This window comes from Novosphingobium sp. TK71 (assembly GCF_055361505.1).
Genome location: NZ_CM143962.1, coordinates 2744803 through 3190125 on the forward strand (window position 1 = coordinate 2744803; position 445323 = coordinate 3190125).

438 protein-coding genes and 6 tRNA genes (2 of these 444 cut by a window edge) are annotated in these 445323 nt (G+C 65.5%); 228 read left to right on the forward strand and 216 right to left on the reverse strand.

What is annotated here, in order from left to right:
- A protein-coding gene (locus ACXJ16_RS12830) for a cisplatin damage response ATP-dependent DNA ligase (RefSeq protein ID WP_324697517.1) crosses the window boundary here: on the forward strand, positions 1 to 165 show its final stretch. 1440 nt of this gene lie to the left of the window's left edge; 165 of the gene's 1605 nt are visible here — the last part of the coding sequence; the start codon falls outside the window, past its left edge; the stop codon is at positions 163 to 165.
- A 113-nt stretch (positions 166 to 278) separates the two neighbouring features.
- Positions 279 to 635, forward strand: a complete 357-nt coding sequence (locus ACXJ16_RS12835) for a group II truncated hemoglobin (RefSeq protein WP_324699098.1) — start codon at positions 279 to 281, stop codon at positions 633 to 635.
- A 56-nt stretch (positions 636 to 691) separates the two neighbouring features.
- On the opposite strand, the gene ACXJ16_RS12840 is transcribed toward ACXJ16_RS12835, so the two are convergent.
- The 5 genes from ACXJ16_RS12840 to ACXJ16_RS12860 all read right to left on the reverse strand — a co-directional run bounded on the left by ACXJ16_RS12840 (position 692) and on the right by ACXJ16_RS12860 (position 4823).
- Positions 692 to 973 (reverse strand): DUF167 domain-containing protein, encoded by a 282-nt coding sequence (locus ACXJ16_RS12840; RefSeq protein WP_463920781.1) that lies wholly within the window; start codon positions 971 to 973, stop codon positions 692 to 694.
- Complete coding sequence (locus ACXJ16_RS12845; protein WP_324697513.1) at positions 973 to 1536, reverse strand: gamma carbonic anhydrase family protein; 564 nt, start codon at positions 1534 to 1536, stop codon at positions 973 to 975. Before ACXJ16_RS12845 ends, ACXJ16_RS12840 begins: the two co-directional genes overlap by 1 nt.
- A gap of 25 nt (positions 1537 to 1561) precedes the next feature.
- Complete coding sequence (locus ACXJ16_RS12850) at positions 1562 to 2137, reverse strand: GNAT family N-acetyltransferase (protein WP_463920782.1); 576 nt, start codon at positions 2135 to 2137, stop codon at positions 1562 to 1564.
- A gap of 4 nt (positions 2138 to 2141) precedes the next feature.
- On the reverse strand, positions 2142 to 3137 hold the full coding sequence (gene hemB, locus ACXJ16_RS12855) for a porphobilinogen synthase (RefSeq protein ID WP_463920783.1): 996 nt from the start codon (positions 3135 to 3137) through the stop codon (positions 2142 to 2144).
- A gap of 87 nt (positions 3138 to 3224) precedes the next feature.
- Positions 3225 to 4823: a peptidoglycan DD-metalloendopeptidase family protein gene (locus ACXJ16_RS12860; protein WP_463920784.1), complete on the reverse strand. Its 1599-nt coding sequence runs from the start codon at positions 4821 to 4823 to the stop codon at positions 3225 to 3227.
- Between the two features lie 209 nt (positions 4824 to 5032).
- On the opposite strand from ACXJ16_RS12860, the gene ACXJ16_RS12865 reads away from it, so the two are divergent.
- From ACXJ16_RS12865 to ACXJ16_RS12885, 5 genes are all read left to right on the forward strand, one after another.
- A complete protein-coding gene (locus ACXJ16_RS12865; RefSeq protein ID WP_463920785.1) occupies positions 5033 to 7630 on the forward strand; it encodes a helicase-related protein in 2598 nt (865 codons plus the stop codon).
- Positions 7631 to 7651: 21 nt separating this feature from the next.
- Entirely contained in the window at positions 7652 to 7948 is a 297-nt protein-coding gene (locus ACXJ16_RS12870; RefSeq protein ID WP_054442041.1) for an RNA-binding S4 domain-containing protein, read from the forward strand.
- Between the two features lie 15 nt (positions 7949 to 7963).
- A complete protein-coding gene (gene fdxA, locus ACXJ16_RS12875) occupies positions 7964 to 8302 on the forward strand; it encodes a ferredoxin FdxA (protein WP_054442042.1) in 339 nt (112 codons plus the stop codon).
- Positions 8303 to 8645: 343 nt separating this feature from the next.
- Entirely contained in the window at positions 8646 to 9179 is a 534-nt protein-coding gene (locus tag ACXJ16_RS12880) for a CarD family transcriptional regulator (protein ID WP_054442043.1), read from the forward strand.
- Positions 9180 to 9331: 152 nt separating this feature from the next.
- Positions 9332 to 9658, forward strand: coding sequence for a DUF6726 family protein (locus ACXJ16_RS12885; RefSeq protein WP_054442044.1), 327 nt, complete (start codon positions 9332 to 9334; stop codon positions 9656 to 9658).
- Between the two features lie 6 nt (positions 9659 to 9664).
- On the opposite strand, the gene ACXJ16_RS12890 is transcribed toward ACXJ16_RS12885, so the two are convergent.
- Positions 9665 to 10612: an L-threonylcarbamoyladenylate synthase gene (locus tag ACXJ16_RS12890; RefSeq protein WP_185998330.1), complete on the reverse strand. Its 948-nt coding sequence runs from the start codon at positions 10610 to 10612 to the stop codon at positions 9665 to 9667.
- 64 nt (positions 10613 to 10676) lie between these two features.
- On the opposite strand from ACXJ16_RS12890, the gene ACXJ16_RS12895 reads away from it, so the two are divergent.
- Together ACXJ16_RS12895 and ACXJ16_RS12900 are read left to right on the forward strand one after the other, a co-directional pair.
- A complete protein-coding gene (locus tag ACXJ16_RS12895; protein WP_324697500.1) occupies positions 10677 to 12425 on the forward strand; it encodes an acyl-CoA dehydrogenase family protein in 1749 nt (582 codons plus the stop codon).
- Positions 12422 to 13249, forward strand: coding sequence for a DUF815 domain-containing protein (locus ACXJ16_RS12900; protein WP_054442046.1), 828 nt, complete (start codon positions 12422 to 12424; stop codon positions 13247 to 13249). Before ACXJ16_RS12895 ends, ACXJ16_RS12900 begins: the two co-directional genes overlap by 4 nt.
- Positions 13250 to 13347: 98 nt before the next feature.
- Here ACXJ16_RS12900 and ACXJ16_RS12905 read toward each other — a convergent pair whose 3' ends face one another.
- The gene (locus ACXJ16_RS12905; RefSeq protein ID WP_463920786.1) at positions 13348 to 14835 is read right to left on the reverse strand and encodes a PQQ-dependent sugar dehydrogenase; all 1488 of its coding nucleotides are present in this window, start codon (positions 14833 to 14835) and stop codon (positions 13348 to 13350) included.
- 61 nt (positions 14836 to 14896) lie between these two features.
- On the opposite strand from ACXJ16_RS12905, the gene ACXJ16_RS12910 reads away from it, so the two are divergent.
- Both ACXJ16_RS12910 and ACXJ16_RS12915 read left to right on the forward strand, forming a co-directional pair.
- A complete protein-coding gene (locus ACXJ16_RS12910; protein ID WP_054442047.1) occupies positions 14897 to 15379 on the forward strand; it encodes a GAF domain-containing protein in 483 nt (160 codons plus the stop codon).
- A gap of 123 nt (positions 15380 to 15502) precedes the next feature.
- Positions 15503 to 16165 (forward strand): glycine zipper 2TM domain-containing protein, encoded by a 663-nt coding sequence (locus ACXJ16_RS12915; protein ID WP_463920787.1) that lies wholly within the window; start codon positions 15503 to 15505, stop codon positions 16163 to 16165.
- Between the two features lie 70 nt (positions 16166 to 16235).
- Here the strand turns inward: ACXJ16_RS12915 and ACXJ16_RS12920 are convergent, their stop codons facing one another.
- The 6 genes from ACXJ16_RS12920 to ACXJ16_RS12945 all read right to left on the reverse strand — a co-directional run bounded on the left by ACXJ16_RS12920 (position 16236) and on the right by ACXJ16_RS12945 (position 22132).
- Positions 16236 to 17219 carry a ParB/RepB/Spo0J family partition protein gene (locus ACXJ16_RS12920; protein WP_324697494.1) on the reverse strand — a complete coding sequence of 328 codons (984 nt, stop codon included), beginning with the start codon at positions 17217 to 17219 and terminating at the stop codon, positions 16236 to 16238.
- Positions 17216 to 17992: a ParA family protein gene (locus ACXJ16_RS12925; RefSeq protein WP_054442050.1), complete on the reverse strand. Its 777-nt coding sequence runs from the start codon at positions 17990 to 17992 to the stop codon at positions 17216 to 17218. Before ACXJ16_RS12925 ends, ACXJ16_RS12920 begins: the two co-directional genes overlap by 4 nt.
- Positions 17989 to 18627 (reverse strand): 16S rRNA (guanine(527)-N(7))-methyltransferase RsmG, encoded by a 639-nt coding sequence (gene rsmG, locus ACXJ16_RS12930; RefSeq protein ID WP_324697492.1) that lies wholly within the window; start codon positions 18625 to 18627, stop codon positions 17989 to 17991. The genes ACXJ16_RS12925 and rsmG overlap by 4 nt, the downstream gene beginning before the upstream one ends.
- Positions 18624 to 20471 (reverse strand): tRNA uridine-5-carboxymethylaminomethyl(34) synthesis enzyme MnmG, encoded by a 1848-nt coding sequence (gene mnmG, locus ACXJ16_RS12935; RefSeq protein WP_463920789.1) that lies wholly within the window; start codon positions 20469 to 20471, stop codon positions 18624 to 18626. The genes rsmG and mnmG overlap by 4 nt, the downstream gene beginning before the upstream one ends.
- Before the next feature lie 67 nt (positions 20472 to 20538).
- Positions 20539 to 21816 carry a tRNA uridine-5-carboxymethylaminomethyl(34) synthesis GTPase MnmE gene (gene mnmE, locus ACXJ16_RS12940; protein WP_463920790.1) on the reverse strand — a complete coding sequence of 426 codons (1278 nt, stop codon included), beginning with the start codon at positions 21814 to 21816 and terminating at the stop codon, positions 20539 to 20541.
- A gap of 55 nt (positions 21817 to 21871) precedes the next feature.
- Positions 21872 to 22132 (reverse strand): DUF6489 family protein, encoded by a 261-nt coding sequence (locus ACXJ16_RS12945; protein ID WP_054442054.1) that lies wholly within the window; start codon positions 22130 to 22132, stop codon positions 21872 to 21874.
- A gap of 137 nt (positions 22133 to 22269) precedes the next feature.
- On the opposite strand from ACXJ16_RS12945, the gene ACXJ16_RS12950 reads away from it, so the two are divergent.
- Genes ACXJ16_RS12950 through ACXJ16_RS12960 form a run of 3 tightly spaced genes read left to right on the forward strand, consistent with a single transcriptional unit; the run spans position 22270 to position 25550 of the window.
- On the forward strand, positions 22270 to 22965 hold the full coding sequence (locus ACXJ16_RS12950; protein WP_463920791.1) for a dienelactone hydrolase family protein: 696 nt from the start codon (positions 22270 to 22272) through the stop codon (positions 22963 to 22965).
- Between the two features lie 4 nt (positions 22966 to 22969).
- Complete coding sequence (locus tag ACXJ16_RS12955; RefSeq protein WP_463920793.1) at positions 22970 to 24556, forward strand: FMN-binding glutamate synthase family protein; 1587 nt, start codon at positions 22970 to 22972, stop codon at positions 24554 to 24556.
- Positions 24557 to 24581: 25 nt separating this feature from the next.
- Positions 24582 to 25550: a quinone oxidoreductase family protein gene (locus ACXJ16_RS12960; RefSeq protein ID WP_463920794.1), complete on the forward strand. Its 969-nt coding sequence runs from the start codon at positions 24582 to 24584 to the stop codon at positions 25548 to 25550.
- A gap of 87 nt (positions 25551 to 25637) precedes the next feature.
- Here the strand turns inward: ACXJ16_RS12960 and ACXJ16_RS12965 are convergent, their stop codons facing one another.
- From ACXJ16_RS12965 to hemE, 4 genes are all read right to left on the reverse strand, one after another.
- A complete protein-coding gene (locus ACXJ16_RS12965) occupies positions 25638 to 26315 on the reverse strand; it encodes a TerC family protein (protein ID WP_132468695.1) in 678 nt (225 codons plus the stop codon).
- A 51-nt stretch (positions 26316 to 26366) separates the two neighbouring features.
- Positions 26367 to 27623 carry a transcription termination factor Rho gene (gene rho / locus ACXJ16_RS12970; protein ID WP_054442058.1) on the reverse strand — a complete coding sequence of 419 codons (1257 nt, stop codon included), beginning with the start codon at positions 27621 to 27623 and terminating at the stop codon, positions 26367 to 26369.
- A 237-nt stretch (positions 27624 to 27860) separates the two neighbouring features.
- The gene (locus tag ACXJ16_RS12975; protein WP_324697479.1) at positions 27861 to 28304 is read right to left on the reverse strand and encodes a CopD family protein; all 444 of its coding nucleotides are present in this window, start codon (positions 28302 to 28304) and stop codon (positions 27861 to 27863) included.
- 110 nt (positions 28305 to 28414) lie between these two features.
- Positions 28415 to 29440, reverse strand: a complete 1026-nt coding sequence (gene hemE, locus ACXJ16_RS12980) for a uroporphyrinogen decarboxylase (RefSeq protein ID WP_324697477.1) — start codon at positions 29438 to 29440, stop codon at positions 28415 to 28417.
- A 357-nt stretch (positions 29441 to 29797) separates the two neighbouring features.
- Here hemE and ACXJ16_RS12985 point away from each other — a divergent pair, with 357 nt between their 5' ends.
- From ACXJ16_RS12985 to ACXJ16_RS13030, 10 genes are all read left to right on the forward strand, one after another.
- The gene (locus tag ACXJ16_RS12985; RefSeq protein ID WP_054442061.1) at positions 29798 to 30643 is read left to right on the forward strand and encodes a pyruvate, water dikinase regulatory protein; all 846 of its coding nucleotides are present in this window, start codon (positions 29798 to 29800) and stop codon (positions 30641 to 30643) included.
- Positions 30644 to 30675: 32 nt separating this feature from the next.
- The gene (locus ACXJ16_RS12990) at positions 30676 to 31260 is read left to right on the forward strand and encodes a Maf family protein (RefSeq protein WP_463920795.1); all 585 of its coding nucleotides are present in this window, start codon (positions 30676 to 30678) and stop codon (positions 31258 to 31260) included.
- Positions 31257 to 32114, forward strand: coding sequence for a shikimate dehydrogenase family protein (locus ACXJ16_RS12995; protein WP_463920796.1), 858 nt, complete (start codon positions 31257 to 31259; stop codon positions 32112 to 32114). The genes ACXJ16_RS12990 and ACXJ16_RS12995 overlap by 4 nt, the downstream gene beginning before the upstream one ends.
- Positions 32111 to 32704, forward strand: coding sequence for a dephospho-CoA kinase (gene coaE / locus ACXJ16_RS13000; protein ID WP_463920797.1), 594 nt, complete (start codon positions 32111 to 32113; stop codon positions 32702 to 32704). Before ACXJ16_RS12995 ends, coaE begins: the two co-directional genes overlap by 4 nt.
- 50 nt (positions 32705 to 32754) lie before the next feature.
- On the forward strand, positions 32755 to 33438 hold the full coding sequence (gene dnaQ / locus ACXJ16_RS13005) for a DNA polymerase III subunit epsilon (RefSeq protein WP_185998342.1): 684 nt from the start codon (positions 32755 to 32757) through the stop codon (positions 33436 to 33438).
- Positions 33439 to 33463: 25 nt separating this feature from the next.
- Positions 33464 to 34033, forward strand: a complete 570-nt coding sequence (hpf, locus tag ACXJ16_RS13010) for a ribosome hibernation-promoting factor, HPF/YfiA family (protein WP_054442065.1) — start codon at positions 33464 to 33466, stop codon at positions 34031 to 34033.
- Between the two features lie 128 nt (positions 34034 to 34161).
- Positions 34162 to 34623, forward strand: coding sequence for a PTS sugar transporter subunit IIA (locus tag ACXJ16_RS13015; protein ID WP_185998343.1), 462 nt, complete (start codon positions 34162 to 34164; stop codon positions 34621 to 34623).
- Positions 34613 to 35098, forward strand: coding sequence for a PaaI family thioesterase (locus tag ACXJ16_RS13020; protein WP_054442067.1), 486 nt, complete (start codon positions 34613 to 34615; stop codon positions 35096 to 35098). The genes ACXJ16_RS13015 and ACXJ16_RS13020 overlap by 11 nt, the downstream gene beginning before the upstream one ends.
- Before the next feature lie 3 nt (positions 35099 to 35101).
- Positions 35102 to 35434: a DUF1491 family protein gene (locus ACXJ16_RS13025; RefSeq protein ID WP_463920798.1), complete on the forward strand. Its 333-nt coding sequence runs from the start codon at positions 35102 to 35104 to the stop codon at positions 35432 to 35434.
- A gap of 243 nt (positions 35435 to 35677) precedes the next feature.
- The gene (locus tag ACXJ16_RS13030; RefSeq protein ID WP_420719856.1) at positions 35678 to 36283 is read left to right on the forward strand and encodes a cell wall hydrolase; all 606 of its coding nucleotides are present in this window, start codon (positions 35678 to 35680) and stop codon (positions 36281 to 36283) included.
- 122 nt (positions 36284 to 36405) lie between these two features.
- On the opposite strand, the gene xth is transcribed toward ACXJ16_RS13030, so the two are convergent.
- The 3 genes from xth to ACXJ16_RS13045 all read right to left on the reverse strand — a co-directional run bounded on the left by xth (position 36406) and on the right by ACXJ16_RS13045 (position 38019).
- On the reverse strand, positions 36406 to 37182 hold the full coding sequence (gene xth, locus ACXJ16_RS13035; RefSeq protein ID WP_443478032.1) for an exodeoxyribonuclease III: 777 nt from the start codon (positions 37180 to 37182) through the stop codon (positions 36406 to 36408).
- A complete protein-coding gene (gene erpA, locus ACXJ16_RS13040; RefSeq protein WP_185998346.1) occupies positions 37179 to 37511 on the reverse strand; it encodes an iron-sulfur cluster insertion protein ErpA in 333 nt (110 codons plus the stop codon). Before erpA ends, xth begins: the two co-directional genes overlap by 4 nt.
- 82 nt (positions 37512 to 37593) lie before the next feature.
- Entirely contained in the window at positions 37594 to 38019 is a 426-nt protein-coding gene (locus ACXJ16_RS13045) for a CBS domain-containing protein (RefSeq protein ID WP_185998347.1), read from the reverse strand.
- 183 nt (positions 38020 to 38202) lie between these two features.
- Here ACXJ16_RS13045 and ACXJ16_RS13050 point away from each other — a divergent pair, with 183 nt between their 5' ends.
- Positions 38203 to 38496, forward strand: a complete 294-nt coding sequence (locus ACXJ16_RS13050) for a hypothetical protein (RefSeq protein WP_324697456.1) — start codon at positions 38203 to 38205, stop codon at positions 38494 to 38496.
- A gap of 24 nt (positions 38497 to 38520) precedes the next feature.
- Here ACXJ16_RS13050 and ACXJ16_RS13055 read toward each other — a convergent pair whose 3' ends face one another.
- The 5 genes from ACXJ16_RS13055 to ACXJ16_RS13075 form a co-directional block, all read right to left on the reverse strand.
- Entirely contained in the window at positions 38521 to 38895 is a 375-nt protein-coding gene (locus tag ACXJ16_RS13055) for a (2Fe-2S) ferredoxin domain-containing protein (protein WP_132468626.1), read from the reverse strand.
- A complete protein-coding gene (locus tag ACXJ16_RS13060; RefSeq protein ID WP_185998348.1) occupies positions 38892 to 39323 on the reverse strand; it encodes an acyl-CoA thioesterase in 432 nt (143 codons plus the stop codon). The genes ACXJ16_RS13055 and ACXJ16_RS13060 overlap by 4 nt, the downstream gene beginning before the upstream one ends.
- Positions 39324 to 39369: 46 nt before the next feature.
- Positions 39370 to 39822 carry a DUF2497 domain-containing protein gene (locus ACXJ16_RS13065; RefSeq protein ID WP_054442073.1) on the reverse strand — a complete coding sequence of 151 codons (453 nt, stop codon included), beginning with the start codon at positions 39820 to 39822 and terminating at the stop codon, positions 39370 to 39372.
- Positions 39823 to 39894: 72 nt separating this feature from the next.
- Positions 39895 to 41349 carry a TolC family outer membrane protein gene (locus tag ACXJ16_RS13070; protein WP_292635274.1) on the reverse strand — a complete coding sequence of 485 codons (1455 nt, stop codon included), beginning with the start codon at positions 41347 to 41349 and terminating at the stop codon, positions 39895 to 39897.
- A gap of 2 nt (positions 41350 to 41351) precedes the next feature.
- Positions 41352 to 41945: a protein-L-isoaspartate O-methyltransferase family protein gene (locus ACXJ16_RS13075; RefSeq protein WP_463920800.1), complete on the reverse strand. Its 594-nt coding sequence runs from the start codon at positions 41943 to 41945 to the stop codon at positions 41352 to 41354.
- A gap of 286 nt (positions 41946 to 42231) precedes the next feature.
- Here ACXJ16_RS13075 and ACXJ16_RS13080 point away from each other — a divergent pair, with 286 nt between their 5' ends.
- From ACXJ16_RS13080 to ACXJ16_RS13090, 3 genes are all read left to right on the forward strand, one after another.
- The gene (locus ACXJ16_RS13080; protein ID WP_185998350.1) at positions 42232 to 43755 is read left to right on the forward strand and encodes a fumarate hydratase; all 1524 of its coding nucleotides are present in this window, start codon (positions 42232 to 42234) and stop codon (positions 43753 to 43755) included.
- A gap of 126 nt (positions 43756 to 43881) precedes the next feature.
- A complete protein-coding gene (locus ACXJ16_RS13085; RefSeq protein ID WP_054442076.1) occupies positions 43882 to 45174 on the forward strand; it encodes a sensor histidine kinase in 1293 nt (430 codons plus the stop codon).
- Positions 45167 to 45922, forward strand: a complete 756-nt coding sequence (locus ACXJ16_RS13090) for a LytR/AlgR family response regulator transcription factor (RefSeq protein WP_054442077.1) — start codon at positions 45167 to 45169, stop codon at positions 45920 to 45922. The genes ACXJ16_RS13085 and ACXJ16_RS13090 overlap by 8 nt, the downstream gene beginning before the upstream one ends.
- 60 nt (positions 45923 to 45982) lie before the next feature.
- Here the strand turns inward: ACXJ16_RS13090 and ACXJ16_RS13095 are convergent, their stop codons facing one another.
- Entirely contained in the window at positions 45983 to 46312 is a 330-nt protein-coding gene (locus ACXJ16_RS13095) for a UrcA family protein (protein ID WP_165913177.1), read from the reverse strand.
- Between the two features lie 154 nt (positions 46313 to 46466).
- Here ACXJ16_RS13095 and ACXJ16_RS13100 point away from each other — a divergent pair, with 154 nt between their 5' ends.
- The 3 genes from ACXJ16_RS13100 to ACXJ16_RS13110 are packed head-to-tail and all read left to right on the forward strand — an operon-like array spanning position 46467 to position 48637.
- On the forward strand, positions 46467 to 46862 hold the full coding sequence (locus tag ACXJ16_RS13100) for a hypothetical protein (RefSeq protein WP_324697444.1): 396 nt from the start codon (positions 46467 to 46469) through the stop codon (positions 46860 to 46862).
- A 37-nt stretch (positions 46863 to 46899) separates the two neighbouring features.
- On the forward strand, positions 46900 to 47769 hold the full coding sequence (locus ACXJ16_RS13105) for a diacylglycerol/lipid kinase family protein (RefSeq protein ID WP_463920801.1): 870 nt from the start codon (positions 46900 to 46902) through the stop codon (positions 47767 to 47769).
- The gene (locus tag ACXJ16_RS13110; protein WP_463920802.1) at positions 47759 to 48637 is read left to right on the forward strand and encodes a metallophosphoesterase family protein; all 879 of its coding nucleotides are present in this window, start codon (positions 47759 to 47761) and stop codon (positions 48635 to 48637) included. Before ACXJ16_RS13105 ends, ACXJ16_RS13110 begins: the two co-directional genes overlap by 11 nt.
- A gap of 115 nt (positions 48638 to 48752) precedes the next feature.
- Here the strand turns inward: ACXJ16_RS13110 and ACXJ16_RS13115 are convergent, their stop codons facing one another.
- The 7 genes from ACXJ16_RS13115 to ACXJ16_RS13145 form a co-directional block, all read right to left on the reverse strand.
- Entirely contained in the window at positions 48753 to 49466 is a 714-nt protein-coding gene (locus ACXJ16_RS13115; RefSeq protein WP_185998354.1) for a GIN domain-containing protein, read from the reverse strand.
- 26 nt (positions 49467 to 49492) lie between these two features.
- Positions 49493 to 50059, reverse strand: coding sequence for a DUF1700 domain-containing protein (locus tag ACXJ16_RS13120; RefSeq protein ID WP_463920803.1), 567 nt, complete (start codon positions 50057 to 50059; stop codon positions 49493 to 49495).
- Positions 50049 to 50408 (reverse strand): PadR family transcriptional regulator, encoded by a 360-nt coding sequence (locus ACXJ16_RS13125; protein WP_054442083.1) that lies wholly within the window; start codon positions 50406 to 50408, stop codon positions 50049 to 50051. Before ACXJ16_RS13125 ends, ACXJ16_RS13120 begins: the two co-directional genes overlap by 11 nt.
- Positions 50409 to 50684: 276 nt before the next feature.
- A complete protein-coding gene (rpsI, locus tag ACXJ16_RS13130; RefSeq protein WP_132468630.1) occupies positions 50685 to 51209 on the reverse strand; it encodes a 30S ribosomal protein S9 in 525 nt (174 codons plus the stop codon).
- Positions 51209 to 51688 (reverse strand): 50S ribosomal protein L13, encoded by a 480-nt coding sequence (gene rplM, locus ACXJ16_RS13135; protein ID WP_054442085.1) that lies wholly within the window; start codon positions 51686 to 51688, stop codon positions 51209 to 51211. Before rplM ends, rpsI begins: the two co-directional genes overlap by 1 nt.
- Positions 51689 to 51833: 145 nt before the next feature.
- Positions 51834 to 52172 carry a divalent-cation tolerance protein CutA gene (cutA, locus tag ACXJ16_RS13140; protein WP_463920804.1) on the reverse strand — a complete coding sequence of 113 codons (339 nt, stop codon included), beginning with the start codon at positions 52170 to 52172 and terminating at the stop codon, positions 51834 to 51836.
- Entirely contained in the window at positions 52169 to 53257 is a 1089-nt protein-coding gene (locus ACXJ16_RS13145) for a COX15/CtaA family protein (RefSeq protein WP_463920805.1), read from the reverse strand. Before ACXJ16_RS13145 ends, cutA begins: the two co-directional genes overlap by 4 nt.
- A 112-nt stretch (positions 53258 to 53369) precedes the next feature.
- On the opposite strand from ACXJ16_RS13145, the gene ACXJ16_RS13150 reads away from it, so the two are divergent.
- The 9 genes from ACXJ16_RS13150 to ACXJ16_RS13190 all read left to right on the forward strand — a co-directional run bounded on the left by ACXJ16_RS13150 (position 53370) and on the right by ACXJ16_RS13190 (position 60250).
- Positions 53370 to 53741: a MerC domain-containing protein gene (locus ACXJ16_RS13150; RefSeq protein WP_463920806.1), complete on the forward strand. Its 372-nt coding sequence runs from the start codon at positions 53370 to 53372 to the stop codon at positions 53739 to 53741.
- 60 nt (positions 53742 to 53801) lie between these two features.
- Positions 53802 to 54014, forward strand: coding sequence for a sulfur carrier protein ThiS (thiS, locus tag ACXJ16_RS13155; protein WP_054442089.1), 213 nt, complete (start codon positions 53802 to 53804; stop codon positions 54012 to 54014).
- A gap of 53 nt (positions 54015 to 54067) precedes the next feature.
- Positions 54068 to 54865 (forward strand): bifunctional sulfur carrier protein/thiazole synthase protein, encoded by a 798-nt coding sequence (locus tag ACXJ16_RS13160; protein WP_463920807.1) that lies wholly within the window; start codon positions 54068 to 54070, stop codon positions 54863 to 54865.
- Between the two features lie 224 nt (positions 54866 to 55089).
- The gene (locus tag ACXJ16_RS13165) at positions 55090 to 55617 is read left to right on the forward strand and encodes a hypothetical protein (protein WP_054442265.1); all 528 of its coding nucleotides are present in this window, start codon (positions 55090 to 55092) and stop codon (positions 55615 to 55617) included.
- Positions 55618 to 55716: 99 nt separating this feature from the next.
- Positions 55717 to 56964 (forward strand): murein hydrolase activator EnvC family protein, encoded by a 1248-nt coding sequence (locus ACXJ16_RS13170; RefSeq protein WP_292635292.1) that lies wholly within the window; start codon positions 55717 to 55719, stop codon positions 56962 to 56964.
- Between the two features lie 161 nt (positions 56965 to 57125).
- Positions 57126 to 58520: a S41 family peptidase gene (locus tag ACXJ16_RS13175; protein ID WP_324697428.1), complete on the forward strand. Its 1395-nt coding sequence runs from the start codon at positions 57126 to 57128 to the stop codon at positions 58518 to 58520.
- 10 nt (positions 58521 to 58530) lie between these two features.
- Positions 58531 to 59019: a disulfide bond formation protein B gene (locus ACXJ16_RS13180; protein WP_463920808.1), complete on the forward strand. Its 489-nt coding sequence runs from the start codon at positions 58531 to 58533 to the stop codon at positions 59017 to 59019.
- Positions 59016 to 59531, forward strand: coding sequence for a demethoxyubiquinone hydroxylase family protein (locus tag ACXJ16_RS13185; protein WP_054442093.1), 516 nt, complete (start codon positions 59016 to 59018; stop codon positions 59529 to 59531). Before ACXJ16_RS13180 ends, ACXJ16_RS13185 begins: the two co-directional genes overlap by 4 nt.
- Positions 59532 to 59647: 116 nt before the next feature.
- Positions 59648 to 60250: a hypothetical protein gene (locus tag ACXJ16_RS13190; protein ID WP_132468631.1), complete on the forward strand. Its 603-nt coding sequence runs from the start codon at positions 59648 to 59650 to the stop codon at positions 60248 to 60250.
- A gap of 77 nt (positions 60251 to 60327) precedes the next feature.
- Here the strand turns inward: ACXJ16_RS13190 and fabI are convergent, their stop codons facing one another.
- The 3 genes from fabI to ACXJ16_RS13205 all read right to left on the reverse strand — a co-directional run bounded on the left by fabI (position 60328) and on the right by ACXJ16_RS13205 (position 63227).
- Positions 60328 to 61131: an enoyl-ACP reductase FabI gene (fabI, locus tag ACXJ16_RS13195; RefSeq protein WP_324697422.1), complete on the reverse strand. Its 804-nt coding sequence runs from the start codon at positions 61129 to 61131 to the stop codon at positions 60328 to 60330.
- Positions 61128 to 62147: a YihY/virulence factor BrkB family protein gene (locus ACXJ16_RS13200; protein ID WP_054442094.1), complete on the reverse strand. Its 1020-nt coding sequence runs from the start codon at positions 62145 to 62147 to the stop codon at positions 61128 to 61130. Before ACXJ16_RS13200 ends, fabI begins: the two co-directional genes overlap by 4 nt.
- 111 nt (positions 62148 to 62258) lie before the next feature.
- Positions 62259 to 63227 (reverse strand): DnaJ C-terminal domain-containing protein, encoded by a 969-nt coding sequence (locus ACXJ16_RS13205; protein ID WP_054442095.1) that lies wholly within the window; start codon positions 63225 to 63227, stop codon positions 62259 to 62261.
- Between the two features lie 218 nt (positions 63228 to 63445).
- On the opposite strand from ACXJ16_RS13205, the gene pdxH reads away from it, so the two are divergent.
- Positions 63446 to 64057 (forward strand): pyridoxamine 5'-phosphate oxidase, encoded by a 612-nt coding sequence (gene pdxH, locus ACXJ16_RS13210; protein ID WP_324697418.1) that lies wholly within the window; start codon positions 63446 to 63448, stop codon positions 64055 to 64057.
- 19 nt (positions 64058 to 64076) lie between these two features.
- Positions 64077 to 65015 (forward strand): cation diffusion facilitator family transporter, encoded by a 939-nt coding sequence (locus ACXJ16_RS13215; protein ID WP_463920809.1) that lies wholly within the window; start codon positions 64077 to 64079, stop codon positions 65013 to 65015.
- A 13-nt stretch (positions 65016 to 65028) separates the two neighbouring features.
- On the opposite strand, the gene ACXJ16_RS13220 is transcribed toward ACXJ16_RS13215, so the two are convergent.
- A complete protein-coding gene (locus tag ACXJ16_RS13220) occupies positions 65029 to 66210 on the reverse strand; it encodes a serine hydrolase domain-containing protein (RefSeq protein WP_054442097.1) in 1182 nt (393 codons plus the stop codon).
- A gap of 56 nt (positions 66211 to 66266) precedes the next feature.
- On the opposite strand from ACXJ16_RS13220, the gene ACXJ16_RS13225 reads away from it, so the two are divergent.
- Entirely contained in the window at positions 66267 to 66629 is a 363-nt protein-coding gene (locus ACXJ16_RS13225) for a hypothetical protein (RefSeq protein WP_463920810.1), read from the forward strand.
- A 1-nt stretch (position 66630) separates the two neighbouring features.
- Here ACXJ16_RS13225 and mnmA read toward each other — a convergent pair whose 3' ends face one another.
- The gene (mnmA, locus tag ACXJ16_RS13230) at positions 66631 to 67806 is read right to left on the reverse strand and encodes a tRNA 2-thiouridine(34) synthase MnmA (protein WP_463920811.1); all 1176 of its coding nucleotides are present in this window, start codon (positions 67804 to 67806) and stop codon (positions 66631 to 66633) included.
- A 174-nt stretch (positions 67807 to 67980) separates the two neighbouring features.
- Between mnmA and ACXJ16_RS13235 the strand changes: the two genes are divergently transcribed.
- From ACXJ16_RS13235 to ACXJ16_RS13260, 6 genes are all read left to right on the forward strand, one after another.
- Complete coding sequence (locus ACXJ16_RS13235) at positions 67981 to 68325, forward strand: hypothetical protein (RefSeq protein ID WP_463920812.1); 345 nt, start codon at positions 67981 to 67983, stop codon at positions 68323 to 68325.
- A gap of 2 nt (positions 68326 to 68327) precedes the next feature.
- Positions 68328 to 68627: a CtrA inhibitor SciP gene (gene sciP / locus ACXJ16_RS13240; RefSeq protein ID WP_054442268.1), complete on the forward strand. Its 300-nt coding sequence runs from the start codon at positions 68328 to 68330 to the stop codon at positions 68625 to 68627.
- 366 nt (positions 68628 to 68993) lie between these two features.
- Positions 68994 to 70193 carry an efflux RND transporter periplasmic adaptor subunit gene (locus ACXJ16_RS13245; protein ID WP_132468637.1) on the forward strand — a complete coding sequence of 400 codons (1200 nt, stop codon included), beginning with the start codon at positions 68994 to 68996 and terminating at the stop codon, positions 70191 to 70193.
- A gap of 14 nt (positions 70194 to 70207) precedes the next feature.
- Positions 70208 to 73651: an efflux RND transporter permease subunit gene (locus ACXJ16_RS13250; protein ID WP_463920813.1), complete on the forward strand. Its 3444-nt coding sequence runs from the start codon at positions 70208 to 70210 to the stop codon at positions 73649 to 73651.
- 101 nt (positions 73652 to 73752) lie between these two features.
- The gene (locus tag ACXJ16_RS13255; protein ID WP_324699097.1) at positions 73753 to 74973 is read left to right on the forward strand and encodes a DUF445 domain-containing protein; all 1221 of its coding nucleotides are present in this window, start codon (positions 73753 to 73755) and stop codon (positions 74971 to 74973) included.
- Complete coding sequence (locus ACXJ16_RS13260; protein WP_231636291.1) at positions 74970 to 75521, forward strand: GNAT family N-acetyltransferase; 552 nt, start codon at positions 74970 to 74972, stop codon at positions 75519 to 75521. Before ACXJ16_RS13255 ends, ACXJ16_RS13260 begins: the two co-directional genes overlap by 4 nt.
- A gap of 24 nt (positions 75522 to 75545) precedes the next feature.
- Here the strand turns inward: ACXJ16_RS13260 and ACXJ16_RS13265 are convergent, their stop codons facing one another.
- The 4 genes from ACXJ16_RS13265 to sucC all read right to left on the reverse strand — a co-directional run bounded on the left by ACXJ16_RS13265 (position 75546) and on the right by sucC (position 79706).
- Positions 75546 to 76235, reverse strand: coding sequence for an energy transducer TonB (locus ACXJ16_RS13265; RefSeq protein ID WP_324697407.1), 690 nt, complete (start codon positions 76233 to 76235; stop codon positions 75546 to 75548).
- Between the two features lie 255 nt (positions 76236 to 76490).
- Positions 76491 to 77420, reverse strand: coding sequence for an electron transfer flavoprotein subunit alpha/FixB family protein (locus ACXJ16_RS13270; protein WP_132468640.1), 930 nt, complete (start codon positions 77418 to 77420; stop codon positions 76491 to 76493).
- Between the two features lie 28 nt (positions 77421 to 77448).
- Complete coding sequence (locus ACXJ16_RS13275) at positions 77449 to 78195, reverse strand: electron transfer flavoprotein subunit beta/FixA family protein (RefSeq protein WP_054442101.1); 747 nt, start codon at positions 78193 to 78195, stop codon at positions 77449 to 77451.
- A gap of 311 nt (positions 78196 to 78506) precedes the next feature.
- Positions 78507 to 79706, reverse strand: a complete 1200-nt coding sequence (sucC, locus tag ACXJ16_RS13280) for an ADP-forming succinate--CoA ligase subunit beta (RefSeq protein WP_054442102.1) — start codon at positions 79704 to 79706, stop codon at positions 78507 to 78509.
- 165 nt (positions 79707 to 79871) lie between these two features.
- On the opposite strand from sucC, the gene ACXJ16_RS13285 reads away from it, so the two are divergent.
- The 10 genes from ACXJ16_RS13285 (at position 79872) to ACXJ16_RS13330 (ending at position 90852) form a co-directional block, all read left to right on the forward strand.
- Positions 79872 to 80666, forward strand: a complete 795-nt coding sequence (locus ACXJ16_RS13285; protein WP_463920814.1) for a 3'(2'),5'-bisphosphate nucleotidase CysQ — start codon at positions 79872 to 79874, stop codon at positions 80664 to 80666.
- 274 nt (positions 80667 to 80940) lie between these two features.
- Positions 80941 to 82440, forward strand: coding sequence for a DEAD/DEAH box helicase (locus ACXJ16_RS13290; protein ID WP_463920815.1), 1500 nt, complete (start codon positions 80941 to 80943; stop codon positions 82438 to 82440).
- Positions 82441 to 82561: 121 nt separating this feature from the next.
- Entirely contained in the window at positions 82562 to 83296 is a 735-nt protein-coding gene (locus tag ACXJ16_RS13295) for a sterol desaturase family protein (protein ID WP_185998367.1), read from the forward strand.
- Positions 83263 to 83712, forward strand: a complete 450-nt coding sequence (locus tag ACXJ16_RS13300) for a DUF2141 domain-containing protein (RefSeq protein WP_369818363.1) — start codon at positions 83263 to 83265, stop codon at positions 83710 to 83712. Before ACXJ16_RS13295 ends, ACXJ16_RS13300 begins: the two co-directional genes overlap by 34 nt.
- Before the next feature lie 81 nt (positions 83713 to 83793).
- The gene (locus ACXJ16_RS13305) at positions 83794 to 85083 is read left to right on the forward strand and encodes an MFS transporter (protein ID WP_463920816.1); all 1290 of its coding nucleotides are present in this window, start codon (positions 83794 to 83796) and stop codon (positions 85081 to 85083) included.
- Between the two features lie 86 nt (positions 85084 to 85169).
- On the forward strand, positions 85170 to 86573 hold the full coding sequence (locus tag ACXJ16_RS13310) for a PAS domain-containing protein (protein ID WP_454796397.1): 1404 nt from the start codon (positions 85170 to 85172) through the stop codon (positions 86571 to 86573).
- Positions 86574 to 86682: 109 nt separating this feature from the next.
- Complete coding sequence (locus ACXJ16_RS13315) at positions 86683 to 88044, forward strand: M48 family metalloprotease (RefSeq protein ID WP_185998370.1); 1362 nt, start codon at positions 86683 to 86685, stop codon at positions 88042 to 88044.
- Positions 88045 to 88081: 37 nt separating this feature from the next.
- Complete coding sequence (locus tag ACXJ16_RS13320; RefSeq protein WP_054442108.1) at positions 88082 to 88780, forward strand: DsbA family protein; 699 nt, start codon at positions 88082 to 88084, stop codon at positions 88778 to 88780.
- Between the two features lie 64 nt (positions 88781 to 88844).
- Positions 88845 to 90008: a sensor histidine kinase gene (locus ACXJ16_RS13325; protein WP_054442109.1), complete on the forward strand. Its 1164-nt coding sequence runs from the start codon at positions 88845 to 88847 to the stop codon at positions 90006 to 90008.
- Positions 90009 to 90054: 46 nt separating this feature from the next.
- The gene (locus ACXJ16_RS13330; protein WP_054442110.1) at positions 90055 to 90852 is read left to right on the forward strand and encodes a LytR/AlgR family response regulator transcription factor; all 798 of its coding nucleotides are present in this window, start codon (positions 90055 to 90057) and stop codon (positions 90850 to 90852) included.
- A 55-nt stretch (positions 90853 to 90907) separates the two neighbouring features.
- Here the strand turns inward: ACXJ16_RS13330 and ACXJ16_RS13335 are convergent, their stop codons facing one another.
- Complete coding sequence (locus ACXJ16_RS13335; RefSeq protein ID WP_054442111.1) at positions 90908 to 91408, reverse strand: MmcB family DNA repair protein; 501 nt, start codon at positions 91406 to 91408, stop codon at positions 90908 to 90910.
- A gap of 158 nt (positions 91409 to 91566) precedes the next feature.
- Between ACXJ16_RS13335 and ACXJ16_RS13340 the strand changes: the two genes are divergently transcribed.
- Positions 91567 to 91643 (forward strand) — tRNA-Arg (locus ACXJ16_RS13340).
- A 17-nt stretch (positions 91644 to 91660) separates the two neighbouring features.
- On the opposite strand, the gene ACXJ16_RS13345 is transcribed toward ACXJ16_RS13340, so the two are convergent.
- From ACXJ16_RS13345 to ACXJ16_RS13355, 3 genes are read right to left on the reverse strand one after another with little or no spacing between them, the layout of a single operon-like run.
- On the reverse strand, positions 91661 to 94918 hold the full coding sequence (locus tag ACXJ16_RS13345) for an error-prone DNA polymerase (RefSeq protein ID WP_463920817.1): 3258 nt from the start codon (positions 94916 to 94918) through the stop codon (positions 91661 to 91663).
- Positions 94915 to 96417 carry a Y-family DNA polymerase gene (locus tag ACXJ16_RS13350; protein ID WP_324697392.1) on the reverse strand — a complete coding sequence of 501 codons (1503 nt, stop codon included), beginning with the start codon at positions 96415 to 96417 and terminating at the stop codon, positions 94915 to 94917. The genes ACXJ16_RS13345 and ACXJ16_RS13350 overlap by 4 nt, the downstream gene beginning before the upstream one ends.
- The gene (locus tag ACXJ16_RS13355) at positions 96335 to 97105 is read right to left on the reverse strand and encodes an ImuA family protein (protein ID WP_324697390.1); all 771 of its coding nucleotides are present in this window, start codon (positions 97103 to 97105) and stop codon (positions 96335 to 96337) included. The genes ACXJ16_RS13350 and ACXJ16_RS13355 overlap by 83 nt, the downstream gene beginning before the upstream one ends.
- Before the next feature lie 163 nt (positions 97106 to 97268).
- Between ACXJ16_RS13355 and ACXJ16_RS13360 the strand changes: the two genes are divergently transcribed.
- Positions 97269 to 98363: a TauD/TfdA family dioxygenase gene (locus ACXJ16_RS13360; protein WP_324697388.1), complete on the forward strand. Its 1095-nt coding sequence runs from the start codon at positions 97269 to 97271 to the stop codon at positions 98361 to 98363.
- 40 nt (positions 98364 to 98403) lie between these two features.
- On the opposite strand, the gene ACXJ16_RS13365 is transcribed toward ACXJ16_RS13360, so the two are convergent.
- Together ACXJ16_RS13365 and ACXJ16_RS13370 are read right to left on the reverse strand one after the other, a co-directional pair.
- Positions 98404 to 99078 (reverse strand): isochorismatase family protein, encoded by a 675-nt coding sequence (locus ACXJ16_RS13365; protein ID WP_463920819.1) that lies wholly within the window; start codon positions 99076 to 99078, stop codon positions 98404 to 98406.
- Positions 99078 to 99908, reverse strand: coding sequence for an oxidoreductase (locus ACXJ16_RS13370; RefSeq protein WP_054442123.1), 831 nt, complete (start codon positions 99906 to 99908; stop codon positions 99078 to 99080). The genes ACXJ16_RS13365 and ACXJ16_RS13370 overlap by 1 nt, the downstream gene beginning before the upstream one ends.
- A gap of 232 nt (positions 99909 to 100140) precedes the next feature.
- On the opposite strand from ACXJ16_RS13370, the gene ACXJ16_RS13375 reads away from it, so the two are divergent.
- The 6 genes from ACXJ16_RS13375 to ACXJ16_RS13400 all read left to right on the forward strand — a co-directional run bounded on the left by ACXJ16_RS13375 (position 100141) and on the right by ACXJ16_RS13400 (position 108128).
- Positions 100141 to 101097: a ribokinase gene (locus ACXJ16_RS13375; RefSeq protein ID WP_463920820.1), complete on the forward strand. Its 957-nt coding sequence runs from the start codon at positions 100141 to 100143 to the stop codon at positions 101095 to 101097.
- A gap of 66 nt (positions 101098 to 101163) precedes the next feature.
- Positions 101164 to 102288: an LLM class flavin-dependent oxidoreductase gene (locus ACXJ16_RS13380; protein ID WP_054442125.1), complete on the forward strand. Its 1125-nt coding sequence runs from the start codon at positions 101164 to 101166 to the stop codon at positions 102286 to 102288.
- A 4-nt stretch (positions 102289 to 102292) separates the two neighbouring features.
- Complete coding sequence (locus tag ACXJ16_RS13385; protein WP_054442126.1) at positions 102293 to 102961, forward strand: cysteine hydrolase family protein; 669 nt, start codon at positions 102293 to 102295, stop codon at positions 102959 to 102961.
- 38 nt (positions 102962 to 102999) lie between these two features.
- Positions 103000 to 104241: an MFS transporter gene (locus ACXJ16_RS13390; protein WP_463920821.1), complete on the forward strand. Its 1242-nt coding sequence runs from the start codon at positions 103000 to 103002 to the stop codon at positions 104239 to 104241.
- 29 nt (positions 104242 to 104270) lie between these two features.
- Positions 104271 to 105656, forward strand: a complete 1386-nt coding sequence (locus tag ACXJ16_RS13395) for a zinc-binding metallopeptidase family protein (protein ID WP_324699096.1) — start codon at positions 104271 to 104273, stop codon at positions 105654 to 105656.
- Between the two features lie 123 nt (positions 105657 to 105779).
- Positions 105780 to 108128, forward strand: coding sequence for an acetamidase/formamidase family protein (locus ACXJ16_RS13400; protein ID WP_132468643.1), 2349 nt, complete (start codon positions 105780 to 105782; stop codon positions 108126 to 108128).
- A gap of 10 nt (positions 108129 to 108138) precedes the next feature.
- Here ACXJ16_RS13400 and ACXJ16_RS13405 read toward each other — a convergent pair whose 3' ends face one another.
- From ACXJ16_RS13405 to ACXJ16_RS13420, 4 genes are all read right to left on the reverse strand, one after another.
- Complete coding sequence (locus tag ACXJ16_RS13405) at positions 108139 to 108564, reverse strand: 23S rRNA (pseudouridine(1915)-N(3))-methyltransferase RlmH (protein ID WP_054442127.1); 426 nt, start codon at positions 108562 to 108564, stop codon at positions 108139 to 108141.
- A 160-nt stretch (positions 108565 to 108724) separates the two neighbouring features.
- Positions 108725 to 109072 (reverse strand): ribosome silencing factor, encoded by a 348-nt coding sequence (gene rsfS, locus ACXJ16_RS13410; protein WP_054442128.1) that lies wholly within the window; start codon positions 109070 to 109072, stop codon positions 108725 to 108727.
- Positions 109073 to 109237: 165 nt separating this feature from the next.
- Positions 109238 to 109987 (reverse strand): nicotinate-nucleotide adenylyltransferase, encoded by a 750-nt coding sequence (locus tag ACXJ16_RS13415; RefSeq protein WP_324697377.1) that lies wholly within the window; start codon positions 109985 to 109987, stop codon positions 109238 to 109240.
- Positions 109951 to 111252: a glutamate-5-semialdehyde dehydrogenase gene (locus ACXJ16_RS13420; protein ID WP_324699095.1), complete on the reverse strand. Its 1302-nt coding sequence runs from the start codon at positions 111250 to 111252 to the stop codon at positions 109951 to 109953. The genes ACXJ16_RS13415 and ACXJ16_RS13420 overlap by 37 nt, the downstream gene beginning before the upstream one ends.
- 291 nt (positions 111253 to 111543) lie before the next feature.
- Between ACXJ16_RS13420 and ACXJ16_RS13425 the strand changes: the two genes are divergently transcribed.
- Together ACXJ16_RS13425 and ACXJ16_RS13430 are read left to right on the forward strand one after the other, a co-directional pair.
- Complete coding sequence (locus ACXJ16_RS13425; RefSeq protein ID WP_463920822.1) at positions 111544 to 112686, forward strand: M23 family metallopeptidase; 1143 nt, start codon at positions 111544 to 111546, stop codon at positions 112684 to 112686.
- A 4-nt stretch (positions 112687 to 112690) separates the two neighbouring features.
- Complete coding sequence (locus ACXJ16_RS13430; protein WP_054442274.1) at positions 112691 to 113110, forward strand: bactofilin family protein; 420 nt, start codon at positions 112691 to 112693, stop codon at positions 113108 to 113110.
- Positions 113111 to 113211: 101 nt separating this feature from the next.
- On the opposite strand, the gene ACXJ16_RS13435 is transcribed toward ACXJ16_RS13430, so the two are convergent.
- Genes ACXJ16_RS13435 through ACXJ16_RS13475 form a run of 9 tightly spaced genes read right to left on the reverse strand, consistent with a single transcriptional unit; the run spans position 113212 to position 119776 of the window.
- The gene (locus tag ACXJ16_RS13435) at positions 113212 to 113598 is read right to left on the reverse strand and encodes a HesB/IscA family protein (RefSeq protein ID WP_324697372.1); all 387 of its coding nucleotides are present in this window, start codon (positions 113596 to 113598) and stop codon (positions 113212 to 113214) included.
- Positions 113595 to 114095 carry a GNAT family N-acetyltransferase gene (locus tag ACXJ16_RS13440; protein ID WP_463920823.1) on the reverse strand — a complete coding sequence of 167 codons (501 nt, stop codon included), beginning with the start codon at positions 114093 to 114095 and terminating at the stop codon, positions 113595 to 113597. Before ACXJ16_RS13440 ends, ACXJ16_RS13435 begins: the two co-directional genes overlap by 4 nt.
- On the reverse strand, positions 114095 to 114568 hold the full coding sequence (locus ACXJ16_RS13445; RefSeq protein WP_054442134.1) for an SUF system Fe-S cluster assembly protein: 474 nt from the start codon (positions 114566 to 114568) through the stop codon (positions 114095 to 114097). Before ACXJ16_RS13445 ends, ACXJ16_RS13440 begins: the two co-directional genes overlap by 1 nt.
- On the reverse strand, positions 114565 to 115764 hold the full coding sequence (locus ACXJ16_RS13450; protein ID WP_463920824.1) for an aminotransferase class V-fold PLP-dependent enzyme: 1200 nt from the start codon (positions 115762 to 115764) through the stop codon (positions 114565 to 114567). The genes ACXJ16_RS13445 and ACXJ16_RS13450 overlap by 4 nt, the downstream gene beginning before the upstream one ends.
- Positions 115761 to 116498 carry a SufD family Fe-S cluster assembly protein gene (locus ACXJ16_RS13455; protein WP_463920825.1) on the reverse strand — a complete coding sequence of 246 codons (738 nt, stop codon included), beginning with the start codon at positions 116496 to 116498 and terminating at the stop codon, positions 115761 to 115763. Before ACXJ16_RS13455 ends, ACXJ16_RS13450 begins: the two co-directional genes overlap by 4 nt.
- Positions 116495 to 117250 (reverse strand): Fe-S cluster assembly ATPase SufC, encoded by a 756-nt coding sequence (sufC, locus tag ACXJ16_RS13460; RefSeq protein WP_054442275.1) that lies wholly within the window; start codon positions 117248 to 117250, stop codon positions 116495 to 116497. Before sufC ends, ACXJ16_RS13455 begins: the two co-directional genes overlap by 4 nt.
- Positions 117251 to 117252: 2 nt before the next feature.
- Positions 117253 to 117747 carry an endonuclease domain-containing protein gene (locus ACXJ16_RS13465; protein ID WP_054442137.1) on the reverse strand — a complete coding sequence of 165 codons (495 nt, stop codon included), beginning with the start codon at positions 117745 to 117747 and terminating at the stop codon, positions 117253 to 117255.
- A 52-nt stretch (positions 117748 to 117799) separates the two neighbouring features.
- Entirely contained in the window at positions 117800 to 119338 is a 1539-nt protein-coding gene (gene sufB / locus ACXJ16_RS13470) for a Fe-S cluster assembly protein SufB (RefSeq protein ID WP_221937034.1), read from the reverse strand.
- A complete protein-coding gene (locus ACXJ16_RS13475) occupies positions 119339 to 119776 on the reverse strand; it encodes an SUF system Fe-S cluster assembly regulator (protein WP_054442139.1) in 438 nt (145 codons plus the stop codon).
- A gap of 414 nt (positions 119777 to 120190) precedes the next feature.
- On the opposite strand from ACXJ16_RS13475, the gene ACXJ16_RS13480 reads away from it, so the two are divergent.
- Both ACXJ16_RS13480 and ACXJ16_RS13485 read left to right on the forward strand, forming a co-directional pair.
- On the forward strand, positions 120191 to 121234 hold the full coding sequence (locus ACXJ16_RS13480) for a quinone-dependent dihydroorotate dehydrogenase (protein ID WP_054442140.1): 1044 nt from the start codon (positions 120191 to 120193) through the stop codon (positions 121232 to 121234).
- A 137-nt stretch (positions 121235 to 121371) separates the two neighbouring features.
- Positions 121372 to 123177, forward strand: a complete 1806-nt coding sequence (locus tag ACXJ16_RS13485) for an AMP-dependent synthetase/ligase (RefSeq protein WP_324697361.1) — start codon at positions 121372 to 121374, stop codon at positions 123175 to 123177.
- Positions 123178 to 123186: 9 nt separating this feature from the next.
- On the opposite strand, the gene ACXJ16_RS13490 is transcribed toward ACXJ16_RS13485, so the two are convergent.
- Positions 123187 to 124296, reverse strand: a complete 1110-nt coding sequence (locus ACXJ16_RS13490; protein ID WP_463920826.1) for a calcium:cation antiporter — start codon at positions 124294 to 124296, stop codon at positions 123187 to 123189.
- A gap of 181 nt (positions 124297 to 124477) precedes the next feature.
- Complete coding sequence (locus ACXJ16_RS13495) at positions 124478 to 125236, reverse strand: phosphocholine cytidylyltransferase family protein (RefSeq protein ID WP_054442143.1); 759 nt, start codon at positions 125234 to 125236, stop codon at positions 124478 to 124480.
- Positions 125237 to 125414: 178 nt separating this feature from the next.
- Between ACXJ16_RS13495 and ACXJ16_RS13500 the strand changes: the two genes are divergently transcribed.
- From ACXJ16_RS13500 to ACXJ16_RS13520, 5 genes are all read left to right on the forward strand, one after another.
- Complete coding sequence (locus ACXJ16_RS13500) at positions 125415 to 126794, forward strand: lipopolysaccharide biosynthesis protein (protein ID WP_054442144.1); 1380 nt, start codon at positions 125415 to 125417, stop codon at positions 126792 to 126794.
- Between the two features lie 37 nt (positions 126795 to 126831).
- Positions 126832 to 128049: a M20 metallopeptidase family protein gene (locus tag ACXJ16_RS13505; RefSeq protein ID WP_463920827.1), complete on the forward strand. Its 1218-nt coding sequence runs from the start codon at positions 126832 to 126834 to the stop codon at positions 128047 to 128049.
- A 92-nt stretch (positions 128050 to 128141) separates the two neighbouring features.
- Positions 128142 to 129083, forward strand: a complete 942-nt coding sequence (locus ACXJ16_RS13510) for a DUF7064 domain-containing protein (RefSeq protein WP_324697356.1) — start codon at positions 128142 to 128144, stop codon at positions 129081 to 129083.
- The gene (locus ACXJ16_RS13515; protein WP_054442147.1) at positions 129080 to 129766 is read left to right on the forward strand and encodes a phosphotransferase-like protein; all 687 of its coding nucleotides are present in this window, start codon (positions 129080 to 129082) and stop codon (positions 129764 to 129766) included. Before ACXJ16_RS13510 ends, ACXJ16_RS13515 begins: the two co-directional genes overlap by 4 nt.
- Positions 129767 to 129817: 51 nt before the next feature.
- Positions 129818 to 133414, forward strand: a complete 3597-nt coding sequence (locus ACXJ16_RS13520; RefSeq protein ID WP_463920828.1) for a hydantoinase B/oxoprolinase family protein — start codon at positions 129818 to 129820, stop codon at positions 133412 to 133414.
- Between the two features lie 38 nt (positions 133415 to 133452).
- On the opposite strand, the gene ACXJ16_RS13525 is transcribed toward ACXJ16_RS13520, so the two are convergent.
- Positions 133453 to 133749, reverse strand: a complete 297-nt coding sequence (locus ACXJ16_RS13525; RefSeq protein WP_420719855.1) for a GNAT family N-acetyltransferase — start codon at positions 133747 to 133749, stop codon at positions 133453 to 133455.
- 56 nt (positions 133750 to 133805) lie between these two features.
- Here ACXJ16_RS13525 and ACXJ16_RS13530 point away from each other — a divergent pair, with 56 nt between their 5' ends.
- Together ACXJ16_RS13530 and ACXJ16_RS13535 are read left to right on the forward strand one after the other, a co-directional pair.
- Positions 133806 to 134801, forward strand: coding sequence for a threonine aldolase family protein (locus ACXJ16_RS13530; RefSeq protein WP_324697350.1), 996 nt, complete (start codon positions 133806 to 133808; stop codon positions 134799 to 134801).
- A complete protein-coding gene (locus ACXJ16_RS13535) occupies positions 134798 to 135718 on the forward strand; it encodes a DMT family transporter (protein WP_324697348.1) in 921 nt (306 codons plus the stop codon). The genes ACXJ16_RS13530 and ACXJ16_RS13535 overlap by 4 nt, the downstream gene beginning before the upstream one ends.
- Here ACXJ16_RS13535 and ACXJ16_RS13540 read toward each other — a convergent pair.
- Positions 135628 to 136476, reverse strand: coding sequence for a Rossmann-fold NAD(P)-binding domain-containing protein (locus tag ACXJ16_RS13540; protein ID WP_185998912.1), 849 nt, complete (start codon positions 136474 to 136476; stop codon positions 135628 to 135630). The two genes, ACXJ16_RS13535 and ACXJ16_RS13540, sit on opposite strands and share 91 nt — an antisense overlap.
- A gap of 89 nt (positions 136477 to 136565) precedes the next feature.
- Here ACXJ16_RS13540 and pepN point away from each other — a divergent pair, with 89 nt between their 5' ends.
- The 9 genes from pepN to ACXJ16_RS13585 all read left to right on the forward strand — a co-directional run bounded on the left by pepN (position 136566) and on the right by ACXJ16_RS13585 (position 145286).
- The gene (pepN, locus tag ACXJ16_RS13545) at positions 136566 to 139220 is read left to right on the forward strand and encodes an aminopeptidase N (RefSeq protein WP_324697346.1); all 2655 of its coding nucleotides are present in this window, start codon (positions 136566 to 136568) and stop codon (positions 139218 to 139220) included.
- Between the two features lies 1 nt (position 139221).
- Complete coding sequence (gene pgeF, locus ACXJ16_RS13550; protein ID WP_324699093.1) at positions 139222 to 139992, forward strand: peptidoglycan editing factor PgeF; 771 nt, start codon at positions 139222 to 139224, stop codon at positions 139990 to 139992.
- A gap of 259 nt (positions 139993 to 140251) precedes the next feature.
- Positions 140252 to 140785 (forward strand): ubiquinol-cytochrome c reductase iron-sulfur subunit, encoded by a 534-nt coding sequence (petA, locus tag ACXJ16_RS13555; protein WP_054442150.1) that lies wholly within the window; start codon positions 140252 to 140254, stop codon positions 140783 to 140785.
- 23 nt (positions 140786 to 140808) lie between these two features.
- Positions 140809 to 142113, forward strand: coding sequence for a cytochrome b (locus ACXJ16_RS13560; RefSeq protein ID WP_132468644.1), 1305 nt, complete (start codon positions 140809 to 140811; stop codon positions 142111 to 142113).
- Between the two features lie 27 nt (positions 142114 to 142140).
- A complete protein-coding gene (locus ACXJ16_RS13565) occupies positions 142141 to 142953 on the forward strand; it encodes a cytochrome c1 (protein ID WP_054442151.1) in 813 nt (270 codons plus the stop codon).
- A gap of 92 nt (positions 142954 to 143045) precedes the next feature.
- Complete coding sequence (locus tag ACXJ16_RS13570) at positions 143046 to 143582, forward strand: adenine phosphoribosyltransferase (protein ID WP_324697343.1); 537 nt, start codon at positions 143046 to 143048, stop codon at positions 143580 to 143582.
- Between the two features lie 105 nt (positions 143583 to 143687).
- Positions 143688 to 143761: transfer RNA gene (locus ACXJ16_RS13575), tRNA-Gly, on the forward strand.
- Between the two features lie 510 nt (positions 143762 to 144271).
- Complete coding sequence (locus ACXJ16_RS13580) at positions 144272 to 144913, forward strand: peroxiredoxin (RefSeq protein WP_420719854.1); 642 nt, start codon at positions 144272 to 144274, stop codon at positions 144911 to 144913.
- Between the two features lies 1 nt (position 144914).
- On the forward strand, positions 144915 to 145286 hold the full coding sequence (locus ACXJ16_RS13585) for an ArsR/SmtB family transcription factor (protein ID WP_185998390.1): 372 nt from the start codon (positions 144915 to 144917) through the stop codon (positions 145284 to 145286).
- 4 nt (positions 145287 to 145290) lie between these two features.
- Here the strand turns inward: ACXJ16_RS13585 and ACXJ16_RS13590 are convergent, their stop codons facing one another.
- Positions 145291 to 146895 carry an amino acid ABC transporter ATP-binding/permease protein gene (locus ACXJ16_RS13590; protein ID WP_463920829.1) on the reverse strand — a complete coding sequence of 535 codons (1605 nt, stop codon included), beginning with the start codon at positions 146893 to 146895 and terminating at the stop codon, positions 145291 to 145293.
- Positions 146892 to 148439, reverse strand: a complete 1548-nt coding sequence (locus ACXJ16_RS13595; RefSeq protein WP_292635385.1) for an ABC transporter ATP-binding protein/permease — start codon at positions 148437 to 148439, stop codon at positions 146892 to 146894. The genes ACXJ16_RS13590 and ACXJ16_RS13595 overlap by 4 nt, the downstream gene beginning before the upstream one ends.
- 130 nt (positions 148440 to 148569) lie before the next feature.
- On the opposite strand from ACXJ16_RS13595, the gene ACXJ16_RS13600 reads away from it, so the two are divergent.
- The 3 genes from ACXJ16_RS13600 to cydX are packed head-to-tail and all read left to right on the forward strand — an operon-like array spanning position 148570 to position 151442.
- Positions 148570 to 150153 (forward strand): cytochrome ubiquinol oxidase subunit I, encoded by a 1584-nt coding sequence (locus ACXJ16_RS13600; RefSeq protein ID WP_324699091.1) that lies wholly within the window; start codon positions 148570 to 148572, stop codon positions 150151 to 150153.
- Between the two features lie 13 nt (positions 150154 to 150166).
- The gene (cydB, locus tag ACXJ16_RS13605; protein ID WP_054442156.1) at positions 150167 to 151315 is read left to right on the forward strand and encodes a cytochrome d ubiquinol oxidase subunit II; all 1149 of its coding nucleotides are present in this window, start codon (positions 150167 to 150169) and stop codon (positions 151313 to 151315) included.
- A gap of 10 nt (positions 151316 to 151325) precedes the next feature.
- Positions 151326 to 151442: a cytochrome bd-I oxidase subunit CydX gene (gene cydX / locus ACXJ16_RS13610; RefSeq protein ID WP_082370625.1), complete on the forward strand. Its 117-nt coding sequence runs from the start codon at positions 151326 to 151328 to the stop codon at positions 151440 to 151442.
- A 48-nt stretch (positions 151443 to 151490) separates the two neighbouring features.
- On the opposite strand, the gene ACXJ16_RS13615 is transcribed toward cydX, so the two are convergent.
- The 8 genes from ACXJ16_RS13615 to panC all read right to left on the reverse strand — a co-directional run bounded on the left by ACXJ16_RS13615 (position 151491) and on the right by panC (position 160333).
- Positions 151491 to 152870 (reverse strand): PepSY-associated TM helix domain-containing protein, encoded by a 1380-nt coding sequence (locus tag ACXJ16_RS13615; RefSeq protein WP_324697335.1) that lies wholly within the window; start codon positions 152868 to 152870, stop codon positions 151491 to 151493.
- Positions 152867 to 155158 (reverse strand): TonB-dependent receptor, encoded by a 2292-nt coding sequence (locus ACXJ16_RS13620; protein WP_463920831.1) that lies wholly within the window; start codon positions 155156 to 155158, stop codon positions 152867 to 152869. The genes ACXJ16_RS13615 and ACXJ16_RS13620 overlap by 4 nt, the downstream gene beginning before the upstream one ends.
- A 132-nt stretch (positions 155159 to 155290) precedes the next feature.
- On the reverse strand, positions 155291 to 155662 hold the full coding sequence (locus tag ACXJ16_RS13625) for a hypothetical protein (RefSeq protein WP_463920832.1): 372 nt from the start codon (positions 155660 to 155662) through the stop codon (positions 155291 to 155293).
- A gap of 127 nt (positions 155663 to 155789) precedes the next feature.
- Positions 155790 to 156383 (reverse strand): hypothetical protein, encoded by a 594-nt coding sequence (locus ACXJ16_RS13630; RefSeq protein ID WP_463920833.1) that lies wholly within the window; start codon positions 156381 to 156383, stop codon positions 155790 to 155792.
- 10 nt (positions 156384 to 156393) lie between these two features.
- The gene (locus ACXJ16_RS13635; RefSeq protein WP_463920834.1) at positions 156394 to 157761 is read right to left on the reverse strand and encodes a sensor histidine kinase; all 1368 of its coding nucleotides are present in this window, start codon (positions 157759 to 157761) and stop codon (positions 156394 to 156396) included.
- A gap of 7 nt (positions 157762 to 157768) precedes the next feature.
- Complete coding sequence (locus ACXJ16_RS13640) at positions 157769 to 158455, reverse strand: response regulator transcription factor (protein WP_454796370.1); 687 nt, start codon at positions 158453 to 158455, stop codon at positions 157769 to 157771.
- Between the two features lie 80 nt (positions 158456 to 158535).
- The gene (locus tag ACXJ16_RS13645) at positions 158536 to 159306 is read right to left on the reverse strand and encodes a CsgG/HfaB family protein (RefSeq protein ID WP_054442159.1); all 771 of its coding nucleotides are present in this window, start codon (positions 159304 to 159306) and stop codon (positions 158536 to 158538) included.
- A 145-nt stretch (positions 159307 to 159451) separates the two neighbouring features.
- Positions 159452 to 160333, reverse strand: a complete 882-nt coding sequence (panC, locus tag ACXJ16_RS13650) for a pantoate--beta-alanine ligase (RefSeq protein ID WP_454796369.1) — start codon at positions 160331 to 160333, stop codon at positions 159452 to 159454.
- A gap of 164 nt (positions 160334 to 160497) precedes the next feature.
- Here panC and ACXJ16_RS13655 point away from each other — a divergent pair, with 164 nt between their 5' ends.
- The 3 genes from ACXJ16_RS13655 to pgmG are packed head-to-tail and all read left to right on the forward strand — an operon-like array spanning position 160498 to position 163003.
- Positions 160498 to 161310, forward strand: a complete 813-nt coding sequence (locus ACXJ16_RS13655) for a division plane positioning ATPase MipZ (protein ID WP_082370626.1) — start codon at positions 160498 to 160500, stop codon at positions 161308 to 161310.
- Positions 161307 to 161603, forward strand: a complete 297-nt coding sequence (locus tag ACXJ16_RS13660; RefSeq protein WP_054442162.1) for a J domain-containing protein — start codon at positions 161307 to 161309, stop codon at positions 161601 to 161603. The genes ACXJ16_RS13655 and ACXJ16_RS13660 overlap by 4 nt, the downstream gene beginning before the upstream one ends.
- A 2-nt stretch (positions 161604 to 161605) precedes the next feature.
- Entirely contained in the window at positions 161606 to 163003 is a 1398-nt protein-coding gene (gene pgmG / locus ACXJ16_RS13665) for a phosphoglucomutase/phosphomannomutase PgmG (RefSeq protein ID WP_463920835.1), read from the forward strand.
- Here the strand turns inward: pgmG and ACXJ16_RS13670 are convergent.
- Positions 163000 to 164271, reverse strand: a complete 1272-nt coding sequence (locus ACXJ16_RS13670; protein WP_324697318.1) for an MgtC/SapB family protein — start codon at positions 164269 to 164271, stop codon at positions 163000 to 163002. The two genes, pgmG and ACXJ16_RS13670, sit on opposite strands and share 4 nt — an antisense overlap.
- Positions 164272 to 164438: 167 nt before the next feature.
- Between ACXJ16_RS13670 and ACXJ16_RS13675 the strand changes: the two genes are divergently transcribed.
- On the forward strand, positions 164439 to 166913 hold the full coding sequence (locus tag ACXJ16_RS13675) for a ligase-associated DNA damage response DEXH box helicase (protein WP_443478023.1): 2475 nt from the start codon (positions 164439 to 164441) through the stop codon (positions 166911 to 166913).
- A 93-nt stretch (positions 166914 to 167006) separates the two neighbouring features.
- On the opposite strand, the gene ACXJ16_RS13680 is transcribed toward ACXJ16_RS13675, so the two are convergent.
- From ACXJ16_RS13680 to ACXJ16_RS13695, 4 genes are all read right to left on the reverse strand, one after another.
- Positions 167007 to 167441: an ExbD/TolR family protein gene (locus ACXJ16_RS13680; protein ID WP_054442164.1), complete on the reverse strand. Its 435-nt coding sequence runs from the start codon at positions 167439 to 167441 to the stop codon at positions 167007 to 167009.
- 29 nt (positions 167442 to 167470) lie between these two features.
- Positions 167471 to 168004 carry an ExbD/TolR family protein gene (locus tag ACXJ16_RS13685; RefSeq protein ID WP_185998401.1) on the reverse strand — a complete coding sequence of 178 codons (534 nt, stop codon included), beginning with the start codon at positions 168002 to 168004 and terminating at the stop codon, positions 167471 to 167473.
- Positions 168005 to 168117: 113 nt separating this feature from the next.
- Positions 168118 to 168891 (reverse strand): MotA/TolQ/ExbB proton channel family protein, encoded by a 774-nt coding sequence (locus ACXJ16_RS13690; RefSeq protein ID WP_185998402.1) that lies wholly within the window; start codon positions 168889 to 168891, stop codon positions 168118 to 168120.
- Between the two features lie 68 nt (positions 168892 to 168959).
- Positions 168960 to 169634: a TonB family protein gene (locus tag ACXJ16_RS13695; protein ID WP_054442167.1), complete on the reverse strand. Its 675-nt coding sequence runs from the start codon at positions 169632 to 169634 to the stop codon at positions 168960 to 168962.
- 357 nt (positions 169635 to 169991) lie between these two features.
- Between ACXJ16_RS13695 and ACXJ16_RS13700 the strand changes: the two genes are divergently transcribed.
- Together ACXJ16_RS13700 and ACXJ16_RS13705 are read left to right on the forward strand one after the other, a co-directional pair.
- A complete protein-coding gene (locus ACXJ16_RS13700) occupies positions 169992 to 170855 on the forward strand; it encodes a hypothetical protein (protein ID WP_454796365.1) in 864 nt (287 codons plus the stop codon).
- Positions 170856 to 170949: 94 nt separating this feature from the next.
- Positions 170950 to 172257: a homoserine dehydrogenase gene (locus ACXJ16_RS13705; protein ID WP_463920837.1), complete on the forward strand. Its 1308-nt coding sequence runs from the start codon at positions 170950 to 170952 to the stop codon at positions 172255 to 172257.
- A gap of 73 nt (positions 172258 to 172330) precedes the next feature.
- On the opposite strand, the gene ACXJ16_RS13710 is transcribed toward ACXJ16_RS13705, so the two are convergent.
- Complete coding sequence (locus ACXJ16_RS13710; RefSeq protein ID WP_243692584.1) at positions 172331 to 172795, reverse strand: hypothetical protein; 465 nt, start codon at positions 172793 to 172795, stop codon at positions 172331 to 172333.
- Between the two features lie 99 nt (positions 172796 to 172894).
- Here ACXJ16_RS13710 and glpX point away from each other — a divergent pair, with 99 nt between their 5' ends.
- Both glpX and ACXJ16_RS13720 read left to right on the forward strand, forming a co-directional pair.
- Positions 172895 to 173878 (forward strand): class II fructose-bisphosphatase, encoded by a 984-nt coding sequence (gene glpX / locus ACXJ16_RS13715; RefSeq protein ID WP_054442289.1) that lies wholly within the window; start codon positions 172895 to 172897, stop codon positions 173876 to 173878.
- Between the two features lie 198 nt (positions 173879 to 174076).
- On the forward strand, positions 174077 to 175012 hold the full coding sequence (locus ACXJ16_RS13720) for a ribose-phosphate pyrophosphokinase (RefSeq protein WP_054442168.1): 936 nt from the start codon (positions 174077 to 174079) through the stop codon (positions 175010 to 175012).
- A 95-nt stretch (positions 175013 to 175107) separates the two neighbouring features.
- Here ACXJ16_RS13720 and ACXJ16_RS13725 read toward each other — a convergent pair whose 3' ends face one another.
- Positions 175108 to 176052, reverse strand: a complete 945-nt coding sequence (locus tag ACXJ16_RS13725) for a helix-turn-helix domain-containing protein (RefSeq protein ID WP_463920839.1) — start codon at positions 176050 to 176052, stop codon at positions 175108 to 175110.
- A 173-nt stretch (positions 176053 to 176225) separates the two neighbouring features.
- Here ACXJ16_RS13725 and hisN point away from each other — a divergent pair, with 173 nt between their 5' ends.
- The 14 genes from hisN (at position 176226) to ACXJ16_RS13795 (ending at position 189608) form a co-directional block, all read left to right on the forward strand.
- On the forward strand, positions 176226 to 177008 hold the full coding sequence (gene hisN / locus ACXJ16_RS13730) for a histidinol-phosphatase (RefSeq protein WP_054442170.1): 783 nt from the start codon (positions 176226 to 176228) through the stop codon (positions 177006 to 177008).
- 23 nt (positions 177009 to 177031) lie between these two features.
- On the forward strand, positions 177032 to 177451 hold the full coding sequence (locus ACXJ16_RS13735; protein WP_463921796.1) for a gamma-glutamylcyclotransferase family protein: 420 nt from the start codon (positions 177032 to 177034) through the stop codon (positions 177449 to 177451).
- 161 nt (positions 177452 to 177612) lie between these two features.
- Positions 177613 to 177816, forward strand: a complete 204-nt coding sequence (gene rpmI, locus ACXJ16_RS13740; RefSeq protein ID WP_021232722.1) for a 50S ribosomal protein L35 — start codon at positions 177613 to 177615, stop codon at positions 177814 to 177816.
- 13 nt (positions 177817 to 177829) lie between these two features.
- Positions 177830 to 178189, forward strand: coding sequence for a 50S ribosomal protein L20 (gene rplT, locus ACXJ16_RS13745; protein WP_054442172.1), 360 nt, complete (start codon positions 177830 to 177832; stop codon positions 178187 to 178189).
- Between the two features lie 213 nt (positions 178190 to 178402).
- Complete coding sequence (locus tag ACXJ16_RS13750) at positions 178403 to 179218, forward strand: helix-turn-helix domain-containing protein (protein WP_054442173.1); 816 nt, start codon at positions 178403 to 178405, stop codon at positions 179216 to 179218.
- Between the two features lie 111 nt (positions 179219 to 179329).
- Complete coding sequence (pheS, locus tag ACXJ16_RS13755) at positions 179330 to 180427, forward strand: phenylalanine--tRNA ligase subunit alpha (RefSeq protein WP_185998406.1); 1098 nt, start codon at positions 179330 to 179332, stop codon at positions 180425 to 180427.
- 20 nt (positions 180428 to 180447) lie between these two features.
- Entirely contained in the window at positions 180448 to 182856 is a 2409-nt protein-coding gene (gene pheT, locus ACXJ16_RS13760; protein WP_463920840.1) for a phenylalanine--tRNA ligase subunit beta, read from the forward strand.
- Between the two features lie 61 nt (positions 182857 to 182917).
- The gene (locus ACXJ16_RS13765; RefSeq protein ID WP_463921797.1) at positions 182918 to 183799 is read left to right on the forward strand and encodes an aldose 1-epimerase family protein; all 882 of its coding nucleotides are present in this window, start codon (positions 182918 to 182920) and stop codon (positions 183797 to 183799) included.
- A gap of 16 nt (positions 183800 to 183815) precedes the next feature.
- Positions 183816 to 184565, forward strand: coding sequence for an SDR family NAD(P)-dependent oxidoreductase (locus ACXJ16_RS13770; protein ID WP_463920841.1), 750 nt, complete (start codon positions 183816 to 183818; stop codon positions 184563 to 184565).
- Positions 184566 to 184809: 244 nt separating this feature from the next.
- A complete protein-coding gene (locus ACXJ16_RS13775) occupies positions 184810 to 186345 on the forward strand; it encodes a peptide chain release factor 3 (protein WP_185998410.1) in 1536 nt (511 codons plus the stop codon).
- 127 nt (positions 186346 to 186472) lie between these two features.
- Complete coding sequence (locus ACXJ16_RS13780) at positions 186473 to 187177, forward strand: endonuclease/exonuclease/phosphatase family protein (protein WP_185998411.1); 705 nt, start codon at positions 186473 to 186475, stop codon at positions 187175 to 187177.
- 151 nt (positions 187178 to 187328) lie between these two features.
- Positions 187329 to 187667 carry a P-II family nitrogen regulator gene (locus ACXJ16_RS13785; RefSeq protein ID WP_054442177.1) on the forward strand — a complete coding sequence of 113 codons (339 nt, stop codon included), beginning with the start codon at positions 187329 to 187331 and terminating at the stop codon, positions 187665 to 187667.
- Between the two features lie 29 nt (positions 187668 to 187696).
- On the forward strand, positions 187697 to 189043 hold the full coding sequence (locus ACXJ16_RS13790; RefSeq protein WP_054442178.1) for an ammonium transporter: 1347 nt from the start codon (positions 187697 to 187699) through the stop codon (positions 189041 to 189043).
- 226 nt (positions 189044 to 189269) lie between these two features.
- The gene (locus ACXJ16_RS13795) at positions 189270 to 189608 is read left to right on the forward strand and encodes a P-II family nitrogen regulator (protein WP_054442179.1); all 339 of its coding nucleotides are present in this window, start codon (positions 189270 to 189272) and stop codon (positions 189606 to 189608) included.
- Between the two features lie 21 nt (positions 189609 to 189629).
- Here ACXJ16_RS13795 and ACXJ16_RS13800 read toward each other — a convergent pair whose 3' ends face one another.
- Positions 189630 to 190058 carry a protein tyrosine phosphatase family protein gene (locus tag ACXJ16_RS13800; protein ID WP_185998412.1) on the reverse strand — a complete coding sequence of 143 codons (429 nt, stop codon included), beginning with the start codon at positions 190056 to 190058 and terminating at the stop codon, positions 189630 to 189632.
- Positions 190059 to 190360: 302 nt separating this feature from the next.
- Between ACXJ16_RS13800 and ACXJ16_RS13805 the strand changes: the two genes are divergently transcribed.
- The 6 genes from ACXJ16_RS13805 (at position 190361) to queC (ending at position 195594) form a co-directional block, all read left to right on the forward strand.
- Positions 190361 to 191131, forward strand: coding sequence for a cold-shock protein (locus tag ACXJ16_RS13805; protein WP_132468654.1), 771 nt, complete (start codon positions 190361 to 190363; stop codon positions 191129 to 191131).
- A 147-nt stretch (positions 191132 to 191278) separates the two neighbouring features.
- Positions 191279 to 192469, forward strand: a complete 1191-nt coding sequence (locus tag ACXJ16_RS13810; RefSeq protein ID WP_324697290.1) for an aspartate aminotransferase family protein — start codon at positions 191279 to 191281, stop codon at positions 192467 to 192469.
- A 2-nt stretch (positions 192470 to 192471) separates the two neighbouring features.
- Positions 192472 to 193395 (forward strand): ornithine carbamoyltransferase, encoded by a 924-nt coding sequence (argF, locus tag ACXJ16_RS13815; RefSeq protein ID WP_324697288.1) that lies wholly within the window; start codon positions 192472 to 192474, stop codon positions 193393 to 193395.
- Complete coding sequence (gene hslO / locus ACXJ16_RS13820) at positions 193392 to 194300, forward strand: Hsp33 family molecular chaperone HslO (RefSeq protein WP_324697286.1); 909 nt, start codon at positions 193392 to 193394, stop codon at positions 194298 to 194300. The genes argF and hslO overlap by 4 nt, the downstream gene beginning before the upstream one ends.
- Before the next feature lie 75 nt (positions 194301 to 194375).
- The gene (locus ACXJ16_RS13825) at positions 194376 to 194846 is read left to right on the forward strand and encodes a DUF3617 domain-containing protein (protein ID WP_292635429.1); all 471 of its coding nucleotides are present in this window, start codon (positions 194376 to 194378) and stop codon (positions 194844 to 194846) included.
- A 52-nt stretch (positions 194847 to 194898) separates the two neighbouring features.
- Positions 194899 to 195594 carry a 7-cyano-7-deazaguanine synthase QueC gene (queC, locus tag ACXJ16_RS13830; protein ID WP_054442185.1) on the forward strand — a complete coding sequence of 232 codons (696 nt, stop codon included), beginning with the start codon at positions 194899 to 194901 and terminating at the stop codon, positions 195592 to 195594.
- 169 nt (positions 195595 to 195763) lie between these two features.
- On the opposite strand, the gene ACXJ16_RS13835 is transcribed toward queC, so the two are convergent.
- The 19 genes from ACXJ16_RS13835 to ACXJ16_RS13925 all read right to left on the reverse strand — a co-directional run bounded on the left by ACXJ16_RS13835 (position 195764) and on the right by ACXJ16_RS13925 (position 211031).
- A complete protein-coding gene (locus ACXJ16_RS13835) occupies positions 195764 to 196783 on the reverse strand; it encodes an OmpA family protein (RefSeq protein WP_132468655.1) in 1020 nt (339 codons plus the stop codon).
- Positions 196784 to 196974: 191 nt separating this feature from the next.
- Complete coding sequence (locus tag ACXJ16_RS13840; protein ID WP_324697281.1) at positions 196975 to 197433, reverse strand: DUF2793 domain-containing protein; 459 nt, start codon at positions 197431 to 197433, stop codon at positions 196975 to 196977.
- A 16-nt stretch (positions 197434 to 197449) separates the two neighbouring features.
- Positions 197450 to 199645, reverse strand: a complete 2196-nt coding sequence (locus ACXJ16_RS13845) for a phage tail protein (RefSeq protein WP_463920842.1) — start codon at positions 199643 to 199645, stop codon at positions 197450 to 197452.
- 10 nt (positions 199646 to 199655) lie between these two features.
- The gene (locus tag ACXJ16_RS13850; protein ID WP_185998417.1) at positions 199656 to 200060 is read right to left on the reverse strand and encodes a C40 family peptidase; all 405 of its coding nucleotides are present in this window, start codon (positions 200058 to 200060) and stop codon (positions 199656 to 199658) included.
- Positions 200057 to 200878, reverse strand: coding sequence for a phage/gene transfer agent baseplate hub protein (locus ACXJ16_RS13855; protein WP_463920843.1), 822 nt, complete (start codon positions 200876 to 200878; stop codon positions 200057 to 200059). Before ACXJ16_RS13855 ends, ACXJ16_RS13850 begins: the two co-directional genes overlap by 4 nt.
- Positions 200875 to 203220, reverse strand: coding sequence for a phage distal tail protein, Rcc01695 family (locus ACXJ16_RS13860; protein ID WP_463920844.1), 2346 nt, complete (start codon positions 203218 to 203220; stop codon positions 200875 to 200877). The genes ACXJ16_RS13855 and ACXJ16_RS13860 overlap by 4 nt, the downstream gene beginning before the upstream one ends.
- A gap of 19 nt (positions 203221 to 203239) precedes the next feature.
- Positions 203240 to 203818: a tail tape measure protein gene (locus ACXJ16_RS13865; protein ID WP_185998419.1), complete on the reverse strand. Its 579-nt coding sequence runs from the start codon at positions 203816 to 203818 to the stop codon at positions 203240 to 203242.
- A complete protein-coding gene (locus tag ACXJ16_RS13870; RefSeq protein WP_324697272.1) occupies positions 203808 to 204023 on the reverse strand; it encodes a phage tail assembly chaperone in 216 nt (71 codons plus the stop codon). The genes ACXJ16_RS13865 and ACXJ16_RS13870 overlap by 11 nt, the downstream gene beginning before the upstream one ends.
- Positions 204020 to 204352: a gene transfer agent family protein gene (locus tag ACXJ16_RS13875; protein ID WP_324697270.1), complete on the reverse strand. Its 333-nt coding sequence runs from the start codon at positions 204350 to 204352 to the stop codon at positions 204020 to 204022. The genes ACXJ16_RS13870 and ACXJ16_RS13875 overlap by 4 nt, the downstream gene beginning before the upstream one ends.
- Complete coding sequence (locus tag ACXJ16_RS13880) at positions 204349 to 204756, reverse strand: phage major tail protein, TP901-1 family (RefSeq protein ID WP_054442194.1); 408 nt, start codon at positions 204754 to 204756, stop codon at positions 204349 to 204351. The genes ACXJ16_RS13875 and ACXJ16_RS13880 overlap by 4 nt, the downstream gene beginning before the upstream one ends.
- Positions 204757 to 204782: 26 nt before the next feature.
- A complete protein-coding gene (gp17, locus tag ACXJ16_RS13885; RefSeq protein ID WP_054442195.1) occupies positions 204783 to 205172 on the reverse strand; it encodes a tail completion protein gp17 in 390 nt (129 codons plus the stop codon).
- Between the two features lie 3 nt (positions 205173 to 205175).
- On the reverse strand, positions 205176 to 205355 hold the full coding sequence (locus ACXJ16_RS13890; RefSeq protein WP_185998421.1) for a hypothetical protein: 180 nt from the start codon (positions 205353 to 205355) through the stop codon (positions 205176 to 205178).
- Positions 205352 to 205900: a head-tail connector protein gene (locus ACXJ16_RS13895; RefSeq protein ID WP_054442197.1), complete on the reverse strand. Its 549-nt coding sequence runs from the start codon at positions 205898 to 205900 to the stop codon at positions 205352 to 205354. The genes ACXJ16_RS13890 and ACXJ16_RS13895 overlap by 4 nt, the downstream gene beginning before the upstream one ends.
- Positions 205901 to 206054: 154 nt before the next feature.
- The gene (locus tag ACXJ16_RS13900; protein ID WP_054442198.1) at positions 206055 to 207197 is read right to left on the reverse strand and encodes a phage major capsid protein; all 1143 of its coding nucleotides are present in this window, start codon (positions 207195 to 207197) and stop codon (positions 206055 to 206057) included.
- 65 nt (positions 207198 to 207262) lie between these two features.
- Positions 207263 to 207685, reverse strand: a complete 423-nt coding sequence (locus ACXJ16_RS13905; RefSeq protein ID WP_132468657.1) for an HK97 family phage prohead protease — start codon at positions 207683 to 207685, stop codon at positions 207263 to 207265.
- Complete coding sequence (locus ACXJ16_RS13910; RefSeq protein ID WP_054442199.1) at positions 207682 to 207990, reverse strand: DUF6127 family protein; 309 nt, start codon at positions 207988 to 207990, stop codon at positions 207682 to 207684. The genes ACXJ16_RS13905 and ACXJ16_RS13910 overlap by 4 nt, the downstream gene beginning before the upstream one ends.
- The gene (locus tag ACXJ16_RS13915) at positions 207987 to 209168 is read right to left on the reverse strand and encodes a phage portal protein (protein WP_185998423.1); all 1182 of its coding nucleotides are present in this window, start codon (positions 209166 to 209168) and stop codon (positions 207987 to 207989) included. Before ACXJ16_RS13915 ends, ACXJ16_RS13910 begins: the two co-directional genes overlap by 4 nt.
- A gap of 35 nt (positions 209169 to 209203) precedes the next feature.
- Positions 209204 to 210532, reverse strand: a complete 1329-nt coding sequence (locus ACXJ16_RS13920; RefSeq protein ID WP_463920845.1) for a DNA-packaging protein — start codon at positions 210530 to 210532, stop codon at positions 209204 to 209206.
- The gene (locus tag ACXJ16_RS13925) at positions 210525 to 211031 is read right to left on the reverse strand and encodes a hypothetical protein (protein WP_054442201.1); all 507 of its coding nucleotides are present in this window, start codon (positions 211029 to 211031) and stop codon (positions 210525 to 210527) included. The genes ACXJ16_RS13920 and ACXJ16_RS13925 overlap by 8 nt, the downstream gene beginning before the upstream one ends.
- A gap of 190 nt (positions 211032 to 211221) precedes the next feature.
- Here ACXJ16_RS13925 and ACXJ16_RS13930 point away from each other — a divergent pair, with 190 nt between their 5' ends.
- The 3 genes from ACXJ16_RS13930 (at position 211222) to ACXJ16_RS13940 (ending at position 213115) form a co-directional block, all read left to right on the forward strand.
- A complete protein-coding gene (locus tag ACXJ16_RS13930; RefSeq protein ID WP_185998424.1) occupies positions 211222 to 211860 on the forward strand; it encodes a YqaA family protein in 639 nt (212 codons plus the stop codon).
- A 77-nt stretch (positions 211861 to 211937) separates the two neighbouring features.
- Positions 211938 to 212513: a nuclear transport factor 2 family protein gene (locus ACXJ16_RS13935; RefSeq protein ID WP_324697252.1), complete on the forward strand. Its 576-nt coding sequence runs from the start codon at positions 211938 to 211940 to the stop codon at positions 212511 to 212513.
- Between the two features lie 53 nt (positions 212514 to 212566).
- Positions 212567 to 213115 (forward strand): NADPH-dependent FMN reductase, encoded by a 549-nt coding sequence (locus tag ACXJ16_RS13940; RefSeq protein WP_463920846.1) that lies wholly within the window; start codon positions 212567 to 212569, stop codon positions 213113 to 213115.
- A gap of 48 nt (positions 213116 to 213163) precedes the next feature.
- On the opposite strand, the gene spt is transcribed toward ACXJ16_RS13940, so the two are convergent.
- From spt to ACXJ16_RS13955, 3 genes are all read right to left on the reverse strand, one after another.
- On the reverse strand, positions 213164 to 214399 hold the full coding sequence (gene spt / locus ACXJ16_RS13945; RefSeq protein ID WP_454796345.1) for a serine palmitoyltransferase: 1236 nt from the start codon (positions 214397 to 214399) through the stop codon (positions 213164 to 213166).
- An 11-nt stretch (positions 214400 to 214410) separates the two neighbouring features.
- The gene (locus ACXJ16_RS13950; protein ID WP_054442290.1) at positions 214411 to 214650 is read right to left on the reverse strand and encodes an acyl carrier protein; all 240 of its coding nucleotides are present in this window, start codon (positions 214648 to 214650) and stop codon (positions 214411 to 214413) included.
- Positions 214651 to 214764: 114 nt separating this feature from the next.
- Positions 214765 to 215127, reverse strand: a complete 363-nt coding sequence (locus ACXJ16_RS13955) for a response regulator (protein WP_054442205.1) — start codon at positions 215125 to 215127, stop codon at positions 214765 to 214767.
- A gap of 64 nt (positions 215128 to 215191) precedes the next feature.
- On the opposite strand from ACXJ16_RS13955, the gene ACXJ16_RS13960 reads away from it, so the two are divergent.
- The 5 genes from ACXJ16_RS13960 to ACXJ16_RS13980 are packed head-to-tail and all read left to right on the forward strand — an operon-like array spanning position 215192 to position 218480.
- The gene (locus tag ACXJ16_RS13960; RefSeq protein ID WP_132468661.1) at positions 215192 to 215467 is read left to right on the forward strand and encodes a DUF3572 domain-containing protein; all 276 of its coding nucleotides are present in this window, start codon (positions 215192 to 215194) and stop codon (positions 215465 to 215467) included.
- Positions 215464 to 216129 (forward strand): HAD family hydrolase, encoded by a 666-nt coding sequence (locus tag ACXJ16_RS13965; protein ID WP_132468662.1) that lies wholly within the window; start codon positions 215464 to 215466, stop codon positions 216127 to 216129. Before ACXJ16_RS13960 ends, ACXJ16_RS13965 begins: the two co-directional genes overlap by 4 nt.
- Positions 216130 to 216131: 2 nt before the next feature.
- Positions 216132 to 216596, forward strand: a complete 465-nt coding sequence (locus tag ACXJ16_RS13970) for a RidA family protein (protein ID WP_324697245.1) — start codon at positions 216132 to 216134, stop codon at positions 216594 to 216596.
- Positions 216577 to 217347 carry a glycerophosphodiester phosphodiesterase family protein gene (locus tag ACXJ16_RS13975; RefSeq protein WP_454797791.1) on the forward strand — a complete coding sequence of 257 codons (771 nt, stop codon included), beginning with the start codon at positions 216577 to 216579 and terminating at the stop codon, positions 217345 to 217347. Before ACXJ16_RS13970 ends, ACXJ16_RS13975 begins: the two co-directional genes overlap by 20 nt.
- Positions 217344 to 218480, forward strand: coding sequence for a GNAT family N-acetyltransferase (locus ACXJ16_RS13980; RefSeq protein ID WP_463920847.1), 1137 nt, complete (start codon positions 217344 to 217346; stop codon positions 218478 to 218480). Before ACXJ16_RS13975 ends, ACXJ16_RS13980 begins: the two co-directional genes overlap by 4 nt.
- A gap of 19 nt (positions 218481 to 218499) precedes the next feature.
- On the opposite strand, the gene ACXJ16_RS13985 is transcribed toward ACXJ16_RS13980, so the two are convergent.
- Positions 218500 to 218850, reverse strand: coding sequence for an SEL1-like repeat protein (locus ACXJ16_RS13985; RefSeq protein WP_463920848.1), 351 nt, complete (start codon positions 218848 to 218850; stop codon positions 218500 to 218502).
- A 299-nt stretch (positions 218851 to 219149) separates the two neighbouring features.
- Here ACXJ16_RS13985 and dksA point away from each other — a divergent pair, with 299 nt between their 5' ends.
- Both dksA and ACXJ16_RS13995 read left to right on the forward strand, forming a co-directional pair.
- On the forward strand, positions 219150 to 219608 hold the full coding sequence (dksA, locus tag ACXJ16_RS13990) for an RNA polymerase-binding protein DksA (protein ID WP_054442212.1): 459 nt from the start codon (positions 219150 to 219152) through the stop codon (positions 219606 to 219608).
- Between the two features lie 197 nt (positions 219609 to 219805).
- A complete protein-coding gene (locus tag ACXJ16_RS13995) occupies positions 219806 to 220183 on the forward strand; it encodes a PilZ domain-containing protein (protein ID WP_054442213.1) in 378 nt (125 codons plus the stop codon).
- A 90-nt stretch (positions 220184 to 220273) separates the two neighbouring features.
- Here ACXJ16_RS13995 and ACXJ16_RS14000 read toward each other — a convergent pair whose 3' ends face one another.
- A complete protein-coding gene (locus ACXJ16_RS14000) occupies positions 220274 to 220528 on the reverse strand; it encodes a hypothetical protein (RefSeq protein ID WP_292635452.1) in 255 nt (84 codons plus the stop codon).
- A 25-nt stretch (positions 220529 to 220553) separates the two neighbouring features.
- Between ACXJ16_RS14000 and ACXJ16_RS14005 the strand changes: the two genes are divergently transcribed.
- The 3 genes from ACXJ16_RS14005 to ACXJ16_RS14015 all read left to right on the forward strand — a co-directional run bounded on the left by ACXJ16_RS14005 (position 220554) and on the right by ACXJ16_RS14015 (position 222796).
- Positions 220554 to 222110 carry an ABC transporter substrate-binding protein gene (locus tag ACXJ16_RS14005; RefSeq protein ID WP_463921798.1) on the forward strand — a complete coding sequence of 519 codons (1557 nt, stop codon included), beginning with the start codon at positions 220554 to 220556 and terminating at the stop codon, positions 222108 to 222110.
- Positions 222111 to 222179: 69 nt separating this feature from the next.
- Positions 222180 to 222569, forward strand: coding sequence for a DUF4112 domain-containing protein (locus tag ACXJ16_RS14010; RefSeq protein WP_054442215.1), 390 nt, complete (start codon positions 222180 to 222182; stop codon positions 222567 to 222569).
- Between the two features lie 5 nt (positions 222570 to 222574).
- Positions 222575 to 222796, forward strand: a complete 222-nt coding sequence (locus tag ACXJ16_RS14015; RefSeq protein WP_324697236.1) for a hypothetical protein — start codon at positions 222575 to 222577, stop codon at positions 222794 to 222796.
- A gap of 3 nt (positions 222797 to 222799) precedes the next feature.
- On the opposite strand, the gene arfB is transcribed toward ACXJ16_RS14015, so the two are convergent.
- From arfB to pabB, 4 genes are read right to left on the reverse strand one after another with little or no spacing between them, the layout of a single operon-like run.
- Complete coding sequence (gene arfB / locus ACXJ16_RS14020; protein ID WP_054442216.1) at positions 222800 to 223216, reverse strand: alternative ribosome rescue aminoacyl-tRNA hydrolase ArfB; 417 nt, start codon at positions 223214 to 223216, stop codon at positions 222800 to 222802.
- Positions 223213 to 223869 carry an RluA family pseudouridine synthase gene (locus ACXJ16_RS14025; RefSeq protein WP_054442217.1) on the reverse strand — a complete coding sequence of 219 codons (657 nt, stop codon included), beginning with the start codon at positions 223867 to 223869 and terminating at the stop codon, positions 223213 to 223215. Before ACXJ16_RS14025 ends, arfB begins: the two co-directional genes overlap by 4 nt.
- Before the next feature lies 1 nt (position 223870).
- Complete coding sequence (locus ACXJ16_RS14030) at positions 223871 to 225052, reverse strand: pyridoxal phosphate-dependent aminotransferase (protein WP_463920849.1); 1182 nt, start codon at positions 225050 to 225052, stop codon at positions 223871 to 223873.
- Between the two features lie 13 nt (positions 225053 to 225065).
- On the reverse strand, positions 225066 to 226871 hold the full coding sequence (pabB, locus tag ACXJ16_RS14035; protein ID WP_463920850.1) for an aminodeoxychorismate synthase component I: 1806 nt from the start codon (positions 226869 to 226871) through the stop codon (positions 225066 to 225068).
- Positions 226872 to 226974: 103 nt separating this feature from the next.
- On the opposite strand from pabB, the gene ACXJ16_RS14040 reads away from it, so the two are divergent.
- Both ACXJ16_RS14040 and ACXJ16_RS14045 read left to right on the forward strand, forming a co-directional pair.
- Entirely contained in the window at positions 226975 to 228573 is a 1599-nt protein-coding gene (locus tag ACXJ16_RS14040) for a helicase HerA-like domain-containing protein (RefSeq protein ID WP_324697227.1), read from the forward strand.
- A 4-nt stretch (positions 228574 to 228577) separates the two neighbouring features.
- A complete protein-coding gene (locus tag ACXJ16_RS14045) occupies positions 228578 to 231262 on the forward strand; it encodes a M1 family metallopeptidase (RefSeq protein ID WP_324697225.1) in 2685 nt (894 codons plus the stop codon).
- A 20-nt stretch (positions 231263 to 231282) separates the two neighbouring features.
- Here ACXJ16_RS14045 and ACXJ16_RS14050 read toward each other — a convergent pair whose 3' ends face one another.
- The 5 genes from ACXJ16_RS14050 to ACXJ16_RS14070 form a co-directional block, all read right to left on the reverse strand.
- Positions 231283 to 232731, reverse strand: a complete 1449-nt coding sequence (locus ACXJ16_RS14050) for an ATP-binding protein (RefSeq protein ID WP_463920851.1) — start codon at positions 232729 to 232731, stop codon at positions 231283 to 231285.
- A gap of 13 nt (positions 232732 to 232744) precedes the next feature.
- Entirely contained in the window at positions 232745 to 233479 is a 735-nt protein-coding gene (locus ACXJ16_RS14055; protein WP_324697221.1) for a response regulator, read from the reverse strand.
- A gap of 40 nt (positions 233480 to 233519) precedes the next feature.
- The gene (locus ACXJ16_RS14060; protein WP_324697219.1) at positions 233520 to 234278 is read right to left on the reverse strand and encodes an EF-hand domain-containing protein; all 759 of its coding nucleotides are present in this window, start codon (positions 234276 to 234278) and stop codon (positions 233520 to 233522) included.
- Between the two features lie 189 nt (positions 234279 to 234467).
- Positions 234468 to 234869 carry a cupin domain-containing protein gene (locus ACXJ16_RS14065; protein WP_324697216.1) on the reverse strand — a complete coding sequence of 134 codons (402 nt, stop codon included), beginning with the start codon at positions 234867 to 234869 and terminating at the stop codon, positions 234468 to 234470.
- 111 nt (positions 234870 to 234980) lie between these two features.
- Entirely contained in the window at positions 234981 to 236801 is a 1821-nt protein-coding gene (locus tag ACXJ16_RS14070) for an aminopeptidase P family protein (RefSeq protein ID WP_463920852.1), read from the reverse strand.
- A gap of 42 nt (positions 236802 to 236843) precedes the next feature.
- Here ACXJ16_RS14070 and ACXJ16_RS14075 point away from each other — a divergent pair, with 42 nt between their 5' ends.
- Together ACXJ16_RS14075 and ACXJ16_RS14080 are read left to right on the forward strand one after the other, a co-directional pair.
- Positions 236844 to 238949, forward strand: coding sequence for a S9 family peptidase (locus ACXJ16_RS14075; protein ID WP_463920853.1), 2106 nt, complete (start codon positions 236844 to 236846; stop codon positions 238947 to 238949).
- Positions 238946 to 239350: an acyl-CoA thioesterase gene (locus ACXJ16_RS14080; protein WP_454796335.1), complete on the forward strand. Its 405-nt coding sequence runs from the start codon at positions 238946 to 238948 to the stop codon at positions 239348 to 239350. Before ACXJ16_RS14075 ends, ACXJ16_RS14080 begins: the two co-directional genes overlap by 4 nt.
- Before the next feature lie 56 nt (positions 239351 to 239406).
- On the opposite strand, the gene ald is transcribed toward ACXJ16_RS14080, so the two are convergent.
- Positions 239407 to 240522: an alanine dehydrogenase gene (gene ald, locus ACXJ16_RS14085; RefSeq protein WP_463920854.1), complete on the reverse strand. Its 1116-nt coding sequence runs from the start codon at positions 240520 to 240522 to the stop codon at positions 239407 to 239409.
- Between the two features lie 137 nt (positions 240523 to 240659).
- On the opposite strand from ald, the gene ACXJ16_RS14090 reads away from it, so the two are divergent.
- Positions 240660 to 241115 (forward strand): Lrp/AsnC family transcriptional regulator, encoded by a 456-nt coding sequence (locus ACXJ16_RS14090; RefSeq protein WP_054442223.1) that lies wholly within the window; start codon positions 240660 to 240662, stop codon positions 241113 to 241115.
- Between the two features lie 23 nt (positions 241116 to 241138).
- Here the strand turns inward: ACXJ16_RS14090 and ACXJ16_RS14095 are convergent, their stop codons facing one another.
- The 4 genes from ACXJ16_RS14095 to ACXJ16_RS14110 form a co-directional block, all read right to left on the reverse strand.
- Positions 241139 to 242893 carry a cation:proton antiporter domain-containing protein gene (locus ACXJ16_RS14095; protein WP_054442224.1) on the reverse strand — a complete coding sequence of 585 codons (1755 nt, stop codon included), beginning with the start codon at positions 242891 to 242893 and terminating at the stop codon, positions 241139 to 241141.
- 124 nt (positions 242894 to 243017) lie between these two features.
- Complete coding sequence (locus ACXJ16_RS14100) at positions 243018 to 243461, reverse strand: hypothetical protein (protein WP_463920855.1); 444 nt, start codon at positions 243459 to 243461, stop codon at positions 243018 to 243020.
- 5 nt (positions 243462 to 243466) lie between these two features.
- Positions 243467 to 245851 (reverse strand): FtsK/SpoIIIE family DNA translocase, encoded by a 2385-nt coding sequence (locus ACXJ16_RS14105; protein ID WP_463920856.1) that lies wholly within the window; start codon positions 245849 to 245851, stop codon positions 243467 to 243469.
- A 67-nt stretch (positions 245852 to 245918) separates the two neighbouring features.
- Positions 245919 to 246530, reverse strand: a complete 612-nt coding sequence (locus tag ACXJ16_RS14110) for a thiamine phosphate synthase (RefSeq protein ID WP_463920857.1) — start codon at positions 246528 to 246530, stop codon at positions 245919 to 245921.
- On the opposite strand from ACXJ16_RS14110, the gene ACXJ16_RS14115 reads away from it, so the two are divergent.
- Positions 246529 to 247191, forward strand: a complete 663-nt coding sequence (locus ACXJ16_RS14115) for a YggS family pyridoxal phosphate-dependent enzyme (RefSeq protein ID WP_185998443.1) — start codon at positions 246529 to 246531, stop codon at positions 247189 to 247191. The two genes, ACXJ16_RS14110 and ACXJ16_RS14115, sit on opposite strands and share 2 nt — an antisense overlap.
- Before the next feature lie 68 nt (positions 247192 to 247259).
- Here the strand turns inward: ACXJ16_RS14115 and pyk are convergent, their stop codons facing one another.
- Positions 247260 to 248744: a pyruvate kinase gene (pyk, locus tag ACXJ16_RS14120; protein WP_292635473.1), complete on the reverse strand. Its 1485-nt coding sequence runs from the start codon at positions 248742 to 248744 to the stop codon at positions 247260 to 247262.
- Between the two features lie 79 nt (positions 248745 to 248823).
- Here pyk and ACXJ16_RS14125 point away from each other — a divergent pair, with 79 nt between their 5' ends.
- Positions 248824 to 249135, forward strand: coding sequence for a DUF1244 domain-containing protein (locus ACXJ16_RS14125; RefSeq protein ID WP_185998445.1), 312 nt, complete (start codon positions 248824 to 248826; stop codon positions 249133 to 249135).
- A 64-nt stretch (positions 249136 to 249199) separates the two neighbouring features.
- Here the strand turns inward: ACXJ16_RS14125 and sugE are convergent, their stop codons facing one another.
- Positions 249200 to 249517: a quaternary ammonium compound efflux SMR transporter SugE gene (gene sugE, locus ACXJ16_RS14130; protein ID WP_463921800.1), complete on the reverse strand. Its 318-nt coding sequence runs from the start codon at positions 249515 to 249517 to the stop codon at positions 249200 to 249202.
- A gap of 259 nt (positions 249518 to 249776) precedes the next feature.
- Here sugE and ACXJ16_RS14135 point away from each other — a divergent pair, with 259 nt between their 5' ends.
- The 5 genes from ACXJ16_RS14135 to ACXJ16_RS14155 all read left to right on the forward strand — a co-directional run bounded on the left by ACXJ16_RS14135 (position 249777) and on the right by ACXJ16_RS14155 (position 252503).
- Complete coding sequence (locus ACXJ16_RS14135) at positions 249777 to 250013, forward strand: DUF2312 domain-containing protein (protein ID WP_021232392.1); 237 nt, start codon at positions 249777 to 249779, stop codon at positions 250011 to 250013.
- A 161-nt stretch (positions 250014 to 250174) separates the two neighbouring features.
- Positions 250175 to 250939, forward strand: a complete 765-nt coding sequence (locus tag ACXJ16_RS14140; protein ID WP_132468669.1) for a YebC/PmpR family DNA-binding transcriptional regulator — start codon at positions 250175 to 250177, stop codon at positions 250937 to 250939.
- 29 nt (positions 250940 to 250968) lie between these two features.
- Positions 250969 to 251493: a hypothetical protein gene (locus ACXJ16_RS14145; RefSeq protein ID WP_463920858.1), complete on the forward strand. Its 525-nt coding sequence runs from the start codon at positions 250969 to 250971 to the stop codon at positions 251491 to 251493.
- A gap of 4 nt (positions 251494 to 251497) precedes the next feature.
- On the forward strand, positions 251498 to 251974 hold the full coding sequence (gene ruvC / locus ACXJ16_RS14150) for a crossover junction endodeoxyribonuclease RuvC (RefSeq protein WP_054442230.1): 477 nt from the start codon (positions 251498 to 251500) through the stop codon (positions 251972 to 251974).
- 34 nt (positions 251975 to 252008) lie between these two features.
- Positions 252009 to 252503, forward strand: coding sequence for a nucleoside deaminase (locus ACXJ16_RS14155; protein ID WP_463920859.1), 495 nt, complete (start codon positions 252009 to 252011; stop codon positions 252501 to 252503).
- A 4-nt stretch (positions 252504 to 252507) separates the two neighbouring features.
- Here the strand turns inward: ACXJ16_RS14155 and ACXJ16_RS14160 are convergent, their stop codons facing one another.
- On the reverse strand, positions 252508 to 254010 hold the full coding sequence (locus ACXJ16_RS14160; protein WP_463920860.1) for a glycosyltransferase family protein: 1503 nt from the start codon (positions 254008 to 254010) through the stop codon (positions 252508 to 252510).
- 96 nt (positions 254011 to 254106) lie between these two features.
- Here ACXJ16_RS14160 and ruvA point away from each other — a divergent pair, with 96 nt between their 5' ends.
- From ruvA to ACXJ16_RS14175, 3 genes are all read left to right on the forward strand, one after another.
- Positions 254107 to 254715: a Holliday junction branch migration protein RuvA gene (ruvA, locus tag ACXJ16_RS14165; protein ID WP_463920861.1), complete on the forward strand. Its 609-nt coding sequence runs from the start codon at positions 254107 to 254109 to the stop codon at positions 254713 to 254715.
- 225 nt (positions 254716 to 254940) lie between these two features.
- A complete protein-coding gene (ruvB, locus tag ACXJ16_RS14170) occupies positions 254941 to 255990 on the forward strand; it encodes a Holliday junction branch migration DNA helicase RuvB (RefSeq protein WP_054442234.1) in 1050 nt (349 codons plus the stop codon).
- Between the two features lie 246 nt (positions 255991 to 256236).
- On the forward strand, positions 256237 to 257124 hold the full coding sequence (locus tag ACXJ16_RS14175) for a PEP-CTERM sorting domain-containing protein (RefSeq protein WP_165913178.1): 888 nt from the start codon (positions 256237 to 256239) through the stop codon (positions 257122 to 257124).
- Between the two features lie 153 nt (positions 257125 to 257277).
- On the opposite strand, the gene acnA is transcribed toward ACXJ16_RS14175, so the two are convergent.
- From acnA to ACXJ16_RS14190, 3 genes are all read right to left on the reverse strand, one after another.
- Positions 257278 to 259950 carry an aconitate hydratase AcnA gene (acnA, locus tag ACXJ16_RS14180; protein WP_463920862.1) on the reverse strand — a complete coding sequence of 891 codons (2673 nt, stop codon included), beginning with the start codon at positions 259948 to 259950 and terminating at the stop codon, positions 257278 to 257280.
- A gap of 170 nt (positions 259951 to 260120) precedes the next feature.
- Positions 260121 to 261020, reverse strand: coding sequence for a DMT family transporter (locus ACXJ16_RS14185; protein WP_463920863.1), 900 nt, complete (start codon positions 261018 to 261020; stop codon positions 260121 to 260123).
- A gap of 169 nt (positions 261021 to 261189) precedes the next feature.
- Entirely contained in the window at positions 261190 to 261459 is a 270-nt protein-coding gene (locus ACXJ16_RS14190) for a hypothetical protein (protein WP_243692594.1), read from the reverse strand.
- Positions 261460 to 261466: 7 nt separating this feature from the next.
- Here ACXJ16_RS14190 and ACXJ16_RS14195 point away from each other — a divergent pair, with 7 nt between their 5' ends.
- Both ACXJ16_RS14195 and ACXJ16_RS14200 read left to right on the forward strand, forming a co-directional pair.
- Positions 261467 to 262675 carry a L,D-transpeptidase family protein gene (locus tag ACXJ16_RS14195; RefSeq protein ID WP_420719852.1) on the forward strand — a complete coding sequence of 403 codons (1209 nt, stop codon included), beginning with the start codon at positions 261467 to 261469 and terminating at the stop codon, positions 262673 to 262675.
- A gap of 138 nt (positions 262676 to 262813) precedes the next feature.
- Positions 262814 to 263095 carry a hypothetical protein gene (locus ACXJ16_RS14200; protein ID WP_054442236.1) on the forward strand — a complete coding sequence of 94 codons (282 nt, stop codon included), beginning with the start codon at positions 262814 to 262816 and terminating at the stop codon, positions 263093 to 263095.
- A 67-nt stretch (positions 263096 to 263162) separates the two neighbouring features.
- Here the strand turns inward: ACXJ16_RS14200 and ACXJ16_RS14205 are convergent, their stop codons facing one another.
- Positions 263163 to 263615 (reverse strand): YaiI/YqxD family protein, encoded by a 453-nt coding sequence (locus ACXJ16_RS14205; protein WP_197283158.1) that lies wholly within the window; start codon positions 263613 to 263615, stop codon positions 263163 to 263165.
- A gap of 92 nt (positions 263616 to 263707) precedes the next feature.
- On the opposite strand from ACXJ16_RS14205, the gene ACXJ16_RS14210 reads away from it, so the two are divergent.
- Entirely contained in the window at positions 263708 to 264358 is a 651-nt protein-coding gene (locus tag ACXJ16_RS14210; RefSeq protein ID WP_185998455.1) for a glutathione S-transferase family protein, read from the forward strand.
- Positions 264359 to 264371: 13 nt separating this feature from the next.
- Here ACXJ16_RS14210 and recQ read toward each other — a convergent pair whose 3' ends face one another.
- The gene (gene recQ, locus ACXJ16_RS14215; protein ID WP_420719851.1) at positions 264372 to 266204 is read right to left on the reverse strand and encodes a DNA helicase RecQ; all 1833 of its coding nucleotides are present in this window, start codon (positions 266202 to 266204) and stop codon (positions 264372 to 264374) included.
- Positions 266205 to 266312: 108 nt separating this feature from the next.
- Here recQ and ACXJ16_RS14220 point away from each other — a divergent pair, with 108 nt between their 5' ends.
- Positions 266313 to 267167 (forward strand): SDR family NAD(P)-dependent oxidoreductase, encoded by an 855-nt coding sequence (locus ACXJ16_RS14220; RefSeq protein WP_454796325.1) that lies wholly within the window; start codon positions 266313 to 266315, stop codon positions 267165 to 267167.
- Positions 267168 to 267169: 2 nt separating this feature from the next.
- On the opposite strand, the gene ACXJ16_RS14225 is transcribed toward ACXJ16_RS14220, so the two are convergent.
- The 6 genes from ACXJ16_RS14225 to ACXJ16_RS14250 form a co-directional block, all read right to left on the reverse strand.
- Positions 267170 to 268357 (reverse strand): cation:proton antiporter, encoded by a 1188-nt coding sequence (locus ACXJ16_RS14225; protein WP_054442238.1) that lies wholly within the window; start codon positions 268355 to 268357, stop codon positions 267170 to 267172.
- A 141-nt stretch (positions 268358 to 268498) separates the two neighbouring features.
- Complete coding sequence (gene metH / locus ACXJ16_RS14230; RefSeq protein ID WP_463920864.1) at positions 268499 to 271201, reverse strand: methionine synthase; 2703 nt, start codon at positions 271199 to 271201, stop codon at positions 268499 to 268501.
- 36 nt (positions 271202 to 271237) lie between these two features.
- On the reverse strand, positions 271238 to 271765 hold the full coding sequence (locus ACXJ16_RS14235; protein ID WP_054442239.1) for a GNAT family N-acetyltransferase: 528 nt from the start codon (positions 271763 to 271765) through the stop codon (positions 271238 to 271240).
- 4 nt (positions 271766 to 271769) lie between these two features.
- Positions 271770 to 272816, reverse strand: coding sequence for a homocysteine S-methyltransferase family protein (locus ACXJ16_RS14240; RefSeq protein WP_132468672.1), 1047 nt, complete (start codon positions 272814 to 272816; stop codon positions 271770 to 271772).
- A gap of 97 nt (positions 272817 to 272913) precedes the next feature.
- Positions 272914 to 273816, reverse strand: a complete 903-nt coding sequence (gene metF, locus ACXJ16_RS14245) for a methylenetetrahydrofolate reductase [NAD(P)H] (RefSeq protein WP_324697172.1) — start codon at positions 273814 to 273816, stop codon at positions 272914 to 272916.
- Complete coding sequence (locus ACXJ16_RS14250; protein WP_463920865.1) at positions 273813 to 274835, reverse strand: ArsR/SmtB family transcription factor; 1023 nt, start codon at positions 274833 to 274835, stop codon at positions 273813 to 273815. The genes metF and ACXJ16_RS14250 overlap by 4 nt, the downstream gene beginning before the upstream one ends.
- A gap of 168 nt (positions 274836 to 275003) precedes the next feature.
- Between ACXJ16_RS14250 and ACXJ16_RS14255 the strand changes: the two genes are divergently transcribed.
- Positions 275004 to 275177, forward strand: coding sequence for a hypothetical protein (locus ACXJ16_RS14255; RefSeq protein ID WP_021232409.1), 174 nt, complete (start codon positions 275004 to 275006; stop codon positions 275175 to 275177).
- 187 nt (positions 275178 to 275364) lie between these two features.
- Positions 275365 to 277020 (forward strand): NAD+ synthase, encoded by a 1656-nt coding sequence (locus ACXJ16_RS14260; RefSeq protein ID WP_463920866.1) that lies wholly within the window; start codon positions 275365 to 275367, stop codon positions 277018 to 277020.
- Here the strand turns inward: ACXJ16_RS14260 and ACXJ16_RS14265 are convergent.
- Positions 277017 to 277445, reverse strand: coding sequence for a YbaY family lipoprotein (locus ACXJ16_RS14265; RefSeq protein ID WP_185998465.1), 429 nt, complete (start codon positions 277443 to 277445; stop codon positions 277017 to 277019). The two genes, ACXJ16_RS14260 and ACXJ16_RS14265, sit on opposite strands and share 4 nt — an antisense overlap.
- Positions 277446 to 277554: 109 nt before the next feature.
- On the opposite strand from ACXJ16_RS14265, the gene ACXJ16_RS14270 reads away from it, so the two are divergent.
- Positions 277555 to 278724 (forward strand): benzoate/H(+) symporter BenE family transporter, encoded by a 1170-nt coding sequence (locus ACXJ16_RS14270; RefSeq protein ID WP_463920867.1) that lies wholly within the window; start codon positions 277555 to 277557, stop codon positions 278722 to 278724.
- Positions 278725 to 278756: 32 nt separating this feature from the next.
- Positions 278757 to 280091, forward strand: a complete 1335-nt coding sequence (gene gltX, locus ACXJ16_RS14275; protein WP_324697162.1) for a glutamate--tRNA ligase — start codon at positions 278757 to 278759, stop codon at positions 280089 to 280091.
- A gap of 65 nt (positions 280092 to 280156) precedes the next feature.
- On the opposite strand, the gene ACXJ16_RS14280 is transcribed toward gltX, so the two are convergent.
- From ACXJ16_RS14280 to lgt, 5 genes are all read right to left on the reverse strand, one after another.
- Positions 280157 to 280939, reverse strand: a complete 783-nt coding sequence (locus ACXJ16_RS14280; RefSeq protein ID WP_054442244.1) for a 3-hydroxybutyrate dehydrogenase — start codon at positions 280937 to 280939, stop codon at positions 280157 to 280159.
- Positions 280936 to 282108, reverse strand: coding sequence for a patatin-like phospholipase family protein (locus tag ACXJ16_RS14285; RefSeq protein ID WP_324697158.1), 1173 nt, complete (start codon positions 282106 to 282108; stop codon positions 280936 to 280938). Before ACXJ16_RS14285 ends, ACXJ16_RS14280 begins: the two co-directional genes overlap by 4 nt.
- A gap of 87 nt (positions 282109 to 282195) precedes the next feature.
- Complete coding sequence (locus tag ACXJ16_RS14290; protein WP_082370632.1) at positions 282196 to 282741, reverse strand: DUF2306 domain-containing protein; 546 nt, start codon at positions 282739 to 282741, stop codon at positions 282196 to 282198.
- A 22-nt stretch (positions 282742 to 282763) separates the two neighbouring features.
- Entirely contained in the window at positions 282764 to 283819 is a 1056-nt protein-coding gene (locus ACXJ16_RS14295; RefSeq protein ID WP_324697155.1) for a class I SAM-dependent methyltransferase, read from the reverse strand.
- Between the two features lie 25 nt (positions 283820 to 283844).
- Positions 283845 to 284744, reverse strand: a complete 900-nt coding sequence (gene lgt / locus ACXJ16_RS14300; RefSeq protein WP_324697153.1) for a prolipoprotein diacylglyceryl transferase — start codon at positions 284742 to 284744, stop codon at positions 283845 to 283847.
- Positions 284745 to 284929: 185 nt separating this feature from the next.
- Between lgt and ACXJ16_RS14305 the strand changes: the two genes are divergently transcribed.
- Positions 284930 to 287680: a [protein-PII] uridylyltransferase gene (locus ACXJ16_RS14305; protein ID WP_054442246.1), complete on the forward strand. Its 2751-nt coding sequence runs from the start codon at positions 284930 to 284932 to the stop codon at positions 287678 to 287680.
- Between the two features lie 57 nt (positions 287681 to 287737).
- On the opposite strand, the gene ACXJ16_RS14310 is transcribed toward ACXJ16_RS14305, so the two are convergent.
- The 5 genes from ACXJ16_RS14310 to gyrB form a co-directional block, all read right to left on the reverse strand.
- Positions 287738 to 289510: a bifunctional metallophosphatase/5'-nucleotidase gene (locus ACXJ16_RS14310; RefSeq protein ID WP_463920868.1), complete on the reverse strand. Its 1773-nt coding sequence runs from the start codon at positions 289508 to 289510 to the stop codon at positions 287738 to 287740.
- A 226-nt stretch (positions 289511 to 289736) separates the two neighbouring features.
- Positions 289737 to 290150 (reverse strand): metallopeptidase family protein, encoded by a 414-nt coding sequence (locus tag ACXJ16_RS14315; protein ID WP_054442248.1) that lies wholly within the window; start codon positions 290148 to 290150, stop codon positions 289737 to 289739.
- A 5-nt stretch (positions 290151 to 290155) separates the two neighbouring features.
- Positions 290156 to 292057: a M1 family metallopeptidase gene (locus ACXJ16_RS14320; protein WP_324697146.1), complete on the reverse strand. Its 1902-nt coding sequence runs from the start codon at positions 292055 to 292057 to the stop codon at positions 290156 to 290158.
- A gap of 38 nt (positions 292058 to 292095) precedes the next feature.
- Positions 292096 to 293613, reverse strand: coding sequence for a tetratricopeptide repeat protein (locus tag ACXJ16_RS14325; RefSeq protein ID WP_185998476.1), 1518 nt, complete (start codon positions 293611 to 293613; stop codon positions 292096 to 292098).
- A 133-nt stretch (positions 293614 to 293746) separates the two neighbouring features.
- A complete protein-coding gene (gene gyrB, locus ACXJ16_RS14330; RefSeq protein ID WP_324697142.1) occupies positions 293747 to 296296 on the reverse strand; it encodes a DNA topoisomerase (ATP-hydrolyzing) subunit B in 2550 nt (849 codons plus the stop codon).
- A gap of 557 nt (positions 296297 to 296853) precedes the next feature.
- Between gyrB and guaA the strand changes: the two genes are divergently transcribed.
- Positions 296854 to 298437 carry a glutamine-hydrolyzing GMP synthase gene (guaA, locus tag ACXJ16_RS14335; RefSeq protein WP_054442251.1) on the forward strand — a complete coding sequence of 528 codons (1584 nt, stop codon included), beginning with the start codon at positions 296854 to 296856 and terminating at the stop codon, positions 298435 to 298437.
- A gap of 62 nt (positions 298438 to 298499) precedes the next feature.
- Here the strand turns inward: guaA and ACXJ16_RS14340 are convergent, their stop codons facing one another.
- From ACXJ16_RS14340 to ACXJ16_RS14365, 6 genes are all read right to left on the reverse strand, one after another.
- Positions 298500 to 298991, reverse strand: a complete 492-nt coding sequence (locus tag ACXJ16_RS14340) for a methylated-DNA--[protein]-cysteine S-methyltransferase (protein WP_324697140.1) — start codon at positions 298989 to 298991, stop codon at positions 298500 to 298502.
- 46 nt (positions 298992 to 299037) lie between these two features.
- On the reverse strand, positions 299038 to 299436 hold the full coding sequence (locus ACXJ16_RS14345; protein ID WP_324697138.1) for a DoxX family protein: 399 nt from the start codon (positions 299434 to 299436) through the stop codon (positions 299038 to 299040).
- Positions 299437 to 299530: 94 nt separating this feature from the next.
- Positions 299531 to 299947 carry a hypothetical protein gene (locus ACXJ16_RS14350; RefSeq protein WP_420719850.1) on the reverse strand — a complete coding sequence of 139 codons (417 nt, stop codon included), beginning with the start codon at positions 299945 to 299947 and terminating at the stop codon, positions 299531 to 299533.
- A gap of 130 nt (positions 299948 to 300077) precedes the next feature.
- Positions 300078 to 301499 (reverse strand): metalloprotease TldD, encoded by a 1422-nt coding sequence (gene tldD, locus ACXJ16_RS14355; protein WP_132468676.1) that lies wholly within the window; start codon positions 301497 to 301499, stop codon positions 300078 to 300080.
- A 90-nt stretch (positions 301500 to 301589) separates the two neighbouring features.
- A complete protein-coding gene (locus tag ACXJ16_RS14360; protein ID WP_054442253.1) occupies positions 301590 to 301802 on the reverse strand; it encodes a zinc-finger domain-containing protein in 213 nt (70 codons plus the stop codon).
- 93 nt (positions 301803 to 301895) lie between these two features.
- A complete protein-coding gene (locus ACXJ16_RS14365; protein ID WP_054442254.1) occupies positions 301896 to 302465 on the reverse strand; it encodes an FMN-dependent NADH-azoreductase in 570 nt (189 codons plus the stop codon).
- A 115-nt stretch (positions 302466 to 302580) separates the two neighbouring features.
- Here ACXJ16_RS14365 and ACXJ16_RS14370 point away from each other — a divergent pair, with 115 nt between their 5' ends.
- Positions 302581 to 303018, forward strand: coding sequence for a winged helix-turn-helix transcriptional regulator (locus tag ACXJ16_RS14370; protein ID WP_185998485.1), 438 nt, complete (start codon positions 302581 to 302583; stop codon positions 303016 to 303018).
- A gap of 8 nt (positions 303019 to 303026) precedes the next feature.
- Here the strand turns inward: ACXJ16_RS14370 and ACXJ16_RS14375 are convergent, their stop codons facing one another.
- Positions 303027 to 304298, reverse strand: a complete 1272-nt coding sequence (locus ACXJ16_RS14375; RefSeq protein WP_463920869.1) for a cytochrome P450 — start codon at positions 304296 to 304298, stop codon at positions 303027 to 303029.
- Positions 304299 to 304453: 155 nt separating this feature from the next.
- Here ACXJ16_RS14375 and ACXJ16_RS14380 point away from each other — a divergent pair, with 155 nt between their 5' ends.
- The 3 genes from ACXJ16_RS14380 (at position 304454) to nadB (ending at position 307794) form a co-directional block, all read left to right on the forward strand.
- Complete coding sequence (locus ACXJ16_RS14380) at positions 304454 to 305401, forward strand: ABC transporter ATP-binding protein (protein WP_054442307.1); 948 nt, start codon at positions 304454 to 304456, stop codon at positions 305399 to 305401.
- Positions 305402 to 305409: 8 nt separating this feature from the next.
- Complete coding sequence (locus ACXJ16_RS14385; protein WP_185998488.1) at positions 305410 to 305739, forward strand: DMT family transporter; 330 nt, start codon at positions 305410 to 305412, stop codon at positions 305737 to 305739.
- A gap of 441 nt (positions 305740 to 306180) precedes the next feature.
- Entirely contained in the window at positions 306181 to 307794 is a 1614-nt protein-coding gene (nadB, locus tag ACXJ16_RS14390) for an L-aspartate oxidase (RefSeq protein ID WP_324697129.1), read from the forward strand.
- A 120-nt stretch (positions 307795 to 307914) separates the two neighbouring features.
- Here the strand turns inward: nadB and ACXJ16_RS14395 are convergent, their stop codons facing one another.
- The 9 genes from ACXJ16_RS14395 to hisS all read right to left on the reverse strand — a co-directional run bounded on the left by ACXJ16_RS14395 (position 307915) and on the right by hisS (position 321763).
- Positions 307915 to 310758: a CHAT domain-containing tetratricopeptide repeat protein gene (locus tag ACXJ16_RS14395; protein ID WP_324697127.1), complete on the reverse strand. Its 2844-nt coding sequence runs from the start codon at positions 310756 to 310758 to the stop codon at positions 307915 to 307917.
- Positions 310759 to 310989: 231 nt separating this feature from the next.
- Complete coding sequence (locus ACXJ16_RS14400; RefSeq protein WP_324697125.1) at positions 310990 to 311838, reverse strand: sulfurtransferase; 849 nt, start codon at positions 311836 to 311838, stop codon at positions 310990 to 310992.
- A gap of 112 nt (positions 311839 to 311950) precedes the next feature.
- Positions 311951 to 313810 (reverse strand): oligoendopeptidase F, encoded by a 1860-nt coding sequence (gene pepF, locus ACXJ16_RS14405; RefSeq protein WP_324697123.1) that lies wholly within the window; start codon positions 313808 to 313810, stop codon positions 311951 to 311953.
- 484 nt (positions 313811 to 314294) lie between these two features.
- On the reverse strand, positions 314295 to 315512 hold the full coding sequence (gene metK, locus ACXJ16_RS14410; RefSeq protein ID WP_324697121.1) for a methionine adenosyltransferase: 1218 nt from the start codon (positions 315510 to 315512) through the stop codon (positions 314295 to 314297).
- 41 nt (positions 315513 to 315553) lie between these two features.
- A complete protein-coding gene (lnt, locus tag ACXJ16_RS14415) occupies positions 315554 to 317203 on the reverse strand; it encodes an apolipoprotein N-acyltransferase (protein WP_324697119.1) in 1650 nt (549 codons plus the stop codon).
- Between the two features lie 210 nt (positions 317204 to 317413).
- Positions 317414 to 318352 (reverse strand): DUF4167 domain-containing protein, encoded by a 939-nt coding sequence (locus ACXJ16_RS14420; RefSeq protein ID WP_324697117.1) that lies wholly within the window; start codon positions 318350 to 318352, stop codon positions 317414 to 317416.
- A 237-nt stretch (positions 318353 to 318589) separates the two neighbouring features.
- Entirely contained in the window at positions 318590 to 319432 is an 843-nt protein-coding gene (gene prmC, locus ACXJ16_RS14425; protein WP_324697115.1) for a peptide chain release factor N(5)-glutamine methyltransferase, read from the reverse strand.
- Entirely contained in the window at positions 319425 to 320495 is a 1071-nt protein-coding gene (gene prfA / locus ACXJ16_RS14430) for a peptide chain release factor 1 (protein WP_185998494.1), read from the reverse strand. Before prfA ends, prmC begins: the two co-directional genes overlap by 8 nt.
- Positions 320492 to 321763, reverse strand: a complete 1272-nt coding sequence (gene hisS / locus ACXJ16_RS14435; RefSeq protein WP_054438345.1) for a histidine--tRNA ligase — start codon at positions 321761 to 321763, stop codon at positions 320492 to 320494. The genes prfA and hisS overlap by 4 nt, the downstream gene beginning before the upstream one ends.
- Before the next feature lie 104 nt (positions 321764 to 321867).
- On the opposite strand from hisS, the gene ACXJ16_RS14440 reads away from it, so the two are divergent.
- The 3 genes from ACXJ16_RS14440 to ppa all read left to right on the forward strand — a co-directional run bounded on the left by ACXJ16_RS14440 (position 321868) and on the right by ppa (position 324618).
- Positions 321868 to 323811 (forward strand): M61 family metallopeptidase, encoded by a 1944-nt coding sequence (locus ACXJ16_RS14440; protein ID WP_463920870.1) that lies wholly within the window; start codon positions 321868 to 321870, stop codon positions 323809 to 323811.
- Between the two features lie 58 nt (positions 323812 to 323869).
- Positions 323870 to 323998: a hypothetical protein gene (locus ACXJ16_RS14445; protein ID WP_463920871.1), complete on the forward strand. Its 129-nt coding sequence runs from the start codon at positions 323870 to 323872 to the stop codon at positions 323996 to 323998.
- Positions 323999 to 324069: 71 nt separating this feature from the next.
- Positions 324070 to 324618 carry an inorganic diphosphatase gene (ppa, locus tag ACXJ16_RS14450; RefSeq protein WP_054438342.1) on the forward strand — a complete coding sequence of 183 codons (549 nt, stop codon included), beginning with the start codon at positions 324070 to 324072 and terminating at the stop codon, positions 324616 to 324618.
- Between the two features lie 85 nt (positions 324619 to 324703).
- Here the strand turns inward: ppa and ACXJ16_RS14455 are convergent, their stop codons facing one another.
- Together ACXJ16_RS14455 and ACXJ16_RS14460 are read right to left on the reverse strand one after the other, a co-directional pair.
- Positions 324704 to 325453 carry an SDR family NAD(P)-dependent oxidoreductase gene (locus tag ACXJ16_RS14455; RefSeq protein ID WP_054438339.1) on the reverse strand — a complete coding sequence of 250 codons (750 nt, stop codon included), beginning with the start codon at positions 325451 to 325453 and terminating at the stop codon, positions 324704 to 324706.
- 294 nt (positions 325454 to 325747) lie between these two features.
- Positions 325748 to 327202: an NAD-dependent succinate-semialdehyde dehydrogenase gene (locus tag ACXJ16_RS14460; RefSeq protein ID WP_454797788.1), complete on the reverse strand. Its 1455-nt coding sequence runs from the start codon at positions 327200 to 327202 to the stop codon at positions 325748 to 325750.
- A gap of 265 nt (positions 327203 to 327467) precedes the next feature.
- Here ACXJ16_RS14460 and ACXJ16_RS14465 point away from each other — a divergent pair, with 265 nt between their 5' ends.
- The 7 genes from ACXJ16_RS14465 (at position 327468) to ACXJ16_RS14495 (ending at position 337960) form a co-directional block, all read left to right on the forward strand.
- Positions 327468 to 328898, forward strand: coding sequence for an aldehyde dehydrogenase family protein (locus tag ACXJ16_RS14465; RefSeq protein WP_463920872.1), 1431 nt, complete (start codon positions 327468 to 327470; stop codon positions 328896 to 328898).
- 12 nt (positions 328899 to 328910) lie between these two features.
- Positions 328911 to 329723, forward strand: a complete 813-nt coding sequence (locus tag ACXJ16_RS14470; protein ID WP_463920873.1) for an SDR family NAD(P)-dependent oxidoreductase — start codon at positions 328911 to 328913, stop codon at positions 329721 to 329723.
- Positions 329724 to 329725: 2 nt separating this feature from the next.
- The gene (locus ACXJ16_RS14475; RefSeq protein ID WP_463920874.1) at positions 329726 to 331048 is read left to right on the forward strand and encodes a cytochrome P450; all 1323 of its coding nucleotides are present in this window, start codon (positions 329726 to 329728) and stop codon (positions 331046 to 331048) included.
- Positions 331045 to 332079 (forward strand): NADP-dependent oxidoreductase, encoded by a 1035-nt coding sequence (locus ACXJ16_RS14480; protein WP_463920875.1) that lies wholly within the window; start codon positions 331045 to 331047, stop codon positions 332077 to 332079. The genes ACXJ16_RS14475 and ACXJ16_RS14480 overlap by 4 nt, the downstream gene beginning before the upstream one ends.
- Positions 332080 to 332111: 32 nt before the next feature.
- Entirely contained in the window at positions 332112 to 333158 is a 1047-nt protein-coding gene (locus tag ACXJ16_RS14485; RefSeq protein ID WP_463920876.1) for a DUF2889 domain-containing protein, read from the forward strand.
- 266 nt (positions 333159 to 333424) lie between these two features.
- Positions 333425 to 336868 carry an indolepyruvate ferredoxin oxidoreductase family protein gene (locus ACXJ16_RS14490; protein ID WP_463920877.1) on the forward strand — a complete coding sequence of 1148 codons (3444 nt, stop codon included), beginning with the start codon at positions 333425 to 333427 and terminating at the stop codon, positions 336866 to 336868.
- Positions 336869 to 336958: 90 nt separating this feature from the next.
- Positions 336959 to 337960 (forward strand): LLM class flavin-dependent oxidoreductase, encoded by a 1002-nt coding sequence (locus ACXJ16_RS14495; RefSeq protein ID WP_324697098.1) that lies wholly within the window; start codon positions 336959 to 336961, stop codon positions 337958 to 337960.
- On the opposite strand, the gene ACXJ16_RS14500 is transcribed toward ACXJ16_RS14495, so the two are convergent.
- Positions 337957 to 338811, reverse strand: coding sequence for a LysR family transcriptional regulator (locus tag ACXJ16_RS14500; RefSeq protein ID WP_324699084.1), 855 nt, complete (start codon positions 338809 to 338811; stop codon positions 337957 to 337959). The genes ACXJ16_RS14495 and ACXJ16_RS14500 overlap by 4 nt on opposite strands.
- 123 nt (positions 338812 to 338934) lie before the next feature.
- Here ACXJ16_RS14500 and ACXJ16_RS14505 point away from each other — a divergent pair, with 123 nt between their 5' ends.
- The 4 genes from ACXJ16_RS14505 to ACXJ16_RS14520 are packed head-to-tail and all read left to right on the forward strand — an operon-like array spanning position 338935 to position 343146.
- Positions 338935 to 340536 carry a carboxyl transferase domain-containing protein gene (locus ACXJ16_RS14505; protein ID WP_324697096.1) on the forward strand — a complete coding sequence of 534 codons (1602 nt, stop codon included), beginning with the start codon at positions 338935 to 338937 and terminating at the stop codon, positions 340534 to 340536.
- 5 nt (positions 340537 to 340541) lie between these two features.
- Positions 340542 to 340856 (forward strand): DUF3088 family protein, encoded by a 315-nt coding sequence (locus ACXJ16_RS14510; RefSeq protein ID WP_324697094.1) that lies wholly within the window; start codon positions 340542 to 340544, stop codon positions 340854 to 340856.
- On the forward strand, positions 340853 to 342694 hold the full coding sequence (locus ACXJ16_RS14515; RefSeq protein WP_054438326.1) for an acetyl-CoA carboxylase biotin carboxylase subunit: 1842 nt from the start codon (positions 340853 to 340855) through the stop codon (positions 342692 to 342694). The genes ACXJ16_RS14510 and ACXJ16_RS14515 overlap by 4 nt, the downstream gene beginning before the upstream one ends.
- Positions 342694 to 343146: a MaoC family dehydratase gene (locus ACXJ16_RS14520; RefSeq protein ID WP_324697091.1), complete on the forward strand. Its 453-nt coding sequence runs from the start codon at positions 342694 to 342696 to the stop codon at positions 343144 to 343146. Before ACXJ16_RS14515 ends, ACXJ16_RS14520 begins: the two co-directional genes overlap by 1 nt.
- 65 nt (positions 343147 to 343211) lie before the next feature.
- Here ACXJ16_RS14520 and ACXJ16_RS14525 read toward each other — a convergent pair whose 3' ends face one another.
- A complete protein-coding gene (locus ACXJ16_RS14525; RefSeq protein ID WP_054438322.1) occupies positions 343212 to 344621 on the reverse strand; it encodes a methyl-accepting chemotaxis protein in 1410 nt (469 codons plus the stop codon).
- Between the two features lie 211 nt (positions 344622 to 344832).
- Between ACXJ16_RS14525 and ACXJ16_RS14530 the strand changes: the two genes are divergently transcribed.
- Complete coding sequence (locus ACXJ16_RS14530) at positions 344833 to 345606, forward strand: helix-turn-helix domain-containing protein (protein WP_324697088.1); 774 nt, start codon at positions 344833 to 344835, stop codon at positions 345604 to 345606.
- Between the two features lie 38 nt (positions 345607 to 345644).
- Here ACXJ16_RS14530 and ACXJ16_RS14535 read toward each other — a convergent pair whose 3' ends face one another.
- Positions 345645 to 346436: an IclR family transcriptional regulator gene (locus tag ACXJ16_RS14535; RefSeq protein ID WP_324697086.1), complete on the reverse strand. Its 792-nt coding sequence runs from the start codon at positions 346434 to 346436 to the stop codon at positions 345645 to 345647.
- Between the two features lie 129 nt (positions 346437 to 346565).
- Here ACXJ16_RS14535 and ACXJ16_RS14540 point away from each other — a divergent pair, with 129 nt between their 5' ends.
- The 6 genes from ACXJ16_RS14540 to ACXJ16_RS14565 all read left to right on the forward strand — a co-directional run bounded on the left by ACXJ16_RS14540 (position 346566) and on the right by ACXJ16_RS14565 (position 352979).
- The gene (locus ACXJ16_RS14540; protein ID WP_324697084.1) at positions 346566 to 348143 is read left to right on the forward strand and encodes an acetate--CoA ligase; all 1578 of its coding nucleotides are present in this window, start codon (positions 346566 to 346568) and stop codon (positions 348141 to 348143) included.
- A 31-nt stretch (positions 348144 to 348174) separates the two neighbouring features.
- Positions 348175 to 349311: an FAS1-like dehydratase domain-containing protein gene (locus tag ACXJ16_RS14545; protein WP_132388156.1), complete on the forward strand. Its 1137-nt coding sequence runs from the start codon at positions 348175 to 348177 to the stop codon at positions 349309 to 349311.
- Between the two features lie 109 nt (positions 349312 to 349420).
- Positions 349421 to 350443, forward strand: a complete 1023-nt coding sequence (locus ACXJ16_RS14550) for an alpha/beta hydrolase (protein ID WP_324697080.1) — start codon at positions 349421 to 349423, stop codon at positions 350441 to 350443.
- A complete protein-coding gene (locus ACXJ16_RS14555; RefSeq protein WP_185998508.1) occupies positions 350440 to 351660 on the forward strand; it encodes a CaiB/BaiF CoA transferase family protein in 1221 nt (406 codons plus the stop codon). Before ACXJ16_RS14550 ends, ACXJ16_RS14555 begins: the two co-directional genes overlap by 4 nt.
- Before the next feature lie 50 nt (positions 351661 to 351710).
- The gene (locus ACXJ16_RS14560) at positions 351711 to 352634 is read left to right on the forward strand and encodes an SDR family NAD(P)-dependent oxidoreductase (protein ID WP_185998509.1); all 924 of its coding nucleotides are present in this window, start codon (positions 351711 to 351713) and stop codon (positions 352632 to 352634) included.
- A 42-nt stretch (positions 352635 to 352676) separates the two neighbouring features.
- Positions 352677 to 352979: an excalibur calcium-binding domain-containing protein gene (locus tag ACXJ16_RS14565; protein WP_324697077.1), complete on the forward strand. Its 303-nt coding sequence runs from the start codon at positions 352677 to 352679 to the stop codon at positions 352977 to 352979.
- Between the two features lie 8 nt (positions 352980 to 352987).
- On the opposite strand, the gene ACXJ16_RS14570 is transcribed toward ACXJ16_RS14565, so the two are convergent.
- From ACXJ16_RS14570 to dcd, 4 genes are all read right to left on the reverse strand, one after another.
- Positions 352988 to 353063, reverse strand: a tRNA-Val gene (locus ACXJ16_RS14570).
- Between the two features lie 55 nt (positions 353064 to 353118).
- Positions 353119 to 353628: a nuclear transport factor 2 family protein gene (locus ACXJ16_RS14575; protein ID WP_054438190.1), complete on the reverse strand. Its 510-nt coding sequence runs from the start codon at positions 353626 to 353628 to the stop codon at positions 353119 to 353121.
- Positions 353629 to 353698: 70 nt separating this feature from the next.
- Positions 353699 to 354280: a DoxX family protein gene (locus ACXJ16_RS14580; protein ID WP_054438188.1), complete on the reverse strand. Its 582-nt coding sequence runs from the start codon at positions 354278 to 354280 to the stop codon at positions 353699 to 353701.
- A 73-nt stretch (positions 354281 to 354353) separates the two neighbouring features.
- Positions 354354 to 354908 (reverse strand): dCTP deaminase, encoded by a 555-nt coding sequence (dcd, locus tag ACXJ16_RS14585; RefSeq protein ID WP_054438186.1) that lies wholly within the window; start codon positions 354906 to 354908, stop codon positions 354354 to 354356.
- Positions 354909 to 355027: 119 nt separating this feature from the next.
- Between dcd and wecB the strand changes: the two genes are divergently transcribed.
- Complete coding sequence (gene wecB / locus ACXJ16_RS14590; protein WP_324697074.1) at positions 355028 to 356167, forward strand: non-hydrolyzing UDP-N-acetylglucosamine 2-epimerase; 1140 nt, start codon at positions 355028 to 355030, stop codon at positions 356165 to 356167.
- Entirely contained in the window at positions 356145 to 357446 is a 1302-nt protein-coding gene (gene wecC / locus ACXJ16_RS14595) for a UDP-N-acetyl-D-mannosamine dehydrogenase (protein ID WP_324697072.1), read from the forward strand. Before wecB ends, wecC begins: the two co-directional genes overlap by 23 nt.
- A 94-nt stretch (positions 357447 to 357540) precedes the next feature.
- Here the strand turns inward: wecC and ACXJ16_RS14600 are convergent, their stop codons facing one another.
- The 3 genes from ACXJ16_RS14600 to ACXJ16_RS14610 all read right to left on the reverse strand — a co-directional run bounded on the left by ACXJ16_RS14600 (position 357541) and on the right by ACXJ16_RS14610 (position 360018).
- Positions 357541 to 357771, reverse strand: coding sequence for a hypothetical protein (locus tag ACXJ16_RS14600; protein ID WP_132468691.1), 231 nt, complete (start codon positions 357769 to 357771; stop codon positions 357541 to 357543).
- 283 nt (positions 357772 to 358054) lie between these two features.
- Positions 358055 to 359434: an L-serine ammonia-lyase gene (locus ACXJ16_RS14605; protein ID WP_324697068.1), complete on the reverse strand. Its 1380-nt coding sequence runs from the start codon at positions 359432 to 359434 to the stop codon at positions 358055 to 358057.
- 167 nt (positions 359435 to 359601) lie between these two features.
- Positions 359602 to 360018, reverse strand: a complete 417-nt coding sequence (locus ACXJ16_RS14610; protein ID WP_324697066.1) for a secondary thiamine-phosphate synthase enzyme YjbQ — start codon at positions 360016 to 360018, stop codon at positions 359602 to 359604.
- Between the two features lie 443 nt (positions 360019 to 360461).
- On the opposite strand from ACXJ16_RS14610, the gene accD reads away from it, so the two are divergent.
- From accD to ACXJ16_RS14635, 5 genes are all read left to right on the forward strand, one after another.
- Positions 360462 to 361310 carry an acetyl-CoA carboxylase, carboxyltransferase subunit beta gene (accD, locus tag ACXJ16_RS14615; RefSeq protein WP_463920878.1) on the forward strand — a complete coding sequence of 283 codons (849 nt, stop codon included), beginning with the start codon at positions 360462 to 360464 and terminating at the stop codon, positions 361308 to 361310.
- Positions 361307 to 361753, forward strand: coding sequence for an acetyl-CoA carboxylase biotin carboxyl carrier protein (gene accB, locus ACXJ16_RS14620; protein ID WP_054438177.1), 447 nt, complete (start codon positions 361307 to 361309; stop codon positions 361751 to 361753). Before accD ends, accB begins: the two co-directional genes overlap by 4 nt.
- A 13-nt stretch (positions 361754 to 361766) precedes the next feature.
- Positions 361767 to 363116, forward strand: coding sequence for an acetyl-CoA carboxylase biotin carboxylase subunit (accC, locus tag ACXJ16_RS14625; protein ID WP_054438176.1), 1350 nt, complete (start codon positions 361767 to 361769; stop codon positions 363114 to 363116).
- A 35-nt stretch (positions 363117 to 363151) separates the two neighbouring features.
- A complete protein-coding gene (locus ACXJ16_RS14630) occupies positions 363152 to 364099 on the forward strand; it encodes an acetyl-CoA carboxylase carboxyltransferase subunit alpha (protein ID WP_054438174.1) in 948 nt (315 codons plus the stop codon).
- Positions 364100 to 364239: 140 nt separating this feature from the next.
- Positions 364240 to 364313, forward strand: a tRNA-Gly gene (locus ACXJ16_RS14635).
- A 34-nt stretch (positions 364314 to 364347) separates the two neighbouring features.
- Here the strand turns inward: ACXJ16_RS14635 and ACXJ16_RS14640 are convergent.
- From ACXJ16_RS14640 to ACXJ16_RS14660, 5 genes are all read right to left on the reverse strand, one after another.
- Positions 364348 to 364527 carry a hypothetical protein gene (locus tag ACXJ16_RS14640; protein WP_463920879.1) on the reverse strand — a complete coding sequence of 60 codons (180 nt, stop codon included), beginning with the start codon at positions 364525 to 364527 and terminating at the stop codon, positions 364348 to 364350.
- Between the two features lie 163 nt (positions 364528 to 364690).
- Positions 364691 to 367669 carry a TonB-dependent receptor plug domain-containing protein gene (locus ACXJ16_RS14645; RefSeq protein WP_324697059.1) on the reverse strand — a complete coding sequence of 993 codons (2979 nt, stop codon included), beginning with the start codon at positions 367667 to 367669 and terminating at the stop codon, positions 364691 to 364693.
- 225 nt (positions 367670 to 367894) lie between these two features.
- Positions 367895 to 369316, reverse strand: coding sequence for an aldehyde dehydrogenase family protein (locus tag ACXJ16_RS14650; protein ID WP_324697057.1), 1422 nt, complete (start codon positions 369314 to 369316; stop codon positions 367895 to 367897).
- A gap of 95 nt (positions 369317 to 369411) precedes the next feature.
- Positions 369412 to 371187 carry a thiamine pyrophosphate-binding protein gene (locus ACXJ16_RS14655; protein ID WP_324697055.1) on the reverse strand — a complete coding sequence of 592 codons (1776 nt, stop codon included), beginning with the start codon at positions 371185 to 371187 and terminating at the stop codon, positions 369412 to 369414.
- 141 nt (positions 371188 to 371328) lie between these two features.
- Positions 371329 to 372555, reverse strand: a complete 1227-nt coding sequence (locus ACXJ16_RS14660) for a CaiB/BaiF CoA transferase family protein (RefSeq protein ID WP_054439392.1) — start codon at positions 372553 to 372555, stop codon at positions 371329 to 371331.
- Positions 372556 to 372705: 150 nt separating this feature from the next.
- Between ACXJ16_RS14660 and ACXJ16_RS14665 the strand changes: the two genes are divergently transcribed.
- The 4 genes from ACXJ16_RS14665 (at position 372706) to ACXJ16_RS14680 (ending at position 376920) form a co-directional block, all read left to right on the forward strand.
- A complete protein-coding gene (locus tag ACXJ16_RS14665) occupies positions 372706 to 373872 on the forward strand; it encodes an acyl-CoA dehydrogenase family protein (RefSeq protein WP_132469173.1) in 1167 nt (388 codons plus the stop codon).
- 115 nt (positions 373873 to 373987) lie between these two features.
- Entirely contained in the window at positions 373988 to 374878 is an 891-nt protein-coding gene (locus ACXJ16_RS14670) for an HpcH/HpaI aldolase/citrate lyase family protein (protein WP_324697052.1), read from the forward strand.
- A 1-nt stretch (position 374879) separates the two neighbouring features.
- Positions 374880 to 376151, forward strand: a complete 1272-nt coding sequence (locus tag ACXJ16_RS14675) for an acetyl-CoA hydrolase/transferase family protein (RefSeq protein WP_324697050.1) — start codon at positions 374880 to 374882, stop codon at positions 376149 to 376151.
- 1 nt (position 376152) lies between these two features.
- Positions 376153 to 376920 (forward strand): enoyl-CoA hydratase/isomerase family protein, encoded by a 768-nt coding sequence (locus ACXJ16_RS14680; protein ID WP_054439395.1) that lies wholly within the window; start codon positions 376153 to 376155, stop codon positions 376918 to 376920.
- A gap of 139 nt (positions 376921 to 377059) precedes the next feature.
- Here the strand turns inward: ACXJ16_RS14680 and ACXJ16_RS14685 are convergent, their stop codons facing one another.
- Positions 377060 to 378568, reverse strand: coding sequence for a YifB family Mg chelatase-like AAA ATPase (locus tag ACXJ16_RS14685; protein WP_443478006.1), 1509 nt, complete (start codon positions 378566 to 378568; stop codon positions 377060 to 377062).
- 152 nt (positions 378569 to 378720) lie between these two features.
- On the opposite strand from ACXJ16_RS14685, the gene ACXJ16_RS14690 reads away from it, so the two are divergent.
- Together ACXJ16_RS14690 and ACXJ16_RS14695 are read left to right on the forward strand one after the other, a co-directional pair.
- A complete protein-coding gene (locus ACXJ16_RS14690; RefSeq protein WP_132469171.1) occupies positions 378721 to 379461 on the forward strand; it encodes an alpha/beta hydrolase in 741 nt (246 codons plus the stop codon).
- Positions 379462 to 379633: 172 nt separating this feature from the next.
- Entirely contained in the window at positions 379634 to 380728 is a 1095-nt protein-coding gene (locus ACXJ16_RS14695; RefSeq protein ID WP_463920880.1) for an acyltransferase family protein, read from the forward strand.
- Here the strand turns inward: ACXJ16_RS14695 and ACXJ16_RS14700 are convergent.
- Positions 380725 to 380964, reverse strand: coding sequence for a hypothetical protein (locus ACXJ16_RS14700; protein WP_324697047.1), 240 nt, complete (start codon positions 380962 to 380964; stop codon positions 380725 to 380727). The genes ACXJ16_RS14695 and ACXJ16_RS14700 overlap by 4 nt on opposite strands.
- Before the next feature lie 276 nt (positions 380965 to 381240).
- Here ACXJ16_RS14700 and rpmH point away from each other — a divergent pair, with 276 nt between their 5' ends.
- The 8 genes from rpmH to ACXJ16_RS14740 all read left to right on the forward strand — a co-directional run bounded on the left by rpmH (position 381241) and on the right by ACXJ16_RS14740 (position 387857).
- On the forward strand, positions 381241 to 381375 hold the full coding sequence (gene rpmH, locus ACXJ16_RS14705) for a 50S ribosomal protein L34 (RefSeq protein WP_021233512.1): 135 nt from the start codon (positions 381241 to 381243) through the stop codon (positions 381373 to 381375).
- A gap of 165 nt (positions 381376 to 381540) precedes the next feature.
- Complete coding sequence (rnpA, locus tag ACXJ16_RS14710; RefSeq protein ID WP_054439403.1) at positions 381541 to 381924, forward strand: ribonuclease P protein component; 384 nt, start codon at positions 381541 to 381543, stop codon at positions 381922 to 381924.
- Positions 381921 to 382166: a membrane protein insertion efficiency factor YidD gene (gene yidD, locus ACXJ16_RS14715; RefSeq protein WP_420719849.1), complete on the forward strand. Its 246-nt coding sequence runs from the start codon at positions 381921 to 381923 to the stop codon at positions 382164 to 382166. Before rnpA ends, yidD begins: the two co-directional genes overlap by 4 nt.
- Before the next feature lie 59 nt (positions 382167 to 382225).
- Positions 382226 to 383995 carry a membrane protein insertase YidC gene (yidC, locus tag ACXJ16_RS14720; RefSeq protein ID WP_324697043.1) on the forward strand — a complete coding sequence of 590 codons (1770 nt, stop codon included), beginning with the start codon at positions 382226 to 382228 and terminating at the stop codon, positions 383993 to 383995.
- Positions 383996 to 384003: 8 nt separating this feature from the next.
- Positions 384004 to 384645 (forward strand): ribosome biogenesis GTP-binding protein YihA/YsxC, encoded by a 642-nt coding sequence (gene yihA, locus ACXJ16_RS14725; protein ID WP_054439408.1) that lies wholly within the window; start codon positions 384004 to 384006, stop codon positions 384643 to 384645.
- Between the two features lie 222 nt (positions 384646 to 384867).
- The gene (locus tag ACXJ16_RS14730) at positions 384868 to 386004 is read left to right on the forward strand and encodes a DUF47 family protein (protein ID WP_082370457.1); all 1137 of its coding nucleotides are present in this window, start codon (positions 384868 to 384870) and stop codon (positions 386002 to 386004) included.
- A gap of 16 nt (positions 386005 to 386020) precedes the next feature.
- Entirely contained in the window at positions 386021 to 387022 is a 1002-nt protein-coding gene (locus ACXJ16_RS14735) for an inorganic phosphate transporter (protein WP_054439411.1), read from the forward strand.
- A gap of 172 nt (positions 387023 to 387194) precedes the next feature.
- Complete coding sequence (locus ACXJ16_RS14740; RefSeq protein ID WP_054439413.1) at positions 387195 to 387857, forward strand: glutathione S-transferase family protein; 663 nt, start codon at positions 387195 to 387197, stop codon at positions 387855 to 387857.
- Positions 387858 to 387861: 4 nt separating this feature from the next.
- Here the strand turns inward: ACXJ16_RS14740 and ACXJ16_RS14745 are convergent, their stop codons facing one another.
- Positions 387862 to 388323, reverse strand: a complete 462-nt coding sequence (locus ACXJ16_RS14745; RefSeq protein WP_185998529.1) for a cupin domain-containing protein — start codon at positions 388321 to 388323, stop codon at positions 387862 to 387864.
- 70 nt (positions 388324 to 388393) lie between these two features.
- Between ACXJ16_RS14745 and dapE the strand changes: the two genes are divergently transcribed.
- Both dapE and ACXJ16_RS14755 read left to right on the forward strand, forming a co-directional pair.
- On the forward strand, positions 388394 to 389524 hold the full coding sequence (gene dapE, locus ACXJ16_RS14750; RefSeq protein WP_185998530.1) for a succinyl-diaminopimelate desuccinylase: 1131 nt from the start codon (positions 388394 to 388396) through the stop codon (positions 389522 to 389524).
- A gap of 82 nt (positions 389525 to 389606) precedes the next feature.
- Entirely contained in the window at positions 389607 to 390926 is a 1320-nt protein-coding gene (locus ACXJ16_RS14755) for a dicarboxylate/amino acid:cation symporter (protein WP_185998531.1), read from the forward strand.
- A gap of 116 nt (positions 390927 to 391042) precedes the next feature.
- Here the strand turns inward: ACXJ16_RS14755 and ACXJ16_RS14760 are convergent, their stop codons facing one another.
- From ACXJ16_RS14760 to dapB, 3 genes are read right to left on the reverse strand one after another with little or no spacing between them, the layout of a single operon-like run.
- Entirely contained in the window at positions 391043 to 391444 is a 402-nt protein-coding gene (locus ACXJ16_RS14760; protein WP_463920881.1) for a hypothetical protein, read from the reverse strand.
- A gap of 14 nt (positions 391445 to 391458) precedes the next feature.
- The gene (gene nth / locus ACXJ16_RS14765) at positions 391459 to 392118 is read right to left on the reverse strand and encodes an endonuclease III (protein ID WP_054439419.1); all 660 of its coding nucleotides are present in this window, start codon (positions 392116 to 392118) and stop codon (positions 391459 to 391461) included.
- Complete coding sequence (gene dapB, locus ACXJ16_RS14770; protein WP_324697031.1) at positions 392115 to 392843, reverse strand: 4-hydroxy-tetrahydrodipicolinate reductase; 729 nt, start codon at positions 392841 to 392843, stop codon at positions 392115 to 392117. The genes nth and dapB overlap by 4 nt, the downstream gene beginning before the upstream one ends.
- A 36-nt stretch (positions 392844 to 392879) precedes the next feature.
- On the opposite strand from dapB, the gene ACXJ16_RS14775 reads away from it, so the two are divergent.
- Together ACXJ16_RS14775 and ACXJ16_RS14780 are read left to right on the forward strand one after the other, a co-directional pair.
- Positions 392880 to 393581 (forward strand): NAD-dependent deacylase, encoded by a 702-nt coding sequence (locus ACXJ16_RS14775; protein WP_054439576.1) that lies wholly within the window; start codon positions 392880 to 392882, stop codon positions 393579 to 393581.
- On the forward strand, positions 393578 to 393916 hold the full coding sequence (locus ACXJ16_RS14780) for a GFA family protein (RefSeq protein ID WP_324697029.1): 339 nt from the start codon (positions 393578 to 393580) through the stop codon (positions 393914 to 393916). Before ACXJ16_RS14775 ends, ACXJ16_RS14780 begins: the two co-directional genes overlap by 4 nt.
- On the opposite strand, the gene ACXJ16_RS14785 is transcribed toward ACXJ16_RS14780, so the two are convergent.
- From ACXJ16_RS14785 to mutM, 6 genes are all read right to left on the reverse strand, one after another.
- Positions 393895 to 394680: a HesA/MoeB/ThiF family protein gene (locus ACXJ16_RS14785; RefSeq protein WP_324697027.1), complete on the reverse strand. Its 786-nt coding sequence runs from the start codon at positions 394678 to 394680 to the stop codon at positions 393895 to 393897. The two genes, ACXJ16_RS14780 and ACXJ16_RS14785, sit on opposite strands and share 22 nt — an antisense overlap.
- Entirely contained in the window at positions 394677 to 395099 is a 423-nt protein-coding gene (locus ACXJ16_RS14790; RefSeq protein ID WP_324697025.1) for a DUF983 domain-containing protein, read from the reverse strand. Before ACXJ16_RS14790 ends, ACXJ16_RS14785 begins: the two co-directional genes overlap by 4 nt.
- A gap of 83 nt (positions 395100 to 395182) precedes the next feature.
- Positions 395183 to 396067 (reverse strand): GGDEF domain-containing protein, encoded by an 885-nt coding sequence (locus ACXJ16_RS14795; protein ID WP_292635606.1) that lies wholly within the window; start codon positions 396065 to 396067, stop codon positions 395183 to 395185.
- 252 nt (positions 396068 to 396319) lie between these two features.
- Entirely contained in the window at positions 396320 to 397753 is a 1434-nt protein-coding gene (dnaA, locus tag ACXJ16_RS14800) for a chromosomal replication initiator protein DnaA (RefSeq protein ID WP_054439426.1), read from the reverse strand.
- Between the two features lie 768 nt (positions 397754 to 398521).
- Positions 398522 to 398785 carry a 30S ribosomal protein S20 gene (gene rpsT, locus ACXJ16_RS14805; protein ID WP_054439428.1) on the reverse strand — a complete coding sequence of 88 codons (264 nt, stop codon included), beginning with the start codon at positions 398783 to 398785 and terminating at the stop codon, positions 398522 to 398524.
- A gap of 134 nt (positions 398786 to 398919) precedes the next feature.
- Positions 398920 to 399732, reverse strand: coding sequence for a bifunctional DNA-formamidopyrimidine glycosylase/DNA-(apurinic or apyrimidinic site) lyase (gene mutM / locus ACXJ16_RS14810; RefSeq protein WP_054439579.1), 813 nt, complete (start codon positions 399730 to 399732; stop codon positions 398920 to 398922).
- A 153-nt stretch (positions 399733 to 399885) separates the two neighbouring features.
- Between mutM and ACXJ16_RS14815 the strand changes: the two genes are divergently transcribed.
- The 6 genes from ACXJ16_RS14815 to dut are packed head-to-tail and all read left to right on the forward strand — an operon-like array spanning position 399886 to position 406265.
- On the forward strand, positions 399886 to 400767 hold the full coding sequence (locus tag ACXJ16_RS14815; RefSeq protein WP_463920882.1) for a DMT family transporter: 882 nt from the start codon (positions 399886 to 399888) through the stop codon (positions 400765 to 400767).
- Between the two features lie 50 nt (positions 400768 to 400817).
- The gene (locus tag ACXJ16_RS14820; RefSeq protein ID WP_054439431.1) at positions 400818 to 401549 is read left to right on the forward strand and encodes a class I SAM-dependent methyltransferase; all 732 of its coding nucleotides are present in this window, start codon (positions 400818 to 400820) and stop codon (positions 401547 to 401549) included.
- An 8-nt stretch (positions 401550 to 401557) separates the two neighbouring features.
- Positions 401558 to 403123 carry a 2-polyprenylphenol 6-hydroxylase gene (gene ubiB, locus ACXJ16_RS14825; RefSeq protein WP_054439433.1) on the forward strand — a complete coding sequence of 522 codons (1566 nt, stop codon included), beginning with the start codon at positions 401558 to 401560 and terminating at the stop codon, positions 403121 to 403123.
- Positions 403090 to 404283 (forward strand): hypothetical protein, encoded by a 1194-nt coding sequence (locus ACXJ16_RS14830; RefSeq protein WP_324697013.1) that lies wholly within the window; start codon positions 403090 to 403092, stop codon positions 404281 to 404283. Before ubiB ends, ACXJ16_RS14830 begins: the two co-directional genes overlap by 34 nt.
- A gap of 49 nt (positions 404284 to 404332) precedes the next feature.
- Entirely contained in the window at positions 404333 to 405811 is a 1479-nt protein-coding gene (locus ACXJ16_RS14835) for a bifunctional phosphopantothenoylcysteine decarboxylase/phosphopantothenate synthase (RefSeq protein WP_324697011.1), read from the forward strand.
- Positions 405795 to 406265, forward strand: coding sequence for a dUTP diphosphatase (dut, locus tag ACXJ16_RS14840; protein ID WP_324697009.1), 471 nt, complete (start codon positions 405795 to 405797; stop codon positions 406263 to 406265). The genes ACXJ16_RS14835 and dut overlap by 17 nt, the downstream gene beginning before the upstream one ends.
- Positions 406266 to 406271: 6 nt before the next feature.
- Here dut and ACXJ16_RS14845 read toward each other — a convergent pair whose 3' ends face one another.
- The 3 genes from ACXJ16_RS14845 to ACXJ16_RS14855 form a co-directional block, all read right to left on the reverse strand.
- Positions 406272 to 406448, reverse strand: a complete 177-nt coding sequence (locus tag ACXJ16_RS14845; RefSeq protein WP_463920883.1) for a hypothetical protein — start codon at positions 406446 to 406448, stop codon at positions 406272 to 406274.
- Between the two features lie 7 nt (positions 406449 to 406455).
- Positions 406456 to 406635 (reverse strand): hypothetical protein, encoded by a 180-nt coding sequence (locus ACXJ16_RS14850; protein ID WP_185998543.1) that lies wholly within the window; start codon positions 406633 to 406635, stop codon positions 406456 to 406458.
- A gap of 147 nt (positions 406636 to 406782) precedes the next feature.
- Positions 406783 to 407454: a DUF4136 domain-containing protein gene (locus ACXJ16_RS14855; RefSeq protein WP_185998544.1), complete on the reverse strand. Its 672-nt coding sequence runs from the start codon at positions 407452 to 407454 to the stop codon at positions 406783 to 406785.
- 203 nt (positions 407455 to 407657) lie between these two features.
- Between ACXJ16_RS14855 and ACXJ16_RS14860 the strand changes: the two genes are divergently transcribed.
- Positions 407658 to 408338: an MOSC domain-containing protein gene (locus ACXJ16_RS14860; protein WP_324697004.1), complete on the forward strand. Its 681-nt coding sequence runs from the start codon at positions 407658 to 407660 to the stop codon at positions 408336 to 408338.
- 46 nt (positions 408339 to 408384) lie between these two features.
- On the opposite strand, the gene trpS is transcribed toward ACXJ16_RS14860, so the two are convergent.
- The 3 genes from trpS to secB form a co-directional block, all read right to left on the reverse strand.
- Positions 408385 to 409401, reverse strand: coding sequence for a tryptophan--tRNA ligase (gene trpS, locus ACXJ16_RS14865; protein ID WP_054439443.1), 1017 nt, complete (start codon positions 409399 to 409401; stop codon positions 408385 to 408387).
- 197 nt (positions 409402 to 409598) lie between these two features.
- Positions 409599 to 411170 (reverse strand): murein biosynthesis integral membrane protein MurJ, encoded by a 1572-nt coding sequence (murJ, locus tag ACXJ16_RS14870; protein ID WP_054439445.1) that lies wholly within the window; start codon positions 411168 to 411170, stop codon positions 409599 to 409601.
- 159 nt (positions 411171 to 411329) lie between these two features.
- Positions 411330 to 411842: a protein-export chaperone SecB gene (secB, locus tag ACXJ16_RS14875; protein ID WP_054439447.1), complete on the reverse strand. Its 513-nt coding sequence runs from the start codon at positions 411840 to 411842 to the stop codon at positions 411330 to 411332.
- A 330-nt stretch (positions 411843 to 412172) separates the two neighbouring features.
- On the opposite strand from secB, the gene ACXJ16_RS14880 reads away from it, so the two are divergent.
- From ACXJ16_RS14880 to ACXJ16_RS14890, 3 genes are all read left to right on the forward strand, one after another.
- On the forward strand, positions 412173 to 412871 hold the full coding sequence (locus ACXJ16_RS14880; protein WP_054439449.1) for a Tim44/TimA family putative adaptor protein: 699 nt from the start codon (positions 412173 to 412175) through the stop codon (positions 412869 to 412871).
- Positions 412872 to 413022: 151 nt separating this feature from the next.
- Positions 413023 to 414273 carry a murein transglycosylase A gene (mltA, locus tag ACXJ16_RS14885; protein ID WP_324697001.1) on the forward strand — a complete coding sequence of 417 codons (1251 nt, stop codon included), beginning with the start codon at positions 413023 to 413025 and terminating at the stop codon, positions 414271 to 414273.
- 7 nt (positions 414274 to 414280) lie between these two features.
- Positions 414281 to 414856: a Smr/MutS family protein gene (locus tag ACXJ16_RS14890; protein WP_324696999.1), complete on the forward strand. Its 576-nt coding sequence runs from the start codon at positions 414281 to 414283 to the stop codon at positions 414854 to 414856.
- A 125-nt stretch (positions 414857 to 414981) separates the two neighbouring features.
- Here ACXJ16_RS14890 and ahpF read toward each other — a convergent pair whose 3' ends face one another.
- Entirely contained in the window at positions 414982 to 416571 is a 1590-nt protein-coding gene (gene ahpF / locus ACXJ16_RS14895; protein WP_324696997.1) for an alkyl hydroperoxide reductase subunit F, read from the reverse strand.
- Positions 416572 to 416718: 147 nt separating this feature from the next.
- Positions 416719 to 417285 (reverse strand): alkyl hydroperoxide reductase subunit C, encoded by a 567-nt coding sequence (ahpC, locus tag ACXJ16_RS14900; protein WP_054439453.1) that lies wholly within the window; start codon positions 417283 to 417285, stop codon positions 416719 to 416721.
- A gap of 198 nt (positions 417286 to 417483) precedes the next feature.
- Between ahpC and ACXJ16_RS14905 the strand changes: the two genes are divergently transcribed.
- Both ACXJ16_RS14905 and ACXJ16_RS14910 read left to right on the forward strand, forming a co-directional pair.
- Positions 417484 to 417858, forward strand: coding sequence for a hypothetical protein (locus ACXJ16_RS14905; RefSeq protein WP_185998549.1), 375 nt, complete (start codon positions 417484 to 417486; stop codon positions 417856 to 417858).
- A 215-nt stretch (positions 417859 to 418073) separates the two neighbouring features.
- Positions 418074 to 419669: a sulfatase-like hydrolase/transferase gene (locus ACXJ16_RS14910; protein WP_463920884.1), complete on the forward strand. Its 1596-nt coding sequence runs from the start codon at positions 418074 to 418076 to the stop codon at positions 419667 to 419669.
- A gap of 18 nt (positions 419670 to 419687) precedes the next feature.
- On the opposite strand, the gene aroC is transcribed toward ACXJ16_RS14910, so the two are convergent.
- A complete protein-coding gene (gene aroC / locus ACXJ16_RS14915; RefSeq protein ID WP_054439460.1) occupies positions 419688 to 420755 on the reverse strand; it encodes a chorismate synthase in 1068 nt (355 codons plus the stop codon).
- A 181-nt stretch (positions 420756 to 420936) separates the two neighbouring features.
- Between aroC and ACXJ16_RS14920 the strand changes: the two genes are divergently transcribed.
- From ACXJ16_RS14920 to ACXJ16_RS14935, 4 genes are read left to right on the forward strand one after another with little or no spacing between them, the layout of a single operon-like run.
- The gene (locus ACXJ16_RS14920; RefSeq protein ID WP_054439462.1) at positions 420937 to 421242 is read left to right on the forward strand and encodes an antibiotic biosynthesis monooxygenase family protein; all 306 of its coding nucleotides are present in this window, start codon (positions 420937 to 420939) and stop codon (positions 421240 to 421242) included.
- Positions 421243 to 421246: 4 nt separating this feature from the next.
- Positions 421247 to 421594 carry an ArsC family reductase gene (locus ACXJ16_RS14925; protein WP_324696991.1) on the forward strand — a complete coding sequence of 116 codons (348 nt, stop codon included), beginning with the start codon at positions 421247 to 421249 and terminating at the stop codon, positions 421592 to 421594.
- Positions 421595 to 421641: 47 nt separating this feature from the next.
- Positions 421642 to 422208 carry a nicotinamide riboside transporter PnuC gene (gene pnuC, locus ACXJ16_RS14930; protein WP_054439466.1) on the forward strand — a complete coding sequence of 189 codons (567 nt, stop codon included), beginning with the start codon at positions 421642 to 421644 and terminating at the stop codon, positions 422206 to 422208.
- Entirely contained in the window at positions 422205 to 422720 is a 516-nt protein-coding gene (locus ACXJ16_RS14935; RefSeq protein WP_324696988.1) for an ATP-binding protein, read from the forward strand. Before pnuC ends, ACXJ16_RS14935 begins: the two co-directional genes overlap by 4 nt.
- 37 nt (positions 422721 to 422757) lie before the next feature.
- On the opposite strand, the gene ubiG is transcribed toward ACXJ16_RS14935, so the two are convergent.
- Complete coding sequence (ubiG, locus tag ACXJ16_RS14940) at positions 422758 to 423507, reverse strand: bifunctional 2-polyprenyl-6-hydroxyphenol methylase/3-demethylubiquinol 3-O-methyltransferase UbiG (protein WP_054439467.1); 750 nt, start codon at positions 423505 to 423507, stop codon at positions 422758 to 422760.
- 83 nt (positions 423508 to 423590) lie between these two features.
- On the opposite strand from ubiG, the gene ACXJ16_RS14945 reads away from it, so the two are divergent.
- Positions 423591 to 424850, forward strand: coding sequence for an aspartate kinase (locus ACXJ16_RS14945; RefSeq protein ID WP_054439468.1), 1260 nt, complete (start codon positions 423591 to 423593; stop codon positions 424848 to 424850).
- A gap of 198 nt (positions 424851 to 425048) precedes the next feature.
- On the opposite strand, the gene ACXJ16_RS14950 is transcribed toward ACXJ16_RS14945, so the two are convergent.
- From ACXJ16_RS14950 to ACXJ16_RS14965, 4 genes are all read right to left on the reverse strand, one after another.
- The gene (locus ACXJ16_RS14950) at positions 425049 to 426344 is read right to left on the reverse strand and encodes an acetyl-CoA hydrolase/transferase family protein (RefSeq protein WP_463920885.1); all 1296 of its coding nucleotides are present in this window, start codon (positions 426342 to 426344) and stop codon (positions 425049 to 425051) included.
- Between the two features lie 131 nt (positions 426345 to 426475).
- Positions 426476 to 428701, reverse strand: a complete 2226-nt coding sequence (locus tag ACXJ16_RS14955; RefSeq protein ID WP_463920886.1) for an O-linked N-acetylglucosamine transferase, SPINDLY family protein — start codon at positions 428699 to 428701, stop codon at positions 426476 to 426478.
- 129 nt (positions 428702 to 428830) lie between these two features.
- Positions 428831 to 428905: transfer RNA gene (locus ACXJ16_RS14960), tRNA-Gly, on the reverse strand.
- Positions 428906 to 428951: 46 nt separating this feature from the next.
- Positions 428952 to 429026: transfer RNA gene (locus tag ACXJ16_RS14965), tRNA-Gly, on the reverse strand.
- Positions 429027 to 429250: 224 nt separating this feature from the next.
- Between ACXJ16_RS14965 and ACXJ16_RS14970 the strand changes: the two genes are divergently transcribed.
- Both ACXJ16_RS14970 and ACXJ16_RS14975 read left to right on the forward strand, forming a co-directional pair.
- Positions 429251 to 430153: a tetratricopeptide repeat protein gene (locus ACXJ16_RS14970; protein ID WP_463921802.1), complete on the forward strand. Its 903-nt coding sequence runs from the start codon at positions 429251 to 429253 to the stop codon at positions 430151 to 430153.
- Between the two features lie 2 nt (positions 430154 to 430155).
- On the forward strand, positions 430156 to 430770 hold the full coding sequence (locus tag ACXJ16_RS14975) for an LON peptidase substrate-binding domain-containing protein (RefSeq protein WP_054439473.1): 615 nt from the start codon (positions 430156 to 430158) through the stop codon (positions 430768 to 430770).
- 117 nt (positions 430771 to 430887) lie between these two features.
- Here ACXJ16_RS14975 and ACXJ16_RS14980 read toward each other — a convergent pair whose 3' ends face one another.
- The 5 genes from ACXJ16_RS14980 to ACXJ16_RS15000 all read right to left on the reverse strand — a co-directional run bounded on the left by ACXJ16_RS14980 (position 430888) and on the right by ACXJ16_RS15000 (position 436570).
- Complete coding sequence (locus ACXJ16_RS14980; protein WP_054439475.1) at positions 430888 to 433128, reverse strand: PBP1A family penicillin-binding protein; 2241 nt, start codon at positions 433126 to 433128, stop codon at positions 430888 to 430890.
- A gap of 116 nt (positions 433129 to 433244) precedes the next feature.
- Entirely contained in the window at positions 433245 to 434129 is an 885-nt protein-coding gene (locus ACXJ16_RS14985) for a dienelactone hydrolase family protein (protein ID WP_324696980.1), read from the reverse strand.
- 95 nt (positions 434130 to 434224) lie between these two features.
- Positions 434225 to 434626, reverse strand: coding sequence for a VOC family protein (locus ACXJ16_RS14990; protein ID WP_324696978.1), 402 nt, complete (start codon positions 434624 to 434626; stop codon positions 434225 to 434227).
- 58 nt (positions 434627 to 434684) lie between these two features.
- Positions 434685 to 435539 carry a formyltetrahydrofolate deformylase gene (purU, locus tag ACXJ16_RS14995; protein ID WP_054439481.1) on the reverse strand — a complete coding sequence of 285 codons (855 nt, stop codon included), beginning with the start codon at positions 435537 to 435539 and terminating at the stop codon, positions 434685 to 434687.
- A gap of 11 nt (positions 435540 to 435550) precedes the next feature.
- Positions 435551 to 436570, reverse strand: coding sequence for an NAD(P)H-dependent flavin oxidoreductase (locus ACXJ16_RS15000; protein ID WP_054439482.1), 1020 nt, complete (start codon positions 436568 to 436570; stop codon positions 435551 to 435553).
- Between the two features lie 142 nt (positions 436571 to 436712).
- Here ACXJ16_RS15000 and ACXJ16_RS15005 point away from each other — a divergent pair, with 142 nt between their 5' ends.
- Complete coding sequence (locus ACXJ16_RS15005; RefSeq protein ID WP_054439484.1) at positions 436713 to 437183, forward strand: hypothetical protein; 471 nt, start codon at positions 436713 to 436715, stop codon at positions 437181 to 437183.
- 142 nt (positions 437184 to 437325) lie between these two features.
- Positions 437326 to 438861 carry a catalase gene (locus tag ACXJ16_RS15010; protein WP_054439486.1) on the forward strand — a complete coding sequence of 512 codons (1536 nt, stop codon included), beginning with the start codon at positions 437326 to 437328 and terminating at the stop codon, positions 438859 to 438861.
- Between the two features lie 100 nt (positions 438862 to 438961).
- Here the strand turns inward: ACXJ16_RS15010 and ACXJ16_RS15015 are convergent, their stop codons facing one another.
- The 5 genes from ACXJ16_RS15015 to ACXJ16_RS15035 are packed head-to-tail and all read right to left on the reverse strand — an operon-like array spanning position 438962 to position 443411.
- Complete coding sequence (locus ACXJ16_RS15015) at positions 438962 to 440215, reverse strand: adenosylmethionine--8-amino-7-oxononanoate transaminase (protein WP_463920887.1); 1254 nt, start codon at positions 440213 to 440215, stop codon at positions 438962 to 438964.
- Complete coding sequence (gene bioD / locus ACXJ16_RS15020) at positions 440212 to 440856, reverse strand: dethiobiotin synthase (RefSeq protein ID WP_185998562.1); 645 nt, start codon at positions 440854 to 440856, stop codon at positions 440212 to 440214. The genes ACXJ16_RS15015 and bioD overlap by 4 nt, the downstream gene beginning before the upstream one ends.
- A gap of 7 nt (positions 440857 to 440863) precedes the next feature.
- Positions 440864 to 441604 carry a methyltransferase gene (locus tag ACXJ16_RS15025; protein WP_185998563.1) on the reverse strand — a complete coding sequence of 247 codons (741 nt, stop codon included), beginning with the start codon at positions 441602 to 441604 and terminating at the stop codon, positions 440864 to 440866.
- Positions 441601 to 442221 carry an alpha/beta fold hydrolase gene (locus ACXJ16_RS15030; RefSeq protein WP_463920888.1) on the reverse strand — a complete coding sequence of 207 codons (621 nt, stop codon included), beginning with the start codon at positions 442219 to 442221 and terminating at the stop codon, positions 441601 to 441603. The genes ACXJ16_RS15025 and ACXJ16_RS15030 overlap by 4 nt, the downstream gene beginning before the upstream one ends.
- Positions 442218 to 443411: an aminotransferase class I/II-fold pyridoxal phosphate-dependent enzyme gene (locus tag ACXJ16_RS15035; protein ID WP_463920889.1), complete on the reverse strand. Its 1194-nt coding sequence runs from the start codon at positions 443409 to 443411 to the stop codon at positions 442218 to 442220. Before ACXJ16_RS15035 ends, ACXJ16_RS15030 begins: the two co-directional genes overlap by 4 nt.
- Positions 443412 to 443608: 197 nt before the next feature.
- Here ACXJ16_RS15035 and ACXJ16_RS15040 point away from each other — a divergent pair, with 197 nt between their 5' ends.
- Positions 443609 to 444688: a L,D-transpeptidase family protein gene (locus ACXJ16_RS15040; protein ID WP_463920890.1), complete on the forward strand. Its 1080-nt coding sequence runs from the start codon at positions 443609 to 443611 to the stop codon at positions 444686 to 444688.
- On the opposite strand, the gene ACXJ16_RS15045 is transcribed toward ACXJ16_RS15040, so the two are convergent.
- Positions 444679 to 445323, reverse strand: partial view of an MBL fold metallo-hydrolase gene (locus ACXJ16_RS15045; RefSeq protein ID WP_054439493.1) — the 3' portion only. 390 nt of this gene lie beyond the right edge of the window; only the last 645 of its 1035 coding nucleotides appear in the window; its start codon lies off the right edge, out of view; the stop codon is at positions 444679 to 444681. The two genes, ACXJ16_RS15040 and ACXJ16_RS15045, sit on opposite strands and share 10 nt — an antisense overlap.

Below are 445323 nucleotides of genomic sequence, written 5' to 3' on the forward strand. Positions count from 1 at the left end.
GACAAGTCGCTGGTGCTGGAAGTGGCCTTCGATTCGGTTCATCTCAGCAAGCGGCACAAGTCCGGCCTCGCCATGCGCTTCCCCCGCATTCACCGTATCCGCATGGACAAGCCGGCCCATGAGGCGGACCGGATTGAGACCCTGAAGGCCATGATCCGGGATTGACCGGGATCAAGTTCCACGTGGAACAGATCGGCTAGAGCGGGGATGCTCTCCTTTCCGCGCCCGGAGTTTTGCCCGTGACGACCCAGACCGAAGCCCCCGCTACCCCGCACGACATGATCGGCGGCGCGCCCGTATTCGAGGCAATCGCCAATCGTTTCTACGACCTGATGGAGCAGAACCCGGCCTATGCCGAACTTCGGGCGATGCATGCCGAAGACCTCGAACCGATGCGCCGCTCACTGCCCCGCTTCCTCGCCGGTTGGGCGGGCGGCCCGCGTGACTGGTTCGAGGCCAATCCCGGCAAATGCATGATGAGCCTGCACAAGGACTTTCCCATCGATCGCATGACGGCCGAACAATGGGCGGAAGCGATGGCCCGCGCCATTGCCGAGGTCGCACCCGAACCTGCCAACATCGCGCAGGCCATGACCGATGTGCTGACCCGGATGGCCCGGGGAATGGCGCGATAGACTGCCCGGCTTCGCCGCGCGCCACGGCGATCGGCAGGGCCGCCGCCCTGCCTCCGTCAACGTTCCACGTGGAACTGCTTATCGCGCGAAGTTGCGCCGCGCAACAATTCCAGCCGTGACGGCGCGAGATCCAGGGCAGCGGCCAGCAGTGTGCGCACCGCCTCGTTCGCCTTGCCGTCTTCCGGCTTGGCCCGCACTTTCACCAGAACGCGGCCGTCGACGATCTCCAGCGTTTCCACTTTCGCGCCGGGCGTGACGCGCACTGCCAGCCTTTGTTCGGAATCGATCAGGGCGCGCACGGCCTCTGCCGGCGGCAACATGGCCTTCGGCTTGGCCATCAGCCTTCCAGACCCAGCGCCTCGGCATGGAGACGGCCATTCACGACATAGCCTTTCACACCGGCTTGATTGGCCGCGATGGCATCGTCATCGAGGTCGCGCAGGTACTTCGCCGGTCGCCCCATCCAGAGCTGTCTTGCACCGATGCGCTTGCCGGTAAGCTGCGCACCCGCCGCCAGCATGCCATCGGATTCGATATGGCTGCCGTCCATCACGATCGCGCCGAGGCCGACGAAGGCGCGGTCTTCCAGCGTAGAGCCGTGAATCATCGCCATGTGCCCGATCAGCACGTCTTCCCCGATGAGCGTCGCATAGCCTTCCGGCCGGCTGGGCTTGGGGCTGTCGCAATGAATCACGGTGCCGTCCTGCACATTGGTCCGCGCGCCGATCACGACGCGATTGACGTCGGCGCGGATCACGCAGTTGTACCAGATGCTGACATCCGGCCCGATCTCGACATCGCCGATGATACGGCAGCCGGGGGCGATGAAGGCGCTCGAATGAATCCGGGGCGCCTTGCCGTGGATGGCGGCCACGGTGATATCGGTTCGGTTCTGAATCATCCTGCCCTCTTCCCGCCGCGCCGGTTCAGCGCGGCTGCGCGGCCCATTCCTCGCGCGTGATCGAATAAACGATGGTGTGCCGCAGCGGTGGCTCGAAGCGCAAGTCGTCGTAATCGAGTTCCTGGCGCCGACGCATGCCCAGACGGCGCATGAGCCCCCAGCTCGGCTCGTTCTCGATCACGGTGATGGCGAATATTTCCTCCGCGCCGAACTGCCCGAAGCCGGCATCGAGCGAGGCGCCGGCGGCTTCCTTCGCATAGCCCTTGCCGTGCGAGTCACTGCGCAGCCGCCAGCCGATCTCGAACGCGCCGAGGAACGAAGCCCCCGGCGCGTCGATCTTCTTGAGACCGCAAAAGCCGAGCATCTCCCCGGACAGGTCACCGCCATCGGCCTTCCGCTCGGCGATCCAGAACGTGTGCCCCCAGCTTTCATGGAAGCCGAGCATCCGGGCTTCCGAAGCCGCCAGCCGCTCCGCATCCATCACCCCGCCCAGCCAGCGCATGACCTGCGGGGTATTGGTGACTTCGGCGAAGCGCGCGATGTCGCCCGGTTGCCAGTTTCGCAGCACCAGACGGTCCGTCTCCAGTCGGAACGCCGTCATGACGTCACTTCTGCAGGAGGCGTGCGGCGTGGACGGCGTGATATGTCAGCACGCCCGAAGCACCCGCCCGCTTGAAGGCCAGAAGGGTTTCCAGCACCATCGCATCGCGGTCCGCCGCGCCGGCCGCTACCGCCGCCTCGATCATCGCGTACTCGCCCGAAACCTGATAGGCGAAAACGGGAACCTCGAAGGTTTCCTTCACCCGGCGCAGAATATCGAGATAGGGCAGGCCCGGCTTGACCATGACGCTGTCGGCGCCTTCATCGAGATCCATCTCGACCTCGCGCAGCGCTTCCTCGGCATTGGCCGGGTCCATCTGATAGGTCTTCTTGTCACCCTTGAGCAGGCCGCGCGTGTTCACCGCGTCGCGGAACGGACCGTAGAACGCCGAGGCATATTTCGCGGCGTAGCTCATGATCTGGACGTTGACGAAGCCCTCGTCCTCCAGTGCATCGCGAATGGCGCCGATGCGGCCGTCCATCATGTCGGAGGGGGCGATGATGTCGGCCCCTGCCCGCGCCTGATTCAGCGACTGGCCGACCAGCACTTCCACCGTCTCGTCATTGAGCACATAGCCGTCGTCGTCCACGAGCCCGTCCTGCCCGTGGGTGGTATAGGGATCGAGCGCGACATCGGTCAGCAGGCCGATCCGGTCGCCAAGTTCATCGCGGATGGCGCGCAGCGCGCGGCACATGAGGTTGTCGGGGTTGAGCGCTTCGGCGCCATTATCGCTGCGCCGGTCGGGCTGGGTGTCGGGGAACAGCGCAAGGCAGGGAATACCGAGATCCGCCGCTTCCCTGGCACGCTGGACCATCAGGTCCACCGACCAGCGCGACACGCCCGGCAGCGAGGCGATGGGCTGTTCGACGCCCGAACCCTCGGTCACGAAGACCGGCCAGATCAGGTCGGCAGGGGTCAGCACCGTCTCACGGTGCATGGCGCGGCTCCAGGCCGTGGCGCGCGCGCGGCGCAGGCGGGTGTGGGGATATGCTCCGGTCATGCAGGGTGATTGCCGGAAAAGCGCAGGCGGTTCAATGAGACGGACTGTCCAAGGCATCAACCCAGGTTGTGCGAAACGGCAGCGCCCTTATTCGGCCGGTTTGGGGGCCAGCCGGTCGATCTCGCGCTGCGCTTCGGTCGGGCCGTCGGCAGGGGCGGCGATATCGCCAAGCGCCTCGCCGGGCTGGACGCCGAGCAGCGCGTTCATTCGCCCCTTGAAGGCATCCTTCTCCTTGCCGTCGATCTGCGGTCGCGAAATGAAACGCAGACCCGACGGATTGATCGTCTGCCCCCCGCGATAGGCTTCGAAGTGAAGATGCGGCCCGGTGGAAAGGCCCGTCGAGCCGACATAGCCGATCACCTGCCCGGCCTTGACCCGCGCGCCTCGGGCCACGGCGATACGGCTCATGTGGCCATAGCCGGTATCGAGTCCGCCTCCGTGGCTCAGGCGCACATAATTGCCGTGCCCGCCATGCCGTCCCGCAAAGTTCACCACGCCGTCGGCCACGGCATAGATCGGCGAGCCATAGGCCGCGCCGTAGTCGATCCCGGCGTGCATGCGAACGTAGCCGAGAATTGGATGACGGCGCTTGCCGTAAGGCGAGGTCATGTGCCCGGCGACCGGCATTCCTCCCGGCGCCCCTCGTGCCTGGGTAAGCGCGGATGCGGCAAACATTTCGCCGTCCTTGCCCCAGCGCAGCAATTGCACGCGCGGTTTCCCGCCGTGATCGAGCCCGGCATAGAGCAGTTCTCCCACCTCGCGCTCGCCCTTGGCGGAGCGCTTGTAGGCAACGACGATGTCGAACTGGTCCTGCGCGGCGATGTCGCTTTCCAGGCTCAGATACTTGTCGATGGCGCGCAGGTAGGACTGGATCGCCCCCACCGGCGCGCCTGCATTGCGGGCGGAACGGTAAAGGCTTGAACCCACCGTGCCGCGAATGCGCAGCGGCGTCTCGTCCACGCGGATCGGATGGCGCACCAGCGCAAGGTTGCCGCCGGGACCACGCTCCACCGAAACATCGAGATCGAAGCGGGCGCGGAAATCCATCGAGTCCATCGCCCGAGGAGCGTTCGGTGTCGGGCGGCGACCCATGGTAATGTCGAAACGCGTGCCGGAGGAAAGATCGCCCAACGGCACGGCCTGACTCACGAGCCCCGCAATCTGCGAGACGTCCGTCGCCCCCACGCCAACCCGCTCCAGCATGCGGGCGAAACTGTCCCCCTGCGCCAGCGTCGAGACGATCTGGATCGAGGGACGCTCCGGCACCCCGGCCAGCGGACGCACCAGCGGGCTCGCACCCATGTGGCGGCCGCTGTCGGCACCCAGCGCCAGCGGTGAAATGGTCTGGCTGCGAAATTCGTCGCGGCTGCGATCGGCAATCGGCATCGCGGTGGCCGCTTCCACCGCGGCGAAATCGGGCCACATGGCAATGGCCGCGGCACTGAGGCCCAGCAGCGTGGCAAGCCCCCGGAACCAGCGGCGACTGCCGATGTCGCAGGCCAGGTCCGGCGCGATCTCGGCATCATGGCACCAGCGTTCGATACCCTGCTTCCAGCAGGTCAGGATCGGCGGTTTTCCGGGAATCGAAACGCCGGATGCCGGCGCATGATCGTGCAGCACCTGGTCGTGCGAGAGCGCCGCGACATGCGCCGCGACATCGCCACCCTGATCCTGTGCCCTGAACAAATTGCCACTTCCCGCGTTCACGCCCGAACTTGCGGCGCGTGCTGCAAACGACCTGTCGGCCCCGGCCTGATCCCGCGAACCGGCGGCTCATGGGGCGACCTTCTGCCCCCTCAAGGTTAATCTCCAGCTAACACTGTGGATTTCCACCCCGGTTTTCGATGAGCCGAGACTTGCGGGGGGCTGGAGGCAGTGCCACATTCGGCCTCGCAATGGTTCACGGCCGGCATGTCTCGTCGCGAAACGACGCCCCCTGCGGGGTGAAGGCCGTGCTCGGTCCCACGAATACCGGCAAGACCCACCTCGCCATAGAGCGTCTCTGCGCCCATTCCAGCGGAGCCATCGGCTTCCCGCTCAGATTGCTTGCGCGTGAGGTCTACGACCGGGTCTGCAAGATCAAGGGCGAGCGGAACGTCGCCCTGATCACCGGCGAGGAACGCATCGAACCCAAGGATGCGCGCTACCTTCTCTGTACGGTGGAAGCGATGCCGGTGACGGAGCGCAGCCTCGCCTTCGTGGCCATCGACGAAGCCCAGCTCGGCGCCGACCGCGAGCGCGGCCATGTCTTCACCGACCGCCTGCTTCACGCGCGCGGCCGGGAGGAGACCATGATTCTCGGTTCCTCCACGCTGGAACCGATGGTCAAAGCGCTGGTGCCCGGTGTCGAGGTGATAACCCGGCCGCGTTTCTCCACGCTCTCTCACGCGGGGGCCAGAAAGCTCTCCCGCATCCCGCCGCGCAGCGCCATCGTCGCTTTCTCGGCCGAGCAGGTCTACGCGATTGCGGAAATGCTGCGGCGCTTCCGTGGCGGCGCCGCGGTCGTCATGGGCGCGCTGAGCCCCCAGACGCGCAATGCCCAGGTCGAGCTGTACCAGTCCGGCGAGGTCGATTATCTCGTCGCCACCGACGCTATCGGCATGGGGCTCAACCTCGATGTCGAACATGTCGCCTTTGCCGGTCTCTCGAAGTTCGACGGCCAGCGCCACCGGCGGCTCACCACTTCGGAAATGGCCCAGATCGCCGGACGCGCGGGCCGCCACCAGAAGGACGGCACCTTCGGCACGCTCACCGGCTCCGGCGGGCATGATTCGGAATTCGAACCGGACGAAGTCTACGCGATCGAAGAGCACCGCTTCCCTCCGTTGACCAAGCTGTTCTGGCGCGAGCCGGACCCCCGGTTCGACAGCGTGGCAACCCTGATCGCCGACCTCGAAACGCCGCCCCACCGCGATGGGCTCGTCCTCGCGCCCGAGGCGATTGACCTCGCCGTGCTCAAGCGCCTTGCCGACGAAAATCAGGTTGCAGACAGTGTGCGCGGTCACGCCATGGTGCGCCGCTTCTGGGAAGTCTGCCGCCTGCCCGATTTTCGCCAGCAGGGCGTGGAGACCCATTCCCGATTCGTTGCGCGGCTCTGGCAGGACCTGCGCCACGGCGAACTCGGGGCTGACTATATGGCCCAGCAGATTGCCCGGCTCGACATTACCGGCGGCGACATCGACACCCTACAGGGCCGCATCGCCGCGATCCGCTCCTGGGCCTATATCGCCCAGCGCCCGGACTGGGTTCTCGCCCGTGAGGAAATGGCCGCCCGCGCCCGTGCGGTAGAGGCTCGCCTTTCCGATGCCCTCCATGGCAAACTTACCGAACGATTCATCAACCGCAGGACCGCTGTGCTCATGAAGAAACTCGGCCCCGATGCCGGACTGCTTTCAGTCCGCCTCGAAGACGAGGAAGTGCTGGTCGAAGGCGAGCACATCGGCTCGCTGCACGGCTTTGCCTTCCAGGTCGATCCCGCCGCCCGCCTTTCCGACCGCAAGCTGCTGCTCGCGGCCGCCGAACGGCACCTGCCGGCCCTGCTCCAGTCCCGCGCCGCCGCACTTACCGCCGCGATTCACGAGGGCGTGGCTCCGCTCACCCTCGAAAACGGCAAACTGAGCTGGGAAGGCGAAAAGATCGCCACGCTTTCGGCGGGCCGTTCGCTGCTAGCCCCCCTGCTGATTCCCGACCGCGTGCTCGACACGATCCCCGCCCCTGCCCGCAAGGAACTGGTGGCCGCGCTGGAAGCCTGGCTGGAAGCGGCGCTCGAACCGCTCGCCCCCTTGCGAAAGCTGGATGAGGCAAGCCGGGCCGAGGATGCCGGGCCGGAACTGCGCGCGCTGCTCATCACATTGGTCGATCGCGGCGGCATGATTCCCCGCGAGGGATCGGGCGTAGACCGGGTCGACAAGGCGCGGCGCACGATGCTGGCAAGGCTCGGCGTGCGCGTCGGCGCGCTGGACCTGTTCGTTCCCGCCATGCTGCGCCCCGGACCGATCGCGCTATGGCGCCAGCTCGCAGGGGTCGCCGGAAGCAGCCGTGCCGGGAATCCGCCAGATCCGGCAATGCCGCCCGCCATGGATTCGGCGAAGCGTCACAACACTCCGGGATACCGGGACCTCGGCAAGCAACTCGTGCGCCTCGACATGGCCGAGAAACTGCTGCGCGAGGCACACGAGGCACGGAGCGGCGCGAGCGGCAACGCCAACAGCAACGGCAACAGGGGCCCTTCCCGTTCGTTCTCCCTGGATCCGGCACGTGCGGTGTCGATGGGCCTGACGACCGCCAGTTACGCCCGCCTGCTGCGGATTGGCGGATTTCAGGCGCTGGTGCCGCGTCCACTGGCGGAAGGCGCTTATGGCCCTCCGGCACCGGTGCGCTGGCGCTGGCGTCCGCCGCGGCGTGAAGCCGAGGAAATCCGGCCGGCGCCCCAGCGCAGCGACGGCGCCTTTGCGGCACTTGGCGAGCTTCTTGGTGCGGGCCGGGGCCGATAGCGATAGGGAGGCAGGGCAAGAATGAGGATCGACAAGCTTCTCTGGTTCCTGCGCCTCACCAAAACGCGCCCCCTTGCCCAGGCCATGGCGGAAGACGGCCATATCCGGCTCAACGGCCGCCGCGTCGAACGGGCCCATCAGAAGGTCGGGCCGGGCGATGTGCTCACCGTTCCGACAGCTGGAGGCGTCAGGGTGATAGAAATCCTTTCCCTTCCGGAGCGCCGCGGCCCTGCCCCCGAGGTGCAAGCCTGCTACAGAGTGCTTGACGCGGGGGCCGATGTTCCCATAGCAGCGGCCAACCGAAACGAGGCCTTCTAAGAGGAATACGCAGCCATGACCTATGTCGTCACCGACAATTGCATCCGGTGCAAGTACATGGATTGCGTCGAAGTCTGTCCGGTGGACTGCTTCTACGAAGGCGAGAACATGCTGGTCATCAATCCCAGCGAATGCATCGACTGCGGCGTCTGCGAGCCTGAGTGCCCCGCCGAAGCGATCCTGCCCGATACCGAGAGCGGGCTTGAGCAGTGGCTCGAACTGAACGCCAAGTATTCGGCGGAATGGCCCAACCTCACCACCAAGAAGGACGCGCCGGAAGACGCGGACGAAATGCGCGGCGAGGAAGGAAAGCTCGAAAAATATTTCTCGCCCGAGCCTGGCGAAGGCGACTGATCTTCGACACGGAACCTTGCGCCAGGGAACCGGTTTCCCTAGCGTATTAGGCACTTGGCGGGCCCTCCTGACCCGCATCGGCACACCCTGGGGCGGGCAACGGCTAACCGTTAGCTCGCCTCTGGTAATTTTATCACATCGATGCTATATAATACCCCAACTGCCCGGGCCTTCTGCCCGTTTGGCAGGCATTTTCATTGCGAGGCAGGGTTCGAAAAGCAAACGGCTGGGAGAGTAATCTGACCGGGCGGCGAAGGCGCTTTTGCGTTTTCACAGTCGCATCCACCCGGGTTTCTCTCACCGTAGGTATGGCAACGAACCTCTGCAGGTGAAAGGACGATACATGGCAACCAGGGCCGATGCCTTCGATGTTGGAGATTACGTCGTTTATCCCAAGCACGGCGTAGGCCGTGTGATCGAGTTGCAGAAGCAGGAAATTGCCGGGATGCAGCTCGACCTCTACGTGCTGCGTTTCGAAAAAGAGCGCATGACCCTGCGCGTTCCTGTGAACAAGGTCGAATCGATCGGCATGCGCAAGCTGTCGTCGGACAAGACCCTGCGCGAAGCTCTCGACACGCTCAAGGGCAAGCCCAAGGTAAAGCGCACCATGTGGTCGCGCCGCGCCCAGGAGTATGAAGCCAAGATCAACTCGGGCGATCTCGTTTCGATCGCCGAAGTGACCCGCGACCTGTTCCGTGCCGACGATCAGCCGGAACAGAGCTATTCCGAACGTCAGATCTTCGAAGCGGCTTCGTCGCGTCTGGCCCGCGAACTCGCGGCCATGGAAAAGACCGATGAACCGGCAGCTCTGAAGAAGATCCTCGCGATCCTCAACGAGTATGCGCCGAAGTACTACGAGAGCGCTGAAGCAGTCTGAACAGACGCAGGGCTACTCGCACGCAAAGGGGCCGCTTCCTTCCCGGAAGCGGCCCCTTTCGTTTGCGCTTTGTCGGCATGACGGCCTGCCCGCAATGATGGAGATATCGATGTTCATTGCCGCGACAGTCTTGTCATGAGAGCCTGTCCGCGATGAACCCACGCGCCCTGCCCTTTCTGGCTCCCGCCGCCGCCCTCTTGCTGTCCGGTTGCCTCAGCACCGCAGGCAAGATCGTGACCGCCCCCGTCCGCGTTGCAGGCTCGGCGGTCGACGCCGTGACAACGAGCCAGTCGGAAGCGGATGAGAAACGCGGCCGCCGGATGCGGGAGCAGGAGGAGAAGCTGGGGAAGATGCAGCGGCAGTACCAGAAGCACTTGCGCCAGTGCGATCGGGGAGACCGCCAGGCCTGCAACAAGGCCCGCGATGACTATGCCGAAATGCAGTACCTCATGCCTGGCGCGGTACAGCAGAGGCGCTGAGCCCGATCAGGCGGCTGCCCGGCTCAACCTGTCATTGATTGCTGCCCCGACACCCTCACCGGGAATCGGCGCCACCGCGATGCGGGGCTGATCCGCCGCCGCACCTTCATGCAGGAGCGCATAGAGCCGCGAAGCCGCTTCGATGAGGTCTCCCGAAGGCGACAGGCTTACATCCCCCGCCACTTTGCCGAAGCCGATATGGAATTCGTCCTGCTCCGCCATATCGGCATTCAGCCTGACCGGCTTGCCCGGGGCATAGTGGCTCGCGAGCTGTCCCGGAGCCTCGATGGCCTGTGACGTCACGGCGTCGCTATCGACACCCAGAATCTCGCGGATATGCGCTTCGGGAATCGGTCCCGGCCGAAGCACTTGCCAACGCCCCTCTTCGCGCAGCGCCACGATCGTGGATTCCACGCCCGCTTCGCAGGCACCGCCATCGACAACCGCGTCGACATTTCCGCCAAGCGAGGCCACCACATGCTCCGCACATGTCGGACTCACCCCGCCGCTCCGGTTCGCCGACGGGCCGGCAAGCGCCAGGCCCGATTCCGCGATCACCGCCCGCATCACCGGGTGGGCCGGACAGCGCAAGGCAACGGTCGGCAAGCCCGCGGTGACTGCGGCCGCAACCGGCGCGCCTTCACGCAGCGGCAGTACCATGGTCAGCGCACCCGGCCAGAACGCCCGCGCCAGGCGCAGCGCCCGCTCGTCGAAATCCGCAAGCGCCTGCGCCGATGCAAGGTCGGCGATGTGCACGATCAGGGGATTGAAACTGGGACGGCCCTTGGCGCGGTAGATCGCTGCCACCGATTCATCCCGGTCCGCGCGCGCGGTGAGCCCGTAGACAGTCTCCGTCGGCACTGCCACCAGCCTGCCTTCGCGCAGCAGATGCGCGGCACGCTCTACACCAGCTTGATCTGCCGCCAGCAGTTCGGGTCCGAGGTTGCGCTCCATAGTTCGCCGCTATAGCGCACGACCCGGAAAGCCAAGAAAAACCGCGCAGAGGATGATTGACCAGATGACCTACACGCCCCCCAGCACCGACCAGATCCTGGCGCTGCGCGTCAATGCCGGAATGGAGGAGCTTGCCGCCGCCGAACGCTTCGCCGATGCCAGCCCCGACGTCGTGCAGGCCGTGGTGGAAGGCGCCGGCGCCTTCGCGGCAGGCGAATGGGCTCCGCTCAACCGCAAGGGCGATACGGAGGGCGCTCGGATCGTCGAAGGCAAGGTCGTGCTGCCTGAAGGCTTCATGCAGGCCTATCGCGATTTCGTGGATGCTGGCTGGAATGCGGTTTCGGCGCCCGAAGAGTTCGGCGGACAGGGCCTCCCCCTCTCGCTTGCGGTTGCAGCGCTGGAATGCCTCGGCAGCGCCAACATGGGCTTCTCGCTGCTGCCGATGCTCACGGTAGGCGCGATCGAAGCGCTGATTCACCATGGCAGCGAAGAGCAGCAGCGGCTCTATCTGCCGCGCGTCGTCAGCGGCGAGTGGTCGGGCACGATGAATCTCACGGAACCGCAGGCGGGTTCCGATGTCGGCGCACTGCGCACCACCGCCACGCCGATCGACGATGGCCCCCACGCCGGGAAGTACCGCATCGTCGGCCAGAAGATCTTCATCACCTGGGGCGAACACGAACTGGCCGAAAACATCGTCCATCTCGTTCTTGCCCGCACCCCCGGCGCCCCGGCCGGCTCGCGCGGAATATCGCTCTTCATCGTCCCGAAGTTCCACGTGGAACATGACGGCGCTCTTGGCGCCCGCAACGATCTCAAGGTCGTGAGTCTCGAACACAAGCTGGGCATCCATGCATCGCCCACTTGCGTCATGAGCTATGGCGACAATGGCGAATGCATCGGCGAACTCATCGGTGCGGAGAACGAAGGCCTGCGCTGCATGTTCACGATGATGAACAACGCCCGCATCAATGTCGGCGCGCAAGGCGTCGAGATCGCCGAACGCGCCATGCAGCAGGCCATGGCCTATGCCGGTGAACGGGTGCAGTCAGCCCGCGCCGGTTCGGCAGACAAGACCCCGGTTCCCATTGCCGAGCACCCCGACGTGCGCCGGATGCTCCTGCGCATGCGCGCGCTCACCGAAGGCGGCCGCGCCCTGCTCTATTACGCAACCGGCCAGCTCGACAAGGCAAGCCTCGGCAGTGATCAAGCGCGCCTGCGTGCCGAATTGCTGGTGCCGCTGGTGAAGGCGTGGTGCACCGATATGGGGGTCGAAGTGGCCGGGATCGGCATACAGGTCCATGGCGGCATGGGCTTCATCGAGGAGACCGGCGCCGCCCAGCATTACCGCGATGCCCGCATCGCCCCGATCTATGAAGGTACCAACGGCATTCAGGCCGCCGATCTGGTTACCCGCAAGCTCGGCATGGAGCGCGGCGGCGTGTTCTTCGCGCTGATGGACGACATCCACGCCTATGCCACCGATCACGGCGTGCTGGCACTGCAGGAACTCGCCGAGTCTTGCCGCCAGACTGCCGAACACCTGATCGATCCCGGTAGCCTGGACGATCGACTGGCCGCCAGCGTCCCTTTCCTCAACGCCTGCGCCATTGCCGTTGCAGGATGGCAGCTTCGCCGACAGGCCGATGCCCTCCCCTCCGCAGACGTACCCCTTGCTTTCGCAAAGCGGAAAAAGGTGGTCGCCCGGTACTTTATCGAGCATCTGGTGCCCGAAGCCATGGGTGACCTCGCCCAGGCCCAGAAGGGTGCGAGCCTTCTCTACGAACTGACGAGCGAAGAATTGACAGCATGACCGACCAGATCGAAGTTCTCAGCCGCATCGCCCAGGCCCTCGAACGTCTGGCGCCGCCCCCTGCCGCGCCAGTGGATTGGCTCGCCCATCCCGCCTACGTCTGGACCGGGGCCGAAGCCCGCGGCGTGGCCGAACTTCTCGCGCCGCCGCTGGACCTGCTGCGCGGCATCGATTCCCAGAAAGAACGCGTGGTCGGCAATGTCGAGCGTCTGGCCGCCGGCTATGCCGCTCACGACATGTTGCTCTGGGGCTCGCGCGGGATGGGCAAGTCCGCTGTGATGCGCGCGTCGATCCGGGCGGCCCAGGCCGCCCATCCGGGCCGCATCGCGCTGGTGCAAGTGGCGCAGGAGGCCCTTCACGGCGTGACCACCCTCTTCGCCCTGCTTGGCAAGGTGGATCGCCAGTTCCTCGTCTTCATCGACGATCTCGGATTCGAGGAGAACGACGGCGCTGGACCGCGCCTGCTGCGTTCGTGGCTGGAGGGCGGCGTCGAGGCTCGGCCGAACAACGTGCGCCTTGCCGTAACGGCCAACCGCCGGGCCATCGTCTCCCGCTCGATGTCCGAGCAGGACGATCCGATCAACACCCGCGATGTGGTGGACGACCGGCTTGCCCTTGCCGATCGGTTCGGACTCTCCATCGGCTTCCACAATTGCGACCAGCCTTCCTACCTCGCGATCATCGAAGGCTATACCCGCCAGTTCGGCCTGGCCTTCGACGAGCATGACGCGCTGGAATGGTCGCGCCGCCGGGGCGCTCGTTCGGGCCGCGTGGCCTGGCAGTACGTTACGGAAGTGGCCGGCCGTGCCGGAAAGGTGATCTGACGGAGCGCTTCGCCGAAGCGCCCGCTTTCTCCTCTATTCATTCTTGCAAAAAGGGGGCCTTTCGGCCCCCTTTTCTTGTTCGCGATCTCGAGGCCCGGTCAGGGCAGCAGCTTGTCGGGCTCCTTCTTGAACCCCGCTTCCAGCCCGCCGACGGCGCCCGGAACCGTGGGGTCCTTGATTTCCTCCAGCGGCTTGAGGTGCTCGGTCTCCACAAGCTTGATCGCTTCGGAGGGCTTTGCACCGGGCGACTGCACGCGCCAGATCGTGCCTGCCGTATCGTCGCTCACGAGCAGGCTTCCGGTCTTGTCCCATGCCAGCCAAGTCGGGCGACCATGCGTATGCGAATCGTCCTTGAGGAAGCCGGTAAGCACCGGAACCGGCTTCACGTCCTGCGGATTGCCGTTGGCGTCGAACGGCACGAAGACCACGTCGTAGCCCACGGCAGGGCGGCGATTCCAGGAACCGTGGCGAGCGATGAAGGCCCCGTTCGCGAACCTGGTGCCCATGAGGTTGCCGCCATTGGCAAAGACCATGCCGAGCACGCTGGCATGAGCGCCCATCGCATATTCGGGCTTGCGGGTATATTCGAGCATGTAGGTCTGCATCGGCCACTGGACACGCTCATCGAACGTCGTCTTCCAGTAGACCCAGGGCCAACCATACTGCGCACCCACCGGGACATTGGTGAAATAGTCAGGCACGAGATCCGGGCCGAGCATGTCGCGCTCCTGCACCGTGGCCCACATCTCTCCCGTTGAAGGGTTCCAGCCCAGTCCATTAGGATTGCGCATCCCGGCCGCGAACTGGCGCCGACGGCCGGTATCGATATCGATCTCCCAGATTGCGGCGCGCCCGGTTTCGGCTTCCATGCCGTCATCGGCGATATTGGTTGCAGAACCGACGGTGACATAGAGCTGCTTGCCGTCCTGGCTCAGAAGCAGGTTGCGCATCCAGTGGTTGCCGCCCGCAGGCAGGTCCATCAGCTTGCGAAGGGGCTTTCCGTCGAGCCTGGTGGCGCCGGGCTGGAAGGCGAATTCAAGAACCTGGTCGTGATTGGCGATGTAGAGCCGGCCGTTCTGATAGGCCATCCCGGAAGGCGAATGCATGTCCTGGCTGCGGAAGTCGAAGCGCTGCTCCGCCTTCCCGTCGCCATCGGCATCGCGCAGCAGGACGATCTTGTCAGGCGAAGCCTCACCGGCGCCGACCTTGTTGAACATCCAGCCCATCACCGTGCCGGTCAGCCCCTTGGGCTTGTTGCCGGCAGGCGCATTGGTTTCCGTCACCAGCACGTCGCCATTGGGCAGAGTCAGCATGGTGCGGGCGTGATCGAGCCCTTCGGCGAAGCGTGCCACGGCCAGGCCCTGCCCTGCCTTGGGTGCCTCATTGGCGGCCCAGCCCACGGTTTCGACCAGCTTCACGCTGGGAATCCATTGCGGGTCAGGCTCTACCAGCTTGGGGTCCTTGCCCACCGTGTCACTGAACGGCAGGTCGGACGTGTTGGAGTACTGGGCCCAGGCGATCACCCCGACAATGGCGAGGATGACGACAACGAGGGCTAGGGCGACTTTCGTGAGGATCGAGCGCATGAAGCTGAAATAAGCCGGTGGCGCCTAGGCGGCAACAAGGACTTGGAGTAACGGATGCGTCATGTACGACTTTGCTCCCCGGGGCGACCAGCCCAAGCCCGAACTCTACGCCGATCTCGCCGCCGCCGCCCGCGCGCTTGTCGAAGGCGAGCCTGACGGCATCGCCAACATGGCGAACCTCGCCGCGCTGATCTGGCAGTTTGTGCCCGATCTCAATTGGGCCGGATTCTATCGCAACCTGCAGGACGAACTGGTTCTTGGGCCTTTCGTGGGCAAGCCCGCCTGCATTCGCATTCCGTTTGGCCAGGGCGTCTGCGGCGCAGCTGCCGCAAGCGGCGAGACTCAGGTCGTGCCGGACGTCCACGCCTTTCCCGGCCACATCGCCTGCGACGCCGACAGCCGCTCCGAACTCGTGGTGCCGGTGATCCGCGAAGGACGCGTGATAGCGGTTATCGATCTGGACAGCCCGACCGCCGGCCGCTTCGATGAAGCCGATGCGGCGGGGATGCAGACACTCGCCGGGATCGTCGCCAACGCCATCTGAACATTGCCCTGCCCCGAAACGGGACAGGGAAGACCGATACTTGGTTTTTCGCGCATCGCGATGCTAAATTTTGCGTTAACGGATGGACTTTGATCCTCCGTCGTTCGCGAAAGGGTGCATCCGATGCGTAACACTTTCTGCGCCGCTACCATCGCGGCGCTCAGCCTGCTTGCCTCGCCCGTCTCCGCGCGCGATGCATCCCAGGATCTTCCCCGCTATGTCCCGGTGCCCGCACCTTATGGCAGCGCGCAAGCGCAGCCGGGCTTCGACCCGGCGGCACGGGACGCCTGGCTCGCGGATTGCCGCCAGCGCGTGGGCTCGCGCGATTCGGGTGTTGGCGGCGCACTGATTGGCGGCGCCATCGGCGGATTGGCCGGTAATCGCATCGCCGGGCGGGGCAATCGCGCTGTGGGAACGATCGCCGGAGCCGCAGTGGGGGCCGTGGCCGGTGCCGCGATCGACAAGTCGGAAGATCGCGCCCGTGCCCGCGACGAATGCGAAGCCTATCTCGACGATTATTACGCGCGCTATACACAGAGCGCGGGCACCTATGGCGGCTACGGTGCCGGCTATGCCTATCCCGCGAATGCACCTACCTATGGCTACGCTGCGCAGGGATGCTGCATGAGCCAACCGGTCGCGATGGTTCCCGTCGCGCAGCCGCAATGCACCGAAACCGTTGAATACGTCTACGAGGACGTCCCCGTGCGTCCTGCCCGTCGCACGATCCCTCGCCGCGCCAAAGCAGTGCCTGACAAGCGGGTGAAGATCACGCCGACGAGTTAAGAGAAAGGCGCTGTGCGGGCCTACCCCGCACAGCGCCTTGATACGTTCATGCCTGAAGCGACAGCGTCGCTCAGATAGCGCCGCCGGTGAGGCGCTGGCAGATGAGATCGAGCTGATCCAGCGTGGCGTAACGAATCGTCACCGTGCCGGACTTCGGATCGGCATCGGCATTGATCTTCACCGGCAGCCCCAGGAACTCCTCAAGATGCCCCTGAACAGCTGCGATATCCGCGTCGTCATGTGAACTGCGCGCGGCGCGTGCACGACGCGGCGCAACATCTCCGCGTGCCTTCTTCCGCACCAGCTTCTCGATCTCGCGCACGGACATCTGCTTGGCGATGGCCGATTCGGCGATCTCTTCAGCATCGTCGCAGCCGATCAGCGCGCGGGCATGGCCCATCGACAGATTGCCCTTCTCGACCATCGAGATGACACCGTCCGGCAACGCAAGCAGGCGCTGGAAGTTCGCAACGTGGCTGCGGCTCTTGTCGACCATGCGAGCGATTTCGGCCTGAGTCATACCCTCGAATTCGGCAAGGCGATTGTACGCCCGCGCTTCTTCGATGGGATTGAGATCCTCTCGCTGAAGGTTCTCGATCAGGGCCAGGGCCATGACCTCGCGCTCGGTCAGTTCGCGGACGAGCGCCGGAATCTCGTGAAGCTGCGCCTTCTGGGCGGCACGCCAGCGGCGTTCGCCTGCGACGAGCTGGTACCGGCCGTTGTCCATCGGACGCACGATGATGGGCTGGATCACCCCGCGATGCGCGATCGATGCGGCCAGTTCCTCCAGCGCCTCTTCGTCGAAGATCCGGCGCGGCTGATCGGGGTGCGGCGTGATGTCGGCAATGGCCAGCACGGCAAGGCCCCCTGCCCGTGGCAACGGCGGCCGGCCATCCGCGCTCGGAGAGCCAAGCGGCTCTTCACGGCGCGTTTCACCCAGGAGCGCACCGAGACCGCGTCCCAACCCCTTGGGCTTCTGCTTTGGCGCGGCTGCGGCAGCCACCGGATTGTGGGCGGGGGGTACGCTGATGCGCACGATGGAATCGTCGTTCATGCCGCTTTCCTCTTTTCGGGCAGTCGGGTGATAAGTTCGCGCGCCAGGGCCATGTAGGCTCGGCTACCGGCACAGGCATGATCGTAGATCAATGCCGGAACACCGTGGCTGGGCGCTTCGGAAAGGCGCACGTTACGCGGGATGGTGGTTTCGAAGACAAGCTGCCCAAGGCACGAGCGCACATCCTCCGAAACCTGATCTGTCAGGCGGTTACGGCGATCGAACATGGTCAGCGCAATGCCGATAATACCCAGATCCGGGTTGAAACGCTGCTGAACCCGCTCCACCGTCTGAAGAAGCTGACTGAGCCCTTCAAGGGCAAAAAACTCGCACTGGAGCGGCACCAGCAGGGTATCGGCTGCGGTAAGCGCGTTGAGAGTGAGCAGGCCGAGCGACGGCGGGCAATCGATCAGGCAGACATCGTAGCCAAGGTCGCCTCGCAAGGCGTTCCGCAGGCGATTGGCACGATCGTCCGCGTTCACCAGTTCAACTTCGGCGCCAGAGAGATCGACCGTGGCTGCCAGGAGATCGAGGCCCGGTATCTTGGTCGGCATCACGCAATCCGCCACCCGCACCCGGTCGACCAGAACGTCATAGGAAGTTCGGTCGCGCTCGGAAGCCGATACGCCAATCCCGGTAGAGGCATTGCCCTGCGGATCGAGGTCGATCAGCAGGGTATTCCAACCGGTTGCAGCCAGCGCGGTCGCGACGTTGATCGCGGTAGTGGTCTTCCCGACTCCGCCCTTCTGGTTGGCGATGGCGATACGGATCACTTGGTCATACCCTTCCTGTCAGCCAGGGTGCCGACAATGATGCCTGCCTGCGGGTCCGTCAGGGACTGTTCCACGTGGAACATGTGCCGCCACTTGCGAAGGTCGTCCAATTCTTGCTTTGCCGACCGCCCCTTCGGCAACAGCCAAACCGTGTCGCTTGTGGAAAAACGAGCGGATAATGTCAGAAGCTTTTCCAATGGCGCAAATGCGCGTGCGGAAATGACGCCCACGGGAACGGATTCGACAAGTTCGAGTCGCTGGCCGACCACACGTGCCTTTTCCAGCCCCATCGCGATTCGAGCCCGGTCGAGCCATTCGATTCGCCGATTGCGCGATTCAACCATGACCACTTCGCATTCGGGCCGAAGTGCCGCGATTACCAGTCCGGGGAACCCTGCACCGGTGCCAAGATCCAGCCAAGGCGATGTTCCACGTGGAACATGTGGTAGCAACTGGGCACTGTCCACGATATGGCGCAGCCAGACCTGATCGAGGCTGGCAGCCGATACGAGGTTCTGCTGACGGTTCTCCTCCACCAGCATTGCGACCAGCGTTTCCAGACGCACCCAAGCATCGTCATCACATTCTGGAAGGGCGCGGAGCCAGTCCCTTGCTTCGTCTTCGGTAATTATCACGCCGCCTCCCTGCGGGCATGGACCAGCAACGCTGCCAGCGCTGCCGGAGTGATTCCGGGTATCCGTCCGGCCGCTGCCAGAGTTGCGGGACGCGCCTTCGTCAGCCGTTCAACCATCTCGCGCGAAAGTCCGGCGATCTCGGCGTAAGGGAAATTCTCGGGCAAGGGCAGAGATTCGCTGGCGCGAAGTTCGCGCAACTCACGCTCCTGCCGCTCGAGATAGGGCGCGTAAGCCGCATCCTCCACCATCTCCTCGACCAGATTCTCATCACCCAGCAAGGCCTCGTCGATCCAGGGAGCCAGGCCGTCAAGGTCCACATCGCCGAAGCGCAGCCATTCACGGATCGGCAAGCGGCCGATATCGACGCGGACCGGCAATCCCGCGTTGGCGAGATCGTTGGCGGAAACCGTCGCATCAAAAGCTTCGTCGATGCGCACTCTCGCTTCGAGCCTTGCATCGAACCACGCCTGACGCTCGGCCCCGGCAGCTCCGATCTCGATCGCGAGAGGAGTAAGACGCGTCGTGGCATTATTGGCGCGCAGACGAAGCCGATACTCGGCGCGCGCTGTCAGCATACGATAGGGTTCGCTCACGCCTTGCAGGGTGAGGTCGTCGATCATCACCGCCATGTAGCTGTTCGCACGGTCCAACGCGGGACCATCGCGGCCGAGCACGACCGAAGCGGCGTGCATGCCTGCAACCAGCCCCTGCGCCGCCGCCTCTTCGTAGCCGGTGGTGCCATTGATCTGCCCGGCACAGTAGACTCCGGGGATGTCGCGAATTTCCAGGCTCGTCCGCAAGGCGCGCGGATCGATATGGTCATACTCCACCGCATACCCCGGCACGACCATCTCGACCCGTTCCAGTCCTTCCATCGTGCGCAGCATCTGAAGCTGCACATCGGCAGGCAGCGAGGTGCTTACACCATTGGGATAGACGAGCGGGTTATCGAGCCCTTCCGGCTCAAGAAAGATCTGATGGCCATCCCGATCGGCGAACCGGTGAATCTTGTCCTCGATCGATGGACAATACCGCGGCCCCTGCGCGCCGATGGCACCGGTGAAGAGCGGCGAGCGATGCAGGTTTTCGCGGATGACGTCATGCGTGCGCGGGTTGGTCCGGGTGATCGCGCAGAAAACCTGCGGGACGGTGCGCCCCCGCCCCATCGCCGACATGGTCCAGTCTTCGCCATCGGACGGCTGCTCATCGAGACGAGCCCAGTCGATGGTTCGCCCGTCAAGACGCGGCGGGGTACCCGTCTTCAGACGCGCCATCGGCAGCGCCGCATCCCTGAGCTGCGCCGCCAGCCTCTGCGCGGAGGCCTCTCCGATACGCCCGCCCGTAAGCCGTTCCTCTCCCCGGAAAAGGGTTCCGCCGAGGAACGTGCCGGTGCAAAGAACCACGGCCCGCGCGTCAAGCCGGGTGCCGTCGGCAAGATCGATGCCGACTGCCCTGCCCTGCTCAAGGACCAGAGCGGACGCTTCGCCGGCAACAAGAGTCAGGTCACCCTGCTCCTTCAGAAGCCGGTGAATCGCCGCCCGGAACAGTTTGCGGTCGGCCTGGACGCGCGGCCCTTGAACCGCGCTCCCCTTCGAGCGATTGAGCATCCGGTAATGGATCGCGGCGGCATCGGCAGCGCGCGCAATCAATCCATCGAAGGCATCGACCTCCCGCACGAGATGTCCCTTGCCCAGTCCGCCAATGGCCGGATTGCAGCTCATGGCCCCAACCGCGTCGAGATCAAAGCTCACCAGTGCGACACGCGCACCCATGCGCGCGGCGACAGCAGCCGCCTCGCAGCCGGCATGACCGCCGCCGATCACGATTACGTCGAAAGAATGCATGGCCCACGCGCTTACCCGAAGCGATGACTCCCGTCAAAGCGCCTTGAATGTTTCACGTGGAACATGCTCATTTGCCGATACAGAAACGTCCGAACAAGGCGTCCAGCATGTCCTCAGTCGTCGCCCGGCCGATCAATGCGTCAAAGCTCAATCGGGCCAGCCGCAGTGCCTCAGCCACCAGCAGTGGATCGCTCTCCTGCGCGGCTGCTCCGATTGCCCGTTCGGCTTCAGCCACAAGCGCATACTGCCGCCGGTTGAGTGCGGCTTCACCGGGACGCGGCATCGCCTTCGAGGCCGTTTCGATGAGATCGCGGCGAAGGCCGTCGACCCCCTCCCCCGTGACCGCCGAAACGCGGTGACGGGGCGCCCGCTTCTGTTCCACGTGAAACACGTCAGCACGGGCGGCAATCTCCCAGCATCCTTCCGGACCTTCCTGTTCCGGCCCGAGCCAGAGCACGAGGTCCGCCCGGTCCAGTTCGGCCCGCGCCCGCGAAATACCGATCGCTTCGATCTCGTCTCCGGTCTCATCGCGAAGGCCCGCCGTATCGCCGAAGACGAAAGGAACGCCGCCGAGCGACACAACACGGGTCAACACGTCCCGCGTCGTGCCGGCAAGGGGAGAGGTGATCGCTGCGTCATCCTCGACCAGCGCGTTGAACAGGGTGCTCTTCCCGGCATTCGGCGGCCCGGCAAGAACGACCCGAAAACCTTCCCGCAGCACTTCTGCACGCGGCCGCGAAAGCCAGCCCGCCAGTTCGCCGCGCAACATGGCGAGACCGGCGAGAAAGTCCTGCGGAAGATCGGAAACGTCGTCTTCGTCGCCAAAGTCGAGCACGGCTTCTACCGAAGCAGACGCGCGCAGCACACGCTCACGCCAGGCTTCTACCTGAAGCGAAAATGCCCCTCCCGCCATCGCAAGCGCGCTGCGACGCTGAAGCTCGGTTTCCGCCGAAAGTAGCTCTGCAAGGCCCTCCGCCTCGGCCAGATCGATGCGCCCATTGGCAAAGGCACGGCGCGTAAACTCGCCCGGAACCGCTCGCCGCAAGCCGGGCATGTCGGATAGCGCGGCTTCGACCGCTGCCACCACGGCCCTGCCGCCATGCAGATGAAGTTCGGCAAGGTCTTCGCCGGTAGCCGTGGCCGATCCGGGAAACCACAGTATCAGGGCCTGGTCGAGTATGGTGCCATCGGCACCGCGCAGCCGCCGATAGCTGGCGCGGCGCGGATCGGGCAGCGAGCCAGCCAAAGCGACAAGCGCCGCCCCCGCGTCAAGTCCGCTGATGCGGACTACGCCGATGGCGGCAGGAGGAGAACCGCTGGAAAGCGCGAAAATCGTGTCGGGCATAAAGCCCGCTACCGCAGAGCCGTCCCGAGGTGAACCCCCGGACGACGCCCAGGCTCTAGCTATCCTTCTTCGGCTTGCTGCCGCTCATCGCCATGGCAGCACCGCTTTCAAGGAATTGCTGGAACAGCTTGAGCCCGAACTGTCCCATAGGCGCAACCTGCTTGGTCAGTTCCTGGAGCTGGTCGAAATTGCCCACGCCCTGCATGGCCTTGGCCAGCGCGTCCACATAGACCTCGTTGGCCTTGGTGACGTCGGGTAGACCGAGGAACCGCCGGGCCTCTTCAGGCGAGCATTCGACCTCGACATTGACCTTCATCCCGGCCTCCCTTTTGGAATTTCTGTACCTTGCGTGACACATGGCGATGGCAAAGTCCATCGCTCGTGCCTACCCTCGACCTAAACGCATATCGGGGCCAAAAGGCTTCGAGAGTGCATTTCCCAGGAGAGTCTCCCATGACCAATACAGACATCCCGACGCTCGACGGCGACGGCATGATCCCCGCCTATATCGCTCGCCCCGAAGGCACGCCGCGCGGTGCGATCATCGTCCAGCAGGAAATCTTCGGCGTCGATGCCGGCATCCGCCAGAAGGCGGACAGCTGGGCCGCCAAGGGCTACCTCGCCGTCGCGCCGGACACCTTCTGGCGCCAGAAGCCCGGCATCGAACTGAGCCCCTATGTCGAGGAGGAATTCAACCAGGCCATCGGCCACATGATGGCCCATGACTTCGATCTCGGAATCCGCGACCTTGAGGCGGTGATCCACTGGATCCGCCGCGAGGAAGGCGTGCCGAAGATCGGGCTTGTCGGTTTCTGCATGGGTGGCCGCATTGCCTACATGGTCGCCGCCCGTACCGACATCGATGCCTCGGTCGGCTACTATGGCGTGATGATCGACCAGATGCTGAACGAGAAGCACGCGATCGCCCGTCCGCTCATGCTGCACATCCCCACCGCTGATCACTTCGTGGACGCCGCCGCGCAGAAGGCCATCCACGAAGGGCTGGACGATCATCCGCGCGTCACCCTGTGGGACTACGAAGGCCTGGACCACGGCTTCGCCGCCGAAATCGGCGCCCGCCGCGACGAAGCCGGCGCAGCGCTCGCCGATGGACGAACCGAGGCCTTCTTCGCGGAGCATATCGGTTAAGCCGATGACGGTGGCCCCGCGCTATGCCGTGCCGCTTGCAGTCGTGACTCTCACGGCCCTGAGCTGGCTCGTTCCGTCATGGCGCTGGGCGCTGGTGCTGATGGTGCCGGTCCTGCTGCTGACCCTCTGGGACTTCGTTCAGGACCGCCACGCACTCCGGCGAAACTATCCGCTGATTGCGCGCGTGCGCTGGCTGTTCGAGGACTTACGGCCCTATCTGCGCGCCTATGTCGTCGAGGGAGACCGCGAAGGCCGCCCCTTCACGATCGAGGAGCGCAGCCTTGTCTATGCGCGTGCCAAGGGTGACATATCCTCGCACCCGATGGGCACTGAGCTCGATGTCTATTCCGACGAATACGAATGGCTCGGCCATTCGATCGCACCAAACGAAAAAGCGCCTGAATCATGGCGCGTGAAGATTGGGGGCGATCAGTGCGCGAAGCCTTACGAGAGCGCGCTGCTCAATATCTCGGCCATGAGCTTCGGCTCGCTTTCGGCCAATGCCATCGAAGCGCTCAACAAGGGTGCCGCGCTGGGCGGCTTCGCGCATGACACCGGCGAAGGATCGATCAGCCGCTACCACCGCACTTATGGCGGCGATCTGATCTGGGAACTGGGCAGCGGCTACTTCGGATGCCGTCACAAGGACGGCAGCTTCGATCCGGATCTCTTCGCAGAGCAGGCGCAGAGCGATCAGGTCAAGATGGTCGAGATCAAGCTGAGCCAGGGCGCCAAGCCCGGCCACGGCGGCGTACTGCCCGGCCCCAAGGTCACGCCCGAGATTGCCGAGGCCCGCAAGGTCGAAGTCGGCGAGGACTGCCTGTCGCCCGCGGCCCATTCCGCATTTTCAACGCCCATCGAACTGCTCCAGTGGCTCGAACAGCTGCGCAAACTTTCGGGCGGCAAACCTGCAGGCATGAAGCTCTGTGTCGGCCAACCGCATGAAGTCATGGCGCTGGTCAAGGCCATGCTGGAAACCGGAATCACACCGGACTTCATAGTTGTAGACGGTGCCGAGGGCGGGACCGGCGCCGCGCCGCAGGAACTTACCGACAATGTCGGCATGCCGCTGCGGGAAGGGCTGACGCTGATGCGCAATGCCCTTGTGGGTGCCAACCTGAAGGACAGGATCCGCCTCGGCGCTTCGGGCAAGGTCCATTCCGGTGCCGGCATGGCCCGTGCCTTCGCGCTGGGGGCGGACTGGTGCAATGCCGCCCGCGCCTTCATGTTCTCGCTCGGCTGCGTGCAATCGATGAAATGCCACACCGGCGAATGTCCAACCGGCGTTGCCACCCAGGTCGCCTGGCGCCAGCGCGGACTCGTGGTCGAGGATAAGGCGGAACGCGTCGCCCGGTTCCAGAAGGAAACATTGAAATCCCTCCGCGAGATTGTCGTCGCCATGGGCTATGACAGTCCCTGGGGCCTCAACCAGCACGACATGTACCAGCGGATAGACAGCGCCAAGGCCGGACCACTGGACGAAGTGTACCGTTTCCTGAAACCCGGCGAACTGCTCGCCGACCCCGAATCCACCCCCTACGCCCGCGCCTGGAACGTCGCCCGGGCGGACACGTTCAGACGCGTGTTCTGAACGCAAATTCCAAGGACTTGCCGACATGACCACCGGATACAGGATGATCGCCCGAAGCCATGGCGGCCCCGAAGTGATCGAGCGGGAGGATTTCGAAGTCCCCTGCCCCGGTCCCGGCGAATTGCTGATCGAGACCGAAGCGGTCGGACTCAACTTCATCGACACTTACTACCGCAAGGGACTCTATGCCGACCCGTTGCCGATCAAGCTCGGATCGGAAAGCGTCGGAAGGATCATCGCGCTTGGCACCGACGTGGCCGGCTTTTCGCCGGGTGAGCGTGTCGGCACGACTTATGCCGGCGGGGCCTATGCCACGCACCGCATTGTGAAGGCGGCGCAGGCCATGCCCATCCCCGACACGATCGCTCCGGAGATTGCGGCAGCCGTCATGCTCAAGGGACTCACCGCCTGCTATCTCGCGGAAGAGACATATGCCGCCGGAAAGGGCGATGTCGCTCTGGTGCATTCGGCGGCCGGGGGAGTCGGTTCGCTACTGGTGCCATGGCTGCTGGATAAAGGCGCAACCGTGATCGCCCACTCGGGCAGCGCCGAAAAGGCGGCGCAGGTTCCAGGCGAGCACTCCCTCCATTGCGATTTCAGCGAATTGCCCGAAGCCATCCGCGAGATCACCAGGGGCGAGATGTGCCATGTGGTCTATGACGGCGTCGGCGCGGCATCCTGGTCCGCATCGCTCGCTTCGCTCCGCAAGCGCGGATTCATGGTGACTTACGGAAATGCCTCGGGACCGGTTCCCGCGATTGCGCCGCTGGACCTGATGAAAGCGGGATCGATCTACCTCACCCGCCCGACCCTTGCCGACTACATTGCCACGCCGGAGCAGCTCGCCGTCAGCGCAGGGAAACTGTTCGACCGGATCGCCGCCGGGATTCTCAGGCCCCATATCGGCCAGACCTACCGGTTGGAGGATGCCGCCGAGGCCCACCGCGCGCTGGAGAGCCGGGCTACCACAGGGTCCACGGTGCTGATGCCTTGAACAAATAGGAGAGCCCGTGAGGGGCAATCGTCTCCGGAACATCGATCAAAAAGAAAAGGGCCCGGAAATCCGGGCCCTTTTCATTCGTCAGATCAGCGTGATGATCCCGAGCTGCGGGTCTACCCACCCCTCATAGATCATCTTTGCCGCCACATAGAGGATCACCGCAAGGCCGATCCAGGCTATCCAGCGATAGCGTTCGATGTAGCGCGCAATGAAGTTCGCGGCGACGCCCATGAGGGCCACTGCGAAGACCAGGCCCACGATCAGGATGCCGGGATGATCGCGCGCCGCGCCGGCTACGCCGAGCACGTTGTCGATCGACATCGAGATGTCCGCCACCGCAACCGAGATTGCCGCTCCGGCAAAGCTCTTGGCAGGCTTGAGGCCGGAACTCTCGTCACCCTCTATTTCCGGCGAGCCGGGGGAATGTTCACCGCCGTGAAGCTCGCGGTACATCTTCCACGCGACCCAGAGCAGCAGCAATCCGCCAGCGAAGATCAGCCCGACAAGGCCGAGCAGCCAGGTCACGACAAGCGCGAAACCGATGCGCAGCACCAACGCTGCGATCACGCCGATGGCGATGACCTTCTTGCGCTGGTCGGCGGGAAGCCCCGCTGCCAGTGCGCCGACGACGATGGCATTGTCGCCCGCCAGTACCACGTCGATCATCAGCACCTGAAGGAACGCCGACATGGCTGCCGGCGTCCCAAGGTTCGAGAAATCGTTGACGATGTGCTGCCAGATCTCCGCCGGACCTCCCATCGAGGAGGTAGCGACAAGTGTCTGCAGGATGCTCAAGCCGGGACTCCCTGCTTACTGGTTCATCGTCGAGAAGAAGTCCTCGTTGGTCTTCGAGTCCTTCATCTTGTCGAGCAGGAACTCCATCGCATCGACGGTGCCCATCTGCATGAGAATGCGGCGAAGGACCCACATCTTGGTGAGCTGGTCCTTGGGAACCAGCAGCTCTTCCTTGCGGGTGCCCGACTTGCCGACATCGAGCGCCGGGAAGATGCGCTTGTCCGCCACCTTGCGATCAAGGACGATTTCCGAGTTACCGGTGCCCTTGAACTCTTCGAAGATGACTTCGTCCATGCGGCTGCCGGTGTCGATCAGGGCCGTAGCGATGATCGAGAGCGAACCGCCCTCCTCGATGTTGCGCGCGGCGCCGAAGAAGCGCTTGGGGCGCTGCAGGGCGTTGGCGTCGACACCACCGGTCAGCACCTTGCCCGAGCTGGGCACCACGGTGTTGTAGGCGCGGCCGAGACGGGTGATCGAGTCCAGCAGGATCACGACGTCGCGCTTGTGCTCGACGAGGCGCTTGGCCTTCTCGATCACCATTTCGGCGACCTGGACGTGGCGCTGGGCGGGTTCGTCGAAGGTGGAGGAGATGACCTCGCCCTTCACCGAGCGCTGCATGTCGGTGACTTCTTCCGGGCGCTCGTCGACGAGCAGCACGAGAAGGAAGACTTCCGGATGGTTGTCAGTGATGGCCTTGGCCATGTTCTGCAACAGCACGGTTTTGCCGGTGCGCGGCGGGGCCACGATCAGGGCGCGCTGGCCCTTGCCCTGCGGCGAAATGAGATCGATCACGCGGGCCGACTTGTCCTTGACCGTGGGGTCGAGGCTGTCGAGCTTCAGGCGCTGATCGGGGTAGAGCGGTGTCAGGTTGTCGAAGTTGACGCGGTGGCGCACCACGTCGGGATCGTCGAAGTTGACGCTGATGAGCTTGGTGATGGCGAAGTAACGCTCGCCGTCGCGGGGAGCACGGATCTCGCCTTCGACGGTATCGCCGGTGCGCAGGCCCCATTTACGGACCTGGTTGGGCGAGACGTAGATATCGTCAGGACCGGCAAGATAATTCGCCTCGGGGCTGCGCAGGAAGCCGAAGCCATCGGTGAGAACCTCTATGGTGCCCTGCCCGATGATTTCCTCACCGTCTTCAGCCACTTCCTTGAGGATGGCGAACATGAGGTCCTGGCGGCGCAGCGTCGACGCGCCTTCCACGCCGAGTTCCTCGGCCATTTCGACCAGATCGGCCGACGTTTTCTTCTTGAGTTCTTTAAGGTGCATCTTGTCTGGATTCCGGATGGAAAATGGGTGTCGGCCGGCGGGATCGTTGGGCTTGGGGAAAGCGGATCCGGGCAAGCGAAAGGGCTCGCCGCCCTGTGCCGGAACAAGGCTCAGATAAGCTCTGGGCAGCTTTGGGTCAACGAGTCATCTGCGGGACGGCGTGTGGCCGGGCTGAATCGAGATTCCCGCAGTGCCCGAGCGGCAAGTGATGCTTTTGGACGATGAATCGCCCGATCGTCAGAACGGCTTCACGACCACCAGAATAACGATCACTACTGCTGCAAGTCCGGGAATTTCATTGAGCAGGCGCAGTTTCCGGCCCGTTAGCGGCCGTTCGCCCTTTGCCAGCTTCTTGCCGTAACCGACCAACCACCCATGGTAGCCCGACAGGCCCAGTACGAAGAGCAGCTTGGTATGAAGCCAGCCTTCGCTCCATGCCCCCATCGCAGAGGCGGTAGCGATGCCGAGCACCCATACCAGGACCAGCGACGGGGTGAGGATGATCTTGCGAAGCTTGGATTCGCGATCGATCCAGCGCGCTTCTTCGGCCGAGCCGGGCTCTGATTCCTGATGGTAGACGAAATAGCGCGGCAGCATGAACAGGCCGGCCATCCAGAAGATCACGAAAATGACGTGTCCGGCCTTGAGCCAGAGATAAAGCATAGAAAGCACTTCCTGCATGGGCAGCACGAGTCTCGATGAATCCGGAAGGCGACCTCCTGCACGCTCGCCCGGATTCGGGCAAGCCGATTCCGGGGCGAGTCAGGCGGTTGGTCGTTTTGGCGCGGATTCTACCGCGACCAGGCGCGCACGATGCCTAGCAGTCGCTCGACATTTTCGATCGGCGTGAACTGGCCGATGCCGTGTCCGAGATTGAAGACATGCGGCCGGTCGGCGAAAGCATCGAGCACGCGGTGAGTCTGAATCTCGAGATCGTTCCCACCCGAAAGCAGGAGAAGCGGATCGAGATTCCCTTGCACCGGAAGCCCGGCGGGAAGCTCTCTCGCCGCCCAGACCGGGTCTATCGTTTCATCGATTCCAACCGCGTCGACTCCGGTTTCACGGGCGTATGCCGGTAATTTTTCGCCGGCCCCCTTTGGGAATCCGATGACCGGAGTCTCGGGATGGCGTGCTTTCATCTCGGATACGATCTTCGCATTGGGGGCAATGACCCAACGTTCGAATTGGGCGGGAGAGAGTGATCCGGCCCATGAATCGAAGAGCTGGACGGCTTCCGCTCCGGCTTCGATCTGGCCACTGAGATATTCGACAGTCACCCCCACGATAGCCTGGATGATCGCCTCGAACGCCGCAGGGTCGCGATAGGCCATTGCCCGCGTCTCATGCTGATCCCGGCTGCCTTCGCCTGCGCACATGTAGGTTGCGACAGTCCACGGACTTCCGGCGAAGCCGAGCATGGTCTTGTCGGATTCGAGTCCGGCGCGGACTTTGCGGACGGTTTCGTAGATGGGAGTCAGGCGCTCGGGAACGGCGGTGAGATTCACCAGCGCGTGATCGACCAGGCGTGGAGTCAGCTTTGGGCCTTCACCGGCAAGGAACTGCAGATCCTGTCCCATCGCGTAAGGGACGATGAGGATGTCCGAGAAGAGGATCGCGCCGTCGAATCCGAAGCGGCGGATGGGCTGGAGCGTAATTTCGGCCGCAGCGTCGGTATCATAGACGAGCGCGAGGAATCCGCCCTTTTCGGCGCGAAGGGCGCGGTATTCGGGAAGGTATCTTCCGGCCTGGCGCATCAGCCAGATCGGGCGCTTGCTCGTGTTCGTTCCGCGCAGGTTTTCGAGAAGGAGGCCAGGCATCGAGATTCAGGTCCGATCAAAAAAATAAAGATTCTTAGAAGGATGATGGAGTCTGTTGGTCCTGTGGATATCGGGGACGATTGAATCTTGCCCGAATTATTCCACGGTGAACAGGTTCAAATCTGCGAAGCGACTCTCGATGGAGTCTGAGTCAAAGACTCTTTATCCCTGTTACCCACAGGGTGTGATTTGGATTTGAATCATGTTCGCAAGTCTGCCCGTTGAATCGGTTCAATGGGGAGGAAACCCGGGATCCGAGTTGTCACCAGACCAGTCCCGTGGTTTATGCCCGGACGTATCCACAGGCCCCGGCGCCCTGCCGGCCGCCTTCCGTGAAAGACCCTGGAAAAGCCTCGCATGGCGCGATTTCACCTTCATTTGCTCTCGGATTCCACCGGCGAAACGCTCGAGATGATCGCGAAGGCGGCCCTCGCCCAGTTCGACGATTCAGACGTCCTGCGACATTTCTGGCCGATGGTCCGTTCACAGCAGCACCTCGACAGGATCATGGGCGAGATCGCCGCCAATCCCGGACTCGTCTTCTTCACCCTGGTGAACGAGGAAACGCGGGGAAGGCTGGAAGAACGCTGTCAGATTCTCGGCCTGCCGGCGATTGCCGTGCTGGATGGCGTGACGGATGCGCTGGAAGCCCTGCTCGGCCAGGAAGCCAAGGGGCGGCCCGGCCGCCAGCATCGGCTGGACGATGCCTATTTCGCGCGTGTCGATGCGATTCAGTTCACCATCGCCCATGACGACGGGATCGCCTGGGAGGAATGGGAAGAAGCGGATATCCTGCTGGCGGGCGTATCGCGCACCAGCAAGACGCCCACTTCGATCTATCTTGCCAATCGCGGATACAAGGTCGCCAATATCCCGATCGTGGTCGAAAGTCCGCCGCCTGCGGCCCTGTTCGGGCTCAAGCGGCCGATGGTGGTCGGGCTTACGACCGCGCCCGACCGGCTGATTCAGATCCGTCGCAACCGCCTGCTCTCGCTCAGCCAGTCTCCCGATACCGACTACGTGAAGACCGATAGGGTCGAGGATGAGCTGAAATATGCGCGGCGCATGTTCGCCGACAATTCCTGGCCGGTGATCGACGTGACCCGCCGTTCCATCGAGGAAACGGCGGCGGCGATCATCAATCTCTATAACGAGCGCAGGGCTTCGGGCCTGCAAGGCCCACTTGGCCCCAAGCCCATCTGAATCCGCCGAATCTGAATCTCAGGAAATTGTCGATGATCGTCCTCGCGTCCCAGAGCGCCTCGCGGCGCGCCATGCTTGAAGCCGCCGCCATTCCTTTCCGCGCGCAACCCGCTCACGTCGATGAGCGGGCGCTCGAAGCGGAGCTGTCCGGCGCGGCGCCGGCCGAGATCGCCCTCGCCCTTGCCAAGGCCAAGGCGCTCGCGGTTTCGGCGGGCGCGCCCGGCCAGCTTGTGCTCGGCAGTGATTCCCTCGTCGAATGTGGCGGCCGCCGGTTCGACAAGCCGGAAAGCCGCGAATCTGCGGCGGAGCACCTGCGCTTCTTCTCGGGCAAGATCATGAATCTCCACAGTGCGGCCGCACTCGCGCGTGACGGCGAAGTGATCTGGGCGGAGGATGCGGTTGCTTCGCTGCATGTGGTCGAGATGTCGGAGCCCTTCATCGCCGAATATCTCGATGCCGAATGGCCCGAAGTTGCCGGCTGTGTCGGCGTATTCCGCATCGAGGCGCGCGGCGTGCAGCTTTTCGAAGCGGTCGAGGGGGACTATTTCACCATTCTCGGCATGCCGCTGCTCAAGGTGCAGGCGGCGCTGCGCCGCCTGGGAGAAATCGCGAAATGAGCCTGCCTTATGCCGAAGTGATCGGCGACCCCATTGCCCAGTCGAAGTCGCCGGTGATTCACGGATTCTGGCTCGAAAAGCTGGGAATCGAAGGACGCTACGATCGTCATCGCGTGCCCGCCGACGGGCTCGCCGCCTATCTGGCCGAGCGTCGTCTCGATACCGACTGGCGCGGCTGCAACGTTACCATGCCCCACAAGCTGGCGATTCTGCCGCTGCTGGACCGGCTCGATCCCCTCGCCGCGAAGATCGGCGCGGTGAACACCGTCGTGCGGGAGCAGGACGGGACTCTGACCGGTTACAACACCGATGCTCCGGGCTTCCTCGAGCCCCTGCGGGAGCGTCTCGAAGAAACGCACCTGTTCCGCATGGCGCGGATTCTCGGCACGGGCGGTGCCTCGCGCGCGATCGTCGCGGCGCTGGCGGAAAAGGGATTCGTCATCGTGCTCGCCGGCCGCGATCCGGCCAAGGCGCAGACGATGCTCGACGAACTCACCACGCAGAGCGATCATCACGCCATCGATCTCTCCCACTTCGCCGAACCCACCGATTTTGCCTTTGATGATCGCGAACGGTGTTTCGACGTGATCGTCAACGCCAGCCCGTTGGGCATGACCGGACAGCCGCCGCTCGCCTTCGACCTGTCGCACGCTCCGCCGCGCAGCGTTGCCTACGATATCGTCACCAGCCCCCTCGATACGCCGTTCCTGAAAGCCGCGCGCGAAGCGGGGTTCGATACGGTGGACGGTCTGGCGATGTTGATCGGCCAGGCCGATATCGCCTTCACCCATTTCTTCGGTGAGACACCGCCGCGCGAGCATGATTCCGAATTGCGCGAGCGCCTGCTGGCATGACTCGGATGGTCCTTGGGCTCACCGGGTCGATCGGCATGGGAAAGTCCACGGTGGCGACCATGTTTCGTGAACTGGGAGTGCCGGTCTTCGATGCCGATGCCGCCGTTCACGAGCTTCAGGGGCCGGGCGGCGCGCTCCTGCCCGCGATCGAGGCGGCGTTTCCCGGAACGACCGGCCCCGGCGGGGTGGAGCGGCAGAAGCTTGGCGCTGCCGTTTTCGGAAACAAGGATGCTCTTTCCCGCCTGGAAGGCATCGTCCACCCTGCCGTTGCGGCGATGCGCGAGCAGTTCATGAGCGATCACGGCGCGAGTCCGCTGATCGTCTTCGACATTCCGCTGCTCTACGAAAAAGGCGGCCATCGGGGCCTTGGCGCGGTGGCGGTCGTGTCGGCCCCGGCGGAGACTCAGCGCGAGCGCGTGCTGGCACGGCCGGGCATGACGAAAGACAGGTTCGAGCAGATTCTCGGCCTTCAGGTTCCCGATGCCGAGAAGCGGGCGCGCGCCGACTTTATCATCGATACCGGCACGTCGCTGGCGGAAACCCGCGATCAGGTGGAGCGCATCGTACATGCGTTGACCGAGTCAGAATAATCGCCTTCAGGGCCTTGCGAAGTGGGTCCGGCAGGCAGATATGGAGAGGGATGAGAGAGATCATCTTCGATACCGAAACCACAGGTTTCGACCCCAAGAGCGGGGACCGGATGGTGGAGATCGGCTGCATCGAGATGGTCAACCGGGTGCCTACCGGTCAAAGCTATCACGCCTATTTCAATCCTGAACGCGGCATGCCTGCAGAGGCCGAAGCCGTTCATGGCCTGTCGGACGCTTTCCTGTCCGACAAGCCGCTTTTCGCACAGTGCGCCGAGGAATTCCTCGCTTTCATCGAGGACAGCCCGATGATCGCGCACAATGCCGCGTTCGACTTCAACTTCATCAACGCCGAACTTGCGCTCTGCGGGCATCCCGAGGTGAGCCGCACGCGCATGGTGGATACAGTGGCCCTGGCCAAAGTCCGCCATCCGGGCGCCAAGCTGTCGCTCGATGCGCTTTGCACGCGCTACGGAATTGATCGAAGTCATCGTACCAAGCACGGCGCCTTGCTAGACGCCGAGCTGCTCGCGCAGGTCTATGTCGAGCTTCGTGGCGGTCGCCAGATCGGTCTCGAACTCGTCGCGGAAACCGCCGATATCGTGTCGGAAGCAAGGATTCTTGTTCGCAAGGACCGACCCTTCCGTCAACCGCGGCCCCACGCGGCGACCGAGGAGGAACTCAGCATCCACGCCGAATTCCTGAAGTCGGTCGATGCCCCGCTCTGGGGCGCCTGAATTCACAGCAGAGGAGTAATCGCCCATGGACATCCGCGTTTCCGGCCATCAGGTCGACACCGGTGAAGCCCTGCAGATCCACACCGAGGAGCGATTGACCGCCATCATCGACAAGTATTTCAATCGCGCCTTGTCGTCGCAGGTCACTTTCGGTCGAGCACCTGCCGGATCGTTCCGCTGCGATATCATCATGCATGTGATGCAGAATCTCGTACTCAAGGGCACCGGCCTTGCGCAGGATGCCCACCTCTCCTTCGATCAGGCGGCGGAGAAGATCGACAAGCAGCTTCGTCGCTACAAGCGTCGTCTCAAGGATCGGCACGAGCAGATCGCGCACGCCGTGGCGATCGAGGAAGCGGCCTACACCATCTTCGAAGAGCCTACCGTTGAAGTCGAAGATGATTTCGACGCGGACGCACCCGTGGTGATCGCCGAAACCCGCGTGGACGTTCCCGAAGCTACCGTTTCGGATGCGGTGATGATGCTGGACTTGCGCAATACGACCGCGCTTCTGTTCAAAAACGCTGGCACCGGACGCCATAATATGGTTTACCGCCGCGGCGACGGTTCGATTGGCTGGGTCGAACCGCACTGACGCCGACCGCCACACCGATCCGGCGTCTATACTTCTTATTGAAGAAGAAGGAAGTAACCCCCGGTTTTCCGGGGGTTATGGACGTTTAAGTATTGGCAACCGATTTTGGGCCAGAATCAGAAACGCAGATGAGCAGTCTTTTTACCCTGTTGCCTGACGCAGTCGTCACTTCCAGCGCAGACAGCAAGCAAGTCATTCTCGGCGCGCTCGCCGATCTTTTCGCCGAGGTCTATCACCTCGATCGCGAAACCGTTCTTGCGCGAATCATCGAGCGTGAGGAACTGGGCAGCACCGGCTTCGGTCGTCGTGTCGCCATTCCCCATGCCCGTATTTCGGGCCTCGGCCGTCCTGTTGCCGTGGTGATGCGGCTCGGCGCGCCGGTGGAATTCGATTCCGCCGATGGTGTGCCGGTCGATCTCGTCTTCGGCCTGCTCTCGCCCGAGAATGCCGGTGCCACGCACCTTCATGCCCTCGCCGCGATCTCGCGCATGATGCGTGACGAACGCATGCACGAGGCGCTTATCGACGCACCGGGACCGGAAGCGCTCTACAGCCTGCTCAGCAACGTCATCGACCGCGATGCCGCCTGAGGAATTGGATGCCGGCGCCTCGGACGTGTCCGGCGCCGGTCTTCACTGGCGGGCGCTGGAAGGTCTCTACGCCTCGGCGCCGATCAACAGCATGTTCCGGTCACGTCTGGACGTTCCCGGAGAGGGCCTTGCCCGCATCACGTTTCACGTGGAACCGGACTGCTTCCATGCAGCCGGGGCCGCGCATGGAACGATCTACTTCAAGATGCTGGACGATGCGGCCTTCTACGCTGCCAACACCCTCGTCACGGATCGGTTCCTGCTGACAACGTCCTTCAACCTGCTGCTCAGCAAGCCCATCAAGGGCGGTACCATCGTGGCGGAGGGACGCTGGGTCAGCGGCCGTCGCCGGGTACTGGTGGCGGAATCGCGATTGATCGATGAAGAAGGCGACGAGGTTGGCCGGGGAACCGGTACCTTCATGCGCTCGCGGATCGCGCTTTCGGGGTTGCCCGGCTATTCGGGAACGGCCTGAGCGATGGACGCCCGCCTTCCCGCCCATCTCGAAGTATCGGGCCTCATCCGCAGCGTGGAGGCTGTGGGCGGCTTTGGCATGGTCCTGAGCAAGGGTGAGCGCGACGCCGGGACGATCATGCTCGTCCTGCTCGAGAATGGACGGGACGCGCGGGCTTATGAACGCATGCCGCAACTGGACGGAACCCGCGCCTGGCACTGCACGCGCCGGGAGGATCCCGCCGAAAGACTCGCATTTTCGGAGTATGTCGCGCGCCGCGGAGAGCAGGACCCCGATCTTTGGGTCGTTGAACTGGACGTCGCGAAGCCCGAACGCTTCATCGGGCATGGTGAATAAACTGTGTTGACTTGCAGGCCATGCAAGCTAATTGCCCTTTCGCACACGCGGAAGCGGCTCGGGCAGCATTTCGGCCAGCCCGGCTAGCACGCAGACGGGGAATCGTCGGCAGGTTCGTCTGGAAGTGAACGCCTCTTGAGGCATTCGGTTCCCGCCTGCGTCGGACTGGTTCACCGCCTTTGACTAGATTTGATGCGAAGCAAAGTTCAGTGGGCTAGCGCGGTTGCGCTGGCCGCTACGGTTTTGACAACCCTATTCGGCGCGCAGGGTTCGGGCGCCGCGGCCTTGGCACCGGTTCTGGTCCAGGCTCAATCGAACCTCGACCCGATCTTCGTATCGCAGCCGGTCGTCCAGCCCCTCCCCTCCGCGGAAGGCGCCGATGCCGAAACGGCAAGCGTTGCCGACGAAGACGACACCCAGGATTCGCCCGTCGACGCCGAAACGCTTGCGCAGCTCGTTGCGCAGCAGTCGGTGCCCGGTACGCTGAGCCGCGAGATGCGCTGCCTTGCAAGCGCGATCTATTTCGAAGCGCGCGGTGAAACGCTCGAAGGCCAGCTTGCGGTTGGCCGCGTGATCATCGATCGCTCTGAGTCCGGCCGTTTTCCCGCCAGCTACTGCGGCGTGGTCTATCAGCCTTCGCAGTTCTCCTTCGTGCAGGGCAAGAAGATGCCCAAGGTTCGCGAGAAGTCCTCGGGCTGGCGTGAAGCGGTGGCAGTGGCCAAGATCGCTGTCGAGAAGAGCTGGAAGAGCCCGGTCAGCGGCGCGCTGTTCTTCCACGCGGCCCGTGTCGAGCCGAACTGGCGCCTCACCAAGCTGGCGCGCGTGGACAATCACATCTTCTATCGTTGATCGTCCGGCACGAGGCTCCAGGGCCCCGCAGGCCCTATCGCTGAAATGACGAGGGGAGCGAAACCGGTGCAACAGGCACCGCTTTCGCTCCCCTCGTCGTATCTGGCGGGCCGGCGGGAAGCTCAGTCCCTGAGCTGTACCCATACCGGCGTGTGGTCGCTGGCCTTCTCCCGGCCGCGATAGGCCTTGTCGACACCGCAGGAGACGAGGCGGTCCGCCAGTTCGGGCGAAAGCAGCGCATGGTCGATGCGGAAGCCATGGTCGCGCTGCCAGGCCCCGGCCTGATAGTCCCAGAAGGTCCAGACCCCGCCGCGCGGGTAATGGGTGGCAATGGCATCGGTCCAGCCATCGCCGAGCAGGCGGAAATAGGCATCGCGCGATTCCGGCTGCATCAGGGCATCGGCTGCCATGGCCGGCGGAGACCAGACATCCTGGTCCGTGGGAATTACGTTAAAGTCGCCGGTTACGATTGCCGGGACTTCCTCGGCCCGGATCGCGTCCATGCGGCGGCGCAGGCGCTCCATCCAGCGCAGCTTGTAGTCGAACTTGGGACCGGGCACCGGATTGCCGTTGGGAAGGTAGATGCACACCACCCTGAGGCCGAACACGTCCGCTTCCAGGTAGCGCGAATGCTCGTCCTCGGGCTCTCCCGCCAGGCCGCGCTGCACTTCGACCGGCATTTCGCCATCGGCAAGAATGGCGACGCCGTTGAAACCCTTCTGGCCGTGCCAGATGCCCTTGTAGCCGATCTTCTCGAACTCGGCGATCGGGAAGCCTTCGTCCTGGCTCTTGATCTCCTGAAGGCAGGCGACCGCGGGCCGGGTTTCCTCCAGCCATTCGAGCAGACGGGGCAGGCGCGCCTTGACGCCGTTGATGTTGAACGTGGCGATCTTCTTCATACGGAGAAGCTTGATCCGCATCCGCAGCCTGCGGCGGCATTGGGGTTTTCGACCCGGAATGCCGCGCCGCCAAGCGATTCGACGTAGTCCACCACGCAGCCGCTGACGAGATCCAGACTAACCGAATCCACCAGCAGGCGCACGCCATCGGTCTCGGCCACGGTGTCGTCGGCTTCGGGGGCTTCGGCGAGGCCGAACTTGTATTGGAACCCCGAGCAGCCGCCGCCTTCTACCGAGAGGCGAAGAATCGCCGGCTTGCCTTGCTTTTCGGCAATCGTGGCGACGCGCGAGGCCGCCGAAGGGCTGAGTGTGACGGTTTGCTGATCCATGGCCCGGATGTAGGCCTCCCCGCCCTGCCCGGCAAGGTTCGCGGTACGCCGCGTGAAGGAATCCGGCCTGGCCCGTCAGGGGCTATGCCATCTGGATATAGTCGCGCATGGCCGCGGCTTCGGATTCCACCTTGTCTATCCTGTACTTCACGATGTCGCCGATCGAAACGAAGCCGACCATGCGATCGCCTTCCATCACCGGCAGATGGCGGATGCGGCGCCGGGTCATGAGGGCGAGAGCGGCGAGAGCCGAGCCGGAAGGTTCCACGGTCAAGGGCGGCGTGGTCATGACATCGCCGACCGTCATTTCCAGCATGCGCGGTCCGAATTCCCGCAGGCGGTAGATCACGTCGCGTTCGGAAAAGATGCCGACGAGCTTCTCGCCGTCGAGAATCGGTAGCGCACCTATCCGGCGATCGGCGAGTATTCCCGCCGCCTCACTGACGGTGCATGTCACTTGGCAGGTTAGAACGGTTTCACGGCCTTCGATGATATGCCCGATCGTCATCGTCGCAATCTCCCTTCGTGAATCTGGCCCCTGTTAAGGCGTGAAGCCTCGTTCGGACGAGGTCTTCGCAGGCAGAATAACACAGGCCTTGGCGCTCTGCCACTTCGGCCATGCCCGGGCGGATTCCCGAAAGGGTGCAGACAGGCTCTTGCCCGGTGCGGCCGGAAGCCTCACATGGAGCCGATGATACCCCGCTCGCCTCTCGATGACCCGGAAAAGGCCGCTCATGCCTGGGCGCGCTATCTTCGCATCATGCGCTACATGATGACCGTCACGCTGGCCCTCGTGATCGCCTCGGTCGTCCTGCTCTATCGTTCGAACGGGATGGTTTCGGTCCACTTCTACATCGCCGCCGCGCTCGGCATCGGATTCACGATGCTGCTCGCCTCCGCCTTGATGGGACTGGTTTTCCTGTCGAGCGGGACCGGCCACGACGAGTCTGTCGTTGATCCGCTGGAAGACGATCACACGCCCTGACGGAAAGGGTCAGTCTGCAGGTAGTCAGTCCTGCGGGGGGTGCAGACGGTAGTCTTCCACCGGCCGGCCGCCGATCAGATGCTCCTGTATGATCCGCTCCAGCACCTCTTCCGTGCAGGAGTGATACCAGACTCCGTCGGGCCAGACGACCGACACCGGCCCGGCGAAGCAGATGCGCAGGCAGTCCGCCTTGGTGCGTGCCACCCCTCCCCGCCCGTCGAGACCGAGTTGCTTGAGCCGCTTCTTGAGGTATTTCCAGGCCGCCGCGCCTTTTTCCGGCGAACAGCATTCGCCTTTCTGGGGTTCGGCGCAGATGAAGATGTGGCGCTGGATATCGTTACCGCCCGCCTTGGCGAGGGCTTCGGATGCCTTGGCGATGTCCCCGGCGGAAGTACTCACGCCCGGAACATCCACGGTCCGGCATTTTCCAGATATCCGTCCGTAAGCGGAGCCGGACCTTCCAGGCCGACCATCACGATCACCGTGCGGGCGAAGACGACGGGGCTATCCCCCTGCATCACCACTTGCACGACCTGCTGGCTGGTGCGGCCAAGCTTTTCGATCGCACCGTGGACGGTCACGGCATCGGGATAGTGAGTCTCGCCCAGATAATCGATCGAGATGCTGGCCACCATCGTAGAGAGGCCCGCGAGGTGCTTGTGACCGCCCGCCTCCCGGAAGAACCGCACGCGCGCATCCTCCAGCATGCCGGCCATGGCCACATTGTTGATGTGCATGTTGAGATCGAGGTCGCCGAAGCGCGGTTCGATCCGACAGGAGAATGGGTAACGCGCGGGATCGAGCAGCGCGGGATCGGGTTTTGCCATGGAGCGGAAGGTAGGAAGCCGCGGGCCGATGGTCCAGCCCGAACGCTCAGCCCTTCTTGCCGACGATCCGCGCGATTTCGGCGGCGACGAGGCGTTCGACCATCGGCGGCAGGTTCTTGTCCAACCATTCGGCCAATGCCGGGCGCAGCAGTTCGCGCGTGAGCGATTCCAGCGAAGTCTCTCCCGAACGGACGATCTGCGGGGGTACGCCCGGTTCGGACAGCATGGCAAGCGCGGCCAGCGATTCCCGCATGGAGTTGCGGGCCTGGTCCGGCAGCAGGCCGGGTTCATCCTCGATGCCGGGGGCATCTGCCGCGAGCTGCGCGGTTTCGCCCAGTTCCAGCACATCGTCATCCTCGTCATCGATCATGACGGCAGTGACGCCTTCGTTCGAACGGCGCTGCCGTTCGACTTTGGCGGCCGTGCGATTGTCGCGCGCGATCACCTGCTTGATCGACTGGAGAATCTCCTCGACCGAAGGTTCACCGCTCTGACGCATGACTCTAGCCCCTGTTGATCGCGCGCCCATCGGACGCGGCGAAATCCCGCCTCGATTCGAGGCGGGACATCACTATTCCTGAATGTTCCCATCCTGCACCGGCGTGTCAACGGTGCGGGTGGACTTTGCGACGGGTGCCGGATCGTTGCTCCAATCCAGGAACTTGCCCTTCACCCGGTCATAGTTGAGCTGCGGATCGTAGAGAATCCCGCCATCGAGATTGAGATCGCGGGCCTCGGCCTTGCCCATGGCGGCCAGCAGCGTGAAGCCGGCGACATAGGCATTGCGCCGCGCGGTCACGAGCGTGACCTGTGCGTTCAGGAGCTCCTGCTCGGCATTGAGAATGTCGAGAATCGTACGGTTGCCCACCGAGTTCTCGGCCCGAACGCCCTCGAGGCTGAGCGCGGCCGCATCCACTGCCACTTGCGAGGATCGGATCAGGTCGTTCGACGCGTTCCACGAGGTATAGGCCGAACGGACTTGCGCGATGACGTCACGCTCGGTGGCGATCTCCTGTTCCAGCGTCGCCGAGGCGGTTGCCTGGGCCTGGCGGCGCTGGGCGGCGGGAAGGCCGCCCTGGAAGATCGGGATCGACAGCTGCGCCCCGGCCTGCGCGGATGAATCGCTCTGCGAAATGTTCGCGTTCACAGCGCCGCGCGCCAGCGTGTTGAAGTAATTGTTGTAGGTGCCCTGGCCAAACAGTCGCAAGGTGGGCAGGCGGCTGGCCCCGGCGACGTCAATATCCTTGTCCGCCGCCTTGGTGCGCTCGCGCGCGCCGATCAGGTCGGGGTTGGAATCGAGTGCGATCGCGGCGGCATCGTCGGCCGTGGTGGGCAGGTTGGGCAGCGGCGGCGGGGCTTCCAGCGTTTCGGGTGCCCTGCCGACGAAGCGGATATAAGTCTCCCGCGCGGCGGCGAGGTTCGCTTCGGCGGTGAGCAAGTCGCTCTGGGCGACGGCCAGGCGTGATTGCGACTGGGCAACGTCGGTGCGGGTGAGATCGCCGATCTGGAAGCGATCGCTGGTGGCCTGGAGGTTGGTTTCCAGCACGCTGACGTTCTTGCGGTTGAGACCGACGATCGCCTCGGTGCGGATCACGTCCATGTAGGCGGCGACCACTTGCGAGAAGATCGAGGCTTCCGTCGCGCGCAAGTCCGCCTGTCCGGCCTCGACGCGGATTTTCGCGGCCTTGATGCGGTTCTTCACCGCGCCGCCCGAATAGATCGGCACGCCAAGCTGCCCATCCGCGGTGAATATCTTCGACGGCGCAGTCAGCGAATTTTCGCTCTGCTTCACGTTCCTGACGAACGTTTCCGTCGTGCTGACGCTGGGCAGGCCTGCTGCCCGTGCGATCGGCACGCCCTCGTCGGTCGCGCGCTGCTGGGCGCGCGCCGATTCAAGCGTGGGGTTTGTCTGGTATGCGGCAATGAGCGCGTCGCGCAGGGTGTCGGCCAGCGCAGGCGCGCCCGGCATCGCCAGTATCAGACATCCCCCCACGAGCAGCCCGGCGCGCCTTGCGAACCGGGCCACGTTCAGAAGCTCCAGGGTTTGGGAGCGGCAAACTCCGGCAGGGCCGGGATACCCATTTCGATCAGCGGCAGGAGCGAGACGGCTCCCGCGGTCTTGAGACCGGTGGCGAGGCGAGCGACGCCGCGCACGACGATCCCGGTGACCACGCGGCCGCCTTCGGCAAGCTGGGCCACAACGGCAGCAGGCAGTTCCTCGACGGCACCGTCGATCACCACGAGCGAATAGCCGCCCTCACCCGCCAGACCGGCGACCTCGGCGGGATCGACGACTTCGAGCGAGCCGACCAGCGGGCGCAGCAAAGCGGCGAGATAGCCGTTCACTTCGCCCACCAGCAGGACTTTGTCCTCCTTGGTCGGAGCGGCTTCGGCCAGCATCTTGCCGTGCACGAGCGGAGCGGCCAGGAAGCGGCCGTTCCCGAGCGGGATCGCACGGTCGATATAGGCGGCATCGTGCATGGTGGCGGGAACGAAGTCCTCGCGGGCGATACCTGCCATTGCGTTCAGCACCCAATGTTCGTTGACGCCGCTGGTACGCAGCTGGCTGACGATCATCGCGTGACGTGCTTCGGTGGCGGACCGATCCTCGGTCAGGGTCATTGCGGCCTATTCCTCATGCTGTCGCGGGAAAGGACGGCAGACGCCTGTACCCCCGCAAATACGGACTTTATGCCCGGCCTTCTAGGCGAAGCGGCGATTGAGGCCAAGCGGTTTGAAATACCTTGGTCGATCAATCGTGACGCTTTGACGATACCGTTCCCCGAGACGCAACCACTGGCGCGTGGAACACAAGAATCGACGCGTGAAATGCGCTTTTGCGCAAAATCCAATCCGGGTCTAAGGAGCCGGCAAAATCACGCGATCCGAAAAACGGGAGCATTTTTCCATGACGCAGATGGTGACGATCCGCGAAGACGACCTGATCGACAGTGTCGCCGACGCCCTCCAGTATATCAGCTACTTCCACCCGATGGACTATATCCGCGCGCTGGGCGATGCCTACGAGGCGGAGCAGGGCCCGGCGGCCAAGGACGCCATCGCGCAGATTCTGACCAACAGCCGCATGTGTGCGGAAGGGCATCGCCCGATCTGCCAGGACACCGGAATCGTCAACGTCTTCATCGAATGGGGCCAGAACTGCCGCCTCGAATCCGAGAAGTCGCTGCAGGAAGTGGTCGATGAAGGCGTCCGCCGCGCCTACAACAATGCCGAGAACAAGCTGCGCGCCTCGGTGCTGGCGGACCCCGCCTTCACCCGCCGCAACACCAAGGACAATACGCCTTCGGTGCTCTCGGTCAGCATGGTCCCCGGATCGAAGGTCTCGGTGGACGTCGCGGCCAAGGGCGGCGGCAGCGAGAACAAGTCGAAGTTCAAGATGATGAATCCCAGCGATTCCATCGTCGACTGGGTGATCGAGATGCTGCCGCAGATGGGCGCCGGCTGGTGCCCGCCGGGCATGCTGGGCATCGGCATTGGCGGCACCGCCGAACACTGCGTTAAGCTTGCCAAGCAGAGCCTGATGGAGCCGATCGACATGGCCCAGCTCAAGCAGCGCGGCCCCCGGAACGATATCGAGGCGCTGCGCATCGAGATCTTCGACAAGGTGAACGCCCTTGGCATCGGCGCGCAGGGCCTTGGCGGCCTGGCCACCATCCTTGACGTCAAGATCATGGACTGGCCGTGCCATGCCGCCGGCAAGCCGGTCGCCATGATCCCTAACTGCGCCGCCACCCGTCACGCGCACTTCACGCTGGACGGTTCGGGCCCGACTTTCCTCGAAACGCCCAACCTCGATGAATGGCCGCAGGTGGAATGGGCCCCCGATGCCGGCGCCAAGCGCGTTGACCTCGACACCCTCACCCCCGAGATCGTCCAGAGCTGGAAGCAGGGCGACCGCCTGCTGCTGAACGGCAAGATGCTCACCGGCCGCGACGCCGCGCACAAGCGCATCGCCGACATGCTGGCCAAGGGCGAGGAACTGCCGGTCGATTTCAAGGGCCGCGTGATCTACTACGTCGGCCCGGTCGATCCGGTGCGTGAGGAAGTCGTCGGCCCCGCCGGCCCGACCACCGCCACCCGCATGGACAAGTTCTCGGACACCATGCTCGACCTTGGCCTGCTGGCCAGCATCGGCAAGTCGGAACGCGGCCCCGCTGCCACCGAGTCCATCGCCAAGCACAAGTCGGCCTATCTGATGGCCGTCGGCGGCGCTGCCTACCTCGTCGCCCGCGCGATCAAGGAAGCCAAGGTCGTCGGCTTTGCGGACCTGGGCATGGAGGCGATCTACGAATTCACCGTCAAGGACATGCCGGTGACCGTGGCGGTCGATTCCGAAGGTAAGAACGTCCACCAGCTTGCCCCGCTGGTGTGGAAGGAAAAGATCGCCAGGGAGCATCTGCTTCCGGCGTAAGTTCAGGTCGATCCGGCGGAGCGCTTCGCCGGATCGCCCCTTCCGGTCGGGCCGGTTCGACGAACGTCGGTTCCGCTTCGATCAGGGAACTGGCGCGGACGGGATATTTCGCGCTATCCCTCCGGGATGACGACTGTCGCCAATCAGCCGCGCGTGCCAGCGCGGCTCGTCCTGCTATCGCTTGCCGCCCTCTGGGCCTGTTTCTTCCTCGTCGCCACCCTGCGGGGGGCGGTGGTCGGATACGAACTGGTCTGGCCGATCATCTCCCGGCGCCTGACGATCTGTATCCTTTCCATGCTGCTCATGGCGGCGGTCTGGCCGCTGCTGCAATTGCTGGACCGCAAGTCGGCGGGGATGCGACTGGTCGTGGTGCTGGTGGGGGCTTTGCCGCTGTCGCTGGCGCTGACGCTCATCAACGATGCGATCTTCTCCGACATCGTGACCACCCAGGCTTACGGCAACGAGGAAGAAGCCGCCGCCGTGGCCGCGGGCAAGGTGCGGATCAGCCGCGACGAAGCCGGGAACATCCTTGTCGACCTGCCCAAGTCGGTCATGCCGGACGGCAGCGCGAGCGAGGCCGCGCCTTCGGACGATCCAAGCGGAAACGCCTCGGCGACCACGGACACGCAGACGTCCGATTCCGCGATCACCATTCACACGAACAAGGTGTTCGGGGAAAGCTATGCGCACTGGGCGGCTTTCGCGGACATCACGTTCGGTCGCTATTTCCTCGTCCTCGCCTGGGCGGCGCTCTATTTTGCGCTCGTGAAGGCGGAGGAGGCCCGCGCCGCCGAATGGCGCGAGGGCGAATATCGCCGCGCCGCCGCTGCCGCGGAGCTGCGATCGCTGCGCTACCAGGTGAACCCGCACTTCCTGTTCAACACGCTCAACTCGCTGTCCGCGCTGGTCATGATCGGCCGGCAGGACGATGCCGAGAAGATGATCCAGAACCTTTCGACGTTCTACCGCCGAACCTTGTCCGACGATCCGACCAACGACCTCGCGCTGATCGACGAGATCGAGATGCAGAAGCTCTATTTCGAAATAGAAGCCGTGCGCTTCCCGAATCGCCTGGTCACGACGATTGATGTTGACGATGCCGTTCTCGGTGCGATGGTGCCGGGCATGATCCTCCAGCCGATTGTAGAGAACTCGGTGAAGTACGCCGTCGCTGCTACCCAGCGGCCGGTGACGATCGCCATTCATGCAAGACGGGATGGCGACATGCTGGAAATCGCCGTCAGTGATGACGGTCCGGGCTGCCCGGACAACAGCGGCGGTTTCGGGATCGGCCTCGGCAATGTGCGGGACCGCCTGCGCGCCCGTTATGGCGAGGCTGCCACCATCGAATCCGGCAAGCGCCCAGAGGGCGGCTTCGCCACGACGCTACGCTTGCCCCTGGAGCGCGGTTTTGCCTGAAAACAGTCCTGAAGTTTCAAGCGCCGCGCCGCTGCGCGCGCTGATCGTCGACGATGAACCGCTCGCGGTTGAGCGCATGCAGGTCATCTGCTCCCGGATAGAGGGGGTGTCGGTGATCGGCACGGCGAGCGACGGTCAGGCGGCGCTACGCCTGATCGAGGCACTGACGCCCGATCTCGTCCTGCTGGACCTGACCATGCCCGAGACGGACGGCCTTACCGTCGCGCGTCGGCTTTCCGGCAAGCAAGATGCGCCGGCGGTGATCTTCGTCACCGCGCATGACGAATTCGCGGTGGAGGCGTTCGATCTCGACGCGATCGACTATGTGCTGAAGCCGGTCGCGCCCGATCGGCTGGAGCGCGCCGTTGGGCGGGTCATGTCCAGGCGCGGAACGCAGCGAACCGAGCCGGCCAGCCAGTGGCTCGATGAATTCTGGGTGCCGCATCGCTCGGAACTCGTGCGTGTTCCGGCCGCCGACGTCGAGCGGATCGACGCCGAGCGCGACTACGTGCGCCTTCATGTGCGCGGACAGAGCTACCTGCTGCTCCAGACCATCACCAGCCTTGAGGAGCGGCTCGATCCGGAACACTTCATCCGTATCCATCGCAGCTGCATCCTGCGCCGCGATCATGTGACCGGGCTGCGCCACGAGGGTCTCGGCGTCTGGTCGGTCGAAACGGCGGGCGGCGATGCCCTGCGGATCGGCCGAACCTATTTGCCGACTGTCAAAAAGATGGCGGGCCGCTAGGGCCCGCCAGGTAGCATCCAGATTATTTTTTAGGGACTTCGTGACGCCCTTCGCGCGGTCTTACTGACTGATCGCGAAGTGCTGGGCGGAATTCGATCTGGTGACGGCGCTGGCGACCTGTTCACGCACATTGGCGCGGGCCTGGACGTAGCACTCGGTCGCTTCGGCGCTGCGGATGCGCGTCCCGGTGGCGGTGCGGTTGTAGTCGCAGACTTCGCGAGCGGCGATCTCGATGCGGTGGTCCAGCTTGCGCTGACCTTCCGGGCTGGAGAGATTCAGGTCGCTGTAGTAGACCTTGGTGGTCTTGGCAGCAGCGGGAGTTGCGGTGGCGGCAGCTGCACCCAGAGCCAGGCCAATTGCAGCGGCGGCGATCATGTTGGTCTTGAACATCGTCTCTTCCTCCAAAGGTGAGCCGTATGTTGCGGTTGATCGCTTCCGGCTCTGTGAGTTCCTTGTGCCGCCGAATCGGCACGGCATCACGCGAGGGTCGACTGCTGGCTGTCCAACTTCGACGAAGGGGCGGATCGGGGGATGAACGACGTCCGTGGCCGACGAACGACTTGCCGCTGATTGCCATTCGGCAAACGACAACTGCGAATCACGCAGCCGATTAGATGACTATTCTGGAGCACTGGTCGCAGCAGTACTTTCGATGTACGATTTGTATGTACTTATGGGACTGGCCGTCGTCTTCCTTCTTGGAATTTTCAACTTCGCCGCTCACAAGGCGGTGCTCGAAAGCGGGCACCCGATGCTTTCTCAGATCCCGTGGTTTTTCCGGCCGCTCGGCGGGCGATTGAGCCTGCTGGTGGAATTCGCGATGCTGCTCGGCGCGATGGTCATGGTGGCGGCGGGATCGTCGGGCTGGGCGTGGATCTACCTGCTCTATAGCGGGCTCAACGGTCTTTCTGCCTGGCTAGTCGCCAACCGCCGACTTTAGGCGGGAACCCGTTTCGGCGGCGCCGGTTTCTGGCGACATGGCAAACAGAGATATTCCCGAACCCCGCAAGACCTGGCTGGTGTGCAATGCGGCCAGCGGCAGCAATGACGACGCCTCGGTCGCCGAACTGAAAGAGGCATTGGAGCAGGCCGGTTTTCACGTGGAACGCACGATCCGGTTTCCCGACGAGGATGCCCCGGCCCCTGAAGCGCTAGATGAAGCGGGAGTGACCCTGCTGGTCACTTTCGGCGGAGACGGAACCACCCATTCGGTGGTGGCGCGGGCCGAGGGCTGGAACGGACCGTTGCTCGTGCTGCCGGGAGGAACCATGAATCTCCTGGCGAAGCGCATGCATGGCGATGTTCCGGTGGCGGATATCGTCGGCCGCCTCGAAGGTGCGGATTTGCGCACCCGGCGGCCGACCGTGATCCGCAGCCGTCACGGCATCGGGCTGACGGGGGTACTGGCCGGGCCCGGCACCGTGTGGAACGAAGTGCGCGAAGCCATGCGCGCGGTGAATATCCTCGAATTCATGGCGACGACGCGAGAGGCGATCTCGCAATCGGCCAATGGCCCGAGAGTGTTCTGTGCCCAGGCCGATTGTGGGCGCGAGGACGGCTACGCCGCGATCACCGTCAATCCGCGCGACGACGGTCTTGAAGCGAACGGCTTCTATGCCGAATCGCTGGCCGACTATGCCGGACAGGGAATCGCTCTCCTCAACCGCAATTTCCGCGACGGTCCGCACGATCCGCTCGGAAAGCACGAACGGCTGAAGCTGGTCTGCCCCGAGGGCGAGCCGATGGGGCTGCTGATCGACGGCGAACCTTTCGACGGCGGCACGGAGGAGGAGTTTTACCTCGCGACTTGCGAAGTCGATCTGGTAACGACGCTCGATGCTTCCTGACGATTCACCCCGCAATCCGATCCGCCTCTTCCACCTGAGCGACATTCACTTCGGCCTGGAGGACCAGCGGGCCATAGATTGGGCGAAAGCTTGCATCGCGCGCGAAAATCCGCATGCCGTCGCGATTACCGGCGACCTGACGATGCGCGCGCGCCATCCCGAATTCGAGGCGGCCACGAACTGGATCAAGGGACTGAACGTGCCGGTCACGGTGGAAGTCGGCAATCACGATCTGCCCTATTTCAATCTCTTCGAACGGTTCTTCACGCCTTACAAGCGGTTCCACGCGATTGAGCGGATGGTCGAGGCGCAGCTCGATCTGCCGAATCTGGCGATCGTTCCGCTCAAGACGACGACGCGGGCGCAATGGCAGCGCTTCCCCTGGTCGAACGGCTGCGTCACCGAAAAGGCGCTGGCCGAAACGGTGGCCGCGATCGACGCTCTTCCCGCCGGAACCCGCGTATTGGTGGCGGCGCATCATCCGCTGCCGGAACGGCGCGCCGATGGGAAGCTGCTGACGATCAACGGAACGCATGCGATGGAAGTGCTTGCGGGGCGCAAGGTCATGGCGATCCTGTCCGGCCACATCCATGACGCCTTCGACCTGACCGAAGAGACTCCGGCAGGCCCACTGCGCATGATCGGGGCGGGAACGCTGTCGAAGCGCATCCGCTCGACCCCGCCCAGCTTCAACGAAATCACCATCGACGGGAACGAGATTCGCGTGGTTGCCCGCAACCTTGAGCAAGTGCCCACCCCGGCGATGCAGATCGACGAAGTGCCTGAGAACGCCCTGCCCCCGCGCACTCCGGGTGAGCCGGTGGCGCCGGTCGGTGCCGTTCCGCCCGTCGATCCGCCGGTCCACTGATTCAGGTCGAGACAGCCGGAAACGAGAAATGGCCGCACCGTCGAAACGGTGCGGCCATTTTTTCGTTCAGCCGTCGCGAAAGGGTTCGCGGCGGTCTGGTTCCTGTAGGGAATTCCTACTTGTAGTCGTGATCGACGTTGCCGATGCCGTTGATCCGGGTCTTGAGATTAACCGGCTTGCGAACGAGGCTGACGTTGCCGATGCCGTTGATCTCGACGTCGACATTGCCGGTTGCGCCGATCGTCACATTTCCGGCGCCGTTCACGCGGATGGTGGCGTCCCTGGCTTCGACCTTGCCGAAATCGAGGTTGCCGGCGCCGTCCGTGGTGACGGCGAGCTTGCCGACCTTGCCCGAAGCTTCGAGGCTGAGTGCGCCATTGCCGTTCAGGATCAGGCTGTCCTGATCGAGGCCGGTAAGCGTGACGTCACCCGGCGCGTCGAAATCGAGGCCTTCGATCTCGGGTGCCGTGATCTCCACGCGGAGGCTCTTGCGGCCATGCCAGCTGCCCTTGACGCCCAGGCGGCCATTTTCCCAGGTCAGGCGGTCAACCAGCTTCTGGGGGCCGCTGACGACCATTCCGGCCTTGTCGCCGCGCGTGAAGACGAGCTGCACGGGAACGTCCATGGTCAGGCGTGCGCCGGGCTCGATCTGGAAGTTGCGGGTGATGCGGGGGCTTTCGTCGTCGTCATCATCGCTGAAGGACCAGTTCACGTCGCCCTTGTTGATGTCTTCGCGGAGCTTTTCGCCGCCGACGAGCCATGCCGCGCTGAATGCGACGATCGTAAGGATCAGGCCGCTGGCGAATACGATGAGCAGTTTCCTGAACATCACTGGGTTCCTTTCGTTCGAACTTTTCAGTTTTCGGGATGGATGGCGGGTTCGATCACGCGATAATGCAGGCGGCCGAACCACATGAGGGCATTGATGATCCAGATGCTGACCAGTGTCAGCAGCGCGGCCAGCGCCACGGCGGCGCTCATGGTGCCGAGCCCTGCGAGGATCGCGACCAGGATGCCGCCGGGGAACCCGCTGAACGGCCCGGCGATCAGGATGAAGCCACCGGCGATGAAGATCGCGATGGCGGCCACGAACAGCCCGAACATCACGCCCAGCACGGGCAGGACGATCGGCAGCAGGATCAGGATGTCGATCGTGGCAAGGCCCATGAAGGCAAGGATCGCCCCCCAGGCCGAGGACGGCGAGCGGCCGCTTTCCCAGTTCCGGAAGCCGGCCTCGAAGCGCAGTTCGCGGGCGAGGCGCGCCGGATTGCCAAGAGCCTCGGCGACTTCCTCCTCGCTGCGGCCTTCGGCGACGCCGGCTTCGAAGTGGGCTTCGTAGTCGGCCACGATCTCGGCGATGTCGTCCTGCGGCATGCCCTTGAGGCCGGCCTTCAGGCGCTTGATGAACTCGTTACGCTTCATGGCTCGGTCCTCCTGCTTCCTGGGCCGGTGCGATGTCCTGGATCAGTCCATCGACGGCGACGGTGAAGCCGCGCCATTCCTCGACCTGATCGGCAAGGCGGCTGCGGCCGGTATCGGTGATGCGGTAGTACTTGCGCGGCGGACCCGAGGGCGATTCCTCAAGGTAGGTCGCGACGAGGCCGTCCGACTGCATGCGGCGCATGAGCGGGTAGATCGTGCCTTCCCCCATGTCGACCGCGTCAGCCATGCGGCTGGCGATCTCGTAGGCGTAACTGTCGCCCCGGGAAAGCAGGGCGAGCACGCACAGGCCGAGCACTCCCTTCTTCAACTGGATTTCGATTTCGGACATCGAATCATCTCCTGCGGATGACCAGTGTATATCGCAAGCTATTATGTAACGCAAGGTACCTTGTTGTAGTTGATATAACGCAGGGCAAGGTACCTATCCAATGACAGGTACCTTGCTATCTGCTGACGGTTTGGAGAAGTCCGGCAGCCGCGATTTCGGGCACCGGGAAGCACCCGGCCGAGATGCCTCCTGGCAAACTGGCCGCCTGCCGAAGGCAACAAAAAAGGGCCGCGGTTTCCCGCGACCCTTTTTCGTAAGCCGAAGCTCTCGAGAAGCTTAGCGCTTCGAGAACTGGAAGCTGCGACGTGCCTTGGCACGGCCGTACTTCTTACGCTCGACGACGCGCGGGTCGCGGGTAAGGAAGCCGGCAGCCTTGACGGACGCGCGCAGGGCGGGCTCGTACTTGGAGAGAGCCTGGGCGATACCGTGCTTCACGGCGCCGGCCTGACCCGAGAGACCGCCGCCCTTGACGGTGGCGATCACGTCGTATGCGCCGTCGCGGCCAGCAACCTGGAAGGGCTGGTTGATGACGAGACGCAGGGTCGGACGTGCAAAGTACACTTCCTGGTCGCGGCCGTTGATGATGACCTTGCCGGTGCCGGGCTTCACCCACACGCGGGCCACGGCGTCCTTGCGGCGGCCGGTGGCGTAGGCGCGGCCGTATGCGTCGAGCTGCTGCTCGCGCAGGGGAGCGTTCGACACGACGGGCGTGAAGGTCTCTTCCGACGTTTCAACGGCGGTTGCGACTTCGCCGAGGTCCTTGAGGTCGGACAGGCTCTGAACGGTTTCGGTATCGGACATTACGCGCCCACCTTGTTCTTGCGGTTCATGGAAGCGACGTCGAGCGCTTCGGGCTGGGTACCACCGTGCGGGTGCTCGGTGCCTGCGTAGAGGTGCAGGGCGCGCATCTGGTCGCGGCCGAGCGGACCACGGGGGATCATGCGCTCAACGGCCTTTTCCAGGACACGCTCGGGGAAACGACCGGCGAGAACCTTGTCCGCGGTCACTTCCTTGATGCCGCCGGCATAGCCGGTGTGCTTGTAATAGGTCTTGTCGCCCAGCTTCTTGCCGGTGAACTTCACCTTCTCGGCGTTGATCACGACGACGTGGTCGCCGCAATCGACGTGCGGGGTGAAGCTCGGCTTGTGCTTGCCGCGCAGGAGGTCGGCGATGACGACCGCGAGACGGCCAACCACCAGACCCTCGGCATCGATCAGATGCCACTTCTTTTCCACCTCGGCCGGCTTGATCGACCGGGTGACCTTCGTAAGCGCCTTCATGGCTGGTCTATCCCTAATGTTCAGTTCGCGAGGCCGAATCTTTCGCTTTCACGAATCTCGGGCACCGCGGGAAGGCGGCCAAATCGTCGAAAAGGGCGCGCAAGTCAAGCAGAGCGCGGTTTTCCATAGAGGTAAAATGATACCTCTATGCTTGATGGAGCCCTGTTGCGGCCAACCAGGCCACGGTTCCGGTCGCCGCTGCATCGCACCGCCAGCCCAGCACGGCAGGTTCATCGTAAGGATGGATATCGGCGAGACGCGCCGTTGCTGCATCGAGCAGGCCCACGTTGGTCTTCAGCAGCAGCCCGTGTTCGCGGGCGCTATCCTTCCTGCCGTTCCAGACGAAGATCGAGGTCATGCCCGGCAGCAGGTTCGCACAAGCGGCGAGTCCCTCGTCGAGCAGGATATTTGCTGACGCGAGGGCGCTTTCCTCGTCCGGGAAGGGGCACCAGATGAGGGCGGGAATCGCGGGATCCCCGCTCACATCCCCAGCCCGACCTGATCACGCCGGCCGAGGCAGTGGGCGCCCCAGACCGTGGCGGCGACGAGAAGCGCGCCGCAGAGCTGGTGCGCTACCGCAAGCCAGAGCGCCACGCCCGACCAGACGGTGAAGATGCCCAGCAGTACTTGCGTGCCGAATGCCGAATGCACCGCGATCGAGGCCAGACGCGCATGCCGGGCCTTGAGGCGGCGGCCCATCACGATCAGCGCGGCCACCACGGCCCAGGCCCACCAGCGGTGAACGAAGTGAGTCAGGAACGGGTCATTGACGAGCGCATGAAGCGCGCCGCCCGCCCATTCCACGCCCTCGGGGAAGAACGTGCCCTGCATGAGCGGCCAGGCGTCCATGCTGAACCAGCCCATCCCCGCGACGTAACCGGCACGCAGGCCGGCCACCATCGCGCCCATGAACAGCTGGAAGAACAACATGCACAATGCCAGCGCGCTGAATCGGGTCAGGCGGGCCGGCGCCTGCCCGCGTCGCAACTCGCGAAGGTCGAGCGCGGTCCAGACGAGGCCGCCGAGCGTCGTCAACGCCACCAGCAGGTGCGCGGCGAGGCGGAAGTGGCTCACCCGGTCGGCTGCTTCGGCACTAAGGCCCGAGGAGACCATCCACCAGCCCACCACGCCCTGAAGTCCGCCCAGCGCCAGCAGTGCGACAAGGCGGGTCTTGTAGCCCAGCGGAATCGTCCGCTTGTACCAGAACCATGCCAGCGGCAGCGCGAAGGCCAGCCCGATCACCCGTGCCAGCAAGCGGTGGACCCATTCCCAGAAGTAGATGAACTTGTACTGCGCCAGCGTCATGCCCGCCGGGCCGTTGACGTCGATGTACTGCGGGATCTGCTTGTAGCGGGCGAACTCTGCCTGCCACTGGGCGTCGGTCAGCGGCGGGATCGCGCCGGTGAGCGGTTTCCACTGGGTGATGGAGAGCCCGGACTCGGTCAGCCGGGTAATGCCTCCGACTGCAACGATAAGGACAACCAGCGCGGCTACAAACAGCAGCCAGCGAACCATGGGGGCGATATCGTCGGCTGTACCGAGGATGGGGCGACCGTCAGAGACTCTCATGGCGCAAATCCCTGCGATCTTGCGACGAAATGCGCAAGAGGCGCGTCGACCGAATGTTGCGCGTCAAGGTCGGGACTTGATGAATGTTACAACGTCACATACATGGTCACGCATGCGCACCGCCTTCAACGCGATTCGAAACCGGCTGGACCGGGCAGGCATCGTCCTTAGTGGACTGTGTGCCCTGCACTGCGTTCTGGGTGTGGTTCTCGTGGGATTCCTCGGGCTTGGCGGCGAGGTTCTGCTTTCGCCGGCAGTTCATCGCGTCGGACTGGCGCTGGCGCTGGTCGTCGGTTTGGCTTCGCTGGGATTTGGCGTCATGCGCCATGGCCGCATCGCCCCGCTGGTGATCGGCGGGGTGGGCCTTGCTTTCATGGCCACGGCGATCGCGGTTGGCCACGGGCTTGCTGAATCGATCCTGACGATCATCGGCGTCGCGCTTGTGGCCTTCGCGCACATCCGGAACCTGCACCGCGCACACTGAAAGTGCCGGGACCGGACCCTGGGCACTTTCCAAATCCATTCTCCGCGCTATCTGCGGCCCATGGCTGCAGAACTCTCCCTCACCGTGAACGGCGAACCGCGGCGCGCGGCGCCCGGCTCATCGATTGCCGATCTCGTTGCCGGCATCGGCCTCGATCCGAAGAAGGTCGCTGTCGAGCATAACGGCGAGATCGCCCCGCGCTCGACCCTGGCCGATGTGCTGCTCTCCGATGGCGACGTGCTGGAGATCGTGCACTTCGTCGGCGGCGGCTGAGCAAGCGCAACGGCCCGAATCCTGACATACCGTTCCCCGAAAGGACGAGAACCTTGACCGATACCGTATCTGATTCCTCGACCGCAAATTCCTGGACTGTCGCTGGTCGTACTTTCCGTTCGCGCCTGATCGTGGGCACCGGCAAGTACAAGGATTTCGAACAGAACGCGGCAGCGGTAGAGGCTTCCGGCGCGGAAATCGTTACGGTGGCGGTGCGCCGGGTCAATGTCTCGGACCCCAAGGCGCCGATGCTGACCGACTTCATCGATCCGAAGAAGATCACCTATCTTCCGAACACCGCCGGTTGTTTCACTGCTGACGACGCCATCCGCACCCTGCGGCTGGCGCGCGAGGCGGGCGGCTGGGATCTGGTGAAGCTGGAAGTGCTGGGCGAGGCGCGCACGCTCTACCCCGACATGCGCGAGACGCTGAAGGCTACGGAAATCCTCGCGAAGGAAGGTTTCCTGCCGATGGTCTACTGCGTGGACGATCCGATCGCCGCAAAGCAGCTTGAGGACTGCGGCGCGGTGGCGGTGATGCCGCTCGGTGCACCGATCGGATCGGGTCTGGGCATCCAGAACAAGGTCACGGTCCGCCTGATCGTGGAAGGGGCCAAAGTGCCGGTGCTCGTCGATGCGGGCGTGGGCACGGCCTCGGAAGCCGCCGTGGCGATGGAACTGGGCTGCGACGGCGTGCTGATGAACACCGCCATCGCCGAAGCGCGCGATCCGATCCGCATGGCCCGCGCGATGAAGCTGGCGGTCGAGGCGGGGCGTGATGCCTATCTCGCCGGGCGCATGGCGCAGCGCCGATATGCCGATCCGTCGAGCCCGCTCGCCGGGCTGATCTGAACGGCCTTTCCTCGTGTCCGGCAGTTCGCGAAGGAAGGCCGGACACGAACTGAAAAATACCCGAAAGGGCATCTTTCAAACTGTCCCGAATTGAATCTTGTACGAATCTTACCGCAAATATCGTGTACAAACCTTTGCGCGGTTAAGGCTGTAGCAACCGAAGAGGCCGAAATTGGTTTTTGTGACAGGAAGGATTGTCCTTCCGTGGCACGAGGATCACGATCATGACTCACACGGGCAAGGCCACCATCACGATCGGCGAACTCCGCGAGTTTGCAAGCTTCACGTCCTGCGAGCAGCGCTACATCCGGCGCAGCCTCGACGTGGGCCTCGGTCGGCAGGATGCCCTCGGGCTCTGGGCGCGCGATGCCGCCGAAGCTTCCTCGATCCGCAAGCAGTATGAGGCTTATGCCGATCTCGCGTCGCTGCGCGAAATGCGTCCGGACGAGTTCGGCTTCGACGATATCGAGACTTTCGTGGGCCGGATGGTGCGGATCGCCGCCTTCGACCTGGCGCAGGAGCGCATCGAATCCTTCCCGGCCTTCCGCTTCCTCTATGAGCGGCTGCTGGGCGCCTGGGTTCGCCCCTGGCTTCCGGGCGCGTTCTGCGGGGCCGCCGCGCTTCCCCAGATCAGGCCGGATCGCCGCCGCACGCTGCTCCATTCGATCAGCGAAGCCGCTGCAACCGCGCACGGGTGGTCGGAACGCGAACCCAGCTTCTATCCCGAATGGATCGAGAAGGAAGCCGCCTGAGCCGAACCGCCGCACGAAACTCCAGTGGGGCGTCTCCGTTGCGGGACGCCCGCTTTTCTCCTCTTCCCGCCGGACTCGCGCTGCCCTAATCACTGCGGCGTGAAGCTCTTCCCACGCCCCCTGCCCGTCGTCACCGTCATTGCGCTGGGACTTGGCGTGGCTGTCGTCGCAGGGAATGGCCTTACCCAGACGGGTGCGCTCGCGGTGCTGGACCCGGCGGCAGACGCGACCCAGGCACAGCAGGACATGCTCGCGGCGCGGCGTGAAAGCGATGCCGCCCGCAAGCGCGCCGAAAAGCTTGAGGCAAGGGCCCGCGAAGTCACCGAACAGGCCGAGAAGACCGCGAGAGAGACTGCGGCCGTTGCCGCGCGCATCCAGGAAACGGAGGCCGGGATCGCCGCACAGCAGGCCAAGGTCAGGCTGATCGCCTTGCAGCGCGTAGGGCTGCGGGAGAGGTTGGCGGAGCGGCAGGCCCCCCTCTCGCGCCTGACCGGATCGTTGCAGCGCCTGTCGCGAAGACCGCCGCTTCTCGCGCTCCTGCGGCCGGGATCGGTGCGGGATGCGGTCTATCTCCGGGCGATGCTGGACACGATGCTTCCCCAGGTCGAGCGGCGCACCGCAGGCCTGCGGGCGGAAATCGAGCGCGGCCGCGCACTGGAACAGCAGGCGCTCGCCGCCGGACATGAACTCACCGAAATGGAAGGCGAGATGCGGCAGCGGCGCAAGGCGCTCGCCGTGCTGGAATCGAATCAGCGCCTTGCCGGCAGGCAGGCAAGCGGCATCGCGGCCCGGGAAGGCGAGCGGGCGCTGGCGCTCGCCGAAAAGGCGCGGGATCTTGGCGATCTTGTTGACCGGATGGGCGAACAGGGCGTTCTGCGCGAACAGCTCGCAGCCCTGCCCGGACCGATCATGCGCCCGCCCCGTCCCGAAGAGTCACGCGTGATCGAGGCATCGCAGTTCGTGGCCACGCCCGAGGGTCTGGCCAGCTACATGCTGCCGGTCACGGGACGGCTGGTCACGGGATATGGCGAGGTCCTGCCGGGGCAGGCCCCTTCGCGCGGGCTTTCGCTGGCTCCGCGCGCGAATGCGCAAGTCGTCGCCCCCGCAGCCGGGCGCGTCGCTTTCGCCGGGCCCTATCCCGGCTACGGACGCATCGTCATCATCGAACATGCCGGCGGCTGGACCTCGCTGGTGACGGGTCTGGCCCGGCTCGACGCACAAGTCGGCAGGCAGGTCGTGGCGGGGGCGCCGATCGGCATGACCGGGCCGCGCGATCCACGCGTGATGGTTGAACTGAGGCGGGGCGGAGAGACCGTGAATCCCCTGCAATATATCCGTTCTCTCTGAGAGGCGCTTACCCGTTTGCGCCCCGTTCATCTTCGAAACCCTAAATCCTTCGGAACATGCACCGCACTGCTGGCAATTGTGCCCGTGCCCCGGTAGGATTACAGTCAGAAATCCCCGCCGGTCCCGGCCGGACGTGACGTACGAAAAGGCATTCCAGCCAGATGAAATTCGCTCCCCTGATGCGCGCTGCCCTGCTGGTGTCGGCCGTGGCCGTCCTTCCCGTGGCGACGTCCGGTCTTTCCGCGGTGGACAGCCGCGTGAATCCCGAATTCAGCAAGCTCTTCACCATCTACGAACTGGTGAAGGCGAACTATGTCGACCAGGTGGACGACGACAAGCTGATCAAGGGCGCGATCGACGGGATGCTGGCCAGCCTCGATCCGCATTCCAACTATCTCGACGGTCCCTCGCTCCAGCGGCTGGAGACCATGATCGACGGCAATTACACCGGCCTCGGTCTCTCGGTGGTCGAGGATGACGGCGCCGTGAAGGTCGTTTCTCCGTTCAAGGGCAGCCCCGCGGAAAAGGCCGGCATCAAGGCGGGCGACTACATCACGCATCTCGACGGCGTGCTCTATTACGAGCGCGACCTGGACGAGGCGGTCTCCAAGATGCGCGGCCAGGCCGGCACCTCGATCCGCCTGACGATCTACCGCCCCGGCCGTGACGAACCTTTCGACGTGACGGTAACGCGCGGCGTGATCGAACTGGAACCGGTGACCTGGGAACTGAAGAACGACGTGGGCGTGATCTCGGTGAACGAGTTTTCGCGCGATGTCGGCAACTTCGTGAACAAGGGCATCGCCGACCTGAAGAAACAGGCCGCCACCAAGGGCGTGAAGCTGGACGGGCTCGTACTTGACCTGCGCTCCAACCCGGGTGGCTCGCTTGACGAGGCGGTGGCGCTGTCCGACCTGTTCCTCGACAAGGGCGTGATCGTTTCCCAGCGCGGCCGCATCGCCAGCGAGAACCAGTATTACCGCGCAGAATCGATGTTCAAGGGCGATACCGTGAAAGGCATGCCGATCGTCGTGCTGGTCGATGCCGGTTCGGCTTCGGCTTCCGAAATCGTGGCGGGTGCGCTTCAGGACCAGCACCGCGCCGTCATCATGGGCGAACGCACTTTCGGCAAGGGCTCGGTCCAGTCGTTCATCCAGCTCGACAAGAACAGCGCGGTGAAGCTCACCACGGCACGTTACTTCACGCCTTCGGGACACTCGGTGCAGGAGGGCGGCATCGTTCCCGACATCAAGGTGCCGCAGCTTTCCGATCCCGACGCGCGGGTCCGTGCCGAACGCGCGGTGCGCGAATCCGATCTCCGCGGTCACCTCATCAACGAGGCGGCGATGGGCGACAAGGATCTGGAAACCGACAAGATGGACGATCCGCGTTTCAAGATCTCCGCCGATGAACTGAAGAAGCAGGGAATCGACGATTTCCAGCTCACGTATGCGATCGACACGCTGCGTCGCACCGCCGGAAAGCCCGCGCTGGCACGCTATACGGCGCCCGCCGCAAGCGGGCAGGTCGCGCCCAAGACCGCGCAGAAGGACTGAGGCCGCCGCGATGACCGTTGCCGTTGCCGCACCCTTGCGCGCCGCCCGCGCGCTGGCTTTCGCCATTCCCGTGGTCCTGCTCGGCGGGGCCTATGTCAGCCAGTATGCCTTCGGCCTGCATCCTTGCGAAATGTGCTGGTGGCAGCGCTATCCGCACATGTTCGCGATCGTCTTTGCCGCGCTCGCCTTTTTCTGGCGTCCGGTCCGCCCGCTGGTGGCGGTGGCGGCGCTGGGCGTGCTGGTTTCGGGCCTCATCGGCGGTTTCCATGCTGGAGTCGAATACGGCTGGTGGGAAGGCATGACCGCCTGCACGTCCAGCCCCTTCGCGGCCGGTGTCGACCCGATGGATGCGATCATGAACGCGCCGTTGATCCGCTGTGACGTCGCGCCCTGGACGCTTGGGGGCATTTCGCTCGCCGGATTCAACTTCCTCATCTCCACCCTGGGCGCGCTGGCCGTGTTTGGCCTCGTCGCCCGCAGTCTGAAGGTCCAGCCATGACGTCACCCAAGGCCGCGCGGATGCTGCGCGTCGACCAGGCCGGCGAATATGGGGCGACGCGGATCTATGCGGGCCAGCTTGCGGTGATGGGCGCGCGCGCGCCGCACTCCACCGAGATCGCCGGCATGGCCGAGCAGGAGGCCGAGCATAAGGCGCGCTTCGATGCGATGATCGCGGAACGCGGCGTGCGCCCGACATTGCTTCAGCCGGTATGGTCGGTGGCGGGCTATGCGCTCGGCGCGGCAACGGCGCTGATCGGCCCGAAAGCGGCGATGGCGTGCACCGCCGCGATCGAGACCGAGATCGACCGCCACTACACCGAGCAGCTTGAGGACCTTGGCGATGAGGATCCGGAACTGGGCGAGGCCATCCTCAAGTTCCGCGACGAGGAGCGCGAACACCGCGACGCTGCCCTGGCGGCCGGGGCCGAAGAGGCGCCTGCCTATCCGCTCCTGTTCAACGCAATCCGACTCGGATGCCGCGTGGCTATCAAGCTCTCGGAAAGAATCTGAAATCCGGGCGTTATATTGGCGCCCAAGAGGGGTGCCATGTTACCTTAAGGTACCGTTCAAGGCCGTCAGACCCTATATCGGGTCACGCGACGTTCTCGACCAAGCTGGAGTTTCCCATGACGCGCCTCCTGACCACAGCAGCAGCCATCGCCACGTTCGGGCTTGGGCTGACCCTCGGCGCGCTTCCGGCTGCGGCGCAGGAAGACAGCCTCGGGGCCGGTGACGAGAAGGTCAACCAGCTCATCATCTATGGCGACGATCCTTGCCCGGCCTCGGCCAGCGGCGAAATCACCGTCTGCGCTCGCAAGGCGGAAGCCGAGCGCTATCGTATTCCCGAACCGCTGCGCGGTATCGATTCGCCCAAGTCCGACGCCTGGACCAACAAGGTCCAGGCTTATGAAACAGTGGGCGCTTTCGGCAACATGAGCTGTTCGCCGGTCGGTGCGGGCGGTGCTTCAGGGTGCACCCAGAAGCTGATCGACCGTGCCTATGCCGAAAAGAAGAACGGTTCGGACGTTAAGTTCAGCGAACTGATCCAGGCCGAACGCGAGAAGCGCCTGTCCACCATTGATGCGGATGCCGCCGAGCAGCAGAAGCGGGTCGAGGAAGCCGAGAAGGCCTATTTCGACCAGCGCCAGCGCCAGGAAGCGGAAGAGGATGCCAAGGCCGCCGCCGCCGCTGGGCAGCCCGCTGCTCCGCTGCCCAAGCCCAAGCCGTAAGTTCTTGCCGATACCTCGCGAAAAGGGGCCGGGAATCGCTTCCCGGCCCCTTTTCGTTTGCCTGGCAAAAGCGCCGATCAGCTCAGCGCGATATCCGGTGCGTCTTCCTGCTTCATGCCCACCACGTGGTAGCCCGCGTCGACGTGATGCGTTTCGCCGGTCACGCCTGAGGACAGGTCGGAAAGGAAGTAGAGGCCCGAACCGCCCACATCGTCGATGGTGACGTTGCGGCGCAGCGGCGAGTTCAGTTCGTTCCACTTGAGGATGTAGCGGAAATCGCCGATGCCGCTGGCGGCCAGGGTCTTGATCGGACCGGCCGAGATCGCGTTCACGCGGATGTTCTGCGGGCCGAGATCGTTGGCAAGGTACATGACCGAGGCTTCGAGCGCCGCCTTGGCCACGCCCATCACGTTGTAGTGCGGCACGACCTTTTCGGCGCCGTAATAAGTCAGCGTGAGGATCGAACCGCCTTCGGGCATCATCGGCGCTGCGCGCTTGGTGACGGCGACGAGGCTGTAGGCCGAGATGTTCATCGTCATCAGGAAGTTGTCGAGGCTGGTGTTGACGTACTTGCCGCGCAGCTCGTTCTTGTCCGAGAAGCCGATGGCGTGGACGATGAAGTCGATCGTGGGCCAGCGTTCGGCCAGCGTTTCGAAGGCGGTGTCGAGGGCTGCCATGTCCGAAACGTCGCAATCGATGAGGAAATCGCTGCCCAGGCTTTCCGCCAGCGGCTTCACGCGCTTGGCCAGCGCTTCGCCCTGATAGGAGAAGGCCAGTTCCGCGCCCTGTTCGTGCAGCTTCTTCGCGATGCCCCAGGCCAGGGACTTGTCGTTGGCAAGGCCCATGATCAGGCCGCGTTTACCCTGCATCAGACCGGTCATTCGTGTTCTTCCTGTACTTCGTTGTTCTGTGCAGTCGTGCTGCTTCTCCCGCCTGCGCCGCCGGCGAGCATTTCCTGCTCCTCGGGACTGACGGTGAGGGCGGCATTGAGTTCCGCGCCTGCGACCATCCCTAGTCCGACAAGCCAGAAAAAGAAAAGCGCGATCATCACTCCGGCGAGACTTCCGTACGTCAAATCGTAAGCGATGAAATTGCGCAACACTCTGGGAAGGAGCCAGGCCGTGCCGAACCACCAGCTGGCGACGAGCAGGGCGCCGGGCCATTTCGGGTAACGCCGGGCCTGATATCGCGTGGGAGTCAGCAGGAAAAACAGGACGTAGAGCGATCCGAACAGCGTGATCGCAGTGATCCCGCGCGAAATCGTGATCTGGTAATCGAAGCGTCCGAGCCCCGGAAACAGCGTCAGCAGTACTTCCTCGATCACGGAAATCATCACTTGCGAGGACAGCGAAAGCAGCAGCATCAGCACCGAACCGAAGATCAGCCCGCTCGACGCCAGGCGGTTTCTCCAGAATTTCAGTCCCTTGGTCATGCCGTAGGCACGATGGAGGATATCGCGGATAGTCTCGATCAGGCTGGTCGTGGTCCACAGGCCCAGCGCGCCGCCGATCCACAGCAGCCAGCCGTGGCGTGCGGTTGCGGCATCGCGTGCGACCGGCGCCAGCGCTTCCTCCACGCGCGGGGGAAGGGCGGCGAGCACGGCATTGATCGAGCTTTCGAGTTGTCCCTGCTCCCCCAGCGCCGCGTAGATTGCCGCCAGCGCGATGAAGAAGGGGAACAGCGCGACGATCGACATGTACGCGAAATTGCCCGCGTGAATGAAGCCATCTTCCCAGGTGCCGGCGACAACGCGCGAAATGACGGTGTAGGGCCGGTTGTTGGGCCGGGGGCGCGAAATCCGCTCCTGCATTTCCCGCCAGCGCAAGGCGGCGCGGCGACGCGCCTCGGGCGAGATCGCGGCCGTAGTCGCCAGTTCTGTCGACGGATCGCCTTTCACCCTGCCGACATAGGCGGTCGGGGCCGGATATTCAAATCCGGCAGGGGCTTGGCCAAGGGCGGGGCGGCACAGGGGTGCTCAACCGTCCCGCGCCGCGCCGCCGATGCCGGGTCAGATTCCGAGTTTCGCCCGGACGTCGCGGTTGTCCTTCCAGCCTTCCAGACGCTTGGCCAAGTCGGCGTCGTGTTCGGGAAGGACGATCTGGAGGGTGATGAGCAGATCGCCTCGGCTGCTGTCCTTGCGGGTCATGCCGCGTCCCTTGAGGCGAAGCACCTTGCCGGAACTTGCACCGACCGGAACCGAAAGCATCACCGCGCCGGAGGCAGTGGGCGCCTTGACCTTGCCGCCATTCAGCGCCTCGTCGAGGGTGATCGGCAGATCCACCCGCAAATCGTCGCCATCCTGGCGGAAGAAGGCATGCGGCTGGATGTTCAGGGTGACGATGGCGTCGCCCATGCCCCCGGGGCCGGCTTCGCCCTTCCCGGCAAGGCGCATCTGGGTGCCGTCCTCAAGTCCGGCAGGGAGCTTGAGATCGATGGTCTTGCCATCCGACAGGGTGATGCGCTGCGGTTTCAGCTCTGCTGCGTCGGGCAAAGGCACGGAAAGGCGGTAATTCACGTTGGCGCCGCGCGGTGCCGCACGGCCGCGTCCTCCGCCTCCGCCCATTCCGGCTCCCCCGAAGCCGCCGGGTCCGCGCTGGCCGGAGCCGCCGAAGATGCCGCCGAACAGGTCTTCAAGGTCGATCCCGTCATTGCCGCCGAATCCGCCGCCGAATCCGCGCTGCCCGCCCGGCCCGCCGCCAAAACCGCCGCCGCCGAATCCGCCGCCGCCGCCCATGCCGCCGAAGCCCATCGGGTTGCCGTCCGCGTCGATCTCGCCGCGATCGAACCTGGCCCGCTTGTCCTTGTCGGAAAGCAGGTCGTAAGCCGATGTCACCTCGGAGAAGCGTTCCGAAGCCTTTGGATTGTCCTTGTTGGTATCGGGATGAAGTTCTTTCGCCAGCTTGCGATAGGCGGACTTGATGTCCTTCTCGCTGGCTGTGCGCGATACGCCAAGGGTCGAATAAGGGTCTGCTGCCATGGCATCCTAGCTAGGTGGGGACGAGCCGCACGGCAAGCGGTGCTTTCCTAGATCCGGCCGTGCGTCTATTGCACCGGCCATGTTCTTGCCCATGTCCCTCTGGGCCATCAGGAATTGCCGCAACCGCGGTGCTTTTGTAGGCGCGGGGAGCGGGGGGGAGCCGGAGGGTTATCTTGCCCGCCGGCAAAGACCGCACATAATTTCGTCAGGAAGTGAAGATGGAAGCTGAACAGGCCCGCGAAGTCATTCCCCACGGCGATCCGTTCGCCCTGTTCAAGGCCTGGTACGACGAGGCCCGCGAAGCGGAGCCGAATGATTCAAACGCCATGGCACTGGCCACGGCAACGCCGGACGGGCTGCCTTCGGTCAGGATGGTCCTGCTCAAGGGCTACGGCCCGGACGGCTTCGTGTTCTATACCAATGGACACAGCCGCAAAGGCCAGGAAATAGCCGCCAATCCGCACGTGGCGCTGCTGTTCCACTGGAAGAGCCTGCGCCGCCAGATTCGTATCGAGGGCCGGCTCGAGCCGGTCAGCACGGAAGAGGCCGATGCCTATTTCCACTCGCGCGCCCGCGATTCGCAGCTTGGCGCAGTCGCGTCCGACCAGTCGGCTTCGCTCGATAGCCGCGAAACGTTCCTGGCCCGCTACGAGGAAGTTCGCGCCCGCTTCGGCGATGGCGAGATCGAGCGCCCCGCGCATTGGGGCGGATTCCGCGTGGTTCCCGCTGCGATAGAGTTCTGGCACGACCGTCCCTACCGGCTTCACGAACGCCGCCGTTTCGTGCGGAACGCCGAAGGCGGCTGGGCCAGCACGCTGCTTTATCCCTGAGCCCTGCCGGAGCGTTTCCTTGCATCAACATGCCTCCCTGAACCGCAGCGCCGCCATCGCCAGCATAGGCACGGCGGTGTTCCTGCTCGCGCTCAAGGGCTGGGCGGCATGGTCGACCGGCTCGACGGCGATGCTGGGCAGCCTGGCCGACACCGCGCTGGACCTTGTGGCCAGTATCGCCACCTTGCTCGGCGTCTGGATCGCCTCGCAACCGGCGGACGACAAGCACCGTTTCGGCCATGGCAAGGCGGAGGCGATCGCGGCGATGTTCCAGATCGTGCTGATTTCGATCTCCGCGCTCGCCATCGCCAGCCGCGCCGTCGAGGAGTTTCTGGCAGGGAGCACGGTCGAAAAGGCGGAAGGCGGCATTGTCGTATCCGCGGCCGCCATCGTGTTGACGCTGATGCTGGTGGCCTGGCAGCGCCATGTCATCCGAAAGACCGGCAGCATCGCCATCCAGACCGACAGCGTCCACTATCAGTCGGATCTGATGCTCAACCTTGCTGTGATCGTGGCGCTCGTGCTCGACCATTATGCGGGGCTGAGGGGGGCGGACCCGTTGTTCGGGATCGGCATTGCCGCATGGCTGGGCTGGGGCGCCTGGAGGGCCTCGCAGGACGTGCTGGACCAGTTGATGGACCATGAGTGGCCCGAGGAGAAGAAGGACCGTTTCCTCCAGGTACTTGCCCGCCATCCCGACATCACCGGCGTTCACGACCTGCGCACGCGCACTTCGGGAAACAAGGATTTCGTGCAGTTTCATGTCTGGGTAGACCCGAACATGACCGTTCGCGAGGCGCACCGGGTGATGGACGAACTGGAGCACCGGCTCGCCGTCGAGTTCCCCGGCACGGAAATCCTCATCCATCCCGATCCGGAAGGCCTGGTGGACGAGGCGGGGCAGGCGGGGCTGGACGTATTGCCGCCAATCCGCGTGAACCTCGATCAGTCCTCTTGAGCGCCAAAAGCTTTCAGATGCCGCCGGGGAACATCGCCATCAGCTTGCCCAGCCGGTCGTGCAGGAGGCGTTCCTGCTGCGGGTCGCTCTCGCCCAGGCGGACGATGGTGAGAAGCTGGTCGGGTGATCCGATCACGTATTGGCCATGCTCGCCGACGCAGGCGAAGACATTGGCGGGGGCCATGCCGGGAAACAACACGGCCTCGTCACCGCCGCCGTTCTTGCCGCGCCCCCGGTTGAGCCAGACTCCCGCGCCGTAGCCGGGATTGCGGGGAGAAGGCTCCAGCATGAACTGCACCCAGCGTCGGGGCAGGATCTGGGCGCCCTGGATCGATCCGGTGTGGCGCAGGAATTCGCCGAGCTTGGCCCAGTCGCGGGCATCGGCGTGGATCATGGCCGAACCGATCATCGTTCCGGCGCGGTCGAACCCCGCCATGCCGGAATCCATGCCGAGCGGAAGCAGGACGCGGTTGCGCAAATAGTCGCCCACGGCCCTGCGGCGGCGGTCGGGATTGCGGTCGGGCGAAAGGACGCGCGCCGCAAGGTCGGAGAGAATTACCGGCGTCGCCGCGCTGTTCACGAAGCGCGCGCCGGCAGGGGCCTCCAGCGGCTGGGCCTCGGCGTAGGCGGCCATGTCGTCGCGCCCGTCGAGATAGAGCATCCGCATACGATCGGATTGCCGGGCGAGCCCGGCTTCCGGGTTGCCGTTGGCGGCGGGCGGGCCCGATTCCGAATGGCGCAGGCCCGAGCGCATCTGCAGGAGCTGCTTCAGCGTGATTTCGCCGCGCGGGTCGCCCGGACGCTGCCAGGCGGGAATCGGCGCCGATTCGTTCAGGCGCAGGCGGCCGTCGCTGACGAGCTGCCCGATCATTAGCGCGGTCACGCATTGGCCCATGCCCCAGCCGTGCAGCCGGGTTTCGGGCTTGATCCCAGCACCGTAGCGTTCGGCGATGACCGAGCCGCGCTTCATCACCACCAGCGCATCGGTGCGGCCCACGTCTTCATCGCCGAACAGGCCGTCGATGGCGCGGCCGAGCGATTCGCGGGGGGCACCGCCGTCATCCTTGATCGCGGCTTGCGATTCCGCGCTGGGCGGCGGCGGGCCCTGCTGCGCGTCCTGTCCACAGCCGCTCAGGAGGCCGAGGGCTGGCAGGACGGAGAGGGCAAGGATAAGGGAAGGGCGGCGCACCGGCATGACGCGGGGTGTGATGTGCGAGGCGCGGGAAGATGGCAACAGTGGGGACACACGGGATGGGGGACAGCCGCCGCGGCGAACGACAACCGTCCCGCTGGCTCAGGAACGGCGTGCTGCTTGCCGTGGTCGTACTGGCGATCGTGCTGGGCTTCTCGTGGAAGGGCCTGCGCGAACAGGCGCTGGTCAGCACCGCCTATGGCGCGCGGGTGGCCTGTGCCTGCCGCTTTGTTTCCGAACGCGAACTCAAGACCTGCAAGGGCGATATCGCGGTTGCCGGCCTTGGCCGTACCGCCGGCCTGGTGATGCTGTCCGAGGATACGGAGGCGCACGCCGTAAAGGCCAGCGTTCCGCTGCTGGCCAGCCAGACCGCGACTTTCGCGCCCGATCGCGGCTGCCAGCTCGAACCCTGGGCGAACTGACTCAGCCGTCCAGCGGAATGGCGGCTTCGGTGCCGTCGATCCAGCCGCCGCCGACGACGCGATCTCCCGCGTAGATCACTGCCGCCTGGCCCGGGGCGACGCCGTATTCGGGATTCTCGAAGCGGATTCTCGCCGTCGTTCCGTCGCCAAGCGGCCCTTCGAGCGTGATCGGCACCGGCTTTGCCAGCGAGCGCACCTTGGCGGTCAGCGGCGCGTCCGGGAGCGGGCCGATTCGGTTGGTTTCGGTTATCGTGGCAGCGGCGACGCCCAGCAGGCTGCGCGGGCCGACGAGCACGCGGCGCCCCTCCGCCTCGATCCGCACGACGTAAAGCGGTTCCGGCTGGCCGCCGATCTCGAGGCCGCGGCGCTGGCCGACGGTGTAATGAATGATGCCGCGATGGGTGCCGAGCACGTCGCCGGTAAGGGCGTGAACGATATCGCCCGGCGCCTCGCCCTCGGGGCGGACGGCGCGGACGATCTTCGCATAATCGCCGTCCGGCACGAAGCAGATGTCCTGGCTGTCGGGCTTGTCGGCAACGCGCAGTCCGGCGGCTTCGGCAAGGCGGCGGGTCTCGCTCTTGGGCAGGCCGCCGAGCGGGAAGCGCAGGAAATCGAGCTGCGCTTCAGTGGTGCCGTAAAGGAAGTAGCTCTGGTCGCGCGCGGGATCGAAAGCGCGGTGCAGTTCCGAACCGGCCGGGCCTTCGACGCGGCGCACGTAATGGCCGGTGGCAAGGCAATCCGCGCCGAGATCGCGCGCCATCGTCAGCAGGTCGGTGAACTTGGGCCCCATGTTGCAGCGGATGCAGGGAATGGGGGTCCGGCCTGCCATGTAATCGTCCGCGAAGCGCTCGACCACTTCCTCGCGGAAGGCGCTCTCATGATCGAAGACATAATGGGCGATGCCGAGGCGATCGGCCACGGCGCGGGCATCGCGAATGTCGTCGCCGGCGCAGCAGGCGCCCTTGCGGCCGGTCGCGGCGCCGTAATCGTAAAGCTGGAGCGTGACGCCGATGGTTTCGGCTCCGGTCGCGGCGGCAAGCGCGGCGACGACCGAACTGTCGACGCCGCCGGACATGGCAACGACGATACGGCGCGCGGAAAGCGGCGCGGGCAACTGGAACAGCGCGGCGGGATCGAGGCCGGCCACCAGTCCTTCAAGGTCGGAAAGGGCGGTCATGCGCCGCCCCATACAGGCGAACGCACGGAATTCCTACCTTTGTCGAGAGGTGGGGGCCGTATCTACCCGCAGGGGGCGGTCAAGGCGTGCTTCGCAAGCGCGTTAACAATCGTTAAAAAAGTGTAAACGTCGCCTTTACCGTCCCTTGACCAAGCGGCGCTAAAAGCCTTGTCCATGAACATCGCTTTTGATCATGAAACCTGCAAAGCAGGGCATGCGTCTGGTCGCGACAGCGAAGAGTTCATCTCGGACCTATCGCCGATCGACTGGTTTTCCCTGCGTTCCCGACTGTTTGCGGCGCACGATCTGCGCGCCGCGTGGGCAGAGCCTGATTCCATCAGGCCCGAATCCGTCAGGCTTCACCGCTTTGGCAGTTTCGCCGGCTCGGCCGCATTCGTTATTCATACGTATGAGCCAGTCTCAATACCTGTTAACCCAAATGCTTCAGCCAATCGCAAGCCAGCGGAGGCCAATGTCGCTTCTGTCGCCGGCAATCGAAGCACCGGCGTACGAGGGTGATGATGATCGAGAACCAGAAAATCCGTCCTGCCCAGGTGATCGGGCCGCTCGGCGAGCCGTTGACGCTTGATTCGTTGCCGCCGCCGAACACCACGCGCTGGGTCGTGCGCCGCAAGGCGGAAGTCGTTGCGGCCGTGAACGGCGGCCTGCTGACGATCGACGAAGTCTGCGATCGCTATCAGCTCACGCTGGAAGAATTCGCGGGATGGCAGCGCGCGGTGGACCGTTCTGGAATGCAGGGCCTGCGCGTCACGCGAATCCAGCATTACCGCGATCTTTACGAGCGCCAGCAGAAGTACTGAGCCTCGAAATTGTTGAGGGTCGAAAGACCCGGAAGACGGCGGCGAACCTCGGTTCGGCGCCGTTTCCGTATTTGGCCGGCGAATCCTTGAGGACCCAAGGATTACGCCCCGCCGATTACCTGCGCTCGACGCTTGTCGATCCCCGTCGGCTACAGGCCGACTGCTGATTGCCACTCGCTTGTCGCAGGTATATGTCCGTTCGCAGGAAATTTTGCCGTTGCAGCGGCGCGGACCCGTGTGCCCGCGCCCCGACGGCGGATCGTGCTCCCCGGTGCCGGGCGGGCCCGCGGGTGGTGACGCCTCCGGGATCAGGCAATCGGTTCGGGCATCGGGATTGGGGGCAATCGCAGTTTTTGCGGTGACAAGATGAATTACGACAGCAGGATCGATGTGAGCGAGAACGAAGGTTTCACCGCGCCGGGCAACCCGCTTGAAGGGGATGTCGAACGGGATCGTGCATCCCGCCGATGGCTGTGGATCGCCATAGTGGGCGCCGTCGTGCTCGCGATCGGCATCTGGTTCGCCACGCGCGGCGGAGGTGAAGCCAGCGCCGCCGGCGAAAACGACGTTCAGACCCCCGCCGTAACTGTGGTCGTGCCTGGCCGCGCCTCCGTTGTTGGCGAAATCAGCGCAACCGGTTCGCTGGCGGCACGCCGCCCGATGCCGGTCGGTTCGGTGGGCGAGGGCGGGCAGGTCCGCTCCGTGCTCGTCGAAGCGGGAGACTGGGTGTCGCAGGGGCAGGTGCTGGCCGTGATCGACCGCTCGGTGCAGGCCCAGCAGCAGGCAGGCCAGTCCGCGCAGATCTCCGTCGCAGAAGCAGACGCGCGCCTTGCGCAGGCCAATCTCGACCGTGCGCTCAAACTGGTGGACCGCGGCTTCATCTCCGCTGCCGACGTCGACCGGCTGAAGGCGACGCGTGACGCTGCCGTCGCCCAGGTCAGGGTCGCGCGCGCCACGCTCGGCCAGCTTCAGGCACAGACCGCCCGCCTCAACATCGTTGCTCCGGCGGCCGGCCTCGTGCTCGAACGCAATGTCGAGCTTGGCCAGGTCGTGGGCGGCGGCAGTGCCGTGCTGTTCCGCCTCGCCAAGGGCGGCGAGATGGAACTGCTCGCCCAGCTTAGCGAGGACGATCTCGCCCGGCTGAGCGTCGGCGTGGAAGCCACCGTGACGCCGACCGGCTCGAACCAGAGCTTCACCGGCCAGGTCTGGCAGATCGCCCCGATCATCGATTCCACAAACCGCCAGGGCATCGCCCGTATCGCGCTCGCCTATAATGACGCCCTGCGTCCGGGCGGGTTTGCCAGCGTGGTGATCAACAGCGGCCAGACGGTTGCTCCGGTGCTGCCGGAATCGGCCATCCAGAACGACGACAAGGGCTCGTTCGTCTACGTCGTGGACGCCAAGAACGTGGTGCATCGCCGCGCCGTCCAGACCGGTCTGGTGACGGGCAAGGGCATCGTCGTGAAGTCCGGCATCGACGGTAACGAGAAGATCGTGCTGCGTGCCGGCGGGTTCCTCAACGACGGCGACAAGGTCAAGCCCCAGCTTGCCGCCAAGGCCGATTGATCGGACATAGCGCGATGAGCCTACGCAACATCTCGGCCTGGTCGATCCGCAATCCGATCATTCCGATCGTCTTCTTCATCGGCGTGATGATCGCCGGCGTGGTCTCGTTCATGCGCATGGACGTGAACAACATGCCGGACGTGGAATTCCCGGGCGTTCACGTCATGATCTCGCAGCCGGGCGCCGCCCCGACCGAGATCGAGACGCAGATCACCCAGATCATCGAAGGCGCGGTCCGGTCCGTTCCCGGGATCGAGGAAATCCAGTCTACCGCCTCGGAAGGCACGTCGACCACGCTGGTGTTCTTCACGGTCGGCACCAATCCGGACGTCGCGACGAACCAGGTCAAGAACGCCGTCGATCAGGTGCGCGGGCAGCTGCCGGACGGCATTCTCGAACCGATGGTCACCAAGATCGAGGCCAACGGCGACAATCTGGCCTATTACGCGGTCAGTGCCGACGACATGACGATGGAGCAGCTCAGCTGGTTCGTCGACGATACTATCTCGAAGACCCTGCTCTCGATCGAAGGCCTCGCCTCGGTGGAGCGCAACGGCGGCGTGGACCGTGAAATCCGCGTCGTCGTCGACCCGCAGCGGATGATCGCGCTGGGCCTTACCGCGAACGACATCAACGGCGTGCTGCGGCAGGTCAACACCGACGCTGCCGGCGGCCAGGCGGAAATCGCCGGATCGCGCCAGTCGGTCCGCGTTCTGGGCAATGCGCAGGATGCGTATCAGCTTTCGCAGACCCGCATCAACCTGGGCGGCGGCAGGCAGGTCAAGCTTTCGGATATCGCCAAGGTCTACGACGGCTATTCCGAACAGACCCGCATCGCCAAGCTGCGCGGCCGCGAGGTCGTGACTTTCGGCTTCACGCGGGCTCTCGGGGCTTCGGACGTGGCCGTCTATGACGGCGCCGCCAAGGCGTTGGACAAGATCCGCAAGGAAAACCCCAACATCCACATCACGCGCCTGTTCTCCGACGTGGACTACACGAAGGGACAGTACACCAGCTCGATGGAAGCGCTGGTCGAGGGTGCGGTGCTGGCCATCGTCATCGTCTACCTGTTCCTGCGTGACTGGCGCGCGACGATGATCTCGGCGATCGCGATCCCGCTTTCGGCGATCCCGACGTTCTGGTTCATGGACATGCTCGGCTTCACGCTGAACTTCCTCTCGCTGCTGGCGCTCAGCCTCGTGGCGGGGGTCCTGGTCGATGACGCCATCGTCGAGATCGAGAATATCGTGCGCCACATGCGCATGGGCAAATCGGCCTATCAAGCCTCGATCGATGCGGCAGACGAAATCGGCCTCGCGGTCGTCGCCACCACGTTCTCGATCGTCGCGGTGTTCCTGCCGGTCGGGCTCATGCCGGGCATTCCGGGGCAATTCTTCAAGGCCTTCGGCCTGACGGTCGTTGCGGCGGTGCTGATGAGCCTTGCCGTGGCGCGCCTTATCACGCCGATGGTCGCGGCCTACTTCCTCAAGGCTCACGGCCATGCCGAACACGGCGGCGGCAAGGGCATGGACCTTTATCTCAAGGTTCTGGCCTGGACGCTGGATTCGCGTGAGGCGCTTCGTCTCAAGTCCCGGCTGGTCAAGGCGCCGTCGCGCTGGTGGTATTATCTCATCGCGATGGTGGCGATCCTGCTCATGCTGGGCGGGGGCATCGGTGCGGCCTACATGATCTTCCAGGGCGCGAACTTCGTGCTCGGCAAGATGGGGCTGGGCAAGGCGGCCTTCGTGCTGGCCTCGGTGATCGCACCTCTCGGCATTCCCGTGGCGATCTATGTGCTCGGCAAGGCGCTGCGGTGGCTGGCTCACTTCGCCGGACGCATGGGCACCTGGTACCGTTATTTCTCGGCGCGGATCAGCGCGCGGATGCACGACCACCGGTTCTACGCATTCTGTGCGGGCATATACGCGCTGGTCGTGACGTTCGCGTTGCTGGCGGGGCTGCCCTCGCAGTTCCAGCCCAACACCAACAACGACACCAGCACCGTCAACATCGAGATGGTGCCCGGCACCACCATCGAGCAGACCGTGGTGGTGGCCGACAAGGTCACGCACCTGCTCGAACGGCAGCCTGAAGTGCAGCACATCCTCGAGGCTTCGCGCGAGGGCAGGGGGTCGCTCTACATCGCGCTCAAGCCGGCCGACCAGCGCAAAGCCACGAGCATCGAGTTCGAACGCCGCATGGCGCCCGAACTGCAGAACATCGCTGATGCCCGCGTGACATTTGCCACGCAGTCGGGCGGATTCGGCAGTGGCCGCGATATTTCGGTGATGCTCTCGGGCAGCGATTCGGAACTGCTCAACAAAACGGCGCAGACCCTGGCTGAACAGATGCGTACGATTCCGGGCGTGATTGCACCCCGTATCGCCGCCGACCTGCAGCGACCGGAACTGGTGATCGTGCCGCGCCTCGACCTCGCGGCGCAGCTCGGCGTGACGACGGCGGCGCTCAGCCAGACCATCCGCATCGCCACGCTTGGCGAGATCGACCAGAACGCTGCCAAGTTCTCGCTGAGCGACCGGCAGGTCCCGATCCGGGTCATTCTCGCCCGCGCCTCGCGTCGGGACTATTCCACGATCGAGAATCTTCCCGTGACCACCGCAACCGGCGGCTCGGTGCCGCTCAAGCGCGTGGCCGAGATTCGCTTCGGTGCCGGTCCGACCCAGATCCAGCGCTACAACCAGTCGCGCCGCATCTTCGTCGGCGCCGACCTTGGCGAAGGGCAGGTAAAGGGTCCGATCATGGAGCAGATCCAGAACCTGCCGATCATGAAGAACCTGCCGACCGGCGTGTCGAACGCCCCCGTCGGCGAGGACAAGTGGCAGGCCGAGATGGTCAACAGCTTCGTGATCGCGGTGATCAGCGGTATCTTCCTGGTCTTCGCGGTGCTGGTGCTGCTCTACAAGCGCTTCGTCTCGCCGCTGGTGAACATGGCCTCGCTGCTGCTGGCACCGCTGGGCGGTCTCCTGGCGCTGGTGATCGTCGGCCAGCCGATCTCGATGCCGGTCTACATCGGCATCCTGATGCTGCTGGGCATCGTTGCCAAGAACTCCATCCTGCTGATCGACTTCGCGATCGAGGAAATGGAGAAGGGTGTCGACAAGCTCACGGCCATCATGGACGCCGGGCACAAGCGCGCCCAGCCGATCATCATGACCACCGTGGCCATGACGGCGGGCATGGTGCCGACCGCGATCTCGCTTTCGGGCGATGCGGCATGGCGCGCGCCAATGGGCATCACCGTGATCGGCGGCCTGCTGGTGTCCACCATGCTGACGCTGGTGATCGTGCCGGCTGCCTTCAGCCTGGCTGATGGCTTCGAAAAGCGGGTGGGTCCGTGGCTGCGCCGCAAGCTGCTCACGTTCGAGCCGCATCACGCCCATGAGGATGCCGCCAGCCAGGGTGGAATCGCACTTCCCCAGCCGATCGCGGCCGAATAGCAAGAGCAGGAGGAACATTGCCGGCCCCCAAGCGTAGCATCTCCGTGGCACGGCAAGACTTTTTCCGGCTCGGCCCGGTCGTGAACGACCGGGCCCGGCACATGCGCCTGTTCGCGACGGGGCTGCTGCTGTTCATGGCGGCGGCCTTTATCGTTCTCAAACGGCTGGCGGTGCTGCACCCGGAATGGAGCGGGCCGCTCGGATACGCGATCTCGTTTACCGAAGCGGCCATGGTCGGCGGTCTGGCAGACTGGTTCGCGGTGACCGCGCTGTTCCGCCATCCGCTGGGCCTGCCGATCCCGCACACCGCGATCATTCCCGACAACAAGGACCGTATCGCCGATTCGATGGCGATGTTCCTGAGGGACAATTTCCTCACGCCGCAAGTCGTCGCCCGGCGTCTGAAGGGCTTCAACCTTGCGGCCGCCACCGGGGCGTTCCTTTCCGATCCCGCGCGTGACGAGCAATCCCGCATTCGTGCCGGCGCGGCCAACCTGCTGGCCGACGTGCTCGAATCGCTGGATCCCGAGCAGATGGGCGGCATGGTCAAGACCGGCCTGCGCCGTCAGCTCGAGAAGATCGATGCGGCGCCCCTGCTCGGCCAGATGCTGACCAGTGCGATTGCCGACCGCAGGCACCTGCCGGTGCTCGAAAGCGTGCTGCGCAAGATCGGCGAGGCTATCGAGAGCAACGAGCCGCTGATCCGCGAGATGATCCATCAGCGCGCCAACAGCATCATGCGCTGGACCGGGCTGGACGAGCGGCTGGCAAACGGCGTGCTCGACGGCGCCTACCGGCTGCTGGCCGAAGTGATCGTCCAGCCCGACCATCCCCTACGCGCCAGGATCGACGAGGCGCTCGCCAACCTTGCAGAGGACTTGCGCAGCAAGCCCGAGACGCAGGCGAAGGTGGAGCGCATCAAGAACGAACTGATCGAAAACCCCGCAGTCGCCGCCTGGCTCGACGGCATGTGGGAACGCACCCGCGCGGCCTTGCTCAAGGCCGTGCGCAATCCCGACAAGGCGTTGTCCGGTGCGCTGGGGGAAAGCCTTGCGCAACTGGGTCAGGCACTGGGCGACGACGCGCGGTTGCAGTACATGGTCAATCGTTTCGCGCGCCGCACGCTCGTCGGGATCGTGTCGCGCTATGGGGGGGAAATCGTGAGGCTGGTATCCGAAACCGTCAAGCGCTGGGATGCGCGCACCGTGACGGACCGCATAGAGGGCGCCGTGGGCCGCGACCTTCAGTTCATCCGCATCAACGGCACGCTGGTCGGCGGCCTGTTCGGCGTATGCATCCACGTTGCGGACCAGTTGCTGTGAGCCTTGCCGTGCTGGATGGCCCGCTGCTCGTCACCGAGCGTTTCGAACTCTGGAAGCCGCAGGCAAGCGATCTCGACGATATGGTCCGCCTGCTGGCCGATGAGGAGACGCGGCGGTTCCTCGGCCTTACGCAAGCCGAGAAGAAGGGCGTTTTCGAGCGCCTCCAGCGCAACGGCGGGTCCTGGGCGCTGCACGGCTATGGGACCTTCCCGGTGCGCAGGCGTGGCGGGAATGGCGAGATCGTTGCCAACTGCGGTGTGTTCCATAGCTGGCGGGGCTTTGGAAAAGGCATGGACGATGTACCCGAGGCAGGCTGGATCGTCCGGTACGATCACTGGGGAATCGGCCTGGCAAAGGAGGTCATGCGCGCCGTACTGGATTGGTTCGACGTGACTCACGGACCACGCCGCATTGCCTGCATGATCGAGGAGGGCAATACAGCCTCCGAGCGGGTGGCCGGAGCACTGGGCTTCATTCCTTGCGGAAATCACGACCTCGGCGAAAACGGAGAGACGGTTATCGTTAATCTGTTCGAGCGGGTTTCCTGACCGGGCGGCACGCTTCCAGGATTTTCAGAACAGGGCCGCTCCGGCGAAGTAAGACGCGACCGGAGCGCCCTTGGCATCGTGAGCGGGGATGAAACGACCCCGCAGGACGAACTGGCGGCAGACCTGCTCGCCGAAGCTGTCGGGTCCGATCGCGCGTTGAATATGGCAATCCGTGACCTGGCCCTCGGCATCCACACCGAGACGGAACCGCAGGAAGCCGCCGATACCTTCAGGCACCGTGAATTCCGGATGGTCGCCCTTGCGCATCCAGGCCTTGAAACCGGGCGTGGGTTCGGGGTGGGAGCGTGTACGCTGTTCCCACGGCTTGAAGCCCCATTGGAGTTCGAGATTTTCCGTGCATTGCCGCATGACGCGCATCGCATCGTGGAACCCGCTGACTCCCAGCCTGTACGATATGCGCGAAGGTGCAGTGAAGGTCAGCGTGGAATTCGTGCTGTTTCCACCTTCGGAGATCCCCGGTTCCAGTTCGACTTCGGTGACGAGCAGCATGGATGCCTGATGGGCGCCCGACGCGCTCAGAACTGTAACGCGCCGCGGTTGCGCGCCATTGCCAAGATCGATCCAGCCCTCGGCTTCGGGAAGGTGCCAATCCATTCCCTCACCGGCCAGCGTGATCTGGAAAGGCTCGTCCGGAGCGAATCCCGAGAAGGTGATGACGAGAGAGCGGTTGTCGGCCCCGAAAACGGCGGCCATGTCGCAGGAATCGGCGTCGTAGCGGAAAGTCCATGGACTGCTCCGCGGGAGGTCGATTGCTTGAGCGGCCTGCGCTGGCGAAACCGGCGACAACAACGCGGCGGCAGCAAGCCAACTTGCCCGCCGTTTCGGTACCCATCTCATGCAGAATCCCCCGATGCCCGACCAGGGCGATATAGGGAAACTGTTGCACTTAAACGAAAACCCCGGCCATTATCTGGCCGGGGTTCCGTTGTTTCAGTCCTTCAGCGCCGCTCAGAGCTTGCCGGTAAGCTCCGGCACGGCGGTGAACAGGTCGGCCACCAAGCCGACATCCGCGACCTGGAAGATCGGGGCGTCCTCGTCCTTGTTGATGGCGATGATGGTCTTCGAATCCTTCATGCCCGCAAGGTGCTGGATCGCGCCCGAGATGCCGACCGCGATGTAGACTTCGGGAGCCACGATCTTGCCGGTCTGGCCTACCTGGTAGTCGTTGGGCACATAGCCCGCATCGACCGCCGCGCGCGAGGCGCCGACAGCTGCGCCGAGCTTGTCGGCGAGCGGCAGGATGACCTGTTCGAAGGTTTCCGAATCCTTGAGCGCGCGGCCGCCGGAGACGATCACCTTGGCGCTGGTCAGTTCCGGGCGTTCCGACTTGGCGAGTTCGGCACCCACGAAGCTGGAAAGACCGGCGTCACCGGCACCAGCCACGTCTTCGATGGCGGCCGAACCGCCTTCGGCGGCGGCCTTTTCAAACGCGGTGCCGCGCACGGTGATGACCAGCTTGGCGTCGCTCGATTCGACGGTGGCGATGGCGTTGCCAGCGTAGATCGGACGGGTGAAGGTCTTTTCGCCTTCGACCGAGAGGATGTCCGAAAGCTGCATCACGTCGAGCAGCGCGGCAACGCGCGGGGCGACGTTCTTGCCGGTGGTCGTGGCGGGCACCAGGAACGCATCGTGGTGGCCCATGAGTTCGACGATCAGCGGCGCGAGGTTTTCGGCCAGGGCGTGCTCATAGGCGGCGTTGTCGGCCAGGTGGACCTTGGCGACACCGGCGATCTTCGCGGCCTGTTCGGCAACGGCGCGGCAGCCGGAGCCGGCGACCAGCAGATGGACTTCACCGAGCTTGGCGGCAGCGGTGACGGTATGGAGCGTCGCGTCCTTGACCGACGCGTTGTCGTGTTCGACCCAAACGAGCGTCTTCATCGTTTCAAATCCTTCCCGGGCTGTGCCCTCAGGCGACGCCCAGTTCCTTGAGCTTCGCGACCAGCGCATCGACGTCGGCGACCTTCACGCCCGCCGAGCGGACGGGCGGCTCGGAGACCTTGAGGGTCTTGAGGCGCGGGGTGATGTCGACGCCGTAATCGGCGGCGGTCTTCACATCGAGCTGCTTCTTCTTTGCCTTCATGATGTTGGGCAGCGAAGCATAGCGCGGCTCGTTCAGGCGAAGGTCGGTGGTGACGATCGCGGGAAGCGCGAGCTTGACGGTTTCAAGGCCGCCATCGACTTCGCGGGTCACGGCAACGTGATCGCCCTCGATCTCGACCTTGCTGGCGAAGGTGCCCTGCGGGCGACCCAGCAGCGCGGCGAGCATCTGGCCGGTCTGGTTCGAATCGTCGTCGATCGCCTGCTTGCCGAGGATCACGAGGCCCGGATTCTCTTCGGCGACGATCGCCTTGAGGATCTTGGCGACGGCCAGCGGTTCCACTTCGGCATCGGTTTCGATCAGGATCGCGCGGTCGGCACCCATGGCGAGTGCGGTGCGCAGCGTGTCCTGTGCCTTGGCCGGGCCGACCGAGACAGCGACGATCTCTTCAGCCTTGCCCGCTTCCTTGAGGCGGATGGCTTCCTCGACCGCGATCTCGTCGAACGGGTTCATGCTCATCTTGACGTTGGCAAGGTCAACGCCGGTGCCGTCAGCTTTCACGCGCGGCTTCACGTTATAGTCGATCACCCGCTTTACGGGCACGAGGATCTTCATCTGATCGGGTCCTCTCATTTCAGGCACGGCACTGTTTAGCCGCTCGATTAAATCCACTCAAGGCACGCCTAATAGGCAATTGACGTATACGTCAAGTCCTGCCGGCGGCGAGATGAGCCCTTCGAGGGATCACAATGGGCGCCATATCGCAAATCCGCGAAAAGTGGCATCGCCCCGGCAGAAACGGCGGGCCCAGAATAACTTTGAGTTCGAAAAGGCAGGCTTGGACCCCGGCTTCAAACGCAAACGGCGGGGGCTCGTAAACCCCCGCCGCTGCATTATCCGATATGGGATCGCGTGTGATCCAAGGATCAGGCTGCGTTCTTGACCTCGGCCACGATCTTCTTGGCGGCATCGCCCAGGTCGTTGGCGGGGACGATCGGCAGGCCGGAATTGGCCAGGATGTCCTTGCCCTGCTGGACGTTGGTGCCTTCGAGGCGAACCACGAGCGGAACCGAGAGGTTCACTTCCTTCGCCGCGGCAACGATGCCCTCGGCGATGACGTCGCACTTCATGATGCCGCCGAAGATGTTGACGAGGATGCCCTTCACGTTCGGATCACGCAGGATGATCTTGAACGCCGCGGTCACCTTTTCCTTGTTGGCGCCGCCGCCAACGTCAAGGAAGTTGGCCGGGAACGAACCGTTGAGCTTGATGATGTCCATCGTCGCCATGGCGAGGCCGGCGCCGTTGACCATGCAGCCGATGTCGCCGTCGAGCTTGATGTAGGCCAGGTCGTACTTCGAGGCTTCGACTTCCGCCGGATCTTCCTCGGTCTCGTCGCGCAGGGCCTGCACGTCGGGGTGACGGTAGAGCGCGTTCGAATCGAAGCTCATCTTGGTGTCGAGAACGAGCAGGTTGCCGTCCTTGGTTTCGACGAGCGGGTTGATCTCAAGCATGTCGCAGTCGAGCGCGACGAAGGCTTCGTAAAGCTGCTTGGCGATCTTCTGCGCCTGCTTGTTGAGGTCGCCGGTCAGCTTCAGGGCGAAGGCAACGGCGCGGCCGTGGTGCGGCTGGAAGCCGGCGGCGGTGTCGATGGTGACGGTGGTGATCTTCTCGGGGGTGTTGTGGGCAACATCCTCGATGTCCATCCCGCCTTCGGTCGACACGATCATGGCGACGCGGCTGGTGGCGCGGTCGACGACCATCGACAGGTAGTATTCGCTGGCGATGTCTACGCCGTCGGTCACGTAGAGGCGGTTCACCTGCTTGCCGGCTTCACCGGTCTGCACGGTGACGAGCGTGTTGCCGAGCATTTCCTTGGCGAAAGCTTCGACTTCCTCGACCGACTTGGCAAGGCGCACGCCGCCCTTGGCATCGGCGCCGAGTTCCTTGAACTTGCCCTTGCCGCGTCCGCCGGCATGGATCTGGGCCTTCACGACATAGAGCGGTCCGGGGAGCTGCTTGGCAGCGGCAACCGCTTCCTCGACGGTGAGGGCGGCGATGCCGGCGGGAATGCCGACGCCGTACTTGGCAAGCAGTTCCTTCGCCTGGTATTCGTGAATGTTCATTGCTGAAATCGCTTTCTGCTGGAGTGTCAGAGGAAAGGCGCGGGAGGGCCCCGATTTTTACCGCGCCGCATAAGCACATCCCTGCGCGCTTGAAAAGTCCCGTTCCCTGCGCAATGGGATCACCTGACCCCTCCAGATCGTCCGGATAGCCAGAACGACTCGCGCATGATCGATCGCGACAGACTTGAAGCCATTGTCCGTGAAGCCGGACGTATCGCCATGGCCGGATGGCCGGGGGACGGCCATGTCCTTGAGCACTGGGAAAAAACGCCCGGAAGCCCCGTGAGCGCGGCGGATATCGAGGTCGATTCCTTTCTCAAGCGCGAACTTTCCAGCCTGCTGCCTTCGGCGGGCTGGCTTTCCGAGGAAACTGCCGATTCTCCCGCGCGGCAGGGGCACGAACTGGTCTGGCTGGTCGATCCGATCGACGGAACCCGCGATTTCATCGCCGGCAGGGATGGCTGGGCCATCTCGGTAGCGCTGGTGAACACCCGCCGCCCGTTGCTGGGCCTGCTGTATGCTCCGGCGCGTTGCCGCGATGCGGGCGGCGAATTCTGGTACGGCGAGGCGGGCAAGGGCAGCAGCCGCAACGGCGCGCCGCTGCGCGCCAGCCACCGCGATACACTGGCCGGTGCACGCGTTCCGGCGAAGAAGCTGGCGAGCGAGGATGCCGATCTCACGCTGGTGAGCCAGCCGAACTCGATCGCGCTGCGCATGGCGTTGATCGCGGCGAACGAGGCCGACCTGCTGGCGACCCTGCGCTGGGGTTACGAGTGGGACATCGCCGCTGCCGGATTGATCGCACGCGAGGCAGGCGCCGCCGTGACCGATGCTTTCGGCAAGCCTCTCAATTACAACAAGCACGACCCCCGCGCCTTTGGCGTTCTGGTCAGCTCGCCCGCGATTCACGAGGCCGCGGTGGAACGCCTGGCAGACCGCGCCCGCCGATTCTCGGCCTGAGCCGGCGGGGATTTCCGGCAACGTCTCTGCCGACTTACGCAATTATCTTGCGTTTTATCGAAGTGCACACTAAATGGCCCCCGACGACCGGCGCGTAGGGTACTTCCCTGCCGCAATCCGAGAGCAGCGTGACGTCCCGATGCGGACCGGCCCGGACGAGCGGTTGTCCTTTTGAACAAGCTTCCTTCTTCACGCAGGGTCGCCCGTAACGACACCTTGCTGTGTGCGCGGGCCAAGAACCTTCCGCGTGCCCCGCACCTTGTGAAAGTGACACATGTCCTATTTCTCCGAACTTGGTCTGGCCGAGCCGATTCTCCGTGCGCTCGCGGCCAAGGGCTACACTGATCCCTCGCCGATCCAGCGCCAGTCGATTCCCGCGCTGCTCGAGGGCCGTGACATTCTCGGCATCGCGCAGACCGGTACCGGCAAGACCGCCGCGTTCTCGCTGCCTTCGCTGCACCGCCTCGCCAGCGATCCCAAGCCGCGCCAGAACGCCGGCTGCCGCATGCTGGTGCTTTCGCCGACCCGCGAACTGGCGGCGCAGATCGCCGACAACATGCGCGGCTATGCCAAGTTCCTGAACCTTTCGGTCCAGTGCATCTTCGGCGGCGTGCCCGCCGGCAAGCAGGCCCGTGCGCTTGAGCGCGGCACCGACATCCTCGTTGCCACGCCCGGCCGCCTGCTCGACCTGATCGACAGCCGCGCGCTGACCCTGCGCCATGTCGAGATCTTCGTGCTCGACGAAGCCGACCAGATGATGGACCTCGGCTTCATCGTCCCGCTCAAGCGCGTTGCTGCGCTTCTGCCCAAGCAGCGCCAGAGCCTGTTCTTCTCGGCCACCATGCCGCAGGCGATTGCCGAACTGGGCAAGCAGTTCATCAACAACCCGGTCAAGGTCGAAGTCGCCCCGCAGTCGACCACGGCCGAGCGCGTCGAACAGTACGCCACCTTCATCAACCAGGCCGAGAAGCAGGCGCTGCTTACCCTCAGCCTGCGTGACGGCCTGGCCGAAGACGCCGCCGAAAAGGCGGAACATGGCGCGATCGACCGTGCGCTGGTCTTCACCCGCACCAAGCACGGCGCCGACCGCGTGGTCCGCCACCTTGTCGCCGCCGGCATCCCGGCTGCCGCGATCCATGGCAACAAGAGCCAGGCCCAGCGCACCGCAGCGCTCGGCGGCTTCCGCCAGGGTACGGTGCGCGTCCTCGTCGCCACCGACATCGCCGCACGCGGCATCGATGTCAGCGGCGTCAGCCACGTCTACAACTTCGAGATCCCGAACGTTGCCGAACAGTACGTCCACCGCATCGGCCGCACCGCGCGTGCCGGCGCCGATGGCGTTGCGATCAGCTACGTCGCGCCGGACGAGAAGCCCTATATCCGCGACATCGAGAAGCTGACCCGCGTCAAGCTGGCTGCCCTTGGCCTGCCCGAGGATTTCCAGAAGCAGGCGGCCCGCCTGCCCGCGCCGTCGCGCCAGGCTCCCGCCGCCCCGCAGGGTGCCGGTCGCGGTGGCAACCGCAACGAACGCGGCGGCGATCGCAACCGCAGCCAGCAGCCGCGCCGCGATCGCAGCGATCGTCCGCAGGGCGAGCGTACCGGCGAGCGCCGTGGCGACGACCGTCGCCGGGACGACCGTCCGCGCAGCGATGCCCCGCGCGGCGAACGCCGTGAACATGGCACCGAGGATCAGGGCGAGCGCAAGCGTCGTTTCCGTCCGCGCGGCGCAAAGACTGTCGGCATGCACAAGGGCGCCGTCCGCCGCGCGAGCTGATCGCCGGCCCGGATCGCACCGGATCGTAAGGGAAGGGATGCAGGGGCTCGGGCCTTTCTGCATCCTTTTCTTTTGGGGCTGCCCTAGCCACGGGCCGGGCGCGGGCGCATAAGCCCCGGCCATGCCATCGATTTCCGGTCCCGGCCTCTGGGCGCTCTGCGTTTCAGCCGTCACGATGACGGCGATCGTGGGATTGCGCTATCTCGGGACCTCGGGTCTCTTCGCATGGGTTACCGCGCGGGTGCGCCCGGGCCTCTATCGGGGCATGGACCGCCAGATCAGGGCCGAGATCGGCTGGTCTCTGGCCTCCTCGGCGATTTACGGCATTCCGGCAGGCGTGGTCGCCTGGGGCTGGCAGGCCCATGGCTGGACCCTGATCTACACCGATCCGCTGGCCCGCCCCTTGTGGTGGATGCCGCTTTCGCTGCTGCTCTATCTCTTCCTTCACGACACCTGGTTCTACTGGACCCATCGCTGGATGCACCGGCCGAAGGTGTTCCGGGCGATGCATGCCGTCCATCACGCCAGCAAGCCGCCCACCGCCTGGGCAGCGATGAGCTTTCACCCGCTGGAGGCCGTGACCGGCGCCGTGGTGGTTCCCGCGCTCGTGTTCGTCGTGCCGATCCACGTCGGCATGCTCGCGCTGGTGCTGACGATCATGACGGTGATGGGAATCGCCAATCACATGGGTTGGGAGATGTTCCCCCGCGCCCTCGTCTATTCGCGCATCGGCCACTGGCTGATAACGGCGAGCCATCATCACCGCCATCACGAGCTATACCGATGCAATTACGGCCTCTATTTTCGCTTCTGGGATCATCTGTGCGGAACCGACCGGGGCGTTTCGGCGCCCTGATCCTGCTGCTTTGCGCGCCGCTGGCCGGCGGGGCCGCAGCACCGGGAGTGGATGTGAGCGTGGCGGTCACCGCGCTGCGCTCGCAGAAGGGGCAGGTACTGGCCTGTCTCACCACCAATCCCAAGGCTTTCCCCAATTGCGAGAAGGATCCCGCCGCGCGCAAGCTTACCGTTGCCGTGACGGGGCCGGTCACGCTGGATTTCGGCAGGGTTCCCGAGGGGCGCTATGCCATCTCGCTGATTCATGACGAGAACGGCAATGGCAAGCTCGACACCGCGCTGATGATGCCGCGCGAGGGATTCGGGTTTTCCCGGGATGCGCCGGTGCGGATGGGGCCGCCCAGCTTCGAGAAGGCCGCGTTCGACGTGGGCGGGGCCGACGTCCGCCTCGCGATCAGGATGCGCTATCTCCTGTAGTCTGCATGGATAATTTGCGGCAGCCACAGCGCAGTATTTAAAGCGCTTGCCGCTCCCGATCCTGCCGCTTACCCCGGAGCGGTGAGCAGGGAAGAGGACATCGTCGAGGAGGTGGTTGAAACGGCCACCGCGGACCTGGTTCCGCCGCCCGTACACGGCACGTTCTCGCCGTTCCGGTATCCGGTGTTCCGCGCGATCTGGATCGCCAACCTGTTCTCCAACCTCGGTTCCACCCTGCAAGGCGTGGGCGCGGCCTGGCTGATGACGGAACTGACCCCTTCGCACCAGCTCGTGGCGCTGGTGCAGGCCTCCGCCACGGTGCCGATCATGCTGTTCGGCGTCTTTGCCGGGGCCATCGCCGACAACTTCGATCGCCGCATCGTCATGCTGGCAGCGCAGATCGGCATGCTGGTGGTTTCGGCGGCACTGGCCATCATGGCCTATGCGGGCTGGCTGACCCCGTTCCTGCTGCTTGCCTTCACGCTCAGCGTGGGAACGGGAACCGCGCTCAATTCACCGGCCTGGCAGGCTTCGGTGCGCCAGCAGGTGGATCATGACAAGCTGCCGCAGGCGATCGCGCTGAATTCGATATCGTTCAACATCGCGCGCTCGATCGGCCCTGCGGTGGGCGGCCTGCTGATCTCCCTGTGGAACGTGTCTTTCGCCTTTGCGATCAATGCGGTCAGCTATGTCGGCCTGATCTGCGTGCTGCTCTGGTGGAAGCCGGAAGCCCGCCAGATAAACCGCCGCCCGATCCTGCCCGCAGTGGCCACCGGCCTGCGATTCTGTTTCGGCAACCGGCCGCTACGCCGCCTGCTCATTCGCGGCTTTGCGCTGGGCTTCAGCCTTGCCGCCTACCAGGGGCTGCTGCCCGCCGTCATCAACGATTCGATGCACGGCACCGAGATCGACTTCGGGATCATGCTCGGCCTGTTCGGCATAGGCTCGATCGTAACCGCGCCGTTCATCGGCAAGATTCGCCGGATGCTGGGATTGGAGGGAATTCTGGCCCTCGGATCGGCGATGTTCGTCTTCTCGTTCTCGCTCGTCGCGGTCGCGCATGAACTGATCTACGCGCTCCCGGCCGCTTTCGTGGCGGGCATGGCATGGGTGCTGATCCTGACCACGCTCAACACGGCGGTCCAGCTGCGTTCTCCCGACGATATCCTCGGCCGCTGCCTGTCGATCTACCAGGCGGTGACGTTCGGCGGCATGGCGCTCGGCGCATGGACCTGGGGCGCGCTGGCGGACTGGCGCGACCTTGCCTTCGCGCTGTACGCCGCCTCGATCTTCCTCATCGTTTCTTTCGTGGTGCTGCGCTTCCTGGCCCCGCTGCCCCGGCTCGGCGAAGGTGTCCTGCGTCCGGCCTGATCGCGTAGGGCAACGCGGCCGGGCCTAAACCTTTAATTCACCATGTTGCGCGACAAGCGATGCCGTTGAATGTGCGGGGGCTTTCGATGGATACGTTGCGCGGCCAGTTTTCCGATCCGGACGGGGCGACGACGGGATTCTCCGGCGACGACGACGACGCGCGCGACCGGATCGTTGCGCCGGTCGGCCAGGACGAGCGCCGCATGCAGGTGCGGGCCTACAATTTCTGGGCCAGCCTGCTCGAGGACCGACCGTTCCCCGATATCGCCCAGCTTCATCCCGAAACGCTTCCCGATTTCGGCCCCAACAGCGTCCTGCTCGATTTCTCGGCGGGGATCGAGAATCCGGCGGTGGCCTGGCTCGGCGCCGAACTCGCCGGGGAATGCGGCGCCCTGGGCGCGATTCACCGGCTGGACGACGTGCCGAGTCGGTCGCTGCTGTCGCGCATTACCGATCACTACATGCAGATCCTCGCGAATCAGGCGCCGATCGGGTTCGAGGCCGAATTCGTCAACCAGCGCGGGGCGACGATCCTCTATCGCGGCATCCTGCTGCCCTTTTCGCGCGGGCATGACGCCATCGACTGCATCTACGGCGTCATCAACTGGAAGCAGCTCGCCGACCAGTCGAGCACGGACATGCTGATGCGCGCGGTGGACGAGACGCTGGGCGAACCCGGTGCCGAACTCGGGCCGCTCGACCTGCCGCCGCGCCGGGAAGCGTTGCTGGGGGAATGGGCCGACGGGCCGGTGGAGCAGGTGCTGTCGCTGACGGACCGGCTGCCTCAGGTGGCGTTCGGCGGGGAAGGAATTCTGGAATCGCCGATCACGCTCGGCAGCGGTGTGCTCGATCTGGACCGGTTCGATGCCGATGTGCTCGAACTCACGGCGGATATGGAACTGGCGGACTGGCTGGCTTCCGCGCGCGAACTGGCGCGGGCTGCCATGGGCAGCGAGGATCGTTCGCGGCAGGCGCTTTATGCGGCGCTGGGCAGGGCCTACGATTTTGCGCTGGCCGCTGCCGATGCACCGCAGGACCTTGCCGCGCTTGTCGAGGATGCCGGTCTCAAGGTGCAGGACCGCGCGCCGCTGGTTCCGCTGGTCAAGCTCGTCTTCGGGACGGACTACGACAAGACCCGCCTGACCGAATTTGCCGCCGTGATCGCCCACGGCATGCGGCTCGGCCTCGAATGCGGCAGGCTTGCTGCGCATATCGCCGGGACGGAAGGCGGCATCAAGGCGCTGGTGCGCGACGAGCGCCGCCTTCGCCGCGCGGAGGGGGAGAAGGAGTCTCCGAGCCTTTCCCGGCATGAGCGGCTTGTTCGCGGCCTTCGCGGGCTTTCGCCGCGCGCGGAGGAGGAAATCGGCCGGTCCAGCGAATTCACCGTATTGGTCGCGCGCCGGGACGAGCATGGCGAACTGCGCTTCCTTGGCGAAGTGAGCGATGACGAGGCCCTTCTTCGCCGGGCCGCCCGCCACCTGCTCGGTTGAACGGCGCGCGATCGCGCCTTGCAACGGCGAGGCGCGCCGCTAGGCTGCGGCCAAGCGCGAGACGCGCCGCTTCAGCACCGGTTCAGGCCGCAAAGCCCCAAGAGAGAGCATGCCCTTCGCGCGAATTGCCGCACTCGTCCTGAGTTCCCTGGCGCTGCTCGGCTGGTCCGCCGCGCCGGCAAGCGCACAGTCGATCCTGCGCGACGCGGAAACAGAAGCCCTGCTCAAGGACATGTCGCGACCGCTCATCACCGCGGCGGGGCTCGACCCCGGCCATGTCGATATCGTCCTCGTCAACGATTCCTCGGTGAACGCCTTCGTGGCGGGCGGGCAGGCGGTCTACGTCAACAGCGGGCTCATCAACCAGGCCGATACCGCCGCCGAAGTGCAGGGCGTGATCGCGCACGAACTGGGCCATGTCACCGGCGGCCACGCCGTGCTGAACCAGGGCGCGCAGCCGGCCACCAATATCTCGATTCTCTCGCTCCTGCTGGGCGCGGCGGCCGCGGCCGTGGGCGGCGGCGAAGCGGCGATGGGCGTCATCATGGCGGGCCAGCAGGCGGCCATGGGCAAGTACCTCGCCTATAGCCGCTCGCAGGAAGCCTCGGCGGATGCGGCGGGCGCGCAGTACCTGTCCACGGCGGGCATCAGCGGGCGCGGTTCGGTGGAATTCTTCAAGAAGCTCCAGAACCTCGAGTTCCGCTACGGCTACCGGGCGCAGGACGGTGACGAGTTCTACTCCACGCATCCCCTCACCGGCGACCGCATCCAGACCTTGCAGGACGTCTACGAGAAGGACCCGGCCTGGTCCAAGCCGGACGATGCCAAGCTGCAACAGCGCTTCGTGCGGATGAAGGCCAAGCTGTTCGGCTATCTGGCCGAGCCGCGCGACGTGCTGCGCGTCTATCCCGAGACGGACAATTCGGTGCCCGCGCATTACGCCCGCGCCTATGCCTATCACCGCCAGTCGCAGCTCGATCGCGCCCGCGCCGAAACCGATGCCTTGCTGATGGTCGATCCCGACGATCCCTATTTCCTGGAACTGAAGGGGCAGGTGCTGCTCGAATCGGGCCAGGCGGCGGAGGCGCTGGTGCCGCTGCGCAAGGCGACCGAACTGACCGGCTACCAGCCGCTGATCGCCACGCTGTTCGGCCACGCCCTCATCGCCACCGAAGACCCGGCCCATTTCGCCGAGGCGCAGTCGGTGCTGAAGAACGCGGTGGCGCGCGACCGGGAGAACCCGTTCACATGGTACCAGCTCGGCACCATCTATGCCGCCAACGGCGATATGCCGCGCGCCCGGCTCGCCAGCGCCGAACAGCAATCGCTGACGGGCCAGATGGATGCCGCGCTGATGAATGCGCAGGCGGCCGAAACCGGCCTGCCCACAGGCTCGCCGGACTGGCTGCGCGCGCAGGATATCGAGATGCAGGCGCGCGCCGAACTGGAACGTTCCAGGAAGCGCCGCTAGGGCGGCTGGACACATTACGGGATTCTGGAAAAGACAAATGGGTAGTGGCACGAAATTCGCAGTGATCGCAGGATGCGTCGCTCTGGTCGGCGTGGGCGGTTGGTTCGGCGGCCGCCCGGCGATCGAGAAGATCGTTCACGACTATATCCTCGAACATCCCGAAATCCTGCCGCAGGCGATGGAGAACCTGCAGCGCAAGCAGGCCAGCCAGCAGCTTGCCGGCGTGCGCCAAAACGTGGAGACGCCGTTCCCCGGCGCGGTGCTGGGCAATCCGCAAGGCAAGGTTACGCTGGTGGAATTCACGGACTATGCCTGCGGTTACTGCCGCCGCAGCCTGCCCGACGTGGCCCAGCTCCTGAAGAAGAACCCGGACCTGCGCATCGTCGTGCGCGAACTGCCGATCATCGGGCCGGAAAGTCCGGCCGCCGCGAAGATGGCGCTGGCCGCCGCCGAGCAGGGCAAGTATTCGCAGTTCCACGATGCCATGTTCGCCATGGGGCAGGTCGATGCGCAGAGCATCGAGGCCGCCGCCCGGCAGGCCGGACTCGACCTGGAACGCGCCCGCAAGGTCGCGGCCGGCCCGGCGGTGGAGCAGGAGCTTTCGCGCAACCTCGAAATCGCCAGCCGGCTGGGCTTCAGCGGCACGCCGAGCTGGGTCGCGGGTGAGCGGCTGATTTCCGGCGCGGTCGGCGTGGACCAGCTATCGGATGCGGTGTCCGAAGCACGTGGCGGTTGAGGAAGGAGTCTTTCCGCATTTTCGGCAGTTTCCGCCCGGCACCGATTTCGGCTAGGAAGCGTGCATGAGCGTGCTGCCGATCCAACCGATCCCCTTCTTCGCCAACAAGGACAAGGCCTTCTGGCGTCTCCAGTTCGTCGGGTGGGGTGGCGCCATGCTGCTCCGCACGATGTCCACGATCGCCAATTCCCAGCCTTTGACCTCGCTGGTGCTGGTGCTGATCGCGACGATCACCGGCTTCTCGATCTCGCTGGTGCTGTCGGTGGTCTATCGCACGCTGATAACGCGGCGCGCGCTGGTGACCTGGGGGCTGACCGCGCTGATCCTGCCGTTCGCGGTGGGCCTGCACGCCTTCATCGATGCCTGGGTGATCTCGCTCTACCGAACGGACAGCGATGCGAGCTTCACCCAGTTGTTCCTCGGGGTGTTCTACCTCGACGCGACGCTGCTGGGGGCATGGTCGGCGCTTTACTACGCGATCAATTTCTACCTTCAGGTGGAAGAGCAGAACGACCAGATGATCCGGCTGGAGAACCAGGCAACGCAGGCCCAGCTTGCGATGCTGCGTTACCAGCTCAATCCGCACTTCCTGTTCAACACGCTGAACTCGATTTCCACGCTGGTCCTGCTCAAGCAGACCGAGCCGGCCAATGCCATGCTCAGCCGCCTTTCGTCGTTCCTGCGCTATACCCTGGTGAACAAGCCCTCGGCACGTGTTACCGTGGCAACCGAGGTGGAGACGCTTGAACTCTACCTCGACATCGAACTCATGCGATTCGAGGAACGGCTGCGCACCACCTTCCATATCGATCCGGAAACCGAAACCTGCCTGCTGCCTTCGCTGCTGCTTCAGCCGTTGGTGGAAAATTCGATCAAATATGCCGTGACTCCGCAGGAATCCGGGGCTGAGATTACCATCACCACGCAACTCGTCGGGCCGATGCTTCGCATCACCGTCTCGGACACCGGGCCGGGCTTGCAAAGTCCGACGACGGACAACAGGTTGTCGGGCATGACTTACGATGGAGGGGAGCCGGTCTCCACCGGCGTTGGCCTGGCGAATATTCGCGACCGCCTTTCGCAAGCCTATGGTGAACACCACCGTTTCGAGACGATCGAACCGATCGAGGGCGGCTTCGCGGTGCTCATCGAACTTCCCGCCGAGCGCCAACCCACCCCGGAAGACATGATCGAGCAGCCGCGGCAGCCTGTTTTCGCCGCGCGATGAAACATATTTGGCCCACGTGCGTTAGCCGGGCCGGAGAAAGTAACTGATGACCATTCGCACGATCCTCGTCGACGACGAGAAACTCGCCATCCAGGGCCTTCAGCTTCGTCTGGAGAAGTATCCTGATGTCGAGATCATCGACACCTGCTCGAACGGCCGCGAGGCCATCCGCAAGATCAAGACCGAAAAGCCCGACCTCGTCTTCCTCGACATCCAGATGCCCGGTTTCGACGGGTTCTCGGTGGTGAAGGGGGTCATGGAGATCGAACCGCCGCTGTTCGTCTTCGTCACCGCCTATCAGGAACATGCCGTCCGCGCCTTCGAGGCGAACGCGGTGAACTACCTGATGAAGCCGGTGGACGAGACCAAGCTCGACGATACCCTCGCCCGCGTGCGCCAGCGCCTTGCCGAGAAGCGTTCGTCGGACGAGGCGGAAAAGCTCAAGACGGTGCTGGCCGAAGTGGCGCCCGATGCGATCGATCACATCCCCGAGGAAGCCGATCCCAACGCGGACCGCTACGAGAAGCTCATCAACATCAAGGATCGCGGCCAGATCTTCCGCATCGATGTCGATTCGATCGAGCATATCGAAGCGGCCGGCGATTACATGTGCATCCGCACTGCCGACAATTCGCTGATCCTGCGCGAAACGATGAAGGATCTCGAACGCCGCCTGGACCCGCGCGTGTTCCAGCGCGTTCACCGCTCGACCATCGTCAACCTCAACCAGGTTCGCCAGGTCAAGCCGCACACCAACGGCGAATGCTTCCTCGTGCTCGATTCGGGCGCGCAGGTGAAAGTCAGCCGTTCCTACCGCGACGTCATCGCGCGCTTCGTTCACTGAGCCGGTAGCGCCGCTTTCGAATTCGGGAAATGCGGGGCCGTGAGGCCCTGCATTTTCACGCCGTCTCGTTCCCCCATTTGAGCGTCTGCGGATCACCGAGCGTGACGAGTCGCCGGAGCGATGCGCGCGCGAGCCTCTCCGTCTCCACCTTGCGACGGGCGGCGGCAAGCTGGCGCAGCGGGGCAGGGCGCAGGATTTCCGCGTCATAACCGTCGGCCACGATCACGCCGCATTGCTCCGGCAGAAAAGCCTCGGTTTCCAGCGGCGCACGGTCGATCGAGGGCGGCAGGCCCCAGTAGAAACGGTCGCAATAGTCGAGATAGTCGGTCCACTTCCCGTCGCCGAGCAGGTCGGCGCGGGATACCTTTATCTCGACGATGATGACATGGCCCTTGGCGTCGATCCCCATGAGATCCGCCCGGCGCCCGCAGCGCAGCGGCATTTCCGACAGGCACCAGATATCGTTGCGGGCGAAAAGTCGCCCGATTCCGCGTGCGACGTCGTTGGCAACGAACGAAGTCAGCGGCGGTGCGAGGGGGGAATCAGCGTCGGCCATGCCTTCATCATAAGAACATAGAGGGAACTTTCAAGCGATCCCTGCGGGTATGCGCGGGGCGGAGGGATATCCGTCCCCATGTTTTCCCAAGCCCATGACGATATGGATTGATTTGGCGCTGGTAGTCCTCCGCAGGCTCTGCTAGTCGCCCCAGCACTGCACCCGTAGCTCAGCTGGATAGAGCGCTGCCCTCCGAAGGCAGAGGCCACAGGTTCGAATCCTGTCGGGTGCACCATTTCCTCCATCGACGGTTCAGTGAAAGTCGCGTGATCGCGGCAGGATTCGCACATTGCGCGGATGCTGCGGGCGCACCACCTCATCGGCGCGCGAGAGTGGCGGGTCGGTTTCGTGAACTTCCGACAGCCGGGCCAGTTCCGCGGAGCGATCGTGGATGCGCTGGGCCATGAGGTGGACGACGCCTTCGGGGCTGACCTGGACGATACCCTCCACTACCATGAGCCGCGCGGCCATGACTTCGCGGCGATAGGTTTCGAACAGCCGGGCCCAGATCACCACGTTGGCGATCCCTTCTTCATCCTCCAGCGTGACGAAGATCGCATTGCCCTCTCCAGGACGCTGACGAACCAGCACGACTCCGGCGACTTTGACGTGCTTGCCCTTCTTCTGTGCCAGTTCAGTGCATCTCAGTACGCCTTCTGCCGCGAAGAACGGGCGCAGGAAGCTCATCGGATGGGCCTTCAGCGAGAGGCGCGTCGTCTGGTAGTCGGCCGCGACCTGTTCGGAAAGCGGCATGGCGGGCAGGGCCGCAGGCGGCTCCTCACCCAGTTCGCGGGCGCGGGCGGCGGCGAAAAGCGGCAACTCTCCGGTAGGTGTGCGGCGCGCTTCCCACAGGCCTTCACGCCGGTCCAGACCGATCGATCGCAAGGCATCGGCATCGGCCAGAAGGTTGAGCGCACGCTGGGGCAGGCCGGCACGCCGGGCGAGGTCTTCGAGGTTGGTGTAAGGGCGGTGCGCCTTGATACCGTCGGCCCAATCCTCGCGAAATCCGCTGATCTGGCGCAGGCCCAGCCGCAGCGCGAGTTTGCCTTTCGCATTCCGCTCCAGCGTGCAATCCCATTCGCTGTGGTTCGCATCGACGGGGCGGACTTCCACGCCGTGCTCATGTGCGCAGCGCACGATCTGGGCCGGGGCGTAGAAGCCCATGGGCTGCGAATTGAGCAAGGCTGCGGCGAAAACGGCCGGGTAGTGGTGTTTGATATAGGCCGAGACCCACACCAGCCGCGCGAAGGCGAGGGCATGGCTTTCCGGGAAGCCATAACTGCCGAAACCCTCGATCTGCCTGAAGCAGCGCTCGGCGAAGTCCTGCTGGTATCCGCGTGCGATCATCCCGCCGACCATTTTGCCGCGCAGGGAGTCGATGGTGCCGAGATTGCGGAAAGTCGCCATGGCGCGGCGGAGCTGGTTGGCTTCGGCATCGGAGAAGTTCGCGGCGGTGATGGCCAGCCTCATCGCCTGTTCCTGGAACAGGGGAACGCCCAGTGTCTTGCCTAGCACCTCGTGGAGTTCCCTGGGGTCATGCGGCGGGGCGGGAGAAGGAAATTCCACCTTCTCGATCCCTTGCCTGCGGCGCAGATAGGGATGGACCATGTCCCCCTGAATCGGGCCGGGCCGAACGATGGCGACCTGAATGACCAGATCGTAGAAATTCTCCGGTTTCAGCCGGGGCAACATGTTCATCTGGGCGCGGCTCTCGACCTGGAAGACGCCGATGCTGTCGCCGCGCTGGAGCATCTCGTAGACGGCGCGGACATGGGGTGGGTTGTTCCTCTGGTCTTCCTCGTCACCCGGCACCGAGTTCAGCTGATACTGGCGGCCGATGTGAGTCTCGATCATCGCGAAAGCCTTGCCGATGCAGGTCAGCATGCCGAGCGCCAGGATATCGACCTTCATCAGGCCGAGCGTGTCGATGTCGTCCTTGTCCCATTCTATGAAGGTGCGGTCTTCCATGGCGGCGTTGTGGATCGGCACGGTCTCGTCGAGCCGGTCCTGAGTCAGGACGAAGCCGCCGACATGCTGGGAAAGGTGGCGGGGGAACTCCAGAATCGCTTCGGTGAAGCGATTGACCCTCGCGATCGTCGGGTTGTCGGGGTCGAGTCCGGCTTCGAGGCAGCGGTTCCGATCGTATTTGGCGGCGTAGCTGCCCCAAACGGTGCTGGCGAGACGGGCGGTTACGTCCTCGCTCAGGCCCAGCGCCTTGCCGGTGTCGCGGGCGGCGCTGCGCGAGCGGTAGTGGATCACCGTGGCGGCGATCCCGGCGCGGTCCCGGCCGTAGCGCTTGTAGATGTACTGCATCACCTCTTCACGTCGCTCGTGCTCGAAATCGACGTCGATATCCGGCGGTTCCTTGCGCTCGGTGGAGATGAAGCGGGAGAACAGGAGGCTGTGTTTCACGGGATCGACGGCTGTGACCCCGAGGATGAAGCAGACAGCGGAATTGGCCGCCGAGCCGCGCCCCTGGCAGAGGATGCCCTGCCCTTGCGCCCATTGGACGATATCGTGGACGGTGAGGAAGTAGGCGGCGTACTGCTGCTTCCCGATGATCTCCAGTTCCCCGGCGAGCAGCCCGGTCAGCTTGTCGGGAATGCCTTGCGGATAGAGGTCGCTTGCCCGGCTCCAGACAAGTTCGGTCAGCCAGCCTTGCGCGGTATAGCCATAGGGCACCGGCTCGTGCGGATATTGGTAACGCAAGTCGTCGAGCTTGAACGCGATGCCGTTCATGAAGTCCTGGGTGGCGGCGATCGCTTCGGGGGCGGCGGCGAAGAGGCGTGCCATTTCGGCAGCGGGTTTCAGGTGCCGTTCGGCATTGGCGGCGAGGCGGCGGCCGGCGGCCTGCACCGTGGTTTTCTCGCGGATCGCGGTCATGACGTCGTGGAGGGGGCGGTTCTCTGGCTTGTCGTATTGCGCGTCGTTGATGGCGATCAGCGGCACGCCGGTCATGGCGGCCTGTTCGCGCAGGGCCATTAAGCGGCGGGCGTCGCGGCCCTGCCGCAGCATCGTCGCACCCAGCCACACCTTGCCGGGGGCTGCATCCGAAAGTCGGCGCAGGAGATCGTCTGAGGCGGGCGTGGCGACGATCAGTTGCATGTCCTCCAGAAAGGCGAGCAGGTCGTCGAGGTGCAGTACGCAGTTGCCCTTGGTCGTGCGCAAGTTGCCGGTGGTGAGCAGGCGAGTCAGGCGGCCCCAGCCGTAGCGGGTGGTCGGATAAGCCAGGATTTCGGGCGTGTCGTCGGCAAAGACCAGCCTTGCGCCGACCATGAGGCGGAAATCGGGCAGGGTCTCGCCCTCCGCCTCGGCCTTTTCCGCGAACTTGCGCAGCGCGGCGAGGGCGCGGGCTACGCCGGACACGGTATTACGATCGGCGATGCCGATACCGGGGTGGCCGAGGGCCATGGCCCAGAGCGCCATCTCGCCCGGCGTGCTGGCGCCGCGCAGGAACGAATAGGCCGTCGTCGTGGCGAATTCGACATAAGGCGGCGTGTCCGCACTCATGCGAAGACGCCGTGCAGATACCAGCGGGGATCGGTCTTCTCGCTGCCATAAAGGCCGTGGCGGAACAGCCAGAAGCGGCGGCCGTCCTCGTCCTCTATCCGATAGTAGTCGCGGGTGGGGCCTGTGGCCTCGACCGTCTTCCACCAGGGATAGGCGAGGCGCTCCGGTCCTTCCTGCCGTACGACCCGATGTTGCCGGCCCTGCCAGCCGAACCGGCGCGGGGGGCCGTCGGGCACTTCCGCCAGGACGGTGACAGGCTGGGGCGGGTCGAACAGGAACAGCGGGCGCAGGGGCGGTTCGCCCACTTCCGGCTGGGGCCAGGATTGTGGGGCCGAGGCGGCGGGCACGAGGCGGTCTGCATATTCCGGCAAATGTTCATCGCGCGGGGCGAAGCGGTGAAGGCATTCGGCCCCGAAGCGTACCTGCAAGCGGTCCAGCAAGGGGGCGAGGTCCGGCTTGCCGGAGGTCTCTTCATCCAGCCGAACCTGTCCCTCCGATACGTCTTCATGCAGCGGAACGGAAAGGCGCAGCAGGTCGTAGCCGAATCCCGGATCGAGCGGATCGGCCAGCGATTCGATGCGTTCGCGAAACAGCCGCACGACATCGGCAGGTTCGCGCAGGGGCAAGCCGCTGTCTACCGCCAGCCGGGCGATATGACCGTCGGTGCGAAACAGGGAGACTTCGTAGCGGCGCCCCCCGCGTCCGCGCGCGACGAGCAGATCCCGCGCCTGTCCGGCCAGCCATTCGATCACGCCGAGCAGGGGTTTGACCGTTGCCATCGGTTCGGCGAAACGCTGCTCCACCCAGATCGGGGGCAGGGTGCGGTGCGGGGTGATGCGCCGATCCTGCTCCTCCAGCAGGCGGGCGAGCGCGATCGACATGGCCTTGCCGAACCGGGCGGCGAGAGGCGCGCGGGGGCGGTCCGCGAGTTGTCCGACAGTGCGCAGCCCCGCCCGTCGCAGGGCGAGGTGGGCGTCTTCTCCCAGGGCGAGCGCGCTCACCGGCAGTTCGCGCAAGCTGCTCTTGCCGAAGCGGGCGAGCGCGAGCGCCGCATCCGGGGTTGCGGCTGAGGCGGCCAGTGCGCGCAGACCCAGCCGGGAGAGGCGGGTTACGAGATCGTTCCGCACGCCGGTTTCGTCCATTTCCAGACTGTCGAAGCAGCCGGTGAGGTCTAGCACCATTGCGTCCTCGCCATCGGGGGCGACCATCGGCGTGTAACGCTCGCAGGCCTCGACCACGCGCAGCAGCAGGGCATTGTCCGCTTCGGGGCGATGCTCCAGCGCGACAAGGTCGGGTTCCTGCGCGCGGGCGTCGGCCAGCATCATCCCCGCCGAAAGGCCGAGCGAAAGCGCGGCGGGGGACAGTGCCATGATGCGCTGCGCCCCGCGTTGCTTCGCGATGAGGGCGAAAGCCGCGTCAGGCGGCGCTGCGCCTTCCCGCATCGCCCGTTCGGACGGCAGGAAGGGCAGATAGATCGCCAGATAGCGGCGGGCGGCCAAGTATCGGCGCTCGGCCAGGTATCGGTGCTCGGAAGGTGCCTCGCTCACGATCCCATTCCAGTTGCAGGTTGAGTCCCTCTCGCCCGCCGCGCCGGCGCAGCAGGGTAATGTCGAACACCGGACCTCCCGGTGCATCGGCGGGCAGGGGCACCGAGGGCGCGCTGGCCACTTGCCAGCGGGTATGGGCGGCGCTGGGCGTCGGTTCGGCGCCGCTGCGCACGATCATCACCATGGTGCCGCTCTGTTCCGCCGCCAGCGCGAGACGGCGGGAAGCGGTAAGATCGAAGGTTGGCGCGCGCCCGTCCATCTCCATCACCACCGCTGCCGCGCCGCCGTGCCGCACGCAGTCCACACCCGCGCGCAGCAGGCTCTGGATATCGGGCAGGCGCATCAGCACTATCGCGGCGGGATCGATGCCGAGTTCGGCAAGGCCGGGCGCATAAGGGCGCTGCCGGGATTGCTTGCCCTTTGCCAGACGCAGCCAGATCAGCGGTCCGCTTGGCCTGCATCTCTGGACCGTGCCCTGAACCACGCAAAGCAGGGCCAGGGCGAGTGCGGCGCTGCCGTCCTGAGCGCCGGCGGCGTAGAATTCGTGAACGCCGTCCTGCTGCAAAGGCGCCTCGGGCCAGCCCTCAAGAGAGGGCTGCACGAGGCTCGCGGCACGTTTGAGGCGACTCGAATCGAACATATGTTCATATTATGTTCTATTTCTGTCCTGCGCAATCGAAGTCCGTTCGATCATGGGATGCGCATGGGGAAAAGGTTTCGGGCATCGCTCGCCAAGTCACATTGTGGCATTCCGCCTAGGGTCTCCGGCAATAGCTACAGACCCAGAGAAGGACTCACGAAGCATGGCCAGTTCCGCTCCCGCGCCGCTGGAGGCCGTCCCGCCCGTCACCACTGCTGCCGCATGGCGCGGAGACCGACTGGCCGCTACCGACGAGTGGATCTACATGCTCTCGGACGATCAGGTTGCCGAACTGGAGCAGCTGGGTACCCGCTTCCTGGCCGAGAACCCGGACCTGCGCACCGTCACTGCCGAGGAATATCCGCTGGTCGCCTGCGCCGATGCCGTCGAATCATGGGGCGCGGACGTGGACTATGGGCGCGGTTTCGTGCTGGTCCGGGGCCTGTGCACCCAGCTCTATTCGGATGCCTTGTCTAACGCGATCTACTACGTGCTCGGCCTGCATATGGGCGATCCGATCCGCCAGAACGAGATGGGCGACCTGATCGACCACGTCTACGCCACCAGCGACAAGACCATGGACGATCCCACCGCGCTGTCCTCCAAGGTACGCGACAAGCTGGTCTATCACTCGGACAGCTCGGATATCGTCGCGCTCATGTGCCTGCGTCCGGCCAAGGAGGGTGGGCTTTCCTGCCTCGTTTCCGGTGCCGAAATCTACAACGAGATCCTGCGCCGCCGCCCCGATCTGGCGCCGCTGCTGCTCGAACCCTTCCACTGGGACTGGCGCCGTCAGGACCACAATGCCCCGGCGGATACCTATACCTCGCCGATCGTCAGCCTCGTGGACGGCGTGTTCTCGATGTATGCGGGTTCGCTCTATATCCTCACCGCGCAGGAATACGAAGGCGTGCCCAAGCTGACGCCCGAGCAGATCGAGGTGCTCGAACTCTTCGATACGATCACTTACGAAGAGGGCATGGCGATCGAGATGGATTTCCGCCCCGGCGACATCCAGTGGCTTTCCAACTACGCCGCGCTTCATGCCCGCACCACGTTCTGGGACTGGCCCGAGCCGCAGCGCAAGCGCCATCTCCTGCGCCTCTGGTTGAGCCGCGATGCCGGGCGTCCGGTGGTGGACGGTTTCGGCAAGAACGGTGTCGTCCAGCACCGCGCCGCGCCGCGTGACGGGAAGGAAGAGCATCCCGATGGGCACTTCGACGTGTTCTCCGTCTCGGTGCCGCGCCTGATGAGCTGATGAAGGGAATGCAGGGGGGCAGGCTCCCCCCCTGCACCGCTCAAGAGGGCCGGGGGGCCAGCATTTCCAGCACTTCGTCCGTCGTCTTCACATCGGCGAAGTTCAGCCGCAGATTGAGAAGTGCGGCGTTGTGTTCCTCGTCGCTCACGGCTGCGCAGGCGTCCGCAACGACGATCACTTTCCAGCCTCGCATGTTGGCCTCCCGCGCCGTCGATTCCACGCAGACGTTAGTGAGCGTGCCTGCCAGCACGACGAGTTCCACGTCGCTTACCCGAAGCACCTTCTCCAGCGCGCCCGCCGGGCAGGACATGGCGCCGTAGCGGTACTTGTCGAGCACGAGGTCGTCCTCTCGGCATTCCATGGCCTGATGGATGGCGTGCGACCGCGTGCCTGCGCGCAAGGCTTCCACCGCACGGGCGACCATGGGGTCCGACATGTCGTACTGCCATGCGGGAACCGCGAGGTGCGGCTCGTCGCTGACCGTCTGGCGGGTCCAGATGGCCTGTCCTCCCGCCCGGCGCATGGCTGCTGCCAGCCGATTGATCGGCTCGATCGCCGCGCGGGCGTAGGCGTTGCCGAAGACCTCGCTCTCGGCAACGAAGGCAGCCTGCATGTCGATCACGACCAGCGCACTGCGGGCGGGGAGGATCGTATCGAAGCTGTTGTATCCCGCCCCGCGCGCAACGGCCCATTCGGGAAGCCGCGCCCGGTGCATCAGGCGGGTTCGAACGCAGTGGAAAGCGAAAGCGATTCCCATTCGTCCATCTGCGCGCCCACGAAGGCGATCTGGTCGCGGGCGTAGTGCAGGGCGTCTTCACCAAGGAACAGGTGCAGCGGGGGTTCCGGCGCATCGAGCGCCGCGAGAATCGCTTCGGCTCCGCGCGTGGGATCGCCTTTTTCGCTGCCGGCACCCTCCGTCAGGCTGCGGCGGGCAAAGTGTGCGCCTTCCTCATAGTCCGCGATGTCCTTCGCGGCGACCTTGAGACCCGAGGCGGCGAATCCGGTGCGGAAGCCGCCCGGCGCGACATTGGTGACCCGGATGCCCATCGGTGCCACTTCCTGCGCAAGGGTCTGGCCCACGCATTCGAGGGCATATTTGCTGGCGCCGTAGATGGCCGTGCCCGCCCAGGGGGCATGTCCAGAAACCGAAGTGATGTTGACTACGTGACCGGCGCGTCTCGCCCGCATGGCGGGAAGCACCGCCTGGATCATGCGGATCGCGCCGAACAGGTTGATCTCGAACAGCGCCTTGGCTTCTTCGATGGAGACTTCCTCGATCGCGCCGACCAGACCGTAACCGGCATTGTTGAGCAGGCGGTCGATTCCGCCGGTCAGTTCCTCGGCCCGGGCAACGGCGGACCGGACCGAGGCTTCGTCGGTCAGGTCGACGGTGAGGACATGCGCGCGGCCCGGTGCCAGCGCCTCGAATTCCGGGTCTCCCGCACTTCGGGTCGTGCCGACGACCACGTCCCCGCGTGCGAGCGCGGCACGCGCCACCGCGCGGCCGAGGCCGCCGCCGATGCCCGTGATGAGCCATTTCGTCATCTTCGTTTCCCTTCAGGATTGGCGTAGAACTATCGAAGCAGAAATACCGGCGCCGGTGCGGGCTCGGTCAAGGAGAGAGTAGGAGGAGGGCCGAGCCGCGCTCTTTGCGCTGGAGACCGCAATTGTTGCGGCAGCGCGCACGGCGGCGCCTCGCGCTTGACCTGCCTGTGGGGGCCATGCAGCCCATGACAAAAGCAGGGGCGCGAAACAGGTTGGGCGCCAGACAAGTTAGGTGACAGCTTTGGCAGTTCACATCTTCGGTTCGATCAATCTCGATATCATCACTTCGCTGGAGCATCTTCCCCGGCCCGGCGAGACGGTCATGGCCATGGCCACGGCCAGGCTACCGGGCGGAAAAGGCGCAAACCAGGCCGTTGCGGCGGCAAGGATGGGTGCGGAAACCTACATGGTGGGTGCGGTGGGCGAAGGCGATTCGGGAAGCTGGATGCTCTCGCGCCTCAAGGCGGACGGCATCGACGTCGGCGGCGTTGCCATGTTGCCAGGCGTGGACACCGGCACAGCCTATATCGCCGTGGATTCGGTGGGGGAGAATCAGATCATCGTCGTGCCCGGCGCTAATGCGCGGCTGAGGGACGCCAGACCGGTGAGCGAGGGCGTGTTGCTTGCCCAACTCGAAGTGCCGGTTTCCGCCCTGCTGCCCGTTTTCGCGAAGTCGAAGGCGGTCCGCATCCTCAACGGCGCCCCCGCCGTGCAGGAAGGACGGGCGCTGTTCGAACATGTCGATATCCTGATCGTGAACCAGCACGAGATGGCCGCTTTCCTCGGCCTCGAAAGTGCCCCTGACAATGACGACATGGCCGTGATCGCAGAAACCGCGCGCGGGCTCCTGCGGCGGGAGGACCAGACCGTCATCGTCACTCTGGGGGCGGCGGGCGCGCTGGCGGTGCGGACCGGCTGGCAGCTTCACGTGCCCGCCCTGCCGGTGATCCCGGTGGACACGATCGGCGCAGGGGATTGTTTCTGCGGAGCGCTGGCAGCGCTGCTTGACGAGGGCGTCTCCCTTGAGGAGGCGCTGCCCTATGCCACTGTCGCTGCCGCTCTCTGCACGCTGGGGCAGGGAGCCGCGCCGGCGATGCCGATGCGGGAGGCGGTGGAGGACCTTATCGGCAGGCCGGCAACAGAACATGCGCTGCCAATCAAGAACCGGTCGGCCGCTTCCCTAAGCTGATCGGCGCACAAGCGAGGCAGGCTTCAATGCCCGTCTGGCGGAGACACAGGCCAACAAGAGGATACGATGAACCAGTTTCCCATGACGCCCTTCGGACTTCCTTCGGACAACGGCGGCAAGGACCTCGGCCTGTTCCTGCCGGTCGCCAATGGCGGCTGGATCCTGTCGAAGAACAAGCCCGAACTTGACGGCTCCTATGCCTACAACCGCCAGTGCGCCGTGCTGGCCGAGGCGGCGGGCATGGACTTCATCATGTCGATGTCGAAGTTCCGCGGCTACGGCGGCGAAACCCATCACTGGGATTCCTCGCTCGATCCGATCGTGCTCATGGCCGCGCTCAGCGAAGTGACGAGCAAGACCCGCATCGTCACCACGCTGCATACCCTGCTCCAGAACCCGGCGGTCGCCGCCAAGATGATGGCGACGCTCCAGCAGGTGAGCGGGGGCCGTGCCGGTCTCAATGTCGTCACCGGCTCCTACAAGGGTGAGTTCGCGCAGATGGGCGCCTGGCCCGAGGACGTGAATCACGACCAGCGCTACGATCTCGCCTACGAATGGGTCCGCGCGGTCAAGGCCCTGTGGAGCGAGGATTCGGTCACCATGAAGGGCGACTATTTCACGCTGGAGGACTGCGAATCCTGGCCCAAGCCCGAACAGCGGCCGTTCCTCGTTTGCGCCGGCTCCTCGGAGATCGGCATGCGGCTTACGTCGGAAGAGATGGATGCGATCTTCCTCTCCGGCGGCACCGCGCCGGAACTTGCCAGGAACAGCGACCGGGCCAAGACCATCGCCGCCGAATATGGCCGCAACATCCGTACTTATTCGATGATGACCCTGGTGATCGACGAGAGCGATGCAGCGGCCAAGGCGCGGGCACAGCACTATGCCGATGGTCTCGACGAAGGGGCACTGGCCGGCATGATGCGGGCCTACGGCTTCCTCGATGCCGAGATCGGCAAGGAGAACGACTTCACCCGCAAGGCGCGCAGTTCGTTCATGTCGGCCCAGATCGTCGGCAGCGCCGCGAGCGTGACCGAGCAGCTCGGCGAGCTGCTGGATACTTCAGGCACCGACGGCCTGATGCTGATCTTCGACGATTATCTGAAGGGCCTGCCGGTGTTCGGTGCCGAGATCCTGCCGGTCCTGCGCGAACGTTTCCCCGGCAAGGTCGCCGCATCGGTGGCGTGCTGATCCGATGCCGCTGCGCACCCAGGACCTTCCCCATGTCGAGCCCGCCGGTCTGGCGGCGATGATCGACCCGAAGACGACCGCGCTGGTGGTCGTCGACATCCAGGTCGATTTCGCCGCGCCGCATGGCCTGCTCGGACGATATGGCGTCGATCTCTCGCCGGCCGAGGCGGCGATCGACAACTGCGAGAAGCTGGTGGCGGCGGCGCGGGCGTCCGGGGCCACAGTGGCGCTGATGCGCGTCGTCACCAGCCCCGAGACCGATTCGCGCGCGCTCAAGACGCTGATGGCGCGGCGCGGCCAGCCGGGCGGCGAGGCGATCTGCCGCGTCGAGGATGGCGGTGCCGACTATTACCGCATCTTCCCGGAGCCGGGCGACATCGAGATCGCCAAGCTGCTCTATGACAGTTTCCACGGCACCGACTTCGACGCCCGGCTTCGCGCACGGGGCATCGAGACGCTGGTGATCTGCGGCCTTTCAACCGATTGCTGCGTGGATCAGACCGCGCGCTCGGCCTTCCATCATGATTACGACGTGTTCCTCGTTTCCGATGCCAGCGCCGCTTACGAGCCGGGCCTCCATGAAAGCTCGCTTTCGGCGATGGAGAAGAACTGCGTCCTGCTGACCACCACCGAGGCGGTCGAGCAGGCCTGGCCAAAGGGCGATAACGCCTGAGCCTTCGCGCTCACCATCCCTTTCAGGAGTTGCCGCCGATGACCGTGACCACTCCCCAACGCGGATCGAAGGGCGGCGTGCTGTTCGCCTGCACTCTGGGCAATTCGGTGAGCGTGACGCCGGCGGTCCACGCCGTCTTCGGGCTGTTCCTCGTGCCGCTTTCCGACACGTTCGGCTGGAGCCGGGCGAGCATCTCCGGCGTGCTCGGCATCCTCGCGCTGGTCGGCGCGGTGACCTATCCGCTTATCGGCCGATACGTAGACAAGGGCGGTGCGCGCCAGACCCTGCTGGTGGGGATATTCGGCCTTGCGCTGTCGATCGCGGCGCTGGCGCTCAACAACGGCAGTCTTGTGCAGTTCTACGTTACGTTCACGGTCCTGGCCGCCTTCGGGGCCATGGCTGGAACGCCGATCTTCCAGAAAGTCATCGCGGACTGGTTCAACGAGAATCGCGGCACCGCGCTAGGCATCAGCGCGGGCGGCGGCTGCGGGATCGGCTCGGTAGTGCTGCCGGTCATGGCGGCCGTGCTGGTGCAGACCTGGGGCTGGCGTGCGGGCTATCTCGGTATCAGCGGTTTCATGCTGGTGATCGCGCTGCCGCTGCTGTTCCTGTTGCTGCGCGATCGTGCTGCGGCAAGCGGCGCCGAAGCGGAATCCGCGCGAGAGGGCATGACTCTTGGCGAGGCCGCGCAGACCCCGATGTTCTGGCTGGTCCTCATCGCGCTGGCGGCGGGCGCCGGGGGCACAACGGCGGTATTCAGCCATGTGGTTCCGATCCTTTCCGACCGGGGCTTCTCGGTGGCCACCGGAACGGCAGTGGTCAGCGTCTTCGCACTCGTCACCTCAGGCTGGCAGATCGCCACGGGCCGTATCATGGACAAGATCCAGACGCCGCGCGTGGCCGTGCCGATGTACCTCATGGCAGTGGCCGGACTCGTCCTGCTGGAAACCGCACAGGGCATGCCGCTGCTGATGGTCGGCGGTGCGCTGCTCGGCATCGGGCTCGGCGGCCAGTTCGGAGCCCTGCCCTATTTCATCGCCCGCTATTTCGGCACCAGGCACTTCGGCTCGGTTATCGGCGCCATGTATTCGGCGGTGATCGCCGCGCAGGGGACAACACCGATCCTGCTCGACCTCGTGTTCGATGCGCGCCATTCCTATCGCCCTGCGCTGGTCGGCGTGGGCGGCGCACTGCTGGCCGGCGCGCTGCTGCTTATGCTGCTGCCGCGTTACGGCCGAGAGGCTGAAGTGGCGGAGAACCTCTTCGCCGCCGGTCACTGATTTTTCACGGAGCCCATCCCTTGGCCGACATGCCCGATCCCGTTTCCACCTTCGCCGACCCCGCCAAGGCGCCTTATGCCGTATCGGAGGAAGAGCGCGCCGCCATCGCCGCAGCCATCGACACCGACGAACTGGTGGAGCTCGCCCTGACCCTGGGTAACATTCCCAGCCGCTCGCGCGAGGAACTGGCGGCGGCCGAGTTCGTCCATGGCTGGATGGCGAAGGAGGGCTTCAACCCCCGCAAGGTCGGCGCAACGCCGGAGCGGCCCAATGTGATCGGCGAATACGGCGGGACGGGTCGGGGGGCGAACCTGCTGTTCACCGCACATCTCGATACCGAGAGCCCGAGCGGCATGAGCGAGCACGACAAGTTCCGCTATCGCGATTCCACATTGGCCGATCCCGAATGGACCCAGTGCTGGCTGGACGAGGAAGGCCGTCTGCGCGGCTACCCGATCAGCAACGACCGCGGCCCGATGTCCTGCTTCCTGATCGCCGCCAAGGCGCTGAAGAAGGCAGGCATAGGCCTGTCAGGCAAGACCTGGCTTACCGCATGTCCCGGAGAGATCGGTCCCGAGCCGATCGAGGAATTCGCCGGCATCGGCTGGAACGGCAAGGACATCGGCGCGCATTACCTGTTCCACCACGGCGGTGTCGCGCCGGACTATGCCATCGCGGCGGAGGGCACCGACTTCGGGCTGACCTGGCAGGGCTGCGGCTATGCGCTCTACCGGGTGCGGATTTTCGGGCGGGGCGTGTTCTCGCCGATCCTGGATGCACCCGCCGATCCGCGCCGCCATCCCAATCCGATCTACCGGCTGGGCCCGGTGATAGAGGCCCTGCACGCCTGGGGCCTGAAATTCGAGGCCGATTCTGTCATGGAAACCGCCAGCGGTGCGATCCATCCCAAGGTGCAGATCGCCTCGGTACGCGGGGGCATGCCGATAGACTTCGGCGCCGGAACCGAAGTCTGCGCGCTTTACATCGACGTTTCGCTTAACCCGCGCCAGAAGGCGGCCGATGCCTACCACGGCATCATGGAGGCCATGCGCGGCGTGGACGTGGAAGGCTTCGATGTGGAGCCGATGGTGGTTCGCCATGGTTTCGAGGCGCGTCCTTCAGAAGTCGCCCCGTTGGCGGGCGCTGTCGATGCGGCCACGCGGCTGGCGCGGGGGACGGTGGTGGAGCCTGCCCATCCGGTGTTTTCCAGCATGTGGCGCGATCACAATGTCTTCAATATGCACCGCGTTCCGGCCGTTACCACCGGCATGCCGCGTTGGCGCCCGACGCCGGAAGACATGGCTTCGAGCGCGCTTGTCTACGCATTGACGATGCTTGCCGTCTGCGGCCGGGGCGAGGCGCCGCAGACATGCGCGGGGACCAGCGTGTACGGCAACGAGACGCCTTTCGAATAGGTCGTTCGCACCCTTGCCGACAGTCAATCGGGCCGATAGACCTTCGTCATAAAGGTCGCCAAAGTTAGTTAAACTGGTCGCCCGATCCGGGAAGGGTGCCACCCGCTTCAAGGTGGTTTCCGCTTGCGCATTACGACGAATGTCTACCCCAAGGAGCAGCGGCGCGACGCCTGGCGTTTTGCGCTCAAGCGGCTGTCGATCACGCTCGACGATGCGGATGACGCCACGCTTTACGGCGAGCTTATCCAGTTTCGCGCCAGCACCGGTATCGACTTCATCCGCGTTACCGGCACGCCCCAGTCCTGGACCATCGACTTCCGCGACCAGCCCGCCACGTACTGGCTGGCGATGGTGCTGGATGGCAGCGCTATCGTGCGCGATTCCAGCCAGGAACTGCGACTTTCCGATGGGGAGATGATCTGCGGACGCGGTGACAGCCCGGTCAACCTGACGTTCTCCGGCGATAACCGCAGCCTGATCGTGCAGGTTCCCCACAGCGAACTCAGTGCCCGCCTCAAGACCCCGATCAGCGGCCCGCCCCGCAAGATCGCCACGGAAAGTGGAACCGCACGCGTGTTCTCCGGCATGTTGCGCTCGCTGGCGGATACGATCTCGGACATCACCACCGATCAGGCCCGCCCGGTCGAACTGGCCTTCCCCGAATTCCTCGTCACCAGCCTGCTGGACAACGCGCCGGCCAAGGCGATGGGCGGCGCGGCGGGCATGCGCGCCGCCTTGCTGGAGCGCATCTTCCAGACCATCGAGATTCGCCTGTCCGATCCCGATCTCAGCTATCAGCAGGTCGCCGCCGAGCATGGCATATCGCCGCGTTACCTTCAGAAGCTGTTCGAATCGATCAACGACAGTTTCGGCCATTACGTGAAAGTGCGCCGGCTCGAACGCTGCCGTCTCGACTTGCGCAGCCCGCTGCATGTCCAGAAGTCGATCTCCGACATCCTGTTCGAATGGGGCTTCAACGACAGCGCCTCGTTCAGCCGCGCTTTTCGCGAGCAGTACGGCATATCCCCGCGCGAATATCGCAAGGCGCCGCCGCAGGAACAGGAGGCGGTCGAGCTGCTGCGCCGCGGCCGTCCGGGGCGCAAGGAGCGCGCCAAGCCCGAAGCGGTAGAGGCAGAGGCCGAATCGGAGCTATCGCCTGAAGGGGAGGAGCAGGCCGACCGGCTGGAAGCGCCGATGGGCCCGGCGTTGCTGGGCGATACCGGCATCTCGCGCCACCACCACCTGCCTGCCACGCCCGAAACGATCCACTGGGGCTACCTCAGCAAGGACCTGAAGCCCGCGCTTCACGTCCGTTCGGGGGATTTCGTGACGATCGAGGCCCTGACTCATCACGCCAACGACGATCACGAACGCATGGTCGAAGGCGATACGGGCGTGGAAAGTGTCTACCGCTGGGATGAGACGGGCAAGGCCGTGGAACGGCGCGGAGCGGGGCCGATGGATGCCAGCGCCTTCGGCCGGGGGCCGGGCGAAGGCTTCGGCGTGCATATCTGCACAGGCCCGATCCACATCGAAGGCGCGATGCCGGGCGATCTTGTCGAAGTGCGGATCCTCGATCTCAAGCCCAGGCCAAGCGGAAATCCGCGTTTTGCCGGCAAATGCTTCGGCTCCAATGCGGCTACTTACTGGGGCTTCCACTACAACGATCTGCTGACAGAGCCCAAGATGCGCGAGGTCGTGACGATCTACGAGGTCGAAGCAGCAGGCGGGCGCCTGCCCACGGCGCACGCGGTCTATTCCTATCGCTGGACACCACAGGTCGATCCCTCGGGCGTCACTCATGCACGCTACGACTATCCGGGCGTGCCGGTCGACCCCGACACCATCGAGCGCAATTACGACATCCTGCGCAACGTGGAGATTCCGATCCGTCCGCATTTCGGCGTGATCGCGGTGGCACCGGCCTACAATGGCCTCGTCGATTCGGTTCCGCCTGCCAGTTTCGGCGGCAATCTGGACAATTGGCGCACTGGGCCTGGCGCGCGCGTATTCCTGCCGGTGCAGGTGCCCGGTGCTTTGCTCTCGCTGGGCGATCCCCATGCCTCGCAGGGGGACAGCGAGCTATGCGGCACGGCCATCGAATGCTCGATGACCGGCCTTGTCCAGATCGTCCACCACAAGGCGGCCGGGCTGATGGAGCAGCTCAAGGATGTCGATTATCCGCTGATCGAGACCGAGACCGAATGGGTCATCATGGGCTTCAGTCATCCCAACTACCTGAAGGAGCTGGGCGAGGACGCGCAGAGCGAGGTCTACAAGCAGTCATCGATCGATGCCGCCATGCGCGATGCATTCCGCAAGGCGCGCCGCTTCCTGATGACGGCCAAGCAGCTGACCGAAGACGAGGCGATCTCGCTGCTTTCGGTGGGCGTGGATTTCGGTGTTTCGCAGATCGTGAACGGCAATTACGGCGTCCATGCGGTGATCCGCAAGGCACTGTTCACCAGCTGACGAAAGCGGCTCAGCCCGAGCGGTGGTAGGGGTGGCCTGAAAGGATCGCGGTGGCGCGCCAGAGCTGTTCGGCCAGCATGGCACGGGCCAGCATATGCGGCCAGGTCATCTTGCCGAAGCAGAGAAGATGGTCGGCCTGGGCGCGGGCCGCGTCGCCATGGCCGTCAGCGGCGCCGATGAGAAAACGGCATTCCCGCACGCCCTCGTCGCGCCAGCGGCCGAGCAGGGCTGCGAATTCCTCGGAACTCATGGCCTTGCCGCGTTCGTCGAGCAGCACTTCCCGGAATGGGGTGTGGACCGGAGGCGGCACTTTTCCACCCGTGTCCGGCAGTTCGCTATGCTTGAAGGGCCAGGTGAGGCGCTTGGCATAGCGATCGAGCAGCTCTGCCTCGGGCGAGCGGGCGATCTTGCCGCGGGCGATGATGTGGAGAAGCATGGACGCCCTCTGCAGCCGCCCTGTCAGGGATGGCCAGGTTCTTGGGACCGACGAGACGGCGCAGGGAAGCCGGCGATGCGCCCAGCGCATCCCGGTTCCTGTCAGGGCCCGGCCACGTCCGCGGCCGGGTCATCCTCTCAACCGTGTGCCGGTCGCGGTATCAGGCCGCGCCGGACGGCCCGTCGAAGCCCCACATCCGTTCCAGGTTGTAGAAGCTGCGCACTTCCGGACGGAAGAGGTGGACGATCACGCCGCCTGCATCGACCAGTACCCAGTCTGCCGCCGGCAGGCCTTCGATACGGGAAAGACCGAAGCCGCCATGTTTGAGGCGCTCGGCAAGCTTCTGCGCCATGGCTGCGACCTGGCGGGTCGAACGGCCGGACGCGATCACCATGAATTCGGCGATCGTCGACTTGCCGGCAAGGTCGATGGTCACGATGTCCTGCGCCTGGTCGTCATCCAGGGACTGCAGGACGAGGGCCAATTGCGGATCGTCTGATTCGACCATGGCCGGGGGCGTTGCGCCGGTTGAAGCCGGCTGTATCTGTGCCTGTGGCATCTTAAGTAGGGTCTGCTCCTTTCAGCGACCGACCGGGCAGGGCGAATGTCGTCCTGCCACGTTCGATCTGATCTTTGGAATTCCGGGCATGCGTAGGAGAGGCCTGACGCCTGCTCACGCTGCATCTCCGGGTATCGGGCGGTGCGTTACGTTGTCCCTGCGCGATAGGGTTTCTCTGCACGATCCGGCGCGACTGGAACCGGCCTGCGAAAGCTCCCTTGAAAGCTTGCGGGCCCAGTCCGGATCAGCCTGGCGAATAGCCGTGGCCGACCGCGTATCGGGGTCGAATCGCAATGTCACCAGCGCGGGGGCGCTCCACCTTTCCGGACCACGAAGACTGGACTGGGACCTCCGGAATCTTCCCAACCAGGCCATCGCGGGGCTCGCGAAAGCGTCGGCATCATACCCCGGACGGGCGATAACCGCAATCGGCATGAGTCTGGCGATGCCGCGCCAGTTCTTCCACTGGTGGAACTGGGCCAGATTGTCGGCCCCCATCAGCCACACGAACCGCCGTTTCGGGTAGCGCCGGACCAGCTTTCTGAGCGTATCCACGGTGTAGCGCGTGCCGAGTTCCCGCTCGATCGCGGTCACGCGGATGCGTGAGCGACGGGCCTGACGCCGGGCCGATTCGACCCTGGCGGCAACCGGCGCCATCCCCGCCCGGGGCTTGAGCGGATTGCCGGGCGAGACCATCCACCACACCTCGTCGAGTCCCAGCGCCTCTGCCGCGAAGAGACTGATGCGCCGGTGCCCGCCGTGAGCCGGGTTGAAGCTGCCGCCGAGCAGCCCGGTAACAGGACCGCTACGGATCGTGGTTCTCGCTGTCAGGGTCGTTCCTGCCCGGTGCCGCGCACCAGCCACTTGTAGGTGGTCAACCCTTCCAGCGCGACAGGGCCGCGAGCGTGCAGGCGGCCGGTGGCGATCCCGATTTCCGCGCCAAGGCCGAATTCGCCGCCATCGGCGAACTGGCTGGAGGCGTTGACCATGACGATGGCGCTGTCGACTTCGGCAAGGAAGCGCTCGGCGGCGGCGGGGTCGGCAGCGACGATCGCATCGGTGTGGTGCGATGAATGGATGGCGATATGCTCCATCGCGGCATCGAGTCCGTCTACCACCGCAATCGAGAGCACGGCGTCGAGATATTCGGTGTCCCAGTCCTCGTCGCTGGCGGGCAGAACGCGGGAGTCCAGAGCCTGCGCCCGTGCATCTCCGCGCAGTTCGCAACCGGCATCGGCCAGTGCCTCGACCACCTCGGCGGAGGCCGGGAACTGGGTGTCGAGCAGGAGAGTCTCCATCGAACCGCAGATGCCGGTGCGGCGCAGCTTCGCGTTGACCGCGATTCCACGCGCCATTTCGGGATCGGCGGAAGCATGGACATAAGTGTGGCAGATGCCATCGAGGTGCGCGAGCACAGGAACGCGCGCATCGGCCTGGACGCGCGCCACGAGGCCCTTGCCGCCGCGCGGCACGATCATGTCGATCAGCCCGGCAGCCGTCAGCATGGCGCCGACCACGGCGCGATCCTGCGACGGCACGAGCTGGACGGCAGCGGCGGGAACGCCTGCCTCTTCCAGCCCCGAAGTCATTGCCGCAAGGATCGCACGGTTCGAATGGAGCGCCTCGCTGCCGCCGCGAAGCAGTACCGCATTGCCGGAACGCAGGCAGAGCGCGGCGGCATCCGCGGTGACGTTGGGACGGCTTTCGTAGATGATGCCGATCAGACCGATGGGGATGCGCACGCGCGAGAGCTTGAGGCCGTTGGGCCGCTCGCTTTCGGAAATCACTTCGCCCACGGGATCGGGCAGGCTCGCCACTTGTTCCACGGCATCGGCAATCCCGGCGAGGCGCGCGGGATCCAGCCTCAGCCGATCGAGCATGGCGCCTGTCAGGCCCTTCGCCTCACCGGCTGCGACATCCCGGGCATTGGCGGCGAGGATTGCCGGTTCGGCGGCCCGCAGGGCATTGGCGGCGGCGCGCAGCGCCCCGGCTTTCTGCGCATCCGACAGCTGTGCAAGAACGCGCTGTGCGGCGCGGCCGGCGGCGGCGATACGGGCAACGAGGGCCTCGGGCGTTTCGTCGCCGTTCTCAGGCCGAACGTCGTCGGCAAGGTTCGTCTGCAGGTTCATGGCAAGGGGAACTAGCACCGATGCGCCGACGAGTCACCGATCGGGGCAAGCTGAAAAAGAATGCGGCAAAAACGGGCGCAAGTGCTTTTCAAACCGACGTTTTTCGGCGAATCACCCTTTCATCGCGATGAACCGCTCGTCCTGTTCCTGAAACGGTTCCCTCGATTCATCGCACACAGACTTCGCTTCAGCCGGATTCCGCAAGGGATTACGATCAGTCGATTCGCCTTAGTTCCCCGCTCCTGCTAGCTCGCCGCCGGGGCGAAAAGCCAGAATTTAAGCGGGGTCGTTTTGAAATTCACATCTGCCGGGGCGCTTCGCACGCGCCTCAGGGCGGCATTCCCGGATCGCGAACTCATCATGCGATCGCAGGGGCAGGTCCGCTTCATTCGCATCTCTTCCGGCATGCAGAAGGCCGCCGTCGGCGTTGTCGTCTCGCTGCTCGGTGCGTGGTGCGTTTCGATGGGCGCGGTCGCCTTCTCGCAGTTTTCGGCGACCAGCGAACATGCAGCCCTGGTAAACCGCGAAGCCAAGGTGGCCACCGCCGAAAGCCGCGTCCAGCAGTATCGTGACGATCTGAACGGCACCGTCGCCGATCTCGCCCGCCGCCAGCAGTTCATCGAGAAGATGGTCGATGCCCATATCGGCGAACTGCCGGAAGACCGGCAGGCCGGCGAAACCGTGACCGACAGTTCGGCAGAGGCCGCCGAGACGGTGCGTAAAGTCAGCGCCGCGCTTCCCGAAGCCGGCAGGCTCGCCGGCATCGAGGCGGAACAGCTCGCCTTCGTCGAACGCCTGACCCGCTACGCAGACCGCCGCGCGACCGCTGCTTCGGATGCCATCCGCAAGCTTGGCCTGAATCCCCGCACGATGATTGCCGGCGTCCGCTCCAAGGTTGCCGAAGGCGGCCCGCTCGAACGCCTCGCCACTTCGGCGAACGGCTCGCTCGATCCCCGCTTCCAGCGCCTCGGCCTCAGCCTTGCGCGCATGGATGCGCTGGAAAACGGCCTCGCCTCGATCCCGCAGGTCAGCCCGGCCCACGTCGCCTATGTGTCGTCGAGCTATGGCTACCGTTCAGACCCCTTCACCGGCGGCGCCGCATTCCATGCCGGGCTCGATTTCCCCGGCCCGATGGGCTCCCCGATCTATGCAGCCGCCAAGGGCAAGGTCACCTTCGTGGGCCAGCGCCAGGGCTACGGCAACTGCATCGAAATCAGCCATGGGAATGGCCTGATGACCCGCTACGGCCACCTTTCCGGTTTCGGCGTTCGCGCCGGGCAGGAAGTGGAAGGCGGCGCACGTATCGCCGCAATGGGCAGCACCGGCCGTTCGACCGGCCCGCATCTTCACTTCGAAGTGCGCGTCAATGAGCGTCCGGTCAATCCACGCCCCTTCCTCGAGGCCGCCCGCAATGTTCAGCAAGAAGCCCGATAACATCATGGCCAAGACTTTCACCAGCACCCGCAACGGCTCGGCATCGGGCTTCTCGATGCTCGGGAACGACATCACCCTCACCGGCAATATCGAGGCTTCCGCCGACCTCCACGTCGACGGCCGCGTGATCGGCGACATCTCCTGCAAAGCCCTCATCCAGGGCGAGGATAGCGAGATCGCCGGCGGCATCAGCGCCGAAACGGTCCGCATCGCCGGAACCGTGCGCGGAACCATCGCCGCCCGCGAAGTGGTGATCCTCAAAAGCGCGCAGATCATCGGCGATGTCGCCTATGATGCCCTGACCATCGAACAGGGCGCGCGGCTCGAAGGGCGCCTCAGCCCCAACGGCGGCCAGATGCCGCCTGCCATCGCGCAGCTGCCTAACCGGATCAGCGACGCGGAAGTGATCGTCGCGGCCGAGTAAGTCCGCCGATCTCCGACACGATAACGAAAAAAGGCGTGATCTGGCGGATAATCCGCGAGATCACGCCTTTTTTCATGCCTGCTCGAGCAAACGGGAGCCAGTCAGACGGTAAAGCTTTCCCCGCAGCCGCACGAGCCCTTGGCATTCGGGTTCTCGAATACGAAGCCGGCGGTGAAGTCGTCTTCCTTCCAGTCCATCACGCTGCCGATCAGGTAGAGGACCGAGGCGCCGTCGATGTAGAAGATGCCGCCGGGAGTTTCGATCTTCTCGTCGAAGGGCTTTTCCTCGGCAACGTAGTCAACCGAATAGGCAAGGCCCGAGCAGCCCCGACGCGGCGTCGAAAGGCGTACGCCGATCGTCCCTTCGGGGGCATCGGCCATCAGCTTCGCGATCCGCGCCTCGGCATTGGGCGTGAGGATCACGGCGGCAGGGCGCTGCCGCGCTGTCGCCACAGGCTTCACTGAACTGCTTTCGGTGGTCGTGGTCATAGCTTCTTTTCCCAGAACAGCGCCGTGCCCGCCTGCGGGTCCAGTGCGTAATCGCCGTAGCCGAGCGAGGCATAGAGGCCCTTGGCCGTGCCATTGCCGCTCAACACTTCGAGCGTGATCTTGCAGGCGCCGCGCGCGCGGGCTTCTGCTTCTACCGCCAGCATCAAGGCCCGGCCCACACCCTTGCCGCGAACCTGCGGGCGCACGGCCATATCGTGGATATTCACCAGAGGACGTGCGGCGAAAGTCGAGAATCCGGTGATGCAGTTGGCGAGGCCTACGGCTTCCTCGCCAGCGAAGGCCAGCAGAGAGAAGGCGCCGCCATGAGCGGCAAGGCCGGGGACCAGCCGTTCGCGGACCTCATCGGACAGCGCCTTGCCTCCCCCCATCGGATCGCGCGCATAGCTGTCGAGCAGCGCGACCACGCGCGCGGCATCGGCCGCGTCGGCATAATCGGCAAGACGCACGGTCACGGCAGGAAGGGCAAGTGTCGCCATCAGAGCATGCCGAGTTCGAGCTTTGCCTCGTCGGACATCTTGGCCATGTCCCACGGCGGATCCCAGACAAGATTGACCTCGGCGTCACGAACGCCTGGCACCGCCGCGACGCGCATCTCGACTTCGCCGGGCATCGATTCCGCAACCGGACAGTGCGGCGTGGTCAGCGTCATCGTGACCGCGACCGAAGCCTCGGGCGAGACTTCGACGCCGTAGATCAGGCCGAGGTCGTAGATATTCACCGGGATTTCCGGGTCGAAGATTTCCTTCAGGGCATCGATCACGCCGTCGTAGATCGAGCCTCCGGGCTGGCCGGGGTCGATACCCTGCGGCTTTTCGGCAAGGAAACCGTCCAGATAGTCGCGCCTGCGCTCGACAGGCGCATCGTCGACCCGCGCACGCGGCGCAGGGGCCACCGAATCGACTTCCTCGACGGTGAAGGTGGGGCCAGAGACGGGAGTGTCGTCGTTCATCCGAAAATTCTCCTCGTGCGCTCGATTCCCTTGAGGAGCGCCTCGATATCGCTGTCGTCGCTATAGAGCCCGAAGCTTGCGCGGGCGGTGGCGGGGACGCCGAGCTGATCCATCAGCGGCTGCGCGCAGTGGTGGCCCGCCCGAATTGCTACGTTCTCTTCGTCCAATATGGTGCCGAGGTCGTGCGGATGCACCCCGTCGAGCGCGAAACTGACGATTCCCACCGAATCGGCCGGACCGAACAGGGTCACGTCGTTGCGCTTGCCCAGTTCCTCGCGCAGCTTGCCGGCAAGGTGGCGCTCGTGTGCCTCGGCACGGTCGAGCCCGTAAGCCTGGAGCCAGTCGATGGCGGCCGCCAGTCCGATGGCCTCTACGATCATCGGCGTGCCGGCCTCGAATCGCTGCGGGGCAGGAGCATAAGTGGTCTTCTCGAAGGTGACGCGGTCGATCATCGCGCCGCCGCCCTGCCAGGGCGGCATCGAATCGAGGATTTCCTTGCGAGCCCACAGCGCTCCGATCCCGGTCGGGCCGTAGAGCTTGTGTGCGGAAAACACATAGAAGTCCGCCTGCATGGCCTTCATGTCGAGCGCGATGCGGGGAGCAGCCTGGCAGCCGTCCACCAGCAACTTCGCGCCGATCGCATGCGCCAGTCTGGCGGCCTCGGCCACATCCAGCACCGAACCGAGCACGTTGGAGACATGCGCGAAGGCAACCAGCTTATGGGCCGGGGTGAGAATGCGCGCGGCGGCTTCGAGATCGATCCGGCCATCGGCGGTCAAGGGGCAGACGTCGATCTCGACGCCGATACGATCGCGCAGCATCTGCCACGGGACGATGTTCGAATGGTGCTCCAGCGTGGAAAGCAGGATGCGATCGCCGGCCTTGAGGTTCGCCGATCCCCATGTCTGGGCGACGAGGTTGATCGCCTCGGTCGCGCCGCGCGTGAAGACGATCTCATCCTCGTGCCCGCCCAGGAACGCGGTGACCTTTCGGCGTGCCGCCTCGAAAGCCAGCGTCATCTCCGCCGAACGGGCATAGACTCCGCGGTGGACGGTCGCATAGTCGCGGCCCAGCGCATTCACGGTGGCGTCGATCACCGCCTGCGGCTTCTGTGCGGTCGCCGCAGTGTCGAGATAGTGCCAGTCTCCGGCGAGACCGGGGAACTGGTCCTTGAGGACGAGCACGTCAGCGGTCACAGGATCTGCTCCAGACGGGCGATGGCGGCTTCGCTCAGTTCCGCCTCGCCGGGCGCACCGGTGAAGGCCTCGGCGATGAAGGCCTGGAGCATCAGGCGCTTGGCTTCGGGCGGAGTGAGGCCGCGGCTCATCAGGTAGAACAGGCCGTTGGCGTCGAGTTCGCCGACCGCGCAGCCATGTGCCGCCTTGACGTCGTCGGCGTAGATTTCGAGTTCCGGCCGGGCATTGGCGGTGGCCGTGCGGTCCAGCAGCATGGCGCGCACCGATTGTTCGGCATCAGTGCCGTCTGCCCCGCGTTCGACGGCGATACGGCCGAGATAGGTGCCGACCGAATGACCTGCGAGCGCAGTGCGCACGATCTGGCTGGATGTTGCGTTCAGCCCTGTGTGAGTGACTTCGGTGACGAGCTCCAGCGTCTCGCTGCCGGTGGCGAGCTGCGCCGCGCCCAGCGTGAAGTCCGCACCTTCGGCCAGCCGCACATCTACGGCGATCCGGCCGTAGACGGGACCCGCCGAAAGCACGCGAAGGTCGAATTTCGCGCCTTTGCCCAGCGTGATGACGAGGTGGCGGGCCACCGCTGCTGCGCCGTCCTCGACGATCTGGAGCGAATCTTCGGCATCGTCGGCCACGACGATGTTTTCGCGCGCGATCGGCCAGACATCGGCCAGTGCCGCGATGTCGGAATAGCGGAAGTCTTCGCTCTTCCGCGTGGGGAGAGGCGCCAGTTCGCTCATGCCGCCGTCTCTTGGACCACCGCCTCGTAGCCCTCTTCCTCAAGCCGCAGCGCAAGGTCGGGGCCCCCGGTCTTGACGATCCGGCCGGCTGCAAGGACGTGGACGAAGTCCGGCTTCACATAGTCGAGCAGGCGCTGGTAGTGCGTGATCAGCAGCACGGCCTTGTCGGGCGCGCGCATGATCGAATTGATGCCCTCGCCGCAGATGCGCAGCGCGTCGATGTCGAGGCCGGAGTCGGTCTCGTCGAGGATCGCCAGCTTTGGATCGAGGATGCCCATCTGCACCATCTCGGCGCGCTTCTTCTCGCCGCCGGAAAAACCGACGTTCACCGGGCGCTTCAGCATGTCCATGTCCATGCGCAGCAGGCCCGCCTTCTCTCGTGCGAGCTTCAGGAACTCGCCGCCCGAAAGCGGGGTCTCGTCCCGGCCCTTGCGCTGGGCATTGGCCGCCTCGCGCAGGAACTGGACGAAGGAGACACCGGGAATCTCGACCGGATACTGGAAGCCCAGGAACAGGCCGGCAGCGGCGCGCTCGTGCGGTTCCAGTTCCAGCAGGTCCTGGCCCAGGAAATCGACCGAACCGCCGGTCACTTCATAGCCGGGGCGACCGCCCAGGGTGTAGCCCAGCGTCGACTTGCCCGCGCCGTTGGGCCCCATGATCGCGTGAATCTCGCCGGGGTTGATCGTCAGCGAGAGACCCTTGAGGATCGGCTTGTCGGCGACATTGGCCTGGAGATTTTCGATCTTGAGCATGGTCATCCTTCGGCGCCCTCGTCAAAACGGGGGGAAGCGGTGGTGCCGGCCTTCCTGCGGGCCGAGCGCTTGTCGAAGGGCACGTTGAGTTCGGTATTGATCTCACGCACCACAGTATCGACGTTGCCGAGCACTTCCTCTTCGGAGAAGCGCAGCACGCGAATGCCGACTTCGGTAAGCTTGCGGTCCTGCAACTCGTTGACGTCCGGGTTGGAATCCTCGGCGCTCAGCTGGATCACGATCCAGCGCGAGGGGCAGGCGAAATCGACGATGGCCGAGCCGACCACCGACTGGCGAATGAACTTCACGCCGCCCAGCTTCGAGCCCGAAAGCTCTGCCCACAGCGCCTTCTGCGCTTCGCTGGGGTTGCGGCGCTGGTCCTTGGCGCGTTCCTTCAGCGTTTCGAGGCGGGCGCCGGTAACGTTGAAGCTGGCCTTGGCGTCTGCTTTCGGCGTGGCGGCCGTGCTGATGCCCAGAGTCTTGCGGGCGGTGGTCATGGGAGAGTTCCTTCGAAATTCTTGCGAGAGAGGGATGCGCCGCGGTCGAAAATCAACCCACGCTCCCTTCAAGACTGATACCCAGCAGCTTCTGCGCTTCGACGGCGAACTCCATCGGCAATTGCTGAAGCACTTCCTTGGCGAAACCGTTGACGATCAGCGCTACCGCCTGCTCGGTATCGAGCCCGCGCTGCATGGCGTAGAACAGCTGGTCGTCGCTGATCTTGCTGGTGGTCGCCTCGTGCTCGATCTGGGCGCTGGGGTTGCGCACTTCGATATAGGGCACCGTGTGGGCGCCGCATTCCTTGCCGAGCAGCAGCGAATCGCACTGGGTGAAATTGCGCACGCCGTCCGCATTGGCGGCCACGCGGACAAGGCCGCGATAGGTGTTGTTCGACTTGCCGGCCGAGATGCCCTTGGAAATGATCGTCGAGCGGCTGCCCTTGCCGTTGTGGATCATCTTGGTGCCGGTATCGGCCTGCTGGTAATTGTTGGTGACGGCCACCGAGTAGAACTCGCCCACCGAATCCTCGCCGTTGAGGACGCAGCTGGGATACTTCCAGGTGATCGCCGATCCGGTTTCAACCTGCGTCCACGAGATCTTCGAGCGCGCGCCCTGGCACAGGCCGCGCTTGGTCACGAAGTTGTAGATGCCGCCCTTGCCGTTGGCATCGCCGGGGTACCAGTTCTGCACGGTCGAGTACTTGATCTCGGCGTCTTCCATGGCGACCAGTTCGACCACGGCAGCGTGAAGCTGGTTCTCATCGCGCATCGGCGCGGTGCAGCCTTCGAGGTAGGATACGTAGCTACCCTTTTCGGCGACGATCAGGGTGCGTTCGAACTGGCCGGTATTCTCCGCGTTGATGCGGAAATAGGTCGAAAGCTCCATCGGACAGCGCACGCCCTCCGGGATGTAGACGAAAGTGCCGTCCGAGAAGACCGCGCAATTCAGCGCCGCGAAGTAGTTGTCCTGCACGGGCACGACCTTGCCGAGCCACTTCTTCACCAGTTCCGGGTATTCGCGGATCGCCTCGGAGATCGAGCGGAAGATCACGCCCGCCTGCTCCAGTTCCTTACGGAAGGTCGTTGCGACCGAAACCGAATCGAACACGGCGTCCACGGCCACCTTGCGCGCGCCTTCGACACCGGCGAGCACTTTCTGCTCCTCCAGCGGAATGCCCAGCTTCTCGTAGACCTTGAGAATTTCGGGATCGACCTCGTCGAGGCTCGACAGCGAAGGCTTCTTCTTGGGCGCGGCCCAGTAATAGGCTTCCTGGTAGTCGATCGGCGGTACGTTGAGCTTGGCCCAGTCCGGCGGAGTCATCTCCAGCCACCTGGCATAGGCCTTGAGACGCCATTCCAGCATCCACTCCGGCTCGTCCTTCTTGGCCGAGATGAAGCGGACGGTATCCTCGGACAGGCCCTTGGGGCCGTATTCCTGCTCGATGTCGGCTACCCAGCCGTGTTCGTAATCGGCCACGCGTGCGGCGGCTTCGCGCGCAGCCTGATCGCGCACGTCCGCTTCCCGCACTTCGTCCCCATGGACTTCGCGCACCTCGATGGTGCCCTCGGGGGAGGTTTCGTCAGTCATTTACACTTCCTCGACGAGCTGGGTCAGGACCACTTGCGCCAATGCACCGCGCAATGCCGCATTTACCTGCGGCCAGTGCGGGCGCACGCTGCAGCCGCTTTCCAGCGTACATTCGTGCTTGCCTTGTTCGAGACAGGCGGTGAGCGCGATGGGCCCTTCTACTGCCTCGACGATATCCGCAATCGAAATCGTCCCGGGTGCGCGGGCGAGCTTCAGCCCGCCGCCCACGCCGCGGGTCGATTGCAGCAATCCCGCGGCAGTCAGTTTGCTCACCAGCTTCTGCACCGTCGGAGCGGGCAGGCCGGTGTCTTCCGCAAGCTGCGCGGCCGAGATGCGGCTCATCCGCGAATCTTCCGGGTGATGCGCGCAGGCGCCCGAATGCCGAGTCGCGGCGGACATGATGACGACAGCGTAATCGGCCATGCTGGACAGGCGCATATATGGCGGCTTTCGGGACTCAGCGGTTAAAGTGGATCAATTCTTTCCGATTTGCCACCTAGTGCAGGACCCCTCCCGTTTCAATGGAGTTTCGCACAGGTTTTGTGCGACAAAATCGCCCGCGCTGTTGCAAATCCTTCGCTTTTGGACAGAATCCGCTGCGACGAAGGGGAATACCGAGAAAAAAGGCGGTCCCCGGTCAGGACCGGGAACCGCCGTCAAGGTAATAAAGAACTCGTGCGCATCCCGCTACGAGCCCTTCGGGTCGCGACTCTCCTGTATGCCGCCACCCCGGCGATTTATTGTATAAACGCGACACGCGCGGCCGGAGCGGCGGGGTTCGGGTCGAATTTGCGCGCACGAGTGTGATAAGAAGCGTTTGAGCAACAGGCGCGACGTGTTTATGCGCAAGCCGTGCTCTATTCCCTGATCCGACCCGCCCTGTTCCGGCTCGAAGCCGAATCAGCCCATGGCCTCGCCCTCAAGGCGCTCAAGCTCACGCGGCCGAAGCGCGCGCCCGTGTTTCCGGCCTCGCTGGCCACCGAAGTGGCGGGACTCGCTTTCCCGAACCCCGTCGGCATGGCGGCCGGGTTCGACAAGGACGGCGAAGTGCCTGACGCGCTGCTGGGCCTGGGCTTCGGCTATGCCGAAGTCGGCTCGATCACGCCGCTGCCGCAAGTGGGCAACCCGAAGCCGCGCCTGTTCCGCCTGGTGGAGGATGGCGCCGTCATCAACCGGATGGGTTTCAACAACCATGGCAGCGCAGCGGCACAGGCGCATCTGGGCGCCCGTCTCGGCCGTCCGGGCGTGGTGGGAATCAATATCGGGGCCAACAAGGATTCCAGCGACCGCGTAGCCGATTACGCCAGGATGGCGACGATCATGGCACCGCTCGCGGGCTATCTGGCCGTCAACATTTCCAGCCCGAATACGCCGGGCCTTCGCGCGCTTCAGGACGAATCGGCGCTGACCGGGCTACTGGACGCGGTGATCGAAGCCCGTGACGAGGTTTGCGGCGAAACCAGGCCGCCCATATTCCTGAAGGTCGCACCCGATCTCGAACCGGCGGACATCGACGCGATTGCGCGGATTGCGATCGACAAGCGACTGGGCGCTCTGATCGTGTCCAACACCACGATTTCACGGCCGGCGCTGCGTTCGGTCCATCGCGGCGAATCCGGCGGTCTTTCCGGGGCGCCTGTGCGGGATCTGGCGCATCAGCGCCTGCGCGACTTCCGCAAGGCGACCGGCGGGGCGGTCCCGCTGGTCGGGGTCGGCGGTATCGCCACGGCCGAACATGCCTGGGATCGCATCCGTGCCGGGGCCAGCCTCGTGCAGCTCTACAGCGCCATGGTCTATGAGGGACCGGGAATCGCCAAGACCGTCTGCAAGGGGCTGGAACGGCTGATGAAGCGCGACGGATTCGCCTCCATCGCCGAAGCAGTGGGCACCGAATAGCGCGGCGCCTGGCATGACAAGGTCAAGTCCCGCGCTTGTCGCAACCATCGCGCGCGCCTAGACGTTGGCCAGAACGGATATCCACGCGGACGATCTGCAGGGAAATTTCCGCATGATGAGAGAGGAAAAGGGTCAGCATGGATCTTGGTGACTTCGACAAGTGCACCAACCTGGTATCGCTGTTCCTGAAGCGGGCGGATCGGCTTGGCGATGCGCCGATGCTCTGGGCGAAGCGGGATGGCGCCTGGCATTCCACCAGTTGGGCCGAGGCTGCGCGCAAGGTCTCGCTGATTGCCGCTTCGCTGCGCCGGATGGGCCTGCAGGCGGGAGACCGCGTGCTGATAGTCTCCGAGAACCGGCCGGAATGGTGCCTTGCCGATCTTGCGATCATGGCGGCGGGTTGCGTGACAGTGCCCGCCTACACCACCAACACGACCCGCGATCACATCCATATCCTCGAAAACTCGGGTGCCAGGGCTGCGATCGTTTCCAGTGGAAAGCTGGCAAAGGCCCTGCTGCCGGCGATCGTGCAGACGGACTTGTGCCGCCATGTCATCGGCATGGAGCCGCTGCCGCCGATGCAGGGCGGCGCGTATGACGTGCACGACTGGTCGGAGTTGCTCGAAGGCGATGCCGCGAAGGCACGGTCCGAGGTGGACGAACGGGTCGCCGGCGTTCGCCGCCGCGATCTTGCCTGCATCATCTACACCAGCGGCACGGGCGGCGCCCCGCGCGGCGTGCGGCAGCATCACGGCATGCTCCTCATGAACGTGGCGGGCGCGGCGCAGATCGTCATTGACGATTTCGGCCTCGATCATAGCGAGACCTTCCTCTCTTTCCTCCCGCTCAGCCATGCTTACGAGCATACCGGAGGCCAGTTCCTGCCGATCGCGGTCGGCGGGCAAATCTATTATTCCGAAGGGCTCGACAAGCTCGCGTCCAATATCGAGGAAGTGCGGCCGACGATCATGGTCGTCGTCCCGCGCCTGTTCGAGGTGCTGCGCACGCGAATCATGAAGCAGATCGAAAAGCAGGGCGCGATTCCCGCCCGGCTCATGGAAATGGCGCTCGGCATCGCCGGACGCGAGCAGGCCGGTCGACGCCGCCTTCTGGACTATCCGCTGGACATGCTGATCGAACGGACGCTGCGGCCCAAGGTGCGCGCCAAGTTCGGCGGGCGGATGAAGGCGCTGGTTTCAGGCGGGGCGCCGCTCAACCCCGAAATCGGGGCCTTTTTCGACGCCATGGGCCTGACCCTGCTGCAAGGCTACGGCCAGACAGAGGCCGGACCGATCATCAGTTGCAACCGCCCCGCCGCCGGCATCAAGCACGATACGGTCGGTCCGCCGCTACGCGGGGTGGAAGTGAAGATCGCCGAAGACGGGGAGATTCTCGTACGCGGCGAGCTGGTCATGCAGGGCTATTGGCAGAATGCCGCCGCAACCGAGGCGGTACTGCACGACACCTGGCTGCACACCGGCGACGTCGGCCATATCGACGAGCGCGGGCGCATCATGATTACCGACCGCAAGAAGGACATGATCGTCAACGACAAGGGCGACAATGTCTCGCCCCAGAAGGTCGAATCGATGCTGACGCTCCAGCCCGAGATCGCGCAGGCCATGGTCCATGGCGACCGACGGCCCTATATCGTCGGGCTGGTCGTGCCGGATGCCGACTGGGCTCTGGAATGGGCCAAGGAAAACGGCGAGAAATTCGATTTCAAGGCGCTTCAGGGGCTGCCCGCTTTCCGTGCGGTCATTCGCGGCGCGATCGACCGCGTGAATGCCGATCTTTCCGTCATCGAGAAGGTTCGGCAGTTCACTTTCGCGGACGAACCCTTCTCGATCGAGAACGAGGAAATGACCCCCAGCCTCAAGATTCGGCGCCACAAGCTCAAGGAGCGTTACGGCGAGCGACTGGATGCGCTCTACCGGAGTTGAACCCCGGTTCTACGGAACCAGGGTCGTGAAAAGGTAGGTCGCGAAGATCACCAGATGGACCATACCCTGCACCAGGGTGGTCCGTCCGGTGCTGAGCGTCAACGTGGCGACCAGCAGGGTGAGCGCCAGCAGGACCGTCGACTTGATCGACAGGCCGAGCTCGAGATCCAGCCCCATCCACATCGAGGCGACCGCAACGGCCGGGATGGTGAGACCGATCGTCGCCAGTGCCGAACCGATCGCGAGATTGAGGCTGGTCTGCACCCGGTTGGCACGGGCCGCGCCAAGCGCGGCCAGGCTTTCGGGTGCCAGAACCAGTGCGGCGATGATGATGCCGACCGTGGCATGGGGGGCGCCCATGGCGGCTACTCCGGCCTCGATCGACGGCGAAAGCGCCTTGGCCAGCATGACCACCGCGACAAGCGCAACAAGGAGCATGACGCCCGCAGCCAGGGCCTTGTTCACCGGGACTTTTTCGTGCCCATCGTCGCTTTCCTCGGGATAGAGGAAGTGGTCGCGGTGACGGATCGTCTGGGCGACGACGAAGGTGCCGTAGAGCATCAACGAGACGACGCCGACAAAGATCAGCTGCTTCTCGTTGTAGAACGGGCCGACCTGGCTGGTGGTATAGTTGGGCATCACCAGGGTCAGCACCGAAAGCGTCGCGAGGATGGCGAGGCCGTGGTTCACGCCGGACTGGGTATAGCCCTGTTCATGGTGCCGGCCGCCGCCCAGCAGGAGGCAGACACCGACTATCCCGTTGATCGTTATCATGACGGCGGCGATCACCGTATCGCGTGCCAATGCCTGTGCCCCGTTTCCTTCGCTGAGCATGATCGAGACGATCAGAGAGGTTTCGATTACCGTTACGGCAAAGGCCAGGATCAGCGTGCCGAACGGCTCGCCCACACGGTGCGCGATGGCTTCGGCATGATAGACCGCCGACATGATGGCACCGCCCAGCACGACCGCCAGCGATGCCGCCATCAGCACATTCGAGGGCTTGCCCAGCGCGATGGCCGCAACCGCGAGAAGCGGTACCGCGATCGCCCAGGGAGCCAGCCCGAAACAAGGAAAGGTTGCGGACTTGTTTCCGGCGGCGGGGGAAGGGACATTCATATCGGGCACTATAGGGTAAAAGCGCCGGAGGGCCAGTTACGCTGTCTTGCTGAGGGCTTTTCGGCTCGCCCGTCCCGATTGTCCTGGAGGGCGGGCGCGATGCCGCGCGCCTGTGGGCGACGCGCGCTCGCCCATCAGTCGGAGTTGGCGGACAAAGCATGGCTTTGCCCGCCTTTTTGGGTCATTTCCAGGTATCGGTGAGGCCGGTCGCGATCTCGATGTCGTTGAGGAAATCGACTTCGGCCCAATCCAGGCCCTCGATCGAGACGGTCCCGACCTTTCCGGTGGGGGCAATCGAATCGATGACCTTGAGATACCAGTGCTGGACGCCTTCGGGCGTGCGCATGGCCTGGCGGACGGTTTCGCGGAATAGGTCCGCCCCTTCGCCCCGGAAGGCCAGGAACCCGATCGATTCGGAGTTGGACTGCTGCGCGGTGAGCGTCTTGCCGATGTGGACCAACCGGCCATCGGTCTCGCGCTCCACCTTCATGTCGTCGCTGTCGTAGCCTTCGGCCTTGATGTCCACGGTAACGGTGATGGGCCAAGGATTGCCGTCGGCATCGGCGGCGCCCTGCTGCACCTTTCTGACGATTTCCTCCGACACCAGCGTATCGCCGTTGAGGATCAGGAAGTCTCCACGCATCGCCTCGCGCGCGATCCAGCAGGAGCCGAGATTGTCCGCCACCTTGAAGAATGGGTTGAAGCGGATGTTGATCTCGACTCGCGGGTCGCTGATCGCATTCAGGTGCTCTTCCAGCATGTCGGTCATGAAGCCGGTGACAACGTCGATCCGCTTCACGCCGCCGCGCGCCAGCATCTCGATCTGCCATTCGATCAGCGACTTGCCCGAGAAGTCGATCATGCATTTCGGCCGTTCGGCGGTAAGCGGAAGCAGCCGCGAGCCCTGGCCGGCGCTGAGAAGAATGGCGTGTTCGATCATAGGTTCTACGTTTCGTGCTGGGGGAGGAACCCGGCATCTAGGCATTGCAAGGCAAAAGGAAAAGGTGCGGCACGAACGGGCCGGGACGATCCCCGTGCGGGCCTATTCGTTCAGGCTGGTGACATCCCGGGTCGCGATAGCTTGCAAGTCTCTTCCCCCTCGTTCACATGCTGGCCCAATGTCCGCCAAATTTCACCGCCGCGAGAGCAAATCTCCGCTAGGGCGGATACTCCAGAACACGGCCTGGCTGCTGGGCGGCAAGGGTTTCGGTGCCGTTTGCGGCATCGCCTATCTGGCCATCCAGACACGGTCGCTCGGCCTCAAGGATTTCGGCCACTTTTCGCTGATCTTCGGGACCGCGCAGGCGCTCATCGCGCTTGCCAGTTTCCAGACCTGGCGCGTGGTCGTCCGTTACGGCAGCGAGCATGTCCACCAGAAGGACTGGGGCAAGCTTGGCCGCCTCGGGATGCTTTGCGGCATACTCGATGCTGTCGGCGCGATCATCGGCTGCGGGCTCGCGGCGATCCTGATCTACGGCTTCGCCCATATGCTGGACCTCAACCCGCATTTCATCGACGTGGCCTTCTGGTTCTGCGTGGGGTCGCTCTGGGCGCTGGTTTCGGCGCCCACCGGCATCGTGCGCGCGCTCAACCGGTTCGACATGGCCGTCTATGTGGAGGCCGTGGTTCCCAGCGGACGACTGGCCGCTTCTCTGGTCATATGGCTGACCGGGCCGAGCGTCGGGCGTTTCCTGTTCGCATGGGCTGCGATCGATATCCTGGAAGCCGCGCTCTACTGGGTCATGGCGCGTCGGCTTTGCCCGGAAGCGGTGAACCTGCGGAACCTTCGCAATTGGCGCCAGTCGATTGACGAGAATCCCGGCGTCACGCGGTTCTTCATGCAGACTTACGTGGCCTCCACGCTCGATGCGGCGATGAAGAACGGCCCGCTGCTGATCGTCGGGGCCTGGGTGGGCACCAAGGCGGCAGGCCTTTACCGCCTCGCCTCGCAGCTTTCGCAGGCGCTCAGCAAGCTTTCCTCGCTGCTCACACGGTCGGTCTATGCCGAAGTGGCGCGTGCCCGCGTTTCCTCCGAGGCGGCGGAATTCCGCAAGCTGGCGCTCCAGACCAGCAAGATCGCCGGTCTTGCCGGCATCGTCGTCGTCACTGTGGCGGTGCTGCTGGGCAAGCAGATGCTGGAAGTGATCGGCGGCAACGATTTCGAACAGGGCGCGGCGATCCTCGTGCCGCTGACCCTTGCGGCGAGCTTCGACCTTGCCAGCGTGGCCTTCGAGCCCGTGCTTCACGCCACCGGCCGGGCGCGGCATTCGCTGATCGCACGGCTCATCGCCCTGGTGGCGATGGCGATCGGGCTGGTCATCCTGCTGCCTACCGGTTCCAGCGGCGCGGCATGGGCGGTGGCGCTGGGCGGCGCGGTTTCCTACGTCGCCATGGGGCTTATGGCGTGGCGAACGCTCCAGCAGATCGAGCGTAACGAAATCCGGATCATGCCCGATCCCGAAGGCGATCTTCCGGTCGCGGATTCCAGCGCAGGCTGAGTCTCGACAGGTGAGGGGGGAGAGCTATCATGCCGCCATGCTCTCCCTCTCCCTGACCCAGCAGGCCGAAGGCCTTGCCGATCGCATCGTTGCGCTGCGCCGCGCCGTTCATGCCGAACCCGAGATCGGCCTTCACAATCCAAAGACCCGGGACAAGATCAGGGCGGCCCTGTCCCACCTGCCGCTGGAATGGCGCGAAGGACCATCGACGACCGGCCTCGTCGCAACGCTCAGGGGCGGTGCGGGAGAAGGCGGCTGCGTGTTGCTGCGCGGCGATACCGATGCGCTGCCGATGCCGGAGGAAACCGGCCTGGACTTCGCGTCCACCATTCCCGGGGTGATGCACGCCTGCGGGCATGACACCCACGTCGCCATGCTGGCCGGAGCGGCCGAACTCCTCGCCGCCCGCGCGGAACGGCTGAAAGGCGAGGTCCGCTTCATGTTCCAGCCCGGAGAGGAGGGCTATCATGGTGCCCGCTTCATGCTGGAGGACGGGCTACTGGGCGGCGATGGTTTCGACCGCCCCCTGCCCGATGCCGCCTTTGCGCTGCACATCATGCCCAATGCTCCTCACGGCGTGATCGGCGGCCGCGCGGGGCCGCTCATGGCTGCGGCGGACGAACTGCGCATTGCGGTGACGGGGCGCGGCGGCCACGCCTCGATGCCGCACGATACGCTCGATCCGGTTCCGGTCGCCTGCGAGGTGGTCATGGCGATCCAGACCATGGTCGCGCGCCGTTTCATTGTGTTCGACCCTGTCGTCGTCACCATCGCCAAGGTGGAGGCGGGCAGCGCCCATAATGTCATACCCGACACGGCGCGGCTCACCGGCACGATGCGCACGCTTTCCGCCGCCAACCGCGCCCGCCTGAAGGAGGAACTGCCGCTGCTCGTCGCCGGGATCGCGGGCGCGCATGGTTTCAAGGGTGAGGTGGCGATCCACGAGGGCTTTCCGGTCACGGTCTGCGATGCCCGCGCGGTGGACTTTGGCGAGCGCGTGGCCCGCGACCTTCACGGCGAGGCGGCATTCCAGCGCCTCAAGGACCCGATCATGGGCGCGGAGGACTTCGCCTACGTTCTCGAAAAGGTGCCGGGGGCGATGTTCTTCCTCGGCGTGGCGCAGGAAGGCGCGGACTGGAAGCACTGCTGCGGCATCCATTCCACGAAGATGATGGTCGACGAAAAGGCCTTGCCGCGCGGTGCCGCGTTCCTCGCCGGGCTGGCCGAGGACTGGCTTTCGCGCGGCTTCGGGTAGGCGCGCGCGGCTTGGGGTAGGCGCGATTGCCGCTGCGGTCATTGCCTTGAAGCATCCTCCTTGCTGCCATGGCCGGCAAGGAGAAGGGCTTCATGACCGACCTTGCGTTTGCCGATTTCTTTGCCGCCGAGCGTGATGACAATCCCTACTGGAATGAAAGCGCCTGGTTCTCGGTCACGCTTCCCGAGCGGCGGATTCACGGGCTGATCCAGCACTATTTCCGGCCCAACATGGGCATGCTGAACGGCGGGCCGGTGTTGTGGGACGCCAGCGGGCGGTATCAGTGGAACTGCCTCCATTACGACTGGGCCCATCTCCAGGCGATGCCCGCCACTGCCGCCAAGTTCGACATGGAGGCGCGCAATTCGCTGTCGTGCCGGATGATTGAGCCGCTTTCGCGGTACAAGCTGGACTATGACCGGGATGGCCTGTTCTTCGATCTGACATGGACCGCGATCGGCCCGGTCCATCAACTCAGGACTGGCGAGGCAGGACAGGCGGCAACAGCGAAGTTCCATCTGGAACAGCCCGGCCGCATGACCGGCACCCTGCGCTGCAAGGGAGAGGAGTTCGCGGTAGACTGCCTGTCCCTGCGGGACTGTTCCTACGGTGCGCGCGATTATGAATCGCTGGCCTGCGGGGGCTATTTCTGGGGCATCGCGCAGGATCGCGCCTTCCATGCCATCGTCATGGGTGAGGGCCGCGAGGCACGTTGCATCGGCGGTTTCATCTGGAAGGACGGGGTCTTGTCCAGCCTCGTGTCCGGTCGCCGTGAAGTGCTGGAATGGGGAGAGGACGGCCCGTCCCGCATTCGTTTCGAGGCGAGCGACGCGCTCGGGCGGGAATTGCTGGCCGTGGCGGAAATCGATACCGGCCTGATCTTTACCGGCTATACGGACCATACGGTGGTCTGGTCGCTCATGCGGTCGGATTGGGACGATGTGGAGCTTTGGGGCGACAATCAGGAGTTCTGCCCTGCCGACCGGTTCCGGCGCATCGCCCGCGGCGAAATCGCACCGGGGGCGCCGGCATGAGCCTGGGGCAGATCGTCGTGGTCAATGGCACTTCGGGTTCCGGCAAGTCCACGGCCTGCGAGCTTTTCCAGAAGCGGCAGCAGGACTACTGGTTGCTTTACGGCATCGATCATTTCCTCGCGCAGACGCTTCCCGCGCGGTTCGGGCACCACGGGCCGCTCGCCGCCGAGGGGATCGAGGCGATCCCGCTGGATCCCGCGCGGCCGGAGGGGCCGCTGCGCTGGCGCTTTGCGCCGCGTGCCATGGCCGCCTTCGGCGCTTTTCACGAGTGGATGGCGGCGAGTTCCCGGCAAGGACTGAACGTCATTTTCGACCATCTGCTGATGACCGATCCACCGGTGCTTCAGGATCTCCTGCGGCGGACCGAGGGGCTTCCGGTCCTGCTCGTCACGCTCAAGCCACCGTTCGAAGTGCTGGAACGGCGGGTGGCGGAGCGGGCCATGACCAAGCGGATGCCTACGGACCTGCTGGGCGAGGATGCGGTTGCAAGGATCGTGGACCGCCTCTCCCGCCTGCGGCCGTGGTTCTTCGAGGAAGTCTACCGCAACAGCGAATCCGATCTGGTGATCGATACTTCGGTCCATTCGCCGGATCAGGTTTGCGCCCTTGTCGAGGCGCGGCTTGCCGAAGGGCCGGGCACCGCATTCGACCGGTTGCGCAAGGGGCTGGCCGGGGCGGGATAGTTTCCACCTTTTCCCTTTCCTCCCCGCGTCGTCGCCGTCATGAAGCCCGGCATGACGAACATGTGGCAATTCTGGGTCGATCGCGGCGGCACCTTTACCGACATCGTGGCGCGCGCGCCCGATGGGCGGTTCGAGCGGCTGAAACTGCTTTCCGAAGACCCCGGCCGTTACGACGATGCCGCCGTAGAGGCGATGCGGCGGCTGACCGGAACCGCCGAAGGTGAATTGCCCGAAGCCGAACTGCGCCTTGGCACTACCGTTGCCACTAATGCCCTGCTGGAAGGCAAGGGCGAGCCGGTGCTGCTGGCGATCACGCGGGGCTTCGGCGATGCATTGAAGATCGGGACCCAGGAAAGGCCCGACATCTTCGCTCGCCATATCGTCCTGCCGCAGCCGCTGAATGCCGCGGTGCTGGAGATCGACGAGCGTGTCGGCGCCGACGGCACCGTCCACCGCCCGCTCGACCTCGATGCCGCGCGCAAGGGGCTGCAACGCCATTTCGACAAGGGTTTTCGCGCCGTCGCGGTAGTGCTGATGCACGGCTATCGCCACAGTGCGCATGAAGCGGCGCTGGCCGGGCTGGCGCGCGAGATCGGTTTCAGTCAGGTTTCGGTCAGCCACGAGGTAGCCCCGCTCATCAAGCTGATCGCGCGCGGTGATACGACGGTGGTGGACGCCAATCTCTCGCCGGTGCTGGCACGTTATGTGGCCGGACTGGAAGCAGGTCTCGGCCCGAAGGTCACGGCGCTCTACATGCAGTCGAGCGGCGGGCTCACCACCGGAGACGCCTTTGCGGGCAAGGACGCGATCCTCTCGGGCCCGGCGGGCGGCATCGTCGGCATGGCGGCCATCGCCAGGGAGGCGGGTTTCGATCATGTCCTGGGCTTCGACATGGGCGGAACCTCCACCGACGTTTCGCACTATGCCGGTGCCTATGAGCGCGACAGCGAGACGCGCGTGGCGGGCGTGCGCGTGCGCGTGCCGATGATGCGGATTGAAACGGTGGCAGCCGGCGGCGGCTCGATCTGCCGCTTCGACGGTGCACGCTTCCTGGTGGGGCCGGAGAGCGCGGGCGCTGTGCCCGGCCCCGCCTGCTACCGGCGCGGCGGCCCGCTGGCGGTAACCGACTGCAACCTGCTGCTCGGCAAGCTGAGGCCCGGGCATTTCCCGCATGTCTTTGGCCCCGAAGGCAATGAGCCGCTCGATCTGGCCGCGGCGCAGTCGCGCATGGACGAAGTGCTGGCGTCCGTTCGCATCGCGACCGGCCGTGAAATGACGCGCGAACAGGCGGCGGAAGGCTTCCTGGAGATCGCCGTTGCCAACATGGCCAATGCGATCAAGACAGTCTCGCTGCGGCGCGGCCACGACATGACCCGCGCGGCGCTGGTGACGTTCGGCGGCGCGGGCGGGCAGCACGCCTGCAAGGTGGCCGATGCGCTGGGCGTGACCAGCGTGTTGTGCCACCCGCTCGCCTCGGTGCTGTCGGCTTACGGCATGGGCCTTGCCGACCGGCGGATGCTGCGCCAGCGGACCTTGGCGCTCCCGCTGGACGGCAATGCCATGACGTCGCTCGATGCCGCCGTTGCCGCCTTGGGGGACGAAGCCCGCGCGGCGCTGGCCGCGCAGGGCATCGCGGCGGACGACATCGCGATCGAGGCTGCGCTGGCGGTGCGACCAAAGGGCAGCGACAATGCCATCGAAGTGCCGGTAGGACCGCTTTGCGCCATGCGGGAGGCATTCCGGGACGGCTGGCTCCAGCGCTTCGGCTTCGGTGCGGGCGAGCAGCTTATCGGCGAGACGCTGCGGGTGGAGGCTGTCCATGCCGGCCATTCCGGCGGCGGTGCGACGCTTGTTCTTCCCGTGAAGTCCTCGCCCGCGGCCGAGCAGGTCGATCTCTGGACGCAGGGCGCGCATCACCGCGTGCCGCTCTATCTGCGCGAGGGGCTGGCAGAGGGCTTCACGGCCGATGGCCCGCTGCTGGTGGTGGATGACGTTTCCACCACTGTCGTCGAACCCGGCTGGCGTGTGCGGGTCGATCATGTCGGCAACCTGATCCTCAACCGGGATGCCCCGCAGCAGGTTCAGGCAGACAGCTCCACCGAATGCGATCCGGTGCGGTTGGAGATCATGGGCGCGCTGTTCATGGCCATTGCCGAGGAAATGGGAGCCGCGCTCCAGCAATCGGCCAGTTCGGTGAATATCCGGGAGCGGCTGGACTTCTCCTGCGCGCTGTTCGACCGGCAGGGAAACCTTGTCGCCAATGCGCCGCACATGCCGGTCCACCTCGGCTCGATGGGGGAGAGCGTGCGCACGATCCTCCAGCGGCGCGGTAACGGGCAGGACGGGCGGGGCATCCTGCCCGGCGATGCCTACGTCCTCAATGCGCCCTATGACGGCGGCACGCATTTGCCCGATATCACCGTGGTCATGCCGGTGTTCATCGAGGGCGAGACGGTCCCCGCCTGGTTCGTTGCCGCGCGCGGGCACCATGCCGATATTGGCGGGATCAGCCCCGGTTCGATGCCGCCGGGCTCGCGCTCGCTGGATGAGGAAGGCGTGCTGATCGATAATGTGCTGCTGGTCGATCGCGGCGCGCTTCAGGAAGCACCGCTGCGCGATCTGCTCGCCTCCGGCCCACATCCCTCGCGCGCCATCGAGCAGAACATTGGCGATTTGCGCGCCCAGCTAGCCGCCTGCCAGCGCGGTGCTTCGGAGCTGCGCCGGGTGGCGGACGAACAGGGCCGCGAGGTGGTGGACGCCTATATGGCCCATGCGCAGGCCCATGCCGAGCAGGCCGTTCGCACGCTGATCGACCGGCTTCAGGACGGTGAGTTCCGCGTGCCGATGGACAATGGCGCCGAGATAGCGGTTTCGATCTCGATCGACCGTGAAGCGCGCGGCGCGGTCATCGATTTCGCCGGTTCCAGTGCCCAGCTTACCGATAACTTCAATGCCCCTCTCCCGGTCGTGCGGGCGGCCGTGCTTTATGTCGTTCGCACGCTGATCGACGATGCCGTGCCGATGAACGAGGGGTGCCTGCGGCCGATCACCTTGCGCGTGCCGGAAGGCTCGATGCTATACCCCAAGGCGCCCGCCGCCGTCGTTGCGGGCAATGTGGAGACCAGCCAGTCGATCACCGACGCCTTGTTCGGCGCGCTTGGCGCGATGGCTGCATCACAGGGGACGATGAACAACTTCACCTTCGGCGATGCGACGAGGCAGTATTACGAAACGATCGCCGGGGGCTCGGGGGCCGGGCCTGATTTCGACGGTACGCCGGTGGTCCAGACTCACATGACCAATAGCCGCCTGACCGATCCCGAAGTGCTGGAAACCAGTTATCCGGTGCTGCTGGAGGAATTCTCGATCCGTCGCGGTTCGGGCGGGAAGGGCGCGCACAAGGGCGGCGACGGCGCTACCCGGCGGGTGCGCTTCCTCGAACCGATGCAGGCCGGCATCCTTTCGCAGCGGCGCGGCACCGCGCCATTCGGATTGTTCGGAGGAATGGACGGAGAGCCGGGCCGTAACCGGATCGAGCGAGCGGACGGTTCGGTGGAGGAACTGGGAGCCACTGCCACGGCCCGGCTGGGGGCGGGGGACGTGTTCGTGATCGAAACGCCCGGCGGTGGCGGTTTCGGGGAGCAGTAAGCGCGTTTGCCTGACCCTCTCTCCGCCGGGCCGGCGCATCAGGCCTTTACGTCTTCCCACTCGGGATGGCGCCGAAATGCCGCCACGACGTAGCTGCACAAGGGCGCGATCTTGAACTGATTCTCCCGCGCGTCCGCCACCATCGCCTCGACGAGCCGCGCCGCCACGCCGCGATTGCCGATTTCGGAGGGGACCAGGGTGTGGTCGGCATAATGAATGCCGTCCCGGGTCTGCCATGTCAGGTGGCCGGTGATGTCGCTGTCGGCGATGTGGGCCTTGTATTCGCCGCCGGTCGGGGTCTCGTGCTTGGTGATCGTCACGCCTACCACGGGCATATCTCCTGAAGAGGGGTGCTTGACGGCGCTTGCGTCCGCTTACAGGGCATATGGCCATGAAGTTCCTTTCCGACAACGCCGCGCGGGTCCACCCGAAGATATGGGATGCCATGAAGGCTGCCGATGCGCCGGATTCGCCTTACGACGGCGATGGCTTGAGCCGCGCGCTGGATGAGCGTTTTTCCGCGCTGTTCGGACGCGAATGCGCCGCTCTCTGGGTGGCCACGGGGACATCGGCGAATTGCCTCGCGCTTTCGGCGATGGTGGAGCCGCATGGCGCGGTGATCTGCCACCGCGAAGCGCATATCGAGATGGACGAGGGCGGCGCTCCGGGCTTTTTCCTGCACGGTGCAAAGCTGCTGCTGGCGGACGGGGAAGGTGCGAAGATCACGCCGGAAGCTGCCGCGAAAGTCATCGATCCGATTCGTGACGGCGTGCATCAGGTGCAGCCTCATGCGATCTCGATCACGCAGGCGAGCGAATATGGCCGGGTCTACCGGCCTGAAGAACTGGCGGCGCTTTCGGATTTCGCGAAAGCCCGGGGGCTCGGGTTGCATATGGACGGCGCGCGTTTCGGCAATGCGGCCGCGTTTCTGGGCGGGAACGCGGCGCAGGCGGCCGGCAATGTCGATGCGTTGAGCTTCGGCATGGTCAAGAACGGCGGGATGAGCGCCGAGGCCATCGTGTTCTTCGACCCGGCTCTGGCGGAAAAGGTGCGCTTCCGCCGCAAGCGTGCGGGGCATTTGCAATCGAAGGGGCGCTATCTGGCGGCGCAGATTCTCGCGATGCTGGAGGACGATCTCTGGCTGGACAATGCGCGCGCGGCAAACCGGGCGGCAGCCGAGATCGCCGCAGCGGCGAAGGACCGCCTGCTGCACGCGGTAGAGGCGAACGAGGTATTCCTGGTTTCCACCCCCGCCGAACGGAAAGCGCTACGCGGACAAGGGTTCGAGTTCTACGATTGGGGCGACGATGCCGCCCGGCTGGTGACGGCGTGGGATTCGCAGGAGGAACACGTTTCCGCCCTTGCCCGCGCGATTGCCGCGCTGTGACCGAGGGCACCGAGGCGGCACCGGAATTCATGAAGCCCGCGATCGCGCTGCCGTTCCTGCTGGTGGCGCTCATATGGGGATCGACGTGGTTCGTCATCACCGGCCAGATCGGCGAGGTGCCGGCAAGCTGGTCCGTCGCCTGGCGTTTCGTCCTGGCGACACCGGCGATGTTCCTCGTCGCCGTGGTGACGAGGAAGGGCCTGAAGCTGGGCAAGGCCGGACAGATCCTCGCATTCGCGGTGGGCGCGGCGCAATTCTGCGGCAATTACAACTTCGTCTACCGGGCCGAGATGCATCTTACGTCCGGGATCGTCGCGGTGATGATCGGACTGCTTCTGGTGCCCAATGCGATTCTCGCAAGGGTGCTGCTGAAGCAGCCCGTCACATGGCGTTTCGCCATCGGCAGCCTGATCGCCATCGGCGGACTGGCGCTGTTGCTCCTTCATGAGGCGCACGAGGCGCCGCTCGGCGGCAAGGTCCTGCTGGGTACCGTCTTTGCATCGATCGCGATGATGTGCGCCTCGGTCTCGAACGTGATCCAGGCCAACGAGACTGGCAAGGCATTGCCCATGGCAAGCCTGCTGGCATGGGCAATGCTCTATGGCACGATCTGCGATCTCGTGGTGGCATACGTCCTTGCCGGACCGCCGGTGATCCCAACGGAGCCCGCCTACTGGCTGGGCACCGCCTATCTGGCGATCCTGGGCTCGGTGGTGACCTTCCCCCTCTATTACACCCTGATCCGCCAGCTTGGGGCGGGCAAGGCGGCCTATAACGGTGTCGCGGTCATCATCATTGCCATGTTCATCTCGACCTTGTTCGAGGGCTATCGCTGGTCGCCGCTGGCGATCTCGGGGGCGGTTCTGGCGACGGTGGGGCTGGTGGTGGCGCTGAGGGCGCGCAGCCCCTCGCGATAAGTCGGGAAGCGCGGGGTCCAGCCGAGCACGCGCTTTGCCTTGCCGTTCGCCACGCGGCGGTTTTCCGCATAGAAGCCCCGCGCCATGGCGGAGAGCTGCGCCTCCTCCACCGACTGCAGCGGCGGCAGCGGAAGGCCCAGCAGGCGGCAGGCTTCCTCGACCAGCGTATTCTGGCTGCAAGGCAGGTCATCCGCGAGATTGTAGGCACCCGGCGACCGCTCCAGCCCGGCGATAACGCCGGAGGCGATGTCCTCGACGTGGACGCGGCTGAACACTTGCCCCGGCAGGTCGATGCGGTGCGCGCGTCCGTTGCGCACACGATCCAGCACCGAGCGGCCTGGGCCGTATATTCCCGGCAGGCGATAGACACGCGCGCCGAGGGACAGCCATTCGCCGTCCGCCTCGGCCCGCGCCGTCCGCCGACCTGTGCCCACGGGCGCGCTTTCGTCCACCCACGCGCCGCCCGCATCGCCGTAGACCCCGGTGGACGAGAGATAGGACAGCGCCTTGCCCTTCATTGCATCGCCGTAACGCTCCAGCACCGGATCGAGTGGTTCACCGCGTCCCTCGCTGCCGGGCGGAACGGAGGAAAGCACATGATCGGCGTCGGCCAGCGCGAGACGGACATTGCCTGCATCCTCGAACGAAAGCGTTCCTTCGCGGCCGGTGGAGATCACTTCCCAACCCTGTGCGGAGAGGCGGCTTGCGATCACCCGCGCGGTATAGCCCAGCCCGAAAATGAACAGGCGCTTCGGCATCCGGGGCGTCATGAGGCATTCCTCTCGTTTCGGCGGTGAATTCGTGCGCCATGACTGGCATTCGAAGCGCAAGGCTCTAATTTAGCGGCATGGACATTGCCAGCACCCCCTCCTCGCCCGATGCCAACGTGCAGATCGCCGATGCCGCTCCCGCGCCTCAGGCGCCGCCGGTCATTCATCGCGAGGACTATCTGCCGCCGGCGTGGCTGGTGCCGCAGATCGCCCTCGATTTCCAGCTCGGTATCGATGGAACGCGGGTTCTGGCCAGGCTCTCGGTCCGCCGCAACCCGGAAGGGAACGGCACGTCGACCCTGCGCCTGAACGGCGACCAGATCGCCCCGCTCTCTGTCCACGTCGATGGCGAAGCCGTGAACGACTGGCGCCTCGACGGTCCGGATCTTCTCGTCGAACTGCCCGGGGAGGCACACGAAGTCGCGGTCGAGACTGCGGTGAATCCGGCGGCGAATAGCCAGCTCATGGGGCTCTACGCCTCCAACGGAATGCTTTGCACCCAGTGCGAGGCCGAGGGTTTCCGTCGCATCACGTTCTTCCCCGATCGTCCGGACGTGCTCTCCACCTATTCGGTCCGCATGGCGGGCGACAAGGCGCAGTTCCCGATCCTGCTCGCCAATGGCAACTGCATCGCCACGGGTGAGGGAGAGGACGGTACGCACTGGGCGGAATGGCACGATCCCTGGCCCAAGCCGAGCTACCTTTTCGCGCTGGTCGCGGGTGATCTCGTGGCCAATCATGCCGATTTCACGACCCGCTCCGGCCGCAAGGTCGAACTCAACATCTGGGTCCGTCCCGGTGACGAACAGCGCACCGATCACGCGATGGATTCGCTGATCCGCTCGATGAAGTGGGATGAGGAGGTCTTCGGGCGGGAATACGATCTGGACCTGTTCAACGTCGTTGCCGTTTCCGACTTCAACATGGGCGCGATGGAGAACAAGGGCCTCAACGTCTTCAACACGCGCTATGTCCTGGCGGAGCCGGAAACCGCGACCGATGCCGACTATGACGGCATCGAGAGCGTGATCGGGCACGAGTATTTCCACAACTGGTCGGGCAACCGCGTGACCTGCCGGGACTGGTTCCAGCTTTCGCTCAAGGAAGGCTTCACCGTCCTTCGCGATCAGTTGTTCAGCGCCGACATGGGCAGCGAGGCGGTCAAGCGGATCGAGGACGTGCGGGTTCTGCGCGCTGCCCAGTTCCCCGAGGATTCGGGGCCGCTGGCACACCCTATCCGGCCTGATTCCTATCAGGAAATCAGCAACTTCTACACCGCCACCGTCTACAACAAGGGCGCCGAGGTGATCCGCATGATGCGGACCATGGCGGGCACCGACAAGTTCCGTGAGGGCACCGATCTCTACTTTGGCCGCCATGACGGCGAGGCGGCAACCTGCGAGGACTTCGTCAAGGCAATCGAGGACGGTACCGGGCTGAACCTTGCGCAGTTCCGTCTGTGGTATTCCCAGGCCGGCACGCCGCAGGTCGCCGCCGAACTGTCGCACGAGGCGGAAACGGCAACCCTCACGCTGACCCAGACCGTTCCGGCAACGCCGGGCCAGCCCGAAAAGCAGGCCGTGCCGATTCCGCTGCGTATCGCCCTTTATGACCGTGACAGCGGCACGCACTCGGGCGAGCGACTGATCGTGCTCGACAAGGACAGCGCCAGCTTTTCGTTCGAGGGTTTCACCCGCCCGCCGGTGGTTTCCATCAATCGCGGCTTCTCGGCCCCCGTTGCCATCGAGATCGAGCGGAGTAACGAGGATCTGGTGTTCCTGGCGGCTCACGATGACGATCCCTTCGCCCGGTACGAGGCGATGCAGAGCCTCGTGGTCCAGCACCTGGTCGCGGCTGTCGGCGGCGGTCTTTCGGATGCGGCGCGCGCCGAGGGGCGCGAGGCGATCGGGCAGGCCTTTGCCTCGATTCTGGCCGACGAGGCGCTCGATGACCTGATGCGCGGCGAGCTGATGGTACTTCCCGGCGTCGCCTATCTCGCCGAACAGGTGCTGGTGGCAGATCCGGCTGCGATTCACGAGGAACGCGAGGCGCTCAAGTCCTGGCTCGGCGCCGAACTCACCGGTGAATTGCGGGCGCTGCATGACCGCGTTTCCGCCGTATCTTACTCTCGCGAGGCGCATGCGCGCGGAGCGCGAAAGACCAAGGGACAGGCGCTGGTCCTGATCGCTTCGGGCGATGCGGCCGAAGGGGCCCGCCGTGCCATCGCGCAGTACCGGGCGGCCGACAACATGACTGACCGCCAGTCGGCGCTGACCGTGCTTTGCAATATCGACGGCCCCGAGCGCGAGGAAGCGCTGGCGGACTTCCTGCGCCGGTACGAAGGCAACGCGCTCGTGATCGACAAGTGGTTTGCGCTTCAGGCGGGCTCGTTCCACCCACAGGTGCTCGAGCATGTCGAGGCACTGTCGCGGCATCCCGACTTCACGATGAACAACCCCAACCGGGTCCGGGCGCTCTTCATGACGGCGGCGGTCAACCCCAAGGCGTTCCACGATGCGAGCGGCGCCGGATACAGGATGATCGGCGAAGTGATCCGCAAGCTGGACCCGATCAATCCGCAGACGACAGCGCGCTTCGTGCCGCAACTCGGCCGCTGGCGGCGGATCGAGCCTGTCCGCGCCGCGATGATGCGCGCCGAACTGGAAAAGATCGCCGCGGAGCCGAACCTTTCGCGCGACGTGCGCGAGCAGGTGAGCAAGAGCCTTGGCTGACGTGGGGGAGGCGGTCGAAGTCAACCGGGCGGGCCTGCTCGAAGGATTGCCGCACGGCTTCCTCGGCCGCCGGGGCGGTGTGAGCACCGGCGAGGTCGAAGGCCTGAACGTCGGCCTGGGTTCGGGCGACGAGCCCGAAGCCGTCGCCGAGAACCGCCGCCGCGCCGCTGCCGCAGTTCTGCCGGGGGCGTCGTTGCTATCGGTGTATCAGGTTCATTCGCCCGACTGCGTAATTCTGGGGGCTGACGGGTGGAGCGACGAGCAACGCCCTCATGCCGATGCACTTGTCACCCGTCAGGCGGGCGTGCTGATCGGCGTCGTTACGGCGGATTGCGCGCCGGTCCTGCTTGCAGATCGGGAGGCGGGCGTCATCGGCGCGGCGCATGCAGGATGGAAAGGCGCGATCGGCGGGGTTACGGACAGCACCATCGCTCAGATGATATCGCTCGGGGCTCAGCGTTCGCGCATCGTCGCGGCGGTCGGCCCGTGCATTTCCCAGGCATCCTATGAAGTGGACGATGCCTTCCGGAACGGCTTCCTCGGCAAGGGGGTGGACAACTCCCGTTTCTTCTCCGCGGGGCGGGATGGGCACTGGCAGTTCGATCTCGAACTCTATGTCGCCTCCCGCCTGGAATCGGCGGGAATCGGCGGTGTGGAGCGTCTTGGCCTTGATACTTATTCGGCGCCCCGGCGTTTCTATTCCTATCGCCGCGCCACGCACCGCGGCGAGGCGGCCTACGGGCGCCAGATTTCGGTGATAGGGCTGGGCTGAACCGACCCATCCGGGATGACCGCCGAACGGTTATGCCTTGAATTTGTTGGCGGTCGCTGGCCCCCTTGCGTCCAAAAAGGCGGTTGGCAGGGCTGGCTTCCGTGTATATCAGGTCCGCAAAGTCGGTATTCGTTTCGGGTCGCTCCCGGATCATTAAACCGTCACGGGGGATACCAGGCTAAAATAGAATTGGTCAGGATCTGGGCTTGCTTTCCGGATTTCCGGGGGTGGGTTGTCGAAAAACAAGGCAAGGGCAAACATGGCAGAAGCAGATGGCGTGCGGCGGCGCGATTTCATCAATATCGCCGCGGTAAGCGCGGCGGGTGTCGCCGGCGTGGGTATCGTCGTCCCGCTGGTCAGCCAGATGTCCGCATCGGCGGATGTTCTCGCGGCTTCTTCCACCGAGATCGACATTTCCTCGATCCAGCCCGGACAGGCCATCAAGGCGATCTTCCGCAAGCAGCCGGTCTTCGTGCGCAACCTGACGCCGCATGAGATTTCGGAAGCCAACAAGGTGGACGTCTCCTCCCTGCGCGATCCGCAGACGCTTGAGGAGCGCACCAAGGAAGGCAAGGAAAACTGGCTGATCACCATGGGCGTCTGCACGCACCTTGGCTGCGTTCCGCTCGGTGCCGGAGAAGGCGAGCCGAAAGGCGAATTCGGCGGATACTTCTGCCCCTGCCACGGCTCTTCCTACGATACTGCCGCCCGTATCCGTAAGGGCCCGGCGCCCAAGAACCTCGAGGTTCCGGACTACGCGTTCACCACTGACACGGTCGTAAAGATCGGTTGAGGCCAAGAGAGAGGATCAAGAACATGAGCTTTCCCTGGGCCAAGGAATATACCCCGACCAATCCCTTCATGAAGTGGATGGACGAAAGGCTGCCCCTGCCGCGCCTCGTCTACAATTCGGTCGGTGGCGGCTATCCGGTTCCGCGCAACCTGAACTATTTCTGGAACTTCGGTTTCCTCGCCGCGCTCTGCCTCGGCCTGCAGATCGTCACCGGCATCGTGATGGCCATGCACTATGCAGCCAACACGCAAGTCGCGTTCGATACGGTCGAGCAGACCGTGCGCGACGTGAACTGGGGCTGGATGATGCGCTATGCGCACGCCAACGGCGCCTCGGCGTTCTTTGTCGTCATCTACATCCACATCTTCCGCGGCTTTTTCTACGGTTCGTACAAGGCCCCGCGTGAAATGGTGTGGCTGCTTGGCGTGGTGATCTTCCTGCTGATGATGGCCACCGCCTTCATGGGCTACGTGTTGCCCTGGGGTCAGATGAGCTTCTGGGGGGCCAAGGTCATTACCGGCCTGTTCGGCGCGATTCCCTTCGTGGGCGAACCGCTCCAGCAGTGGCTGCTCGGCGGTTTCGCACCGGATAACGCCGCGCTCAACCGCTTCTTCTCGCTGCACTATCTGCTGCCCTTCGTCATCGTGGGCGTGGTGATCCTGCACATCTGGGCGCTGCATATCCCGGGTTCGTCGAACCCCACCGGCGTCGAAGTGAAAAGCGAGAGCGACACCGTTCCGTTCTATCCCTACTACGTCGCCAAGGACGGCTGGGCGATCGGCGTCTTCGCGATCCTGTTCTGCACCGCGCTGTTCTTCTTCCCGAATGCGCTCGGCCACCCGGACAACTACATCCCGGCCAACCCGATGAGCACCCCCGCGCACATCGTGCCTGAATGGTACTTCTGGCCGTTCTACGCGATCCTGCGCGCCTTCACGCAGGACTTCTTCTTCATTCCGGCCAAGCTCATGGGCGTGCTGGCAATGTTCGGCGCAATCCTCGTGTGGTTCTTCCTGCCCTGGCTGGACCGTTCGCCGGTCCGCTCGGGTTCGTACCGTCCGCTTTACCGCAAGTTCTTCTTCTTCGGCCTGATCCCGGCGATGGCGGTACTGTTCTACTGCGGCGGTGCACCGGCGGCAGAGCCCTACGTGATGCTGAGCCAGATCGCGGCGCTCTATTACTTCGCGCACTTCCTGATCGTGATCCCGATCGTCTCGGCCATCGAGAAGCCGGATCCGCTGCCGTTTTCCATCACCGAGTCCGTTCTCGGCGAGGATGAAGCCGCCAAGCTGACCCCGGCGCAGCCCGCGCCGACGGCAGCCGCCTGACCACAGCTGGAACGAAAGACGAAAGACATGGCACGCATTCTCTCGATCCTCGTCGGGCTGTTCTTCACGGTGGCCCTGGCATGGTCCTTCGGCAAGGGCGCCTATCAACAGATAACCGAACCGCCTGCGGCAACCGCCGAGCACGAGTTCCATCTCACGCCCAAGGAAGTCAGCTTCGCCAGTGATGGCGCCTTCGGCAAGTTCGATCGCCAGCAGCTTCAGCGCGGTTTCCAGGTCTACAAGGAAGTCTGCGCCGCCTGTCACGCGATCCGCCACGTCGCCTTCCGTGACCTTGCCGCGCTTGGCTATAACGACGCCGAAGTGAAGGCGATCGCCAAGGGGTTCCAGGTTCCGGTCTACAACAACGCGACCGGCGAAGTGGAAACCCGCGAAGGCATGGCGACCGACTACTTCCCGCCGGTCATGTATGGTGGCCAGGGTACTCCGCCGGACCTGTCGCTGATCACCAAGGCGCGTCACGAAGGCCCCGCCTACGTCTACTCGCTACTGACCGGGTATCAGGACCAGCCCGCGGAACTCCTGAAGAAGTTCCCGGATTCCAAGACTCCTGAAGGTCTGCATTACAACCCGTACTTCGCGAACCTCAACCTCGCGATGCCGCCGCCGCTGACCGGTGAGGGCCAGGTGACTTACGGAGACGGCACCAAGGCGACCGTGGACCAGATGTCGAAGGACGTTGCCGCCTTCCTGATCTGGACTGCCGAGCCCAAGCTGGAAAAGCGCAAGCAGACCGGCTGGCCGGTCCTCGGATTCCTGCTTTTTGCCACGATCCTGGGCTATATGTCCTACCGCAACATCTGGGCCGGCAAGAAGCACTGAGCTTTCCGATCCTGACCTGACCGAAGGGCCTCCGCCATTCCCATGGCGGGGGCCCTTTCGTTTACAGGCTCCAGCCCCTAAGGACGGCGACCATGACCATCGACGAGATCAAGGCGCTGGTGCGCACCGTGTCGGACTTTCCCAAGCCCGGCATCCTGTTCCGTGACGTCACGACGCTGGTCGGCAACGGGCCCGGCTTCGCGGCAGCGGTCGAACTGATGGCGGCAAAGGCCGAGGCGGCGGGTGCGCAAGCAATCGCCGGTGTCGAAGCCCGAGGCTTCATTTTCGGTGCGGCCATCGCGGCGCGTCTGGGGCTGGGGTTCATTTCGATCCGCAAGCCGGGCAAGCTGCCGGTTCCGGTGATCGCCATCGACTATGCCCTGGAATACGGTACGGACACGCTGGAAGTCGATCCGGAAGCGGTTGGCGAAGGAAGCCATGTCGTCCTGGTTGACGATCTGCTGGCCACCGGCGGCACCGCGCTGGCCGCTGCTGAATTGCTGCGCCGCGTCGGGGCCAGGGTCGATCATGCGCTGTTCGCAATCGATCTGCCCGACCTGGGCGGCGGAGAACGCCTTCGCGAAGCGGGAATCGTCCCTCACGCCCTGCTCGACTATCCGGGGCACTAAGCCGCCAGTTCATCTATTGGGCACAATATGAAAGAGAGCCGTTGACGGCGGCGCCCCTCTCGTGGCAAGCGGCTGCCACGACGGCTGGATACGGTCCCTGAACGGGCGGGTATAGCTTAGTGGTAAAGCTCCAGCCTTCCAAGCTGGCTATGCGGGTTCGATTCCCGCTACCCGCTCCAAGCCGTCTTTTCCCTCTTACCTGTATTATTTCGCGGGCAGTGCGGTTGCCGAAACCGTCATGCGGCCGAGAAACACCGGATGTTCGGAACCGATCATGGCGGGTCTGTCTGCAGCTGCGTTCGGCGACGGGGCGCTGATGCCTGTGAGGAAGCAGGAAGAAGCGGCAAGTGCGCCGACGGCGTGAAAGAGGCGAATCATCGGTGCGGTCCGTGTCCTGACTGTCGATGACGCCTTCCTGAGCCCCACATGTCGCAGGTTTTTGCCGCATCTGCATCATATTGTCCGAAAGTGTACGGCGCTGTGACGGAGATGAAACCACCTCGCAATCGCATGACCCGGCACGGACTTCACTTACGACAATTCCTTCTTCGATAATCCATCAGAATAGATAATGACCGCTTTTGGCGGGCTGACTTGCAGATTCACGCCTGATTTTGTCCGTGACGCTTTACGGTAGAAAATAAACATGTAATTGTTTTCCGATGACAATGACATCGGGCGGGGAAATCGTGGAAGGCTGGGACGTTGCAATGCAGCCTTTGCGAATCGGCGACGTGGTGCCGCGCTTCGTGGCGCGCAGTACGCAGGGGCCGTTTGATCTCGATAGCTGCCGGGGGGAATGGCTGATCCTGTTTTCCCATCCGGCTGACTTCACCCCGGTCTGCACCAGCGAAGTCGTGGCCCTCGCCCGCGCCGCTCCGGAGTTCGGGGCGCTTGGTTGCAGGCTGGTGGGACTGTCGGTCGACAGCCTTTATTCGCATCTCGCGTGGATTCGCCTGATTCGCGATACTACCGGCGTCACCATTGATTTCCCGATCATCGAGGATCCGACGATGGAGATCGCCCGTGGCTACGGCATGGTCTCGAGCAATGCCCATGACAGCGGCACCGTGCGGATGACCTATTTCATAGACCCGGACGGGGTGATTCAGGCGATGAACAGCTATCCGCTGACAGTGGGCCGCTCGATCCCGGAAATGTTGCGCATTCTGACGGCGCTGCAGCGCGTGCGTGGCGGCTCCGGGCTGGCACCGGCCGATTGGCAGCCGGGCGCGGATCTCTTGCGAATTCCAGGCGAAACGGCGGAGGCGGCGTTCGCGTCCGAAGATCCGGCCGGCTGGTTTCACGCGCCGTTGAGCGACGGGGGCTGACATGGCCGATCCATCCGTTTCCGAAGAACTGGACGCCCTGGCCGAAGTCCTGCGCGCCCTCGCCCACCCGGTGCGCCTCCAGATTCTCCACGCAATTTGCGAAAGGGAGCTTTCGGTGGGAGAGATCGAGGATGCTACCGGCATCGGCCAGCCCGGCCTGTCGCAGCAACTCTCGATCCTGCGAAAGGCCGACCTGGTGCTGTCGCAGCGTAGCGGCAAGCAGGTATTCTATCAGGTCGATCCTGAACGCATGAGCGGCATAGGGCATGCGCTCGCGGTTATGGGGGGCAAGGCCGAGGTCCCCCCGCCGCAAGACGCGCCCGTGCTTGCGCCTGACAGCGGCGCGGCACGGTTCGCCCGCGTCTTTCGCTGAACCTTCAGGCGAGCGTTTCTACCGCGACATGCACGTCGCACAGGTCCAGCGGGGCCTTGCGGTGCGACACGAGAACGAGGCCGGTTCCGGTGCAGTCCAGCCAGTTGCGCAGGCTGCCGACGAGTGCCTGTTCGGTCGCCGCGTCCAGTCCTTCGCTGGGTTCGTCCAGCAGAAGCCAGGGGCGGCCGGCCAGGAGGGCACGGGCCAGCGACAGCCGCTTGCGTTCGCCGCCGGACAGAATGCCGCCGCCTTCCGAAACGGGCGTGTCGAGCCCGCACTCGCTGCGGGCGATACGCTTTTTCAACTGGGCGGTTTCGAGGGCTTCCCACATCTCCGCTTCGCCAAGGCCCGGTCGGGCAATGCGCAAGTTGTCGGCCACGCTGCCGATCAGCATCGGTGCGTCCTGAGGCGAAAGGGCAAACGCCGCACGCAGTTGGGGGGGCGGGCAGCTTGCAATATCCTGCCCATCAAGCCGCAGCGAAACGGTGGGCATCCCCATGCCGGCAAGGGCGAGCAGAACGCGGGTCTTGCCCGAGCCGGACGGCCCGGTAATCGCGATTCGCGCGCCGGGCTCGAAAGTACGGCCGCCCAGCGTCAGTGACACCGGCACCGATTCTGCTGTGGGACACAGCGCAGGGTCGAGCGCGTTCAGTGCCGCTATCCTGCGAAGGCCCGCCGCGAGCGAGGCGCGGCGAAGCAGGCTGCGCGAAAGGCCGCCCATGGCCTCGACCGAGGAAGTCGCCGCCAGCATCGCAAGCGCCACCAGCGGCGCCGAGGCTTTGGCCAGCAACAGCACTCCGGCCACGCCAAGGGCTCCGTAAATCGAAAGCAGGGCGCCCTGCAGCGCCTCGGCACGAAACAGTTTCGCGCGCGCCAGATCGAGCCTGCGGGCGAGCGGCGCTAGCTCGGCGATAGCCTGCCCTGCAAGGCCATAGGCGGCGATCTCTGCCCGCGATGCCGCCAGTTCCACGTAGCGTTCGCGCAAGTCGCCCAGCGCGGCGGCAGCGGCTTCGGCGGGCAGGTGAGTGAGCCGCCGGGATATACGCGCGAACAGGACGGGAAGGGCGGCCATCATCGCGGCCAGGAAGATCGTCGCCGCAAGCCCGGTGAAGGCGACCAGCGCAAGGCTGGTGGCGGCAGCGACAAGTGCAGCGTGGCGGGCGGGCTGGCGGATCACCAGGTCTTCCAGCGCCTCGACATCGTCGATCAGCCGGGTGCTGGCCTCTCCCGGCGCCGTATCGGGGGTTTTGCGGCTGTCCTGTGCGGCAAGCTTTTCGAACAGCGAGCCGCGCAATTCGGCCATGCCCTCCAGCGCGACCTTGTGGGAAAGGAGGCGCTCGCCGTAGCGGGACAAGGTGCGCACGATGGCCAGCAGGCGAATCGCGGCGCTGGGGATCAGGTAGTTGAACGCCATGGCCGTGGCCACGCCAGCCGACCCTGCGAGCGCTGCGGCAGTCAGGAACCAGCCTGAGACTGCCAGCAATCCGATGGCGGAGATGGCGGCGAGGGCTGCACAGAAGCTGGCTAGGAACAGCCGCCTGCGGGCCAGTCCGGCCGTGGCGAGGAGGCCGGTGCCGGGACGATCGATGCTTGAATGAGAGGTGCTCACAAGGCGATCTCCCGTCGGGCGGCGCTGGTGACGAGAGTGTCATGGGTGGCGACGAGCACGCAGCGGCTCCGTGAAAGTTCGATCAACAGGGTGACGATCGCGGCGGCCGAAACGGGATCGAGGTCGGCAGTGGGTTCGTCGCAGAGGATCAGCGGGCGGTCGGAGAGAATAGCGCGGGCAAGGCCGATACGGCGCCGCTCTCCGCCGGATAGGCCTGATCCGGCATGATCGACGGGCATGTCCAGTCCTCCCCGTTGCTCCAGAAGTGTGGAAAGGCCGACGCGGTGAGCCACGGCAAGGATTTCCTCCGCCCCTGTTCCGGGTGAGGCGAGGGCGAGATTGCGGCCGAGTGTGCCGGTCACCAGCAGGGGGCGCTGGGCGGCCCAGGCGATACTGTCGGCGTTCAGCGGGTTGCCGTTCGCCCCCGCGACGCGGCCGGCGGCCGGAGCCAGTTGGCCGGCGATGGCGGCAAGCGTGCTGGTCTTGCCGCTGCCGGTCGGGCCGGTCAGGGCGACCAGGTCGTTTTCGGCCATCGCGAAATCGAGCGGCCCCACGGCGATGCCTGGAAAGGCGAGCGCGAGTCCTTCCACGCTGAGGCCCGCGAAGGCGGCGGGGGGCGATGCGGGCGCTTCGATCGGCTCGGCAGCGAGGGCGTCCAGCGCCTTTTCCGCGGCTTCGCCAAGCTGCTTCTCGTGATAGGCGGCGGCGAGGCGGCGCATCGGAAGGTAGAATTCCGGCGCCATGGCCAGCACGAAGAAGGCTGGCACCAGCGTGAGCTTTTCGGGGGCGGGGAAGGGCAGCAGTCCCAGCAGCGAAAATCCGCAGTATACCGCGACGAGCGCTATGGAGAGGGCCGAGAAGAATTCCAGCACGGCGTTCGAAAGGAAGGCGGTGCGCAGGACGGTGACGGTGCGCCGGGCGACGTCACCCGTGGCGGCGCGCACCTGCTTTCCGATGCGGGCCTCGGCGCCGAAGTGGCGGATCAGCGGAAGGTGCGCGACGCGATCGACGAACAGACCGGAGAGAGCGCCCAGTGCGGCAAGCTGGCGTTCGGCGGCGCGGCGCGAGGCGGTGCCGGCAAGGATCATGCCCAGCGTGAACGGCAACAGCGTGGCCAGCATGATCGCGGCGGCCACCCAACTGAACGGCGCAACGACCGCGGCCACCACCATGGGTCCGATTACGGCGTTGAATCGTATGGGCGTGAACCGGATATCGCGATTCTCGATCGCCGTGTTATGGTCCAGCGCAAGCGTGGCGCTTTCGCCGGTGGACAAAGGGCTGGCCAGCCTTCCACCGAGGAGCTTTCGCCACAGTCCGGCACGCCGTTCCTCGCCCGAAGTCTGGGCGGCGGACACGGCCTGGCGGTCAACCGCGCAAGTGGCCAGCGCGCGCAGAAGTACCCCGCACAGGATAAGTGCGGCGGGAAGCAGCACGGGGCTACCTTCGGCGATACGGCCTACCCCACTCGCAATGCCCCACGAAAAGAGCGCTGCCCCGGCAATATCGAGAAGCCAGAAACTGGCAAATTTGACATAGATCAAATTAAAGAAACCATGTAAGTAAAGTTTGACAGCTTTCACATGCAAGCCTAACGCGACCCTACGAAACCAACCTGCCCAAGGCAACCATTTCTCAATGCCTTGGGCCGCTAAAACGGCGGGATTCGACATGATCGACATGGCAGTGGTTGAACTATCCCGGCTGCAGTTCGCCTTGACGGCGCTGTACCACTTTCTCTTCGTTCCCTTGACATTGGGCCTTTCCTTCATTATCGTAATTACGGAAAGTGTATATGTCATAACCGATCGCCCCATCTGGCGGGACGTCACCCGGTTCTGGGGCAAGCTTTTCGGCATCAATTTCGTGCTCGGCGTGGCTACCGGCCTCACCATGGAATTCGAGTTCGGCACCAACTGGGCCTACTACTCGCATTACGTGGGAGACATCTTCGGTGCGCCGCTGGCGATCGAGGGCCTCATGGCCTTCTTCCTGGAAGCGACCTTCGTAGGCCTGATGTTCTTCGGCTGGGACCGGCTTTCCAAGCGCGGCCACCTGCTGACGACGATCATGGTCGCCGTCGGCTCTAACCTCTCGGCGCTGTGGATTCTCATCGCCAACGGCTGGATGCAGCACCCGACGGGCGCCGTGTTCAATCCCGAGACGATGCGCATGGAAGTGTCCAACTTCAAGGACGTCCTCTTCAACCCGGTTGCGCAGGCCAAGTTCGTCCACACCGTCAGCGCGGGCTACGTCTGCGCCAGCGTCTTCGTGCTGGGCGTGTCCTGCTACTACCTCCTGCGCGGGCGCCATATCGAGCTGGCCAAGCGCAGCTTCACCGTGGCTGCGGCGTTCGGCCTCGCCTCCTCGCTCTCGGTCGTCGTGCTGGGTGACGAGAGCGGCTATGCCCTGACCGACAACCAGCAGATGAAGCTGGCGGCCATGGAAGCCATGTGGGAGACCGACAAGGCCCCCGCCGGCCTGGCCCTGTTCGGCATTCCTTCCAACTCGGCCCACGAGACACGCTACGAGATCAAGATTCCCTATGTTCTGGGCCTGATCGCAACGCGCAGTCTTTCGGGTGAAGTTACCGGCATCATCCCGCTGGTGGAACGCGCCGACCAGCGTATCCGCAGCGGTATCCTGGCTTACGACGCGGTGGAGAAGCTCAAGGTCGATCGCAACGACATGGTCGCGCGCGAAGCCTGGGAGCGTAACAAGAACGACCTCGGCTATGCCCTGCTGCTCAAGCGCTTCGTCGCCGACCCGCGCAAGGCCGATGCCGCGACGATCGAAAAGGCCGCATGGAGCACCGTGCCCAACGTACCGGCGCTGTTCTTCATGTTCCGCATCATGGCGGGGCTGGGCTTCTTCTTCATCGTCTTCTTCGCCACCGCATTCGCGTTTTCCGTGCGCCGCCGGTTCGACCGCAAGTGGTTCCTGCGCACGGCCCTGATCGCGATGCCGCTGCCGTGGATCGCGATCGAAGTGGGCTGGCTCGTTGCCGAACTGGGCCGCCAGCCCTGGGCGGTGGACGGTGTGCTGCCGACCTTCCTCGGCGCATCGAGCCTGACGACGACCCAGATCTGGGCGACGATCTTCGGCTTCACCGCGCTTTACGGAATCATGGCGGTGATCGAGGTCAGGCTGATGCTGTCGACGATCCGCCACGGTCCCGAACCTTACGAGCCCTACGAGGGTGAGCCTGTTCGCGAGCGTGCCCCCGCCAGCACTTTCACTGCCATTCCGGCCGAGTAAGACGGAGGCGAGAATGTCCATACCTTTCGACTATGAAACGATGCGGCTGATCTGGTGGGCGCTGATGGGCATCCTGCTCATCGGTTTCGCCCTGACCGACGGCTTCGACCTGGGCTCGGCTTCGCTCCTGCCCTTCGTGGGCCGCACCGACGCAGAGCGCCGCATGGTGATCAACGCCATCGGCCCCACCTGGGAAGGCAACCAGGTGTGGTTCATCCTCGGCGGCGGCGCGATCTTTGCGGCCTGGCCTTACGTGTATGCCGTAAGTTTCTCGGGCTTCTACATTGCGATGTTCCTCGTGCTTTCGGCCTTCATCCTGCGTCCGGTGGGCTTCAAGTACCGTTCGAAGAAGGCCGATCCGGCCTGGCGTTCGCGCTGGGACTGGGCGCTCTTCGTCGGCGGTTTCGTTCCCGCGCTGGTGTTCGGCGTGGCGGTCGGCAATGTCCTGCAGGGCGTGCCCTTCCGGCTCGATAGCGACATGCGCAGCTTCTACGAAGGCAGCCTGCTCGGCCTGTTCAGCCCCTTCGCCCTGCTGGGCGGCCTTGTCTCCGTGGCGATGCTGGTCCTGCATGGTGCGGGCTGGTTGACGCTCAAGCTGGAGGACGGTCCGGTCCGCGACCGGGCGCAGCGTTACGGCCAGGTCGCCGCGCTCGTGGCCTTCGTGCTTTATGCAGCGGGCGGCGTATGGCTTGCGATGGGCGACATCGGCTACCGGATCGTCGGTACCGTCGATCCGCTCGGCCCCTCGAACCCGCGCATGGCGCAGGCGGCTCATGCGGCCGGGGCATGGCTTGCCAACTACGGCGCGCATCCGTGGATGGTGCTGGCCCCGCTTCTTGGGCTGGCCGGCCCGCTGGTTGCGCTGATCGGCATTCGTGGGCGCAAGGACACGGTGGTCTTCGCGGGGTCATCGATGGCGAACCTGGGCATCATCGCCTCTGTCGGCCTCTCGATGTTCCCCTTCATCCTGCCCAGTTCGATCGATCCGCGCTCCAGCCTGCTGGTGTGGAACGCATCGTCCAGCCATACGACGCTGTTCATCATGCTGCTGGTGACGCTGATCCTCCTGCCGATCGTGCTGGCCTACACGGCCTGGGCCTACAAGGTCATGTTCGGCCGGGTGACCGAGCGCGAAGTCGGCCTCAATCCCGATTTCTACTGAGGAAACGACGATGTGGTACTTCTCATGGATTCTCGGCGTCGGCCTCGCTGTCGGCTTCGGCATCATCAACGGCGTGTGGCACGAATTCCATACCGACCCCGCCGATGAGCAGACGGTTCTCGACTGACCGGAGGCATGACGGCGGCGTTCGGATGAACGCCGCCGTTTCCTCGTTTCAGGCCTTCCGCCAGCCCATCCACGAGGCAAGGGGCGGAAGAAGCCGCTTGAAACTCCCTTCCACCACAACCGCCAGCGCCAGCGAGAGCCCGAACAGCGGCATCACCAGCGCCAGCACCACCACCAGCAAGACCAGCGCCCAACTGTGCCGCAGAGGCGCGAAGCTTGCGGGGGCGCCCAGCATCCCGCCGGGACGGCGACGCCACCACAGCACGATGCTAGAAATGCAGAGCATCATGAGGCCGATCAGCACCGCGAGGTTGGCAAGCTGATTGGCGAGCCCCCACCAGGCGCCCTCGTGAATCGCGACCCCGTATCCCACCGTGCGGTCGATCCAGTGGCGGTCCGCAAAGCGCTGAATGCCGATCAGCCTGCCGCTTTCGGCCACTTCCGCGCTGTCGCGCCGGGGACGGTTCTCGGCCTGGCTGCGCACTTGCCAGGGCATGCCGGGAGCGGTGGGCGGGCTGACCTCCACCGGTGCCGCGAAGCGGAGCGTCTCCGCGCGCCAGACCACCGCATCGAGCGCTGCGGGGGCGGGGGCCATGTGCATCATGGACATGCCCCCGTGTTCGGCGTGTTCGGACATCATCGCCCGCATCCCGGCATCCGCCCGAACGCGCTCGCGGGTTTCCGCGCCGGAACCGGCCGACCAGTCCTGCTTGCCGTCAAGCGTACCGGTAATCGCCCGGACCTGCCGGAAGTAATCTCCCCAGGCGTTGGCCCAGGGCAGGCCGGAGGCGATGAGGAACAGCGCGCCAATGGTGATCCACAGGCCGGTGACGGCGTGGATATCCCGCCAGAACAGCGCGCGGCCGCGGCGCAGGCGAGGATAGAGCACACCGGCCAGCCGTCCCCCGCTCTGGCGCGGCCACCACAGGAACAGGCCGGTCAGCAGCATGACGATCGTCCAGCAGGCTGCGGTCTCGACAAGGGCCGATCCCCGGTCGCCCGCCAGAAGCTCGCCGTGGAGGCGGAACACCACGCGCATGAAGCGGCTTTCTTCGGCGGCCCGGTGCAGCACCTCGCCGGTCCGGGGATGGACCCATACCCGCACGTCCTCCCCGTTCCGGCCGACCAGCACTTCCACCGCATCTCCGGGCGCTTTCGGCAGGACGTACTTGTGCAGGATCGAACCGGGCACCGCCGAGACGGCGCTGGCGGCAATGGCTTCGGGGACGAGGCGCGGCCCGGCCGGGTTGGCGACATCGCGATAGGGGGCGTAGAGCAGCCCTTCGATCTGCGGCTTGAACAAATAGATCCCGCCCGTCACCGATAGCCACAGCACCAGCGGCACGCAGAGCAGCCCTGCGTAGAAATGCCAGCGCCAGACCGCGCGATACCACCGCTCCCTGCGCGGCGCCGGGAGAACCTCGGTCACAGCTTCCACCCCGCTTCGACGAGGAAGCTGCGCTGGGGATAGGGATGGTAGACCCAGGCCCGGTCATTGGTGATGTTGTCCACGCCCGCGCTCAGCCGAAGCTGCTCGGTCACGTCCCAGTTCACTTTCGCATCAAGGGCGAAGAGTTCGGAGGTGTAGCCGTAAGTGTCCCCTCGCTGGAGGCCGAACAGGTCGGTGTTGGGGCGGCTGGCATAGCGCACGCCGATCGCGATCATGACCGGCGGGATCACCCGGTACCGTACGTTGCCATTGAGCCGCCAGCGGGGGATGCGCGGGAACTGCACGCCTTCGGCGGCGGGGGCGCTGTCGTTCCGCAGGGTGACGGAATCGATCCATGCCGCGTTCGCATCGAGGTCCAGCCCCGGCAGCAGCACATCGCGGGCTTCGGCGATCAGTTCGAAGCCATACTGGCGCGTCAGGTCGATGTTCTTGAAGCTGGAGGTCGTCACCCCGTTCTGGTTGAACCCGGTGAACGAGAAGATCGTGTTCCTGACCTTTTGCCAGAACGCCGATCCGGTGAGCTTCACTTTGCCGAAATCGTGGGCAAGCAGGAGGTTGGCATCGGTCGAGCGTTCGGGCTTCAGATTCGGGTCGAAGCTGTTGCCGTCGAAATTGCCGTTACCATCGAGGCTGCCCTGGAACAGTTCGCCCACGGTGGGAAAACGCGTGGCCCTGGCGAGGCTCAGTTGCAGGCGGGTAGCGGCGTCGATGGCCCATTCGGCCGAGGCCTTGGGCTGAAAGCCCCGGGCATGGCGGCTGGCATAGCGGTTGGTGACCGGCTGGCCGCTGGTGCCGATCCGGCCAAGCCCGCCATCGAAAGCGCGCCAGTCCTCGAAGCGGGCTCCCAAGGTCAGCGTCACCGCGTCAACCGGCATGCGCAATTCGGCCCATGCGGCGAGGTTGCGGGTCTTGCCGAAGGTCCGGCTGGCGAAAGTGCCCCCGGCATCGCTGCGCCAGTTGGTCAGCGTGTAAGTCGCAAGGTCGGTGCGGTAGAGGTTGGCGCTGCCGCCGCCAGCCAGTTCCAGTTCGCCGAGCCTTGCTGTCAGCGCGGCCTCGCCGGTGTACCAGTCGGTTGGCCCCTGACGCGCGAGCGTGCCGGCACCGTTCGCCTCGCCCGCTGCATAGCCCTTGGACGTAAATGCGTCGGAGCGCAGGATCTGGTAGGTAGAGGCGCTCGCCTGCACCGTCACCGCATCGGACAGCGGGATGGAAAACCTGAGCCCCGCCAACAGTTCGTCGCGGATGGTGCGGGACCGGTTGGCGCCGCTGGCGGTGTAGGTCTTCCCGTCGATGGAGACGAGACCGTCGCAGACGGCATGGCCCGAACTGTCTTGCAGATAGCAGTCCGGTGCGGTCTGGCTGTCCAGATTGTGCCAGTAGGCGAGCAGCAGTTCGCTGGTGGCGCCGGACGTGCCGTCATAGCCCAGCCGCAGTTTGGCCTGGTCCTGCGTGATCGCCGCCGGGCTTTGCGCCGCGAAAATGGGGTTGCTGGCCGTGCCGGGTGCGTTCGCCATGTGCTGGCCGGGGTCGACGATCGCGCCGGTGACGGGCGTGCCGCCGGTCGGCACCGATGGCGTGAGCCCGTAGAACATCTGCGGGTGGCCGTCGTTGCGGAAGTGGCGGCCCGAGAGCCGCACGGACCACGGCCCGTTTTCCTGCCGGAACCCCATGCCGGCTTCGGCGGAATAGCCTCGGTAGGTCTCGTGGGTGCCATATTGGTCGTAAGCCTGGCTAAGGCCCTGAACCGTTGCGAAAGCCTCGGTTTTTTCAGGCGCGCGGGTGGTGATGTTCACCACGCCGCCCATCGAATTGCCGGCATAGCGGGCGGAATAGGGGCCGTAGACGACGTCGAACTGGCTCACTTCGCCCGGGCCGACGACACCCCACTTGGGCGAATAGGCGAACGAATTACCGAGGAAGTTGGACACCGTGAAACCGTCCACCATCACCAGTGTGCGGGCGCTTTGGGTCGAATGGGTGCCGCGAAAGCCGGGAACGCCGTTGGAATCGCCCGCGTAGCGTTTGCGAACGAAAAAGTCGGGGGCATATTTCATCAGGTCTTCGACGTTCTGGGCGTTGACGCCCGCGAACTGTTCGTCGCCAAGGCTGACCGAGAGGCCGCGCGCGTCGAGGCTGATCGGTACATTGCGCTGGCCGACGACGAGGATGGAATCTCCGGGGGCTTCCCCGGCGGCTTCTCCCGCCAATGCGGGGACAGAACAGAAGGCAAGCGGAGCTGCGCCGAGCGCGAGCAGGAATCGGGACATCGTGAATATTCACCTGATCGGGAAGCGCTGCCTCGCGGCGGCAAGCGCGTCCATGTGCGAGGTGTTCCCGGAAAGCGGGCGGCACCTGCATGAAATGCCGCGGGCACAAGGGCTTGCGGCATGGCAACGGGATCAGGCGAGCGCGGGCGGTCCTCGCAAGGGTGGGCGAATTCGGGGGGCGGCAGCGCGCAGCACCAGCGGATCGCGCAGGATGGCGGCCACGAAAACGTGGAGCAGCGCGGCGACCAGCAGCAAGGCTATCGGCCCGCCGAGCGCGGCGGCCGAATGCGACGAGAAGGCGCAGGGATGGTCCATCGTCTTGCCGGCGTCGTCGTGTCCGCCGCTTCCGGCCTTGCGCTCGATCTGGATGATAACCTTCGAGCCTGCCGGAGCGGAGCCGGAGCACAATTCCACCACCAGCGCGCCGCCCTGGGAGGAGGGCATGTAGCCGGCCGGTACGAAGACCTTCAGGCACAGCGCGGCCGCCAGCAGCAGCGCTGCCAAGCCGGGACGAGCCCGGAAGAAATGCCGAAGAGTGCCCACGAACAGCCGTCTAACCCCAATCCTGCCGCTCGTCATCAGGCGAAAATGTCCCACCCTGCAGGTGGGCGGGGCATTGCCGCCGGGACGATCAGTCCACGACGAGGAAGTAGCTGGCCTGGCTTTCGCCGCTGTTGCGCACTTCGATCACATATCGCTGCGTGAAGATCGGAACCCACCGGCAGGCCTGCCTTGCGGTTTCGGACACGCAGACCTGCTTGCGATCGGCATCGACGACCCGCAGGCTCAGCGGTGCGCCGCCCGGAGAGGAAAGGGCGATGCTGGCCTTGCGGCCGGAAAGGAAGACCTGCTGGAAGCTTTCGCTCTTGCCGGGCCGAACCCGGCCGGAGCGATAGCCCGGACCGAGCGGGCTGCCGCGCAGTGGAACCGCCGCCCGATCGGGAAGGAGCGCGCGCCATGCCGGGACAGGGTCCGGCCCGTTCCATTCTTCGAGCGGACGGGCACCGGACCTGTCGATGATGCGCAGGGCATCGGAAAGCGCATTTTGGTCCGCCCGGCCTTGGGCGTCCTGCGCAGCGGCGAGGGCGGTGGCCACGCGCTCTCCCCGTCCTTCTGCGGGCGCTGCCATGCTTGCCTGCGCGGAAGCCGGTCCGGGAAGGAGCACGGCAAGGAGGAACGCGATGAGCGCGGCGCCCTTCGGGGCTTTATGGGTGAGGGCGATCATCGTCTCTGTTCTATTTCTTCGACTCGGGGGCAATCAGGAAGCAGGCACCCTTTTCCGAAGGTATGAGCGCGATTTCAAGATGATGCCGCTCGGCGATGGCACGGCACAGGGCAAGGCCCAGGCCGGCTCCTTCCGCACCGCCCCCGGCGGCCCCGTGGTTCCCGGCCCGGCTGAACTTGTCGAAGATCCGCTCCCGGTCGCCTTCGGGTACGCCGGGGCCATCGTCGCAGACGGTCAGTCTTGGCCCCATTGCCAGTTCGAGGCGCACGGTTCCCCCCAGCGGCACGAACTTGAACGCATTGTCGAGCAAATTGGTGATGAGGCGGGTGAGCTGCATTTCTTCCCCCTCGATGATGACCCCGGGCGTGATCGCCAGCTCCAGCCGATGACCGGAATCCTCGGCACTGTCGGCATAGAGTTCGCCCAGCCGCTCGGCGAGAAGACTCAGGTCGACGGGAGCAAGACCGTGGCGGTCGCCGCGCCGGGCCTGGCTGGCGGCGATGTCCAGCAGCGACTCCAGCATGCGGATGATGCCTCGGATTTCCAGCCGGGCATCGACGATGCGCGAGGCGATCTCCCCATCGGGCGTGGCGGCCAGCGCCTTCACCAGCCGGTTGTCGAGATGCATCAGCGGAGTGCGCATCTCGTGTGCCACCTGGTCCGTGGTTTCGCGCTGGGCGCTGGCAAGGCGGCGCAGACGGGCAAGGGCTTCGCCGGAATGGCGGGTAAGCTCGTCGATCTCGTCGCGATCCTTGGAATCCCTGGCAAGCTGGGTCAGCGCATCGTCGTCGGGATGGCGGAAGGCGGCGTTGATGCGCCCGATCCGTCCCGCCAGCCGCTGTGCCGCGAGCCAGCCGACGAGCGCTACGGCGCCGACCGCCAGCAGGCCCCCGGTCAGGAAGGCGAGGGCCACCTGCCGGAGCAGCAGCCCAAGATCGCGGTATTCATGCGCGACCAGCAGGCGCAGGTCGGGGCCGAGCTGGGTCGCGCGGGCAAAGGCGCGTACGCCATCGGGCAGCTGGACGTCGCCGGTTTCCGAAAGGCTGGCGTGAAGACCGGGCCAGCTTCTCAGATCCCCCGCCAGTGGGCGGCCCTTGGCATCGGCAAGCAGATAGTGGGCCGGATTGGCATCGCGCGGCTGAAGCGCGAGGCGATCGTTGATGCGGTCGGATAGCTCGACCGTGCCGCCGCTGGCGTAGATGTCCACCATGCCGGCCAGATCGACATCGACCGCGCGTTCGAGAGCCAGCGCATTGGTCCGCTGGATCGTGGCGTTCGTCAGCAGCCAGAGCCCGAAGGTAATGAGCGCGGCAATCAGGATCGCCCAGGCCACGATCTGCGCGAAGATGGACCTGCGGATATCGACGACGGCGGCCATGCCCGCCCTACCGGCCGTCCAGCAGGCGGTAGCCGGAGCCCCAGATCGTTTCCAGCGCAGGGAGATCGAAGCCGTCCTCCAGCTTGCGGCGAAGGCGGCCGATGTTGACGTCCACCACATTGGTCTGCGGATCGAAATTCATTTTCCACACGTCTCGCAGCAGCATTTCGCGGGTGAGGATTTCGCCGGCGTTTTCCATGAAGTAGCGGAAAAGCTCGAACTCCTTGGGGCTGAGCGCGAGGTGGCGGTTGTCGCGAAAGGCGGTGCGGGCCTTCACATGGCACTCGAACGCGCCGTAGAGGATGACCGCGCTGTGTTCTCGTCCGGAAGCGCGGCGATGGAGGGCGCGCAGCCGGGCGAGCAGTTCCTCTGCCTCGAACGGCTTGGCCAGATAGTCGTCAGCGCCGCCGTCCAGTCCTTCCGCGCGGTCCGTGGTGCGCCCCAGCGCCGAAAGCATGAGCACCGGCGTGCCGATCCCGCTTTCACGCAGGCGGGACAGGATGGTCAGTCCGTCGAGATCGGGCAACATGCGATCAAGGATGATGACGTCGAAACGCTCGACACCGGCCAGCTTGAGCCCTTCCTGGCCGCTGGCCGCCCAGACCAGCGCGATGCCCGACTGGTCGGCCAGTTCGCGCACTTGCTGGGCGGCGCGGGCGTCGTCTTCGATGTAGAGGGTTTTCAGGCCGCTCATGGGCAATGGTTCGCCTTCGCGCATGCCGGTCGGGAGGTTTCCCGGCCGGCATGGTTTTCGATCTTGCGACAGATAGAGGATCAGCGCGCCGGCGGGGCTGCGGCCGAGGCATTCTCGGGCAGGCCGCCAAGCTGCGTGACCAGCTTGGTATAGGCATCGAGATAGGCCAGCACGATGATCTGGCCGATCTGGGTGTTCTGGTAGCCGCCGCCGCCGGCCGCGCCGAACGTGCCGCCGAAGAAGCCGCCGCCACCGCCGCCGAAGCTGATGTCGGACTTGCGGGCATAACCCTCGGTCAGCGCTTCCTCGACCGTGGTGCGCGAATTGACGATGGAGAGCGTGACGTTCGCCTCGCCTTTCTTGACGTTGAGGCCGCCGGCGATCGAGCCGAAGCCGCGCCCGAACAGGCCGCCTACGCCGCCAAGGGCCGCGCCAAGACCGCCGCCGCCGGAATTGTTGTTGGTGGAGACGATGTCCGGCTGGAGGAAGTAATCCGCTGCCTTGATCTGGCCCTTGCCGATGTTGGAGCCCTTTTGCAGCTCACCCTGATCGGCGAGCGCGCGTTCCATCGCGCTGCTCTGGAGCGAGCGGCCGCGATTGACCAGCGTGAAGCAGCCGGACCTCTGCACGAATACGCGCAGGATCGCCTCGGGACTGCCGAGGCTGAATTCGCGCCACCACTGGTTATCCGGCTCGACGATGGAAACGGTGCCGAGATTCTTGCGGCACACCGGGATTTCCTGAGTGCCCTTGTCCTGAATCTTGCGGGCGGAGGACTTGTCTTCGGCAAATGCCGAGGGTGAGCCCGTCATGACGGCAAGCGCGGCCAGCGCGCAGGCGATCTTCTTCATGGTGACGTCCCTCTGTTGCGCCGCGCAGCGACCGTCGCGGCTTTCACAACCCCCGCAGACTTTAGGCCCGAAATCCCTCGGGGCAAATGACTATTCCTGTGAGAATTGCCGCTGGGGAACCCGCGTTCTCCCTGGAATTGCAGGGTTATCGGGGGGAGACGGCCATATTGTCGATCAGGCGGGTGGAACCGATCCGCGCCGCGACGAGCAGGCGCATCGGGGCATCGGAACGGCTGTCCAGAAGGGCAAGACCATCGGCGTCGCGCAGTTCAGCGTAGTCGACCGAGGAGAACCCGCCCGCGAGCAGCGCATCCTTCAGCCGGGCCGTGGCGGCGGCAACATCTTCCCCCGCCTCGATACCCGCGATCGCGACTTTCATCGCCATGGGCAGTGTTACCGCCTGCTCGCGCTGTTCGGGCGTGAGGTAGGCATTGCGCGAGGACATGGCGAGCCCGTCCACTTCGCGCACGGTCGGCACGCCCAGCACGGCGTCGGCATGGGGCCGCGTAAGGTCGAGGTCGCGCGCCATGCGGCGGATCACGGCGAGCTGCTGCCAGTCCTTTTCACCGAACAGGGCGACGTCCGGCAGGACCTGGTGGAACAGCTTGCATACGACCGTGGCGACGCCGTCGAAATGGCCGGGGCGCGAGGCGCCGCACAGGCCGTCGCTGACGCCCGAGACCGAGATGCTGGAGGCAAACCCTTGCGGATACATCGCCTCGACCGTGGGGGCCCAGACCGCGGCCACACCCTCTGCCTCCAGCAATGCGCAGTCACGTTCGAGCTGGCGCGGATACTTGTCGAGATCCTCGCCCGCGCCGAACTGGAGCGGGTTCACGAAGATCGAGACGACGACGTGATCCGCCTTTTCCCGCGCCGCGCGCACGAGTGTCAGATGGCCTTCATGCAAGGCCCCCATGGTCGGCACGAGAGCTATGGTTGCTTGCGGAGTTCCGGAAGCCGTTCCCGCCTGGCGCAGCTCGGCAACGGCACGGCGCAGTGGATCAAGGCTGTGAAGGATTTGCATTGGGTGTCACTGCTCCGATAGGATGCACTTGACCGGGGGTCGCGCCTGCCTTTAGCCGCACCGCGCCTCGGGCGGCAATGGGTTTGACCCGCTTCGGCGGTTAAGGATTTGATTTCGCTTGCCGGGCTATGGCTCGGGGGCAACAGGGAAAGCGAACAGGGTCCGTGACAGCGCATCGCATCGTCTTCGCCAACGAAAAGGGCGGCACCGGCAAGTCAACGACGGCCGTTCACGTGGCCATCGCGCTGGCCTATCAGGGCGCCAGGGTCGCCGCGATCGACCTCGATCCGCGCCAGCGCACGCTCTATCGCTACCTTGAAAATCGCGTGGAAACCGAGCGCCGCCGCGAGATCGCGCTGCCGGGCGCCCGCTTCTCCGTCTACGACGGCGACGATATCGACGAGCTGGACGAGCTCTCCGAAGCCATTGCCGAAGGTTACGACTTCCTGATCTTCGACACGCCGGGCCGTGACGACCAGTTCGCCCGCCATGTCGCGGCGACGGCGGACACGCTCGTCACGCCGCTGAACGACAGTTTCATCGACTTCGACCTGATCGGCCAGGTGGAGAGCGAATCCTTCAAGGTGAAGAAGCTCTCCTTCTATGCCGAGCTCATGTGGGAAACCCGCAAGAAGCGCGGCCTGAAGACCATCAACGAGGGTCGCCGGGAGCTGGACTGGGTGGTGGTGCGCAACCGTGTCCAGCACGTCGAGGCGAAGAACATGCGCCGTCTCGAAGGCGCGCTGCTGGAACTGTCCAAGCGCGTGGGCTTCCGTATTTCCAACGGGCTGTCCGAGCGCGTCATCTTCCGCGAGCTGTTCCCTTCGGGCCTGACCCTGCTCGACAAGGGGCACCTTGGCGAACTCGGCACCAGTCATCTGGTCGCCCGGCAGGAACTGCGCCAGCTCGTGGCCGGCCTGAACCTGCCGATGCCGGCGAACCGCGAGCCGGACCTCGAACTCGCCGCCGACGAATGAAACTTCTCTGGCTCATCGCGCTCGGCTGCATCGCCTGGCGGCTCATCAAGGGGCGCTGGCCCTGGCAGGGCAAGTCGCTGCCCGGCCCGTCTTTCGCCGATGTCCACGCCAATGCACAGGCACGCGCCCTGCTGGGCGTGGCAGAAGGGGCGGGGCGCCGCGAGATTCTCGATGCGCATCGCCGCGTCGTCACCCAGGTCCATCCCGACAAGGGCGGATCGAACGAGAAGGTCCATGAGGCGAACGCGGCCCGCGATCTCCTTCTGGCAAGGCTGGGCGACGCGCAGGGCTGAGCATGAGCCACAGGTTCGATCCCACGATCCTGCGTGAATACGACATTCGCGGTGTGGTCGGCCGTGACCTTGGACCGGCGGACGCCCGCGCGATCGGGCGCGGCTTTGCAACGATCCTGCGCCGCGGCGGAGGCCGAAAGGTTGCCGTAGGTTACGACGGGCGGCTCAGTTCGCCGATGCTGGAAGCGGCTCTTGTCGAAGGGTTGACGGCCAGCGGCGTGGACGTGGTGCGCATCGGCCTGGGGCCGACGCCGATGCTCTATTACGCGGAGGCCTCAGCCGAAGATGTACAGGGCGGCATTCAGATAACTGGCAGCCACAATCCCGCCGATCACAATGGCTTCAAGATGGTAATGGGAGGAAGCCCGTTCTTCGGCGCGGATATCCTCCGCCTTGGGGCCATGGCGGCGGCCGGTGAGTGGGACGAAGGCACCGGGCGCGTTGAAGTCCGCGATGTGTTCGAACCCTATGTCAGCCGGATCGCCGAGGGGATCGCCGGAATCGCGACCACCGACTTGCGGGGTTTGCGGATCGGCTGGGATGCCGGAAACGGGGCCGCCGGACCCGCGCTGGAAATGCTGACTTCGCGATTGCCTGGCGAGCACCATCTGCTTTTCACCCAAGTCGATGGGAATTTTCCCAACCATCACCCGGATCCGACCGAGGAAAGAAACCTCGCAGATCTGAAGGCGCTCGTCGCTGCCAAGAACCTCGATTTCGGAGTGGCTTTTGATGGCGACGCGGACCGGATCGGCGTTGTCGACGGGCTGGGCCGGGTGATCTGGGGGGACCAGTTACTTGGCATATTTGCCGAGGATCTGCTTCAGCGGATGCCGGGTGCCGCCGTGATCGCCGACGTCAAGGCCTCGGGCGCGCTGTTCGGCGCCATTGCGCGCCACGGAGGAAAGCCGCTCATGTGGAAGAGCGGGCATTCCCACATGAAGTCCAAAATGAAGGAAATCGGCGCGCCGCTTGCGGGGGAGACGAGTGCCCATGTCTTCTTCGCCGACGACTTCTACGGCTTCGACGATGCGCTTTATGCCGCCGTGCGGCTGATGGCGGCCACGGTTCGGCTGGGGCGGTCGGTCACCGCGCTCAGGGGCGCAATGCCGGAAATGCTCAACACGCCTGAACTGCGATTCCAGGTGGACGAGAGCCGCAAGTTCGCCGCGATCGCGGAAGTGCGCGAGCGTCTGGCCGGGGCCGGTGCGCGGTTCGTGGATATCGACGGTGTGCGCGTTACCACGCCGGACGGCTGGTGGCTGCTCAGGGCATCCAATACGCAGGACGTGCTGGTCGCCCGGGCCGAGAGCGATACGGCGGCCGGACTGACCCGCCTGATCGCCGAAGTGGATGCCCAGCTTGCGGCTTCGGGGCTGCGGCGCGGGTTTACGGGCTAGCGCAGGAGCAGCCAGGCCAGGCCGACCGCGATGGCGCTGGCGATCAGGGGAATGATGCCTTGCCGGCCTTTCTCCCAACCCGCGACGCTGGCGACCACGCCGCCCTTGAACAGCGTGTTCAGCGCCACCGGCACGGACAGGACGAGACCGGCGGTTCGCGCATCCAGCGTCCGTCCGGCGAGGCCGCCCATGGTGATGATCGCGGAATCGACGTCCACCGTGCCGGAGATCGCAAGGACCAGCGCAAGGCCCCGGTCTCCGAAGTTCTGGAGCACCCAGAGCGAGGCCACGGTCAGCACCATGACAAGCCCCGTCAGCATGAGTGCGGGACCGATGTCGAACGGATTGCGGATGGTCATTTCATGGCTGGTGTCGCCTGCTTCCACGAAGCGGGTGCGATGCAGGTGGAATGCCGCGCAGCCGAGGCTGACGACGAGGCCCGGGGCGATGAGCTTGGCGAGCATCGGCAGGGCGGCCGGTGCCAGCAATCCCGCCAGCACCATGACGCGCAGGAACATCACGACCGAGGAAACCGAAATCGCGGCGGCCAGGACCGGCGCCGGGATCGTGTCTTCCTTCAGGCGATTGGCGATCGAGGCGGTGACGGCCGTGGAGGAAACCAGTGCGCCTGCCGCCGCGGTGGCGATGATGCCGCGCGCCGCGCCGACGATCCGCGTGGCGAAGTAGCCCGCGAAGGAGAAGCCGGACACGAACACGACGATCAGCCAGAGCTTGCGGGGGTTCCAGGCATCGAACGGCCCGAAGTTCCGGTCCGGCAGCAACGGCAGGATGACGAGCGCGATGAGCGCGAAGCGGGCGATCGAGAGCACCTCGCGCTGGCTCAGGCGATCGATCCAGCCATGGAGCTGTGCCCGCATGGCGAGCAGCAGGACCATGACGACCGCGATCGCGGTGCCGATCAGGCGCTCTCCCATGCCCACGAGCAGCCCGCTCACCAGGGTGAGCAGGGCCACCACGCCCGAGGTTCCGCTCACGCGGTCGTTGACGCGGGCATCGCGGACGTAGCCGGCGATCACCAGCGCGGCGGCGGCAGCGACGAGCACGGTGGCAGGGCCGGGGGCATCGGCGAACATCACGCCCGCCACGCCTCCCGCCAGGGCGAGCAGGGCAAAAGTGCGAATGCCGGCGAAGCGCGTGCCGTCCGCCTGTTCGCGGGCCGCCCAGCCGCGCTGCAGGCCCACCAGCAGGCCGAGGGCGAGGCTGACGGCAAGGGCGATCAGGTGGCTGAAGTCCTGTCCGGTCGGCATCGGCGCGCGATCTCCTTGCGAGGGATGGGAATTCATCGGCCAAGCCCGCCCGGCGCGCAAGAAGATTGGACCTGCAACCTCGATGCGGGCTCGGGCTTTCCTCTTGGGCGCCGATATGCTCCACCTCGGATGATGTTCCAGACCGTGTTCTCCTCGAGACCGAAATCGTGACCGGCGGACCGCCGGTGCCTGTGGAGATAGCGGAGTGGTTCTCTGCGCGCGGCTGGCGGGTGCGTCGCCACCAGATGGAGATGCTGGGAGCCTCGGACCGGGGGAATCATGCATTGCTCGTCGCCGATACCGGCGCGGGCAAGACGCTGGCGGGCTTCCTGCCGACCCTCTCGGCGTTCTGCCCCTCGCGGCTGGGCGGCGCCAGGGCGCCGGATGGGCTGCACACGCTCTACGTCTCGCCGCTGAAGGCCCTTGCCCATGACGTGCAGCGCAACCTGCTTACGCCGGTGGAGGAGATGGGCCTGCCCATCCGCATCGAGACGCGCAGCGGCGATACGCCCTCGGACCGCAAGGCCCGCCAGCGGGCGCGGCCGCCGCATGTCCTGCTCACCACCCCGGAGTCGCTCTCGCTCCTGCTGAGCTATCCGGAGGCGCCGGGGCTGTTCGCCGGGCTCAAGCGCGTCGTCATCGATGAAATCCATGCCTTTGCCACGGGCAAACGGGGAGACCTGCTGGCATTGGCATTGTCCCGGCTTCAGGCGCTGTCGCCGGAACTGCAACGGGCCGGGCTGTCGGCGACGCTCGCCGATCCCGATGCCTTTCGCGGTTGGCTGGCGCCATGGGGCGATATCGACGGGGTCGAACTCGTGGAGGGGGAGGAAGGGGCCGATCCCGACGTCTCGATCCTGCTGCCGCAGGCGGAGCGCATCCCATGGAGCGGTCACGCGGCAACCTGGGCGGTGCCGCAACTCATCGAACAGATCAAGGCGCATCGCACCACGCTGATCTTCACCAACACCCGCTTTCTCGCGGAGTACATATTCCAGGAAATCTGGAACGCGAACGAGGACAATCTGCCGATCGGAATCCACCACGGCTCGCTCTCGAAGGAGGCGCGTCGCAAGGTGGAAGGCGCGATGGCGGAAGGGCGCCTCAGGGCCCTTGTCTGTACCGCCAGCCTCGATCTAGGTGTCGATTGGGGTGATATAGATCTCGTGGTGCAGATGGGTGCGCCAAAGGGCTCCTCGCGCCTGCTGCAACGCATCGGACGCGCCAATCACCGGCTGGACCAACCGAGCAAGGCGTTGCTGGTGCCGGGCAACCGCTTCGAATTCCTGGAGGCTTTCGCCGCCCGGGAGGCGGTTCAGGAGGGCCAGCGTGACGGTGAGGGCTTCCGCCCCGGTGGGCTTGACGTGCTCGCGCAGCACGTCATGGCCATCGCATGTTCCGGCCCTTTCCGGGAGGAGGACCTGCTGCGGGAAGTGCGCTCCTCGCTCGCTTACGCATGGGTGGACGAGGCCATCTTCGCAAGGGTGCTCGATTTCGTGGCGACCGGTGGATATGCCTTGCGATCCTACGAACGGTTCCGCCGTATCGTGCGGGAGAAGGATGGCACTTCAGGCTGGCGCTGGAGGCTCACCCATCCCGAACATGCCGCGCGGCATCGGCTCAATGCCGGGATTATCGTCGATGCGGAGATGCTGGATGTTCGGTTCCGCAACGGCCGTTCGCTGGGACGGGTGGAGGAAGGCTTCGGGGCCAGCCTGAAGCCCGGCGATACCTTCCGTTTTGCGGGAATGGATCTCGAGGTGGAGGCCCTCCGCGATCTGGAGCTGATCGTGCGGGCCGCCCGGCGTTCGGCGACCATTCCCAGCTATATGGGGCAGCGGATGCCGATCTCCACGCATCTCGCCGATCGGGTACGCGCCATGCTTTCCGACCAGGCAGGATGGGCACGGTTCCCGGATGATGTCCGCGAATGGCTGGAGGTGCAGGGCTGGCGTTCCCACCTGCCGGCGCCGGGCCGGCTGCTGGTGGAGAGCTTTCCGCATCGGGGCCACGCCTACACGACCTATTACACGTTCGAAGGCTGGCCGGCGAACCAGTCGCTGGGAATGCTCATAACCCGGCGCATGGAAGACCGGGGGCTTGGCCCGCTCGGCTTCGTCGCCACGGACTATGCGCTGGTCGTCTGGGGGCTCAAGGCCGTGGACGACCCGGCGGCGCTGCTGTCGCCCGACATCCTCACGCATGAATTCGTCGACTGGGTACAGCAATCCTACCTGTTGCGCCGCGCCTTTCGCGAAGTGGCCGTCATATCGGGTCTCGTCGAACGGCAGCAGCCCGGGAAGCGCAAGTCCGGCCGGCAGGTCACGTTCTCGACCGATCTCATTTACGACGTACTTCGCAAGTACGAGCCGGATCACCTGCTGATCGAGGCTGCCTGGGCCGATGCGCGCGCGCGCATGACGGACGTGGCCCGCGTGGCGGATGTTCTGGACCGGGCCGCGCGTGAAATCGATCACGTCCACCTCGATCGGATCAGCCCGCTTTCGGTGCCGGCGCTGTCCATGATCGGGCGCGAATCGCTCCCCTCGGGCTCGGCTGACGAAGACCTGCTGGTGGAGGCGGAAAGCCTTGCTTCGCTGGCCATGAGAATGGATCCCGTGGCCCTGCCGGAGGAAGAGTAAAGCCCAACCCCTGGAAGGCTTTCGGGCAGCAAAAAAGGGGCGGATTGCTCCGCCCCTTCATTGGTCCTTGAGAGACCTGTTCCGCTAGTCGGCTTACTTGCCGAAGTCGCGGAACTGTTCGTTGCCCACGAAGCCGAACTTCGTGACTTCCGCAGCCTTGATGACCTGCAGCACGGAGGCCGAGAGTTCATAGCTGGCTTGCGGCTCCGGCTGGTACTGCAGCTCGGGTTCGACCGGGTAGCTGAGCGACTGCTTGAGCAGCTTGGCCAGACCCGGACCGTCAACCTGTGTGCCGTTCCAGAGGATCTTGTCATCCGCGGTGAGCACGACCTTGTTACGGATCGGGTCGACCGGCGGAGGATTGTTGTCCGGAGGAGTCGCGACCGGGAGATCGATATCGATCGAGTGGGTCGCAACCGGGATGGTGATGATGAACATGATGAGGAGCACGAGCATGACGTCGATAAGCGGCGTCGTGTTCATGTCCATCATCGGCGAGCCATCATCGCTACCGCCTGACATTGCCATGGAAAGTTACTCCTGTTCCTGCCTGAACGTCAGCCGTTCGGATCAACCGGGTTGGTGATGAAACCAACCGTCGGATAACCCGAGATCTGGACGTTGTAGATCGCACCGGCAACGCAGCGCCACGGGGCGTTGACGTCACCGCGAATGTGGACCTGCGGCACGAGATCGGGGTTGGCCTGAAGGGCCTGCGGGCCACCTTCGCGCTTCACGATCGCATCGAGACGCTTGAAGGCCTGGTCGCGCAGTTCCTGCGAGGTCACCGGCGTGATGTTGTTGAAGTAGACGCGGCATTCGCCGTTGCGCGAAGCACCGGCATAACCGGGTTCACCCGCAGCCTTGCCGGCATCGTCGGTGGTCGAAACGGTGAGGAGAAGGTTTTCGACCTTGTCCTTCGATTCGACAGCCTCGATGATCGGAATGCGCAGCTTTTCGATCGTCTGGATCGCAACCGGAACCGCGATCAGGAAGATGATCAAGAGCACCAACATGACGTCGACGAGCGGCGTAGTGTTGATTTCGGACATCGGTTTTTCGGCACCGCCTCCGCCCGTGGATATCGCCATAGTCTTATCCTAATCCTTGCGTTGCCTTGGGGAGGCGACGGACGCGCATGCAACGCACCGTCGCCTGGCCCCTTGGACGCGCGGCCGCTTGTGCGGCGCGCGTCCCGTGCTGCTTACGGCTTGGCCGGGGCAGCGGCGGGCTTGGCCGGAGCGGCGGCGGGCTTCGCCGGAGCAGCAGCAACGAGGGGCTTCACGGCGCCACGCGAGTTGATGTTCGCGAGAACGTCGCTCGAGAAGCCGGTCAGCAGTTCTGCAATGCGCTTGTTGCGGCTCTGCAGGTAGTTGTAGGCCAGAACGGCGGGAACGGCGACGATCAGGCCGAGTGCGGTCATGATCAGCGATTCACCGACGGGGCCGGCAACCTTGTCGATCGAAGCCGAACCGGCGATGCCGATGGCGATCAGGGCGCGGTAGATGCCGACGACGGTACCGAACAGACCGATGAACGGTGCGGTTGCGCCGACGGTGGCGAGGAACGGCAGGCCCTGTGCAAGGCGAGCGTTGATCGAAGCTTCCGAACGCGCGAGCGAAGCGTGCATCCAGTCATGGGCTTCGAGCGAATCGGTCATCTTGGCGTGCTGGTCTTCAGCGGCGATGCCGTCGTCGACGAGCTGGCGCCATGCGCTGTTCTTCTCGAGCTTGGCTGCGCCTTCGCGAAGGGTCGGGGCCTTCCAGAAGGTGGTGCGCACTGCGTTGAACTGGCGCATGATCTTGGCCTGCTCGAACCACTTGGTGAACAGGATGTAGAACGAACCGAACGACATGATGCCCATGATGATGACGGTGGCATACGAGATGAAACCACCGGCCTGGAGGGCTTCCATGAAACCGAACTTGTTCTGCGGCGCGGCATCGCCCGCGGCGGCAAGGATATCAACGATAAGCATGCGATTTACCTCTCAAGAAGAATGCAGGGACCGATCCGGGCGCGGGTGTGGGCCCGACCAGTCAGAAGTTAGTTGAGCTTGTAGACGATCGCCGTCGAAGTGCTGCCCGCGATCGGGTTGCCGGCATCGTCAAGCGCGGGGTTGTAGCGCGCATAACGGGTCATGCCGTCGCAAGCCGCTTCGTCGAGATCGGGGCTACCGCTCGAAGAAGTGACGGAGCAACTCGTGACCTTGCCGTCGGGACCGATCGCAACGCGTACACCGACGCGGCCTTCACGCTCTTCACGAGCAGCCTTGGTCGGGTAGTTGTTCTGAATGCGGGCAGCCCAGCCAGCCTGACCCTTCGGCGAAACGCCGCGAGCCTTTGACGGTCCGGGAGGCGCAGCCGGGGGTGCCGGCGGTGCCGGGGGCGCCGCGGTCGTGATCACCACCGGCGGTGCCGGCGGAGGTGTGATCACCGTCTGCACCGGCGGCGGTGCCGGGGCGATGTTGATCGGCGGCGGCGGCGCTACGATCGGAGGCGGCGGGGTATTTTCCTGCGGCTCCGGCGGCGGCGGCGGCGGCTCTTCCTCCTTCGGTTTCTCTTCCTTGATGTCGACTGTGGTCACCTTCTTGATGACCTGTTGCGCAGCCTGGTAGGCCAGGCCCGTGACGAGCGCATAGCCTACAAAGACGTGGATCAGCGCAACAATGACAAGCGCGGTAATCTTGTTACCGCTCATTTGCTGGTCAGCGTAAGCCATTCAAACGCATCACTCCATTACCAAGCCCCGGAAAAGCCCGAGCCGGACGTGTCCAAGGGCGCCCATGGCCCTCACCCGGAGGCAAGGTCCATGACGAAACTCCAAATTACCCACCCTGACGGCTGACAGTCAGCCTTTCCGTTGACATTTTACGGGAGGCGAACCGTGGGACTTTTTAGTTTTTTGGCCCCATTTTGCGAGTTTCTTAGCCGGGCAGTTGCACATGTGCAACGCCTTATCGGCACGTCAATCGTTAACGGTCAATTCAGCGCGGATAAGTTCCAATCGAAAAAGGGGGATTTTGTGGCCGAGCCCCAAGCCGCTATAGGCTGGCCTTTTCCACGGAGTTTGCCTCGCATGTCATCGAAGTTGCACCGACTTGTCGCGAATCTCGGGGGAGTTGCGCTGGCCGTGCAGGCAGTTCCGGCCCTGGCGCAGTTAACCGCATCCGCGCCCGCAATGGATGCATCCGGCCCCACTTTCGCCGACATCGCCGATCTCTCCGAATCGGCTGGACTCGTGGTTAAGGCGCAGGTCCGCAAAATGGTCCGTGTCGAGGATGAACGCGCGCCGGGACGGGCGCCGGGAATGGGGCGATTCTATGTCACGGCCCAGACCCGTGCGCTGATCGCCGGCAAGGCGCCTATCGGCGAATCATTTGTCTATCTGGTCGACCTGCCGCTCGATTCCAGGGGCAAGGCACCGAATCTCAAGAAGCAGGACGTTCTGCTGTTCGCACGCGCCGTTCCGGGGCGGCCCGGAGAGCTTCAACTGGTGACGCCGACCGCCCAGCAGGTCTGGACCGATCAGGCAGAAGCGCGCGTGAGGGGCATTCTCAAGACGCTGCTCTCTCCCGACGCGCCTGTGCACATCACCGGGGTACGTGAACTGCTCTATGTTCCGGGCAATCTTGCGGGACAGGGGGAGACGCAGATTTTCCTCAACACCCGCGAAGGCGCGGCTGCTTCGATCACGGTCCACCACGAGCCGGGCTCGCCTCCGGCCTGGGGGGTGTCCTTCTCCGAGCTGGTGGCGGACATCGGCAATCCGCCGCAGCCCGAGACCATCGAATGGTATCGGCTCGCCTGCTTCCTGCCGAACAATCCGCCGCCTCGCGCCAATGTTTCCGAGGGGATCGAGGAACGCCGTCAGGCCGATGCCGACTATCGCACGGTTCTGGGCGAACTCGGCCCATGCCGCAGGACGCTCGGGCAGGGTTGAGCCGGGCCGGCGAGAGGTTTCGCCGATGGGGAGCGCGAAGGTACTGGAATTTCGCCGTAGGCTCCCCTAGGTGCCGCTCCCGAAAGGGAACTCCATGGTTGAACCGCTGAATATTGCGCTGGCCGGTCTGGGGACCGTCGGCACGGGTGTCGTCCGTCTCATCGAGACCAATGCCGAACTGATTGCCCGCCGTGCGCGGAGGCCGATTCGCATTGCCGCCGTCAGCGCGCGTGACCGCACGAAGGATCGCGGTGTCGACCTTTCGCGCTATGACTGGGTAGACGACCCCGCTGCGCTTGCCGCTCGCCCCGATGTCGATGTGGTGGTGGAGATGGTCGGCGGCTCGGACGGTCCTGCACTGGCGCTGGCGCGCAATGCCATCGGCCAGGGCAAGGGCCTTGTTACCGCCAACAAGGCGATGATCGCGCACCATGGCCTGGAACTGGCTTCCGCTGCCGAAAAGGCCGGGGTTGCGCTCAAGTTCGAGGCGGCGGTGGCGGGCGGAATCCCGGTCATCAAGGGCCTTAGCGAAGGCGCTGCAGCCAATGCCATAGAACGGGTCTACGGCATACTGAACGGCACCTGCAACTACATCCTGTCCACCATGGAGGATACCGGGCGCGACTTTGGCGATGTTCTCGCCGAGGCCCAGCGCATGGGTTACGCAGAGGCCGATCCGACCTTCGACGTCGAGGGCATCGACGCCGCGCACAAGCTCTCTATCCTGGCTGCGATCGCCTTCGGATCGCGTCTGCGCTTCGATGCGGTGGAGACGACCGGCATTTCCCGCGTGAAGGCTGCCGACATCGAGCAGGCACGTTCGCTGGGCTATGTGATCCGCCTGATCGGCATGAGCGAGGTTGACCGGACAGACGGTTCCAGCCGGCTGTTCCAGCGGGTCCATCCGCATCTGGTGCCGTTCGACCATCCGCTGGCCCATGTCGATGGTGCGACCAATGCGGTTGTCGCCGAGGGCAATTTCATGGGGCGCCTGCTGTTCCAGGGTGCCGGCGCCGGTGACGGGCCGACCGCCAGCGCCGTCGTTGCCGATATCATGGATATCGCGCGCGGTGAGAAGGGGGCGGCGTTCTCGATGCCCGAGGGCGAACTGGAGGCGATGGAGCCGGCGCCGACCGGGCACCGCCGCGGACGGTGCTACATCCGCTTCACCGTGCCGGACCGTCCGGGCGTGCTGGCCAACATCACGGCGGCCATGCGCGATGCCGGCGTCTCGATCGCCAGCATGATCCAGAAGGGCGAGGCCGAGCAGGCCGGCGAGGCGATCCTTGCCATCGTCACGCATGATGGCCCCGAATCGGCCGTGAACGAAGCGCTGCGGATCCTTGACGGATCGGACAGCCTGACCGCCCGGCCGCTGGTGATGCAGATCATCGAGGGGTGAGAGAACGAACGGGCGCCATGATGCGCCCGTTCGCTCCCGCCAGTCTTTCGCTCCCGCCAGTCTTTCGCGCGCTTCAGTGCGCGCGCATCTCGCCCTTGGCGATCTTGTCCGCGTCCGAGCCTGCCGGCGCCTCCGGGATGGAGGACAGATCGATCAGGTAGGGCGTTTTCGGACAGGGCGGCACGAGGCACATCCCGCCCATCGTGGCCTTGCCCCTGAAGATGCCATTGCCGGCAACGTCGGGCGGATGGAGCCTGCCGTCGTTCAGCGCTTGCGGCGATTCCGGATCTTCCTGCGAAGTGGACGGGATCCGGTACTTTTCCTCGTCCGGGGCGCAGACCACGATTTCACCCGGACGGCCTTCGCGCAGGCAGCGCTTGCGGGCCGATTCCGGCGTTATCCGGCCTCCCTGGGACATCATCTTCTGCGCCACGGCGCGATCTTCATCGGATATGGAGGGGGTGTTGGAACCGGCGCCTGAAGTCGTCGTGGCGCCGCCGGTATTCACCTGTGCGATCGCCGGAGCGGGGGCTGACAATGCGATTGCGAATAGTATCCGCCATCTTCTCGACAATTGAAATTCCTCTGTCTAAGCCGCTCCCCGAACCTTTCCTCCTCGGATTAATCCGGAGTGAACATGCCTGAAAACAAGACTCCTGCAAGTAAAGTTCTCGACCGCGTTCTCGTGCTCGAAATGGTCCGTGTAACCGAGGCAGCGGCGATCGCCGCCTCGCATCTCATCGGTCGCGGCGACGAGAAGGCTGCGGACCATGCCGCAGTCGAGGCAATGCGCAAGGCTTTCGACACGCTTTACATGGACGGCACCGTCGTCATCGGCGAGGGTGAGCGCGACGAGGCGCCGATGCTGTTCATCGGCGAGAAGGTGGGCGGCGCTCCGGATCGCGGTCCGAAGATCGATATCGCGCTCGATCCGCTGGAAGGCACGACGATCACCGCCAAGGCAGGCCCGAACGCGCTGGCGGTCCTTGCCGCTGCCGAAGAGGGCGGCCTGCTGAACGCTCCCGACGTCTACATGCAGAAGCTGGCGGTCGGCCCCGGCTATCCCGATGGCGTGATCGACCTGCGCAAGACCGCGACCGAGAACGTCGCGGCGGTGGCAGCGGCCAAGGGCGTGAAGCCGGAAGAGATCATCGTCTGCGTGCTCGATCGTCCGCGCCATGCCGATCTGATTGCGGAGCTTCGCGACATCGGCTGCGGCATCCACCTGATTCCCGATGGCGACGTGGCCGGCGTGATCGCGGTGACGGACGAGAACACCACGATCGACATCTACATGGGCTCCGGCGGCGCACCGGAAGGCGTGCTGGCGGCAGCCGCCCTGCGCTGCGTCGGCGGCCAGATCCAGGGCAAGCTCCTGTTCCGCAACGATGACGAGCGCAGCCGCGCCCGCAAGTGGGGCATCGAGGATCTCGACCGGATCTACACGCTCAAGGATCTCGCCAAGGGTGACTGCATTTTTGCGGCCACCGGCGTTACCGATGGTTCGCTGCTCTCCGGCGTCAAGCGCCTCAAGGGCGGCAAGATGACGACGGAGAGTGTCGTCATGCGGGCCAGCTCGGGTACGGTGCGCTGGATCAAGGGCGAACACCGTCACGGCTGACGGATTGATGGATGGGCGCGGGGCGCTTTTCCAATCAAGCACTTGTACATTCGAAAGGCCGGTTCCGGGATATCCGGGGCCGGCCTTTTCGCGTTGGCTTCACGGTGAAAAGCGCCGCTTTCTATTGCAATCCGATGACTCATGGCTAGAGGCGGGCGCGTTCAGCCATAGCCCAATCGGCCGTCTCGGGGATTCGCAATGAAGATCATGTCCGGCAACAGCAACCTTCCGCTCGCTCGTGCGATCGCGGGGTATCTCGAACTGCCGCTCACCGATGCGGCGGTGCGCCGCTTCGCCGACGAGGAAATCTTCGTCGAAATCCACGAGAACGTGCGCGGCGAGGATGTCTTCATCGTCCAGCCCACCAGCTATCCCGTGAACGACAATCTCATGGAACTGCTGATCGGCATCGACGCGCTGCGCCGCGCTTCGGCCAAGCGCATCACGGCGGTCATCCCCTACTTCGGTTACGCCCGCCAGGATCGCAAGCCCGGCCCGCGCACGCCGATTTCGGCCAAGCTGGTCGCCAACCTGATTACCGAAGCCGGCGCCGACCGTGTGCTCTCGGTCGATCTGCACGCTGGCCAGATCCAGGGCTTCTTCGACATCCCCACCGACAACCTCTTCGCGGCCCCCGTCATGGCGGCGGATATCCAGGCCCGCTACGGCGACCAGTCGCTGATGGTGGTTTCGCCTGACGTCGGCGGCGTGGTGCGCGCCCGCTCGCTGGCCAAGCGCCTCGACAATGCGCCGCTCGCCATCGTCGACAAGCGTCGTGACCGTCCGGGCCAGTCGGAAGTCATGAACATCATCGGCGACGTGAAGGGCCGCGCCTGCATCCTGATCGACGACATCATCGATTCGGGCGGCACGCTCTGCAACGCCGCGCAGGCCCTGATGGACGAAGGCGCCACCAGCGTCACCGCCTACATCACCCACGGCGTGCTGTCCGGTGCGGCGGTTTCGCGCGTCACCAACTCGGCGCTGAAGGAACTGGTCATCACCGATTCGATCCAGGCGACCGAAGCCGCGCAGCAGTCGGACAAGATCCGCATCCTGACCATCGCGCCGCTGATCGGCGAGGCGATCCGCCGCATTGCCGACGAAAGCTCGGTTTCGAGCCTGTTCGACTGATCGGCATCTGCCTCCCTCGGGAGGCGATTGTCACACGTGGAACGTTGCTATCAAAAACGCCTCCGGCACGCGCCGGAGGCGTTTTGCGTTCCGCGTCACTCCCACGGCCTGCTCTGTCCGGGCCTGAGCCGCTTCAGCGCTTCCAGCCGCCGGGACTGGCGCGATTCCAGGGCAATCGTCAGGATCGGCTGGGGCGTTATCACGAACTGGCGGGGCGATATCCCGAACAGCTCGGTGAATTCGTGGATGAGGTGGCTCTCGTCATAGTAGCGCAGGGCGATCTCGTCCGCTTCCTCCCTGTCGGCCACACCGCGAAGGTAGCTTGCCATGTCTAGCGCGCGGGCCCGGCGCAGGACCTGCTTGGGCGCCATGCCGAAATCGCGGCTGATCACGCGCTCCAGCTTGCGTCGTTCCACGCCGCATTCGATCGCGGCCCTGCCCACCGTCATGGTCGGATCGCGGTAGCAGATTTCTTCGAAGCGGGCGGTGACCGGATCGGGCGCATCGCAGCCGAGCTCCAGAACCCGCGCACGGATGATGTCCTCGATGGCCTGGAGCCAGTCCTCCGGTTCGCCATCCGGGGGAAGCATCGAGAGTATCTGGTCCGAGGGCATCCCGATCGCGTCGGTCGGGACGATGCGGTCGACATATTCGGCGATATACGGACCGCGCAGCGCGGTACAGGCGCCCGGCCGGAAAGCCATCCCGACGCTGATGAAGCTTCCCGTCATCGCGATCGGCATCCGGCGGGAATGCGGACCGAAGAACATCGCCCCGTTTCCCGCTTCCACGCGGCCGTCGGCGGTCCGGGCTTCCCACAGGCCGGCAAGCTGGACGCGCAGGAATGCCGCGTCGCACAGCAGGCCGCAGGAAACGGTGTGATCCACCGGCGCCGCAATCCTGGTCACGTAGAGCCGTGAGATCCAGGGGGCGAGGTCCGGCGCCGGAGCCCGGTTGTAACTGATCGGCTGACCCTCTCGGGGCAACCCTTGTTCCGGCGCGATCGACCTGTCGATTGCCGGACGCATTCTGTAGTGCATGCCCTGCCCGTCTTGAGTGACGCTCCCCGCACCGGAAAACTAGGTCCCTCGCGCTTCGGCTGCAATGTGGGAAAACCATATAAGAGGCGAAAACGCGTGCTGTTTTCTCCCATTTCCGGGGTTTTTTCGATGGTCCCTTGACCAGTCCGCGCGGCGACGGGCAGAGCGGGGGCATGAAACTGGATAACGACATTGCCCTCGCCCTGCGCCTCGCCGATGCCGCCGGTGACGCGATTCGCCCGCATTTCCGATCCGGCGTCGGTATCGAGCGAAAGGGCGATGCCTCGCCCGTAACCGTGGCCGATCGTTCCGCCGAGGAGGTGATGCGGCGCATTCTCAAGGCAGAAGTGCCGCGCGACGGTATCATCGGCGAAGAGTTCGGCACGGAGGAAGGCTCGTCCGGCCGGACCTGGGTTCTCGACCCGATCGACGGCACCGTTTCGTTCATTGCCGGAAGGCCTATCTTCGGCACGCTGATCGCCTTGCTGGTAGATGGCTGGCCCGTGCTCGGGATCATCGACCAGCCGATCCTGCGCGAACGCTGGGTGGGCGCGAGCGGCTTCGCCACCACCTTCAACGGGCAGGAAGTGCGGACCCGTTCGTGCCGGGAACTCTCCGAGGCCATGCTGGCGACGACCGGTCCGCATTATTTCGATGACCATCAGGGCGAGCACTTCATGGCGCTGGCGGCGAAGACCGACCACAAGCGCATGGTCATGGGGGGGGACTGCTACAACTACGGCCTGCTCGCCTCCGGCCATCTCGACGTGGTGTGCGAAGCGGGGCTCAAGATTCACGACTGGGCGGCGCTGGTGCCGGTGGTCGAGGGTGCGGGCGGCACCATGTGCGACTGGAACGGCGAACCGCTCAACGCGCAGTCGGACGGGCACGTCCTGGCGCTGGGCGATCCTGCGCGGCTTGAGGATGTCGTCGAAGCGCTGGACTGCCACCACTGACGCGGGAGGCGCGCACGCTGCGGCTGTTCGTCTACGGCACCCTGCAGCCCCACGCCGGTACGCGGATGGGGCGCTGGGTTGCCGAACGGATGGTGCGCGGGGAACCGGCCAGCGTGCCGGGGCACATCCATGCCGTCTGCGGCGGCAACGGCTGGTTTCCGGCGCTCGTGCCCGCCAAGTCCGCGGCACGCGTGCGCGGAACGCTTTGCGAGCTTGCCCTGAGGCCCGGTGACCTGGCGACGCTGGATCGGTACGAGGGGCGGGAATATCGCCGGGCCTGCCTGCCGGTGCGGACGCAGGAAGGGCGCCGGACCCGCGCGGGGCTTTATCTCTGGCGCATCGAACTTCCCGGCGGATCGCGGCCCATCCTTGGCGGAGACTATCTCGCCTGGCTGGAGCGCACCGGACGGCAGGCCTTCACGACACCGCGAAACGGTGCCTGACGGCGGGCGCGCGTTGCAGGGGTTGCCATCCGGCCCTTCTCCAACTAAAGGCCCGCGCTTCAATCGACACGGTTGAGTCTTTACCAAAGAGATTCGCGCGTCCGCCTGGCGAAAAGGGCTGCCATGGCTGACCGGACGTGTCCCTGTGAAAGGAGACGAAAATGCCCAAGCTGAAGACCAAGAGCGGTGTGAAGAAGCGCTTCAAGCTCACCGCCACCGGCAAGGTGAAGCACGGCGTTGCCGGCAAGCGCCACCGCCTGATGAGCCATAACGGCAAGTACATCCGCCAGAATCGCGGCACCGAAGTCATTTCCGACGCCGATGCCAAGACGATCAAAAAGTGGGCGCCCTACGGGCTCAACTGAGGAGTACTGACCGATGAGCCGTATCAAGAGGGGTGTTACCACCCGCGCCAAGCACAAGCGTCTTCTGGAACAGGCCAAGGGTTACCGCGGCCGCCGCAAGAACACGATCCGCGTTGCCCGTCAGGCCGTCGAAAAGGCCGGCCAGTACGCGTATCGCGACCGCAAGATCAAGAAGCGGACCTTCCGCGCGCTCTGGATCCAGCGTATCAACGCTGCCGTCCGCGCCGAAGGCCTGACCTACTCGCAGTTCATGCACGGCATCAAGCTTGCCGGCATCGAACTCGATCGCAAGTCGATGGCCGACCTCGCCATGAACGAGGGTTCGGTGTTCTCGACTGTGATCGCTCAGGCGAAGGCCGCTCTTCCGGCCTGATCCGATGAAGACCGGCGCTGGCCGCCGGGCTTCTCGATCGCGAAGAACATGATTCGGGGCGTGGGTGCGATGGCATCCGCGCCCCGAATTTTTTGCCCTTCGAAGTATTTGCGCTCCTGTCGAAGTGGCTTTACGACCGGGGATGGGGGGTTTTCTGGTGCGAAGAATAGACAGGGAATGACGGCAAGAAGGGTGGTAATACAATATTGTCCAGTGCCTTCCGGGCTGGATCGCTACGTTTCGGTGCTGTTTTATTGCGAAATCGATCTGGGCGAGGGGGAGCGTCTTCATGACGTATTGTTTCCCGATTGGGCCAGTTTGCGATTTCACTACGGTGCCAGCATCGAGGGGACGATGCGGAGCGGATCGTCGATTGCCGGCTGCCGATTTACCGTAGCGGGGCCGCGTTCGGAAGAAGTGCGCTTCTCGATGGGGCCTGCGCGGCAGTGGGGCTTTCGCCTGACGCCATTGGGATGGGCCGCCCTGGTCGGCGTATCCGCCGATCGCTATGCGAACGTGCTCGCAGATGGCGATCAGGACGAGGCTTTCGCCCGGTTGCGGCCGCTTTACGATCTCCTCGCACACGAAGAATCTCCCGGTGAGCAACTCGATCTGCTGATCGCATTCCTGGAGGCGGTTCCCCGCCGCGTCGTGCCCCATGAGGGGCTGATTCTGGCGCTTTGCGATGCGCTGACCGATACGGAAGTGCGCTCTGCAACCGATCTCGCGGCCCGGGTGCGCGCGCATCCCCGCATGGTGGAGCGTATCTGCAGGGCGGCGTTCGGCTTCACGCCCAAGCTCCTGCTGCGTCGCCAGCGCTTCCTGCGCAGTATCGAGCAGTTCACTCTGGAACCCAAGCGCAAGTGGATCGGTGCGATCGACGCGGCCTATCACGATCAGGCGCAGTTCGTTCGCGATTTCCGCGCATTCATGGGCATGACCCCGCGGCAATATGCGCAGCTTGAAAAGCCGGTTACAGGCCCCCTCATGCGAGAGCGGGCCCGCCATGCGCGGCTCATGGGAAGATAGCGGCGTTTTCGGCTCGATGATGGTCGCGGGACTTACCCTCGGCGTTGCGATTTGCCCGCCGGCCCCCTAAGGACCGCGCTTCCAGATTCAGCAACAGTCAGGCAGACACCAGTGGACTACGCAGCAACCGGCCAGGAGGCGCTCTCGCGGATTGCGGAAGCATCCGATCTCGAAACGCTGGAGGCCCTGCGTGTCGAGTTTCTGGGCAAGCAGGGCTCGATTTCCGGCCTGCTCAAGACGCTGGGCAAGCTTGATCCCGAAGAGCGCAAGGTCGAAGGACCGAAGATCCACGCCTTGCGCGAAAGCGTGAGCGATGCGCTCACCGCCCGAAAGGATGCGCTGGAAGGCGCCGCGCTGGAAGCCCGGCTTGCTGCCGAGACCATCGACCTTTCGCTGCCCGCGCCCGAAGCGCCGCGCGGCACCGTCCACCCGATCTCGCAAGTGATGGACGAGATTGCCGAGATCTTCGCCGACCTCGGCTTCTCGGTCGCCACCGGGCCGGAGATCGAGGACGACTGGCACAATTTCACCGCGCTCAACATGCCGGAAAGCCACCCGGCGCGCGCGATGCACGACACTTTCTATTTCCCGGACCGCGATGCGCAGGAACGCGAGATGCTGCTGCGCACGCATACCTCGCCGGTGCAGATGCGCACGATGCTCAAGCAGGGCGCGCCGCTGCGCATCATCGCGCCGGGCCGGGTCTACCGTTCGGACAGCGACGCCACACACACGCCGATGTTCCACCAGGTCGAAGGTCTGGTGATCGACAAGGACGTCCACCTCGGCCACCTCAAGTGGACGCTGGAGACGTTCCTGAAGGCGTTCTTCGAGCGTGAGGACATCGTCCTGCGCCTGCGCCCCAGCTACTTCCCCTTCACCGAGCCTTCGGTGGAAGCGGATATCGGCTTCACCCTGATCGACGGCAAGCGCGTGATCGGCGGCGATCCGTCGAAGGGCGAGGGCGGCTGGATGGAAGTGCTCGGCTCGGGCATGGTCAACCGCCGCGTCATCGAATTCGCCGGGCTCGATCCCGACGAATGGCAAGGGTTCGCCTTCGGCATCGGCATCGATCGCCTGGCCATGCTGAAGTACGGCATGGACGACCTGCGCGCGTTCTTCGACGGCGATGTGCGCTGGCTCTCCCACTACGGTTTCTCCGCCCTCGACGTGCCGACCCTTTCGGGCGGCGTCGGCACTCCGGCCTGAGCGCGGGAAGGATCTAGAAAATGAAGTTCTCGCTTTCCTGGCTCAAGCAGTACCTTGAGACCGACGCCTCGCTTGAGGATATCGCCCTGAAGCTCAACGCCATCGGCCTTGAGGTCGAAGGCATCGAAGACCCCGCTGCCAAGCTTTCGGGCTTCCGCGTGGCGAAGGTGCTCACCGCCGACAAGCATCCGCAGGCGGACAAGCTGCAGGTCCTCACCGTCGATACCGGTGAAGGCGTGCTGCAGGTCGTCTGCGGCGCGCCGAACGCGCGGGCTGGCCTTGTCGGCGTGCTGGGCCTGCCCGGTGCGACCGTGCCCGCCAACGGCATGGTGCTGAAGGTCGCTGCCGTGCGCGGCGTCGAATCGAACGGCATGATGTGCTCCACGCGCGAGCTGGAGCTGGGCGAAGATCACGACGGCATCATCGAACTGCCCGAGGACGCGCCGGTCGGCACGCCTTTCGCGGACTATCACGGCGCCGATCCGGTGATCGAGGTGACCATCACCCCCAACCGTCCGGACTGCATGGGCGTCTACGGCATCGCGCGCGATCTGGCCGCCGCCGGCCTGGGCACGCTGAAGCCGATCGAGGTGCTGGACATCGCCGGCAGCTTCCCCTGCCCGGTGGACGTGCGCACCGACGATGCCGAGGGTTGCCCGGCGTTCCATGGCCGCGTGATCAAGGGCGTGAAGAACGGCCCCTCGCCGCAGTGGCTGCAGGATCGCCTGAAGGCGGCCGGTCAGCGTTCGATCTCGGCTCTGGTGGATGCCACCAACTACCTGATGCTGGCCTATGGTCGCCCGGCCCACGCCTATGACCTGGCCAAGCTGAACGGCGCCGTCGTCGCGCGCCGGGCGAAGGATGGCGAAACGGTCGTTGCGCTGAACGAGAAGACCTACACGCTCGACGCCGAGATGACCGTGATCGCCGACGATTCGGGCGTGCACGACATTGCCGGCATCATGGGCGGCGAGCATTCGGGCTGCGGGGACGAGACCACCGACGTCCTGCTCGAAATCGCTTATTTCGATCCCGAGCGCATCGCCAGGACCGGCCGCAAGCTCAACCTCACCTCGGACGCGCGCAGCCGTTTCGAGCGTGGGATCGATCCGAATTTCCTCGATACCGGCCTCGACCACCTGACCCAGCTGATCCAGACCCTGTGCGGCGGTGAAGCTTCGCAGGCGGTGCGCAGCGGTGCAGCGCCGAGCACGCCGAAGATCGTCCACTTCGATCCGGCGCTGACCGAGAAGCTGGGCGGCGTCCGCATCGAAGCGGCTGAGCAGCAGCGCATTCTGGGAAGCCTCGGCTTCTCGGTGGTGGCCGAGCAGGCGAACTTCGACACGTCGTGGGCCGTTACCGTCCCCGGCTGGCGCCCGGACGTGGATGGCGCGCCCGATATCGTCGAGGAAGTCGTCCGCATCCACGGTCTCGACAAGGTGACCAGCGTGGCCCTGCCGCGCGCTGACGGTGTCGCCCGTCCGACCGCCACGCCGACGCAGGCGCTGGAACGCCGTGTTCGCCGTGCGGCTGCTGCGCGCGGTCTGCACGAGGCGGTAACCTGGTCGTTCCTGCCCTCCGCCGAGGCCGATGCCTTCGCGGATGGAAACGCCCTGTGGTCGCTCGCCAACCCGATCAGCGAGGACATGAAGGTCATGCGGCCGTCGCTGCTGCCGGGCTTGCTGATGGCGGCCAAGCGCAACCTCGATCGCGGCGCTTCGTCGCTTCGCCTGTTCGAACTCGGCCGTCGCTATCTGCGCGGCGAGGGCGGCGCGAGCGATGAGCGTCTGGCGCTTGGCTTCGTGCTGGCGGGCGAGAAAGTCTCGCGCGGCTGGGCGACCGGCAAGGCGACTGCGTTCGACGCCTACGACGCCAAGGCCGAAGTCACGGCGCTGCTCGCTGAAACCGGTGCCCCGGTCGAAAAGCTGCAAGTGATGGGTGAGGCTGGTTCGCAGTTCCACCCCGGCCAGTCGGCCACGCTGCGCCTTGGGCCCAAGAACGTGCTGGCGCGCTTCGGCATGCTGCACCCGACTGTCGCCAGGCAGTTCGACATCGAAGGTCCGGTGGCGATTGCCGAGATCTATCTCGACGCGATCCCCGGCAGGAAGGGCGCTGCCACCTTCGCCCGTACCCGCTACGCGCCCCCGGCGCTGCAGGCGGTGACTCGCGACTTCGCGTTCCTCGTCCCGGTCGAGCAGGCTGCGGGCGATCTCGTCCGCATGGTTGCCGGTGCAGACAAGGCGAATATCGTCTCGGCCCGTCTGTTCGACGACTTCCGTGGGGCAGGCGTGCCGGAAGGCCAGAAGTCGCTCGCGCTCGAAGTCACTCTCCAGCCGCTCGAAAAGAGCTACAAGGAAGAAGACTTGAAGGCGATCAGCAGCAAGGTGACTGCCGCCGCCGCCAAGCTTGGCGCCGTGCTGCGCGGTTGATGCATTACGTCGTCCCGGACCGGGTCCGGGACGACGCTTCTGGAGTGAGCCGGTGACCGACATGGAATTCGTGACCATTTCTTCCGGCGAACTCACCGCGCGGGTCACCCCGTTCGGGGCCGAACTCTGGTCTCTGACCGACCGCTTCGGCCGGGAATACATGACAGACGCCGATCCGGCGTTCTGGACCGGACATGCGCCGATCCTGTTCCCGATCGTCGGCGCGCTGAACGGTAATCGTTATCGCCTCGATGGCCGCGAATACGAACTGCCCAAGCACGGCTTCGCGCGCCATTCGTTGTTCGAGGTGCTCGAAACCGCGGCCGATCGCGCCGTCTTCCGCCTCCGCGACAGTGCGGAAACCCGCAAGGTCTATCCTTTCGCCTTCGCGCTGGATCTGGAATTCCGCCTCGAAGGCATGTGCCTGCACACCACGGCGACGGTAACCAACGCCGGAGACGGGGCCATGCCGTTCAGCTTCGGCTATCACCCCGCTTTCGCCTGGCCGCTGCCGGGCGGCGCCGCCAAGGCCGATCACACGATCGCTTTCGAGCAAGCGGAGCCCCAGCCGATCCGCCGCATCGACCTGCCGACTGGTCTCGTCCAGCCCGAACCCGTCGCCACTCCGGTCGAGGGGCATCTGCTCAGGCCCGAAGCCGCGCAGTTCGAGACCGATGCCCTGATCTGGGATCGGCTTGCCAGTCGCTCGCTCACGTTCGGCACGCCGGGCGGGACACAGCTTGCCGTCGCTTTCCCGGATATGCCGATGCTGGGCATCTGGCAGAAGCCGGGCGCGAACTATCTTTGCATCGAGCCCTGGCAGGGCATGGCCGACCCGCTGGGTTATTCCGGCGATTTCCGCGCCAAGCCCGGCGTGCTTTCGCTCGAACCCGGCATGAGCCGGAGCTTCCGCATGGACGTCAGCGTCCTGACCGCCGACTGAAGGAGACCTATTTCCGATGAAGACCGCACTCGTAACCGGGGCTACCTCCGGCATCGGCGAAGCCTGTGCCCGCGCATTCGTGGCGGCGGGCTGGCGTGTGATCGGCACCGGTCGCCGGACCGAGCGTCTGGACGCGCTGAAGGCCGAACTGGGCGCGGACCAGTTCCACGCCGCCATTTTCGACGTGCGCGATGAAGCGGCGCGCGATGCTGCTCTGGCCGCCCTGCCTGCCGAGTTCGCCGGGATCGACTGTCTCGTCAACAATGCCGGCCTCGCGCTCGGCACCGAACCGGCGCAGAGCGCGTCGCTCGAAAGCTGGAAGACGATGATCGATACCAACGTCACCGCGCTGGTCTCGCTCACTCACAAGCTTCTGCCCGCGCTGGTTGCGCGCAAGGGCGCGATCGTCAACTTGTCCTCGGTGGCGGCGACTTACCCTTACACGGGCGGCAACGTCTATGGCGGCACCAAGGCCTTCGTGCACCAGTTCTCGCTTGGCCTGCGTTCCGACCTCGCGGGAACGGGCGTACGCGTGACCTCGATCGAGCCGGGCATGGTGGAGACCGAGTTCACTCTCGTGCGGACCGGCGGCAACCAGCAGGCTTCGGACAACCTCTATGGCGGCGCGAATCCGATGACGGCCGAGGATATCGCCGGAACCGTGCTCTGGGTGGCGACCCTGCCGCCGCATCTCAACATCAACACGCTGGAACTGATGCCGGTCAGCCAGTCCTTCGCCGGCTTCCAGGTCGCGCGCGAGGGCTGACTTCCTCCACTTTCGTCATTGCGAGGAGGCGAAGCCGACGCGGCAATCCAGAGCGGCGTAACGCGCCCTGGAATGCTTCGCTACGCTCGCAATGACGAAGGTTAGGTGCAGGGGGCGAGTACAGGGCCGGGTACAGGGGCCGAGCGCGGGGCAGGAAACGGTTCACTCCGCAGGCCGTGGTGAGGGGGGCTCCCCCTTTTTTCCGCCCTTTCCATCTGGCCCCGCGCCCACTAATAGCGCGCCGATGAGCAATGTTCCCCACCAGTCCCGGCGCACTTTCGCGATCATCTCGCACCCCGACGCCGGTAAGACCACCCTGACCGAGAAGCTGCTGCTGCAAGGCGGTGCCATCCATCTGGCAGGACAGGTCAAGGCACGCGGCGCCGCGCGGCGCGCGCGGTCTGACTGGATGAAGATCGAGCAGCAGCGCGGCATCTCCGTGACCAGCTCGGTCATGACGTTCGAGCGGGACGGGATCACCTTCAACCTGCTCGACACGCCGGGCCACGAGGACTTCTCGGAAGACACCTACCGCACGCTCACCGCAGTCGATTCGGCGATCATGGTGATCGACGCGGCCAAGGGTATCGAACCGCAGACCCGCAAGCTCTTCGAGGTCTGCCGCCTGCGTTCGGTGCCGATCATCACCTTCATCAACAAGGTCGACCGCGAAGGCCGCGCCTGCTTCGACCTGATGGACGAAGTGGCGGACATGCTGGCGCTGGACGTCTGCCCGATGTCCTGGCCCGTCGGCATGGGCGGCCTGTTCGAGGGTATCCTCGACATCGCCAGCGGCAAGATCAGCCGCCCCGAAGGGCCGAGCAAGGAATTCCTCGGCAAGGTCGACGAAGGCGCGGCGCTTCCCGATGCCGTCGCCGAGGAGCTGGAACTGGCGCAGGCCGGCTATCCCGAATTCGATGTGGAGGCCTATCGGGGCGGCGACCTTACGCCGGTCTACTTCGGCTCGGCGCTCAAGAACTTCGGCGTTACCGAACTGATCGACGCGATCGAGAAGTTCGCGCCCCCGCCGCGGCCGCAGCCTTCGAACGAAGGCACGATCGAGCCGGACAACAAGGAAGTCACCGGCTTCATCTTCAAGGTCCAGGCCAACATGGACCCGATGCACCGTGACCGCATCGCTTTCATGCGTCTGGTCTCGGGCACCTTCAAGCGCGGCATGAAGCTGACGCCCTCGGGCCTCGGCAAGCCGATCGCGGTCCATTCGCCGATCCTGTTCTTCGCGCAGGACCGCGAGATCGCGGACAATGCCGAGCCGGGCGATATCATCGGCATTCCCAATCACGGCACCCTGCGCGTGGGCGATACCCTCTCCGAAAAGAACCAGGTTCGCTTTATCGGCCTGCCGAACTTCGCGCCGGAAATCCTGCGCCGCGTCGCGCTGAAGGACCCGACCAAGACCAAGCAGCTCCGCAAGGCGCTCGACGACCTTTCGGAAGAAGGCGTGATTCAGGTCTTCTACCCGGAAATCGGCTCGCAGTGGATCGTCGGCGTGGTCGGCCAGCTTCAGCTCGATGTGCTGATCAGCCGCCTCGAAGCCGAGTACAAGGTGGAAGCCGTGCTCGAAGCTTCCCCGTTCGACACGGCCCGCTGGATCAAGGGCGACGAAAAGACGCTGCGCGACTTCGGCGAAATCAACAAGATGAACCTCGCGAAGGACCGTGACGGCGATCCCGTGTTCATGGCCCGCTCGGCGTGGGACGTGAACTATCAGCAGGAACGCAACCCGGACATGACCTTCAGCGCCACGAAGGAACGCTGAAACCTTTCGTCGTCCCGTCTCCGCAGCCTGCGCTTTCGCGCGTGCGGGCAAGTCCGGGACGACGGACAGGGAACCTCATGCTATTCCGGCGGATTGCTACGCTATCCCATTCGCCGGAAGTCCTTCGTTGCAGATCAAGTTCGCCAGCTACAACATCCACAAGGCCGTCGGGCTTGACCGGCGGCGCGATCCCGAGCGCATCCTGACGGTGCTGCGCGAGATCGATGCCGACATCGTGGCGCTGCAGGAAGTCGATCGCCGGTTTGGCCGCCGGATGAGCGCGCTGCCGCTGGAGGTGATTCACGGGGCAACCGATTATGTCCCGGTGCCCCTGTCGATGAAGCCGGACAGCCTGGGCTGGCACGGCAATGCCCTGCTTGTGCGCAAGGGCATCGAACTGCTCGAAGCCAAGCCCGTGGCCCTGCCGGTTCTCGAGCCGCGCGGCGCGATCCGTGCGGATCTTTCGGTTCAGGGGCGGAAGGTTCGGGTGGTCGGCATGCACCTCGACCTGTCCGGTCTGCGCCGACGGTTGCAGGTGCGAAGCGTGCTGTCCCATGTCGGCGCCTGCGATGAACATGTGCCGACCGTGATGATGGGCGATTTGAATGAATGGTCCAGCCACGGCGGCTGTTTCCGAGAGTTTCATGCCCCCTGGCAGGTGCTGGTACCGGGTCGGAGCTTTCCTTCCCGCAGGCCTCTGGCAAGGCTGGATCGCATCATCGTATCCGAACAGTGGCGGATTCTGGGAACAAACGTTCACCACAGCCCCCTTGCGGCGATAGGATCTGACCACCTGCCGGTCTTTGCGTCGCTTGAGTTGCCTAAAAAATAGGCAACTGCTCAGGAATCGAGCGATACGTCATGCTGCACTTGCGTTGAACGGAGCGATCAGGCCCTTGAATCCCGTCGTTTGGTAAATTGGCACGGCCTTTGCATTCACTGTTTGGAGCCGGCGCGGGGCCGGTGACAAACAGGGGATAGGCATGAAGTTCATCATAGCCATCATCAAGCCCTTCAAACTCGACGAAGTGCGAGAAGCGCTGGGCGCGATCGGTGTCGCCGGGATGACCGTTTCCGAAGTGAAGGGCTTCGGGCGCCAGAAGGGTCAGACGGAAATCTATCGTGGGGCCGAGTATTCGACCAACATGCTCCCCAAGGTGAAGATCGAAGTGGCAGCGCCCGACGATCTGGCGCCGAAGATCGTGGAAACGATCCAGCAGGTCGCCAGCACCGAAGCCATTGGCGACGGCAAGATCTTCGTCCTCGACCTGGCCTCGGCCGTGCGCATCCGCACCGGCGAATCCGGCGATACCGCGCTTTGACCGGCGCTTCCGACAGGAGGGAAACCACGATGAACCGCAAAATTCTTTGCGGCGCCGGCGCTCTTGGTGCGTCGCTGTTCGCCGCCATGCCTGCATGGGCGCAGGAAGCCGCTGCCGCGGCCGCGCCCGTCCCCAATCCCGGTAACAATGCCTGGATGATGACCTCGACCATCCTGGTCCTGCTCATGATCCTGCCCGGCCTCATGCTGTTCTACGGCGGCCTCACCCGCTCGAAGAACATGCTTTCGACGATGACGCAGATCGGCGCGGCCGCTGCGCTCGCGATGCTGATCTGGGTCATGTACGGCTACGGCCTCGCTTTCGGTCCGGAAGGCAATGCCTTCATCGCCTGGGGCAAGTTCTTCCTCGCCGGCGTCACGCCTGACAGCACGGCGGCGACCTTCACCAGCGAAGTCATCAGCGAATACGTCTTCATCAGCTTCCAGATGACCTTCGCCGCGATCACCGTCGCGCTGGTCCTCGGTTCGACCGTCGAACGCATCAAGTTCTCGGCCGTGATGGTATTTGCGGTCGTCTGGCTGACGATCACCTACTTCCCGATCGCGCACATGGTCTGGGCAGCGGGCGGCTTCCTGTTCGAAGGCAAGATGTTCGGCACCGAACTCCCTGCCGCTCTCGACTTCGCCGGCGGTACCGTCGTTCACATCAATGCCGGTGTTTCGGCGCTCGTCGCGGCACTGATCCTCGGCAAGCGCAAGGGCTATCCCAACGAGCCGATGCCCCCGCACTCGCTGACGCTGACGATGGTCGGCACCGGCCTGCTGTGGGTGGGCTGGTTCGGCTTCAACGCCGGTTCGGCTCTCGAAGCCAATGGCTCGGCCGCCCTTGCCATGATCAACACTTTCGTCGCCACCGCATCTGCGGGCCTGTTCTGGATGCTCGCAGAGCGTCTCAGCGGCCACAAGGGTTCGGCTCTCGGCTTCTGCTCGGGCATCGTGGCGGGTCTCGTCGCCGTTACCCCGGCAGCGGGCAACTCGGGCCCGTTCGGAGCGATCGTCCTGGGCGCCGTCGCTTCGATCATCTGCTTCTTCGCGGTCAGCAAGCTCAAGCCCGCTCTCGGCTATGACGACGCCCTCGACGCCTTCGGTGTCCACGGGATCGGCGGCATCGTCGGTGCCATCGGCACCGGCATCGTCTATGCGCCTTCGCTGGGTGGACCCGGCGGCGCCGACTTCTCGATGGGTTCGCAGGTCGCAACGCAGATCATCGCGGTTCTCGTCGCAATCGTCTGGGCCACCATCGGCACCGTCATCTCGATCTACGTTGCCAAGGCAGTCACCGGCCTGCGCGTCGCTCCGGAAGTCGAGCAGGAAGGCCTCGACATCGGCGAACATGGCGAGCGTGCCTACAACTAAGTTTCAAATCTCCTAGAGCTTGGCGGCGGCGGATACTTCTTCCTCTCCTTACATCCGTTGCCGCCTCCCGGTGTTCCTCCTGCGAACACAAACTCAAGGGCCGGAGCCAGCCGCTCCGGCCCATTTTTCATTCTTTTTATTGTCGCGGATTTGCCCAGATTTGTCTTTGTCGCGATGCCGACAATGTGTGATGTTCTGCCCACAGCCTTCCACCGGGAGATCGGGCGTGAAGTACATCATCGCGATCATCAAGCCGTTCAAGTTCACGGAAGTAAGGGATGCCCTCTCGGCCGCCGGCGTTTCAGGGCTAACGGTTTCTGAGGTAAGCGGCTTCGGTCGGCAGAAAGGTCAGACCGAAATCTACCGGGGGGCGGAATATGCCTCGAGCATGCTTCCGAAGCTGAAGCTGGAAATCGCGGTTTCCGACGCTTTTGCGGTCACGGTGATCGAGATCGTCAAAGCAGCCGCAAGCACCGACGAAATCGGTGACGGCAAGATCTTCGTTTTCGATCTGGCAGACGTGCTGCGAATCCGGACCGGCGAACAGGGCGACATCGCGCTCTGAACACCGGAAACCGGCGTCGGATCACTTCCCGGCGGAAAGCATGTCGATGAGTTGGCGAATCGGGGAAACGTCGTAACCCGCTGCCGCAGCCTTGGAGGCAATCACGGCAGGGCTGTCGCCTGCCTTGGCGCGGGCAAGCGCCCAAAGCAGAGTCGAGCGCGTACCCGAACGGCAGTAGGCCAGAACCGGACCTTCCGCAGTATCGAGCGCATCGGCCATGGCATCGACCTGAGCCTGGCTGAAGCCGCCGTGGCCCACGGGAATCGCGACATAATCGATCCCGGCCGCAGCGGCTTCGGCGGCGATGACGTCCCCTGCGACCTGGTCTTCGCTTTCGCCCTCGGGACGGTTGTTGATGATCCGCACGATCCCCAGAGCTTTCGCCTCGGCGATGGCATCCGTTCCGATTTGCGGGCTCGCGAACACGGTCTCGGTGATCTGGCGGAACATGGGCGCGATTCTCCGGTGTCGAATGGTGTTTGTGGGCACCGGTTCGGCCTGAAATGAGCGCTCGTCAAGCTCCCAATTCCGACGAAAAGCAAGGTGGAATGCACGGAAAACGCGATATTTCGTCCCTGGCGCGGGAGAATGGGACGTAAATGTGTTCGCCATGTGGCAGAACCTCGTGTATGACTCCGGCCTGCAGGTAAAGGTCCGGGGCTTTTCTCGGCTGTTTGCCTGACGGTCGGCGCGGTTCGTCCACGTGTCCGGGTGTATGCTTTTTGGGGCGCAGCGAAGGTACGTTCGTAAACATGGGTTTTGACAGAGGTCGTCGCGGAAGGGGACGCGACAAGCGCGATAGCTTCGGGGAGAACGAGTTCGATCCGTTCTTTGCCGGGCAAGATCGCTTCGGTGGCGGTGACCGCTTCGGTGGCGGCGATCGTTTCGGCGGTGGCGGTGATCGCGGCGGTTTCGGCGGCGGTGATCGCTTCGGCGGCGGCGGCGGCGGTGATCGCGGCGGCTTCGGCGGCGGCAACCGTGGCGGTGGCTTCGGCGGTGGTCCGCGCGGCGGCGGCGGCGGTGGCGGTATGCCCGCTCAGGTCGTCGGCCAGGGTCGCGGCGTCGTGAAGTTCTTCAACGGAGCGAAGGGTTTCGGCTTCATCCAGCGCGATGAGGGCGGCGAAGATGTGTTCGTTCACATCAGCGCTGTCGAGCGTGCCGGCCTTGAAGGCCTGGCCGAAGGCCAGCAGCTCGAATTCCAGCTCGTCGATCGTGGCGGCAAGATTTCGGCCAGCGAACTCGTCGTCGTCGGCGACGTGATTCCGGTCGCCAAGCGCGAGCCTGCACCGCAGCGTCAGCTGACCGGTGAAAAGGCCAGCGGCACGGTCAAGTTCTTCAACTCCATGAAGGGCTTCGGCTTCATCACCCGTGATGATGGCCAGCCGGACGCATTCGTTCACATCAGCGCAGTTGAGCGTTCGGGCCTTGGCGGTCTGAACGAAGGCGATCGCGTGGAGTTCGACATCGAGGTCGATCGACGAGGCAAGTACTCGGCGGTCAACCTGGCGCCGCTCCAGGGCTGATCCTGCCTGCAACGCCCCCGGTGTTTGACCGGGGGACTGCAAACACCTAAAAGCGCGCAAATGGCGGTCCGGTTAGGGCCGCCATTTGTCGTTTCCGATTCACGTTTTCACGTTCACGTCACTGATTCGTTATCGAGGAATTCCATCATGTCGATCACTCCGCTGATGCCCGTGTATCCCCGGTGCGGCGTTCGGCCCGTTCGCGGCGAGCATTGTCACCTCATCAGTGAAGACGGTCGCCGATTCCTCGATTTTGCAAGCGGGATAGCGGTCAACCTGCTGGGTCATTCGCATGAAGGCCTGATCGGTGCGGTCCAGAAGCAGGCCGAGACGCTCATGCACGTTTCGAACCTTTACGGTAGCCCCCAGGGCGAAGCGATTGCCACCCGCCTGACCGAACTGACCTTCGCCGATACGGTGTTCTTCACCAACTCGGGCGCCGAAGCGGTCGAATGCGCTATCAAGACTGCGCGTGCTTATCATCAGCACGTCGGCAACGATCACAAGTTCGAGTTGATCACGTTCAAGAATGCCTTCCACGGCCGGACGATGGCGACGATCAGCGCGTCCAATCAGGACAAGATGCACAAGGGCTTCCTGCCACTGCTGCCCGGTTTCAAATATGTCGAGTTCGACGATCTGGAAGCCGCAAAGGCCGCTATCGGCCCGAATACCGCAGGCTTCCTGGTTGAGCCGATTCAGGGCGAAGGCGGCATCCGCATCGCTTCGGACGAATTCCTCCAGGGCCTGCGCGCACTTTGCGATGAGCATGACCTGATGCTGGTGTTCGATGAAGTTCAGAGCGGCGTCGGTCGTGCCGGTACGCTCTACGCCTACGAGCAGTACGGGATCGTGCCCGATATCATGTCGACCGCGAAGGGCATCGGCGGCGGCTTCCCCGTCGGCGCCTGCCTTGCCACCGAAAAGGCCGCGCGCGGGATGGTATTCGGAACGCATGGTTCGACTTATGGCGGTAATCCTTTCGCCATGGCAGCGATCGGTGCGGTGCTCGACGTCGTGGCCGATGAGGCATTCCTTGCCGATGTGCGCGCAAAGGGCGAGCGACTGCGTTCGCGGCTCGAACAGTTCATCGGCAACTATCCCGATCTGTTCGATTCGGTGCATGGCCGCGGCCTGTTCATCGGCATGAAGCTGAAGATGGAGCCGCGGGCTTTCGTTGCCCATATGCGTGACAACCATCAGGTGCTCACCGTTTCGGCCGGTGACAATGTGGTCCGCGTTCTGCCGCCGCTCGTCATCGACGACAGCCATATCGACGAATTCATGGAGAAGCTGTCCGCCGCGGCGGCGAGCTACCAGCCCCAAGAGGTCGCCTGAAGATGCGGGATTTCCTCAATCTGAGTGATGCCGGTGGGCCTGCGCTCGCCGCGATGATCAACGATGCGATCGACCGGAAGTCCGCGCGCAAGGCCTGGCCGAAAGGCCAGGTCGACGCCGATGCTCCGCTTGCGGGCCATGTGCTTGCCATGATCTTCGAGAAGAACTCGACCCGCACGCGCGTCTCGTTCGACATGGCGATGCGTCAGCTCGGCGGCAGTGCGCTCATTCTCGAAGCGGGCAGCACCCAGATCGGTCGCGGCGAGACGATCGCCGATACCGCCCGCGTGCTCAGCCGGATGGTCGATGCGATCATGATCCGTACCGACGATCACGCCAAGATCGAGGAACTGGCGCACTATGCCGAGGTTCCGGTTATCAACGGGCTGACGGATCTTTCCCACCCCTGCCAGATCGTTGCCGACTTGCTGACGATCGTCGAGGGCGGCTTTGCGCTTCCGGGGCTCCAGCTGGCCTGGCTTGGCGATGGCAACAACGTTGCCAACTCGCTGATCGAGGCGGCAGGGCTGATGAAATTCACGATCCGCATCGGCGGCCCTGCGGGCTACGAGCCGGATACTGAATTCATCGCGCGCGCTCGTGCGGCGGGCGGCGAGGTCATTCTGACGCAGAACCCGGCCGAAGCGGTTGCAGGTGCCCAGGTCGTGGTTACCGATACCTGGGTGTCGATGGGGCAGCCGGGCGGCGAGAAGCATGTTGCAGCCATGCAGCCCTATCAGGTCAATCAGGCGCTGATGGCGGCTGCGAATCCGGGCGCCATGTTCCTCCACTGTCTTCCCGCCCACCGCGGCGAGGAAGTGACGGATGACGTGATCGACAGCACTCAGTCCGCAGTATGGGACGAGGCCGAAAACCGCATCCATGGACAGAAGTCCGTGCTGCTGTGGGCGCTTGGCAAGCTGTGAGCGACGATCTTCTCCCTCGGGACGACGATACCGGCTTCGATCGGGTGCTGGCGTTCACCGTGCCTTCGCGCCATGCGCGCGGTCGTGTGGTGCGCCTTGGCCCTGTGCTGGAAACGGTACTCTCGGCCCATAGCTACCCCAAGGCGGTCAAGCACGTCCTGGCCGAAGCATTGGTGCTGACGGCCTTGATGGGGTCGCTTCTGAAGGAGGAGGGCGCTCAGCTGACCTTCCAGGCGCAAGCCGAAGGCGGAGCTGTGGATCTGCTCGTTTGCGACTATCGGGGCGGCGAACTTCGCGGTTATCTGCGACATGACCCGGTTCTGGCCGAGAAGCTGGAAGAGGACTGCTCGCTCGAAACGATCTTCGGCAAGGGCTATCTTGCGATCACCTTCGATCTGGACGTCTCGAACGAGCGCTACCAGGGCGTGGTGCCGCTTGAAGGCGCATCGCTTGCCGAAGCCTGCCAGAGCTATTTCGCCCAGTCCGAGCAGGTTCCGACGGTGATCCGCATTGCCGTCCGTTCCAATGGCCCGCGATGCGTTGCGGGGGGCCTGCTCGTCCAGCATTTCCCGGATGGCGAGGAAGGCAAGGAGCGCCTTCACGTCAAGGAACAGCACCCCGATTGGGAGCATGTCTCGATCATGGCGGGCAGCGTTCAGGCGGGCGAACTGGTCGATCCGGTGCTCAATCTGGAGCAGCTCGTCTGGCGCCTGTTCCATGAAGAGGATGTTATCCGGGTGGAGCCGCTGGCGCCGTTGACGCGGGGCTGCCGATGCTCGGTGGAATATTATCAGAATATCCTTGGACGGTTTCCCGAGACCGAGCGGGCGGATATGCGCGATGAAACCGGTATGGTTCCGGTAGATTGCGCGTTCTGTTCGAAGATATTGCACGTCCCTGTCTGAACATATCGGGCCGTTGCGGACCTGTCGGCGCGGGGGATGCTTGTCTTGCCGGTCGGGAGTACCGATATGGGGCGGATGACCACGGGTAAAGCACGAGGTCTTGCGCCAACGCGCGCGAGGGGCCGCAAATTCGACTGGACGAAACGCAGGGCAGCGACGGTAGCAGTGGCAGCCGGGGCATTGCTGCTGCTTGGATCGGGCGCGCAAGGGCAGAAGCGATCGCTTGCGATGCTTGACCAGCTGGAGCCGGGCTCCTGGGAACTGCGTGAGCACGGCGAGAGCAGCGTCACGCGCAACCTTTGCATCGGAAATGGCAGGCAACTGATTCAGCTCAGGCATCAGGGGATTCCTTGCCGCGCGGTCGTGGTCGAGGACACGGCGAACGAAGTCGTCGTCCAGTATACCTGTCGCGGGCAGGGCTATGGCCGAACGCGGGTTCGGCGCGAGACCAATGGGCTGATCCAGATCGACAGTCAGGGGATCGTCAGCGGACTTCCCTTCGTTGTCACCGCTGAGGGACGGCGGACCGGTTCCTGCCGGAACTGACGCTGCCGGCTGGTGGTTGTCATCGCTTCGGCGAAGGCTTAGCGAAAGAACCATGCAGGATACTTCAACGCTTTCAGGCCGCAAGGCGGTCGTCCTTCTCTCAGGAGGACTGGATTCGATGGTTTCGGCGGGGCTCGCACGAGAGGCGGGCTATTCCATCAATGCGCTGACGATCGACTATAACCAGCGTCATCGGTGCGAAATCGATGCCGCCGGCAAGATCGCCGCTTTCCTTGGCGCCGAACGTCATGTCGTGCTTCCGCTCGACTTGCGCCAGTTCGGCGGGTCTGCGCTGACGGACGATATCGAGGTGCCGAAGGATGGCGTCGGTCCCGGTGTTCCGGTGACGTATGTTCCCGCGCGCAACCTCGTTTTCCTGTCGCTTACGCTGGCTTGGGCCGAGGCAATCGGGGCTTCCGATATATTCATCGGCGTGAACGCGCTGGACTATTCGGGCTATCCCGACTGCCGTCCCGAATTCATCTCGGCGTTCGAGAACATCGCGACCCTGGCGACCAAGGAAGGCGACGAGGGCACGAAGTTCAGCATTCACGCGCCGCTGCAGTTCCTCGGCAAGGCGGATATCGCCCGCGAGGCGGATCGCCTTGGGCTGGATGCCGGCATGAGCTGGTCGTGCTACGATCCGCAGCCGGATGGCCGCGCCTGCGGAGAGTGTGACAGCTGCCGCCTGCGAAAGGGCGGCTTTGCCGATGCGGGGCTGATCGACCCTACGCCTTACGCCGCCTGATCTTTTTCAGAGCTGAAATTACGAACGCTCCGCCTGACCCGCGGGGCGTTTTCGTTTGTGCGGCCGGCCCACGGATGCCCGGGCTGCCGGGAACATGCTGGTGCAAGTTCCATAAGAAAAGGGGGCCGGATTGCTCCGACCCCCTGATCTGTAACCGTTGCCGGTTCGCTTACATGCCCGAACCCGGACCGTAAGTGATTTCGACGCGGCGGTTCTGCAGCTCGCGCACGCCGTCAGCAGTCGGAACGCGCGGGTTAGCTTCACCGAACGCCTGGCTCGAGATCGAGCCGTCCGGAATGCCGTGGCTGGTCAGATACGCGCGGGTAGCGTCGTTACGACGAGCCGACAGGCCGAGGTTGTACTTTTCGGTACCCGAACGGTCGGTGTAACCGGCCAGCATGATCGGAACGCTGTTGCAGTTGCCATAGGCACTGATCGCGCTGTCGAGAATGGTGGCGGCTTCCGGCGTGATGTCCGACTTATCCCAGTCGAAGAACACGATGTACGGACCCTTGTTGCATTCCACAACCGGCGGCGGAGGCGGCGGCGGGGGAGGCGGCGGGGGCGGCGGGGGCGGCGGCGGGGGCGGCGGCGGAGCTGCCGGTTCGCCGAAGTTGTACGCCAGGGTGCCCATGAGCGAGTGCGAACGCCAGCGGGTGCTGACCGACGAACCGTCCACGTCGACGAGGTCGACATTGGCGACGTTCATGAAGCGATACTTCAGGCCCACGTCCCAGTGGCTGCTGATCGGAGCGCGAACGCCCGCGATAGCCTGCCATGCGAAGCCGGTGTCGGAATCGTCGATGAAGTCGGCATCGACGCGAGCGACGCCCGCACCACCGCCGACGAAGCCCTGGAGGCCGTCATCGGGACCGAAATCGAGCAGGCCGTTGACCATGAACGACAGGTTGCTGGCGTCACCGCCGAAGGACTTGACCGGAGCCTGGCGATAGCTGGCTTCGGTTTCAAGACGGAACGGACCGAAGTCGTAACCGAGAACGGCGCCGCCGTCGAAGCCGGTCTTGAAGTCGGCAGTTGCGGCGTTGCTGACGCCGTCGACCTTAAGATCAGCGTCTTCGACGATCATGCCGCCGAAGTCGAGTTCAAGATACCACGACTTGTCACGCGCAAGCGCGGGCGTGGCGATAGCTGTCGAAGCCAGCGCCAGACCAAGGACGAGTTTCCTCATACGTTTCCCCTACTAAGAGATTTGGAGCCACCGAGTGCGTCGAGTGTCTACCCCCTCAGCATTGCGTGTGCAAGCGCACATTGAAAGCGACTGTTGCAAGAATGTCGCGATTTCGGAGGGTTGGTGCCGCCTCGTGACCCCATTTATTGGAAATCGACTGCACTGTTCCTACCCCTGTTCAATGTGCCGCGTCATGCTGACGGGAAGATACCCAAGGCTTGCAGGGCAGCAACCAGTTGACCGATCACCGCCCGAGCCTGAACATCAACTGTCGATCCGCCAAGTGGTTCCACGGGAAGGGAAGCTTTTCTCCATGAGCCCCAAAATAGTTGCTCCTGCCGGGTCGACAGATCGAAGACGCGCATTCCGTGCCGTGGTTTCACGAACATCCAGTTTCCGCCCTGAAATGTGGCAAGCGTGCCCGCCTGCCCGTTCCAGGCCCCGCTCGCTTCCATGCCGACCAGCCAGCATTCTCCCTCCGAGGGGGAGGGAGGCGGGAGATCGGTTTCGCCCTCGATCGCGGGGTGCAGCAGCATGTCGCAGCGGGCCAGGGCTTCGTTGACGAAGACCTCTTTCTGGGACTGGCCGGCATAGAGAAACGGCAGCGAGAAACGCGCGCTGGCGCTGTCGAAAGTGATGGTATCGCTCATGCTGGGCTCCTTGGGATCAGTTCAGCGAAAGGACGGGAAGGGGTTCGGAAAGGGCGTGGGTTCCCTGCTGCCTCACGCGCAGCCATTCGCCGGGGGCTCCTGCGGACAGGCGTGCCACGAGGTCGGGGGCGAGATCGATCGAAGGGGCGGCAAGGGTCCACGTGGCCAGCGGGCTCCCGATCGCACCGAACGTCACGAGATAGCTCTCCGTCTGTTCGACCAGGGGCACGTCGAGCCCGTCCTGCCATGTCCAGTTGCCCCGTGCGCGGCGTGTCCACGCCGCGCGCAAGGTGCCGTCCGCCAGTCTTGTGACACGAGGGTGGACCGGTGCCAGCGGGCGCAATGTGATGCCTTCAAGGCGGATCGGGACGGCGACCGGCTCGGGATCTCCGCGCCCTGCCGCCACGATCCGGCGTTCGCTCCCGGTTCCGACGATGGCCGGATCGAGCGCGACGGCCTTGCGGTCGAGCAGGACGAACGGTTCGCCGGGCAGGTGCGTGCCGATTGCGGTTTCCGTTCCGCCCCTTCCGCGCAGAAAACCGGTGAGCCGCCAGGTGCCGCCGCCAAGCGGCAGGGCGCCGGCGAACTGGATGATTTCGTCACCCACGAGGGCAAGGTTGGCGCCTTCCGCGAGCTGGCGGAGCGATGCCGATGCCAGTTGCAGGTCCGCCCCTGTCAGGCGAACCTCCAGGGTGGAGGCGCGATCGAACAGCAGCGCGCTTGCCGGTGGAAGCGCCGTCGAGGCCGTGCCGACGATCGAGCGCATCCGGCCGCTGGGGCCGAGCGGCAGCAGGCCCCCGTCGCCGCGGTCGGCAAAGAGCGCCGCACCGCTCCAGTTTGCAGTGGAGGATGACAGTGCGGCAATGGGCCGGGCGCTGTCTGGCGTGCCCGTCGCGGCATCGTAGGGAAGTTCGAGCGCCACGAGCGCGGTCTGGCCGGGGGGGAGATCCGGCTGGGGGTTTATCCGTCCCGGGTCGGTTGCAAGCCGTGGCGGAGCGTCTGCTCCGGTCGGCACGCGGCGGGTGGCGGAAATCTCGATGCCGCTGTCTCGCCACTCCCATGCCTCTACGCGCCACAGGCCGGGAAGGCCGGGAAACGTCACCGAGGCACCGGGCGCGACATCGCAGTCGAGTTCGCTGGTCCGCCAGGAAATGCGGTCCCTGCTCCAGTCGATCCTTCTGCGGATGCGTTCGATCAGGCTGCGGGCGGTGGCGGCATCGAGCGCGGCCGGAAGTTCCAGCGCGCGGGGTTCTCCGGCAATGGCGCGGCCGGTGGCATGTTGCACGCCGGGCAGATAGTCGCGGTCGCGGTCGAAATAGCGGAGCACCGACAGCGGCTGTTCGCCGGGGGCGGCACGGCTGCGGGAAAAACCCGTCGCGGCGCCGAAATCGCCGTCCTCAGCGGATATCGCGGCTTCGGCAAGGGCGATCTGGCTCGTCTGCAGCCGTTCCCTGGCAATCACCAGACGGTCCCGCCCGGCATCGGTGCAGAGCGGCTCGACCTGGTCTATGACCTGCAGGATATCCGCCAGCGACCCGTCACAGCTCAGCCCGCCGAAGCTCTCGAGCGGGACTGCCGCGTCGATATCCTCCACCAGATCGCCGATCACCCCGGAGAGATCGAAGCGTTCGTCGGCGATGACCTCGAAAGTCAGCGCGGGGATGTGGTTGTAATATTCCGAAAGGTCGAGATCCTCGAACACCACGTAGGCCAGATCGCGGTGAGCGGGACAAAGGGCTTCACCCTCTGCCGCAAGGATCAGCGGATCGCAGGCCTGATCGCCGTGCCCGGTATGGATGCGCAGCGTACCGCCGACCTTGAGGTCGCCTTCCGCGCCGCGCAGCAGTCTGCCATCGGCCCAGATGCGGCCGAGGGCCAGGATCGGGCGGCTGGAGAGTGCCACGGCAAAGCTGGCCGAATAGCTGTAGGTCGTGACGGAGGGAGCGCCCTTGCCGCCGCCCAGCGTTTCGCTGTGCTCGGTGAGTTCCGCCGCCCAGATCATCTGGCCGGCAACGCGCATCCGGCCGAAATGACGGGGGAGGGGCTGGCCGTAGCTGGAAGTGGTCACTTCCAGTTCCTTGAGCCGTGCACCCTGCCGGTTGGGAGATCCGAAGATCGCGGCATCGAACTGACTGCCTACGAGCGAACCGATCGCACCGCCGACCGGGCCGCCCAGCGCCGTGCCTACCGTGCTGAAAACGAGCGTTGCCATGTCTTGTCCTTCAGGAAAGGGAGCCGAAGCGGGCACGCCAGTGCCCGGTGAGCGGCCATTCACGCGGGAGCGGGGCGATTACGACGCGGCGCAGGCCCGCATGGGCATGAACGATGCGCGCCTCGCCGAGCGCGATGGCGAGATGGTATTGGCAGGGGCCGGGGCGCAGCATCAGCACATCGCCCGCCGCGATTCCGCCGGTGGCAGCTTCCAGCCCCAGCGCGGCGGCAACGGCATCTGCGCGGTCGATCCGCATGGCGCGAAGGCTGTAGCCGTTGGGAACGGCCATGGGCCTGCCCGCGGCGACCGCGACGAGGCCGAGGCAATCGAGCCCGGCCGCCGGATCGCGGCCATGAAGTCGAAACGGCACGCCGACCAGTTCCCGCGCTGCCCCGGCCAGATTCTCGCCCGTCATTGCGAGGGCGAGGGGTAGCGGGTGAGCAGGTCGTTTCCGGGAAGATAGGGTTCGCCGCGAAAGTTCACGGCATTGCCGAACCGTTCCGCGCAGGTGCCCAGCGTATGATCGCACCCTTCGCGCAGGAAGGCGCGGGTGCCGGGCGGAATACTCCCGTCCAGCGGGACATCGAGGATCAGCCTGCCGTCTTCCCCGCCTACGATGCCCATCCGCACGCCCGCCTGCGGCCCTTCGAGCCACCGCAGCGTACCGCCGGCGAACAGGTCCGGAGAGGCCGGTTCGGCAAAGGCGACCGTATTGCTGGCGGTATCCACCAGTGCGACGGCCAGTTCGCGGGTGAAGCGCTGGGGATCGAGATTGCATCCCGGCCCGCAGAACCCGGCGCGACAGGCGGGGCTTGTGCGGGGGACCGGATCGCGCGCCAGTTCCGCCTTGCGCGACGCGAGTTCGGCGGAGAACGCACCGTCTTCCTCGGCAACGGCGCCGATCGTGCCGGTGTAGAGGGTTTCGCGTTCCAGCATTTCCCAGTCGACCAGCCCGATGCGGACACGGGCACCGTCGAAACGCCCGGTGGCCAGATCTTCCGTGGAAATCTCCTCATGCGTGATCGTGCCGCGCACTTCGGCGCTGTCTGCCTCGAAGCCGGCGGACTTGCGGATTGATGAGGGAACCATGCCGGGCGACGCCCGATGCGTGAGACCGTCGAACCAGAGATCGGCATCGTGCGTGGTGAAGCCCAGGGTCACGCCGTCACGCCGGTCGATGCGCCAGAAGGTTGCGACCGTTTCCAGGTCGCCCGAGAACCACTTGCGGCTCATGATGCCTCCCGGATTTCGACGACGGGCACGCTCGGCGCCTCGCCTGCCGCGAAAGCGGCGCCCGCGACTTCGAGCTGGTCTTCCGCAAAGCGCACCGGCACGTCGAACAGGAAGCCTGCCCGGACGGCCGCGCCCAGGGGCGGCGGATCGTCGAAGGCGATCACGCCTTGCGGTTCGCGCGTCCAGTTGCCGACCTGCACGGCGCCGCCGATCGAGACGAGCAGGGTGTCGAACAGCGGCCGGGTCACGCGGCGGACCTGTTCGGCGCTTCCTTCGCCGTAGCGCTTCACGAGCGGGAACCGGGCGGTGATGCCGTCACCGATGCCGAGCGGCTGGTCGAGCGGGCTTGGCGTGCCGACCATGCCGTTCGAACTGTAATCGCTCGGATCGCGCAGGCGAAAGCCGCGCGCGGGGCCGCGACGGGCGCGATAAAAGGCGATCAGTTCGCCCAGTTCCGCTTCGGAACGCACGCCGGGGCCGACATCGAAGCGCAGGCGGGCGTTGGACCAGAGACTGTTGCGCCGTTCGAAGCCGGATGCGGTGACGGAGATCGAAGTGGAGAACTCCGGGATCACCGTGGCATCGCGGCCCAGCGCGAGGGGATAGAGCACGTCGTCGAAGGCCTGCATCTGATCGGCTCCTGAGGCTTGCGGAGAGAGGGGGGGAAGGCGGACGAAGCCGTCGCGCGCGACCTGGGGCAGTGCCCAGACCACCACTTCGCGCGGCGAGCGGGCGAGTGCCTCGTCCAGCCCGGCGTCGATGCGGCGCCACTGGTCGCCTTGCGCCGGCGTCAGCACGAAACCGGCGAGGTAGTCCTGCTCTTCGGGGGGATAGCCGAGCCGCTCGTTCACTGCGGCGTAGGCGGAACGGCGCAGGGTATCGGCACCGGCGGTGAGCCAGTCATAGTCCTCCACCTGCAAATGGTCGAAGGCGGGCGAGGCCCAGCCGACCGGGAGATTGGCACGGCGCATCTCGGGCATCGCCGGATCGAGCAGGGTGGGCGTGAAGACCAGCGCCAGCGCTTCGACCGGCGCCGGAGCGGCGGCAGCGCGGACTGCATTCACGAGGTCAGCCGTGGACTGCGCAAGAAGGGCACCGGCTTCGTCCAGCAAGGCCTTTTGCGCGGTATCCAGAGGGGCGCGCATGTCGGGAATGGCGGCGGGCGCACCGCCAAGCCGGGCGGTCGCTTCGGCATCGTAAAGGCAGATGCGGCCGTCCGCGAAGCACCACCACCACGGTTCGCCGACCTGGAACCGCACCGCGGCGCCAGCCTCGGTCATGAGCTGCGCGAAAGCGGCGCCGACCGATTGCAGCCAGCCCATTGCGGCACCGTTCGCGGGGGAGAGCAGGGTTGAGGGCGGGTCCCATCCGGTCAGCGCCGGATTGCCCTCCAGGTCGCGCTGCTTCCACGCGGGGGGGCAGTGCTGGTCGAGCAGTTCGTAGGACAGCGAGGCGATCGGGTTGAAACCGAGCTTCACGCATTCCGCGAAGAAAGTGCGATGCCAGACCCGCGTCGGCGCGTTGAGCGGGTCGCCCCCCATGCCGGCGAGATAGGCTCCGTCTGCGGAAGCGAGCCGGAAGTAATGGCTCATGCCCAGATAGTGGACCACCGAGCCCCGGTAGCCGAGCTGGCGCACGCCGCGCAGGAGCCGGGCGGGGGTCTGCACGCCCTGATCGTCGAATCCGGTCGCCATGGCGAGGCCGTTCGGCGGGAGGATGACGTCGCCGATCTCCAGCATGGCGCGCGCGCCGTCCACCGCGATCTCGCTCAGTTCGATCCAGCCTTCAGCCTCGGCCGGCAGGGGAGCAGTGCTGCCGTCGTAGCCCGGCGGACAGAAGGAAATGAACATGCGGTCGATCGCATGGGGCCATATGCGCTCTGCTTCGGCAGGGAGCGCGAAGCCGGCGTCCAGCTCCGAAAAGCGCAGGCTGATCCGGGCATCCTCACCCGTCCCCTCGGCATAGTTCCAGAGCCGGACGTACCAGGCGCGCGCGGTGCCGCTTGCGTCCTGTCCCTCTATCGTCAGGGTCGGACCGTTCCCGGCGTCGAGCGGGATCACCCCCGAGGAACGCCAGCGGAAGCTGAGCGAGGTATGGGCGTAGTCGCGGTCGGCCTTGTAGGCGAGCAGCGGGTGGTCGAGCCGGTCCTCGCTCTCCCAGATCAGTCCGCCGAGGTCGCCCTTGCGCAGGAATGCGGCGTCCACCCGTAGGGAGTCGGGGCCGGTCGAGATGACGGAGGCCATCATCGGGCGCGGGAAATTGACGGTCCAGAAGCGCGGGTCGAAGCGCCTGATCCAGTCGCTCTCCTGTCCGTTGCGCTTGTCAGCAAGCCAGAATGCCATGTCGGGTGCTCCGGTGAGATCAGCGGCTGGAAAGGGCGCGGCGCACCGCGCTGGCGACCTGGCGGGACGAGCGCTGGAGCGATTGCGGCGTACTGGCGCCGCGCGGCCCGGTGAGGTTGATGGCCACTTTGACGTCGCGGGCGCCGGAACCGGTGCCGGAGCCAGTGCCGGTCTCGATCCGCCCGGCGGAAGTCGGCACGAAAAGCTCCGGTCCGCGTTCGCCGACGAGATAGCCCCGCCCCGGCGAGACATTGCCCCCGGTCGCGCGCCCGGGCAGGCCGAGCACGCTGGAAAACAGGCCGGAGAGATCGAGCGCGCCGGTGGCTGCGCCCCCCGTGCCCGCCGCGCCGAACAGGCCCTGCAGCGATTGTGCCGCGATTTCGCCAAGCGTGCTCAGGGCGACGCGCTTGAGGTCGTCGAAGCCGAGGCTGCCGCGGCGGATCGCGCCGGTCAGGCCCTTTTCCAGCGCCTGCCCGGCCTGGGTGAAGCCGGAGACGAGATCGCCGTCGATGCTGCCGCGCATCTGCGCGATGTCGCGCGTGAAGCCTTCGGTGCTGGCGCGGACTTCCACCAGCAGGCTGTCGATGTCATCGCTCATTGTCGTGTTCCATCAGCTTGTCGAGCAGGGACCGGTCGACGCCCGGTGCATCGGCGGCGCCAGCTGGCCCAGGGGGCAGCAGGCCGAGCGCGGCGGCGAGTTCGGCGGGCGTGGCGGCCCAGAAATCCCGTGGGCGCCAGCCGAGCTGTCGCGCGGCGAGACCGCAGAGCCTGAGCGCCGCCGGGGCGAGCCGGGTTTCGCTCATCCGCTGCCCTTGAGGATCTGGCCGAGCAACACCCGCAGCGGTGCGGCGCAGGCGGCAAGGCCCTGGGCAACCACCGCCTCTCCCACTGCTTCGCGCGGGACGGCGTGCAGCGGGTCGACGCAATGCCAGAACAGCGCGGCCAGTTCGGAAAGGCGAAGCTGGCCCGCGCCCGCCCGCTCGACGAGGGCGAAGAGCGGGCCGAGTTCCTCCTCGGCGGCGACCAGCGCGGTGAAGCTGGGGCGCAGGACATGCGCGGTGCCGCCGATCTCCAGCAGCGCCTCGCCGCGCAGCGCGTTGGCCCGCTCCCCCTGAGCCTGTCGAAGGGTCATGCCGGCGCCACCAGGCCGGAGCTTTCGAGCTGGAGCGTGTAATTGCGCTCGCCGTTGAAATCCCCGGCATAATCGAGCCGCTGGACGAGGAAGCGGCCACGCAGCCGCTCGCCGTCCTCGAAGCTCAGTTCGTAGTCGTCGAGGGTGCCGGCCATGGCATTGGCGCGAATCTTCGCCTCGGCCGTGCTGCCGAGGAAGATGCCCGCCGCGCTTACCGAGACCGAGCGGACCCCGGCCCCCGAAAGCAGTTCGCGCCAGCCGCCGCTGTCCTTGCTGGTGACGACGACCGCGTCGCCCGTGACCGACATCTGCGTGGTCCGCAGCCCGGCAACGGTCTGGTAAGTGGCGGGAGAGCCGCCATTCGAGATCTTGAGAAGGAAGGCGCTGCCTTTCTGGGCGGGCATGGTGAGGCTCCTTTGAAGCGGTTGGGTCAGGCGGCGAGCAGGCGGAAGCGGTATTCGAGCAGGATCGCGCGGCGGCTTTCCCCGCGCTGCTCGGCGCGGGCCCGCAGGAACTGGATGGAGGCGGCGGAGAAAGTCGGCTGCGTGCGCGGAAGGCTTTCCACCCGCGCCTCGATGGCCGCGACCAGCGCCGCCGCCGCATCGGGCGCGTCACCCCGGCAATGGAGTTCGAGCGCGACGCGCACTTCCCGGCCCGGTGCGGTCTTGCAGCTCCAGTCGGCGCTGGCGCTGGAGGCCAACGCCAGCCACGGCAGGCTGGTGCGCAAGGGCGTTTCCTCGGTCACCGAGTTCAACTCGGCCGCGAGCGCGGGATCGGCGGCGAGCCATTCGATCAGCGCGGCGCGCAAGGCGATTTCCATCACTTATCCTTTCGCGAAGAGCGGCCAGACGAGGTCGGCACGGCGCCAGCGGGTTTCATCGCCGCGTGCGCCCATCCGCCGGGCTTCGGCATGGGCGGCGGCAAGCGCTTCGGCGCGGGAGGCGAGGCGGCGGAAGAGGGCGGCGAGCGATGGTCCGGCATCGGCCGAGATCATGCCGGTCACGCCAGCCGCATCCGCCGCCAGGGCCGCCAGAGTGCCGCGACCGAGGCAGGCGGAAGCGGCGCGGCGCCGCCGCTTTCGCGCTCGCGGTGCTGGTGCGCGGCTAGCCGGACGATGCCGTGGCGCAGCCCGTCCGGCAGGCTGTCCCAGTCATCGGCGAGCCCGGCCGTGAAGCCGATGGCGATGCGGGTGGCGGGCGTGCCGAACGGAAGGCGGACACGGCCGGTGCCGTCGGCATCGAGGTCAATCTCGTAAGTCCCGGCCGAAAGCGGGAACCGGGTGCCATTGGCATCGACCCCCTCGATCAAGGTGATGGCCTGCACCGGACGGGTGGACAGCGCATGCCAGCCTGCTTCGGCGGGCAGCATTTCTTCGCACGGGGCGACCAGCGGCATCCGGCCGGTGAAGGCCTCGCAAGTCTCGACCGCGCTGGCGAGCAGGGCAACGAGCGGAAGATCGTCGCGCGTGGTGGTCACGCCGAGCCACTGCTTGAGCTCGGCGAGTGCCGAGGACGGAAGCACGGGCGGGGCGGGAATGGCCCGGTTCATGGGTGTCTCCGATCAGGAAGGAAGGAGGCGGTTGGCCCGCGCCGCCGCCCGAGGTGAGGGAGCGGGGAGACGGCGCGGGCCGCTGCTCAAGACGTGCGGGGCCGGAAAGGAGCGGGCTCCTTTCCAAATGCGGCCCCGCACGGCCCGGATGGCGTCAGGCCGAGATCTTGAGCAGCTTGATCGCGTCGGAATCGAGCACCTGCCCGCCGATCCGCTTGGTTGCGTAGAAGTGGACGAAGGGCTTGTTGGTGAAGGGATCGCGCAGGATCGAGGTCGCGCTGCGTTCGGCGATCAGGTAGCCGGCGCGGAAGTTGCCGAATGCGATCGGGAAGGCATTGGCCGCCACGTCGGGCATGTCCTCGGCTTCGACCACCGGATAGCCCAGCAGGCGGTTCGGCTGTCCTTCCATGAGGCCCGGCTGCCACAGGAACGAGCCGTCAGCCGCCTTGAGCTTGCGGACCACCGCCAGCGTCTTCGAATTCATCACCCAGCTCGCGCCCTGGCGGTGGCCGCCCTTGAGCGAATGAACGAGGTCGATCAGCTTGAGTTCGGGCGAGGTGTCGAACCCGGCGGCATTGCCCGAGACCAGGAACTGGAGCGTGCCGAAGGGGCGGGCGGCGTCGGCAGTGGCGGCGTTGGGGGCGGCAAGGAAGCCCTTGGGCTGGTTGGTGCCGGTGCCGTTCACGAAGGCGGCACCTTCGGCACGGGCGAATTCCATGGCGATCTCGTCCGCCAGCCAGGACTGGATGTCGAAGGCGGAATCGTCGAGCATGGCCTGGCTCGCGGCGGGATTGGCGTAGAGTTCGCCGGCGGGCGGGGCGATCTCGGCGAAGCTGGGGGTGGCCGTTTCGGTGCGGGCGCCGGTCTCGCTCACCCAGCCAGAAGCGGTGCCGCCAGTGGTGATGAGCTTGCGGTAGCCCGCCGTGCCGGTCTGCACGACTTGCGCGATCGAGCGGATCGGGCTGATGTTCTTGAGGCGGGCGGAGATCAGCGCATCGACTTCGCGCGGGACCGCATAGCCGCCATCCGAGGCGACGATGCCGGAGATCGACTTGATCTCGGTCTCGCGGCCCATGCGCAGGTAGCCGTCCACGAAGCCCTTCACTTCGAGGCTGGCGGTGGTCGTGGCGCCGCCTTCGATCACCGGCCGGGACGCGGCGCGGCTGACGCGGTCGAGGCGGGCCTTCACGTCGTCGACGTCACCGCGCAGGGCTTCGACGGCGGCTTCGGTGGCGTCCTGTCGGGCGACGAGGTCGAACGAGGAGTCGAGCGCTTCGACCGGGGCAATGGATTCCATCGGGCATTCACCTTTCGGTTGGAGCCGCCCGTCGGGGCGGCGGGAAAATGGGTCGGAGGAGGTCGTCAGGAGATCAGGTGCACCCGCGCGCCGTGCTGCATCGGGTGCGTGACGAGGCTGACCTCGAACAGCTCCAGGTCGAGCAGTTCGCGGCCTTCGGCGCTGTTGCGGCTGGCGCGGGCGCGGTAGCCGAACGAGAGCCCGTTCACGGTGCCGCGCCGAAGCGCGAGACCGGCGGCGCCGTCCGGGTTGTCCACCGTGGCGACCACGCGCAGGCCGCGATCGTCTTCCGCCACGGTTTCGATCCAGCCGATCCTGAGATCCGGCCGGTGCTGCCAGAACAACGGGATCGGATCGCGCCGTTCGGCCAGCGTCCGGGCGAAGGCGCCGGGGCGGATCGTGTCGCGTCCGGCGTCGCGCTTGCCGAACAGCGCCGCATAGCCGGCGAAGCGGAGGGTGCGCTCATGCAGAGCCGGTTGCAGCGTCATCGCAGCAGCTCGCCCGCGCCGAGGCGCACCGCCAGGCCGAGCAGCAGCAAGGCCAGCACGCCGCGCACCAGCCAGCCGATCGCGGCGGCCTGCGCGCTGGCCTTGGCGTCGCGCCAGGCCTGGAGCAGTTCGCGCAGTTCGGAGAGGTCGCCCGGCGCGGTCGCGTCGTCGAGGCCGATCCGCGAGAGCATCCGCCGCGCGCCGACTTCGCTGGCTTCCTCGACGATGGCGCGCAGCGTCACGAGTTCGCTGCCCTCCGTCGTCGCCTGGGCGAGCAGGCCGGCCAGCATGTCCTTCTGGTTCATGATTTGTTCTCCTCATCCTTCGAGGCCGAAACGGGGGGCAGCCCCAACAAGGATCGCTTTTCGTCGTCGCCAAGGAAGTCGGCGGCGCTGACCTGGGCCCAGAGCCGCTCGCGGTCCTCGGCAAGCGCGGGAACCCGGTCCAGGTCGATGGCCAGGATGTTCTCGCGGCAGTCGTTCGGGAACCACGGGGCCAGCCCTTCGCAGAGCCCGGCGAAGATCTTGCTCGCCAGCGGCAGCAGGGTGAGCCGCCAGAGCGCGCGGTTGGCCTCGCGGTAATTGGCGTAAGTGGCATCGCCCGGCAGGCCCAGCAGCATCGGCGGCACCCCGAAGGCGAGCGCCACGTCGCGCGCGGCGGCGGCCTTGAGCGTGGCGAAATCCATGTCCGCCGGGGTCATCGCCATGGCCTGCCACTTGAGCCCGCCTTCCAGCACCATCGGCCGTCCGGCATTGCCCGATCCGGCATAGGCGCTGGCAAGTTCGGCCTTGAGCCTGTCGAACTGGTCGCCGGTCAGGGTATTGCCGTCGCCCGCCTCGTAGACCAGCGCGCCGGAAGGGCGGGCGGCGTTTTCCAGGAGCTGGCGGTTCCACTGCGAGGCGGCATTGTGCGTGGCGATGGCCTCGTCGGCGGCGGCCAGACAGCCCGCGCCGTAGTGATCGTCCGCCGGGTGGAAGTGGCGGATGTGGATCACGTTGGGCGAGGCGTCCTCGTCCAGCAGCGGGATCGTCAGCCGGCGGCCGGCCACGTCATAGGCGAAGGCGGCGGGCCAGCCGTCCTCCCCGGCCTGGATCGACACGCGCTCGGGGCGCAGGGCGAACAGTTCGACCGGGCGGCCCCGCGCATCCTTGAGCACCTGCACATAGGCATTGCCGTGAAGCAGGAGATGGCAGGCGAGCGTTTCCAGCAGCGATTGCCCGGCGCTGGTTTCGGTGACGAGCGCGATGAGCGCGGGGTCGGCGGGCCGAAGCGGGGCGCCGCCGATACCCTCGGCCACGAGGCGCACCGCACGCTGGGCGACGGGATTCTCGAGATAGGCGCGGCGCACTGCCGAACCGTATTCGAAGGGGGCACGCCCGCCGCCGCTCTCGGCGAAGAACCATGGCGAGGCCGGCCCGCGCGCCAGTGGCACGCGGGCACTCTCGCCCTTGAAGGCGGCGACGAGCGTATCGATGAAGGACATGTCGATCCTTTCGGAAGAGTTTCGAATTCGGCGGTTCACGCCAGCCTGACCCGAGGCTCGCCGCTTTTGCCGAGCATCAGTTCGGTAAGCGCCCAGACCAGCGCGTCGGCACGGTCGGGAGAACGCCCCGGCCCCTGGTAGGCGCCGCCGGCGATCAGCCCGCACATCTCGTCCTCCAGCCGGGGGAACAGCCCCGCGTGGCGGACGCGTCCGGCTTCGTAGAGCGCGGCGACGGGCTCGGCACGGGCGACCTTGCCCCGGCAGGCGTGCACCAGCCGCAACGGCAGGGAGAGACGCGCCGCGCGCAGGACCGAGGCGACCATCGCGCCGCCCTGGTTCGCCTCGGCGACGACGCGGTCGGCGCGCCACGCTTCGGCGGTTCCGGCAACGGCGCGGGCCCAGCGTTCGGGGCCGGCCTTTTCCACCGAGGCATCGGCCATCACATGCGCGGTGCCGTCCTCGGCCATGCCGACCACCACGATGCCGCAGGCATCCCCCCCGGCCGATGCCGGCGGATCCACGCCGACGACGACGCGGCCGCATTCGGGCGCGCGTTCCTCGCGGCTGGCTTCCAGCAGGGCGCGGCTCCAGAGCGCGCCTTCGACCTCGGCGATCAGTTCGCCGTCCAGTTCCTGCCGCCCGAGCAGGCTGCGCGAGAAGGTGCGGCGCATGGCCTTGAGGAAGCGCGCGGGCAGGTTGGCGGCATTGTCGAAGGTGCTGCCGCGCGTCACGATCACGTCGCCCTGTTCGCTTTCGGCCAGCAGGCGCATGACCAGCGGCACGCTGCGCGGGGTGGTGGTGGCGACGAGGCGCGGATCGTGGCCGAGCCGCAGGCCCATCAACAGGTTGTCCCAGGCCGAGACGGCCCGGCCCGAGGCATTGTCCCACTTGGCGATCTCGTCGCACCAGGCGTGGCTGTGCTGGGGGCCGCGCAGGGCTTCCGGCTCGGCGGCGGAATAGAGCGTGGCCTGCGCGCCGTTGGGCCAGGTCAGCCGCCTGAGCGAAGGCTCGAACACCGGACGCCGCCAGGGCGCGCCGACGGAAAGCAGCCCGCTCTCGCCCTCCACCATGACCGAGCGCGCCTCGCCAAGATGAGCGGCAACCAGCGCGATCCGGGCTTGCGGGTGGCGTTCGGCGATTTCGTTGACCCATTCGGCGCCGCAGCGGGTCTTGCCGAAACCGCGCCCCGCCATGACCAGCCATACGCGCCAGTCACCGGCGGGTGCGATCTGCGAGGGACGACCCCATACCCGCCAGTTCCAGCGCCATTCCTCCTGTTCGCGCGGGGCGAGCCTGGAGACGAAGCCGTCAAGGTCACTGGCATGAGCCTTGGCGAGCCAGTCCAGGGGATCTGCTTCAGCCATCCTCTTCCTCCTCTTCGCGGGCGGTGCGGCGCGCCAGGACCTGTTCGCGCAGCTGCGCCAGCTTGGTCTGGATCGAGGCGCGGACAGCGCCGAGATCCTCGTTTTCGCGGATGGCCCGCTCGCGCGTCACCGTTTCGCGGTGAAGCCCCAGCAGGCGCAGGGCATTGGCGTTGTCGAACTTGACCTCGCCATCCTTGGGCTCCCCGAAGCGCAGGCGGTAAAGAACCTCGATCTCGAGGTTTTCGTAGCCTTCGAGCAGGGCGGTGCGCCATTCGCGGGCAAATTCGGGTTCCGAGCGGCGCACTTTGTAAGGCCGGCTCGGGTGAACTCCGGCGGCGGCGCTCGCCGCGCTGACGTTCGACGTTTCGGCCAGCGCCGCCAGGAAGACGGCGCGCCAGTGCCGGTTCAACTTGTCCTCGGCTTGGGCGATGACGGGACTGATCTTCGTCCGGGGCCTGCGCGGGGCAGCACCCGGCGAAGCCGCTTTCGGCTCGGCCATGGGGATGATCCTGTTTCTGGAAAATTCCGGGGCGGAAGAACGTGCCGCGATGAGCGACCCGTTTCACTCGCTGTTCCTGTTTTGTACCAATTACGATAGGCGATGTCAAGCGGATATAACCAAATGGGTTATAGCTTGCCGCCTCATCATCGGCCTACTAAGCACGCCACGTCACTTCCCGGAGAACTCGATGCTGCGCCGCCTCTACGACTGGACCATGGCCAAGGCGGCGCACCGCCACGCCGAATGGTGGCTGGCGCTGTTCGCCTTCATGGAGGCAAGCTTCTTCCCGGTTCCGCCGCATCCGCTGCTGGGCCTGATGTGCCTGGCAGAACCGAAGAAGGCGATTCGCTTCGCCCTGATCGCCACGCTGGCCTCGGTGGTGGGCGGGCTGCTCGGCTATGCCATCGGCCACTTCGCCTATGCCGCTTTCGGCGAGGCGCTGCTCAAGGCGCTGGGGCTGGCGGCGAGCTTCCCCAAGGCCGCGTGCTACTTGCGCGAATATGGCGCCGAGATCATCGTCGTGAAAGGCGCGACGCCGATCCCGTTCAAGCTGCTGACGATCACCGCGGGCTTCATCGGCATGAACCTTGCCGTGTTCATCGGCGCCTCGATCGTCTCCCGTTCGATCAGCTTCCTGATCGTGGGCGTGCTGTTCCGCCTGTTCGGCGCGCCGATCAAGGCGGTGATCGACAAGCATCTCGGTAAAGTCACGGCGGCCTTCGCGGTCGCGGTCGTCGCGGGTTTCCTTGCCGTGGCCTTCCTTGGCGGCGGCGCCAAGGAGACCAACGAGAAGTGCGACGTGATCGCCGCCGCGAAAACGGCGTGATCCCGGCCTGAGCGGACTTACAGGGGCAGGGCGGACGACCTAGCTTCGCGCGAAAGAACGCGCGAAGGAGAGATGCCGTGACCGATCCTGCCTCGAAGCTGGCCGAACTGGCCGATCGGCATGAGATCCACCAGGTGCTGCTGCGTTATGCGCGCGGGCTCGACCGGCTGGATAACGCGCTGGTCCGCTCCTGCTACTGGGACGATTGCATCGAGGACCACGGCCAGTTCGTGGGCATGCCGGACCAGTTCGTGGCCTGGGCGGACGGCACCACGCTGCTTTTCGAATCGACCCAGCACGCGATCCTCAACCATGTCTGCGAACTGGCCGGGGAAGAGGCCTTTTGCGAGACCTACTACCACTTCTCGGGCGTGACGGCGCAGGGACCGAACTTCATGTCCACGGGGCGCTACGTCGATCATTTCCGCAAGCGCGCAGGAGAATGGCGGATCGCCAACCGGGTCACGCTGGTCGAGGGGACCTACGACGTGCCCAAGGCCGCCCATGCGCCGAGTCCGGCCAGCGCCTATACCGCCGAAGAGCCCTGCCAGGCCCGGCGGGATCGCGGTGACGTGAGCTATCACCGCCCGCCGGTGCCGCGCCGCCCCCGCGCGGTCCGGGGAACCGGGGCCGAACCGGGGACTTCCAACTGACACCTTTTGCACCGATACCTGTGATCGGCTGCAACCAGTCATGAGGAGTCGTCATGTCGAAGATCGTCGTCGTCGTCGGAAGCCTTCGCGCCGAATCGTACAACCGCCGGTTCGCGCAGGCGCTGACCCGCCTCCCCGCCGCATCCGGCCATGAATTCGTGTTTGCGGATATTGCCGCCCTGCCGCTCTACAACCAGGACGATGACGCCGATCAGGCTCCTTCGGTCAAGGCGCTGAAGGAACTGGTGCGGGGAGCCGACGGCGTGATCTTCGTGACGGCGGAGTACAACCGCTCCATCCCCGGCGTGCTCAAGAACGCCATCGACAACGCCTCGCGCCCTTACGGGGACAGCGCCTGGGCGGGCAAGCCTGCGGGGGTGATCGGCGTTTCGATCGGGGCGATAGGCACGGCGCTTTCGCAGCAGCACTTGCGCAACGTGCTGGCCTACCTCGACATGCCGACCCTCGGCGCGCCGGAAGCGTTCATCCAGTGGAAGGACGGCCTGATCGGCGAGGATGGAACCGTGGGCGCGCAGTCTGCCGGGTTCGTCGGCGGCTGGCTGGAGGCATTCCTCGCACTGGTGGACCGCCACAAGGGCTGATCCGAGGCGCCGTCCCGGAACCGGGTCCGGGACGGCGCCGGATCGGCGTCAGAGAATGCCGGCCGTCTTGCCCGCGCGGGTGAACATGCCGATGATCTGCTGGACCTGTTCGGCCGAATGCTCGGCGCAGAGCGAGCAGCGCAGCAGGGTCATGTTCGCAGGGGTTGCCGGCGGACGTGCAAGGTTCACGTAGAGACCCTCGTGCAGAAGGGCTTCCCACATCGCCGCGCCGCGTTCGAGGTCGGGCATGATCACCGCGATGATCGCGCTCTGCGGCTCTGCCGTGCCGAGCTGGAAGCCGGCATCGGTCAGGCCCTTGTGCAGGGTCCGAGAGCTTTCCCAGAGGTGCGCGCGCTTCTCGGCCGCCGTCATCAGCTTGCGGATCGAGGTCGTCGCGGTGGCGACAACGCTCGGCGGGAGGCTGGCGGTGAAGACGTAAGGGCGGCAGACCAGGCGCATGATCTCGAACTTGGGGTGGTTCGAAACGCAGAAGCCGCCGACGGTGCCGACCGACTTGGAGAACGTGCCGATCACGAAGTCCACATCGTCAAGACAGCCCTGGTCCTCGGCCACGCCGCGACCGTTGGGACCGATGAAGCCCATCGAGTGCGCTTCGTCCACCAGCACCATCGCGCCGTACTTCTTGGCGACCGCAATCATCTCCTTGAGCGGAGCGATATCGCCCAGCATCGAGTAGACGCCTTCGAGCACGACGAGCTTGCCGGCACCTTCCGGGATACGGCGCAGGCGCTTTTCCATGGCTTCGATGTCGTTGTGCTTGAACGGCACGACTTCGGCATCGCCCATCTTGCAGCCGTCCCAGATCGAGGCGTGGCTGTCGATGTCGAGGACGATGTAATCGCCCTTTCCGGCGATCGTGGAAATGATCCCGAGGTTGGCCTGGTAGCCGGTCGAGAACACCATCGCGTGCTTCATGTCGTAGAAGTCGCATAGCGCTTCCTCGACCGCCTTGTGCCCGGCGTAGGTGCCGTTGAGCACGCGGCTGCCGGTGGTACCGGCGCCGAAATCGTCCAGCGCCTGCTTGCCCGCCGCGATCACGTCAGGGTCGAACGTCATGCCCATGTAGTTGTAGGTGCCGAGCAGGATCGTCTCGCGCCCGTTGCACATGGCCACGGTAGGCGAGATCACCTTCTCCATGACGAGGCCGAACGGGTCGGTCACGCCGGTGGACAGCAGGCCGCGGCGCATTTCGATCAGGGGATCGAACTTGCTGAACAGGTCGGTTGCGGCTTGCGTTTCGTTTTCGCTGAGCATGTCGGTCATCGCGAAGTCCTTCAGCCCTGGAGCTTGACCACGGCGTCGACGAGCTGGCCGTAGTTCTCGATCTCGGCCTGCTGGTTCATCGAGATGATGATGTCGAAGCCGTCTTCGATCTCGGCCACGAAGTCCATGACGGTCAGGCTGTCGAATTCGAGATCGTCGGTGAAGCGGGTCGCGTCGGTAATCTCGACGCCCTTCTTGTTGAAGGGTTCGATCAGCGCGGCGATGCGGGCCGAGGTCTCTGCGCGGTCCATGGTCATTTCAACTCCGGTAATTTCGGGCGGCTCTCTGGCCGGGAATTGCGGCGCAAAAGCGGCGGCGAGGGGTAAAGTCAAGCGAAGGCCGGATTCGCCTAGTGCTTCGCCCTATCACAGAAGGGCGCGAACCGCCTGCATGAACGGGCCGATCGACACCGGCTTGGCGAGGTAGCCTTCCGCGCCTGCTTCGCGGATGCGCTCCTCGTCGCCCTTGCCCGCATAGGCGGTGACGGCGAGCACCGGAATCGTGCGCAGGACGGGGTCTTTCTTCGCCGCCTCGATCAGGTCCAGCCCCGAGACATTGGGCAGCTGGATGTCCATGATGACGAGGTTGGGCACGAACTGGCGCGCCCTTTCCAGCGCGTCCAGTCCGTCGGCTACCGGCTCCACGGCATAGCCCTGGCTCTTGAGCACGTCGCAAAAGAGCTTCCGATTGAGGTCGTTGTCCTCGACAACAAGGATACGCTTTGCCATTCGACGCCTGAACACCATCTAGGGCTGGGACTTCCCGCTCTATGACACGCAAGCGAGACTGACAATTCTTCGAGAGTCGCCATCCCCATCGCAGGACCCCCAGGCGCTCGCGCTCAATGCGCTCGGCTGGGTGCTGGGCGATCCCGACCGCGCCGAACGCTTCCTGGCGCTGACCGGGCTGACGCCCGACGAACTGCGCGCCTCGCTGGGGGAACCCGCGACGATGGCGGCGGTGCTGGAATTCCTGTGCTCGCACGAGCCTGATCTCGTGGCGGCGGCGGAAGCACTGGCGGTTTCGCCGATGGCGCTGGCCTCGGCGCGCGAAAGGCTCGGCTCATGAACCGCCCGCTGCTCATCACCGATTGCGACGAAGTGCTGCTCTACATGGTATCGCATTTCAGGGACTGGCTGGCCGAGGAGGAAGGCGTGGCCTTCGACATGGGCCGGGGCGAGTTTTCGAGCGCGATGCGGCGAATCAAGACCGGCGACCTGCTCGAACAGGCCGAGATGTGGTCGTTGCTCAACAAGTTCTTCGATGGCCAGATGCACCGGCAGACCCCGGTGGAGGGCGCTGTCGAGGCGATCCGCGCGATCGGCGAACATGCCGACGTGGTGGTGCTCACCAACCTCATGGATTTCCGGCAGGAGGCGCGCCGCCTGCAACTGGCCGATCATGGCATCGACGTGCGCGTCTTCACCAACCAGGGGCCGAAAGGCCCGGCGTTGAAGGCGATCCTTGATGAATATACGCCCTCTCGCGCGGTTTTCGTCGACGATCTCGCCCAGCATCACGGCTCCGTGGCCGGGGTTGCGCCGGAGATCGGCCGCCTGCATCTCTGTGCCGAGCCCTTGCTGGCGCCGCACATCGCCTGTGCCCATCTGGCCGGTCATGCCCATGCGCGGATCGACCGATGGGATGCCGCAACCCCCTGGCTTATCGACTGGTTGACCCAGAACCCGACTGACGCCCCGATTGAAGGCCCGATTGAAGGAAAGCCCTGAACATGAGTGAGATCGAAACCCGCCTTTCGCAGCTTGGCCTGACGCTTCCCGAGCCCGCCGCGCCGGTCGCGGCCTATGTGCCGGTCGTCGTCGCGGGCGGCCTGGCGCATGTTTCCGGCCAGTTGCCGTTCGTCGAGGGCAAGCTCGTGACCGGCCGTCTGGGCGATGACGTGAGCCTCGAATCGGGTGTGGAGGCGGCGCAGGCCTGCGCGGTGATGATCCTGGCGCAGCTGAAGGCGGCGCTCGGTTCGCTGGATCGGGTGGAGCGCGTGGTGAAGCTTGGCGCCTTCGTCAATTCCACCGGCGATTTCACGGACCAGCCCAAGATCGCCAATGGCGCCTCGGAACTGATGGTGGCGGTGTTCGGCGAGGCGGGCAAGCATGCCCGAAGCGCTGTGGGCGTGCCGGTGTTGCCGCTTGGCGCCGCTGTCGAAGTGGACGCCATCGTTGCCGTTCGCCCTGCTTGACCGCTGGTGTTCGCCGCCGCCCGATCCGCGCAAGGTCGGGTGGATCGGCGGACACGACTATGCCCATCGTGGGCTTCACGGCGCTGTCATTCCCGAAAACTCGCTCGCGGCTTTCCGGCTCGCGGTAGAGGAGGGCTACGGCGTCGAACTCGACGTGCAGCGAGCCGGTGACGGTACGCCGGTCGTATTCCACGATGGCGAACTGGACCGGCTCACGGGCGAGACAGGGCCGGTGTTCCGCCGGAGTGCCGCCCAGCTTGCGGGCATCACGCTGGGCGGGACGGCGGAGACGATCCCCAGCCTGCGGCAGGCGCTGAACCAGATCGCCGGCCGTGCGCCTGTGCTGATCGAGCTGAAGTCGTCACGCAGCACGCGAATTGCCGCCCTGTGCCTGGCGGTGCGCCGCGTGCTGGAGGGCTATACCGGCTCTCATGCGGTGATGAGCTTCGATCCGCGCGTCTCGCGCTGGTATCACCGTCATTCGCCGCACACCGTGCGCGGACTGGTCGTATCCGAGGGCGAAGACCGCGCGCTTCCCGGCAAGCTGCGCCGCCGTCTCGCGCTCTGGCAGGCTCGTCCCGATTTTCTTGCCTATGACGTTCGCGACCTGCCGAGTCGTTTCGCCGCCGCGCAGCGCAAGCGCGGCCTGCCGGTCGCGACTTGGACGGTGCGGCGGCCTGAGCACCACGCACGCGCAGGGCTTCATGCCGATGCGGTCATCTTCGAACGACCAGCGGAAGAAACGGCATGAGTGCGGGGGAATTCACGGCCCGCATTCACGGCAGCGTCAGTGAACTCCCCGCAGCCGAATGGGATGCGCTGAGCGGCGGCGGCAATCCATTCGTTTCCCATGCTTTCCTTTCCGCCATGGAAGCGTCGGGCAGCGTTGGCGGGCGCAGCGGCTGGACGCCGGTGCCGATCACCGTGGACGGCCCCGGAGGAAGGCTTGCGGCGGCGCTTCCCGCGTACCTCAAGGAACATAGCCAGGGCGAATACGTGTTCGACCATGCCTGGGCCGATGCGTGGCACCGTGCTGGCGGTTCGTATTATCCCAAGCTGCAGATTTCAGTGCCCTTCACGCCCGCGACCGGGCCTCGCCTGCTCACGCCGCACCCCGAGCTTGCTCCGGCGCTGCTGGCCGCCGCCGAAACGCTTTGCCGCGAGAACGGGCTCTCCTCCGCTCATGCGACTTTCATCGCACCCGATCAGATTCCCTTGTTCGAGGCGGCCGGGTGGCTGCTGCGCGAGGATATTCAGTTCCACTGGGAAAATCACGGCTACGAAAGCTTCGATCAATTCCTTGGCGCGCTCTCATCCCGCAAGCGCAAGGACATCCGTAAGGAGCGGGAGAAGGCCTGCGAGGGGCTGGAGGTCCGCGTGCTCACCGGGGATGAACTCGGTGAACGGCACTGGGACGCGTTCTGGGCCTTCTATCAGGATACCGGCGCGCGCAAGTGGGGGCAGCCTTACCTGACGCGCGAGGCGTTCTCCCTGCTCGGAGAGACCATGGGGGACCGGATTCTGCTGCTGCTCGCCTACATGGACGGCCGGCCGGTGGCGGGCGCGCTCAACTTCATCGGCGATCAGGCGCTTTACGGACGGTACTGGGGCGCGCTGGTGGACAAGCCGTTCCTGCACTTCGAACTTTGCTACTACCGGGCCATCGACGCGGCGATCGCGCTCGGGCTTTCGCGCGTGGAGGCGGGGGCGCAGGGCGGGCACAAGCTGGCACGAGGCTATGAACCGGTGCGCACGATCTCGGCGCACTACATTGTCCACGAGGGGCTGCGGGCCGCTATCGCCGACTATCTCGAACAGGAACGCGCGGGAATCGCGCAGGACCAGCTCCTGCTGGGCGGGCGGACGCCATTCAGGAAACCCTGAACACGGCCTGTTTCCGGGGTCAGGCGGCCCCGGTTGCCGGGGAAGAGGGCGAGGCTGCAAGCCAGTGACGCGCGCGGCGCTGGGCTTCGGCGATCTCGCGCGCGGTCATCTCATCGGCCAGTTCGGCCCGGGATGTCGCGGCTTCCTCATGCCCGTTCACGGCGGCGAGGTTGAACCACTTGTGCGCTTCGACAAGATCGCAGGCCATGCCGTGGCTTCCGGTCGAATACGCTACGCCAAGGTCGAAGCAGGCCGAAAAATCGCCATGTGCCGCCGCTGCAAGCCGGTCGGCCACCAGCAGGTCGTTACCCTTCAGGTCGGCCACGCCGGCAGCGGTAAGGCGGCTCTCCTTGATCCAGACATCCTTCATCGTTCGTATCCCGAGACATTTCTGCCGCGGTCTGCGGCCCGATGAGGGAACAGTGACCTGCGCATGGTCAACAAACGGTTAAGGATAAATCTGCAAGGTTCCTTGTAGGGATACGGAGCAAAACCGTCCCGAACCGAACTAGCGTTCAGGTTTTTTGTGGACTGCCATGGTTATGGCCTTGTGCAGGCAATGGGGCGGTCTTATAGGCCGCCCACCGCGGTTTGCCGTATAGGCCACTGGAAAAATCCGGGGTCGCAGGGCGTAGGCAGGCCGGGGGGATTCGTGCGGAGATTCTCTGGATGGCAACGGCCCTAGCTGACGAAATTGATGTCCTCGCCAAGGCAAAGCGTATGCTTGGCGGTTCTTACGTTCCCGCTGAGAACGAGACCTACATGTGTGAGGCTCAGCAGGATTACTTCCGGCGGCTGCTGCTGGCCTGGAAAAAATCGATCCTCGACGCCTCTGCCGGCACGCTGGCACAGCTTCAGGACGGTCCTATCCGTGAGCCCGATCTGAATGATCGTGCCTCGAGCGAGACCGACTGGGGCATCGAACTGCGCACCCGCGACCGTCAGCGCAAGCTGATCGCCAAGATCGACTCCGCCCTGCGCCGGATCGAGGAAGGCGAATACGGGTACTGCGAAGTGACCGGCGAACCGATCGGCCTTGGACGGCTCGAAGCCCGACCGATCGCGACCATGACCGTAGAGGCCCAGGAAGCGCACGAGCGGCGCGAAAAAGTCTCTCGGGACGAATAGTTCTCGGCTGTTTTCAGCGCTTGAGGCCCCGATCTACCGGCCGGCAACCCTTGCAGGCAGATCGGGGCGTTAAGGCTTTCTTTGCCACTCGCCTTTAGGTATCGACCGGAAACGCGCCTTGGGCGCGGGTGCGGTGGCTATCGCGGACCGTTCTTCGTGATATCATCGCCGCCAGACGGAATGCCGGACGAGACCTCATGAACGAAACCGAAAACCGCCATATCGCGCGCGACAGCCTGTTCCTCATGGCGGATTTGCGCATCGATGGCCTTGAGGGTGAGTACCGCATCAAGGTCCGCAACCTTTCGGCGGGCGGCATGATGGGGGAAGGCGGCGTGCAGGTCATGCGCGGCACCGTGGTTTCGGTGAACATCCGCAATATCGGCTGGGTTCCGGGGTCTGTGGCCTGGGTCCAGGAAAACCGCTTCGGCGTGGCATTCAGCGATGAGATCGATCCCAAGTTGGCGCGTGCAACCGCGGCTCCGGCGGCCGATCATGCACCCAATTACGTGCGCAATTACGAAGCGCAGTACGCACCCGTGACATCGACCGACCAGAACCTGCGCAAGGTCTGATTCGCGTCACGCTGCGGATCGTGCTTCCGATAGCCTTACGAAAACTCGCCGCCGAGCCTTGCCGGCCATTTGCGCATCTGCCGAAATGGACTAGGTCGTAAACTCATAAACGGCACCATCGAGGTTTGAGGCAAAATGGCTCAGCGCAAGAAGGGAAGGCGATGGAATATGTCGATATTTCAAGACTTCCCGACGCAGCGATGGGCCATTTTGGTCAAATCCCGAAGGGACGCCCAAATGGCTTCCATCTCGAACCGAAGCTGCCTTGGACGGGCAACCAGCCCGCCCGGCGTCAGCTTCGGCCCGAGCTGTTTGCCATTTGGGCGCCTCGATGGTGCTGTTCATGAGTTTACGACCTAGGCCGGTGCCGATGTTCGCTTCGCGCAAAGCCTTCCGGGTTCTGGTCCCACTGGCCGGGCTGGCGCTCGCCGCCTGCGGATCTTCCGACAATTCGGCGTTGAGCGTCGCGGTGATCGGTGCTGCCGGCGATCCTTTCGAGGCCGGAGACAATCTGCCCCTGGCAGGCCAGCTCATTCGTGCCTCCACCGCCGAGGGGCTCGTTTCCTTCGACGAGAAGGGGCGGGTGATTCCCGCCTTGGCGGACCGCTGGATCGTTACCGACGACGGACAGAGCTACATCTTCCGGCTCCGCGACGGAGACTGGCTTTCAAGCGATCCGCTGACTGCCGAATCGGCGAAGAAGTCGCTGGAAGAGGCACTGAAATCGCTCGACGACACACCTCTGGCGCGTGACCTTGCCGGTATTGACGAAATTCGCGCAATGGCCGGAAGGGTCGTCGAAATCCGCCTGAACAGGCCGATGCCCTATTTGCTGCAACTGCTTGCGCAGCCCGAACTCGGCCTCACCTTCAAGCGGCGCGGCGCCGGGCCCATGCGGCTGGAGCGTGATCGGCGGACGGCGCGCCTGACGCCGATCGACCCCGCAACCCTTGGGCTTCCCGCGATCGAGAACTGGGCACAGCGCACACGCCGGATCGACGTGCAGGCGCTGAATGGTCCCGCTGCAGTGGATGCCTTCAACGATGGCACGGTCGATCTGGTGATGGGGGGCGAGATACAGGACTTTCCGCTGACCCGTTCGGTGGGAATTCTGCGCGGCACCATCCAGGTCGATCCAGTAGTCGGACTGTTCGGCCTCAAGATAATGAACGATAGAGGTTTCCTTGCCGATCCTGCCAACCGGGAAGCCCTGTCCATGGCGATCGACCGCGATGGCCTGATCGCACCGTTCAGCCTTGGCGGCTGGTCCGGGACGACGCGGATCGTCACGCCAAGTCTTGACGGCGATCTCGGTACCATCGGCGAACGCTGGAGCGAGCAATCGCTTGAGGAGCGCCGCAGCCTGGCCACCGCGCGGATACGCCGCTGGGTGGCGGCTTCGGGGGGCAAAGGCGCGTCCGAACCGCCGGCTCCGGCGGTGCGGAGCGCGCGGGGTGCTTCGTCCCCGGTGCCCCTTCCCGCCCCGAACGGCCCGCGTGTTACGGTCTGGCTGCCCGTGGGCAGCGGATCGGACATCCTGCTGGACCGGCTGACCGCCGACCTCGCCGCGATCGGAGTTCATCTGGCGCGAACCGGCAGCGCCGAGGAAGCCGATCTCCTGCTGATTGACGACGTAGCCCGCTATCCGCGGGCGGCATGGTTCCTCAATCGGCTTTCCTGCAGCGCCCGGCACGGCCTCTGTTCCACGGATGCCGATGCCCGCGTTGCCGAAGCCGCCACAGCGGCGACCCCTCAGGAACGCTCGGCGCTGCTGACCGAAGCCGAGGCGGAGTTGACTGCCGCCAACGTCTTCATTCCCTTCGGAACACCCATCCGCTGGTCGCTGGTCCGTGGCAGCGTGGCAGGTTTCGCGCCGAACACCTGGGGATGGCACCCCTTGATGCCGCTGGCCTGGGTGCCCAAATAAGCGGAACGGCGTTCATGCCGATTAAGGAGTGCCACGACTTTGGCGACTGGACAGACTTCCGCCCGCCGCATGGACATGGATCTGCCGCTGGGCGCTGACGCGGTTTCGATCGTGCGCCGCGTCGAGATGGTCGAATATGTGCTGGAACGCGCCATCGCCCTGCCCGGCCTCCGTCGCAAGGTGGGGCTCGATGCGGTCGTCGGGCTGGTGCCGGTGGCCGGAGACGTGGTTTCGGCGGTCCTGGGGATGTACCTCGTCTGGGAAGCCCGCAATCTCGGCATGTCGAAGTGGCAACTTGCGCGGATGACCGCGAATGTCGGCGTGGATACGCTGCTGGGCGCCATTCCCCTCGCGGGCGACCTGTTCGACTTCATGTTCCGTTCGAATAGCCGGAACCTTAAGATGATTCGCAAGCATATCGACAGGCACCACCCCCATGCCCGGGTGATCGAGGGCTGAGATCCTTGAGACTTCCCTGCCTGCTGATCGCGGTCCTGCCGCTGGCAGCTTGCGGGCCATCCGATTCGGTACCCGGCCCGGGCGCCGTCACCATGGGTGAAGCCCGCGCGCTGGGCGAGGCGGCCGAGATGCTGGAGGTGCGGCGACCGCCTGCCGGAGTCGGCGGCGCCCATGGAGAGCCGGGAAAATCCAGCCCCAGCGAAGCGGCCACCCCCGCCCGCAACTGAACCTCAGTCGAAACTGATCCTGCCGCGCCCGGCCTTGACCGAGCCGCGCAGCTTCTTGCCTTTCAGCCGCTGCTCCTTGCCGACCCGGTTGAGACGGCTCTTGGCGCGCTTTTCCGGCAGTTTGTGAGCATCGCGCAGCATTTCCGCCAGTCGTTCGCGCGCATCGGCGCGGTTCGCTTCCTGCGTGCGGAAGCGGCGGGCGGTGAACATCAGTTCGCCGGCCGAGGTCATGCGGCTGCCAGCCAGTTCCCTCAGCCGTGCGAAGACCGGCGGAGGCAGCCGCAGCGCATAGACGTTGATCCGCAGCTGGACCGCCGTCGCCACCTTGTTGACGTTCTGCCCGCCCGGTCCGGTCGAGGCGATGAAGGCTTCGCTCGCCAGCGCCTGGGCGCGGCCGATGGTCTCCTCAACCTCGCTCATTCATCGCTGAAGCCGAACGCGGCGAAGTCTGCCGGGAGGGGCGCTACCGCCACGATCGGCTCCTTGTCACCACCGCGTGGGACCGTGATCCCGGCGGCGTGAAGCATGGTGCGCGGCGCGCCCTTGCTCGAACCATAGACCGGATCGCCAAGCAGCGGCACGCCGAGACCGGAAGCGGCATGGACGCGGATCTGGTGCGTGCGGCCGGTTTCAGGGCGGAATTCCACAAGGGTCATCCCGTTCTTCTCGTCCAGCTTGCGCCAGTGCGTGACGGCGGGCTTGCCCTTCTTGGCCGGGATCATGCGCCAGCCATCCTTGACGGTGCTGACCTTGGAAAGGTTGAGCGCGATAGTGCCTTCCTCGTCGGCGATGGTCCCGGCGACGATGCCGAGGTAGCGCTTCTCGACGACCTTTTCCTCGAAGGCGGCGGAGAACCGCTTCAGCGCCTTGGGGTTGCGGGCGAGCAGCAGGCAGCCCGAGGTGTCGCGGTCGAGCCGGTGGACCGGCGCAGGCGCGCGGTGGAAGCCGAGTTTCAGCTCGTCGAGCCGGTCTTCGAGGCTGCGGCCGCCCGCGCGGGGCGTGTCGAGCGGAAGGCCGCCCGGCTTGTCGATGACCAGCGCCTCGCCGTCCTCGAAGAGGATTTCCAGTTCCATGTTACGTCAATGCTTTCTCTATGCGCCGGAGCGCTTCTTCGAGCCGCGCGTCGTCTGCGGCGAAACTGATGCGGAAGCCGTCACGCCCGCCGAACGCCGAGGCCGGCACGAGTGCGACGCCTTGCTCCAGCAGGTGAAGGGAGAGTTTCACGTCGTCTCCGAAGCGCTCCATCAGCGGGGCGGCATCGATCATGCAATAGAACGCGCCCTCCGGAGTCGGCGTGGACAGTCCGGGAATCGCGTTGATCGCGGCCACCACCCGGTCCCGGCGGGCGCGGAAACGCTCGCGCCATTCGGCCAGGAAGTCCTGCGGGCCGGCAAAGGCGGCCACGGCGGCGGCCTGGCTGATAGAGCAGGGGTTTCCCGAGGAGTGCGACTGGAGCTTTTCCATCGCCTTTATCAACCACTGCGGGCCGGCGGCGACGCCGATGCGAAAACCCGTCATCGCGTGGCTCTTGGAAACGCCCGAGACGGTCAGGATGCGGTCCGCAAGATCGGGGCAGAGGTTCGCCAGCGTCGCATGCGGGCGGGCCACGGTGCCATCGAGCGTATAGTTGAGCGGCGCGTAGATATCGTCGGAAAGCACCATGACGCGCGGATGGCGGCGCAGCACTTCGCCGATGCCGCGAAGCATGTCTTCCGGATAGTAGGCGCCCGTCGGATTGCCGGGACTGTTGAGCAGAACCCACAGCGTGCGCGGGCCGATCTGCGCTTCGAGATCGGCGGGCGTGAAGCGGAAGTTGTCCTTCGCCAGGGTTGGCAGGGGCACGACCTTGCCGCCCGCGAAGCGCACGATCTCGGGATAGCTGACCCACCAGGGCGAAGGCACGATCACTTCGTCGCCTTCGCTCACCGTGGCCAGCATGGCGTGGAAGATCGCCTGCTTGCCGCCCGCGCTCACCGTCACTTGCGAGGCAGGAACCTCGATCCCGAGGTCGCGCGCGAAGTGCAGGGCGGCGGCCTGCTTGAGCTGCGAAGTGCCGCCGACCGCCGTGTATCTGGTCTGGCCATCGTCGAGCGCGGCCTTGGCCGCCTCGATCACGTGGGGCGGGGTGGCGAAATCAGGCTCGCCCACCGAAAGCGAGATGATGTCGAGGCCGGATTCGCGCAGTTCGATGGCGCGGTCGGTCATCGCGGTCGTCCCCGAGGGGGCGATGCGGGAGAGGGCGGCGGAGCTATGCATCAGCAGGACAACATCACTTGAGGAGTTGGGCCGGGAGAAGCCCCCGCAGCGAATTGCCGATCATGAAGCCATCGGCGAGATCGTCCAGCGTGAGTGCCGCTTCCACCGCGCGTTCCTGCTCGATCAGCGAGCGGCGCAGCACGCCGGGCAGCAGCCCGAGCGCGAGGGGCGGGGTAAGCAGCATGCCGTCCCGTTCGACGAAGAGATTGGTGAACGTGCCCTCGGTCACGAGCCCGTCGTCCCGCAGGAACAGGGCTTCCCCTGCGCCTGCCGCCTTGGCTGCCGCGAGGCCGGCCTCGTAGAAGCCGCGGTCGCTGGTCTTGTGGCGCAGACGCCAGTCGCCGCTGTCGACCGGCAGGCGCAGCACGCCCACGGTCACCGGCCCGGCAAAGGCTGCGGGCAGTTCGGAAAGTTCGAGCGCGTAGGCGCCGCTGCGCGAGGCGACGAGGCGCAGCTTCGAGGGGGCATCGGCATCGAAGCACAATGCCTGGATGGCATTGCGCACGGCGTGACGGTCGAAACTGAAGCCCAGCGTTTCGGCGCTGGCGCGAATCCGCTCGAGATGGAGTTCGAGCAGCGGAATGCCCTTTTCGGGCGTGAAGCACATCGTCTCGATCAGGTCGAAACTGGCGGGCGAGGATGCCCCTGCCGACTCTCTCACGAAACCCCCTTTGACCAGGCATTCCCGCCATTCGGGAAGCGCTTGTGAATCGGCGACCACGGCCGAGCCGACGCCCAGCACCGCGCGGCCGGTGCCGTTGTCGCCCGGCGTCAGGCGCAGAGTGCGGATTGCCACATTGAACGCGGCCTCGCCAGTAGGATCGATCCTGCCGATCGAGCCGCAATAAGGGCCGCGGGCATGGCGTTCCACTTCGGCGATCAGTTCCATGGCGCGGATCTTCGGCGCACCGGTGATCGAGCCGCAGGGGAAGAGCGCCCGCAGGATGTCCACCGCGCCCTTGCCTTGCGCCAGATCGGCCCGCACCGTCGAGACCATCTGGTGGACGGTGGGATAGCTTTCGATGGCGAAGGGATCCTCGACACGGACGCTGCCTGCAGCGGCCACACGCGAGAGGTCGTTGCGCATCAGGTCGAGGATCATGAGATTCTCGGCCCGGTCCTTGGTGGAGCCTGCGAGTTCGGCGCGCAGGTCTTCGTCCTGTGCCGCATCCCTGCCGCGCGGGCGGGTGCCTTTCATGGGGCGGACCGTTACTTGTCCGCCTTCCAGCGTGAAGAACAGTTCGGGCGAGAAGCTCAGCAGCCAATGCGATCCGTCGTGAATCACTCCGCCGTAACCGGCCGCTGCCGAGGGGCGGATCGCGGCATAGAGCGCCAGCGGGTCGCCGTGCCATGGCCCTGCCAGCGGGAAGGTGAGGTTGGCCTGGTAGATGTCGCCGGCTTCGATCGCGTCATGCAGGCGGGCGAAGGCCCGGGCGTAAGTCCCGCTGGATATCTGCGGCTCAAGCGGGCCGATGCCGCGCGGTCCGCCCGAGGCATGGCGGGCCAGCCAGCCGGGCATTTCGGCGGCCGCAACCGTCTCGTATCCCTCGAAGGCGCCGAACCACAGCAGCGGTCCCGCAGCGCCGATCCGGTCCGGCAGCAGCGCGGCCAGCTTCGGTTCCAGGGCGAGGCCGGCCTCGTAAGTCAGATATCCGGCAAGATGCAGTCCGTTTGCCGCCAACTGCTCGATACGCTCCAGCGCGGGGGCGATTTCGTGCGGCTGGCGGGCCACGACGATTTCGGTCGCGGCCCGGTAAATCCGGGCATCGGCGGCGCCTTCGCGGCGCGCATCATCAAGGAGGACGAAAGCTTCGGACATGTTCGGAAATGGGCCTTTAGCGATGAACGGCGCTGCTGGCAAAATCCCTCTCGCCCTCGCACCGAGGCCGCTCTATCACGATGGCGGGTGCAAGGAGCGGTGAATGGACGAGATTTTCCTGGGACTCGGTGGGAATGGTGAACGGCAGGTCCTGCGGCTGGGCCGCGCCAACCGTCACGGGCTGATCGCGGGAGCCACCGGCACCGGCAAGACCGTCACGCTCCAGACCATTGCCGAGCAGTTTTCCGCCGCCGGCGTGCCGGTTTTCCTCGCGGACGTGAAAGGCGATCTCTCGGGCATTTCGATGCCGGGCAGCCCGCAGTTCAAGAATGCCGCCATCCTGGAAGGGCGGGCCAGGGAAATCGGCATAACCGACTATGCCTACTCCGATAATCCGGCGGTCTTCTGGGATATCTATGGCGAGCAGGGCCATCCCGTCCGCACCACGATATCGGAAATGGGGCCGTTGCTGCTCGCGCGGCTGATGGACCTCAACGATACGCAGGAGGGCGTTCTCAACATCGTCTTCCGCTATGCCGACGAGCAGGGGCTTCTGCTTCTCGATCTGCCCGATCTCCAGGCGATGCTTGCGCATGTCGCGGAAAATGCCGCTGCGCTTTCGGCCCGGTACGGCAATGTGACCAAGGCCAGTGTCGGCACTATCCAGCGGCAGGTCCTCGCGCTCGACAGTCAGGGCGCGGCGCGGTTCTTTGGCGAACCGGCGCTGGAAATCGCCGATTTCATCCGCTGCGACGACAAGGGGCGCGGCTACATCAACGTGCTCGCGGCCGACAAGCTGATGCGCAGTCCGAAGCTTTACGCCACTTTCCTGCTCTGGCTGCTGTCCGAACTGTTCGAGGTGCTTCCCGAAGTCGGCGACCCCGACAAGCCCCGGCTGGTGTTCTTCTTCGACGAGGCTCACCTCCTGTTCGACGATGCTCCCAAGGCCTTGCAGGACAAGGTGGAGCAGGTCGTCCGCCTCGTCCGTTCGAAGGGCGTGGGCGTCTACTTCGTCACTCAGAACCCGATCGACATTCCCGAGGATATCGCCGGTCAGCTCGGCAACCGCGTGCAGCACGCGCTGCGGGCCTTCACCCCGCGCGACAAGAAGGCGATCAAGGCGGCGGCGGATACGTTCCGCATCAATCCCGCGCTCGACGTGGAGGCGGCGATCACCGAATTGAAGGTCGGTGAGGCGCTGGTTTCCACGCTTGACGACGAAGGCGCGCCCACCGTTGTCCAGCGCACGCTGATCGCGCCGCCGCGTTCGCGGCTGGGTCCGATCGAGGCGAAGGAACGCGCGATCATCCAGTCCGTCAGCCCGTTCGACGGCAAGTACGATACCCCCGTGAACCGGGAAAGCGCGGAGGAAATCCTTGCCGCCAAGGCTGCCGATGCGGCCGCAACCGCGCAGGAAGTGGCGGAAAAGGGCAAGGAGGAAGTCGGCAAGCAGGAGCGCAAGAGCCCCAGTCTTTGGGACGGTCTGGGCGGAAAGGTGGCCAAGGCCGCTGCCGGCGCGGCGGCGGCGAGCGCCGGTTCGATTCTCGCGCAGTCGATGCAGGGCAGGAAAAGCCGTGCCGATCCCAAGGCTTCGGCCGCCAGCGCGGCGGCGGGAACGGTGGGGGATGCTCTTGGGAAAGCCATAGGTTTTCCGGGGCTTGGCCGGTTTGCGCGCAATCTCATCGGCGGCCTGATGCGCTGAGCTGATGGGGATATTCCGGGGCTCGATCCCGTTCGCGGCGCTGCTTGCTGTGCCGGGTGCCGCCGCGGCGCAGGAGACGGGTGGCACCATGGCCGAGCCGGCTGCCGCAATCGTGGTGGAGGCGCAGAAACCCGACCTTCCGTTCGGCCGACTGGACGATTCGGCAAGGCCGCTGGCCTATCGGCTGGACCTCACCGTGGACCCGTCGAAGCCGCGATTTTCCGGTCGGACAGAGATCGACCTGAACCTGACCAGAAAGACACCTAGACTATACCTGCACGGCCGGGAGCTCGGCATGACCCGGGTCGAGGCCCATTTTGCCGGGCGGACCCTTGTCGGCCACTGGAGGCAACTCGATGCAGAGGGTCTTGCCGAGGTGCGCTTCGACGAAGACCTTCCCGCAGGTCCGCTGACCCTGGCCTTCGATTACACCGCAGCCTTCGGACAGGGACCGGCCGGTCTGTTCCGCGTGGAAGTGGAGGGCGCCTGGTATGCCTGGAGCCAGTTCCAGTCCATCGATGCCCGCGCCGCCTTTCCCGGTTTCGACCAGCCGGGATTCAAGACGCCTTTCGCGATCACGCTGCGCACGCCGCCCGGCCTCGCCGCGATCAGCAACGGGCCGGAGACCGGCACTCCCGCGCTCGAGAACGGGCTGGCGGTTCACCGCTTCGCTCCGGGGCCGCCGCTGCCGACTTACCTTGTTGCGGTGATGGTCGGGCCTTTCGCGATCCTGTCCGGCGAAGTGCCCCCTACGCCGGAACGGAGCGAGCCGCTGCCGCTGCGGATCGTCTCCACGCGCCAGAATGCCGGAAACCTTGCTTTCGCGATGGAGGGGAGCAAGCGCATCGTCACCCTGCTGGAGGACTATTTCGGGGAGCGTTTTCCCTTCCCCAAGCTCGACCAGGTGACCAGCCCGATCCTGCCCGGCGCCATGGAGAACCCCGGCGCCGACCTCTACCGCGACGATATCCTCGTCATGGACGAAAACGCGCCGGTGGAGCAGCAGCGCCAGTTCGGCATGATCGTGGCCCATGAACTGGGCCACCAGTGGTTCGGCGATCTCGTCACGCCGGACTGGTGGGACGATCTCTGGCTGAACGAGAGTTTCGCCAATTGGATCGGTTACCGGGTGGGCGATCGCTGGCGGCCCGATCTCGGGATCGCGGGCGACGCGCTGGGCACCGGCTATCAGGCGATGGATATCGACGGGCTATTGGCGGGCCGCCCGATCCGCCAGTCGATCGAGACCAGCGACCAGATCGATTCGGCATTCGATTCCATCACTTATGGCAAAGGCGGCCACGTCGTCGGCATGATTGCCGATTGGCTGGGCGAGGATCGCTTCCGGCAGGGTGTGCGCCGATACATCGCCGCGCACCGGCAAGGCACCGCCACCAGCGCGGACTTTTTCGCCGCCCTTGCCGAAGTGGCGGGCGATCCCCGGCTGGTGCCGGCGCTGCGCAGTTTCGTGGAGCAGCAGGGCGTGCCGCTCCTCGCCATGCGCCAGACCGGCGACCGGCTGGCCGTGACCCAGCTTCGCTACACGACCGCCGGGGTGGCGACGCCCGATGCCCGCTGGACCATTCCGCTGTGCTTCCGCCGCGGCCTTCAGCGCACCTGCACGATCATGGACCAGCGAAGCCAGATCTTCACGGTTCCCGGCGAAGGCCCGGTGTTCCCCAATGCCGGCGGCAGCGGCTATTACCGTTTCGAACTGACGGCCCGGCACTGGAACGAACTCATCGCTTCGGCAGACGGTCTTCCCGGCGGCGAGGCGCTGGCGCTGGTCGATTCGCTGGACGCCTCCATCCGCGCGGGGCGCGGCAATGTCGGCGAAATGGCGCAGCTCGCCCGCAAGCTCATCCACCACCAGGATCCGCACGCCGCCGACGCACCGGACAAGGCGCTGGCCCGCTACATGATGCAGGGCTTCGTCAGCCCGCAGGCGCGCCGCAGTTTCGGCCTGCTGCGCGAACATCTTTACGCTCCGCTGCTCAAGGAGCTGGGCTTCGATCCCCGCTACGGCATCTATGCGCGCGAGGCTTCGGCGCGCACCCAGCGGCGGGTCCAGGTGGTATCCGCCCTGCTCAACACCGGGCGCGGCGGCAGCCTGCGCGACCAGCTTTCCAATGCCATGGCCGCCTATCTCGCGGGAGACAGGACCGCGCTCGATCCGGCCTGGCTGGACCATGCGCTGGATCTCTATCTCTACAAGCGCGACAATCAGGCCGCTCGCGATCTGGTGGACCGTGCGCTGTCTTCCGAAGACCCGGTGTTTCGCCCCGCCGCGCTTGCCGCCGCCTCGCGCACCAGCGATCCCAAGCTGGCCGCCTGGCTTCTCGCGCTTGACGATCCGCGCCTGCGCGAAAGCGAGAAGCGCGACCTGCTCGATGGGGTAATGGCGCGCAGCGCCACGCGCGAGATGGGCTACGACTGGGCTCTCGCCCATCTCGACGGGATGCTGGACAGCGGCGACGGCCAGTTCTTCGCCACCCGGCTGCCGCAAATGCTCGGCCGGTTCTGCTCGGTCGCCCGCGCCGAGCGCATCGCCCGCGATTTCAGGCTGCGCCTCGCCGGAACGCCCGGCGCTCTCGAACTGGACCGTGCGATCGAGCGGGTGCGCAACTGCGGCTTGCTGGACGACATGCTGGGCGAGCAGATCGACGCCGGTTTCGCGAGGATGAAGTAACCGGCAGGCAGGGGCTTCTCCTAACCGACCGGGAGTTCCAGCCGCGCTGTCAGCCCCTCGATCGTGCCGTTTGCCGAGACCCGGTTCGACAGCTTGAGCGCGCCGCCGTGCTGGTCCGCGATCGCGCGGGCGAGGGCAAGGCCGAGGCCGGCGCCGCCGGTGGCGCTGTTGCGCGAAGGGTCGCCGCGGGTGAAGGGGTTCATCATCGCGTCGATGGAATCGTCGGGTATGCCCGGCCCATCGTCCTCGATGAGGATCACCGCCCGCGTCGTTCCATCGCGCCCGTCCTCGCGCGAGAGCGAGACGCGTGCGCGCTCGCCGTAGCGCAGGGCATTGCCGATCAGGTTGCGCAGGGCGCGCCGGATCCAGGTCGGGCGCAGTTCGAGCGCGACGCGTTCGGTATCGCCCACGTCCACCGGCTCGCCCATGTCCTCGTATTCCTCGATCACCGAGAACATCAGCGCCGAAAGTTCGGTGCGTTCCAGCGGGTCGCTCGGGCGGCCGACGCGGGCGAGGGACAGGATATCGTCCAGGGTATGGACGATGTCCTCGATGGTGGTGGCCATGCGGCCGCGTTCCACATCGTCGGTGACGGATTCGATGCGTACGCGCAGCGCGGCGAGCGGGGTCTTGAGATCGTGGCCGATGGCGCCGAGCATGACGTTCTTCTCGTCCAGCAGGGCGGCGATGCGCGATTCCATGGCGTTGTGCGCCACGATCAGGCGCTGCATGTCCTCAGGGCCGGAAGGGGCAAGCTGGCCGTCGACGTCCTGCGTGGCGGCGAAGCGTTCGAGGCGGCGGGTAAGGGCGGCCAGCGGGCGGGTGATGCGGCGCAGGATCAGCGCCACGGCGCCCATGATGACCACGTAGATGATGATCGTCTGGATCAGGATCGGCGTGATCAGCACGTTCTCGGCCCGCGGCGCGCGCACGCGGGAGATGATCCAGTTGCCGCTGTCATCGGTGCGCACGCCCACCACCAGCAGGTTGGCGCGCATCAGGCCCTGCGTTTCCTCGCGCGAGAGGCCGTAGCCCGCCGCGCGTTCCAGCGCGTTCCGGCGGGCCACGCGGTCACGCCCGACATCGCGGTGGACGACGACGATCTCGCGGATCGGGAATTCCTGGTCGGCAAGGATGCGGGCTATGCCGGCCTCGGCCTCCTCGTCGCGGGTCTCGCCGGGGGCGACGGGCGAGCGCGTGCTGTATTCGAGGTGGTAGCCCTTGGGCGGCGGGCCGGAAAGTTGCACGCGCGGGCCGCCGTCATGGCGGCGCGATAGCGCACGGGGGCCGCGCGTTTCCATGACCAGCCTGAAGGCGGAGGCGTTGAGCATGCTCGCCTCGTACCCTTCGCGCTGGGCGCGGTAGACGAAGAACGCGCCGAGGCCCTGCACGAGCATCAGCGCGACCGCGATGGCAAGCAGCATCTGGCCCATCAGGCTGTGGGGACGAGGCATCTTCAGGCTCGACATGGGGGCGATCCGATCAGTCCGCTTCGAGCGGTACGCGCTGCACGTCGGTAGCGAGCATGTAGCCGCCGCCCCAGACCGTCTGGATCAGTTGCGGATTGCGCGAATCGACTTCGATCTTGCGGCGCAGGCGGCTGACCTGGTTATCCACCGCGCGGTCGAACAGGTGCGCCTCGCGGCCCTGCACCATGTCCAGCAGGCGGTCGCGGTTCAGCACCTGGCGGGGGTGTTCGAGGAAGGCCATGAGCAGGCGGAACTCGACCGAGGAGATCGGCACGGTCGCGCCCTCGGCATCGGACAGGCGGCGCTTGAGCGGGTCCAGCAGCCAGCCCTCGAAGGCGAAGGCCTCGTTCTCCGGTGCCTGCGCGGGTACGCGGGCGGCGCGGCGCAGCACCGAGCGGATGCGGGCCACCAGCTCGCGCGGTTCGAACGGTTTCACCACATAGTCGTCCGCGCCGATCTCAAGGCCAACGATCCGGTCGGTCGCCTCGCCGCGGGCGGTGAGGAAGATCACCGGAATGTCCTGCGCTTCCACGAGGTGGCGGCACAGCGAGAGGCCGTCCTCGCCGGGCATCATGATATCGAGCAGGACGAGGTCGGGCTTCTCGCCCTGCAGCTTGCTCCGGGCTTCGGCGGCGCTGGTGGCCGGCGTGACGGCAAACCCCTGGCGCGACAGATAGTCGGCCAGGGGCTCGCGGAGTGCAGCTTCGTCGTCGACCAGCAGGACGCGGGCGGGCGAGATGTCGTTCATTCCATTCCTTTTCCGGCCGGTCGCTCGGGCGGGCTTCGATTTACTTCTTCGCGGGCGGCGGCGGAGCGTCAGGCGCGCCGCGTGCGTCCCGGCGGTCGTTCTTGCGGGCCTGCCACTCGCTGCGCATCCTGTCACGCGCGGCGCGGCGTTCCTCGGGGGTGATCTTGCCGTCCTTGTCGGTGTCCACCGCATCGAAGCGCTGGAGCGCGGCGGTGACGAATTCGGCGCGGGTGACGGCGCGGTCGCCATCGGCATCGGCCTTGCCCAGGCCCATCATCGGCCCCTTCATCCCGCCGCGCGGACCGCCGTGGCGGCCATGGCGTTCGGGGCGGCCATCCTTGCCGGGGCCATTCATGTCGGGGCCATTCATGTCGGGGCCACCGGGAGGCGGCGGGGGCATGTCGCCCGGCCCTGCGCCATCGGGGCGATCGCCGCCGGGGCGGGGACCGCGATCGCCGTCCGGGCCGCGATCGGCCATGAACTCGGCTTTGGAGATCGAGCCGTCCCGGTTGGTGTCGAGCCGGTCGAACATGCCCTCGCGCCTCTGCTGGCGGCGGGCCTCGCGGTCGGCGCGGTCGAGCTTGCCGTCCTTGTTCACGTCGAGCCGGGCGAACATCGCCTCCGCGCGGGCCTGTGCCTCGGCGCGGGTTTCGATACGGTCACGCTCGGGGGCTGCCGGCGATGTCGCCGAAGGGGCCGCCGGCCTGGTCGTCGCATTCTGGGCGCCGGCCATTCCGCCAATCGCCAGGGCTGCGGCGGAGATGCCGATGGTGATCGTGCGGAAGCGATTCATGCTCATGGCTCTCTTTCTCGAAAAACTGGCGAAAGCCGTGGGGCGGGGAAGGGAGGGGGAAGGAACGCCCCGCGGCTTTCTGATGCCCGGTCTAATCGCCGCTTGTCGCGCAGTTGTGCCGTCTTGCGGGTTTATTGTCGCCAATTGTCACAGGCTTGGCACTCCATTCAGCGCGAGGCAAGCCTTCCGGCAAACTCATCGCGGGCGATGCTGCGTTCCTGCACCGGCGGTAATGAACAGGGCGGTGGCCGGTCCGTCGACATCGGCGGTGTGCCAGGCGCCGGGCGGGTTTATCGCATATTCGCCGGGGCCGATGGTCACGCTGCGGGCGCTGCCGTCCGCCAGTTCCTGATGCAGGGTCATGGCGCCGGCGAGGCAGACCACGAGTTCGTCGCCCGCCGGGTGCATTTCCCAGCTGTCCCAGCTTTCGGCGAAATCGTACATCGAGACGAGCCGGCCCTCGGCACCGTCCGGCGCGGTGCGTTCGGAATAGGCGGCGTACCATTCCATGCCGGTGAAGGCGGGTTGGGCACGGGCTGCCGCGCCGAGGCCGAGGTGGACCGGATGGGTCCTGAGATCGTGTACGGGTTCCGTCATGGGCAGATCCTCCCGGCAATCCAGTTGCCGGGAGGATGCTACGCCTGAGCCGCAAGGCTCACAATATCGGAAGCAGCCGCACCGCAACGGCTCCGTATCGATGCGGCGGTATCAGAGCGGAAGGCACTGCTCTTCGAGCCAGACCTTCACTTCGCCGTCAAGCTGCGGGCCGATCACGTCGAGCACCCTGGCGTGATAGGCGTTCCACCAGGCCGTCTCGTCCGCCGAGAGCAGGGAGGTGTCCACCATGCGGCGGTCGATCGGCACCAGCGTCAGCGTTTCGAAGCCGAAGTATTCGCCGTCCGAACCGGCGAACCGGCGCGGTTCGACGAGGATTAGGTTCTCGATGCGGATGCCGTACTCGCCCGCCTTGTAGTAGCCCGGCTCGTCGCTGAGGATCATCCCCGCGAGCAGTTCCTGCGACGTGCCGGCCTGTCCGCCGGCCGGCTTGCCGATGCGCTGCGGGCCTTCATGGACGGAAAGGAAGCTGCCCACGCCGTGGCCGGTGCCGTGGGCGTAGTCGAGACCGACCTGCCACAGGAACTGGCGGGCAAGCGCATCGAGCTGGCCGCCGTTGGTGCCCTTGGGGAACACGGCGCGGTCGATGGCGATGGTGCCCTTGAGCACGCGGGTGAAGCGGTCCTTCACTTCGGCGAGGGGTTCGCCGGTGCCGATCCATACGGTGCGGGTGATGTCGGTGGTGCCGTAAGGGTACTGACCGCCCGAATCGACGAGATAGACGCTTTCGGGAAGCAGGGTCAGGCTCGATTCCTCGGAGACGCGGTAGTGCGGGCTGGCCGCGTTCGGGCCGGCGCCCGAAATCGTGTCAAACGAGAGATCGCGCAAGTCGCCGCATTCGCGGCGGAAGGCGTGGAGGCGGTCGGACGCGCTCATCTCGGTCACTTCGCCCTTGGGGCCTTCGACCGACAGCCAGTGCAGGAAGCGGGTGACGGCCACGCCGTCGATCGCCTGCGCCTGCCGGTGGCCCTGCCGTTCGACCGGGTTCTTCACGGCCTTGGGCAGGATCGTGGGATCGCGTTCCTCGACGATCGTGGCGCCCGCGGCACGCAGGGTCTCGAACACGGCGGCCACGGCATTGTCGGGATCGACCGCGACACGCTTGCCGGCCAGGGTGCCGAGGCCGGAAATGAAAGCGTCGCGCGGCTGGATGCGCACGGCATTGCCAAGGTGCTGGCGAAGCTGCGGCGTCACCTTCTCGTCGGCGATGTAGAGATCGGCGGTGCCGTCGGCATGGGCGACGACGTAGGACAGCGCCACCGGGGTCCGCTCCACGTCGGTGCCGCGCAGGTTGAGCAGCCAGGCAATCGAATCCAGCGCCGAAATCACGGTGGCGTCGAGGCCGCGCGCGGTCAGCCATTCGGAGACGGCGGCGCGCTTGGCCTTGCTCGCTTCGCCGGCGAGCCCATCGTCATGGACGAGCGCGGGGGCAGGCGAGGGTGCGGGCTGGTCTTCCCACACCGCGTCGATCGGGTTGCCGTCCACCGCGACAAGGGTGCCGCCCACAGCGGCGAGCGCGGCCTGCGCCGCTTCCACCCACTTCGATCCGTGCAGCCAGGCGTCGTAGCCGATCCTGGCGCCCTTGGGGGCATATTGCCCCAGCCAGCGCGCGGGGCTGGTCTGCGGCACGCTTTCATAGGCGTAGAACCGGCCGTCCACCTGATCGCGCACCTGAAGGGTGTAGCGACCGTCCACGAACATGGCGGCGGCGGGCGACAGCGCGGGATCGGTCAGCACCACGGCGCTGCCGGCCGAGCCGCCGAAGCCGGTGAGCCAGGCAAGGCGCTGCGCATAGGCGCCGACATATTCGCTCATGTGCTCATCCGAGATCGGAATCACGAAGCCATCGAGGCCGCGCGATTTCAGTTCGCCGCGCAGGGCATCGAGGCGCGCTTCATGGGTATTCATCAACATGGAAAAGGTATCCGGCTTGCGGGGGTCATGGTGCGATCATAGATGGAGGTCATGGCAGATTCCACCCAGACCCTTTCCGGTCCTCCACAGGCGGCGAAGAAGCCGCATTCCTTCACTCACCATGGCCTTGCCGTCGAAGACGACTACGCCTGGCTGCGCGACGCCGGTTATCCCGAAGTTACCGACAAGGCCGTTCTGGAGCACCTCGAAGCGGAAAACCGCTGGTTCGAGTCGCGCATGGCGGATCGTCAGGGCAAGATCGACGCGCTGTTCAAGGAAATGCGCGCGCGCATCAAGGAAGCCGACAAGTCGGTGCCGCAGAAGGACGGCGACTGGCTCTACTGGATCGAATTCGAGGAAGGCGCCGAATACAAGAAGTGGTGGCGCCGCCCCGTCGGCGCGACCGATGACGGCAGCGCCGACGAACTGATCCTCGACGAAGTGGCGCTGGCCGAGGGCAAGGAGTATTTCAACCTCGGCGCGATCTCCACCAGCAACGACGGCAAGCTGCTTGCCTATTCGGTGGACGACAACGGCTCCGAGCGCTTCACCGTCCACGTCAAGGTGCTGGCGACCGGCGAATTGCTGGCGGACGAGATTCCCGGCACGCTGTCCGGTCTCGTCTGGGTCGCGGGCGACAAGGGCCTCGTCTATTCGCTCGCCAACGAACAGTGGCGCACCGACAATGCCCGCCTGCACTGGCTGGGTCAGCCGCTGGAAGAGGACGTCGAACTCTATCACGAGGACGACGAGGGCTTCCGCGTCGGTTCGTCGCTCTCGTCGAACGAGAAGTGGCTGCTGATCGGCACCAGCGACCATGAGACCAGCGAATGCCGCATGGTCCTCGCCAGCGATCCGCTGGGCGAGCAGATTCTGGTGAAGCCGCGCCAGAAGGGCGTGGAATACGATGTCGATGAGCGCGACGGCGTGCTCTACATCCACACCAACGACACCCACGAGAACTTCCGCTTCGCCACCGCGCCGCTGGACAATCCCGGCGAATGGACCACGCTGATCGAGGGCACCGACGCGTTCTACCTCACCGGCGCCGACCTGTTCCGCGACTTCTACGTGACCGAAGGCCGCAAGCTGGTGGGCCACGGCGCCGGGCTCGACCAGATCGAGGTCCGCTACTACGACGATCCCGCCCGCGTGGAGCCAATCACCTTCCCCGAGGCGAGCTATTCGGCAGGCCTTTCGAACAATCCCGAATGGCACATGGACGTGCTGCGCCTGACCTACGAATCGATGGTCAGCCCTTCGTCGGTCATCGACTACGACGTGGCGGCGCGCACGATGGAAGTGCTCAAGGTCCAGGAAATCCCCTCGGGCTACGATGCCTCGCTCTATGCGACGGAACGGCTGGAAATCGCGGCGCGGGACGGCACGCCGATCCCGGTCTCGATCGTCTACCGCCGCGACAGGACGGGTGCGGGGCCGCTGCACCTCTACGGCTACGGCGCCTATGGCATCTCGATCGATCCCGGCTTCTCGACCACGCGGCTCAGCCTGGTCGATCGCGGCTTCGCTTATGCCATCGCCCATATCCGCGGCGGCGACGATCTGGGCCGCGCCTGGTACAAGGCGGGCAAGCTGGAGAAGCGGAACAATACCTTCAACGACTTCGTGGATGTGGCCAGGGGCCTGATCGCGCGCGGCTTCACCGAGGCGGGCAGGATCTCGATCTCGGGCGGATCGGCGGGCGGCGAGCTGATGGGCGCGGTGGTCAACTCCGATCCCGAACTGTTCGGCGCGGTGGTGGCGCATGTGCCCTTCGTGGACGTGCTCAGCACCATGCTCGACGATACCCTGCCGCTGACGCCGGGCGAATGGCCGGAATGGGGCAATCCCATCGAGGACAAGGCCGCCTTCGAGCTGATCCGCAGCTACTCGCCCTACGATCAGGTCAAGGCCCAGGCCTATCCGCCGCTCATGGTGACGGCCGGCCTCAACGACCCGCGGGTGACGTACTGGGAACCCGCCAAGTGGGTGGCGAAGCTGCGCGAACTGAAGACCGACGATAACGAGCTGATCCTCAAGACCAACATGGGCGCGGGCCACGGCGGCAAGTCCGGCCGGTTCGAGAGCCTGAAGGAAACGGCGGAGGAGTTCGCCTTCATCCTCTGGCAACTCGGCGTTACCGAGTGAAGCCGCCCTTCACCCTGACCTTCACGGCGCAGGCCCATGACATCGACGTCATGGGCCACGTCAACAATGCGGTCTGGGTGCGGTGGATGGAGGCCATGGCCACGGCGCACTGGGAAGCGGTGGCCCTGCCCGATCATCAGGCGAGATACGCCTGGGTCGTGACCCGGCACGAGATCGACTATCGCGGCAATATCCGCGAGGGCGAGAGCGTGACCGGGGAAACCTTCATCCCCGAAGGCCCGACCGGCGCGCGGTTCGTGCGCCGGGTGGATTTCCGCAATGCGGCGGGCAGGGTGCTCGTTTCCGCGAAGACGACCTGGGCCATGATAGAGATCGCCTCGCAGCGCCTGATGCGGGTGCCGCCGGAAGTGGCCGCGCCGTTCTGGGACGGGGCCGGATAACCATCCCTATCGTCACCCTGAAGCGAATTCAGGGTGACGATCTTCTTCGCGCAAACTCAGCCCAGCACGTCGCCGACCGGCGTGTAATCGTAGCCCAGCTCTGTCGCGACAGCCTCGAAGGTCACTTTCCCGGCGTGGACGTTCAGCCCGTTCGCAAGGTGGGGGTCCGCCTTGAGCGCTGCCTTCCAGCCCAGGTTGGCGATCGCCAGCGCATGGGGCAGGGTGACGTTGTTGAGCGCATAAGTGCTGGTGCGGGCCACCGCGCCGGGCATGTTGGCGACGCAATAGTGGACGACCCCGTCCACCACGAAAGTCGGATCGGCATGGGTGGTGGCATGGCTCGTCTCGAAGCAGCCGCCCTGGTCGATGGCGACATCCACCAGTACCGCGCCGGGCTTCATGGTGCCCAGCATCTCGCGCGTTACCAGCTTGGGCGCGGCGGCGCCGGGAATCAGCACGGCGCCGATCACGAGATCGGCCTCGGCCACGCTCTCGGCAAGGTTGGCGGTGCTGGAGAAGCGGGTCTTGGCGCGCGCCTCGAAGTGGATGCCGAGCCGTTCGAGCACGTCGGGGCTGCGGTCGAGGATGGTCACGTCGGCGCCGAGGCCCACCGCCATCTGCGCGGCATTGAAGCCGACCACGCCGCCGCCGATCACCGCCACCTTGCCCGGCATCACGCCGGGAACGCCGCCCAGCAGCACGCCGCGTCCGCCATGGGCCTTTTCCAGCGCGGTGGCGCCGGCCTGGATCGACATGCGCCCCGCGACCTGGCTCATCGGCTTGAGCAGCGGAAGCTGGCCGCCGGGGCCGGTCACGGTCTCGTAAGCGATCGCGGTGACGCCGGACTTCACCAGATCGGCGGTCTGCTCGGGATCGGGCGCGAGGTGGAGGTAGGTGTAGAGGATCTGGCCTTCGCGAAGCATGGCGCGTTCGCCCGCTTGCGGTTCCTTGACCTTCACGACCATTTCGCAGCCTTCGAAGACTTCGCTCGCCGATGCCACGATCTTCGCGCCCTGACGGGTATAATCGGCGTCGCTGGCGCCGATGCCGAGGCCCGCGCCGCTTTCCACCCAGACTTCGTGCCCGTGCGCCACGAGTTCGCAGGCGCTCTCCGGCGTCAGGCCGACGCGGTATTCGTGGTTCTTGATTTCCCTGACGGTACCGACACGCATGTTTTCCACTCCGGCAAAATTCTCTCCTGCCCGTGAGATACACCCGGCACCCTGCAATGTTTCACCGAATTGGGGCTTGTCAGAAAGAAGAACAGGAATATTTCCCACTCTTGAAACAAACGACAAGAGAATTTTCCATGGACCGGGCGGACCGCGCACTTCTTGGTGCGTTGCAGGCAGACTCCTCGCGCTCGATCGCCGAACTGGCCGCGCTGGTGAATCTCTCGCCGTCTGCCTGCCATCGCCGTATCCGCGCGCTGGAGGAGCAGGGTCTGATCCTGGGATATGCCGCAAGGGTGGATGCCAGGCGGCTCGGGCTTGCCGTGGAGGTCTTCGTGGAGATCACGCTGACCAGCCAGACCCGCGAAGCGATGGAGCGCTTCGAACGCGCGGTGGGGGATTTCGAGGATATCCTCGAATGCCACCTCATGTCGGGCGCGGCGGATTACCAGTTGCGCGTCGCCGCCGCCGACCTCGATCATTACGACCGCATCCACCGGGACTGCCTGGCGCGGCTGCCGGGGGTTTCCTCGATGCGGACCAGCTTCTCGCTGCGGCGGATCAAGCGCTTCGAAGGCTATGCGGTGCCCTGACCGCCGCCGGTGGCCGATCGCCTTCAGTGAGCGTCGCGCAGATCCTGGGTGAGGATGCGGTCACGGGCGGCGCGCAGATCGCCGGTCTCGTACTGGATCGACAGGCGCTCCTTGTCGCTGGAGCGATAGGTATTCTCGGCAATGTCGATCTGTTCGAGGGACAGGCCGAGCACTTCCAGCGCCTCGCGGCCCATGACCACGGCCGATTCCATCACTTCGCGGACCATGAAGGTGACGGGTGCGTCCTTCAGGCGGATCATCGCGCGGCGGTCGTAGACGCGGGCGACGATGCGGGCATCCGGGAAAGCCTCGTGGACGTTGAGGAGGAAGCTTTCCGAAAGCTGGTCGCCGTCGATGCAGAACACGATCATCTGCGCATGGCCCGCGCCTGCCTGCCGCAGCAGGTCGATACGGGTGCCGTCGCCGAACCAGACTTTCGCGCCGAAGCCGCTGGCCACGTCGATCATCTCGATATCGGTGTCGATCAGCGTCACCTGGATGTCGGCGGCGATCATCACTTGCGCCACGGTCTGGCCGAAGCGGCCGTAACCGACGACCAATGCGCTGGCACCGTCCTTGCGCGGGCCTTCGCGGGTTTCCTTGCTGACGGGCATTTCGCGGATGCGCGCGGTGGCCATCATCAGGAACGGGGTGGTGATCATGGACAGGGTGACGATGGCGCTGAACAGGCTGGCCGCCTGCGGCTCGATCAGCCAGGCGTTCTGGGCCTGGGCGAAGAGCACGAAGCCGAATTCGCCGCCCTGGCTCAGCAGCAGGCCAAGCGCCAGCGCGCTGCGCCAGTTCATCCTGAACAGCAGGCCGAGGCCGAAGATCACCGAGGCCTTCACCGCGATCAATGCCACCGCCATGGCGGCGACGAACATCGGCCGCTCGGCAATGGCCGAAAGGTCCAGCATCATGCCCACCGACATGAAGAACAGGCCGAGCAGGATCGAGCGGAACGGCTCCACGTCCGCTTCCAGTTCGTGGCGATAGGGGGTATCGGCCAGCATGACCCCGGCGATGAAGGCCCCCAGCGCGGTCGACAGGCCGAGCGACTGCATCAGCGCGGCCGAGGCGATCACCGTGAACAGCGCGGCGAAGACGAACATCTCGCGCTCGCCCAGGTTGCCGATCAGGCGGAACAGCGGCCGGATCACGAAGCGCCCGGCCAGGATGAGCCCGGCGATGGCGGCCAGCGTCTCCAGCACCAGGATCCAGCCCGGAGGGCCTTCCGGCAGGTGCGGGTTGCGGTTCATCGCCGCGATGATGGTGATGAGCGGGATGATCGAGAGGTCCTGGAACAGCAGGACCGCGAACGAACGCTCGCCGAACGGGGTGTTGAGGCGTCCGGCGCTCTGGAGCATCGGCAGGACCTGTGCCGTGGAGGACAGGCCGAGCGGCAGGCCCAGCGCCAGCGATGCGGCGACGCTGAACCCGGTCGAATAGAAGATCACCGCCGAAACCGCGAGGCCGCACAGGGTCACTTGCAGGAAGCCGAGCCCGAAGATCTCGCTGCGCATCCGCCACAGCCGCCGCGGCGCCAGTTCGAGGCCGACGATGAACAGCAGCAGCGTGATCCCCAGTTCCGCGATCCCCAGCTTGTTCTCGGCATCGCCGACGAGGCCGAAGGCATAGGGCCCGAGAATGGCCCCCGCGAGCAGGTAGCCCAGGGTGGCGCCAAGGCCGAGGCGGCGGAACAGCAGGACGAAGGCAAGCGCCGTTCCGAGCAGCAGGAAGCCGTCGTTCAGCAGGAATGCCTGAGTATGATCTTCCATCGGGGCCTTTCGGGCGGGAAGCGGAAAAAGCGGGGCGCGAAGGGGTTACTTAGAACCTCGCAGCGCAGCGCGTAACCCTCGATGGAGGGGGCCGGAGAAGTTTGGCCGAATTTATCCGCGCCGCCTAGCGGGGCAATATTCCCGTACAGACGTACTTCAGCACCAGCCCGTCCTCGCCTGCCCACTGTACCGCGGAAACCGCCGGGCTGGCGTCGCTCCAGTCCCGCAGGACGGCGCCGTTCGGCTGGACGATCCGCCAGTGATAGGACAGCACCCGGCCGTTCGCGCAGTCCACCGCGCGGTCGGCGTAGAGCATGGTGCCTTGCGGATAGCCGCCACCGGCGCGCAGCAGCACCTGCACCTGCTGGAACTGCCGCCCGATCATGCCGCTCCTCACGCTCAGCTTGTCCACATAGACCCTGCGGCCGAGCATGTTCTCCACATTCGGCACGAAGAGGCGCTGCCACTGCGCGGTCGCGGCGGCGAGCGTCGGCGCCGCGATCAGGCTCAGGCTCAGGGATGCCAGGACGGGAAGCACGGCCAGAAGCGGAAGGTGCGGCCTATTCATCGCGATCAGAGCGGGCTGCCGTTTTCGTCGCGATAGATGTCGCGGCGGCCGACGTGGTTGGCGGGGCCGACGTAACCGTCCTGCTCCATGCGTTCGACCCACTTGGCGGCAGTGTTGTAGCCCACGCCCATCTGGCGCTGGAGCCACGAGACCGACACCTTCTGGTTCTCGAACACGAGCTGGCAGACCTGACGGTACTTGCGCTCTTCCGGTGCATCCGAAGCGGTGGCGTCGAGGTCGTCGAAGCCGAAGGAGCCTTCTTCCGGCTCTTCGGTGACGGCATCGACGTAATCCGGCTTGCCCTGTCCGCGCCAGTGGTCGGCAACGTGTTCGACTTCCTCGTCCGAGACGAAGGGGCCGTGGACGCGCTTGATCGGGTCGGTGCTGGGTTTGTAGAGCATGTCGCCCTTGCCCAGCAGCTGCTCGGCGCCCTGTTCGCCCAGGATGGTGCGGCTGTCGATGCGGCTGGTGACGGCGAAGGAGATGCGGGTCGGCAGGTTGGCCTTGATGACGCCGGTGATGACGTCGACCGAGGGGCGCTGGGTCGCCATGATGAGGTGGATGCCCGCGGCGCGGCTCTTCTGGCTGAGGCGCTGGATCAGCACTTCGATTTCCTTGCCGACGGTGACCATGAGGTCTGCCAGTTCGTCGACGATGAGGACGATCTGCGGCAGCGCCTCGTAGTCGAGCTGGCGGTCCTCGTAGAGTTCCTCGCCGGTCTCGGGATCGAAGCCGATCTGGATGCGGCGGCCCAGCGGCTTGCCCTTGGCGGCGGCGGTGCGGACCTTCTCGTTGAAGCTGGCGAGGTTGCGCACGCTGATCTCGCTCATCTGGCGGTAGCGGCGCTCCATTTCCTCCACCGCCCACTTCAGCGCGCGCACGGCCTTGGGCGGTTCGGTGACGACGGGCGAGAGCAGGTGCGGGATGTCGTCGTAGCTCTTGAGTTCCAGCACCTTGGGATCGACGAGGATCAGGCGGCACTGCGCCGGGGTCAGGCGGTAGAGCAGCGAGAGCAGGATCGCGTTGAGGCCGACCGACTTACCCGAACCGGTCGTACCGGCGACGAGCAAGTGCGGCATCGTCGCAAGGTCGGCGACCACGGGTTCGCCGGCGATGTCCTTGCCCAGGATGATCGGCAGCATGCCCTTGTGATTGGCGAAGGCCTCGGAGGCGACCATCTCCTTGAACGAGACCATCTGGCGGTCGGCGTTGGGCAGTTCGATGCCCATGACGGTGCGCCCCGGAATCGAGGAGACGCGCGCCGAGATCGCGCTCATGTTGCGGGCGATATCGTCGGCCAGGCCGATCACGCGGCTGGCCTTGATGCCGGGTGCAGGCTCCAGTTCGTACATGGTGACGACGGGGCCGGTGCGCACGGCCGTGATCTCGCCCTTGACGTTGAAGTCGTCGAGCACGGTTTCCAGCAGGCGCGCGTTGCGTTCGAGGCTGAGCTTGTCGACCTTGGGCTGCGAATTGGGCGGCGGGTCGGCCAGCAGGTCGAGACCCGGCAGCGCGTACTTGTCGAACATGTCCTTCTGGCGGTTGCCGAGGGTGAGCTGCGCAGGGGTGGCGCTGGCCTTGGGGTCGCTGATCTCCGGGGCCTTGCGCGGCTTTTCCGAAGGACCGTCGATCCCGGCGGGCGCTTCCGCGCGGGCGGCGGCGCGGGGCTTGTCTTCCGCCGTTTCGCGCAGTTCCGCCTTCTTCGCGGCAGCGGCCGGAGCGGGGCCATCCTCTCGCGCACGGCCGATGCGGCCGGGAAGGGTCAGCAGGCGTACCCAGTCGAACGCGAAGACCTGCCCGATCAGCGCCACGCCCGCCAGCGCGCAGAGCAGCGCCAGAACGAGCGTGATCCAGCCCTGCACGGCCGCCGGCGTGAAGGCGGAGATCGAATTGATGGCCTTGGCGCCGAGCAGGCCGGTGATGCCGCCCATCGAGGCGGGAAGGACGCCGCCGGGCTCGGTGAACAGCAGCGACATGACGGTGGCGATCAGCATCATGGCGATCGCCAGCACCGCCACCGGGCGCCACCAGCGCTGGTTCGAATGCTCGATCTCGTTGTCGTCCTCCTCGACCAGCAGCCAGAGCTTGCGGGCGAAGACGTAAAGCAGGGGAATGAACAGCGCCGCGACCGGGCCGAACAGCACCAGCGCGCGCTCCGCCACCCAGGCGCCGACCGATCCCATCCAGTTCTGCGCCGGGCCGCCTGCCGCCGTGGAGGCGGAGGGGTCCGTCTGGTGATAGCTCACCAGCGCAAGGGCGAGGAACGCCATCGCCGCGAACAGCGCCAGCGCGCCGCTCAACTCGGAGGCGCGGCGCAGAGAACGCTTCATGACGGCGCGCCAGTTCGGCTTGGCGATTCGCCGTCCGGGCGCGAGGGGCCGTGTGGCCATTGGAAATTCCCCCTGGAAATCGGGCCTTGGTAGCGCCCTGGATAATGCGCTCTGGCGGGACTCGCCGTCAAGAATGGATCGGGAACACCCTTGTGGGTGATCGGGCAAGGCCCTGAATCGCGGCCCATTTTCGCGTCGGCAGATGGCGTGCCCGATGCCCGGTCATGCCGCCAAGCGCAATCACCGTAACGCCGGAACGTGCGGCGAGAAGGTGGAAACGCACCGGGCCGAGCGTGCCTGCGCCGGGGTGGGAGCGGGTGGGAAACACCGGCGAGAGCAACACGGCATCGGCGCGGGCGCGGCGGGCTTCGGCGATTTCGCGCAGGGAATGGACGGTGACGAGGCGCAAGGTCGCGGGGCCGGGGGCGAGCTTTCCGGCCGCTCCGTAGGCGCCGTCCGCCCGCCATTCCCGCGCCTGCCGGGCGGTGCCGGACAGGACCACGCGGTGCCCGAAGCGCCGCGCGGCGCGGGCAAGCGCCTCGAACTGCGCCCGGCGATCGGCCGGCGCGAGGTGATAGTGCCGGTAGATCAGGCCCGATCCGCGCGGAAGTCGGGCAAGGGCGTGCTCCAGCCCGCGATCGTTGCGGGCATCGCTTACCAGCCAAATGTCGGGAAGCGGCGATCTGGAAGGACGAGGCATCTGGCGGTTCGGCACGATGGCGCTATAGCAGCGCGCCATGGATCAGCCAGCATCTCCGCTCGAAGACATTCGCGCCCGCATCGCGCAAGCCGCGCATATCGCCGGCCGCGAGCCCGCGTCGATCGAACTCGTCGCCATTTCCAAGACTCACCCGGCCGAGGCCATCGCGCCCCTGATCGCACAGGGCCAGCGCGTGTTCGGTGAGAACCGCGTGCAGGAAGCGGAGGCCAAGTGGCCCGCCCTGCGCGAGGCGCACCCCGACCTGCGGCTCCACCTCGTCGGCCAGCTTCAGTCGAACAAGGCGGAAGACGCGCTGGCGCTGTTCGACTGCATCCACTCGGTCGACCGGCCGTCGCTGGTTTCGGCGCTGGGCAAGGCGATGGACAAGGCCGGGCGGCAGGTTCCCTGTTTCGTGCAGGTCAACATCGGCGCGGAAGAGCAGAAGGGCGGCTGCGCGATTGCCGAGGTGCCCGCGCTGCTGGCCGCCGCGCGCGAGGCGCAGATTCCCGTTGCGGGCCTGATGTGCGTGCCGCCGTTCGGCATCGAGGCGGCGCCGTTCTTCGCGCTGCTCGCCAAGATCGCGGCGGACAACGGCGTCTCGCAGCTCTCGATGGGCATGAGCGACGATTTCGAGGTCGCGGTCATGCTTGGCGCCACGCATGTGCGGGTCGGCAGCGCGCTGTTCGGCGCGCGGGACTGATCGAAATCTTCCCGACTTGTCCCGGATCGAGTCCGGGACAAGTCGGGTTCATTCCTCGGCCGTCACTTTCAGTTCGGCGAATCCAGCTCGTTGCCGGTCAGCGTCACGACGTGCAGCAGGTTGGTCGAGCCCGGGGTGCCGAAGGGCACGCCCGCCAGCGCCACCAGGCGCGTGCCGGCGGCGCCGAAGCCGTGGCGCAGGGCCATGCGCTTGCCCTTGGCGATCATTTCCTCGAAGCTGCCGATATCCTTGGTGGTCACCGTATGGGCGCCCCACAGCAGCGCGAGGCGGCGGGCGGTCTTCATCGAGGGGGTCAGCACCAGCATCGGCGCACCGGGACGCTCGCGTGCGACGCGGCGGGCCGAACCGCCCGAGCCGGTGAAGACGATGATGCCTTCGATCGGCAGGGTGTCGGCGATGGTGGCGCAGGATGCCGAGAGCGCGTCTGCCGTGGTGGCATCGGGCGGGGTCTGGGCGAGGTGGATGCGTTCGCGGTAGGTGGAATCGGTTTCCACCTTCACGGCGATGCGGTCCATGATGGTCACGGCTTCGACCGGCCACTGGCCTGCCGCCGTCTCGGCCGAGAGCATGACCGCATCGGCACCGTCATAGACGGCGTTGGCGACGTCGGACACTTCGGCGCGGGTGGGCGAGGGGCTGGTGATCATCGATTCCAGCATCTGCGTGGCCACCACCACCGGCTTGCCGATGGCGCGGGTCTTGGCGATGATGTGCTTCTGGATCGGGGGCACTTCCTCGGGCAGCAGTTCCACGCCGAGATCGCCACGGGCGACCATGATGCCGTCCGAAAGCTCGATGATACCGTCGATCGCGTCGACCGCTGCCGGCTTCTCGATCTTCGACATGAGCGCACAGGCCCCGCCGATCAGGCGGCGAGCCTCGGCCACGTCTTCGGGACGCTGGACGAAGGAGAGCCCGATCCAGTCCGCGCCCTGCTCCACCGAGAAAGCGAGGTCGCGGCGGTCCTTGTCGGTCAGCGCCGGGACCGGGACGATGGCGTCAGGCACGTTCACGCCCTTGCGATCCGAGATGTAGCCGCCGACTTCGGCGGTGCACAGGATCGAATCGGCTTCCGGCTTGATGACCACGAGGCGCAGCTTGCCGTCGTCGATCAGCAGGCGCTGGCCCTTCTGGAGGATGCCGAACAGTTCGGGATGGGGCAGGCAGACGCGGTTCTCGTCACCCGGAGTGGGATCGCGGTCCAGCGTGAAGTGCGCGCCGTGGCGCAGGAAGACCTTGCCTTCCGCGAAAGTGCCGACGCGCAGCTTGGGGCCCTGGAGGTCGCACAGGATGGAGACCGGGCGCATCAGGTCCTTTTCGACCGCGCGGATGTTGGCGATGGTTTCGCGGTGGGTTTCATGGTCGCCATGGCTCATGTTGACGCGGAAGGCGTCGGCGCCGGCCTTGAGCAGCTTGGCGATCGTCTCCTTGTCGCGGCTGGCAGGCCCCAGCGTGGCGAGAATCTTCACCTTGCGCTGGCGCTTGATGCCGCGATGGTGCGGCGAACGGCGAAACGGAGGGGTGGTGGCCAAAATCTGTCTGCCTCTCTTTCGATATTTCGGCGACATATGGCAAAGGCGGCATGACAAACCAAGGACGATTGGCAGAAATATGAACGGAAACGACCAGATCGACCAGCTTGACGACGCCGTGGCCGCCGCCGCGTTCCGTCGCCTCGTGCGCCACCTCCAGAACCGCCACGATGCGCAGAACATCGACCTGATGGGATTGGCCGGATTCTGTCGCAACTGCCTGGCCGACTGGATCGTCGATGCCGGGTTCGCGGGCGACAGGGCCGCCGCCCGCGAAGTGATCCACGGCATGCCGTTCGGGGAATGGAAGCAGGCCTACCAGACCGAGGCGACGCCGGAGCAGATCGCGCGGATGGAAGAAAGCGTGAAGAAGAACGCCCCGGGGCACTGATCCTTCGGCCGTCGGCGATCCTGTGGCCCGGTTCGCCGGGTCGACGCCCGCGCGGTTGCGTCGATCAGGAACTCGCGCGCTTCATGAGCACGAGCCCGGCGAGGATCAGTCCGGCAGCGGCAAGGCGCATGACGCTCAGCGTTTCTCCGAGGAGCACGATCCCCACCGCGAAAGCGCCCAGAGCGCCGATGCCCGTCCACACCATGTAGGCGGTGCCGAGCGGCAGCACCCGCATCGCCCAGGAAAGCAGGCCGAAGCTGGCGAGCATCGCGGCGAGCGTGACGATGCTGGGCCACAGCCGGGTGAAGCCGTGGGACTGTTTCATGGCCGAAGCCCAGACGACTTCGAACAGACCGGCAATGACAAGAACGATCCAGGGCATGGCAGTGGGCATCGGCAACCTCCAAAAAGTGGCTGCCGGGCCGTCCCGGACTTGAATCCTTCAGGGCCGAAGCCGCTGAAAGCCGGGAACGTTGTCACCGTTTACGCTGCTTAGCCAAGGGGGCGGGCAGAGGCAACCGGGGCACTTTTCCCGCTCTACGCACAGGATTTCCACAGGGGGCGCCTTTGCCCGAATCCGGTGCAGCCGCTATCAGCCGCCGCCAAACCGATTCACGATTTTTTCTGGAGCACCAATACCGATGGCCGAAACCACCGACGATCGCCTGCGTCTGCTGATCGAGCGCGTCGAGCGCCTCGAAGAGGAAAAGAAGGGCATTTCGGACGACATCCGCGACGTCTACAACGAAGGCAAGGCAGTCGGCTACGACGTCAAGATCATGCGCCAGATCGTCCGCATCCGTAAGATGAAGCCGGACGACCGCCGCGAGATGGACATGCTGCTCGATACCTACAAGACGGCTCTCGGCATCGACTGATCGCCTGAAAAGGCAAGGTTGCTTTCCGTTGTGCGGGTCCGGCGAATTTTCGGCCGGGCCCGCGCAGGACGCTTGCGTTCCAGCGGGGCGGTTGCCCTCTGCCCTGCGCCTGTTGTAAGGGCGCCCATCCTTTCGACAGAACAACGAATACGGCGGACCCAATGGCAGGCCATTCCAAATTCAAGAACATCATGCACCGCAAGGGCGCGCAGGACAAGAAGCGCTCGGCGCAGTTCAGCAAGCTCAGCCGTGAAATCACCGTTGCGGCCAAGATGGGCATGCCCGATCCGGACATGAACCCGCGCCTGCGCGCCGCCGTCAACGCGGCCAAGGCGCAGTCGATGCCCAAGGACAACATCCAGCGCGCGATCGACAAGGCCAGCAAGGGCGATGCCGAGAACTACGAGGAAGTGCGCTACGAGGGTTACGGCCCCGGCGGCGTCGCCCTCATCGTCGAGGCGCTGACCGACAACCGCAACCGCACCGCCACCAACGTGCGCACCGCTTTCTCCAAGAACGGCGGCAATCTTGGTGCTTCGGGCGCGGTTTCGCACGGTTTCGAGCGTCTCGGCCTGATCGAGTATCCCGCCAGCGTGGGTGACGAGGACAAGGTCCTCGAAGCCGCCATCGAAGCCGGCGCCGACGATGTCGAGAGCGACATGGGCGATGGCGACGAGAATCCCGGCAGCCACCAGATCTGGGTCTCGGTCGATTCGCTTCACGAAGTCGCCCGCGAGCTGGAAAAGGTCCTTGGCGAAGCCGAGGGCGTGAAGCTGGCGTGGAAGCCCAACCTCACCGTCGATGTCGACGCCGACACCGCCGGCACGCTGATGAAGCTGGTCGACACTCTCGAAGACGACGACGACGTCCAGACCGTCTGGGGCAATTACGAAATCTCGGACGAAGTCATGGAGAAGCTGGGCTGATCCAGCTTCCCGTAGCGTCCGTTTTCCCGGTGATCGCGGTAGCGGCACTGGGGGGCGCGTGCCTGGCGCTTTCGCCTGCCGGGCCGGCGGTCGCGGACAGCGGCGCGCCAGTGGCCAGCCACTGCGTGCCGGGCGAGCGGGTGCTCTACTCCTGCGCGTTCCCGCGCGGAGTGGGGTCGCTCTGCTCCGACGGCGAGACCGTGCATTATCGCTACGGCCCGCGCGGAAAGGCGGAGATCGACCTTGCCGGCCTGCCGGACTGGTCGAACGTGCGCGTCGGCGACGTGCGCGGGCAGGGCAACGGCTATGAACGGCATGTCCGCATCAGCCGCGGCCGCTTCCATTACGTCGTGTTCGAAGGGATGAACGGCGAACTGAGCGAGAGCCCGGGGCGGGCCTATTCGGGCATCGCCGTGCTGGAAGGCGCGCGCGGTGAACGCGAACTCACCACCCTGTCGTGCCCCGGACGGTCCGCGCACGACCTTTCCGCTCCCCTCCTCCAGGAACGCGCCGAAGCGGAGGAGCCGAACAGCCCCTTCGACATGTGGTACTGAGGCGATGATCATCATCGGGCTCGACCCGGGGCTGACCTGCACCGGCTGGGGCATCGTCGCCAAGAGCGGCAGCCGGCTCAGCCATATCGCAAACGGCCAGATCCGCACGGACGCCAAGGCCGGAATGGCCGAACGGCTGGTCGAACTCGATGCCGCGCTCACTGACGTGATCCTGCATCACCGTCCGGATTCGGGCGCGGTGGAGGAGGTCTTCGTCAACGTGAACCCGCAATCGACGCTCAAGCTCGGCCAGGCGCGCGGCGTTGCCATGCTCAGCCTTGCGCGGGCCGGAATGCCGGTGGCGGAATATTCCACCAAGGTCATCAAGAAGGCGCTCGTCGGCACCGGTGGGGCGGACAAGAAGCAGATCCAGCATATGCTCAAGGTCCTGCTGCCCGGCGTGACGCTGGCGGGCGAGGATGCCTCGGACGCGCTGGCGGTGGCCATCACGCATGCCAACATGCTCGGCAGCCATCGCTGACGGAACCGGCAGGGGGCAGCGCCGTTGCCTCTTCATGGACAGTACCGACGAGAACTGGATGCGCGAGGCCCTGCGTCTTGCGGTGGAGCGAAAGGGCACCGACCCGTCGCACACCCCGATCGCCGCGCTGGTCGTGCTGGGGGACCGCCTCGTCGCCTCGGGCGTCAATCGTACCGCCGAATGCTGCGATGCCACCGCCCACGCCGAGATCGAAGCCTTCCGCGCCGCTGGCAAGGTGATGGGCGACATGCGCATCGAAGGCGCCACGCTCTATTCCACGCTCCAACCCTGCGGCATGTGCACCATGGCCGCGATCTGGGCAGGGGTTAGCCGCATCGTCCATGGCGCGGGGCGCGGCGATGTCCATCCGATGTACTTCGAGGATCGCCACCTCTCGACGCTCGATTTCGTGGCGGACGCCTACAAGGACGACCTGACGCTGAGAGGCGGCGTACTCGCGCAGGATTGCGCCGCGCTTTATTACCGGCCGTGGGACGATGTGCCCGAGGACCGGCAGGCGAACCTTTAAGCGCCTAGAGCCCCGCCCGCTCGATCGAGCTCTGGAGATTGTACACCGGGTCCGGCGTGCAGCTTCCCGGGCGAAGGTAGAGGCAGGGCTGCTCCTTCGGAAGTTGCCGGCAGGCGATCTTCTCGTACCCTTCCGCCCCTCGCGGGCGTTCGCTTCCCGCCAGCAGGGCATTGGCCGCCCGGGCAAGCCCCGGCGGAAGCGGTTTGCGCCCCTCCTGCACGCCCTTGGGCGCCACCGAGATCGGCAGGTCGCGGGGCAGGATCGAAGGCACCACGTAGAGATAGTAGGATTCGGCTACGGCAAGCCGGCAGACGCGCGGGTCCTGCGCGGCTGCTATCGCCAGTTCGCTCAGTCCGCCGCCTCCGCGCATCGATCGGTAGCCGCCGGTCGTCGCGAAGGAGGCGAAGCTGAGCAGCGCCCAGATCGCCATGGTCGCCGCCAGTGGAAGCGTATCGCGTCGACCGGCCGTCCGGTTTCTCAGCAGCCAGTCCACCAGCGTCAGAGAGCCGATGCCCGCGATCGTCAGGGTGCCGAGCGTGGCGATCCAGACGAAGCGGTATTCCTTGTGCGCGATCAGGCTGTGCGCGGCCACGGTGAGCGTGGCAGCGAGAAGCAGCGGGGCATATCGCCGCGCTGCCGGAACCACGGCAATCACGGCGAACAGCAACGGTGCGGCGCCGAAATGGCGATAGAATTCGAACAGGTATTCAAGCGGCCCGCTGGTTCCGAAGCCCGCCGCCTTGCCCTCGCCGATGTTCTTGGTGAGGTTGGCGATCACCCAGCCGAACGGCACGGCGCCGCGCGCAAGATCGCTTGCCGCGCCGATTGCCAGCGCCGCGATGCCGCCGATCGCCAGCGGTTTCCACCGCCTGACGTCGGCGAACAGGGCTGAAAGGGCGAGCACCGCCACGAAAGGTGCGAACTGGAAACGGACGAGCAGGCCGATGCCGAGCAGGAAGCCGCTGCCGGTGATCGCCGCGCGGCCGGCGGCGCTGTCCAGGAGCGGAGCGGCGGCAAGCAGGATCAGGGCCGCGGCAAGACTTTCCGACAGCAGCAGGTCGGAGAACAGCACGCTCTGCCACCATGTCGCCACGACGAACATCGCGACCAGCGCATGGCGGCGGGACGTCAGCGCGCCCAGTCGCCACGCGGCGGGAAGGGCCAGCAGCGTCAGCACGGCATAGCAGATCCGCGCGGCGTACATCGGCGCGAGAGTGCCCGGCGCCAGCCTGTGGGCGATCCACATCGGCAGGCAGAGAAGCTGCGGGATCAGTTCGTTGCGGATGCCGAAGCGCGTTTCCCACGGCAGCAGCCCATGCCCGGTGGCGAGCCGGTTGGCCTGTTCGAGATACTGCGCCAGTTCGTCGGGATGGAGCAGGTCAAGCGGGGCGAAGGCCAGCGCCCTCAGCACCAGCGCAAGGATCAGCACGCCGCCTGTGACCAGCCACCCCGTTTGCCGGTTCCGGTTGCGCGTTCCGGCTGCGCCCTGCTGTCCGCTCTGCCCCATGCCTGCGTGCTAGCCGAGCGGCTGTGCCAAGTCATCCAGAGCCTTGGCGCTTTTCGCCCTTCCTTGGCCATCCGCGCTATGCCATAGGAACAAACCATGATCGCCAAGCTTACAGGTCTGCTCGACGACACCGGCCCCGACTGGGCGATTATCGACGTCAACGGCGTTGGTTATCTCGTCCATTGTTCGGCGCGCACGCTCGACCATCTCGGCATCCGGGGCGACAAGGTCGTGGTCCATACCGAGATGCAGGTCTCGGAAACCGACCAGCGCCTGATCGGCTTCACCAGCGGGGCGGAACGCAACTGGTTCCGCCTGCTGACGGCGGTGCAGGGCGTCGGTTCTAAAGTGGCGCTGGCGATCCTCTCGGCGCTGACCACCGAGGAACTGCAGCGCGCCTGTGCCGGCGGCGACAGCGCCATGGTCGCGCGCGCCAACGGCGTCGGCCCGAAGCTGGCCAGCCGCATCGTCAACGAACTCAAGGACAAGGCGGGCGGCATGCCCACCGTGCCCGGAGCGCCGGGCCATGCGGCGGTGGCGGCACCTGCCGGATTTTCCAGCGCAGATGCCGTTTCCGCACTCCAGAACCTCGGCTTCAAGCCCGCAATCGCCGCGATGGCGGTCGGCAAGGCGGTGGAGGAACTGGGCGAGGATGCCGGGCTCAACGACCTTGTCCGCGTCGCGCTGAAGAAGGCGGCGGGGTGAACAAGGTTTTCGTCCCGCCCCAATGTCATCCTGAACTTGCGTCAGCGGCCTTGTCGCCGCGTGCTCCGGAACCGGCGCGGTGTTGAGGCGCCGGTATCTGATTGTGTCGGCGCTCGCGCTTGCCGCCGCGGCCGGTTATCTGTTTATCCGCAATGACCTTGCCATCGACCATTGTTTGGACGGGGGCGGAGCGTGGGATTACACGAAGAAGGTTTGCCGTTTTCAATGACCGATAATCCCATCCTTACCTCCGCTCGCCAGCCCGAGGACGTCGATGCGGCGCTGCGGCCCAAGACGCTTGCCGAATTCGTCGGGCAGGCTGCGGCGAAGGACAATCTTCGTGTCTTCATCGAAAGCGCCAAGTCGCGCCGCGAGGCGATGGACCATGTGCTGTTCTTCGGGCCTCCGGGCCTCGGCAAGACCACGCTGGCGCAGATCGTCGCGCGCGAACTGGGCGTGGGTTTCCGCGCCACCAGCGGCCCGGTGATCGCCAAGGCGGGTGACCTTGCCGCGCTGCTGACCAATCTCGAACACGGCGACGTGCTGTTCATCGACGAGATCCACCGCCTCAATCCGGTGGTCGAGGAAGTGCTCTACCCGGCGATGGAGGACCGTGCGCTCGATCTCATGATCGGCGAAGGCCCTTCGGCGCGCTCGGTGCGGATCGACCTGCCGCCCTTCACGCTGGTCGGTGCGACGACGCGTCAGGGCCTGCTCCAGACGCCGCTGCGCGATCGTTTCGGCATTCCGGTGCGTCTCCAGTTCTACACTGTGGAGGAACTGGAAAAGGTCGTGACCCGCGGCGCCGGGCTGCTGGGCATCGGCATCGACAAGGGCGGCGCGACCGAGATCGCCCGCCGCGCGCGCGGCACCCCGCGCGTCGCAGGCCGCCTGATGCGCCGCGTGCGCGATTTCGCCCATGTCGCGGGCAGCGATATCATCACTCACGAAATCGCCGATGACGCGCTGACGCGGCTGGAAGTCGATTCCATCGGCCTCGATGCGCAGGATCGCCGCTACCTGCGGATGATCGCCGGTATCTACAAGGGCGGCCCGGTGGGTGTGGAGACACTGGCGGCGGGCCTGTCCGAGCCGCGCGACACGATCGAGGAAGTGATCGAGCCCTACCTGATCCAGCTCGGCCTCGTCGCGCGGACCGCGCGCGGGCGCTGCCTGAACGACATGGGCTGGCAGCATCTGGGCATGACGCCGCCGCAATCCGGAGGCCCGCAGGGCCCCATTCCGGGCGGACTTTTCGATTCGGAAGGCGATTGAGGGAAAGGCGATTTCCGCCAGAAAACTGTCGGTTGTGTTTACAGACCTGTCTTTCGATAGTCCCGCTTCGGCACAGGTTGTGCGTTACATCGGAAAACTAACGCGATTTCCCGCTACGGGACTGTCGAAACTCGGTTAACGGCATTGTTCCGTTAACCGCTCTCTGCGCTTGTTGATGGCAAGTCGGTTCAAGTGGTGTCGGTCGCAGTCGCACACGAGCCGAGCAGAACGAAGAGAGAGACGATCATGTCGGTTCGGATGGCCTTGGCGAAACTGTCTGCCTGTGCGGCGGGCTGCGCTATCATTGGCGGCGGCGCCGTCCATGTCGCCGAGACTCAGAAGAGCGGTGTCGAGTATCGCAAGCTGAAGTCGGCGAAGGTCGCGAAAGTGGCGAAGGTCGAGCGTCCGGCCAGGCGCCTCGTGCGCAAGGAGCCGGAACGCACCACCAGGCGCATGCGCCGCATCGTCAAGCGGACCTGCTGCGACCAGCCGCAAGTGGCCATGGTGCCGCTGCCCCCGCCCTACATTCCGCCCGCCCCGCCGCCGAGCTACGCCGGCGGCAGCGGCGGCGCGCCGGTCGTGATCGGCGGCGGCGGAGGCGGTTTCGGCGGTGGTTTCTTCGGCGGCTTCTTCGGCGGCGGCGGTGGTTCTAGCGGCGGCAACGTCATCATCAGCTCGACCAGCAGCGGTGGTTCCACCTCCAGTTCATCGTCCACCGGCGGACTGACGACCACGACGACCGGCGGATCGACGTCTTCCTCTTCCTCGACCGGCGGTCTCACGACCACCACGACCACGGGGGGGCTGACCACCACCACAACAACGGGCGGCATCACCTCGACGACGACCTCGTCCAGTTCCGGCGATGTTTCGACCAGCACGAGTTCCTCCACCTCGTCGTCCAGTTCCACCTCCTCGTCCAGTTCAACGTCGTCGTCGACGAGCAGTTCGAGTTCGACCTCGACATCGTCGGGCTCGACCGGCTCGTCAGGTTCGACCACCACTTCGACCGGCGGAGATGGTTCGCCGCCTGGACCGCCGACCGACGTTCCGGCACCGCCGATGCTGATCCTGTTCGGCGCGGCGGCGGCAGCGGTGATCGGTCGGCAGCGGCTGGCCCGCCGCAAGACCTGAGTTTCCCACCACCGGGGGAAGCAGGAAGGGCGGCGCCTCGGCGCCGCCCTTTTTCGTGTCCGGTCATGTCGCCGAGGCAGCGCCAAAAGGAAAACCCCGCCCCGCGCGAACGCGGGACGGGGTTTTACCGAGCCGGTTAAGGCTGCCGGTCGCTTAGGCGGCCAGCTTGCGCAGCACGTACTGCAGGATGCCGCCGTTGTTGAAGTATTCCACTTCGTTGGCGGTATCGATGCGGCACAGCGCGGTGAAGGTGAAGGTCGAACCGTCCGGACGGGTCACTTCGACTTCCACGTCCTGGCGCGGCTTGAGGCTGGCAACGCCCTTGATCGTGAAGGCGTCGTCGCCGGTCAGGCCGAGCGACTGGCGGCTGTCGCCGTCCTTGAACTGCAGCGGAAGCACGCCCATGCCGACCAGGTTCGAACGGTGGATACGCTCGAAGCTCTCGACGATCACGGCGCGCACGCCGAGCAGGTTGGTGCCCTTGGCCGCCCAGTCGCGCGACGAACCGGTGCCGTACTCCTTGCCGGCCACGACCACCATCGGCGTGCCTTCGGCCTTGTACTTCTGCGCCACGTCGTAGACCGGCAGGACCTCTTCACCGAAGCGGCTCATGCCGCCTTCGATGCCGGGGACCATTTCGTTGCGGATGCGGATGTTGGCAAAAGTGCCGCGCATCATGACTTCGTGATGGCCACGGCGCGAACCGTAGGAGTTGAAGTCCGCCTTGGCGACCTGGTGCTCCATCAGCCACTGGCCTGCCGGGCTGTCGGCCTTGATCGAACCGGCCGGCGAGATGTGGTCGGTGGTGATCGAATCGCCGAGGATCAGCAGGGGCTTGGCCTCGATGATGTCGTTCACCGGCGCCGGGGTCATTTCCATGCCCTCGAAGTAGGGCGGGTTGGCGACGTAGGTCGAACCGGCGCGCCACGAATAGGTGTCCGAACCGACGACGTTGATCGCCTGCCAGTGCTTGTCGCCCTTGTAGACGTCGGCATAACGGGCCTGGAACATGCCGCGATCGACGCAGGCATTCATCGTGGTGCTGACTTCGAGGTTGGTCGGCCAGATGTCCTTGAGGTAGACGTCCACGCCGTCCTTGCTCACGCCGATCGGGGTGGTGGTGAAGTCTTCCACCACGGTGCCCTTCAGAGCGTAGGCGACGACCAGCGGCGGCGAGGCCAGGAAGTTCGCGCGCACGTCCGGCGAGACGCGGCCTTCGAAGTTGCGGTTGCCAGAGATGACCGCCGAGGCGACGAGGCCGTTCTCGTTGATCGCCTTCGAGATCGGTTCCGCGAGCGGGCCCGAGTTACCGATGCAGGTGGTGCAGCCGTAGCCGACAAGGTTGAAGCCGATGTTGTCGAGGTGCGACTGGAGACCGGCCTTGTTCAGGTAGTCGGTGACGACCTGCGAACCCGGTGCCAGCGAGGTCTTGACCCAGGGCTTGGGCTTCAGGCCCAGTTCGTCGGCCTTCTTGGCGACGAGACCTGCCGCAACCAGCACGCCCGGGTTCGAGGTGTTGGTGCACGAGGTGATGGCGGCGATCATGACGTCGCCGTCACCGATGTCGAAGTCCTTGCCTTCCACGGGAACGCGGGTGGCGGTCTTCTTGTAGGTTTCGGCCATGTCCTTGTTGAACACGTCGTCGACGTCGGGAAGCGCGACCCAGTCCTGCGGACGCTTCGGGCCGGCGAGCGACGGAACGACGGTCGACATGTCGAGTTCGAGGGTCGAGGAGAAGATCGGGTCGGCGGCGGCCGGGTCGATCCAGAAGCCCTGTTCCTTGGCATAGGCTTCGACGAGGGCGATCTGCTCTTCCTCGCGGCCGGTGAGGCGCAGGTAGTCGATGGTCTTTTCGTCGATGCCGAAGAAGCCGCAGGTGGCGCCGTATTCCGGGGCCATGTTGGCAAGCGTCGCACGGTCGGCAAGGCTCAGCGAGGCGAGGCCGGGGCCGAAGTATTCGACGAAGCGGCCGACCACGCCGTGCTTGCGCAGCATGGCGGTGCAGGTCAGCACGAGGTCGGTGGCGGTGACGCCTTCCTGAAGCTCGCCGGTCAGCTTGAAGCCGACGACTTCGGGGATGAGCATCGAGACCGGCTGGCCGAGCATCGCGGCTTCCGCCTCGATGCCGCCCACGCCCCAGCCCAGCACGCCCAGGCCGTTGACCATGGTGGTGTGGCTGTCGGTGCCGACGCAGGTGTCGGGATAGGCGACCAGTTCACCGTTCTGGTCTTCGCTCGACCAAACGGTCTTGGCGATGTTTTCCAGGTTCACCTGGTGGCAGATGCCGGTGCCCGGGGGAACGGCGTAGAAGTTGTCGAGCGACTTGGAGCCCCACTTGAGGAAGTCGTAGCGCTCCATGTTGCGCTGGTATTCGATTTCCACGTTCTCTTCGAACGCCTTGGGGTGGCCGAATTCGTCGACCATGACCGAGTGGTCGATCACCAGGTTCACGGGAACCAGCGGGTTGATCTTGCTGGTGTCGCCGCCGAGGGTGGCGATGGCATCGCGCATGGCGGCCAGGTCGACCACGCAGGGAACGCCGGTGAAGTCCTGAAGCAGAACGCGGGCGGGACGGTACTGGATCTCGTCGCCGGTAACCGGGTTCTTCTGCCAGTCGGCAACCGACTGGATGTCCTTGGTCGAGACGGTGAAGCCGCCGTCCTCGAAGCGCAGGAGGTTTTCAAGAAGGACCTTCATCGAGAAGGGAAGGCGCGAAACGTCGCCAACCTTTTCGGCAGCCTTCTTGAGGGAGTAGTAGGCGATCTGCTTGCCGCCGACTGTCATGGTGCTGCGGGTGCCGAGCGTATCCTGTCCGACCTGGGTCATATTGGGTATTATCCCCTTCTGTATGGAGCGTGCCACGTGAAGAGCGGCTATTCCGAAACCCACTAGCCCAGGTTCCGAAAATCATCGCCGTGCTGCATCGCGACAAGCGGATTCTTCGGCCCCGCCGATGCGCGTTCGCGGCCCTCAGGTCAAGGGGGCGTGCGTGGTGACTAGGACTCGACTTTTGCGTTTCTTGCACCTGTCCAGCAGCCGATCATGATGAGAATCGTCCCGGCAACGGTGGAGACATCAAGTCGCTCCCCGAACATCAGCCAGCCCAGCAGGGCGGCCCAGAAGAAGCCGGTATATTCGATCGGCAGCAGTACTTGCGTCTCGGCACGGGCATAGCCCCAGGACAGGAACAGCAGGGCACTTGTCGCCAGCGCCGCTCCGGCAAGGATGAGAACCAGGCTCCGCCCATCCGGCACGACCGCGAACCAGGGCGAAAAAGCCAGGAAAATCAGCGTAACGAGCAGGTTCTGGAACTGCGCGATCTCCACCGGCCCTGCCAGCAGCGCCTGTTTGCGCTGGAGAACGAGGTTGATCGCATAGAACACGGCGGAGAGCAGGATCGCGGTCGTGCCCTCTATCGCCTCGTTCGAATAGCTCCCCGCGCCGAAGCGTCCGGCGCCGATCACCAGCACGCCCAGAATGCCCAGCAGCGAGGCGACGATGGCGCGGCGGCGGATCGTCTCCCCCAGCAGGATCGCGGCGAAATAGAGCGCGATGATCGGCGAGACGAAGGAAATCGCGATTCCCTCGGCCATAGGAATTCGTACCAGGCCATAGAAAAACAGCGCAGCCATCGCCGAAGTGATCGCCGCGCGCAGGGCGTGGACCTTCAGTACCGTGCGCGAGGGCACCGGGCGGCCCGCGACGAGCCAGAGCGGAAGGGTGAGGATCGTGCCGAAGAGATTGCGCAGCAGCAGCGCGGTAAACACGCCGATCGCGATGGAGGCGCCCTTGATCGCGGCGTCCATCGCGCTGAACGTGGCGATCCCCGCAATCACCGCAAGCACCGGCAGGACTGAGGGACGATGGTCCGAAAGGGGGGCTGCGGCTGTACTCATCAGGCCCTGCCTGTCGCCGGGCGCAAGCCTCCAGGCAAGCAATTCATCGCAGCGACAGGCGAAATCCTTGATGTAGGCCTTATATAGGGGCAAAGCGGGGACTATCGGCAGCCGTCTTCACATGGCTGCGTTTCCTCCTTGCATCACACACGCATCACTACGGGCAGGTTCAGATCACAATGGCGAGTTTCATGAGGTTCGGTTGCAGCGTGCTGGCGGTCATCGCGGCGACGGGTCTCGCAGCGGAGCCGGCCCTGGCCCAGAAGGCGGATTCCGCCAGGACGGATACGGCAACGAAGAAGAAGACCGTGTCGACGCCGACCTCGATCCTGCCGACCACGCAGGCGACCCCGGCCGTGCCGTCTTCCGCTTCCACAAAGCCGGTCTCGCGCCCGGCCGTGCAGCCGGTCATCCAGCCCAGCGCGGTTCCCACTGCCATTCCGACCGTGTCCTATCCGGTCGTGCAGGATACGCTGCTGGCGGAGCCGGTGATGTCCTGGTCGGTGGCCGATGCCAAGGCGCTGCTGTCGACCGTGGGCTACATCGGCAAGGAAGGTCTCGTTCCGGCCGATTATCAGCCGGCCGCGCTCAAGGCGGCGATCGCCAAGGGTGAGGGCGACGACCTCGATGCGCTGGCGAGCCGCGTGTTCGGCTGGCTGATCGAGGATCTTCGCGACGGCCGCACGCCGATGAAGTCGCGCGTGCAGTGGTTCGCGGTCGATCCCGACCAGGATCTGATGCCGACCGCCCAGATCATGGCGCAGGCGCTTTCGGAGCATGACGTGGCGGGCGTCGTCGACAAGCTGGCCCCGACCAACCCCGACTATGCCGCGCTCAAGGCCGATCTCAACGCCACCCCCATGGCGAACAAGGCGCGCCGCGCGCTGATCCAGGCCAATATGGACCGCTGGCGCTGGCTCGCCCGCGACCTTGGCGACGTGTACCTGATGACCAACATTCCGGAGTTCCAGCTCCGCCTCGTGGTCCGCAACAAGATCATCCGCAGCTACAAGACCGTGGTCGGCAAGCCCGGCCGCACGGCGACGCCGCAGCTCGCCGAAACGGTGAGCGCGGTGGTCTTCAACCCGACCTGGACGGTGCCGCAATCCATCGTGAAGGGTGAAGGCCTTGGCGCGAAGGTGTTGAACAACCCGACCTGGGCGCGCAATGCGGGCTACAAGGCCACCAAGAACGGCGACGGCACCATCACCGTGGTCCAGCAGCCCGGTGCCAACAACTCGCTTGGCCTGATGAAGATCGACATGCCCAACCCGCACGCGATCTATCTGCACGACACGCCGTCGAAGCAGTATTTCAACTCGGACGTGCGCGCCTTCAGCCATGGCTGCATCCGCACCGAGCGCGCGGTGGAACTGGGCATGACGATGGCCATTCTCGGCGCCAAGAAGAGCGCCACCGAAGCTGCCGAAATCTCTCGTTCCGGCACTTATACCAAGGTCGAGATGACCCGGACGTTCCCGGTCTACCTGACCTACTTCACATATGCCCGCTCGATCGACGGGCAGCTCAAGCCGTTCAACGATCTCTACGAACGCGACAAGCCGGTGCTCGACAGTTTCCTCGCCCCGCGCCAGATCAAGACCACCCAGCGCGCGAGCGAGGAAGAGATCATCAAGCTCGACAACCCGCTTTAAAAAGTGCGGGTTTCGCCTTGGCAACGGCGAAGCGGGCCGGACGGAGGTAACGCGCAGGCGATTGCCGGTGCTCCGGCCTTGCCTCGCCTGATCGGGGTGGCCACCTAGGCGAACGATGTTTGCCGAGGAATCCCGATCATGAGCGAGAACACCGACCGCATCGGCGAGGCGACCTCCCGGATCGTCGAGCTCGAAGCCGAACTCGAAGCTTCGGGCACCACCACCCGCGCCGAGGCCGAACTGGTCCGCGCCAAGGCGCTGCTGCACGAATGGGTCGATAGTGTGGTGGCCGTGGTCGCCACGCCCGGCGTCGGCCGCGCGGTGCTGATTCACGATAACGGTACGGAATCGCGGATTGCCTCGCCAGAGCTGCCGTTCCGGCTGGCCGTTCCGGTTTCCTTCGAACGGCGGGAAAATTAGGTCGCAGGCGGCCTCCACCCGTCAGGCGCGGACGTGCGAGCATGAGCTCGGGATTAGGGAGGGGCGCTCAGCCTCTCCGCAGAAGCCTGACCACCACCTGATCGAGGCTTGAGAGGTACCGGGAACGGTCCGTCTTGCTGAACGGCGGCGGGCCGCCGATGGCATCGCCGCCGGCGCGCAGGTCGGCCATGATTGCGCGGGTGGCGATGGCGCTGCCGATCGAGGAGGTGGTGAAGGGCTTTCCGTTCGGCGCCACGACTTGCGCCCCCAGCTTCAGGCAGCGGTCCGCCAGCAGGATATCGGCGGTGATGACGACGGTGCCCGGCCCGGTGTTCTCGGCGATCCAGTCGTCGGCGGCGTCGAAGGCATCGCTCACCACCTTGCGGGAGATGAGCGGACTTTGCGGCACCCGGATCGGGCTGTTGCTGACAACCACCACCGGCACTTTGTAGCGCGCGGCGACACGGTAGGTTTCGTCCTTCACCGGGCAGGCGTCGGCATCGATCAATATGCGGATCATCGCGGCCCCATAACCCAACTCGGCGCAAATGACGAACCCGGTTGCCGAAATTGCGCTCGCGGCCCATCATGCCGGTGAACGGGAGAGCCGCCATGCCGCAGCCTACGATCACCGCTTTTGCCCAGTCGCCCGATCGCGGCAGGGGCCTCGCCCGCGATATGGCGGTGCGCTGGGCGCTGGAGGAAGTGGGCCAGCCCTACGCCGTGCGCCTCGTCTCTTTCGAGGAAATGAAGCAGCCGGATCACCGCTCGCGCCATCCTTTCGGGCAGATCCCGACCTATGAGCAAGGCGATCTCGCGCTGTTCGAATCCGGGGCCATCGTCCTGCATATCGCGCAGAGCCATCCGGGCTTGCTACCGGAAGGTGGAGACGCGCGGATGCGGGCGGTTATGTGGATCTTCGCCGCCCTCAGCACGGTCGAACCGGTGATCGTGCAGCGCTCCGAGGTCCTGCTGTTCGAGCGTGAGCGCCCCTGGTATGAAACGCGCCTCGCTTCCATCGAACAGCGTATCGAGGCGCGGCTGGCGGAACTCGCCGTGCGTCTCGGCACGTCGGAGTGGCTGGAAGGCGAATTCAGCGCGGGCGACCTGATGATGGTGCAGGTGCTGCGGCGGCTCGGCGGATCGGATGTGCTGGCCGCCAACGAAACCGTGCTTGCCTATGTGGCGCGCGGCGAGGCGCGTCCGGCCTTCCAGCGCGCCTTCGCCGCCCAGCTTGCGGTGTTCGAACAAGCGAAGGCCTGAGGGCGCTGGGCCTTCAGTGCTGGCGGATCACCGCCAGGAAAGCCTCGCCATAAGCTTCGAGCTTGCGCGCGCCGATGCCGCCGATTTCACCGAGCTGCGCCAGTGAAGACGGGCGCGCGGTGGCCATTTCGCGCAAGGTGGCGTCGTGGAACACGACATAGGGCGGAACCCCTGCTTCCTGCGCAAGATCGCGGCGGAGCGCGCGCAGGGCGTCGAACAGCGGATCGCCCACCGGGTTGGCGCCGCTGTCCGCCCCGCCTTTGCCGCCGCGCTTCTTCTTTTCGCGCTTGGGCGGAACGACGATCATCACCGCGGCTTCGCCCTTGAGGATTTCCCGCGCATCTCCGCCCAGGGACAGGCCGCCATGCTCGGTCGGCAGCAGGCTGCCGCGGGCCTGCAGGGCGCGGGCGAGCGGCTTTAGCAGCGGTTGCTCGTCCGCCGTCAGGATGCCGAAGACCGAGAGCTGGTCATGCCCGCGTTGCAGCACGCGGTCGTCGCTCATGCCCAGCAGCACTTTTTCAAGATGGCCGAGGCCGTAGCTCTGCCCGGTACGATAGACCGTGGAGAGGAGCTTTCGCGCCAGCTCGGATACATCGATCACGCCCGCCGGTTCGAGGCAGTTGTCGCAATTGCCGCAGGACGAGGCGGGTGTTTCGCCGAAGTGGCGCAGCAGCACCGCGCGGCGGCATTCGGCGGTTTCCACGAGCCCTGCGAGCGCATCGAGGCGCTGGCGTTCGCTTTGCAGGCGGTGCGGCTCGATCTCGGACAGACGCTGGCGGGCGCGGGCGAAATCGTCGGCCCCCCAGAACATCACCGCGACCGAGGGATCGCCGTCGCGCCCGGCACGGCCGGTTTCCTGGTAATAGGCCTCGATCGACTTGGGGATGCCGGCGTGGGCGACGAAGCGCACGTCGGGCTTGTCGATACCCATGCCGAAAGCCACCGTGGCGACCATTACCATGTCTTCCGAGGCCACGAAAGCCGCCTGGTTGCGGGCGCGGACTTCGGGGTCGAGCCCGGCGTGATAGGGCAGCACGCGCCGCCCGGTGGCGGATGCGAGGGTTTCTGCCAGTTGCTCGACGCGGGCGCGGGTGGGTGCATAGACGATGCCGGGGCCGGGGTTCTCGTCCATGACTGCCTTGATCTGCCGCATCGCGCTTTCGCGGGGGCGGATCGTGTAGCGGATATTGGGACGGTCGAACCCGGCAACGATCAGTCCTTCGTCGGGAATGCCGAGCTGGGCGAGGATGTCGGTGCGGGTATGGTGGTCTGCCGTGGCCGTCAGCGCGAGGCGCGGCACGTCCGGGAAAGCGTCGAGCAGCGGTCGCAGCAGGCGATAGTCTGGCCGGAAGTCATGGCCCCATTCGGACACGCAGTGTGCTTCGTCGATGGCGAAGAGGGCGACGCGCGACTGTTCCAGAAGCTCGCGGAAATGCGGCTGGCTGGCGCGTTCGGGGGCGATGTAGAGCAGGTCCAGCTCACCGGCGCGGAAGCGGTCCATGGTGAGGCCGCGATCGGTGTCGGCGCTGGTGAGCGTGGCGGCGCGGATGCCGTTGGCGCGGGCCGAGCGAAGCTGGTCGTGCATGAGCGCGATCAGCGGGGACACGACCACGCAGGTCCCGTCCAGCATGACCGCAGGAAGCTGGTAGGTCAGCGACTTGCCCGCGCCTGTGGGCATGACGGCCAGGGTCGAGCGGCCGGAAAGCGCGCGCATGACGACCTGATCCTGCACCCCGCGGAAGGCGTTGAAGCCGAAGGTTGCATGAAGCGCTTCGTGAGCATCAGGCAGGAGATCGGCGAGAAGGTCAGCGTCTGGCACGGGGCGCTTATGGCAGAGCATGGGCATGTCTGAAAACCGCCGAACCGATGATTTCCTCCGTTTCCGCGCCAAAGCTTGCGGTTTGGCCGCCCGGGTAGTGGAAATGGCGGCAATGAATGGAGAGGATTGGCAGGCATGACCAAACGCGTGGCGGTAGTGACGGGCGCAAGTTCGGGCATCGGGCTGGAGACGGCACGGGCCCTGGCGAAGCAGGGGTTCCGGGTGATCGGCGTGGGCCGCGATCCGCAGCGATGTGCGGCGGCCGAGGCAGACCTTGCGGCCGATGGCGGCGAGATCGAGATGCTGCGCGCCGATCTCTCGTTGCTGGCCGAAGTCGACCGGCTGGCAGATGCGATCGCGCAGAAGGTCGATTCCATCGATGTACTGGTCAACAACGCGGGCGGCATGGCGCGCGAACAGGCGCTGACGGCCGAGGGTTTCGAGGCGAATTACGCCGCCAACTTCATCGGGCCTTTCGCGCTGACCGCCCGCTTGCTGCCGCTCCTGCGCAAGGCTGCGGCGGATGCGCCGGAGGGCAGTGTCAGGATCGTCAACACCGCCTCGGATGGCAGCGAGATGATCCCCGCCATCAATCTTGCCGACTTGCAGAACCTCGGCAACTGGAGCCCGGGCGCGGCCTACTGCAGCGGGAAGCTCGCCAATGTGCTTCATGCCCGCGCGCTGGCGCCCCGGCTGGCGGCGGATGGTGTCGTGGCCCATTCGGTCCATCCCGGCACGGTCGGCAGCAATTTCTTCTCGCATACGCCGGACAGCGTGCAGGCGGCCTACGGCGATGCGCCGAAGCTGACGCCGGTGCAGGGGGCGGATACGGTGATCTGGCTGGCGACGGCGGAAGAGCCGGGCCGGTCGAGCGGCGGCTACTGGTTCGAACGCGCGCCGCGAAAGCCCAATCCGCTGGTCGAGGATCAGGCTTTCGTCGAGGCGTTCTGGCAGGCGGCGGAAGCGCTGGCCGGAAGGGCGGGTGTCTAGACCTAGTCGCTGGCGGCCAGCCGGGCGAGGCGGGGTTTGACGATGGGCACGGTCAGCATCGTGCTCATCACCGCCATCAGCAGCAGGGCAGTGAAGGTCTCCGGGGTGACGATCTTCTTGTCCAGCAGGACGTTGACGAAGATGATCATGATGAGCGCCTTGGTCTGGAGCATCCAGCCGATCACGCTCGCTTCGCCCTTCTTCCAGCCCAGCAGCTTTCCGGCGAGGTGAATGCCGGCCAGTTTGCCGACGACCGAGGCGACCAGGAACAGGATCGCGGCGCCGATCACCATCGCCCCGCCCATTCCCCAGTTGGTCCGCAGGCCGGTGCTGAGGAAGAACACCGGCATCACGGTTAGCAGCAGGAATTCGCGGAACAGGTCGAGTTTCTCGCGGCTGAACCAGCCGGCGTCCAGCACGACGCCGGCAAGGAAGGCGCCGACCATGAAGTGCAGTCCGGACCAGTCCGCCGCGAAGCCGACGAGTGCCAGCCAGATCAGCGCCACATACCAGCGGTCCTGTTCGCCGAGGCGCCTGAACAGCGCGCGGACGGCGAAGGAGGCCACCGCGAAGGCGGCGAGGAACAGGCCCTGCCGGCCGACGCGCTCCCAGTCCACCAGGATCAGCGCCAGCACGCCCCAGATCGCGATATCGTCAAGGCTGGCATAGCGCAGCAGGCGCTGGCCGAGCGGTTCCCGGAAAATGCCGAGCTTTTCCATCAGCAGCACCAGGATCGGCAGGGCGGTGACGGCGCAGGCCATGCCCACGCCGAGCACGGCTTGCGGATAGCTGCCTTCGGGGCCGATCCAGCCGGGCGAACGCAGCAGCAGCGCAGCGGCGAGGGCGCCGAAGGCGAGCGGGGTAAGCAGGGCGCAGGCGGCAGTGAGGGTGGTTTCGCCGCGGTGCTTCCAGGCGTCGCTGAGATCGAGTTCGACTCCGGCGACGAAGACGAACATCATCACCGCCCACCAGGCCACGCCGTTCAGCGCGGTCATGACTTGCGGGTTGAAGACCAGCGCGTGGAAGTCCGGCGCCGCATGGCCGAGCACGCCGGGGCCGAGCAGGATGCCGCCGATGATCTGGACGACGACCAGCGGTGCCCAATGCTCGGTGCGCAGTAGCCGCCACACGAGATATGGCGCCGCGAGGATGATCGTCAGCGCAATCAGGTAGATTTCGGTCGTCCCCATCGGGTGCCCCGTCCCCATTCATTTTTCGTTGGGGCATGGATGCCTTGCCCGGCGGCATTGGGCAATCGGGCTCGATGGGGTTTTTCCGGATTGTAACGAGAGGCACCGCCGCGTCCGGGATGGCGGCGGTGCCTTTTGCAATCAGTCGAGGTTGGGACGCAGCCAGCGCTCGGCGACGGCGAGGTCCACGTCGCGCCGTTCGGCATAGTCTTCGAGCTGGTCGCGGCCGATCCGGGCAACGCCGAAGTACTGGCTTTCCGGGTGGCCGAAGTAAAAGCCCGAGACGGCGGCGGTGGGCAGCATCGCTTGGCTTTCGGTCAGCACGATCCCGGCATTGTCCTGCGCCTTGAGCAGGTCGAACAGGATCGGCTTGAGCGAGTGGTCCGGGCAGGCCGGATAGCCGGGCGCGGGCCGGATGCCGCGATATTCCTCGCGGATCAGGGCGACATTGGTGAACTGCTCGTCCGGCGCATAGCCCCACAGTTTCGTGCGGACATGCTGGTGCAGGCGTTCGGCGAAGGCTTCGGCGAAGCGGTCGGCCAGGGCCTTGAGAAGGATGTCCGAATAGTCGTCGTGCGCGGCCTGGAAGCGTTCGAGGTGCGGTTCGATGCCGTGAATGCCGACCGCGAAGCCGCCCAGCCAGTCTCCGGCGGGGTCGACGAAGTCGGACAGGCAGAAGTTGGCCCGTCCTTTGCCATTTGGGCCCCGGCTCTTCTTCACCTGCTGACGCAGGAACGGCAGGCGCACGAAGTCCGGGCCTTCGTCCACGCCCTGCTGGATGGCGTCGTAGACGATCTGCGGGTCCATGCCGCCGGCGCCGACGATGACATCGTCACCCTGGGTGGCGGCAGGCCAGAAGGCGCAGACGCCCTTGGCGGTCAGCCACTTTTCCTCGACGATCTTCGCAAGCATCGCCTGGGCATCGGCGAAGAGGTTGCGGGCGCTTTCGCCCACGATCTCGTCATCGAGGATGGCCGGGTAGTTGCCCGCCAGTTCCCAGGCGCGGAAGAACGGCGTCCAGTCGAACGTCTCGACGAGTTCGGCAAGATCCCAGTCCGCGAATACGTGGAGGCCGGGTTCCAGCGGAGCGCCGGGTTTCTGTGCGAAATCGGGCGCGAAGGCATTGGCGCGGGCATCGGCGATCGGGAGCAGTTCGCTCTGGCCCTTGCCCTCGCGCGCAATGCGCACCTTTTCGTATTCGTCGGCCACGGAGCTGACGAAAGGCACCGCCTGCGTGTCCGACAGGAGCTGCGAGGCGACGCCGACCGCGCGGCTGGCGTCGAGGACGTGGATCACGGGGCCCTTGTAGGCGGGATCGATGCGCAGGGCGGTGTGGACCTTGGACGTGGTGGCGCCGCCGATCAGCAGCGGGATATCCATCCCGGCGCGCTGCATTTCCTCGGCCACGGTCACCATCTCGTCGAGCGAGGGGGTGATGAGGCCGGAAAGGCCGATGATGTCGGCATCGTTCTCGTTGGCGGATTCGAGGATCTTGCTCCACGGCACCATCACGCCGAGGTCGATCACTTCGTAGCCGTTGCACTGGAGTACGACGCCGACGATGTTCTTGCCGATGTCATGCACGTCGCCCTTGACGGTGGCCATGATGATGCGGCCCTTGGCCTTGGCGCCCGCGTCCTTTTCCGCCTCGATGAAGGGGATCAGGTGGGCCACGGCCTTCTTCATCACGCGGGCCGACTTCACGACCTGGGGCAGGAACATCTTGCCCGAGCCGAACAGGTCGCCGACGACGTTCATGCCGCCCATCAGCGGGCCTTCGATCACCTCGATCGGGCGTCCGCCCGCTGCGGCGATGGCGGCGCGCGCTTCCTCGGTATCCTCGACCACATAGGCATCGATGCCGCGCACGAGGGCATGCTCGATGCGCTTGGTGACATCCCAGCCGCGCCATTCCTCGGCGGCCTTTTCCGCGACCTTGTCCTTGCCCTTGTAGCTTTCGGCGAGGTCGATCAGGCGTTCGGTGGAGGTCTTGCCGTCCTCGCCCACGCCGGGGCGGCGCATCATGATGACGTCTTCGCAAGCCTCGCGCAGGGCGGGGTCGATCTGGTCGTAGACGTCGAGCTGGCCCGCATTGACGATGGCCATGTCGAGCCCGGCGGGGATCGCGTGGTAGAGGAACACCGAGTGCATCGCCCGGCGCACCGTCTCGTTGCCGCGGAACGAGAACGAGAGGTTGGAAAGGCCGCCCGAGAAGTGGACGTGGGGGCATGCCTTGCGGATTTCGACCACCGCCTCGATGAAATCGAGCCCGTAGCGGTCATGCTCCTCGATGCCGGTGGCGACCGCGAAGACGTTGGGGTCGAAGATGATGTCCTCGGGCGGGAAGCCGATGCCGGTCAGCAACTGGTAGGCGCGCGAGCAGATCTCGATCTTGCGTTCGCGGGTGTCGGCCTGGCCGGTCTCGTCGAAGGCCATGACGACCACGGCGGCGCCATAGTCCATGCACTTCTTCGCCTGGGCCAGGAACGGCTCCACGCCTTCCTTCATCGAGATCGAGTTGACGATCGGCTTGCCCGATACGCACTTCAGACCGGCCTCGATCACATCCCACTTGGAACTGTCGATCATCACCGGGACGCGGGCGATATCCGGTTCGGCGGCGATGAGTTTGAGGAAGGTGGTCATGGCCACGACAGCGTCAAGCAGGCCTTCGTCCATGTTGACGTCGATGACCTGCGCACCGTTATCCACCTGCTGGCGCGCGACATCGACGGCCTTGGCATAGTCGCCGGCCATGATGAGCTTCTTGAACGCGGCCGAGCCGGTGACGTTGGTGCGCTCGCCGATATTGACGAAACGGGCGCCGGAATGAATCGAGGTCATGGTTTGTTGTTCTCGTTGGGACACTGGGCCAGCGAATCAGTTCGCCAAATTTAGCGCGAGCACGAAATCGTCGTAGGTCTTGCCGCCCACGTCGAAAGTCCGGGTGCCGATCGTCTCGAAGCCATGCTTGGCGTAGAAGGCGAGGGCGCGGTGATTGTCGTTCTTCACGCCGAGCAACAGGCGCGAATGGCCCGCCGCAGCGGCATCGCGCACGGTGCGCATCATCGTGCTGGCCATCATGGAACCCTGGAAGCGCGAGAACAGGTAGATGCGCTTGAGTTCCAGATCGCCTTCACGCGCGAGTTCCAGTTCGGGCTCGCAAAGCAGCGCATAGCCGACCGGGGCGTGGCCGGGCTCGACTTCGGTCAGCCAGGCCTTCGCGCCCTGCGCGATATATTTGCGATAGCTGTCGGCAGAGTGCTGCCTGATGCAGTGCGCGACGAGCCCGGCCCCGTCTACCTGGCCCGCGAAGCTTTCGAGGAAGGTCGCCGATGCCACGAGCGAGAGCGCCTCGGCGTCGTCGGCTCCGGCAGGGCGGATGCGCCAGATGGGAAAATCGGTCATGGGATCACACCGCCATGGTGAAGGGTTCAAGGCCGGCGAGGCGCGTCACCGGATCGAGATCGGGCAGGCGGCGCGGGGCCAGCCCGGAGACCTTGCGCGCCATTGCGGCAATGTGGGCCGGCGTAGAGCCGCAGCAGCCGCCCAGCACGTTGACCTGGCCGGCAACCGCCCATTCGCCGACATAGCCTGCCGTGGTCTCGGGCATTTCGTCATAAGCGCCCAGTTCGTTGGGCAGGCCGGCATTCGGGTAGATCATGATGAGCGTGTCGGCGAGTTCCGACAGCGTCTTCACATGCGGGCGCAACTGGGTGGCGCCGAACGAGCAGTTGAGCCCGATCGTCACCGGCTTGGCGTGCCGCACCGCGTGCCAGAACGCTTCCACCGTATGGCCCGAGAGATTGCGGCCCGACAGATCGGTAAGCGTCATCGACATCATGATCGGCACTTCGCGGCCCAGTTCGGCCTCCAGATGGCGCACCGCCATGATCCCGGCCTTGGCGTTCAGCGTGTCGAACACGGTTTCGATCAGGATGAAGTCGGCGCCGCCCTCGACGAGGGCCGCCGCCTGTTCCTTGTAGACATCGACCAGTTCGTCCCAGTCGATCTCGCGGTAGCCCGGATCGTTGACGTCGGGGCTGAGCGAGAGCGTCTTGTTGGTCGGCCCGATCGCGCCGGCGACGAAGCGCGGGCGTCCGTCCTTTGCCTGATACTCATCCGCCAGACGGCGGGCGAGGCGGGCCGATTCGACGTTGATCTCGCGCACGAGGTGCTCGGCGCCGTAATCGGCCTGGCTGATGCGGTTGGCGGAGAAGGTGTTGGTCTCGGCGATGTCGGCCCCGGCCTCGAAATAGGCGCGGTGGATCGATTCCGGCACCTCGGGCTTGGTCAGCGCGAGGATGTCGTTGTTGCCCTTCTGGTCGTGCGAGAGGCCGAGATTGCCTGCGTAATCCGCTTCGCTGAGCTTCCAGCTCTGGATTTCGGTGCCGAAAGCGCCGTCCGTGATGAGGATACGCTTGGCCGCTTCGGCGAGGAACTGTTCTCTGGCAGTCATGGTCGTTGTCCTTCGTCGCCCGGATGCGGGCCCAAAGTTCCCTTGAGGGACCGTTCGCGCGCGCCTTGCTGCACGAACGGTCCGGAAACAAGTCTGCTCAGGCGCCGGTCCCGGGGCGCAGGCCCAGGAGCTGGCAGATCGCATAGGCCTGCTCGGCGCGGTTGAGCGTGTAGAAATGGAAATCGCGCACGCCGCCTTCGTAAAGCCTGCGGCACAGATCGGCAGCGGCGACGGCGGCGACAAGTGCGCGCGGGCCGGGGCGTTCGTCTAGCCCTTCGAACATCGTTTCCAGCCACGCGGGAATCTCGGTGTTGCCCGACATGCGGCGGATCGCCGTGAAGTTGGTCACCGGCATGATCCCCGGCAGGATCGGCGCGGTGATCCCCGCAGCGAGCACTTTGTCGATGAAGCGGAAGTAGGCGTCCGTCGAGAAGAAGAACTGCGTGATGGCGCGGTTGGCGCCCGCGTCGAGCTTGCGCTTGAGGTTGTCGAGGTCGGCTTCCGCGCTGGCCGCTTCGGGGTGGACTTCGGGATAGGCGGCCACCGAGATGTCGAAGTCATGGCGTGCCTTCAGGCCCGCCACGAGATCGGCGGCGCCGGTGTAGCCTTCGGGGTGCGGGGTGAAGACGCCGCCGCTGCTCGGCGGCGGATCGCCGCGCAGGGCCACGATGTGGCGCACGCCCGCTTCCCAGTACTGGTCCGCGATTTCCGCGATCTCGCCCTTGCCTGCGCCTACGCAGGTGAGGTGCGCGGCGGGAACCAGCTCGGTCTCGCGCACGAGGCGGGCGACGGTGGAATGCGTGCGCTCACGCGTGGAGCCGCCGGCGCCGTACGTCACCGAGACGAAGCTGGGGTCCAGTGGCGCAAGCTGGGTGATCGCATCCCAGAGCTGCTCCTCCATCTTCTCCGACTTGGGCGGGAAGAATTCGAAGGAAACCGAAATGTCGCCCGGCAGGCATCCCAGCAGGGGAGCCTGGACCGGTCGCTGGGCAGAAGTCATGAGTGCGGGGTCTTTCTTTTTTGAGTCTCGGTCTCGCCGGTTTCCGCCATCTCGGCAGCATGGGCGGCGGCAGGAAGACGGCGGGCCGTCCAGATCTTCACGGTAAGCGGGTCGCCCGGCAGCGAGACGGGCGCTTCGGGTGCGAACCCGGCTTCCGCCAGCAGGGTCTCCATCTGCTCGTCGGCAAAACCGAGGCGGGCATGGGCATGGCGCTCGCGCAGTTCCTCGCGGTCGTGCGCGGCAAGATCGACCACGGCGATCCGCCCGCCTTCGCGCGTGACGCGCGCCGCTTCGGCCAGGACCAGGCCGGGAGCCTGTGCATAATGCAGGACCTGATGGAACAGCACGGTGTCGAAGTTCGCAGCTGCGAACGGCAGCTTCGTGAAATCGCCCTGCACCAGGGAAATCTTGTCCGCTGGCAAAGACTGCAACCGTGCGCGTGCAATTCGCAACATGTCCGGGCTCTTGTCGAGCGCGGTGACGTGCCCCGCCTTGCCCGCCAGAAGTTCGGCCATGCGGCCGGTGCCGGTGCCGACGTCGAGCAGCGCGCCCAGCTTCTGTCGTCCGAAAGCCGTGAGCAGTGCCGATTCGACGGGGCCGTCCGCACCATGAAGCTGGCGCAGCGTGTCCCACTCCTCGGCATGGCTGGCGAAGTAGGCCTGCGCGCTGGCCTCCCGGGCGTCGCGAATCGCCGCAAGCTGGCGGCGATCCTCGTTGCAGCGGGCGGAAAAGGCCGGATCGTCGCGCTCGGCAATAGTGAGGAGCTGGGCGGCTGCGGCCCCTAGCGGCGGCTCGCTCTTCTCCTTCACGGCAGTGCGCAGGAAGACCCAGCTACCTTCCTTGCGGCGCTGCGCGAGGCCGGCGTCGCAGAGAATCTTCACATGACGCGAGACACGCGGCTGGCTCTGGCCGAGCACCTGCGCAAGCTCCCCGACCGCCAGTTCCATATGCGCCAGCAGACGCATGATGCGCAGGCGCGTCGGCTCCGAAAGAGCCCTCAGGAGGGGGTCGATTTGCATGCGATGGCATATAAAGATATCTTTATATGTGTGCAAGCCCTAGGATTTCTGCGGATTTCAACCCCCATACTTCCCATTTGCGTTGCACCATTGTCTCGTCTAAAGAATGGCACCGCAGGCTTGCCTGCAAGCGTTGGCCTGTGCGCCAAACAATGCAAGGGGATTCGCATGAAGAAGATTGCTTTTGCCGCGTTCGCGTCGGCTGCCGCTCTGTCGCTCGCTGCTTGCGGTGGCGAAAAGCCCACCGAAGCTGCTACCGAGTCGGTTGAGACCCTGCCCGAGGAAACTCTGGCTGCTACCACCGAAGCGGCTACTGAAGAAGCCACCGCGGCTGCCGAGTAATCCGGCAGGGGGCCGCGCACCGACCTTACGGTCTGCCGGCCCCCGGTTGCTTTCCGCCCTTTCAGGGAATCACGGAAAGTCCGTCCGAGACGGAAAAAGCCCTCCCCGACGGGAGGGTTTTTTATTTGTCTCGTTCGTTTTCATCTTTCGTTTGCACCGGCCCGATGCGCGGGGCATCAAATCCGCCATGGCCGATACGCTCCGGATCACGCTGGCGCAGCTCAACCAGTCCGTCGGCGATCTCGACGGCAACGCTGCCGGAGTGCTTGAAGCGCGCACCGCGGCGCAGGGCGCGGACCTTGTGGTCTTTCCCGAACTCCATCTGATCGGTTATCCGCCGGAGGACCTGATCCTCAAGCCGGCGCTGATCGAACGCGCCGCCGCCCGCCTCCAGATGTTGGCCGAAGCCAGTGCATCGGAAGGCCCGGCCATGCTGGTAGGCTCCGCTTTCGTACTCGATGGTGCGCTGCACAACGGGGTTGCGCTGCTCGACCAGGGCAAAGTCGCGGCTGTCCGGCTGAAGCACGAACTTCCCAACTATGGCACGTTCGACGAGATGCGCCTGTTCCAGCCGGGCCCGCTGCCCGAGCCGGTGATTCTGCGGGGGGCAATGATCGGCGTGCCGATCTGCGAGGATATCTGGCGCCCGGAAGTGTGCCGCCACCTCGCCGATTTCGGTGCCGAAATGCTCATCTGCATCAACGGCAGCCCTTACGAAATCAACAAGGATGCGCTGCGCATCGAAGGCGTGGCCAAGCGCCGCGCGGTCGATACCGGCCTTCCGCTCGCCTATCTCAACCGCGTGGGCGGGCAGGACGAACTCGTGTTCGACGGTGCCAGCTTCGTCGTCAACGGCGATGGCGCCGTGGCGGTCCAGATGGCGGACTGGCGGGAGCAGGTCGTCCAGACCAACTGGACCCGAACCGCGCAGGGCTGGCGCTGCGACCGGGGGCTGATCGAGGATCTCGCGGTCCATCCCGAGGATATCTACTGCGCGATGGTGCTCGCGCTGCGCGACTATGTGAACCGCAACGGCTTTCCCGGTGTCGTGCTGGGCCTGTCGGGCGGCATCGATTCGGCGCTATGCGCCGCGATCGCGGTCGATGCGCTCGGGGCGGAGAGGGTGTGGGGCGTGATGATGCCATCCCGTTTCACCAGCCGCGCCAGCCTGGACCATGCGGCGGACTGCGCGAAGGCGCTGGGCATACGCTATTCGGTCATGCCGATCGCGGAGGCGGTGAACGGCTTCGATTCGGTGCTGGGCGAATGCTTCGAAGGAACCCGCCGCGACCTTGCGGAGGAAAACCTCCAGTCCCGCATTCGCGGCACCTTGCTGATGGCGCTGTCCAACAAGTTTGGGCCGATGCTCCTGACCACCGGGAACAAGAGCGAGATGAGCGTCGGATTCGCGACCATCTACGGCGATATGGCCGGTGGCTACAATCCGCTCAAGGACGCCTACAAGACGACGGTCTATGCGCTGGCCCGCTGGCGCAACGGCCATGTTCCCCGCATCGGGATCGGACCGCGCGGGGAGGTGATTCCCCCGGAAGTCCTGGTTAGGGCGCCCAGCGCCGAACTGCGGGCGGACCAGCGCGATTCGGACAGCCTGCCGCCCTACGAAGTGCTGGACCCGATTCTTCTCGGCCTTGTCGATCATGACAAGAGCGTGGAGCAGCTCGTCAACGAGGGGTTCGACCGGGAAACCGTGCGGGAGATGGAGCGCCTGCTTCACCGCGCCGAATACAAGCGGCGCCAGGCCTCACCCGGGGTGAAGCTGACCGCGCGCAATTTCGGCCGCGACCGCCGCTATCCGATCACGCACGCCTTCCGCAGCGCCTAGTTCCGAACGCCCACCAGCATCAGCGAAACCGGCGTTCCGGGCGCGGGCAGGGTTACGCGCGTGTCGGTAATCCACAGCAGCCGCCCGCCCGAATCGGTGATTCTCGCGGACACCGCATAAGTGCCGTTCGGCGCGAGGCGGGCCGGATCGTAGCTGAGGGCGAATGGCAGCGGCACCTGGCGGCCCTCGCTGGCGAATTCGGTTTCGGCGATGACCGTGGCAGGCGCGTCCATGCGGCCGACGTCGGCCAGCGTGACTTTCACGCGGGCGTCGGGCTGCAGGGCGATCCGTTCACGATAGGCAACCGTGCCGTTCAGGGTTTCCATCGAGGTGTTCGCTCCGGCAGGAGGGGATTTCGCCGCGGGGGCGGTGCAGGCAGACATGGCTGCAATCAGGGGCAGAATCAGTCCGGCGCGCATTTTCATGTCGATCCTCCTATCCAGTTCCGAAAGCTTGCCCGAGGGGGACGGCGAGGTAAACCTCGGGCAAGGCGAGGCGTCTTTCCTTCCACGGCAAACCTGCCATAGCGCGAAAATGATTTCCCGACTGCCGCCGCTCGCATCCTGGACTTCCGCCCTTGTCGCCGCTCTGATCGGGTTCGGCGGAACCGTCGCTCTCGTGGTGCAGGCCATGCAGGCGCTCGGGGCCAACGGCGGGCAGGTCGGTTCGGCGGTTACGGCCCTGTGTCTCGGCATTGCCGTGGCGGGGGCGATTCTCTCGCTGTGGATGCGCATGCCGGTGGTGCTCGCGTGGTCGACGCCCGGCGCGGCACTGCTGGCCGCGAGCGGCGGGGCCGTTGCATGGCCGGTGGCGACAGGCGCGTTCGTTGCCGCGGCGGGCCTGATGTGCCTGCTCGGCCTGGTTCCCGCACTCGGGCGACTGGCGGCGCGGATACCGGCCTCGGTCGCCTCGGCGATGCTCGCGGGGGTGCTTCTGCCGTTCTGCCTCCAGCTTTTCCGGACGCTGGAAACCGACGCATTGCTGGTCGTGGTCCTGCTGGTGGTCTTCGTGATCGCCCGGCAGAGGTTTCCGCTCTACGCGCTGTTGCTGGTGCTGGTTTCCGGCGTGGCCATCGTGCTGGCGCGCGGGGATGTGGCGGGTTTCGAACCCGGATCGCTGCTCGGCGCGATGGAGCCGGTAACCCCGGCCTTCGATATCAAGGCGGTGGTCAGCATCGGCGTGCCGCTGTTCCTTGTGACGCTGGTATCGCAGAACCTGCCCGGTCTCGTCGTGCTGCGGACGGCGGGCTACACGCCCAGGCCGCAACCGCTGCTGCTGGGGACAGGACTGGCTACGATGGTGCTGGCGCCCTTCGGAGCGCACGGGGTCAACCTCGCGGCGATCACGGCGGCGATCTGCACCAGTTCGGATGCGCACCCCGACCAGGGGCGCCGCTGGATGGTCGGCCTTATCTATGCCGGCTTCTACCTGGCGTTGGCCCTGTTCTCGGCCCCGTTGGTGCAGTTCTTCCTCACAATGCCCCGGACCTCCATCGCCGCCTTCACAGGCATAGCGCTCATCGCGCCGCTTTCGGGCGCGGTTGAGCACATGCTGGTCGAGAAAACCGAACGGGACGCCGCGATCCTGACTTTCGCCGCGACCGCCTCCGGGGTTTCGGTCCTTGGCATCGGCTCCGCTTTCTGGGGCCTGCTGGCGGGGTTCGCGGCGCTGGCCGCCAAGGCCATGTTCGCGCGCCGCGTTTGACGGCGGAGCGCGCCCGCCGTAACGCGCGGGACATGACCGTTACCCGCTTCGCTCCTTCGCCCACCGGGCACCTCCACGTCGGCAACATCCGCACGGCACTGCACAACTGGCTGCTCGCGAAGCAGGCGGGTGGACGCTTCCTTCTGCGTATCGACGATACCGACGCGGCGCGTTCGAAAGAGGAATATGTAGACGGCATCCGCGCCGATCTCGCCTGGCTCGGTATCGCGTGGAGCGGGGAGGAGCGCCAGTCTGCTCGCGTTGCCCTGTACGAGCGCGAGTTCGAGCGGCTGAAGGCTGCCGGGCGCGTCTATCCCTGCTGGGAGACGCCGCAGGAACTGGAACTGAAGCGCAAGGTCCTGCTCGGCCGTGGGCTACCGCCGATCTACGATCGCGGCGCGCTCAGGCTGCCGGAAAAGGAAAAGGCCGCGAGGATCGCTGCGGGGGATCTGCCGCACTGGCGCTTCCTGCTCGATCATGACGAACCGATCGAGTGGGAAGACGGGATTCGCGGCGCCCAGAAATTCGATCCCGCGCAGATCAGCGATCCGGTGATTCGCCGCGCCGATGGTTCCTGGCTCTACATGCTGCCTTCCGCCATCGACGATGTGGACATGGGCGTGACCCGGATCCTGCGCGGTGAGGACCACGTTTCCAACACCGCGGCGCAGGTCCAGATGTTCACCGCACTCGGCGCGCCGGTCCCGGCCTTTGCGCACGAGGCGCTGCTGGTCGGCGCCGAGGGCAAGCTGTCCAAGCGTCTCGGCTCGCTGGGCGTCGCGCATTTTCGTGAGGTCGGTATCGAGCCGCAGGCGGTCGTTGCGCTGCTCGCGCGGCTCGGCACGAGCGATCCGGTAGATCCCTCGCTGGACGCCGAGGCCCTCGCAGCGGCGTTCGACCTTTCCCGTTTCGGCCGTGCGCCCGCCCGTTTCGACGAGGCGGAACTGGAGCGTGTCAACGCGGCGATCGTTCATGCGCTGCCATTCGAGGCGGTGTCCGCGCGCCTGCCCGAGGAGATGGACGCCGGGGCATGGGAGACGGTGCGCCCCAACCTCGCACATGTTCACGAGGTGCATGACTGGTGGAAGGTGGTCATCGGCCCCATCGAAGCGCCCGAGCTTTCGGAAGAAGACCGGGCTTTCCTGGCACAGGCAGGCAAGGTTCTGGCGGGGATCGAGTGGAGCGAGGGCGTGTGGAAGATGCTGACCGGCGCGCTCAAGGACGCGACGGGGCGCAAGGGCAAGGCGTTGTTCCTGCCGCTGCGTCTGGCGTTGACGGCCATGGAGCATGGGCCGGACATGGGCGCGCTGCTGCCGCTGATCGGGCGCGATGAGGCTCTGGCGCGGCTGAAGATCGCCGCTGGCTGAGCAAGGGGGAGGCCGGGCAGCAGATGCCCAGCCTCCCGGAATATCGGACCGGAATCCCCGCGTCCTTATTCCATGAACCATCCGTGGCTGGCCACCAGGGACTGCCCGGTAAGCGCATTCGTCTGGAAGCCCGCGAAGAACAGCGCCACTTCGGCGATATCGTCAACGGTGGTGAATTCGCCGTCCACGGTTTGGCCGAGCATCACCTTGCTGATCACTTCGTCCTCGGAGATGCCGAGTTCCTTGGCCTGTTCCGGGATCTGCTTGTCCACCAGCGGGGTGCGGACGAAGCCGGGGCAGATCACGTTTGAGCGGACGCCCTTCCTGCCGCCTTCCTTGGCGATCACGCGGGCAAGGCCGAGCAGTCCGTGCTTGGCGGTGACGTAGGCGGACTTGAGCGGGCTCGCTTCCTTCGAATGGACCGAGCCCATGAAGATGATCGAGCCGGACTTCTGCGCGTACATGTGCGGCAGCACGGCCTTGGAGGTGAGGAAGGCGCCGTCCAGATGGATGGCAAGCATCTTCTTCCAGTCGGAGAAGGCGAACTGGTCGACAGGGTTGACGATCTGGATGCCGGCATTGGAAACGAGCACGTCCACCGTACCCCAGGCTTCCACCACGGCGGCGACGCCCGCGTTCACCTGATCCTCGCTGGTCACGTCCATGGCGACGGCGAGGGTCTCGGTGCCGTACCGGGCCTTGATCTCGTCGGCGGCTTTCTGCGCGGCATCGATGTTGAGGTCGGCGATTGCCACTTTGCCGCCTTCGGAGGCGTACTTGTGGGCGATGGCGTTGCCGATGCCGCTGGCGGCGCCGGTGACGATGCAGGCCTTGTCCTTCAGTTTCATTCACCTACTCCTGGTTGTCCGATCCGGTGCGGGGCTTTGTCCGCAAGGTCGAACGTCATGATTTCGTCAGGCTTGAGATGCCGCCTCGTCCACTCGGGGTGCTCCAGCGAGAATTGGGCGTCGGCCTTTCCGGCTTCCCAATGCTCGGTTACGGTCATGCGCGAGAATTCGTAGTCCTTGGACATCGTCTCGTACCCGCGGGGGCGGTTGATGAGGTGCATCACCGCCACCGCGCCGGCAGGGCGGCAGCCGAGCAGTCGGTGCAGGTCAGGATCGTCGCGCAGTTCCTCGGGCAGCCTGTGGGCAAGCCGCTGAGCCGCGGCGCGCATTTCCTGGAGTTGCTTCGAGAGGTCCGTGTTGAGACGCGTGCGGCTGGAAAAGCGGATGTCCTTCTCGCGCTGGGCGATATCGGCCATCGTTCGCGGAACCGACCCGCGCGATGGGAAGAGGTCTACCTGGAACACCGTCATCTCGCAGGGGCTGCGATTGTCGAGCACGTACTGCAGCGGCGTGTTGGAGACCAGGCCTCCGTCCCAGTACCATTCGCCGTCGATCTCCACCGGCGGAAAGCCGGGCGGCAGTGCGCCACTGGCCATGATATGCTCGGGGCCGATCCTGCGATCGCTGCTATTGTCGAAATAGGCGAAGTTGCCGGTCATCATGTTGACCGCCCCTACCGAAAAGCGGGTTTCCGCCCGGTTGATCCGTTCGAAATCGACCCGATCAAGCAAGGTCTGGCGCAGCGGCGCGGTATCGTAGAAGCTGAGGCGGTCCAGTTCTGCGGGCCACTCGGGCAGCGGTGTGGGCAGGCGCGGGGTGAAGAAGCCGGGCACGCCGAAAGTGGCCGCCCATCCAGCCGAAACCTCGTTGAAGGCGCGGCGGGCGAACCCGTTGCCGATATCCAGCTTGTAGAGCAGCTCGTTGCTCAGCCCCTCCCAGAATGTCCGAAGCTGCGGCACGCGGTCTTCCGGTGCGTTGCCGGCGATGATCGCGGCATTGATCGCACCGATGGAGATGCCGGCGACCCAATCCGGCGCATGGCCTTCGTCGGCAAGAGCCTCGTACACACCGGCCTGGTACGCTCCCAGCGCGCCGCCGCCCTGCAGCACCAGAACCGACTGGTCGCAGCCGAGCTTGTCGTTGAAATCGGTAGTTCTGCGGGCGTTCATGGGCAGGGTCCTGCGCATGGGGATGTTGCACCGCAACAGTTGGGGCCAGGCGCGCCGCGTTTCAAGCGCCGGATGCCGTGATATCGATCAGCCGAACAGCCAGTGTCCCAGCAGGCGGTCGAACGGAAAGGTGAAGAAGCCCGCGATCAACAGGGCGCCGGTGATGAGGCCGCGCACGGTGCGGCGGTGCCGGGTGACATTATGGCGACGCGCGGCGAGGACCAGCACCGGGACCATGATGAGCGTGAACACCGAAAGGATATGGATCAGGCTGAAGTGGCCGGGCTTGCCGACATGCACGAAAAAGCTGTCGAGCGCGGTCAGCATCATGGCGGCGGACCAGATATAGCCGATCACGCGGTGCCGCCCGTCGCCGCGCCGCCGCCAGAGCAGCACGGGCGTCAGCACCAGCGCAACGAGGATCGTGGCGAGATGTATCCAGATGACCGCCGGAATGAGCGGCCACTGCGGCATCCCGCGCAGGATCGCCACGCAGATGAAGCCGAGCATGACCAGCGCCAGAGCGCCCAGCGCCCGTTCCAGCCGGTCGGGGCCGCGCAGGTCCTGCACGCTCACGCCCTTTACCTTTTGCCTATCCACTTCCTGAACTACCCCTGCCGTCGCTTCGTTCATGCTCGTCCCCTGTCCGGTCCGGTCAGAACCCTGCGCCTTGCGGCCAGTCCGGCCCGGTCACGCCCATGACCTTGAACAGGGTTCCCATCTCGTCATCCCTGATAAGCCGATCCGTGGCCCGCCGGATAGTCTCTGCGTGTTGCGGTGCAGCGGATGACAGGTTGGCGGCGCGCGTCTCGATCCCCAGCGCACGCAGGAAATCGCCCTGCGTCACCGTTCCGAGCCAGGTCGCACCTTCATTTCGGGCAATGTCGGCAAGGATCGTGAAATCGACGAGGCAGGTAAGGTCGGCCTCGCCGGGCATGGCGAAGGGATCGACCTTGGTATGCGCGTGGAGCGCCTGAAGCGTGGAGCCGGTGCAGGGCTCGGCATAGCCATAATCTATCAGCAGGGCGGCTCCGCCCTGCGCGGCCATGCGCGTGGCAATCTCGTGCATGACGGCGGCCGCGCCCGGGCAAGTCTCGATCAGGGTGCCTTCGTCCGCCGGTTTGAGCGCGTCCGGCACGGCAGCGTCCATCGGCTTGTCCCCGGCGACGGGACGGAAGCGATCTTCCCCCCAGTCGACCATGCGTTCGCGCCAGCCTTCTGCCGTTTTCACCAGTTGTCGAACCGGCAGCGCGTCGAGGAATTCGTTTCCTACCAGCAGCAGCGGCGCATCGGTGGGCACGCTGGCGAGGTCGTGATGCCACTGCGCATCCGGCACGGCCTCGGCCTGAAGTGCTTTCAGGGCGTTCGAGCTTTCAACGAAGTGGACCTGCGGTTCCAGGCCGACCCGTTTCATCGTGCGCAGCGCGTCGCGCGCCAGGGTGCCGCGCCCGGGGCCGAGTTCCACGTAGTGGACGGGAACCGGGCTGCCCGCGCGCATCCAGATGTCCGCCAGCCACAGGCCGATCAGTTCGCCGAACATCTGGCTGATCTCGGGCGCGGTGATGAAGTCGCCCGCGCTGCCGAGAGGATCCTTGTCGGCATAGTAGCGGGCGTTCGATTCGCCCATGTAGTGCAGCAGCGAGATCGGCCCGTAGCTGCCGATCAGCCGCCGGAAGATCGTGGTGAGCGGCTCGGCATTCGCTTTGGTCATCGTCGGGCGGCCTGGCCGGCGGGGATCAGGCGGTGACCGGGCGAACTGCCGCCAGCGCCGGCTTGGTCAGTGCGCGGGCGACCAGCGCGAGGCCCAGCAGGATCAACGGGATCGTCAGCCACTGGCCCATCGACAGGCCGGTGCGGGAGGCGAAGTCCTGGAGTTGGGCGTCGGGCTGGCGGAAGAATTCCACGGTGAAGCGCGCACAGGCGATGCCGGTGGTGAAGACGCCGACCAGCAGGCCTGGACGGAACCGCGCGCGGGTCTTCCAGAACAGCGTGAGCATGATGACGATCATCAGCAGGCCCTCGAGCCCGGCTTCATAAAGCTGGCTGGGGTGGCGCGGCAGCGGCCCGGCGTCGGGGAAGACCATGGCCCAGGGCAGGTTGGGATCGGTGACGACGCGGCCCCAGAGTTCGCCGTTCACGAAATTCGCGAGGCGGCCGAACATCATGCCGAAGGGCACGCAGACCGAAATGTAGTCCGCCACCCGCAGGAAATCGAGCTGGCCGCGCCAGGAAACCCACGCCATGGCCAACAGCACGCCGATCAGTCCGCCATGGAAGCTCATGCCGCCGTGCCAGAGCGAGACCAGCGCGCCCGGGTCCGACCAGAGGCTGGGAATGCCGGTGTCGCCGCCCGTATAGAACGTGGCGTAGCCGAGGCGCCCGCCCAGGATGATGCCGATCGTGCAGTAGAAGAACAGGTCGTCGGCATGGCGCTGCGCGAGCGGCGCGCCGGGGGCCTTGATCATCCGCGACAGGTGCCAGTAGCCGAGCATGATGCCCGCCAGATAGGCTAGCGAGTACCAGCGCAGTTCGAAGCTGCCGATCCGGAAAAGATAGTTCTTGAGGCCCAGGTTGACCCAATAGATCGGCTGGTGCGCTTCTGCGGCGGCGGTTGCGGCAAGTGCTGTCAGGGACAAGTGCTCGACCTCGTATCTCGTCTTGCCATCGGGCCGGAGCGGCGCCGACGGTGCGTTGCCGGGGCCTTCTGGCATAGCCGGGGGGGCGATGGTAGGCCGGATTTCGGCCCTCCACCCAAAATCGGCAGGCCGAGCGTGCGGATGTTGTTCCCCTCAAGCTCTTGAATGTCTAGATATCACCCGACATGAGCGTGATCCGCATCCCTTCGCCCCGTTCCGTGATCGACCGCCGCGCGCTGGTCGAGGCCATAGAAGCCGTTGTTGCCGAAGTCGGTGCCGCCAAGGGGCGCAAGCAGGTGGTCGAACTCCTGCGCGAGGCGCTGGAGAACGGCCGGGCCGAGATTGCACGACGTCTCGTGGAAAAGCCGTCCGCCGGGCACGAAGTTGCCGAGGCGCAGGCCTATCTGGTCGACCAGCTCCTGAGAGTGATTCACGATCACGTTTCCACTCACGTCTACCCGGCGATGAACCGCTCCAAGGGCGAGCGTCTTTCGATCATTGCCGTGGGTGGTTACGGACGCGGCGAGATGGCCCCGCATTCCGATGTGGACCTCGCCTTCCTCACCCCGATCAAGCAGACCGCCTGGTGCGAGCAGGTCATCGAGGCGATGCTCTATTTCCTCTGGGATCTCAGCCTCAAGATCGGCCATTCGAGCCGCTCGGTGGACGACATGGTCCGCATGAGCCGGTCGGACCTCACCATCCGCACGGCCATGCTGGAGGGGCGCTATGTCTGGGGCGACCAGGAACTCTACGAGGAAGTGCGCGCGCGCTTCTGGAAGGATGTCGTCGCCGGGACCGAGCGCCAGTTCGTGGTCGAGAAACTGGCCGAGCGGGAGGAACGTCACAAGCGGATGGGCGACAGCCGCTACGTGGTCGAACCCAATGTGAAAGAGGGCAAGGGCGGCCTGCGCGACCTGCACACGCTCTATTGGATCGGCAAGTATATCCACAAGGTGCGCGATCCCAGCGAACTCGTCGACGTGGGCCTGCTTACGCACAAGGAATATCGCGCCTTCCGACGGGCCGAGAATTTCTTCTGGGCAGTGCGCTGCCACCTCCACACGATCACCCGCCGGGCCGAGGACCGTCTGACCTTCGATCTCCAGCGCGAGGTGGCGGCGCGGATGAACTATTCCGACCGACCGGGGAAAAGCGCGGTCGAGCGGTTCATGCAGATGTTCTTCCTTCAGGCGAAAGTGGTGGGAACGCTTACCGGCGTCTTCCTCGCCCAGCTCGATGACCAGTTCGCCAAGCGCCAGCCGCGCGGCCTGCTCGCGGGGTTCCGGGCGCGCCCTCGCACGGTGAAGGGCTACAAGGTCTTTGGCGGCCGCATCATGGTCCCCGGAGAGAACTGGTTCGAGACCGATCCGGTGCGCCTGATCGAGATTTTCGTCATCGCGGACCGCGAGGGGCTGGAGATCCATCCCGAAACCATGCGCCTCGTTTCGCGCGATGCGGCGCTGATCCGTGACGACGTGCGCCGCGATCCGCGCGCCAACGAACTGTTCATGGAACTGCTCACCAGCCGCAACAACCCGGAAGTCGCGCTGCGCTCTTTCAACGAGGCAGGCGTGTTCGGGCGGTTCGTCACCGAATTCGGCCGCGTCAACGCGCAGATGCAGTTCGACATGTACCACCACTACACGGTGGACGAGCATACGATCCGTGCGATCGGCCTGCTATCGCGCATCGAGAAGGGGGAACTGAAGCAGGACCACCCCCTTGCTCACGAGATCATCCACAAGGTCCGTTCGCGCCGGGCGCTCTACGCGGCGGTGCTCATGCACGATATCGCCAAGGGCCGCGGCGGCGACCATTCCGAGCTCGGCGCCGAGATCGCGTTGAAGCTCTGCCCTCGCTTCGGTCTCGACGAGGAGGAGACCGAGCTGGTTTCGTGGCTCGTGCTGCAGCATCTCGTGCTGTCCGCCACCGCCTTCAAGCGTGACTTGTCCGACACCAAGACGATCACCGACTTTGTCGAGCTGGTGCAATCGGTGGATCGCCTCCGCCAGCTGACCCTGCTCACCATCGTCGATATCCGCGCGGTGGGGCCGGGAACGTGGAATTCGTGGAAGCGCCAGCTCATCAGCGAACTTTACGGTGCCGCCGAGGAAAGGCTGCGGCTCGGCCATGTCGAGTTCGGGCGCGAGAAGCGTGTGGCGGCCAAGAAGGCCATCGTCGCCGCCGGTGTCCCCCGGAACGAGCTGCTGGTGCAGGAACTGGGCAGCCAGTTTGCCGATGCCTACTGGATCGCCGAGCCGGAAGACGTCATCGCCAAGAACCTTGCGCAGTTCCATGCCTCGAAGGACGAGCCGCTCTCGATCGTGACCGAGTATTACCCGGCGCGCGGGGCCACTCTCGTGACCGTGATCGCCTCGGACCATCCGGGCCTGTTCTACCGCATTGCCGGCGGCATTCATCTGGCTGGCGGCAATATCATCGACGCACGCATTCACACGACCCGTACGGGCCGCGCGGTGGACAACTTCCTCGTGCAGGACCCGCTGGGCCGACCCTTCATGGAAGAGACCCAGCTGGCCCGCCTGCGATCCTCGATCGAGAACGCGCTGGCGAACCGCATCAAGATCCTGCCGCAACTCGTTGCCCGGCCGGACGCCAGGCCGCGGGCCGACGCTTTCGAGGTGCGGCCGCGCGTGCTGGTGGACAACAAGGCATCCAACCGCCTCACTGTGGTCGAGGTCAACGCCCGTGACCGTCCGGCGCTGCTCAACCGGCTGGCGCATGCGTTGTTCGAATCGAAGCTCATGGTCCACTCCGCCCATATCGCCACTTATGGGGAGCGTGCGGCAGACACGTTCTACGTTACCGACCTGCTGGGCGAGAAGCTGACGTCGTCCTCCCGCATCAGGGCGCTCGAACGCCGCCTGCTGGAGGCGGCCAGCGAAGGCAGCCTGACCGAAGTGGCGGCCTGAAGCCGGCGCCCCGAAAAAAAAGGCCCCGAAGCGTCTGCTTCGGGGCCTTTTTTGCGATCACTTCGTCTCGGAAGTCCGGTCTTCTTCCGGCACCTTTCGCATCGGCACTGCCGAGAGCCAGTCTTCCATCGCCTCGATATCGATGCCGCCCCGCGTGCGGTCCGTACCGCCGATGAAGCCGCTGAAGCCGTCGCCGCCTTCGGCCAGGAAGTTGACCACGCTTACCCGGTAGCTCTTCGCCGGATCGAGCGGCTTGCCGTTCAGCGTGATTGCCGTGATCCGCGAGCCTGAGGGGCGGCGCATGTCGAAGGCGATCCGCATGCCGGCGCTGGGCGTAAGCATCTGCTTGTCGCCGGTATCATCGAGCCCCTGTTCAAGCGTCGCGCGGATGGCCGCGCCGGTCAGCGACATGGTGACGAGTTCGTTGTTGAACGGCTCCACCGCATAGATCTGGCCGAAGGTCACGGTGCCGTCTGCTGCCGGGATCAGGGAGGTGCGGATGCCGAAGGGGTTGGTGAAGGCGATCTGCGCGCCGGCCTTGAAGGTCGCGGCGAGCTGCGAATCGGCGATCAGGTTGCCGAGAGAGCCGCCTTGCGCGGTGCCGTTACCTTCTTCCTTGCCAAGCGGGCCGGACAGATGACCCACCGGCCGGGCGACGAGGTGAAGCGAGGCATCTTTGTAGCGCTGGATGAACGCCGCAACGTCGGCTCGGGGTTGGAACTGCGGGAAGGCCGCGCTGTTGGCAACCTCGCCCTTGGCGGACTTGTAGGCGGCGGACTGCACGATCAGGTTGTGCGCCCGCTTGTCGATTAACTTGTGCGTCACCGGGTCGAACTTCAGCGTGATGTCGGTCACCAGCTTGCCGTAGACGCCCGCGCTGGTCAGCAGGATCGGCCCGGCCCGGGTGTTGGCGGTGTAGTCGCAGACATAGGCCCAGTGGGTATGCCCCGAAACCACGAGATCGACGCCGGGATTCAGGTGATCGAGGATGGGTTCGATCTCGCCGGTCATCTGGTTGCAGCCGTTGGGATCGGGCGTACCGGTGGTGCGTCCGCCCTGATGGATCAGTACGACCACGGCATCCGCGCCCTGCGCCTTCAGCGCCCCGGCGGCGCGGTTGATCGTCTCCGCCTCGTCCGCGAACTTCAGCCCTTCCACCCGGTCGGGCGCGACGAGCGTGGGCACCGTCTTGAGCGAAAGGCCCACGAAGCCGACGGTGATCCTGTCCTTGCCCTCGCCGAAGGTCTTGATGCCGGTGGCGGGGAACAGCGGTGAACCGTCAGCCAGGGTCGTGCTGGCGGCGAGGTACTTGTAGCTGGCGCCCTTGAAGGCTTCGAGCTGGCAGGGCTGGACCCGCGTGTTCTTCTCGCAGCCGCCGTTCTGGAGGCGCCGCAGTTCCTTCCAGCCCCGGTCGAATTCGTGATTGCCCACCGCGTTGAATTCCACGCCGACGCGGTTCATCACGCCCACCGCAGGCTCGTCGAGATAGAGCGAGGAGGCGAGCTGTGAGGCGCTGGTCAGATCGCCCGCCGCCACGACGACGTTGTTGGCATGCCTTGCCTTCAGCGAATCCACCGCAGATGCGAGCCAGGCTCCGCCGCCCGCCGGCACCGAAACTTCGTTGCCCTGTCCGTCCGGCGCATCGACCGATTGGTTCGGCGGTTCCAGCGCGCCGTGGAAATCGTTGATGGCGATCACGCCGACCTCGATCGGGGCCGCGGCTTGTTGCTGGGTGGGGCCGGATACGGGCGTCGTTGCGCAACCGGCAAGCAGCGCGGCCATGAGCGAGGCGGAAAGGAGCGGGAGATGACGGGGGAGGGAGAGAGTCATGCCCCTGCTCCTATCGGATCATTGCGCGGCGCGGCAACGATTTTTCGCGCCATTTTGCACCTCGCCAGACCCACTGCTTGACACGGTTTACACAGTCCAGGGGACGAAAAAGCGGCTCCCTTGCCGCAGACCCGCCGCCGGGTCCGGCCGAAGTGGAAGGAGGGGGTCTGCGTGAGCCATGCCGGTCAGGATATTGCGCGGCGGCAACTGTAGGAAAGCGGAACGTTCAGTCCGCGTCGTCCTCCAGGCCATGCATATCGTCGTCGGAAAGGCCGAAGTGGTGGCCAACTTCGTGGACCACCACATGCGTCACGAGGTCTTCCAGCGTCACCCCGGTCTCGCACCATTCCGCCAGTAGCGGCTGGCGGTAGAGGGTGATGCGCGGGCGGAACTCTCCCGCGACCCAGACGGATTCCTCGTCCAGCGGGCGGCCGTGGTAGAGGCCGGTCAGTTCCCATGCATCTTCCAGCCCGACGGCGCGCAGGGTGTCCTCGTCCGCGAACTCCTCGACGTGGACGGTCACCCCGTCGAGGTGCTGCGCGAACGGTTCGGGAATGCGCGCGAAGGCGGCATGGGCGAGAGCCTCGAACACGTCGGGCCCGGGGGCATTGCCGAAGCGAGTGGACAGGCCCGACGTCATGATGGCTACTCCTGCACGGCATCCGGCGCGACGATGCGCCCGATACCCGCAGCGGTCGAGGGGTGATAGGTCGGCCTGGCTTCGGCGAAGAAGTCCCGCGCCTTGGGCTGGCCCCAGTCGCCCTGCTTCATCAGCCCCTTGTAGAGCGGATAGACCAGCAGCCCGCGCCCGATCCGCGAAAGATAGCCGCGCAGATAAGGTACTGCCGGATCGTAGCGGTTGGTGATGGCCAGTTCGAACCAGGCCGACTGGACATAGGCATTGCCCGAGGCCGAGAGTCCGAGCGTCTCGTCCAGTTCCTTCAGGCGCGCGGGCGTCTGCCGGCGGTCGATGCCGTTGAGGAAGCGCAGCCATTCCTGCGTGGTCCAGCCCTTGGGCTGCACCGCGCTGGCGGGGCCGCCCGCATTGAAGGCCGCCAGCTTTGTATCGATTTTCGCCAGTGTGGCGCTGTGGACGCGAACGGCATTGCCGGGCAGGCCCGCGCCGTAGGACCAGCGGTCGAGCTGGAGTTTCAGTTCGAGGTCGGGCTGCCCCTTCAGCAGGCGTTCGCGCAGGTCCGACAGGAATCCGGCGGTGGTCTGCGGCTGGAAAGCGTGGCGGTCGAAGTAGGAAGTGAGATAGGCGTCCCACTTCTCGCGGCCCACGGTGTATTCGATCATGCGCAGGAAGTTGGACCCCTTGGTATAGTCCACCTCGCCCGCGCCCGGTTCACCGTTCAGGCGCGTGGCGGCGCCGGTCTGGCCGCCGGCATCGGCGATTTCGCGGCTCATCACGTCCCAGTCGAGATCGGCATACGTCGCGGCCTGCTCCTTGCCGTAGAGCGACTCCATGATGCGGTTCTCGAAGTAGGTGGTGAAGCCCTCGTTCAGCCACGAATCCGACCAGGTGGCATTGGTGACGAGGTTGCCCGACCACGAATGCGCCAGTTCATGCGCGACGACATCGGTGTTTGAGCGGTCCCCCGTGACGATGGTTGGCGTCAGGAAGGTCAGCATCGGGTTTTCCATGCCGCCGTAAGGGAAGGCAGGCGGCAGCACGAGCATGTCGTACCGGCCCCAGCGATAGGGACCGTAGAGCTTGCTGGCGGCGTCGATCATCTTTTCGACGTCGACGAATTCCTTCGCCGCCTTGTCCAGCATCGGCGCCTCGGTCCAAACGCCGGAACGCGGGCCGAGCGACTTGAACTTGAGATCGCCCACCGCAAAGGCGATCAGGTAGGGCGGCACCGGCTTGTCCATGCGGAAGCGGAATTGGCGGCGGCCGTCGGGCAGCGCCTCTCCCTTGTCGCCCGAAAGCTTTTCCGCGCTCATCACCGCAACCATGTCGCCCGGCACGCGCAGGGTGGCTTCCCAGGTCTGGCGGATGCCGGGGCTGTCCTGCGTCGGCACCCAGGAACGGTTGAGGATTGCCTGGCCCTGGCTGAACAGGAAGGGCTTCTTCTTTCCGAAGGTCATCTCCGGCGGCAGCCATTGCAGCGCGGTGGCGCCGGGCTTCGACCGGTAGGTTATCCGGATCTGCCTGGCACCGGCCAGTTCGACGGTGAGCGCCGAACCGATGTCCTTGTCCTTCGGGCCAAGCGTCCATTTCAGCGGCTTGCCGGCAGGGTCGGTTATCGCGGCAATGTCGATATCGTCGGCGTCGAGCACGATCTGTGCCGCATCGGGGGCGGCCAGCACGTCAAGCACGGCGCTCCCCGCGAGAGTCTTCGTGCCGAAATCGACGTCGAGATCGAGGGCGACATGGGTGACGCGGGCAACCTGAGGCTGGGCGTGAGTCCAGACGTCTTTCGCGTCGGGCGTCGTCAGGATCGGGGCAGGCGCTGTCTGGGCGATGGCAGGGGAGGCGGCAGGGGAGGCGGCAGGGGCGGCGGTTCCGGCAAGCAGCGCGGCAGCAAGGAGAATACGCATGGGCGCGACTTATGGCCGCGCCCATGCCGGCGTGCAAGCTACAGCGTCGCGGGGAAGATGTTGAACTTTCGCGTTCCTCCGGCCCGCGCGATCGCGGCCTGCACGTCGGGGCGGTGCTTGAGGGTTTCGAGGCCCGCCGCGAAGGGTGAGGGCGGCAGGTTCGCCGGGAGCGGATCGTAGTCGCTGAGCTGGGTCAGCGCGTTGATCCGGCGATCCGGGTCGTCCAGCCGGGCGATCATCGATGCGGCTGCCGCGTCGATCCGGCCAGTGCAGATCTGCAGGTCGGTAACCGCCTCGGGATGGTCGGCCGCGTGGGCTTCGGCATAGGCGAGGTCGGCCTGTGCCAGGTCGGTCTTGCCCAGCGCCTGCGCCGCGCAGCCCCGCGCCAGGCGCAGTTCCATCACGCCGTAGGGGCTGGCCATGCTGTCCGTCTTGCCTTCGACGGTGGCCAGCGTGGCAAGGGCAGCGTCGTCGTGCCCGAAGCGTGAATGGAGATAGGCCAGGTTGATGGTCTGGCTGAAGTTGCCGGCGCCTCGTTCGCCGCCCTCGATGGCCTTGCGATAGGCCGCAGCCGCCTCGTCGTAGCGGCCGAGCTGTTCGTAAGTGCGGGCCATGCCGTCCCACCACCAGTTGAGCTGCTTGTCGTGATCCGAAAACTGTTTGGAAAGCACCCCTTCCGGCCGTGCGGCCTCCAGCGTGGCAAGCGCCTTTTCGGCCTGGCCGAGCGTGCGCCGGGATGCGGCGATGGCGATGGGCAGTTCGAGCAGGCCGGGGCGGGTGACGCTGCGGCTTTCCAGCGCTGCGATCTGCCGTTCATAGGCGGCGCGCAAGTCGAAGCTGGCGGGCAGCATGTCCCGCAGGGCGGGGTCCAGGGTTATTTCGCGCAGGGCATCGGCGGAAAGGATCGCCGCTATCTGCGCAGCCGCGGCCGGTCGATCGCCGGAGGAGAGGAGCAGGCGCGCATAGGACCGGCGCATCCAGTCGAACGCCATGTCTTCCTTGCCCCGCGCGAATTCGGGCGCGGTGAGCAGCGCGAGGAGGCGGCGATAGGCCGGGTTGTCCTTGTCCTCCTGGAACTTCCGGCTAAGCGCGAAGAGCCATTCGGTGTCGACACCGTCGATCCCTTCCGGAAGGCGCTGCTGCATGGCTTCCAGCGTGGCGACGGCGTCCTCCGGCTTGCCGCCGTCGAGTTCGATGCCGAAGCGCAGCGTCCATGCGATCTCGGGCGCACCGGTGATGGCCGTGGCGGCGCGGGCATGGACGAGCGCGGGTTCGATCCGGTTCGTCCGCGCTTCGCACAGGGTCGAGATCAGCAGGAAGGGAAAGCGGACCGGTTCTTCCAGCGCCGGGAAATCCTTGCTGGCGACGATGGGCGAGACCTGGCCCAAGGCACCCTCGCAGTTTTCCGCTTCCATGTAGCGCTGCGCCTGCGTGAGCGCGGTAGCTGCCGTCTGGCCGATATCCTTGCGGGCCAAGGCTGCCTGCGGAGCCAGGGCCAGTGCCAGACCTGCCAGCAGTGCCGCGCGCGCGGATGCACCGCGTCCGAATTTCGTCATGTCGTCCCCCATTGCCGAGCGGCCATGCTAGGGGAGCGGAGTTGGCTTGTCAGCCGGGCAAAGCGTTAAAATCGCGGTCATTTCGGACGGTGCCGGCAGGCAGGGAAGCGCGCGGCTTCCCTGCCCTTTACCGTCACACGTCGAGGTTGGCGACGTTCAGCGCATTTTCCTGAATGAAGTCGCGGCGCGGTTCCACCACGTCACCCATCAGGCGGGTGAAGATCTCGTCGGTGACGTCTGCATCCTCGACCTTGACCTGGAGCAGGGCGCGGTTTTCCGGGTCCAGCGTGGTTTCCCAGAGCTGCTCCGCGTTCATTTCGCCCAGGCCCTTGTAGCGCTGGATCGAGAGGCCCTTGCGGCCCGCGGCGAGCACGGCTTCGAGAAGCTGCGAAGGGCGGCTGATGATATCGCCGCCAGCCACCGGACGGGCGGTGGGGGTTTCCTCCTCGCCATCGGTGGTTTCGGCTTCGACCGCTGCCGCACTGGCGCGAACGAGGCGGGCGGTGGCGGAATAGACTTCGGCGTTCTCCACCGCGAGCTTGGCGAGCTTGCGGGCTTCGGCGCTGGCAAGGAAGCCTGCTTCGATCTTGTGGTGATCGGTGACGCCGCGCCAGAGGCGCTCGATCTCGAGATTGCCGTCCTCGGTGAGGCGGGCGGTCCACTTCGCCTCGGGATCGCCGAGGTCGAGCCACTGGGTCGAGCGGTTGAGCGCGTTGGTGCGGTCCGCCGGCGAGAGATCAGGTGCGAATGCGCCGGCGATCGCCAGGGCTTCGATGATGACGGGATCGAAGCGTCGGGGAACGAAAGCCATGAGGTTGCGCATGCGGATCGCATGTTCGACCAGCGCCTCGAGGTCCGCGCCCATGCGCGCGCCGCCTTCGGTTTCCAGCACGCGGCCGGCAAGGCCCGCCTCGACAAGGTAGCGATCGAGCGCGGGATTGTCCTTGAGGTAGACTTCCGAGCGTCCCTTGGCGACCTTGTAGAGTGGCGGCTGGGCGATGAAGAGGTGCCCGGAACGGATGATGTCCGGCATCTGGCGATGGAAGAACGTCAGCAGCAGGGTGCGGATATGCGCACCGTCGACGTCTGCGTCGGTCATGATGACGATCTTGTGGTAGCGCAGCTTCTCAAGGTTGAAGTCGTCGCGGATGCCCGTGCCCATGGCCTGGATCAGCGTGCCGACCTCCTTCGAGGAGATGATGCGGTCGAACCGCGCGCGCTCCACGTTGAGGATCTTGCCCTTGAGCGGCAGGATCGCCTGGGTCTTGCGGTCGCGGCCCTGCTTGGCGCTGCCACCTGCCGAGTCACCCTCGACCAGGAACAGTTCGCACTTGCTGGGATCGCGCTCCTGGCAGTCCGCCAGCTTGCCGGGCAGCGAGGCGATGTCCATCGCACCCTTGCGGCGCGTCAGTTCGCGGGCGCGCTTGGCAGCTTCGCGCGCGGCGGCGGCGTCGATCACCTTCTGGATGATGGTCTTGGCGTGGCCGGGGTTTTCCTCCAGCCATTCGCTCATCTTGTCGGCCATCAGCGATTCGAGCGGCTGGCGCACTTCCGAGGAGACCAGCTTGTCCTTGGTCTGCGAGGAGAACTTGGGATCGGGCAGCTTGACCGAGACGATCGCGGTCAGGCCTTCGCGCATGTCGTCGCCCGAGAGCGAGACCTTTTCCTTCTTGAGCAGGCCCGAACGCTCGGCATAGCCGTTGAGCGTGCGGGTCAGCGCCGCGCGGAACGCGGCCAGGTGGGTGCCGCCGTCACGCTGCGGAATGTTGTTCGTGAAGCACAGCACGTTCTCGTAGTAGGAATCGTTCCACTCGAGCGCGACTTCCATGCCGATGCCGTCCTTGTCCGCGCCGATCGCGATCGGTTCGGGCATGAGCGCCTGCTTGTTGCGGTCGAGGTATTTCACGAAGGCGCCGATGCCGCCTTCGTAGTAGAGGTCATGCTCCAGCGGTTGCTCATGGCGGTTGTCGCGCAGCTTGATGCGCACGCCGGAATTGAGGAACGCGAGTTCGCGGTAGCGGTGCTCGAGCTTGTCGAAATCGAATTCGGTGACGTTCTTGAACGTGTCGGTCGAGGCGAGGAAGGTCACGCGGGTGCCCTTCTTGAAGCCGTTGTCGTCCGCATTGTCCGCAACCTTCGGTGCGGTGCCCCGCACTTCCAGCGGGTTCACGGCATCGCCGTGGGCGAACTTCATCCAGTGTTCCTTGCCCTCGCGCCAGATCGTGAGTTCCAGCCATTCGGACAGGGCATTGACCACCGAGACGCCCACGCCGTGGAGGCCGCCGGAAACCTTGTAGGCATTGTCGTCCGAGGTGTTCTCGAACTTTCCGCCCGCGTGGAGCTGGGTCATGATGACCTCGGCGGCGGAGACGCCTTCCTCGGCATGGATGCCGGTGGGGATGCCGCGTCCGTTGTCTTCCACCGAGACGGAGCCGTCGGCGTTGAGTTCGATCAGCACGAGGTCGCAGTGACCTGCCAGTGCCTCGTCGATGGCGTTGTCCGAGACTTCGAAGACCATGTGATGCAGGCCCGAACCATCGTCGGTATCGCCGATGTACATGCCCGGCCGCTTGCGTACCGCATCCAGCCCCTTGAGGACCTTGATCGAGTCAGCGCCGTAGCTGTTCTGGTTCTTGCCGTTGTCGGGCCCGGTGCCGGGCGTGCTGTCTTCGGTGCTTGCCATGCCGAGCATATAGGGTTTGGCGGCTATAAACCCAAGCAAAACCGGGTTCGGGGGCGGGCTTTTCCACAAGGATTGAACTCTCCCGGAAAACGTCCTCCGTGCGGTGTCGCCAACCTGTTGCCGAGGAGCGCCCGGTTGCGCGCGGCGCATGCCCGGCTGACGGGGAATCCGGGATCGCGGTTGTGCCGGACGCAAAAAAGGCGGCCACGAGGGCCGCCCTTCTGTCTAGTCGGAAATGCCGACCCTCAGATGAGGGTGACGGCAAATGCCAGAGCGCTCACACCCAGCGCTGCGGCAAAACCGAACGTCTTTTCGACGATGGTCATTGAAATGCTCCTGCAAACATTCTTGTTTTCTTTTTATCGCATGCATGGCTCTTCTCGTCGCTCATGCTGCAAGTGCGAGATAGGCTTGATTGGAATTTCTGCAACGTCAAAAGCAACAATCTTGCTTGCTATTTATGCAACTGCATTGCCGGTTCCGGGAAGCGCGCAAAATGGCAGGTGCAGGGCCTGCGCGTACTGGACACTCGCACTATCCCGCTATAGTGGCCGCCCATGACTACTTCGACTCCTGGCCAGAGCCCTACCCAGACGTCCGATTCCATCCTGATCGTCGATTTCGGCAGTCAGGTCACGCAGCTCATCGCTCGCCGCGTGCGGGAAGCCGGCGTCTATTCCGAAATCGCCCCGTTCAACGCCGCGAAGGAAGCCTTCGCCCGCATGAACCCTGCCGGCGTGATCCTTTCCGGATCGCCAGCGTCGGTGCTGGACGCGAACGGTCCCCGCATTCCTGACGAAATCCTCGATAGCGGCCTGCCGATGCTGGGCATCTGCTACGGCCAGCAGTCGCTGATGCATCAGCTTGGCGGCGAAGTGCTGTCGGGAGATTCGGGTGAGTTCGGCCGCGCCTTCATCGAGATCGGTGACGATTGCGCGCTGTTCGACGGGCTCTGGGCCAAGGGGGAAAGCCATCAGGTCTGGATGAGCCACGGCGACAAGGTGACCAGCCTCGCTCCCGGCTTCCGCCCGGTGGCATCGAGCGCCGGCGCGCCCTTCGCGGTGATCGCCAACGACGAGAAGCGCATCTACGCGATGCAGTTCCACCCCGAAGTCGTGCACACGCCCGACGGCGGCAAGCTGCTCAAGAACTTCGTCCGTCACGTCTGCGGCCTTGCCGGCGACTGGACCATGGCCGAGTTCCGCAAGACCAAGATCGAGGAAATCCGCGCGCAGGTCGGCGAAGGTCGCGTGATCTGCGGCCTGTCGGGCGGCGTCGATTCGGCGGTTGCGGCGCTGCTGATCCACGAGGCGATCGGCGACCAGCTCACTTGCGTCTTCGTTGACGGCGGCGTGCTGCGCATGGGCGAGGCCGAGCAGGTCGTCAGCCTGTTCCGCGGCCACTACAACATCCCGCTGGTACACGTCGATGCCTCGACCCTGTTCCTCAAGGGTCTTGAAGGCGTCACCGACCCTGAAGCCAAGCGCAAGTTCATCGGCAAGACCTTCATCGACGTCTTCGAGGACGAAGCGAAGAAGATCGGCGGCGCCCAGTTCCTGGCGCAGGGCACGCTCTATCCGGACGTGATCGAATCGGTCTCGTTCACCGGCGGTCCCTCGGTGACGATCAAGAGCCACCACAACGTCGGCGGCCTGCCCGAGCGCATGAACATGCAGCTCGTCGAGCCGCTGCGCGAACTGTTCAAGGACGAGGTCCGCGTGCTCGGCCGCGAACTCGGCCTGCCCGAGATCTTCGTGGGCCGCCATCCGTTCCCCGGACCGGGCCTGGCGATCCGTATCCCTGGCGAAGTGACCCGCGAACGCTGCGACATCCTGCGCAAGGCCGATGCGATCTACCTCGAGGAAATCCGCAACGCGGGTCTCTATGACGCGATCTGGCAGGCTTTCGCGGTGCTGCTGCCGGTCAAGACCGTGGGTGTCATGGGCGACGGCCGCACCTACGACAGCGTCTGCGGCCTGCGCGCCGTCACCTCGACTGACGGCATGACCGCGGACATCTACCCGTTCGACGCCGCCTTTCTGTCGCGCGTCGCGACCCGCATCATCAACGAGGTCAAGGGCATCAACCGCGTGGTCTACGACTACACCTCGAAGCCGCCGGGCACGATCGAGTGGGAGTGATCCCGCGCATGCATTGAGTTTTCCAAGGAGCCGGGTCCCCAGGGATGCCGGCTCCTTCTCTTTCAGAGCAGGAAGCCGCGGCCTTCGAGGCGGAGCAGGAAGGCTTTTGCTTCCAGCCCGCCCGCGAACCCGGTGAGGGTGCCGTTCGCGCCGACTACCCGGTGGCAGGGCGCGACAATCGAGATGGGGTTGCGGCCGTTCGCGGCGCCCACGGCGCGGCTTGCACTGGGGCGGCCAAGGGCCACGGCGATCTCGCCGTAGCTGCGCGTTTCGCCGAAGGGGATCAGGAGAAGCTGGGCCCAGACGCTCTTCTGGAAATCGGTGCCGCGAAAGTCGAGGGGGAGGTCGAACGATTGTCGCTTCCCGGCGAAGTAGTCGGCAAGCTGTGCCTTGGCTTCGTCCAGGATCGGATGGCTTTCCGAATCCGCGATGTCGCCAAGTCGCACCCGGCTGGGGTCGTCGTTCTCCCAGAGGATCGCTGCAAGGCCCCGGTCTCCGGCAATCAGCGTGAGCTCACCGACGGGAGAGGGCATCTTGTTTCGGAGCAGCGGCATCGGGCGGTCTTTCCGTGTTCGAACGAGGTCTCCCGGCTCCAGTAGTTCAGTGCCGCCGCCGCGGCCAGTGCGCCGCCTCGCTCGCCCACAGAGCCCACCAGATCAGTACCGGCTGCAAGGCGAGGCGCGGGATATGATAGGCGAGGCCCAGGCCGTGGCCGGGGTTTGCCAGATCGATAAGCATATGCTGGGCGTTGGCGGGCCAGACGCAGAGGGCGTAAGCGGCCAGGCCCCAGCCGGCGGCTTTGCGCAAACCGTTTGAGAAGGGCTGGAGCAATCCCGCCGCGCCGAGGATTTCCGCCACGCCGGTCAGCGAGACGGTTGTGGCGGGGGCGGGTACCCATCCCGGAACGATCGAGACAAACGGCGCGGGAAGGACAAGGTGGAGAATGCCTGCGGCCAGGTAGAAGAATGCCAGCAGCCACCGCGGGATGTATCGCCGCAAGGCTCTTCCGCGCATCACTTGCCGCATGGTCCGCAACGCAGAAGGCGGCCGCGGGTCATGCCCGGGCCGCCTTCCTCAGGGGACGCTTCAGGTTCTACTTGGCCGATGCGGCTTTCGGCTTGGTATAGGGCACGAAGTCCTGCAGGCCGACGAATCCGCTCCACATGCTCGGCGTGCTGCGGCTGTGAAGCTGCACGGTATCGAGACGGCAGAGCTGGCTCGAATAGAGCTTCGTGACGAGGATATCGTCCGAATCGAGCCGGTCAGCATTGGTCGGACGGTTGACGTAGAGCGTTCTGCCGACGCGGTAGACGAGCGCGGTCTTGTCGATCACCTGAGTGTCCTGCGACTGGCTGAGCTGGATGCAGGATACCGGGTCTCCGGCCACGCGGCCGTCGAGCAGCTTTGCAAGCTGTTCCTCGCCGGTCAATTTCTGGCGGGCGTTCACGGTGGGCGCGGCGAGCAGGCTTGCCGCGATCAGCGTGGCGCCGACGACATGCTTCAGTGACATGGTCTTTACCTCACTTTCCCAACCCTAGATCGTGACTATGGCACGGTTCGTCTGAACCTGCGCTGAAATTATTCGCCGCTTGCAGGGCTCTTGCAGAATGGCAGCGAGATAACGGCAGCGACTGGATCGATCAGGCAGTCCCACCCACGGTAATGCCCTCGATCAGCAGGGTCGGCTGGCCGACGCCGGCCGGAACGCTTTGTCCGCCCTTGCCGCAGATGCCGACGCCGCGATCGAGTTCGAGATCGTTGCCGATGCCGGTGACGCGCGTGAGGACCGACGGGCCGTCACCGATCAGCGTGGCGCCCTTGATCGGCGCGCCGAGCTTGCCGTTCTCAACCTTGTAGGCCTCGTTGCACGAGAACACGAACTTGCCCGAGACGATATCGACCTGGCCGCCGCCCATCGATTTCACGAAGATGCCGCTCTTCATGCGGGAGAGCAATTCGGCCGGATCGTCGTTGCCCGCTTTCATGAAGGTGTTCGTCATGCGGACCTGGGGCGCGTGGGCATAGTTCTCGCGGCGGCCGTTACCGGTCGATTGCACGCCCATCAGGCGGGCGTTCATGCGATCCTGCATGTAGCCTTTGAGGATGCCGTCCTCGATCAGCACGGTTTCCTGCGTGGGGGTGCCTTCGTCGTCGATGGAGAGCGAGCCGCGCCGGTCCGCGATCGAGCCATCGTCGACGATGGTGACGCCGGGAGCTGCCACGCGTTCGCCGATGCGGCCGGAGAAGGCGGAAGTTCCCTTGCGGTTGAAGTCACCCTCAAGCCCGTGGCCGACGGCTTCGTGGAGGATCACGCCGGGCCAGCCGGGGGCCATCAGCACGGCCATTTCCCCGGCGGGAGCGTCCACGCTCTCCAGGTTGACGAGCGCCTGGCTGAGCGCGGTGTCGATAGCGCGGTTCCAGTTCGCAGGGTCGAACAGCGAATCGTAGAGATGGCGGCCGCCCATGCCGAACGATCCCGTTTCGCGGCGGCCGTTGCTTTCCGCGACGATCGACACGCTCAGGCGTACCAGCGGGCGCACGTCGGTGGCGATGAAGCCGTCAGGCCGCACGATCTCGATTACCGACCACTGCCCGGTCAGGCTTGCGCTGACCTGCGAGACGCGCGGATCGCGGGCGCGGGCGGCGGCGTCGATGGTCTCCAGCAGCTTTACCTTGGCCTCGAAGGGCACGAGATCGAGCGGCGAGACGTCGGTATAGAGGTGGCGGTTGCTTTTCTGCGGCGCTGCCGGACGGATCGTGCCGGTGGCGGGGTCCAGCAGTTGCAGGGTCTCGCCCGCACGGCGGATGGCGGCGGGGGAAATCTCGTTCGCATGCGCGAAGCCGGTCATCTCGCCGGTTACGCCGCGCAGGCCGAAACCGGCATCGCGCGAATAGTCCGCCGTCTTCAGGCGGCCGTCATCGAAGCCGAAGGCTTCGGTGGCCATGAACTGCATGTAGAGTTCGCCGTCCTCGCAATTGCGCAGGGTTTCGGCGGCGAGTGCCTGTGCATCCTCGGGCGAAAGCTGGCGATAGAGGAGCGAGCGCGGGTCGGTCATGGTCATGCCTCCCGATATAGGCCGCGCGGGGCGGGAGGCAATACGGGAGGGAGACGGGAAGGGAGGGGGCACCGAAGCCCCCGCCGGACTACCTGTTCAGGCTGCCTGCTGGTCGGCCGGGCCGCCCTTGAGGACGAAATGACGGTCGCAGTAGCCGCAATCGACGTAGCCTTTCTCGTCGATCTCCAGCCACACGCGGGGGTGGCCGAGGGCGGCTGGGGCGTAATTCCCCGTGGCGCGGATGTCAGTGGCCCCGTCGCAGGAAACGCGGTGGGAATCGGTGAAGACGGTTTCGGGCTGCGTGCTCATGGATCGGCCGATTACCAAGCCTTCACGGGAATTTCCAGCGGGCAAATGGTCCCGGCGCATTGTTGGGCGCGCCGGGACCATTTCCGTCAGGCTTCAGGCGGGTACGGCGAGCGCCCCGGCTTCGGCCAGGGCATCGGCAACGGCCTTCTCGCGGACTTCCGGACCGATGGCGATGCCTTCGGCAAGCACGAAGATCGGATCGCTGATGCCCACGAAGCCGAGCACGGCGCGCAGGTAGCTTTCGGCATGCTCGACAGCGGCGCCGGGCTGGCCTTCACCGTAGTAGCCGCCGCGCGACAGGGCGACATAGACCTTCTTGCCGCCGGCGAGACCCTGCGGACCTTCGGCGGTGTACTGGAAGGTCTTGCCAGCCACGAGGACGCGGTCGAACCAGGCCTTGAGCTGGCTGGGAATGGTGAAGTTGTACATGCCCGCGCCGATCACGACGACGTCGGCGGCCAGGAATTCCGCGAGTTCGGGAGTGCCCTCGGGGTTGCCGAGCACGTCGAGCGTCAGGTGCGGCAGGGCCTCGGCGGCGAGGTCGTGGTAAGTGACTTCGAGCGAGGGATCGGCCTTGGTCAGGGTGGCGACGATCTCCGCCGAAACGGCGCGGCTGACCGAGTTTTCGCCGAGGATGCTGGAATCGAGATGGAGAAGCTTCATGGGAGAGAACCTCTAAGGGGTGGTCTGGAAAAATGGTGGTCTGGAAAAGTGACTGGCCATAGCTATGTTGCACTGCGACGGACGCCAAGAGCGCATTTTTTCAGGACCAGGTACCATGGAGATGACCACCTTCGACGCGGCGGAACAGGCGGCGGAACAGATTGCGGAAAGCCCGCCGGAAACCGGACCGGCCATCGTTCACTCGGCAAGTGCATGCCGGGTTATCGGCGATATTCTCAGCCGCGTGGGCGACAAGTGGTCGATGCTGGTCGTGATGACCCTGCTGGAGGGCGACCTGCATTTCAACGAGTTGAAGCGCGCGATCAACGGGATCTCGCAGCAGATGCTTTCCCGAACCTTGCGCGCCCTGGAGCGGGACGGACTGGTGGTGCGCACCGTTCACGCCAGCGTGCCGGTTCGTGTCGAATACTCCCTCAGCGACCTTGGCCGTTCGCTCTCGCAGCCGGTGCAGGCACTGGGCTCATGGGCTTTTGCCAACCGCCCTGCGATCGAGGCCAGCCGTTCGGTCTTCGATGAGCGCAGCGACGCCTGACGGCGGCCCTATTCCAGCTTGAGGTGCAGGGCGGCAAGCCCCCGGATGATGTAGCTGGGCTCATAGGCGATGCGGCGCGCTTCGGCGGGGCCGTGATGCTCTTCGTCCAGGGTGATGCTGCGGGTCTGTTCGAGCAGTCGGTCGAGCAGGACCGAGACTTCGGCGCGGGCCAGCGGCGCGCCGGCGCAAGTGTGGGCACCGCGGCCGAAAGCGACATGTTCCTTGATGCGCGGCCGCCCGATCACGAACCGCTCGGGTTCATCCCAGCGGCGCGGGTCGCGATTGGCCGCCGCGAGCGAGATGACGAGGCGCTGACCGGCGGGAATCTCCACGCCCGCCAGCGTCGTTCGGCGCGAGGCGATGCGGAAGGTGGCCTTGGTCGAACCCTCTATGCGCAGGATTTCCTCCAGGAACGGGCCGATCAGGCTGCGATCCTCCCGCAGGCGCTGCTGGAGTGGCTGGTCCTCGGCAAGGCGGCGCAGGGCATTGCCGATCAGTTTGGCGCTGGTGTCCTGTCCGGCCGCGAACAGGAACATGGCGGACTTGACCACTTCCATCGCGTCCGGCGTCGATCCGTCGGGATAGCGGGCAAGCGCCATTTCCGTCATCACGTCGTCCTGTGGCACGGCGCGGCGTTCCGCGATGTAGCGGGCGAAGTAGCCGGCCATCGCCAGCAGGGGATGAATGCTCTGGCCATCGTCGGCGGCATCCATGTTGCCCGGCGGCGGCGCGGAATCGATGAGCGCGCGGAAGGCCTCGCGGTCCTGCGCGGGAACGCCCAGCAAGTCGGCGATGACCATGGTGACGAAGGGCGTCGCCACTTCGGCCACCAGTTCGCAGCCGCCACGTTCGACAAGGCCGCGCACCATGTCTTCGGCATAGCCGCGCATGAATTCGCCGTTCGCGCGTAGCCGCGAAGGCGTGAACAGCGGGTTGAGCAAGGACCGCGCCGCTGCGTGCCGGTTTCCGTCATAGGATACCAGCAGTTCCATCTCCCCGCTGGGATGGGCCGCAAGCTGCGCCGAAATGTCGTCACCTTCGGGTTCGAAAGGGAGCGGCGCCAGCGGATCGGGGTTGAGCCATGACGAGAAATCGCGGGTGTTCAGGAGCACTTCCACGGCTTCGGCGAAACCCGTCACGATCAGCACGTCGCGGCCCGGCATCTGCGTGACCGCGCCCCGCGCGCGCAGGCTTTCGAAATAATCGTAGGGGTCCAGCAAGACGGCATGGTCGGTGAAATAGTCGCGTTCCGCGATGCCGGCCTCGGGGGTGGTTGCCATGGTTCTTCTCCCGATCATCCGCAGGATCGTGCTGTCCTACAATTATGATATATTGTGGATCGTAAATCCAACGAAGAAGCGCGTCAACGCCGGGAATGGCTGCGCGGCGCACACGCGCCCTTTACTGGCGCGCGAACCTGCCCCACATGCGGGCCATGACCAGCACGACCTCTGCCGCCATCTCGATCCGCGACCTCAAGAAGCGCTATGCGCCCGCCGGCAGCGGCGAGGGCAAGCTGGCGCTCAAGGGCGTGTCGTTCGACGTGCCCGAGGGCGGCATCTTCGGGCTGCTCGGCCCGAACGGGGCGGGCAAGTCGACGCTCATCAACATCATGGCGGGCCTCGTCCGCAAGACTTCGGGCACGATCGACATCTGGGGCTTCGATATCGACAGGCACCAGCGCAACGCAAAGCGTTCGATCGGCATCGTGCCGCAGGAAATCGTGTTCGACCCGTTCTTCACGCCGTTCGAGGTGCTGGAGAATCAGGCCGGGCTCTACGGCATCACCAAGGCGCTTCGCCGTTCGGAAGAGCTGCTGCGGGCGGTCCATCTTTCCGACAAGCGCGATGCTTACGCCCGCACCCTTTCGGGCGGCATGAAGCGTCGTCTGCTGATCGCCAAGGCGCTGGTCCACCAGCCGCCGGTGCTCGTGCTCGACGAGCCGACCGCAGGTGTCGACGTCGAACTGCGCCGCCAGCTCTGGGAACTGGTCAGCGAACTGAACCGCGAAGGCGCGACGATCGTGCTGACCACGCACTACCTCGAGGAAGCCGAGGAACTGTGCGACCGTATCGCCATCATCAATCATGGCGAACTGATCGCCAACAAGCCGACTCGCGAACTGGTCGGCATGGCACGCGAGAAGATCCTCGTCCTCACCTTCGACCGCGACGTGACCGCGTTGCCCACCCATCCCGGTTTCCTCAAGTCGGAAAAGATCGGCGAACGGGTCCTGCAGGTCACTTACGACAAGGACCGCAGCAATGCCGGGGAAATCCTGTCGGCCGTGCAGGCGCAGGGCTTCGCCATCGTTGACGTGACCACGCGCGAGGCGGATCTGGAGGACGTGTTCGTCAGCCTCACGAGTGCCGTGGCGGCCTGAAAAGGGCGATGAGCTACATCTATCTCGTCATCGCCATCATTGCGGAAGTCATCGCGACCTCGTTCCTGAAACAGTCCGAGGGTTTTGCGAAGCTGGTACCCACCGCGATCATGGCGGCGGGGTACATCGTGGCGTTCTTCTGCCTGTCGCTCGCCCTGCGGAGCATCCCGACGGGCGTGGCCTATGCGATCTGGTCAGGCGTGGGGATCGTCCTGATCACGGCGATCGCGTGGATATTCCAGGGTCAAAAGCTCGATGTCCCGGCCTTGATCGGAATTGCGCTCATCATGGCGGGCGTGATGGTGATGAACCTGTTCTCCGGAGCGGCCGGGCACTGACGGTTCGGCAATTCGCCGCCGGGGCCTCTCCAGCTTGCCCCGATCAGCTTTTTTCCGTGTCCTCTTTCCATACCTTGTGCGCCTGGCGGCGTATATCCTTGCCGCAACCCAGACATGTCGAGGTATAGTGCGTGCCGTCCCAATGTACGGTGTTCCGGTTGGGTTCGTGTCGGTTGAAAGTGCAAAGCACCGTTTGAAATGGTTGCTTGGAAAAGGCTGACATTGCGGCACGCTCCGTACTGGAGTTCAGATCACGAAGCAGTTCCAACTGCTTCCCTGCGTGCGACCGCCCGGCAGACCTCGTGCGTTTTTCTGATTATCTTGTTGTGAATGCTCGGCAACCTTACCCCTTGCGACGCTGCACTGCAACATGATTGCAGGGCAAATACGGATGCAAAGCTAAATATTGCGCACCGGTCATAGTCTGGGCATGGAGCCGTCATGACCATGTCCAATGTCCCCTCCGACAATGCTTGCTCCAGCGCCCATGATGTCATCGTCGTCGGCTCCGGCGCTGCCGGCCTCACCGCGGCGCTTGCGCTGGCAGACAGGCTGAAGGTTCTCGTGCTGGCGAAGGGCAGTCTCACCGGCGGCTCCACCGCCTGGGCGCAAGGGGGCATCGCGGCGGTGCTCGACGCGGGAGATACCTTCGAGGAGCACATCAACGACACCATGATCGCCGGCGCCGGCCTCAACCGGCTGGAGACCGTGGAGTTCGTGATCGAGCGCGCACCTCATGCGATCGAGCGGCTGGTCGAACTGGGGGTGCCGTTCAACACCGAGGGCAGCGAACTGCACCTCACCCGGGAGGGCGGCCATTCCCACCGCCGCATCGTCCACGTCGCCGATGCGACCGGCTGGGCGGTGCAGAGCGCGCTGCTCAAGGCGGCGGAAAGCCATCCCAACATCACCCTGCTGCCCGGTCAGTCCTGCATAGACCTCATCACCGGGCGCCATGAACTGCGCTATTCGGGATCGGGCCGGGTCTGGGGCGTCTATGCGCTCGACGAAAAGACCGGCCGCGTCGAGGCGCACACCGCCGCCGCGACGATCCTTGCCACTGGCGGGGCGGGCCGCGTCTACCAGTTCAGCACGGCGCCGCGCGGCGCCACCGGAGACGGCATCGCCATGGCCTGGCGGGCGGGCGCGCGCGTTTCCAACATGGAAATGATGCAGTTCCACCCGACCTGCCTTTACAACCTCGACGTGAAGAACTTCCTCATCACCGAGGCTGTTCGCGGCGAAGGCGGGCAGCTCAGGCATCCCGTCACCGGGCACCGTTTCATGCCCGATTACGACGAGCGCGCCGAACTGGCCCCGCGCGATGTCGTGGCCCGCGCCATCGACGACCAGATCAAGCGCTATGGCCTCGACTATGTCCACCTCGACATCAGCCACCAACCCGAAGCGTTCATCCGCGAGCATTTCCCGAACATCTACGAGAAGCTGCTCGGCCTCGGCATCGACATGACGAAGGAGCCGATCCCGGTCGTCCCGGCGCAGCACTATACCTGCGGGGGCGTGCTCATCGATCTCGATGGCAAGACCGACCTGCCCGGCCTCTATGCGGCCGGGGAATGCACCGAAAGCGGCCTTCACGGCGCCAACCGCCTCGCCTCGAACTCGCTGCTCGAATGCTTCGTCTTCGGGGAGGCCTGTGCCGCGCATATCCTCGACAACTGGGATACGTTCGACGCGCCCCCGCCGGTTCGCGCCTGGGATGAAAGCCGCGTGACCGATTCCGACGAGGAAGTCGTCATCAAGCAGAACTGGACGGAAATCCGGCGCTTCATGTGGAACTACGTCGGCATCGTGCGCACGACCAAGCGCCTCGAACGCGCCATGCACCGCATCCAGATGCTCAACGGCGAGGTGGAGGAATACTACCGCCACTTCCGCGTGCGCACGGACCTGATCGAACTGCGCAATCTGCTGCAGACCGCCGAACTCATCGTGCGATCCGCGCTGCATCGGCATGAGAGCAGGGGCCTGCATTTCACGCTGGACTATCCGGAGACGGAAGGGGAACCGCACGATACGGTGCTCGTGCCCTGACGGAACAAGGGGGCGTGGCACCGCCCCCGTCCACCTAGGTCGTAAACTCATAAACGGCACCATCGAGGCGCCCAAATGGCGAACAGCTCGGGCCGAAGGTGCCGTTTATGAGTTTACGACCTAGTTCCCCACCAGCACGAACGGCGCCCAGATCGCCGGATGGGCCGCGCCCGCCACGCTCCGGTCGCCCAGCACATCGAGTTGGGCCCGGCGCAGCGCTTCGGCGCGGCGGGTATGTCCACGCGCGCCTTTCACCGTGGCCAGTGTCAGCCGGCTGGCGACATCGTCCCGCACCGGCCAGTGCGACAGCAGCAGCGAACGGGCGCCGGCGGAAATGAAGGCCTGTGCCAGGCCGGAATAAGTCGGCGCATTCTCGCTGTCGCCCGCACTGGTGTCGCAGGCGGAAAGGATCACCCAGTCCGCGTCGAGCTTGAGCCGCGCGATTTCCGAGGCCGTGAGCAACCCGTCTTCGGACCCGCCCGCATCGGCGGGAGGCGTCAGGACGAGCGCGGGTTCGAGCATGTTGCGATAGGCGCCGCCCACCAGTCCGTGCGTGGCGAAGGCGATCACCCCCGCCCGGTCCAGCGGCGCGGCCTTGACCGCTGCCTCGGTGGCGCCGGAGCCGAGGAGCAGCCGGCGTTCGCCCCTGAAGGTTGCGGCCATCGCGGCAAGCTCATTCCCGGCGCCGGGCAGGCTCGGCAGGCCGGGGAGAGCGGAGACTACCGTGGCGACGGCATCAGAGGCATCGGCATCGGGATTTCGCAGCACCGGAGCGCCGATGCCGACGAATCCGCGCCGGCCGGCTCTTCGCGATGTACCGGATGACAGCGTGGAAGCGCTTATCAGGGTGCCGACGGCGTGAGTCCTCACCAGCCACGGGGTTTCGCGCAGGGCTTGTGGATCGCTGTCCGATCCACGGGGCGGTGCGGTGACGAGCAGGTCGAACGGCAGCGCGGCCAGGGTGCCCTGCGCGAGGACGGCCAACTCTTCGCGGTCATGCACGGCGCGCGCGATAGGGGTAGGGAACAGCAGCGTGTAGAGTTCGTGGGCAGCCTGCCGGTCGAAAGCGGATCGGCCGTCCGTTAGCACGCCTTCCTCGATCGATCCGCGCAGGCGGCGTTGCAGGTCCAGCAGGCGGCGCGGTGTTACCGGCACCAGCGCGGAAGCGATGCCCCCGCGCGTGACCGCAAGCACGACCAGACCTTCGGCATCCTGTCCGTAAAGGAGAACCGCCTGATCGCCGCGCAAGTGTGCGCGGGTGGCGATGAGCCCGGCGGGGGTCAGGCTGGACAGCGCGGTATGGCCGGGGACGAGCCGCGCGATCTCGGCATCGAGCCGGAAAAGGCGCGTTTCCGATGCGGCGAGCTTTTCCTCAGCATCTGGGGACAGGCTTTGGCCGTCGCCGGTCGCCCGGTCACGTTCTCGGCGCAGGGCGCGCAGTTCGGCGGCTTCGTTGCGGTAGGCGCGAATGGCCTCTTCGGCTTCGGGGCCATGGCCGCCGCGATAGGGGCCTGCGCCGCCGAACGCGGTCTGGAGGTCCCCCATTCCCGCCATCTGGAGGGCGCCGAACGCGGTTTCCATGTCCCCTGCGGCAAGCGCCACGCGGCTTTCGAGCACGAAGAGCCCCGAAGCCTGATCGCGCAGGCGCACCGAGCCCGCAGCAGGGGATGCCCGGTCCAGCAAATGTTCGCGCAAGGTAGCCAGGACGGGTTTCAGCCGTTCGAGCGCACCGACCGGATCGCCCTGACGCGCATCGATAAGACCCCGCAGCGCGAGACCGGAGATGCGATCAAGATTGGCGGCCTGCGCCCGCTTCGCATAGCCCGCGTTGACGTGATCGAGCAGCGCCAGCGCGCTTTTTGGATCGCCCGTCAGATTGAGCATCTTGGCGAGGCTGAATTCGGCCCACAGCACTTCGGGATCGTCGGGAGAGGCCGCGTTGCGGCGAGCCAGCGCCAGTGCCTTGCGATAGAGGGCCAGCGCGGTTTCGGTTTCTCCGTCGTCCCGCGCGATGCGTGCGATCTGGCCGAAGATGTTGGCGCCCGACATCGACTGGCCCGAAGGTGGCAATGCCTCGAAGATCGCTGCCGAGCGCTCGTAGAAAGGACGCGCTTCTTCGGAAAAACCGGCGAGGTCGAGCGAGTAGGCCAGCGCATTGAGCGAATAGCCGACGTCGCGCTGGTCAGGCGAAGGGTTCGCCATGCGCAAGTCCAGCGCGCGGCGCAGGATCGGGGTGGCCCGTCCGTAGAGGCCGGCATCGTTGAGCGCGGCCCCCAGTGCATTGAGCGATGCCAGCGTGATCCGGTGTCCCTTGCCAAGGCGAGCCTCGGCCCAGCTGGCGGCATCGCGGGCGGCATCGACGGCGGAGGCGGAATCGCCTGCCTGTATGCGAAGGGTCGACAGCGTGATGCCGTAGATGGCCGGATTTTCGAGGTTCGTTCCGGTGCGCTCCGCAGCGGCGCGGCTGATGGCGAGGGCCTGCTCGACTTTCGGGATCGCCTCCAGCGGCAGGCCGCGTCGATAGTCGATCACCGCGAGCCCGTAGAGCGCGGCGGCATATTCGCTGCTGCCCGGCCCGGAGATCTCCTCGGCGATCGCGAGAGCGCGCTGTTTGTAGCCGTGGGCCTCGTCGAGCTTTCCGAGGCTGGAGAGCGCGGAACCGATATTGTTGACGATGTCGGCCCGGCGCGGTGTCATCGGTTGGCCGCGAGCGGTCATTTCCGCATCGAACCGGCGGAAGACGGCGAGCGCTTCCGCGTAGCGGCCGAGCCAGAACAGGGCTTCGCCGCGCGTGGCATCGGCAAGAAGCAGGTCCACAGGGTCGAGGCCCCGGATTTCGCGCGCCTTTGCGAGCAGCGCGTCGATCCGGTTCAGCGCGGCTTGCGGGTCGCCTGAGGTGTCATAGTCGGCAAGGGCATGAAGCTCGCTGGCGAGCTGGCCCGGCAAAGGTGCAGGACGGGCCATGGCCGTGCCTGACCCGCCCATTGCCGTCCCCGCCAGGAGGCATGCTGTCAGGCCTGCCCAGAGCCGCATCGTCATCGTCGCCCCCGACCGGAAGAATTCATCGCTTCGGGGCCAGCCCCCGATTTCCGGTACGATGTTCGTCAAGCACAGGAATGCGGCCTGACGGCAAGGATGTAATTGTTCTTCGGCGGGAATCGCAGCTTTCGAGAGCGGCTTCGATGCGGCCTGCCGTCAGTCGCCCGTGGCGACGGGACGCGCCGGATCGGCGATCCACTCGCTCCACGAGCCGGGATAGAGATGTGGTTCGGCCAGCCCCGCCACGGCCATGGCGAGTGCATTGTGGCAGGCGGTTACGCCCGAACCGCAACTGAGTATCGCGGGCCGGCCGCCGAGCAGGTCGCTGAAGCGGGCGGCAAGTTCCTCGGCGGAACGGAAGCGTCCGTCCGGCCCGAGGTTGTCCCGGAAGAACCGGTTTCGCGCGCCCGGGATGTGCCCGGCAACGGGGTCGATCGGATTGGGATCGCCCCGGAACCGCGACGGATCGCGGGCGTCAAGCGTCTGCGCGGCGCCGGTTTCGATATTTGCGAGCACTTGCGCGGCATTTACCGGGGCGGGCACCAGCGGCTCGCCCGCAACGAAAGTACCCGGTGCGCAGGGGGCAGGCTCTCCGGTTTCGATCGGCAGGCCTGCCGCCACCCAAGCCTGCTTGCCGCCGTCCAGCACGGCGACCGGGGCATGGCCGACCCAGCGCAGCAGCCACCAGGCGCGGGCGGCCCAGGCCCCGCCGCTGGAATCGCAGGTGACGACCTGCTGTCCCGGCTTCAGTCCCTGTCCGCGCAGGAACGCGGCGAGCGCGACCGGGGCGGGCAGCGGATGGCGACCGTTGGTACCGTCCGGCGGCCCGGCCAGGTCGTCGTCGAGATGGGCATGGCGCGCGCCGGGAAGGTGCCCGGCGCGATAGCTTTCGCGGCCCTTGTCTGGCTGGCCCAGCTCGAAGTCGCAGTCGAGGATCAGCACGTCCTCCCCGGAAGCCAGCAGGTCATGGAGTTGGGAGACGGAAATCAGCGTTTCATATGCCATGGGTCAGCCTTGGGTCAGCCACGGAGAATGGCCGGTGCAATCGTGCGGCAGGTAGGACGGGGAAGGCGCGATGTCGACGCCTCCCGTCCCGAATTACGGTCGCATCGCCGGCTTAGCCGAGCAGGGATTCGATCTCGTCTATCGTCTGGCCGAAGCCGGCGATGAGATCGCGGTAGGGCTGGGGGCTGGTCATGTCGAGACCGGCCCGTTTGAGGATCGCCGTGGGATGGTCCGAGCCGCCCGCGCGCAGCACGTCGAGATAGCGTTCGCGCTCCGCGTTTCCTCCCTTGAGGATGGCATTGGCGAACCATGTCCCCGCAGTGATCGAGGTGGCGTACTGGTAGACGTAGAAGAAGCTGAAGAAGTGCGGGATATAGGCCCATTCGATCGCATAGGGTTCGTCGATCACGAAATCCGGGCCGTGATAGCGTTTCAGCAGATCGAGATAGACCCTCGTCAGGCTCTCGCCGGAAAGGCCCTGACCAGCCTCCGCCATCTCGTGCATCTTCAGTTCGAACTCCGCGAACATCGTTTGCCGGAAGTAAGTGCCGCGCAGCCCTTCCAGCCGCATGCCGAGGTAGTAGATGCGCTCCTGCTTCGTCTTGGCCTGGTCCAGCATGTAGTCGGTGAGCAGCAGTTCGTTGCAGGTCGAGGCGATTTCCGCCGTGAAAGTGGGATAGTCCGCCAGTTCGAACGGCTGGGCTGACTTCGCCAGCAGGCTGTGCATGGCATGGCCCCACTCGTGCGCGTAAGTGGACAGACCTTCGTAGTTCTCGCCGAGGTTGAGTAGCAGGTAGGGGTGCACGTCGTAGACGGAGCCGTTCATGTAGGCGCCGGACGTCTTGCCGGGCCGGGGAAGCGGATCCATCCAGCGGGCCGCGGTCGCCTCGCCCAGCTGCTTCACGTAATCCGGCCCGAGCGGGGCGACGGCTTTCAGCGTGATGTTGCGCATGTCGGTGAGCGTGAACTTGCGGTCGAGGCTGACCAGCGGCGGGTAGATGTCGTAATAATGGATATCCGGCAGGTTCAGCATCTTGCGGCGGAGCTGGAAATAGCGGTGAAGCTGGGGAAGCCCTTCGTTCGTGGCCGATACGAGCGTGCGGTAGACGGTCTCGGGCACATCGTCGTCCGCCTGGGCCATGGCGAGCGAATTGGGGTATTTGCGGATGCGCGCCTCGAACACGTCGCCCTTGAGCTTGGCGGCCATGGCGGCGCCCAGCGAGCTTTCGAATTTGCCCATCTCTCCGAAGTAGGCATCGAACACCTTCTTGCGGTCCTCGCGGTTCGCGGCATCCCGGGTAAGCGAATAGCCCTGGCTGTCGAGCCGGGTTTCGCGTCCGTCCGAAAGGGTGATCGTGGGCCAGGGGATGTCCGAGTTGAACAACTGTTCGCGGATCGTGCCGGGACCGGAGAGCGGCGACGATGCGGCCGCGAGGATCTGCTCGCCCTGTGTGTCGAGCGTGTGGTCGGCCTTGCGCAGGGTATTGCGCAGCGAGAAGGCGAAGCGGCGCTTCAGCGCATCGTTGGAGGCGATGAAGCGCTCCACCTTGTCCTTGCCCGCGGCGAGGATTTCCGGGCTGGTCCAGGCGGTTGCCTCGCCGAAGGCGGCGAACATGTCCTGCACCTGGGCCTGACGTTCCTGGTTGGGGGCGATGCGCAGGTCCTCGTCGGCCTTGAGCGCGGCATAAGTGTAGACGCGGATCGCCTTGAGAGTGACGGCGGAGATGTCCTCAAGCACTTTCGCCATGGCCTCGGCGCTCTGGCCGAGCGTGCCCTTGTATGCGGCAAGGCGGGGCAGGGCATCCATCACCTGCTTGCGGGCGGTTTCCCAGCTTGCAAGGTCGGGATAGAGATCAGTGAGATCCCAGGCGGCAAGATCGTTCGTGGCGGCGCTGGCGAGACCGGGCAATGCCGATACGAGCGGAAGCGCGGCAGCCAGTCCCAGGGCGCCGCGGCGGTCGAGTTCGATCATGTGGAGTGTGTCCCTTGATGCCTGCCGGCAAGGCGCGGCAAGCCGATGCCATGAGGCTAGGTCGTAAACTCATAAACGGCACCATCGAGGTTTGAGGCAAAATGGCTCAGCGCCAGGAGGGAAGGTGATGGAATATGTCGATATTTCAAGCCTTCCCGACGCAGCGCTGGGCCATTTTGGTCAAATCCCGAAGGGACGCCCAAATGGCTTCCATCTCGGGCCTAAGCTGCCTTGGACGGGCAACCAGCCCGCCCGGCGTCAGCTTCGGCCCGAGCTGTTCGCCATTTGGGCGCCTCGATGGCGCCGTTTATGAGTTTACGACCTAGACCGCTTGCCGCGCAGTGCAAGCCGGAAGCCGTCGTTGGTCGATCAAGGTTGGCGGTTCATCGATGGCGAGGGCCGGACCGGCTCCGCGCCAAAGCGAACGGGCCGGGCTTCCTTTCGGAAACCCGGCCCGTTTCAATGCCTTCGAAGGTGCGGCCGGTCAGGCCAGTGCGGCCTTCAGTGCATCGGCAAGGTCGGTGCGTTCCCAGGGGAACAGGTCGCCTTCCGGCTTGCGGCCGAAGTGGCCATAGGCCGCGGTCTTGCCGTAGATCGGCTTGTTCAGGCCAAGGCCGACGCGGATACCGCGCGGGGTCAGGCCGCCAAGCGCGTCAGCCGCGACCTTGGTGATCGCCACTTCGAGTTCGGCATCGCTGGCCTTGCCGGTGCCGTGCGTGTCGACGTAGAGCGAAAGCGGCTCGGAAACGCCGATCGCATAGGCGATCTGGATCGTGCAGCGCTTGGCCAGGCCCGCCGCGACGACGTTCTTGGCGAGGTAGCGGGTGACATAGGCAGCCGAACGGTCGACCTTCGTCGGGTCCTTGCCCGAGAAAGCGCCGCCGCCATGCGGGGCCGCGCCGCCGTAAGTGTCGACGATGATCTTGCGGCCGGTCAGGCCGGCGTCGCCGTCAGGGCCGCCGATTTCGAACTTGCCGGTCGGGTTGATGTGGAACTTGGTGTTCTCGGTGACGAAGCCCGCGGGCAGGATCTCGCCCACGGCCTTCTTCACGTAAGCCTTGAGTTCCGCATCCTTCGCGCCTTCGTGGTAGCCGGCCTTGTGCTGCGTCGAGACGACCACGGCGGTTGCTTCCACCGGCACGCCGTCCTTGAAGCGCAGGGTCACCTGGCTCTTGGCGTCGGGTTCGAGGAACGGCGCGGTGCCCGAATGGCGGTCCGCCGCGAGGCGTTCGAGGATCTTGTGGCTGTAGTCGAGCGTGGCCGGCATGAGGTCCGGCGTCTCGTCGCAGGCGAAACCGAACATGATGCCCTGGTCGCCTGCGCCTTCGTCCTTGTTGCCGGCCGAGTCCACGCCTTGCGCGATGTCCGCGCTCTGCGGGTGCAGGTGGTTTTCGAACAGCAGGTCCTGCCAGTGGAAGCCGGCCTGTTCGTAGCCGATGCGCTTCACGGTTTCACGGACGATGTGCTGGATTTCCTCCTGCGCGCCATCTTCCCAGTGGCCGTCCTTGTCGATCATGCCCTTGCCACGCACTTCGCCGGCGAGGACGACGCGCTGGGTGGTGGTCAGGGTTTCGCAGGCGACGCGGGCTTCCGGGTCCTTCGACAGGAAGAGATCGACGATGGCGTCGGAAATCTGGTCCGAAACCTTGTCGGGATGGCCTTCCGAGACGCTCTCGGAGGTGAAGACATAGTCATTGCGCATCGTGACACCACATATAAAGAAATCTTTATGTGGTTACGGGTCTACCCGCGCCGACGCCGGAGCGCAATAACGGAAACCGCAACAAGCCAGAAACCGAGGGCAAGCGTCAGCGGCAGCAGGTTGCCGAACCGTGCGAACGGCGTGGGCTCGTGAGGCGGCGGAATGCTTCCGTCGAGCCTTCCTGCGCTATGCCAGGGGACATACGAGCGCACGATACCATCGGCATCGATCACGGCGCTGATCCCGGTCGTGGTCGAGCGCATGACGGGCAGGCCTTCCTCGATAGCACGAAGCCGGGCCTGGGCGAGGTGCTGCGGCGGGCCCCAGCTCCCGAACCAGCCGTCGTTGGACGGGTTGAAGATATAGTCAGGTCTTACGCGGGGATCGACGACCTGCCCGCTGAAGACGATCTCGTAGCAGATCTGGATGCCGGCCTTGCCCCATTCGCCGAAGTCGACGGTGCGCGGGCCCGGGCCGGGCCAGAAGTCTAGGTTTCCCGCTACGAACCGGGTGGCGCCAAGGGGTTCGAGCAGCCAGCGCAGGGCAAGGTACTCGCCGTAGGGGACCAGATGCGCCTTGGAATAGCTTGCCAGCAGGTTGCCATTGCCGTCGATCGCGGAAACCGAGTTGCGGGCGGCCACGGCCTGATCGCCCTCCATCACCAGATCCACCGCACCGGTCATCAGCAGGCCGTAAGGGCCGATTACCCGCCCGATCCGCTCGCGGGCGAGAACCGGGTCTCCGGCATATGTGTACATGCGGTAGAGGAAGGGGGGATAACCATCGCGAATATAGTCCCCAAGGCCGGATTCCGGCCAGAGGATGAGGCGCCTGTCCCCCGGCGAGCGGGGAACGGAAAGGCGCGCCAGTTGCACGAAATTGGCCTCGTAAAGGCGCGGATCGTCGATCCGTTCCTGCCGGATGTCGGGCTGGACCAGCGTGAAGCGGATCGCTCCCTCGCTGCGCTGTGCCCAGGGATCGGGCTGCGCCATCAGCATCGTGAGCGGGATGTAGACGGCGAATCCGGGCAGCACCCAGCTCCAGCGTGCAGGGCCTTTGAAGCTGCGGATCATCCGCCAGAGCAAGCCGGGGAGGCAGGCGATCAGGACCAGCAGGCCGGAAAGACCGTAAGTCCCCACCCACGGTGCCGCCAGCGCGAGGCCGCGGCTTTGGAAGCCGCCGAGCAGAGCCACGCCGAGCGGGTTCCAGGCAAAGCCGGTGAAGACCCAGGCGCGCAGCCATTCGCTCACGATCCAGGCGGCGGCGAGTGCCAGCGCGAGAATGAGGAAGGCGCCCGGCCCCGGCACATCACGCGGACCGTCCCTGCGGCCGCGATCCAGCCTCAGCAGCAACCAGCCCGCCAGCGCGGCGAGGCCGGGATAGATCGCGAGGTAGAGCGACAGCAGGAATACCGCGATCATCCCCAGCCAGGCGGGCATGGAGGCCTGGTAAGTGAATGCCGTGGCGATCCAGTTGTCCCCCAGGGTGAAGTGCCCGAGGCCGAAGCACCAGCCGATCAGCAGGGCGCGTCGCCATCCCGGCGCACGTGTGATCAGTTCGGCAAGCCAGGCCACGCCGAGCAACGTCAGCGGCCAGAGTGCGAGGGGCTGGAAGCCGCAGGCCGCCATGGCCCCGGCGAGAATCGCTGCAAACCCCGCCGCAAGGCGCGGATGGCGGTTCAGGAAGTCCATTGCGGGTTTCAGAACCGGGCCTCGCGCCGTAGGGAATCCATTGCTGCGGCTATGTACGGGCAAGATGGCCGGAAGCAAGCGGAGTTCGCGCCGGGTTCGCTTCTTGCCGGCGGGATGAAACGCCAACGGCCCACGTCTCGCCTTGTGGCGGGACGTGGGCCGTGGATCGGAACGTCAGCGAATGCGCGCCAAGCGCATTCGCGTTTCGTTTCAGGAGTTGACCGCTTCCAGCGGGCTGTCGCCACCTTCGTCGGCCGGGGTAGCGGCCTTGCGGGTACGGCGACGGCGCGGTTTTTCCTCGGCGGTTTCATCGGACTTCACATCGTCCGACTTTTCGGCCGCGGGCTTTTCCGCGGCGGCCTTGGGCGTCCGCTTGGCGGGCGCAGCCGAAATCGCGGGAGGCAGGATGGCCGGGTCGAGGTTGGCCGCAGGTTCGGCAGCAGCAACATCGGCGGAGGCCGCGTTGCTTTCGCCTTCGCCGCCGGCCTCTTCACGGGTGCGACGCGGCTTGCGCTGCTTCAGGCCGCGCGAAGGGCGGTTGTCACGCACGAAGGGGTTTTCGGCCGGTTCGTAGACCGAACGCTCGGGCTCGGCTTCGTTACCGGTCGCCTCGGCGGTCGGTTCCTCGGCCTGCTGCTCGGCGCGCGGAGCACGGTCCTGACGCTGCGGACGGTCCTGGCGGTCGAAGCTGCGTTCCTGACGTTCAGGGCGTTCCTGCCGCTCAGGTCGATCCTGGCGTTCGGGACGTTCCTGCCGCTCAGGTCGATCCTGGCGTTCGGGACGTTCCTGCCGCTCGGGACGTTCCTGCCGCTCCTGGCTGGCAGGCGCATCGTAATCGCCATATTCGTCCGTGCCGTAGTCATCGCCGTAATCCGACGAACGATCGTCGCGGCGCGGCTGGCGCGAATCTTCCTGGCGCTGCTTCTGGTCGGCGATCACGCGAAAATAGTGGTCCGCGAACTGAAGGTAATATTCCTCAGTCACGCGGTCGCCATTGAGATGCGCGTCATGTGCCAGCTTGCGATACTTCTCCAGCAGCTGCGGCGCATTGCCGCGAGCCCTGCTGTCGATCCGATTGGTCTGCTGGCCGCCTTGCTGGCGATTATTACCGCGGCCACGCCGACGGTTGTTACCACGATTATTATTCAAGGATTTATTTCCTCAAAACCCAGGGCACCGGCCTGTTCCCGTCGGGCCGATCTGCCACACGTCACATGATCACGGATCGCCCCCGAGTGCCGTGAACTCCACTGTTGCCCGGTCGAGGCGTTTCCGTCCGCGACTGTCTGCAAGTGATGGAGGCGAACCGTCCGCATGGGAAATTCCATCCATGTACCGGTTCGCCGTAATCCTTAGGCATTCCGGACGGCGATTCCAAGTGAAAACTTACGCGGCTGTTGAAAACTCCAACACTCTCGGACGATTACCGAGGTCGCGGTGGAGACGGCTGGCGAGGCCGGCAAGCTGGCCGATCTCGGCGACGGATTCGGCCTGTTCATGACCGATCTCCACGAGGGCGACGCCGCCGGGCGCCAGCAGGCCGGGCAATTGCGGTATCAGAATCCGGTAGTCATCAAGGCCCAGTTCGCCGGAATAAAGTGCGCTGGCAGGCTCATAGGAGGCGACCGAGCGATCGAGTTCCACCGTCGTCTCGACATAGGGCGGATTGGCCAGCACGAGATCGAAGGGCCCGCCGAGGGCATCGGCCCAGTCGCTGAGGAGCCAGTCCGCCGCAACCATGCGCGCGCGATCGGCAAGGCCGAGGGCTTGTGCATTCGCCTTCGCGGTGGCGAGGGCGCCGGGCGAACTGTCCATGCCCACGCCGCGGGCCTGCGGGAGGTTCGCGAGCACAGCCAGGAGCAGCGCGCCCGATCCGGTGCCGCAGTCGAGCACGGAACGGGCATCGGGGCGGGCCGCAAGGGCGGCTTCGACGAGAACTTCCGAATCGCCGCGCGGAATGAGCACGTCGGGGCCGACCGTGAAGGGCAGGCCGAAGAATTCCTGTTGGCCGGTGATATAGGCGACCGGTTCGTGCTCCGCCCGGCGTGCAACCAGCGCGGCGAAGCCGGCGGGGGCATCGTCGCGCATGCGGGAAAGCAGCAGGGACGAGCGCGAAGTGTGCAGGGCATGGGCCATGAGCACTTCGGCATCCAGCCGGGCGGTGTCGCTGGTCGCGGCAAGGCGCTCCGCTGCGTCGCGGATCGCCTCGCCGACTGTTTTTTCAGGCATCCATCGCGGCGAGGCGCTTGGCCTCGTCCTCGGCGATCAGCGCGTCGATCATTTCGGCAAGGCCCGGCCCTTCGAGGATTTCCGGCAGGCGGTGCAGCGTCAGGTTGATACGGTGATCGGTGACGCGCCCCTGCGGGAAATTGTAGGTACGGATGCGTTCGGAGCGGTCACCCGAGCCGACCATGGCCTTGCGGGCCTCGGCCTCGGCGTCATGGGCCTCGTCACGCATCTTCTCGTAGAGGCGCGCGCGCAGAACCTGCATGGCCTTGGCCTTGTTCTTGTGCTGGCTGCGCTCGTCCTGGCAGATCACCACGAGATTGGTGGGCAGGTGAGTGATGCGCACCGCCGAATCGGTCGTGTTGACGTGCTGGCCGCCCGCGCCGGAAGCGCGGTAGATATCGATCTTGAGGTCCTTGTCCTCGATCTGGACATCCACCTCACTCGGTTCGGGCAGCACCGCGACCGTGGCGGCGGAGGTATGGATCCGGCCGCCCGATTCCGTGACCGGCACGCGCTGTACGCGGTGGACGCCGCTTTCGAACTTGAGTTTGGCGAAAACGCCCGAGCCGGTAACGTTGGCGACGACTTCCTTGAAGCCGCCGACGTCGCTGGCGTTGGCGCTGACCATTTCGACCCGCCAGCCCTGCTCGGCGGCATAGCGCTCGTACATGCGGTAGAGATCGGCCGCGAAAAGCGCGGCTTCATCGCCGCCGGTTCCGGCGCGGATTTCCAGCATGGCCGGGCGGACGTCGGCCGCATCGCGCGGCAACATGGCGATGGCGAGCTGACGTTCGGTTTCGGGCAACTGGCCCTTGAGGCGGAAGATTTCCTCCTCGGCCAGTGCGCGCATGTCGGGGTCCGGGTCTTCCAGGGTTTGGAGCGATACCAGTTCGCCGCGCATCGACACGACTTCAGCGGCAACGCGCGCCACCGGTTCCAGTTCGGCATAATCGCGGCTGGCGGCGACGAAGGCGTCGCCTTCCAGCGTACCCGAGGCAAGGCGTGCCTCAAGTTCCGCGAAACGCGCGGCGATCTGGCCGAGGCGGGCGTCGGAAATGCTCACGGGTGGACCGACTGGAGAACCTGCTCGACCGCGAGGTATTCGGCGGTCGGCTCGGCCGCGCGCAGGTTTGCGCTCGGCAGGCCATCCTTCGTGCCGAACGAGACGAGCACCCGGGCGCCCATCTTCACGGCCTTGTCGAAGCGCTTGCGGGCGCTGCCGGTGGCGACCATCTCGGCGTCGAGGCCCTGGAAGCGCAGCGCGGTGATGACCTTCTGGGCATAACCCAGCGCGGCATCGTCCTCCACTGCGAGAACCACGGTCAGCGGGGCTTCGGTAAGCGTGCCGGCATCGGCGACGAGCATCGACAGGCGCTCGATCCCCGCAGCCCAGCCGACTGCTGGCGTAGCCGGGCCGCCAAGGCTTTCCATCAGACCGTCATAGCGGCCGCCGCCCAGCACCGTGCCCTGCGCGCCAAGCCGGTCGGTCACGAATTCGAAGGCGGTGTGGCGATAGTAGTCAAGCCCGCGAACCAGCGAAGGCGCGCGCTCGTAAGCCACGCCGGCAGCGTCGAGGCCGTGAGTCACCGCGCCGAAGAAGTCCTGTGCCTCGGCCGAGAGGAAATCGTCGATCCGGGGCGCGTCGCTGACGAAAACCTTGTCGCGCGGGTCCTTGGAATCGAGGATGCGCAGCGGATTGCGCTCCAGGCGGTCCTGCGAATCTTCCGAAAGCGCATCCTTGTGGGCGCGGAAGTATTCGATCAGCGCGGCGCGCCAGGCTTCGCGGCTGGCAACGTCGCCCAGGGTGTTGAGCTGGAGCGTGACGCCGTCCGAAATTCCCAGCTCCTTGAGGAGGTGGTCGGCCATGACCAGCAGTTCCACGTCGGCGAGCGGTTCGGGCGAGCCGATCAGTTCGGCGTCGATCTGGTGGAACTGGCGGTAACGGCCCTTTTGCGGGCGTTCGTAGCGGAACAGCGGCCCATGCGTGGCCAGCTTGACCGGGGCGAACTGCTTCCAACCGTTGGTCAGGTAGGCACGGGCGATGCCGGCGGTGAATTCCGGGCGCAGGGTCAGCGATTCGCCGCCGCGATCTTCGAACGAGTACATTTCCTTGGACACGACGTCGGTCGTCTCGCCGATCGAGCGGGAGAACACTTCGGTCTTCTCGAAGACCGGCATTTCGGCGCGGCGGAAACGATAGAGCTTGCGGACGCGTTCGAACGTCTCGACAACGTGCGCGAAAGCCTCGGCGTCGATGCCGAAGATATCCTGGGTTCCGCGGATCGCCTGAGGCGTCTTGCCCAGGGGGGTGTTGCTCGGTGTGCTGCTCATGACGCGCGCGCTTAGCCCGATTGGAGCGGCGGGGAAAGTGGCCCCGATCCGTTTAGTGGATTGGACGGTTGCCAAATCCGGCAACTGTCGCAAAGAATGACGTAATGAAATATCGTTCCGCGGTCGTCACGCTCCTCGCCCTACTTTCCGTTTCAACCCCCGCCCTCGCGCAGGAATCCGCCCAGCGGAGCCGGCCGATGGCGCCCGCGTTGCCCGCGCCGCTGCCAGCCGCGCAGGACAAGGCTTATGCCGGGACCATCTCGCTCGACATCGACGCCAGCGATGTCGTCCACGGCGTCTACCAGGTCACGCAGCAGTTCCCGGTCGCGTCGGGGACCGACAAGCTGACCCTCGTCCAGCCGAGCTGGCTGCCGGGCAATCACTCGCCGACCGGCCCCGCTGCGCTGCTCGCGCAGATCCATTTCCTTGCCGACGGCAAGGAGATCAAGTGGCAGCGCGACACCGTGGCCGTGAATGCCTTCCACTTGGAGCTTCCGGCCGGAACGCAGGTCGTCACGGCGAAGTTCATCCACACCTCGCCGGTGCAGGCCAAGGAAGGCCGCATCACGATGACGCAGGAAATGCTCAACCTCCAGTGGGAGAAGATGAGCCTTTATCCCTCGGGCTACTACACCCGCGGCGTGACCGTGAAGCCGACCGTGAAGTTCCCGGCCGGCTGGACCGTCTACACCTCGCTCGACGGGAAAGTGCAGCAGGGCGACAGCGTGACCTGGACGGCGACCGACTATGAGCGCCTGGTCGACGAGCCGGTCTTCGCGGGCAAGTACGCCCAGCGCTGGGATCTGGGCCATGACGTCAGCATGGATGTCGTTGCCGACGAGGCGAAGCTGCTCGGCATCAAGCCCGAGAACATGAAGGCTTATCGCAATCTCGTGTCGGAAGCGCTGCTGACGTTCGGCGCGCGCCATTTCGACCACTACGACTTCCTGCTGGCACTGACCGACCGCATGGGCGGCATCGGCCTCGAGCACCATCGTTCGAGCGAGAACCAGATGGAGCCCAAGGTCTGGACCGACTGGGACAAGATGGACTGGGATCGCAACGTGATCCCGCATGAATTCGTCCATAGCTGGAACGGAAAGTACCGCCGCCCGGCCGACCTCTGGACGCCGGACTACCAGCAGCCGATGCAGAACACGTTGCTCTGGGTCTATGAGGGCCAGACCCAGTTCTGGGGCTACATCCTCGCGGCGCGCTCGGGCGTGCAGACCAAGCAGACGATCCTCGACACGCTGGCAGGCGCTGTCGCGCGCTATTCGGAAGCGACGCCGGGTCGCGGCTGGCGTTCGGTGGAGGACACCACTTTCGCGCCGGTCCTCAACATGCGCCGTCCGCTGCCCTACACTTCCGTCACCCGCACCGAGGATTATTACGTTGAAGGTGCGCTGACCTGGCTCGAAGCGGATCAGATCATCCGCCAGGGCACCGGCGGCAAGAAGGGCCTTGATGATTTCGCAAAGGCCTTCTTCGGCGTGCGCGATGGCGACTGGGGCGAATTGACGTATGATTTCGACGAAGTCGCCAGGGCGCTGAACGGCGTCTATCCCTACGACTGGGCCGGTTTCCTCAAGACCCGCATCTATGACACCAACCAGCCGGCGCCGACCAAGGGCATCGAGATGGGGGGCTACAAGCTGGTCTGGAAGGACACGCAGAACGGCTACGACAAGGGCGTCTCGGATTCGCGCAAGTCGCTCGACCTTACGTATTCGCTGGGCGTGACGCTGGATAACGAAGGCACTGTGACCGGCGCGGTGTTCGACGGGCTTGGCTACAATGCCGGTCTCGTCAGCGGCGTGAAGGTCGTGGCGGTGAACGGCACGGCCTATAGCGGCGAAGTCGTCAAGGATGCGATCACGGCGGCGAAGACGGCGAAGGAGCCGATCTCGCTGCTGGTCAAGCGCGGCGACGCATTCAGCACCGTGGCGCTGGATTATCACGGCGGCCTGCGTTGGCCCTGGCTGGAAAGCACCACGCCGGGCAAGGTCAACGGGCTTGATCGCCTGCTGGCGCCGCGCGGGAAGTAACCGGCACGAAGTGACCGCATTCAGGTAAGTTGCGGAAACTTATAGCGTAACCCGGGGGATGGCACGTGCCGTTCTCCGGGTTACGCATTTCTGCGAGGCGGAATCCCGCGTTCCGGGCTCCATCGCAGCGGCGCAAGTGTCGCAAACGATGCGCCGCAAGTGCGAGAAGGCGGTTGCGATGCATTAACCGCAAGGCTAAGCCCCCCGGTCAAAGATGAACCGGCACGCCTGACCCGTGCCTGTAAATGAAGGACCAACATGCGCATCGACATGATTCCTGTCGGCAAGAACCCGCCGGAGAGCCTGAACGTCATCATCGAGGTTCCCGTTGGTGGTGAGCCCGTGAAGTATGAGTTCGACAAGGACTCGGGCGCGCTGTTCGTCGATCGTATCCTGCACACGCCGATGCGTTACCCCGCCAACTACGGTTTCGTGCCGCACACGCTTTCGCCCGATGGCGATCCGCTTGACGCGCTGGTCGTTGCCCGCTCGCCCTTCGTGCCCGGCTCGGTCGTGCGCGTTCGCCCGATCGCGGTGCTGAACCTGGAAGACGAGCACGGCGGCGACGAGAAGCTGGTCTGCGTTCCCGACGACGCCACCTTCCCCTATTATTCCGACGTTCAGGAAAAGGGCGATCTGCCGCCGATCGTGTTCAGCCAGATCGAGCACTTCTTCACCCACTACAAGGATCTCGAAAAGGAGAAGTGGGTGCGCGTCGGAACCTGGGGCGGCGCCGATGAAGCGCGGCAGATCGTCATCGAGGCGATCGAGCGCTATAACACCGAAGGCAAGGGCGCTCAGGCCTGATTCGAATTTAGCAGTTCCACCACCCCCCATGTGGAACGAGGGCCGGCGGTGCAAACCGTCGGCCCTTTATGTTTCGGCCGTGGGTTCAGGTAACCACGCGCCCGCCGTTGACGCCGATGGTCTGGCCGGTGACGTAGCCGGTATCCTCGTGGCACAGCCAGGCACATGCATTGGCGATATCGTTCGGTTCGCCAAGACGGCGCACGGGCACCGATTGGAGCAGGACTTCGGTCGGGATCTGGAAGCGGTCGCGATTGGCTTCCGACATGATCGTGCCCATCACCGAGCCGGGCGGGATATTGTTCACGGTGATCCCGAGGGGGCCGAATTCCTGCGCCATGGAGCGGGTCATCGTCACGACCGCGCCCTTCGAGGAGGAATAGGGGATCATGTTTATCGCCCCGGTCTGCGCACTCGATGAAGAGATGTTGACGATGCGGCCCCAGTGCGCGGCCTTCATGTCCGGCAGGCATTCCTGGGTCATGATGAAGAGCCCGCGCACGTTGACCGCATAGATGAAGTCCCAGCGCTCGTCGGTGAGTTCCTCAAACGGCGTGAAATCGGTGACGCCGGCATTGTTGACGAGGATCGAGATCGGGCCGAGCTTTTCGCGCACCTGATCCACGGCGGCTTTCACCGAGGCGCGGTTCGACACATCCGCGCCAAGCGCGAGCGCGGTCCCGCCGGCTTCGCGGATGGCCCTGACGGTGTCTTCGCAGCGCTCCGCATCGAGATCGAGCACGGCGACCGCCACGCCCTCCCTGGCCAGGCGCTTGGCGCAAGCGGCGCCGATTCCGGCGGCGGCGCCGGTGACGATGGCAACCTTGTAGGACATTATCCAGTCTCCCGTTCCGGCGCCTGTGCGCCCGATTTTTCCGTGGGAGCAGGCTAGACGGGAACGGAACCCGCCAGAAGAGCCGGGCTGAACTTGTGTTCAATTATTCGCCGGGGCGAAAGGAGAAGTCCCGGCACATGATCGCTGCACTCCGCAGAATGGCCGGTCCCGCGGCAATTCATCGCGTTGAGGGGAGGGGGAGGGGGAGGGGGAGGGGGAGGGGGAGGGGGAGGGGGAGGGGGAGGGGGAGCAGGGGCGCCGCGCAAATCGGGCGCCCCTGCCATCGTCCTGGCGTCAGGCCGCCGGTTTGATCCCCATGCAGAGATATTTCACTTCCATGTAGTCATCGAGCCCGTAGTGCGAACCTTCGCGCCCCAGACCCGATTGCTTCACGCCGCCGAACGGCGCGACCTCGGTGGAGATGAGGCCGGTGTTGATGCCCACCATGCCCGCTTCCAGCGCTTCGGCGACGCGCCACACGCGGCTGATGTCCGAGGCGTAGAAATAGCTGGCCAGGCCGAACTCCGTGTCGTTGGCCATGCGGATGGCGTCGGCCTCTTCCTTGAAGCGGATCACCCCGGCGAGCGGTCCGAAGGTTTCCTCGCGTGCCAGCTTCATGTCGGGCTTCACCCCGGCGATCACCGTGGGGTTGAAGAACGAGCCTCCGCGTTCGTTGCGCTGGCCGCCGGCAAGCACCGTGGCACCGCCGTCGATGGCGTCCTTGAGGTGCTCCTCGACCTTCTCGACAGCCTTCTCGTCGATCAGCGGGCCGACCTCGGTGCCCGAATCGAGCCCATAGCCGACCTTCATGGCCGAGACGCGCCCGGCCAGCTTCTCGACGAATTCGTCATAGACGCCGTCCTGGACGTAGAACCTGTTGGTGCAGACGCAGGTCTGGCCGCCGTTGCGGAACTTGGAGATCATCGCGCCGTCGATCGCGGCATCGACGTCGGCATCGTCGAACACGAGGAACGGCGCATTGCCGCCCAGTTCCATCGAGCATTTCTTGATGGTTTCGGCGCATTCGCGCAGCAGGTCGCGGCCGATCTCGGTCGAGCCGGTGAACGTCAGCTTGGACACCTTCGGGCTGGAGGTGAGCGCGCCGCCGATCTGCCCGGCGCTGCCGGTGACGACGTTGACGACTCCCGCCGGAATGCCGGCCATCTCGCAGAGCTGGGCGATGGCCAGCGCCGAATAGGGCGTGGCCGATGCCGGTTTGATAACGATGGTGCAGCCCGCCGCCAGCGCCGGGCCGAGCTTGCGGGTGATCATGGCATTGGGGAAGTTCCAGGGCGTGATCGCGGCGACCACGCCAACGCCCTGCTTGATGCAGACGATGCGGCGATCCGGGGCATGGCCGGGGATCACGTCGCCATAGGCGCGCTTGCCCTCTTCGGCGAACCATTCGATGAAGCTGGCGCCATAGGCGATCTCGCCGCGCCCTTCGGCCAGCGGCTTGCCCTGTTCGCGGGTGAGCAGTTCGCCCAGGTCGTCCTGGTGCTGGAGCATCAGCTCGTAGAGCTTGCGCATCAGCTTCGCACGCTCTCCGGCCGTCTTCGCCCGCCAGGCCGGGAGGGCCTTCTCGGCCGCGTCAATCGCGCGGGCGGTTTCGTCACCCGCCATCTTGGGAACCGTGCCCAGGACGGCGCCGGTGCCGGGATCGGTCACTTCGAGAGTCGCGCCGGAATCGGCATCGCACCACTTGCCGTCGATGTAGCACTGCTGCCGGAGGAAGTCGGTGTACGCCATTTCGTGCAGGTCCTCGCTGGTTGCGGCGGCGCTGGCGCGCCGGCCTCTCGTTGCGGGCATGGAATAGGGATCGCCCGGCGAAGTGACAACCGCCGGCACGGCGCGAGGCTGCGCCAGCGTGGACGCGATTGACGCACCGAAACTCCTCGGATAGTCTCATCTGCGAACATAAATTCACAATAACGAATAATGGAGAGAGGCTCTGGACTGCGCAGGCCCCCCGGCAGGCACGAACGCCAGCCCCTCAGCCGGCTACGTCGGCGGTGTGTTCCTTGCCGGAGAAGGCGCCCGCTTCGAGGTGCTGGACCCCTCCGACGAAAGCGTCGTGGCGGTCCTTTCCGGACTGTCGGCAGGGCAGGTGGAAGCCGGGATTTCCGCGGCCCGCGCGGCTTTTGACAGCGGCGAATGGCCTCATTTGCCGATGGCGGCGCGCGCCGCAGTGATGACCCGCTTCGCTGCGTCGCTGGAAGATCGTGCCGGCCGGCTGAAAGACCTCGCGATCCGTGAAGCGGGCTGTCCGGTCGGCTCGACGGTGATGGGCGCGCAAGTCCAGGCGCCGTTGCGGATGGCGCGGGAAATCATCGATCTGATTCTCCGCCTGCCGGAGATCGAGGACAACCCCTTGCCCCTTCACGAGCGGGTCAACGCCCATTTCGCGGTGCAGAGCGTGAAGCGCTGGTCGCCGATCGGCGTGGTGGCGGCGATCTCGGCGTACAACGTGCCGTTCTACACCGCGCTCTGGAAGGTCGTGCCCGCGCTGATGGCGGGCAACACAGTCATCCTGCGGCCCAATCCGCTGACGCCGCTTTCCGCGCTGGTCTTTGCCGAGGCGGCCGAGGAAGCGGGCCTGCCGCAAGGTGTATTCAACCTCGTGATCGAAGCGGGCGTCGAGGGCGCGCAGGCCCTGACCAGCGATCCGCGCGTGGACATGGTGAGCTTCACCGGCTCCTCCGCCGTGGGCGTGGAGGTCGCGAAGCAGGCGGCGGTCACGTTGAAGCGGCTGGTGCTCGAACTCGGCGGCAAGTCCGCGCAGATCTACCTGCCGGATTCGGTGGACCGCGCGGCCATGGCGGCGATGAGCGTCTGCACCTCGCACGCCGGGCAGGGCTGCGTGCTCGGCACCCGCGTCTTCGTGCCGCAGGAAAGCAAGGCCGAGGTGCTGGAGGCGATGGCGAAATTGCTGTCCGGCGTGAAGATCGGCGCGGCCAGCGACCCGGCGACCCAGCTTGGCCCGGTCGTCAGCGCCGCCCAGCGCGCGCGGTGCGAGCACTTCGTTGCTGCCGCCGTCGCGGGAGGCGGCCGCGTGGTCTGCGGAGGCAAGCGACCCGATGGGCTGGAGAAGGGCTATTTCTTCGAGCCCACCGTGCTCGACCTGCCCGACAACGCCAACCCAGCCGCGCAGGAGGAGATATTCGGGCCGGTGGTTTCGGTGATCGGCTACCGCGACCTCGATCACGCGGTGGAAATGGCCAATGACAGCCGCTTCGGCCTGTCCGGCTGGGTCCACGGCAAGGACAAGGTCAAGGCGCTGGAAGTGGGGCTGAAGATCCGCAGCGGCGCGGTGAACGTCAACGGTGCGCTCGCTTCCAGTCATGCCAGCGGCGGCGGCATCAAGATGAGCGGCCTTGGCCGCGAGCGCGGCATCGAGGGGCTGCGCGAATTCCAGATCATGACCACGCTGAATATTGGCGGGTAGGAGAGGACCGGGATGCAAGGACTGCTCGAAGGCAAAGTCGCACTGATTACCGGGGCCGGATCGGGTGTGGGCCGCGCCGCCTGTCTGCTTTTTGCGGAACACGGCGCCAAAGTGATCGCGGTGGACGTAAACGCGGACGAAGCGGTCGCCACCGCTGCGATGGTGCGGGCTGAGGGCGGCAAGGCCATCGCCGTGGCATGCGACGTTTCCGATCCCGCCTCGGTCGATCACGCCGTGGCGGCGGGCGTGGAGGCGTTCGGACGGCTGGACTGCATCTACAACAACGCCGGGATCACCATCAGCCCGGTCCCCGGCCAGGGCCTGCGCAGCCTGATCGAGTGCGAGGACGAGGAAATGCGCCGCGTCTCCGAAGTCAACGTGATGGGCGTGGTCCACGGTTGCCAGTCGGCGATCCGGCAGTTCGAGAGGCAGGCCAAGGACGGACTGGGCGGCGGGGCCATCGTCTCCACCGCCTCGGTTGCCGGGCTGATCGGCTATGGCGGGGTGTTCTACGGCGCCACCAAGGGCGCGGTGGTGCAGCTTACCCGCGCGCTCGCCATCGAAGTGGCGGAAAAGGGCATCCGCGTAAACGCGGTCTGCCCGGCGGGCATGCTCACCCACTATGCCGGGATGGACCCCGAGAGCGAGCACCGCGACCGCATCCTGGAAGGCATGGGCCGCGGCCATCCGCTCGGCCGCGCCATCGACCCGCGCGACACCGCTTCGGCGGCACTGTTCCTCTGTTCCGATCTCGCCAGCAACGTGACCGGCGTGAACCTTCCCGTGGACGGGGGGCTCTCGGCCGGCCGAAAGGTAGGAGGCTGACCATGGCGACCTGTCCCTATTCCGGCAGCGATTCCCGTTCCAACGCGCTCGCATCGCTGCTGTCCGACAATCCGCGCTATGCGGAGATGTTCGATGTCGACAAAGTGGACGCCAATTCCGGCGTCGATCCCACGCGCGATTATACCGAGGACATGAACCGCCTGCGCGAGGCCGGCGCGGTCCACAAGGGCACCTTGCGCGAACTGCTGGGCGTGCCGGAAATGGTCTCGATGCTCGGGCCCCCGCGAGAGAACATGACGTTCTTCTCCTATCGCGCCTGCGAGATCGGCTTTCGCGAGAACCAGCTCTATTCCTCCGAGGGTTATAACGAGAGTGCCGGGGTGCGGACGATCGGCACCACGATCCTCTCGATGGTCGGCAAGCCGCACAAGCGCCTGCGCTCCGCCGCGCAGCCGCTGTTCAAGCGGCCCAAGGTGCTGGACTGGTGGAACAAGCGCTGGATCGAGGAGACGGTCGACGTCCTGCTCGACCAGATCAAGGACCGCGAGACGACCGACCTCAACACCGACCTTTGCGCCCGCCTGCCGATGGCCACCGTCACCCGCGCCATCGGGCTGGAGGGCGAGGACGTGATCGAGTTCCGCTACCAGCTCAACCGCGCCACGTTTGGTGCGCGCAACCTGCCGCCCGAGGAAGCGGCCGAGGCCCGCGCCTGGGTTGACGGCACCTTGCGCCGCCTGATCGCGGAGAACCAGCGCGAGCCCGGCGACAACCTGATCGCCGGCCTGATCGCCTGCGAGATCACGCACGAGGACGGCACCAAGCGCCCGCTCACCGAGGATGAGCTGTTCGGTTACTGCAAGCTCGCCATCTTCGCAGGCGGCGGCACCACCTGGCGGCAACTGGGCATCACCATCGATGCGCTGATGACCCACCGCCATTTCTGGGAGGCCTGCAAGGAAGACCGCAGCCTGATCGACCTTGCGGTGGAAGAGGGCCTGCGCTGGCGTGCCACCGATCCGGTGTTCATGCGGCTCTGCATGGAGGATACCGAGATGGAGGGCGTGAAGGTCCCCGCCGGAACCCGCATCCACTTGTGCCTCGGCGCCGCGAACCACGATCCGGCGGTGTTCGACAAGCCTGAGGAATATGACATCTTCCGCCGCAAGGAGCATCACATGGGCTTCGGCTTCGGCCCGCATCGGTGCCTCGGCATGGATGTCGCCCGGCAGGAGATGGTGGTGGCGATCAACGGACTGCTGGACCGCTTCCCGAACATGACGCTCGACCCCGGCAAGCCAAAGCCGGAGTATCGCGGACTCGACCATCGCGGCATGTCGGCGGTGACGGTGAAACTGCGGTGAGCGGCACCATGAAGCAGGTCGTGCTGGCACGCTATGCGCAAGGCAACCCAAAGCCTTCGGACTTCCGCGTGGAGGATGCGCCAATCCCCGCGCCGGGCGAGGGTGAGGTGCTGCTGCGCACACTGTGGCTGGGTCTCGACCCGCTGATCCGCTTCGCCATCGACGAAAAGCGCCTTTCCGGCGTGACGCAGGTCCATCCCGGAGAGGTCATGTATGGGCCGACGGTGAGCGAAGTCGCCGCCTCCAACCACCCCGGCTATGCGGTGGGGGACGTGGTGGAGGATCGCACCGGCTGGCGCGAATATGCCCTTGTCGCGCCGGACAGGGCCGATTGGCGCGGGCCGCCACGAAAGCTCGATCCAGCGCAGGCACCCGTCTCCACCGCGCTCGGCGCGCTGGGGATGCCGGGGCAGACCGCCCATGCCTGCGTGATCGGCATCGGCCGGGTCGCGGCGGGGGAGACGGTGGTGATCTCGGCCGCGGCCGGCGCGGTGGGCAGTCTTGCCGGACAGATCGCGAAGATTCGCGGCGCGCGCGTGATCGGTATCGCCGGCGGACTGGACAAGTGCCGGGGACTGATCGACCTCGGCTTCGATGCTGCCGCCGACTACAAGGCGGCGGACTTCGCCGACCAATTGGCCAAGGCCCTGCCCGAAGGTGCGGACGTATTCATCGACAATGTCGGCGGGGACGTGATGCTGGCCGTCCTCCCCCACCTCAAGCGCGGTGCGCGGATGCCGGTCTGCGGTTTCATCGCCTATTACGGGATGGGCCTGGAAGGTCCGGGGCCGGACCGTCTGCCCGGTTTCTTCCGCGCGATCATGGCCAAGGGGCTGGAGATCAGGGGCTTCGGCGGCTTCCTCGTCGGCGGGCAGCAGGCGCTGGACGATATCGCCGGGTGGATTGCCGAAGGGCGCATCCAATGCCCGGAGGCGGTGGTCGAGGGGCTGGAGGCTGCACCGGCCGCATTCGCCGGGGTGTTTTCTGGCAACAACCATCTAGGCAAGCTGCTGGTGAAGGTGTCAGGCTGATCGGCGAAAACAAAAAATCGCAGGATGCCACCATGACGACCTCAGTTCCAACAGGGCCAATTCCTTCCGCGTCCTACCCGCCGCCCCCGCGCCAGACGGCCAATCCGGCCCCGTTGCGCTCCGTGAACTCGCTGCGCCGCACCTCCAGCATCGATGTCGCCTGGCCCGATGGCGTGGACGGGCAGCGCCTCTTCGTCGGCCGCGCGCGCGACTATTTGACCGGCCCGGACGGCGCGGGGCGCTCGCTGGCCATGGGCGAATTCTCGCTGCGGATGACCGAGGACAAGACGATCACCCAGATCGCCGCCGATCCCGCTCCGGCAAGCATCGGCGCGCTTGTGGGTGCCCGCGCGGGCGGCCATTTGCGCATGACCCTGCGCGAGATCATGCCCGAACTCATTGCGCAGGCCGATCCACTCTATCTCGTGCTCGACGATCTTTCCGGCACCGCCCTCGTCTCCTCCTTCGCATGGGGCCAGTGGTTTCCCGAGCGGATGGAAATACTCAGGCAGCGGCTTGGCGGCGGTAATGAAGACAACCCCGTGCTCGCCCAGCGCGCCAATGTCTGCTGGGGGCTGCAGGAGGGGAACAGCGGTGTCACCGGTGATGCCGCGCTGGACAAGGTGGCCGATGCCGATGCAGGCCAATGGCGCAACCCGGCCGATCCGGAGGGCTGGCACGAATTCCTCGAACACGAAGGCCCCGGTTTCCGCCGCGCCCGCCGCATCGATGTGACGCGAGACGGCAACCTGATCCACATCGCCTCCGCCTTTCAGGACAGCGCCAGGCTGCGCGAAGGCGGCCGGGTCGCCATCCACGAATACAACCTTGGCGCAACCGTCGATGCCCAGACGCTGGAAGTGCTGAGCCTCGATCCCGAAGCGCGCATCCTGCCGTTCCGCGAATGCCCCGGCGCCGTCCACAACGTCGCGCGGCTCGTCGGGCGTAATCTGGGCCAGGTGCGCGAGGACGTGCTGGAAATGCTGCGCGGGCCGGAAGGCTGCACGCACCTCAACGACGCCCTGCGCGCGCTGGCCGATGTGCCAAGGCTTGTGGAGGAACTGCGCCAGCCGGCCTGAACTGATCGCGCAAAATCAAGCTCGTCATCCCCGCGCAGGCGGGGATCCAATTGTTCTCGAGGTGCGCGCAACCAAGGCGGGGCTCCCGCCTTCGCGGGGGCGACGGAGTGTTGATGGGTATAGTGTTTTGAACGGCCCGAAACACCCGGTTCCCTACCCCAACCGCACCCCCATTTGACCCCCACGGCGCACCCCGCGTTCCCTGCTTGCTCCCCCGCCCGGCATCTGAAAGGCCGCGAGCAAGGACAGGAAAACCGGGGGTTCGAGTGACCAAGACGGTCGTCACGCTGGAAGACAAGTACAGGCAGGGCGAGGGGCAGGTCATGCTCTCGGCGCTGCAGGGCGTGGTGCGCCTGCTGCTCGACCAGTCGCGGCGGGACCGTGCGGCGGGGCTGAACACGGCGGGTTATGTCACCGGCTATCGCGGCTCTCCGATCACCACGCTCGATGCGCAGTTGTGGGCCTCCGAAAAGCTGATCACCGAACATCATGTTCGCTTCGAGCCCGGGTTGAACGAGGAACTGGCGGCGACCTCGGTGCGCGGCACCCAGCAGCTCGACTGGTACGGCAAGCCCAACGTCGATGGCGTTTTTGCGCTCTGGTACGCGAAGGGCGTCGGCGTCGAGCGCGCGGGGGAGGCGATCAAGGCGGCGAACTTCGAAGGCACGCACCCGAAAGGCGGCGCGCTGCTGCTCTGCGGGGACGACCATGCGGCGAAGTCCTCGCTGACCGCGCATCAATCCGAACATGTGCTGATTACTGCAATGGTCCCGGTGCTCTACCCGGCAACGACCGACGAGATTCTCGGCTTCGGCCAGTTCGGCTGGGCGCTGTCGCGGGCCAGCGGGCTCTATGTGGCGATGAAGGCGGTGACCGACACGCTGGACCTGACCACGACCGTCACTCTGCCCGGACACAGATTCCCGATTGCCCTGCCGGAGATTCCCGCCGGGCCCTCTCCGAATTTGCGCATCGGGATGTCGGCGCTCGATCAGGAGAGAATGGTGATCGAGCGGCGCCTGCCGATCGTGCCACTTTTCACCGCGCTCAACCGCATCGACCGCGTGAGTCACGAGGCGCCCGGCGCGCGGCTGACGGTGGTGAGCGCGGGCAAGGCCTGGCTCGATCTCTGTCAGGCGCTGGCAGATCTGGGGCTGGACGAGGCCGGATGTGCGGCGCTGGGGGTCAGGGTCGTGAAGCTCGGCCTTGTCTGGCCGCTCGACGTGACGTTCGTGCGGCAGGCCTGCGGGGGCAGCCCCGAAGTCATGGTGGTCGAGGAAAAGCGGCCCGTTATCGAGGACCAGATCGCCCGCCTGTTCTATGGCCGCGCCGATGCTCCGGCGCTTTCGGGCAAGACCACGCCGGATGGCTCCGCGCTGCTGTCCGAAGTGGGTGTGCTCGATGCGGCCATTGTGCGGCGCGCGTTGATCGGGCGCATGGCGGCGCTGGGTATGCTGCACGATGACATAGCCGCGCGGGATGCCATGCTGCGTGAGCGGGAAGACTCCGCAGCCGTGCTCGAACGCACCGCGATCCGGCCGGCCTATTTTTGCTCGGGCTGCCCGCACAATACCTCGACCGTGGTGCCCGAAGGCTCGGCGGCGATGGGGGCGACCGGCTGCCACGGCCTTGCCCACTACATGCCCGAACGCAGCACCATGCAGACGGTGAGCATGGGGCAGGAGGGGATGCCCTGGATCGGCGCGCAGCATTTCGTCGATACGCCGCACATGTTCCAGAATCTGGGCGACGGAACCTACACGCACTCCGGCCTGCTGACGATCCGGGCCGCGGTGGCGGCGAAGAGCCGGGTGACGTTCAAGATCCTCTACAACGATGCCGTCGCCATGACCGGCGGGCAGCCCGCCGAAGGCGCGCTCAGTCCCGAGCAGATCGTGTGCGAACTGGTGGTGGAGGGTGTCCACCCGGTGGTGCTGGTGAGCGAGGAACCGGCGCGCTTTGCTGCGTCCGATCTGCCCGCCGGAACCCGCGTGCTGCACCGCGATGAACTGGATGCGGTCCAGCGCAGCTTGCGTGATCTCCCCGGCACCAGCGCCATCGTCTACGAGCAGACGTGCGCCAACGAGAAGCGCCGCCGTCGCAAGAAAGGGGGCTATCCCGATCCCGACAAGCGACTCTGGATCAATCCCGCGGTCTGCGAAGGCTGCGGCGATTGCTCGACGCAGTCCAACTGCCTCTCGGTCGTGCCGATCGAGACCGAGTTCGGCCGCAAGCGCGCCATCGACCAGTCGAGCTGCAACAAGGATTTCTCCTGTATCAAGGGCTTCTGCCCCAGCTTCGTCGAGGTTTCGGGTGGTACGCTCCGGAAACGCAGCATGGACGATGCCGCGCTGGCGCGCATGGTCGCCGCTTTGCCCGAACCGGCGGTGGCGGACTTGTCGGGCGGAGCCTCCGCCATGCTGGTGGCGGGCATTGGCGGTACCGGCGTGCTCACGGTTGGCGCGGTGCTGGCGATGGCGGCGCAGCTGGAGGGCAAGGCCGCCAAAGTGCTGGATCAGACCGGCATGGCGCAAAAGGGCGGCGCGGTGGCGAGCCATATCCGGATCGGCGCCGATGCAGCGGCGATCCCCTCGGCACGGCTGGGTGCGGGCATGGCGGATCTGGTGATCGCCTGCGATCTGGTGGTGGCCTCATCACCCGAAGTCATGGCACTGGCGCGGCCCGATACGCGGGTGCTGGCGAACGAGGACGTGGCGCCTACCGGCGAATTCCAGCGCAACCCGGACCTTGATCTGACCGCCAGCCGCTTCCTGCACGCCATCGGCAAGCGCGTCGATCCGGCGGGAATCGCCTCCCTGCGCGCGGGCTCGCTGGCGACGCGGCTCTTGGGGGACTCGATCTTCACCAATCTGATGATGCTGGGCTTTGCGGCGCAGAAGGGCCTGCTGCCGGTGCGGCTTGCCTCGGTGGAGGAGGCGGTGCGGCTGAACGGTGTGGCGGTGCGCGCGAACCTTGCAGCGCTGTCTGTGGGAAGATTGGCGGCTGCGGGCGGTGAAGACCTCTTAGCGCTGGCCGATGCTGGGCCTTCGGCACCCGAGCCGCCGCGCGATCTGGCCGCCCTGACCGCGCGTTACGAGCGCCTGCTGACTGACTGGCAGAACGCCGCCTATGCTGCGCAATACCGCAGGTTCATTGACGAAATCGCGGGCACACTTGCAACGCGCGGGCTGGAGGACAGCGAACCTCTGCTGCGCGAGATCGCGCGCCAGCTTGGTCGGCTCATGTCCTACAAGGACGAGTACGAAGTTGCCCGTCTCTACAGCGCACCGGCCTTTCGCGCGGGCCTGTCTGACGCATTCGGCGGCAAACCTCGCCTCAAGGTCCACCTCGCGCCGCCGCTGCTGGCTTTCCGCAAGGATCGCAAGACCGGCCGCCCGCGCAAGATCGCGTTCGGAAGCTGGATTTTCCCGGCTTTCACGATGCTGGCGAAGGCAAGGGGATTGCGCGGAACATGGCTAGATCCCTTCGGCCACACCGCCGAGCGGCGGATGGAACGCGCGCTGATCGGCGAGTACCGCGACCTTGCCCGCCGGATCGCGGCGCAAGTGGAGGAGGCAACGATGGACACTGCCCTCGCGCTCGCCGCTACCCCCGCACGAATCGCCGGCTTTGGTGCGGTAAAGGAGGCCGGTGTCGCTGCCTGCCGCGCCCGCGTGGCCGAACTCTCGCCCGAACTCGAACCGGCCTGACCGCCGGGGCGGTATCTACCCGCCGAAAATTGCCGTGCGAAAGCGATTGCCGCACGACCGGGCCCATCGCCGCTGGAGGGGAATCGGCCCGTGAATAACATCCGCATCAACGTCTCGTTCGACATGCGCTCGCCCGATTGGGCAACGCCGACGCACGAACTCTACCGCGCGGCGATCGAGATGGCCGCCTTCGTCGACAGGATCGGTGCCGACCAGATCGGGCTGATGCAGCATCACGGTTCCGATGACGGCTACCTGCCGCAGCCGTTCACGCTGGCTGGCGGCATGGCGGCGGTTACCAGCCGCATCCGCTTCCTGCTGGGTGCGGTGGTCCTGCCGCTGCACGATCCGCTGGAACTGGCCGAACAGATCGCGATCGTGGACCAGATGTCCAACGGCCGGCTCAACGTCATCTTCGGTGCCGGCTATGTCCCGTTCGAGTTCGCCATGTTCCGCAAATCCCTGAAGGACCGGGCGCGGCTGATGGACGAAGGGTTGGAGATCATCCTTCGCGCGCTTCGTGGCGAGAAATTCGAATTCGACGGGCGCCCGATCTACGTGCGGCCGCTTTCCGTGCAGGCGCCGGAGGATATCGTCATGGTTGGCGGCGGCGTTCCCGCATCGGCCCGGCGCGCGGCGAAGTTCGGTGTCGGTTTCGGGCCGATGAAGCCGGAACTCGTGGACCTCTACCTGGCCGAATGCGAACGCCTTGGCCACCAGCCTCGCACCTATTTCCGGCCTGTTCCCGGCATGCCGCTTGCGGTTCACTTGTGCGAGGATCCCGATGCCGGCTGGGAAGCGATCGCGCCGCATGCGGTCCACGTCATCACCGAATACGCCAAGTGGGCAGCCGCCGAGGGTGAGGATTCAAACTCCCCGTTCAAGGGGCTGACAGACCCGGCCGTGCTGCGCCACGCGGGCATGTTCGCGGCGTGGACGCCGGATCAACTCGTTGAAAAGGTGCGTTCGATGGGCGGCGCCGGGCAGATCGGATTCCAGCCGCTGCTGGGCGGGCTTTCACCGGAAGAAGGCTGGAAGAGCCTCAAGCTGCTGGAAGCGACGATGCCGCGCTTGAAGGAAGCGATGGGCTAGGTCCGGTACCGCTTTCGCAGGACTTCGAGGAAGGCGCTCGGCTGCTCGCCAGCGGCGTGCAGCAACCCGACCTCGCGGGCGAGTTCGAAGTCCCGCACCGGCACGAAGCGGACCGATCCGTCGGCAAAGCCTTCCGGCATCATTCCCACCCCCGCGCCGCTGCGGATCACCGCAAGGACGCGCTCGTCGCTGGTGGTCTTGAGGACGAAGCGGGGGCGGACGCCGCGCTGGGTGAAGAAGCGGTTGATCTCCGGCAGGGCCTCGCAGTGGCGGCGCAGTGCCATGCGGTCCTGCGCCAGTTGTTCGGCGAGAATTTCGGCCTCATCCGCCAGCGGATGGTCTGGCGGCAGCACCATCATGTAGCGTTCGCGGGCGAGAACTTCCGGCCGATAGCGCGCATGGTGCGGCCGTATGACGGTAAGCGCCACGTCGATCCGCCCGCGTTCGAGACGCTCGGCAAGATCGCGTTCGCTGCCATCGAGAAGTTCGAGCGCCTCCCCCGAGCCTTGCAAGCGGTGCTGGGCCAAGGCGCTGCCGATCAGCTGTGTGGGAATCGTGTTGAGGACGCCCACGCGCAGCAGGCTCGCTTCGGCGGGCTGCGCGAGTTCTACCAGAGCATGCTCATACTCGGCGGCGATGCGGCGGGCACGGACCAGGAACCGGCTACCGGCGGGGGTCAGGGCAACGCGTTGGCGATCCCTGTCGAACAGGCGGGCGCCCAGTTCCCGCTCCAGCTTGGCGATACCGGCGGAAAGGGTGGGCTGCGTAACCGCTACGCTGCGCGCCGCACGGCTGAAGTTGCCGGTTTCCGCCACGGCCAGGAAATAGCGCAGGAGATATTGGTCGATCATAGACACGATCTATTACGAAGGGCGGTAACTTTCAATTTCCGCTGCGGTCCCGGCATGTCTACACGGGAATGATAAGTCACTCGTATTGGGAAGAGGCCCGTTGGCCCGACTGGAGAATGAAGCATGAGCGCACCAGTGCTCCAGACCAGCCTGAATCTCGACAGTCCCGAAGCGCAGGCGCGCGATCGCCACAACCGGGCGCTCGTTGCCGAATTGCGCGGTAAAGTCGCCAGGGCGGCGCTGGGCGGTAACGAGAAGTCACGCGAACGCCACGTTTCCCGCGGCAAGCTTCTGCCTCGCGAGCGTGTCGAACGGCTGCTCGACCCCGGTTCGCCTTTGCTGGAACTGGGGCAACTGGCCGCCGAGGGGCTCTATGAGGACGACATTCCCGGCGCCGGACTGATCACCGCGATCGGCACCGTTTCCGGCCGCCAGTGCATGATCGTGTGCAACGATGCCACCGTGAAAGGCGGCACCTATTACCCGATCACCGTGAAGAAACACGTCCGCGCGCAGGAGATCGCGCAGGAAAACAACCTGCCGTGCGTCTACCTCGTCGACAGCGGCGGCGCCAACCTGCCGCACCAGGCCGAGGTTTTCCCGGATCGTGACCATTTCGGCCGCATCTTCTTCAACCAGGCGCAGATGTCCTCGAAGGGCATTCCGCAAATCGCCTGCGTCATGGGAAGCTGCACCGCCGGCGGCGCCTATGTCCCGGCGATGAGCGACGAATCCATCATCGTGAAGGAGCAGGGCACGATTTTCCTGGCCGGCCCGCCACTGGTGCAGGCGGCGACGGGGGAGGTGATCTCTGCCGAGGATCTGGGCGGCGGCGACCTGCACAGCCGCAAGTCTGGCGTGACCGACCATCTTGCCGACAATGACGAACATGCGCTGACCATCGTGCGCGATATCGTCAGCCACCTTGGCCCCGCCCATCATCACGACCAGCCGCTGCGCGAGCCGCGCCCGCCCAAGTACGATCCCGAGGAACTCTATGCCGTAGTGCCCGAGGACGTGCGCGCGCCTTACGATGTTCACGAGGTGATCGCCCGCATCGTCGATGCGTCCGAGTTCCACGAGTTCAAGGCGCTTTACGGCACCACGCTGGTCTGCGGTTTCGCGCATATCCACGGGCAGCCGGTGGCGATTCTCGCCAACAACGGCGTGCTGTTTTCGGAGAGCGCGCAGAAGGGCGCGCACTTCATCGAACTGGCCTGCCAGCGCCGCATTCCGCTGCTGTTCCTGCAGAACATCTCCGGCTTCATGGTCGGTGGCAAGTACGAGGCGGAAGGCATCGCCAAGCATGGCGCCAAGCTCGTCACTGCCGTGGCCACCGCCACGGTGCCGAAGATCACCGTGCTGATCGGCGGCTCGTTCGGCGCAGGCAATTACGGCATGTGCGGGCGCGCTTACGATCCGCGCTTCCTGTTCACCTGGCCCAATGCGCGCATCTCGGTGATGGGCGGCGAGCAGGCGGCCTCGGTGCTGGCCACCGTCCACCGCGATGCCGCGAAGTGGTCGCCCGAGGAGGCCGAGGCGTTCAAGGCCCCGATCCGCCAGAAGTACGAGGACGAAGGTAACCCCTACTACGCCACCGCGCGCCTGTGGGACGACGGGGTGATCGACCCGGCGCAGACCCGCGACGTGCTGGGCCTTGCGCTGGCGGCGTGCCTTGAGGCACCGATCCCCGAAAGGCCGCAGTTCGGCGTGTTCAGGATGTGATGGCGATGGCCGATAAGGATAGACTCTTCGTACTCGATACCGATTATGCCGATCCGGTATTCGGCGGCGCGCGTCGCTTCTACTGCAAGGATTGCGTGACGGTGGAGGGCCTGCTGGCGCTGTTCCCGGAGCGGGCGGGCAAGATCGAAGTGGTCCGCGTGGGCTGGCCGCGACCGCGCACGGCGGTGGTCGCCATGTTGGGCGAGGAAAACCAGAACCTCCCCGCGCTCGCCTTTGCCGAAGGCGGCTTCGCGGGCGATATCGAGGGCGTCCTTGCGGCGCTGCACACCCGTCACGGTTTCCCGGAGCGTCACCCATGATCCAGTCGCTGCTGATCGCCAACCGCGGCGAAATCGCCTGCCGCGTCATCCGCACTGCCCGCCAGATGGGCATCCGCACCGTTGCGGTCTATTCCGACGCCGACGCCGATGCGCTGCATGTGCGCGAGGCGGACGAGGCCGTGCATATCGGGCCCTCTGCCGTGCGGGAAAGCTACCTTGTCGGCGAGAAGATCATTGCCGCTGCGAAGCAGACCGGCGCCGAGGCGATCCACCCGGGCTATGGCTTCCTCTCAGAAAACGCCGCGTTCGCGCAGGCGGTGATGGACGCGGGGCTGGTCTGGGTCGGGCCGAACCCTTCGTCGATCACCGCGATGGGCCTCAAGGACGCGGCCAAGACGCTGATGGCGGAGGCCGGGGTTCCGGTGACGCCGGGCTACATGGGCGCGAATCAGGAGCCTGCCTTCCTGGCAGAAGAAGCCGCAAAGATCGGCTATCCCGTGCTCATCAAGGCCGTTGCCGGCGGCGGCGGCAAGGGCATGCGGCTGGTCGAGGCACCCGAGGCTTTCGTTGACGCACTGGCATCGTGCAAGCGCGAGGCGGCGTCCTCGTTCGGCAACGACCACGTGCTGATCGAGAAGTACATCGCCAGTCCGCGCCATATCGAAGTGCAGGTTTTTGGCGATAGCCACGGCAACGTCGTCCATCTGTTCGAACGCGACTGCTCGCTCCAGCGCCGCCACCAGAAGGTGATCGAGGAAGCTCCGGCGCCCGGCATGGATGCCGCAACGCGCGAGGCGCTCTGCGCGGCGGCGGTGCGTGCGGCCAAGGCGGTCGATTATGTCGGCGCCGGCACTATCGAATTCATTGCCGACGGTTCCGGCCCGCTTTCCGCAGACCGCATCTGGTTCATGGAAATGAACACGCGCCTGCAGGTCGAGCATCCGGTGACCGAGGAGATCACCGGCGTCGATCTGGTCGAATGGCAGCTTCTCGTCGCCAGTGGCCAGCCGCTGCCGAAATCCCAGGAAGACCTCACGATCGACGGCTGGGCGATGGAAGCGCGCCTCTATGCTGAAGACCCGGCCAAGGGCTTCCTGCCCAGCATCGGCAAGCTCGAACTGCTGGAGTTCGGCGATGCCGAAGGCGGCCGCATCGACACCGGCGTTTATGAAGGGGCCGAAGTTTCGCCCTTCTATGACCCGATGATCGCCAAGGTCATTGCCTGGGGCGAAGACCGTGACGAAGCGCGCGAACGACTGGGCGAGATGCTGGAGGACAGCGCCGTCTGGCCGGTGCGCACCAATGCCTCGTTCCTCGTGAAGGCCCTGCAGCATCCCGACTTCGCGGCGGGCAAGGTCGACACCGGCCTGATCGCCCGCGACGGCGAGGCCATGGCGCAGGCCCCGGTGCCTTCGGACGAAGTGCTGGAGGCTGCTGCCAATTCCCTGGTACCGGCAAATTCGTTGCCCGGTTTCCGCCTCAATGCTGCACCGGCGCGTAGCGCGTGGTTCTCGCTCGATGGCGAAAAGGTCGAGATCGCGCTGACCGGCGATGGCAGTGATGAGCCTGATGAAGGCGTGCTGGTCACCGAGCAGGGACAGGCCTGGCTGCTTACGCCGTGGCGCCGTGACGGTGTGCATGGCGGCGTCGATGCCTCGGGCGCGATCCTTGCGCCGATGCCGGGCAAGGTGATCGCGGTCGATGTGGCCCAGGGCCAGATCGTCACCAAGGGCCAGAAGTTGCTGACGCTCGAAGCGATGAAGATGGAACACACCCTGACCGCGCCGTTCGATGGCACGGTTGCCGAACTCAACGCCACTGCCGGGGCACAAGTGCAGGTCGAAGCCCTGCTCGCCCGGATCGAGGAGAGCGAATAATGCCGGGCAGGTTTTTCGACGAATGGACCGTGGGGGACCGGATCACGCACCAGCCCGGCCGCACGGTCACCGAGACCGACAACCTGATGTTCTCGGCCATGACGCACAACATGCAGCCGCTCCATCTGGACGCCGAATTCGCCAGGCAGAGCGAATTCGGCCAGATCCTCGTCAATTCCACTTTCACCTTCAGCCTCGCCGTGGGCCTATCGATTGCCGACACCACTGTGGGCACGCTCGTCGCCAATCTCGGCTTCGACAAGGTGGTGACGCCAAAGCCGACCTTCATCGGCGATACGCTCACCTGCCATTCCGAAGTGGTCGAAATGCGCGAGAGCAAGTCTCGGCCCTCGCAGGGCATCGTCGTGTTCAAACACGAACTGACCAACCAGCGCGGCGAGACTGCGCTCTCGATGCTGCGCACCGTCCTCCTCAAGAAGCGCCCTTCCTGACGCTCTGGCGTAATTAATCCGGTCGGCGAAGCTGGCACGGTCCGGGGAATGACCGGCACTACAACCTAGAATTCGGACCAATCCTCACCGGAGTTCGAGGGGCTGACCGCCAAGTTTCGGCTTACCGGCATAAGCGCGGGGCGTAGCGGGGCGGCCACCGGGGCGGGCGCCGCGCGCCGTGACAGGAGACGCACCGGTGCATTTGTACCCTGGTTCAGCCTGAAGCGCGCGGTCAGTCCGGCAAGTTCTTCCGCTTCCGAGGCCAGGCCGCGTGCCGCGGCGGCGGTTTGCTCGACCATGGCGGCGTTCTGCTGGACCATCTGGTCCATGCTGGCGACGCCGCCGCTGATGTCGGTCAAGGCCTCGGACTGCACTTCCGCCCCTTGGGCGATCGCATCGACCAGCTTGTTGATCTCGGCGATCCGGGTGCCGATCCGCTCCAGCATGCGGCCGGTCCGGCCTACCAGATCGACCCCTTCCGCGACTTGCGTGGACGACGTGGTTATCAGCCCGCGAATTTCCCGCGCCGCATCGGACGATCGCTGGGCCAGCGCCCGCACTTCGTTGGCGACGACGGCGAAACCGCGCCCGGCATCGCCAGCGCGCGCGGCCTCCACCCCCGCATTGAGCGCCAGCAGATTGGTCTGAAAGGCGATGCCGTCGATCAGGTCGGTGATCTGGTTGATCTGCAGCGAGCTCTTCTCGATCGCGTCCATTGCGGTAACCGCATTGCGCACGACTTTGGCACCGTCATCGGCGTCCCCGCTGGCCGCGCCGACCGCGATGCGAACCTCACCGGCGCTGCGCGCGGTGACTTCCACCATGCCCGTCACATGTTTCATGGAAGCCGAAGTGCGTTCCAGCGTGGCCGCCTGGCTTGCCGTGCGCTGCGCGAGATCATCCGACGCGGCGCGGATTTCGGCCGAACCGGTGCGCACGCTTTCGGCGGAGGACACGACTTGCGCCATGCTCGCTTCCAGACCGGCGACAGTGCGGTTGAAGCTGGCCCGCAGGCTTTCATATTCATCGGCGAAGGCGGTTTCCAGCTTGACCGCCATGTCACCGCCTTCAAGCGAGAGCAGGCCGCGTTCCAGTGAGTCCACCATCTGCTGGCGGGTGGAGTTGAGCTGGAGTTCGACGGCATTGTCCCGGAACACCGCCATGGCCTTGGTCATCCGGCCCACGCAATCGCTGTGATCGGTGAAACGTATCGGGCTGACAAGATCGCCGGCAGCCAGCCCTTCCATGCGAACGACCGTCTCGACATAGGGATCGCAGATCAGTTTGCCGCTGATCTTCACAGTGACGAGCGATGCTGCGAGCGCCACGACCGCCAGGCCGATTCCGGCCACGGTGAAATGTCGGGCGGCGAGGACCGAGCCAGCTGTCGAGAGCAGCCCCCACAGACCATGCACATAGAACAGGGTGCGGAACTTGAGCCGGATCGGCGCGTATTTTTCGAACCAGTTGAACATTCTCGGCCTCGCTGACCATTTTCCGCGAGGACATGTGCCTCCGGCGAGCCCGTGATGTACGCGGCATTTGCGAAGGATTGGCGGATGGCCGCTAAGGGGATTCAACTAGCGGCGCGGGCAAAGGCATGAGGGCGGGATCACCGCCCGGCACCGGAAGTACAAATTTTTCGGGGTGGTGGAGCCGGGGCGCCTTACATAGTCGGCAGAAGGTATGAACATGCCGGTGCAACACGCTTCCTGGGGCCTTACCGAGAAGGAGAAGCAGACGCTTCGCCTGATCGTGAGGGGGCATGACGCCAAATCCATTGCCCGCACGCTCGACCTTTCGGTCCACACGATCAACGAGCGGCTGCGCGATGCGCGGCGCAAGATGGCGGTGTCCAGCAGCCGGGAAGCGGCACGCCTGCTGCTGGAGGTGGAGAGTGACCGGACCGGCTTTCCGACCCCCGAACTGCTTGTGGACGCGCAAATCGGGGCAGACGCGGCGGCGCGCCCGGGGGATGGGGCAGAGGCGCCGATCGGCGGCGCAGGGTGGCTCCATCGCCATCCCCGGATCAGCATCGGAGTTCTGCTCATGACCATTGCCCTCGGCCTTCTGGCGCTCGCCAGCCTGACGCAAGTTTCCGCGCCCTCATCGTCAGCACCGACCTCTGCGGTCAATCAGGAGGTCGTCGATGCGGCGCGCCAATGGTTGACGCTGGTGGATCAGGGCCGCTGGGAGGATAGCTACAAGGGCACCGGCTCCGCATTCCACAAGCTGAACACCCTGCAGGTATGGGCGGAGACCTCCGAAAGGGTCCGGGTGCCGCTGGGGGCGGTGATCTCGCGCACGTTGCTCAGCCAGGAGAACCTGCCCGCGCCGCCTGCCGGCTATGAAGTCGTGAAGTTCCGCACCAGCTATGCCAACAAGGCGGATGCGGTGGAGACGGTTTCATTGGCGCGCGAAAATGGCGTGTGGCGCGTGGCGGGTGTGACCATCGAGTAGGTTGGGCGCGCGTACGGGGGCGTCCCTTTGGACTTCCCCTAGCCCGCCAGATGCTCGCTGAGGGACCGCGCCGCGCCGACCAGCGCCTGCTTCACCCGGTCCATCTCCCCGCGCAAGGTCGCGCCGATGCCGATGGCGACCAGCGCGTGGGAGGGGGCGCCGCTGCCGCGACCGCCTTTCCACACCGGCGCCGCGATCACGGTGACCCCGGCGATATAGTGGCCGTCGTCCACGGCGATCCCGGTCAGCTTCGCTTCGGCGACTTGTGCGCACCATTCCTGCCATGACGGCGCCTCGTCCCAGCGCAGCGCTTCGAACCGGGGGCGCAGCGCTTCGAGGTCCGGCGCCCCGAAGGCGGCGATGCAGCGGCCGGTGGCGGAGACAAGCGCGGGGAAGCGGCTGCCGACCTGGGTCGAGAGTTGGAAAGCCTCGCCCGATTGCGCCATCGCGGTGACGATGATGTGGTCGAGCCCGAAGATCTGCACACCCAATGTGGTCAGTCCGAACTCGCGCGAGATACGGTCGAGCGGGGACTGCGCGAGGTCGTTGAACTGGTCCCGTTTCAGCCAGGCGCGGGCGAGGGTGAGGACCCCGGCATCGAGAGCGTAGCGCTTGGTGTCCGGGTCGAAAGCGACCAGTTCCTCGGCCACAAGCGCCCGTAAAACATAGAGACAGGTGCTGGGCACGAGCCCCAGTTCACGCGCCACGGCCTGTACCCCCATGGGCGATCCACGTTTCCCGAGCAGGCGCAGCACGGCTGCCGCCCGGGCGATGGCGGGAGCCTTGCTGGCGCGCACGGCGTCTTCGAGAGGATCTGTGGGGCTAGCCATTCAATATATAGAATAACATTCAATATTTACAAAACAAGCCTGCTTCATCACATTTGCTGAACACAAGAACAAACGGTCGGCGCCGAATCGCGAGAAGCGAATCGTGCTGGCGCGGAAGCGGGATGAGCGATGGTGAAGTTGACCGACCTTTCGAGCTATGCCGATGCGCAGGCGCACGCCTCTTCGGCCGCGCTGTGGGACCTGTTCGACGGCGACCGCGAGGTGCTGAACATCGCGCATGAGTGCATCACCCGCCATGCCGATGGTTCGGGACGGCCGGCGGTGCGGATTGCCCACGCAGATGGCCGCGATGAAATCCTCAGCTTCGATCTGATTGCCGCTGGTGCCGCGCGGTTCGCGCACTGGCTCGATGCCGAGGGCGTGCAGCCGGGTGAGCGGATCGCCTTCATGCTGGAACCCTCGCTGCCGTTCTACGTCTGCCTGTTCGGGGCGATGCAGACCGGGGCGATCTCGGTGCCGCTGTTCACGCTGTTTGGTCCCGACGCGCTCAAGCTGCGGATCGACGACTGCAAGCCATCGATCCTCATCACCAATGCCGAAAAGGCGGAGCTCGCACGCGGGGCGGTGACGGCGGAAAACGGGCTGCGCGTGATCGTCGCGGACGATGGCCTGCTGGACGAGATCGCGAAGTATCCGGCCACTTATGAACCTAAGACCAGGGCGGGCGACCTGGCGGTGTTCCAGTACACCAGCGGCACCACGCGCGAACTGCCGGAGGCGGTGAAGCACACGCACAAGGCATTGGTTACGCTGATGTTCGCGGCGCTCTACGGCACCGGGATAAGGCCGGGCGATGAGTTTTTCTGTCCGTCCTCGCCCGCATGGGGGCACGGTCTGTGGCACGGCACGCTGGCGCCGCTCGGTCTTGGCGTCACCACCGGCACTTTCGCCGGACGCTTCGATCCGGTGCGGCTGATGAAGGCGCTGGACGATTACGGCATCACCAACATGTCGGCCGCGGCTACGCACTACCGGATGATGAAAAACAGCGGCGCGGCGGGGGACTTCAAGTTCCACTTCCGCAAGCTGTCCTACACCGGGGAGCCGATCGACCCGGCGACTCTGGAATTCATCGACGGAGCCTTCAAGGTTCCGGTTTGCTCGATGTACGGCACGACCGAAATCGGCGTCGTGCTGGTGAACTATCCCGGCGCACCGGACTTCACGGTGAAGCCGGGATCGCTGGGCAAGGCGGTTCCGGGCCAGAAGCTGGAAGTGCAGCGCCCTGACGGTACGCCCACCGCGCCCGGCGAGATCGGCGAACTGATGCTCTGGCGCGGCGGTGCCTGGATGACCACCAAGGACCGCGCGAAGATCGATGAGGACGGCTATTTCTACCACTGCGGCCGCGCCGACGACGTGATCATCTCGGCCGGCTGGACGATGTCCGCCGTCGAGATCGAGAACACCATGCTGCGGCATGAGAACGTGCTCGAATGCGGCGTGATCGGCGTGCCGGACGAGAAGCGCGGGCAAGTGGTGAAGGCTTTCGTCGTGGCGAACCGCGCCGGAGACGATGCCTTCGTAAAGGAGCTTCAGGACTTCACCCGCCAGAAGCTCGCCCAGCATGAATTCCCGCGCATCGTGGAGTTCGTGGACGAGCTTCCCAAGAACCCGGCCGGCAAGGTCCACCGCAAGATGCTGCGCGATCGCGAAGCGGCGAAGGCCGCCGAAGCGGTCGGCTGAACCCAATCCGAAAACTCAGGAGAGTACCGAAATGGCAACCACAGCAGAGTCCAAGTTCCCCAAGATCACCGAGGCCGGCCTCGACGATCTGCGCGCCCGCATCGGCGTGAAGATCGAGAACACCGTCGAGCCGTGGAACTACGAAGCCACCCGTGACGCGATCCGCCACTATGCCCACGGCATCGGCGACGACAATCCGCTGTGGTGCGATCCGGAATATGCGAAGAACACGAAGTACGGCTCGATCGTCGCGCTGCCTTCGTTCCTCTTCACCACCAGCCGCATCGTCTCGGGCTACTGCGGCGGTCTTTCGGGCGTGCACGCCATGTGGGCGGGTGCGGACTGGACCTGGCAGAAGCCGGTGCTGCGCAACGACACCATCACCACGGTGGCCTATCTCAAGGATCTGGTCGAGCATCAGACCAAGTTCGCCGGTCGCTCGTTCCAGCAGATCTACCACGTCGACTTCTTCAACCAGCACGGCGAGCAGGTTGCCGGCGCCGACAGCTGGGTGTTCCGTACCGACCGTGACGAGGCCCGCGAGCGCGGCACCAAGTACACCGAAGCGCGCGGCCGCGTTGAGCCCTTCACCCAGGAACAGCTCGACGAATTCTACGACATCTACGACCAGGAAGAGATCCGCGGCGCCACCCCGCGCTACTTCGAGGACGTGAACGTCGGCGACAAGCTGCCGCCGATGATGAAGGGCCCGATGACCGTCACCGGCTTCATCTGCTACGCGCAAGGCTGGGGCGGCCTCTACATCCGCGCCAACAAGCTGGCCTACAAGATGCAGAAGGCCCACCCGGGTCTGGGCATCCGCAACCGCTTCAACGTGCCGGACTGCCCCGAGCGCGTGCACTGGGACGAAGCTTTTGCTCTCGAAGTGGGCGCGCCGGGCGCTTACGACTACGGTCCGGAGCGTTGCTCGTGGCTGACGCACCACATGACCAACTGGATCGGCGACGACGGCTTCCTTACCAAGTCGGACTGCCAGATCCGCCGCCACAACCCGGACGGTGATGCCATCATCATCACCGGCGAAGTGACGCGCAAGTTCGAGGAAGGCGGCAAGAAGTTCGTCGAAGTGTCGCAGAAGGCGACCACCCATCGCGGCGAACTCTCGGCCTTCGGCACCGCCGTTGCGGAACTGCCCAGCAAGGGCTGATCGCAAGAGGCATTGCCGCCGATAGCGGCATGGCGATTTCGGCCCGGACCTTTGCAGAAGGTTCGGGCCGTGTCGTATGAGTGGCCGTGAGAAAACGGGAGAGCAGGCAGTGGGACAGGATGCAGCAGCGCCGCAGTTCGAGGCCAATGGCAATGTGCGGGTTCCGGCCTTCACCTTGCCCGTTTCCAGCCTGCTGAGCGAGGAAGCCGCAGCCTTCCAGCGCATGCGTGCCACCACCCCCGCTTTCGATGCCGCCGGTGAGAACGAAGCGGACATCGCCGCCCGGCGTGAACAGATCAATGCCTATGCCGCGCAGGGCGTCGCCCGCCTGCGCGACAATTTCGCGGTAGAGATCGTCCCCAGGACCATCGGCGGCGTGGAGGTGCTCGACGTGACCCCGGCCGACGGCAGCCACGATCCCGAGCGCGTGCTGATAAACCTGCACGGCGGAGCCTTCACCGTCGGGTGGGACGGGATCGCGCTTCTCGAGGCGATCCCCATTGCCGCGCTTGGCAGATATCGCGTCGTGAGCGTCAACTATCGCATGGCGCCCGAGCATCGCCATCCGGCAGGCGTGGAAGATGTCGCGGCGGTCTATGCCGCGCTGCTGGCGGACTATGCCCCCGGCCGGATCGGCATCTATGGCGGTTCCGCAGGCGGCGCACTGACGGCGCAGGCCGCCGCTTGGCTGCCGGCGCATGGACTGCCGCAAGCGGGCGCGGTGGGCATCTTCGGCGCGGGCGGAGTGCCGTTCGGAACCGGAGAGTCTGCCTATGTCGCAGGCTATATCGACGCATCTTTCCCGCCGCCACCCGCTGACGGCAGCACGCCCATGGATATCACGCGCGGCTATTTCGACGGCTGCGATCCGCGCGATCCCAGCGCCTGGCCGGGCTATCACCTGGACGTGCTGGCGACCTTTCCGCCCACGCTCATCATCACCGGCACCCGCGCGATGGACCTCAGCCCGGCGATCTTCACAAATTCGCAGTTGCTCAAGGCCGGCATCCGTTCGACGCTGATCGTCGGCGAGGGCATGGGCCACTGCTACCACTACGGCCTCCACATGCCCGAGGGGCGCGATGCCGTGGCGGCTATCCTCTCCTTCTTTCGCGAGAACCTGTCCCGATGAATGCAGACGAACCGGTAAACCGGGCTTGGGCCGGGCCGCTCGCCGGTGTGCGCGTGATCGACTTTACCCGCGTGCTGGCAGGCCCCGCCGCCAGCCTCGCGCTGGCCGATATGGGCGCTGAGGTGTTCAAGATCGAGCCGCCCGGCACCGGTGACGAAACCCGCTCCTTCCCGCCGCTTCGCGATGGGGAGAGCCACTATTACCTCGCGGTCAATCGCGGCAAGCAGTCCATCGTCGTCGATCTCAAGACGGAGGAAGGGCTGGCTCTCGTTCGCGATCTGGCGGCCAAGTGCGACGTGCTGGTGGAGAACTATCGGCCGGGTGTGATGGAGCGGCTGGGGCTCGGCTACGATACGATGAAGGCCATCAACCCGCGCCTGATCTACTGTTCGATCTCGGGCTATGGCCAGACCGGGCCGCTCAAGGACCGGCCCAGTTTCGACATCGTGCTGCAGGCCATGTCCGGCGCGCTCTCGATGAACGGAGAGCCTGACGGATTGCCGACCAAGCTGGGCATTCCGCTGGGCGATCTGGTTGGCGGGATCAACGGGCCGATCGGCATCCTCTCGGCGCTCTACGAACGCGAGCGGACCGGGGTGGGACGGCATATCGACGTCAGCCTGATGGACGGGCTGATCGGGATGCTGGGCTATATCGCGCAGCTTGCCTTCTTCAACGGCACGGACCCGAGCCGGGTGGGGTCGCAGCATCCCAATCTCGTGCCTTACGGGATTTTCCCGGCGCGGGAGGGCTCGATCGTGGTCGCCTGCCTCACGCCGGGCTTCTGGAGCCGTATCTGCCGCTCGATCGACCGGCCCGAACTTACCGAAGACCCGCGCTACGACACCCTGGAGAAGCGCCGCGATGCGCGGACCGAGGTGAACGCCATCGTCAGCGCCTTTACCGAGCGGCACAGCGTGGACGAACTCGTGGCGATATTCACCGCGCATGAAGTGCCGCATGCCCCGATCCTCGGCGTTTCGGAAGCGCTGGCGCAGCCGCAGGCGGTGGAGCGCGAGATGGTGGTGGAAACGCAGCACAGCACGCTGGGGCCGATCCCCATCGTCAATCGCCCGATCCGCTTCACCGACGCGCCCCAGCCCGTGCCCAGCGCGCCGCCGGTATTGGGCGAGCACACCGATGCGATCCTTGGCAACGTGCTCGATCTTTCGCCGGAGCGAATTGCGCAGCTGCGGAACGCTGGAGTGGTTGCCTGAGCCCCCACATCGGGCAAGGCTGGCGGGACAAGACTTGAGAGGATTTCCAGATGGCAGACCTGCGCTTTGACAATAGAGTCGCCGTGATCACCGGCGGCGGGCGCGGGCTTGGCCGGGCTCATGCCCTGTTGCTGGCCAGCCGGGGCTGCAAGCTGGTGATCAACGATCCTGGCGTCTCGATGGCGGGCGATGCCACCGAGGAAGGTCCGGCGGAAGCGCTTGCCGCTGAAATCCGCGCGGCCGGCGGAGAGGCGGTGGCCAATACGGACAGCGTCGCCACGCCTGAAGGCGGAAAAGCCATCATCGGGGCGGCGCTCGATGCCTTCGGGCGGATCGATATCCTGATCCACTCGGCCGGCAACGTCCGGCGGGGCAGCCTTTCCGAGCTTTCCTACGAGGATTTCACCAGCGTCCTCGATGTTCATCTGAAGGGCGCCTACCACGTCGTGCGTGAGGCTTTCCCGCACATGATGGCGCAGGGCTATGGCCGCATCGTGCTGACCAGCTCGATCAACGGGCTCTACGGCAAGTCCGACAATGTGACTTACGCGATGTGCAAGGCGGGCTTCATGGGCCTGTCCAACACCGCCGCGATCGAGGGGCAGCACGCCGATGTGAAATCCAACCTGATCGTTCCTGCCGCCGTCACCCGCATGTCGGAAGGGATCGACACCAGCCAGTTCCCGCCGATGGAGCCGGAACAGGTGGCGCCGATGGTCGGCTATCTCTGTCACGAAAGCTGCGAGGCCACCGGCGAAATGTTCGTGGCGATGGGCGGCCGCCTGGCGCGCGCGCGCATCACCGAGAACGAGGGGGCGTTCCGCCAGGACTGGTCGCTGGAGCAGGTTTCCGCAGATATCGACGTTATCCGGCAGGGCGGCGAGACGCTGGCGTTTCCGCCGGTGCCCGATGGGCAGCTCGAACACCTTCTCTATGGTTTCGGCGTGATTCGCGGGGCGACCACGGCCGCCTGACAATTATCTGCATTTCAAGGATTTAATGCTAGCGCATTCAGGATGCGCTTTCTCATTTGCCTGACATTCACCCTGATGTCCTTGCCCGGCGTGGTTTCGGCCCATCCGGGCGGCGTGAATGCGGCCGGTTGTCATAGCAACCGCAAGACGGGGGATTATCATTGCCACGGCAGCAGGGCCGCGCCCGCGCCCGCGCCTGTCAGGCCGCAGCGGTCCTCGGGCGGAGCGGGCTATTATCCCAATTGCGCCAGCGCGCGGGCAGCGGGCGCCGCTCCGCTGCGCCGTGGTGACGCGGGATACCGTCCGGGGCTGGACCGGGACGGCGATGGAATCGCCTGCGAATAGGAGGGAAATGGTGGGCGGTGAGGGGCTCGAACCCCCGACCCTCTCGGTGTAAACGAGATGCTCTACCAACTGAGCTAACCGCCCGGAGCACTTCGTGAAGTGCTTGGTGGACGCCGCTTTACGACAATTTTCGGCCGGGTCAACCGGGTGAAGCGTGGTTTGTGCCGTTTCCTTTCGCCTCGCGCGAAAGGGGGATCGCCGTGCGGAACAGGCTGTTCTCCGCTTCCCAGTCCATCCGCACGCGGCGATGGGCGATAAGCCAGCGGCCATCCGCCTCTTTGCGCAGCCGGTCCAGGTAGATTCCGGCGTGGTCGGGGCCGATGTTCGTCCAGGCCTGCCAGTAAGTGCGCGCCGCCGCGTTTCCATCGCCGGTGATCTCGATCTGCGAGGTCGTGAGGTGATGACGCACGAAGGTGGCGGCGTGGACCGGGGTGCCGGTGGCGGCGCTGTCCAGCCAGCCCTGCTGCCAGGCGCGGATTTGCGAATGGCCTTCGAAGCGGAACGCGCGGTCTGCCGGAACGTGCTCGCTTTCCAGGATGGCGTCGGCGGTGAAGCAGGCGGCGAAGTCATCGATCTTCAGGCGATCGCCGGCCATGGTGTAGCGGGCGATCACGTCACGGATCGCCTCGCGCGCGAGCATGTCTTCCATTGTCAATTCCGCCCTCCCGCAGTGTGCTCCTACAAGGAGTCACGAATGCAGGAAGGCGGGTCAAGCGCAACTACCAGTCGAACCAGCGGCGACGGCGGACTTCGGGAACGCCGTCATGGTTGTAGTCGGTAATGACAGTGCGCGGTGCGGCCTCGACATAACCGGGGGCCACATGGCCGTCGGTCATGGCTTCGGCCCGTGCCTCGGCCCGCGCGGCGCGCAGTTCGGCATCGCGGATACGTTCCTCGGCATCGCGCGCGGCCAGTTCTCCCCGGCGCTCGCGGGTAATGGCGTAGTAGTGGTTCCACATCTGGCTGTGCGCGAAGGCCAGGCACAGGCCGCCGATGATCGCGACGTTCTTTAGCGCCATGATCTGCTGCATCGGGTCGGTGAAGCGGTTGTGGAAGAACAGGATCGTCGCCGCGGTAAACAGCGCCAGCAGCACCGCGACCAGCCGCACCATGAAGCCGGCGGCGAGGCAGAGGCCGGCGATCAGTTCGAACAGGCCGGTGGGAATCGCGAGGCCGGCAGGCAGGCCGGTGGCGACGATCATGGTTTCGGTAGAAGCGACGTCCATCAGCTTGGAGGCGCCGGAAATCACGAAGATCAGGGCGATCAGGAATCGCCCGATTATGGCTGCGATCTTGGACATGTCTTCTCTCCCGACATGGCATTCATGCCCGGAGAAGCGGATATGGCGGCGGATTGTTCCCTGGGCCTTGAACCTAGAGCCGGGGCAGGGTCACGCCGCGCTGGCCCATGTATTTGCCGGCCCGGTCGGCGTAGCTCGTCTCGCAGGGTTCGTTGCCCTTGAGGAAGAGGAACTGGCAGGCGCCCTCGTTCGCGTAGATCTTGGCGGGCAGCGGCGTGGTGTTCGAGAATTCCAGCGTGACGTGCCCTTCCCAGCCCGGCTCCAGCGGGGTGACGTTCACGATGATTCCGCAGCGGGCATAAGTGCTCTTGCCGAGGCAGATCACCAGCACGTCGCGCGGCACGCGGAAATATTCGACCGTGCGGGCCAGTGCGAACGAGTTCGGCGGAATCACGCAGACGTCGGTATGCCGGTCCACGAAGGAATTGCTGGCGAAGTCCTTGGGATCGACCACCGCCGAATCGACATTGGTGAAGATCTTGAACTCCGGCGCGACGCGGGCGTCGTAGCCGTAGGACGAAAGGCCGTAGGAGATGCATCCATCGCGGCGCTGGGCCTCGACGAAAGGCTCGATCATTCCGTTTTCGAGCGCCTGCTCGCGGATCCACTTGTCGCTCAGGATAGACATGGGACAAGTCTTTCCCGATGCGGGCAAGCGCGACAAGTCCCCGGGAAATCTTGTCCACGAATGCGGCGGGGACTCTCTTTTAACCGCAACATTAACCACTCGCTGCTATGCCCGCCGCCATGACCGCTCAGACCCGCATCCTCGTCGTCTTCGGCACGCGCCCAGAGGCGATCAAGCTGTTCCCCGTGATCCATGCGCTCAAGGCCGATCCGCGCTTCGAATGCGTGGTCTGCGTTTCGGCGCAGCACCGCCAGATGCTGGACCAGGTCCTGGAGATCGCCAGGATCGTGCCCGATCACGATCTCGACGTGATGCAGCCCGACCAGACGCTCGACTCGCTCACCGCGAACCTGCTGACCGGGCTGGGCAAGGTGATGGACGCGGTGCGGCCGGACCGGGTGATCGTGCAGGGCGACACCGCCACCGCCATGGCGGGTGCGCTGGCGGCCTATTACCGCAAGTTGCCGGTCGATCATGTCGAGGCGGGTCTGCGCTCGGGCAATATCCACCATCCCTGGCCGGAGGAGGTGAACCGCAAGATCATCGGCGCCATGGCCAGCCTGCACTTCGCGCCGACCGAGACCTCGCAAGCCGCGCTGCTTCGGGAGAATGTCGATCCCGCCCGCGTCCACGTTACCGGGAATACCGTGATCGACGCGCTGCACTGGGTCACGGCGCAGATCGGGCGCGATCCTTCGCTGGCGGCGGGCCTGGCCGACCTTGAGGCACGCTTTGCGGGCAAGCGGATCGTCGGCGTCACCAGCCACCGGCGCGAGAACTTCGGCGAGGGCATGGAGCAGATCGCGCGCGCGGTGCGCACGATCGCGGAGCGGCCCGACACGGCGGTGATCTTCCCCGTCCACCTCAATCCCAATGTGCGCACGGTCATGAACGAGCGCCTCTCCGGGCTGGACAACGTGGCCCTGATCGAGCCGCTGGACTATCCGCACTTCGCGCGGCTGCTGGCGATTGCCGAAATCATGCTGACCGATTCGGGCGGCGTGCAGGAAGAGGCCCCCGCGCTCGGCAAGCCGGTGCTGGTCATGCGCGAGACCACCGAGCGGCCCGAGGGGGTCGCCGCGGGGACGGCGAAACTCGTCGGAACTTCGGCCGAGACGATCGTTACCGAAATATCAACCTTGCTGGACGATAAACAGGCATACGAGACCATGGCGCGCGCCCACAATCCGTTCGGGGACGGGCAGACCTCGCGCCGAATCGTGGAGCTGCTCGCGCATGAAATCGGATTCGAAGCCTGACGTCTGTGTTGTCGGTCTCGGCTATATCGGACTTCCCACCGCCGCCGTGATCGCCCGGGCCGGGTGCAGGGTGCTCGGCCTCGACGTCTCGCAGGATGTCGTGGACACCATCAACCGGGGCGAGATCCATATCGAGGAAGTCGACCTTGACGGATTGGTGCAGGGTGTCGTTTCGCGCGGGCTGCTTTCGGCTTCGACCGTGATCGCGCCGGCGGATGTCTTCGTGATCGCGGTTCCCACGCCGTTCGACAAGAATCACGCGCCGGATATCTCCTATGTGCTGGCGGCGGGCCGCTCTGTCGCCGCCGTGCTCAAGGCGGGCGACGTGGTGATCCTCGAATCCACTTCGCCGGTGGGGACGACCGAGCAGCTTCGCGACCTGATCGCCGAACTGCGCCCGGACCTGAAGATCCCCGGCCTGACCCGCGATACGCCGGACGTTTCGATCGCCTATTGTCCCGAGCGCGTGCTGCCCGGCCGCATCCTTGAGGAACTGACCAACAACGATCGCTCGATCGGCGGCATCACCCCGCGCTGCGCGCGCAAGGCGCTGGCCTTCTACAAGCGCTTCGTGCGCGGCGAATGCGTGACCACCGATGCCCGCGCGGCCGAGATGACCAAGCTGGTCGAGAATGCCTATCGCGATGTGAACATCGCTTTCGCCAACGAGCTGTCCATGGTGGCGGACCGCATGGGGCTGGACGTGTGGGAAGTGATCCGCCTCGCCAACCGTCACCCGCGCGTCAATATCCTGACGCCCGGCCCCGGCGTGGGCGGGCACTGCATCGCCGTCGATCCCTGGTTCATCGTTCACGGCGCGCCGGAGGAAACCCCGCTGATCCGCACCGCGCGCGGTGTCAACGATCACAAGATGAGCCATGTCATCGCCAAGGCCGAGGCTCTGGTGGAAGCCAACCCGGAGGCGAAAGTCGCCTGCCTCGGGCTCGCCTTCAAGGCCAATATCGACGATTTCCGTGAAAGCCCGGCGCGCTTCGTCACCAGCCGGCTCGCCCGCAAGTTCGGCAGCCGCATCCATGTGGTGGAGCCCTATGCGGCGCAGCTGCCGATCGAATTCACCGATACCGGGGCCGTGCAGATCGATATCGACGATGCGCTGGAGACTTGCGAGATCCTGATCGTACTGGTCGATCACGACGTGTTCCGCGTGGTTCCGCTGGCGGAGCGTTCGGAAAAGCTGGTCTACGATACCCGCGGCATCTGGCCCGACCAGCCCCGTGTCGTGCGCGAGGACGAGGCCCGGATGGCGCTCGCGGGCTAAGACTGGTGGCTAGGAAACCGGGGCAGGCCGGGAACAGCCGGCTCTCGGAACTTCTCCCAGCCTGGGCCCCCGCCGGAACGGGGGCCGGAAAGCCTTACTTGCAGACCTTCACCTTCTTGCCATGCTGCATGACGTAGCGGCAGGTGACCTTCTTGTGCGTGGTCTTCTTGACCGTGGTCTGGCGCGTGGTGGTCTTCTTCACGACCGCCGCCTTCGTGGGATGCGCGCTGGGGTGGGGAGCCGGCTGCTGCGCCATGGCGCCCGAGGCGGGGATGAGGGCGCCGAGTGCGAGGGCGGCGAGGAGGGTGGTGCCGGTCTTCTTCATTGTTCCTGTCCTTTGAAATTCGACATTCAGGCGGCCTTGCGGCCACAGCGTCGCACCCGCTGCATGTCGATCAAAGCACCGGCCCGGCTGAAGTTGCCGTGAACGTGGTAAAACAGGCTGTGAAAAAAGGTGCGGACCGCATGAAACGCGGCCGGATTGCGGGGAAGCGGCGGAGCGCCCCGCATCGACGTTCCGTCCGCCCCAGCGACGGCTTTTCGGTGCAACCGAAAACCTGAGGGGAAGGCCTGAAGGGAAGGCCTGAGGGGAAGGGGCGTGCTCGCCCTCAGCATGCCACCACGTTGATGGCGAGGCCGCCCTGGCTGGTTTCCTTGTACTTGCTGGACATGTCGAGCCCGGTCTGGCGCATCGTCTCGATCACCTGGTCGAGCGAGACGCGCGGGGTCTCACCCGCGTGGAGCGCCAGCTTGGCGGCATTGACGGCTTTGACCGAGGCGATGGCGTTGCGCTCGATGCAGGGGATCTGCACGAGGCCGCCCACCGGATCGCAGGTGAGCCCGAGGTTGTGTTCCATGCCGATCTCGGCGGCGGCGCAGACCTGCTCCGGCGTGCCGCCCCAGACCGCCGCGAGCCCTGCCGCCGCCATCGAGCAGGCTACGCCCACTTCGCCCTGGCAGCCCATTTCCGCGCCCGAGATCGAGGCGCGCTGCTTGTAGAGCAGGCCGATCCCGGCTGCAGTCAGCAGGTAGCGCCGGGCCTTGGCGGGAACCGCCTTGCGCCCCTCGCTGCAATACTGGCGCAGCAGCGAGGGCACGATCCCCGCCGCCCCGTTGGTGGGGGCGGTGACGACGCGGCCGCCGCTGGCGTTCTCCTCGTTCACCGCCATGGCATAGAGGTTGAGCCAGTCCATCAGGGTCTCGGCCTGGTTGTCCTGCGGGCGCGAGATCAGGTTCTGGTGAATCGCGCGGGCGCGGCGGCGGACCTTGAGCGCGCCGGGCAGCAGCCCCTCGCGTTCGAGGCCGCTGTCGATGCACTGGTTCATGGCTTCCGCGATCGCGTCCAGCCCGGCCAGCGTTTCGTCCTCCGGCCGGCGCGCCGCCTCGTTGGCGAGCATGACCGAGGCGATGTCGAGCCCGCTGGTGGCACAGACTTCCAGGAGCTGCGCGCCTGAACCGAACGGGTAGGCAACCGGCGGGCCGTGAGTCACCTGGTCGTCCGGTGCGGGCTGTTCGAGCTGGTGGCGGCTGGAGAAGAAGCCGCCGCCGGTCGAGAAATACTCATTCCGGGCGATTTCGCCGCCCGCCGCGTCGAAGGCGGTCACGACCATGCCGTTGGGATGGAGATCGGGAATGTGGTCGAAGTCCAGCACGAGATCGGTCGCGGGATCGAAGGCGACTTCGCGGCGGCCGAGCAGGGCGATCCGGCCGGTCGCGCGGACTTGGGCGGCGGCCTCGTGCGCTTCGGCCGGATCGGCGGTTTCCGGCTGGAATCCGATCAGGCCCATGAGGCAGGCGTCCGGCGTGCCGTGGCCTTCGCCGGTCAGCGCGAGCGAGCCTTGCAGTTCCACCCTTATGCGGGCGATCGATTCGAACTGCCCGGCTTCCTCCAGCGTCTGGAGGAAACGCGCGGCGATGCGCATCGGGCCGACAGTGTGCGAACTGGAAGGGCCCAGGCCGATGCGGAACAGGTCGAGCGCCGAGATCAAAGGACGGACTCGCGCTCGCTGGCGGGGAAGGGCACGGCATACTCTCCGATTACAACAAGGCAGCGTGGATAGGCATCGCGTGGGCGGATGCAATGGTCCAATTCAGCCGGGCCAGATAAAGCGCCGGCGATTGCGGCAGGTGTGGGAGAATCGCCGCAGGTTCGGCGTCAGGTCCCGATCACATGGAGCGCAACCTGCCGCCGGTGCGGGGCGCGGCGATGCTCGGCAAGGTAGATGCCTTGCCAGGTGCCCAGCGCTAGGCGTCCGCCGATAACCGGGATCGAGAGGTTCACGCCGGTCAGCGTTGCCTTGAGATGGGCGGGCATGTCGTCAGGGCCTTCGTCGTCATGGGCGTAGTGGCGGCCTTCCGGCGCCATGCGGTCCAGCCAGTCGACGATGTCGCCCCTCACTTCGCGCGCGGCGTTCTCCTGGATCAGCAGCGAGGCGGATGTGTGGCGGCAGAGCAGGGTGAGCAGGCCCTCTCCGATGCCGGTCTCGCGGTGCCAGTCGGCAATCGTGCGGGTGATATCGCAAAGCCCGCGGCCGGGGGTGTCGAAGGAGAGGATCGTGGTGGCCTGTTTCATGTTCTACCCCTTCTGAACCCCTCCAGGCCCACCTTCAACCGCGCTCCGAAAGATCCGAAGCGTGCTCCAAAGGCCACGAATTCCGCCTTGACGTAATGGTAAAGGGGTGAAAAAAGCCTGTTTTCGCCGCTTCCACTCATCTTTTGCGGGGGTGCCGATTAACCTGTCGGATTCGCGGATTTCTGCGCCTTTCAGGCTCCTCGTGCACCGCCGCGGGGCACTTTTTGCGCATGCCGGAGTGTACTGGCGATTGATCTACCCATATCTGCCGCGTATTGCCGCGCTCGGCGGCGGGCCCGACAGGCCAGCGCGGAGCACGTCGCACACAGAGATCGTTCGGTCGCAAGGGGCGCTGGAAAACAAGCCCTCGATACTGCGCCCGGTCGATCCAGCATGCGAGCCCGGACTCACCGGGCCGCACGAGTTTCACGCAAGGGTTCGTCATGAGTTGGCTTAGCAAGGTACGCAATTCCCTCGGGAGCCTGAAGAAGCGGGACACGCCCGACAACCTGTGGACCAAGTGTCCCGGTTGCGGCGAGATGCTCTTCACCAAGGAGTTCGAGGACAATCTGTCGGTCTGCCCGCGCTGCCAGTACCACGGCCGCATCGGTGCGCAGACGCGCTTGGACCAGTTGCTCGACGCCGGTTATTCCGTCCTGCCTGCCGCGAAGGTTCCGGAAAATCCGCTGAACTTCCGCGACAGCAAGAAGTATTCCGACCGCATCCGCGCCGCGCGCGCCGCCAATCCCTTCCCCGATGCGCTGACCAATGCGCTCGGCGCGATCGAGGGGCAGAAGGTGGTGCTCGGCGTCCAGGACTTTGCCTTCATGGGCGGGTCAATGGGCATGGCGGTGGGTGAGGCTTTCGTCGAGGCCGTCGAACGGGCCATCGCCGAGGATTGCGCCTACGTGATCTGCACTGCCGCCGGCGGCGCCCGCATGCAGGAGGGTATCCTCTCGCTCATGCAGATGCCCAAGGCGACCGTGGCGATCCGCCGCCTCGCACGGGCGGGTCTTCCCTATATCGTCGTCCTGACCGATCCCACCACCGGCGGTGTTACCGCCAGCTACGCGATGCTGGGCGATATCCAGATCGCCGAGCCGGGCGCGCTCATCGGCTTCGCCGGCCAGCGCGTGATCCAGGACACCATCCGCGAAAAACTCCCCGACGGCTTCCAGCGCGCCGAGTACCTCCATGCCCACGGCATGGTGGACATGGTGGTCCACCGCCAGGACCTCAAAGGCACGCTGGCCTCGCTGCTCGGTTATCTTGAACGAAAGGAAGTTGCGTGAACATCGACAGCGCGCTGGTACGCGAGCTCGCCGAGCTCCTCGCTGAAACCGGCCTGACCGAAATCGAGGTTGAGGACGGCGAACGCAAGATCAAGGTCGTGCGTCAGGTTGCACAGCAGATCGTTGCTGCCGCGGCCCCGGCACTGCCGCAGGTCGCCGCTCCGGCTGCAGCCGCCGCTCCGGCAGCCGAGGCTGCGCCTGCCGCCCCGGTTGACGCCGTGAAGTCGCCGATGGTTGGCACCGTCTATCTCGCGCCCGAACCCAGCGCGGCGAACTTCATCAGCGTTGGCCAGCAGGTCAAGGCTGGCGACGTTCTGCTCATCGTCGAGGCCATGAAGGTCATGAACCAGATCAACGCCCCCAAGAGCGGCACGATCCAGGCCATCCTCGTCGACAACCAGCAGCCGGTCGAATTCGACCAGCCGCTCGTCGTTATCGCCTGAGGACAGTAGCTTCATGGCCATCAAGCGCCTCCTGATTGCCAATCGCGGCGAGATCGCGCTGCGGATCCATCGCGCCGCGCGCGAAATGGGCATCGAGACCGTCGCGGTCCATTCCACCGCCGACGCCGAAGCCATGCATGTGCGCCTTGCCGACCATGCGGTCTGCATCGGCCCGCCGGCGGCGAAGGATTCGTATCTCAACGTCGCCGCGATCATTGCCGCGGCCGAGATCACCCAGGCCGACGCGATCCACCCCGGCTACGGCTTCCTCTCGGAGAACGCCCAGTTCGCCGAGATCGTGGAGGCACATGGCCTGATCTGGGTCGGTCCCAAGCCCGAGCACATCCGCACGATGGGCGACAAGGTGGAAGCCAAGCGCACCGCAGGCGCGCTCGGCCTGCCGCTGGTTCCGGGATCCGACGGTGCGATCGAGGACTTCGACGAGGCTCGCGCCCTGGCTGAGACGATCGGCTACCCGGTCATCATCAAGGCGGCTTCGGGCGGCGGCGGTCGCGGCATGAAGGTCGTGAATTCCGCCGAAGAACTCCAGAGCCAGATGGGTCAGGCCCGTTCGGAAGCGAAAGCTGCTTTCGGCGATGCCACGGTCTACATGGAAAAGTACCTCGGCAATCCGCGGCACATCGAATTCCAGGTGTTCGGCGACGGCAAGGGCGCGGCGGTTCACCTTGGAGAGCGCGATTGCTCGCTTCAGCGCCGCCACCAGAAGGTGCTGGAAGAAGCGCCTTCGCCGGTCATCACCCCCGAAGAGCGCGACCGCATGGGCGGCATTGTATCCAAGGCGATGGCCGACATGGGCTATCGCGGCGCCGGTACGATCGAGTTCCTCTGGGAAAACGGCGAGTTCTACTTCATCGAGATGAACACGCGCCTGCAGGTGGAGCATCCGGTGACGGAAGCCATCACCGGCGTCGATCTCGTGCGTGAGCAGATTCGCGTCGCAGAAGGCCAGCCGCTGACGTTCACGCAGGACGCCATCGAGTTCAAGGGCCACGCCATCGAGTGCCGCATCAACGCGGAAGACCCATGGAACTTCACCCCCTCGCCGGGGCAGGTGACCAATTATCACGCGGCGGGCGGCATGAACGTGCGCGTCGATTCGGGGCTCTATGCAGGCTACCGCATTCCGCCCTATTACGATTCGATGATCGGCAAGCTGATCGTTTCCGGTCGCACCCGTCAGGGCGCGATCATGCGCCTCAAGCGCGCGCTGGAGGAAATGGTGATCGACGGGGTGAAGACCTCGATTCCGATGCACCAGGCCCTGCTCGAGGACCCCGAGTTCGAGAGCGGCGAGTACACGATCAAGTGGCTGGAAGAATGGCTGGCCAAGCGCGCCGGCTGAGGCGCGCTGAACCAGGCATGTAAACGGAAAAGAGCATGATCTCGTTCCTTGAATTCGAAAAGCCGATCGCCGCGCTCGAGGCGCGCATTGCAGAGCTGCGCACCACTGCCAGCGACAGCGATCTCGATATCGCGGGAGAAATCGCGCGCCTCGAGAAGAAGAGCGCCGGCATGCTGGCGGGCACTTATGCCAAGCTCACGCCCTGGCAGAAGACGCAAGTGGCGCGCCATCCGCAGCGGCCGCACTTCGTGGACTATCTGCGCCTGGGATTCACCGACTTCATCCCGCTGGCGGGCGACCGCGTCTATGGCGAAGATGAGGCGATCGTTGGCGGCCTCGCGCGGCTCAACGGCCGCAAGGTCATGGTTCTTGGGCATGAAAAGGGCCACGACACGCCCAGCCGCATCAAGCACAACTTCGGTTCTGCGAAGCCCGAAGGCTATCGCAAGGCGATCCGCCTGATGGAGATGGCGGGCAAGTTCGGCCTGCCGGTCGTCACCCTGGTCGATACCGCCGGCGCCTTCCCCGGCGTCGAGGCGGAAGAGCGCGGGCAGGCGGAAGCCATCGCCCGTTCGATCGAGGCCTGTCTTGCGGTGCCGGTGCCGATCGTTTCGGCCATCGTCGGCGAAGGCGGTTCCGGCGGCGCAGTAGCGTTGGCCGCTGCCGACCGCGTGCTGATGCTCGAACACTCGATCTATTCGGTGATTTCGCCCGAAGGCGCCTCGTCGATCCTGTGGCGGACCCCGGACAAGGCGCCTGACGCCGCCGAGGCCATGAAGGTGACAGCTCAGGACCTGCTTTCGCTGGGTGTCATCGAACGCATCGTGCCTGAGCCCGTCGGCGGTGCCCAGCGCGATGCCCCGGCCGCGGCCCGGTCACTGTTCAGCGCCATCGACGAAGAACTCGATACCCTGTCTGCCCTTACCGCCCGCGATTTGCTCGCCCGCCGTGAGGAACGCTTCCTGGCCATCGGCCGGGCGTGATTTCAGGAGAGGCGCCGGCCCCCGGTCGGCGTCTCCTCCGATGCAGGCGCCAGGCGCTTGCAACCCATTGACCACCCAGCCTCCCTGTGCCAGAGCGCGACCTTGCCGATAGCGCAAAGGCAGCAGTCTTGCCGCCATCCGCGGGTGTAGCTCAATGGTAGAGCAGCAGCTTCCCAAGCTGAATACGAGGGTTCGATTCCCTTCACCCGCTCCATCTCCCATCGCCGGACCATACCCTCCCGCTCCGATCAGGCGCGTCTTTCCGTGAGCGTTTGCTGGGCGACGAGAATTTGGGTCTGGTCGGAATCGACCGGATGATGCCTGCTGTGTAGCGCGAGAACGCCGCAGCCCATCATGATCCACAGCGCTGCATCCAGGACGAGGATCAGTTTAAGGTTCAATCTGGGAATGTGCGCGCGAGGTTTCATTCGAAATCCAGTGTCGTGCCGCCTCGCTTGCCTTTCGGGCCAATAGGCCGGCGGCGATGAATGCGGGCTGACGCGCAAGGCACGGCGACTGGCCGAGAGGGCAATGAAAAGGGCGGGATCTTGCGACCCCGCCCTTCATTTTTCCGCACGGATGTGCGGGCTATCAGTTCGCTCCGCCGAAGAGATCGGCCAACTGAACCTTCGCACCCATGAAGAAGTAGCGACCGACCGCGCTGATCGGCGTGTTCAGGGATCCGATCGCCGGCTTCTGGTTGAACAGGTTGTTCACGCCGCCATAGATCGTGAACTGCTTGCCCACATCGTAGGAGAAGCTCACGTCATGCGAGAAGCGCTCCTTGAGCTTCAGATATTCCGGGGCAACGATGTCCGGGTTGCTGGCCACGGTCTGGCGATCGTAGCGGTACATCTTGGACATGTAGTTGATCTGCCAGTCGAGGCTGAACGGACCCTTTGCCCAGGTCAGATCGGTTGTGATCTGGAACTTGGGAGCGATGTTGGCGGCGACATAGGCGTCGTTCACCTTGTCAGCGCCCGGGATCGGCACCGAAGTGAGGCGGTGCAGGTAGTTCCCGACGACGCGCGTGCCGAAAGTGCCAAGCTGGTCGGTGGGAATGGTGTAGTTCACCTGGAAGTCCAGCCCGGCAGTGCGGATATTCGCGACGTTCAGCGGTCCGACCAGGAAGCTGATGATGTTGCCGGGATCGGCGATCCCGTTGGTACCATTCTGGCGCGTGATCGCATCGCAGTATTGGTTGTCGAGCGTGGCCTGATCGACGCACAGTTCGGCAACGGTCTGCGGATCGACAGTGCGGATCGCGTTCTTGATGCGGATGTCATACCAGTCCGCCGTGATCGTCAGGCGCGGCACGAATGAGGGCTGCAGCACGATGCCGGCGGTCCAGGTCTTCGCGGTTTCTTCCCGAAGGTTGGGGTTGCCGCCCTGGAAGCCGGAGATGTTCGAGCTGCGGGTGTCGTCGTAATTCGAGGGATTCGCGACGCCAAGCGACGACAGCAGCGTCTGACAGTTGTCGACACGATACTGCGTCCCATTCTGCAGGAAGTCGGAGCCGCAGGGATCGTCGATGAATTCGAAGGTCTGGGACTGCTGGCTGAAGAGTTCGCTGATGTTCGGCGCGCGAACTGCGGTCGAGTAGGTGCCGCGAATAGTCACGTCACGGACAGGAGCCCATTCACCACCGACCTTCCAGGCATTGGTCGAGCCGATGCTGGAGTAATCCGAATAGCGGAATGCGCCGTTGACGCCGAGGCGCTTGGCAAACGGCATGTCGGCCAGGATCGGCACGTCGACTTCGGCAAAGGCTTCCCAGACGTCGAACGAACCCTTGGTGTTGCCCAGCGAGTTGGTGAACGTCAGGCCCTGCGCTGCCAGTTCGTCGGCAACGAAGCTGCTCTTTTCCTTGCGATATTCGCCGCCGATGGCGAAGCCGATGGCGCCGCCGGGAAGTTCGAAGAGACCCTTGGTATTGCCGGTGATCGCGCCGCTGACGACGTGCTGCGTCAGTTTGGTACGGTCGACGGTGTCGGCCATGATCCAATCCAGCGCCGCCCGGTTTCCGGCCGCATTTTCACCGAACAGGTTCAGCGGGAGGCAATCGCCGGGAGCGAACGTCGTCGGCGGAATTTCGCTGCGGGTGTAGTTGTAGGGCTGGTTGGGCGTCCAGGTGGGATCGACGTTCACCCGGCAGGTCACGCCGCCATTGCCATCGCTCACCGCATCGATCGCCGCATAGTAGCGATCGGTGATCATGTTGTTGGTATAGTGCGATTTGATCTTCGACTGACCATAGACGTAGGACAGGTCGTACGACAGGTTCGAACTGATATCGCCGCGCGCACCAATCACGCCGCGCAGGGTTTCGCGGGTGATGTCCTCGCCGCGACGGCCGAAGTCGAAGTTGTCGCGGTTGACGAGAACGCCGCCGTTCTCGGGGTCCATGAACGGGCGCACCGCAGCCGGGATATAGGGGTTGTCCTCGGGGATGAGGAGGTAATAGTCGAACGTCGGCTGCCCGACCGAGTAGGAACGCGTGCGGGCGTACTTGCCTTCGGCATAGAGCTTGAACGCGTCGCTGAAGTCGAAGTGGGCGACTGCGCTGACGATGTCGCGCTTGATCTCGGGCAGGAGATCGTTGCCGTAGTCGGAAACGAGCGTGCCCGAACCACCCTGCTGGAAGTAGAGCGGGACATAGGAGCCAGGATCGTAGGGTAGGCCCTGCGAGCCGTAGAAGTCCGGAATGCCGTCAAAGTCGACGTCGATACCACCTTCGCGCGAGGTGTCGTTGTAACGGACGTTGCGCAGCGGAATATAATCGGGAATACCGTCGTTGTTGTTGCCGCCGGTTTCGGTGTCGTCGGGGTTCAGATAGAAGCCGACACGGTTTTCACCGTCGAGATATTTGCGCGAATGGACGCTGAGGCGGTCTTCCTCCCCGTGCTCCCAGGCAACGGCGAAATTGCCGCGGCCGCCTGCGAAGTTGTGACCGGCGGTGAGGGCGATGAGGCGCTGGCCGGCGTCGCCCTTTTCCGAAAGGCCGGTCTGGACGCGGGCGTTGAAGCCTTCGAAGTCCTTCTTCTGGATGAAGTTCACGACGCCCGAGACGCCGTCGGCACCGTAGATGGCCGAGGCGCCGCCGGTCAGGACTTCGACACGTTCGATCAGGTCGGTGGGGATCGTGTTGATGTCGACCGACTGCGTGCCGTCGACCGAGGCGACCTGGCGGCGGCCGTCGATGAGCACGAGGGTGCGCTGGGTGCCGAGATTGCGAAGGTCCAGCAGGTTGAGGCCGGTGGCGCCGATACCCGCACGATCGCCGGCATTCTGGTAAGAGCCCTGCGAGCCCTGGAGCGCGGGAATCGTTTTCAGATAATCGGTGAGGTTGGTCGTGCCGGAGTCGGTGATGTCCTTCGATGTCACCACGGTCACGGGATTGGGGGCATCGAGCTCGGGGCGAGCGATGCGCGAACCCGTGACGATGATGGCTTCACCGGGGCCTTCATCGGCGGCTTGCGAGGAGTCCTGCGCCATGGCGTGCTGCGGCAGGAGGAGGGCCAAGGCCGGAATGGCAGCCATGCCGAGGAGCTTGTCCTTGCGATTTTTCATTTTTGCGTTCCTTCGATTTCCCTGGGCGGCTCTGCCTGCCGCTCTACGAGGGCCCGCCGGACATTGCCCGGGCGAAGGTAGGTAATCGTGGCCATACGCCGAGGAACTGCAATCGAAATGTTGCTGAGGCAGAAATATACATGTTACGCGTTGTAACATTGCAACAATTTAATGGCCGATGTGGTACATCCTGATCGACGGAAAATACCACACCGGCCGTCACGTTCAGGCCGGGTTCCAGCCCACAACCGACTTTACTTCGAGATATTCGGCGAAGCCGTGCTCGCCCCATTCGCGGCCGTTGCCGGAGCGCTTGTAGCCGCCGAAGGGTGCGTGGAAATCGAAACCGCCGTTGACCCAGATCGCACCCGTGCGCATCCGTCGCGAGACGGCGCGGGCGGTGTCGAGGTCTTCGCCCGAGACATAGCCGCCCAGGCCGAAGCTGGAATCGTTGGCGATCGCCACCGCATGATCCACATCGTCGTAGCCGATGATGACGAGGACGGGGCCGAAGATTTCCTCCCGCGCGATCACCATGTCATTGGTGCCGACGAACACGGTGGGCTTGACGTAGTAGCCCTTGTCGAGCCCATCCGGCTTGCCGGGGCCGCCGGCGATGAGCTTGGCGCCTTCCTCGATGCCCTTCTCGATATAGCCCTGGATGATCTCGTACTGGCTCTTCGAGACGACCGGGCCCATCGCGAAATTGCCCTTGGGATCGCCCACGGTCACGCCGTTCGCGGCCTCGGTAGCGGCGGCGATGGCGTCGTCCATGCGCGCGTTGGGCACCAACAGACGCGAGCCGGCCGAGCAGGTCTGGCCGGAATTGCCCATCATGCCGCCGGTGGCGGCGGCGACATTGGCGGCGAGCGAGGCATCGTCGAGCACGATCCAGGCGCTCTTGCCACCCAGTTCAAGGCCGACGCGCTTGACGGTATCGGCGGCGTCCTTCTGGATCTGCACGCCCACCGGCTCGGAGCCGGTGAAGGAGATCATGTCGACGTCCTCATGGGTGGAGAGTGCGGTACCGATCTCGCTGCCCTTGCCTTGCACCATGTTGAACACGCCCGCCGGAACACCCGCGTCGTGCAGGATTTCGGCAAGGATCTGGGCCGAATACGGCGCGAGTTGCGGCGGCTTGAGGATCATCGTGCAACCGGCGGCAAGTGCCGGGAAGATCTTCACGCAGGTCTGGTTCATCGGCCAGTTCCACGGCGTGATCATGCCGCAGACGCCGATCGGCTCCTTACGGATCAGCGTGACGCCGCGCTGTTCCTCGAACTTGAACTCCTTCAGCACCTCGATCGCGGTGGAGAGGTGGCCCTTGCCCAGCAGCGTGTGGAAACCGCAGGCGAGCGACATCGGGGCGCCCATTTCTTCGCTGACGGCCTCGCCCAGTTCGGCTTCGCGCTTCAGGTATTCGGCCAGGATCGCTTCGAGCAGGTCGAGGCGTTCCTTGGCGCTGGTCTCACCGAACGTGACGAAGGCGCGGCGCGCGGCGGCGACGGCCTTGTCGACATCGGCGGCGGTGCCGAGCGAGATCGTGCCGGAAACTTCCTCGGTCGCCGGGTTGACGACTTGTGCGGTGCGCGGCGCGATGGGATCGACCCACCGACCGTCGATATAGAACTGGGTGTAATTGCGCATCGTTCTCTCCCGTTCCCAAGCCAAAACCGCCCCGCTCTCGGGTTGAGAGGGGGCGGTTTCGCTCAGGTCTGCATGTGTTTTCCGGCGTTTCGGAATTACTGCGTGCCCTCAGCGTACCAAGTGCGGAATTCCGAATAGTTCGGCATTTCCTCCGAGTTCGCGGCCGGGTCGATCGGTACGTGGATCACGGTGCAACCGCCACGCTCGTAAGCGCGCTGGATGGCCGGGCCGATGTCCGCCGCCTTCTCGACATATTCGCCCGCCGCGCCGAAGCCTTCGGCGATCTTGTCGAAGCGGACCTTGTCGGACCAGTGCACGCCGGTTTCCTTGGTGCCCTTGCCGAAGGTGCGCTTGTAGACGCCCACTTCGAGGCCCCACTGGAAGTCGACGCCGACCACGATCACCAGCGGCAGGTTCTTGCGCACAGCGACTTCGAGTTCGCCGACGTGGAACAGGAACGAAGAGTCCGAGGTGAGCAGCATGCCCGGGCGGACCTTGCCGGTTTCGGCCTGGTCGGCGAGCATGGCGCCGGTGGCATAGGGCAGGCCGGTGCCGATGTGGCCGTAGTTCTGGTTCCAGATCACGTCATGTGGCTTGGCCTGCGAGTAGGTCCACTGGAAGATCACCGTGGCGCCGCCGTCGCGGATCAGGATGCCGTCCTTCGGGAAGGCCTTGGTCGCTTCGGTGACGAACTGGCTGGTGTGCATCTTCGCGGTCGAGCCGTCGGGCTTGGTCGCGGCTTCTTCTGCCAGTTCGACAAGCTGATCGGCATCGCGCTGGATATATTCGGCCAGCGACGGCGCAGCCTTGCGCGGGGTGTCCTTCAGCGCGCGGACGAGCTGCGGCACCACGGCGCGGACGTCGCCCACCAGCGGCACGTCGATCGGGCGGTTGACGCCGATCGCTGTCGGGTCCTGCTGAACATAGATCCACTTGCGATTGGCTTCGTTGTCCACCCAGTGGCGCCAGCGGCCGTAGTGGCTCGGCTCGCCCAGTTCGGTGGCGAGCGCCACGCAGCAGTCGCTTTCGACAACGGCGTCGATCGAGGCTTCCGAGAAGCCGTAGGGGAAAGTGCGATCCTCGATCCCGTCGATGAACGAGGTGCCGCCCGAGGTCTGGATCACCGGGCACTGCATCAGTTCGGCCAGTTCCTTGACCGAAGCGCCTGCCTTGGCGGTGTAGACGCCGTGGCCGACCAGCAGCACCGGGTTCTTGGCATTGCGGATGATCTCGGCCGCTTCGGCAATGCGGTCGCCATCGGCGCCCTGCATGGTCAGGCGGTAGCGATGCGGCGGCAGCACCGGCGGCAGGTCGAGTTCTTCGAGAATGACGTGCGCGGGATATTCGATATAGGCCGGCCCCGGCGTGCCCGACATGGCGACGCGGATCGCCTCGCGGATGATTTCGTCGGTCTGGTCGGCATATTCGATGGAGCTGGAGAACTTCACCGAATCCTCGATCATCGGCTCCTGGCGGACGAACTGGATACGGCCGCGACGCACGCGGCGCTCGGTGATGCGGGCGCGCTGGCCGCCCATGAAGATCACCGGATCGTTCTCAACCTTGGCGCACTGGATCGCGGGCATCATGTTCGCCATGCCCGGCCCGAGCGTGCCGATGCAGAGTGCCGGCTTGCCGGTGATGCGGGCAGCGGCGGCGGCCATGTGGCCGGCGGACGCTTCGTGGTGCGGCGAAACGACGGTCCAGCCGCGCGATTCCGCTTCCAGGAACAAGTGGACGAAGTTGGGATCGGGAATGCCGAACAGGGTCTTGATGCCCTCAGCCTCGAACAGGTCGAGAATGCGCTTGTAAACCGGGGTGCCCTTGCGCGCCGAAACGGGTGCTTCAGCCTGGGGTTGGTCGTCGTACATCGTCTTGCCTTCCTCTCGATCCGTTTTCTTCGCGCTATCTCGCGAGGGAAATCAGGTTGCCGGTCACTCTCCCAAGGCACGGCCTGAACAGGTGGTTAGCCCAAGCCTCGGGACGCTGTCAGTTGAAATCAACAGTACTGTTTACTTCGAATCGACTGCTATCGCCCCGGCGACGCTGGGCGCCTCCGGGGCCAGTTCCTTGAGCACCGCTTCGTTATCCTGCCCCAGCGCGGGCGCTGGGCCGCGCACCTTGCCGGGCGTCGCGGAAAACCACGTGGGCACGCCGGGAAAGCGCACCGGGCCTTGCGGCGTCTCGACCTCTTCGAAGAAGCCGATTGCGTTCAGGTGCGCGTTGTCGAAAAGCGCGTCGGTGGAGCGCAGCGGCGCGCAGGGGATGTGGAGCGCTTCCAGCGTCTCCAGCCATTCCTGCGTGGTGCGGGTAAGGAAAGTCTCGCCCAGCAGACCGTAGACGCGTCCGATCTGTTTCGCGCGTTTGGCCAGAGTCGAGAATTCCTCGCTCGCCCAGGGAGGGTTCACGGCCGCCATGAAAGCGTCCCAGTGCTTGTCGTTATAGACGAGCGCGGCGACGTGGCCGTCCCTGGTGCGATAGGGGCGGCGGTTGGGCTCGACCGCGCGGTGATAGTGCGCGGGCGTGGTGGGCGGCGAGAACATCGCGCCGTTGGCATGCTCCACCAGCATGAACGAGGTCATCGCCTCGAACATGGTGACTTCGACTTCCTGACCCTCTCCGGCGCCTCTGCCCCCGGTGCGTTCGCGGTGGAACAGTGCCATCATCGTCGCATAAAGCGCGTGAAGGCCCGCCACCTTGTCGGCCATGATCGTGGCGACATAGCCAGGTTCGCCGTTCATCAGCCCCTGCACATGGGGAATGCCGCACTCGGCCTGGATGGTGTCGTCGTAAGCGGGCCGGTCGCCTTCAGGCCCGCGCCGCGAATAGCCGTAACAATTGGTGTAGATGATGTCCGGGCGGATCGCGCGTACCGCTTCGTAATCGAAGCCGAGCTTGGCGATCGCGCTGCCGCGCATCGAGTGGATGAATACGTCCGCCGTGGCGATCAGGCGGCGCAGAGTCTCGCGATCCGTTTCGGTTCGCAAGTCGAGCATCAGGCCGCGCTTGCCGCGATTCACGTTGACGTAGATGCCGCCCATGCCGGGCACCGGGCCTTCGGTGATCCAGCGGGTGTTGTCGCCGGCGGGCGGCTCGATCTTGATGACCTCCGCGCCCATGTCCGCCATGATCTGCGTGGCATAGGGCCCGAAGACGACGCTGGTGAGATCGACCACGCGGATGCCCGCCAAGGGGCCGAGAGGCGGTTCTTCGCCCTGTATTCCCGTCTCTCCCGCCATCGTGCTCTCCTTCTCTCCTCCCTCCCGTAGCGCACCGCCGGAGCGAAAACCATTCGTATTTGCGTTTGATGGACGCATATCGGCACGATGATGGTTGTCTGGTTCGAGCGGCGCTGATAGTCCGGCAGGCAAGAAGGAAGAGGAAAGCCGATGGATTTCGCACTCACCGAAGACCAGCAGAATATCCGCGAAGCAGTGCTCAGGCACTGTTCGCAGTTCTCTGACGAGTACTGGCTGGAAAAGGATCGCAGCGGCGAATTCCCTTACGAGTTCCACAAGTCGATGGCCGATGCCGGCTGGCTGGGTGTCGCCATGCCCGAAAGTGTGGGCGGCGCGGGGCTGGGCATTACCGAAGCGGCGGTGATGATGCAGGCGGTGGCGGAAAGCGGCGGCGGCATGACCGCCGCCTCGGCGATCCACGGCCCCGTCTTCGGCCTCGAACCGGTCATACTTTTCGGCACCGAGGAACAGCAGCAGCGCATGATTCCGCCGATCCTTTCGGGCGAGGAGAAGATGTGCTTCGCGGTTACCGAGCCGAACACCGGGCTCGACACCACCAGCCTCAAGACCCGCGCCGAGCGTGTGCCGGGCGGCTACCGCGTCACCGGTGAGAAGATCTGGATCACCAACGCCCACGTCGCCGACCGCATGCTGCTGATCGCGCGCACCACGCCGCTGGAAGAGGTCAAGAAGAAGACCGACGGCCTGACCCTGTTCTATTGCAAGCTTGACCGAGAGAAGATCGAGACGCGCCTCATCCCCAAGATGGGCCGCCACGCGGTGGGCTCGAACATGATGTTCATCACCGATTTCTTCATTCCCGAGGAAGATCGCATCGGCGAGGAGGGGCAGGGCTTCCGTATCCTCCTCAAGGGCCTCAACCCTGAACGCGTGCTGCTGGGCGCCGAGGCCACCGGCCTTGGCCGCGTCGCCATCGACCGCGCTTCGCGCTACGCCCGCGAGCGCGTGGTATTCGGGCGACCCATCGGCCAGAATCAGGGGATTCAGCATCCACTGGCCAAGGCGTGGATGCAGGTGGAGGCGGCAAGCCTGATGGTGTTCAAGGCCGCGACCCTGTTCGACAAGGGGCTCGACTGCGGCGTTGAGGCGAACAGCGCCAAGTACCTCGCCGCCGAGGCCGGTTACGAGGCATGCCAGACCGCGATGATGAGCATGGGCGGCATGGGCTATGCGCAGGAATATCACGTCGAGCGCTACTTCCGCGAAGTCATGATCCCGCGCATCGCCCCGGTCAGCCCGCACCAGATCATGAACTTCATCGCCGAGAGGGTTTTGGAACTGCCCAAGAGTTATTGAGGCAAGCCCACTTGAGAACGCCCGTCATCCCAGCGAAAGCTGGGATCGTAATCGGCAGCGCGGGGCATGGCCGCCCGCGATCCCGGCTTTCACCGGGATGACGACTGGAGAGAACATGCCCGTAACCCACGAACCTATCGCCGCCCGCTCCTGGCTCTTCGCGCCGGGCGACAGCGAGAAGAAGATGACCAAGGCCATGGAGGGTGAGGCCGACATCGTCCTGATCGACCTGGAAGACGCCGTCGCGACCGATGCAAAGGCCGCCGCGCGGGTGATGGTGCATGACTTCATCGCCGCCAACCCCGGCCAGCGCGGCCGCCTCTGGGTGCGTGTGAACCCGATGGACGGCCCGCACACGCTGGCGGACCTCGTGGCGGTCATGCCTGCGCGTCCCGGCGGGATCATGCTGCCCAAGGTCTACGGGCGGCAGGATGTGGAGACGCTGGACCGCTATCTCGAAGCGCTGGAAGTGGCCAGCGGCATCGAACAGGGATCGACCCCGGTAATCGTGCTGATCACCGAAACGGCCGAGGCGATGTTCCACACCGGCGACTACAAGGGCGCTCCGCGCGTGGTGGCGCTGACCTGGGGCGCTGAAGATCTGGCCGATTCCATCGGCGCATCCTCCAACCGCAATGCGGACGGATCGTATTCCTTTACCTACGAACTGGCCCGTAGCCTGACCGTGCTGGGCGCGGCGACCGCGGGCGTCACCGCGATCGAGACGATCAGCGCCGACTTCAAGGATCTGGAAGCGCTCAAGGCTCGCGCCGAGAAGGTCCGCCGCGACGGCTATCGCGGGATGATGGCGATCCACCCGGCACAGGTACCCGTGATCAACGAGGCATTCACCCCCACCGAGGCCGAGATCGCCGAGGCGCAGGAAATCGTCGATGTGTTCGCCGCCAATCCGGGTGTCGGCGCCATCGGCTGGAAAGGCGGAATGCTTGACCGCCCATACCTCGCCCGTGCGCAGCGGCTGCTGCGGCAGGCAGGGAAGCTGTAAGATGACGCTTCGGCTTGCCGCATCCCAGCTCGACCTCTCGCGGTTCCTGAAACCGGGCGACCGCGTGGTGTTCGGCCAGGCCTGCGGCGAGCCGACCGCGCTGGTGCAGGCGCTGATCGAACAGGGCGAGGCCATTGGCGGCCTCCACGCCTTCATCGCCACCAGCTTTTCCGGCCTGTTCACCCCCGAAAGCGCGCGCGCCTTCCGCCTCTCCAGCATGGGCGCGATCGGCGCGCTGCGGAGCATGACCAAGGCAAATGCGCTGGACGTCATCCCCGTCCACGTCAGCCAGGTCGCCTGCCTGATCGAGGCGGGAATCATGCCCTGCGACGTGGCGATGATCCAGGTCAGCCCCGCCGATGGGCAAGGCAATCACAGCTGCGGCCTGATCTCCGACTACGTGCGCGCGGCGGTGGACAAGGCGCGCCTCGTGATCGCCGAAGTCAACGAGCAGGTGCCTTACGTTCCGGGCGAGACGATCCCCGGCGCGTTGATCGACGTGGCCGTCCACGTCAGTCGTGCGCCCGTGGAAGTCGCCCCCGCGAAGATCGGCCCCACCGACGAAGCCATCGCCCGCCACTGCGCCGAATTCATCGGTGACGGCGCGGTGCTGCAGACGGGCGTGGGCGCGGTGCCGGACGCGATCCTGCGCCTGCTGCACGACCGCCGCGACCTTGGCGTTCATTCGGGCATGCTAGGCGATGGCCTTGTCGACCTTGCCGAAGCCGGCGTGCTGACCAATGCCCGCAAGGAGATCGACCGGGGCGTCTCGATCAACGGCGCACTGATCGGAACGCGGCGGCTCTATGACTGGGCTGCGCACAATCCGGCGATCCGCATGGCCCCCAGCAGCTATACCCACGGGGTGAAGCCGATCATCCAGCTTACCCGGCTGGTGACGATTAACTCCGCGCTGGAAGTGGACATCACCGGGCAGGTCAATGCCGAGCAATCGGGCGCGACCTATCTCGGTGGAACCGGCGGGCAGGTCGATTTCGTGCGCGCCGGATCGCGCGTGCCGGGCGGCGCCTCGCTGATCGTGCTGGCCTCCACCGCGAAGGGCGGCACGCTGAGCAAGATCGTCCCCGCCCTCTCTGGCCCCGTCACCACCGCACGGACCGAGGTTGACGTCATCGTCACCGAATACGGCGCGGCGCAGCTCAAGGGCCAGACCCTGGCCGAACGCGCGAAGCGGCTGGTCGCCATCGCCCATCCCGACTTCCGCGAAGACCTGTCGCGCACCGCCCACGAGATCGAGAAAAGGGGCTTCTAACATGACTCAAGCAGTCCTCTACGATGTCCATGATGACGGTATCGCGGTCATCACCATCAACCGCCCCGAACAGCGCAATTGCCTAAGCCGCGAAGTGCGCGAGGGGCTGCGAGAGGCGTGGGCGAGGTTCGAGGCCGATCCCTCCGCCCGCATCGCCGTGCTCACCGGCAGCGGCGACAAGGCTTTCTGCGCGGGCGGCGACCTGAAGGAGATGGTCGAAACCGGCATGGCGGTGCCGCCGCGCGATCTTTACGCGCTGCCTTACGACACCATCGAACTGACCAAGCCGACCATTGCCGCTGTCAATGGCCATGCCTTCGCGGGCGGCTGGATGATCGCTCAGGCCTGTGATCTGTGTGTCGCCGGCACGAACGCGAAGTTCGCGATTACCGAGGTGAAGGTCGGACGCGGCAGCCCCTGGGCCTCGCCGCTGATCCACATGATCCCCCAGCGGATCATGATGGAGATCATGCTGACCGGAAAGCCCATTACTGCCCAGCGCGCTTACGAGATCGGCCTCGTCAACCGCCTTGCCGAACCGGGCACGGTACTGGATGCCGCCATCGAACTGGCGCGGGAGGTGCTCGAAGGCGCGCCGCTGTCGGTAAAGGCTGCGCGCGAGACGGTCATGCTGGCGACCGAGATGGGCCGCTCCGCTGCCTTGCAAGCCGCCCGCGCAGCGCACGAGCAGACCTATAATTCCCGCGATGCGCAGGAAGGCCCGCGCGCCTTCGCGGAAAAGCGCAAGCCGGTCTGGCAGGGGCGCTGAATCAGGGTGCTGCGGCCGTGATGGCGCACATCCTTGCGGAGAATTCCCGCACCGGGGCGGCGCGAGCTTAGGTTATCGCCGAGGGTGCGACGATCATCGCGGTGTTGCGCAGCCAGATCGCCGGAACCCATCGATCATGCTAGCCGGCGGGAGGGCGCCTCCGGTAGCTCAGCGCCTCCGCCACATGAACACGTTGAACCTCAGTTGCACTGTCGAGGTCGGCGATGGTTCGCGCCACTCGCAGAATGCGCGTGTAGCCTCGCGCGGAAAGGCGCATGGCCTCGGCGGCCTGCATCAGCAGCTTGCGGCCCGGTTCGTCCGGCGTGGCATGGGTTTCGAGAAACGCGCCGTCGAGTTCGGCATTGGTGCGGAGTCCGGTGCCTTCGAGCCGCGCGGTCTGGACGGCGCGGGCGCGGGCCACGCGCGCGGCCACTTCGGCGCTGCCTTCCTTCGGCGGAGGCAGGGCGAGATCCACCGCGCGCACCGGGTCGACTTCGACATGGAGGTCGATACGGTCCAGCAGCGGACCGGAGACCTTGCTCTGGTAGTCGGCGGCGCATTTGGGCACGCGTGAACAGGCCAGCGATGGATCGCTGAGGTAGCCGCAGCGGCAGGGGTTCATGGCGGCGATGAGCTGGACCCGGGCCGGGTAGGTTACGTGGGCGTTGGCACGCGCGACGGTAACCTCGCCGGTTTCGAGCGGCTGGCGAAGCGAATCCAGCACCGCGCGCTGAAATTCTGGTAGTTCGTCGAGGAACAGCACCCCCAGGTGTGCCATCGATACCTCGCCGGGCCGGACCTTGAGGCCGCCGCCGGTCAAGGCCGCCATCGATGCGGAGTGGTGCGGCGAGCGGAACGGGCGGGCACGGCTGATCCGCCCTTCTTCCAGCATACCGGCGACCGAGGCGATCATCGAGACTTCCAGTGCCTCGGGTGCTGTCAGTTCGGGGAGGATGCCGGGCAAACACGAGGCGAGCAGTGACTTGCCCGCGCCGGGAGGGCCGCTCATGAGCAGGTTGTGAGAGCCGGCAGCGGCGATTTCCAGTGCGCGGCGGGCGACCTCCTGCCCTTTTACCTGCCTGAGATCGGGGCCGCGCACGGGGGGCTCGGCACGCCCGGGTTCTGGCGGCGGCAGGACCTGCGTTCCCTTCAGGTGATTGAGCAGGCTGATGAGGTTCGGCGTGGCCACGACGTGCACCCCACTTGCCCAGCTCGCCTCGCTGCCCTGCGCGGCGGGGCAGATCAGGCCGAGGTCCCGCTCGCTGGCGTGGAGCGCGGCGAGCAATACGCCGGGTGAGGGGATCACGCGGCCATCGAGTGCGAGTTCGCCGACCGCGACGAAGTCTGCCAATTGTTCGCTGTCGACGATGCCCATGGAGGCCAGCAGAGCCATCGCGATAGGCAGGTCGTAATGCGAGCCTTCCTTCGGCAGATCGGCGGGCGAAAGATTGATCGTTATGCGCTTGGGCGGCAATGCAAGGCCCATCGCGGTCAACGCGGCGCTTACACGCTGGCGACTTTCGCCCACTGCCTTGTCCGGTAGTCCAACCAAGGCGAACCCGGGCATTCCCGGTGCTACCTGACATTGAACTTCGACCGCGCGAGCCTCAAGTCCGAGGTACGCGACGGTCGAAACGAGTGCGACCAATGGAAGGGGCCCTTAGCGTTATTTCTGTTCCCCCGTTCATGGCCTTGCATGACTGTCCTGTCGACCATGGATCGGCGCGTAATTCATGACTTACAGCGTTTTAACCTAATTCCTCACGACTTGCGTAAGTACCTCGCCGTCATTCATTCCGGATGCGCTTGCTGGCCGTAATCCTTGCCCTGGCTTCCGTGATTCCCGCCACTCCCCTGCTGGCTCAGGAAGCGGCAACGATTTCTTACGAACAGGTTGAAACCGGAGCGGACGCATTCGTCACGGGCGGTGAGCGTCTGGTCCAGCCGGGCGGCAACGATGTGGAAATCGGCGAGTCCCAGTTCTGGCAGGTGGGGCCGGCCCCGATTCCTGCCGGCATTGCGGCATATGGCCCGTTCCGTGTCATCGACGGCAGGCACGTCGCGCTTATAGATGCCACCGATTCTCGCAGCCCCCAGCAGTTCGCCGCACTTCTGCGCGATTATCCGGCCATCTCCGAAATCGAGATGATCGAATGCCCCGGAACCGAGGACGATCTCGCCAACCTGAGGCTCGGAAGGATGATTCGGGAGCGGGGGATCGCCACGCATGTCCCGACGGGCGGGTCGGTCCGTTCGGGCGGAGTCGAACTCTTCCTGGCCGGTGTACAGCGCTATGCCGATCCGGGCTCCGAGTTCGCGGTTCACTCGTGGATCGACGATTCTGGCCGGGAGGCGGGGGACTATGCCGCCGATGCGCCGGAAAACCGGCGCTACCTCGACTATTACCGGCAGATGGGCATGAGCATGGGCGAGGCTCAGGCCTTCTACGCGATGACCAATGCAGTGCCTTTCGAATCCGCCCACTGGTTCGGCGCCGAGGAGATGGGCCGCTGGATCAGGCTGGACCACGTCGAGAGCTGACGCCGCGCGCAGGCTTTCGGGCGATGCAACGATAATGGACCTGCTTCCCTTTGAGGAAGAGGCGAAGTTCACAGCATGATCGGGCCGATTTCGCGGGCGGGGAGGCGAGCGCGGTGGCCGGATCGATCTTATGAGTATTGTCGGCAGGGTTGTGCCGGGCACACGAAACCCGGTGTCCACGAACCGGCCGCAGGACACGCTGGCCGGTCTACAGGTCGCCAGGGCGTTGGCAGCGCTTGCCGTGACGGTGCACCATGCACTGGAAATGTCCAACGGCGTGGCCGGCTCGTTCAGTCCGGACTGGCTGACGACCGGCGGCGCGGGCGGAGTCGACGTGTTCTTCGTCATCAGCGGCTTCATCATGGCTCATACGAGCTTCCAGACAGGCAAGGCGATACCTTCCCCGCTGGACTTCCTGCAAAGGCGCGCAACCCGCATCTATCCGCTTTACTGGCTGGTTTGCCTGGCAATGCTTTCGCTCATGGCGATGGGTTTCTTCCAGAAGCGATTCCTGACCGGCGGCGATATCGCCATGGCTCTGGCCCTGCTGCCCGGCGGGCGGCCGATCATCGGCGTGGCCTGGACGCTTGTCTATGAAGTCTATTTCTACCTGGTCTTCGCCGCCTGCCTGTCCCTGCGTTCCCGCAGGTTGGCGTTGTTCGGAACGGGCGGCCTCATCGTGGTGTTCTGGGGCGTGGGGCATGCCTTGCCGGGCGGTCCGCTGCGAGCGTTCCTGACGGACCCGATTCCCCTCGAGTTCCTGTTCGGCCTCGGGCTCGCCCGATTCCATGCGGCGATCCGGTGGCAGGGATGGGCCGCACCGGCAATCCTCGTCTGTGCGGGATTCGCGCTCATGCATTCCGCGCCGCTGTTCGTATCGCACGCGACGACGCACGGATTGCAGGGACTGCCGCGAGTCCTGGCCTGGGGCGGGGCGGGGCTGGCGATCGTTACCGGCTTTCTTGCCTTGCGGCATGTGAAAGGGGGGCTTGGCCAGGCTCTCCTGACGATGGGGAACGCATCTTATGCGCTCTACCTTACGCATACCTTCGTGCTGATGGGATATGGCCTGGCTCTCCGCCATGAGGCGCTGGCGGCTACCCCGCAATATCTCCTCGTCCCGCCGGTGGTCCTGCTGGCATGCCTGTTCGGCGTGGCGAGTCATTTCGCCTTGGAGCGTCCCTTGTTGGAAATGGCCCGGCGGCTGCCCAGGTTCGGCACGCTGGGGAAAGCAGCCCGACGTTCCGAATCGGAAGTGGCTACCTAGTCGAACAGAGAGCCAAGCCAGCCTTTGCGCCGGGGCTGCTGAGTGCCGCTGACCTGAAGCAGGTGATTGGCGAGTACCGCGGCCTGGCTTCGTGTCATGAGGATTCGCGAATGTTCGGGGTCTTCGTGCGATTCCCAGCCGGATTTTTCGAAGGTCTGCAATTCCAGCAGGATGTTCGGGCCGAGGTTGCGTGACGACCATCCTACGAGTGCGCCGATTCGGTCTTCCTGTGCCATCGTTCTGCTCCTGCCTCTTTCGGCCTCTCCCGGGCCTTGATGCTAGCATGTCCCGCCGGGTTGTCGTGCTCGACGCGGGATTGGCGGGCATGGCCATCGGTAGTATCGTACAAGTAGATCGCCGCAGACATCTTCCCGGCAGGGCCCGAAAGCGCCTTAGCCTTGACTCTCCTGGCACGCTCCAGTAACGGCGCCCTTCTGTTTTGTGGTCATCCATCACTGGGTGGCCTTTTGTTCAGGTCCTTCGGGACCGTAACTGGAATTTCGAGGACCGTCATGAAGCGCACTTTCCAGCCCAGCCGCCTTGTTCGCGCCCGCCGTCACGGCTTCCGCGCCCGCACGGCGACCGCCGGCGGCCGCAAGGTGCTTCGTGCGCGCCGCGCTCGCGGCCGTTCGAAGCTTTCGGCCTAAGTCTTTCAGCCTCACGGCTGGATGCGGCACGGCCCGTGTCGCCATCCGAGTTCCCGTACCTTTCGGGGATTCGGATGGCGGCACGGGCCGCCGCCGTTTGCAAATCAGCGCTTTTTTCAGCGCGTAGTTTGTGATCGTCGATCGCCGACCCTATCTGTGACCGCGATGACCAGTGCCTACTCCACGATGACCAGGCGGGCCGACTTTGTTGCGGCCAATGCAGGCCTGCGAGTCGCTCGGCCGGGATTCGTGCTTCTTGCCAAGCCGAATGGCGGGCAGGGTATGCGGGCGGGTATCACCGTCACCAAGAAGATCGGCAATGCCGTCGTGCGCAACCGCATGAAGCGGCGCTTCCGGGCGCTGCTGCGCGAGATGTTGCCCGAACATGGCCTTGCCGACACCGACCATGTACTGATCGGCCGCGACAACGGCGTGGAGCGCGATTTTTCGTTGCTTCGCGAGGAACTGCTTGCTGCATTGACGCGGGCCGAAGCCGGCAAGGGCGATCCGCCTCGCCGCAAGGGCGGACCTCGCAGGGGCAAGCGGTGAAGCGCGCTCTGGCCTTCCTCTTTTCCCTGCCGGGAATCGTGCTGATTTTCATCGCACGCGCCTGGCAGCTCGGCCCTTCCCGCGTCATGCCGCCGACCTGCCGCTATGCTCCGTCATGCTCGCAGTATGCGATCGAGGCCGTGGGCAAGCATGGTGCGATTAAGGGTGGCTGGCTGGCGTTCAAGCGTCTATTGCGCTGCCAACCGTGGGGTGGGCACGGCTACGATCCCGTCCCCGACTGAATGAAATCGAGGCAGCCACAGGCGCTGCCGCCGACGCGAATACGACAGGAAAAGCCTTCGTGGATAAGCAGCGCAACATCATCCTGGCGGTCGTCCTGACCGCGCTCGTGCTCTTCGGCTGGGAGGCCGGGGTCGGGTATTTCTACCCGCAGGCGAACAAGCCCCAGCCGGTCGAGCAGGCCACTCCGACCGCGGGCAGCACCGGCAAGCCGACCCGCGAAGGCGGCCTCACCGATTCGGGCGAAGTCGCGCTGGAGCAGCAGGACCTCAAGACCGCGCTGACCGGCGGCAACCGCGTGCCGATCGCGGCGCCCGGCCTGTCGGGTTCGATCAATCTCAACGGCGGCGTTGTCGATGACCTGGTCATCAACCGTCACCGGGAAACGGTGAAGAAGGATTCGGGCCCCGTCCGCATCTATTCGCCCGCCGGCACTCCCGCGCAGCAGTTTGCGCGTTTCGGCTGGGTTGGGCAGGGCGTGAAGGCGCCGGGTCTCGACACTCCGATCGTGTGGACGGCGCCTGCCGGCGCACGGCTGACGCCGGCCACGCCCGTAACCCTGACGTGGGATAACGGTGCGGGCCAGCTCTTCACGCTGACGTACAGGATCGACGACAACTATCTCATCACCGTCGATCAGGCGGTGGCGAACAAGGGCCCGGCGCCCGTTACGCTTCAGGCCTTTGGCGTCGTCAACCGCACTGACCGTACGGCCAGCCTCGATACCTGGAACGTCCATTCCGGCCCGATCGGCGCGTTCGACGGCTCCGTGACGTTCGGCACCAATTACAAGGATGTCGTCAGCGCCGGCAATATCGATCAGGCGGGCAAGGCCGACTGGCTCGGCTTCACCGACGTCTACTGGATGTCGGCACTCGCCCCGGTCAACACCGCCGCAAAGGGCACTTTCCGCTCGCTCGGCAATCAGATTTTCCGCGCCGATCTCGTCTACGACCAGAAGATCGTCCAGCCCGGCCAGCGCCTGGCGGTGACGACCAAGCTCTTCGCGGGCGCCAAGGAGCACAATGTGCTCGACGCCTATGAAAAGGCGGGCATCCCCAACTTCGGCCTGTCGATCGACTGGGGCTGGTTCCGCTGGTTCGAGAAGCCGATCTTCTGGCTGCTCACCTCGCTGTTCAAGCTCGTCGGCAACTTTGGCGTCGCCATCATCCTGCTGACCGCCATCGTGCGCGGCATCATGTTCCCGGTCGCCCAGCGCGGCTTCGCCTCGATGGCCGCGATGCGCGCGATCCAGCCGAAGATGAAGGCGATCCAGGAGCGCTACAAGGACGATAAGCAGAAGCAGCAGCTTGAGATCATGGCGCTCTACAAGCAGGAGAAGGTGAACCCGCTCGCCGGCTGCCTGCCGATGTTCCTCCAGATCCCGGTGTTCTTCGCGCTCTACAAGACGCTGATCCTCGCGATCGAGATGCGCCACCAGCCCTTTGTGTTCTGGATCAAGGACCTTTCGGCGCCCGATCCGCTCCACATCCTCAACCTGTTCGGCCTGCTGCCGTTCGATCCGCCGAGCTTCCTGGCGATCGGCGTGCTCGCCCTGCTGCTCGGCGTGACGATGTACCTGCAGTTCAAGCTGAACCCGGCCCAGATGGACCCGGCGCAGCAGCAGGTCTTCGCGCTCATGCCCTGGTTCATGATGTTCGTGATGGCGCCGTTCGCCTCGGGCCTGCTGGTCTACTGGATTACCTCGAACCTGCTGACCATCGCCCAGCAGAAGTTCCTTTACAGCCGCCATCCGCAGCTCAAGGCGATGGCCGAGAAGGAAGCGCAGGACAAGGCGCGCGCCTCAGAGCGCGGCAAGAGCAAGGCCTGAGACACATCATGAACGAAGAACAGGCAGAACTGATCGAACAGGCGCGCAAGCTCTTTTCAGGACCGGTGACGTTCCTGAAGAGCGCGCCTGCGCTCAAGTTCCTGCCAGACCCCGACGCTCCGGAGATCGCCTTCTGCGGTCGCTCGAACGTCGGCAAGTCGTCGCTGCTCAATGCGCTGACCGGCCGCAAGTCGATCGCGCGCACTTCGGTGACGCCGGGCCGCACGCAGGAACTCAACTTCTTCGAGGTGGGGGAGCCGATGCAGTTCCGCCTCGTCGACATGCCGGGTTACGGCTTCGCCAAGGCTCCGCCCGCCGTCGTCGAGACGTGGCGGCGCCTGGTACGGGATTATCTGCGTGGCCGCGTCGTGCTGAAGCGCACGCTGCTGCTGGTCGATGCCCGTCACGGCGTGAAGACCGTGGATGCCGAGATGATGAAGATGCTGGACGAAGCCGCTGTCGGCTACCGCATCGTCCTGACCAAGTCGGACAAGATCAAGGCAAGCGAACTGGAAAAGGTCCACGCGGAAACCGTGGCTGAAGCGCGCAAGCATCCGGCGGCCTATCCGGAAGTGCACATCACGTCGTCGGAAAAGGGGCTTGGCATTGCTGAACTGCGCGGTGCGGTCTTCGGCGATTCGCTGACCTGATACTCCCGTCCTTCGACAGCTTTCCGGCGCGCCCCGCACCCGCGGTTGGCGCGCCGATTGCTTTTCAGGGATGCGAAACCTGTAACGCTGCGTTCGTAATTCGCGATCATCCTCGCCGCGAAGAACGTCTTGCCGGCAAAACTGCGAATGTGACGATTGCGTGACGGACGCAGTTCCCCTAGAGGCGCTCGGTCGCACCAATGAGAAGAAAGGAGTCTCGCCATGCGCCAGATCGCCGTTCTTCCCTATCGTACCGTCGGCCCTGCCGTGGATGCGCCTATCCAGATCCTGCTGATCACGTCGCGCAGCACCCGCCGCTGGGTAATTCCCAAGGGCGGGTTGATGAAGGGCCTGCTCCCTCACGCCGCTGCTGCAGCGGAGGCAGAGGAAGAGGCGGGCGTGCTCGGCGCGGCCTGTCCGGTTCCGCTGGGGTCGTATCGCTATCGCAAGCAGCGCGCCTCGGGCGCGTCGGTCTGGGCGGACGTTGACGTCTTCCCGTTCTCGGTAACCGAGGAACTCGATACCTGGGACGAACAACATCAGCGCGAACGGCGCTGGTTCTCTCTGTCCGACGCCGCTAAGGCGGTCGACGAAGAGGATCTTCGCGCGCTGATCCGTTCGTTCGGCGCGCGCGAGTTCCGCGCCGCCGCCAGTCCCGCGCGCCTGCTCGGCGCGGTGGCCGACAGGATGGCCGAAAAGACAGGGGTCAATACGATGTTTGCCTGGTTCCAGAAGCTGCTTCCGCAGCAGGGCAATTTCTTCGAGCTGTTCGAGCAGCAGGCTGCCACGCTGGTTGCCGGCGCGGATGCGCTGGCGCGACTCGCGCAGGGCGGTCCGGGTCGCGGACAGCACATTCGCGAGATCGAGGAACGCGAGCATGACGCGGACAATATCACCCGCGAAGTGCTCCAGACGGTGCGCCGCACCTTCCTGACGCCGTTCGATCGTTCGTCGATCACCAGCCTCATCACGACGATGGACGATGCCATCGACGAGATGCAGCAGGTGGCGACTGCCGTGAACCTTTACGAAGTGGCCGAGTTCGAGCCGGAAATGATCGACATGGCGGCGATCATCGTCGACGCCGCGCGCCTCACGGCCGAGATCATGCCGCTGCTGCGCAAGATCGCCGACAATGGCCATCGCCTGCATGAACTGACCGAGCGCCTCGTGCGCATGGAAGGCCATGCCGACGAGATCCATGCCGCCGGCCTCAAGCGCGTGTTCAAGGCGGATAGCGGAAAAGACGCTCTGCACTTCATCGTGCGCCAGGAAATGTTCAAGCGCCTCGAACGCGTGGTCGACCGTTTCGAGGACGTCGCGAACGAGATCGACGGTCTCGTGATCGATCACGCCTGACCGGCGGACACTCGACATGGAGCATACCCTCGCCCTGCCGCTGCTGTTCGGCCTCGTCGCGCTGGCGCTCGCCTTCGACTTCCTGAACGGGCTGCATGACGCTGCCAACGCCATTGCGACCGTGGTGGCCACGCGCCTGCTCTCGCCGGTCGTGGCCGTGCTGTTCGCCGCATTCGGCAATTTCGCCGCCTACTGGATCATGGGCCTCCACGTCGCCGAGACGGTGGGCAAGGGCATCATCGACAAGGACGCGGTGACGCCTGCTGTGGTGTTCGGCGCGCTCGTGGGCGCGATGTTCTGGAACGTGCTGACCTGGATCAAGGGCATCCCCTCGTCCTCCAGCCATGCGCTGATCGGCGGCCTGCTGGGCGCCGGCATCGCGGCGGCCGGGCCGGGTGTCGTCGAATCGGAAGGCACCGTGAAGACGGTCATCGCCATCGTCGCCTCGCCGGTGCTGGGCTTCATCCTGGCGATGGGCATGATGCTGCTGACCTCGTGGCTGTTCAAGGGCTCCACCCCGCGTGCGTCCAACGGCGTCTTCAAGACGCTGCATCTGTTCTCCTCGGCGGCCTACTCGATCAGCCACGGCGGCAACGACGCGCAGAAGACCATGGGCATCATCGCGGTGCTGCTCTATTCCACCGGGCACCTCGAAGGTGGCTTCCATGTGCCCGAATGGGTCGTGCTCGCCTGCTACACGGCGATCTCGATCGGCACGCTCTCGGGCGGGTGGAAGATCATCAAGACGATGGGCTCGAAGCTCACCAAGCTCAACCACCACTCGGGCTTCTGCGCCTCCACGGCCGGCTCGATCGTGGTCTTCGGGGCCAGCGCCATGGGCATTCCTGTCTCGACCACGCACGCCATTACCGGCGCCGTCGTGGGCACCGGCGCCGCCCGCCGTGCCAGCGCGGTGCGCTGGTCGGTGGCGAGCCGCGTCATCGTCGCCTGGTTCGTGACCATCCCGGCGAGCGCGGTCGTGGGCGCGCTGTTCTTCTATCTCACGCGCCTTTTCTAAAGGCACGCAGCGGATCGGTGAATGCCTGACCTTGGCAGTCATGGCGGAGCAGGGGGGCGTTTCTCTCCTGCTTTCCTCCTTCCCCTCCTGCGACACGTTGCGACGGCGTTCATCCTCGACTTTGCCAGGCTGAACCGATAGTTCCCTTGGTCAGCCTACGGGGAACTGCGCAGTGAAGCTTATTATCGGCAACAAGAACTATTCGAGTTGGTCGCTCCGCGGCTGGCTGGCCTGCAAGCAGTCGGGCCTTGCCTTCGAAGAGATCACGGTCCCGCTGTTCGGCGACGACTGGGAAGCCAAGCGCAGTTCCGACGATCTCGCACCGAGCCACGGCAAGGTGCCGATTCTCTGGGACGGCGAAGCGGTGGTGTGGGACAGTCTCGCCATCATTGATTATCTGGCGGACAAGGTCGGCCGTGACCGTTTCTGGCCGAAGCACGATGCCGCGCGCGCGATGGCCCGTTCGATGGTGGCCGAGATGCACTCCAGCTACATGGCGCTGCGCCGCGCCTGTCCGATGAACATCCGCACCCGTGTTCAGGGCGTGTCGCTGGGTGAGGATGTCCGCGCGGATGTCGTGCGCATCCTCACGCTCTGGGCGGAAGCGCGTGCCCGTTTCGGCAAGGGCGGGCCGTTCCTGTTCGGCACCTTCAGCGCGGCAGACGTGATCTACGCGCCGGTGGTCAGCCGCTTCCTCACTTACGGCGTCGGCGTTCCCGGCTTCGCGCAGGCCTATATGCAGGCCATGTGGGAGCACGAGTGGATGCAGCAGTGGATCAACGCCGCCGAGGCCGAGGACTGGGTCATCGAGCAATACGAGACCCCGGTCCAGTAGCACGCTATCGCAGGCGTCTGGCGGGGTAGGGAGTGCCGTCCTTGTGGAGGTAGCCCTGCTCGTTCCACATCATGTCGATGTCGGGATAGGAACCGCCCGCGTCCCGGCCTGCGCTGACCGCGATGAACACGCAGTCGGCATCGCTTTCGTTGCGCAGGTGATGGCCTAGCCGCACGCCCCTGGCCCAGGCGCATATGTCGCCGGGGCGCAGCACGGTGCGGCTGTCATCCTCGACCAGTACCGCCTCACCCGAGAGCATCACCAGCAATTCGTCCTCGCCCTCGTGCCAGTGGCGCTGGCTGGACCATGCTCCGGGCTTCAGCACGACATGGCTGGCGCCCATTTCGGTCAACCCGCCCACAGGTGCGAGGCGGCGCCACCAGCGACCCTCGACCGCCGTATCGAAAGGCGCCGGGTAGCCGGTGCCGTTCGAGGGTGGGATGGCTTCGATATCCAGTCTGGGCATGGTCGCTCTCCCGCGAAACGCTGTGCTTCGGCTATGGTCTTGGGCGCGCTCCTGTGCAATGGCCCGGGCCATGACCGAACCCGTACTCGCGCTCGCCGAAGCCCTGCTTGCCTGCCCCAGCGTCACGCCCGCAACCGGCGCGGTGTTCGATTGCCTGGAAAGCCAGCTCGCCCCGCTCGGCTTCGCGGTCCATCGCTTCCTCGCGGGTGAGGCACCAGACGGCCCGGTCGAGAACCTTTTCGCGATCCGCAAGGGCCCCGTGGGTTCGCGCCACTTCGCCTTCGCCGGCCACCTCGACGTTGTGCCTCCGGGCGAGGGCTGGAGCAGCGCTCCCTTCGCGCCGGAAGTGCGCGGCGAGCTGCTTTACGGCCGCGGTGCGGTGGACATGAAGGGCTCCATCGCCTGCATGGTTGCCGCCGCCGCGCAGATCCCGGCGGAAGCGGGTACGATCAGCTTCATCATCACCGGCGACGAGGAAGGCCCGGCGCGCTTCGGCACGCTCGCCCTGATCGATCACATGCGCGAAGTCGGCGAAATCCCTGACCTCTGCCTCGTCGGAGAGCCTACTTCGGTGCACCGCCTGGGCGACATGATGAAGATCGGCCGTCGCGGCTCGGTCAACATCTGGCTTGAGGTGGAAGGCGTGCAGGGCCACGTCGCCTATCCGCATCTGGCCAACAATCCGATCACCGGGCTGGTGGCGATGCTGTCCGAACTCGACGCCATCGTGCTGGACGAAGGGACCGACTGGTTCCAGGCCAGCAATCTTGAAGTGACCGACCTCACTGTCGGCAATCCGGCCACCAATGTGATTCCGGCCCGGGCCTCGGCGCGCATCTCGATCCGCTTCAACGACCTGCACACCGGCGAAAGCCTGTCGCGCCGCGTCACCGAGATTGCCGAGCGCCACGGCGGGACCGCGCGCCCGGTGATTTCGGGCGAGGCGTTCCTTACCGAGCCCGGCGCGTTCTCCGCCATGCTGGCGGAAGCGATCCGCGCCGAGACCGGGGTGGAGCCGGAGCTTTCCACCAGCGGCGGAACTTCGGACGCCCGCTTCCTCAAGGACCTTTCGCCGGTGATCGAGTTCGGCCTGTCGAACGCGACGATGCACAAGCGCGATGAAGCAGTGGCGATCCCCGATCTCGACATGCTCGTGCGCATCTATCGCCGCGTGACCGAGGCGGCGCTCGCGAGGCCCTGAACCTGACGGAAACTGTCCGGCCCGGCGTTGACCCGCCGGGTCACGCTGTTAGTGTCGCCAGCAATTTTGTTGCGAGGTGGGAATGGGCAGGCGCCTGACGCTATATATCATTATCGGCATGGTGCTGGGCATCGCCGTGGGCTGGGTACTGCACGCGAGCCTGCCGGCGGACGATCCGCGGCTTGCGGAATGGGCCGACTATTTCAAGCTGCTGCCCGACGTCTTCCTGAAGCTCATCAAGATGATCATCGCGCCGCTGGTCTTCGCGACGATCGTCACGGGCATTTCCGGCATGGGCGACAGCGCGGCGCTCGGCCGCATCGGCGGCAAGGCGCTGGGCTGGTTCATAACCGCCAGCCTGATCTCGCTCGGTCTCGGTCTGGTGCTGGTGAACCTGTTCAAGCCGGGTGTCGGCGCCGGCCTCACCACGGCGTCCGATCTCGGCAAGCTGGAAATGGGCGAATTGACGCTCCGCCATTTCATCCTCGAAATCTTCCCGAGCAGCGCCGTCGATGCGATGGCGGAAAACAACATCCTGCAAATCCTCGTCTTCTCGCTCTTCGTCGGGGTCGGGCTCACCGCGATCGGCGAACGCGGCGCGATCATCGTCAAGGTGAGCGAGGCACTGTCCGAACTGATGCTGCAGGTTACCGACTATGTGATGCGCTTTGCGCCTTTCGCGGTGTTCGGCGCGCTTGCCAGCGTGATCGCGGTGCGCGGGCTTGGCATCATCGTTACTTACGGCGTGCTTGTCAGCGAATTCTACTTCGCGATGCTTCTGCTCTGGCTGCTGCTGTTCCTCGTGGGTGGGATCTTCCTGCGCGGGCGGATCGTCACCCTGTTCCGCTACATCCGCGAGCCGCTGCTGCTCTCGTTCTCAACCGCATCGTCCGAAGCCAGCCTGCCGAAGCTGTTCGAGCAGCTTGACCGTTTCGGCGTGCCGCGCCGCATCTCGGGCTTTATCCTGCCGCTGGGCTACAGCTTCAACCTCGACGGCTCGATGATCTACATGAGCTTCGCGTCGATCTTCATCGCGCAGGCCTATGGCATCCACGTTCCCATCGGCACGCAGATCCTGATGCTGCTGACGCTGATGGTCAGTTCGAAGGGCATCGCCGGCGTGCCGCGCGCCAGCCTCGTGGTGATCGCGGCAACGCTGACGCAGTTCGGCCTGCCGGTGGAAGGCATCGCGCTGCTGCTCGGCATCGACACCTTCCTCGACATGGGCCGCTCGGCGACGAACGTCGTGGGAAATGCGGTGGCGACAGCTGTCATCACCCGCAGCGAGGGCATGCTCCAGCCTCTGGTCGATCCGGACGAGGAAATGCCTCACGCACCGACCCGGACTTCTTCGGACGGCCGCAGAGGGCTGAACGTCGATCCGGAGCAGTACGAGGCCTGAAGCGATAGCGCAGGGGAGCAACGCTTCCCTGCGCCACAGTAATGCAGGGCCGCGCAGCAATGAGCGCACGGCGTAACTGCGCGCGTTTCCATTCGAAGCGGCCGGGAATCTCCCGCTTATTGCTCCAGCTTTACGGGCGTGAACGGCGCCAGTCCGCAGCCGCCGCCGCGCTGGAAACCGTTCCCCACGCGGTTGAGCGGATAGATGATATCGTTCCGGCAGAGCTGCGAGAGCGAGGTCGCGTACGTAAAGCTGTCGGCGGATTTCAGCCCAGAGCAGCGGTTCGGCAGCGTTACCCGCCAAACCCGGTTTCCAGCGCCGCCGATGAAATCGATCGTCCAGTCGTCGCGGATGCGCGTGTTCGAGAACTGCGCCAGCGGCAGGCAGTCCTGCGAGGCGCCGATTGCCTGCGCGGCGGGGCTTGCAGGTGGCGGCGGCTTTGCCTCCTGCTGGGAGCAGGCGCTGGCGAGAAGCACGGCGGGGGCGAAGGGCACTAAGGCGATGTGACGGCGGAGCATGGACATCCTCCCGATCAGGCAGCCTTGCGAGCGGCTCCCTTCTCCAGAACCTTGTCCTTGTAGTCGCACAAGTCAATCACCGGGCAACGCCAGCACTCGGGCGTGCGCGCCTTGCAGATGTAGCGGCCGTGCAGGATCATCCAGTGGTGCGATCCCACCCGGAAAGGCTGCGGCACGCGCTTTTCGAGCTGCTTTTCGACTGCCAGCGGGGTCTTGCCCTTGGCAATCCCCGTACGGTTGCCGACGCGGAAGATATGCGTGTCGACCGCAAAGGTCTCGGCCCCGAAGGCGCAGTTCATGACCACGTTGGCGGTCTTGCGACCCACGCCGGGCAGTTCGACCAGCGCATCGCGGTCTTCCGGCACTTCGCCGTCATAGCGATCGACGAGGATTTCGGAGAGCGCGATGACGTTTTTGGCCTTGGAATTGAACAGCCCGATCGTCTTGATATGCTGTTTCAGACCTTCCTCGCCCAGCTCGACCATTTGCGCCGGGGTCTTCACCTCGCGGAACAGTGCGCGCGTCGCCTTGTTGACGCCGACGTCGGTCGACTGCGCTGAAAGCACCACGGCGACGAGAAGCTGGTAGTTGTTGCCGAATTCCAGCTCCGTCTCGGGCGAGGGATTAAGCTCGGCGAGACGGCGGAAGAATTCGAAAATCTCGGCCTTGTTCAAAGGTCCAGCACCTCGGGCATGGTATAGCGGCCTGCTTTCCTGCCGAGCAGCCACTGTGCCGCCTTGACCGCTCCACGCGCGAAGATCGTGCGGTTTTCGGCGAGGTGCGAGAACGACAGGCGCTCGCTGTCGGCCAGGAAATGTACGGTGTGATCGCCCGCAACGGTGCCGCCGCGCAGCGCCGCGAAGCCGATGGTCCCGCTCTCGCGCTTGCCGGTTATGCCGTCGCGGCCACGCACGGCCGCCTCGGGCAGGCTGACTTCGCGGCCCTTGGCTGCCGCCTCGCCAAGCAGCAGTGCGGTGCCGGAGGGGGCGTCGACCTTCATGCGGTGGTGAGTCTCGACGATCTCGATATCCCAGTCCTCGCCAAGGCGGCTCGCGGCTTCGCGCACGAGATGAGCGAGCAGGGTGACGCCGAGCGAGGTATTGCCGGTCTGGAGCACGGGGATCGTTTCGGCGGCGGTGTCGACCAGCCAGTGATGGCGTTCTTCAAGGCCGGTGGTGCCGATGACGATCGGCTTGCCGGCAGCCATGGCGGCATCGAGGTTGCCCTCAAGCGCGCCGGGGCTGGAAAAATCGATCAGCACGTCGGATTTGGCGGCCAGCGCTGTCACGTCGCCATCGCGGTCGATCCCGCCCGCAACTTCCTCGCCTGCAGCGGCGATAGCCTCCGCGATTGCGCGTCCCATGCGTCCTTCGCTGCCGATAATTCCGATTCGTGCCACTTGCCGTCTCCGTTGAAGGCTGGTCTCATGGCCGGGATGAAGGACATCCGCAACATCGTCATCCTTACCGGAGCAGGCGTTTCGGCCGAAAGCGGCATCGATACCTTTCGTGACGGAGGAGGGCTGTGGGAGCAGCACAGGGTGGAGGATGTGGCGACGCCCGAGGCCTTCGCGCGTGATCCCGATCTTGTCCTGCGCTTCTATGACATGCGGCGCGAAGCGATCCAGACCAAGGCGCCCAATGCCGCTCACCTCGCTTTGGCGAAGCTGGACCGGGAGTGGGAGGGCGAACTGCTGATCGTCACCCAGAATGTCGACGATCTTCACGAGCGGGCGGGCGCGCGGCGGGTGCTGCACATGCATGGAGAGCATCTCAACGCATGGTGCACGGCCTGCGACCTGCGTTCGCCCTGGAGGGGCCCGCTGATCGATCGCCCGCAGTGCCCGGAATGCGGCGAGGCGGCGCTCCGGCCCGACATCGTCTGGTTCGGCGAGATGCCCTACCGCATGGAGGAGATATTCGAAGCGCTGGAGCGGGCGGACCTGTTCGTCTCGATCGGCACTTCCGGCGCGGTCTATCCGGCCGCCGGTTTCGTGCGCAACGCCCGCGAATTCGGCGCGGCGACCCTCGAACTGAACCTGGAGCCCTCGCAAGGGACGCTCTGGTTCGACGAGGCGCGCCATGGCCCCGCAACCGAGCTGGTGGCGGCATGGGTCGATGAGATGCTTGCGGCATGAGCCTTCTTCGCGGCAGCTGTCACTGCGGCGCGGTCACTGTGGAGCTCACGGGCGATCCGCATGACGTTTGCGACTGCAATTGCTCGGTCTGCCGCCGGCTGGGAGCCCTGTGGTCCTATCACAGCCTTTCGAAAGTGCGGATCGAGGGAGCGCTCACCGGCTATCGGAGGGGGGAGGAAGTGTTGACCTTCTGGCACTGCCCGCAATGCGGCTGCACCACGCACTGGAGCCCGGTTGACCTTGCAAAGGACCGCATGGGCGTGAACATGCGGCTGTTTGCCCCCGAACTGCTCGCGCGGTTATCGGTCTATCATCACGACGGCGCGAGTGCCTGAACACCGCAGGCGCGGCAGCCGGGATCCTTGGCGATCCTGAGCGCGCGCATCGACGGGGCCATGCCGTCGATCAGGTGGAGCGTGCCGAACTGCGGATCGCCCAGCGCGGCCTTGCCGGCGAGCAGCACGCGCATGGCATGCATCGCCGCGAAAGTGCCGACCATGCCGACCATTGCTCCCAGCACCCCGTCCGCTGCGCAAGTGTCGCAGTCCTGGGCGTCGAAGGCGTCACCCACGAAGCACCGATAGCAGGCCTGGTCGGTCCGGTGTCCGGCGAAATTGGCGACTTGTCCCTGGAAGCGGCCGACTGCCGCACTCGTCAGCGGAATGCCCAATTCGACACAGGTATCCGACACCAGCAGCCGAGTCGCGAAGTTGTCACACCCGTCCAGTACCACGCTCGCGCCGGAGAGAATCCCTGCAGCGTTGTCACCCCCGAGACGCGTAACGCACGGCAGGATCTCAAGGCCAAGATCAAAGCGCCGCACCCATTCGGCCGCCGCTTCCGCCTTGGGCTTGCCGATATCCGATGGCGAATAAACCGTCTGGCGTTGCAGATTGCTGACGTCCACCGTGTCGTCGTCGATCAGCGTCAGCCGTCCTATGCCGGCTGCGGCGAGATACTGAAGGGCAGGACTGCCGATCCCGCCGCAGCCGACAAGCACCACATGAGCTTCGGCCAGTGCAACCTGGCCTGCACCGCCGACTTCGGGCAGCACGATATGGCGGGCGAAGCGCTGCAGTCGTTCGGGAGAAAGGATCATGGGGCGCCTGTATCTTCGGAAGTGGGGGCCTCGCGTTCGGGAATGCGTTCCTTGCGGAAGCCGTGCATTCCGAACCACCACTGCGTGGCGATGACCGCGCCCTTGGCAGGCTGGAGCATGCCGATCATCATCGCCACCGCAAGCGGGATCAGGATCGCGAACATAGCGGCCGGGCCCAGGTGAAAGTCCTTGGACAAGGCGATGATAAGCGGGGCCATCAGGTGCCCGGTCACGATCATCGCGATATATGCCGGAAAGTCGTCCGAGCGCTGGGGCGTGAGGTCCAGCGTGCACAGGGCGCAGCGATCTAGCGGTTTCAACCACTTGCGGAACAACCTGCCCTCGCCGCAGCGCGGACAGCGGCAGCGAATGCCGCGTAGCGCGGCTTGCGAATAGCTGGCGGGGAGGGCGGGAGTCATGCCCGGGGCCTACAGCATCGAAGGCGCGCGGGGCAAGGGAGCGGAATACCGGCCGGGCGAACAGCGTTCGCTGCCGCCGGGCGTCATTCGTTTCGCGAAATCCGCACATTGTTGCGCCCGCCATTCCTGGCGGCCATGAGCGCATTGCCCGCGATCCGGGTGGCGTCTTCGAGCTGCGCAAAGCTGCGGACCGGGGCGAGCCCGCAGGAGAGAGTGACCGGCCATTCGTCCCCCCGAAGCGTGGGGTCGAGCGCGATGCTGGCCTGAAGGCGTTCCATCACCAATCGAGCCTCGTCCAGCATGGTATCGGGAAAGAGAATGGCGAATTCGCCGCCGTTCCTGCGGCTGGGCAGATCGGAGCGGCGGACGCCGTGCTCCAGTCGGCGCGCGACCTCGCGCAGCAGCGAATCGCCGGTGGCGCGGCCGAACCGGTCGTTGATGGTCGCAAAACGGTCGATATCGATCAGCGCGAGCACGGCGTTGCCACCGTCGATGAGCACGCGTTCCGCCGAATCGAGGAAGCCGAAGCGGTTGCGCAGCCCCGTCAGCGCGTCTCGTTCGGCGGTCTCGAGTCTCGGCTCGGTCCGTGCCGCCGATTGCTGGACGGCAAGGGCCACGCCGTGGAGAAGCCGGCCGGCAAGGTCGTCGCCTCCGGTCGGCACCGGGCCGACATGCTCTCCGGCCTGCGCTGCGCGCAGCATCGCGGTTGCCTCGCGGATCGGGGCGAGCAGGGCATGGATGACGGATAGCGCGATGATCGCGCCGATCGCGGTTGCTGCGGCCATGAAGCCCAGCAGGTCCGTGCGCCAGATGCCGGTCACGGCCTGGAAGCCGGCGGCGGCCACCAAGGGCAGGCCTGCCGCGCCAAGGCAGGCGAGGAGGATTCGCCATTCATAGCGCCGGGGAAACACGAATGTCGTCGCCTGATAGAAGCGCATGGAGAATGCCTCTTCTTCGCCAGCGGGCATGGGCCCGGTTTCCAGCAGGCTAGCGCATCTCGCTTATTCAATGGTTAAAATTTTACACTCTTCGGTATCCGCGATGTTGCCGGAAGGGGTTCCGAGGCTTCTCGGGTGCTTCGCCCGGATAAGAAAAGAGCCCGAAAAACGCGCTCGACCGGCGCGTCTTTCGGGCTCTTTCCATGTCGTTAGCCTGCAGTGCAGGCTTGTGGACAAGTCTGTGTGAAGGCTGTGGGTTTTCGGAGGAAAGCTCCGAAAACCTCAGGATTCGAGCTGGCGCAGAAGCGAACGCACGTCGCCGTCCATGTCGGCGTCGCGGCTGCGCAGTTCCTCGATCAGGCGCACGGCATGGATTACCGTGGAGTGATCGCGGCCGCCGAACTTGCGGCCGATTTCCGGATAGGAGCGCGGGGTCAGCACCTTGGCGAGGTACATGGCCACCTGGCGCGGGCGCACGACGGCGCGGGCGCGGCGCTTGGAGCTCATCTCTGTCCGGTCGATCCGGTAGAACTGGCAGACCGTGCGCTGGATCTCGTCGATCGTGATGCGGCGGCGATTGGCCGAGAGGATGTCGGTAAGCTGTTCTTCTGCCAGCTGGAGCGAGACGGCCTGTCCGGTGAGCTGGGCATAGGCGATCAGCTTGTTCAAGCCGCCGACCAGTTCACGCACGTTGCGATTGATGGTGCGCGCCAGGAACTCGATCACGTCCGAAGGCACGTCCACAGAAGCAAAGCGGCCGAGTCGGTTTTCGAGAATCGAACGGCGCAGTTCGATGTCGGCCGGCTGGATATCGGCGACGAGGCCCATCGACAGACGCGAGAGCAGGCGAGGTTCCACGCCGTCGAGCGCCTGCGGCGCACGGTCGGCGGCGAAGACCAGGCGCTTGCCTTCCTGAAGCAGCGCATCGATCGTGTAGAGCAGTTCTTCCTGCGCCGATGCCTTGCCGATGATGAACTGGATATCGTCCACCAGCAGAAGGTCGAAGCCGCGCAGGCGCGACTTGAACTCGATCATCTGGTTCTGGCGCAGCGCCTGGACGAACTCGACCATGAAGCGCTCGGCCGAGCAGTAGAAGATCCGGGCGTGCGGATGATTCGCGAGATAGGCATGGCCGATCGCGTGAAGAAGGTGCGTCTTGCCCTGACCCGTCGCGCCCTTGAGGTAGAGCGGCGAGAACTGCGGCGTTTCGGTGGCCGACATGCGCTGTGCGGCATTGCAGGCGAGCACGTTGCTCTGGCCGGTCACGAACGAGGTGAAGGTCTGCGAGGCGTCGATCCCGGCCGGACCCTGGCCAAGCGCGGCGAAGGCTTCGCCCTGAAGCACGGCTGCCATCGAATCGGCGGTGCCCTGTGCCGAATCGTTCGCCGGGGCGCTGCTCGGGCGGCCGCCGCTGCCGAGACGCAGTTCGGGCAGCTGGCGACGGCCGGGGTGAACGAGGATGCGGACGTGGCGCACGTCGGGACGGGCGATCTTCCAGGCCAGCGAGAGACGGTCCGCGAAACGATCCGCCACCCAGTTCGCCGAGAACTCGGTCGGCAGGTACAGATCGAGGGTACCCGTTTCCTTGCAGTAGTTGCCCGGCTGGATCGGCTTGATCCACTGGCTGTGCGCCTGCTGGCCGAGATCCTTGCGCAGGCCCTGGCTGATGTCAGCCCAGTCTGCCGCCAGATTTACGGCTTCCTGATCCTCTTCCATCGCCACTCGTACCGCCTTCGATTTCTTGTTCACGCCGTTTGCGCCTTGACCTGCCGGAGACCGACCCACTGTTGAACCTGACACCTGGACCAACTCCCCTTTGTTGGCAGCTACCCCGAAATGTGGCCCCACTGTGGGCCGCGAAAATTAATAACCTTGGCGGAGCTGGCTTCCATGCGTTCGCGGACAAAACGTCCCTCAACTGCAGGTGCATGCCTGCAGCAGGTGTTTCGTCGCTGTCGATGTTCCCCGGCCAGTTCCGCTACGGCCGAGGACCCTTTTAGAAACGGGTTTGGCCGCGGTGCAATACGGCACTCCCCAAATAAAAAAAATTATGGCTGTTGACTCGCCTTGAGTGCCCAATTTCCGTCATGAAATGATTTATCGTTTAAAATCATATAGATGGTGCGTGGGTCCGGAAGCGATCTGTGCGAATCGCAACATTTCCGCGAGTTTGCCTGAAGGTGCGTTCAAGGGGCGCGCGAACGCGCTCGCGGAACCGGAGAATGACTCTCCGGCACCGTTCCCGTTCCGTACTCAGGCGTGATGGCGAGCCTTGCCGCTGGGGGTGCGAATCGCGCGAGGCGACTCAGAATCGGTCTCGGGAGAATCGCGCCGGGCGCGCGTCCTGCGACCTTTCGGCAGGCTGAAAAAGGCTCGGCCCGCGCTGCTATCTGATTTCCCGCCGTAATGACGGAAGTTCAGATGGCAGCGCGGGCCGGTGCCGCACGGTCAGGCGCGCCGTGTAGGCGTGCCTACCGGGAAAGATCAGCCGAGCGCGGCGACGCGCTTGGTGAGGCGCGAAAGCTTGCGCGAAGCGGTGTTCTTGTGAAGCACGCCGCGAGCAACGCCGCGAGCCAGTTCGGGCTGGGCTTCCTTGAGAGCTTCCGAAGCAGCACCCTTGTCGCCGCCGGCGATGGCCGATTCGACCTTCTTGATGAAGGTGCGGATGCGGCTGATGCGGTTCGTATTGATCTCCGCGCGGCGCTCATTACGGCGGATGCGCTTGCGGGCTTGCGGCGTATTGGCCATGTCGTTCCTCTGTCTGGCCGCCGGGCGGCCCAATTGCCTGATCGAATCTGATTTGGCGAGCGGACTCGCCGGAAAGCGCGCCCCTTAGCGGTGGAGCGCTGTTCCGTCAACCCGTGAGGGCCGCAGGAAACGGCCTATTTCTGGCATTTCGAGCACCAGAAGGTGCTGCGTCCGCCCTGTACGAATCGCCGGACCTGCTCGCCGCAGGCACAGTCCTGCCCCTCTCGCCCATAAACCTGCCAGGCGGTAGCAAAATATCCCAGTTCGCCGTTCGGCTGCGCATAGTCGCGGATCGTCGAGCCTCCCGCCGCGATCGATTCGGACAGCACGTCCCGGATTGCGGGGACCAGTTTGCGCAGGGCGGGAAGCGTTACCAGCCCGGCTTCCCTGTCGGGACGGATGCCGGCCCGGAACAGGGCCTCGCAGACATAGATGTTGCCGAGACCTGCCACCACCGACTGGTCGAGCAGCATCTGCTTGATCGGGGCGATTCGTCCGGCGAGTGCGGACTTCAGGTGCGCGGCGGTCAGGCCTTCGCCGAGAGGCTCCGGTCCGAGCGCCGCGAAAGGTCCCCACGAATCGAGCGCGCCGGTCTCAACGAGGTCGACCGAGCCGAATCGCCGGGCGTCGTTCAGTGCGAGCACGTGGCCCGAGCCGGTCTCGATCACGAGGTGGTCATGCTTTTCGGGCTTTTCCGGCTCGATTCGCCAGCGGCCCGACATGCCCAGGTGAAACACCATGGTCTGGTCGCGGTCGGTATGGATGAGGCCATACTTGGCCCGCCGGCCCATCGTCGTGACCCGGGCGCCGGTAAGCACCTGCACCAGCTCGGGCGGAAACGGGCGGCGCAGGTCCGGCCGGTTCAGCGTGACGCGGGCTATCCGCTCACCCTCCAGGTATCGGGCAAGGCCGCGGACGGTGGTTTCTACTTCTGGAAGTTCTGGCATCGCCGCGCAGAGATAGGTGCTGTGTCCCGGCAAGGGAAGGAACCGCAGCGAAAAGCGATCCTCCATCCGATAATCAAGAATTGGGACGCTACCCGTCTCGTCAGGCTGCGAGGCGGTGGCTAAGGCAGCGGCATGGAAAACAACCGGCCGCAGATGCGTGCATTTCTCATGCTGGGGCTGGTCATGCTGTTCTGGGCCGGCAATTCGATCGTTGGACGGGCCGTGCGCGCGGATGTTCCGCCCTTCACGCTCGCGCTCGGCCGATGGCTGATCGCGGTGATGGTCCTGCTGCCTTTCTCGGCATGGCAACTCTGGAAAGAGCGGGCGCAGGCTCTGGCCGGATGGCGCTGGGTACTGGCGCTCGGGTTCCTGGGCGTCGTGTGCTTCAACGGGTTCCTCTATAAAGGGCTGCACTACGCCACCGCGGCCAATGCGCTGCTGCTGCAGGCGGCGATTCCCGCAGTCGTCATGGTGCTGGACTTCGCGATTTTCGGGGGGCGGCCGGGGCGGCTGCACGTCATGGGCGTGCTGGTTTCCACGCTGGGCGTCGTTTCGATCGTGTTTCGCGGCGATCCGGCGGCCTTGATGCAGTTGCGGCTGGGCGCCGGGGACGGCCTGATCTTCTGCGCCGTCGCGGCATGGTCGCTCTATACGGTGTTCCTCAGGAAGCGGCCGCCGATTTCGGCCGCCAGTCTTCTCCTGCTGACCTTTGGCCTCGGGGCTTTGGCGATGGCGCCGCTGGCAGCGATAGAGGCCCTGCAGGGGCAGGCGGTGGCATGGAGCCCGAAAATCCTTGCCGCCTATGCCTATATCGGGGTGTTCCCCTCGGTGCTGGCCTACTTCATCTACAACCGTGCGACTCACGAACTCGGCGCGGCGCGGGCAGGGCAGGCGATCACGCTGATGCCTTTGTTCGGCGCACTGCTTTCGTCGTTTCTGCTCGGTGAGCCGCTGCATGGCTACCATCTGGCGGGGATGGCGCTGATTCTCGGCGGGATCGTGGTTTCCGCGCTTGCCATGCGGCGGGCAAAATAACCAAATCACCGGGTGGCGCAGGCGCGGCCGGGAGGCTAGAGGACAGCGCCATGAGCGAAACGGTTTCCTTCGGCTACGAAGAGGTCAGCCCCGAGGAGAAGGAAGGGCGCGTCGGCGCCGTCTTCTCCAGCGTTGCACGCAAGTACGACGTGATGAACGATGCCATGTCCGTGGGCATGCACCGGCTCTGGAAGGACAAGTTCGTGCGCCGGGTGAAGCCGCGCGAGGGCGAACAGATCCTCGACATGGCCGGCGGCACGGGCGACATCGCCTTCCGCATGGCCGCGCACGGCGCCTCGGTCACGGTTTCCGACATCAATCAGGACATGCTGGACGTCGGTATCGAGCGTGCGATCGAACGCGGTATCGATGGCCTGGTCTGGTCACGCCAGAACGCGGAGGAACTGTCGTTCGGCGATCGCTTCTTCGATGCCTACACGATCGCTTTCGGCATCCGCAACGTGACGCATATCGACAAGGCGCTGGCCGAGGCGAATCGCGTGCTCAAGTATGGTGGCCGGTTCTTCTGTCTCGAATTCTCGACCACCGAATGGCCGGGCTTCAAGGAAGTCTACGACGCCTATTCGCACCGTCTGGTGCCCAGGATCGGGCAGGCCATCGCCGGTGACGCGGAATCGTACCGCTACCTGATCGAATCGATCCGCCGCTTCCCGCCGATGCCGGAATTCGAGCGGATGATTCGCAATGCCGGTTTCAAGCACACCAAGGTCGAGCCGATCATGGGCGGCCTCGTCGCGATTCATTCGGGCTGGAAAGTTTAGTCCTTCACGTGACAAGTTCGGCGACCCATATCCTGCGGCTCCTCAAGTGGGGCCGTGTCCTCGCGCGCCACGGAGCGCTGCGCGGGATCGAGAACGACCGTAACGCGCCGGCCCAGGTCAAGCGCCTGTGCCGGATCGCGCGGCTGGGCACGCGCCAGCCTGCGGAGCCGGACTATGCCGGCGCCTTCCAGGAGATCGGCCCGGCGGCGATCAAGCTCGGCCAGGCGCTGGCGACCCGGCCCGACCTCGTCGGCGAAGGCCCCGCGCGCAATCTTCTGACCTTGCAGGACAGCCTGCCGCCGGTTCCTTTCTCCGAAATCCGTCACGCGATCGAAGGCAGTTTCGGCCGGACGCTGGACGGCATCTTCGTCTCGATCGAGGAAGAGCCGGTGGGCGCCGCGTCGATCGCGCAGGTCCACCGGGCGGTGACGCCCGATGGCCGCAACGTGGCCGTCAAGGTGCTGCGCCCGGGCATTCGCGAACAGTTCGCGCGCGATGTAGAGACTTATGAGTGGGCGGCCGCGCACCTCGAAGCGCTTGGCGGGGAAGCATCGCGCCTGCGTCCGCGCGCAGTCGTTGCCAATCTCAAGCGCTGGACCCTGCGCGAGCTGGACCTGCGGCGCGAAGCGGCTTCCGCTTCGGAGCTGTCCGATGCGATGAAGGGCATCGCCGGTTACCGCGTTCCGCATATCGACTGGGACCGTACCAATGGGCAGGTCCTCACCGTCGAGTGGATCGGCGCCACCAAGATGAGCGATATCGCCGGGCTCAAGGCGGCAGGGCACAACCTGCCCCGCCTGGCGCACAAGCTGGTGAACACCTTCCTGACGCAGGCGATCTCCTCCGGATTCTTTCATGCCGACATGCACCAGGGCAACCTGTTCGTGGAGGCGGATGGCACCATCGTTGCCATCGATTTCGGCATCATGGGCCGGATCAACCGGCAGGCGCGGCTCTGGCTGGCGGAAATCCTCTACGGCCTTACCACCGGCAACTATCGCCGCGTCGCCGAGATCCATTTCGAGGCGCAGTACGTCCCGAGCTACCACACCGTGGAGGAGTTCGCGACGGCACTGCGTGCAGTGGGCGAGCCGATGCGCGGCAAGCCGGTGTCCGAGCTTTCTGTCGGCCAGATGCTCGACGGGCTCTTCGCGATCACCCGCGATTTCGACATGGCGGTCCAGCCGCACCTCCTGCTCCTGCAGAAGACCATGGTCATGGTCGAGGGTCTGGCGACGGCGCTCGATCCCGACATCAACATGTGGGATGTCTCGGCGCCTTTCGTGAAGAACTGGCTGCGCGACGAGCTTGGCCCCGAGGCGATCATTGCCGACCGTCTGCGCGAAGATCTCGGCACGCTGTTCCGCCTGCCCGCGCTGGTGCGGCGGATCGAGGAGAAGTTCCCGCCAAAGGGTGGCGCTCCCGAGCAGGCGCCCTTGCCCGAAGTCGACCTTATCTGGGAACGGGGCCGGGGGCGTAAACCCGAAAGTAACCAGTGGACCCGCTATGGTCTGGCCGCATTGCTTGGGGGCGCCGCGGCATGGGGGCTGACGTACTGGACATTGATGAGCTGAACGCTGCGGGCACGGCGCTTGCCGCGCCGGCTCCGGCAGGTCGTCTCGGCCACATCTCGCCTTGGGGCGCGCGTCTTGTGCTGGCCGTGCTGGCGGCGCTGATCGTGGCTTCCGCGCTGGTCCCCGTGGGCAAGGCGGGCACTCGGTCGCCGTGGGAAGGGCCGGTCGAGGGCCCCGCTACGTCCTTGCAGGGCCATGCTGCCGGTGTTGCCGAAGCTGAGCCCTACAACGCCGATATCGCCCTTTACGAAGCCGTGATCGCGCGCATCGCCAAGGGTGAGCATTACTACGACTTCATCGTTCCCGAGCAGCGCCGTCACCGATATCCGGTCAATCCCGGCCTTGCGGTGCGCCTGCCGACGCTGGCCTATCTGGACGCCATGCTGGGCGACGGTGGCCAGATCGCGGCTGCCATCGCGCTCATGCTCGGCATCGTCGCGGTATGGTGGCGCAAGCTGGCAGGCGAAGCGCCGCGCCTCCGGCGGATCGGCGCGGCGCTGGTATTCGTGGGGGCCTCGCTGGCTCTCAACCGGCCTTACTTCGCACTTCACGAGCTCTGGGCGGGCGGGTTGATCGCACTGTCCTTCGGCCTGCACCGTATCGGCGAGGATGGGCGGGGAGGGCGCTGGATCGCTGCATTCCTTGCTGCGGCGCTCGCCCTGGCCATCCGCGAACACAGCCTGCCTTTCGTGCTGCTCATGGCGGCTACGGCGCTGTGGCAGCGTAATTGGCGCGAGGCCGGCGCATGGAGCGCGCTCATCGTTCTGTTCGCAGCGGGGCTTGCCTGGCATCTCTCGCTCGTCGCGCGCGACGTTCTGCCTGGCGACCCGCATAGCGCCCCCTGGCTGGTGTTTCGGGGCCTTTCCGGCTGGCTCGGCAATATCGTGCAGTCCAGCAACTTGCGCTGGCTGCCGCACTGGCTGGCGGGGCCGGCGGTGGTGCTCATGACTTTCGGCTGGCTCGGCTGGAACAGCCGCGCCGGGCTGTTCGGCTTTCTCCTGAGTGCAGGCTATGCCGCGGCGTTCATGATGGCAGGGCGCTGGGACAACTTCTACTGGGGCGCGATGATCGCGCCGACCCTTTTCGCCGGAATCGTCTTCGCGCCGTCGGCTTTGCGCGATCTCGCCGGGGCGGCGAAAGGCGTGCAATCCCCGGCTTAGACCGCAAACCGATTGCGCGCTTCCGCGCCCTGTTGCAAAAGCCCGGGGCATGAGTGGACCCCGTATCCTTCTGGTCGTCGGCGGCGGTATCGCGGCCTACAAATCCTGCGAACTCGTTCGGCACATCCGCAAGGAAGGCGGCGAAGTGACCTGCGTCCTCACCGAGGGCGGGGCGCACTTCGTCACCCCGATGGCGCTTGCCGCGCTGTCCGAGAAACCGGTCTACACGACGCTCTGGGATCTCAGGAACGAGGCCGAGATGGGCCATATCCAGCTCAGCCGCGAAGCGGACCTCGTGGTCGTCTGTCCGGCAACGGCGGACCTCATGGCAAGGATGGCGGCCGGCATTGCCGACGATCTGGCGACGACGATGCTCCTTGCCACCGACAAGCCGGTCATGGCGGTCCCGGCCATGAACGTGCGGATGTGGCAGCACGCCGCCACGACCCGCAACGTGCAAGTCCTGCGCGATGCCGGGGTGGACGTGATGGAGCCCGACGAAGGCACCATGGCCTGCGGCGAATATGGCCCCGGCCGTCTGCCGGACCCGCTTGCGATCTGGCAGCGGATCGCCTGGGCGCTCGGCCTTGGCCCCGTCGAAGTGGCACCGCTGCCCGGTGCGGATTTTTCCGCGTGGCAGCCGCAATTCGGTACGCCGGAACCGGAGGATGACGCCGAAGGGAACCGCCTCGGCGGCCTTACCGGCGGGATGATCTCGCGGGGGCGTTCCGGCGCAAGGCAGGCGATCACCTTCGGCCACGAGGATCTTGGCTTCACGCCCGAAGAAGCCGCTCTGGCCGCCCGCAAGGGCGAGGCGCGCGCCGCACCCGCGACTGATCCCGATGCGCTGGACGAGCAGGCTGCCCCGTCTTCGCCGGCTCCCGGCCCGCTGACCGGAAAGCACGTTCTCATCACCGCCGGCCCCACCTGGGAGCCGATCGATCCGGTGCGCTACATTGCCAATCGCTCTTCCGGGAAGCAGGGTTTTGCCATTGCCGCCGCCGCGGCGGAGGCGGGTGCGCGCGTCACGCTCGTTGCCGGGCCGGTGCACCTGCCGACGCCCGCCGGAGTCGATCGCATCGACGTGGAAAGCGCCTTGCAGATGGCCGAGGCGGTGAAGCATGCATTGCCCGCCGATATCGCGGTGATGGTCGCAGCGGTGGCGGACTGGCGGGTCGCCCACAGTGCGGACCAGAAGCTCAAGAAGCGCGGCTCGGCGCCGCCGGCGCTGCTGCTCACCGAAAATCCCGACATCCTTGCCACTGTCGCGACCGGGCCGAACCGGCCGCCGCTGGTGATCGGCTTTGCCGCGGAAACGCAGGATGTCATTCGCTACGCCACCGAAAAGCGCAAACGCAAGGGTGCCGACTGGATCATCGCCAACGACGTGTCGGGCGATGTCATGGGCGGCGATGCCAATGCGGTCCACATCGTGCGCGCCGACGATGTGATAAGCCTTCCGGAAATGCCCAAGGAGGATGTCGCGCGCATCCTCGTCGAAAGGTTCGCCGATGCACTCCCCCAATGACGTCCCGGTTCCCGTCAAGATCCTGCCCCACGGCGAAGGGCTGGCCTTGCCCGCCTATGCCACCGACGGTGCGGCGGGCATGGATGTGGTTTCGGCCGAGGACGTGACGCTGGCTCCGGGCGGGCGCCATGCGGTTGCCACGGGCCTTGCGATGGCGATCCCGCCGGGCTTCGAGATTCAGGTCCGGCCGCGTTCCGGCCTTGCGCTCAAGCACGGGATTTCGGTGCCGAATTCGCCCGGCACGATTGATTCCGACTATCGTGGTGAACTCAAGGTCATCCTCATCAACCACGGTGCGCAGGCATTCGAGATCCGGCGGGGAGACCGCGTGGCGCAGCTCGTTCTCGCGCCGGTCACGCGGGCGGCATGGCTGACGGTGGATGAACTGGAAGCGACCGAGCGCGGCGAGGGCGGCTTCGGTTCCACCGGCGGAGTTGTTGCCCTGGGGAGTTGAGGAGGCTCAGCCGGCCCGGAAGGCGCCAAGCCACCAGAGCAGCACCAGAACGACACCGAGAGCGACCAGAGCCACGGTGAGGCAGCCCTTCCAGCCGGATCGGCGCCTTATCTCGTCGGAGGCGAGGTCTGCCGCGCCTCCGACGGCGCCGCCCGCCAGATCGGCGAGTATGTCATGGAGCATGACGGCTTCAGTCCTTGCGGTCGATGCGGGCGCGTTTCTCGCGGCGGCGCCTGAGCGAATACCAGCCCACGCCCCCGATCCCGACGAGCGCCGCGAGAGCTTTCGCGACGGCCGAGAAAGCCGCCGAGAGCGCGCCCACGGTCACGCCCCAGAAGAGCTGTGACATGATGGCCATGAAGGTGTTCATCGGGGGCAGGCATCCTTGTGGGGATTGCGCGGGTCAACCGCCTGGAGGCAATTACGAGCCGCCCCGGTATAAAGAAAGGACGGGCCCGCAATATTTCAGCGGACCCGTCCCTCGGTGCCTCCCTCTTTGCAGGGGGAGCCTGTCAGTTCACTTCTTTTCGGGCGCTACGGTGATGCGCACGGTCTCGCCGGAGTTGCCGGGGAAATCGGTAAACATCGATTCGACCAGGTTCGGGACGAGATATTGCAGGCGGTTGGACGTCGACACGGCTTCGGCCTTGCCTTCGAAGAGGCGCTGGTTGTCTACCGCGCGGTCGATCTTGAGGGTGATGCCGCTGGTGTAGATGGTGTAGGAATCCACGCCGCCGTCGAAGAACGGATCATACCAGCCATAGCGCCACGGCCCGCCCCAGCCCATTCCACGGCCGTAGAAGCCGCGGCCATAGAAGCCGCCGCCGTACCACGGACCCCATGCGCCGCCGGCGCCCATGGTCGAGCGCACGCGTTCGCGGCCGTTGTCCACGCCGTAATCGAAGCGCACGATAAGGGTTGCCGAAGCAGGATCGGAAGCCGGAGCATAGCCCAGCTTCTGCATGCGGTCCGCCACGAGGCGGGAATAGGTCGCGAATTCAAGCCCGCCCGCGAGCTTGGGATCGTCGGCCACGACCACGAACGATTGTCCGGCAGGCGCCGGAAGCTGGGTCTGGAAGCGCGAAACGTCCGCCTTGAAGGGCGTTGCGCAGGCGGCGAGGGCCATCAGCAGGACGGCTACGGCAGCGAGCCTCAGCCTTCCGAGATGGGTTCCGGGATTATCTGTCATCGGTTTCACTCCACGAACCTGACAGGCCCGAAACGCCCTTCCCAAGCGTGGCCTGTGATTCCTTGCGACTCTGCCTTAATATCAATGCCCTGAATAGCGGTTGAATGGAGGCAGGGCGGCGATGAAGTGTTTGCCGCGGGGCTGCGCCATTCAGTCGTGAGTCATGGCCTGAGATCAGATTCGTCATGTAGGAAGTCCCCAGGATGTTGACCAGTTCCCTCGCAGCAGAATCCTTTGCGATTCTATCGGTTCAGCGCGGAAAAGTGCAGCCATTTCGCGGCCCTGAAGAGCCCAGCGCGATCGGCAAGGTGCCTGCGGACGGGGCGGTGAGGGTCCACCGGCTCGGGCTGGAGGGTGACGAGCAGGCCGATCTTTCCGTTCACGGCGGGCCGGACAAGGCGATTCATCACTATCCTCACGATCACTATGCCTTCTGGCGCGACTCGATCGGGGCGCATCCGCTGCTTTCGGATTTCGGCGCGTTCGGCGAGAATATCGCGACCGAGGGGCTGACCGAGGACATGATCTGCGTGGGCGACCGCTGGCGGCTGGGCACGGCGCTCGTCGAAGTCAGCCAGGGCCGCCAGCCGTGCTGGAAGCTGGACCATCGGTTTGACGGCGCGCCGGTCAACGCCGGGGTGGTGAGGTCGCGCCGGGCCGGGTGGTACTATCGGGTGCTGGAAGAGGGTGAGGTTGCCGCCGGGGACCGGATGGTGCTGGAAGAGCGGCCCTGGCCCGAATGGACGGTACGCCGCGTGTTCGGGCTGCTGATCGCGGGCGATCACAAGAAGGATCGCGAAAGCCTGGAAGCGCTGGGCGAGGTTGCCACGCTTGCCGCGCCGTGGATCCGGCGGCGGGCGAAGTTGCTGGGACTGGACGCGTGAACATGCCGTCGTCCGCGATGCGGGACGACGGCATGATGTTCGCCGCTCAGCGCACCAGGCCGAGCGCCTCGTAAGCCTTCTCCAGCGTCGGCACCGCCAGGGCGCGGGCCTTTTCCGAACCCTTGCGCAGGATCGCGTCCAGCGAGTCCCGGTCGCCGCGCAGTTCGACGAAGCGGGCGTTGATCGGCGCCAGCTTCTCGACCAGCAGTTCGCCCAGCGCCGGCTTGAACTTGCCGAAGCCCTCGCCGCCGAAGTCCGAGAGAACCGCCTCGACCGTGGTGCCGGCCATCACCGCATAGATGCCCACGAGGTTGCGGGCCTCGGCGCGGCCTTCGAGGCCTTCCTTCTCAGAAGGCAGCGGCTCGGGGTCGGTCTTGGCCTTCTTGACCTTCTGCATGATCGTGTCGGCATCGTCGGTAAGGTTGATGCGCGCCATGTCCGAAGGGTCCGACTTGCTCATCTTCGACGAACCGTCGCGCAGGCTCATGATGCGCGCCGCTTCGGGCGGGATGATCGGTTCGGGCAGGGTGAACACCGGCGCGTCCTCGGCCGCGAAGTCGTTGTTGAACTTCTGCGCGATGTCGCGGGCGAGTTCGAGGTGCTGCTTCTGGTCTTCGCCCACGGGAACGTGAGTGGCCTGGTAGAGCAGCACGTCGGCGGCCTGGAGCACCGGGTAGGTGAACAGGGCGACCGAGGCGCCTTCGCGGTTCTTGCCGGCCTTGTCCTTCCACTGGGTCATGCGGTTCAGCCAGCCCATGCGGGCGGTGCCGTTGAGCAGCCATTGCAGTTCGGCGTGCTGGGGCACCTGGGTCTGGTTGAACAGGATCGAGCGATCGGGATCGACGCCGCAGGCGACCAGCGCGGCCACCATCTCGCGCGTGTTGGCCGAAAGCGTGGCCGGATCGTGCGGCATCGAGATGGCGTGGAGGTCGGCCAGGAAATAGAGGCTGTCACCGCCCTGCGCGGCGACATCGTCCTGCATCTTCACCCAATTGCGGATCGCACCGAGATAGTTGCCGAGATGCAGGTTGCCGGTTGGCTGGATGCCGGAGACGATACGCATGGACGCGTCCTTCGCGATTGTGAGTTTTCAGGGATGTCGTGGGTGCGCCGGGTAAGGCGCGGATGCAGGTGGGGTCAGCGCGCGGTGCGCGTGGTCGCCCGCCATCGCCACGAACGGCGACGGGTTTCGGCAGACTTCGGGTGCGAAAGGTCCTGCATGGGCCGGGCTCATAGCATAGTCGCACACGGATGGAAGCCTCAGGAAGCCGGGCGGCGGCGGCGCAGGAGCGCGAGATCGTCGCGGGTGAAGGCGCCGGTCACCACGGTTGCGAGCGCATAGACCACGCCGCCGGCCGAAACGAGCGCGGCAAGGGCGAGACCCCGCACCAGCCATGTCCCGTGGAGGTATGGGGTCAGCAGGTCCTGTCCGAACCACAGCACCACGCCCATCGCCACGGCGGCCAGCGCAAGGCGCGGGGCGCGGCGCTTGAGGCGGGCGTCGGACTGGAAATGGCCGCGCTTCACCAGGGTCCAGTAAAGCATGGCGACATTGGCGGTGGAGGCGATGGCGGTCGCCAGCGGCGGGCCCATGTGCTGGAGCGGCACGATCAGCGCGAGGTTGAGGACGAGGTTCACCACCATCGACATCATCGCGTAGCGCACCGGGGTCCGCGTGTCCTGCCGGGCGTAGAAGCCGGGGGTCAGCACTTTGACGAGGATGTAGCTGGGCAGGCCGACCGAGAAGGCGGCAAGAGCCTCGGCGGTGCGGGCGACGTCGTTCGCATCGAACTTGCCGTAGCCGAACAGGGCGGCGGCGATCGGCTGGCCGCAGACGATCAGCGCGACTGCGGCAGGCAGGGTGAGCAGCAGGGCGAGTTCCATGCCGCGGTTCTGCGTGTCCATCGCCGCGGCATGCTCGCCGCCGCCGAGCTGGCGCGAGATCGTGGGCAGCAGCACGGTGCCAAGGCCGATGCCGATCAGGCCGAGCGGAAGCTGGTTCAGCCGGTCCGCCATGTAGATGTAGGTGACCGAGCCGTGCGCCAGCAGCGAGGCGGCCAGCGCGGTCGAGATCACGAGGTTGATCTGCACCGCGCCCGCTCCGGCGGCGGCTGGCAGGATCAGCTTCATCAGCTGCTTCACGTCGGCATTCCACACCGGCATCCGCAGGCGCATCGACACGCCGTTGGCGCGGCAGGCCCAGACCAGCCACAGCAGCTGCAAGGCGCCCGAAACCGAGACGCCGATCGCCTGGTTACGCGCGGTCACCAGCGCATCTGCGGAGTGGAAGCCGAGCAGCGCGACGATCAGCGTCAGGTTCAGCAGGATCGGCGCGGCGGCGTTGACCCAGAACTTGTTCAGCGAATTGAGGATGCCGCCCAGCAGCGAGACGAGGCTGATGAGCGCGAGATAGGGGATCGTGAGCCGGCTGAGTTGCACAGCGAAGGCGAACTGGTCGTGACTGACGCCGTTGAACTTGCCCGAAAGCAGGAAAGTCACCGGCCAGGCGAAGACTTCCAGCACCAGCGTCATCGCCAGCAGCACCGGCAGCAGCACGGACAGCGCCTGCTCGGCAAAAGTGATCCCGGCGGGCAGGCCCGGCCCTTCCTTGTCGGCGACTTTCTGGTTGAACATCGGGATGAAGGCCGATGCGAAGGCGCCTTCGGCGAACAGCGCGCGGAACATGTTGGGCAGGCGGAAGGCGATCAGGAAGGCATCGGAGGCGAAGCCCGCACCGACGAAGCGGGCGAACAGGCTGTCGCGCACCAGTCCGAGTATGCGGCTGGCCAGAGTGAGACCGCCGACACTGGCCAGCGCCTTTGTGAGGTTCATGCCCTCGAGCCCTTCATGAAGGTGCCGCCGGACCCGTCGATCGGGAATGAAGCGGCCGTCAGATACGCCAACGGCCCACGTCCCCCTTGGGGGGCGCGGGCCGATGTCGCAGGAATGCGCGCCATGCGCATTTCAGATTGCCGGTGTTCAGGCCGGCTGTCAGGCGTGGCCGACAGGCTCGCCCTGGGTGGCATCGGCCTGCTGCTGGGCCTGAAGCTGCTGGATGTAGAGGCCGTTGAAATCGATCGGCTCAAGCATCAGCGGCGGGAAGCCGGCATCGCGCACGGCGTCGGCGATGACGCGGCGGGCGAAGGGGAACAGGATGCGCGGGGCTTCGGCGTAGAGGAACGCGTGCGCCTGGCCCTCGTCGAGGTTGCGCATGCCGAGCAGCGCGCAGTAGCTCAGCTCGACGGCGAATGCGGTGCCCTGCGGGCCCTTCGAGGCGCAGGTGATCTTCAGTTCGACTTCGTGCACTTCGGCGTCGATCGGGCGTGCGCCGATGTTGAACTGCACGTCGATCTGCGGCTGGTCCTGCCAGGTGAAGCTCTGCGGCGCGTTCGGATTCTCGACCGAGAGATCCTTGACGTACTGCGAGATGATACCGGCGGCGGGCGCGGAATCCTCGCCGTTGCCGAGGTTGATGTCGGAGATGACGTTGCCTTCGTCGGCCATTTGGTTCGTTCCCGTGCAAAGAATACGGATGAAAGTCTGGCCGCGCGCCTAAAGCATTTTGGCGGCCGGTGGAACACCCGAGCCGCCGTAAATTGTTCGAAATAACGGCGAGCGAAACGGCCCGGCGAAGGAACGGAACCGATTCGCCATGCGGGCGTTGATCGGTGACGGCGAACATATCGGCGAAAAAAGCCCAGATCCGCGTGCTCACGCGTTGTTCATTTGTAAACTGTACCTATCTGGGTCTATGATGACGCTCCTGGGCGGAAGAGGCAGCCAGCCTCCAGCCGCACTCCCCGAAGCGTCCAACACAAGGATGGACAAAGGAACGTGACACCGGAAATCGTGATCCTGGCCATGATCGCAGCCTTTCTTGGCCTGCGGCTCTATTCGGTACTCGGCCGCCGCGCCGAGCATGAGGAAGAGCCGATCCAGGGGCGCTTCGAAGGCCGCCAGGGCCAGCCCGGTGCGCCGCGCGTTTCCGCCCCCAAGGCAGACGGCAAGCCCGATGCCAAGGCGGACGAACGCGGTCGGGCCGGTCAGCCCCAGCGCCTGCGCGAAATGCCGCTGGCTCCGCCTTCGGTGGAACGCGGCCTCGCCGAGATTTCGAACGTGGATCGCCGCTTCGATGCCTATGCCTTCCTCGAAGGTGCACGCGGTGCCTATCGCCTGATTCTCGAATCGTTCTGGAAGGGCGACAAGGCCGAGCTTCGTGCACTTTGCGACGGTGACGTCTATGACAGCTTCGCAGCCGCGATCGACGCGCGCCTCGCCGCCGGCGAAACCATGGACAATCGCCTGATCCGTATCGAGGACGTGGCGATCATCTCGGCAGGTGTCGATAACGGCTATGCCCGGATCGCCCTGCGGTTCCGTTCGGATATCGCCGCCGTGACGCGGGACGCCGAAGGCCATGTCATCGCCGGTTCGCTTGACGATGCGATCGAGGCGGTGGACGTCTGGACGTTCAGCCGCGCACTCAACTCGTCCGGTCCGGACTGGCTGCTCGACGAAACCGACGCGGGTTGATCGACCCACCTGGTTGATTTCCAACGCATGATCTCTCAAGGATCGGAAGGCCGGGCCGAAAGGTCCGGCCTTGTTTTTGGCGGTGCTGTTGGCGGTCGTTATTCGCGGGGCCGCAAAGATTTTCGGGAGGTCGATCTTGCAGGAAGGGAGCATGTCGCGGCGGGAGCCGCGTTTTCGGGTGCGCCGTTTTTCTGCACTTGTCCTGCCGGCACTGCTGGCGGCCTGCGTGCAGGTGATCCCCGGTGAAGGCCCCAAGGGCGCTTCGCGTCCGCCGGTAAAGCCGCCGGTCCATCGCCCGGCTCCGAAGCCTCCCGCGCCGCCGCAACCTGGCAGTGCGATCCTGGCCGGGGTGAAGGCAGGCCCTTCGGTCTCCTCGCTGCCGCTCGGCGCTGCCGATGCCGCCGCCGCGCTTGCCTCGTTCCGTGAAAGCTGCCCGCGCGTCACCGTGCGTCAGGATGCCAGCGGGCTGACCCGCCCGGCCGACTGGCGGCAGGCCTGCGCCGCCGCCGCAAGCTGGGGCGCGAAGCCCGCCGCGCAGTTCTTCGCGAGCTATTTCGAAACCGCGCGCATCGGAGACGGCAAAAGCTTCGCCACCGGTTATTACGAACCCGAAATCGCCGGATCGCGGCTGCCGGTTCCGGGATATGCGGTGCCTGTCTATGCGATGCCGGGCGATCTCGTGCGGGCCAAGGCGGGTGACGCGGCGCCGACGTCAAACGGGCGCATGCCGCTGGGGCGCTACGACGGGAACGGACTGTTCGTGCCCTATTACGAACGCGCGGCGATCGAGCAGGGCGTGCTGGCGGGCAAGGGGCTGGAGATTGCCTGGGTCGCCGATCCGGTCGAATTCTTCTTCCTCCAGGTTCAGGGTTCCGGCCGATTGCGCGCGCCTGACGGCAGCGTGATGCGCATCGGCTATGCGGGGCAGAACGGCCTCCCCTACACCGGGATCGGCGGCGTCATGCGTGACCGGGGGCTGGTCGGCTCCGCGCCGGGGCAGTATTCCGGTTCGATGCAGGGCATCATCCAGTACATCCATGACAACCCGCGCGACGGTCAGGCGCTGATGCGCGAGAACAAATCCTGGGTGTTCTTCAAGGAGCTCAAGGGCGATGGACCGCTCGGCGCGCTGGGCGTGCCGGTTCGGGCCCATGCCTCGGTGGCCACCGATCCGCGATTCGTGCCGCTGGGTGCGCCTGTGTGGCTGCGGCTTGACCGGCGCGAGGCGACGGGATTGTGGGTCGCGCAGGATACCGGCGGCGCAATCAAGGGCGCCAATCGCTTCGATACCTTCTGGGGATCGGGTGAGCAGGCGCGCCTGACCGCCGGCGGCATGAGCGGACGTGGGGAGGCCCTGATCCTCGTTCCCAATGGCACGCTGGCGAGGCTCGGCGCGCGGTGACACCGGCATGAGACGGCCGGGACGGCGCCTCACGGCGGAAGAAGCGGAAATCTGGGCGCAAGTCGCGCGGACGGTGACGCCGCTCGAAAAACGCAGGCCCGTGCCCGTGGTGCCCGTTTCCGTGCCCAAGCCGGTCGTCGCGGTGACGGTGGGGGCGCCTGCGAAGAAGGTGAAGGGCCGTATTCCCGCGCCATTGCCGCCGCGCCCCGCGCCGGTGAAGGCGAAACCCGATGTACCCGTCAATCTGGACGGTTCGTGGGAAAAGCGCATTTCCAAGGGCACGCTTGCGCCTGATTTCAGCCTCGACCTTCACGGATCGAACCTCGATCAGGCCTATGTGCGGCTGATGCACGGCCTCATCCAGGCCAAGGCGATGGGCGCGCGGGTGGTGCTGATCGTCACCGGCAAGCCGCGTCCGGTGGATGCGGCGGATCGCGGCACCGCGCGGGGTGCCATCCGTGCCAAGATCACCGACTGGCTGGCCGCATGCGAACACGCGCACGACATCGTGGCGATCCGGGGGGCGCATCGCCGGCACGGCGGGCAGGGTGCGATCTACGTGGTGCTGAAGAAGCGCAAGTAGCGGCGATCCATCGATTCGCGGGTTCATCTCCGCGCCGATGCCGACTGCTCGGGACGCCGGGCACATGAAAACGGGCGGAAGTCCTGCGACTTTCCGCCCGTTTCATTTTTCGCGCTCGGGAAAGCTCAGGCAGCCTGGGCGATCTCTGCGGGAGCCTCGTTGCGGATCAGATAGTCGAACGCGGAAAGCGCCGCCTTCGAACCTTCGCCCATGGCGATGATGATCTGCTTGTAGGGCACCGTGGTCACGTCACCCGCCGCGAAGATACCGGGCAGGTTGGTGGCCGCCTTGTCGTCGATCACGATCTCGCCGCGGCTCGTGAGTTCGACACCGGAGTCCTTGAGCCATTCGGTGTTGGGCACCAGTCCGATCTGGACGAACACGCCCTCCAGCTCGACCTTGTGCTCCTCGCCGGTTTCGCGATCCTTGTAGACCAGCGCATTGACCTTGTCCCCGTCGCCTTCGACCTCGATGGTCTGGGCGCTGGTGAGGATCACCACGTTCTTCATCGACCTGAGCTTGTCGACCAGGACCTGGTCGGCGCGCAGCTTGCTGTCGAATTCGATCAGGGTGACGTGGCCGACGATGTTGGCCAGGTCGATCGCCGCTTCGACGCCGGAGTTGCCGCCGCCGATCACCGCCACGCGCTTGCCCTTGAACAGCGGGCCGTCGCAGTGCGGGCAATAGGCCACGCCCTTGTTCTTGTACTCGGCCTCACCCGGCACGCCCAGGTTCCGCCAGCGGGCGCCGGTGGTCAGCACGAGGCTGCGGGCCTTGAGCGAGGCGCCATTGGCGAAGACGACCTCGTGATAGCCGCCCAGTTCCTTCGCGGGGATCAGCTTTTCGGCGCGCTGGAGGTTCATCACGTCGATGTCGTATTCGGCGACGTGCGATTCCAGTGCGGCCGCCAGCTTGGGGCCCTCGGTATAGGGAACCGAGATGAAGTTCTCGATGCCCATGGTGTCCTGCACCTGACCGCCGAAACGTTCGGCGACCACGCCGGTCGAGAAGCCCTTGCGCGCGGTGTAGATCGCGGCCGAGGCTCCGGCGGGGCCGCCGCCGACGACCAGCACTTCGAAAGGCTTCTTGCCCGCGAGCACGGCAGCGGCCTTGGCATCGGCGCCGGTGTCGAGCTTGGCGAGGATTTCCTCGATGCTCATCTTGCCCGAACCCCACATCTTCCCGTTCAGGAAGACGGCGGGAACGGCCATGACGCCGCGTTCCTCGACTTCCGCCTGGAACGTGCCGCCCTCGATCAGGGTGGCGTTCACATGCGGGTTGTTGAGCGCGAGCAGGGTCAGCGCCTGCACGACGTCGGGGCAGTTGTGGCAGGAGAGCGAGAAGTACATCTCGAACTCGTGCTCGCCCTCGATGGCGCGGGCGATTTCGAGCGCCTCGTCGGAAACCTTGGGCGGATGGCCGCCGGCCCAGAGCAGGGCCAGGACCAGCGAGGTGAATTCATGGCCGAGCGGGAGCCCTGCGAAGCGCACCCAGGCGCTGGCGTCGCTCGCGCGGCGGATGATGAAGCTGGGGCGACGCTTGTCGTCGCCGTCGAAAGTGGCGGTGACCTTGTCCGAGAGCGAGGCGATCACGGTCAGCAGCTCGCGGGTCTCGGTGGATTTCGCATCGTCGCCCAAAGAGGCGACGAGCTCGATCGGCTCGCGCAGCATGGCGAGATATTGCGAGAGCTGTTGCTTCAGGTTGGCGTCGAGCATGGTCTTTGCGTCCTTTGGAAATGCGTTGGGAAAAGGGGCGGCCGGGGCTTCGGTTCCGCGAGGCCGCGCCGTGAGGGCGCGGCACCGGGAGAGGGAAAGCCCCGGGCCGCGCACCTTCACGCGACCCTAAGGGTGTCGCGGGGTGTCTTAGAGCTTGCCGACGAGGTCGAGCGAGGGAGCAAGCGTTTCAGCGCCTTCTTCCCACTTGGCCGGGCAGACCTGGCCGGGGTGCTCGCGCCAGTACTTGGCAGCCTTGATCTTGCGGACGAGTTCGACCGCGTTGCGGCCCACGCCCTCGGGGGTGATTTCGACCAGCTGGATCACGCCGTCCGGATCGACGACGAAGGTGGCGCGGTCGGCCAGGCCAACGCCTTCGCGCAGAACGCCGAAGTTGTTGGTCAGCGCGTGGTTCTGGTCACCGAGGAACGCGTACTTGATCTTGCCGATCTTGTCCGAGGTGTCGTGCCAGGCCTTGTGGCTGAAGTGCGTGTCGGTCGAAACGCCGTAGACTTCGACGCCGAGGCCCTGGAGGGTTTCGTACTGCTCGCCGAGGTCTTCCAGTTCGGTGGGGCAGACGAAGGTGAAGTCAGCGGGGTAGAAGAAGAACACAGCCCACTTGCCGGCGATGTCTGCTTCGGTGACGTCGAAGAAGTCCTTGCCTGCCTGGAAAGCGGTGTTCTTGAACGGCTTGATCTGGCTGCCGACGATACCCATGGATATGATCTCCCTCGATTGGGTGTTGAAGTTCGAGGAGGGAGATAGGCTGCCCGTGTGACGTTGTGTAGGGCGTTGATCCGATTGCCTTGATCGGAATGACCGATCAGTTGCGGTGGACTGAACGTTTCTGCCGATAAAGCGCGCGGCACTGCGAAAACCCGTGCGGCGCTGCGGCAAATCGGGCAACAGCAGGCCATGAAAACGATACGACTTGCGCTGCTCCTGGCGGCCTGCGCGTCGCTGGGCGCCTGCGACTCATGGCCCACTTCGCTGGATAACCGCGCGCCCGAGGATGTGACGTTCCGCTATCACCATCGCCTTTACGATCAGTGGTCGGTCTGGGCGCCCGTCTCGCATGACCGCGCGGTGCTGCTCGCCCGCGAGCACCGCATGCGCGACATTTCCGGTCTGGAAATCACGCAAGGCGGGCTGACCTATCGCTACGCCGAAAACGCGCTGGCCCCGGTACACCGGTTCTGTGCCGGATCTGCGAGCTGTTCGCTCGTCTATCGGGGCGAAGGCAGGCTGGAAGCGCGGACAAAACCGCTGACGGACAGCCAGTTCCAGTAAACGGTGGGTCGCCGGGCGTTCGCAAAGGCGATATTCAGGGATTTTGCGCGAAAAGTCCGGAGTTTACCAATTCCACAACTTTGAACAGGATGTTACGAACCCCCAAGTGGGGGAATACGTAGGGCGGAATGTTCAAGGTCTTTCTTATAATCGTCTATCTGCTCTGCGATTATGAGTCTGTGGTAGAGCGTTTCAGTTCCGCGCCCGGGGCCGCGTTGCTGTTCGTTTTTGCGGCGCTCTATGCAATGCTTGCGGTGGGCCTGCTGGCTTCGGCTTTCATCGGACGGCACTCGGTGCGGATAGCGCTGGCGGCGCTGTTTGCAGCGGCATCGCACTTCCAGCTTTCGTTCGAATGGACGACGGCGGGGCCGATGACCTACCAGTCCTTCGTCAACCTCTACAACGCCGCCGGACAGATCGACCACGCCGTTGCCCAGCACAGTGCGACGATGGCGCGGGCGATGGGGGCGGCCTTGCTGCTGTTCCTGGGCGTGGCCCTGCCGCCCAGGCGGTGGCGGGTGCCGCTGCGCTGGGGCGTTCCGGTTCCGCTGCTGGCGCTCTGCGTGCTGGCGACCTTGCTGTTCGTTCGCGGCGGCGAGGGTTCCAGGGCCTTGCCGCCTGCCTATCCCTCGATCGCGTTCGCGGGGCTGATGGCCGGGGAAGCGATCGCTTCCGTGCCCAAGCCCCGCGCGGCGCCGGCCTTGCCGCGTCCCGATGCGCCGCTTGCGCAGGACATCGTGCTGATCGTGGACGAGAGCATCGCGGGCAATTACCTCGATATCGACAACCCGTCAGGCGTGCGCAGCGGCCTTGCCGAGGAGCGGGCGGGCCTGCGCATCACCAATTTCGGCTATGCCGCCGCGATCCACAAGTGCAGCGCCAATTCCAATGCCGTGCTGCGCTTCGGGGGAACGCCCGACACCTACCGGGAAGCGCTGGCCAGCTGGCCCTCGATCTGGAGCTATGCGAAAGCGGCCGGTCTTCGCACCGTCTACATCGACGGCCAGTCGAACGGCGGCCACCTCCAGAACATGATGACGGCGAAGGAGCGGCGGGAAATTGCCGAATTCGTGCAGTTCGACGGGGTGCCGGCGGCGGACCGGGACATGCGGATAGCCCAGGTTCTGGCCGCTCACGTCAATAACGGGCTCCGGGAATTCATCTATGTGAACAAGGTCGGCGCGCATTTCCCGATTGCCGACAAGTTTCCGGCGGGGAAAGCCCGATACCGTCCGATCCTGCCGCAAGGAGGCGGGACGCTGCTGTCCTGGACCAGCGACCGTGCAGGGTTCGGCGGCACGCCCGGCGAATGGGTCCGCTACCGCAATTCCTATCGCAACACCGTGGACTGGAACGTGGGCACATTCTTCGACCGGCTGCTGGCGGCGCCGGGGGTGGGGAATGCCGCGATCGTCTATACGTCCGACCATGGGCAGGACCTGCACGAACGGGGCAACCCCGGAAACAACACCCATTGCGGCGCCGAAAATGCAGCGCAGGAAGAGGGGCTGGTGCCGCTCGTGATTATCGGAAAGTCCGGGCCTTCCCGGCTGGACTGGTCACGCCATCTGGCCGCCAACCGCAACCGGTCGAGCGCGTTCCGCATCTTTCCCACGCTGCTCGTGCTGATGGGCTACGATCGCGATGCGCTTCGCCCCCGCTATGGCCTGCCGCTGGACGAGGCCGGGCACGACCGCTTCGCCTACAATGTCGACTTCGCCCCGCTGCTGGGAAAGCCGCCCGGCTTTCGCGACATGGACGTGGCCAGCGTGATTGCGCCGCCGCAGTCCGACTACACGGCGGCGAAGTGACGGGCGGACAGCCCGGCTTCAGCCACACTGTCCGCGGTGCAGAAGCTTGTGGTCCGCCAGCACCAGCGCCATCATCGCCTCGACCACGGGAACCCCGCGAATGCCGACGCAGGGGTCGTGACGCCCCTTGGTGAACAGCTCGGTCGCTTCGCCTTCGCGGTTGATCGTGGGCTGCGGCGTCAGGATCGAACTGGTCGGCTTGAAGGCCACGCGCACCAGCACCGGCTGGCCGGTGGAAATCCCGCCGGCAATGCCGCCCGCGTGATTGGCGCTGAATTCGGGGCCATTCGCGCCGGGGTGCATCGGGTCGGCGTTCTGCTCGCCGGTGAGGCGCGCGGCGGCGAAACCGTCGCCGATTTCCACGCCCTTTACCGCGTTGATGCCCATCATGGCGGCGGCAAGGTCTGCATCGAGCTTGCCGTAGAGCGGCGCGCCCCAGCCGGCGGGAACGCCGGTGGCGACACATTCCACCACCGCGCCCACCGAGGAACCGGCAAGGCGCGCATCGTCGACGATCTTCTCCCAGCGCTTCGCAGCCTCCGCGTCGGGGCAGAAGAACGGGTTGTTGCCGATCTCGGCCGCGTCGAAGTTCGCCATATCGATGGCATCGCCGCCGATCTCGGAGACATAGGCAAGGATCGTCGCTTCCGGGATCACCAGCCGTGCCACGCCGCCCGCCGCCACGCGGCTGGCGGTTTCGCGCGCGGAGCTGCGGCCGCCGCCGCGATAATCGCGGAAACCGTACTTGGCGTCATAGGCGTAGTCGGCATGGCCGGGGCGATAGGCCTTGGCGACCTCGGAATAGTCCTTCGAGCGCTGGTCCACGTTCTCGATCATCAGCGAGATCGGAGTGCCGGTGGTCTTGCCTTCGAACACGCCGGAAAGGATGCGGACCTGGTCCGGCTCCTGTCGCTGCGTGGTGAATTTCGACTGGCCGGGGCGCCGCGCGTCGAGGAAGGGCTGGATCACGCTCTCGTCGATGGCGAGGCCCGGCGGGCACCCGTCGACGACGGCGCCGATGGCCGGCCCATGGCTTTCGCCCCAGGTGGTGAAACGCAGCAGGCGTCCGAAGGTGTTCACGCTCATCCGGGCGCTTTGTCGCGCAAGCATCGGTTTGTCCAGCCTCGCGCGCGCGACAGAAGCATGCGCGCGGATCGTCCCGTTATGGGTGCATGACCGGAATTTCAGCGGAAGCGGTTGTTCCTGCGCTTGTCCGGCGCGAACGGTCGGCGCTAGGAGCGGTCAAAATTGAACAACAGGGTCTGCCATGTTTCTTGTCGTTTTCCGTAACCGCAAACGCACCGACATCGACGCGGAGGCCTATGTGGCCGACGCCGACCATATGGAAGTGCTTGCACGGCAGCAGCCGGGCTTCATCTCCTTCAAGAGCTACGTGAGCGACGACGGCGAAGTGATCGCGATGTCCGAATGGGATGACGAACCTTCCGCGCGCGGCTGGGCCCGCCATGCCGAACATATCGTCGTGCAAAAGCGCGGGCGGGAAGGCTACTACGAGAGCTACACCCTGTTCACCTGCGATTCGCCGCGGGTATCCCACTTCCGAAGGACGTGACGACGTGAGCCTCGAATTCTACGGCATCCCCAACTGCGACACCGTCAAGAAAGCGCGGAAGTGGCTTGAGGCACGAGGCGCAGACTACACCTTCCATGACTACAAGAAGGAAGGCGCGGATGCGGCCCTGCTTCAGAAGTGGGTGGCTCAGGTCGGTTGGGAAAAGCTGCTGAATCGGGCCGGGACTACTTTCCGGAAGCTGCCTGATGCCGACAAGGCCGATATCGATGCGGCCAGGGCGGTTGCGATCATGGCCGCCAATCCCAGCTGCATCAAGCGGCCGGTGGTCGAGCTTTCCGGCGGGTTGCTGGTCGGCTTCAAGGAATCCGAATGGGAAGCGGCGCTCGGCTGACGGCGCCGGCGCTCATGACCATCAGGCAGAACGGCTGAAGCATCGCGATGAATCCGATCGAATGGGCGGCGGCGGCACTGGGCCTTGCCAATATCGCGCTCCTCGTGCGGCGCAGCGTGTGGAATTACCCGTTCGGCATGGCCATGGTCGCGCTCTACTTCCTGGTGTTCTGGGATGCGAAACTTTACGGCGAGGCAGGGCTGCAGGTCTTCTTCTTTGCCGCGCAGATCTGGGGCTGGGTGCTGTGGGTGCGCGCGGGCGGCGGTGAAAGCCGGGTGCCGGTGCGCCGCCTGGGGAATTTTGCGCGGCTGCTCTGGGTGATGGGAACGGCCGCGCTCGCGCTCAACCTCGGCTGGGTGATGCACAAGTTCACCGACGCCTCGCTGCCTTATGCGGATTCCGCCATTGCCGGAGCCAGCATCGCCGCGCAGATCCTGCTCGGTTTCCGCCGTATCGAGAACTGGGTGCTGTGGATCGCGATCGACGTGGCTTCGATCGGGGTCTACCTCTACAAGGAATTGTGGCCGACAGCCGCGCTCTACGTGGTGTTGCTGGCGATGTCGGTGCTGGGCCTGCGCGAATGGATCGCGGCGGAGAAAGCCGAAGCCGCATGATCACCGTTTGCCTCCACGGCGCGGAAAGCACCGGCAAGTCGGTGCTGGCCGAGCGGCTGGGCTATCCCTGGGTGCCGGAATACGGCCGCATGTATTGCGAGGAAAACGGCACGGACCTGACGATGGCGGACCTTTTCGCCATTGCCGAGGGACAGGCCGAGGCAAACCGAAAGGCCATGGCGGCCCGCCCTCCTGTGCTCCTGTTCGACACCGATCAGCTCATGACCGCCGCATGGGCGCAGATGTTGTTCGGGGAAGTGCCGGATGTGCTTTTTCGCTATCCCAAGGCGGACCATTACCTTCTGTTCGCGCCGGACGTTCCGTGGCGGGACGATGGCACGCGGTTCTTCGGCTCGGACGAGAGGCGCGCGCATTTTGCCGCCCTGGCGGAGGAGATGCTGGTGCGGGCCGGGGTGCCGTTCTCGCGGATCGGCGGTTCGTGGCAGGAGCGCGAGGCGCAGGCCCGGGCGGTTATCGAGGGCATAGGAAAGCCTGACGCGCGCCCTTGGTAGCAACAGGGTGCAGGGGCGATGGCCCCTGCCTGATTCCTTATTTCTTCCGCGCCGTGGCAATGAAATTCAGCGACAGATCGTCCGACAGGTGCAGCCCCGCCGTCGGCGACCAGGCGATGCCTCTCGGCTCGCCGAGCACCAGCCCGGCGCCATCCGCAAGATCGCGCAATTCGTCGGGCGTGGCGAATTCCTTCCAGTCGTGCGTGCCGCGCGGGACTTTGCCCAGCCGTTCCGCCGCCTCGACCAGCAGCAGGCGCGAGGCCGGGGTGCGGTTGGGGCAGGAAAGGAACATCAGCCCGTCGTCCGCCAGCGCATCTGCGAGCTGGCCGATGAACAGTGCCTTGTCGGTAACGTGCTCGATCACTTCCAGCGAGCAGACGAGGTCGAAGCCGGAGAGGCCGAGCGCGCCCAGTTCACCGTGGCGATAATCGATGGGAAGCCCCATCGCCGCGGCGTGGGCGCTGGCCGCCGCGATGTTTTCGGCGGCCGCATCCACACCCGTCACCGCCGCGCCCAGCCGGGCGAGGGGTTCGCAGAGCAGGCCCGCGCCGCAGCCCGCGTCGAGCGCGCGTTTGCCCGAAAGCGGGCGCAGCATGCGCGAGTCGGTGGAGAAGTGCCGGTCGATCTCGGCGCGGATAAAGCCAAGGCGCACCGGGTTCAGCTTGTGCAGCATGGCCGAGGAACCCTTGGGATCCCACCATTCCGCCGCCAGCGAACCGAAGTGAGCAGCCTCTTTCGGATCGATTGTTGCGCGAGAAGGCGTGTTCGAAGCAGTTGCATTGTTCATCGCTCCCTCCTAACAGCGCGCCCGACTCTTATCCACACGCGCATCCTTTCTCTGCGCACAAACCGACGGGGAGCAGTGGCACCTTGGCACGTATCGTGATGAAATTCGGCGGCACTTCGATGGCCGGAACCGAGCGAATCCGGCGCGTGGCGGGCATTGTAAAACGCCAGCAGGAAGCGGGCCACGAAGTCGCCGTCGTCGTATCGGCCATGGCCGGCGAGACCGACCGCCTCGTGAACTTCTGCCGCGAAGCCAATGCCCTCTACGATCCGGCGGAATATGACGTGGTCGTCGCCGCGGGTGAACAGGTCACTTCGGGCCTGCTGGCGCTCACGCTTCAGGCGATGGGCTGCAAGGCGCGTTCGTGGCTCGGCTGGCAACTGCCGATCAAGACCGACGATGCCCACGCCAAGGCGCGCATCGAGGACTTCGATTCCGACGCCCTGCTGGCCTCGATGGCTGCCGGCGAGATTGCGGTGATCCCCGGTTTCCAGGGCGTTTCGCCCGATGGCCGCATCACCACGCTCGGCCGCGGCGGTTCGGATACCTCGGCGGTTGCCGTGGCGGCGGCGGTCAAGGCCGACCGCTGCGACATCTACACCGATGTCGACGGCGTCTACACCACCGACCCGCGTATCGTGGCCAAGGCGCGCAAGCTGCCGCTGGTCACTTATGAAGAAATGCTCGAACTGGCCTCTGTCGGTTCGAAGGTCCTGCAGACCCGCTCCGTCTCGCTGGCCATGAAGGAAAAGGTGCGCGTCCAGGTGCTGTCCTCGTTCATCGACGAGAACGCGCCCGCCGCCGATACCCTGCCCGGCACGATGATCGTGAGCGACGAAGAACTGGAAGGAAGCGACATGGAACGCCAGCTGATCACCGGCATCGCCGCCGACAAGAACGAAGCCAAGGTCACGCTGACCCGCGTGCCCGACCGTCCCGGCGCCGTGGCCGCGATCTTCGCGCCGCTCGCGGAATCGAACATCAACGTCGACATGATCATCCAGAACGTCGCCAAGGACAAGGGCGAGACCGACGTCACCTTCACGGTGCCGCAGGCCGACCTCGTTCGTGCGCAAGCGCTGCTGGAAGAGCGCAAGGAGACGATCGGCTACTACCGCATGATCGCCGACAGCAATGTCGCGAAGATCAGCGTCGTCGGTGTCGGCATGCGCAGCCACGCCGGTGTCGCCTCGACCATGTTCAAGACGCTGGCCGATCGCGGGATCAACATCATCGCCATCTCGACCAGCGAGATCAAGGTTTCGGTCCTGATCGACACGGACGAGACCGAACTGGCGGTGCGCGTGCTGCACACCGCTTACGGGCTCGACGCTGCCGCCTGACCGGCCGCACAGATCGAACAGGAAAAGGCGGCGCGGCGAGCGCCGCCTTTTTCGTATCAGTCCTCGGCGCGGAGCTGGGCCAGCTCCAGCAGATGATCGCGCAAGTCGGCTGGCCATGGGCAAGCGCTGCGGCCAGTTCGGCCAGCTTGCCAGCAAAGAGCAGCCGCGAGGCTTCCTCGAAACCGGGAAGATCGCCGCCTAGAGTCCTCTCGCCAATTCGTCGCGGAACTTCGGGTCCGCCAGTCCGATCAGCAATTCCGCCCGTTCGCGCAGGGTCTTGCCCCGCAAGTTGGCGGCGCCGTGTTCGGTGACGATCCAGTGCACGTCGTTGCGCGGCGTCGTGACCGGGCCGTCCAGCTTCGGCACGATGCGGCTGACCGTGCCGCCCTGGGCGGTGGAGCGGCAGGCGATGATCGAGACGCCGCCTTTCGATGCGCTTGCACCGCGCACGAAGTCCAGCTGGCCACCTGCGGCGGAATATTGGCGGCCGCCCATGTATTCCGAATTGCAGGCGCCGTGCAGGTCGACCTGGATCGTTGCATTGACGGAGACGACATTGTCGTTGCGGGCGATCTCCGAAGCGTCGTTCACCACGTCCACCGGCAGCGAATAGACTTGCGGATTGCCGTCCATCCAGCGGTAGAACGGCTCGTCGCCCATCGCGAAGGAATAGACGCTGCGGCCCGGATGCGTCGTCTTGAGGCGGTTGGAGACCGCGCCGGAGTGGACCAGTCCGGCCATGGCGGGGGTGAGCAGCTCGGTGTGGATGCCAAGATCGCGGCGGTCGTCGATACGGCGGCAGACGGCGGCGGGGAGATTGCCGATGCCCATCTGCAGGCAGGCACCATCGTCGATCATCTCGGCGATCAGGGCGGCGATGGCCTCGTCTTCGGGGGAGCCGGCCGCCTCGCCGAACGAAAGCAGCGGCACGTGATTCTCGACGATGGCCGAGACTTGCGAGACATGGAGCGGGGTCGAGCAGGCAACGCGTGGCATCGCCGGGTTCACCTCCACGATCACCGTCCTGGCGCAATGCGCGGCGACCGAGGTGTAATCGTTCGCGGCGCCGAAGCTGAAGAAGCCGTTCTCGTCCATCGGCGATACGGCAAGCACGCAGGCATCGAGTTCGATCTCGTCACGTAGCAGCCGGGGCGAGCCGCTGAAGGCGCATGGCACGAAGTCTATCAGCGCCTCGGCGGCGGGATCGGCCTTGATCAGCGCCCGCTCGATACCGCTCATGAACAGGCACCGGGGGCGGATGCGGCCAAGCAGTTCGCGGCGCAGGATCGTCGATCCGGAATGGACCTGCGAAAGCAGATACCAGACGCGCAAGTCGCTCAGCTTTCCCGCCTCGGCGCGGCGTGCAAGGGCGGCGAGGATCGCGGGTGGTTCGCCCACCGCCATACCCATCGCAAGGTCGCTGTCGCTTTCGATGGCCATGACTGCCCGGTCGGCCGTCGTCAGCTTCGCCGCGTAGATTTGCCCAGCGTCCATGATCCCACTCTTTTTTGATATTATGCTTGCAGGATCGGGTGTGCCATTCGGCTCGCCGAAGGGGAAGAGGGGAGCTTGGCGCGTGCGCCAGGCGGAGATTTTCCGAAATGGCCGAAGTGCGGGCTTTCCCTTCACGGCACTTCGAAATGATCCGGTGCAAGCCCTGCCAGCCTTCGCCTGTGCATCTCCTTGAAGGCCGCCTCCACCCGCCGGGTATAGGAAACGGTGCGGAACAGCGGACTTGTGAGCCGGTTCGCGGCAAGGCGCTGGCGCAAGTGCCGCATCCCGCGCGGATCGTGCGCGAGCGCGAGGGCCGTGGCTTCGTAGGCGTCGCGGTCCGGCACGGCCAGTTCGGGCAGGCCCACCGCCCGCACGAGGCTTCCGGCAACCCGCGCGGCGAACTGGCGGCCGGACATCGTCAGCACGGGCAATCCGCCCCAGAGCGCATCGCTTGCGGTCGTATGGGCGTTGACGGCGAAGGTATCGAGGAACAGGTCGGCCAGGGCGAGGCGGCCCAGATGTTCGCCATGCGGCACCCCGGCGGAGAACACCAGCCGCCTTGCATCGATGCCGCGCAGCCCGGCTTCGCGGCGCAGGTTTTCCTCGGCCCAGCGGTTGGAGCGCAGCAGCCAGAGCACGCTGCCTTCGACCTGATCGAGAAGGCGCATCCAGATATCGAACTCGCCCGGTCCGATCTTGTAGGTGTGGTTGAAGCAGCAGAACACGAAGCCGCGCTCCGGCAGGCCCCAGCCGGCGCGGCCCCTGCTGTCCGCCACGATCGGGCGGCGCTCGTCGTTGGCCTGATAGCAATGGGCCAAGCGCACGATCTTCTCGGTGAACCACGCTTCGCCGCCCGGAGGCACGGTTGCGGCATCGGCGATGAAGTAGTCCATGCAAGGGTGGCCGATGGTGCCGGGATAGCCCATGTAGCTGACCTGCACAGGGGCGAGGCGCCCGCCGAACATCGCGGTGCGGGTGCCGCGGGTATAGCCCTTGAGGTCGACCGCGATGTCCAGCCCGTCCGCTCTCGCCAGCGCCGTGACCTCGGCGTCGGTCAGGTCGCCGATCTCGGTGAAAGAGTCGGCATGGCCGCGCAGGGCTATCCGCGAGGCGTCGCCATCGCAGCGGGGGCCGTAGCTGTAGAGGCGGATATCGAAGCGCGCCCGGTCATGCTCGCGGAACAGGCCGCTCATCAGGTACATCGTCGCATGGTCGTGAAAGTCCGCGGAGAAGTAGCCGACGCGGATTCGGCCGTCCGCCGCAGGGGGCGGTTCGGGCAGTGTCGCCGGGGGCGGTGCGAACTTCACGGCCGCGCAGGCGAGCGAGCGGCGGTACTGGTGCGCGGGGTCGTCCACGAAGGGCAGTGCCGCGAACGGCTGGACGGCTGCGGCCGAGGGGGCGTCGGTCAGCGCGAATTCGGTGCGGTTGCTCCAGTCGCAGATGTGGGCTTCCTCGAACAGGGCCTGGAGCAGCGCGGAGCGGTCGGCAGGATCGAGTTCCCAGCCCTTGCGGAAGGCGGCGATGGCGGCAGGCAGGTCGCCTTTCAGCACGAGCGCCTTGCCGCGATTGACGATGGCCTGCGTATTGCCGGGGTCGGCCTCCAGCGCGCTGTCATAGGCGCCCAGGGCATCGTCCAGGCGGCCCAGCAGCAGGAGTTCGCCGCCCATGTTGTTATAGGCTAGGGCATGGCCGGGCCGCAGCGCCACGGCGCGCCGGTAGGCCGAGACGGCCTCGGCGCGGGCGCCACGCTTTGCGAGCAGGTTGCCGAGGTTGTAATGGGCCTTGGTATAGCCCGGATCGAGGGCGACCGTTTCGGCGAACTCCGCTTCGGCTTCCGCCGGGCGTTCCTGCGCGTCCAGCAGGTTCGCGAGATTGAAGCGCGCGTCGGCATAGCGGGGGTGGCGGGCGATCAGCTTGCGGTAGATGTCCTCGGCTTCGGCGAACCGGTTCTGGCGGCGCAAGGTGATGGCGAGGTTGTTCCAGCAGGCTGCCGCTTCGGGATCGGCCGCGATGGCGCGGCGGAATGCGGCTTCGGCGGCCGGAAGCACGCCGAGCGCGAGCAGCGCCGCGCCTTGCAGGTTGTGGACGGTGAAGCTCTGCGGAAAGGCCGCGGCGAGCCGGGCACCCTCACGCACCGCATCTTCGAGGCGGCCGGAGCGATAGGCGGATACCATCTGGTCGATTTCGGCAGGCGGCGGATCAGCGTTGGCGGCTTCGAGCGCAAGGAGCGCCGACCTTGCCCGGCCGTTGCGGGGAAAACGGTCCAGCGCCTCGCGGTAGAACGCCCGCGCCGCTTCCGTCTCGCCTCTTTTCGCCGCGCCTCTTGCCTTGATCAGCAGCGCTTCCAGTCCGCTCACGTTCCCCTCCGCGAAAGCCACGGCGAGATTAGGCGAACAGGGTTCACGGCGTATGAGCAGGCGAATCAGGACATCCACGAGGCGTGGATGCAGGTTCCTGGAATGTCTGGATTTTCCACCGAAGGAAACTGGAGCGGGCGAAGGGATTCGAACCCTCGACCCCAACCTTGGCAAGGTTGTGCTCTACCCCTGAGCTACGCCCGCTCTGGCGTTTGGAGATGTCCGGCGGACCGGAAATCCCTATGTGAACTGGAGCGGGCGAAGGGATTCGAACCCTCGACCCCAACCTTGGCAAGGTTGTGCTCTACCCCTGAGCTACGCCCGCTCTGACGTTCAAGACCTGCTGGAGTGTCCGGCAGGTCCGGGGTGGAGGCGCGCCACTAGCAGTGCCTTTTGGAGGCCGCAAGAGGAAAATCGAAAGAATTTTTCGAAGCATGACAGAACGACACCTAAACGGCACCTAACCGGACATGAACCCTTCACAAATCCGTCCCGAGAGACGATCTAGGGGGCCATTCGATTTTCACGGGAGCACATACCTTGGCCAGCATGGGTCTCAACCTCGACGAACAGAAGGCGGTCGACCGGTTCCGCAAGACAGTGGCCGAACCGTCGATGACGCAGCTGGTGATTCTCGATTTCTGGGCCGAATGGTGCGGGCCGTGCAAGGCGCTCACCCCGGTGCTGGAAAAAGTTGCGGCGGACTATGCCGACAAGGGCGTGATCCTTGCCAAGGTGAATGTCGATGAAGAGCAGTTCATCGCATCGCAGTTCCAGGTGCGTTCGATCCCGACGGTCTATGCGATCTTCCAGGGGCAACCGGTGGCGGACCTTACCAGTGCGCGCACCGAATCGCAGCTGAAGGCCACCCTCGACCAGCTGCTGTCGCAGTTGCCGGTCCAGCCGGGCGGGGCCGAGCCGGAGCACGATATCGCGCCGCTGATCGCCATGGGCGAGGAAGCGCTGGCGGAGGGTGACGGCGAGCGTGCCGCCGCGATCTTCATGCAGATCCTCGAACTCGCGCCCGAGAACGCCGAAGTGCTGGCCGGGTTCGTGCGCGCGCTGGTGCTGGCGGGCCGCATCGACGAGGCCGGGCAGGTGCTCGACAGTCTCGAAGGCGAACTTGCCGCCGATCCGCTGCTGGAACGCGCCCGCACCGCGCTGGCGCTGGCGAAGGACAAACCCGAGGACAGCGAGCTTGCCGCATTGCGCGCCGCCGCTGCCGAGCGTCCCGCCGACATGGAGGCGCAGTTCGCTTTCGCCAATGCCGCATTCGCCGCCGGCGAACGCGATGCCGCGGCGGAGGTGCTGCTGCGCATGGTCGCCGCCGACCGCGAGTGGAACGAAGGCGCCGCCCGCGCCAAGCTGCTCCAGATCTTCGAGGTGACCGGCCTTGAGGACCCCTGGGTCTCCGCCACGCGCCGCAAGCTCTCCACCGTACTGTTCGGTTGACGGTGGCGCGGATCACCATCTTCCCGCTGCCGGGCGCGGTGCTCTATCCGGGGCTGCAACTGCCGCTCCACATCTTCGAGCCCCGCTACCGGGCGATGGTGAGCGACGCGCTCGCGCGGGATCGGCGAATCGGCATGATCCAGCCGCAACGCCCGCAGGAAGGCGCGCCGCTTTACGCGGTGGGCTGCCTCGGGCGGATCGGCGATGTCGAGGCGCTGGAGGATGGGCGGTTCAATATCCTGCTCACCGGCGAATCGCGGTTCCGCGTGCTGCGCGAACTCGATGTGACGACCCCGTTCCGGCAGGTCGAAGCCGAGCTCCTGCCTGACCGCGAGGACGAGGTGCTGGCCCCGATCGAACGCGCCAGCTTCGAGCGCGAGGCCAAGCGCTTCGCCGATGCGCAGGGTTATGCGGTGGACTGGGATCAGGTCGGCCGGCTGGACGACCAGTCGCTCATCAACGGCGTCTCGCAGATCGCGCCGTTCGATGCCGCCGCCAAGCAGGCCCTGCTCGAAGCGGACAGCCTGCCGCTGCGCTGCGAACTGCTGGTCCAGCTCATGCAGTTCTTCGGCCGCCGCAGCGACGACGGCGACGATGAAGGCGTGACGCTTCAGTAAGGCCACGCCCTGCACATCGAAGTGTGCGGCGTCTTCCAACGAAAAAGGCCCGGAGCTGTCTCCGGGCCTTTTTGTTTTCCTGTCGCCCGGGTCAGTTGCCCGGGTCAGTTTCAGGGGTCAGTTGCCCGGCGTGCGGGTGGCGACCGGGGCGGGGCTGCGCGTGGCGGCGGGGCGGGGAGTGCCGGCGGTTGGGCGGGGCGCGCCCGTCCCCAGTCCCTGTCCGGCGCGAAGGCCCGGATCGTCCTGCTGGCCGCGCCCGGTGGCGCGGTCGAGGAAGTCGCTGTTGGCGGCCGGCGGCGGCGACTGTGCGGGGCCATAGTCGGGCATCTGCGGCTGGCCGGGGCCGGGGCCGGGACCGACCGAACCGTCCTCGTAGCGCGGCTGGCCGTCCGGGCCCTGACCCGCGCCCTGGCCATCCGGGCCGGGCTGGACGATGTTGCCGTTCTCGTCGACGTAGTAATAGTCGTTCGGATTGCCCTGCATCGCCTCGTCGTCGGGTTCGAGCTGCCATTCGGGCAGTTTCACCTCGGTGTCGAACTGTTCGACCGGGCGCTTGGCCACCGCGACCTTCATGTAATCGGAGAAGGCGCGTGCCGGGGCATGGCCGCCGGAAAGGCCGCCGACCGGGCGGGCATCGTCGCGGCCCATCCAGACCCCGGTGGTGATGCCGCTGGAGAAGCCGAGGAACCAGCCGTCCTTGTTCGAACTGGTGGTGCCGGTCTTGCCCGCCACGGGGCGCCCGATCTGCGCGGCGCGGCCGGTGCCGGTAGCCACGGTCGTCTGCAGCAGGTCGGTGATCCCGGCGGCCACGTTGGGCGGCACCAGAACCTGTCCGCGCACCGACTTGTGTTCGTAGAGCACTTCGCCCGAGGACGTCGTCACCTTGACGATGCCATAGGGCTCCACCGAGGTGCCGCCGGCGGAAACCGCGGCGAAGGCGCGGGTCATGTCGATCACGCGCACTTCGGAGGTGCCCAGCACCATGGCGGGCTTGGTGTTGATCGGGGTGGTGATGCCGAAGCGCCGCGCCATCGAGGCCACGGTGCCGAAGCCCACCTCGTTGCCGAGCTGCGCGGCGACGGTGTTCTTCGAATAGGCGAAGGCGGTGCGGATATCGATCTGGCCGGCGAAGTTGCGGCCGTCGTTCTGCGGGCTCCAGCCGTCGATCGTCACCGGTTCGTCCACCACGCGGTCGTCCGGCGTGTAGCCGGCTTCGAGCGCGGAGAGGTAGACGAACAGCTTCCACGCCGAGCCGGGCTGGCGCATCGCGGTGGTGGCGCGGTTATAGTTCGAATTCACGTAGTCCGTGCCGCCGACCATCGCCAGCACGGCGCCGTCGCGGTCGAGGCTGACGAGCGCGCCCTGCGCGCCCTTGGGCACGTTGGCGACGATCGAACTGGTGGCCGCCTGCTGCATCTTCGGATCGAGCGTGGTCCAGACCTCGATCGGCTCGTTCGTGTCGGGCAGCAGCGTGTCGAGCTGGGGCAGGGCCCAGTCGGTGAAATAACGGACCGCGTTCTGGCCCTTTTCATGGACCACGTTCACGTCGGCGATGTCGGCCTGATCGGCTTCCTGCTGCGTGATCGCGCCGTTCTTGACCATCAGGCCCAGCACCACTTCGCCGCGGTCCTTGGCGGCCGCGACGTCGGCGGTGGGCGAATAGTTCGAAGGGGCCTTCACCAGGCCGGCGATGATCGCGGCCTCGGCGGTGGAGAGTTCGGTGGCGGGATGGCCGAAGAACTTGCGGCTGGCCGCGTCGATGCCATAGGCGCCGCCGCCGAAATAGACCTTGTTGAGGTAGAGTTCGAGGATCTGGTCCTTGGTGAACTTGCGTTCCAGCGCCAGCGCCAGCACCGCTTCGCGCGCCTTGCGCGTGAAGGAGCGGCTGTTGTTGAGGAATACGTTGCGGGCAAGCTGCTGCGTGATCGTCGAGGTTGCCTTGGCGCGGCCGCCCGTCGTCGTCGAGACGTAGACGGCGCGCAGCAGGCCCAGCGCGTCAACGCCGATATGCTCGCGGAAGCGGCGATCCTCGACCGAGACCATCGCGCCCTTCATGACGGCGGGAATCTGGTCGTAGCTCAGCCACTTGCCGTAGCTCGGCCCGAGCGAGACGAGTTCCGTCCCGTCCCGTGCGCGGACCACGATCATCTGGCCGTTCTGGCTGCTCTTGAGCGAATCGTATTCCGGCAGCTCGCTCATCGTGAAGACGACGGCGGTGCCCAGGAAGATCACGCCCAGAATGGCAAGTGCAGAGCCCCAGATCAGGACGCCGCGAACGATTCGGCGCCAGAGGGGTTTCTTCTTGGCAGGGGAGGAAGGCCCGCTGGAGGAGCGGCGCCGGCCGGAATCATTGGCCATTTTCGAGGTATAAATCCCTTAAGCGGACCAGGCGGCCCGAGCGCTTCCTACACCGTGGACGCGCCTATTGTAACCCGGCGTTAACGGGCAAGTGACGATCGGGCGACGTTCGGCGGCTAGAGCGCGGCGTAGAGGGCGAGCATCCGCTGCCATGCCTTGTCCGCCGCATCCGGGTCCCATGCCGGCGAATCGGGTACGCACCAGCCGTGATCGGCGGGGTAGACCTCGACTTCGGCGGGGCGTCCGGCGGCGGAGGCGGCCTGCTTCAGGTCGGTCTTCTGGTCCGGCTGCTTCGCATCGTCGTTGCGGGCGATGGCGAAGAGATAGGAGGCCTGCGTGCGCGCCAGAAGGCGGTGGGGGCTGTCGTCCTGGTCGGTGACGAGGCCGGCGCCGTGGAAGGAAGCCGCCGCGCGGACCCGTCCCGGTACTGCCGCCGCCGTACGGACGGTGAAGGGGCCGCCCATGCAATAGCCGTTGCTGCCGATCCCGCGCTTCGTATCCACGGCCTTCTGGGCATCGAGGAAGGCGACATAGGCACGGGCATCGCGGGTGATGGCGTCGGGCGTGAGCGCGGCGCGCAGCGGAGCGACCTTGGCCTGCCCTTCCGGCGTGCGGAAGGCGGCGAAGCTTTCGAACACGGGGGCGGGCTCGCCGCGATAATAGGGGTTCACGACAAGCACGGCGTGGCCTTCGGCGGCGAGCGTGCGGGCCATGATCTTCTTCGCCTCGCGCAGGCCGGCGATATCGGGCCAGAGGATGACGGCGGGATGGCTGCCCTTGGCCGGGTGGACGAAGAAGGCGTCGGCCACGCCGTCCGCCGTGGTGATCGAGACCATCCGCTCGTTCAGCGCATTGGCGCCGCGCAGCTTCATCACGTTGGTGCAGCCGGTAAGGGCGGCTCCGGCCGCCGCGCCGGCGCCGATCGCGGCGAACTGCCGGCGATTGAGCCCGCGCCGGGCAAGGTTGGCGTCTTCGGCCTCGGCGGTGAAATCGTCACACATCGAAAAGCGCTCCGGTCTTGAAATCAGGTGGTTGCCGCCAAGGCTACCCAACCGCGAAGGCCATGGCGAGGGCCTGCTTGCCGGAATGCCGGATTTCAGTCTCCGGGGAAGTTGAGTTCGAGGTTCACCGCATTGGGGTCCACCAGGAACACCTGCCGCAGGCCGAGGCCGGGGTGTTCCATCACCCGGTGCGCAAGGCCGAGCTGCTCGATCGTGGCCACCGTTTCGGCAAAGCCCGAGCAGCGCAGGGCGAAATGGTGGAGCGCGTTGGTCGGCTGTCCGGGCCGGTATTCGTCGTAGCGGCCCGGCGCGGTGGTGCGGTCCACGAGGTGGACGATCGCATGGCCCGCCGCATCGCGCATCCAGTAGCCGGCGATGCCTTTGGCGATCGTGGGATTGTCGCTGCGGGTGAGGCCGAGCACCCGTTCGTAGAACGAGGCGGTCGCCTCAAGATCGTCGGTAAGGATATTGACGTGATCGACACCGTTGACGGGCATGGGCTCTCTCCCCTGGCAGAGGCGGCACCATCGAACGATGATCGCCGCCCTGCAAGTGTCAGCTTCGGAAGACCACCGTGCGCGAACCGTTCAGGAGCACGCGGTCCTCAAGATGCAGGCGCACGGCCTCTGCCAGCACGCGGCGCTCGATGTCGCGGCCCTTGCGGACCATGTCCTCGGGCGTATCGGCGTGAGTCACGGTTTCCACGTCCTGGTGGATGATCGGGCCTTCGTCGAGGTCGGCGGTGACGTAGTGCGCGGTGGCGCCGATCATCTTCACGCCGCGCGCATGGGCCTGGTGATAGGGCTTGGCGCCCTTGAAGCCCGGCAGGAACGAGTGGTGGATATTGATGCAGCGCCCCGAAAGGAAGGCCGCCATCTCGTCCGAGAGGATCTGCATGTAGCGCGCCAGCACCACCAGTTCGGCCCGGGTCTCGTTCACCAGCGCACGGATCTGCGCTTCCTGATGGGCTTTGGTGTCCCGCGTGACGGGCAGATGATGGAACGGGATATCGCCGATCATCAGCGAGTTGATCGCCTCGCGCGGGTGGTTGGAGACGATCCCCACCACTTCCATCGCCATTTCGCCGATGCGCTGGCGGTAGAGCAGGTCGGCGAGGCAGTGGTCGAACTTGCTGACCAGCAGCAGCACCCGGCGCGGGCGGTCGCGCCGGGTCATCGACCAGGCCATGCCGTATTCGTGCGCGATCGCGCCGAACCCTTCGCTGAACGCCTCGCGATCCGCGGAGCCCGGATCGAAGGCCACGCGCATGAAGAACTTGTCTTCCTCGAGGTCGTTGAACTGCTGCGCCTCGATGATGTTGCCGCCCGCCTGCGCGAGGTAGCCGGTAACGCGGGCGACGATGCCGGGACGGTCGGTGCAGGACAGCGCGAGGATCAGCGGTTCAGCCATTGGTTCGGGCCTCAGGCAGCGGAGCGGTTGGAAAGCGCCGCTTCGGATTCGGCCAGGAGGGCGGCGATGATGTCCGCGACCGGCTCTTCCTTGCTGACCATGCCCACCGACTGGCCGGCCATGACCGAGCCGCTCTCGACGTCGCCGTCGATCACCGCGCGGCGCAGCGCGCCTGCCCAGAAGTGCTCGATCGAAAGCTGCGCCTGGCCCATGTCCAGTTCACCGGAATCGAGGCGCTTGGCGACTTCGATCTGCTTGGCGGTGAATTCCTCGGTGCCCTTGTTCTTGAGCGCGCGCACCGGGATCACCGGCAGGCGCGGATCGACCTGCACCGAGGCAACCGCATCGCGTGCCGAGGCCCGGAAGAACGCCTTCTTGAAATCGGCGTGAGCGATGGATTCGCTTGCGCAGGCAAAACGGGTGCCGAGCTGCACGCCCGCCGCGCCCATTTCCAGGTATCCGGCCATGGCCTCGCCCCGGCCGATACCGCCCGCCACGAAGACGAGGTTGTCGGCGGCGAGCGCGGGCAGGATTTCCTGGGCCAGCACCGAAGTGGAAACCGGGCCGATGTGGCCGCCGGCTTCCATGCCCTCGATCACCAGCGCGTCGGCGCCGGAGCGCAGCAGCTTCTTGCCCAGCGCCAGCGTGGGCGCGAAGCAGATCACCTTGGCGCCCGATTCCTTGATCGCCTCGACGCTGCCCTTGGGCGGAATGCCGCCGGCCAGCACGACATGGCCGACCTTGTGCTTCGCGCAGACCGCGATCAGCTCGAAGAGCTGCGGATGCATGGTGATGAGGTTGACACCGAAAGGCTTGTCGGTCAGGGCGCGCGTCCCTTCGATCTCCTTGTCGAGGAGCTCGGGGTTCATCGCACCACATGCAATGACGCCAAAGCCGCCGGCATTGCTGATGGCCGAGACGAGATTGCGTTCGGATACCCAGGACATGGCGCCGCACAGGATGGCATATTCGCTGCCGAGAAATTCGCATCCCCGCGCCATCAGCGCCGAGGTCTTGGAGTTGGCGGCCATTGATGCTCCCATAGCCCGCATTCATGAATGAGCGAGCCCATAGGATGCTGCAGCGCCGCGCACAAGCTGGCGCGGCCACCTTCCTGCGCCGCATCGTTCTATAATGCGATTGACGATACTCCCGAATGGAACTGCCTTTCCCATGACCAAGACGCTGACTTCCACCCTCCGTCAGCCCTCCAGCATCGTCATCCTCGTCATCGTGCTGGCCGCCGCGGCGCTGCTCGGCACGCTGGCGTTCGAGAAGATGACCTCTGATCTCCCCGAGGCGCTGGCCGCCGCGCCCGCGCAGCAGGCCCCGATGACGGGCACCTCGCGGCTGGGCGAACAGGACCAGGCCACCCTGATGCAGATCGAGATCGGCGCGGGCAACCTGGCGACCGAACTGGGTAACGGCGATACCGGCACCGCCAATGCCAATGCGCTTGCCGGGCTGGCCACGCTGTCCGCCAAGGCTGGCGCGCTCGGCGCAGGCACGCCCGGGGACGTGCGCAAGTTCCTGGCCGCCGAAATCAGGCGCGCGCGCGATGCGGTGCGGCGCGGCGACGTGGCGGACGCCAGTTCGACGCTGATTTCGCTCCAGGCCCGGCTCGCGATCAGCAGGACGCTGTAAGGGCCGTCTGCAGCTGGCCCTGTGCAACTAATCGCCTGAAGCGATTACACTTACGCCTTCGTATAGCTTATTCAATCAGTCTCCTTCGGTTAGAACCGTCTCGCAAGCCCTTAGCGGGACGGACAAGACAAGGAGTGAGACCATGACCGAAACCACACCCGGCGGCGGAAAGTGCCCCTACGCCCACGGCGAGACTTCGCTCACTCCTACCCCTCTCACCACCGCCTTCGGCGCGCCGGTGGTCGACAATTCCAATTCGCTGACTGCCGGGCCGCGCGGGCCGCTGCTGATGCAGGACGTGTGGCTGCTGGAGAAGCTGGCCAACCTCAACCGCGAAGTCATCCCCGAGCGGCGCATGCATGCCAAGGGTTCGGGCGCGTTCGGCACTTTCACCGTCACCGGTGACGTCAGCCGCTATACCCGCGCGAAGTTCCTGGGCGAGGCGGGCAAGCAGACCGAGATCTTCGCGCGCTTCACCACGGTTGCGGGCGAGCGCGGCGCCGCCGATGCCGAACGCGACATTCGCGGCTTCGCGGTGAAGTTCTACACCGAGGAAGGCAACTGGGACATGGTCGGCAACAACACGCCGGTCTTCTTCGTGCGCGATCCCCGCAAGTTCCCCGATCTCAACAAGGCGGTGAAGCGCGATCCCCGCACCAACATGCGCAGCGCCACCAACAACTGGGACTTCTGGACCCTGCTGCCGGAGGCGTTCCACCAGGTCACTTATGTCATGGGCGATCGCGGCATCCCCAGGAGCTACCGCCACATGGACGGCTTCTCCAGCCACACCTACTCGTTCTACAACGAGGCGGGCGAGCGGTTCTGGGTGAAGTTCCACTTCAAGACCCAGCAGGGCCACGCCCACCTGACCGACGCCGAAGCGGCGGCAATCGTGGCAGGTGACCGCGAATCGCACCAGCGCGATCTCTACGACGCCATCGAGCGCGGCGATTTCCCGAAGTGGAAGGTCATGGTGCAGATCATGGCCGAGGAAGAAGCGGCGACCTGCGGGTTCCACCCCTTCGACCTCACCAAGGTCTGGTCGCAGAAGACCTACCCGCTGATCGAGGTCGGCATGATGGAGCTGAACCGCAATCCGGAGAACTTCTTCGCCGATGTGGAGCAGAGCGCCTTCAGCCCTTCCAACCTCGTTCCCGGCATCGGCGTCTCTCCCGACAAGATGCTGCAGGCGCGTCTCTTCGCCTATTCGGATGCGCAGCGTTACCGCCTTGGCGTGAACCACCACCAGATCCCGGTGAACGCCGCGCGCTGCCCGGTCTTCACCAACCACCGCGACGGCCAGGGCCGGGTGGACGGCAACTACGGCGGCCTGCCGCACTACCACCCGAACTCGTTCGGGCAGTGGCAGGGCCAGGGCGAGTACCGCGAACCGCCGATGAAGATCGATGGAAACGCCGATTTCTGGAACTTCCGCGAGGATGATGACGACTACTACAGCCAGCCGCGCGCCCTGTTCGAACTGATCGACGCCGACCAGAAGCAGCGTCTGTTCGAGAATACGGCCCGCGCCATGGGCGATGCGCCGGACTTCATCAAGCAGCGGCACATCGACAACTGCACCCGCTGCCATCCGGCTTACGGCCAGGGCGTGGCCAGCGCACTGGGCATGAGCGTGAACCCCGCGCTCTCGCCCGTGCCCGAGACGGCAGACTGACCAGAGCTACCCCGGCCGCCGTTACCCCCCCATGCGGCGGCCACGGTCCCGCCTCCCCGTTTCGCGAATGCCGCGCCGGGGAGGCGGGATTATCCGTTTTTCAGAACGATATCACCGCTTCGCCGATGGCATCCCACACGTGTGCGAGCTGATCGTCGGTAATGCAGTAGGGCGGCATGACGTAGACCGTGTTCCCGAGCGGGCGCAGCAGCACGTCGCGTTCCCGGAAGAAGGCCATGAGGCGCGGGGCGAGGTCGCTCATGTAGCCGCTGGTGCCGGCGGTCCTGAGGTCCAGCGCGGCGATCGTGCCGATCGTGCGGGGATTGTCGAAATGGCAGAACTGGCCGAGCTTCGCGATCCAGCCCGCCTGCTTTTCCGCCAGCGCGGCGATCCTCTCCCGCACCGGCTCCTCGCGCCAGATCGCCAGGTTGGCGGCGGCGGCGGCGCAGGCGATCGGGTTTGCCGTGTAGCTTGACGAGTGGAAGAACATCCGCGCGCGGTCGGCGGAGTAATGCGCCTCGAAGATCGGCTCGCTGGCCATGGTGACGGCGAGCGGGACGGCGCCCCCGGTCAGCCCCTTGGAAAGGCAGAGGATGTCGGGGACGATGCCGGCCTGTTCGCAGGCGAGCAGGGTGCCGGTGCGGCCCCATGCCGTCATCACTTCGTCGGCGATGAACAGGACCCCGTGCCGCGCGCAGATATCGCGCATCGCGGCAAGCGTTTCCGGGCCGTATACCAGCATCCCGCCCGCGCCGAGGATCAGCGGTTCCACGATCAGGGCGGCGGTGTCCGGCTGGCGGCAGAGCGCCTCCAGCGCGTCCAGCGTCTGCTGTTCCGCGCCCGCTGCGGGGAAGGGAATGCGGCCGACGCCGAACAGCAGCGGCTCATAGGGCTGGTTGAACACGCCGCGCTCCCCCACCGACATCGCGCCGATGGTGTCGCCGTGGTAGGAATTCTCCATCACCACGATCCGGTGGCGGTTCTCGCCCCGCCAGTGCCAGTAGCCGAGCGCCATCTTCAGCGCGACTTCGACGCTGGTCGAACCCGAATCGGAGAAGAACACCCGCGTCAGGCTTTCCGGCATGATCTCGCGCAGGCCGGCGGCGACATGTTCGGCCGGTTCGTGCGTCCATCCGGCGAAGATGATCTGGTCGAGTTTCTGCGCCTGCTCCGCGATGGCGGCGCGGATGCGCGGATGGGAATGGCCGTGCGTCGTCACCCACCACGAGGAAACCGCGTCCACCACCGCCTTGCCGTCGGCCGTGTGCAGCAGCGCGCCCTCGGCATGGGTGACGAGCGGCACCGGCTCGCCAAGCCCGTGCTGCGTGAAGGGATGCCAGACCGATGATGTCATGCCCTGAAGTCCTCGATGCGGAAGTTTGCTGCAAAGGCGCGGGCCAGGGCCTCGGGGGTCAGGGATGCGAGGCGGGGCAGGCGGCCGAGGCGGCGGACATTGCCCATGGCGCAGATGGTGGCCTCGCTGTCTTCCACGGCATCGCCCACGAAAGCCACGCCCAGCACCTCGACGCCGCGCGAACGCAGCGCCTCGATCGAGAGCAGCGAATGGTTGATCGTGCCCAGCACGGTGCGCGCCACCAGCACCACCGGCGCCTGCCACCGCGCGAACTGGTCGGCATAAGTCATGGTGCGGGTGAGCGGGACCATGACGCCGCCCGCCCCCTCGACCACCAGCGGACCTTCTACCTGCGGCAGGGCGAGCCGTTCGGGATCGATCTCCACCCCGTCGATCTCGGCGGCGAGGTGCGGGGAGCAGGGGGTGGCGAGGCGGTAGGCTTCGGGCAGGATGTGGCCGGCGGGCAGGCCGGACAGCCGCCCCACGCGGTCTCCATCGCCGCCGTCTTCCTCGAGCCCGGCCTGTACCGGCTTCCAGTAATGCGCGCCCAGCGCCCCGGCGAGCGCGGCGGCAAACACGGTCTTGCCGATTTCGGTATCGGTTCCGGTGACGATCAGGGTTCTGGCGATCTGGGGTCTCATGGGGCGCTCACCTAGCGCGGTGTAAGTGACAGGTCACGACCTCGTAAGTGACTTCGCATCCGCTTTGGGCAAAACGAGCCAGCGTCCGGCGCAACTGGCCGGGAGAAAGCGGGCGGTGCCCGGCATCGGCGGCGTGCGCGCCTATGGCCTTGAGCGCGCGCAGGAAGGCGAGCGGATCGTCATGGCGCTCGATGCGGTTCTCGGCCGTGACGGCGAAGTCGCCGAAGGCCGCGACCGGGGCGAAGCGGGGCGTTCCGGCCGCGAGGCCCTCGGCCGCGTGGGCCTCGCGCCACTGCGCGAAACTGCCGGGGCCGAGCGTCGTCACCATCAGGTGGCCGCCGGGTGCAAGCCAGCCGCCCATGCGGGCGAGCGCGCGCGGGGCATCGTCGAACCACTGCACGGCGAGGCTGGAGCAGATCAGGTCGAACGGGCCGCCGCCGGGATCGCCGTACTCACCGTCGAGCACGGCGAAGCGGCGGTGCGCGTCTTCGCCCAGCCGCGCCCGGCAACGCTCCAGCATCTCGGGCGACAGGTCGGTGACGAGCCAGTCCCCGCCAAGGCCCGCCAGCGCCTGCGTGAGGAATCCGGTGCCGCAGCCGATTTCCAGAACGCGGGGGCGCCGGGGCAGGGCAAGCGCGGCGATCCGCGCGGCGAGGGCCTGCGCGATGTCGCGCTGGATGCGTGCGTTGCCGTCATAGTCGGCAGCCCCGGCGAAGGCGCGGGCGATGCTTTCACGTGGAACGTTCATGCTCCCTGCCCGATCATGCCGCGCACCGCCCCGGCGCAAAGCTCCGGCGCTTCCAGCGGCAGGAGGTGTCCGCCCGCGGCGCTTTCGATCCGGCTCACGGCCGCGCCCGCGAAAACGGCGGCCCGCATCGCCTCGGGCAAAAGCGGGTCGTGCGCGCCCTGCAGCGAAAGTACCGGCACCGCCGGCAGTGGCGGCTGGGCATCGCGCAGGCGCAGCAGGTCGGTGCGGAGCAGGTCCGCGTCGATTTCGCCGAAGCCATCGCCTGCACCGCACTGGCGGCGGAACTCGGCGAGCACGGCGCGCGGGTCCTCGCCGAAACGGCGCAGCATCCGGTCCACCACGCGCACCGGGACGCCCGCGCGGTCGGGACGGGCGGTGAAGCGCTCGAACCCGTTGATCGCCACGATGCCGACGAGCCCCGGCGGCGGATCGGCCAGCACGCGCATCGTGCCGTAGGAGTGGGTTATCGCAAGGCACGGGCCTTCCACGCGGCAGGCGCGCGGCGCGCCGAAGTAGCCGCAATCGTCGATCGCCTGCGGCATGTCCGCCAGCAGGTTCGCGAGCGGTTCCCAGAATGCGCTGCCGAAACCCCAGCCATGGGCGAAGAGCAGCTTCATCGCCGTTCCCCGGCCTGCGAAATCGGGCCCACCGCATCGCCGATGGCTTCCAGCAGGACATCGATATCGGCTTGGGAATGAGTCGCCCGCAGCGCAAGGCGCAGGCGGCTGGTGCCCGGCGGCACCGTTGGCGGGCGGATCGCCGAGGCGAGCAGGCCGCGTTCCTCCAGCTGGCGCGAGAGGCCCAGCGCCGCTTCTTCCGCGCCGATCACGGCGGGGACGATCTGCGTGCTGGACGCGCCATGGTCGATGCCGAGCGCGGCGAGCCCGCGGCGCAGGCGGTCGCCCAGCACGGCGAGGTGGGCGCGCTCCTCGTCCATGCCCGGCACAAGGTCGAGCGCGGCGTCGATCGCGCCAAGCACGGCGGGCGGCGGGGCGGTGGTGAAGACGAAGCCGCTCGCCGCGTTGACGAGGTAGTCGATCATCACCCGCGATCCCGCGACATAGGCGCCGAATCCGCCGAGCGCCTTGCTGAAGGTGCCCATCACGAGGTCGATCCCGCCGGGCACTTGCGCCGAAAGCCCCGCGCCGCCGGGGCCGAGCACGCCGGTGGCATGGGCTTCGTCGACGAACAGGAAGGCGTCGTGCCGGGCGGCGATGTCGGCGAGGCGGGCGATATCGGCGCGGTCCCCGTCCATCGAGAACACGCTTTCGGTAAGGATCAGCCGGGCGGGCGCGTCACGGCCCTTGCCGGCCAGCAGCTCCTCCAGGTGATCGAGGTCGTTGTGGCGGAAACGGTGCTGGCGCGTGCCGGAAATGGCGATGCCGGCGTGCATGGAGGCGTGGACCAGCCGGTCGGTGAAGACCATGGCGCCAGGCGCGGCGGCGAGCAGGGCGGGGATCACCGCGGCATTGGCCTGCCAGCCGCTGGCGAAGGTCAGCGCCGCCTCGGCATGTTTGAACGCGGCGATCCGGGCTTCGAGCGCGAGATGCGCCTCGCTCGTGCCGGTTACCAGCCGGGAGGCGCCGGAGCCGGTGCCCAGGGCCTCGGTCCATGCGCGGGCGCGTTCGACCAGCAGCGGATGCCGGGCAAGGCCGAGATAGTCGTTGCTGGAAAAGTCGATCAGCTCGCGGTCACCGCGCCGGATGCGGCCGCCGGGCTCCAGCGCGGCGGGACGCAAGGTGCGGCGCTGTCCGGCGCTCTCGATCCGGCCGAGTGCCGCCGCGAAGAAGGAATCGAACCTGCTCATCGCGCCAGCCGGTATGGCAAGCGGGCCTCCGGCACAATGGGGGTGGGCGCGCCTCCGGCACGGTGGGACGCGCGCTTCCGGCAGGTGGGGCGGCAGGCGCGGCGTGAGCAGGTGGCGGCGTGCGGCACAAAAACGCGCGCCGCCGTGAAGCCGGGCGCGGCTTCGCGCGTTGATGGGGAAAGAGGAAAAAAAGAAGGATGCCCCGCGTGTTGCGAACCCTGCCGCTTGTCTCCGTCGCCGCGGCCCTGCTGCTCTCCGCCTGCCATTCCGAGCGTGCCCCTTCCGGTGAGCGCACCGGCGCGACATCGCCGGGGCAGGGACTGGCCTTTGCCGACGCGCCGGGCGGCGCCGCCACCGAATCGGCCGACAGCCTCGTGCTGCGCGCGCAAGTCGCGCTCGACCGGCTCGGCTTCTCCTCCGGCGTGATAGACGGCAAGGAAGGCCAGTCCTACGGCCTCGCCCTCAGCGGGTTCCAGCAAGCACGGGGCCTGCCGGCAAGCGGCAGGCTGGACCCGGCGACCCAGCAGGCGCTGCTTTCGGGCAGCGACAGCGCCGGAACGCGCAACGTGGTGATCCCGGCGGACTTTGCGAAAGGCCCGTTCGTGCCAGACCTGCCCAAGGACATGGCCGGACAGGCGCGGTTCAAGCACCTGGGTTACCGCAGCATGGCCGAGGCGCTGGCCGAACGGTTCCACACCACGCCCGAAACGCTGCTGGCGCTCAACGGCGCGGGCACGGTGCTGGGCGCGGGTCGAACGATCCGGGTGCCCGACGTTCGCGATGCCGGACTTGCGACCATCGAGGGGGACGAAAGCGGCTGGGCCGATACCCTTCAGCGCCTTGGCGTCGCGGCGGAGCAACCCAGGGCCGATCACGTCGTGGTCGACAAGTCCGATGGCGCGCTGCGGGTCTATGACGGTGCGAACAGGCTGATCGCGCAGTTCCCGGTGACCACCGGCAGCGGCCACGATCCCTTGCCGCTCGGCACCTGGAAGATCGTGGGAGAGGCGCGCAATCCGGACTATCACTTCAACCCGGACCTGTTCTGGGATGCCAAGAAAAGCGCGAAGGACAAGCTCCTGCCGCCGGGGCCGAACGGGCCTGTCGGCGTGGTCTGGCTGGACTTGTCCAAGGCGCACTACGGCATTCACGGCACGCCCGAACCCCAGAACATCGGCCGCACCGAAAGCCATGGCTGCGTGCGCCTGACCAACTGGGACGCCGCGCGGCTGGCGCAGATGGTTTCGGCGGGAACGAAAGTGGTGTTTCAGGCCTGACGTTCGACCGGATAGCCCGCCTCTGCCCATGCCTTGACGCCGCCGTCCAGCGCGACGGCGCGCAGGAAGCCCAGTTCGCGCAAGGTCGCGGCGGCCAGCGTGGAGATCTTGCCGAATTCGCAGCATGTCACCAGCCGGGCGGTGGGATCGCAGAGCATCGCGTTGACCCGCAGTTCGAGCTGGCCGCGCGGCAGGTGGACGGCGCCGGGAATATGGCCGGCCTCGAACGCTTCCTTCTCGCGCACGTCGAGCACGATCATGTCGCCGGCTAGGGTGCCGATCCGCGCGTTCAGTTCCTCCAGCGCGATGAAGGGAACGCGCGCGGCGGCTTCGGCGAGAAGCTGGGCAACGGTCCTGCCGCCGTTCATGTTGGTGCGCAGCGCTTCGGTGAGATGGGTGGGCGCGGCCAGGTCCAGATGCTGCATCATCGCCACGAATTCATCCCGGTCGGTCTTTTGCAGGCGCGGATTTTCGGCGATTTCGGCGCCGATGGTGGAATGGCTGCGGCCCTTGTAGTCATGCGCGGGATAGACCAGCGTTTCTGGCGGGAGTTTCAGCAGCTTGCCGAACAGGCTGTCGTGCAGGGCGGCGGGATCGCCGGTGGGAAGATCGGTGCGCCCGGTGCCGCCGATCAG

Bases quoted from the DNA above. Each gene is read 5' to 3' on its own strand.
- ACXJ16_RS13540 (WP_185998912.1), bottom strand. From the start codon at position 136,476: ATGCCGAAGCGCCTGTTCATTTTCGGGCTGGGCTATACCGCGCGGGTG.
- ACXJ16_RS13050 (WP_324697456.1), top strand. From the start codon at position 38,203: ATGATACCCCGCTCGCCTCTCGATGACCCGGAAAAGGCCGCTCATGCC.
- ACXJ16_RS14835 (WP_324697011.1), top strand. From the start codon at position 404,333: ATGAGTGGACCCCGTATCCTTCTGGTCGTCGGCGGCGGTATCGCGGCC.
- ACXJ16_RS13175 (WP_324697428.1), top strand. From the start codon at position 57,126: ATGAAATTCGCTCCCCTGATGCGCGCTGCCCTGCTGGTGTCGGCCGTG.
- ACXJ16_RS14045 (WP_324697225.1), top strand. From the start codon at position 228,578: ATGGGGATATTCCGGGGCTCGATCCCGTTCGCGGCGCTGCTTGCTGTG.
- ACXJ16_RS13345 (WP_463920817.1), bottom strand. From the start codon at position 94,918: ATGAGTGCGGACACGCCGCCTTATGTCGAATTCGCCACGACGACGGCC.
- ACXJ16_RS13645 (WP_054442159.1), bottom strand. From the start codon at position 159,306: ATGAAGAAGATCGCCTGCGCGCTGGCCGCGCTTGCCGTCATGACGGGC.
- ACXJ16_RS14305 (WP_054442246.1), top strand. From the start codon at position 284,930: ATGAGCGTGATCCGCATCCCTTCGCCCCGTTCCGTGATCGACCGCCGC.
- ACXJ16_RS14515 (WP_054438326.1), top strand. From the start codon at position 340,853: ATGATCCAGTCGCTGCTGATCGCCAACCGCGGCGAAATCGCCTGCCGC.
- ACXJ16_RS14105 (WP_463920856.1), bottom strand. From the start codon at position 245,851: ATGGCCACACGGCCCCTCGCGCCCGGACGGCGAATCGCCAAGCCGAAC.
- cydB (WP_054442156.1), top strand. From the start codon at position 150,167: ATGTCCATACCTTTCGACTATGAAACGATGCGGCTGATCTGGTGGGCG.
- pdxH (WP_324697418.1), top strand. From the start codon at position 63,446: ATGGAAGCTGAACAGGCCCGCGAAGTCATTCCCCACGGCGATCCGTTC.
- ACXJ16_RS14445 (WP_463920871.1), top strand. From the start codon at position 323,870: ATGGCACGTGCCGTTCTCCGGGTTACGCATTTCTGCGAGGCGGAATCC.
- hemE (WP_324697477.1), bottom strand. From the start codon at position 29,440: ATGCCTGGCCTCCTTCTCGAAAACCTGCGCGGAACGAACACGAGCAAG.
- ACXJ16_RS14395 (WP_324697127.1), bottom strand. From the start codon at position 310,758: ATGGCCCGTCCTGCACCTTTGCCGGGCCAGCTCGCCAGCGAGCTTCAT.
- ACXJ16_RS13915 (WP_185998423.1), bottom strand. From the start codon at position 209,168: ATGTCCTTCATCGATACGCTCGTCGCCGCCTTCAAGGGCGAGAGTGCC.
- sufC (WP_054442275.1), bottom strand. From the start codon at position 117,250: ATGCTCAAGATCGAAAATCTCCAGGCCAATGTCGCCGACAAGCCGATC.
- ACXJ16_RS14540 (WP_324697084.1), top strand. From the start codon at position 346,566: ATGGTGAAGTTGACCGACCTTTCGAGCTATGCCGATGCGCAGGCGCAC.
- murJ (WP_054439445.1), bottom strand. From the start codon at position 411,170: ATGAACCTCACAAAGGCGCTGGCCAGTGTCGGCGGTCTCACTCTGGCC.
- ACXJ16_RS15030 (WP_463920888.1), bottom strand. From the start codon at position 442,221: ATGAAGCTGCTCTTCGCCCATGGCTGGGGTTTCGGCAGCGCATTCTGG.
- sufB (WP_221937034.1), bottom strand. From the start codon at position 119,338: ATGACTGACGAAACCTCCCCCGAGGGCACCATCGAGGTGCGCGAAGTC.
- ACXJ16_RS13980 (WP_463920847.1), top strand. From the start codon at position 217,344: ATGAGTGCGGGGGAATTCACGGCCCGCATTCACGGCAGCGTCAGTGAA.
- ACXJ16_RS14530 (WP_324697088.1), top strand. From the start codon at position 344,833: ATGAACATGCCGGTGCAACACGCTTCCTGGGGCCTTACCGAGAAGGAG.
- ACXJ16_RS13690 (WP_185998402.1), bottom strand. From the start codon at position 168,891: ATGCTTATCGTTGATATCCTTGCCGCCGCGGGCGATGCCGCGCCGCAG.
- ACXJ16_RS13565 (WP_054442151.1), top strand. From the start codon at position 142,141: ATGGCACGCATTCTCTCGATCCTCGTCGGGCTGTTCTTCACGGTGGCC.
- ACXJ16_RS14520 (WP_324697091.1), top strand. From the start codon at position 342,694: ATGCCGGGCAGGTTTTTCGACGAATGGACCGTGGGGGACCGGATCACG.
- ACXJ16_RS13620 (WP_463920831.1), bottom strand. From the start codon at position 155,158: ATGTCCCGATTCCTGCTCGCGCTCGGCGCAGCTCCGCTTGCCTTCTGT.
- rplT (WP_054442172.1), top strand. From the start codon at position 177,830: ATGAGCCGTATCAAGAGGGGTGTTACCACCCGCGCCAAGCACAAGCGT.
- ACXJ16_RS14980 (WP_054439475.1), bottom strand. From the start codon at position 433,128: ATGGCCAATGATTCCGGCCGGCGCCGCTCCTCCAGCGGGCCTTCCTCC.
- ACXJ16_RS12840 (WP_463920781.1), bottom strand. From the start codon at position 973: ATGGCCAAGCCGAAGGCCATGTTGCCGCCGGCAGAGGCCGTGCGCGCC.
- ACXJ16_RS13835 (WP_132468655.1), bottom strand. From the start codon at position 196,783: ATGAGGAAACTCGTCCTTGGTCTGGCGCTGGCTTCGACAGCTATCGCC.
- ACXJ16_RS14845 (WP_463920883.1), bottom strand. From the start codon at position 406,448: ATGCTCCATGACATACTCGCCGATCTGGCGGGCGGCGCCGTCGGAGGC.
- dapE (WP_185998530.1), top strand. From the start codon at position 388,394: ATGACCGAACCCGTACTCGCGCTCGCCGAAGCCCTGCTTGCCTGCCCC.
- ACXJ16_RS13190 (WP_132468631.1), top strand. From the start codon at position 59,648: ATGACGCGCCTCCTGACCACAGCAGCAGCCATCGCCACGTTCGGGCTT.
- ACXJ16_RS14025 (WP_054442217.1), bottom strand. From the start codon at position 223,869: ATGGAACTGGAAATCCTCTTCGAGGACGGCGAGGCGCTGGTCATCGAC.
- thiS (WP_054442089.1), top strand. From the start codon at position 53,802: ATGGCTGCAGAACTCTCCCTCACCGTGAACGGCGAACCGCGGCGCGCG.
- ACXJ16_RS13045 (WP_185998347.1), bottom strand. From the start codon at position 38,019: ATGACGATCGGGCATATCATCGAAGGCCGTGAAACCGTTCTAACCTGC.
- cydX (WP_082370625.1), top strand. From the start codon at position 151,326: ATGTGGTACTTCTCATGGATTCTCGGCGTCGGCCTCGCTGTCGGCTTC.
- prmC (WP_324697115.1), bottom strand. From the start codon at position 319,432: ATGCCTGAAAAAACAGTCGGCGAGGCGATCCGCGACGCAGCGGAGCGC.
- ACXJ16_RS13435 (WP_324697372.1), bottom strand. From the start codon at position 113,598: ATGACCACGACCACCGAAAGCAGTTCAGTGAAGCCTGTGGCGACAGCG.
- arfB (WP_054442216.1), bottom strand. From the start codon at position 223,216: ATGAGCGAGGTTGAGGAGACCATCGGCCGCGCCCAGGCGCTGGCGAGC.
- ACXJ16_RS13660 (WP_054442162.1), top strand. From the start codon at position 161,307: ATGAAACTTCTCTGGCTCATCGCGCTCGGCTGCATCGCCTGGCGGCTC.
- glpX (WP_054442289.1), top strand. From the start codon at position 172,895: ATGCCTGAAAACAAGACTCCTGCAAGTAAAGTTCTCGACCGCGTTCTC.
- ACXJ16_RS13105 (WP_463920801.1), top strand. From the start codon at position 46,900: ATGGCAAACAGAGATATTCCCGAACCCCGCAAGACCTGGCTGGTGTGC.
- ACXJ16_RS13320 (WP_054442108.1), top strand. From the start codon at position 88,082: ATGGGTAGTGGCACGAAATTCGCAGTGATCGCAGGATGCGTCGCTCTG.
- ACXJ16_RS13380 (WP_054442125.1), top strand. From the start codon at position 101,164: ATGAACCAGTTTCCCATGACGCCCTTCGGACTTCCTTCGGACAACGGC.
- ACXJ16_RS14780 (WP_324697029.1), top strand. From the start codon at position 393,578: ATGAGCCTTCTTCGCGGCAGCTGTCACTGCGGCGCGGTCACTGTGGAG.
- ACXJ16_RS14325 (WP_185998476.1), bottom strand. From the start codon at position 293,613: ATGACGAAATTCGGACGCGGTGCATCCGCGCGCGCGGCACTGCTGGCA.
- ACXJ16_RS13905 (WP_132468657.1), bottom strand. From the start codon at position 207,685: ATGACGCTGCAACCGGCTCTGCATGAGCGCACCCTCCGCTTCGCCGGC.
- ACXJ16_RS13290 (WP_463920815.1), top strand. From the start codon at position 80,941: ATGTCCTATTTCTCCGAACTTGGTCTGGCCGAGCCGATTCTCCGTGCG.
- ACXJ16_RS14670 (WP_324697052.1), top strand. From the start codon at position 373,988: ATGCCCGTAACCCACGAACCTATCGCCGCCCGCTCCTGGCTCTTCGCG.
- ACXJ16_RS13075 (WP_463920800.1), bottom strand. From the start codon at position 41,945: ATGACCCTGACCGAGGATCGGTCCGCCACCGAAGCACGTCACGCGATG.
- ACXJ16_RS14205 (WP_197283158.1), bottom strand. From the start codon at position 263,615: ATGATCCGCATATTGATCGATGCCGACGCCTGCCCGGTGAAGGACGAA.
- ACXJ16_RS14470 (WP_463920873.1), top strand. From the start codon at position 328,911: ATGCAAGGACTGCTCGAAGGCAAAGTCGCACTGATTACCGGGGCCGGA.
- guaA (WP_054442251.1), top strand. From the start codon at position 296,854: ATGACTACTTCGACTCCTGGCCAGAGCCCTACCCAGACGTCCGATTCC.
- ACXJ16_RS14545 (WP_132388156.1), top strand. From the start codon at position 348,175: ATGGCAACCACAGCAGAGTCCAAGTTCCCCAAGATCACCGAGGCCGGC.
- ACXJ16_RS14610 (WP_324697066.1), bottom strand. From the start codon at position 360,018: ATGAAACAGGCCACCACGATCCTCTCCTTCGACACCCCCGGCCGCGGG.
- ACXJ16_RS15040 (WP_463920890.1), top strand. From the start codon at position 443,609: ATGCCCCGCGTGTTGCGAACCCTGCCGCTTGTCTCCGTCGCCGCGGCC.
- ACXJ16_RS14990 (WP_324696978.1), bottom strand. From the start codon at position 434,626: ATGCCCGTCAACGGTGTCGATCACGTCAATATCCTTACCGACGATCTT.
- ACXJ16_RS13370 (WP_054442123.1), bottom strand. From the start codon at position 99,908: ATGACGAAATGGCTCATCACGGGCATCGGCGGCGGCCTCGGCCGCGCG.
- ruvB (WP_054442234.1), top strand. From the start codon at position 254,941: ATGACCGATAATCCCATCCTTACCTCCGCTCGCCAGCCCGAGGACGTC.
- ACXJ16_RS12890 (WP_185998330.1), bottom strand. From the start codon at position 10,612: ATGGAGCGCAACCTCGGACCCGAACTGCTGGCGGCAGATCAAGCTGGT.
- ACXJ16_RS12955 (WP_463920793.1), top strand. From the start codon at position 22,970: ATGACGGTGGCCCCGCGCTATGCCGTGCCGCTTGCAGTCGTGACTCTC.
- ACXJ16_RS12835 (WP_324699098.1), top strand. From the start codon at position 279: ATGATCGGCGGCGCGCCCGTATTCGAGGCAATCGCCAATCGTTTCTAC.
- fdxA (WP_054442042.1), top strand. From the start codon at position 7,964: ATGACCTATGTCGTCACCGACAATTGCATCCGGTGCAAGTACATGGAT.
- fabI (WP_324697422.1), bottom strand. From the start codon at position 61,131: ATGACCGGTCTGATGCAGGGTAAACGCGGCCTGATCATGGGCCTTGCC.
- ACXJ16_RS13020 (WP_054442067.1), top strand. From the start codon at position 34,613: ATGCCGCCTGAGGAATTGGATGCCGGCGCCTCGGACGTGTCCGGCGCC.
- ACXJ16_RS13315 (WP_185998370.1), top strand. From the start codon at position 86,683: ATGCCCTTCGCGCGAATTGCCGCACTCGTCCTGAGTTCCCTGGCGCTG.
- trpS (WP_054439443.1), bottom strand. From the start codon at position 409,401: ATGCGTATCGTCTCCGGCATCCAGCCAACCGGCAACCTGCATCTCGGC.
- ACXJ16_RS12990 (WP_463920795.1), top strand. From the start codon at position 30,676: ATGATCGTCCTCGCGTCCCAGAGCGCCTCGCGGCGCGCCATGCTTGAA.
- ACXJ16_RS13940 (WP_463920846.1), top strand. From the start codon at position 212,567: ATGTCGAAGATCGTCGTCGTCGTCGGAAGCCTTCGCGCCGAATCGTAC.
- ACXJ16_RS15015 (WP_463920887.1), bottom strand. From the start codon at position 440,215: ATGACATCATCGGTCTGGCATCCCTTCACGCAGCACGGGCTTGGCGAG.
- ACXJ16_RS14675 (WP_324697050.1), top strand. From the start codon at position 374,880: ATGACGCTTCGGCTTGCCGCATCCCAGCTCGACCTCTCGCGGTTCCTG.
- dnaA (WP_054439426.1), bottom strand. From the start codon at position 397,753: ATGGAAGAGGATCAGGAAGCCGTAAATCTGGCGGCAGACTGGGCTGAC.
- ACXJ16_RS14240 (WP_132468672.1), bottom strand. From the start codon at position 272,816: ATGACTGCCAGAGAACAGTTCCTCGCCGAAGCGGCCAAGCGTATCCTC.
- ACXJ16_RS12905 (WP_463920786.1), bottom strand. From the start codon at position 14,835: ATGCGCTCGATCCTCACGAAAGTCGCCCTAGCCCTCGTTGTCGTCATC.
- ACXJ16_RS12845 (WP_324697513.1), bottom strand. From the start codon at position 1,536: ATGATTCAGAACCGAACCGATATCACCGTGGCCGCCATCCACGGCAAG.
- ACXJ16_RS14790 (WP_324697025.1), bottom strand. From the start codon at position 395,099: ATGACTCCCGCCCTCCCCGCCAGCTATTCGCAAGCCGCGCTACGCGGC.
- ACXJ16_RS13530 (WP_324697350.1), top strand. From the start codon at position 133,806: ATGAAGTTCCTTTCCGACAACGCCGCGCGGGTCCACCCGAAGATATGG.
- ACXJ16_RS13325 (WP_054442109.1), top strand. From the start codon at position 88,845: ATGAGCGTGCTGCCGATCCAACCGATCCCCTTCTTCGCCAACAAGGAC.
- ACXJ16_RS12910 (WP_054442047.1), top strand. From the start codon at position 14,897: ATGTACGACTTTGCTCCCCGGGGCGACCAGCCCAAGCCCGAACTCTAC.
- ACXJ16_RS14730 (WP_082370457.1), top strand. From the start codon at position 384,868: ATGCGCCAGATCGCCGTTCTTCCCTATCGTACCGTCGGCCCTGCCGTG.
- ACXJ16_RS14850 (WP_185998543.1), bottom strand. From the start codon at position 406,635: ATGAACACCTTCATGGCCATCATGTCACAGCTCTTCTGGGGCGTGACC.
- argF (WP_324697288.1), top strand. From the start codon at position 192,472: ATGCGGGATTTCCTCAATCTGAGTGATGCCGGTGGGCCTGCGCTCGCC.
- ACXJ16_RS13630 (WP_463920833.1), bottom strand. From the start codon at position 156,383: ATGATCGCCCTCACCCATAAAGCCCCGAAGGGCGCCGCGCTCATCGCG.
- ACXJ16_RS13485 (WP_324697361.1), top strand. From the start codon at position 121,372: ATGGATCTTGGTGACTTCGACAAGTGCACCAACCTGGTATCGCTGTTC.
- ACXJ16_RS15000 (WP_054439482.1), bottom strand. From the start codon at position 436,570: ATGGCCGCCAACTCCAAGACCTCGGCGCTGATGGCGCGGGGATGCGAA.
- ACXJ16_RS14095 (WP_054442224.1), bottom strand. From the start codon at position 242,893: ATGGAAGATCATACTCAGGCATTCCTGCTGAACGACGGCTTCCTGCTG.
- ACXJ16_RS13880 (WP_054442194.1), bottom strand. From the start codon at position 204,756: ATGCCCGCCCAGAAAGGCAGCGCCTTCCTTCTCAAGATCTCGAATGGC.
- lnt (WP_324697119.1), bottom strand. From the start codon at position 317,203: ATGGACTTCCTGAACCGCCATCCGCGCCTTGCGGCGGGGTTTGCAGCG.
- ppa (WP_054438342.1), top strand. From the start codon at position 324,070: ATGCGCATCGACATGATTCCTGTCGGCAAGAACCCGCCGGAGAGCCTG.
- ACXJ16_RS14050 (WP_463920851.1), bottom strand. From the start codon at position 232,731: ATGTCGAGCCTGAAGATGCCTCGTCCCCACAGCCTGATGGGCCAGATG.
- hpf (WP_054442065.1), top strand. From the start codon at position 33,464: ATGGACATCCGCGTTTCCGGCCATCAGGTCGACACCGGTGAAGCCCTG.
- ACXJ16_RS13420 (WP_324699095.1), bottom strand. From the start codon at position 111,252: ATGAACCTGCAGACGAACCTTGCCGACGACGTTCGGCCTGAGAACGGC.
- ACXJ16_RS14200 (WP_054442236.1), top strand. From the start codon at position 262,814: ATGAGCGAGAACACCGACCGCATCGGCGAGGCGACCTCCCGGATCGTC.
- ahpC (WP_054439453.1), bottom strand. From the start codon at position 417,285: ATGGGTATCGTCGGCAGCCAGATCAAGCCGTTCAAGAACACCGCTTTC.
- ACXJ16_RS14455 (WP_054438339.1), bottom strand. From the start codon at position 325,453: ATGTCCTACAAGGTTGCCATCGTCACCGGCGCCGCCGCCGGAATCGGC.
- ACXJ16_RS13855 (WP_463920843.1), bottom strand. From the start codon at position 200,878: ATGAGCCGCAAGTGGTTCTCGGGCGACCTGGAAACGGTCGCAACCTTC.
- ACXJ16_RS12945 (WP_054442054.1), bottom strand. From the start codon at position 22,132: ATGAAGGTCAATGTCGAGGTCGAATGCTCGCCTGAAGAGGCCCGGCGG.
- pgmG (WP_463920835.1), top strand. From the start codon at position 161,606: ATGAGCCACAGGTTCGATCCCACGATCCTGCGTGAATACGACATTCGC.
- ACXJ16_RS14580 (WP_054438188.1), bottom strand. From the start codon at position 354,280: ATGTCCAAGATCGCAGCCATAATCGGGCGATTCCTGATCGCCCTGATC.
- ACXJ16_RS14125 (WP_185998445.1), top strand. From the start codon at position 248,824: ATGAACGGAAACGACCAGATCGACCAGCTTGACGACGCCGTGGCCGCC.
- ACXJ16_RS13455 (WP_463920825.1), bottom strand. From the start codon at position 116,498: ATGAGCGAACTGGCGCCTCTCCCCACGCGGAAGAGCGAAGACTTCCGC.
- ACXJ16_RS13925 (WP_054442201.1), bottom strand. From the start codon at position 211,031: ATGGCCGAGCCGAAAGCGGCTTCGCCGGGTGCTGCCCCGCGCAGGCCC.
- ACXJ16_RS13875 (WP_324697270.1), bottom strand. From the start codon at position 204,352: ATGACCCTTCGACAGGCTCAGGGGGAGCGGGCCAACGCGCTGCGCGGC.
- ACXJ16_RS14320 (WP_324697146.1), bottom strand. From the start codon at position 292,057: ATGCGTATTCTCCTTGCTGCCGCGCTGCTTGCCGGAACCGCCGCCCCT.
- ACXJ16_RS14210 (WP_185998455.1), top strand. From the start codon at position 263,708: ATGCCGCAGCCTACGATCACCGCTTTTGCCCAGTCGCCCGATCGCGGC.
- ACXJ16_RS14250 (WP_463920865.1), bottom strand. From the start codon at position 274,835: ATGCAAATCGACCCCCTCCTGAGGGCTCTTTCGGAGCCGACGCGCCTG.
- ACXJ16_RS14110 (WP_463920857.1), bottom strand. From the start codon at position 246,530: ATGGCGCGCTGCTATAGCGCCATCGTGCCGAACCGCCAGATGCCTCGT.
- ACXJ16_RS13950 (WP_054442290.1), bottom strand. From the start codon at position 214,650: ATGGACCGCGCAGAGACCTCGGCCCGCATCGCCGCGCTGATCGAACCC.
- ACXJ16_RS14040 (WP_324697227.1), top strand. From the start codon at position 226,975: ATGGACGAGATTTTCCTGGGACTCGGTGGGAATGGTGAACGGCAGGTC.
- ACXJ16_RS14935 (WP_324696988.1), top strand. From the start codon at position 422,205: ATGATCACCGTTTGCCTCCACGGCGCGGAAAGCACCGGCAAGTCGGTG.
- accD (WP_463920878.1), top strand. From the start codon at position 360,462: ATGAGTTGGCTTAGCAAGGTACGCAATTCCCTCGGGAGCCTGAAGAAG.
- ACXJ16_RS13790 (WP_054442178.1), top strand. From the start codon at position 187,697: ATGAACCGCAAAATTCTTTGCGGCGCCGGCGCTCTTGGTGCGTCGCTG.
- ACXJ16_RS14115 (WP_185998443.1), top strand. From the start codon at position 246,529: ATGGATCAGCCAGCATCTCCGCTCGAAGACATTCGCGCCCGCATCGCG.
- ACXJ16_RS13570 (WP_324697343.1), top strand. From the start codon at position 143,046: ATGACCATCGACGAGATCAAGGCGCTGGTGCGCACCGTGTCGGACTTT.
- ACXJ16_RS13805 (WP_132468654.1), top strand. From the start codon at position 190,361: ATGGGTTTTGACAGAGGTCGTCGCGGAAGGGGACGCGACAAGCGCGAT.
- mltA (WP_324697001.1), top strand. From the start codon at position 413,023: ATGTCGCGGCGGGAGCCGCGTTTTCGGGTGCGCCGTTTTTCTGCACTT.
- ACXJ16_RS14950 (WP_463920885.1), bottom strand. From the start codon at position 426,344: ATGGACGCTGGGCAAATCTACGCGGCGAAGCTGACGACGGCCGACCGG.
- ACXJ16_RS14645 (WP_324697059.1), bottom strand. From the start codon at position 367,669: ATGAAAAATCGCAAGGACAAGCTCCTCGGCATGGCTGCCATTCCGGCC.
- ACXJ16_RS13405 (WP_054442127.1), bottom strand. From the start codon at position 108,564: ATGCTTCTCCACATCATCGCCCGCGGCAAGATCGCCCGCTCGCCCGAG.
- rpmH (WP_021233512.1), top strand. From the start codon at position 381,241: ATGAAGCGCACTTTCCAGCCCAGCCGCCTTGTTCGCGCCCGCCGTCAC.
- ACXJ16_RS14380 (WP_054442307.1), top strand. From the start codon at position 304,454: ATGACCAGCACGACCTCTGCCGCCATCTCGATCCGCGACCTCAAGAAG.
- dnaQ (WP_185998342.1), top strand. From the start codon at position 32,755: ATGAGAGAGATCATCTTCGATACCGAAACCACAGGTTTCGACCCCAAG.
- ACXJ16_RS13765 (WP_463921797.1), top strand. From the start codon at position 182,918: ATGGAATTCGTGACCATTTCTTCCGGCGAACTCACCGCGCGGGTCACC.
- ACXJ16_RS13785 (WP_054442177.1), top strand. From the start codon at position 187,329: ATGAAGTTCATCATAGCCATCATCAAGCCCTTCAAACTCGACGAAGTG.
- tldD (WP_132468676.1), bottom strand. From the start codon at position 301,499: ATGACCATGACCGACCCGCGCTCGCTCCTCTATCGCCAGCTTTCGCCC.
- ACXJ16_RS12900 (WP_054442046.1), top strand. From the start codon at position 12,422: ATGACCGACCAGATCGAAGTTCTCAGCCGCATCGCCCAGGCCCTCGAA.
- ACXJ16_RS13390 (WP_463920821.1), top strand. From the start codon at position 103,000: ATGACCGTGACCACTCCCCAACGCGGATCGAAGGGCGGCGTGCTGTTC.
- ACXJ16_RS14175 (WP_165913178.1), top strand. From the start codon at position 256,237: ATGTCGGTTCGGATGGCCTTGGCGAAACTGTCTGCCTGTGCGGCGGGC.
- ACXJ16_RS12995 (WP_463920796.1), top strand. From the start codon at position 31,257: ATGAGCCTGCCTTATGCCGAAGTGATCGGCGACCCCATTGCCCAGTCG.
- ACXJ16_RS14140 (WP_132468669.1), top strand. From the start codon at position 250,175: ATGGCAGGCCATTCCAAATTCAAGAACATCATGCACCGCAAGGGCGCG.
- ACXJ16_RS14295 (WP_324697155.1), bottom strand. From the start codon at position 283,819: ATGACCAAAGCGAATGCCGAGCCGCTCACCACGATCTTCCGGCGGCTG.
- ACXJ16_RS14815 (WP_463920882.1), top strand. From the start codon at position 399,886: ATGCGTGCATTTCTCATGCTGGGGCTGGTCATGCTGTTCTGGGCCGGC.
- ACXJ16_RS13015 (WP_185998343.1), top strand. From the start codon at position 34,162: ATGAGCAGTCTTTTTACCCTGTTGCCTGACGCAGTCGTCACTTCCAGC.
- ACXJ16_RS13895 (WP_054442197.1), bottom strand. From the start codon at position 205,900: ATGAACCGGGCCATTCCCGCCCCGCCCGTGCTTCCGTCCTCGGCACTC.
- ACXJ16_RS14970 (WP_463921802.1), top strand. From the start codon at position 429,251: ATGGGTCTCAACCTCGACGAACAGAAGGCGGTCGACCGGTTCCGCAAG.
- ACXJ16_RS13110 (WP_463920802.1), top strand. From the start codon at position 47,759: ATGCTTCCTGACGATTCACCCCGCAATCCGATCCGCCTCTTCCACCTG.
- ACXJ16_RS14365 (WP_054442254.1), bottom strand. From the start codon at position 302,465: ATGAAGCTTCTCCATCTCGATTCCAGCATCCTCGGCGAAAACTCGGTC.
- ACXJ16_RS13120 (WP_463920803.1), bottom strand. From the start codon at position 50,059: ATGAAGCGTAACGAGTTCATCAAGCGCCTGAAGGCCGGCCTCAAGGGC.
- ACXJ16_RS14260 (WP_463920866.1), top strand. From the start codon at position 275,365: ATGGCCGATACGCTCCGGATCACGCTGGCGCAGCTCAACCAGTCCGTC.
- ACXJ16_RS14630 (WP_054438174.1), top strand. From the start codon at position 363,152: ATGATCTCGTTCCTTGAATTCGAAAAGCCGATCGCCGCGCTCGAGGCG.
- ACXJ16_RS13475 (WP_054442139.1), bottom strand. From the start codon at position 119,776: ATGCGCCTGTCCAGCATGGCCGATTACGCTGTCGTCATCATGTCCGCC.
- ACXJ16_RS13845 (WP_463920842.1), bottom strand. From the start codon at position 199,645: ATGGCAACGCTCGTTTTCAGCACGGTAGGCACGGCGCTGGGCGGCCCG.
- ACXJ16_RS14370 (WP_185998485.1), top strand. From the start codon at position 302,581: ATGGAGATGACCACCTTCGACGCGGCGGAACAGGCGGCGGAACAGATT.
- ACXJ16_RS13310 (WP_454796397.1), top strand. From the start codon at position 85,170: ATGGATACGTTGCGCGGCCAGTTTTCCGATCCGGACGGGGCGACGACG.
- ACXJ16_RS14280 (WP_054442244.1), bottom strand. From the start codon at position 280,939: ATGAAACTGAAGGACAAGGCCTGCATCGTCACCGGCGCCGCCAGCGGC.
- ACXJ16_RS12920 (WP_324697494.1), bottom strand. From the start codon at position 17,219: ATGAACGACGATTCCATCGTGCGCATCAGCGTACCCCCCGCCCACAAT.
- ACXJ16_RS13700 (WP_454796365.1), top strand. From the start codon at position 169,992: ATGTCATCGAAGTTGCACCGACTTGTCGCGAATCTCGGGGGAGTTGCG.
- ACXJ16_RS12870 (WP_054442041.1), top strand. From the start codon at position 7,652: ATGAGGATCGACAAGCTTCTCTGGTTCCTGCGCCTCACCAAAACGCGC.
- ACXJ16_RS13680 (WP_054442164.1), bottom strand. From the start codon at position 167,441: ATGGCAATGTCAGGCGGTAGCGATGATGGCTCGCCGATGATGGACATG.
- ACXJ16_RS13360 (WP_324697388.1), top strand. From the start codon at position 97,269: ATGGCCAGTTCCGCTCCCGCGCCGCTGGAGGCCGTCCCGCCCGTCACC.
- rpmI (WP_021232722.1), top strand. From the start codon at position 177,613: ATGCCCAAGCTGAAGACCAAGAGCGGTGTGAAGAAGCGCTTCAAGCTC.
- ACXJ16_RS14340 (WP_324697140.1), bottom strand. From the start codon at position 298,991: ATGCCGCTGCTCCGAAACAAGATGCCCTCTCCCGTCGGTGAGCTCACG.
- ACXJ16_RS14485 (WP_463920876.1), top strand. From the start codon at position 332,112: ATGACGACCTCAGTTCCAACAGGGCCAATTCCTTCCGCGTCCTACCCG.
- ACXJ16_RS14070 (WP_463920852.1), bottom strand. From the start codon at position 236,801: ATGTTGATGAATACCCATGAAGCGCGCCTCGATGCCCTGCGCGGCGAA.
- ACXJ16_RS12950 (WP_463920791.1), top strand. From the start codon at position 22,270: ATGACCAATACAGACATCCCGACGCTCGACGGCGACGGCATGATCCCC.
- ACXJ16_RS13060 (WP_185998348.1), bottom strand. From the start codon at position 39,323: ATGGCAAAACCCGATCCCGCGCTGCTCGATCCCGCGCGTTACCCATTC.
- gltX (WP_324697162.1), top strand. From the start codon at position 278,757: ATGACCGTTACCCGCTTCGCTCCTTCGCCCACCGGGCACCTCCACGTC.
- ACXJ16_RS13125 (WP_054442083.1), bottom strand. From the start codon at position 50,408: ATGTCCGAAATCGAAATCCAGTTGAAGAAGGGAGTGCTCGGCCTGTGC.
- ACXJ16_RS14690 (WP_132469171.1), top strand. From the start codon at position 378,721: ATGCGCTTGCTGGCCGTAATCCTTGCCCTGGCTTCCGTGATTCCCGCC.
- ACXJ16_RS14680 (WP_054439395.1), top strand. From the start codon at position 376,153: ATGACTCAAGCAGTCCTCTACGATGTCCATGATGACGGTATCGCGGTC.
- sugE (WP_463921800.1), bottom strand. From the start codon at position 249,517: ATGCCCTGGATCGTTCTTGTCATTGCCGGTCTGTTCGAAGTCGTCTGG.
- petA (WP_054442150.1), top strand. From the start codon at position 140,252: ATGGCAGAAGCAGATGGCGTGCGGCGGCGCGATTTCATCAATATCGCC.
- ACXJ16_RS14475 (WP_463920874.1), top strand. From the start codon at position 329,726: ATGGCGACCTGTCCCTATTCCGGCAGCGATTCCCGTTCCAACGCGCTC.
- spt (WP_454796345.1), bottom strand. From the start codon at position 214,399: ATGACCGACATGCTCAGCGAAAACGAAACGCAAGCCGCAACCGACCTG.
- xth (WP_443478032.1), bottom strand. From the start codon at position 37,182: ATGAAGAAGATCGCCACGTTCAACATCAACGGCGTCAAGGCGCGCCTG.
- ACXJ16_RS15005 (WP_054439484.1), top strand. From the start codon at position 436,713: ATGACCAAGACGCTGACTTCCACCCTCCGTCAGCCCTCCAGCATCGTC.
- ACXJ16_RS13725 (WP_463920839.1), bottom strand. From the start codon at position 176,052: ATGCACTACAGAATGCGTCCGGCAATCGACAGGTCGATCGCGCCGGAA.
- ACXJ16_RS14060 (WP_324697219.1), bottom strand. From the start codon at position 234,278: ATGAGCATGAATCGCTTCCGCACGATCACCATCGGCATCTCCGCCGCA.
- ACXJ16_RS14310 (WP_463920868.1), bottom strand. From the start codon at position 289,510: ATGACTCTCTCCCTCCCCCGTCATCTCCCGCTCCTTTCCGCCTCGCTC.
- ACXJ16_RS13255 (WP_324699097.1), top strand. From the start codon at position 73,753: ATGCGCCTGTTCGCGACGGGGCTGCTGCTGTTCATGGCGGCGGCCTTT.
- ACXJ16_RS13585 (WP_185998390.1), top strand. From the start codon at position 144,915: ATGGCCGATCCATCCGTTTCCGAAGAACTGGACGCCCTGGCCGAAGTC.
- ACXJ16_RS13085 (WP_054442076.1), top strand. From the start codon at position 43,882: ATGACGACTGTCGCCAATCAGCCGCGCGTGCCAGCGCGGCTCGTCCTG.
- ACXJ16_RS13770 (WP_463920841.1), top strand. From the start codon at position 183,816: ATGAAGACCGCACTCGTAACCGGGGCTACCTCCGGCATCGGCGAAGCC.
- ACXJ16_RS13180 (WP_463920808.1), top strand. From the start codon at position 58,531: ATGACCGTTGCCGTTGCCGCACCCTTGCGCGCCGCCCGCGCGCTGGCT.
- ACXJ16_RS13440 (WP_463920823.1), bottom strand. From the start codon at position 114,095: ATGGCGACACTTGCCCTTCCTGCCGTGACCGTGCGTCTTGCCGATTAT.
- metK (WP_324697121.1), bottom strand. From the start codon at position 315,512: ATGCGCAATGACTATGTCTTCACCTCCGAGAGCGTCTCGGAAGGCCAT.
- ACXJ16_RS14090 (WP_054442223.1), top strand. From the start codon at position 240,660: ATGGACCGGGCGGACCGCGCACTTCTTGGTGCGTTGCAGGCAGACTCC.
- ACXJ16_RS14820 (WP_054439431.1), top strand. From the start codon at position 400,818: ATGAGCGAAACGGTTTCCTTCGGCTACGAAGAGGTCAGCCCCGAGGAG.
- wecC (WP_324697072.1), top strand. From the start codon at position 356,145: ATGAAATCGGATTCGAAGCCTGACGTCTGTGTTGTCGGTCTCGGCTAT.
- ACXJ16_RS14185 (WP_463920863.1), bottom strand. From the start codon at position 261,020: ATGAGTACAGCCGCAGCCCCCCTTTCGGACCATCGTCCCTCAGTCCTG.
- ACXJ16_RS14660 (WP_054439392.1), bottom strand. From the start codon at position 372,555: ATGGCGGGAGAGACGGGAATACAGGGCGAAGAACCGCCTCTCGGCCCC.
- ACXJ16_RS13515 (WP_054442147.1), top strand. From the start codon at position 129,080: ATGAGCCTGGGGCAGATCGTCGTGGTCAATGGCACTTCGGGTTCCGGC.
- ACXJ16_RS14500 (WP_324699084.1), bottom strand. From the start codon at position 338,811: ATGATCGACCAATATCTCCTGCGCTATTTCCTGGCCGTGGCGGAAACC.
- rnpA (WP_054439403.1), top strand. From the start codon at position 381,541: ATGACCAGTGCCTACTCCACGATGACCAGGCGGGCCGACTTTGTTGCG.
- ACXJ16_RS14905 (WP_185998549.1), top strand. From the start codon at position 417,484: ATGAAAACGATACGACTTGCGCTGCTCCTGGCGGCCTGCGCGTCGCTG.
- ACXJ16_RS14055 (WP_324697221.1), bottom strand. From the start codon at position 233,479: ATGAACGACATCTCGCCCGCCCGCGTCCTGCTGGTCGACGACGAAGCT.
- ACXJ16_RS13810 (WP_324697290.1), top strand. From the start codon at position 191,279: ATGTCGATCACTCCGCTGATGCCCGTGTATCCCCGGTGCGGCGTTCGG.
- ACXJ16_RS12985 (WP_054442061.1), top strand. From the start codon at position 29,798: ATGGCGCGATTTCACCTTCATTTGCTCTCGGATTCCACCGGCGAAACG.
- ACXJ16_RS14860 (WP_324697004.1), top strand. From the start codon at position 407,658: ATGTTGACCAGTTCCCTCGCAGCAGAATCCTTTGCGATTCTATCGGTT.
- bioD (WP_185998562.1), bottom strand. From the start codon at position 440,856: ATGAGACCCCAGATCGCCAGAACCCTGATCGTCACCGGAACCGATACC.
- ACXJ16_RS12885 (WP_054442044.1), top strand. From the start codon at position 9,332: ATGAACCCACGCGCCCTGCCCTTTCTGGCTCCCGCCGCCGCCCTCTTG.
- ACXJ16_RS14360 (WP_054442253.1), bottom strand. From the start codon at position 301,802: ATGAGCACGCAGCCCGAAACCGTCTTCACCGATTCCCACCGCGTTTCC.
- recQ (WP_420719851.1), bottom strand. From the start codon at position 266,204: ATGCCCATGCTCTGCCATAAGCGCCCCGTGCCAGACGCTGACCTTCTC.
- ACXJ16_RS13185 (WP_054442093.1), top strand. From the start codon at position 59,016: ATGACGTCACCCAAGGCCGCGCGGATGCTGCGCGTCGACCAGGCCGGC.
- ACXJ16_RS12965 (WP_132468695.1), bottom strand. From the start codon at position 26,315: ATGGGAGGTCCGGCGGAGATCTGGCAGCACATCGTCAACGATTTCTCG.
- ACXJ16_RS13970 (WP_324697245.1), top strand. From the start codon at position 216,132: ATGAGTGAGATCGAAACCCGCCTTTCGCAGCTTGGCCTGACGCTTCCC.
- ACXJ16_RS13840 (WP_324697281.1), bottom strand. From the start codon at position 197,433: ATGAGCGATACCATCACTTTCGACAGCGCCAGCGCGCGTTTCTCGCTG.
- ACXJ16_RS13670 (WP_324697318.1), bottom strand. From the start codon at position 164,271: ATGCCGACCGGACAGGACTTCAGCCACCTGATCGCCCTTGCCGTCAGC.
- mnmG (WP_463920789.1), bottom strand. From the start codon at position 20,471: ATGCATTCTTTCGACGTAATCGTGATCGGCGGCGGTCATGCCGGCTGC.
- ACXJ16_RS13685 (WP_185998401.1), bottom strand. From the start codon at position 168,004: ATGGCGATATCCACGGGCGGAGGCGGTGCCGAAAAACCGATGTCCGAA.
- accC (WP_054438176.1), top strand. From the start codon at position 361,767: ATGGCCATCAAGCGCCTCCTGATTGCCAATCGCGGCGAGATCGCGCTG.
- ACXJ16_RS13095 (WP_165913177.1), bottom strand. From the start codon at position 46,312: ATGTTCAAGACCAACATGATCGCCGCCGCTGCAATTGGCCTGGCTCTG.
- ACXJ16_RS14855 (WP_185998544.1), bottom strand. From the start codon at position 407,454: ATGACAGATAATCCCGGAACCCATCTCGGAAGGCTGAGGCTCGCTGCC.
- ACXJ16_RS14010 (WP_054442215.1), top strand. From the start codon at position 222,180: ATGGACATGGATCTGCCGCTGGGCGCTGACGCGGTTTCGATCGTGCGC.
- ACXJ16_RS13920 (WP_463920845.1), bottom strand. From the start codon at position 210,532: ATGGCTGAAGCAGATCCCCTGGACTGGCTCGCCAAGGCTCATGCCAGT.
- hemB (WP_463920783.1), bottom strand. From the start codon at position 3,137: ATGACCGGAGCATATCCCCACACCCGCCTGCGCCGCGCGCGCGCCACG.
- ACXJ16_RS14555 (WP_185998508.1), top strand. From the start codon at position 350,440: ATGAATGCAGACGAACCGGTAAACCGGGCTTGGGCCGGGCCGCTCGCC.
- hisN (WP_054442170.1), top strand. From the start codon at position 176,226: ATGAAACTGGATAACGACATTGCCCTCGCCCTGCGCCTCGCCGATGCC.
- ACXJ16_RS13385 (WP_054442126.1), top strand. From the start codon at position 102,293: ATGCCGCTGCGCACCCAGGACCTTCCCCATGTCGAGCCCGCCGGTCTG.
- ACXJ16_RS14255 (WP_021232409.1), top strand. From the start codon at position 275,004: ATGAAGAAGATTGCTTTTGCCGCGTTCGCGTCGGCTGCCGCTCTGTCG.
- ACXJ16_RS14665 (WP_132469173.1), top strand. From the start codon at position 372,706: ATGGATTTCGCACTCACCGAAGACCAGCAGAATATCCGCGAAGCAGTG.
- ACXJ16_RS14285 (WP_324697158.1), bottom strand. From the start codon at position 282,108: ATGAACGCCCGCAGAACTACCGATTTCAACGACAAGCTCGGCTGCGAC.
- ACXJ16_RS13275 (WP_054442101.1), bottom strand. From the start codon at position 78,195: ATGAAGATCCTCGTGCCCGTAAAGCGGGTGATCGACTATAACGTGAAG.
- mnmA (WP_463920811.1), bottom strand. From the start codon at position 67,806: ATGACCGCCCTTTCCGACCTTGAAGGACTGGTGGCCGGCCTCGATCCC.
- ACXJ16_RS13500 (WP_054442144.1), top strand. From the start codon at position 125,415: ATGTCCGCCAAATTTCACCGCCGCGAGAGCAAATCTCCGCTAGGGCGG.
- gp17 (WP_054442195.1), bottom strand. From the start codon at position 205,172: ATGGAAATCGCCTTGCGCGCCGCGCTGATCGAATGGCTCGCCGCCGAT.
- ACXJ16_RS13150 (WP_463920806.1), top strand. From the start codon at position 53,370: ATGCGCACCGCCTTCAACGCGATTCGAAACCGGCTGGACCGGGCAGGC.
- ACXJ16_RS12915 (WP_463920787.1), top strand. From the start codon at position 15,503: ATGCGTAACACTTTCTGCGCCGCTACCATCGCGGCGCTCAGCCTGCTT.
- ACXJ16_RS14565 (WP_324697077.1), top strand. From the start codon at position 352,677: ATGCGCTTTCTCATTTGCCTGACATTCACCCTGATGTCCTTGCCCGGC.
- ACXJ16_RS14350 (WP_420719850.1), bottom strand. From the start codon at position 299,947: ATGTCACTGAAGCATGTCGTCGGCGCCACGCTGATCGCGGCAAGCCTG.
- pheT (WP_463920840.1), top strand. From the start codon at position 180,448: ATGAAGTTCTCGCTTTCCTGGCTCAAGCAGTACCTTGAGACCGACGCC.
- ACXJ16_RS13225 (WP_463920810.1), top strand. From the start codon at position 66,267: ATGGGGGACAGCCGCCGCGGCGAACGACAACCGTCCCGCTGGCTCAGG.
- ACXJ16_RS14655 (WP_324697055.1), bottom strand. From the start codon at position 371,187: ATGTACGACGACCAACCCCAGGCTGAAGCACCCGTTTCGGCGCGCAAG.
- ACXJ16_RS14460 (WP_454797788.1), bottom strand. From the start codon at position 327,202: ATGGCGTACACCGACTTCCTCCGGCAGCAGTGCTACATCGACGGCAAG.
- ACXJ16_RS12960 (WP_463920794.1), top strand. From the start codon at position 24,582: ATGACCACCGGATACAGGATGATCGCCCGAAGCCATGGCGGCCCCGAA.
- purU (WP_054439481.1), bottom strand. From the start codon at position 435,539: ATGGCTGAACCGCTGATCCTCGCGCTGTCCTGCACCGACCGTCCCGGC.
- ACXJ16_RS13355 (WP_324697390.1), bottom strand. From the start codon at position 97,105: ATGTTCGATTCGAGTCGCCTCAAACGTGCCGCGAGCCTCGTGCAGCCC.
- ACXJ16_RS14600 (WP_132468691.1), bottom strand. From the start codon at position 357,771: ATGAAGAAGACCGGCACCACCCTCCTCGCCGCCCTCGCACTCGGCGCC.
- ACXJ16_RS13495 (WP_054442143.1), bottom strand. From the start codon at position 125,236: ATGATCGAACACGCCATTCTTCTCAGCGCCGGCCAGGGCTCGCGGCTG.
- ACXJ16_RS14920 (WP_054439462.1), top strand. From the start codon at position 420,937: ATGTTTCTTGTCGTTTTCCGTAACCGCAAACGCACCGACATCGACGCG.
- pabB (WP_463920850.1), bottom strand. From the start codon at position 226,871: ATGTCCGAAGCTTTCGTCCTCCTTGATGATGCGCGCCGCGAAGGCGCC.
- ACXJ16_RS13930 (WP_185998424.1), top strand. From the start codon at position 211,222: ATGCTGCGCCGCCTCTACGACTGGACCATGGCCAAGGCGGCGCACCGC.
- secB (WP_054439447.1), bottom strand. From the start codon at position 411,842: ATGGCCGACGAAGGCAACGTCATCTCCGACATCAACCTCGGCAACGGC.
- ACXJ16_RS14270 (WP_463920867.1), top strand. From the start codon at position 277,555: ATGATTTCCCGACTGCCGCCGCTCGCATCCTGGACTTCCGCCCTTGTC.
- ACXJ16_RS14700 (WP_324697047.1), bottom strand. From the start codon at position 380,964: ATGGCACAGGAAGACCGAATCGGCGCACTCGTAGGATGGTCGTCACGC.
- ACXJ16_RS15010 (WP_054439486.1), top strand. From the start codon at position 437,326: ATGACCGAAACCACACCCGGCGGCGGAAAGTGCCCCTACGCCCACGGC.
- sucC (WP_054442102.1), bottom strand. From the start codon at position 79,706: ATGAACATTCACGAATACCAGGCGAAGGAACTGCTTGCCAAGTACGGC.
- nadB (WP_324697129.1), top strand. From the start codon at position 306,181: ATGACCATGTCCAATGTCCCCTCCGACAATGCTTGCTCCAGCGCCCAT.
- ACXJ16_RS12895 (WP_324697500.1), top strand. From the start codon at position 10,677: ATGACCTACACGCCCCCCAGCACCGACCAGATCCTGGCGCTGCGCGTC.
- metF (WP_324697172.1), bottom strand. From the start codon at position 273,816: ATGACTTCTGCCCAGCGACCGGTCCAGGCTCCCCTGCTGGGATGCCTG.
- ACXJ16_RS13635 (WP_463920834.1), bottom strand. From the start codon at position 157,761: ATGGCCGCCGTCGTCGATATCCGCAGGTCCATCTTCGCGCAGATCGTG.
- ACXJ16_RS13080 (WP_185998350.1), top strand. From the start codon at position 42,232: ATGACGCAGATGGTGACGATCCGCGAAGACGACCTGATCGACAGTGTC.
- ACXJ16_RS14985 (WP_324696980.1), bottom strand. From the start codon at position 434,129: ATGTGTGACGATTTCACCGCCGAGGCCGAAGACGCCAACCTTGCCCGG.
- ACXJ16_RS13145 (WP_463920805.1), bottom strand. From the start codon at position 53,257: ATGAGAGTCTCTGACGGTCGCCCCATCCTCGGTACAGCCGACGATATC.
- ACXJ16_RS14400 (WP_324697125.1), bottom strand. From the start codon at position 311,838: ATGGCATATGAAACGCTGATTTCCGTCTCCCAACTCCATGACCTGCTG.
- ACXJ16_RS13505 (WP_463920827.1), top strand. From the start codon at position 126,832: ATGCTCTCCCTCTCCCTGACCCAGCAGGCCGAAGGCCTTGCCGATCGC.
- dksA (WP_054442212.1), top strand. From the start codon at position 219,150: ATGGCAACGGCCCTAGCTGACGAAATTGATGTCCTCGCCAAGGCAAAG.
- ACXJ16_RS14575 (WP_054438190.1), bottom strand. From the start codon at position 353,628: ATGGAAGACATGCTCGCGCGCGAGGCGATCCGTGACGTGATCGCCCGC.
- ACXJ16_RS14560 (WP_185998509.1), top strand. From the start codon at position 351,711: ATGGCAGACCTGCGCTTTGACAATAGAGTCGCCGTGATCACCGGCGGC.
- ACXJ16_RS14190 (WP_243692594.1), bottom strand. From the start codon at position 261,459: ATGGCAGTGGGAACCGCGCTGGGCTGGATGACCGGCTGCACGGCCGGG.
- ACXJ16_RS12880 (WP_054442043.1), top strand. From the start codon at position 8,646: ATGGCAACCAGGGCCGATGCCTTCGATGTTGGAGATTACGTCGTTTAT.
- pnuC (WP_054439466.1), top strand. From the start codon at position 421,642: ATGAATCCGATCGAATGGGCGGCGGCGGCACTGGGCCTTGCCAATATC.
- ACXJ16_RS14760 (WP_463920881.1), bottom strand. From the start codon at position 391,444: ATGCTCCGCCGTCACATCGCCTTAGTGCCCTTCGCCCCCGCCGTGCTT.
- ACXJ16_RS14640 (WP_463920879.1), bottom strand. From the start codon at position 364,527: ATGAAACCTCGCGCGCACATTCCCAGATTGAACCTTAAACTGATCCTC.
- ACXJ16_RS13115 (WP_185998354.1), bottom strand. From the start codon at position 49,466: ATGTTCAGGAAACTGCTCATCGTATTCGCCAGCGGCCTGATCCTTACG.
- ACXJ16_RS15035 (WP_463920889.1), bottom strand. From the start codon at position 443,411: ATGAGCAGGTTCGATTCCTTCTTCGCGGCGGCACTCGGCCGGATCGAG.
- ACXJ16_RS13165 (WP_054442265.1), top strand. From the start codon at position 55,090: ATGACTCACACGGGCAAGGCCACCATCACGATCGGCGAACTCCGCGAG.
- ACXJ16_RS13270 (WP_132468640.1), bottom strand. From the start codon at position 77,420: ATGAAGACGCTCGTTTGGGTCGAACACGACAACGCGTCGGTCAAGGAC.
- ACXJ16_RS14100 (WP_463920855.1), bottom strand. From the start codon at position 243,461: ATGAATAGGCCGCACCTTCCGCTTCTGGCCGTGCTTCCCGTCCTGGCA.
- ACXJ16_RS14290 (WP_082370632.1), bottom strand. From the start codon at position 282,741: ATGAACGAAGCGACGGCAGGGGTAGTTCAGGAAGTGGATAGGCAAAAG.
- ACXJ16_RS13850 (WP_185998417.1), bottom strand. From the start codon at position 200,060: ATGACGGGCGAGAATCTGGCCGGGGCAGCGCGGGAACTGGTCGGCGTG.
- ACXJ16_RS14795 (WP_292635606.1), bottom strand. From the start codon at position 396,067: ATGCCCGCTGGCGAAGAAGAGGCATTCTCCATGCGCTTCTATCAGGCG.
- ACXJ16_RS14785 (WP_324697027.1), bottom strand. From the start codon at position 394,680: ATGATCCTTTCTCCCGAACGACTGCAGCGCTTCGCCCGCCATATCGTG.
- ruvA (WP_463920861.1), top strand. From the start codon at position 254,107: ATGATCGCCAAGCTTACAGGTCTGCTCGACGACACCGGCCCCGACTGG.
- ACXJ16_RS14775 (WP_054439576.1), top strand. From the start codon at position 392,880: ATGAAGGACATCCGCAACATCGTCATCCTTACCGGAGCAGGCGTTTCG.
- ACXJ16_RS13900 (WP_054442198.1), bottom strand. From the start codon at position 207,197: ATGGAATCCATTGCCCCGGTCGAAGCGCTCGACTCCTCGTTCGACCTC.
- panC (WP_454796369.1), bottom strand. From the start codon at position 160,333: ATGCAAATCCTTCACAGCCTTGATCCACTGCGCCGTGCCGTTGCCGAG.
- ACXJ16_RS13335 (WP_054442111.1), bottom strand. From the start codon at position 91,408: ATGGCCGACGCTGATTCCCCCCTCGCACCGCCGCTGACTTCGTTCGTT.
- ACXJ16_RS12865 (WP_463920785.1), top strand. From the start codon at position 5,033: ATGGTTCACGGCCGGCATGTCTCGTCGCGAAACGACGCCCCCTGCGGG.
- ACXJ16_RS12850 (WP_463920782.1), bottom strand. From the start codon at position 2,137: ATGACGGCGTTCCGACTGGAGACGGACCGTCTGGTGCTGCGAAACTGG.
- ACXJ16_RS13365 (WP_463920819.1), bottom strand. From the start codon at position 99,078: ATGCACCGGGCGCGGCTTCCCGAATGGGCCGTTGCGCGCGGGGCGGGA.
- ACXJ16_RS13065 (WP_054442073.1), bottom strand. From the start codon at position 39,822: ATGCGTCAGAGCGGTGAACCTTCGGTCGAGGAGATTCTCCAGTCGATC.
- ACXJ16_RS13465 (WP_054442137.1), bottom strand. From the start codon at position 117,747: ATGACCACCGCCCGCAAGACTCTGGGCATCAGCACGGCCGCCACGCCG.
- ACXJ16_RS13510 (WP_324697356.1), top strand. From the start codon at position 128,142: ATGACCGACCTTGCGTTTGCCGATTTCTTTGCCGCCGAGCGTGATGAC.
- acnA (WP_463920862.1), bottom strand. From the start codon at position 259,950: ATGACCCAGGTCGGACAGGATACGCTCGGCACCCGCAGCACCATGACA.
- ACXJ16_RS13250 (WP_463920813.1), top strand. From the start codon at position 70,208: ATGAGCCTACGCAACATCTCGGCCTGGTCGATCCGCAATCCGATCATT.
- ACXJ16_RS13445 (WP_054442134.1), bottom strand. From the start codon at position 114,568: ATGAACGACGACACTCCCGTCTCTGGCCCCACCTTCACCGTCGAGGAA.
- ACXJ16_RS14315 (WP_054442248.1), bottom strand. From the start codon at position 290,150: ATGACGTCGGGCCTGTCCACTCGCTTCGGCAATGCCCCCGGGCCCGAC.
- ACXJ16_RS14065 (WP_324697216.1), bottom strand. From the start codon at position 234,869: ATGACGGAACCCGTACACGATCTCAGGACCCATCCGGTCCACCTCGGC.
- mnmE (WP_463920790.1), bottom strand. From the start codon at position 21,816: ATGCCCGACACGATTTTCGCGCTTTCCAGCGGTTCTCCTCCTGCCGCC.
- ACXJ16_RS13720 (WP_054442168.1), top strand. From the start codon at position 174,077: ATGAAGATCATGTCCGGCAACAGCAACCTTCCGCTCGCTCGTGCGATC.
- ACXJ16_RS13825 (WP_292635429.1), top strand. From the start codon at position 194,376: ATGACCACGGGTAAAGCACGAGGTCTTGCGCCAACGCGCGCGAGGGGC.
- rpsI (WP_132468630.1), bottom strand. From the start codon at position 51,209: ATGTCCGATACCGAAACCGTTCAGAGCCTGTCCGACCTCAAGGACCTC.
- ACXJ16_RS14225 (WP_054442238.1), bottom strand. From the start codon at position 268,357: ATGGGGACGACCGAAATCTACCTGATTGCGCTGACGATCATCCTCGCG.
- ACXJ16_RS13265 (WP_324697407.1), bottom strand. From the start codon at position 76,235: ATGGCCGCCGTTTTCGGGGCCGACAACCGCTCTCTCGTCATCACCTTC.
- queC (WP_054442185.1), top strand. From the start codon at position 194,899: ATGCAGGATACTTCAACGCTTTCAGGCCGCAAGGCGGTCGTCCTTCTC.
- ACXJ16_RS14440 (WP_463920870.1), top strand. From the start codon at position 321,868: ATGAAATATCGTTCCGCGGTCGTCACGCTCCTCGCCCTACTTTCCGTT.
- ACXJ16_RS14030 (WP_463920849.1), bottom strand. From the start codon at position 225,052: ATGCATAGCTCCGCCGCCCTCTCCCGCATCGCCCCCTCGGGGACGACC.
- ACXJ16_RS13965 (WP_132468662.1), top strand. From the start codon at position 215,464: ATGAACCGCCCGCTGCTCATCACCGATTGCGACGAAGTGCTGCTCTAC.
- ACXJ16_RS13330 (WP_054442110.1), top strand. From the start codon at position 90,055: ATGACCATTCGCACGATCCTCGTCGACGACGAGAAACTCGCCATCCAG.
- yihA (WP_054439408.1), top strand. From the start codon at position 384,004: ATGAACGAAGAACAGGCAGAACTGATCGAACAGGCGCGCAAGCTCTTT.
- ACXJ16_RS14735 (WP_054439411.1), top strand. From the start codon at position 386,021: ATGGAGCATACCCTCGCCCTGCCGCTGCTGTTCGGCCTCGTCGCGCTG.
- pepN (WP_324697346.1), top strand. From the start codon at position 136,566: ATGGACATTGCCAGCACCCCCTCCTCGCCCGATGCCAACGTGCAGATC.
- ACXJ16_RS13490 (WP_463920826.1), bottom strand. From the start codon at position 124,296: ATGAATGTCCCTTCCCCCGCCGCCGGAAACAAGTCCGCAACCTTTCCT.
- rplM (WP_054442085.1), bottom strand. From the start codon at position 51,688: ATGAAGGCGCTTACGAAGGTCACCCGGTCGATCAAGCCGGCCGAGGTG.
- erpA (WP_185998346.1), bottom strand. From the start codon at position 37,511: ATGGATCAGCAAACCGTCACACTCAGCCCTTCGGCGGCCTCGCGCGTC.
- ACXJ16_RS14005 (WP_463921798.1), top strand. From the start codon at position 220,554: ATGTTCGCTTCGCGCAAAGCCTTCCGGGTTCTGGTCCCACTGGCCGGG.
- dut (WP_324697009.1), top strand. From the start codon at position 405,795: ATGCACTCCCCCAATGACGTCCCGGTTCCCGTCAAGATCCTGCCCCAC.
- ACXJ16_RS14830 (WP_324697013.1), top strand. From the start codon at position 403,090: ATGGGGGCTGACGTACTGGACATTGATGAGCTGAACGCTGCGGGCACG.
- ACXJ16_RS14220 (WP_454796325.1), top strand. From the start codon at position 266,313: ATGACCAAACGCGTGGCGGTAGTGACGGGCGCAAGTTCGGGCATCGGG.
- ACXJ16_RS15025 (WP_185998563.1), bottom strand. From the start codon at position 441,604: ATGAACGTTCCACGTGAAAGCATCGCCCGCGCCTTCGCCGGGGCTGCC.
- wecB (WP_324697074.1), top strand. From the start codon at position 355,028: ATGACCGCTCAGACCCGCATCCTCGTCGTCTTCGGCACGCGCCCAGAG.
- ACXJ16_RS14155 (WP_463920859.1), top strand. From the start codon at position 252,009: ATGGACAGTACCGACGAGAACTGGATGCGCGAGGCCCTGCGTCTTGCG.
- ACXJ16_RS13860 (WP_463920844.1), bottom strand. From the start codon at position 203,220: ATGGCATTCTGGCTTGCTGACAAGCGCAACGGACAGGAGAGCGACTGG.
- ACXJ16_RS12975 (WP_324697479.1), bottom strand. From the start codon at position 28,304: ATGCAGGAAGTGCTTTCTATGCTTTATCTCTGGCTCAAGGCCGGACAC.
- ald (WP_463920854.1), bottom strand. From the start codon at position 240,522: ATGCGTGTCGGTACCGTCAGGGAAATCAAGAACCACGAATACCGCGTC.
- mutM (WP_054439579.1), bottom strand. From the start codon at position 399,732: ATGCCAGAACTTCCAGAAGTAGAAACCACCGTCCGCGGCCTTGCCCGA.
- ubiG (WP_054439467.1), bottom strand. From the start codon at position 423,507: ATGAACAATGCAACTGCTTCGAACACGCCTTCTCGCGCAACAATCGAT.
- rpsT (WP_054439428.1), bottom strand. From the start codon at position 398,785: ATGGCCAATACGCCGCAAGCCCGCAAGCGCATCCGCCGTAATGAGCGC.
- ACXJ16_RS13955 (WP_054442205.1), bottom strand. From the start codon at position 215,127: ATGGCAAAGCGTATCCTTGTTGTCGAGGACAACGACCTCAATCGGAAG.
- ACXJ16_RS14235 (WP_054442239.1), bottom strand. From the start codon at position 271,765: ATGACCGATTTTCCCATCTGGCGCATCCGCCCTGCCGGAGCCGACGAC.
- ACXJ16_RS14265 (WP_185998465.1), bottom strand. From the start codon at position 277,445: ATGAAAATGCGCGCCGGACTGATTCTGCCCCTGATTGCAGCCATGTCT.
- pepF (WP_324697123.1), bottom strand. From the start codon at position 313,810: ATGATCGAACTCGACCGCCGCGGCGCCCTGGGACTGGCTGCCGCGCTT.
- rho (WP_054442058.1), bottom strand. From the start codon at position 27,623: ATGCACCTTAAAGAACTCAAGAAGAAAACGTCGGCCGATCTGGTCGAA.
- sciP (WP_054442268.1), top strand. From the start codon at position 68,328: ATGATCGAGAACCAGAAAATCCGTCCTGCCCAGGTGATCGGGCCGCTC.
- ACXJ16_RS13775 (WP_185998410.1), top strand. From the start codon at position 184,810: ATGAGCAATGTTCCCCACCAGTCCCGGCGCACTTTCGCGATCATCTCG.
- ACXJ16_RS14000 (WP_292635452.1), bottom strand. From the start codon at position 220,528: ATGAACAGCACCATCGAGGCGCCCAAATGGCAAACAGCTCGGGCCGAA.
- ACXJ16_RS13870 (WP_324697272.1), bottom strand. From the start codon at position 204,023: ATGAGCGAAACCCGGCTCGCCCCGGCGGCGCTCAGGCTCTGCGGTCTC.
- rsfS (WP_054442128.1), bottom strand. From the start codon at position 109,072: ATGGTCGAATCAGACGATCCGCAATTGGCCCTCGTCCTGCAGTCCCTG.
- ACXJ16_RS14135 (WP_021232392.1), top strand. From the start codon at position 249,777: ATGGCCGAAACCACCGACGATCGCCTGCGTCTGCTGATCGAGCGCGTC.
- ACXJ16_RS13865 (WP_185998419.1), bottom strand. From the start codon at position 203,818: ATGAGCGATGACATCGACAGCCTGCTGGTGGAAGTCCGCGCCAGCACC.
- coaE (WP_463920797.1), top strand. From the start codon at position 32,111: ATGACTCGGATGGTCCTTGGGCTCACCGGGTCGATCGGCATGGGAAAG.
- ACXJ16_RS14535 (WP_324697086.1), bottom strand. From the start codon at position 346,436: ATGGCTAGCCCCACAGATCCTCTCGAAGACGCCGTGCGCGCCAGCAAG.
- ACXJ16_RS14385 (WP_185998488.1), top strand. From the start codon at position 305,410: ATGAGCTACATCTATCTCGTCATCGCCATCATTGCGGAAGTCATCGCG.
- ACXJ16_RS13205 (WP_054442095.1), bottom strand. From the start codon at position 63,227: ATGGCAGCAGACCCTTATTCGACCCTTGGCGTATCGCGCACAGCCAGC.
- ACXJ16_RS14510 (WP_324697094.1), top strand. From the start codon at position 340,542: ATGGCCGATAAGGATAGACTCTTCGTACTCGATACCGATTATGCCGAT.
- ACXJ16_RS13220 (WP_054442097.1), bottom strand. From the start codon at position 66,210: ATGCCGGTGCGCCGCCCTTCCCTTATCCTTGCCCTCTCCGTCCTGCCA.
- metH (WP_463920864.1), bottom strand. From the start codon at position 271,201: ATGACCTCGATTCATTCCGGCGCCCGTTTCGTCAATATCGGCGAGCGC.
- ACXJ16_RS13985 (WP_463920848.1), bottom strand. From the start codon at position 218,850: ATGAAGGATGTCTGGATCAAGGAGAGCCGCCTTACCGCTGCCGGCGTG.
- ACXJ16_RS14505 (WP_324697096.1), top strand. From the start codon at position 338,935: ATGAGCGCACCAGTGCTCCAGACCAGCCTGAATCTCGACAGTCCCGAA.
- ACXJ16_RS13695 (WP_054442167.1), bottom strand. From the start codon at position 169,634: ATGGCTTACGCTGACCAGCAAATGAGCGGTAACAAGATTACCGCGCTT.
- gyrB (WP_324697142.1), bottom strand. From the start codon at position 296,296: ATGGCAAGCACCGAAGACAGCACGCCCGGCACCGGGCCCGACAACGGC.
- ACXJ16_RS14890 (WP_324696999.1), top strand. From the start codon at position 414,281: ATGAGACGGCCGGGACGGCGCCTCACGGCGGAAGAAGCGGAAATCTGG.
- ACXJ16_RS14525 (WP_054438322.1), bottom strand. From the start codon at position 344,621: ATGTTCAACTGGTTCGAAAAATACGCGCCGATCCGGCTCAAGTTCCGC.
- ACXJ16_RS14375 (WP_463920869.1), bottom strand. From the start codon at position 304,298: ATGGCAACCACCCCCGAGGCCGGCATCGCGGAACGCGACTATTTCACC.
- ACXJ16_RS13395 (WP_324699096.1), top strand. From the start codon at position 104,271: ATGCCCGATCCCGTTTCCACCTTCGCCGACCCCGCCAAGGCGCCTTAT.
- ACXJ16_RS14160 (WP_463920860.1), bottom strand. From the start codon at position 254,010: ATGGGGCAGAGCGGACAGCAGGGCGCAGCCGGAACGCGCAACCGGAAC.
- aroC (WP_054439460.1), bottom strand. From the start codon at position 420,755: ATGAGCGTGAACACCTTCGGACGCCTGCTGCGTTTCACCACCTGGGGC.
- ruvC (WP_054442230.1), top strand. From the start codon at position 251,498: ATGATCATCATCGGGCTCGACCCGGGGCTGACCTGCACCGGCTGGGGC.
- ACXJ16_RS14755 (WP_185998531.1), top strand. From the start codon at position 389,607: ATGGGCAGGCGCCTGACGCTATATATCATTATCGGCATGGTGCTGGGC.
- ACXJ16_RS14745 (WP_185998529.1), bottom strand. From the start codon at position 388,323: ATGCCCAGACTGGATATCGAAGCCATCCCACCCTCGAACGGCACCGGC.
- ACXJ16_RS13705 (WP_463920837.1), top strand. From the start codon at position 170,950: ATGGTTGAACCGCTGAATATTGCGCTGGCCGGTCTGGGGACCGTCGGC.
- ACXJ16_RS13640 (WP_454796370.1), bottom strand. From the start codon at position 158,455: ATGAGCGGCCTGAAAACCCTCTACATCGAAGACGACGCCCGCGCCGCC.
- ACXJ16_RS13295 (WP_185998367.1), top strand. From the start codon at position 82,562: ATGCCATCGATTTCCGGTCCCGGCCTCTGGGCGCTCTGCGTTTCAGCC.
- dcd (WP_054438186.1), bottom strand. From the start codon at position 354,908: ATGTCTATCCTGAGCGACAAGTGGATCCGCGAGCAGGCGCTCGAAAAC.
- ACXJ16_RS13910 (WP_054442199.1), bottom strand. From the start codon at position 207,990: ATGAACCAGAAGGACATGCTGGCCGGCCTGCTCGCCCAGGCGACGACG.
- ahpF (WP_324696997.1), bottom strand. From the start codon at position 416,571: ATGCTCGACGCCAACCTGAAGCAACAGCTCTCGCAATATCTCGCCATG.
- ACXJ16_RS14075 (WP_463920853.1), top strand. From the start codon at position 236,844: ATGGAGGTCATGGCAGATTCCACCCAGACCCTTTCCGGTCCTCCACAG.
- ACXJ16_RS13285 (WP_463920814.1), top strand. From the start codon at position 79,872: ATGATCGATCGCGACAGACTTGAAGCCATTGTCCGTGAAGCCGGACGT.
- ACXJ16_RS13430 (WP_054442274.1), top strand. From the start codon at position 112,691: ATGGCCAAGACTTTCACCAGCACCCGCAACGGCTCGGCATCGGGCTTC.
- ACXJ16_RS13235 (WP_463920812.1), top strand. From the start codon at position 67,981: ATGAACATCGCTTTTGATCATGAAACCTGCAAAGCAGGGCATGCGTCT.
- ACXJ16_RS13995 (WP_054442213.1), top strand. From the start codon at position 219,806: ATGAACGAAACCGAAAACCGCCATATCGCGCGCGACAGCCTGTTCCTC.
- ACXJ16_RS13800 (WP_185998412.1), bottom strand. From the start codon at position 190,058: ATGTTCCGCCAGATCACCGAGACCGTGTTCGCGAGCCCGCAAATCGGA.
- ACXJ16_RS13520 (WP_463920828.1), top strand. From the start codon at position 129,818: ATGACGAACATGTGGCAATTCTGGGTCGATCGCGGCGGCACCTTTACC.
- hisS (WP_054438345.1), bottom strand. From the start codon at position 321,763: ATGAGCAGCACACCGAGCAACACCCCCCTGGGCAAGACGCCTCAGGCG.
- ACXJ16_RS14650 (WP_324697057.1), bottom strand. From the start codon at position 369,316: ATGCGCAATTACACCCAGTTCTATATCGACGGTCGGTGGGTCGATCCC.
- ACXJ16_RS13025 (WP_463920798.1), top strand. From the start codon at position 35,102: ATGGACGCCCGCCTTCCCGCCCATCTCGAAGTATCGGGCCTCATCCGC.
- ACXJ16_RS13560 (WP_132468644.1), top strand. From the start codon at position 140,809: ATGAGCTTTCCCTGGGCCAAGGAATATACCCCGACCAATCCCTTCATG.
- ACXJ16_RS13245 (WP_132468637.1), top strand. From the start codon at position 68,994: ATGAATTACGACAGCAGGATCGATGTGAGCGAGAACGAAGGTTTCACC.
- ACXJ16_RS13525 (WP_420719855.1), bottom strand. From the start codon at position 133,749: ATGCCCGTGGTAGGCGTGACGATCACCAAGCACGAGACCCCGACCGGC.